The following is a 366,125-nucleotide window of genomic DNA, read 5'->3' as shown; positions in this document are numbered from 1 at the left end:
CTCCAACGATGTCCTTGATGGCGGTGGCGGGGATGACACGCTGATCGGCGGCGATGGTAATGACAATCTTAGCGGCGGCGGGGGTATCGATGATCTGTCCGGCGGCGCGGGCAATGATGTCATGGCTGGCGGGGCGGACAACGACACGCTGAACGGTGGCGACAACAATGACCGGCTGTTCGGCGGCGCGGGCGACGACACCTCGAACGGCGATGCAGGCGCTGACTTCATTTCGTCAGGCTCGGGTGACGACATCCTCAATGGCGGCACGGGCAATGACAACCTGTTTGGCGGCTTTGGTGCTGATACAATCGCAGGTGACAGCGGGAACGACACCATTCAGGCTGGTGCCAGTAACGATTTCCTGTTTGGAGGTTCGGGCAACGACACCTTGGAAGGCCGGGAAGGTAGTGACCTGCTCAACGGCGGCACTGGTAGTGACACGCTGATTGGCGGCACAGGTTCCGATACGTTCATCTTCGCGCCAGCTTTCGGCAATGATATTGTGACCGACTTCGAGGATGACATCGATCAGTTGGATCTGACCGGGTTCAACCTTGCGAGCGTCGCAGGAGCTCTGTCATTTGCAAGTGAGGTCGCGGGCGATGTGGTGTTCACCTTCGGGCCAAACACATTCACGGTTCAGAACACCACCGAAGCCCAACTGGCTGACGATATCCTGATCTGAAGCCAGTGCGCGCGGAAGACACTAGATGCCACACCAGCGGCAAGCGGCTACGTGACCACAAGGCCCACGATTTTCATGGCCGCTATTTGCGTTCGAGGGACGTGGAATACTCTGTATCTGGGTCCTCGGGCGCTGGTTCAGCGTTTGCTCGCTCGGTCTCGCCCCTCAAGCAGACCGAAGCACAGATAGTGGATATAGCCAGATGCGAACGCGCCCTTCTCCACCGCATCGCGGACATCTTCATTCCCAGAGAGATAAGCTGTCTCGTCGAATGTCGGGTGAACCTTGATGTTGAGCTTCCGGTGCAGCTTTTGAAGCATTCGTGCGAGGGAAGGCATCTGTAGGTCTGAGAGATCGGATTTGGCTGGATGCAGTGGAGGTTTGTTCAATGCCGGCCTGCGCCCGACGAGGTGGCAAAGCAACCAAACCCGATCGATTTCCTGGAGTTCCTCGCTCGCGGCTCTTGATTGGTGGAGCCCGTTGAAGTGGTCCCACATCGTATCAAGATGCTTGTGGACGTCCTTAATCTCGTCGCTTGTGGCACTCGCTTCATGCCGGTCATCGAAATGATCCCACATGTTATCGAGATGCTTGTGCAGCTGTTGGGCGCGCGACTGCGTGTGGTTCTGGAGCGCCCGGATGAGCCCGATATGGGAACTGTCCTGCTGGATCAGTTGGCGAACCAGATGGTTGGTGTAAAGCGTTGAAAAATGGGCGTGGCGCTTGTTTCCCTCGGTGACGGTATTTCCGTAAACATCGCTCTCCGCTGAGCGGGACACTCGGTGATGGTAGTTCGCGAGTTGCTCATCGATCGTCGCTATGTCTGAGACCGAAAGGACCCGTAGGTTGAAGTCCCAGTCGCCAAGGACGGGGAGGAGCTCATTATACGTCCCTACCTGTTCGATGAGGCTTGAGCGAAACACAAGACTGATGGGTGGATAGCGGTTGGTAAAGATCATGTCACCGAGATCGGCGTTTTCGGAGAAGAACTCCCAAGGCTCGCGTGCCAATTCGATCACCCCGCCATCGCGTATGTCTTCCTTGATCACATGACAATTTGTGGCGACCGCCGAATAGAAATGCCCGGGTTTTGAATTCAGGAAGCCAACGGCTCGCTCAAGAAACTCAGGCTGCCAGCTGTCATCATCGTCGTGGATGGAAAAGTAGGCCTGTTTCGACTGTGCCAGGCCTGCGTTGGATGCGGCCTCCATGCCTTTTGATGTCTCATGGTGGATAACCGTGAGCCGGTCTTTAAAGGCCGTTGTGTATCTCTGGACGATCTCGTCCACCTGCGTTCGATCCCCCCCATCGTTGACGAGAAATAGGTGCCAATCCGTGTGGGTCTGGTTGAGGACGCTTTCTAGGGCGCGCGACAGAAGGAGCGGGCGGTCCTTTGTGCGGGTGATGACCGCAACACTTTGCTCTCCTGTTGTTCGGTAATGGCTGGCCGGGTGGCGATCAAAGAATTGCGTCATGGGTGATGAGTATCGGACTGTTTGTTGTTGTTGGTCTTGGGCTGGCCTCTTGCGATAGCATAAGCGATTTAAGCCGGCTGAGATACGTACCCGACGGGACGAGCCAAAGCTTTGTTTCTTTAAACGATAAGCTCCTGTGATCGTCGTTCATGACCAGTTTGTCCGGAGCGCAAAGAAAGATGCGGAGGTGTGGGCAACGTGTTGTCGGTGCATGGTGGCCTTTCTTGTTCTTGGGACGATCCGCCAGGACCGCCATTGCTGAAGCGGCAACCGTTCAAAAGAACATTCTTCCCTGTTTCTGGCGCGGGACGATCGTGCGGCGTGCATTGAGCCGCTGAGCAATCAGTGGCACAGACGTGGGTCCCGCTCGATGGGTAAAGCATGGAAACCTGTGCGCCTTGCTCAGTAAGGTTCGGGGCGCTCAAGGCTCTGGCAAAGAGCGGAAGCCCGCACTGCAAGGAGGACAACATCAGCATGCGTGAAAACAGGTGGAGCGACGTTGAAGCAGCACGTTGGATCGACGCAGCGCGAGACAACGTCGCCGACCGCGCGCTCGCTGAACGGGTATACTCCTCGCGTCTGATCGGTAGCGACCCAGACCTCGTCATGCACGGTGGGGGGAATACCTCGATCAAGCTCAAGCGCCCGGACCTTCTTGGTGTTCTTCAATCGGTCATCCACATCAAGGGCAGCGGGTGGGACCTTGATAGCCTTGAAGCACCGGGCATGCCCGGCGTTCGGCTTGACCCCCTGCGGGAGCTTCGTAGCCTCGACCGCCTCAGTGATGAGGAGATGGTCAATGTACAGCGTTCGAACCTTCTCAACTCAAGCGCGCCGAACCCCTCTGTTGAGACCTTGCTCCATGCCTTTCTGCCCCAGCGCGTGGTTGATCACACCCATGCTACCGCGTTTCTAGCCCTTGCCAATTTGCCTGAAGCGGAGGCGGCGGTGCGTGAGATTTTCGGAGGGAGACTTGCTGTTGTTCCCTACATCATGCCTGGCTTTGCGCTCGCCAAGGAGGCGGCGGGCGTCTTTGACGCAAACCCGGACGTTGAGGGCTTGGTACTTCTCAAACATGGGCATTTCACATGGGGAGAGACCCCGCGTGAAAGCTATGAACGGGTAATTGACCACACTAATTTGGTGGAGGCGTGGCTGCGCGATATGAAGGGCGGCCGGGCGTTCGCGGCTACTGTGCGCCGAGACCGAATGCCGATTAGCCGTGCGCGCGCGCTATCTGTCCTTCCCAACCTGCGAGGTGCCGTCGCACGTGCTCGCCCGGTTGGTGGCAAGGGTATGCCCAAGCCAGTTATCTTCGATGTACGCAGCAGCGACGAGATTAACGCGTTTCTCCGACGCGACGATCTGCCCGAACTCGCAAGACGCGGTGTCAGCTCCCCGGATCATGTCATCCGGACCAAGGGCGAGATGCTGTGGCTTGCGTCTGACCGTCAAGAACCCGCAATGGTCGAGGCGGCGGTCAGCGCATTCGCGGATAACTATATCGCCTTTTTTGCAGAGCAGAATGCTCGCGTTGGCGAGAGCAAGACGATGCTCGAGCCCGCCCCATGCGTCGCCTGGGTCGACGGTGTTGGAATCGTTGGGATGGGCAAGTCTGCCGGAGTTGCATCCGTGATCGGAGACCTTGCCGAGCAAACGGTTGAAGTCATGACACTTGGCGAAGCGGCGGGCGGTTTCTTCCCTATTGGCCAGGATGACCTATTCGATATGGAGTATTGGTCTCTGGAGCAGGCCAAGTTGGGCAAGTCCAGCCCGAAAGCTTTCGAAGGTCAGATCGTATTGGTAACCGGCGCGGCCAGCGGCATAGGGCTCGCTACTGCACAGGCGTTCGCCAATCAGGGCGCCGCTCTGGTCCTTGCCGATCGTGATGGTCACTCTCTGGAGGCGGCAGTTGAGAGCATTGGCGCCGATTGCCTTGCAGTGGAAACCGACCTGACGGAGCCGGGGGCAGCGGACGACATTGTGGCAGAGGCCGTCCTGCGCTTCGGTGGGGTCGATCTGCTGGTGTCAAACGCCGGTTACGCGCCACAGGGAATGCTAAGCGATTTGGAGGACGAGGCGGTCCGCGCGAGTTTTGAGTTGAATTTCTTCGCGCACCTGTCCATGGCCCGAGCAGCCGCATCGGTCATGTGCCGACAGGGCATCGGCGGGCAGTTGTTGTTCAACGTGTCAAAGCAGGCAGTCAATCCCGGAAAGGGCTTTGGTGCTTATGGCCTTCCCAAGGCGACGACGTTGTTTCTGGTCAAGCAGCTGGCGTTGGAGTTTGGTGCGCATAACATACGTGTGAACGGCATCAATGCTGATCGTATCCGGACCGGGCTTCTCACGGACGATTTTGTTAAGGCCCGCGCCGCCGCCCGTGGCGTTAGCGAAGACAGCTATATGCGTGGCAACTTACTAGGTCGGGAAGTAGAGGCGCGCCATGTTGCAGAAGCGTTCGTGGCGCTGGCGAAAATGGAGCGCACCACTGCCCACATTCTCACCGTCGATGGTGGCAACATTGAAGCGTCATTGCGCTAGTGCGTTCGCACTTCCGACAACCATCCATCCGAACGGCCCATGCTTGGTCCGTAAAGCCGATTCAAGCCGACCCCGCGATTATCTGTTGGCCACCACTAGTACGCTCGATCGTTATGACATAACCGCAGGGGGTGCGGGCTGAAACGCGCGGCGCGCGTTGGCCATGTGCTTACAACTGGTGCGTTTGGGCGTGGGTTCTTCGCCCTACTTTATCTGCACACAATTTCTGCACTTGCTGAAATATCAGGCGTTTAGAGTGTCAAACGATCAAATGTGCTCACAAAACGAACGCATGTGTTTCGCCAGGAATGAATGAGTGCCTAAAAAATAATCTTCGATGAATCTCTAGCCAAATTTGAATTTGCCGCGCGCCAAACTGTTCTGCTTATGTCGCGCCGCATCGGTTCGCGCAACGCGGCTCCGCAGCGTCAGAACCGCAAAAGTTTTCAGAAAACGGGCTAGGAGTTCTCCCGACATGAGCAAATCAAAATTTTCTCTCACGCGGCGCAGCGCCATGGGGTTGCTGGCTACGACCGCACTGCCATTCACGCCACTGCGCGCCCTCGCTCAGGGCGAGCCGATCAAGATAGGTATCCTGCATTCGCTGTCTGGAACCATGGCGATCTCTGAGACGACGCTCAAAGACACTATGGAGATGCTGATCGCACAGCAAAACGAGAAGGGTGGCGTGCTTGGTCGGCCTCTCGAAGCTGTTGTTGTCGACCCAGCCTCCGACTGGCCGTTGTTTGCCGAAAAGGCACGTGAACTGATTTCGGTCGAAGGCGTTGATGTGATGTTTGGCTGCTGGACCTCGGTTAGCCGCAAATCTGTCCTGCCCGTCATCGAAGAGCTGAACGGGTTGCTCTTCTACCCTGTCCAATATGAGGGCGAAGAATCATCGAAGAACGTCTTCTACACCGGTGCAGCGCCGAACCAGCAGGCGATCCCTGCAACCGATTACTTCCTTGAGGAACTTGGCGTCGAAAAGTTTGCGCTGCTTGGTACTGACTATGTGTACCCGCGCACCACCAACAATATCCTCGAAAGCTACCTGCAATCCAAGGGCATTGCGCCGGAGGATATTTTCGTCAACTACACGCCGTTTGGGCACTCTGATTGGTCGTCGATCGTTGCAGATGTTGTTGCGCTCGGCGCGGATGGCCAGAAGGTTGGAGTTATCTCCACGATCAACGGTGACGCCAACATCGGCTTCTATCGCGAGCTCGCAGCGGCAGGTATCTCTGCCGATGACATTCCGGTCGTCGCTTTCTCGGTCGGGGAGGAAGAGCTTTCCGGCCTCGATACGTCCAACCTCGTGGGTCACCTGGCTGCGTGGAACTACTTCCAGTCAGCCGACACGGAGATCAACGAAGAGTTCGTCGCCGCCTGGAAAGCCTTTGCCGGCGAAGATCGTGTGACGAACGATCCGATGGAAGCGCACTATATCGGCTTTAACATGTGGGTGCAGGCGGTCGAACAGGCCGGCACGACGGATGTGGATGCTGTCCGTGACGCCATGTACGGCCAACAGGTTCCGAATCTGACCGGCGGCACCGCTGAAATGCTGCCGAACCACCATCTCACCAAGCCGGTGCTCATTGGCGAAATTCGTGATGATGGTCAGTTCGACATCATTTCGCAGACCGAAGAAGTTCCGGGCGACGCTTGGACCGACTTCTTGCCAGAGTCGGCTGTTCTCGCCTCCAACTGGCCTGAGCTTGGATGCGGCATGTACAACACTGAGACGTCGACCTGCGTGCAGATCGAGTCGAACTACTAGGTTCAGCCAAGCTCTTCGGAGCCGTTAAATGTCTGACCGGGGAGAGCGTTTCGCTCTCCCCGGTCTCTGTCTGCCCCCTTGTTCGGTGCTCGACCGCATGTTGTTTTCCGTCCCGCTGCGCTTGTTTGCTGTCGTTTGTATCGGCTTGCTTTTTCTGGCCGCGCGACCAGCAGTTGCCCAGGAAGCAGGCCCGCTCCAAAATCTGCTGCAGGAAAACCGAGAGCTCATTGAACAAAGCTCTCGGCGGACTATCGGGCCGGTCATAGAAGCTATCGTTGGAAGCGGACTCGAGCAGGCTCCAGCGTTTCTCGAAGCCTGGCAAGCCAGAAGTGTTTATCAGCGCAGCTCGGATGGCTTGTTTTTTGTCGGGCGCGAAGTGGACGGCGACGACGTCGCCTTCGATGTCGACACGGGTGCTGACGTGGAGCCCATCACACGGGACACATACGATCAACTGCGCCCCAATGGTGGCGTTCGCGGTGTCATCGGCGCGGCGCTGGTCCAGTTTCAGCTTTCCGATCCTAATTCCGAAACGCGGCAAGCTGCGCTTCAGGCGATTGCCCGCGATGCCCAGGAATCACACCTCCCCGCATTGAGGGCTTCTATCGATGGGGAAAGCGACCCAGAGATTCTTGCGCGGAAAGAGCGCCTTGAACGAATTTTGACCATTGAATTTGGAGAAACGGAAGAGGAACGGGTCGAGGCGATTGAAGGCTTTGCCGGCGATATCGGCCTAGATGTACGCGCTGCGCTCAACCCGCTGCTTGTCACCCGACTTGAAGTAACAGCGGCAGCCGAGCCACCGGCTACCCAAAACGTTGCTCGGGTCCTGCAGCCGGGCACGGACGCGCTCCCCCGCAATGAGGCTTATGCCCAGTTGGTCGGCGCGCGACTGGCCCCGCCCGTGATCTCGTCAGATGACGTTCGCAGCGCTCTGATAGCTAACATTGAAGGCGCAACTGTTGGTGGCTTTGCCGTGGCTAACCTCGATAACGAGGACACACGCATCCTAGCCTACCAGACCCTTGCCGAAGCAGGGCTGGTTGACGCCGCGCCGACAGAAGATGAGATCGAAGCAGCCCTTTCGGCGCATACGTTCTTTGAGAGCTATGCTGAGCGTTCACCCGCGGTCACAGATGCCGCATCTGCGACACTGCAGTCCATCGAAATAAGTCTCCTCGCCAACCAGACGGCCGACCTTGCCCTCGATGCGCTATCGCTCGGCTCAATTTACTTCCTCGCCGCCATCGGCCTTGCCATCACCTTTGGTGTCATGGGCGTCATCAACATGGCCCATGGCGAGTTCATTATGCTGGGTGCGTACACGGGCTACGTGGTGCAGCTCTTCGTGCCTGACCTAACCCTGTCTATCCTTATTGCTTTGCCTTTGGCCTTCGCGATCACCTTCGGTGCCGGAGTGGCGATGGAGCGGCTTATCATCCGCTGGCTTTATCAACGCCCGCTCGAAACGCTTCTCGCTACCTTTGGGATTTCGATTGCACTGCAGCAGCTCGCCAAGAATATCTTCGGCACCCAGGCTCGCCCCTTCACCGCGCCGGACTGGCTCGATGGCGCGCTGGTGATCAACGATGTCGTCGCGATCAGCTACATCCGCATTGCGATCTTCATTCTGGCGCTTGTGTTTCTTGCGATCTACCTGTTCGTAATGAATCGGACCCGGCTGGGCCTTGAAGTGCGTGCCGTTACGCAAAACCCAAAGATGGCCGCCTCGATGGGTATCAACCCGGACCGGATCAACATGTTGACCTTCGGCTTCGGCTCGGGAATCGCGGGTGTCGCGGGCATTGGTATCGGCCTGTTCGGACAAGTCACCACGGAGATGGGCCAGCAATACATCGTCCAAAGCTTCATGACTGTCGTGGTCGGCGGTGTCGGTAGCGTGTGGGGAACGCTGGCGGGTGCAGGCATGATCGGTGGGCTTCAGAAATTCATCGAGTTCCTCAACCCCTCCAATACGCTCGCCGCCCAAACCTACATGATCCTGTTCATCATTTTGTTCATTCAGTTCAGGCCACGCGGCATTGTCGCGCTCAAGGGCCGGGCCGCGGAGGGTTAGGTCGGGCTCATGGAGAGAACCTTTCTGATCAAGAACCCAAGCGTGATGATTTTCATCAGCTTGCTCGCGGTATTCACTTTGACTGTGACGCTGCTGTCGGAAGGCCTCGGGACGGGCTTTGTCTCCACCGCTATGGTCAAGACCCTCGGCATGACGCTTTGCTTTTGCCTTATCGCGATCGCGATGGATTTGGTCTGGGGGTATTGCGGTATCCTCTCGCTCGGCCATTTCGCCTTCTTCGGACTTGGCGGCTACATGATCGGCATGTGGCTCATGTATGCGCGCACCGAAGACATCGTTGCTGCATCGCTGGCCAATGCGGAGCTTCCGCCGACCGAGCAGGAGATCGTAGACGCGATCGGGACCCAGATCTTTGGTGTCGTCGGCTCGTCGGAGTTTCCCTGGGTGTGGGCCTTCGCCGATAGCCTCCTTATTCAGTTGATTCTGGTGGTCGCGGTTCCGGGGTTGCTGGCTTTGGTCTTCGGCTGGCTCGCGTTCCGATCCCGGGTGACGGGGGTATATCTTTCCATCCTTACCCAAGCGATGACGCTCGCCTTGTCGCTCTACCTGTTTCAGAACGACAGCGGCCTGCGCGGGAACAATGGGCTTTCAGGCCTGCAAAACATCCCCGGAATGGCTGATACGCCGCAAAGCGTTCTTTCGGTCTGGTTCCTCTGGGCATCCGCGGTTGCGCTGGGGCTTGGCTACATGTTCGCGGCCTGGGTGGTCTCAGGGAAGTTCGGGTCGGTCATTCGCGGCATACGGGACGACGAAGCGCGGGTCCGGTTCCTCGGCTACCCTGTGGAAGGCTTCAAGCTGTTTATCTTCACGCTCACAGCCGTGATGGCCGGCATTGCGGGCGCGCTCTATTACCCTCAGGCGGGCATCATAAATCCCGCGGAAGTCGCGCCAATCGCCTCGATCTATCTCGCGGTCTGGGTTGCCATCGGAGGACGCGGGCGGCTCTATGGTGCGGTTATCGGTGCAGCTTTCGTTTCTCTGCTTTCAACATGGTTCACCGGCGGGCGCGTTCCCAATGTAAACCTAGGCTTCTACACCATCGAGTGGGTAAGCTGGTGGCAAGTCGCACTCGGTGTTTCATTTGTTCTGGTGACGTTGTTTGCACCTAAAGGCATTGGAGGGCTCGCCGACCTCTTCATAAACCGCAAAATGCCAGATCGGCATGGCGCCGACCTGGGGCCGGATACCGGTTCGTTACGCGAGCGCGAGGCGGACGCATGAGGCTCGGTAAATGATAACGCTCCTCGAGGTCTCCGCCGTTTCTGTTAGCTTTGACGGCTTCAAAGCCATCAATAATCTGTCCTTCGAAATTGGCGAGGCGGAGTTACGCGCGATTATCGGCCCCAATGGCGCTGGCAAGACCACGTTCATGGACATCGTAACCGGCAAGACCCGGCCCGATGAGGGACAGGTGTTGTGGGGAGAAACCAGTCAATCCCTCCTACGAATGTCCGAAAGCCAGATTGCGCGTGCGGGTGTTGGCAGGAAGTTTCAGCGCCCCACCGTTTTTGAAGATCAGTCTGTCGAAGACAATCTGTTGCTTGCGCTCAAGAAAAATCGCTCTCCCTTCAGCGTGCTTGCCTTCAAGAAAACGTCTGACGACGCCGATTCCATCGTTGCCCTCGCCGATGAAATTGGTCTCGGTGATCAGCTCAAGCGCAAGGCCGGCGAACTTTCCCATGGTCAGAAGCAGTGGCTCGAGATCGGCATGCTCCTCGCCCAGGATCCGCAATTGCTGCTTGTTGATGAGCCGGCAGCTGGCATGACCTTGGCTGAGCGCGAACATACCACCGAAATTCTCAAGCAGGCTGCCAAGACACGCGCCGTGGTTGTCGTTGAGCACGACATGGAATTTGTGCGCCGTCTTGATTGCAAGGTGACGGTTTTGCACGAAGGCTCCGTTTTGGCGGAGGGTTCGCTCGACCATGTCACGCAGAACCAAGACGTTATCGACGTCTATTTGGGCAGGTAAAAGCGTGCTGAAAGTCGAAAATCTGACCTTGCATTATGGTGGCTCGCAGATCCTGTACGGCGTCGACCTGGAGGCCGAAGCAGGGCAGGTGACGTGCGTTATGGGCACCAACGGCGTTGGGAAGACGAGCTTGCTCAAAGCGCTTGCTGGGGTTCACCCCGCCTCAGGCGGCACGATCTCCCTGCAGGATAAACAGATCGACAAGTTGTCGGCCTACGCGCGGGCGCAACACGGCGTAGGGTATGTGCCGCAAGGGCGGATGATCTTCCCGCTTTTGACCGTTCGCGAGAACCTCGAAACCGGCTTTGCCTGCTTGCCGAAAGACCAGCGGTCGGTACCGGACGAAATCTACAAGCTTTTTCCGGTGCTCAAGGAGATGCAGGGCCGGCGAGGGGGCGACCTGTCTGGTGGCCAACAACAGCAGCTGGCGATCGCAAGAGCCATGATCCTCAGGCCAAAAGTGTTGTTGCTTGATGAACCCACAGAGGGCATTCAGCCCAACATTATCCAGCAGATTGGCCGCGTCATTGATTATCTTCGCGACCAGGGGACCATGGCGATCGTGCTGGTGGAGCAGTATTTCGACTTCGCTTACGAGCGCGCCGATCATTTCACGGTCTTGCAGCGCGGCAGCGTTATCGCGTCTGGCACAAAAGACGAGTTAAGCGAAAGCAAGGTTCGCGAAGCAGTCAGCGTCTGACAGCGCGACGGTCGAGATGGCTTGTCCGTGACCTGTTGGCCGCAGCGACAGCAAATGAAAGCGACATGGCGAGGTCGAGGCTCAACTACGCCGTCGCGCTACATCCATTTGGGTACAGTCACCTTCTCAAATGTTTGCAAGCCCTTGATGAGGTCTGCTGGCTCTTCTTCAACCACAATCGAGCGGCGATGCGCCGAGGGTAGGAAACGCTGCGCGATCATATGGTCGATGAAAGCCATAAACGGTTCATAGTACCCATCCACGCTCAACAGCCCAGCTGGCTTGTCGATTTCGCCTAGCTGATTGAGGGTCCAGACCTCCATGAACTCTTCTAAGGTTCCAATACCGCCAGGCAGCGCAATGAAAGCATCAGCCAGCTCGACCATACGCGCCTTGCGCTCTTTCATGGTCGGCAAGATTTCGGTCCGCGTGATGCCCGTGTGCAGGTGGCCCTTGTCGTGCAACCGCTGTGAGATGACGCCATGCACCTCTCCGCCCGCTGCGAGCGCGGCATCAGCAAGGGCGCCCATCAGCCCCTTGTGCGTCCCGCCATAAACCGCCACGAGACCTGCTTCGCCCAGCGCCTTACCAAGGCCTCGCGCGGCATCGAGATATTTGTCGCCTTCGCCTGTGTTGGAGCCGCAATAAACGACAATCGAGCGAAGAGGCTTGTCGGTCATGCGAACTCAAATCGGATGTCGTGTGCGCCTTTCCAAAGTATCGCGTTGCCAAGGTCCATCAAGTTCTCGTGGCCCGATGTGAGCGTTATGAAGTGATTGCCGGCAAGTTGCCCCATCTTCGATTTGAAGTGGAGCCCGCCATAAGCAAGCAGGATCTCCGTTTCGGAAATACCTCCGGGATAAAGGATGATCTGGCCAGGCGCCGGGAAGCTTGTGTGGTTCTCGTAGCCCACGCCAAAGTCCGTATCGCCCAGAGGTATCCAGACCCCTTCTCCGCTCCAACGCACGTGCACAAGCTGGCCCGCATACGGCATCACCTTCTTGAAGGCAGCACATGTTTGCGGCGCCGCCTCTTCTTCCAGCTTCGCGTCAAAAGTATACGGTCCGGCATGGACCATCAGCTTGCTCATGAAATGCTACCTTTCAAAAATAATGGCACAGGGTCCGCCGCCATCGGGCCCTTGATGTTCAGCGCCGCCAGATACAAACAGCTCCGTAAGTCCAGTCGCGCCCGCCAGAACCCCCGCAACAAAACCTCGGGCATGGCGCGTTGATGAGATGTCGCTGTCGTCGAGCATCGAGTGCCGATGCCCGCGCACCTGGCCCGACTGCGAGGCTTCAGCCTTGGCGAGAACAGCTTTTACTTGCTTCCTTTCATGGGCTGCAAGTTGCCCTGCAAACGGCCCCAGATTCCGCGCCAAAAGGCTGTAAACAGAGCTGAGATCAAGACAATCCTGCATGACTGCATGGTCGATGGCGAGGGGGCCCGACCAAGCGTCGCTCATACCCATGACAAGGACTTCGCAGGCCATCAGTTCAATGCCCGCTGAGCAGGAAGCGCGACCGGAGTATACCGAGACATCGGTACCGATTCTTGCGTCGCTCAGGGCTGATCGTTCCACTTCGCCCAACGCGACCGCCACCCCCAGCGCGCTCGCACCGCGCGACAGACCCATGGATTTCAGCGTACTGGTTGTCGCGACAGCGTCTGGACCCCCAGCTTGTTCAATGCGCTCGGCGGTTAGAAGCGGGCATTTGATCTGAACAAAATGCACATCCTCGACGGATGCGATGTTGGCGGTTTCCATACACGATTTGGTGGCGTCGGCCACAAGACCGGCCTGCGCCAGCGTACCGATCTCGCTCGGCTCAAACGGGCGCGTAATTGTCTGCGCGGTGGCAAGCGCACCAGTCGGCGGCACAGAGGTTTCCGTAACCGAGATGACGATCCAATGTGGGCTTAAGGCGCCTTCGGTGCCCCCGGACATGATCAGGCATACCCGGTCGAGTGCTTCATCCGTTAGGTGGCGCGCTAAAAGCAGCCTCAATGACTGAACTGCATAGCCGCGTGTGAAGTCGTTGACGCAACCGTTCCCTTCGGTTTTTCCAAGGATCGCAATGACCGACTGCGGCGCAAGTTCACCCGCGTTGATGAGCCCAGCGATCCCCGAAATATCATCGGGTGATGCCATGGCAATCCGGTGGACCCGCGTTTCGCGCGCCATCAACAGCAGCCCTCATAGGCCTTGTAGTGCTCGTTCAGGTGTGGCTCGAACTGCGCCCAATGCGCGAGAAAAGTGTCAGCATCTTTGAGGCCGGAGCGATATTGCTTGCGCAACTCATCCTGCGCTTCATCGAGGTTGATGCCAGTTGGTTGGCCCTTGGCGACAATCGTTTTTCCTTTAGCAATCACTTCGAGCAGATTGGCTTTCGCTGCGCGCGTGAACAGATAGTCGAGGGGATCAACCGCCATCAGCCCGTCGCGGTCAAGCGCGTTGAGATCAAGGACGAGCAAGTCTGCAGGTTCACCAACCGCAATCATGCCCCCCGGTGGAAGGCCGAGGCCTTTGCGTGCGCTGTGGCAGACAGCCTTGAGCACGTCCACGCGGGAAAGACCGTCGGCAAAGGCCCAACCCTGATTTAGGTGGCGGAACAGCCGCATTTCTCGCAAGGCGTCGTCATCCTCGTCAAAGGCGCAGCCATCCAGGCCCATCGCAACCTCGATGCCCGCTTCAAGCATTTTTGCAGCGGGCGCTATGCCGGACGCGAGGTGAAGGTTCGATGACGGATTGATGGACACCCGCGCACCTCGTGCTGCGAGTATCGTCATCTCGGCAGGTCGTAAATGCACCCCGTGGGCGCAAGTCAGGCGCTCCGAGAGAAAGCCGATGTCATCGAGAAAACTAATCATGCCGTTCGGGTAGTTTTCATCGGCCCATGTCCGCTGAGGCAAGGTTTCCAGCAGATGCATGTGCACCCGCCGTCCGGTGCGTTGGGAGGCTTCAGCGATCGCTTTGAGCATCGCATCGGAGCACCAATGGACACCGGCAGGGCCGTACTGCACATCCACATGCGGTTGGTCAGCCAGCCCTTCAGCAAGGTCTTCGATCGCTTGCATTTGCCTTTCAAGCGAAGGTAACGGCTGGAGCCATAGCGTCTCGGTCCAACCGCGAACCTTCTCCGGCAGACCAGCAAGCAATGGCTCATGATCTTTATAGGTCAGCGGATTGCGGTCGCGCATTGACAGGGCGAAACCGATGGACACTCCGATATCTTTAGCCGCGCGCGCGATCTCGCGTGCCTCGGCGACGATATCTGTCCGCCCCATCGGCCGCGTCAGATGGACCATCACCGATGTGCAACCACCCACTGCGGAGCGTCCCAGCGAACACAGGGCCGCCAGATAGGGATCAACCGATGGCATGATGGCGAGGCTTGGCAGCCAGGTTTCAAGCGGCTTGAAGCCCGAACCGAAGGAGGTTGTTGAGAGCGGTCGGGCGTGATTGTGTGCATCAGCGATGCCGGGCATCACGAGCGTTCTCGGGCTTTCCGGCGCAGTTTCCAGAGGCTCAATTCTGCTAATTGTCCCGTTATCGATGGTGAGGCTGACCGGCCCGGACGCCTGATACTCCGGGCCGATCAATGCGGCGTGACAGGGAAGGACACGCGCACTCATCTTCTGTTAGAGCATCCGATCTTCGGCGGCCGGCAGGAACTGCGGATCGTATACCGCCGTGGCGTCGGGCGCGGACGGCAACTCATACAGTTCCGAAATGATGCCGATGGACCGGGTCAGACGCTCCATGTCGACCGCCCCGATGCCGGCGGCGGTGCTCTCATCGGAAACGATCAGATTGTCGAGGGCAAACTGAAGGCGTAACAACTCGAGGTCCTGCTCAATCAGCGGTTCGACACCGGCCACGACGCCGACACCCGCCTCAGGATCTGCGAGCACGTCTTGCACGGCACGATTGATGGCACGCACCAGACCGGCAACGGCTTCAGGGTTCTCGTTGTACAAGGCAGGAGAAACCATCACGCCGTTCGAATAGATGTCGAGCCCTGCGTCCCCATACGGAAACCAGGTGAAGTCCTCCATTGGGTCCATATCGAGCCCGATTATGTTGAGATAGCTCGTGACGTTGAAGACGAGCGAGCCAGCAACCTGGCCCTGAATGAGCACCTGCTCCTGGAGGTTTGGTGCGATCGAGAGGATTTCGACGGCCTCGGCATCAAAGCCCGCAGCATCGGCCAGCGCTGGGAAGAGACGAGTTGAGGCCGAACCCGGAGGCGCCCCGATGGTTTCGCCTTCAAGATCGGCAAGTGTGCCGATCGGCCCGTCGGATTTTGTCAGCACCGCGAAGGGTGGCTGGTTATAGATCTGATAGACCATCACTGGCGCTTCGCCTGGCGTCAGCGCCGCATTTTGGATGATGGCGTTCATGTCACCAAACCCAGCATCGTAGGCGCCTGACATGATGCGGGTGACGGTGGCCGCTGAGCCTTCACCCTGATCGATTGTGACGTCGAGGCCTTCTTCTTCAAAGTAGCCGGCCTCCAGCGCATGATAGAACCAGGCGTGCACACCCTGGATTTTCCAGTCGAGCGTGAACTTGATGGGAACGTTGTCGGCCCATGCCGTCCCGGTGAGGACGGCAAACGCACCGACCGTTGCGAGGATTTTCTTCAGTCTCATTGCAGTCTCCTGTTTTCGTAGGGGGGCAGTGAATTCGGATGTGCATTCAGAGAGTGGCGGCGATCACATCACCTCCGATTTCCGCATGGCCCAGCCAGCGACGCGTCTCTCGATGAACAGGAAGACGACGTAGAGTCCGACCCCAAGCGAAGCGAGGACGAACAAGCCGGCGAAGACAAGCGGAACATTGAACGATGAGGAGGCGATCATCATCATGTTGCCGACACCCCTGTTCGACGCCACGGTCTCTGCGATAACGGAGCCCACGAACGACAGGGTGACAGCCACCTTCAGCGAGGCGAAGAAATAGGGCATCGAGCGCGGCAATCCGACATTCCAAAGAATGTCGAGCTTGGATGCCTTCATCGACTTCATCACATCTTCAAGCTCGGGCTCGACGGTCGCGATACCCGTCGCGACATTCACCACGATGGGAAAGATGCAGATGATCATGGCGGTCAGGATCGCAGGCACCGTACCGGCGCCGAACCAGAGAACAAAGATCGGAACCAGCGCGACCTTCGGGATCGACGAAATGCCCACCAGCAAAGGATAGGCTGTGTCAAAAGCGAGCTTCGACGAGCCGATCAGCACGCCAAGAGACAACCCGATCGCAACGCCGAACGAGAAGCCCACCATGGTGGTGTAAAGCGTCTGCTGCGCGTGCGGCTGGATGCCCGGCCACAGCTCGATCAGGGTGGCGATGACCACACTGGGACGTGGCAAGATAAGCTGCGAGATGCCCGCAAGGATGCAGACCAGCTCCCACAAAAGAAACACGCCAATGATCAGGGCGGCGGACGCGATTTTGCGCTGAAGAGTTGTCATGTGGCCGCCTCCGGCTTGTGGACGATCAGGCTGCGTAGATGCTGGACGCGCTGTACGAAAGCGGGCTCGAAGGTCATGTCGAGCGTGCGCGGACGCGGGAAATCGACTTGGCTGTCCTCAATGATGCGGCCCGGGCGCGCGCTCATCACGCAAATGCGGTTGGCTAGAAACGCCGCTTCACGCAGATCATGGGTGACAAGGATGACGGTTGAGCCCCGTTCGGCCCAAAGCTCCTGCATCGTCCCCCACAGCTCCTCGCGCGTGAATTGGTCGAGCGCGCCAAAGGGCTCATCGAGCAGCAGGAGATCGGGGTCATGAACAAGCGCCCTGCAAAGATTGGCACGCTGCTGCATGCCGCCCGACAATTGCCAGGGGTTTTTATCGGCGAAGTCGATCAGCCCAACCTGCTTGAGGAGTGCATCGACCCGATCCTTGTATTCCCCATGGCGCTTTTCGCGGTACTCTGACCGAAAAGGCCGAACGATCTTGAGCGGCAGCATCACATTATCGCGGATCGTCATCCACGGCAGCAGGGTTGAGCTCTGAAACGCCATACCGACCCGCGCAGGGTTCGCACCCAACTCACGGCCCGCGAAATAGATGTTGCCGGTTGTCGGCGCCAGAAGCTCGCTCACCAGCTTGAGGATCGTCGACTTGCCGCACCCAGACGGCCCGACCAGCGCAACGAAATCGCCACTGTTGACCGACAAATCGGTGGGGGTGAGCGCAAGCGTTTTGTTTGCGCCTTTGCCGTACTCCACCGACACACCTTCAAAGCGCACAAGTGGCTCGCCGGTCTTCGCGGCAGTCCCGCCTATTTGGGGGGAGGTTTGCAGCATCAAGCCTCCACCATCCGGACCGGGTTCGGCATCACCGTCTTCCGCCCAATGATAGCGCTGAGATATTGATCCTCGTTCACGAGCTTGGGTTTGGGCATCTGCTGAATGTCTGTGACCTGCTTGCCATGGCCCTTCATGGCCTCAACAAGCTTGCGGTCGCGCTGCACGAACTGCCCGCGCACCAGCGTGTGGATCGCCGCGCCCTGAACGTCGGTACCCTCAAAGGGCGTTATCTTGCCCCGTGAATGCAGTTCGGCGGCGCGGATGGTCTCTTTGCGGTCCATATCGACCACGGCGATGTCGGCATGAGCGCCAACGCTGAGCTGACCCTTGGTGGGGTACAGACCGAACGCTTTCGCCGGGTTCACAGCCGAGATCTTGACGTAATCCTCAAGGCTCATCCGTCCCTTATTGACCTCGGTCAGCATGAGCCGCATCTGGGTCTCGACACCGGGGAAGCCACAATCGGCATCCCAGATCACGTCCTTTTTCTTCTCTTCGGGCTGATGCGGCGCGTGGTCTGTCGCGATCATGTCGATGACGCCTCGCTCAATCGCGACCCAAAGCGCCAGCGAGTCGCGTGCTTCGCGCACCGGCGGGTTCACGCGGATCACGCTGCCTAGCCGCTCGTAGTCGGACGAATTGAGAAACAGGTAGCAAGGGCATGTCTCGCCCGTGATATCGACGCCGCGCTGCTTCGCCTGGGCGAGCGGGGCAAGCTCGGCCGCTGATGAGATATGCAGCACATGGCAACGCGCCCCGGTCCATTCAGCAAGGATGGCGGCTCGGGCGACCGCTTCCACGGCCACAACGTCGGGGCGCGCACCGATGTGGTGCAGCGGATCGTTGCAGCCCGCCGCCATCAACTTCTCCTGCCGCCAAGCCATGATGGACGCGGTCTCGGCGTGCAACGAGATGCGCAAGCCGGAAGGTGCGATGATCTCAAAGCCTTCCAGCATCGCGCCCGTCGACGGCGATGGCAAATTGCCGAACGTGTTGCCCATGAAGCATTTGAACGCGTTCACGCCGCCATCGATCAGCCCTTGAAGCTCACCGATATTGTCTTCGGCGAGCAGCCCGTAGATGCCGAAATCGACATAGCTCTTCTCAGCGGCCTTCTGCTTCTCCCGCAGTTCAATGATGGAGCGGGTCGGCGGATGCGTGTTGGGCATCTCGAACACGGTGGTAACACCGCCCATCGCGGCTGCCGCCGAGCCCGTCTCCCAATCTTCCTTGTGCGTGTAGCCGGGCTCGCGGAAATGCACGTGAACATCGATCGCGCCAGGTAGAAGATATAGACCCGCGACGTCTACGATTTCGGTCGCCATTGGCATCGTCTCCGGCGCACCGACAGCAGCAATTTCGCCATCCTTGATGGCGACGTCGGCCTTGAACCGTGTGGTGTCGGTCACCAGCGTTCCGCCTCTCAAAATCAAATCTGCCGTTGCTGACTCTGGCATCTCAACGCTCCCTTCTCATGATCACAAAGTCGCCCATCCGCCATCGACGGGCAGGTCCACCCCGGTGATTTGTCTAGAGAGTTCAGACGCAAGAAATAAGGTGGCTGCGGCAACATCCTCATCGGTGCTGACACGCCGGAGCGCGTAGTCATCGGCATGTTTTTGCCCTGCTTCGGCCTGGGAAATGCCAAGCCTCATGGCCATCTCCGGTATCACCTTGTCGCGAAATCTCGGCCCATCGACCATCCCAGGCGCGACGCAGTTCACATTGATGTTGTCCGCCCCAAGCTCCAGCGCGAAACTCTTTGTGATGCCCCGCAGACCCCACTTTGAGCTCGAATAGGCAAGCCGTCCCGCGCGCCCGCGCATCCCGAACGTCCCCCCGACATTGACGATTTTGCCGGCCTTCTGCGCCTGCATGATCGGTGCAACCGAGCGGATCAAATTGAACGGCCCGCGCATGTTGAGCTGCGTAATCTGATCGAACTCTTCTGCGGTGGTCTGGGCACCTGTCTTGCCGATCGGACCTGTGCCCCCTGCCACATTGACGAGAATGTCGACGCGGCTGTGCCGCGCCATAACCGCGTCGACCGCCGCCTGTACCTGCGCCGGATCGGTGACGTCGCACCCGATGATCTGGGCATCAACGCCCATGCCGCGCGCTTCATCTGCCACCGGTTCGATGGCGGCCGTATCCCGCCCGAAGAGGCCCAGATGAGCGCCCTCGCGGGCGAAGCCCAGCGAAATTGCGGCGCCCATACCTTTGGCGGGACCGGTGATGATCGCGACCTTACCGTCCAGTTGCAGGTCCATCGACGCGCCGTCCTACAGCAGCGAATACAGACGCTCGTCTTCGGGCGGCAGGAAGTCCTTTGTGAACACTTCCGCCATATCCGGAGTGCGGGGCAGATCGTTGGCCTGGACGATAATGTCGATTGCAGCCTTGAAGCGCTCGTCATCGACATTGCCCAGGCCTGTGGTCGCCACTTCCTCGTGGCCCATCTCATCTTGCAAGGTCGCGATAAGGCGCTCCTTCTCGACTTCCTTGTTGATGAGCGGCTCGCGCCGCGCCACCGCTTCAATCGCGGCGTCCATGTCAGCAAGTGTGTCGACAAGGCCTTTGTTGATGGCCGCATTCATGCCGGCAACCAGTTCGGGTTGCTCGGCGGCGAGCGCCTTGGAAACGATCATGCCGTTCGAGTAGAGGTCCATGCCGTAGTCGCCATAGGAGATGAAGCGGATCTCTTCGTCTGGGTTCATGCCCGACAGCTTGGCGGAAAAGCGGATGGTGTTGACGAAGCCGAACACGCCATCGACCTGCTCGGATGCAAGCATTTGTTCGCGCAGGCTCGGCTGGAAGTTGAGAATTTCGACACCGGAGTCATCGATGCCGGCAATTTCGGTGAATGCGGGCCAAAGCTTCAGCGCGCCATCATTGGCAGACCCGCCGAGCTTCCGTCCCTCCAGATCGCTTGCGGTCATGATGTCACTGGAGGACAGCACCGCCACCGTGAACGGCGGCTTGTTGTACATCTGGTATGTGCCAATCGGCGCTTCGTCGGGGTTGGTCGCAACAAGCTGTGTCAACGCGTTTATGTCACCGAAGCCCACATCGTAAGCGCCACCCGCGACCGATCCGACCGCCGCGCCGGACCCATTGCCCTGGTCCATCTGCATATCAATGCCGACATCAGCAAAGTAGCCATTGTCTTCTGCGAGGAAGAACCAGGCCTGGGGGCCTTGGTAGCGCCAATTGAGGATCATCTTGATGGGTGTTGTCGCGCGCACGATGGCGGGCATCGCCAATGTGCTTGCCGCAGCGGCTGTGCCGGCTACGAACGTGCGTCGGTTGATCTTGAACGACATCATCGTTCTCCCTGTTTTTGGTTGCTGTTGCTCGGGGGGATTTGCGCTTGAGCGGCCGCGATGATCGCGGCGGAGTGCGCGGAAAAGCCGTAAAGCATGTGGACGAGGGCCAGGATCGATTGGCTCATCGGCTCCGGTGACACCGTTGCACACGCATCTTCAACAAGGATGGCGTCATAGCCCTGGAAGCAGCCATCCATGAGGGTGGCAAACACGCAGCGATCGAGATTAACGCCTGAATAGAAGATCGTGGTGATGCCCAACCTGCGCAGGATTTGGTCAAGCTCGTTGTCGCGAAACCCAGACAAGCGGTGTTTGGAAACCTTGTAGTCAGTCGCCGCCATATCGATACCATCAACCGAGCGAGCGCCCCAGCTATCGGCCACCAGAACAGGGCCGTGCGTCATCGGGTCGGAGTAGCCAATCTGCCGCCCGCAAGACGATGCTTTGTCAACGACATTCGCGGGCAAGTTGGCGGCATCTAGCCGGACACCCCAGTTGAGATGAATGACCGGGACCTGGGCCCTTCGAAACATATCTGAAAGCGCATTGATAGGCTCGATCGGCGCCCACAAAGGCGCGACATTGGCGTTGCGGACCTGAGCAAACCAACCATCGTCATGCAGAAAATCGTTCTGCATATCGATGATCATCAACGCCGAGGTTGAAAGATCGATTGTGATCCGCTCGGGCTGTGCATCAATACTTATAAGCGCCGGAGCGCGCACCTTACGTGCAAGCGAGACGGTGTCTCCCGCTTGCTGCCAGCGATCCCAAATACCGGGTTTTTCAAGGGTTCGGTCTGCGCTCTGCACGGTTTACCTGCGTGGTGACAACAGGCGACCACGCTGCACGCTTGTTGCGTTCTCGTCTTCTGCTAAAAATCGCTTATAGTGTTCGAAAAAACGCAACACATGCCGGAAAAGCCCCTTTAATGAGGCATCTAACAACCCTCAAATTGATTGATGCTGTTACGCGTTTTGGTTCCATCAGACGCGCCGCCGAAGAAACCGCGTTGACGCCGTCTGCTCTGCATCGGCGCATTCAAACGTTCGAGGAAGAGATCGGCCAGGAGATTTTCGAGCGTTTGCCTGGAGGCGTCCGGCTCAACGCGGCGGGTGAACTGGTCGTCGATCACATCAGGCGCCAAGTCGCCGAGACAGAGCGTCTGAAGTCCCGTCTCGCCGATCTGGCAGGCATGCGGCGGGGCCACATCTCTATCGCCTGCAGTCAGGCACTGACCTCACAGTTTCTACCCAACGCGATCGCACAGTACCGTGAGGTTTTTCCGCAGGTCACTTTTGAAGTTTTGGTCGCTGACCATGCTGCAGCAGAAAAGGCGCTGATTGAATACGAAGTGGACCTCGCATTGGTCTTTGATTGGAACCAGATGCCTGAGTTCGAGGTTATGCTTGCCGTGCATCAGGACCTACGAGCGGTCATGGCGCGCACGCACCCGCTGGCACGCGAAAACGAGTTGCGGCTGCGTCAATGCTTGGACTATCCGCTTGCGTTGCCAACGAAGGCCTTTGGCGGTCGACTGTTGCTCGAAGAGGCGGTTGGACGTACGTCCATGCAGCTCAATCCTGCGGTTGAATCGACCTCGTTCGACTTTCTGAAGTCCTACGTTCTGCGCGAGGGAGCCATCACCTTCCAAATTCCTGTTGGTACGCCGAATGATGACCTGTACGAAGGGCTCATTAGCAAGCCAATCGATGTTCGCGATCTGCGCGATGGGTTTCTCTACCTTGGCCAAAAACGCGGCCGAACCCTTTCGGTTGCGTCCGCGCGTTTTGCGGATCAGCTCACCCAGGAACTGACACGAAATTTCGATGCCGTTTAGCTGCCGTGCAGGCAATTAACTGGCGCGTGGAGTCAGGCCGGAGGTTGCCTTTCCCATTCAAAAAGCATCGATTTTCGGATCGCCGTGCTTAGCTGCCAGCGCAAGGACCAGGTGAGAGTTATCCGAACCTATCCAAACCTTCAGTTTCTCGATGGAATTAGTGGCAAGGCGGCGAAGCGGAAGTGGCTACGGGCTCCGGGAGGTCGGTGATAACCAAGCGTGGCAACGGCGCACACGATGCGACCGCTCTCGGCGGTGATAGGCTGGAAACTGAACCATGCTAGCGCATTTGTGTTTGCACATTCGGAGACGCTTCGGGGGTGCTCTAAAGCTCTTGCGCTCAGTTTTGTTGAACAGCGCAGCGCTGCGCCACGCTTAGTTCTAAACCGGGCAAGCTCCTAACGCTTAGAGCTGCCTAATGAACTTGCCGACCGTCTATCGCCTCATGCAGCTTCCTGAGGCCTTCACCAATATTCTCGCCGTAGCGCAGCAAGCTACCGCCAAGGAGAAATACGGCATCATCTCCGTACATTGCGATCATGTCGGTTGCCCGATCAACGCTCATCCCGCCCCCCGGCGACGGAAAGATCGCGGGCCCCGGAGCACTGTCGTCGCGGCACGCCCCCGCGATTGACAAGCATTCATCGGCCGTAAAGCCGAAGCGTCCGCCGACGTTGGGAAAGACGGAGATGTCCGAACCGGCAATGCGTTGCAATGTGCCGAACATCAAGGCGTGGGTAAGGCCAGTGTCGGTTGAAAGCACGTATGGCCCCAGGAAGCTTGGATGCGTCATCACCGGCATGGACAGGGTGTCGTCGCGCGCGATACGCCTGACCAGATCAAACCCAAAAAGCCCCGGCATGATCAGGAGCCCGTGCGCGCCGTTTTCCTTTGCGAAGTGCGCGTGCGCAAGGAGGTCCTCGCTGTGACCGGCCAGTCCGGCAAAGTAGAGCGTGCTACCACCAGATTGTGCATTGGCACGTGCAACAGCGTCACCGATCCGCCGAACGCGCTCTTTAAATGGCGCGCACGGCTGGTCCGTGAGCCCATGATCTTCCTTGACGATGTGCGCGCCGCCCATTGCGCAAAGATAGGCGATGTCCGCCAACTGCGACGCGCTTGATCCCTGCGGTTTGAGAACGGGGGAAAGGAGAGGGCCTTTCGGCGTTTTCGCCAGTCGCCGCAATCCGGCGACCCCAAATCGTGCACCTGGGTGCACTTCGCACAACGGCCCGAGATCAAGCCCTATGGCTTTCACACCCTTCTGGATCGAGGTGTTCCCCATGACCACGTTGAGGAGCTGTGGCAGCTCTGCTCCTGTGCTTTCGGGGCTGTAGCTGATGGTGGCATCAAACGCGCCGTCGCCGCGTTCTACCACCTCCTCAACGCGGCCCATGATGGTGTTTTCAACAAAACCCGGAGGCACGACATCGCGCGGAATTTCCACGGTCTGTTCTAGCGCAATGCCAAGCGCTCGCTCCTCAGCGCGTCCGAGCGACGGAGCAAAAAGTCGGTAGGTGACGCGGAATCGGCCATCGGCCACGTCCTCCGTCACAAGCCCTCTGCCTTAACATTGGAATGAACGGCTTCGACGCGCGCACCGACCAGGTCGTCTTCGGTGATGCCCAGCTTTTGGGCCAGCAGTTTCTCCACCCCAGCCACAAGAGCAGTAGCATCAAGGGCATAATACTTCATCAGATAAGGGCGCGATCCGCCATGCGCATACGTGTCCTTCAGCCCCAGCCTGACGAGCCGCTTGCCTACACCATTATCAGCCATGACTTCGGCAACGAGTGAGCCTATGCCGCCTTCGGTGACATGGTTTTCAAGTGTCACCACACCGCTTTTAACCGCCCCGATATGATCCAGAAGGGCCTGTGCATCGAAGGGCTTGATCGTATTGAGATGAAGGTGCCGGATTGAAACGCCCTTGGCCTCCAGTGCGCCGCGTGCCCGCAGTGCTTCTTCTGTTGTGATGCCCGCGGTCACGATCAGAACATCGTAACCCAGCGCCAACTCGCGCATGCGACCAACCTCAATAGGCGTGTCAAACAAACGTGGCACGGAGCCGCGAAGAACGCGGCAGTAGACCGGCCCATCAATGCTATCGGCGGCTTCGCAGATGCTCTCGACTTCGGTGGCATCGCCGGTTTCAAGGATCGTCATGTTCGGGATCGAGCGCATGACGGCGATGTCTTCAATCGCCTGGTGCGTCATGCCACCCGGTGTGGTGACGCCCGGCAGAAAGCCCATCAGTCGGACCTTACGTCTGGGGTAGGCGACTGACGCCATCAGTTGGTCGTAGGGCCGGCGGTAAAGAAAGACACCAAACGTGTGCAGAAAAGGCCGAAAACCTGCCATGCCCAAGCCGCCGGCAAATGACAGCATGTTCTGCTCGGCCATCCCAAGCGAAAGGAACTGTTCGGGATGGTTGTCACGGAATTTGTCGATTTCGCACGACGAGGTGAGATCGGCCGAAAGGCACAGTACCTCCGGATGCGCGACGGCGTAGGCTTCAAAGGCCCGCTCGTAGGGCCGGTTGACCATCTCTACCATCAGTGCGCCCGGCCATAGTCGATGGGTTCAACACCCAAGGCGCGCGCGATGTCATGGTTCATTTCTGCGCGCTCGTTTTCGGATTTGAAACGAACATAATGCAGGCGCGGAAACCGCCGCTGCAGCGTGGGCATGCCTCTGAACGGCGACGTGTTGGCGAGGATGATCAGCGGTTTGCCCTTGTGCTTGGTCTGCACAGCGTCGCGCATTTCATCGAGTTTATGGCCGTCGATCGACACGACTGCCGCGCCGAAGTTTTCCATCTTGGTCTTGATATCGCCAACCTCCATGACCGAGCTCATGGCTCCGTCACATTGCTGCCGGTTAACGTCCATGATGGCGTAGAGGTTGTCGATCCCGTGGTGGGCAGCGCACTGGATTGCCTCCCAAGTCTGGCCTTCCTGCACTTCGCCGTCCGACATGAAGACCCATGTCTTGCCGGTTTCCTTTTTGCGCTTACGTGCCCATGCAAGGCCCGCTGCCGTCGAAAACCCGATCCCCAGCGTCCCGTTGTGTACTTCCATCCCCGGTGAGTGCTCGGCGCCGATCATCTCCACCGACGAGCCGTCCTTGTTGAACATCTCGAGGCCTTCTGGCGCCATGCGCCGGACCTCGATGAGCGTGGCATAGGCAACTAAAGCATAGTGCGCCGGCGCGATAAAAAGACGGTCGAGATCGCTACGGGCGGGGCCATTGTAGCCTGCGCCTGTGCGGTAGGTTGGGTTATCGAACGATGGCACGCCCCCAAAAGGCTCTGGAACCATCGGCAGTGTTGGCGCCCCCAATTCCAGCGCCTCGTTATAGAGCCAAGCTAATTGTTCGGCCGCCGAGCAAGCCTGACTGAGATAGCCGCCGTTGTTTCGCATGGCATGCTCAAATACGCGCCGGCGGATTCCAAGGGCGATTTCCTCAGTCGTTTTTGCGTTTGGGCGGGTCATGAAGCTCTTATTTGACTGGTCTATGACGGCTTGCCTGATTTGGCATAAGTCAAAAGCGCTGACAATTGTCGAAAGCGATATCCAGTATCTTGGGCTAGCCGGCCTGCTTTCTCGCAGCCAATGAGAGCAGGTCGGACCCGGTAAAAAGAAGGGGACGAAGACGCCCCCTTCATTATCTGCGAAAGCTGATCTCAGCGCGGCGGGAGAGGCATCCAATCCGTCATAGCGACGTCCGCATGCTGAAACTGGGGCATCGCCGCGGACAGCTCATCCATGTTCGAGATATCGGCCTCGTTAAGGAAGTCCTGCGTGATCAGGGTCGGTGGCACAATGACTTGCGCACCCGGATCGCCACCTGCGAGCATAATGGCCAGGCTCCGGACCGAGACTTCACCAACGACCGCCGGGTTGGTTGCAACGGTAGCTTTCCACGGGCTCCCCGGTTCGCGCATGACCGCGATATCAGCGGTCGACACGTCGGCGGAGTAGATGCTGACCTGATCGCTTAGCCCAGCTTCATTGACGGCAATTACGACGCCTTTAGCGAACTCATCATAAGGTGCGAAGACGACGTTGATGTCAGGGTTGGCTTGCAGGACAGAGCGCGCCTGGTTGGCGTTGGAGTTGGCAATCGGATTGTCGAGCGTGCCAAACCGCGCAACCTCATCGATCATCGGGTTCTCTTCACGAACCTCCTGCCATGCCGTATCGCGGCGATCGAGTGGCGCGATACCCGGCACGTAAACATAACCGGCTGTCCATTCCGTTCCATTGTCTTCGATGGCCTGATCAAGCGCCATGCGGCCCAGAAGATAGTCAGATTGTTCGATCTGCGGAACCATCTCGTTTTCGACGTTCACGTCAAAAGCAACCACTTTGATGCCCGCGTCGACCGCACGCTGCGCAGCATCACGCATCGACTCGGTCAGGCCGTGTTGAATGATGATGCCATCGACGCCCAATGCAATCGCCTGATCGACCATATCTGCCTGCAACGCCGCATCTTGGCGGCTGTCGAAGACGCGCAGATCAACGCCGAGCGCCTCGGACTGTGCCTCCACGCCGGCCAGGTAGGCCTGGAAAAAGTCACCTGTCGAAAGATAGCGGACCAAAGCGATTTGGACGTCGCCAGCGTTGTCAAACGGTGCCGGCATATCCTGCGCCAGCGCGGCGCCGGAAAGGCATGTCGAGGCGGCAAGCGCACCGACTACCAGTTTCATGAAGGTTCTTTTCGTACCGATCATTGGTATCTCTCCCTGTTTTTGTCGGTTCTTCTTATCGTTGTACGGGGCAAAATAACCCGCTCAGTGACCCCCACCGCGCTTGCGCGTCGAAAGGGCGAACGTGAACATCAAGGCGACCACCAAGACGGCCCCCTTGACGAAGTCTTGGGTGTAGTAGGGCGCATTCATCATCGTTAGTCCCTGCAAAAGGACGCCGACAAACAGCGCCCCGATCGCGGTTCCGAATGCATTTGGCTTCGCCGCGCCGAGAACGGCGAAACCAATCAGCGCCGCCGCCACGCTATCAAGAAGCAGATTATTCCCCGATGCGATATCACCTCGGCCAAGGCGGGCAGCGAGCAGGATACCGCCTATCGAGGCCATAACGCCCGATATCATGTAGGCCGTAATCTTGTAACGCTGGACGTTTGTCCCGGCGAGCGCAGCGGCCCTCTCATTGGAGCCGATGGCGTACATCAACCGACCGTGCCGCGTCAGTTCAAGGAAGACCCAAACGAGGACACCAACAATCAGAAAGACCACGACCGGCACGGGAATGAGGTCTTCAAGAACCAAGTCGAAGCGATGTCGACCGAGCCAAAGAAAGGCCGCTGAGAACGTACCCTCTGCGGTCTCTCCCCCAGGCAGGGTCATACCCGTGGAGATCGAGCGCCCCTCCGTTGGAATGCGCTGCAGGCCGATCAGAAGGAACATCATGCCGAGCGTAGCAAGCAAGTCCGGCACCCGCATCTTGACGATCAGCAGGCCATTCACCAGCCCAACAAACGCTCCCATCACAAGGCAAGCGAGGACAGCGACAAAGGCTGACTGCTGCAGGACCACCATCATGTACGCCGATAACATCAGCGCGGAGGTTGCAACCGATCCGATTGACAGATCGAAACCGCCAACCACCAGCGTGCACGTCACCCCCAGAGCAAGAATACCCGTAATCGCCACTGACTGAAAAATGAACGCAGCAGAGCGCGGGCCAGCGAAGCCTGGCGCGGCGATGGAGAAAAAGACGATGAGGCCGAGCAGGAGGCAAAGGAAGCCATAGCGGATGCCGAGCAGAACGAGGGTCTGCGAGCGATCGACACTCGGTGGCACTGGTCGCGAGGTTTGAGTGTCGGTGGTCATGCTGAGCGGACTCCGGCAACGGGTGAGGAACCCGGAGTTTTGTTTGCACTCTCACCCGAGATTTGTGAGAGGATGGCTGCAAGGTCGACACCATCGTTTCGGTGCTCACCGACCAGGCTATGCTCATAGAGCACCAGGATTCGATCGGCTATTTCTAGCGCTTCATCCAGTTCTGCCGCAAACACGATGGTCGCTCGCTCTTTGGCCGTCTCGCGAATGGAATGTCCGATGTCGTGTCGGGCGCGAATATCAACGCCCTGAAAGGGCTCATCAAGCAGCAGCAGCTGGCTTGCTTCCGCCATCCACCTCCCAACCATCACCTTCTGCTGGTTCCCGCCTGATAAGGTGCCTATGTCGTCGTGCTCCGACTGACAGACAACGCCCAGTTGACCGATCATGTTCCGCGTTGTCTTCCGCTCGCTCTTCCGGTTGAGGAACGAGAGGGGAGCATGCCGCGCGGTGAACGGCAAGGTCAGATTTTGTGTGATATCGAAGGTTGGAACAACACCGTTGGAAGCCCGATCTTTTGCCGAGAGAAATACTCCGGCCCTGATCGCATCTTGCGGTGACTTGGGGGCGTACGGCTTCCCTGCCAAGCGCATCGATCCGCTCATTGGCGCCTGCATCCCAAACAGGATCGATGCCAGTTTCGACTTGCCGCTGCCCAGTAACCCGGTGATGGCGATCACCTCGTTACGATGTGCTGTGAGGTTGAACGGCTCGCCGTCTGTGGACAGCTTTAGATCATTGAGCTGAAGAACCGGTTCGCCCGGGCTCGCGACGTCAAAGTCCACCGCGGTCATCGCGTGACCAAGCATCGCCGTAACCGCCCCCTCATAGTCGAGCGGCTGGGTCTCAAAGGTTCCTGAAATCTGGCCATCGCGCATGCACACGATCCGGTCAGCAATGCGGCGGATGTCGGACATACGATGCGAGATGTACAAGACGGCCACACCGGTTTCTCTTAGTCGATCCAGCAGACCGAAGAGGCGTTCAGCCTCTGTCGCGGACAGAGAGGAGGTTGGCTCATCAAGGATCAAGACCTTGGGTTTCTTGGCCATGGCGCGGGCGATGGCGATCAGCTGCCGTTCAGCAACGCCAAGCTCTGCCACCGGCGTTCTCACGTCAATGTCGATGCCCATAGCGCCAGCGATTTCCCGGGCTTGAGCATTGAGTTTGCGTCGATTGATCAGAAAGCCCGCGCGTACCGAATTGAGTTGGTCGAGCATAAGGTTCGAGGCAACATCGAGATCTGGAATGACGCCGTCATTAATCGCTTGGTGGACCGTAACAACACCAGCGTCGATCGCCTGCGACGGGGAACTTGGAGAAAACGCCTCGCCAAAAAGGTCAATCTGGCCTTCATCCGGGCGGTGGACCCCGCAAAGGATTTTCACAAGGGTTGACTTGCCTGCCCCGTTAGCGCCCATCAGCACCGTCGTCTGACCAGCTGGGATTTTCAGATCGATCCCGCGCAACACGCGGTTGGGCCCGAAGGCTTTTTCGATACCGACCATGTGGCAGGCGGCATGGTTCATGATTTCACGACCTGTTTGCCGGTCACCCACGGTTTGCCCGTGATTGTTCTCGGATTCAACGTGCTTTTAGCCATGGCAAAAGTCAAGGTGACTTGACAAATGCCAAGTGTGCCAAGCAGTCTTCGCGACCCAAAGAGCGGTTTTCGCTCGCTGCCGAAGCTCGATCCATCCGAACGCGGCTTTGCGGAGGTCGAGCAGAAACAGAAAGCTGCTGCGATGGACACAACGGTAACAGAACCCGACTACCAGGCACTCACGATCAGTACACTACCGGCACGACTTAGCCCGTTGCCAGGGATCCGAGCGCGGGTGGGTTCCGATCCGGACGTCTGGACCGTGAAGGAAGTCGGAGACGGAAACCTCAATCTGGTTTTCATCGTTTCCGGACCAAGCGGGCAAATCGTGGTTAAGCAGGCACTTCCCTACGTTCGCTTGGTCGGCGACAGCTGGCCCTTGCCTTTGAAGCGTGCGTTCTTCGAATACCACGCGCTGACACGACAGGCTGCCCGTGATCCGGGAATGGTCCCCGAAATCTACCATTTCGATGAGACGCAAGCGCTTATCGTCATGGAGTACCTGTCTCCTCACATCATCCTGCGCGGCAAGCTGATCAAGGGCGAGCGCGTTGACGGTCTCGGCGCAGCATTGGGTCGGTTTTGCGCACGAACGGCCTTTCGCGGCTCCGATCTGTCAATGCAGGCCGGTCAGAAGAAGGCGGACACCGCGCTGTTCAGCGGGAATGTCGAACTGTGCGACATCACTGAACAGCTGGTCTTCACCGATAGCTATTACGATGCTGAGCGCAATCATCACACGCCCGAACTGCAACCTGTTGTCGACCGCCTGCGCGCCGATCCTGACGTCAAAGCCGCCGCTCAAACCATGCTCATGCGCTTTACGTCAGGCGGCGAGACACTGATGCATGGCGATTTGCACACCGGTTCGGTCATGTGCACCGAGAACGAAACCAGGATCATCGACCCAGAATTTGCCTTTTACGGTCCGTTCGGTTTCGACTTGGGAATGCTGATTTCCAACTACCTTATGGCCTATTTCAGCCAGCCCGCGCATCGATCCGCCAATGATCTTCTCGACTACCAGGACTGGCTCTTGGCGGTGATCAGCGAGACAATCGACGCCTTCGCCGAGGAATTCAAGAGACTTTGGGAGGTCGAGCGGACGGGCATCCTGTACCCACTCAGCCTGTGGGAAGATCAGGGGCAGTCCTCCGCCGGTGCGCGCGACGCGCTTATGGGGCACATCTGGAAAGACGCGATGGGGTTCTGCGGCGTCGAATTGCATCGCCGCATTCTCACCCTCGCGCACAATGCTGATTTCGAAACTGTCGACGACACGGCAACCCGCGCGAAGCTTGAGGCTCGCAGCATCGACTTGGGCAGGACGATATTGCTCGATCGGCCGGCAGGTGCAGGGGCCTTGATCGACATGGCAAAAGCAGCCAACGCAAAGGACTTGCTATGAAAGTCAACGGCACGCCCTACCGCTCGATCTGGTATGACCGCAGCCTCGACGAGGTGCGAATTATCGATCAAAGATGGTTGCCGCATGCGTTTGAGGTGGTTTCGCTCAAGAGCGCGGAGAGCTTTGCAACAGCCATCAAGGACATGTGGGTTCGTGGGGCGCCACTTATCGGCGCCACGGCCGCATACGGCGTTGCCGAGCAGATGCGGCGGGAGCCGTCAGATAACGCCCTCAATGAGATTTGGCAGCAGCTGAACGCAACCCGTCCAACGGCTATCAATTTGCGTTGGGCGTTGGATCGCTGCCGTGCGCACCTGCAGCCGCTTTCGCCGTCTGAAAGGCCCGGTGCTGCCATGCAGCTTGCGCACGCAATTGCCGATGAGGACGTGGAAATCAATCGCATGATCGGTGTCCACGGATTGGAGATCATCAAGGAAATCGCTGCGCGCAAGCCCGCGGGGGAGCCTGTGCGGCTTCTCACCCATTGCAACGCAGGCTGGCTTGCAACTGTGGACTGGGGTACCGCGACAAGCCCCATGTACCATGCCGCCGATGCTGGACTGCCTATCAGTGTTTGGGTTGATGAGACGCGCCCCCGCAATCAGGGTGCTCTGACGGCTTGGGAGCTCGGCAGCCATGGCATCGAGCACGCCTACATCACCGACAATGCCGGTGGCCATCTCATGCAGCACGGTTCGGTCGACATGGTCATCACCGGGACAGACCGCACAACGGCCCGCGGCGACGTCTGCAACAAAATCGGTACCTACCTCAAGGCGCTCGCCGCCAAAGACAATGGCGTGCCCTTTTATGTTGCTCTGCCGTCGCCCACGATCGATTGGACCGTAAGCGATGGGGTGAAAGAGATCCCAATTGAAGAGCGGCCTGGCCGGGAGGTTTCGCACATCCAGGGCGTCAGCGAAGATGGCACCACCGCGGAAGTCATGGTTTCGCCGGATGGCTCTTCACTCGGCAACCCCGCTTTCGATGTGACGCCCGCACGACTGGTGACGGGTCTGATTACCGAGCGCGGCATTTGTGAGGCCTCACCCGAGGGCCTTGCCGGCCTGTTCCCCGAGCGGGCCGCAGCTTGATCTGCGAGATCGGTCTATCAGTCGGACGGCGGACAACTGTCGCAGACCGGTCGCGCAGCTAACAGGGCGGGTTGCTTAAGCAATGACGGACAACAAGCCCCTCAAAGACCCAGGCCACTCGGAGGCGCAGCTCGCCCATGTCGCCATGCTGTACTACCGAGAAGGGCTGACCCAGAGCGAAATCGCGCAGCGGATAGGACTGTCGCGCGCGACGATCGTGAATTACCTGCGTTTGGCGCGCGAACTCGGCATCGTCGACATCCGGATTCGCGGCGAGAGCTTCGCCGCATCGCCGTTGGCGCGCCAACTGGCAGAGGCGTTCAGCCTCACCGATTGCTATGTCGCCCACCATGATTTGCAGCCGCGAAGCGACGACGCTGTCTTGGACCGCGTGGCGCAACTGGCGGCTTCTGCGTTGCGTGATCTCCTTGAACCTGGGGATCGGCTTGGCGTTGCATGGGGGGAGACGGTCCAGCGCGTGGCGCGGCGATTTCCCAACGGCCCGATTGCCGATCTCAGTGTCTATCAGATGGTGGGTTCGATGAGTTTTAATCCGCTTTATGCCGCTGAAGCGTGCGCGATCGAAATCGCACGGCGCAGCCTTGCGACATGCCACACCTTGCACGCGCCAGCTGTCGTCTCGACGGCTGAACTCGCGTCGAAGCTCTGCGATGAACCTGTCATTGCGAGGCAGCTACAGGACCTATCAACCTTATCCAAAGCGGTGTTTTCTGTGGGAAGTCTGTCGGCGCCGGTTACGCTTATGAGCTCCGGAATGGCGGACGACGGCGAGCTTTCCATCTACCTGAACAAAGGCGCGCACGGCGTTTTCTGGGGGAATTTCATCGATGCGGACGGCAAGGAGGTTACGGGGCCCCTTTCCGACCGGCTGATCGGCGTTTCGCTTGCGACGCTCAGCGCCGTTAAGACGCGGATACTGGTGGCTTGTGGACCTGATAAGCGCGAGGCTGTCAGATCGGCGCTGCGTGGCGGTTTCGCGACCCATTTGATTACCGACGAGGATATGGCGACGGCGCTCCTCATGCCGTCCCGCTCCGCATAGTTTGCCCACAAGAACACGGCGCGCCGCGCGGGCGCATTATGGCTGGCAGACAGGTGCGAGATCCCCCAATCGTGATATTTGGGGGCGGTTAACGTCGCGGCGCTACGACTGTGTGACCGAAGCTGGTTGTTGGTGGGCACCTTGGTCTCCTGCATTACATGGAACGTACACCGCTGCCGTGGTAATGACGGTATCGTCGACCCCGATCGCACGGTGCAGGTGCTGGAGGACGAGGTCTGGCGGCCTCAAACTGACGCGCTGATCCTGACTGAAGCCGATGAGGAGGTGCCGCCTCATGCTGGCCTGCTTGATATCAAGCGGCTGGAGATGTCCACCGGATTGCGTTGCGTCCACACGCATACCGATCACCGTTGGGGTGAACGAAGCCACGGTTTTCTCGGTGTGATCGTCTTTCTTCAGCCACGCTTTGCGATAGAGCGGCTGGACGTTCTTGACCTTCCCGGGCACTGCCATCGCGGTGCTGTGATCGTTGACGCACGCTCGGGCACAGATAACGTGCGTTGGATCGGCACCCACCTGTCGTTATGGCAGGGACTGCGTATGGCTCAGTTGCGCACGATTGGCCAATATCTGTTTCGCCGAGCGCCGATGCCGACGGTCCTGGCTGGCGACCTCAATGAGTGGCGACCCTGGGGCGGCATGGCCCTGTCTGCTCGTGTGATGCAACACGCATTTTCAGGGCCAGCTAAGGGCACGTTTCCGATCAATAGACCAATGCTTCCGCTGGACCGTATTCTGGCGTCTCCCGATCTGGCTCAGGTCGAAACGGAGGTGCTCGACGGTCCTGGCATCCGCATGACCTCCGATCACCGGCCCATATGGGGACGGGTCAGCTGGTCAGACGCTGACTAAACCCCACCATCGCGCGCCCGCGTCCACCGGTGGAGCCAAACCGGGCTGAGCGGGGTGTTATCGGTGCCGCGAAGGCTAAGCCGTATCTCTGCACTATCGGCAGGCGGAGGTCGCATGAGGAAAGTCACGCGTGTGCCGCGTTCATCTGGCAGCGCGAAGGCACTTACCCCATCAATTTCGGCGCCTTCGCTTGCTGAGATCACGGGCACGGCATCCCTTTGCTGGGTATCGACGTCCACCACATACCGCCGGGCGCCTGGCTGATCATGTTCGCGGCCGCTGCGGCTTTGAAGAACCGATGCAACGCCGCCCGTGTTGGGCAGGTTCAGTGTCCATGTAAGGCGATAGTCATACTGGTAGCTCTCGCCCGGTAGCAGCGCCGCCTCGGGTCGCCAAAATGCGACGATGTTGTCCAGAAACTCATCGGCGGTTGGAATTTCGACCAGCACCACCGCGCCCGCGCCCCAATCACCAAGCGGTTGGACAAATCCAGAAGGTCTGTCGTGATACCGAGCCTCAGTGTCTTCATAATCCTCGAACGAGCGCGCGCTTTGAAAAAGCCCGAAACCCGCCGGTCCGTCGTCGATGAATGAGGAGGTCTGGAGCTGGGCTGGGTTGGTTATCGGCCTCCAAAGCATCTCGTCCGCACCGTTGTGAACAAACAGTACATCGCTATCGTGAACCCGGGGGCGAAAGTCATCGGATGTCGAAGCCCTTATCGGCCCCTTGAGAAACATGGATGTCAGCGGCGCTATCCCAACGTCATCAATCACCGTTCGTGGGAACAACGTCGTTGTGATCTCGGCGGTCGTATCGGCTCCGGGGCGCAGCCTCATGTCAAAGTGCCCGGCGAGCGACGGGCTGTCGATGACCGCTTCAAGGCGGACCACATCGCCCGCTGGTTCATGCAATCTCATTTGTATGAAGCGGGGAAACTCTTCCGGATCAGCGCCGCCTGTTCCGATTGCGACAGCGCGGGCTGACAGCCCGTAGACCATCGATTGGCCAATTGCGCGAAAGTAGCTCCCCCCCTGCGCAACCATCACCTCATCGAGAACGTCGGCAGCGTTCAGCGGGTACCGTAACCGCAACCCAGAGAAGTCCGCCCCGGGGCTTCTGTCGGGAATTGCGTCGAAGTAACGTGGCTCGAAGCTGAAGAGACCGGGGCTGAACGCAACCTGTTCGGGTCCACTTGGCCGCATGATATCGATAGCGACCGGGTCAGGAAAATAAAGTCCTGGTGGGAGCAGATCGAAAGCATAGCGCTCCCCCAGCGGGAGCATGGCTGCGCGGCCAGGCTTGGGGCGAATACCCCGGTAGGCGTCGTAGTCGAGGTCTGCGAAAGGCGCTTGCAATTGAGAGGTGCTCGGCGAGTACGCGTTTTGGCCGAGGCGGCGCGCGTACTCAAGAAGATCAGACGTCTCGCTTCTGCCCGTAGTTGGGGAAAGGTGGACGGCGGCCGTGCTTGCCATCGCCGCGATAAAGTGGCGGCGGTTGATCATCGCGGCGCGTTAAGCAGACGGATGATTATCGGTGCGAGCAAGAGGGGCGCAAGAAGCGGGACCAGCCATATTGTCACCTGCGGGCCAATGGCGAGACTCAATCCAAGGATCGCGAGCCCAATTGAGGCTTCAATCACGCCATCGGGTAGGTGCATCGTTCGTTGACGCCCGCTTTTCCAGCCGCAGTCCCGGCCCATTAGAACTGACCCCACCGACGCCGCTTGCCGAACCATGATCAACGGGGCAACGACTGATGAAAGAAACAACTGATTAATCCAAGCACGTGCGACGATCAGACGGTGACGTCGGTTTTTTGCACGACGCGCCCACGTTACCGCAGCGCAGACATGCGGGATAAGCAGAACCATGAGAACCGCAAAAAGCGGGTAAACCCCCGCAATTGGGATCCAGCCAAATGCGATGAGCGCTACGAGGGCAAGCCATAGCGGGGATGCGAGGTAACCGAGGATGCCTCCTAGAAGATGGAGGCGGCTAATCGGATGCAACCCGGGCGTCAGGATGAGCCTCAAATGCTGGAGGTTTCCCTGGCACCAGCGCCGGTCCCGACGGTGAAAGCTCTCCAATGTCTGCGGACCGTCTTCGGCGCTACCGCGGACATCATGATCAAGTTCGATCATCCAACCGGCCCGGCGTATCCAGGCTGCTTCGATGAAATCGTGACTGAGGATGCTCCCTCCCAGAGGGGCGTTTCCTGTGAGCCTTGGAAGCGGTACGGCAGTGCGAAAAGCTGATAACCGGATAATCGCGTTATGGCCCCAATAGTTCCCCGAAGAGCCTGCCCAGGCGGCCATGCCACGTCCAAAATTGCCCGCTAGCAACCGGACAGCGTTGCGCTGATGGTGCCCAAAGCGTGTCTGCGCGGGAACAAGCGCCATGCCCGCCTGGATGAGACCCGTACGGGGGTTTGCTTCGAGCCGCCAGATAAGTCTGTTGATCCGCGCAGCCGTCATCCGACTGTCTGCGTCAAGGACAATCATGTGATCGAATGCCGCTCCATGGGCATGGATCCACTCGGCGATATTGCCAGGTTTGCGATCGACATTATCGACGCGGCGGCGGTAGGTGATCTGGCCGCTCGCTGACAGATCGGCAAACGCAACCTCTTCCGCCGCTGCACAGTTACGGTCCTGGGTATCAGAAAGAACAAAAATGGCGACCGATTGAGCAAGGTCATGGGCTACCAGACCGCTTCGAAGGCCGGCCAGATAGGTCGCGACCGGCTTTGGATCCTCGCCACATAGCGTTACCAAGACAGCCGTTTTTGTGCTTGGGGTCCAATCAGCCGGTGCTGATCGAGCTTTTGTATTGGTTTCCAAGGTGCCGATCACGGCTGTAGCCGCACCGCCGGCAATCCACACGGCACACAGACCGATGAGCACCAGTGCAATAAATGACGCAGCGTTCCAGTGATCGATCGCCAGCGCACTAGCACCGACCACAAAGCCGCTGAGACAAACAGTTAGCCCGAGAAACGCCCATCTCCAACGATGGTGGTGCAGCCTTTTTCCATCGATGATCTCATCGATGGCCACGGCGCTGTCAGCAAATATCACGTTGGATCGGATCCTGATTGTTGGCTGCAAGCCATTGTGGGTATCAAAGCGAAGATTGCATAGCGCGAGAGCTATTGCGCTGTGCACGAATGGCAACCGCATCTGGGCGTTTTCATGGCTAGCCTAAACTTTGAGCATTTTTCCGCGCTTGGCGTTCGGCAATCGTCAAGCTATCGGCCCCGATAGCGAGGGCTTCATCGAGTAGGGGTGCGCCAGCATCGCCCGGACCCGCCGGAACTCATTTGTGACAGAAGCTTGACATATGCAGTCGAAAGGTAATGTCATTTTGATGCGTATGTTGCGGTCACATCTTCCTCAAACCAGCCGATCTGACGTGTCCCTCGAGGCGGCAAACCCAGCCGTTCGGGGGGCGTTCGTGACGTCGTTGGGATGCCTTCTGGCACTGGTTTTGGCTGGCTTTGCGTTGTTTGGGGACCAAGCCAATTGGTGGTTGGTTATTTCGCTCAGCGCCGCCTTCTTCGTTGTGGGAACGACGCTGACACTCCTGGGAATGTCGCGCCACTATCCACATCGTCGTCTCGGTGGCGGTAACGTCGTCACCCTTATGAGGCTTGCATTGACGGCGGTTTTATTTGGCGCGCTGGCTTTGCCGTACACACAATCCTGGACGCCATTTGCCCTCGCTGCGCTTGCGCTTTCGCTCGATGGGGCAGATGGCTGGCTCGCACGGCGGCAGGGCCTGGCAAGCCGCTTTGGCGCAGCCTTTGACATGCAGGTAGATGCGGCGCTTGCACTCGTCCTTGCGCTCCTTGCATGGTTTTCGGGCGCGGCTCCGGCGGTGGTCATACTTCTGGGCCTGCCCCACTATCTGTTTGCTCTGGCTCAGTCTGCTTGGCCGTGGTTGCGAGCGCCGCTCCCGGCACGCTTTAGCCGTAAGGTGATCTGTGTGGTGCAACTTTCCGTCTTGATCGCTCTACAGGCTCCAATTGTCGGTGGCGACCTGACCGCACTGCTGACCACCTTGGCGGCGATCGGCTTGATCTGGTCCTTCAGTGTGGACTGCCTCTGGTTGTGGCGGAACCGCATGTGAACCGGACAGACAAAAGGCTCGTCGCGCACACCGCCCTTGCGACAGCGATCATCTACCTCGTTTTGATACAACCCAATCACCCCGCAGCCCTGGGGTGGCGTGCGCTGTTTGTCTTTCCTCTGGAACTGCCGGTTGTTGTTCTTGCGATGGTTGCCTTCGGTGATGGGCGGGTGGGTCGGTTTGTGCGTGCAATGATAACGGCTGCACTGACACTCCTTGTTGTCCTCAAGACCGCCGATTTCATCATGTTCACCGCGCTCAACCGGGGCTTCAATCCGGTCGCTGACATCTCGCTGGTATGGTCGCTTGTGCAACTCATAGATGGGGCGTTCGGTGTTGTGGCTGGCTATTTGGCGGTTCTTGGCGCTTTGCTTGCGATCATGCTGGTCGCGCTGCTGCTGTGGTGGTCGCTTGGTCTGTGGGCACGCTTCGACATACCGTTCGGCCGCCGCCTGGCGTCAGTGACCGGCGCTGGCCTTTTCGCGGTCTTCTGCGCAGCTGAAATCGGCGACGCGATGGGTCGGTGGTCCCTGCCCATCGATCCACCCGGCAGCGCGTTTACCGCGCGTGTGGGAGTAGAGCGGGTGGAAATGACCCGCAAGACCCTGGCTGATCTGCAGGCCTTTCAGCAAGCGGCAGCAAACGACCCATATGCGGGCAACGACAGCCTTTTGCGTCTCATCGACCGGGACACACTGATCATCTTCGTTGAGAGCTATGGTCGAACCAGCTTCGATACGCCTCAATATGCCGATCTCCACCTTGCGACCTTGCGCGAGGGAGAGGCGACGTTGCGCGCGGCAGGCCTATCGATGGCTACGCGCTTTCTGAGCTCGCCAACCCGCGGCGGTCAGAGTTGGCTGGCCCATGCGACATTTGCAAATGGGCTCTGGGTCGATGGGCAAACAAGCTATGGCGCTGTGCTCGCGAGCGGCAGGCAGTCCTTGTTTCACATCGCAGCACGCTCTGGATTTCATACCGCGACCGTGATGCCGCAAATAACGCTTGATTGGCCCGAGGCTGAATTCATGGGCTTTGAAACAGTCCTTGTAGCTGAGGACCTTGGATACGCCGGTGAAGCGTTCAACTGGGTGACAATGCCCGATCAGTTCACCCTAGCTGCGCTCGACAGGCTGTTGCGCTCACCAGGCGATGATGACCGGCCACTGTTCGCGCAGGCTGCCCTTGTCTCATCGCATGCGCCCTGGGTGCCGGTCCCTGATTTGTTGGACTGGGAAACGATCGGCGATGGAACGATTTACAATGAAACTGTGCAATCGGGCGACGCGCCAAGAGATGTTTGGCGGGACCGTGATCGCGTTCGCGCGCAATACCGCCTGGCGGTCGATTATGCGCTCCAAACTGTCTTAGCATATGCCGAACTGCACGCGTCCGAACCTCCACTCATGATCGTCATAGGCGACCATCAAGCGACCAATTTTGTCGCGCTCGACGAACGACCGGACGTGCCAATCCATGTGATCGGACCATCTCATCTCGTCGAACCGTTGCAAGCGGCTGGCTTTGAGCAAGGGTTGATACCAGCTGAGGATTCGCCGGTCGTTCCAATGGATCAAATGCGGAACGTGATTATTGATGTCTACAGTGCCGAGCAGCTTGTTGGGCACGCGCGCCAATGACCAGCATAGTTCATGTTCCGCATGTTAGGCTGAAAGTTGCCCTGAGGCTGGGCCAAGCCTTTGTAACGGTGTTGCTCCTCGTACTGGTCTGGCGCATCGCTGATGGCCCGCAAGCGCTTGGCGTCGTTTCGGATTTGCATTTCGGCTGGTTCTTGTGCGGCCTTGGCGCTCTGACATTGCAAACCCTCGTTTCGGCGCAACGTTGGCGCCTGACCGCCGCTCAGGTTGGGATTATCCTTTCGCCCCTGCATGCAGTCCAGGAATACTACCTGGCCCAACTCATAAACCAGACAATGCCGGGCGGTGTTCTGGGCGATGCCAGCCGGGCCGTCCGGGCGCGCTCCCAGGCGGGTTTGCTTGTTTCGGGACAGGCAGTGGTGATTGAACGGTTGGCTGGTCAAGCGGCTATGTTTGCGATCCTCGGCGTCGCTTTTGTCACAACTTGGCTGATGCCTGGCGGTATCGACTGGCCCGCTTGGCTGGCTACATCGGTCGTCGTTCTGGTCGGGGGAGCTTTGGTCTTACCCTTGATTGCACTGGCCCTTGCACGTCTGCCTGGAGCGGTTGGCGGGCCGTTCCGTAGTCTGAACGCTATCTTCAAGCAGGCGCTGTTGGAGCCCAAGGTGGTCCGCGCGCAAATCGGCCTGAGTGTTTGCGCGGCGCTGTGCAACTTGTTTGCCTTCGCCCTGTGCGCGCGCGCGTTGGGTCTGGCTCTACCGCCCGGCGCAGTCTTCGCGCTTATCCCGTTAATCCTCCTTACGATGCTCATCCCTTTGACAATTAGCGGTTGGGGGGTTCGGGAAGGCGCGGCGGTTGCGCTCCTTCCGCTTGCCGGCGCCAGCGCCAGCGAGGGCTTGGCCACCAGCATTGTTTTCGGTTTGGCGTTCTTGCTTGCCACAATGCCTGGTTTCGTGGCGCTTTGGCGAAACCCAATTGGGCAGAGCGAACCTTAGCCGCGACAAGACGCGCGCCTGTGTAAGGATTTTCGCGTGTTGTCATCACGCTTGCTGGCTCTACCGTTGTGCGCCGTAGGAGGACTTTATGAATAACAAAACTTCAATGACCCGCCGCTCGGTGCTGGCCGGATTTGGGGTCGGCGTCGGCGTTGCCAGTGGCCTGCCGGGCGTCCGTCTCGCGCACGCACAGACCGCCGTAAACATGCAACTTTCTTGGCTGCATTCGTCGCAATTCGCTGGCAGTTACATTGCCCTTGATAGGGGGTTTTGGTCAGATGCTGGCCTTGATGTGTCACTCCTGCAAGGTGGTCCAAATGCGCCGGTCGAACCGCCGGTTATCTCTGGCACGGCGCTGATCGGCATTTCTGCCGCTGATTACACCGCCGCTGCGGTAGAGCAGGGCGCGCGCTTCAAGATTCTCGGCGTGGCGATGCAGAAAAACCCGTTTGTCATCACCTCGTTGCCTTCAAATCCGGTGAACGAGCCTGCTGACATGGTGGGCAAGCGGATCGGTATGGCGCTTGCAAACACGCCGGTGCTTGAGGCGCTGTGTACCCTCAACGACGTCGATGCGAGCGGGATCGAGGTCGTGCCCACCCAGTATTCTGCCCAGCCATTGATTGCGGGCGAAGTTGATTGCCTTCTTTCCTGGGAAACGGATTTGCCAGTCGCGATGGCGATCGAAGGGATAGATGCGCAAACCATGCTCATGGCTGACCATGGCTATGCGGTTCATTCGCAAACCTACATCGCTACCGAAGAAAGCCTTGCCGACAGGCGGGCCGACCTTGTCGCCCTGATGCAAGGGGAAGTGCGTGGGTGGGAAGCCTACCAGGCAGACACTGATGCCGCCGCTGAACTGACCCTTGAGATGTATCCCGATGCTGGCCTCGATCTCGAAACGCAGAAACTGCAGGCGGCGCGGCAAGTTCCACTGATGTTCTCCGAGCAGACCGACGCCAATGGCTTCGGTTGGTGGACCGACGAAGCCGTCCAGCAGAACATCGAAACGCTTGCACTTCTGGGTCGAACTGTAACCGCTGATCTATGGGATCGCTCGATCCTTGAAGAGGTCTATGGCGCGTAGACAGCAGCCACCGCCAGCCATTCAGTGCATAGGCCTATCAAAGACTTTTTCGGGCGGGCTGGAAGCGGTCCGCCCCGTTGACCTTTCGTTTGAGGCCGGCAGGACCACCGCGCTTGTCGGGCCATCGGGATGCGGAAAATCGACCCTGCTTCGGATGATTGCAGGGCTCGAAGTACCGAGCGCGGGTAGCATCGATATTGGAGGATCGGATCCGAAAGCTACACTGCGCCGGGCCGATCTTGCGATCGCATTTCAGGATCCATCCCTGCTTCCTTGGCGAACGGTACGAGGTAACATCGAACTGGCCTTGAAGCTCGCGCGGCGACCGATTGACCCTTCCGCCATTGATCAACTCGTCGCCCTCGTAGGCCTCGATGGCTTTGCGGACACCCGACCAGCGGAACTGTCCGGAGGGATGCGCCAGCGCGCAGCGATCGCCCGCGCCCTTTCTACCAAACCCGGCCTTCTCCTTCTCGATGAACCGTTCGGCGCCGTCGATGAGCTGACCCGCAGACAGCTTGTTCAAGATCTGCCCAAACTGTGGGAAGCGCGGGGAACAACAACGCTGCTGGTCACGCATTCGGTGCATGAAGCGATCATGCTGTCCGACCGCATCATTGTCCTGTCGGCTCGGCCGGCCGATGTCGTAGCTGACATCTCCATTGGCCTCGAACGACCGCGCTCTTCGGACGATGCACGCAAAGACGCCTTCCGCGATCTTTCTGACCAGATTTACGCGATGTTAGCGAAAGGCGTTGCGCACCGCGAACGTCCTGTTGCGGCACAATGATTGCGGCCACTGCCTCGCGCGAAACCGTCCTTGACCGGTCCTTTTGGATCCCTGTTTTGGGGACCCTTTTGGTGGTTGTCGCGTGGGAAGTCGCGGGGAGGGCTTTTGCGGGCGCCTATGTGCTCGCCCCACCAAGCGCCGTTGCTCGTTTTTTGGTCGACAACTCCGCGCTGATGATCCGGGCACTTGGTGTCACCTTCACAAACGCAGCAATGGGCTTCGCCTTCGGTAACATCGCTGCCATCATTCTCGCGGCGATTGTTTTGCTCTTCCCTGCCAGTCAACGGGTCGTCACCGGCCTTGCGCTTGTTGTGTTCTGCCTGCCACTGGTCGCCACGGGGCCAATCCTAAGGGTTCTCATGGGGCCGGGCGAAGGCCCGCAAATCGCGCTCGCTGCGCTGGCTGTCTATTACACAACGCTCATTCCGTTGCTGGTTGGTCTTAAAGCCGCGCCATCGAGCTGGTTCGACTTGATCCGAAGCTATGGCCGCTCGCGGCTCAGCGAGCTTCTGCACGTTCGGCTGGCCGCTTCCACCCCTTACCTGTTGGCTGGACTTCAGATTGCAGCTCCGGCCGCTTTTCTTGGTGCTATGGTTGGCGAGTTTACCGGCGCCGAACGCGGGATGGGTGTTTTGACCATTCGCGCCATGCGAGCCCTTGATGTCGATATGACGTGGGCGCTCGCGACTGTTGCGACCGCCGTCGCCATCGCCGCATACGCTGCCATGGGCTGGTTGGCCCGAAGGCTACTGAAGGACCCTCCACCTGCGATTCTTGCCCCTCCCAAGACGGTAGCCAAGGGCGATCGGCGCTCTTTGGCAGGGCTGATCGACGTGGCGTTGATCGTTTCTGTGTGTTTGATGGTTTGGTGGGTCGCGTTGGAACTCAGCGGTCTCAATCCGTTTTTCGCGAAAACGCCCGGTGATGTCTATGCCGCGCTTTTCACCCAGGCCGATGCCGCCGAGACGCGGTCGTCGCTTCGGTCCGCCATAAGCGAAACGTTGATCTACCTGGTCCCCGGCTATCTTGCCGGCCTATTGGTCGGAGCAGGGCTGGCCATGCTCCTTGTTCTGGCCCCGTCCGTCGCAAGCATCACCATGCCGGTCGCCATCGCGTTGCGATCGGTCCCGATTGTGACCACTGCGCCCTTGATCGTTCTTGTCCTTGGGCGCGGCGCCGTCGGCACAATTACGCTGGTTGCCGTGATGGTCTTTTTCCCGACGCTGGTCGCCTGTCTGCATGGCTTGCGTCAGGCGCCAGGTCAGGCACTGGACGTAGCCTCGAGCTATGCCGCAACTCCGCTCCAAAGGCTGGTCTATGTGCGGATACCGGCCATGCTTCCCGCCCTTTTCGCCGCTGCACGAATGAGTGTTCCCGCCGCCGTTCTTGCGGTCACCGTGGTCGAGTGGCTGGCCACAGGCGGGGGTATTGGTAGCCTGATGGCCCTCTCAGCGTCCTTGTCCGACTACGATATGCTGTGGAGCACCATCGTGATCGTCTCGATCCTCTCCGCACTGGGGTACGCGTTGGTCGGCCTTCTTGAAGCCCGCGTTTTGAGGGTTTATGCCCCCGAGCAGTCGCAATAATGCCTGTTGCGGCAGCCTTTGCGATCCCTGGCGATATCACCACACTCACAGGCGGATACATTTATGAGCGGCGGCTGCTCGAGGGGCTGCGCAAGCTTGGCCACGCAGTGCACCACATACAGCTCGGCTCTGGCTTTCCCGATCCTTCCCAAGCCGACATGAGGGATGCTGTGGGCAAGCTTCAGGCGATCCCCGCAGATCAACCGCTGATTCTGGATGGTCTGGTCTACGGTTCAATTGCAACCGATGGACTTGCCGGGGTGTCGGCGCCGATCGTTGGGATGATCCATCATCCGCTGGCGCTCGAAAGCGGGCTTTCTAAAGAGCGAGCGGATCACTTGTTCCGGACGGAGCGCGCAAATCTCGCGCTGGCCGACCATGTGCTGGTGCCCAGCCCACATACGGCATCGATCCTGCGGGCGGATTATGGCGTTGATCCTCGCGCCATAACCATCGCGCGTCCGGGCACGGACAAGCCAAAGCCAAGCGCAGATACGCAAAGGTCCGATCCATTTCTGATCCTGTCAGTAGGCATCCAGCATCCGCGCAAAGGCCACGATATCCTCCTGCGTGCGCTCGGGCAGCTAGCCGGTCTGGACTGGCGCGCGGTGATTGTGGGCTCGGCTTATGATCACGATCACGCCAACGAACTGCAGCAACTCAGAGAAGAGCTTGGTCTGCAGGAGCGCGTGCGGCTGGCTGGGCGTGTGGAGGCCGAGGAACTTGATAGCCTCTACCGGCAAGCATCGCTCTTCGCCTTGGCGACACGCTATGAGGGTTACGGCATCGTGTTCGATGAAGCGCTCGCCTACGGTCTACCGATCGTCTCCTGCGATACCGGCGCAGTATCCGAAACCGTGCCGGCTGATGCGGGAGTACTCGTGCAACCTGAAGACGCTCATGCCTTTGCCGCCGCGCTTTCAACGCTGCTCGCTGATGAGGAGCGACGAAGCGCAATGGTTCGTGCTGCTCTGATGGCCGGTGCGTCCCTGCCGGGTTGGGGGGATACGGCCAGGGTGGCGTCAGGTGTTCTTGAACGGGTCGCTCTTCCCGCTGCTCGCTAAATTCGGTGATGACCAAGATCGCACAACGCAAGCCACAGACCCGAAAGCGATCGCCGTTGGGTCGCTCTTTCGATGTGTATTACCGGGATTGCGCAAGAACCAAGCGTATGGATGCGCTTCATGCTCAGCTGGTCCGCCCCGGCCAGCTGGTTTTCGATATCGGCGCGCATGTCGGGGACAGGACTGGGAGCTTTGTGCGGCTGGGCGCGCGGGTTGTCGCGGTCGAGCCGCAGCCCTTGCTGTTTCGGGCCTTAAGGCTGCTCTACGGGCGATGCGATGAGGTGTCTCTGATCCCTGAGGCTGTTGGCGCTCGCATTGGCTCCACGCAGTTTCACATCAACGCCGACAATCCGACTGTATCAACAGCGTCGCAAGCGCTGATCGCTGCAGCTGCGCATGACAGGGCATGGCGAGATCAGCGGTGGACCCAAACCCTGTCGGTGCCGGTCACAACGCTTGACGCCTTGATCAAGCGCTACGGAGAGCCGGACTTTGTGAAGGTTGATGTCGAAGGCTTTGAGTACGAGGTTCTCAATGGCCTGAGCCGACACATTCCGGCCCTGTCGTTCGAATTCACAACCTTGCAAAGATCGGTGGCGATGTCGTGCATCGACCGGCTGGTGTCGTTAGGCAACTACCGGTTCAACGTCAGTTTCGGCGAGGAGCACGATTTGCGCTTCGCGCGATGGGCGGATGCGCCATCCGCGCGTGCGTTCATTGGCAAGCTGCCCGATGCGGTCAATTCGGGCGATATCTTTGCTCGGTTGACCGAGGAGAGCTGAGGGCTGCCAGCTGCTCAGCACGGTTTTCGCGCGCAGCAGCTGGCTTGGCCCGGCCTAGCTGGCCTTCTTGTCGAAGTTGGCTGACAAGCGCATCTGCATATAGTCGCCTGCCGACATCGGCTCATATTTGTTCTTCGGCCCGACGATCATGGCGTCCTTGTTGGCCTGCGCAAAGAACGCAATCGAGTAGCGCGGGCCATCATATTCGCAAGGTTTTGGCATCCGAACGCGGTGTAGCGTGGATTTCAGCACATCATCGGACCAGCGCATGAGCATGTCGCCGATGTTGCAGGTGATGATGCCATCTTCGGGCACGACTTCTGTCCAAGCGAGCCCTTCAACGTCGTCCTTACCCGGCGCCACCTGAAGACCACCCTGACCGGTACGCTGGTGCAGGAGGGTAAGGCAGTTGTAGTCCGAGTGCGCGCCCGCGCGCCAATATTTGAAGTCTTCCTGCTTGGCATCTTTCATCGCCAGATAATGGATCAGCCGGACCGTCGACTGGTAGGTCGGTTGCATCGGGTCATGTGCGACCGTGAAGAAGTCGGTTTCCATGCCGAGTTTGGTGGCGAAGCATCCCAGAACCTTGGTCGCCAGGTGCCAGTTAGCCCGCTCAAATGCGAGCATCGATGCTTTGAAGCCCGGAAGCTCTGCAGATGTCGGCCACAGCTTCAGCTCTTCCATGCGGCTTGTGGTGATCTGGTAGCTTTCCTTTTGATCCGCCGTACCGGTCGATGGGCGCACCTGCGCCTTGTACTCCCAGCCCGAGTTGGTTCCCCGCTGCATGGGGTACTGGCCCTTCACATCGTGCGGAAGCGCGAAGAAAGACTTCGACATCGCGAATGCTTCGTCAATAAGCGGAAGCGGAACGCCATGCCCTGTCAGCTGGAAGAAGCCTATCTGGGTCGCAGCGTCCCACAGCTCATCGGTGATATCGTCCTTGCGTTCAGCGAAGTTGGTCAGGTCAATGCGCGGGATTTCGCGTTGGACCTCCGTTCCCACACCGCCGATGGTGGTTTCCTTGTTGAGTTCCTGCAAAGCGTAGTCGGTTGCGTTGGCCATAATCGGTCTCCAAACAGTCGGTTGCGATATAGCGGAGCAATGACCTGCGCGGGCCGCACTGGCGCGAGCGCTGACTGCTTCTACTCCTCGAGCGAGCACAAATCTCGTGCTTTCCGCCCAATTCAGGGTCGCAAAGCCTCGCTATGATTTCAACGCACTGGAGCCGCGCCACCGCCCAAATGTTGGTCAAAGGGCGCTGGCGCAATCGAAGGTTTGCCTAAACTGCCAGCTACCGGATCAGCACGATGGGGATACGGCAGGAGCGAACCATTTGTGTTGTCGTTGAGCCGATGATCATCGAGCGGATGCGCGAATGACCATAGGCTCCCATCACCAGAAGGTCGAAATCGTGGCCTTCGACGTGATCTCCGAGCGCCGTTTCTGGCTGTCCCGACAAGACCTCGATATGTGCTTCCGTCCCTGCGGCCTTAAGCATGGCTCGCGCATCCTCAAGCTCTTTGCGGGTGCTTGCGGTATCTGAGCCGACCGTGACCACATGAACCTCAAGCCCACGATAGATCGGTGAGCGGGCGATATGGTCCACCGCCTTCATCGCCGATGTGCCGCCATCATAGGCGATCAGAACCTTATTGATGGGTTGAAGCGCGCGCGACGCAACGAAGATCGGCTTGCGGCTGGATCGAACAATGCGTTCCAGGTTGGAGCCAAGATGCCCTTTGGCAAAATCGGCAGCCTCGCCGCGTTTGCCGATCATCACCAGGTCGGCGTCGCTTTCCTGATCCAGGACGCTTTCGACAAGATCGCCTTGCCGAAGGCGCGATGTCACGTTCTCAATACCAGCACTCTCGAAGATTGCCCTTGCGTCTTCGAGGATCGCGCGCCCCCGATGGGAGACGACCTTTGCCCTCTGCGCATCAATCTCGGCAAGCTCTTCCAGAAGAGCAGTTCGCGCGCCAAGCGTAATGGCGCCTGACAGGTCCTTATGCTGCGTGCCTTCGCGGTGCCCCAGGACATGAACCAGTTCAACAGACCATCCGGTGCGCTGCGCGAGCCAGACTGCATGATCGCAAACGCTCTGCGAGTAGATTGAGCCATCGACAAGGGCGACAAGTTTGCCGTTCGGTTCCGTCATCTGCATGCCCCTAGTGCGCGTCCAGCGCGTCGAGCGCGCCGGGTTGGTCTTTCACGGAAAGCCGATCCATGAGCGTTTCGGACGCCTGATTCATGCCGACAATCTCGACATCAGCACCGTCACGTCGGAACTTTAAAACGGCCATGTCGAGTGCCTGAACCGATGAGATATCCCATATGTGAGCGTCCGACACATCGATGATGATCCGCTCGGGGACCTCGCGAAAATCAAAGGCGGCCATGAGATCCTCGACTGAGCCGTAAAACAGCTGCCCCTCAACCCGGTAGGTGCGGACGCGACCGTCATCGCTGATGGTGGGCGTAACCCGGAATAGCTGTGCGATCTTTGCTGCGAAGAAGATACCCGACAGAAGCACGCCGACCAGTACGCCGATGGCGAGGTTGTGGGTGAACACGACCGTTATCACGGTCGCCAGCATCACAACGGATGACGAGCGCGGGTGGGTCCGCAGATTGCTGATCGATGACCATGAGAACGTTCCAATTGACACCATGATCATGATGGCAACGAGCGCGGGCATCGGGATGATGGAGACAAAGTCGCCCAAGCCCACCACAAGGATTAGAAGGAAAACACCGGCGACAAAGCAGGACAGTCGCCCGCGTCCGCCTGATTTCACATTGATGATGGACTGGCCGATCATGGCGCAGCCTGCCATGCCGCCTATGAAGCCCGTCGCCGTGTTCGCAAGGCCCTGACCAATGCACTCCTGATTGCGATCGGACGCAGTGTCGGTGAGGTCATCGACGATGTTTTGCGTCATCAGGCTTTCAAGCAGGCCCACGACCGCAACGGCGATCGAATAGGGCAGAATGATCATCAGGGTTTCCAGATTGAGCGGAATATCGGGGATGAGAAACATCGGCAGTGTATCGGGCAATTCGCCCATATCGCCGACCGACCGCACATCGATGCCAAGCGCCCAGACCAGCGCTGTCAGAACAATGATCGTGACCAGCGGGGAGGGGATAGCACGTGTCACGCGCGGAAAGAGGTAGATGATGGCAAGTCCGACTGCGACCAACAAATAGGTCATCCACGTGACCTCGCGTGGGTCAAGTTCAGGTAGCTGCGCCATGAAAATAAGGATCGCGAGCGCGTTCACGAAACCGGTCATCACGGATTTCGAGACGTAGCGCATCACGAAACCGAGCTTCAGAGCACCGGCCCCAATCTGAAGGAGACCGGCAAGGACTGTCGCCGCAAGTAGATACTGCAGGCCGTGGTCGCGAACCAAGGTCACCATCAGGACTGCTGTCGCGGCCGTTGCGGCGGAAATCATGCCCGGCCGTCCGCCTGCAATGGCGGTGATTACGGCGATAGAGAAGCTGGCGTAGAGGCCAACCTTGGGGTCGACCCCGGCGATGATCGAGAAGGCGATAGCCTCAGGGATCAACGCGAGCGCAACGACGAGACCGGAAAGCAGGTCCCCGCGAATGTTGTGGAACCATTGATGACGATAAGCATCGAGCGAAATCATGCATATCCTGACCCGATGCACCTATTTACGGCGCATCGGTGGTGCGAGAGGTTGAAGCCGGTACTTTGAGGAAACCGGTACGGTCGGGGGCACGTCCAGAAATGGCCGGTGGCACCGAGCGCCGCTATAGCGCCGCCAGCGGCATCAGCCAAGCCGGTTGGGTGAAGTGGTTTGCGTCACTCAGCTGGCGCGGCAGCAGCTCCACGGGGGGTTGCGTGATTGGTTGTTGGCGCGCGCAGGCAAAGCCGCAGGAGTGGAGGCACCGTCAACAGGGTCAGAAACGCCGACATGGAAAGCCCACCAACCACAACCGCACCGAGGCCTCGATACAGTTCAGCGCCTTCTCCGGGCACCAGCACCAATGGCAGCATGCCCATGATCGATGTGAAGGTGGACATGAAGATCGGGCGAATGCGGTTGTTGGTAGCCTCTTCGATAGCCTCGGTCGGCGACATGCCTTCTTCACGCAGATTGATCAGTGATTGGTGCACGATGAGGATGGCATTGTTCACGACGATGCCGATGAGGATGATGAAGCCCAACAGGGTGAGCATGTCGAGCGGCTGGGTCTGGTACGTATTGAGGAGTGCGAGCCCGCCTACGCCACCAGCCGCCGCAACCGGCACAGAGATCAGGATTACAAGCGGCAGAACAAAACTCTCGAACAGGATCGCCATCACCAGGAAAACGATCAGCAGGGCAACAATCAAATTGATCTGGATCGCGCCCCAAGTCTGGCTCAACTGGTCAGCGGTTCCGGAAACCGAAAGACGGATGCCTGGCGGCAGCCCTTGCTCCTGCAGCGGGGCGACGACCTGGTCTTCCAGCATGGTGACGGCAGTTTCGAGCGCGAGCGCGTCGGAGGGCCTGACCTCAAGGGTGACCGTGCGCAACCTATCAAGGTGGCGGATCTCGGTTGGGCCTGCGGTTACAACGACGTCGGCCAACGCCGACACCGGTACGATCAGCCCCGATGGTGTCACCACGGGGAAACTGCCAACGTCTTGCGTGCGGAGGCCAGTCAGCTCCGTCCGGTCGCCGAGTAGGACCAGATTCAAGCGATCTGCGCCCTCCGTAATTTCGGCAACGCGAATACCGTCATTGTAGGCATCGACCGTGGCTGCCAAAGCGGTCGCATCAAGGCCCGCATCTGCAAGCCGCAGTCGGTCCGGGATCAGCCGAATTTCTGGCGCGCCCAGCTCAAGGCCTGGGATCGGCCGGAACTGATGACCTTCCGAGCGCGGGAGAATGCCCGATACTATCCCCGCAGCCTGTCCGGCGATGCCAAGAATAGCGCCCAAATCCTGACCGGAGACGTTGAGTTCTATGGTTCGCCCGCCACCCACGCCCTGGCCGAAAAGCGATGGCTGCGTCATGAAGCCGAACGTCCCTGGCTCGGCAAAAATCGGGCGCGAGAGAATGGGGATCAGATCGCCTGCACGGGTGCCGTCTACCGCAGTCGCGCCGACAAAGCTGTTGCCTGGGGTCGCCACGAAGAAGAAATTCTCGATGACCGGGTCGCCATTTTCGAGTTCGAGGGCGGGCGCCGCTTCCCACATAGGCCGGGCTGCCCGCTCGATGCGCTCTGCGATCGTCTCGGTGGTGTCGAGATTGTAGCCAGGCGGGGGAATGATCAGCCCGAAGACGAGGTTGCGGTTCCCTTCGGGCAGATATTCAAGCTGCGGTAGGAATGTGACGGCTGCAAGCGCGGCGCTTCCGGCGATAAGCGACACCATCACAATGCCCAGCATTCGGGCACGCACCGTGGCCCGCACATAGAGCATTACGAGTGCCTTGAAGCCGCGTCCGAGATGATCGATGCCCGGAAGCGGAATGGTGGATTGTTTTCCCGAACCAAGCAGCCGGCTCGACAGGCTTGGGATAACCGTGACCGCTACAACCAAGGACAGCAGAACGGAAACTGAAATCGCGACCGCGATGTCGCGAAACAGCTGACCCGCCTCAAGCTGCATGATCAGAATCGGGATAAAAACCAGAACCGTTGTAAGGGCTGACACCAGGATCGCCCCCCAAACCTGCTTCGCGCCCTTGTAGGCCGCCTGCTGCCTCGAAAGGCCTTCTTCGCGGAGCCGGTAGATATTCTCCAAAACAACGATGGCCGCATCGACGATCATGCCCACAGCAAAGGCGATGCCAGCGAGCGAGATAACGTTCAGCGTTCGACCCGTGGCCGCCATCACCACGAACGTGGCAACGATGGAAACAGGGATCGAAAGGGAAACGACGAGGGTTGCGCGCGGACTTCTCAGAAAGAGCAGCAGCACCAAGGCGGCGAGCCCGCCTCCGATCCATATGTTCTGCACCACCAAGTCGATTGCGCCCTCGATGTAGATGGTCTCGTCATAGACCTGCTTGAGAACAAGGTTTTGATCCGCGACGGGGCCGGCTGAGAGTTCATCCAGCGTTCGCCGGACTTCGCCCATGGTCTCAATAACGTTGGCGCCGCGTTCGCGGACAATATTGAACGCCAAACCCGGCTCGCCGTTGAAACGCAGCCTTACGGTTGGCTCGCCAAAATCGAAGCCGACGCGGGCGACATCTGCAACGCGCACGCGGCCAAGCGGGCCACCATCGGCCTGCGAGCGCAGCACAACAGCTTCTACCGCTTCTATCGTGTTGAGATTGCCCTCGGCCCGCACGACATAGCGGCGCTTGCCTTCATCCACGTCGCCCGCGGAAATCGAGATGTTCTCGGTGCGAAGGCGTGCCACAACTTCGGGTACCGTCAGCCCGAAGCGCGCCAGTTGCTGTGGGTCGAGCACGATCTGCAGCTCCCGCGAGACACCCCCAAAAACATTGACGGCCGAAACGCCTTCGACGCGCTCGACGCGATCCTTGATGATGTCTTCGACAAAATCGCCATAGGTGGGCAGGTCGCGCGTGTTGCCTTCCCCACCGAGAACCAACACCCAAGCAATGGGGCTGTCATCCGATCCCGAAGTGTCGAGCGTCGGCTCGCTCGCTTCGTCCGGGTAGTCGCTGACGCGGTCGAGGCGGTTCGACACCAGCAGAAGCGTCTGGCTCATATCCACGCCGATTGCGAATTCGAGCGTGATCTCCGCTTCTCCGGTTTGCGAGGTGGAACTCATAAGTTCCAGACCTTCGAGGCCGCGCAGCACCTCTTCCTGCGGGTTGACGATCTCGCGCTCGATTTCGATGGGCGCCGCGCCGGGCCATTCGGTTGTGATCACGACCACCGGCGCGCGGACATCCGGGGCCAGCTGAATGGGAATGCGGCTCAGCGCCAACGCGCCAAACATCAGAGCCATGATGACGGTGGCGACGACTGCGATCGGCCGATCTATGGCGAAGCGAATGAAATCCATGAGACGTCGCTCCTTTCGCGGCCAGCGCTAGTTCTGTACCGGACCGGTGGCGGGGTTGGCTGCGGTTTCAGCCGCCCCCTGTTCGTCGTCGGCCGGCGCGTTCGTCGCCTGAATGGGTTGACCGGGGAACAGCCGTTCGTTGCCGCGGACCACAACGAAGTCGCCTTCGGTCAGGCCAGACAGTACCTCAAAGCGATCACCCATCGCTGCACCGATCTGCACTGTACGAGGCTGCGCGCTGCCATTGTCGTCGACGAAGACAGACCAGCCCTGCGCCCCCTGTGTAAGGGCATCTTTTGGAACAGAGAGTGCTTCGCGCGGCGGTGCGGTTGGAACAGAAACGGTTATCGATTGGCCGACAGCAGCCAAAGCGCCAAGTTCCCCATCAGCGGGGGAAAAGCGGACTGGCCGCGTTCTTGTGGCGGCCGCTTCCGTCGGCAGGATGGCCCGCACAACGACGTCAACCGGCACGCCGTCTGCGGTTTCTGCCGGCAGGCTCATGCCCTGTTCCAATCCGGCGACATATTGTGCCGGAACGCTTGCTTCTATCTCAAGGGTGGTGATGTCCAGAATACGAGCGACCGTCGCGCCGGCCGCGATGTATTGGCCACGGTCCGCTTCGACTTCGAGGACAATGCCGCGAAAGGGCGCAGCAATCCGCGCATTGGTGTTATTGTAGAGCGCACGATCATAGGCCGCTTGTGCATTGAACAAGCGCGCCTGGGCTTGAGCCAATTGCCCTTGAGCCTCAGAGAATAGACCCCGAAGTTCCTCAAGCCGTCCCTCCGAAAACGCGTTGCTACCGCGCAACTGGTCGATCCGCGCAAACGCATCCTCGGCACGGGCGACACGCGCGGTCGCGACCTCAATACCAGCTTGGGCCTCGGCGAGGTTCGCTTCTGCTTGGGCCAGCTCGATGCCGATCAACTCGCGATCAAGCACAGCCAACATGGCATCGGGCTCCACGCGATCGCCCACCAATACCCCAACCTCAGCAACGATCCCCGCAACACGCGTCGCGACTGTGCTGTCGTTTTGCGCAACCACCTGCCCGAAGACTGGCCGTGTCTCGGATAGTGTTCGCATTTCAACCCGCTCTGTTTGAACGGGAGAGGGGCCGCCTTGCGCCAGTGCCGCCGAGGCGACACAAAGCAAAACGAGCGCTGAAAGCGCGCTTGGGATGCGAGATGGGAATACAGGCATCGTCAGGCCTCGCCGCAAAAGACTGTGTGGAGATCCGCTGTCGCTGACATTACGCAGGAGTCGACGTGTTGGACGCCTTAATAATCGACGATTTTCAACATGGGTGCACAAATCGTCGGCACCAACCCCGCTTTGATTCACGCTCAGCGCCCCGGTTTGACGGCCGAGCCGCATGCACGGAGACGGGTTATGGCCGTTAAAACAAGCGTAGGTGTTGTGCTTGCTGGCGGCCGTTCCCGCCGGATGGGTCGCACCAAGGCGACCTTAACCGTCGGTGGTGAACGTTTAATCGATCGGCAGCTTTCGCGGCTAAGAGGGATGGTCGATCAGATCGCCGTGTCGGGCCGTGAGAACTTTGGACTGTCTTTACCGGTCATCGCGGATCGGTTGGGTGTCGAGGGTCCTGTGGCTGGAATTTTGGGTGTTGCGGACTGGTTGGGCGCGCAGCAACAAGCCGCGGCGGGATTTCTCACTGTTCCTGTGGATACGCCTTTCCTGCCGCTGGATTTGGCGGAGCGGCTAATGGCGGAGCCAAACCAATCGGCCATCGCAGCTGACGAAGTCGGCGTCCATGCAACCTGCGCTTATTGGGCGCTGGATGCGCTTGGTGAGGTCGAGGCTTCGTCATCCCCGTCTCCTTCCCTTCGCGCAATCGCGGAAATGGCTGGCGCTCGAACCGAACGTTGGCCGTCCGACCAGCACTTTTTTAACATCAACACGCCCGCAGATTTGGCGCTTGCGGAGGCAAGACAAGCTGGTGCAGTAAGCGCAAACTGATTTTGCCTTTGATCGATATCATTTGCGCTGTTGGTTATTTTTTGCGCAATTGCCGTTTAACTGGTGAAAACGTTCTTCGCATAAGCCTTTTGGCGGACTTCGATGTCTCGGAAGCCCTAAAACGCTCCGCTAATCTCCTCACTTGGTTCAACAGGTGCTCAGCGCCGATATGTGAGAGGGATCTTTCCGTGAAACGTCTAGCTTTTACCGCTGCCGCTCTGGCTGCCGCCACAGTATTTGCGGCACCCGCCCTTGCCGTTGATGGCGCCGGGCCACTGGTCGGTGCGGACTGGGTGATTGAAAACCAATCCAATCAGGATGTGGTGGTTGTCGACATCCGCGCCAACGTCGAAAACACTGACCTGGGTGAGTTGCCCTACATCGCCGGCGCCGTATCCGCGCCGTACAACACTGCCGGCTGGCGCACGGAAATCGATGGCATTCCTGGTGTTCTGCCTGACCTGGCAGAGATCGAGTCGCTTATCGAGAGCCTCGGCATCGACAATGATGATCATGTTGTCATTGTCCCGTGGGGCACCGATTCAACCGAGTTTGGTTCTGCAACGCGTGTGTACTGGACGTTCCGTTACCTGGGCCATGACCAGGTTTCGATTCTCGATGGTGGCTGGCGCCAGTTCGATGCCGCTGGTGGCGAGCGTGCGGCCGAGCCTACAGTTGCGGACGCGTCAGAGTTTTCCGTTGAGATCAATGACGCTTTGCTTGCAACCACTGACGATGTCTTGGCCGCTATCGACAGCGATGTTCGCCTTGTCGACGGTCGGCCGCTCGAGCAGTTCCGTGGCGAAAGTAAGAGCCCGGTCGCGCAGGCAGCGGGGACGATCCCAAGTTCTGTGAACCTGCCACACAGCGATTTCTACAGTGGCGAGTTCGCTCGCTTCGCGCAGCCGGAGACGGTTGAAGCGCTTGTGGCTGCTGTAGGTGTCGATCCGCAGGGTGCGACCATCACATTCTGCAATACCGGCCACTGGGCATCGGTTGCGTGGTTCGGTCTTAGCGAGGTTCTCGGCAACGAGCAGACAGCGATGTATGACGGCTCGATGGCCGAGTACACGCAGAACCCTGCCAACCCGCTGGTGCCTGCTCGCGCGACGCAGTAACCAAACCACCAATAACGGCAGAATGGCGCTTCGCTTGTCGGGGCGCCATTTCCCATTGAAAACAGGATCTTTTGATCATGGCCGACGCCGCCCTCGCGGTTGCACCGCCCAAGCCAATCGACGTGAACCCTGCGCGTGTCGCAGGCGGATTTCTGTTGTTGGGTTTCCTCGCGATCGCCTGGCTCGTCGACTGGCGGCAGGCCTCGCTCTTTGCTATCGGCGCAGGGCTCGGTTTCGCTCTTTATCAAGGCGCGTTCGGCTTCACCGGTGCTTGGCGGCGCATGGTTGTTGAAAAGCGCGGTCGCGGTATTCGCGCTCAAATGCTTATGATCGGCATCGCGGCAATCGCCATGATGCCGCTGCTCGCCGCCGGTTCTCTGGGAGACCAGCCCCTCGCGGGCGCGCTCGCCCCGGTTGGCGTATCCGTCCTTTTCGGTGCGGGCCTTTTTGGTTTGGGCATGCAGCTGGGCGGGGGCTGCGGGTCCGGAACCTTATTCACCGTTGGTGGCGGGTCGGCGCGCATGTTGGTCACCTTGGTTTTCTTTGTTGTCGGAGCTGTTATCGGGACAGCTCATTTGCCTTGGTGGCTGGACCAGCCTGCGCTTCCGGCCATCAGCCTGGGTGCCAGGTTTGGCGTACCGGTTGGCCTTGGCCTGTCACTTTTGGGTCTCGCCGCCGTTGCCGCGCTCACGTGGATCATTGAGCGCCGTGCTCATGGCACCGTCGAGCGGGAGCCGGCGATTGCAGCAACCGATTGGCGGTGGCTTTTACGGGGACCGTGGCCATTGATCGGCGCAGGCCTCGTGCTTGCGCTTCTGAACGTCGCAACCCTCCTTGTGGCGGGCCACACATGGTCCATCACGTATGGTTTTGGCCTTTGGGGCGCGAAAATTGCCAGCTTGGCCGGTGTGCCGGTTGAAACCTGGACCTTCTGGACATGGCCCGGTCAGGCCGAGGCTCTGCAGAGTTCGGTTCTTGCCAACACCGTGTCTGTCATGAATTTCGGTCTCATTTTGGGAGCTGGCCTTGCCGCGTCTCTCGCAGGCGCGTTCGCGGTGAGAACACACATTCCCTTCAAGTCGCTCATGGCCGCAATTCTCGGCGGCCTGCTCATGGGGTACGGTGCCCGGCTTGGTTTTGGTTGCAATATCGGCGCGCTGTTTTCGGGTATCGCGTCTGGAAGCGCCCACGCATGGTTATGGTTTGCAGCGGCGTTCGCCGGTTCGACACTTGGTGTGGCCGTGCGCCCCTTTTTCGGGTTGAGCGGTTTCCGAGCAAAGAGGCAGGGCTAACATGACCGCAACGCGAAGCACGATACTGTTCGCCGCGGCGCTCGCCGCGACGACCGGTGCCGTGGCCCTCGACCACGCTGCGCACGGCGTGCCGGAACCTGTACCAGCCGCCACAGCGCAGCCAGCTGCGGCTGCTGCTCCCTGTTCCGCTGGGGCTCCTGCTCTCGCTCCTTGCGCCGCTGCGGCTCCAGCTCCACGCACCCTTCAGCCACCACCGCCACCCCCTGCGGTACCCGCGCCGACCGCCAACCGCGCTGCGCCTCCTCCGCCGCCAGCAGCACTGCCGGAGGGTGCAGACGAAGCGCCTGATCTCGCGCAGCCGGAAGTCGGCGGAGCGTCGTGAGCGGGGACGCACAACGCGATGCAAGTGCTCAGGAAGTGGCGTTTTGCGAACGTGTTCTGGCGAAGGGCGGCCAATCCGTCCTGACTGAAACGCTCCGTGGTCATGCGGAGCTTTCGACATGGACCAAGTACCCCGACGGCGAGGTCTTCGACCCAGACAGTGGTGCGCAGTGGTTTTATCACTCTCATGCCCGCGATGAGGACGAAGCTTTCAGTGCTTCCAGTGAGCATGGACACTTCCACTGCTTTGTGCGTCCGGTAGGCCCCGATGGCCCGATCCATCACCTATGCGCGGTCGGCGTCGATGCGCACGGACGGTTACTCCGACTGTTTACGGTCAACCACTGGGTGGTCGGCGACACCTGGCTGGGGGCGGACGCCACGATCGCATTGCTTGACCGTTTCGATGTGCACATGCCGCAGCCATCCTATCTGGTGAACCGTTGGTTGACGGGTGTTCTGTCCGCCCACCGTCCGATCATCGTTGATTTAATCGGACAGCGGGATCGGCGTATCGCGACATACAAAAGCCCCGACGGAACAGATCCCAAAGCATGCCGTGGCTTAGAGGTTACCGCAGAACATCGCTTCTAGAGCGAATGTGCAGGACGCGCTCGGATCGCGGTCATAACGCCGCGAAGCTCGGCCAGTCCCCTCAGCCGTCCAATTGCCGAGTACCCCGGATTGGTTTGCTTGTCATGGTCATCGAGGAGGATGTGACCATGGTCGGGCCGCATCGGGATTTGCCAATCTTTGCGGCCTTCATCTCGCCGGCGTTGTTGCTCCGCCAACAATCGTTCAATCACGCTGACCATATCGACATCGCCATCGAGATGGTCGGACTCGTAAAACGTACCGTTTGGTTCGCGGCGAACGTTGCGAAGATGGGCGAAGTGAACCCGATCGGCAAACGCGTCAAGCATGGCAATCAGATCATTATCCTCACGTGCGCCCAGTGATCCTGTGCAGAAGGTGACGCCGTTCGAAGGCGATGGAACGGCTTCAAGGAGCGCCGCGTAATCAGCTTGTGTGCTCACGACCCTGGGCAGACCAAAAAGTGGCATGGGTGGGTCGTCGGGATGGACGCAAAGGCGGGCACCGCACGCCTCTGCCCGCGGCACGACAATGGCAAGGAACCTTCGAAGTGCATCGAAAAGCGCAGCAGGAGATGTGTCATCAAACTGGCTGATCCGTTCCAAGATGCCATCGCGATCGTGCGACAACTCCGAGCCAGGAAGCCCAGCTATGATGGTCTTCTCCAGAGTGTCCCGTTCGTCGGCGGATAATCGTTTTGCGCGCGCTTGCGCCAGCGCCTGCATGGCCGGATCATAATCATCCCAGGCGCCCGGGCGTTCGAGGACAAACATGTCGTACGCCGCGAAAGCCGTCATGTCGAAACGCAAAGCCAGCGCGCCGGTTGGTAGCCGATAGCTCAAGTCGGTTCGCGTCCAATCGACCACCGGCATGAAGTTGTAACAGATGGTTTGAAGGCCTTGCTCGGCCAACCTCTCGACCGTCGTTGCGAACGCGTCTGTGAAGTGGTCGGCTTCGGGGCCGGCGAACTTGATGGACGGATGAACCGGGATGCTCTCCACCACGCTCCAGCGTAGGTCAGCGGCTTCAATCAGCCGTTTGCGCGAAGCAATTGCATCGCTGCTCCACGCTTCACCATCATAGGTTTCATGGAGGGCCGTAACGATGCCGGTCGCGCCGGTTTGCCGGATGTCCGATAGCGTGACTGGATCGGATGGCCCATACCAGCGCCAGGTTTCCTCAAGTCCGTCATAACCATCGCCAGGGACCTGCGCAGTGTGCATGTTGCGTTGACTTTCTTTTGGCGTTTCCGTCGTGGAGTGTTTCAACCAAACGAGCCTCGATCAAGGGCCCCTTTCGCGACGAAAGGGCAGGGTACGACTTGGCGAGGATTGCCGGCGCTTCTTGCCTGCTTCTTGGCGCTGGGCGAACGTCGCGCGCACAATGCCTGAAGCTGGGGATATGAGAGTGGAAATGATTGAGCTGGAAGCAGGTGATGCACGGTGCGTTGTTGTCCCGGAACTGGGTGCGGCGATCGCATCGCTTACGGTCGGTGATCGTCCTGTTCTGCGCTCCACCGATGCGAAGCCCGCCGACGAGGCCTTCGAACTAGCGTGCAATTTGATGGTTCCGTTTTCAAATCGGATCAACGGAGGCTTCACCGTCGATGGAACGTTCTACCGGCTCGATCCAAATCGAACCGACCAGCCTTACGCCATCCATGGCGACGGCTTTCAGAAAGCGTGGGCCGTGGAGCGCCAAAGCGGTACCGAGGCTTCGCTTACACTTGAAGGCGCCTACGGTCCGCTCATTTATAGCGCGCGCGTCGACTACCAGCTTACAGCGGGCGCGTTGACGTCCGTGCTGACCCTCACGAGCAGAGCGGATGACATGCTGCCATTCGGCGGCGGCTTTCACCCATGGTTTCCCAGAAGCGATCATACTCGGTTGAAGGCAAAGCTGACCGGTTTCTGGCCGGCAGGGGCCGATAAGCTACCGACGAGCGCGGTCGAGCAGCCGGTCCCCATCGATTTTGATTTCAGCGAGCCTACAAGGCTGCCCACTGGAGCCCTCGATAACGGCTTCAGCGGTTGGGATGGTTCCGCCCATATTGACCAAGGCGAAGACGCCGTGAGCGTGTCCATCACCAGTTCGACGCTCGATCATGCGATCATATACGCACCGTCGCCGGAGGCAGGCTTCTTTTGCTTCGAGCCGGTCTCGCATCCGATCAACGCGCACAATCTACCTGGGATGCCCGGCCTGAAACTCTTGGCTCCGGGAGAACGTCTTCGCATGGATATGGTCCTTGAATGGCAAGGTATGCGACGTTAGCTGATGGGAAGTGATGGGCTCTCCTAAGTACGCTTTACAGGCGCTTCGTCAGCCTGCACAAAGAGTGGATGGATAATCTCTTGAGCCCACAGCCGCCGCTTATTGACCCATTTGGGCGTGCGGTGAACTATCTCCGGGTCTCGGTGACGGACCGCTGCGATTTTCGCTGCGTGTACTGCATGGCAGAAGACATGACATTTCTGCCGAAACGCGACCTGTTGACTCTCGAGGAGCTTGACCGTCTGTGCTCAGCGTTCGTTGACAGAGGTGTGCGCAAGCTCCGGCTCACCGGCGGTGAGCCCCTGGTCCGCAAGAATGTCATGACGCTTGTCGAAAGCCTGTCGCGTCACCTTGAAAGTGGCGCGCTTGATGAGCTGACGGTCACGACCAACGGCTCGCAGCTCAAGCGTTTTGCCGAGCCACTTTTCAGACACGGGGTCCGACGCGTCAACGTATCGCTCGACACGCTTCGCCCAGACGCCTTCCGCGCGGTCACCCGCTGGGGCGAGCTGAGCAAGGTTCTTGACGGTATCGACGCGGCTCAGGCAGCGGGCCTCAAGGTCAAGATTAACGCGGTGGCCCTCAAGGGCTTCAACGAGCATGAAATTCCCACGATGATCCAGTGGGCACACGAGCGTGGGGTCGACTTCACGCTGATCGAAACAATGCCGCTTGGTGAAATCGAAGAAGATCGAACTGATCAGTATCTGCCGCTGACAAAGGTCAGACGCCAGCTCGAACAGATTTACACGCTCACCGATCTGCCAGAGCGGACGGGCGGCCCGGCGCGCTACGTCCGTGTTGAGGAAACCGGCGGCAAATTAGGCTTCATAACGCCGCTCACCCACAATTTCTGCGAGAGTTGTAACAGGGTGCGGGTGACGTGCACCGGCACGCTTTACATGTGTCTGGGTCAGGAAGATGCGGCTGACCTACGGACGCCATTGCGAGCCTCCGAGGGTAACGATCTGCTCTTCCAAGCGATCGACGAAGCGATCAGCCGGAAGCCTAAGGGCCATGATTTCGTCATCGACCGGACGCGCGCCCAACCTGCCGTCGGCAGGCATATGAGCATGACCGGCGGCTGATCAGGCCAGGACGACCGACTGCCGGATAAAGCTCCCGTTCTCGCCAGCTTCCATAACGAAATGCGCGACGTCTGCGCGCGATATCGTGCCGAGCCGCCACGAGGATGGTTCGGTCAGAACCTTGTATCTCTTTGATAACGCACCCGCATTGAGGATTGTGGGGCGAACGAGCGTCCAATCGAGGTCGCTAACCTTGATCATGTCTTCCTGGCGGCTCTTGTCCGCGTAAACACGCCCCAAAACAGCATTGTGGCCGAGTGCGACTAGCTTGCTCATCGTCTGCTTGCTCTCACCGGACCCATAGCCGGTAATCGTGATCAGGCGCTTCACGCTCGCAGCCTGCATGGCTGGGATCAGGACGCTCGTCGCGTCAGAGAAAAGTGTTTCGCGCTCCCACAGCATCGCGGGCCGTTCTCGGATCCCCAGCGCCTGCACCACGATATCTGCGTCCTCGAGCGCTGCGTTCACGTCCGACGCGTCGCGGGCGTCGCCCTTGAAACCCTGGATATGGCTGCCATCGAACTGGGTTTCGCCTGCACTCCGGCCAAAAGCTCGTACGGCGATCGACTTCCTATCAAGTTGTTCGACCAATTGGCGGCCGATACCTGATGTTCCGCCCATGACCAGCCAGCGCATGCCATCTACTCCGCTCTTATGTGAAAGATGACTGTCTTACGATGCGCAAAGCGCAAGGTTCACACCTGCGACGCAATAGCCGTCAGTCGACCCCGAACAGATCACGGGTGAAAACCTTATGCTTGACGTCTTCAAGGTCCGGTGATCGCCTGTTGGCGATGATGACGTCGCACGCGCTCTTGAACGCATCGAGATCGCGCACAACCGCTGACCCAAAAAACTCCACCGCATCGAGCGACGGCTCGTAGACGATGATCGGAATACCCTTGGCTTTGATCCGCTTCATCACGCCTTGCACGGAGCTGTCTCGATAGTTATCGGACCCCTCCTTCATGGTCAGCCGAAACACGCCGACGCATTCGGGGTTCCGCGCCAGCACCTGCTCGGCGATGAAGTCCTTCCTTGTTGTGTTGGCGTCGACGATCGCCCGGATGAGGTTTTGTGGAACGGACTGGTAGTTGGCTAGAAGCTGCCTGGTGTCCTTGGGCAAGCAGTAGCCGCCGTAGCCGAAGGATGGGTTGTTGTAGTGCGAGCCAATCCGGGGATCGAGGCCAACGCCCTTGATGACGTCGCGCGTATCCATACCGGCCGTTTGCGCAAACGTGTCCAGTTCGTTGAAGAAGGCGACGCGCATGGCGAGGAACGTGTTGGCGAACAGCTTGACCGCTTCCGCTTCATCGGGACCGGTCAAGACGATGGGAACGTCTTCACGTCTGGCGCATTGGGCGAGCATCGCGGCAAATCGTTCACCGCGCACGGAGCGGTCGCCGACGACAATCCGTGAAGGGTACAGATTGTCATGCAGCGCTTTGCCTTCCCGCAGAAACTCTGGCGAATGAATGATCCGATCGGTCTTAAACTGGTCACGCAGTCGCCGGACCAGCCCTACGGGTATGGTCGAGCGAATGACACAGACGGCGTGTTTGCTGGCGTCGAGTACTTGGTCAATGACCGTCTCCACTGATCGGGTGTCGAAAGCGTTTGTCTGCGCGTCGTAGTTTGTCGGGGTGGCAATGATCACATACTCGGCATCGCTGAACGCGGCCTGCGCGTCGGTCGTCGCGGTCAAGCTGAGCTGCCTGGAGTGCAGATACTCTTCGATCAACGGTTCGTCGATCGGCGACCGCTTGTCGTTGAGCAGCTGAACGCGATCTTGGTCGATGTCGTAGGCAACGGTCTCGAACTGTTGAGAAAGCAGAACGGCGTTTGATAAGCCGACATAGCCGAGCCCCGCGACGGCTATCTTCTCCGACATCGCGCTACCCTTTGAAGCTCATATGGAAAGACGGGCACTGTTTAGGGTACGCGCTACGACCGCGCAACGGCTGCGAGTAACCGCCTATGCCGCCATCGAAACCTTGTAGATCCGTTCCGCTGTTTTATGGGCAATCGCGGCAGCTTCGTCAGCTGAGAGCGTGGCAAGAACCTGACGGGTTATCGCGATCCAGCGGGGCAGGCCGACTGCCAGATCGACAACGGGCCAATCGCCGCCCCACAGGATGCGGTCAGGGCCAAAGATGTCGATCATGCGGTGCAGATAAGGCACCACAGCGGTCGCCGGGTCCTGGCCGGGCCCGCAATTGACGGTCAGCCCGGAAAACTTCACGACCACGTTAGGCAGCTTCGCGAGCTGGGTCATGGCGTCCGCCCATGGGTCCATGGCGTTGTTGGCAATGTCCGGGTTGCCGCAATGGTCCAGAACGAACTGGGTGTCCGGGCAGACGGTCATGAGTTCAAGCGCCAGATGCAGTTGCCGGGCGTGCATAACAACGTCGAACGTCCTCCCGGCTTGCCCGATGGCGCGCACGTTACGCCGGAAAGTCTCGGTTTGGGAAACGCCATCATCCACCATGTGCAGGATGCGGCGGTAACCGACCACACCAAGTTCAGCGCTTTCTTCAAGCCAAGCGTCAAAGCCAGAAGCGTGCTCAGGCCGACAACAGGCTATGATACCGCGGGTTGGAGATCCGTCGATCGCTTTGGCAACAAAGCGCGTTTCGTCCTGGTAACGCTCTTCATCGGGGTCGACTTCCATGAACAACGCCCCGCCGACGCCGAGCCCTTTCGTCAAGGCGGCGTAGTCATCGAGCGTGAAGTCGCGCCCATCAAGGATGGGTGCCCGAACGGTCCAGCTGTAGCGCGCTGCTTCGCGGTAGATCAGGTGCTGGTGCGTATCGAACAGAAGCGGCTCTGCCATCGCGCGTTCGCCCTAGAGGTAGCTGTTGACGAGGTTTTCGAGGATTTCCTGGCGACCTGAGCGAGGTTGAGGGTTGATCCCATCGCGCAGCACCCGTTCATGGATGGCGTCCAGGCTTTCTTCGTTCAGCATCGCCTTGCCGCCTGAACCGTCCCAACCGGCATAGCGCTCGGCCCGCAGAGCCTCCAACTTTCCGTCTTCCAGCATTGCTGCCGCCGCCTTGAGACCGCGTGCGCAGACATCCATCGCGCCCGCATGTGCAGCAATCAGATCGACTGGATCCAGCGATTGCCGCCGCAGTTTCGCGTCGAAATTGGTGCCGCCTGTTGTGAACCCCCCGGCCTTCAAAACCTCGTAATAGGCCAGCGCAACTTCGGGCACCGAATTTGGAAACTGGTCAGTGTCCCAGCCCGATTGGTAGTCGTTGCGGTTCATGTCGATGGACCCCAGAACCCCTAAACTCGCGGCCATGGCGAGTTCATGCTCGAAGCTGTGCCCAGCCAGAATAGCATGGCCTTGCTCGATATTGAGTTTCACCTCGTTTTCGAGACCGAAGCGTTTGAGGAAGCCGTACACCGTCGCAACGTCATAATCGTACTGGTGTTTGGTCGGCTCCTGAGGTTTGGGCTCAATCAGGATCGTTCCCTCGAATCCGATCTTGTGCTTGTAATCGACCACTTTGTGCAGCATCCGCGCTGCCTGCTCGGCTTCGCGGCCAAGGTCGGTGTTCAGCAGGCTTTCATAGCCTTCGCGCCCGCCCCACAAAACGTAGTTTGCGCCACCGAGCTTATGCGTTGCGTCCATGCAGGTCTTGATGGTCGCCGCCGACCAGGCGAACACGTCCGGATCGGGGTTGGTGGCTGCTCCGGCCATGAAACGTCGATGCGAGAACAGGTTCGCGGTGCCCCACAAGAGTTTGGTGTTCGAGGTTTCCATCTTCTGCGCGAAGTAATCGACGATCGCCTCAAGGTTGCGCTGGTTCTCCGCGAAACTGTCACCTTCGGGGCGGACGTCGGCGTCGTGGAAGCAGAAGAACGGCACATCGAGAAGGGCGAACATGTCGAAAGCAACGTCGGCCTTCAATTTCGCAAGCTCCATTGTGTCGCCAAACCACGGACGATCAAATGTTTGCCCGCCGAACGGATCCCCTCCGGGCCACGCGAACGAATGCCAGTAAGCGACAGCGAAACGCAGATGATCCTTGAGCTTTTTGCCCATGACGACTTCTTCGGGATTGTAATGCCGATAGGCGAGGGCGTCCGCGGGGGCGTTGGGATCGAAGCGAACGGGCTCAAGCCCAGCGAAGAAATCGGTCATTGCAAGTCTCCAAGCGCGCCACGCGCGCGAACATACCGGTCGTAGCCTTCATCGAACGTCGATGTGAGCGCGGCGACAGGTTCAATGGTTTTGGCAATGGGCGGCTTGGCCGCGATCTCCGCACCCGCACCCGTCGCAGCCATCAGGCCAAGCCGCGCGGCACCGAACGCGCCGCCCAGTTCGCTGCCTTGTGGCAGGTCGATTGGCTTGCCGAGACAGGTTGCCAAAGCGGAAAGCCAATAGTCCGATTGGGTTCCGCCTCCTACGCCCAAAAGCGTTTCATAGTGTGTACCGGTCGCCTCGAGCGCGACCTGACAATCGCGCAGCGCAAAGCATACGCCTTCGAGCACCGCTCGTGTTGCCGCATCTCGGTCTGTGGCGTGTTCCAATCCGAGGAAGCTGGCTCGGATGGCCGCATCGTTGATCGGCGTCCGCTCGCCACCCAGGTAAGGCAGGAAGACAGTTCGGCCCGGCGCTTGGAGCTCGCCCAGGGAGCTGGTCAGGGCAGGGGGCTCCGAGCCGACAAGGCCAGCGAACCACGCCAAGGCGTCGGTGGCAGCGAGAATGACCCCCATCTGGTGCCAGGTATTGGGCACGGCGTGACAGAAGGTGTGAACCGCCGTTTCAGGATCGGGTTGGTAGGCGCCATTGGCTGCGAACAGAACGCCCGAGGTCCCTAGCGAAACAAACGCATCTCCGGGCTTGACGACGCCAACTCCAATTGCCGACGCTGCATTATCCCCGCCACCACCCGCGACCACCACTCCTTCGGAAAAACCGAACGTTTCAGCGAAGTCTGGGCGGAGCTTGCCAGAAATCTCCGAGCCTTCAACAAGTCGGGGCATTTGCTCCCGCGAGAGGTGCGCCTTTGCCAGAAGCGTATTCGACCAATCGCGCCCTCCAGTGTCGAGCCACGAGGTTCCAGCCGCGTCCGACATGTCTGAGACGGCTTCGCCTGTCAGCCACAAACGCAGATAATCCTTCGGCAGAAGGACCTTGTCGATTGTGTCGAACAAGTCAGGCTTGTTGACCCGAAGCCATTCGATCTTTGGGGCCGTAAAGCCCGGAAAGACGATGTTGCCGGACAGCTTGCGGAAGTCGGGGTCGGCATCCATCGCCGAAGCCTCGGACGCAGAGCGCGTGTCGTTCCAAAGCATGCTCGGCCACAGTGGCTTGCCATCGGCGGATAGGGCCGTTGCGCCATGCATCTGCCCGGACAGGCCAATGCCTTTGATCGAGCTAAGGTCGATCTGCTCCTTGAGAGCGCCGAAGACCCTCTCGCACGCGGCGATCCAGCTATCGGGATCCTGTTCGGACCATCCGCTTTGCGGTCGTGAGACCTCAAGCGGAGCTGTCGCGCTCGCTACCAGTGCCTGCTCGTCATCGATGACCAGGCCCTTGAGACCGGAGGTGCCAAGATCGAGGCCAAGATACATGGATTTCAGGCCGCCAGCGTTTCAAGCAAGCGCGCCACCGCTTCGGCACCCGGATCGTTGTGTCCGGCAAGCTTGTCTTCGGCGATATAGCTCGCGCGACCTGCCTTAGCCTTGGTGATCTGTGCCGTTTGATTGGCGCCAGCCCGAGCGGCGGCGGCGGCGGCCGCGACGCCATCTGGCAAAGCTTTGAGAGCGGGTCCCATGGCATCGATCATGGTGCGATCGCCCGGTTGGGCACCACCAACCTCCATGATCCGGTCGAGGCCCGCTTTCAAGGCGCCCGTCGCCGTTGAGCCATTGGCAGACGCATCACCGGCGGCAGCAAAGAAAATCGCGAGCAGAACGCCCGATGACCCGCCCATCGTCTGGCTCAGTTCCAGCCCAAGGGCCCGGTAAAGCTGTGTGGTATCCGCCAGAGGCATGCGGGAAAGCGCTCCCTTCAGGGCACGGGCTGCGCCCGCAAGCGTTGACCCAGTGTCACCGTCGCCTGACTTGGCATCGAGCGCGTTGAGGTCCGCTTCGGCGGCAACAAGCGCGTCGCAGCACTTCTCAAGGAAGGCCGCCATCTCGGGATTCGCCGAGGGCGTTGGAGCGATAGGCGAAAGTCCATCGGGAAGCGGATTGACCGGCACATCGCCAACGGGATGGCAGCCCGGCCACGACCATGGCGCGACAGGTGCCGTGAGCGCTTCGCGGTCCTCGTCTGTGAGGGGAAGCAGCGAGACGGAAAAACCTTGCATGTCGAGGGAGGTCATCAATGGCGCAGGACCGATCTTCATCGTGATGTGCTCGCCAATCCGCGAACGGATCAGCTCTTCGGCCAGTACCGCCATTTCAAGTGGCATGGCGCCACCGAGATTGTTTAGGAGCGCAACGTGCGGCCCGTCTTCCATCTTCGGCGCCAGACGTTCAACGACCATCGCCATGGCATCGCGGGCGCCGGAGTAGTCGACCTGTTCGATCCCCGCTTCGCCATGGATCCCCAGCCCAAGCTCTGCTTTGCCCAGCGCGATCCGGTCTTCTTTTGGCGAGCCTGGCACGGTGCAAGTATCGAGCGACATCCCGATTGAGATCACGCCCTCGATGACGCGGTTTGCTGCTTGGGTGACCTGATGCAGATCGGCGCCTTGTTCCGCCAGCGCACCAGCGATCTTGTGCACGAACAAGGTGCCGGCCACGCCGCGCGCCTGCGGCAGATCTGGTAGAGCCACATCATCATCAACAATGACCATCGAAACCTTGTGACCCAAGGCCCGCGCACGTTCCGCCGCGAGGCCGAAGTTCAGCCGGTCGCCCGTATAGTTCTTGACGATCAGCAGGCAGCCCGCTTTTCCCGTGACCGCGAGAATGCCCGCGAGGACCGCATCTACCGAAGGGGATGCGAACACATCACCGCACACTGCAGCCGTGAGCATGCCCCGACCAACGAAGCCTGCATGGCTAGGCTCGTGGCCGGAACCGCCTCCCGAAACGAGCGCCACCTTCGACTTGTCCCAATCGGTGCGCACGACGACCTTGATGTGCGGATAGCCATCAAGGCGGGCCAACTTGTCCCCAGCGGTCCGAAGACCACCATCGATGGCTTCGGTGACCAGCGTTTCTTTCGAGTTGATGAATTGCCGCATGGGTAGGTCCTTAAGCGAAAAGGCAGTCAGGCGACGCGTGCGCCGTCCGTGCCAAAATACAGCGGTTTATCGGGGGCGATCTTGACGGCGTCTCCGGGCCCAAGCTCGGTGTGAACATCGGCCAATGTGATCATGTCGTGGCCCTTGAAGCTCAAATGCAGCCGGGTCTGGTCACCCAGGTGCTCGACGCGTACGACCTGAGCTTCCTGACCGTCGCCTTCGCGAATGTGTTCGGGTCGAAGACCGATGGTGGCGGCCTCATTGGGTGCTCCGGGAAACAGATTTGCCGGCAACAGATTGATGCGTGGCAGGCCAAGCCGTCCGGCCACATACTGGCTCACCGGATTCTCGTAGATCTCGCGCGGGCTGCCGAATTGCACGAGCCGCCCCCTGTCGAGGACACCAACCTGCGTTGCCATCGTCATGGCTTCGATCTGGTCATGGGTAACATAAAGCAGCGTTGCGCCGAGGTCGGCGTGGATTCGCTTCAGCTCAATCCGCAGGTCGGCGCGCAGCTTGGCATCGAGCGAGGAAAGCGGCTCATCCATGAGGTAGATGTTTGGATCGCGGACCAGCGCGCGTCCAATGGAGACCCGCTGCATCTCGCCGCCAGACAGTTCGGTTGCCTTGTTGTCGAGCTTGTGCGGGATGTGCAGAACCTCGGCAACTTTCTGCACCTGCCGCGCGATCTCATTCTCGGGCGTTTTCAGGATCGGACTGCGCAGCGGAAACGCAAGATTATCCCTGACTGTCATGTGCGGATAGAGCGAATATTGCTGGAAGACCATCGCCACATTGCGTTGCGCGGGCGTCAGATTGGCAACTGACTGCCCTTCGATCGTGATGTCGCCGCTATCAGGCTTCTCGAGCCCTGAAATAAGCCGCAGCGTCGTGGTCTTTCCCGCGCCGGTTGGCCCAAGCAATACAACGAATGCACCGTTTGAGATCGTCATGCTCACGTCTTCGACGGCGACATCCTGGCCAAAGCGTTTGGTGATCTGCGATAGAGAAACATCAGCCATTGGCGGCTCCCCCATGCGCGGTGTTGGCGTTGAGGTCTGAGCGCAATGCGCGTCCTGTCGCCTCATCAAAGAGCGTGATCGTGCGCGCGTTGAGCGTCAAACCAACGGTCTCGCCAACCTTTGCCACCTGACTTGAGGGGACCCGAGCCTTCAAAGACCCTCCGCCTGTTTTGAGGGTGACGATCTGGGTTGTGCCCAAATACTCCGTCGCCTCAACCTCGCCGCGCAGGTCCCCATCATCAACGAGCTTCACGTGTTCCGGTCTGACGCCGACCACGATGTCGCCGCTGAAGCTCTCATGCAGCGATGGGACCTCGATCGTGTGGTCCTGAACCTCAATCGCGTGGCCGCCTGCGTCTAGTGATGTCGTAACCGGCTCGAGAAAGTTCATGGAGGGAGAGCCAATGAAGTCGGCAACGAACATCGTTGCCGGTTTGTCATAGATATCCTGAGGTGTACCGAACTGCTCGATCACGCCATGATTCATGACCACGATCTTGTCGCCCATCTGCATGGCTTCGAGCTGATCGTGGGTCACATACACCGTGGTCGCGCCCATCCTGTCGTGCAGCGCCCGTAGCTCTTCGGCCATATGCTCGCGAAACTCGGCATCGAGTGCGCCCAGTGGTTCGTCCATCATGAAAGCCTTGGGATGGCGTACGATCGCCCGCCCAAGCGCAACGCGCTGCCGGTCGCCCCCCGATAGACCACCGACCGGCCGGTTCAGGATGTCCTCAATGCCGAGGATCTTCGCGACCTCCGCTACCTTCTCCTTGACTTCCACCTTTGGCATTCCCTGGCTGACGAGCGGATAGGAGATGTTTTTGCGCACATTCATGTGCGGGTAGAGCGCAAACATTTGGAACACCATCGCGATGTCCCGCTCCGAGGCAGGCCTCTGGCTGACCTCTTCGCCATCAATGGTGATCTCGCCAGAGGTCGGCAGCTCAAGTCCCGCAATCATCCGCAAGGTCGTTGTCTTGCCGCAACCCGATGGGCCCAGCAGCATGAAGAACTCACCGTCCTCGATTGTGAAAGACGAAGACTGGACGGCGGTGAAGTCGCCGAATTTCTTACGCAGATTATTGATGATGATCTCAGCCACGCGTCACTCCCGGAAGTGGCTGACGACGATGAACATCACCGTGCCCACGAGCGTTACGATAAAGGAATAGGTGTATAATTCGATCGCGAAGGGTTGCATGAGCATGAACACACCAAGCGCGATAAGGATGGTGGCGACCATCTCCCACGGACCGCGTCGTCTCTCGATGATGCCGGTGAAGAACTTGCTCATTTCCGGACGGCCCCGTTTGCGGTTGATCGGGAGGCCCAGAGCCAACACACGTGGTTTGGGGCGGTTAACCGGACAGGTTTCATCGAGACCATCATTTCCGGACGGCCCCAAACGTGATGCCGCGCAAGAGGTGTTTGCGCAGGACGATGGTGAACACCATAACAGGCACCAGGAAGAGCGTTGCGCCCGCCGCGACAGCCGGCCAGTCCAGCCCGCCAACACCGATGATCGTCGGAATGAAGGGCGGCGCGGTCTGTGCCGTGCCAGACGTTAGGAGCACGGCAAAGGCGTATTCATTCCAGGCGAAGATCAGGCAGAAAATCGCGGTCGAGGCGATACCCGTCGCGGCTTGCGGCAGGACGATCTTGTAAAACGCCTGAAAGCGCGTGTAACCGTCGATCAACGCCGCCTCTTCGTACTCGCGCGGGATCTCGTCGATAAAGCCTTTGAGGAGCCAAACTGCCAACGAGATGTTCACGGCGGTATAGAGCAGGATCATGCCTAGGTGCGTGTCCGACAGGCCCAGCTCGCGGTACATCAGGAAGATCGGGATCGCGACGGCAATGGGCGGCATCATCCGCGTACTGAGGATGAAAAACAGCAAGTCGTCCGCCAAAGGTATTCGAAACCGGCTGAACGCGTAGGCGGCAAGGGTCCCCAGAAACACGCTGAGGAATGTCGAGCCAAAACCGATGATCACCGAGTTGAGGAACCGTTCGCCGAACTTCGACGGGCCGACAATGACCATGTCATACTGGCGCACGATCTCATCGTACCAGGCCTCTGGTGGATTGGCGTCGAGGAACTCCTGGGTTTGCCGGGTGCGTTGCGTGAACAGGTTCACATAGCCTTCCAGCGTTGGTTCGAAGACGATCTTCGGCGGGTAGGCGATGGCGTCGGAGGGCGATTTGAAGCCGGTGATGAAGATCCACGCCAGCGGAATCATGGTGATGAGCGCGTAGGCGATCACCAGCGTGCCAGCGATGGTCTTTTGCCGTCTGGACGGTTCGTTGATGGAGTGCGCAGCCATGACCTTAGCGCTCCTTCACCTTGTTGAGCGCCTTCACGTAGATCGAGGCGAGGCCGAAGACCGTGACGAACAGGATGATGGCATACGCGGAGGCATAACCCGTCCGCCATTTCTCGAACGCTTCGCGCTTGAGGTTGATGGAGGTCAGCTCGGTGACCGTACCCGGGCCACCGCCCGTCAACTGCACCACCAGATCGAACATCTTGAAGTTCTCGATGCCCCGGAACAGCACCGCGAGCATCAGAAACGGCAAAACCATCGGCACCGTGATCGTCCAGAACTGTCTGAACTTGGAAGCGCGGTCGATTTCGGCCGCCTCGTAGATGTAATCGGGGATACTTCGCAGGCCCGCCAGACAGATCAGCATGACGAACGGTGTCCACATCCAAGTGTCCACGATAATGATCGCCCACGGTGCTAGTGTAACCGAGCCAATCATTTCAAACGAGGACGGATCGGCCCCGGTAAAGAACGAGATGATGTAGTTGAAGACGCCAATTTGTGGTTGATAGAGAAAGGTCCAGAAATTGCCCACAACGGCAGGGGACAACATCATCGGCAGCACGATGATGGTCGTCCAAAGATCGTTGCCCTTGAACTTCTTGTTGATAAGGTAAGCGAGCGCAAACCCAATCACGACCTGTAGCGCAATGGTCCAGAACAGGAAGTGCGCCGTCGCCTGCATCGTCATCCAGATATCGCTATCGGTGAGGATGCGCTCGTAGTTGCGAAGGCCGACGTAATCGACCTCGCGATTGGGGCGGTTCGCCCGAAAGTTCGTGAAGGACAGATTGATCGTCCAGATCAACGGAAAGATGTTGATCGCAAGCAGCAGAAAAATCGTCGGCCCAACAAATATCCAAGCGATCGCACGATCGCTTAAGCCTTTGATTTTATGCGCGACTTTTGGCGGCGTCGCTTGAGCCACGCGGTCCATGGTGCTGTCAGCCATGGCTTGTTTCCTTAGCTGGACGCTTGGCGGTCAAGGTCTGCGAAAGCGGCGCGATACCGGGCACCAAGACACGTTGACCGCGTGAAAAGGGCTGCCAGACCCAGAGGGTTCAGGGCCTGGCAGCCACGAGTTGCGCGCGAACGCGCGGGAGGAACGCCCCCGGGCTCGCTCTTAAAGCTTGCCCTCGTCTTCAAAGACCTCGGTCCAGTCTTCAACCAGAAGGTCCAAAGCTTCCTGCGCTGTCCCTTGGTCAGCAACAACGTAGTCATGCAAGCGCCGCTGCATGGCGAGCAGCAACTCGGCGTAAGTCGGCTCCTGCCAGAAGTCTTGTACATTCGCCATTGCTTCGAGGAAGTCGCCAGCGAACGGTTGGCTGTCGACAAAACCGGGGTCGTTCAGCACCGAATTGTGTGCCGAATAACCGCCGAGCTCCCACCACTGCGCCTGAATGTCGGGCTGCGCGAACCACTTGATGTACTCAAGGGCAGCATCTTGCTTTTCGGAATATGCGACAACCGAGATGCCCTGACCGCCAAGCGTCGACGCTTCGACTTCCTGTGGCGGGTTGACGAAGAAATCGATCGTGTCGCCGCCGATGTCCGGATCGGCGTAAAGGCCCGGGAAGAAAGCAAACCAGTTCATCGCCATGGCGACCTGACCGGATTTGAATGCGTCCAGTGACTCGCCCATGTAGCTATCGGTGTAGCCCGGGGGCGTCGCCGTTTCATACAGCTCTTTGTAGAACTCAAGCGCTTCGACAGCGGCAGCGGAGTTCACCACGCCATCCATCTGGTAGGACCCCGGCTCGCTTTCATATTGGAAGCCCCAGGCATAAAGCGCCCCGGTTGCACCCATGGTGATGCCTTCCGAACCGCGTTCGGTGAAGATGGCGGCGCCATAGCGGGTCTGGCCGTCGATCTCGCGCTCTTGGAAGAATTGCGCAATCTGCAGCAGCTCGCGCTGCGTTTGCGGCTCGCGAAGTTCTTCACCTGTTTCGGCGAGATATGCGGCGCGGATGTCCTCGCGCTCGAACCAATCCTTGCGGTAGAACCAGCCATTGGCGTCCCCCATGGCGGGCAGAGCGTAGAAATTCTCCGAACCTTTGGGCCATGTGGAGTAAGCGTAGACGGTCGCCGGAGCGAAATCGTCCATCGAGATGCCTTCGGCGTCGAAAAAGTCGTTCAACTTCACATAATGGCCGGCCTCGGCACCGCCGCCGATCCACTGGCTGTCACCGATCAGCAGGTCGCACAGCTGGCCACCTGAGTTGAGCTCGTTGAGCATGCGGTCCGCGAAGTTTGGCCATGGCACAAACTCGAAGTTCATGGTGTGGCCGCTCTCCTCTTCGAACTGCTTGGACAGTTCGACAAGTGCGTTTGCCGGATCCCAGGCCGCCCAGCAAAGTGTCAGATCTTCCGCTTGAGCCGCAGCTGCAGGAAGCCCGACGGCCCCGACCATGCCAAGCGCGCCGGAGAGCGCAGTCGCGGTCAAAAATTTCATGGATTTCATGTGATAATCCTCCCTGTGAGACCCGTTGGCGTCGTCTTGTGACGAACTTTTTCGGGCTTGTTTCAAGACTAAATGAGGTGCGTACCTCAAGTAAAGAACTTTTTTGAGGAACGTGCCTCAAATTTGCTGAGTGTGTGGTTTGAACTCCCGTATCTCATTGGAAACAGTCAGATATTCAGTTTCACCCAAGCGCCATTGCGCGTGGATGATCGGACGCATGCGTCGACAAAGGCAACGCCCTCAAGCCCATCGTGCACGGTTGGGAACACGACATCGCCATCGATTGGCGCTCCCGACTGGGCGGCGCGGATGGCGTGTGCGGCTTCGCTGTAAATGGTCGCGAACCCTTCGAGATATCCCTCGGGGTGGCCCGGCGGGATCCGGCTCACACGGCCCGCGGCGTCGTTCGAGCCGGCACCGCCTCGCGTAATCAGACGTTTGGGTTCTCCAAAAGGGGTATACCAGAGATAGTTTGGGTCTTCCTGGCACCACTCGAGCCCTCCCTTGGTGCCGTAGACGCGCAGCCGTAGCGCATTTTCGTTGCCCGGTGCGACTTGGCTTGACCACAACATACCGCGCGCACCACCGGCAAACCGCAGCATCACCTGCGCATTGTCATCGAGCTTGCGACCATCAACGAACGTGCTCAGTTCCGCCGATAGTTCCTCCAGTTCAAGGCCCGTTACGAAGCGTGCCAGATTGTAGGCGTGCGTGCCAATGTCGCCGACACAGCCACCTGCGCCCGATTGTGCCGGGTCCGTGCGCCATGCGGCTTGTTTCATCCCGGTCTGCTCAAGCGGTTCGGACAACCAGTCCTGCGGATACTCGGCCTGCACGACACGGATTTCCCCGATGTCGCCGCTGGCGATCATGGCGCGGGCCTGCCGGATCATGGGGTATCCGGTGTAATTGTGCGTCAGCGCGAACACCGCGCCGGATTTTTCGGCTACAGCGACAAGCTTCTTGGCGTCGGTAAGCGTCGAGGTGAGGGGCTTGTCGCAGATCACATGGATGCCGCGTCTGAGAAACTCGCGCGCGACGGGGTAGTGCATGTGGTTGGGCGTAACGATCGCAACCGCATCGATGCCCGCTTTCAGTCGGCCCTCGCGTTTGGCCATCTCGGTGAAGTCATCATAGACCCGGTCAGGGTCGAGGCCCAGATCAGCGCCTGAAGCGCGCGATTTTTCCGCGGTCGACGAGAAGCAGCCCGCGACCAGCATGAAGTGATCATCGATGCGGCTGGCGATCCGGTGGACACCGCCGATGAAGGCATCGCGACCGCCGCCGACCATTCCCAGCCTGATGCGTCCCGCGTGCGTGTCGTCTTTACCTTCAATGGCCATGGATGTCTCCCGTCAGTATTACGCGGCCTGCCAGCCGTCTTGTATGAGCGTGATCGCCTCCGAGGCGACCTGGTCTTCCGTGTCGAAAAGTGGTCTCCAAACCTTCGTTGCCGCCGCGAGGTCCGGCAGCGCCAATCCAAAGGCTTCAACCACCAGCCAGTCGTCGTAGCCGACTGATTTCAGCGCATTGAAAACTGCCGCAAAATCAATGTGTCCACGGCCCGGCGTGCCGCGATCATTCTCGGATATGTGGATATGGTTGATCGCAGATGCCGTCCGGTGGATGGCTTCAATCGGGTTCTTCTCTTCGATGTTGAAGTGGAAGGTGTCGTACAGATAGCCATAATGATCAGCCGCCACGCCCTTGACCAGATCAGCCGCCTGTTGGGCGGTATTCAAGGCGTAGCATTCGAACCGGTTGAGCGGTTCGACCGCGAGCTTCAAGCCGGTGCCCACGGCGTGATCGGCCATCGCTTTATGGCTTTCAGTCAGATGTTCCAGCTCTGATTGGGTGGGCCCGCTGCCCGAAAACGTTGCCAGCGGCTGGGTGAAGGGCCCGCACAGAACCTCAGCGCCAAGGGCCTGAGAGCAATCGACGAGCCATTTGAGGTGATCGACACCGGCCGCGCGCGTCTGTGCGTCAGCGGCCATAGGGTTGGCTTCCGGACTGGCGACAACGCCGACGGTTGTTCTGCGCAAACCCATGTCATCGAGCTTGGAGCCAAGCTCGCCATAATAGCTCGGGTCGGCCTCGAACACCGGCACTTCGACCCCGTCATAACCGAGCGCCTTCAGCCGTTCGCAAACCGGCAGAAGGTCGTCGGTCAGGTGGGTCGTCCACAGCAGAAGGTTAAACCCGATCTGCATGCCTGCCGCCGCGCTGTTTCGTTGCAAAGCACGTCATCGGCCTACAGACCGAGCATCTTGCGGTTGGCCGCGTCATCGGCTCCGCCGCCAGCGAAGTCGTCAAAGGCGACTTCAGTCGGCCGGATAATATGATCCTTGACGAACTGCGCACCTTCGCGTGCGCCATCTTCGGGGTGCTTGATCGCGCATTCCCATTCGACGACCGCCCAGCCATCAAAGCCGTACTGGGTCAGCTTGGAGAAAACGCCCTTGAAGTCCACCTGACCATCGCCAAGCGAGCGGAACCGTCCCGCACGATCTACCCAGCTTTGATAGCCGCCATAAACGCCTTGCCGGCCAGTGGGGTTCAGCTCCGCATCTTTGACGTGAAACATCTTGATGCGGTCGTGGTAGATGTCGATGTTGGCGAGGTGATCGAGCGCCTGCAGCACATAGTGCGAGGGATCATACAGCATGTTGGCGCGAGCATGGTTGCCCACGCGCTCGAGGAACATCTCGAAAGAGATGCCATCATGCAGGTCTTCCCCTGGGTGGATCTCGTAACAGATATCTACGCCGCACTCTTCTGCGTGATCGAGGATCGGCTTCCAGCGAGCCGCCAGTTCATCGAACGCGGTTTCGATCAGGCCGGCAGGGCGCTGCGGCCACGGATAGACGTAGGGCCAGGCGAGGGCGCCCGAAAAGGTGACATGGGCGCTGATACCCATGTTCTTGGATGCGGTGATGGCTTTCATAACCTGATCGACTGCCCAGGCCTGCCGCGCTGCCGGATTGCCATGCACGGACGGGTCTGCAAATCCATCGAAGGCGGCATCATAGGCGGGGTGCACCGCGACCAGTTGGCCCTGTAGATGCGTCGAAAGCTCGGTGACGGTTATCCCGTTGGCAGCTGCCTGCCCTTTAAAATCATCGCAGTAGGTCTTCGATTCAGCTGCCTTGGCCAGATCGAAAAGCCGACCGTCCCAGCTCGGAACTTGTACACCGATGTAGCCGCAATCGGCGGCCCACTTCGTGATCGCGTCCCACGAATTGAATGGTGCTTCATCGCCCGCGAACTGGGCGAGAAAGAGCGCTGGGCCCTTGATGGCTTTCATTGGTGTCTCCCGGTGTTTCTTGTTTTTGGAGCGTGCTTAGGGAAGGTTTTCCTTCAGCACGATCTCGATACGGATCCGTTCTTGGCTTTCGATGACGGGCCGACCGTCGCAGCGCGAGCGCAAAACCCGCGTCGCAGACCGGACCAGATGTCCGATGTTTTGATTGATGACCACATCGATCAGGCCTGACCCCAGGCATTCGCGGGCGTGTGGCGTCAGTTCGTGAGCGATCACCACCGGCTTGTGTGGATAGTCGATCGTCTTCAGCGTCTGCGTCAGTCCACGTGTTCCCGCTCCGACCAGGTAGATGCCGACCACATCGGAATGGTTGTGCAGGCATTCCTGGCTGACCCGAGCCGTGGTTTCGCGATCATCATAACCTTCCAGAGAAGGCAGAACCCTCAAATGGGGGAAGTCGTTCGCTAAAACTTCATCAAAGCCCTGCCGCCGCTGCACCATATCGCGCGCGAGCGTCGTGTTGACGATGACCATGATCTTGCCCGCCGCCGGGCCGATAAACCGCCCCATCAGGTGGCCTGCTGTGCGGCCAGCGGCCAGGTTATCGATGCCGACAAAATGGTCGCGCTCGGCGTTTGGTTGGTCGGTGACCAGCGTGGCGACCGCGATCCCCTGTCCTTTTAGGTGGGCGATCATATCGCGCACAACCGGCGTCTCGTTCGCCATGATCGCGATACCGTCGAGCCCATCGTCCATGATCGCCTCAAGCGATCGCCGCATGATGGCCGAGTCGTTCAGAGGGACCTCAACGATCCGCAGTTCAGCCCGATCGATGCGCAGCCCTTCCGATGCCTCCGCTATGGCATCGCGTAACGCACCCAGAAACTGAGTCTTGCTGTCGGGGAGAACAAACGCGAAGCGATATTGCCGACCGCGCGCAAGGTTTGCCGCATGCACGTCGCGAACATAGCCGAGCTTTTCGATTGCGTTGTGAACTCGCAAAGCGGTTGGCTGCCGCACGCCCGGGCGGTCGTTGAGTACACGATCAACGGTGGCAAGGCTCACCCCCGCTTCGTGTGCGATGTCATGAACGGTGGGTTTTCCCATTATCTCGCTCAGACTTGAAAGTCGGTTCGCTCTGCCCCGACCTCTCCCTAGGGCGGCGAACCTAGGCTGCTTTTCTGAGGTACGTCAATCAGAAAGCTTGATTGCACAGCACGGCGCTTGCGCGAGGCCGTATGCGGCGTTAGCCATGGGGAAAACAGTCCACAACAATAAAATCGGGGGGATGGACCATGAAAACGCGCGCAGCCGTAGCGTTCGAGGCGGGAAAGCCGCTAGAGGTCATTGAAGTCGATCTTGAGGGTCCCAAGGCAGGCGAGGTCCTTGTCGAGATCAAGGCAACCGGGATTTGCCACACAGATGAGTTCACCCTGTCTGGCGCGGACCCCGAGGGGGCCTTCCCGGCTATTCTGGGCCACGAGGGCGCGGGGATCGTTCAGGAAGTCGGACAGGGCGTGACGTCCGTTCAGGTCGGCGACCATGTCATCCCGCTGTACACGCCCGAGTGCCGCGAGTGCGACTACTGCCTGCACCCCAAAACGAACCTTTGCCAGAAAGTTCGCGCGACCCAGGGGCAAGGCGTTATGCCCGATGGTACGAGCCGCTTCTCCTACAAAGGCGAGAAGCTCCTGCACTACATGGGCTGCTCGACATTCTCGAACTACACGGTTCTGCCCGAAATCGCGCTGGCGAAGGTTCGCAATGACGCGCCGTTCGACAAGATCTGCTACATCGGCTGCGGCGTGACCACGGGCATCGGCGCGGTCATGTTCACCGCAAAGGTGGAGCCAGGCAGCCGCGCCGTCGTCTTTGGCCTGGGCGGCATTGGACTAAACGTGATCCAAGGGTTGCGCCTCATTGGCGCGCGCCAGATCGTTGGCGTCGACACGAACCCCTCAAAGCAGGCCATCGCCGAGCAGTTCGGCATGACCGATTATGTCAATCCCAACGAGATCAATAGCGATCTGGTCGGCCATCTCGTTGAGCTTACAGAAGGCGGGGCTGACTACTCGTTCGAATGCATCGGCAACGTTGAAGTCATGCGCGCGGCGCTGGAGTGCGCGCACAAGGGATGGGGTGAGAGCATCATCATCGGCGTGGCACCAGCGGGCGCTGAGATCCAGACCCGGCCGTTCCAACTGGTCACCGGGCGTGTCTGGCGCGGTTCGGCCTTCGGCGGTGCGAGGGGCCGCACGGACGTGCCCGGAATCGTCGACATGTACATGGAGGGTCGGATCGATATCGATAGCCTCATCACCCACACCATGCCGCTCGACGATATAAATAAGGGCTTCGACCTGATGCACGCAGGCGAGAGTATTCGCTCGGTGGTGCTGTATTGATCGACCTGTCGCCGGTTCAATCCTTCGCGTCGTTCGGCGGTACCGTCGAGGTTTATGATCACGCCTCAAAAGCCTGCAATTGCATCATGCGATTTGCGGTCTACACGCCGCCGCAGGCGGCGGAGGGGCCGGTTCCGGTGCTGTGGTATCTATCGGGGCTCACCTGTAACTGGTCGAATGTAACCGAAAAGGGCGGATACCAGCGCTACGCCGCCGAGCATGGCCTGATGATTATTTGCCCGGACACCTCGCCGCGCGGCGAAGGCGTTGCTGATGACGAGGCCTACGATCTGGGGCAGGGCGCTGGATTCTACATTGATGCGACGCAGGTGCCTTGGGCGACGCATTTCCAGATGGAAACGTATATCACGCGGGAGCTTCCGGCGCTGATCAGGGCCGAGTTTCCCGCCGCCGATCTCTCGCGACAGGGCATCTTCGGCCATTCCATGGGCGGGCACGGCGCGCTGACGTTACACCTCAAATATCCTGACTCTTACGTAAGCGTCAGTGCCTTTGCGCCGATTGTCGCCCCCACCCATGTTCCATGGGGCCGGAAGGCGTTTTCTGCCTATCTTGGAGAAGGCGCGGAATGGTCGGCGCACGACGCAACACAGTTGGTCAGGCGGCAGCGGACCGATGCACACATTCTCATCGATCAGGGCGACGCGGATGGTTTTCTCGATGAACAGCTCCGGCCCGACCTGTTTGCCGAGGCTTGCGCGGAAGCCGGTCAGGCGGTCACGCTGCGCATGCAGCCGGGCTATGACCATTCCTACTATTTCATCGCAAGCTCTATGGGCGACCACATCGCCCACCATGCAAAGGCGCTCAAAGCCTAGCTGCCAGCCTCCCCACTGCTTGTGCGCCAATTCAGCTCGTCAAGTTCCTCGTCACTGAACACATAAAGCTGCTCGGGCGGTGTTGCCATCGCCTCGATCCAAGCGCGTGGATCAACGCCCATATCGTCGAGAAGCTGTTGCGCCTGCGATGAGATAAATTGCGCGCCCTGCATGCCGTCCTGGACGGTGCCGACGGTCGCATCGGGCGTGAAAACCTGGTGGACACCGAGGTTTGCTGTTTCATCAATGACACGCTCAATCCCTCCGGAGAAGGCGAGGGGGCAGGACGATGCACAATAGCCGTTGGCGACAATTTCGGTCGCGATGTCGCGCTCGCGAATACCCAGAGCAACGCCGATCGCATCGCGAACGCTGCCGCCGGGGGACTGAAAGACGATGAGAGCGACATCCGCGTTGGCGTCGATGAACGCTTCAAAATCATCATAGGTCGTTAGCGTAATACGCCCGATACCAGTCGCGCTGCCGTCGCCATCTGAGAAAAAGCGCATCGCTTGTCCCAGTGCCTCTTGCGGGTCCCCTTGAAAGCCGGGGAGGTCTGTAGACCGGACTGGTTGGCGGCTCGGCGATGACCCAGGACTGTAGCGACGAAGCTGATCTTCTCGGCCTGGCACCGGCGGAGCGGCTGGCGCGAGGCGCGCTGGCGTGTCGGGTGAGAATTGAGCGGACTGTGCAGACAAGGTGCGGAAATCATAAGTCAAAGCCGCGACCGACCCGCCGACCAGCGCGGCGAACAACAATCCCAGAACCCAATCCGAAGTGGCGAAACCATCGCGCTCGGTGGCCTGATTATCATTAGTTTCGACCGTTTCGTTCACCGTCAGCGGTCCCGCTTGGCCGTCGGCAAGGTCGTGACATCTGCGCCGTGTTGTTCGGTGCCGCCGCTGTCCGGATCGGCTTCTGCGCGTACAGGCTGGGGTGCGGCCGGTTGAGGCGGCATGGCGATTTCATCGGGTTCCTGAGCAGCTGGTCGCGCCGTCTGCTGAAACGATGGCTGCATGGCCTGGTACAGCTTCAAAGCCTGGTTCATTTCCGCCACCGTCACGTGGTGCGCATCAAGCTCAGCCCCTTCTTCGCGGCGAATGGCTGAGTGCACACCCGCAAGAATGAGGATCAGGACGGCTGGCAACAAATCGATTGAGATCGCTCCGGCCCAGGAGGGTAGAAAATCGCTCGCATACTGCAGCACCGCTTCGGGTGTCGATAGTGGGACAAACCGGACAGGTTGTACCGGCTCCCGGAGGAGGATCGCGTCTGCCGCGCCCGCCAGTGCATTTGACTGCACGCCAATTGCGCTTTCCACCCGTTCAACGATTGCCGCCTGCCTTGAAGCGAGATCGGCGCTGTTACCGTCGACTTCCGGCGCAACGAACGCTGCGCTGAGGTCTTCCGCCGCGCGCTTGACCGCAGGCGCAATGCTGGTCTCGGACAGCGCGTTGATGATGCCGGTAAGAACGACGGCTTCTTCTGCGAACGCGATGGCGCGCGGTTCAATCGGCCCCGCTGCAGTCACGATCCGGCGCATTTCACCGAGATACTGCCCGCCTTGCTCAAACAGCGCATCCGATTCAACGCGAGACGCGCGCACTTCGGTTGCTAGTCCCTCAAGCTGACCGGCCATCTGATTGAGAAGCTGCACAACTGTTCCCGAGCCGGACGTGCCGGTAAGCGAGCCCGTCGCCAACTCTTCCCGAGCCAGCCTGCGGAAACGCTCCGAGGCAAGCTGAATATCGGGGAGCAGTCCCTGCGCGGCGAGCGATGTCTCGTGCGCTTCGGACAAGCGCGCCTGATACTCTTCGGTCGTTTGCGCCAGATGCTGTTCGATAGCCGCACCGCCGGCCAGCGCAGCCGCGTTCAGCCAAGATGACATCGCCACGATCATCATCGAGCCGACGGCCATCGCGATGATCATCGTTCGGCGATCGGAGGCGTGCCGGATGTGCGGTGTAAACTGGATCAGGTAAGACCAGAAAGCGTAGATCCCGATTGAGACCGCAGTCGAGTAGATGAGCGCGCCAAAAAAGACGACGGGCCCGATCCCCTGCAGCAGGCCGCGGACCCCCAGATACGTGTAGACGCCGCTCGCCAGCGCCAAAATCGCAAGCGTCAGCTTGGTTGTCGTTTCGAGCCGGCTGACGCCGCGCCGTAAGGCTTCCGCCATGGATCCCCATCCCTACGCAGAACAGTGCCGGAGAGGCGTCGTTGAGCGCTCACCGATATGGTTAGCAAGGTCTTAACCCGATCCTTCGTGCCTGTGTACGTCAAAATTCGGGCACGGTTACCGGTCGGCTTCGCCTTGCAGGCATCGAGGCGGGGATCAGCGTTCGGTCTACGCCGTCAGCGCGGTGAAAAGCCACACGCTGCCGTCGGACACTGCAAGCGCGGGTGATCCATTCTTGTCCGATACATGCGCTATTGCTCCCGCACCGCTCGCAGAGGCACTTGGCAGGGTTGCAACAGTGTACTGGCCAACCCGCACCGGGCCAGCAACGTCAAGTGCGCACGATGGTGATGCATGGCCGATAGCGACATTGCCGGTCGCTCCGTCGGCGGCCAATGCTGTCGCCCATGCGCCACCCGCTTCGACCTTGAACGACAGATCATCGTTGCCCGCGAGGCCGACTTCTGCCTTGCCGGTCCAGCCTGACTGAAAGAGTAGCGTCGCCGTGTCCGCCGTTGAGGCTTTGTTGAATTTCAACTGCATGTCCGCGGTCGCAGCCGTCATCAGCACAGCATCGCTGGCGACGGCGAGACGGTTGGTGGTGTCGGCGCTTGTCCCAATCCCCAACTGGTCGAGCAGAGCCGGTGTGATCCCAACCCAAGTCGTGCCGTCGAAGATGACCGCCTGCGTCTCATCCGCAACCCAGGCCAGCCAGCCCACCTTTGGCGCATGAAACGCCCAAGATGCGTCGGAGAAAGCGGCCAACTGACCATCTTGCCCCGCAAATGCGTCAGCCGCGCCGCCGGGCACAATGTACCGGGAGCCTTCCGTCGGGCTCGCTGGAGGCGATGCGGTGGTTCGGCTCTCGACAGCAAGTTGCACGATCGTATCGAGCGCTTTGAGAGCTTCGTTATGCGTCAGATGCTTTGTGGCTTGACCGGCAGCCAGATAGGGCAGTGCGAGATGATGGGTGCTGGCCATGAACGCCTCCTGAGATCGCAAAATCGGCGGCGAAGCTAAGGCCGTCTGCACAGGCGTGGAAAAGGCGAGGGCTTATCCCCGGTCGATGACCTTGAAAGCCTCGACGTCCACCACGCCATGGTCGGTGATCTTGAGGGAGGGGATGACCGGCAGCGCAAGGAATGCCAGCTGCAGAAAAGGCTCCTCCAGCGTAACCCCCAGGGCCCGCGCCGCCGACCGGAGCTTCTCAAGCTCGGTTTTCACCGTCTCGAAGGGTTTCAGGCTCATCAGACCGGCCACCGGCAAGGCCATTTCGGCCAGAATTGTGCCATCCTGGACCACGACGAACCCGCCTTCGAGCGCGGTCAGCCTGTTCGCAGCGACTGCCATATCGGCATAGTTCGCGCCAATCGCGACGATGTTGTGGTGGTCGTGGCAGACGGTCGATGCGATTGCTCCTGCCCTTAGCCCGAAGCCCTTGACGAAACCGTTGGCGATGTTTCCGTTCTTGCCGTGCCGTTCGATGACCGAGATACGGAGGAGATCGCGCGCAACGTCGGGCGGCTTGTCGCCATTATGTGGGGGAATTTCTTCTTTCAGATGATCGGTGAGGATTTGGCCCGGACGGATACCGATGACCGGCGTTGGGTCCATCTGGCTGGTGTCGCGGAAACCATCGGCCGTTACTGTCGATGCCTGCACCGAGCGTCGTCCAACTGGCTCGATGGAGCCACGTGATGCGAAGGCTTCCGTGCTGACCCGCCGTCCACCGCAAAAGACCATCTGTGCATCGCACGCCTCAAGGGTACGCACGGCGACGATGTCGGCGCGTTTACCAGGCGCGATCAGGCCGCGATCTGACAAGCCGAACGCGCTCGCGGCCGAAAGGCTCGCTGCGCGGTAGGCCGCCAACGGGCTGGTGCCGAGCGCGATCAGAGTTCGGATCATGAAATCAAGGTGGCCGTGTTCCGCGATATCCAGCGGATTTCGGTCGTCAGTGCACAGGCACATGTAGGGTGCCGTCAGATCATTGAGCAGAGGTTGCAACGCGTGCAGATCCTTCGAGCAGGAGCCCTCGCGGATCAGGACGCGCATGCCTTTCTGCAGCTTTTCGCGCGCCTCGTCAGCTTTTGTCGCTTCATGTTCGGTCGATATGCCAGCGGCGAGGTAGGCATTGAGGTCCTTGCCGGACAGAAGCGGGCAATGGCCATCGATGTGGCCCCCGGCAAACAGGGCTAGTTTATCGAGGCATTCAGGATCACGGTGGATCACGCCGGGATAGTTCATGAACTCGGCAAGGCCGATGTTCGACGGGTGGTCCATAAACGGTGCCAGATCGTCTGCAAGGAGCCGCGCGCCGGACGTTTCCATGTGGCTTGAAGGCACACAGGCCGACAGCTGCACCTTGAGGTCCAGCAGCATGTGGGCCGATGCCTCTTGAAAATAGCGGATGCCCTCAAGCCCGATCACGTTCGATACCTCGTGCGGATCGCAAATCGCGGTGGTGATCCCGCGCGGGGTGACGCAACGGTCGAATTCGAACGGTGTGACGAGGCTCGATTCGATATGCAGGTGCGTGTCGATAAATCCGGGCACGAGTGTCAAGCCTGAAACATCAACCCGCTCGCGGCCCGTGTAATCCTCCCCGATACCGACAATGGTGTCGCTGCAAATGGCCACATCGCCCTCGATCATCCCCCCGGTTATGAGGTCAAAGACCACACCGCCTGCGAGCACCAGATCGGCCGGCTCATCCCCCCGCCCTTGGGCGATGCGTCTCGCCAGTGTCTCTTGATCGGTCGAAGTGATGGGGGGCGTCATGGGCGGGTCCAGTTGGCGATGTGGGGGCATAATCGCGGTGCGACCAGTCAAGCGCACTTCACAGGTGCCGTCCATAAGCGCACGGCCCGACAATCCGCGCCCAGCCGAATTGGCCGACAGTCCGCTCACTTTTTCGCACCAACTCACCCCGTTTCTGCTTGCGCCGCCGAATGAGCCAACGCTATATTGCATACGCTTGCAAAAACATCCGGTTTCCAACGCCGACGGTTGTCGGGCAGCAGTGCAGGTCTCATACTTGGGACGCCTGCACCCCCGTGACCAACGTCCATTCGACGCGCCGAACGGCGCACGCTCATAAGGAGCCAAACGCCATGATCACCCATCTCAAGCGCGGAAAACCCGATGCCGAGCGCTCGGAAGATGACGCGAAGGTCCGCGCGATTGTCGAGGGCACGCTGAAGGACATCGAAGCGCGGGGCGATGCGGCCGTGCGCGATTTGTCGGAGAAGTTCGACAATTATTCGCCGCCGAGCTTCCGCCTGTCGGACGACGATGTGGCTTCGCTTATGAACAAGGTCTCCGCCCAGGAGATGGACGATATCAAATTCGCACAGGAACAGGTTCGGGTTTTTGCCCAGCACCAACGCGACTCAATGCTTGATATCGAGATCGAGACAATGCCCGGCGTCGTTCTGGGCCACAAGAACATCCCAGTCCAATCCGTTGGCTGTTATGTACCCGGCGGCAAGTTTCCGATGGTCGCATCCGCCCATATGTCTGTCGCCACTGCAGATGTTGCGCGCGTTCCGCGCATCATTGCATGCACGCCACCTTTCAAGGGCGAGCCGAACCCGGCGGTAATCGCAGCGATCAAGCTTGGTGGTGCCCATGAAATATACGTGATGGGTGGTATTCAGGCTGTGGGCGCCATGGCCATTGGCACCGAGACCATTGATCCGGTTCATATGCTGGTCGGGCCGGGCAACGCGTTTGTCGCTGAAGCCAAGCGGCAGCTTTTCGGACGGGTGGGCATCGATCTGTTCGCTGGACCGACCGAGACTATGGTCATCGCCGACGAGCACGGTGCGGATGCCGAACTGTGCGCAACCGACCTTCTGGGGCAGGCGGAGCATGGCTACAATTCGCCCGCCGTGCTGCTGACCAACTCTGAAAAGCTCGCGCGCGACACGATGGATGAGATCGAGCGGCTCCTAAAGATTCTGCCGACCGCTGACACCGCGCGCACCTCATGGGAGGATTATGGCGAGGTGATCGTCTGCGACACCTATGATGAGATGCTGCAGGTCGCCGATGACATTGCGTCCGAGCATGTGCAGGTCATGACCGATCGCGACGACTGGTTCCTTGAGAAAATGACCTGTTACGGCGCGCTGTTCCTCGGTGCCCGCACAAACGTGGCCAATGGCGACAAGGTGATCGGCACCAATCACACGCTCCCCACGAAGAAGGCTGGGCGCTACACCGGCGGCCTTTGGGTTGGCAAGTATCTGAAAACGCACAGCTATCAGAAGATCGTGAACGATGAAGCGGCAGCGCTGATCGGCGAATACGGTTCGCGCCTGTGCATCCTAGAGGGCTTTGTCGGGCATGCGGAGCAGTGCAATGTGCGCGTCCGTCGTTACGGCGGGCGGAACGTGCCCTATGGCGGCGCGGCGGAACCGAAGCTGGCGGCGGAGTAAACCGCGGCTTTGGCTCTAGGCTCGCTGCAGCGCAAAGCGCTGCAGCGAGCCGCTATGATCGTAAGCACTCAAGCGCCATCCAGCTAACGGGTTGCCTGTTGGCGACGCTGCGGCGTCAAGATGCTGCGGGGCTCAGCCGCCGCTCGCCGCAGCTTGGGTGAGATTACCAAGCGCACCGCGCATCCGGGCGATGTAGGGGGCATCTTCCGCGATCTCCAAGCCCTCAAACATCGCCACAGGATCCTCCCAGACGATCACGCTTCCATCGCCGCTCGCGTGGACCAGTACGCGCAATGGCAGCAAGAGGCCGGCCTGAATATCGTCCTGCAGAGCGGGCGTTCCGAGCATCGGGTTCCCGAATATCAGCAACTCAGCGTCGTCCAGCTCCATGTCGACCGATTGCGCACCCGCGCCGTGATTGACCCGGGCAAAAACGGTCGCGCCTGCACCCTCGACGGCCGCCTGGAGCCTGTCCATGGTTTCGGAAACGCCGTCAGCGCTTTCGACTGACATCATCTCCGCTGACGCGGGGGCCACAAGAGCCAAGAGGCCAGCAAAGATCAGTGTGTGGAGTTTCAGCATGGGATGTCCTCGCAAAATCGTCGTCGCCGAAGACGTAGCGAAAACGAAGTGCGCCGCCAAATCGCATTCTCGTGATCGGGGAGGTCATGCTTGCAACGATCAGACATGAATGGAGCGATCCGCGCTCAATCGGGCAAACTGGGTGGTCGGCAGCGGCACGGGTTCGATATGGCCGGCGCGAAGCTTGCCTGCGGTTGCTCGCGCCGCCCCCATTTTTCAAAGCTCGCACTCTTACAGCCATTGTGGTGATCGTTTCTAGAAAAGCGTGGGGATCGCTTACCAAAAAATGTTCACCCCGATGCGCATAAAACGAACGCGGTGGCCTCATCGGTCGAGGAGCCTGCTGCTGAGCTGTCCAGCTTTCCAAGTGCCTCCCGGGCGAAAAAAGAAGAACTCATGACCAATCCCACCATCATTCCCTACCTGTCATACCGTGATGGTTCAGCCGCAATCGAGTTCCTGACGAAGGCGTTCGGCTTCCGGGTGATTATCCGCGCCGACGCGGAGGACGGCTCAGTTCAGCACGCCGAGCTTGCCTACGCAAACGGCGTGATCCTGATGGGTACGTCGGACCTGCCCAAGGGTTCGCCGGGCGTCTATGTCGTCGTCGAGGATGTCGATGCGCACCATGCGAACGCCATCGCGAGCGGCGCTGAGGAGGTCTATCCACCCGAAGCCACGTAATGGGGCACACGGCGCTACCGCTGCAAAGACCCCGAAGGGCATGAGTGGACCTTCGGCACGTATGCTCCGTCCACCGAACCGCCGGCCTGGGGCTAGGTGGCGCAAAAACACCTTTCCCGATGTCACAAACTGACGCGCGCCCTAAATGCAAAACCGGCAACGGTAAGCGGGAACCATCATGCTTCAGGACAAACGCAAGGATCTCGACGGGGAAAGGCGCAAGAAGCTGTTGCGCCGACTGGTCGAGGAGATGAGCGCGCAAGACAGCTCGATCTACTACCTGCCCACCAGTCAGACCGCAGCGCGGATCAAGGCGCAGGTCGAGAGCGGCGAGGGGCTCAACGCAGATGAGCGGGCGCTGTTGGATCGCATGTCACAACGCGACATCGAGGTGCTGTTAAGCCTGCACTGAGACAGGGCCGATAGGCTTGGCGGGCGACTCAAGGTGCGTCCGCGGTCCTGCCAACCGGTGTGACGAGGTTACAAACCACGCGCATCTGCCTCGCGCGTGATATCGGCCAAGGCTGCGGCAAAGCCCTCCGATGGCCACAGGCGCAACTGTTCGGTGCCTTGGCTGTCGGTAAAGCCAATCTCCAGCGATCCGCCTTCCGCAAGGGCTGAAACCATGGTTTCCGCATCAACGCCCTCGATCTCGCACGGTCCACCAGCGCAAACACCCGGCGGGCGCTCCCAGCCGGGTGTGACACGCAAGCTCGATGCGACGAGGTTGGTCTGAAACTCTCGCCCCATCGATATGGCGGGCGCGCCGTTCTGATACTGTAGGAAGAAGAACACCACGCCAAAATTGGGACGCGGTGAATAGGCATCGACATAGCGCATGAAACAGCGTTCTTCGAGTGAGGCGTCTTCTCCGCGCTTGTCGCAGGTGACGTCCCAGCCGCTATGTCGCGCGGTGAAGGTTGGTGCCCACGATCCTGCCGTATCCTGGGAGAGGGCGGACGTTGCCGAGACGAAGCAGACAAATGCGATACCTGCCGTCCGAACCAGCGCGCTACGAATTACAAACATGAGATGGTCCATTCAACCGTCGATCCCGGAGACATAGCGCGAAGATCGGGATGTGGAATTCACGCTTGCGCGAGCGAAACGTCAGCGCTTGGCCCAGGCCGACATTTCAGAGCATACGGTCGGTTATCGCGCGGAAATGGGCATCCATCGTAACAGCGGACCGGAGGGTCGACGACGGTCAGCCCTGCGATACACAGGTGATCGTGCGTCGGAACCGGGTTAAGGAACCATACTCACCGACCCTAATTGCCCACCGGACTGGTACACATGACACTTCCAAAGACCCCATCGTTCCGCCTTGATGGCAAGCGCGCGCTGATCGCGGGCGCCTCACGTGGCATCGGCCTTGGTGCCGCAGTCGCTTTGGCTGAACAAGGGGCACAGATCGTCTGCGTGGCGCGGGGGCGCGAGCAATTGGATCAGGCGGTTGGCGAGTTGATCTCGGCCGGGTTCGATGCACAGGCTGCGACGCTCGATCTGGCGGACAGCGATGCAATCAAGACGACCGTCGCTGAGCTTGGCCCCTTTGATGTTGTCGTCAACTCCGCTGGTATTGCCCGGCACGCCCCGGCTCTTGAGACAGCGTTGGACGACTACCAGGCGGTGATGGACATCAATGTGCGCGGTGCGTTTGTCCTCTCTGCTGAAGCCGGACGCGGGATGATCGCGGCAGGCAAGCCCGGCTCCATCATCCATATTTCCTCGCAGATGGGCCATGTCGGCGGCATCGATCGCGCCGTCTATTGCGCATCCAAGCATGCGCTCGAGGGCATGATCAAAGCGATGGCCATCGAGTGGGGCAAAAGCGGCGTTCGCATCAACACGGTATGCCCGACCTTCATCAAGACGCCGCTGACCGAGGCGACCTTCGCTGACCCGCAAAAGGTCGGCTGGATTACCTCGAAGATCAAACTCGACCGGATTGGCAAGATTGAGGATATCATGGGCGCAGTTGTCTATCTCGCTGGCGATGCCTCTGCGCTGGTCACCGGGACATCGTTGTTGATCGACGGCGGTTGGACGGCGGGTTAGCCCGCTGGCCAGAGCAAGGGCAAGTGCCGGTTGGACGGCGGGTTAGCCCGCTGGCCAGAGCAGGGGCAAGTGCCGGTTGGACGGCGGGTTAGCCCGCTGGCCAGAGCAAGGGCAAGTGCCGGTTGGACGGCGGGTTAGCCCGCTGGCCAGAGCAAGGGCAAGTGCCGGTTAGACGGCGGGTTAGCCCGCCGGCCAGAGCAGGGGCAGGTGCTGGTTGGACAGCGGGTTAGCCCGCTGGCCAGAGCAGGGGCAAGTGCCGGTTGGAAGGCGGGTTAGCCCGCACGCCCTCCCGTCTTCGACGCCAGTCGACTTGCAATCGGACGCGTTCTCTCGCACGCTTCGCGACAAAAAGGCTCCACAGAGATCAGAACGATCTCTGGGTCCCGGGGGAGGGCAGGTGGTCCGAAAACGATCGATTGGCAAATCGACCAGCGTTGATGTCGCCCGTGAGGCCGGCGTTTCACAGTCTGCCGTCTCGCGTACTTTCACGCCTGGCGCGAGCGTTGCTAAGGCGACGCGCGAGCGGGTCATGGAGGCGGCAAAGCGGCTTGGCTACCGGCCAAATGCGATTGCCCGGTCGTTGATCACCCGCAGGTCGCAGATCATTGCGATGGCGGTGTCCTACTTCGATAATCATTTCTATCCGGAACTTGTCCAAGGTCTCTCCGACGCCGCACAGTCGAGGGGTTACCACATCCTGCTTTTCACTGTTGGTGAGGGTGAGGCGGCGGATCAGGAGCTTTTGCGTGCGCTCGACTATCAGATCGATGGTCTGGTGCTCGCCTCGGTCTCGCTCTCGTCGGAGATCGCCGAGCGATGCCATCAAACCGGCATTCCTGTCGTCATGGTGAACCGCGTATCAAGCTCGGCGTCCGTGTCGAAGGTGACCGGATCGAACTGGGCTGGCGGTCGGACAATTGCGCAATTCCTTGTTGCCGGCGGCCACAAGCGCATCGCCTACCTTGCGGGCATCGAGGAAACGTCGACGAACCGCGATCGCGAAGCAGGTTTCCGAGCCGGCTTGAAAGAAGCCGGCAAGACCCTTCACGCTCGCGCATGCGGCAACTATGACGCGCAAGAAGCGGCTGCTGCCGCCCGCATGCTGATGACCGCTGGCTCGCCGCCGGACGCGATATTCTGTGCCAATGATCATATGGCAATCGCCGCGATGGATGCGTTGCGCTTTGAACTGGGCCTCGATGTGCCGAAGGACGTTTCAATCGTCGGGTTCGACAATGTCGGCCCGGTACAGTGGCCCGCCTACGACATTACAAGTTTCTCGCAGCCCGTCGACGCAATGATCGAGGCGACGAGCCGAACGCTGTTTGCCGCCATCGATGCTGCCATCGCCGGTGAGCCGGTCGTTCCCAAATCCGTCGAGATACCGGGACGGCTGATCGCGCGCGGCTCGACGCGGCCCGCGCGAGGGGTCGATGCGGATGGTGTCTGGCGACCGGAAGACGCGCTTGCCCCGGTCGATTAAGCCGCACGGCAAAGGGCGCAGATGCCCGAAACCTCAACAGCGGTGGTTTGCGGCGCAAAGCCAATATCCTTCGCGATCGCACTCAGGGCCTGATTGAACGCGCTGTCGGACTTCTCTTCCACCGCGCCGCAGTTTTCGCACAGAAAGAATACGGTCGAAGCGGCATGCTGGTGCGCACCGCCGCAGCACGCCACATGGGAGCACGCTACATAGGCATTGGCGCTTTGCAGCTTATGAACCAAGCCGTGGCCGCTCAGCCATTTCAGTGCCCGGTAGACCTGCGGCGGCGCGCGAAGCCCTTTGTCACGGAGCGCGTCGAGCAGTTGATAGGCCGACATCGGCCCCTTTGATCGCGAGAGCGCATCGAGGACCAGTTGATTGTTTCGGGAAAGCCCTTCAACGGGTGTTGCTGCTTCAGACATGATCTCGGACCTCAGAAAGGGTCGTTTGAATTGACATGTTATAGTGTAACGCAATAGGTGAAATGCGACGCATTCGCAAGTTGCGACCCGTCCGCCAAGCGCTCCTTATGCGCGTGAAAAACACACTAAGTGAGAGAACCCAGTCCGTGTCCGCTTCGGTTTCCCATGCGCGAAAACTAGCCCACACGACTGCTTCGGCCGATGTGCGGGAGAATCCGCAACCTGTCGGGATGACGAGTTCTCAGGGGCATGCTGCGGCTGTAAACGGCCATGAAACCGGCAAAGCCTGTCTGCGCTTCGATGATCTGACCCTTGGTTATCAGGTCTATCCTGCGGTCCATGGTCTGTCCGGAGAACTCGAACACGGTGCGCTTCTGGCCGTCGTTGGACCGAACGGCTCGGGTAAGTCGACGTTGGTGAAAGGGATTGCCGGCGTTCTGCAACCGATGAGTGGCACATGCGCCCACATCGATGGGTGCCGCAAAGCTTACTTGCCGCAACTGGCGGAAATTGATCGCAGCTTTCCCGCGACGGTTTTCGATCTGGTAAAGTTGGGCCTTTGGCATCGCACGGGGCTCCTTGGTCGCTTCGGCAAGGCCGGCAAAAGCGCGATCTCGGAAGCGCTGGCGGCGGTTGGTTTGGAAGGCTTCGCAAAGCGCGGCATCGACACGCTTTCTGGGGGGCAATTCCAGCGAGCACTGTTTGCGCGCGTCATCCTGCAGGATGCTGATTTGATTTTGTTGGATGAGCCGTTCAACGCGATTGACGAGCAGACCATAGACGATCTCCTGGATGTCGTGAAACGATGGCACCGCGAGGGCCGGACTGTGATCGCTGTTATGCACGACCTCGACCGGGTTCGTCAGCACTTTCCCGATGTGTTGTTGTTGTCGCGCGAGCCGGTAGCCTGGGGCCCGGTCAGCGACGTTCTGCGGCCTGAGAACCTTGAGCGTGCGCGTAAATTTCGTCCTGCATGGGATGAAACGGCTCCTTGGTGCGCCGATCATGATCACGATCGTGATCAGCTGCACAATGCGCCGGCGAAGCAGGGCCCAAAGCACGGCTCCGTTCGGGCGGCATGATGGAAACGCTGGCGCAGCTTCAGGATTTTTTCGTGGGCCCGTTTGCCCAGTACGCTTTCATGCAGCGGGCGCTTATCGGCGGCCTATTGATCGCCTTGTCGTCGGCGCCGGTTGGCGTGTTTCTCATGCTTCGGCGCATGAGCTTGACGGGCGACGCAATGGCGCACGCTATCCTGCCGGGCGCGGCGATTGGCTTTCTGCTGTTCGGCCTTGAGATTGTTCCGATGACGTTTGGCGGCCTGTTCGCAGGCGCTCTGGTTGCCGCGGGAGCCGGCATGGTGGCGCGGATCACCGTGCAGAAGGAAGATGCGGCCATGGCCGCCTTCTATTTGATCTCCCTTGCGCTTGGCGTCATGATCGTCTCGCTGCGCGGATCGTCAGTTGACTTGATGCACGTTCTGTTCGGTTCGGTGCTAGCGCTGGGTACTGACAGCTTGATTATGATCGGCACTATCAGCACGCTGACGCTTGGATCATTGCTGATCGTTTGGCGCGCTCTGGTCGCTGAGTGCCTCGATCCCGGTTTCTTGCGCAGTGTTTCAAGTTGGGGCCCGCTGGTCCATTTCGCGTTCCTGGCGCTGGTTGTACTCAATCTTGTCGCCGGCTTTCAGGCTCTGGGGACGCTGCTTTCGGTCGGTTTGATGATCTTGCCAGCCGCGACCGCTCGCTTTTGGGCCAAAACCGCGTTCAGCATGTGTGCGCTCGCCGTGGCTCTGGCCATGGTTTCGGTGCTGGCGGGCCTTCTGGTGTCCTTCCACGCTGATATTGCCTCTGGCCCGGCGATCATTCTCGCCGCCGGTTGCCTGTACATTGTGTCACTTCTCGCCGCCCCGCGCGGCGTTCTTTCCACCCGCTTGCCGTCTCGTCGGCACCGCGTTGCTTGACCATCACCAAGGAGTCCAATCAATGACCCACCGTTTGACCCGTTCTGTTTCCTTTCGCGCGCTCGCTGCAGCGGGCGTGGTTGCGGGTTTGACTGCTGTTCCCGCCAGCCAGGCATTCGCCCAGGATGAACCGCTGAAGGTTGTGGCCAGCTTCTCAATCCTCGCCGATATGGTGAGCAATGTCGGCGGCGACCTTGTTAAGGTTTCCAGCATCGTCGGCCCGGACGAGGATGCCCACGTTTATGAGCCGGTTCCGACCGATGTTGTTGGCGTTACCGAAGCTGACCTGGTGTTCATCAATGGGATCGGTTTCGAAGGGTTTATGGAGCGCCTCGTTGAATCCTCCGGCACGGAAGCCGCGGTTGTGACTGTGTCGGATGGCATCGACGTTATCGAAAACGAAGATGACCATGATGACCATGGTGATGAGCATGCGAGCCATGATGATGACGATCATGACCACGATCACGGTGATGAGCATGCCAGCCATGACGATCACGATCATGACCACGATCACGGTGACGAGCATGCGAGCCATGACGATCACGATCATGACCATGATCACGGTGATGAGCATGCCAGCCATGATGACCACGATCATGACCATGATCACGGCGATGAGCATGCCAGCCATGACGATCACGATCACGGCGATGAGCATGGGGACGACCATGCGGGCCATGACGACCATGGCGACGATGATCATGCTGGCCATGACCACCATGATCATGACCATGGACCAATCGACCCGCACGCGTGGCAATCACTTGACGCAGCGCAGGTCTATGTCGCCAACATCGCCGCCGGGCTTTGCTCGGTTGACGCCGAAAATTGCGCAACCTTCGAAGAGAATGCCGCCGCGTATTCTGCAGAACTTGAGGCTCTGGAAGCCGAGCTGGCAGCCGCTCTAGACGGGGTGCCCGCTGAAGAACGCATTGTGATCACCGGCCACGACGCATTTGGCTACCTGGCGCGCGACTTCGACATGACGTTCCTCAGCCCGCAAGGCCTCAGCACGGAAAGCGAAGCTTCCGCTTCGGACGTCGCTGCAATCGTTGATCAGATCATGGACACCGGCGCGCGTGCGATGTTCGTTGAGAACATCTCAGATAGCCGTTTGATCGAGACGATTGCCGCCGAGACCGGGTTACAGGTTGCAAGCGCAGAGCTGTACTCCGATGCGCTTTCCGGACCTGATGGCCCGGCATCGACCTACATCGGGATGATGCGGCATAATATGTCGGCGATCATTGAGGCTTTGTCCGGCAGCTGAGCTGGCTACACGGACGGTTCCTGCGGTGGGGCGGCGCTTGGAAGCGCCGCTTCGATGCGAGACTGCCCGCCGCGCGTGATCGTTTCCAAGCGTGTCTGGACACCGAAAGCTGTCCCGACACGCTCAGGCGTCAACACTTCCTCGGGTCGTCCGTCGGCGACCACTCGCCCACCTGCCATCATGATGATCCTGTCCGCGTAGGCTGCTGCGTGGCGCAAATCGTGCAGGACAACAATCACGCCGACGCCCGATGATGCCTCCCTGGACAGGATATCGAGGATGGCAAACTGGTAGTGCGGGTCGAGCGAGGCCAGCGGCTCGTCTGCAAACAGAAACTGGGCTTCGACGGCCAACGCTCGCGCCAGCGCGACGCGCATTTGCTCGCCGCCTGACAGGCTTAACACCGACCGATCGGCCAACTGGTCCAAGCCCATGCGGTGCAGCAATGGGGCGATGTCATAGCTGTCTTCGTCTCCGTGCGGATGGCGGCCAAGGGCAACGATGTCGGCCACCGTCAGCGGCCAGGCATGGTTTTGCCCTTGGGGCAGATACGCTGCGACGCGTGCGCGGGCGGGGCCAGGCATCGCGTCGCGCTGATCGTCCCCAAAGCGCACGAGGCCCGTGTGTTTCGTGAGGCCCAGCAGCGCCCGAACGAGGCTGGTTTTGCCTGCCCCGTTGGGCCCAATAATTGCTGTCAATTCGCCTGCTTTGAGCCGTAGGTCCAGTGGCTCAAGGAGTGTTGAGCTGCCCACTGTGACAGACAGCCCCTGCGCTTCGATGGAGCCCGCGCCCGCCGTCATGGCAGCGCCCGCCCAGCCATCGCCCGACGCTCGCGCAGCACCAGAGCCAAGAAAAACGGCGCCCCGACAAGCGCGGTCAGCACGCCAACCTTGACCGGCGATCCGCTCGTTGGGATCAGCCGGACGCCTATATCGGCGGCGAGCAGGAGGCACGCGCCTGCAAGCGTCGCGGGCAGGAGAAGCCGCGCCGGGTCGTATCCGACCAGCGGCCGCACCAGATGGGGGGCGACAAGACCAATGAACCCAATGGTTCCGGCAACGGAGACACCGGCACCGACGGCTGCTGCAACGCCAACGATAATCATCAATTGAACGCGCCGTACGGCGACGCCAAGGCTCGCGGCTGTCTCGTCTCCAAGGCTTAAGACCTTGAGGCTTTTCCCTTGGGTGGCCATCAGGAGGCTTCCAGTAAGGATAAATGGTCCGGCCATCGCAACGTGCTGGAAGGAGCGGTCATCAAGCGATCCCAACAGCCAGAATGCGACCTCAAGCGCCGCGAAAGGGTTGGGCGCGAGGTTGAGCGCCAGCGAAGTGCAGGCTGCTGCAAAACTCGACAGAACAAGGCCGGCCAGCAGAAGCACGATGATCGGTGCGCCGCGACCCGCGATGAGGAACAGCGCCCCTACCGAAGCGAGTGCACCGACCATGCCCGCTAGTGGCAAAGCCAGCGACAATGCGGAGGCGAGGCCGGTGCTGATCACGATCACCGCGCCCAGCGCCGCAGCCGACGGCGCTCCGAATAGGCTTGGCGAGGCAAGCGGATTGCGAACAAGCCCTTGAAGCGCCGCCCCTGCCAATCCCAGCGAGCCGCCTATCAGAATGGCAAGAAGTGTCCGCGGCACGCGAATTTCATAGATGATCAAAGCGAGCCGCTCATCGGCCCCCGAGATCGCTGCGATGAGGTCGCCGATTGCCATCGGTGTCGTGCCCAAGGCAACCGAGGTCACCGTCAGCGCGAACGCCAGCAGGGCGAGAGCCCCATTCAGGCCCATGACGGCGCTCCTGCCGAGCTGGCTTGAGGGTAAGCGCTAGTAGGTTGCGCGAATACCTGCATAGGCGGATATGCCGGGCGTGTTGAAACCTGAGATCTCTTCATACTCAGCGTCAAACAGGTTTTCGACGCGCCCGTAAATCTCAAGATGCTCGTGAACCTGATAGGATGCGGCGGCATCCACCCGTACATAGCTATCGAGCGGTGTGCGTTCGCGGCTGCGGGAGAACCATTCGCCGCCCGTCCAATAGGCCGTTGCCGACAGCCGGAGTTTGTCGATGCCGGTGTAGATCAACGTCAGTTCGGCTTCGTGCTCAGGCCGTCTTTGCAGACGGTCGTCTGAGACCGCATCGCGTGCGTCTGTGTAGGTGTAGTGTGCGCGCGCATCGAGGTGACCCGGAACGACCCTTGCATCAGCGGTGATCTCAACCCCGAAGATTTCTGCTTCATCGACATTGTCCCACGCCTCCGATGCAAAGCCGAAAAAGCCGCCAGTATAGACAATGAGGTCGTCGATCTCCTGATAAAAGCCGGTGACATCGAGTGTCAGTCTGCCGTCGAACAGGGTTTGCGTTACCCCAGCATCAAAGCCGATGCTTTCTTCTGGCCGAAGGTTTGGTGTCGCCGCGCGCTGGCGCAAACTGGGCGCTTTGGCGCCAGTGCCGACGCTTGCGTGAAACCGGGTCTCCGTTGACGGAATCTCATAAACGGCCGTACCGCGAAACGTCACAAAGTCACCGGCGGCGGCGAAATCATCGTAGCGCAGCGCGGCAGACAAATGCAGATTGGGGCCCACAGAGAACTGGTGCAGCGCGAACGCTCCCCAATAGACCTCGTCGCCGGAAAACTGCAGGACACCGTTATCGACATAGTCCGCCGTCTGCTCCTCAACCGTAGCGCCGTAGAGAAAGGTCCCGTAGGAGCCAAGCTGAACCTCGCCCGTGTAGTCGATACCGATGCGGCTGCCCTCATAGTCTTCGACCGAAGCTGGCTCGATGAACTGGCGATCCGTCGATGAGCCAAACGCCGTCAGTGTCTGGCGCCAACGACCGTCGAAGCCGCTATGGCTGATGCGGGCATGGCCATTGAGGCTGAGCCGCTCGGCGCCTCCTGCGGGGTCTGTTGAGCGGCGATCATATTCGCTCTCAAGATCCGTTGCATCGAAGGCGGCATCGACTTCCACGGTCTCCGACAGTCGGGCCGTGGCGCGAAAGCCGCCCGTCCACTGGCGTGCACCATCATCTTCGGCGTTTCCATCGCGCCGACTGAAGCCATTCGTAGATACGTGTCCGCCATGCACGAATATGGAACCGTTCGCCGCGCCGTAGCCTGCTGAAAGAGCCTGTCTGTGTGTGTCGAAGCTCCCCCCTTCAACCAGCGCCGTTGCGGAAAGACCGTTCGGCGCTTGCCGGGTGATGATGTTGATAACCCCGCCAATGGCGTCCGAGCCGTAAAGTGCGGATTGGGGACCCCGCAAAACCTCGATACGCTCGATGATACTTGCCGGAAGCATCGTGAAGTCGAACGCGTTGCGCGTTGACGTGGGGTCGGTCACCGGAATGCCATTGATCAGGACCATCGTATGCTGCGCTTCTGCCCCTCGGATACGCACATCGGTGTTCGCGCCGAAGCCGCCGGAATTGGTGCTGGTGACACCAGGCGCCCCGCGCAGTATTTCTTGGACGGACACTTGCCCCGCCTGCTCGATCTGGTCCCGATCAATCACCGACACGGCGCTGCCTGCCCGGGCGATCGGGGCGGCGATGCCGCGAAATGGCGCAAAAACCGTAACCTCCGCCTGCGCATGGGCGGGCGACGAAGACGAGACGAAAGCCGACGTGGCAAAAACAGGGGAAATGGCAAGTAAAAGGGTGGCGGCGGAGCCGCGAAGACGCTCATACATCACTCAGCAGACCTTTATTGTTTCGATCTGGTTGGTCACAACGCCCGTCACGGAATGTGTCCCGGGCCGTGTCATGATTGCTAGAGGTTTTTCGGCGGTGCAGCAAGCGGTCAAAGGACTCAAAACGCAGCGTTTTTTTCCGTTTTTTATTGCCGCCCTGGTAGCCTTCTGCGCGCCTGTGCTCGCGCGAGATATCCCGCAACGGATCGTTTCGCTGAACACGTGCACCGATCAGCTTGTGCTGGCGCTGGCCGATCCTGACCAGATCGTTGGACTGAGCCGGTTTGCCGGTGATGAGCGGCTTTCCCATGCCGCGGACAAAGCGCAGCCCTACCCGCACTTGCCGGCCGACGCTGAAGCTGTTCTCGCACTTGAGCCGGATCTTGTCTTTGCGGGCCGCTTCACCGACGGCGCGACCAAGCAGATGCTGCGACGCCTGGGGCTCGAGGTGATCGAAGTACCCTTTGTGCGCACGCTCGAAGAGGCGCAAGCCGTCATCATCGACGTGGGCAGAGCCGTGGGTCGTCCGGCGCGCAGTGAAGCGCTCATTGCCGACATTGATGGCGCGTTTGCCGCCGCTGGATCGCAGGGTGAGTTGACCGCGCTTATCCTCCAGCGGCGGGGTTACGCCACGGGCACGGCCTCGCTCACCGGCGATATCCTGCGGCGTCTGGGCATTCGGCTGGCCAGTGACGAGCTCGTCGGCGCTCGGGGTGGTTTCGCTGATCTCGAGACCGTCGTGCGGGCTGATCCGGATATTTTGATCCTCGCGCAATTGGATTCGGTCGCTGAGGATCAGGGCAGCGCGCTCTTGCGCCATCCCGCGCTGGCCGAGCGTTATCCCAGCTCTGCAAGAATGGCGCTTCCCGAGCGACTGACCCTGTGCGCCGGTCCGTCACTGATCGACGCGGCAGACTATATCGCCCGCGAGCGCGACGCGTTTTTGACCCGCCTGCGGGAGACCGGGCCCCCGGATGGGTGACTGGATTGCCGCCAACGCGCTCGCGCTGATGATCGCGCTGCTGCTAGATGCGGTTTTCGGTGAGCCACCTTGGCTGTGGAAGCGTCTGCCGCATCCCGTTGTGCTGATGGGTAAGCTGATCAAGCGCGCCGACGAGCGATTGAACGACGAGGCGCTTCCCCCAGACGAGCGCCGCAAGAAAGGGCAGGCGGCTCTTGTCCAGGTGCTGCTCTTGAGTGTTATGCCCGTCGCCGCGCTGTGGTGGCTCCTCTCGATCATTCACCCTGTGCTTGGGGTCGTCTTCAGTGCGCTGGTTGGCGCCGTACTCCTTGCGCAACGCAGCCTGTTCGAACATGTTTGGGCCGTGCATGCCGCGCTTGCGACCAAGGACCTCGACGCTGCTCGCGCTGCGCTTTCGATGATCGTAGGCCGCGATACGACGATCCTTGATGAAGAGGGCGTTTCGCGCGCCGCGCTCGAAAGCCTCGCAGAGAACCATTCGGACGGCGTGATCGCGCCCGCCTTCTGGATGCTCGTCGGCGGACCTTTGGGCATCATCGCCTATAAGGCGATCAACACCGCCGACTCCATGATTGGCTACAAGACCGAGCGTTACCTCGATTTCGGTCGTGCGGCGGCAAAGGTCGATGATCTCGCGAACTGGGGCCCGGCACGGCTATCACCAGTGATTATCGGGCTCGGCGTCCTCGTGGCGAAGACTGCCCGACGGTCCGCCCGCTTGTCGCTGCCCAGCTTGAGGCGCGTCCTTGCAGATGCACCGACCCACGCCTCGCCCAATGCCGGCTGGCCGGAGGCGGCCTATGCGAGCGCGCTGGGCGTAGCGCTCGGCGGGCCGCGTACCTATGCCAGCGGCACGGTGGACGCCCCCTTCATCAATCCATCGGGCAAGCGAGACCTTGGCGCGAGGGACATCCAGGCTGGTTTGACGCTGTTTCAGGCGAGCTGTGCGGCCATGGCGCTGATTGTTCTCGTCCTCGCACTCAGCGCGCTTTAGCGATTCCCAGAAGCCCGTCCACATCGAGATGCTTATCAAGATGTGCCGCAAGTCCATCAAGCGCTGCCTCGACGCGCTCGGTGTAGGCGAGGGTGGATGTGGCCCCAAGCTGGCCAAGGAACCATGCCCGGAAATCGTCGGAACCGAACACGCCGTGCAGGTAGGTGCCCATAATGCGCCCATCTTCGGAGACCATGCCGTCGGCGCCGGAAGGCGTCCAGATCATCGAGCGGTTCCAGTTGCCACCCGTCGTCTGCCCGAGGTGGATCTCATAGCCGCGAACCTTCAACCCCGATTGCCGGTGGACCCCTTCGGCGGCGCGAGTGGTTTTGTCTTTGGCAAGCACGGTATCGACATCGAGCAGACCTAGGCCCTCGACACTCTCGGCGGGGCCCTCGACCCCGCCGGGGTCGGCAACAGTCCGCCCCAGCATCTGGTAGCCGCCGCACAACCCCACAACATGGCCGCCACGCGCCACATGAGCCCGCAGATCATCCGCCCAACCGTTCTCGTGGAATGCCTTCAGGTCAGCGAGCGTGGATTTTGACCCCGGCAGGATAACCGCTTTGGCATTTTCCGGCAGAGGATCGCCTGGCTCGATGATCCGCAAATCGACGGCAGGCTCCATCCGCAATGGGTCGAGGTCATCGAAATTGGCAATCCGGCCAAGACGCGGAACGGCGATGACCGTGTTGCCTCCACCGCCCGAGGCGAGGCCCAGAACATCTTCGGCAGGCAGATGGCGGGCGTCTTCGAACCACGGAATCACACCGAAGCTCGGCCAGCCGGTGTGGTCCTCAATTGCCCGTAGCCCGTCGTCGAACAGGCTTGGGTCACCGCGAAAACGGTTGATGAAAAAGCCCTTGATCAAGGCCGCGTCCTCGGCTTGCAGGATCGCTTGGGTTCCGACCACCGACGCGATCACCCCGCCGCGATCAATATCGGCGCACAGTACCACGGGAACATTCGCGGCGTGGGCAAAGCCCATATTGGCGATATCCCCATCTCGCAGATTGATCTCGGCAGGGCTCCCCGCGCCTTCAACAACAATCAGATCAGCCTCGGCTTCGAGCCGTGCGAAGCTTTCGAGAACGGCTTCCATCAACTCTGCTTTGCGCGCGCCGTATTCGGCCGCCTTCATGGTCGCCCAGACCTTCCCCTGGACGACGATCTGGCTGCCGACGTCGCTTTGCGGCTTCAGGAGCACCGGGTTCATGTGGACAGATGGTTCAAAGCCCGCAGCCTGCGCTTGCAACGCCTGCGCCCGGCCTATCTCACCGCCATCGACGGTCACCGCCGCATTGTTCGACATGTTTTGCGGTTTGAACGGCAGGACGCTTAAGCTGCGCCGCGCAAAGAGCCGGCAAAGCCCGGCTGCAATGACGGATTTGCCGACGTTTGAGCCGGTGCCCTGGATCATCAATGCGGGGGTGGAGTTCATCTTCTTGTCGTCATGGCTGGGCTTGACCTCGCCATCCAGCTTTATGGCCAACCCTTTCAGTTTTGCGCATCAAGAGAGGATGTATGATCGGATTGGAAGCGCGGTCTGCCGCCCAAACATCTGGGGCTAAAACTCGATCCCCGCCTGCGCTTTCACGCCCGACCGGAACGGGTGCTTCACTTGCGTCATCTGCCGCGCTCGCACGTTGAGCGCAGCGAAGCGCAAGAGCGCGGCAAAGCGGTGCGGAGTGACGCGCCTCAAAACTCGATCCCCGCCTGCGCTTTCACGCCCGACCGGAACGGGTGCTTCACTTGCGTCATCTCCGTCACAAGGTCGGCGATCTCAACCAGCTCGTCGGGCGCATTGCGACCGGTGATGATCACATGCACATCGTCGGGCCGGCTAGAGGTCAGAAACGCGATCACCTCGGCAGGCTCGATGTAGCCGTAGCGCAGCACGATGTTCAGCTCATCAAGTAAGACCAGTTTGTGCGCGCCGCCGGTTATCAGTTCCTTGGCCTTTTCCCATGCTGAACGGGCTGCGGCAATGTCCCGCTGGCGGTCCTGGGTTTCCCAGGTGAAGCCTTCGCCCATCGTGTTGATAGTCACCAGATCGGAGAACCGTTCGAGCACAGCGCGCTCGCCGGTTTCCCATTTGCCCTTGACGAACTGCACGACGCCCACCTTCTGGCCGTGACCCAAGGCGCGAAAGACCATCCCGAATGCGGCGGTGGATTTGCCCTTGCCCTTGCCGGTGTGGACGATCAGCAGTCCGCGTTCGATTGTCTTGGTGGCGATGATCTTGTCACGCGCGGCCTTTTTCTTGCGCATCTTTTCCGCATGGCGCGCGTCAAGCTGCTCTTCGGTCATCTCGGTCATTCGGCAGCCTCCTTTGGCTGGCTGATCAGGTTCGACAGCAGTGTTTGGGTTGCGTTCCGCCTCGGGCTCCATAGCCCTCGATCGAGTGCTTCCTGAAAGCGGCTTAGCATGTCCGACAGCGCCGGTGCATTGGCCTCGGCGATAAATGTGCGCACGGTATCGTCGGCGATGTAGGCCTCAAATAGCGCATCGAAGTGGTGGTCGGTGACCGCATGCGTCGTCGCCGCAAAGGCGAACAGATAGTCCAGCGTCGCCGCCATCTCGAACGCGCCCTTGTAGCCATGGCGCATCGCACCCGCGATCCATTTGGGATTGGAGGCGCGGCCACGCACCACGCGTCCGATCTCCTCCTGCAAGGTGCGGGCGTGGGGTGTCTCGGGCCGCGAATGGTCCATGTGGTAGCTTTGGGGCGCGCGTCCGGCCAGCGTTTCAATCGTCGCCGCAAGCCCCCCCTCAAACTGGTAGTAGTCGTCGCTGTCGAGTAGATCATGCTCGCGGTTATCCTGGTTCTGCACGACCGCCTGTGCACCCCGCAGCCGATCTTTGAGCAGCGCAGGTTCCGCATCTCCCTGGCGCCCGGCGCCATAGGCATAGCCGCCCCAGGCGATGAAGGCTTCGGCAAATTCCGAGCGACGCGACCAGCCACCTTCATCGATCAGAGCCTGCAGGCCCGCTCCATAGGCGCCCGGCATCGAGCCAAATACACGAAAGCCCGCCATGCGCGCCGCTTCATCCTCGTTCTTGCCGGCCTCGATAAGCGCATCACTGTCAGCGCGGACGCGCGCGGCCATGGTGTTCATGTCGGCGGGCTCATCGAGCGCGGCAACGGCGCGGCAGGCGCTATCGAACAGATCGATCTGATGCGGGAAGGCGTCGCGAAAGAAGCCCGATATGCGCAAGGTGACGTCGACGCGTGGCCGCTTGAGATCGGAAAGCGGGATGATCTCAAAACCGGTCACGCGCCCGGCTCCGCCCTGCCATTGCGGTTGCACCCCGATCAGCGCCAATGCCTGCGCGATGTCATCGCCACCGGTGCGCATGTTCGCCGTGCCCCAGCAGGTCAGAACCAGGGTCTGAAGCCATGCGCCATGTTCTTGGAAATGCCGCGCGAGCAGCGCATCGGCGCTCTTGCGGCCAATGGCCCAAGCGGTTTTCGAGGGCACCGCGCGGACATCAACCGCGTAGAAGTTACGGCCCGTCGGGAGCACATCGGGGCGTGCGCGGCTCGGCGCACCAGATGGCCCGGGCGGAATGAAGCGGCCAGCTAGCCCCGCGAGGAGGCTTTCGGTTTCGGCTTCCGGCGATCCGACGAGCCGGGGCCGCACGCTCGCGTTGAGCCAATTGAGCACGTCATGGGACGCCGGACCCGGGGGCTGCCGCGTCCCCTCGACGAGATCGACCGCGAAGGCCTCAAGCCGCTCGACGGTATCCCCCAGCGTGCGCCATGGCGCGTCGAGGAGGCCCGCCAGAACGCCCGGCTGTGCCCCGGTGTGCGGCAGGCCGTACTCGCGCGAGAGCGGGTCACAATCGAGGTGGAAGTCCTGAGCGAGCGCTTGCAAGAGCGATTGATCTTCGGGCGAGGGGCCGCGCGGGACCCTGGCAATGGCGACCAGCGTATCGTTGATGTGGTGGGTATCTGGAAGCGCCCCGAAGATGTGGAGCCCATCGCGGATCTGCAGCTCTTTTAGATCGCAGATCGCCGTGTCGAGCTTGATCAGATCATCGTTTTGTTCGCCCGACAGCCCGATATCGTCTGCAAGGCCTGTCTCCTGGGCAAACCCAACAATATCCTTGGCAAGTGCTTTGGCGCGACGTGGGTCGGCGGCCTCTGCTTGCGCGTACTCATCGAGCATCGCTTCAAGCTCGTGGTAGGGGCCATGGCTTTCGGCGCGGGTGAGAGGTGGGGTCAGATGGTCGACCACCGCCGCACCGATCCGACGCTTGGCCTGGCAGCCTTCTCCGGGGTCGTTGACGATGAAGGGGTAAAGCGTCGGCAGATCACCGGTGAGCGCAGCCGGGTAGCAGGCTTCCGACAGTGCCAGCGCCTTGCCGGGAAGCCATTCGAGATTGCCATGCTTGCCGAACTGGATGACCGCATCGGCCTGCGCCTGCAGATAGGCGTAAAACGCGATGGTGCCGTGAGGCGGGACAAGATCCGGATCGTGATAGGTGGCCGCCGGATCGATGTCATACCCGCGCGGCGGCTGAATACCGATCAGTGTGTTGCCGTGCTTGAACAGCGGCAGACGGAACGCGGTTCCGGCGAGTTTGCGGTCCTTTTCGGGCGGCCCCCATCGATCAAGGACTTGCAGGCGCATGCCCTCTGGCAAGTTATCGAAGAAGGCCCGGTAGGCCGCCATGCTCAGCGTTTCGGGGTCGGAGCCGTTCAACAGGCGATCCATAAGCGCGTCTGATGTGCGCGGCGCGTTGCCCACCACGTAGCCCGCCGCGGCCATCGCGTTGAGGAACAGCCCGACGGAAGCGGGCGTATCGAGACCAACGCCATTGCCGATCCGGCTCAGTTTTGTCGGGTAGTGGGCGAGGACGATCGCTATGTGTTTGTCGGTTGCCGCTGTCTTGCGAAGCTTGGTCCACCTGGCCGCGTGGCGCGCGACCCGTTCGATGGCTGGAGCGTCCGGTGCGTAGTCGACCGGTGCAAATTCGGCAGCGGGATCGCGTTCACCCTGCCGCTTGAAGCTGATCGCGGGGCCATGCAAACGCCCATCGATCTCCGGCATTGTCACATGCATGATCAGATCGGTCGCCGGGAGCCCGCGCGCACTTTCCGACCATGCTTCCAAGGAGGCGCTTGAAAGCACGGCCTGAACAACTGGCGCGCCAGTGATCGCGAGCGGCCCGCCAGCGTCTGCGTCGTTCGGGCCCGACGAGGCAAAAGCCGTGGTGTTGATGATGACCGGGGGGTCAATCGTGGGGAGCGTATCCGCGATGAACGTGCGGGTGTCTGCGTCCTTCAGGCTGGGGACGACCAGGGGGGCGGGGTTGAGGCCAACCTGTCGAAGCGCCGTGCAAAGGTCGATAATCGGCGCCACCGTGCCCGATTGCAGCAGGCTTGCGTAGAACGCGATCGGAACGCTGCCGCGCGCCGGTGACGTATGTGTTGCTACGAGGGTTCCCGTCGCTTGATCGGGTACACACCAGCCCAGGCGTTGCAATGGCTCGACCGGGAAGGCTGCAGGATCGGGGGTTTCGCCGTCCGCAACGGCTGTGAGCAGCTTGAGCGCACCGGCTGCGTTCGCAAGCCCGCCTTCCACCATGAGTTGCCAGTAACGCCGGGCGGTCGTGGGTGCGATGGTCCCCATGGCGGCGAGCCCGGCGTCCCATTGGGCCTCGCCTGGCACGATCAACAGCGGTATTCCAAGGGCGCGTGCCGAAGCCTGCAAGCGCTCGACACCATACGGCCAATAGCCGTCGCCGCCTATCAACCGCAGGGCGACCAGCTTGGGGGGCGCGGACGCGGACAGCATCCGTTCGACATACAGATCGACGGAATAAGGGTGGCGAAGCTGCATGAGATTGGCGAGCCGAAAACGCACGCCATTGCATCCGTTGGCGGCCTGCTCACGAGCAGCAAGCGCAAGAACGGACAACTCATTGTCCGCCGCCGACAGAATAAGAATGTCCCCCGGCGATTGCGCGAGATCGACCGGCTCGTCTCCCGCGTCGATCCGGCCAGCCTGGGCGCTCAAGACGTGCATGTTAGGCGGCGACCTCAGCCAGAAGCTTATCTTCGGTGGCGAGCGGCGAGAGGCCTATCACCACCAAGCCGCTGACGCGGCCCGATGCGCTCGGATCGAACTGGGTGGTCACGCGTGGTCCGACGGCTTGCACCACCACAGGTGCGGGCGAGCCGACGATGTTTGCCACACCCTTGACCCGCAGAACTCCAGGCAAGGCGACGAGCCGCCCAATCGCGGCGTCCAGCGTGGCCTTGTCCGCAAACGGACTGGGCCGGATGACGGTCGACGCGAAATCGTCATGATCATGCGTGTGGTCGTGTGGATGATGATGATCGTGTTCGTGATGATGGTCGTGGTCGTGATGATGGTGATGGTGCGCATGGCGCGCATCCATATCGCCCTGGGCCTCCGCTCCAAGACCGATGAGAACACCGGCGGGCAGTCCCTCTTCAGTCGATAGGATCGTCCCGACGCCCGCCCGCTTTCCGAGCAGGCAGGCGCGTGCCGCGTCAAGTTTCTCTGGGTTGAGCTTGTCGCTCTTCGATAGAACGATCAGGTCAGCGCAGCGCAGTTGATCGTCGAACAGGCCCTCGATCGGGGTCTCATGGTCGAGGCTGTCGTCGGCTGCGCGTTGCGCATCAACGCGCTCGGGGTCCGGCGCATAAAGGCCATGGGCAAGCGCCTCGGCATCGGCCACCGTCACCACGCCATCCACCGTGGTCCGTGCTTTGACCGTCGGCCAGTTGAACGCTTGGACCAGCGGCTGGGGTAGCGCAAGGCCCGATGTCTCGATCACGATATGCTCGGGCGCGGGGTCGCGGGACAAAAGCGCCTCCATCGTCGGCAGGAAATCGTCTGCCACCGTGCAGCAGATGCAGCCATTGGTCAGTTCGATGATGTCCTCGTCAGCGCAACCCTCGATGCCGCATCCCGCGATCTGCTCGCCGTCGAACCCCAGATCGCCGAACTCGTTCACGATCAGCGCGATGCGCTTACCGCCAGCCTTGCGGATCAAATTCTGGATTAGGGTCGTTTTGCCGGCGCCAAGAAAGCCGGTGATAATCGTCGCCGGGATCGGCGCGGAGAGGTTTGGCGTTTCACCCATGAGGTACTTCCTTTAACGTAAGCGGCAATCCAGCGGCGACGAAACAGACATGGTCTGCAAGCGCTGCCACCTGCTGGTTCAGTTTCCCTTGATGGTCGCGAAAGACGCGGCCAAGCTTCGTCTCCGGCACGATGCCGAGGCCGACTTCATTTGACACGCAGATCACCGGCCCTTGTCGGGCGTCGAGGGCGGCGCACAGCCCGTCGATTTCACCCTCCATTGACGCGCCTTCGGTTCCCTCCTTCGACAACAGTCGATTGGAAAGCCAAAGCGTGAGGCAGTCGATCAGAACCACGCAGGCGGGCTCGGTATGGCGTGCGACGACGCCCGCAAGATCATGCTCTTCTTCAACCGTGGTCCACCCATCATTGGCGCGATCGGCCTGATGTTGAGCGATGCGTGCGCGCATCTCATCATCGTAGGCCTGCGCCGTTGCGACGTAGAGCAAGTCGAGCCCGCTTGCCCGCGCCAGCGCTTCGGCGTGGCGAGACTTGCCCGAGCGCGCACCGCCCAAAACAAGGCTGAGGGAAGGTCGAGGATTGGCCATCGCCGATCTGAGCGCCCGTCATGTTGGCCATGGGGGATGGGCGCGTGGGCCAGGACGAGGCCCGGCGCATCACCGCCCCGGCACACCCCGTCCGGCTGGTTGCAACGGCTCTGGCAGGTCTCCTGGCTCGCGGATTGGGGATGAACGCGCCTTCCCGATCAGGGATTGATCAGTGGACTATGCGCTCAACCATCCGCTTACAGTTGCGGGGGCAGCTGCGGCTTGACCGGGCAGACCCCGATGCACCGCATTCCCTTTTCACCGCGCAGCTTTCGCCGCGCGACACCAAAGCATCATGATCATAGCACTCTGGGCGGAGCAAACAAATGCATTCGTTTGATCAGTCCGCAAACCTTGGGCTAAAAAGCTTGCCGAACTTCTGCGGGATTTGTCATGCGTTCCACCCATCCGCTCTATGCGGACATGCCGACGACCATTTTTGAGGTGATGAGCCGCCTCGCCAGCGCGCATAACGCCGTCAACCTCGGCCAGGGCTTCCCGGATGTGGACGGACCTGAAGCAATCCGTCAGGCGGCTGCCGACGCGATGATGGAGGGGCCGAACCAGTATCCGCCAATGCTAGGCGTACCCGCGCTCCGTCAGGCCGTCGCGGAGAGCGAGAAGCGCTTCTTCGGCATCGATCGCGACCCCGCTCAGGTCATTATAACCTCGGGCGCAACCGAGGCGCTCTCCGATTGCCTGATGGCGCTGGTCGAGCAAGGCGATGAGGTTGTCGTCTTCGATCCTTGCTATGATTGCTACGTGCCGCTCATCAAGCGCGCAGGCGGCGTGCCGCGCATGATCGCGCTCAATCCGCCGGACTGGAGCTTCACAGATGAGGCGCTTGCGGCGGCGTTCTCAAGCCGAACGAAAGCGATCCTGATCAACAATCCGCATAACCCGGCCTCCAAAGTGTTTAGCAAAGCTGAACTGCGGCGCATCGCAGATGCGGTCATCGCCCATGATGCCTATGCGATCTGCGATGAGGTCTATGAGCACCTGGTGTTTTCCGGCTCGCGGCATCTGCCGTTGGCAACCCTTCCGGGGATGGCCGATCGCTCGGTGCGAATCGGCTCGGCGGGCAAAAGTTTCGCCTTGACCGGCTGGAAGGTGGGGTATGTTTCCGGTCCCAGCTCCCTGGTTGAGCCGATCGGCAAGGCGCATCAGTTCACGACCTTTACAACCCCGCCGCATTTGCAGATTGCCGTCGCTCAAGGCCTTGCGATGCCCGACAGCTATTTCGCGGAATTGTCCGGCGATCTTGAACGCAAGCGCGACCGCCTGGCAGCTGGCTTGAACGCAGCCGGACTGCCAACGCTCCAAGCGGATGGAAGTTACTTCCTGATCGCCGATATAAGCGGCCTCGGTCTTGGCTCGGACGTCGAGGTCGCACAGCGCATGACCGTCGAGGCGGGCGTGACGACCGTACCCATGTCCGCCTTCTATCAGGAGAATGCCCCTGATCATCTGTTGCGCTTTTGCTTTTGCAAGCGCGACGAGGTTTTAGACGAGGCGGTCAGCCGGCTCGAAGCCTGGCAGGCACGCGGGTTTCAGGCGGCGGCGTGACGATCCGCTGAAGACCGGTAGCGCTTAAGACAAAACCTGATTGCCTTCGATCGTCAGCGGTGTGGGCAGACGCCGCTCGTCGATAAGGTCGCTGGTCACCGTTTCCCACCACCGCGTGCCGACGATGGCGCCACCGGGCGTTTCGTCGAAGATATTGTCCTTGATGACGGTCATCTCCACGCCTTCGACAACGGAAACCCGCATGCCGATCTGCGCCTTGCGGATGATGTTCTGCGAGATGATGACATTGCGCAGATAAGGGCCCCAACCGACCCGCAGACCGGCATAGGGTGCGTTTTCGATCACATTGCCGGTGACGGTCGTATCGGCTTCGACATAGATGCCCGAACCGTAGGCCTCTTCGCCCGTGGGGAACTTACTTTGCATCCGCATATTGCGGATAAGATTGCCCTGAACAATCGCCAGCCGGCCACCTTGCATGAAGTTCGTCACCACGATGCCGCTGGCGCAGCCATCCATGACATTGTTGGCGACGATGGAGCCCCGGAAATCGAACTCTGACCAGATGGCCGCTTCGCCCGATTCCCCGCATTGATTGCCAAGGATCTGCGCGTTCGAGCAGCCGTTGCAGCGTACCGCCGAAAAATCATTGTCGTAGATCATATTGTTGGCGATCAGCACATCGTCAGCCTGATAGGCGTTGATCGCGTTGCCGAACGGGCCGGTCCCCCCGGACTTTGAGCGGATGCGCTCGATCCGGTTGCCGGTGACAATGGTCCCGTCGCGCCCCTTGTTCCATCGGTAGACGAGGATGCCATTGTCGGCACAATCGGAAACGACATTGTCTCGGATCGCCAGCCCCTGCGCGTCGTGCGACTGGATGGCTGCCGCCAGAACCCCCGTCACCGTGCAGCGATCGATCGACCCCTGGACCCGGTCAAACTGGATTCCATGCTTGACGGAACCGACGACCGTCACGTTTTCGAGCGCGATGTTGGCACCGGTTGAAACGTGCAGCAGCGCGGGTGCGTAGTCCGCCAACGGCCGGTTCGCCCCGTCGAGGGTGATGCCTTCAAGCCGCAGATGGTTGACGGCGGTCCCGAAGAAAAGATGGCCGTCGCCAGCGTAGCGAATGCGTGTCTGGCCCGGAACGCCCACCATTGTGAGGTTCGACGGCAGGTCGATGTTGCTGACCATGTAGTCACCGCCCGGCACGAACAGCGCATTGCCCTGCCGGGCTGCCGCGTTGACCGCTTCCTGGAACCGGACGCTTTGGTTATCCAGTGCGCCCGGTCGCACGCCGTACGTGGTGATATCGAGCGTCGAGCGGAGACTGGCGAGCAGTTCGCTCGACTGCGCGCGGGCTGGTCGCGCGACCGTCAGCGGTGCACAAGCACCCGCAAGCGCCGTTCCCAGGAACGCACGACGACTGATGTTGGTGGAGCTTGCTTTTGTCATAAAGGTGCGCCGCCTGGGTGAAACCATCCACACCAAGTGTACCGGACTGGCACACCGCACAAAGCGCTGGCTTAAGCCTTGGTTAAGAACCGCGCGGCCTTAGGCGCTTTATAGAAGGGAGAGTTGGAGAGCCGACAAGGATTCGAACCTTGGTCCTCCGGATTAAGGGTCCGGCGCTCTGCCGCTGAGCTATCGGCTCTCACTAACCCATATCCTGACGGCCAAATCTCAAGGCTTGATGATCACAGTCCCGCGCATCGCGTTAATTTGCGTAAATTTTTAGGATTTTTCGCAGGCTGGTCCTCACAAAGGCGGTGTCATCAACAAACGCCGCTGCTGTGATGCGCGGCACAGCCGTCCGGCGCCCTATCCTGCACACACATCCGAGCTAAAATGACATTATCGCATATTGAGGCCGCCATGCCCGACACTCGGATTGGCTATGACGCTTTCCTTTCCCACAGCCACGCCGATAGGGCATGGGTCCACCGCCTTGCAGCCGCGCTCGCCGCCCATGACTACAATGGCCGACCCTTACGGCCATGGCTCGATGAGGACGTTCTCGATCCCGGCGAATTGAGCGGCAGTCAGGAGCTGACCTCGGCGCTCGACCGTTCGCGCTGCCTCGCCGTCGTTTGGACACACCAGTCGGCTGCGTCAGACTGGGTGCGCTTCGAGGTTCAGCACTTTGAAAAGCAGGCCAAGGGCCGTCCCATCGTTCACATTGAACGGGAGGCGGGCAGCGCACCTGAAGGCCTTCGGCAGTCACCGTCGCTCATTGATGCAACAGACTGCGCCGCTTTTGAGGGTCAGCTTGCGCAGGTGCTTGATCGTTTGTGCCCCACGCCAGCGGTAAGCGTCGGGGATGCCGAACGAACTGCCGATACCGCCTTCGATGACTTTCTACCCGACAATCACCGGTGCCCTGAGGGTGAGCCAACACCGCAAAGCGATGCGGTTTTGGATGCACTGATGCGCTACGATATTGCCGATCCCGCTCAGGAAGGTCCCGCGCTTGCTGCTTTTATGCAGATTGCTTCGCGGCTCGCCGAACTCGGCCGCACGGTTCTGCCATCGACCTACGATGCAAAAATGCTGCTTGGCGACTGCCTCGCTGCGGCACAGATCAAAGACCTTGCGTACCGGCAGATAGCCCAGCGCTTGATCGATGCTGAAGATGATGGTGCCTATGACCCTGCGCTGCTGGCCGCCGTCGTTCGATGTGGATCCAAACTCGCGGAGATCGCGCCGGAAAAGGTCGACCACAGCGTGCTGTTGCGCACCGCCGCCAAGCTCGACAGCGGACACCCAACGGGGCCGCGAAGGGCACTCGCTCTTTTGATTGGCCGGGTGGTCGGAAAAATTCGGGACAGCAAGGCGGGCCCCGTCCTGTTGGACGCGCTTTGCCGCGGTGGGCCCATGGCACGCCTCGCTTTTTGTGCGGCCATCACGATGCGCGACGTGGTGAGCGACTCGATATATTTTGTCTCCCCGCTTGCCCAGAGCGCCTCCAGATTGGGTGAGGCGACGACCACACAGCTACCTGCGCCCTCTCGGCAGGCGGTTTCCGAGCTGTCCACGCTCGATACCTTTGAGTATCCGTGGCTCAGTAATGCGATCGCGAACGCCAAACGCGATCTTGCGGCGCTGTACGGGATCGACACCTTCGGCTACCCTTTGATGCAGGCCCATCGCCGATATGCCGGCGTGCCCTTGCACCACCACCTTGCGCCTTTCACGGGGCGTCTTGTTCGCGCCACAACCTTCAACATGGTCGATCTTGCTGACCGGGTCGGGGTTGGCGACGTGGTTTGTCTGACCGAACCGCGTGTTGTTGATGCTCTGTTCGATCGCGCCGGAGCAGTTGTGACCGCGGAGCAGGACCCAGAAGCCCCTCAGATCAAGCGTCTCAAGAGCCGGGCGATTCCCTTTGCAGTGGTCGCGCCGCGGACGATGGCTGGGCTCCGCGATGGCGAGCGTCTGTCCTTTGAGCGCGACAAGTTGGTCATCTTTGCTGCCGACCGTCCGTAGGGCTGGGCAGGCGTGCCGCTTGCGCTGCAAGGCGTTGCAACCGTAGGCAGGGCAACAGTTTGTGAGCTTCCGTCCTGGGCACAGTCCGAGCAGGTGCATCGTTTGGATTTGTCTCGACCCCAACCCATATCGATGGCATGGCGACAGGCTATCGACCCAATGAGGCAAGGGAAGACAATTATGTTCTTGCCGTTGTCGCAGCGCTCATCGTCGCGACGGTGGCGATCTTTTTCGCAGGTGCAACCTACCGAGGCGGCCTGAAGTACCTGGTCCTGCAGCTTTCGGGCAACGAGACGGAAGCCTCCGTGCTGTTCGTCGATGTTTTTGAGCCTGCGGGTTCAGAAGAGGGCGGCAAAAGGGTCCTGTCGCTGAACACAAACCTGATGGCCGACCTTTTCAATGTGTCGGTTGAGTATGTCGATCAGGACGGGCGGCAGGTCGCAAACTCCTTTCTCGCTTTGCAGGCCGGCAATCAGGTCGAGCCAGGGATGGACCTGCCCATTGTGTATTCGCGCTGGCGCACGGATCTTTTCCTTCCGATCTACCAGCTTCCTGGCTACCGGACGGACGCCCGCATTGCCGGTTTTTCGTCCGCAGTGATCGCGGTCAGCATTGTGAGTATCGGATGGACGATCGTACTTTGGCGCAGATTTCGGCGCAGCCGGCGACGTTAGAGCCCGGCGCGCTGGGCAATCCGCTCCACGGCAAGGCTCGGCGGGAGGTCGCCGGCGGCGACGTTTTTCTCTGTTTCGCCGATGTACGCCCGCAGGTCGGCATTTTCCGTCAGCCTTGATAGCGCCCGCTCGCGCAGCATGGCGCGCATCCAGCTTAAGTTCTGCTCGGCCCGGCGTCTTTGGAACAGGCCCGCAGCCTGATGCTTGCCGCGATGGTCGAGGATTGTCGTCCAAAGCGCCTCAAGGCCATCGCCGGTCAAACCGGACTGGGTTAGGACGGGAACGGTCCAAACCGGCGACGTGGGCGCGAGGATGTCGAGCGCGGCGCGGTAGTGTGCGGCGGCCTTTCGTGCCGCCTTCGCCAGGTCACCATCGGCTTTGTTGATCGTGATGATGTCGGCGATCTCGAGGACGCCTTTCTTGATGCCCTGCAGCTCGTCGCCTGCGCCTGGCAGCATCAAGACGGTGAACACGTCCACCATCCCGGCAACTTCGGTCTCCGATTGGCCGATACCCACCGTCTCGACGATCACGACGTCAAAGCCCGCCGCTTCGCACAACAGGATCGTCTCGCGGGATTTCGCGGTGACGCCGCCAAGCGTTCCAGCGGATGGCGAGGGGCGGATGAAGGCGCTTCGGTCTCCCGACAATTTGGCCATGCGGGTCTTGTCGCCCAGGATTGACCCACCCGTTCGGGTTGATGAGGGATCGACCGCAAGCACGGCGACCTTGTGGCCCTTTTCGATTAGCATTGAACCGAACCGGTCGATGGTGGTGGACTTGCCGACTCCCGGAACGCCGGTCATCCCAACGCGGATCGCGCCGCCGGTCTTCGGCAACACCGCTTCAATCAGCGCGCGTGCATCCGCGCGGTGATCGGCGCGGCGGGATTCGGCGAGCGTTATCGCCCGCGCAAGCGCTGCGCGGTCGCCGCTAATGAGCCGCTCCGCGAGGTCCTTGGGGCCTGTCGGTAGGCTACCGCTCACGGCTCCCAGATCATTCGGTTGAGAATGGCGCGGTTAAGCTCGTTGCCTTGCGGCATCCGTCCCTCGGTCCATAGCGGCACCGAATAGACGTAGGTGATGGCGCTGCCTTCGCGGCGGCAGACGGCCATCTGTGTCCAAGAGCCCGATCCGGCCTCGCACTGCATGGAGTTTCCGCCTGTCTCCCGGTAGCTCATGCCGACCCGCGCGCCACCGGGACCTGGCACGTCTTCGGATATGATCTGGACCTGCGCCACGTTGCCCTGTTCTCCCCGAAACCGCGCCATCTGCAACCCGGAAGGGCCAAAAGCCGCAAGCTGTCCAACAACACGGCCATCATCGGTGGCGTTCACCTGCTCGACCCGCGCGCCGTCAAGCGCCTGCGAAATCGCCTGTGCCGAGTAGGGCGTTGATTGATCCACAAGGCCGACGCCGGTTTCTGTCAGAGCAAGGCCAGGAACGGTGGTGGGTCGTAACGTTGGGGCTGGGCTCGAGCCGCCCGACCCCATGCAGCCCGCCAGCACAAGGGAGGCAAAAACCAGAACCACAGTCGGGATACGCACTACCATGTGGCGGACCATAACCGCAGCGGTGCCGCTCGCCCAGCCTTGTTCGCTCGGCTGTCGTGGAAAAGCCGTTCTTTCCCTCGTCCGGTCAGCTACTGGACGATCACCGCAGTCCCGCTGGCCGACACCATCAACATGCCGCCGCCGGACCCCATCTGCACCGATTCATAGTCGATATCGACGCCGATAATGGCGTTCGCCCCAATCGCTGCTGCGCGCTCTTGCATCTCTTGCATCGCGATGGACCGCGCCTTGGCCAGCTCCTTCTCATAGGCTGCAGACCGGCCGCCAACGATGTCGCGAATGCCAGCGAACAGGTCCTTGAAGATATTGGCACCAAGGATCGCTTCGCCGGTGACGATCCCTCGGTAATCGACGATGGATTTGTCCTGCAGCGATGAGGTCGTGGTGAGGAGCATGGCGAAGTCCTGCCTTGTGTGATGATTCGCGCCGCACGGCGCTCCGGTGCGCTGCATGTAGCACTCGGCGGACCGCGTGCAACGGTTTGTGTCAGCGCAAGGGGGGGATGATCGCTTGACTAGTTCGATATCAAACTATATATGGTTTGGCATCAAACTAAATGGAGTTGTCAGATGACCGATCACACCGACAAAAAGGACGGCCTACCGAATCCGCGTCGCCGGAAATTCATGCGTGTATTTGGCGGGGCGGGGGTCATCCTCGGCGCGACCGCACTTGGTGCCGGCACGTGGGTTACAACCCGCGATCCCGAGAGCGCACGCCTGCCCTGGCAGCAGGCAGGACAGGGAAATGATGTCCGAACCCGCGCCCTGTCTTATGCCGTTCTTGCGCCGAACGCGCACAACCGCCAGCCGTGGCTGGTCGACCTGTCCGAGCCGGACACGCTCACACTGTACTGTGACCTCGACCGCCGCCTTCCCGAAACCGATCCGTTCGACCGCCAGATCACGATTAGCCTTGGTTGTTTTCTCGAACTGTTTGCGATTGCGGCGGCGGAAGAAGGCTTCAGGTCTAACATCACCTTGTTCCCCGAGGGTGCGCCGCTGCCACGCCTCGATACCCGCCCCGTTGCCACGATCCAACTCCTTGAGGGTGCCGCCCAGCCAGACCTGCTGTTCGCACAGATCGTCAGGCGTCACACCAACAAGGAGCCCTATGACACCGCGCGTGCGGTTCCGGCAACGGATGTGGACGCCATCGTGGCAGCCGCCGCTGCGAGCGACGGTCTGACCTATGGTTCGACCCTCGAAGCGGAGAAGATCGCCCAGTTGCGTGACATCACATGGCGCGGCCACGAGATCGAGAGCTACACGCCTCGAACGCTGCAAGAAAGCATCGACCTCATGCGCATCGGCAAATCCGAAATTCTCGCAAATCCCGACGGGATCGATCTCGGCGGGGCGTTCTTTGAGGGACTGAACGCCGCCGGGCTTCTGACCCGCGAAGCGATTGCCGACACAAGTTCAACGGCGTTCGCGCAAGGCCTTCAGGCCTACAATGATCTCATTTTTTCGGCGATGGGCTATGTCTGGATTGTGTCCGACAGCGATAGCCGTGCCGAACAGATCGCATCCGGGCGCGCCTGGACGCGCATGCATCTGGAGGCGACCGCGCGGGGTGTCGACATGCACCCGCTTAGCCAGGCCCTGCAGGAATATGATGAGATGGCCGCTCTTTATGACGAAGCCAAACGGGCGCTTGGCGCGCGGCCAAACCAGACGGTGCAAATGCTCGGCAGGATCGGGTACGGTCCGGCGATCGAGGCCAGCCCCCGCTGGCCCGCGCAGACCCGCGTCCGGCAAGCCTGACCGTGAAAGTTCCGTAATGCCAGCCAAACCTGATGATCCCGACTTGTTTCGTCTGTTCACCGAAATCGGGATCATCAACCAGTTGGCCACAACCCTGTTCGAACGGTCGATGCCACATGGGCTGACCGTGGCGCAGTTTTCGCTCCTCAACCACCTGTCGAAACGCGACCCACAGCCGCCCCAGAAGATGGCCAACGCCTTTCAGGTGTCGAAGGGCACAATGACCTCGACTATCGGGCGGCTGGAAGGCAAAGGCTTTGTCGAAGTAACGCCGAACCCGAAGGACGGGCGCGGGAAATTCGTCGGGATTACCGAAGCTGGCCGCGCTGCCCGTGAGGAAGCGCTCCAAGCCGCAGCACCGCATTTTGCATGGCTCGGGGAGCGCATTGAAGGCGCGCATGCTGCGCAACTGATCGAGGACCTGACTGCGATCCGTGCGCTTCTCGATGCCCAGCGGGATGGGTGAGCGCGCGGGTTTCAACGCCAGAGGAGCAAACTCGTCATCGCCGTATCCCCGATCGTCACCCTCGGGCTTGTCCCGAGGGTCTATACCTCACTCGCTGAACCCTGAAATGCCGTTACGCGCGCATGGACCCCCGCCACACGGGCGAGGGTGACGCCTTTGGAAAGCCAAGCGTTTTGTGGGATATGATCGCGGTTCTCTACTCCGCCGCTTGCTGGGCGTAGCCCAACGCGCCGTTGAGCTTTTCAAGCAGATCGACCGCCGCTTCGGCGATGACCGTACCCGGCGGGAAGATGGCAGAAGCGCCTGCGTCCATCAGCGTGTCGAAATCCTGCGGCGGGATCACGCCGCCCACCACGATCATGATGTCCTCGCGGCCCTCTGCGGCCAGCGCAGCCTTCAGCGATGGAACCAGCGTCAGATGGCCCGCCGCGAGCGACGAAACGCCGACGATGTGCACATCGTTTTCGACGGCCTGCCGCGCCGCTTCTTCCGGGGTTGCGAACAGTGGGCCGATATCCACGTCAAACCCGATATCGGCAAAGGCGGATGCGATGACCTTCTGGCCCCGATCGTGGCCGTCCTGGCCCATCTTCGCCACGAGAATACGGGGCCGTCGCCCATCGGCTTCCTCGAAGGCATCGGTCATCGCCAAAGCCTTCTGGATCGCGTCGCTCATCGCCCCAGCCTCACGCTTGTAAACACCTGAAATCGCCTTGATCTCGGCCCGGTGACGGTCGAACACTTGCTCCATCGCAGCAGAAATCTCGCCGACCGTCGCGCCTGCGCGTGCCGCATCGACCGACAGCGCGAGCAGATTGCCATCGGCGGCTGCCCCGTTGGTGAGCGCGTTGAGCGCGCTCTCCACCGCGGAAGCATCGCGTTCCGCCCGCAGCCGCTCCAACTTGTCGAGCTGCTCGGCGCGCACGGCGGCGTTGTCGACCTTGAGAATATCGATGGGTTGTTCCCGGTCGGGTTTGTAGCAGTTCACCCCGACGATGGCCTGCCGCCCGCTGTCGATACGCGCCTGGGTCTTGGCCGCCGCTTCCTCAATGCGCATCTTCGGGATGCCCTCTTCGATGGCTTTCGCCATCCCGCCAAGCTCTTCGATTTCGCTGATGTGTTCCATGGCGCGGGCGGCGAGGTCGGCGGTGAGCCGCTCCACAAAGTAAGAGCCGCCCCACGGGTCGATCACCCGCGTGGTGCCGCTCTCCTGTTGCAGGAAAAGCTGCGTGTTGCGTGCGATCCGGGCCGAGAAATCAGTCGGCAGCGCCAGCGCTTCGTCAAGCGCGTTGGTGTGCAGGCTCTGCGTATGGCCCTGCGTCGCCGCCATCGCCTCGATGCAGGTGCGGATGACGTTGTTGTAGACGTCCTGCGCGGTCAGCGACCAGCCGGACGTCTGCGAGTGGGTCCGCAGGGCGGTCGATTTGGCGTTCTTCGGCGCAAACTCGTCGCTCATGAGCTTCGACCACAGAAGCCGTGCCGCGCGCAGCTTGGCGACCTCCATGAAGAAGTTCGTGCCGATCGCCCAGAAGAAGGACAGCCGGGGCGCAAAGGTATCGATATCAAGCCCCGCGCCGACCCCGCGCCGCGCATATTCGATGCCATCGGCCAACGTGTACGCAAGCTCAAGGTCCGCCGTCGCACCCGCTTCCTGCATGTGGTAGCCGGATATCGAAATGGAGTTGAACTTCGGCATGTTGGCCGAGGTATAGCCGAAGATGTCGGAGATGATGCGCATCGAAGGCGAGGGCGGATAGATGTAGGTGTTGCGGACCATGAACTCCTTGAGGATGTCGTTCTGGATGGTCCCGGCCAGCTTGTCCGGCGATACGCCCTGTTCCTCCGCCGCCACAATGTAGAGTGCCATGACGGGCAGGACCGCGCCGTTCATGGTCATCGACACGCTCATCTCGTCGAGCGGGATGCCGTCGAATAGCTGGCGCATGTCCAGAATCGAGTCTATGGCGACCCCGGCCATCCCGACGTCGCCCGAAACCCTCGAATGGTCGCTGTCATAGCCACGGTGGGTGGCAAGGTCGAACGCCACCGAAAGGCCCTTCTGACCGGCGGCGAGGTTGCGGCGGTAGAAGGCGTTCGAATCCGCTGCGGTCGAGAAACCCGCATACTGCCGGACCGTCCAGGGCCTCTGTACATACATGGTGGGGTAGGGACCGCGCAGATAAGGCGCGACGCCCGGCAACGAGGTGACATGGTCGAGGTCTTCGCGGTCGCCGGCACCATAGCTGCGCTGCACGGCAATGCCTTCCGGTGTTTCCCATGCTTGCGCTCGGTCAGCGGGATCGGGCTGCAAAACGGACGAGCCGGCGCCTGTGAAATCAGGCTTCGGCAGGCTGGCAAAATCCGGAAGCTTGCTCATGCGGAACCCTCGTCAACGCTTACGGACGGCTCAAGCGGCACAACCGGGAGCGGCTCACAATAGGTTGCAAGATCGTCCTTCAGAGGCTCGGCAGACCGCTCAACCGCTTCGACCTCCACCGGATATTCGGTCTGAAGCTGATAGATCGTGGAGCCGGTGAGCTTGCGCGCGCCCGATGCAATCTCCTGCGCCCGCGCTGCCTGTGCTTCTGCCACGGCGCGCTGGATATGGCCCGACACGAGCGCTTCAACCACCCCGCCTTGCGCTTCGATCGACTGGAAGAACGCCCACGCCTTCTCGCAGAGCGCCTGCGTATAGGCTTCATGCAGGCCTGAACCGGCGGCCGGGTCATCGACTTGATACAGATGGCTTTCAGACATCAAAACCAATTGCGTGTTCCGCGCCGTCCGCCGCGCGAAGGCGTCGGGGTACCCCAAACCCTGCGAGAAGGGCAGGGCGGTGATGATGTCGGCCCCTCCGATGGCGGCAGCAAAGGTGGCGGTGGTCGCCCGCAGCATGTTCACATGGGCATCGCGCCTCGTGAGCATCCGCCCGCTGGTCTCGGCCGCGATGGTCGCGCGGGTGGGCGGAAGGCCCGCCGCTTCAAGGAGCTTGGCGTGCAGAAGCCGCAATGCGCGTAGCTTGGCGACGCCCGCAAACTGGTCGGCATCGACCGCGACGCCCAAAAGGGTGTTTTCCGCTTGAAAGGACGGATCACCGCCGCTCTTGAGCATGAACACGAAGCTTGCCAGCACGAAGCCCAATTCCTGGGCGTCGGTTCCGCCTGCCCGATGCACAACGCGCCCGTCTGCGCGGTAGATGGTGCCACCAAAGCCGTGTGAAGCCAGCTCCTCGAGGTGCTTCGACTGCGCCTCTTGCGTTGTCTCCGGCGAGCCGCGCAAACCCCCAGTTGCTGCCAAAAGGCTTGGCGCATCGAGGCCGAAATCGACCGTAATCGATCTGTTTGGCGGTGTTGAAGCCGCAAGCTCTGACGCGAGATGACGCGCGCCACGAATGCGCGCCGGCCCCGGCTCAAAGCTGATGCGCACAGCGTCCACCAGAACGCCGTCGAGAAGGGTGCCAAGCGCGTCGCTTTTGATCCCGTAACCGAGCGCGCCCGGCGCGCCTTGCGCCGATAACAACAGACCCGTGGCGCCGCCTTCAAGCTCGGCCATGAGCTGGTCCGCCGCCTTTGCAGGGTCTGGGTGGTCGATGCGCTGGCTGATCACCCAAGGCGTTCCGCCGCCGCGCAACGGCAGCGCCGCCGCATCGCTGGGCGGATAGAGCGGATCGAGCTGGATGCCTTCGTCGGTCGTGCTTTGAAGCGCGTCGAGCGGCGCGCCCTTCAACGCCTTGCCGGCCAGCGCCTGCCAGCGCTCAAAAGCCGCTTCCTGAAATCCTGTGGCATGCATGCGAACACCGTACGCTCATTTCGCTCCCGCAGCATTGTTTTACGCGCCAAGCGCGGGAAGCAAAAGGTGTTCAGTCGCCAAGACCGCTAAGCCTTTGGGATCAGGCGTTTCTCAGGGCACCGGCTGCGTCGTGGTTAAGTGAGGTCGACGCAGCCGGTGCCATGAGTGCGGAAAAGCTATTTAATAAACAGCATCTCCTGGAAAGTTGGCAGCGGCCACAGATCGTCGGCGACGAGCCCTTCCAGCTCGTCAACGATCGCCCGGATGGCGACCATCTGGGGCAGCACCTGGTCTTTGATGAACAGGCAATGGGCCACGGTGTCCCCCTGATCGTGCTCGGCGTCTTTCAGGCTCTGAAGCTTGTCGATGCCTGCCTGCAGGTCGGCGATCAGGGTCGTGATCTTCTGCAAGGTCTCCGAGTCGGTCTCGATCCCAACCGCTTTGAGGTTGGCCAAGCTTAATGCCAACTCGCCTTGGTAGCGAATGGCCGCCGGGAACACGATCGTCTTGGCCATCTCGACCACAAGGTTTGATTCGACGTTCACCGAGGCGATGTACTGCTCGGCATAGACCTCATAACGCGAATGCAGTTCACGCTCGGACAGCACATTGTATTTCGAGAAGAGCGCCTTGTAAGTCTCGTCAAGCAACACCGGCAAGGCGTCCGCCGTGGTCTTGAGGTTGGGCAGCCCGCGGCTCGCCGCCTCTTCGTGCCAGGCGTCGGAGTAGCCATCGCCGTTGAACACCACAGTCGAGCATTCCGCCCAGACCTTCTTGATATAGCCCTCGACCGCTGCGCCGAGCTTCTCCGCGCTGCTGGTGTCGGCCCCTTCGAGATAGGTCGCCGCTTCATCAAGCGCTTCGGCCATGATCGTGTTCATCGCGACCATTGGCCCGGCAATCGACTGGTTTGAGCCCACCGCGCGGAACTCGAAGCGGTTACCGGTGAACGCCATCGGGCTGGTACGGTTGCGGTCGCCCGAGTGCTTGGGGATCGTCGGAATGACATCGACCCCGAGGCTCAGCGTGCTCTTCTTCGACGAAACCTCGCTACCGTTGACGATCGATTCGAAAACTTCGTTGAGTTCATCACCCAGGAATACCGAGAGGATCGCCGGCGGCGCTTCGTTCGCGCCCAGGCGGTGATCGTTCGATGCTGAAGCGACGACGGCCCGCAAAAGCTTGGCGTGTTTGAAGACCGCGCTGATCATGGCCGTACAGAAGACGAGGAACTGCGCATTCTCCGCCGGCGTATCGCCCGGGTCGAACAAGTTTCCGGCCGTTGCCGAGCCCATCGAGAAGTTGACGTGCTTGCCCGAGCCGTTGACCCCGGCAAACGGCTTCTCGTGCATCAGGCAGGCCATGCCGTATTTGCCCGCTACCTTTTTCAACGTCGTCATGATCATCTGCTGATGGTCGGTCGCGATGTTGGCGTATTCAAACACCGGCGCGATCTCGAACTGACCGGGCGCAACTTCGTTGTGGCGGGTTTTTGTCGGGATGCCGAGCTTGAAGCATTCGCGCTCCACCTCGAACATGAACGACTGAACCCGCTCCGGAATGGCGCCAAAGTAATGATCATCAAACTCCTGACCCTTGGGTGGCGGGCACCCAAACAGCGTCCGTCCACACGCTAGAAGGTCCGGCCGGGCGTAGAAGAAGTTGTTGTCGACCAGAAAATACTCCTGTTCCGCGCCAGCGGTGGCCGAGACAAACGGCCCATCAGTACCGAAGAACGTCAGAACGCGCTGCGCCTGTTCATTGAGCGACTGCATGGACCGAAGCACGGGGGTCTTCTTGTCCAGCGCCTCGCCGGTCCACGAAACGAAGGCCGTGGGGATGCAAAGCGTTGTCCCGTTGGGGTTTTCGATGATGAAAGCCGGGCTTGTGACGTCCCAGATGGTGTAGCCGCGCGCCTCAAACGTCTGCCGGATGCCACCGTTCGGGAACGATGATCCGTCGGGTTCGCCTTGAATAAGCGCACTGCCGGAGAAGGTGGCGATGGTGCCGCCATCGCCATCGGGATCGAAAAAAGAGTCATGTTTTTCGGCAGTCAGCCCCGTCAGCGGGTAAAAAACGTGCGCATAGTGCGTGGCGCCCTTCGACAGCGCCCAGGTCTTCATCGCTTCGGCGACAGCGTCAGCGGTCGAGCTGTCCAGTGCCTCACCCGAAGTGATCGTTTTCTTCAAGGATTTGAAAACAGCCTTCGGTAGGCGCTGTGCCATCTCATTGAGAGAAAACACATTTTGGCCCCAAACGCTGCTTGTTGGACTATGTTCATAATCAATGGCTGCCTCGTAGGCTTTCGCGGTTGCAATTGAACTGATGGCGCTTAGCCGGGCTGCGTTTCCACTCATATTGGCGGTCCTTCGCGGTGCGGGGGAGGGCTGGCATTGAAAGCCAGCCGCGGGGGAGTCCCGTCACGCCTTGCAAGGCGGATGCCAGCTGAAACGACAAAAAATGAGCCGGCAAAGCCGGCGCGCCCAGTTGCAAAATCGCACTGGCAATTGAGGTGATGCCCGTGCATCAGGTCACCTCGGAAATCGGCACTAGGAGGATGCGTTGCTTCTCGCAGTCAGCATATGCGTCGCGACCATTGCAGGCGTTTTGGCCATCTACCTTGCGGCTCGGTCAGCCATGCGCCCGAAGACCGATGCCGATACCAACGATCTGGCGGGGTCGATCCTGTTCCGTATCGCGGCTCTCCATGGCCTGGTGCTCGCGCTTGTGTTTGCTGCCGAAGTTGCGGAGTATCAGCAGATCGAATTCGAGGTAGCGACGGAAGCGAACGCGGTGTCCGACCTATTCTACGATATGGATCGGTATGGCGCAGGGGAAATTGCATCGACGGTGGCGGCGAGCTTGCGCTCCTATCTGGACCTTGCGACCGGTGCGGAGTGGAGCCGGCTCGGCGAAGAGCTAAGCCTGCTCGATGCCGCATGGGAGGAGTGGGGGAACGTGTACGCGGCGGTCCTCGATCTCGAGCCCGTAAACGGTCGGCAGGAAGCTCTCCGCGACAACATGCTTGCCAATATCGGTATCGTCGCCGAAAAGCGCGACCTTCGAGAGTTCCATGCGCAATCTGGACTGGGCTATCTGTTCTGGTCGGCAGCCGTGTTGGGGGTCGCGATGGTTGCGGCGGGATATTTCATCTACCCGCCATCGAAAGACACGATCATTCTGCTTTCCATGTTCGCGACCTATACAGGGTTCATCCTTTTCACCATCACCGCCATGTCCAACCCGTTCAGCGAACCGGCAGCGATCCAACCAACGCTGTTGCTCGACCTGTCGGTGGAGCTCAATGCGATTGGGGCGGCTCAGTAGGCGCCGAACGGACGCGGCTTCGTCGGCATAGTATCGGCATAGGCAGCCAACACGCCGATGAGCGCGTAGCCGTCCGAGGCCGGAGACGCCATCGGCAGACCGCCTCTGGCGCTTTGCCCGACGACCTGCAAAACTCAACATCAACCAATCGTCAAACGCTCGGGGGATGCGCATGACGGATATTCTTTTTCTCGCGTTCGTCTTTCTGATCGCGGGCGTTGTCGCCGTGCCCATCGCCTCGCGGCTCGGTCTGGGCTCGGTCCTGGGCTACCTGATCGCGGGCATCGTGATTTCGCCGCTGCTGGCCCTGTTCAACGTCGACGTGATCGCCATCCAGCATTTCGCTGAATTCGGCGTGGTCATGATGCTGTTTCTGGTGGGGCTGGAGCTTGAGCCTAAAATGCTCTGGGCCATGCGCAATCGGCTTCTCGGCCTTGGTGGTGGGCAGGTGGCGGTGACGGCATTGCTGATTGCTGCGGCGGCCATGGTGCTCGGTCAACCTTGGACGGTTGCGCTGGCCATCGGGTTTGTCTTTGCGCTCTCCTCTACCGCGATCGTCGTCCAGACGCTCAACGAGAAAGGTCTGATGAAGAGCGACGGCGGGGGATCGAGCTTTTCGGTCCTCCTGTTCCAGGACATCGCCGTCATTCCGATGCTCGCGCTGCTGCCTCTGCTTGCTTTGCCCGAGCTTATGGACGCGGCAAGCGGCGCCGTGGCGCATGCGGGCGACGCACTTCAGGCGATATCGGAAAAAGCCGGTGATGCCGCTCATACTTCCGATGATGCCCATGGCGATGATCACGGCTCTTCCATGAGCCTTGTCGATGGGCTTCTTGGCTGGCAGGCAGCCATTGTCACGCTCGCCGCTATCGCCTTTGTGGTGCTGGGCGGAAGCGTCCTCACACGCCCGCTTTTTCGCTTCATCGCCGTCGCGCAGCTGCGCGAACTGTTCACCGCGACCGCCTTGATGATGGTCGTTGGTATTGCGCTGCTGATGTCGCTGGTCGGCCTGTCGCCGGCGCTCGGAACCTTCCTTGCCGGCGTTGTGCTGGCTAACAGCGAATACCGGCACGAGCTGGAATCGAACATCGATCCCTTCAAGGGCCTGCTGCTCGGCCTGTTCTTCATGACCGTTGGGGCTGGCATCGATTTCGAGCTGCTGTTTGGCAACATCGCATCCATCCTCGCGCTGACGGCGGGCGTCATCGCGGCCAAGGTCGCCGTTTTGTATGGCCTCGCAGTCATCTTCAAAATCCATGGTGCGGACCGCTGGCTGTTCGCCCTTGGTCTGGCGCAGGCAGGCGAGTTCGGGTTCGTCCTGCTGTCCTTCACCGTTGCGAACGCCGTTATCCCCGGCGCGCTGGCCGATCAGCTCCTTCTGGTCGTTGCACTGTCGATGCTGCTGACGCCGTTGCTGTTCATTCTCTACGAACAGGTGATCGCCCCACGCTACGACCAAGCCCAGGTGCGCGAGCAGGACGAGATCGATCAGCAAAGCCCGATCATCATCGCCGGTCGGGGCCGGGTTGGCGGGATCGTTGATCGCATGTTGCAGGCCGCGGGCTATGAACCCACGGTGATCGATTTCTCATCCAAGCAGATCGACAATATGAGCAAGTTTGGCGTCAGCCTGTTTTTCGGCGATGCCACGCGCCCCGATCTGTTAGCGGCAGCGGGAATCGCCGAGGCCAAGCTTCTGGTCGTTGCCATCGACGATAAGGAGCAGATTACCGAGCTGGTCCGCTACGCGATCCATAACTACCCGAACCTGCACGTTATGGCGCGCGCGATTGACCGTGATCATGTCTACCATCTGTATGCCACCGGCTGCCGCGACATCATCCGCGAGACCTATGACGGCTCGGTGCGTATGGGCCGATCCGCGTTCGAGGCGCTGGGCCATTCACATGCCAACGCGCAGGCCATGGCCGACGCCTTTGAAGAGATGGACCGCAAGGCGATGATTTCGGTCGCTGACGCCTACGATCTTGAAATTCCGCCGACGGAGAACGAGGCCTATCTGGCCCGCATCCGCGAGGTATTGGGTCCATGGCAGGCTGAACTGGGCGAAACGATGCGCGCCATTGCCGCCCGCAAGCCGCCCGATCAGTCCGCGCCAGACGTCGAGGTGAAATCGGCTGGGCGACCGGCGGACCGCTAAGCACGGCGGCATAGGCGTTATTTGAGGCAGCCGGTCTAATCGAACTTCAAGAGCTCGGCGAGGGACCCTCTCCTGCTATCTACAGAGGCCTAAACCTCTGGAGCCATACCGTGAAAGCAGCGCCCTAAGGAGCATCAACGCATGCACCACCGATCGCGGGAACGCCGACCGGACGTCATGCGCGAAAACCGGTTTCATTCTTAACGAAGGTCTAACCTACCGTATGCGTAAATATGCGTGTCGCCCACGTCATCTCCTTACGGTTTAGGTTTCGCCATGTTTCACAACGTCAATATCTCCACGCGCGTCATCGCGGCCTTTATCTCGCTGGTCGCAGTCACGGCGATCGTTGCCGGCTACAGCGTCTGGAAAGTTGAGGGTCTGAGGTCGAACCTTGCAACCGTCAACGAACGCAACAGCGTCATGCAGCGCTATGCGATCAACTTTCGCGGCAGTGTGCACGATCGGGCGATCTCCGTTCGGGACGTCGTTTTGGCGGAAGACCAGGCGGGCGTCGATAAGGCGCTCCAGGAAATCCAGGACCTCAAAGCCTTCTACGCAGACTCGGCCACATCCATGGATGGGATGTTCGGAACATTGACGGACATCACCGATCGCGAACGGGCGATCCTGCGTTCGATCCAGGAGATCGAAGCAATCACTGTTCCCCTTTACGAAGAAGTCGTCAGGCTTCAGCTCGCCGGGCAGGCTGCCGAAGCACGCACGCTTCTGATGACACAAGCGAGCCCGAATTTTTCGGAGTGGCTTGGCCGGATCAACCAGTTCATCGATCTGCAGGAAGCCAACAACCAAGCCATTGCCGCCTCAGTGACGGCCACCGTGAACTCCTTCACCGCTATCGTCATCGGTATCCTGGTGCTCGGTGGGGTCCTGTCGCTTGCTATGGGCATCTGGTGCGCGGCGGCCCTTCGACCTCTCAAGCCGCTGACCGAAAAGATGCAGCTGGTCGCTGATGGCAATCTTGAGACCGATATTCCGTGTCCAAAAGGCGAAAATGAAGTGGCTGATATGGCCAAGGCACTTCAGTTCTTCCGGGAGAACCTCAAGCGCACCAAATCCATGGAAGCGGAGAACGACAAGCGCACCGCCGAGATGGAAGCCGACAAGCGGCGCTCCATGAATGAGCTGGCGGACGGCTTCGAAACAAGCGTCGAGCATGTTGTGGCTTCTGTATCGCAAGCGGCGCAAACCATGGTCGCGCTCGCAGATACCTTGAGCCAAGCGGCCAAATCGGCAGGCGACCGCTCGGCTGAGGTCGCTGCGGCCTCGCAGGAGGCGACCGGCAATGTTCAAACCGTTGCCGCCGCAAGTGAAGAGATGACCAACTCGCTCGCCGAAGTCTCCGAGCGCGTGAGCCAATCGGCTGAAATGACCGATGGCGCAGCCCGGCGCACCGTCACCACGACCGAGACGGTTTCGAAGCTGTCATCGAGTGCGCAAACCATTGGTGATGTTATCTCGATGATTTCGGACATCGCCGAACAGACCAACCTGCTGGCGCTCAACGCCACGATTGAAGCGGCGCGTGCCGGGGAAGCCGGGAAGGGCTTCGCTGTCGTGGCGAGCGAAGTGAAGGGTCTTGCGAGCCAGACGGCCAAGGCAACGGAGCAGATTTCCGCTCAGATCACCGGCATGCAGGCCGACACAACCGCTGTTGTCGATGCGATTGGCGAGATCGGCGGTATGATTGAGGAACTCAACACCGGCTCGGCGTCCATCGCCGCGGCGGTCGAAGAGCAGCACTCGTCCACCCAGGAGATCGCGCGCAACACGCAGCACGCAGCCGACGGGACACAGCAAGTCACCGCAAACATCGGCGAAGTCTCCAACGCGATCGCTGAGACCGAACAGACGGCAAGTCAGGTCAAAGCTGCGTCATCGGAACTTGCTTCGGAAGCTGAACGCCTTCGCAGCAGCGTTCGGGAGTTCCTGGGCACCGTTCGCGCAGCCTGAGCCACCCAGCTGCCTTGGCCTGCATGCATCGACTGAAAACCCACCGGTATTGGCGCCCCCAAAACGGTGGGTTTTGAGGCTGTTCAATCGCGCCGCATCATGGGTCTGATATCCCGCTGCGTAACGCAGATAATTCCAGGACCACGATTTCAGGAGGCACACCAAAGCGTATCGGTGCGATGGAACAGCCAAGACCACCCGATACGACTAGGTGTGCGTCGTCACCATTGTGCGCTTTCTCCACGATATGGCCATAGGCATATCGATTGCCGAACCGGGACGGAACAACCGGCGAGTAACCAAACAACCGGACCTGACCACCGTGGGTGTGACCGGAAACTGTCAAGGGCACTCGACGAGCGACCTTGAGCACTTCAGGAAAGATGTCGGGTTCATGTGCCATCAGAATAACGGGGGCATCATCACCGACCGTGTTGAGCGTTGCCGCCAAGTCGTCGACCCCGGATCGACCAGCACGCAAGAAGCGTCTTGGCCCAAGAAGAGCTTGCTGATCACCCAATCCGGCGACCCAAAAAGGTTTTTTTGCCTTTGTGATCCGTACAGCATGGTTCTCCAGCACCGAAATTCCGACCTCTTGGAGTGCAAGTTGGCCTGATACAGGGCCGCTTGCTCGGCGCTGCGCCTCTCGATCCTCCCACCAGTCATGATTGCCCAAGACCGCAAAACGACCCAAGGGGGCCTTCAGGCCTGCTAGGATGTTGGCCCACTGCTGATCCGGAACCGACGAGGTCATCAGGTAGGGCATGCCGGTCGCATAGTCCCCAAGCAGGAGTACCAAATCTGGTTCCAGCGCATTTGCCTGCTCGACGAGCAGCTCGATCCTCGCTTTGCCCATCCAGGGATTACAAGCGTGGAGGTCAGCCAAAAGCACCATCCGGATGGGAGGCCCGCTGACCCATGTGGGTATGGAAAGCGCATACCGTGTAATGGAAAAGGCTCTTCGGCCTGTGAGATTCAACGAGAACAACACACCTCACAACGCCATGGTGATAGAATGAGGCCTGATAAGATGGGTCGTAAGGTCAATCCAGTGCGGTCGTCGAACGTGCCGCGGGTGGCACGGAACTATTGGCGTTTTTTAGGCTAGGTATGAAGGACACCAGTAGGTCGTCCAAAGCAATACGAAACTGTCACGACAAAAGGCGATCAAGTAACTCAATGAGGCCTCGTTGAGTTTCCGGATCCGTCGCTGTTCTGGGCATCGTCTTTTCGCGGCGATTGGCGACAAAGATGCCTGTGCTTCCGCCGAAGGCCGAAGGGTCGGCTGCCTCCACAATCTTCACTGCTTGTTTGCTGGCGGGGCTAAACAACAGTGGTGCGAGCCAAGCAATGAAGGTGGGCATCCCCGAATTGCCTCCCGTTGTCATTGGGGATTTGGTCGCACCGGGATCGATCGCGCGGATCAGGATGTTGTCAGCCTTCAACTCTTCAGCGAGCGCATCCGCGAGTGCGGTAACGGCTAACTTGCTTTGAGCGTACGTGCTCATCAAACCACCGACGCTTTCGGGATTGACGAGGCTGCCCAGCTCAAGGGCTTTAGGCCTGAAAACTGCGCTGGAGGCGAAGTTGACGACCATGGCAGGCGTTTGCTCTGTGGTGCGCGCCATCTTTTGCTTAAGTGCTTTGATCAGCTGATAGGGCGCCAGCGTGTTGACAGCGAAATGCGATTCCAGACCCCGCGAGTTGAGAATCTTCTTGGATGTTAAGATGCCGGCATTGTTGTAGAGGGCCCTTACTTTGCCCGGCAATGCGTTGATCCGCTCCCCCGCCTCAGCAATCTGGGCGGTCTCCATAAGATCAGCGATGACAATCTCCACTTGAGCGCTCGGATAGTCAGCTTTGATCTGGTCCCGCTGCAAGTCAGCCTCTTCGAGCGTCCGGTTCACAAAAACCATTGCGTCGCCGCGAGAGGCGAGCAATTTGACAATCTCGCTCGCTATGCCGCCGGTCGATCCAGTGATCACGGTCCAGCTTACATCCGCCTGTGTCATTTGGTACACCGATCCAATCGCACGATAGTTGTGCAGATACATAGTGTAATCGTATACTAATTAGAAGCGAAATCGAACCCATGTCTGGCTCAGCTGCACAGGCCATCTGCCAGTTTATCCCGCCATTCATGCGTTTTCTGCGCGATGGCCTTGCGGAAGTGCACATGTCGCCTGCGCGTTTCCAGATCTTGCAGACGCTTCGGTACGAGGACGCGCTTTCCATGATCCAGTTGGCGGACCGTTTGTCGGTAACCAAGCGAAACGTGACGGCTCTTGTCGATGGACTTGAAAAAGATGAGCTGGCCGTCCGGACTCCGCACCCCACCGACCGGCGCTCAACGCTTGTCAAGCTCACCCCAGCCGGTGAGGTGGCGTTCGCTGCGGCGGCTGAGATTCAGCAAAAGCACCTGAGCAAACTGCTCACGAGATTGGACGAACACCAGCAGCGCGAGGTGGCGAAAGCGCTCAACGAACTAACCGGTGTGCTGTCGGCCAAGCCCCGGAGTGGCATAAACCGGGCTGGATCGATTGAGTGACGTGACGGCCGACTGGTCTTCTGATACGTCGATCAACGTTCGACAAAGCCTTGGCTCGTCGGCGCTATAGCCCCAAGAATGTTTGATTTCAGCACAGTATCAGGACCTCTCCCTTGCCCCTTAAGGCGCTGCTCCAGGCCCAACTCTCCGTGGCCCCGATGATGGACTGGACGGATCGCCACTGCCGGTTTTTTCACCGGCAAATGTCGGCGCGCGCTGTCCTCTATACGGAAATGGTCACGGCCGATGCGGTGATCCACGGCGATCGCGACCGTCTGCTGGGCTTTGACGCTGCCGAGCACCCGGTGGTGCTTCAGCTTGGCGGCTCGGACCCCGACAAACTGGCACAGGCCGCGCGGATTGGAGCCGACCGGGGCTATGACGCGATCAACCTCAATGTCGGTTGCCCCTCCGACCGGGTTCAGTCGGGCACATTCGGCGCGTGCCTGATGCGCGATCCTGACCATGTCGCACGGCTTGTCGGGGCGATGAAGGATGCCGTCGACGTCGATGTGACGGTCAAATGCCGTATCGGTGTTGATGATCAGGACCCCGCGCAGGTTTTGCCCGCCTTTATCGCGGCCCAACGCCGGGCGGGGGTTGATGCGATCCTTATCCACGCCCGCAAGGCCTGGCTGGAGGGGCTCAGCCCAAAAGAGAACCGCGATATCCCGCCGCTCGACTATGACCTTGTCGTGCGCATGAAAGCCGAGAACCCCGATTTGTGGATGGGGATCAACGGCGGCATCGACAGCCTTGACGCGGCGCAGGCGCTCCTCGACCGCGGGATGGACGAGGTCATGATCGGCCGCGCTGCTTACCAGAAGCCGGCCGATATTCTGCTTGCCGCCGACCGGCGCCTGTTTGACGCGACACAAACGGCCGATGGGTCGGCCATAAGGGCGGGCGTCGGCTTTACAAATTCTGACAAATACTCCGGCAAGTCGCGCGCGGACGTCGTGGAGGCGATGCTACCCTACTGCGAGCGCCATCTGGCCTCCGGCGGGCGGCTCAATCAGGTGACCCGGCACATGATCGGTCTGTTTGCCGGCCGACCGGGTGGCCGGCGCTGGCGCCAGGTGCTGAGCCAGCGTGCGCACTTGCCTGGAGCAGGGCCGGAGGTCTTGCGCGATGCCCTTGCCGAGACGCAGAGGCAGGCCGAAGCGGGGGGACCGTCCCGCGCAAACGCCGCTTAAAGCCGTTCGCAGTCAGTGTGTTAGCTGAACTGATCCATGCCGGGGATGTTCGCGACGATCTGGCCGACCACGTCGTCGCCTGCCTTTTCGCGAGCAAAACCGACCACTTCAGACGCCACGCCCTGGATCTGATCCATGTCCAGCCCGGCACCCATCAACTCGCCCGCGGCCGCCATCAGCCCACCGCCTTCGCCGCCCATGAGGCCGCCTAGCGCACCGCCGATGCCGCCGCCGCCCATCAGGCCGCCGAGCGCACCGCCCAGACCGCCTGCAGAGTCAGCGCCCGCATCCGCCGCGCCCGACAGCAGCTCCTGCGCTCCGGGGATGGCACCCATCAGTTGCCCAACCGCGTCGGACGGGCCCTCCTTGTTGATGAAACCAAGGATAACGCCCACCGCCGTTTGCGCTAAACCCTCATCGATCCCCACAGCGTTCACAATACGCGCGATCAACTCATCCATGGTTCATCTCCTTCAAAGACCATTTTGGCCCTCTTAGCAGGGTTTGCTCAGCTCGCCACCCATTTTGGGCACCAACGGCCAAGTGAGTGGTGGGCAACCGATTGTCTGATTAGCCTAGCCTTGCATGCGGCATGGAAACTATGGTTCTGCAGACCGCACCCTTGCGCCAAAGACCCGGACAATCTGCGATGTACAAAGATGACGCCCTCTACCTCGGAACCGCTGGCACAGAGACTGGCGCCTTGCTGCCGCAATATCTCGCGCTCAAGCTCGCCAACCGCCACGGCCTGATCACCGGCGCGACGGGCACCGGCAAAACGGTGACTTTGCAGATCATGGCAGAAGGGTTTTCGCGCGCCGGGGTCCCTGTCTTCTGTGCGGACGTGAAGGGCGATTTGTCGGGTATCGCGGTCGCCGGAACAGAGAAGGATTTCCTCGAAGCCCGCGCCGAAACCATCGGCTTTGCCGACGCCTATGAGTACGAAGCGACGCCGACGATCTTCTGGGATTTGTTCGCCGAGAAGGGCCACCCGATCCGCACGACGATCTCGGAGATGGGGCCGCTGCTCCTCGCACGCCTGCTTGATCTGTCCGACGCACAGGAAGGCGCGCTAAACATCGCGTTCCGCATCGCCGACGAGGAGGGGATGATGCTCCTCGACCTCAAGGATTTGCGCGCGATGCTGCTGCACCTATCCGAGCGGCGCGAGGAAATCGCAGCAAAATATGGAAACATTTCAACTGCTTCCATCGGCGCGATCCAGCGACGCTTGCTGGTGCTCGAAGATCAGGGCGGCGCGAACTTCTTCGGCGAGCCGGCGCTTAAGGTGCAGGATTTCATGCGGACTGACACCTCGGGGCGCGGCCTTGTTTCGGTGCTCGCTGCCGACAAGCTGATGAACAATCCGCGCTTGTACGCGACGTTCCTCCTCTGGCTCCTGTCGGAACTGTTCGAGGAACTGCCCGAGGTCGGCAACCCCGACAAGCCGCGTTGCGTCTTCTTCTTCGATGAAGCGCATCTGTTGTTCGACGAAGCGCCACGTGCGCTGCTCGAACGGGTCGAGCAGGTCTGCCGCCTGATCCGCTCCAAGGGCGTGGGCGTCTATTTTGTCACGCAGAACCCGCTTGATGTGCCGGACGAGGTTCTCAGCCAGATCGGCAACCGCGTTCAACATGCTCTAAGGGCCTTCACCCCGCGCGATCAGCGGGCAGTGAAGGCGGCCGCCGAAACCTTCAGGCCTAACCCGGACCTCGATGCGTTCGAGGTGATCACCCAACTGGGCGTCGGCGAAGCGCTGGTTTCGACGCTCGAGAAGAAAGGCGTGCCCTCCATCGTGCAGCGCACACTTATCCGACCGCCATCCTCGCGGCTCGGCCCGCTGGAGGATGCCGAGCGCGCCCAGCTGATGAAAACCTCGGTTGTTTCAGGGCTGTACGACGAGCCGGTGGATCGCGAATCGGCTTACGAGATCCTCAAGAAGCGTGGCGAGGAGGCAGCTGAAGCCGAGGCGAGAGCACTGCGCGAGGAAGAGGAGCGGATCGCCCGCGAGAAGGAGGAGAAAGAGCGCGCCCGCCGCCGCGACGACTATGAAGACGATGATGAGTATGATGATCGGCGGAGCCGGAGCGGAAGCGGGCGCCGCACACGGTCGGGCTTCGATATCCCGGAGTTCGGCCCGCGCAGCCGCAACTATGACTACGGCGAACGCGACTCCCGACGGTCCGAACGGCGCAGTTCCTCCCGCTCGCGTTCATCCTCCTCTCGCCGCCGCCGCTCAACCCGTCAGAGCGGGCTGGAAGCGATGACCAAATCGATGATGCGATCCGCCGGGACCCAGATTGGCCGCGCGGTTATACGGGGGATCTTAGGCAGTTTGCGGCGGTAGGGTGGTCGGATAACCCGAGCCTGCTACCCGTTCCAGAAACGTTGCGTTCGGGCGCCCTGTCAGACAAAGACAACGTCAGCGCTTAGCCCAGATCGAACCTTGCTGCGGCTCACACCAATGTCTGGTATGTGCACGCATGATTGAGTTCGAGCCACGCGCCGTCGTGCTGCCATCCGGGAACGTGACCTACCTCGACGCAGGGGCGGGAAGCTCAGAGATCGTCGTGCTGCTCCACGGCGGAGGCCTGGACTGCGCTCGCTTGTCGTGGCGGCTTCTCATTCCAGAGCTTGCGAAGACCTGTCGAGTGCCTGCTCCGGACTGGCCCGGATATGGAGGGACCGATGCTTTCGGGCGGCCCTACACAATCTCCGACCTCGGCCAGTGGTTGATGGCGTTTCTCGACCATTTGGGGGTCGGACAGGCCTCGTTCGTCGGTATCTCGATGGGCGGCGGCGCGGCCCTCTGGTCTGCCATTAATCGTCCGGAGCGGGTGAAAGCGCTCGTGCCCGTCGGCTCGTTCGGGATCGCGGAACGAGCGCCCTACCATAGGCTGTCATACCTGCTAACCAAACTTCCTTTGAACGCTGTCTCCTATGCATTGCTGAGGCGCTACCCCGCTTTACTAAGGCGTTCCGTGGAAGCGCTTTTTTCCGATCCGAAAAGGGTCACGCCAGACTTGGTCGCCGAGGTTGCTGATGTGCTCAAGACTGCCGGAAGCGGAGCTGCGTTCACCCATTTTCAGCGCGGTGAAATGACGGTAACACGATTGCGGTCAGTTTTCGCAGAAGACCTAGGAATGATATCGCATCCAATCCTGTTTATTCATGGAAACAAGGATGCGCTTGTACCGATTGAGGAGGTAGAGGCTACGTTGAGCGGCCTCCAGAATGCCCATTTGGAAGCGATGGATGCTGGACACTGGCCGATGCGGGAACAGCCCCTGGCGTTCAATGAACTGGTTGTCTCGTTTCTCGGGCGCGCTGCCCGTGAGAGCAGACCTTCGGGCTAAGGTTGCATCAATCCGTTGGGGCCGCTCACCTACTGTCCAAATTCTTCAAACCCGCCTAAACGCCTTAGGCGGAGCTGCCTTTTCCGCCCCGGCGAGCGAATTCAACGATCGCGCACCCCAATGCGGCAGAATCCCAAACAGTGTGGGACTGGATGACGGCACGCCACCAGAGCTCCGCTTGACAGATCGTGGCCACTGCGCGCATGGAGAGGTACTGTTATAGTATAACGAATTGCAGGTGATTGCCGGTCGTTTGCGACAGCAGTCGCAGACAACCGGCAAATAATTGATGCGCGGGTGACGAGGATAAAATGTCTGATATTCCAACGACATACGACGAATGGCAGCACTGCATCACGGTCAAATGCAAGATCCCGCTCACCGCCGACTATGTCGCAGAGCGCATCGAAGCCCTGCAGGACATGAACGATTATCACACGCAGCGGTTCATCGAACGGTGGGGTGAAGCGCACCACAGCCGAACGCTGGGCTGGTTCCGCGAGGCATCCAAACAGCTGGCGCAATGAACGCGGGCGCACCGCTCCCCATCACGATCCTCAACGGTTTCCTCGGCGCAGGGAAAACCACGCTGCTGCAAAGTCTGCTCGTCCAGGCGCGCGACGTGGAGGATGTCCGGCTCGGCGTCATCATCAATGAGATGAGTGCGCTCGACGTCGATGGGCGCATCCTCGACACGACCGAAGTCCTGTCGATGAAGGATGCGCGGTTTGCCTCCATCCCGGCGGGCAGCATCAGTGGCGAGGCCGGGCTGGCGCAGTTTGCCGCCGCAATCGACAAGCTGCGCGACGCGGGCGTCACGCACATCATCATCGAAACATCTGGCAGCACCCACCCGTGGCCGCTTCTTGAGGCCATCCGGGCCAACAGGGCCGTGCAGCTTCACGGGTTCCTGTCGATCGTCGATACCGTCACGTTGACGCACGACCATGATAGCGGGCGGTCGATTGTGCCGGCGGCATCGAAGAACCTATCGGCGAACACCCGAGGGATCGAGAACCTGCTCGCCGAGCAGATCATGTTCGCCAACCGTATTCTCCTGAGCAAGATGGATCGCCTCTCACGCGAGCAGCTGCAGGCGGTGGGCGAGGCCATCCACCCCATCAATCCGGCGGCTGACATTCTGGGCATGCAATGGGGGAACGTGAAGCTTGCGGACGTCCTCGCCATGCCCGCCTACGACCATAACCGCGTGGCGAAGTTGGGCGCGGAGTTGACCGCGTGGGACCGGGAGCACGGCACCAGTTCGATGGCGGGTGCGGAGGACTACGCGATCGACAGCGTGGTCATCTCCGATCCGCGCCCGTTCCACCCACAGCGTCTGTGGGACGTCTACCACCACTTTTTGGGCGAGGGGATCTACCGCAGCAAAGGCTTTTTCTGGCTGCCGAGCCGTGACCGTTATCAGCTGTTGTGGAACCAGACGGGCGGCAGCGTCGGTCTTGGGATCATCAATTTCTGGAAGGTTGCCGCGCTTGAGGACGAAACCTTGGTGCTTCTGCCGGAGGAGCGCGAGGACATACGCCGGGGTCTTGCGGGGCTGTCGCCGGAGTTTGGTGACCGCCACTGCCACCTGACCGTGATCGGCGACCGCACGGGGCTCAAGACCTTCGTGGGCGCACTGGAAGCGTGCCTGTGCACCGATGAAGAGGTCGCGCAGTGGAAGGCAGGGCAGGTTTTCGAGGACCCCTGGCCCGAGGCGGGGTGAGACCAGGCGCGGTCGAGGCGTTTTGATCGATCCTTGTCTGGGCTGCCGCCCCGCAATGCTTGCCAACCCTAGCAGAACGTCGTGCGCGGTCTCGTGCATCCTGTCCAAACTCACAACATGCGTTGCAGCGCGCAAACACGCGCCGGCGTGACCGTGATCACATCGGCCTAAGTGCCCGGTCCATACACCCGCCCCTCAGTCGAAAACACCAAGACCTGAGAGACGACCATGACCAAAGTGACCCTCAAGACCAAGACCGCCGACGATGCAGTGATCGTGTTTAAAGATGCCAAGGACCTTTTCGAAGTCTTGGTTGACGGGCGCGATACGGTTGAAGAACTGCTGGCCGCAGCTGAAGCTGCAGCCGACGTCCACTTCGCCGCCTTTCTCGCCGCCTTTGAAGACGCGCTGGGCATCAGCGGTTTGGCGTCCGCCTACGCTTCGGGCGGCGTCGCGGGATTGACAGACGCCATCGAGAAGCTGGCAGGGGAGGGGGCGTTCAACGACCAGTTAAACGACGGGCTCGGCAAGCGCAGCAACGCCTTTTCCGATGCCCTGAATGCGGCTCTTTCAGATATGCCCGGATTGTCAGACTTTCTGGACGCAGGACCGGAGGGTGAAACGTTCGACCCCGCCGATTTTGCGCCGGGCGCGGGGCAAACCATAGGTCTTGCAGGTGCAGTTGTTGGTGGCGTCGCTTTGGGATTGGCCGGTGCGTGGGCTCTCGGCTTCACCGAACCCTATGAGAAGGCCGCCAAAAATGCGGTCAGCAACGCGGTGAACAACAATACGTTCAACAAGGACGTTAAATTCATCCCCGCCGACCCCGACGCCATCGATCCCGCCGATATGCCGGCGGTGGTGCGTGTCTTCTTCGAGGGCTTCATCAAGGACCAGTCGTCGGCCGCCGATCCGACCTACGGCCAGACGCTGACCAATCCCGATGATGAGGACTATGGCATCGACTATGGCAAGGGCTTTGACCCCGACGCGCAGTTGAACGGCCTGATCCTGACTGAAAAGGACAAGCTTGAGGCGATAACCACAGCCGATCAGGCCAAGCAGGCTGCCCAGTTTCACTACGATTCAACGACGCAACCGCCCTCGCAAGATAAGGCTCCCGCCCCGACCAAACCCGACCTGGGTGGCGGCGAAGATTTTGCCGGAGACAGCTTCATCTTTGTTCAGAACAACAACGGGCCTTCAGGCGGTTACAATCAGAACAATGATTTGTCTTTCAAGACCGATCTACAGGCGAAAACCGGCACTAACAGTAACGGCACTCATTCCCCTGGCATGAACATGGACCAGCAGGACGGTTCTTCAGTGTCCGAACAGGTCGAAGATCTTCTTTTCTAAGGAGCAACTTCGCGTCTCAGCAGCTCCGCCCGCTCGACCGGGCGGGGCAGTCCTGTGGTCGCATCTCTGGCGGAAAGGCGCGTCGCCCGCAACGTCATGTGCCCACAACCTCCCACTTCGCTCTCAAGTCCGCCAACCCCGCTGCAATCAGCTCCGCGAGCACTGTTTCATCCGCATCGGCAAGCTTGTTGAGGTAGAGGCAGCTTTTGCCCTTCTTGTGCTTGCCAAGGCGGCTGAGGATGTCACCGAAGTCGGCATAGCCGGGCATGATGTAGATCGAAAGGTTCGCCTTGCGCGGTGCGAAGCCGGTCGCGAACCATTCGCCCTCGTGGCTTGAAGCGTAGCGGTACCGGTAGCGGCCATAGCCAACCATGTTGCTGCTCCACAACACCGGCTCCCAACCCGTTACCCGACGGAACAGCGTATCGAGCGCCGATGCGTCCGCCCGTTTTTGCTCCGGCTCTACGGTTGCGAGATAGGTTGAGACGTCGTTGTCGGTGGCTTGCGTCTTGTTCTGTGTTTCCGCCATACCCACGACCCCCAAGTGACCCAAGGTCGGTTCGCTTCTGCACGAACGCCCCCAAGACGCAGCCCAACCGAGATGGCGATAGGCGTCAACCCCGGACGCGGCTTGCCGGGCTACATGCCGCCCGACTGAGCTGACGCGATCATGGCCGTCACCTGACTGCGAAGGCTGTCGGGAATGTAGTCATCCTTGAGGTTGAGAAATCCCTGCACGATCAGATCGCGCGCGCGGTCTTCATCGAGGCCACTTGCCATAAGATAGGCGAGCTTGTCCTTGTCGATCATCCCCACGGAGGCTTCGTGCGAGAGCACGGCTTCTGCGCTCTTCGCCTTCAGCGCGGGCGTTGCGGTAATCTCGCCATCGCTCGACAGAAGCAGCCCATCACAACCCAAAAAGCCGTTCGTGCCCGGCGCATCGCCGATCAGCAGGGCGTCGTTCGTGATGGTCCCGCCCGCCGAAACCATGCGAGCAATGGACTCCGAACGCGCACCGGGAGCGGTCAAAGTGGTCTGGGTGTCGAAAACCCGTTCGGTGCCCTTGGCGGCAAACATGATCGCCTGATCGTTGCAGCTAGCGTCCGCGCCGATCCAAGTTTGCGTATCCGAGCGGTGGCGGCTGATCGGCGACAGCATAACCTGGTTGGAGACGGATTGCGCACCAGCGCCAAGCTTGCTGCGGGAATAGGAATCGACCGTCATGCGCGCGCCCCAATGTTCGATCGAGATCGCGCGGCAGCTGGCGCCATCTTGCACGAAGGTCTCCTCAATCGAGACGTGATGGCCGGCATGGACGCGCGCTGGTACGGCCGCGCCTGAGATCATCTCGACGTCCGCGCCTTCGCCGATGACCGTGATGTTGTGCGTGAATTGCCGCTCCTGCGGACGCTCCATGATGGTGAAGTTCTGCAGCGGTGCGGTCAGCTTGGCGCCGGGATGGACATAGACAAAATGGCCGATCGGGTCCTGCAGGAGTTCGGACGCCTGTCGCAAGAGTTCGTTCTCGTCGGGGGCAATCAGCGAGAACATCAGGTCCTGCACCCAGTCGTAGCGCATCAAGGCATCCTGGATCGACATGACCTCGACGCCGTCGACGTGTGAATTCGCAACGCGAATGGCGTGATCGACCAAAACCGTCGTCGCGCTTCGCGAGGACGGATCGCCGTAGCCAACCTCGCGCAGAATCGTTTCCTCATCCCCGCTAAGCGCTTCGGGCATGACCGCTTCGGTGTTTGTCATTGTCCTCTCCGTTAGCACCGGTCAGGCAGGTGCGACGTAGCCCTCCGCCTGAATGTGCTTGAACAGCGCTTTGGGCGGCCCGGAATGGATAATCCGGCCCTCTTTCATGATGTGCGCCATGTCAGCATCCACGTAATCAAGGATCAGCCCGGTATGGGTGATCAGCAGGGCACCTCGTCTTGAGCCGTCGTGCGCAGGCTCCGCCACCAATTCGCGTATCGCAGCGCCAACGGCGGCGATGTGCTCGAGATCAACGCCGCTCTCAGGTTCGTCGAACAGGAGGAAATCGGGCTGCTGAAGAAACAGTTTCAGCACTTCCCACCGTTTGATCTCCCCACCGGAGAACCCAACGGCCACGTCGCGGTCGAGGAAAGCGCTGAAATCGAGCAGCTTCGCTCCGTGCCCCAGCCGGTCGTCTGCCGCCACAGCGGATGCAAAGTCATGCACCGATACGCCTTCAAGCGACGGTGGCCGTTGGAACGCCATGCCAAGGCCGCGCTGCGCCCGACCGGAAACATCGACGTCGCTCAAGTCGTTCCCGCGAAAGCGGATGGTGCCGGCGGTCACCACATAAGGTTCAAGACCCATGATCGCGGATAGCACCGTCGATTTTCCCGAGCCGTTCGGCCCCAGCAGAACGTGCGTTTCACCCGCTTTGACGGTCAGACTGAAGTCCTCGAGGATGGCGGTTTCATCGACGGCAACCGAAAGGTGACTGATTTCAAGCATGACCGCTGGTTACCATATGAAACCGGTTTCGTTAAGCGATTCCGGTTTGGTCCCGAGCTGATCTTCTCATCGAAGCGAGAAGATCAGAGGCGTGCCCTGCGTCGCCGGACATGTGGCTATGTCGACGACCGATCGCTGTGCGCACCCGGTCTCTGATCGTGCGATTTAGGCTCGCTCAGCTACCTGAAACCGCTCCTACGCTGGCCAGGCGGCCGAACCGTTATCCGTTCCGGAATTTCCCGCGATAAACAAGAGACTGCGCATTCAGCGCGGCCAGGTCTGCGCGGCCCTCAATGATCGCGTCACAAAGCGCCGCTGCGCGCTCGGCCTGACCCGCAGTCAGATGCTTGTAAGCGGGCTTACCGAGGTGGCGATACCAGACATCGCCAAATAGAGCGTCGAGCACAATCCGCTGAAAGCAATGGTCGTCGCGCACCGGCCAGTCGCGGCGGGTCGTTCGCGCAAGCTCCGGCATCGTCTGGCGGGTCAAGGTCAGATAGCGATCCACCGGGTTGGCCCGTGCCACGCTGGATGGCCCAAGGCTCATGACGGTTCAGGGCCCGGCGATGCGTCAGGCTGCCTTGCGACACCCATATAAATGATGCCCTTGAAGGGTAGGGGCCGAAAGACGAAATCGAAGCGGCGGTTGATGCCGGCAGGGCCAAGGCCCGTCTGGCCAGCTGGTTCCAGTCCGGCCTCGAGAAGCCCCGTGCAGAGTTCGCCCGGTTTGATGAACTTGTCGGGATCATGGGTTCCCTTGGGCAGGAGGCGCAGCACGTCCTCGGCGATCGTGACCACGACAAACCGCGCGAGCCAGTTACGGTTGATCGTGTCGTATAAAAACAGCCCGCCCGGCCGCAGCACCCGGGCAATTTCGGACAGGACCTTTCGCAAGTCCGAAACATGCTCAAGCACATCGACACAGACCACCGCGTCAAAGCTGTCATCGGCATAGGGCATGTTTTCGCCAACTCCGACATCGTAGCGGATCGCCCGCCCGCCTTGCACCGCATGCTGCGATGCGGCAGCAATGGCCTCGGCGGCCGGGTCAATGCCGGTCACCTCTGCGCCCCGCTCATCGAGTGCCTCAGCCATGAACCCGCCGGCACAACCGAGGTCTAGGACCTTTTTGCCCGGCCAGTCGATATGCCGGTCAAACCAGGCGAACCGCCCGGGCACCAGGTTCTTGAGCGTGCGGACCCATTTGATGTCGTCGGACCACCAGCGCGAGGCGACATCGTCATAAATCGTCAGATCATTGCGAACTGGCTTGTTCATTTCGCGCTCTTCCTCATTGGAGGCAGTCTTGGAACCGCATAGGGCACCTGCCGGCGATAGGCCTCAAAGTGGGCCCCGTGGCGCGCCTGCAGTCGCCGCTCCTTCATGATCGGCGCGAGCAGACAGTAACCGGTCAAGAATAGGGCCACGGCCAGCTGGTCCGGTGTCCATACGGGCACGGTCCACGTCGTGAGGGCGAATGCGACGTAGATCGGCTGCCGAATAATGCGAAAGAGCCCGCCGGTCGGCATACCGGGGAAGCGCGGCTTGATCTTTTGCAGCAGAGAGAGCCAGCCCAGCGCGCCGGACTGGAGTTCGACGCCTGCGTCGTAGATCGATTTGGCCAGCAGCAGCCAGGAGGTGGCGTAAGCACAACAGATGGCGATCAATGCCGCGCCGTCTGCGCGCCACCAAACCGTGCCGCTCGGTGTCCACAGGCCAAAAAGCAGAAGCAACTGGATGGAGGCGACGATGGCGTAGGTCGTCGTTGACAAGGTCCGAGCCGCGCTTTGGGGCGCGAGCCTCCCAAGAAGGGACCCGCCCTTCCGCGTCAGCAGGAATGAATGCGCAAGCGGGAACTGCAGCAAGAGCAACCCATTGGCGATGTACGACCAAGGTTCGGGTACGCGGCCGAAGCCTAACGTCATGCCAAAGAACATCGCGACCATCATGCCGCTCACGGCGATGGCAAACAGGCTGTGACAGATCGCGCCGTAGGTGACCGCAAGCGCTATCCGGCGGCGGCCCGGCGGAGGATTGAGGGCGCCGAGTAGCAGATCACGCAGCCGTTCGAACGGCGATGGTTCGGACGGGGTCCCTTTACGGAAAGGCTCGTCTGGTCTTGTCGATAGGTCGGTCAACGGACGTTGCAACGCTCGATTCTGGGTTTGGACCATGTACTCGGTCAGACGCCAACTGGTTTGCCTGGTTCCACGTCGCATTGTCGCAGTCGCTTAGCGATTCCTGTCGCTGATCTTTTCTTGCGGGTAGAGCGCGGCTAACGACCCACCGCTTGCGCTCCCGGCCTCGGTCCTGTTGTCTGCACCCCATGACTGTCTATCCGGACTGGTGAAACCCATGGATACCAATGCCCCTTCTGTTGATGCCGAGCTTGAGGCCTGCCTCGCTGCTGCTGATGCCCAGTTTGAACAAAGCCTTGAGCGGCTTTTTGCGCTCCTGCGCATCCCCTCCATATCGACCGACCCGGCCTATGACGCGCAAGTGAAAGAGGCGGCGGCGCATGTGCACGCAGAGCTTGAGGGAATTGGTTTTGCGGTCACCACCCATCAGACTCCTGGCCACCCGATGATCGTTGCCACATGGGACGGCGCGACCGGTCCGCGGGCGCTTTTCTACGGCCACTATGATGTGCAGCCCGTCGATCCACTGGAATTGTGGGATCGTGATCCCTTCGATCCGGTGATTGAAACCCGTTCGGATGGCAGCAAGAAGATCGTCGCGCGCGGCGCAGCGGACGATAAGGGCCAGATCATGACCTTTATCGAAGCGTGCCGCGCGATCCTTGAGACGCACGGCGCGCTCCCGGTTCCGGTGACTATTCTGTTCGAAGGCGAAGAAGAGTCCGGCAGCCCGTCGCTTCCGGGATTCCTTGATGCGCATGCCGACGACCTGAAGGCGGACGTTGCGCTCGTTTGCGACACCAACATGTGGGACCGCGACACCCCGGCCATCACAACACGTCTGCGGGGCATGTACGGTACGGAGGTGGTTATCGAAGCGGCCGACAAGGACCTGCATTCGGGTTATTTTGGCGGCGCGGCGCGCAATCCCGCACATGTGTTGGCGAAGATCATAGCGGACCTGCACGATGATACCGGCGCTGTCACCCTGCCTGGGTTTTACGATGGCGTCGCGGAGGTTCCTGCCGAGATCATGGCGATGTGGGAGACGCTCGATTTTTCGCCCGACGCGTTTCTCGGCGACGTTGGGCTTTCGGTGCCGGCAGGCGAACAGGGCCGTTCGGTTCTCGAACAGATCTGGTCGCGCCCAACGCTTGAGGTGAATGGGATGTCGTCGGGCTACACGGGCGAGGGCTTCAAAACCGTTCTCCCCGCAAAGGCAATGGCAAAAGTTTCGTGCCGTCTTGTCAAAGGCCAAGACCCTGAAGCTGTGCGGCGCAGCTTTGAGAGCTTCGTAACCGAGCGCCTGCCTGCCGACTGCACAGTGACCTTTTCCAGTAAGGGAGGTGCGCCGGGCATCGAACTCGACACGTCCGGGCCCGCTTTCGTCGCCGCGCAACAGGCCTTGACCGACGAGTGGCCGAAGCCAGCGGGCTTCATCGGCGTTGGGGGCTCGATCCCGATCGTTGGCGATTTTCAGACCCGGTTGGGCCTCGAGAGCGTGATGGTGGGGTTTGGCTTGGGCGATGATCAGATCCATTCGCCCAACGAGAAATATGAGCTGGAAAGCTACCGAAAGGGCATACGATCGTGGATCCGGATCCTCCACGCGCTCGGAGCATCGGCATGAGGTCGGTCTGCGTCTTTTGCGGGTCGAACCCTGGCAACCACACCGACTATGCAGCTGCCGCCAAGGCTCTGGGAGCGGAAATCGCGGGGCGAGGACAGACGCTCGTCTACGGCGGCGCGGAGGTCGGCCTGATGGGCATGGTGGCGGACGCAGCGCTGGCTGAAGGCGGCGACGTCGTTGGCATCATTCCCGAGGCTCTGGTCGCCAAGGAACTGGCGCATAAGCGCCTCACCCGGCTTGAGACGGTGTCATCCATGCATGAGCGCAAGGCGCGGATGGCCGAACTGTCCGATGGGTTCGTGAACTTGCCCGGGGGAACGGGAACCCTGGAAGAAATGTTCGAAGTTTGGACTTGGGGGCAACTTGGCTTTCATGCCAAGCCGATTGGCGTTCTCAATGTCCGAGGTTTCTATGACCCCTTGCTCACATTCCTCGACCATCAGCGGGACGAAGGTTTCGTCAAACCGGGCCTGCGGGACACGCTGCTTGTGGGCGATGATCCACAAACCTTGCTGACTGAGATGGCGGCCTACACGCCACCGGTGGTCCACAAATGGGTCGAGCGCGAGGCGCTATAGGGCGTCCAAGCCTTCGAGGCTCGACAGAACGGCTGCGGGCGACAGATCGATGTATTCGTCCGGCATCCCCGCGCGGTTTATCCATACCGTCCTGAAGCCAAAGGCGGTGGCACCGGCCACGTCCCATCGGTTCGACGACTGGAAGGAGACGGTGTCGGGAAAGGCGCGGAAATGGCCCGTGACCAGATCGTAGACGTCAGGGTGCGCCTTGTAGGTCTTGAGCGTATCAACCGACAGGACTTCATCAAGGAGAGCCCCGATACCGGCGGCTTCAACCGCGCCTTCCAGCATCTGAGGGGATCCGTTCGACAGGATGGCAAGTTTTGCGCCACCATCCACCAACGTCCGCAAAACGCTCGGCACTTCGGGGTAGCAATCGAGCCGCGAATAAGCGGCCAGCAAATCATCTCGATAGGAGCGGTCGACGCTGGGCACGAGCGCAAAGGCGGTCTCAAGCGCCTCTTCCGTCAGCTGCCAGAAATCCTTGTACCGGCCCGCAAGCGCCCGTACCCATGAGTATTCAAGTTGCTTCTCGCGCCAGATCGCCGACAGCCTCGCGCCATCAGGACCAATCTGGTCGGCATACCGTCGAACAGCAGCGTGAACGTCAAACAGGGTGCCATAGGCGTCGAAGATGTAGACCGGGTAAGGCATAAAAGTCTTTCAGAGCGGCCGCCTGCAATTGGCGGCGACGGGACATCATGTGCAGCGCAGCACGGCATGTGGGCGCTTGGCCAGCGCGACAATAGAACGATGCGGAAGGGCGCTGAACGGGGAGAATCGACCGACTTCGACCACTTGCGCTTTTTGGCCCACCTTGCGATGAAACCGAAACACCCACGCAGTTCGACTTTCGGCGGACCGCCAGCGTCATTGTGAGCGTCAGATGAACCAGCACACCCCGCAACCCTCAAACGGAAGGCTTTCGGTTTCCGGCAAGCAGGCGGTATGGACCTTCTTTGACGGGGAATGGCATGAGGGCAACAAGCCCATCGCGGGGCCCATGACACATGCCATGTGGTGCGGGTCATCCGTATTCGACGGCGGGCGGATTTTCGATGGCGTTGCGCCGGACCTTCGGGCCCATTGCGAGCGGGTTAACGCATCAGCTGCGGCGCTAAACCTCAAGCCGACTATGACGGCCGAAGAAATTCTTGAACTGTCCCTTGAGGGCGCGCGAAAGTTCGCCGCTGATCAGGCGCTTTATGTGCGGCCGATGTACTTTGCGGAGTCAGGCGGCTTCATGTCGGTCCCGCCCGACCCCGACTCCACGCGCTTTGTCCTGACCTTGTTCCACGTCGACATGCCGCCAGCCACCCGAACGATGCGCGTTGGGGTCTCGCGGTTCCGGCGCCCCACGCTCGAAACAATGCCTACCAATGCAAAGGCGGGCTGTCTTTATCCCAACAATGGCCGCGCAATCCTTGATGTGAACGCCAAGGGCTACGACAACGCCATGGTGCTCGACATGCTCGGCAATGTGGCTGAATTGGCGACGTCCAACATCTTCATGGCCAAGGACGGCGTTGTTCGCACGCCTGCTCCCAATGGCACATTTCTCAACGGCATCACCCGCCAGCGGGTGATCGGATTGTTGCGGGATGAAGGCGTGGCAGTGGAGGAAACCACCCTGACCGTGGGTGATTTCCTTGATGCTGACGAGATTTTCACGACCGGCAACTATTCCAAGGTCGTCCACGTTACGCACTTTGAAGGCCGGGACTATGCGCCCGGACCCTTGGCGCAAAAGGCACGCGACGCCTACATGGCGTTCGCCCACGACCCGTCGCAAAAAGCTGCTTAGCGCTATGAACGCCGGCCTGATGGATGTTCAGCGCAGCACGCTGCTCGTTATTGACGTGCAAGAGCGCCTTTTGCCCGCCATGGATGGCCAAAAGGTGCTTGAAGGGGCCTGCGCTTTCCTTTGCGCCGTGGCCACCGAATGCGCCGTTCCGGTTATCATCTCGGAGCAGTACCCAAAAGGCCTGGGCGCGACGGTCCCGGCCATCAGTGAGGCTGCTGGAAACGCAAAAATCATCGCGAAAACCGCCTTCTCGGCAGCAGCGGAGCCCAAGATCCTCGACCGACTTCGCAAGCTTCGATCAGACAAGCGCAGGGACCAGATCGTGGTCTGCGGGATCGAAGCGCATGTTTGCGTGTTGCAAAGTGCGCTGGAATTGCGGGCGGCTGGGTTCGACGTTTTCGTCGCTGCCGATGCCGTCAGCTCGAGGCGCATTGGATCGCGTGATCTTGCGCTTTCGCGGCTCGGTCATGCGGGTATCGGATTGGTCTCGACCGAGATGGTGGCCTTTGAATGGATTGGCGACGCTAAATCCAAGCACTTCAAACCGATCAGTGCGATGGTCCGCGATCGGTGAGGGTGGCGGATTTCCGAAGCTGACCTCTGCAATCACCGAACGGTGCGGTCGTTTGCCGTTAACCCCTTGGCACTTTGACCGTTCGCCCTTACTAACCGGGCAACGGTTGCGCATGCATCCAACCCCCTAACCTAACACTCTGGAGAGACAGATGGCCTTTGAACTGCCCGACCTGCCCTACGCCTATGACGCGCTGGGCCCATACATGTCTGCCGAAACGCTCGAGTTTCATCACGACAAGCACCACATGGCTTATGTGACCAAGGGCAATGAGTTGGCTGAAGCTGCAGGTATGGCGGACAAGTCGCTCGATGACATCATGAAGGCGAGCTTCGGATCAAACGCGCCGTTGTTCAACAATGCCGGCCAGCACTTCAACCACATTCATTTCTGGAAATGGATGGCGCCAAACGGGGGCGGAACCAGCCTTCCTGGCAGCCTACAGGCTGCAATCGATTCCGATCTTGGCGGCTATGACAAGATGCGCGCTGATTTCATCGCCGCGGGCGTTGGCCAGTTCGGATCAGGTTGGGCCTGGATCGCGGTCAAGGATGGCAAGCTCGAGATCATAAAGACGCCAAACGGTGAAAACCCGGTGGTGCATGGCGCCGCCCCGATCCTTGGTTGCGATGTTTGGGAGCACTCATACTACATCGACTATCGCAACGCGCGGCCGAAATATCTCGAAGCCTTCATCGATAGCATGGTCAACTGGGACTATGTCGCTGAGCTTTTCGAAGCAGCAAGCTGACGTTACGGAGCAATTACCAATTGCGTCGTTTTAGAACGCGCCAGTAGCAAATCGTTAGGGACAATAAGCGCGCGGCATCCACATCGGGTGCCGCGTTAGGCATTTCTTAGCCCGGCAAGCTCATGTTTTCGGCATGGAGCATTCAGTCAACCATTGTGGGAAAACAGCAGTCATACTTGATGACAATCCGCAGATGCGAGAGATCATCAGGTCAATGCTTATGGCTACTGGTATGACCGATGTGTCTGACTATTCGGATCCCTATGCGATGCTTCGGCAGCTTGAGCAGGTCGAAGTGGATTTGGCCGTCATTGACCTTGTTCTGATGAGCGATCTCGATGGACTGGCAGTCGTTGATCGCATTCGCCACAATCCCGACCTGCGCAATCCGACCATGCCTATCATCATGGTAACGGGCTATCCGAGCATCGCGGTCATCGACCAGGCGATCAATGTTGGCGTCGATGAACTGGTCACCAAGCCGTTGCGTACGCGCGACCTGCTGTCCCGCATCACCAAGTGCCTGACCAGGCCAAGGCCATACATCTACACCAGCAGTCAATATTACGGCCCAGACCGACGCCGCTCGATGTCCGATAGTCCAACGGGTACGGAGCGCCGTGAGCATGACACCGCCGTTGTGATCGAACAGCCGAACGAAGCGCGGGCGGCCATTGCGCAGATGCGCGCTGATGCCTTCACCGAGCAGCGCATGGTGGACGAATCGGTCCTACTGATCGACTGAGCCGTCCCCGTCGCCCAAACCGGTGACCGCCAGCGCAAACGCGAAAACTTCCGCAATCTCATCCAGCCGGTCAAACCTGCCCGCGGCGCCGCCATGTCCGGCGTCCATGTTTGTCTTGAGAAGAATCGGGGCCTCGCCCGTCGTCAATGCCCGAAGCCGGGCAATCCATTTGGCAGGCTCCCAGTAGGTTACGCGAGGGTCTGTCAGGCCAGCCAAGGCGAAGATGGCGGGGTAGTCCTGTGCGCTTACCGCGTCATAGGGTGAGTAGCGTCGAATGCGGGCAAAGGCGGTCGCGTCCGCAATCGGGTTGCCCCATTCGGGCCACTCCGGCGGGGTGAGCGGCAAAGTATCGTCGAGCATGGTGTTCAAAACGTCGACGAACGGCACCTGCGCGACGATACCGGCGAACTTCTCCGGTGCCTGGTTGGCGACCGCGCCCATCAGCATGCCGCCGGCGGAGCCGCCCTGAGCAACGACTTTGCCAGCGGCGATGATCTTGTCGGCAACCAGAGCGTCGCGCACTGCGATGAAGTCTGAGAATGTGTTTTGCTTGTGCTCGGCCTTGCCCGCCTTGTACCATCCAAAACCTTTGTCTTTGCCGCCACGAATATGCGCGATGGCGTAGACCATGCCCCGATCCACGAGCGACAGGGCGTTTGTCGAGAAGCTTGCGGGGATTGAAATACCGTAAGACCCGTAGCCGTACAGCAGGCACGGGGCACGTCCGTCGTCTATGTGGTCGGCCCGTGTCAGCACGGTAAACGGAACCTGTTCGCCATCTTCTGCCGGCGCGAAAAGGCGTCGGACCTGATAGTCCCTCGGATTGTGGCCGGAAGGGACCTCTTGGGTCTTCCGAACCGTTCTGTCGCCGCTGACAAGATCAATATCGATCGTTTGCCCCGGTGTTGTCGGCGACGAGTAGCTGATGCGCAGGATATCAGCGCTGTACTCAAGGTTGGTTCCGATCCCCAAAGCGTAGGCTGGCTCATCGAATTCGATGGTTTGCCACTGCGCAGCAACGCCACCGTCTGCAGGGCGCATGCGCAAGCGTGGCAGGCCGCCCGCCCGCTCCAGGACGATCAGGTGTCTCTCGAACGTAATGACATCAAGGATCAGCCGACCCGCTTCATGGGGTTCGATGTCGCTCCAACCCTCTCGCGACATGCTATCGACAGGCGCTTCGGCGATTTTGAAGTCTTCTGCGCCATCGGCGTTCGTATGAATGATCAGCTTATCACCCTGGTGGTCGACACTGTACTCAATGCCAACCTCGCGTGGCGCCACAAGACGCGGTGTTTGATCGACACCTTCAAGATCGATCAGCCAGCTTTCGGATGTCTGGTGGTCGTGGCAGTCAATGATGACAAAGCGGCCCGAAAGGGTCTTTCCGACGCCAACAAAGAAGCCCGGATCGGCTTCTTCGTAGACCAGAACATCGTCTGCGGGATCGGTGCCCAGTTCGTGCCGGAAAACCCGGGATGGGCGGTGATTGTCATCGAGGCGCGTGTAGTACAGCGTCAGGCCATCGGCCGACCATACGCCGCCGCCGCCACTTGTCTCCTCCAGCCTCTCGACAAGATCCACTCCAGCCGACAGGTCGCGCACGCGCAGCGTGAACTTCTCCGATCCCTTGTCATCGAACGACCACGCTAGATAGCGGTGATCGGGTGAGTGGCTACTCCCGCCGAGCCTGTAATAGGCTTTTCCTTTGGCAAGTTCGTCCCCGTCCAGCAGCACCAACTCGCCGCCACCGTTGCGGTCCTGGCGAACGATCATCGGATGCTGTCCGCCCTCACGATAGCGGGTGCCGTAAGCATACGGTCCGTCTGGAGCAGGCACCGAGCTATCGTCCTCTTTGATGCGGCCGCGCATCTCCAATTTCAACGTCTCTTTCAGCTGTGCGACCGGCGCGAGTGCGGCGCTCGCATAGCTGTTTTCAGCGTCGAGATAGGCACGAATATCCTCGGGCAGCGTGTCCGGCTCGCGCATGACCTGCTGCCAGTTGTCAGCGCGCAACCAGGCGTAGTCGTCGCGCAGCGTCTGGCCGTGGATTATGCGTTGCGTTGGCCGCTTCTCGGCAACGGGCGCGTCGATTTCGGGTGGACTGAATGCCATCTGGTGCCTCCGCAAGGCGTGAAAGTCCGCAATGCGGAGGTGTGGGCTTTAGGTCTGGTCGGGCTCGAAATACAGGGCAATCCCATTCATGCAATAGCGCAGACCGGTCGGCTGCGGGCCATCGGGAAACACATGACCGAGATGGGCGTCGCAGCGGGAGCAACGGTTCTCCGTTCTCCGCATGAAAAAAGACCTGTCCTCATGGTCGTCGATAGCCTCCGCGTCGATTGGCGTGAAGAAGCTTGGCCATCCGGTTCCAGAATCGAACTTCGCATCGGAGGAGAAGAGTGCCTGGCCACAGCAGACACAGGAATAGGTGCCCGCGCGCTTCTCATCATTATAGGGATGACTGAAGGCGCGCTCGGTTCCATGCTTGCGCGCAACTTTGAAAGCGGCCGGCGAAAGCCGTTTTTTCCAGTCGTCATCGGACAGTGTTTTGGGGTCAATATCTGCAGGTAGGGGCGTATCGATTGAGAAGACTGTATCTGACATGACGAACTCTTGATCGTTTTTCTTTTTGTCGCTGCGCAGCATGCACGATGAATGCGGTGCGCAGCTTTGCTGTTCTGATCACAGCAAAATAGGCCTGACGTTGCCCTCCTACAAGGCGGTAAGGACCGCCGACGGACCGACTAAAGAGGCCAAATGGTGCGCAAAAGCGGTCGCAGACCGTTGACCGGTGCGTACGGGTGTATACGTAACGGCTGGTAAGGTGCGTGCGGGCGCGCCGATTCGGCTGCAGCACGCGGTGGCGACACATGGGCGCTCACAGCTTCCGCATGCTGCCAAATGCGCCCTAGGCGGCGCTACTGGAAGGCATCGCAGAGCTTTGTTTGGCCCTGATAGTTCCGTTGGTTTCTACCTCGCACTGGCTGCCCCGTTCATAGCGGCAGGCTTCGCGCCGGTGCTTCATCGGTTCTTCGGGCATCGCGCGGCGTGGATCCTCGCGATTGCACCAGCGTTTATCTTTGCGCACTTCCTTGCCTATTTCTTCGAAACGCCCACGACCGATGGAGTGCTTCCGTCGATTGCGGGCGGTGGAGTCTTTCTCTTCGAGCTATCCTGGGTTCCCGCGCTGGGTGTCGGGCTCGATTTTCTCGTCGATGGGCTGTCACACACCTTCGCGCTGCTGATCTCGGGCATTGGGTTTTTCATTGTTCTGTACGCCGGCGGGTACCTCAAGGGCCATGAACATCTGGGGCGTTTTTTCTCGTTTATCCTGATGTTTATGGGCGCGATGGTGGGTCTGGTCCTCGCCGACGACATCATCACGCTGTTTATCTATTGGGAATTGACGTCGATTACATCGTTCCTGTTGATCGGCTTCAATCACGCAGTTGAGCGCTCACGCCGCGCAGCGATACAAGCGCTCGTGGTCACCGGCGGCGGCGGTTTGGCGCTCCTGGCCGGGCTTCTGCTGATGGCGTCGTTTACCGGCACCTTGTCGCTATCCGAAATGGCGACGCAGGCCCCGGCCATCAAAGCATCTGCGCTCTATCTGCCGATCCTGTTGTTGGTGCTGGGCGGCTGTTTCACCAAGTCCGCGCAGTTTCCTTTCCATTTCTGGCTTCCAAACGCCATGGAAGCGCCTACCCCTGTCTCGGCCTATCTACACTCCGCGACGATGGTGAAGGCGGGGGTATACCTCCTGATGCGGCTTAATCCGACGCTGGGCGACACCGTGCTTTGGTCGACGATCCTGCCGATCTTCGGCTGCGTGACGCTGCTGGTCGGCGCCATCCTGGCTATCCGCCAGACCGATCTTAAGCAGATGCTCGCCTACACAACCGTTGCCTCTCTTGGCCTTTTAGTCGCGCTAACGGGAACAAGCGCCGAAGCCATTCTCCTCGGTGGGGTTCTGTATCTTTGCGCGCACGCCCTGTTCAAAGCTGCTTTGTTCATGGTCGCCGGCACGATTTATCATGAGGCGGGCACGCTCGATGTAACGAAGTTGGGTGGGTTGCGCAGCGCTATGCCGATCACCGCCATTGCAGCGCTTTTGGCGGCGCTCTCGATGGGCGGGCTGCCGCCATTTATCGGCTTTCTCGCCAAAGAATACATGTACAAGGGTGCAGCTTACCCGGACCTGCAATCGATCCTGCTGACCGGCTCGCTGGTGCTTGGCAATTCGATGATGTTTGCCGCCGGCTTTGCTGTCGCGTTACGGCCGTTCTACGGCGAGAAGAAACAGACCCCTAAAGCGGCCCATGAGGGCCCGCTCATGATGTGGTCAGGTCCAGTCACGCTCGCGATTTTGAGCCTTGTTGGCGGGCTCCTCGCACAGACCACCGGGGCAGTCTTCATCGCGCCCCTTCTGACGGCCGTTGCAGGTTTTCCTGCCGAAGCCGATATCAAGCTTTGGGAAGGGTTCAACATTGCCGTTGTGCTGTCGATCGTCACGATCGTCTTGGGCACGTTGTGCTACGTGTTCCTAGACAGGCTTCGTGATGCGATCGCCGCCGTACTGGCCGCAATCGGTTGGGGTCCTGACAAAGGCTTCGATCAAGCAATTGGCGGATTGGTACGCCTGTCAGACCGGGCGACGCGCGTCATGCAATTCGGCGAAATGAAAGGCTACATGACGGTCACATTCCTGTTGATCGCCGTGGCCCTGTTGGCACCACTCGTATTCGCAGGTGAATGGCCAACAATCACTGAGCTTCCGGACTTTTCAACGATCACATTTTACGAGCTTGCGGTGGTCGGCTTTGCACTGCTTGGGATCGTTGCGGTCATGATCGCGAAGAACCGGCTGACGGCAGTGGTTTCGCTTGGTATCCAAGGCTTTGCGGTCGCTCTCATCTTTACGCTTTTCGGCGCACCGGACCTCGCGTTCACGCAGTTCATGGTCGAGACACTATCGGTCGTCATCCTCGCGCTTGTTCTGACGAGAATGTCGCTGTTCCAGCGCGATCATCGGTCTTTCGGCCGGTCGATGTTGGACGGCGCTATCGCGGTCGGTTGCGGCGTGGGTTTCACCGCCTTGCTGCTTCGCGTGGTCGCCGAACCGTTCGACCCCCGTCTTTCGGAGTTTTTCACGGCATTCTCCTATCCGGTTGCCCAAGGTCGGAACATTGTGAACGTCATCCTCGTTGACTATCGCGGCGTTGATACGCTTGGCGAGATCGGCGTGGTGGTGATCGCAGGTCTTGCCGTACTCGCGTTGGTGAGGCTCAAGCCGAAGTCGGTCAGACCCGCGATGATGGACCCCGCTGTTCTCGCGGAAGAAGCCAAGCCCCACGATGGCGCCCCTGCCTCACGTCCAAAACGAGCCGTTCCGGAGCCTGCGGAATGAATACCCTGATCTTGCGCACGTTCGCGCCATATCTGACCACCTTGATGATCCTGTTCTCGATCTTTGTGCTTTTGCGCGGTCATAACGAGCCTGGTGGCGGGTTCATCGGCGGGTTGATCGCAGCTTCTGCGCTAGCGATCTACGGCATTTCCAATGGCGTCCCCGCCGTTAGACGCGCGATTTGGGCGCACCCGGTTCACCTTGCAGGGGCGGGCCTGTTTTTGTCGGCCCTGTCAGGGTTACCGTCGATCCTGTACGACTTTCCTTACATGACCGGCCTCTGGTCAACGCTCTACATTTTCGGTGTCGAGGTCAAAATCTCGTCGATCCTGTTTTTCGACATTGGTGTCTATCTCGTTGTCTTGGCGACCATCGGCGGGATCGCGCTGACGCTCGAAGAGCGCGAGGAGTAGCCCCGGTGGAGTTTGTTCTCTCCTTCCTCGTGGGCGCCTACTTTATTGGCGCGGTTTATCTGTTGTTATCGCGGCACCTGATCAGGCTGTTGCTTGGCGCCGCGCTCCTCAGCAACGCCGTCAACCTGTTGATCTTCACCGCTGGCAGGCTCGCCCATGAAGTGCCGCCGGTCATTCCCTCCGGCCTGCAGGTCCCAGAAACGGTCACAGCCAACCCGCTCCCGCAGGCCCTCGTTCTGACCGCGATCGTGATCGCGTTTTCAATCTTCGCCTATCTCCTTGTTCTATGCATGCGGGCCTACCAAGAGCTTGGCACCGACGATACCGCCTATATGCGCGTCGCCGAGCCCGTTGACCCGCCGCGTCCACCCCTTGGCTACTGACGAGGGCGCGATGGCGGAAACCACAATCCCAGCGGAGACCACTTCAAGCGGCCTCGACGTATCGGCCGCCTATGTCGATGCGACTGTGCAGGCCGCCGATTACCTGGTCGCGCTACCGGTTCTCGGCCCGTTGATCATGGGCGCTTTGTGCTTGATGCTTCGCCGCAATCAACAACTCCAGCCCGGGCTCGCTGGTCTGACCCTCGCGGCAGTCTTCATCGGCAACCTCGTCCTTACCCACCGGGTGATGACTGAGGGGCCCGTCTTCATGGCGATGGGCCGCTGGTTCCCGCCGTTTGGCATCACCTTCAACGCCGACGGCTTGGGCGCGTTTCTGGCGCTCGCTGCGTCGTTTGTCGGGCTCGTGTGCGTGATTTATTCCGCCCGAAGCGTTGACAGTGACGGGCGGCGCTACGGGTTCTACCCATTCCTCCTATTCCTCGTGTGCGGCGTGTCGGGCGCTTTCCTCACCGGTGATATTTTCAATCTGTACGTCTGGTTCGAGGTCCTGCTGATTTCATCGTTCGGCCTGATCATTCTGGGCAATTCGCACGCCCAGCTCGACGGCGCCGTCAAATACGCTTTCCTGAACTTGGTTGCGACCACGCTGTTCCTGATTGCGGTGGGTTACACCTACGGCGTGTTCGGCACGCTCAACATGGCAGACCTCGCGGTCCAGGTTGCTGACACCCCCGACGCACCGGTTGTTACGATTTCGCTTTTGTTTCTGTTTGCCTTCGCGATGAAGGCCGCAGCCTTTCCGCTGAATTTCTGGCTGCCTGCGAGTTATCACACACCCAACATCGTCACGGCGGCCCTCTTTGCTGGGCTTCTCACCAAGGTCGGCGTCTACGCGCTCATTCGTATCGGTGGCATGCTGTTCCCCGAAAGCCTCATTACGTTCAATGAAGTGCTGGTTTGGGTTGCAGCGCTGACAACCGTGCTGGGCGCCGTTGGAGCTCTCGGAAGCTCGGACATCCGCAAGCTTCTGGGCTTCCTTGTCCTGTCCGGTATCGGCGCAATGTTTGTCGGCATCGCGGTCGGTGGCCCAATCGGTCTTGCTGGAGCGGTCCTGTACGCCGTGCATTCGATCGTTGTGATGGCCGCGTTGTATCTGGCGGCTGGCGTGATCGGGCGGATGAACGGCTCGTTCGAGCTATCGGAGGTCGGCGGCCTTTACAGGGCAAGCCCGTTTTTCGCCGCACTCTTCCTGATCTTGGTATTTGCTTTATCGGGGCTTCCGCCATTCTCGGGTTTTTGGCCGAAGGTTTTGCTTGTCAGAGGGGCCCTTGAAGCGGGTGAGGGGTGGTTGACGTTCGCCTACTTGGCAGCAAGCTTCATTTCCATGATTGCCATCGGACGCGTCTGGTTATTCGCATTCTGGCGTTCGGACCTTCCGTCCGGGCCCGCGCCTGTGGTGGCGCTGGAGCAGGGCGAGCAAGCCGCCTACGTCACGCCTATCTTCCTTTTGGTTGTCATCGTGGTTGGCCTTGGCGTGATTGCCAATCCAGGGCTCGAACTGGCGGGTCTCGCCGCCGTTGGGATCCTCGACCCCATCGGATACGTGGAAGCTGTTTCGCCAGTCATCCCCCAGGTGATGCCATGAACGGGAACATCGCTTCGGATTCCGGCATTTTTCACGGTCTGCACAGAGGGACAAACCGATGACCGGCATGTTTCTGATCAATGTCCTCTTGACGGTCGCTTGGCTCTTCGTCACCGGCAGCTTTTCGGTGATCAATGCCGTGTTCGGCTTTGTCTTGGGGCTAGGATCGCTCTATTTGATCCGGGAGCAAATCGGCACGATTGGCTATGTGCGGCGGGTCCAGAAGCTGACAGCGCTAGCCCTGTCGTTCTTGTATGAATTGCTGATGTCGGCGCTCCGGGTCTTCAAACTGGTGCTGACTCCCGATCTTTCGGTGCTGCGTCCGGGGTTCGTTGCCTATCCGCTGTCGCTTGATCGAGATTTTGAAATTGCGCTGCTTGCGAACTTGATCACGCTTACGCCTGGAACCTTGTCGGTCGACGTTTCAGATGATCGCCGAACGCTCTACGTGCACGCGATCCACGTGCCTGACCCCCAAGAGATGATCGACAGCATCGCGGATGGATTTGAGCGTAAGATTTTGGAGGCGTTCCGGTGACGACTGACGCTATCCTGCAAGGAACTGCAATCTTCGGCATGGGCGTTATCATAGCTGCCTTCCTCATCATTGCGATTCGGATCATTCGCGGGCCGACCTTGCCCGATCGTGTCCTGGGGCTCGACATGCTGGTCGGCGCCGGGATCGGATTCATCGCACTGATCGCAATCAAGACAGGCTTCTTCCTTTATCTCGATATCGCGATCGCTCTTGGCCTTGTCGGTTTCCTGGCGACGGTTGCTTTCGCGCGCTTTGTTATGCGCCGCGACCGTCCGGCGGGCGATGATGCCGAGTTGCCGCCCCCACATCCGCCGCAAAGCGCACCGGGGCCTCGACCATGAGCGCCGTTATCGATCTTGCAACTGCCGCGTTGATTGTGGTCGGCTCCGTATTCATCCTGATCGCTGCTCTGGGAATGCTTCGCTTTCCTGATCTTTACAGCCGCTCTCATGCCGCTTCGAAGGCTGGGACAGTTGGTTCTGGTATCTTGCTTCTTGCTCTCGCGCTTTATTCAGGTGACGGAGCGATCGTCGCGCGTGCTTTTGCCGCGTTTCTTTTCTTAATACTGACCGCACCGATCGCTGCTCATCTTCTCGCGCGCGCGGCTTACTATGTTGGCCACAAGCCTTGGCATGGTACCGGCATCGATGAGTTGGCCGGAAAATATTCAGGTGACGGGCCTACGCTTCGTTGTCGTAGTCACGATAGAGATACCCAAAAATAAAATCCTAGGTAGTAGGTATCTGCAAGATATACTACCAATGATAGTTATATCCTTAATGCGAATTAAGACAATGTCCTGCTTTTTGAAGTGGATATCTCCACGTTATCCAATTATTGGCCGCCGTAAGTTTGCCTTATTAAATGTCAACAGCTACATGACCGATGCCGTGCAACCTTGTGCGGTAATTTCTCTAAAGGCCATTCCGATTGAATGACTTTTGCATCGGAGAGGGAGATACATGAACGAAGAAACACAAACCATCAGCGCTGATACTGGCGCTCTGGTTGATCTTACCGCGGATATTGTTTCCGCATACGTCAGCCATAATGTCGTTCCTGCAGGGGAGCTGACAAAGCTTATTTCCGACGTGCATGGCGCGCTCACCGTTCTTGAAAAAGAAAGTGTTGCACCTGTTGCCGAGGATTTAAAACCTGCGGTGCCACCCAAGAAATCCATCACTCAGGACTATTTGATCTGTCTTGAGGATGGCAAACGGTTCAAGTCGCTCAAGCGTCATCTCAAGACGCACTACGATTTGAGCCCGGAACAGTACCGTGAGCGTTGGGGGCTGCCAGCCGATTACCCGATGGTTGCACCCAGTTATGCCGAAGCGCGCTCGCGTTTGGCTAAGCAGATGGGTCTTGGGCAGAGACGGTCTAAGGCCTCATAAATCTGTCTAGCCATTGTCCGTCTGCAGGCGGAATTCAAAAAGACGTAGCGCCTTGGCGCTGCGTTTTTTTGTTGGCCTGATGGTTCAGGCTCCCAAGGAGCCTGCCTCCTTCCAAGATACGGATTTATTTCCGTTAGCCGGAAAACTTATCCCCGCATACAGTGCTTGCATTAGATAGGACTAAATTTCTATAATGTCCACAGTATGGAGGATAAGTTGGACACCGCGTTTGTTCCGTTGGCCGCGAGCCCAATCCCGCCACTTAGCGCATCCCACACAGTGCGACGAGGACCCTATCGACGCCAAGCCTATTCGAACCGTTCTGACCCGCGCGGCCAAAGTTTGCAGTATGCAGGCCTTGTTCAAGCGCGCTGCCGTATGGTTGAGGCCTACGTCGCCTATGTTTTCCGCGTCCAACATGAAGCGATCAGAAGCCGCAGCCGCGGTAAGGCGGGCGTTGCGCGCGCCCGGCAGGTCGCCATGTATCTGTGCCACACCGCCCTTGGCTTCTCTTTGACGCAAGTGGGAAAGCTGTTCGAACGCGACCGGACGACAGTTGGGCATGCCTGTCGGCTTGTTGAGGATCTGCGAGATCAGAGCGCCTTTGACACACTCATCCAGTGCCTCGAACGAGCTCTTCAGCAGCAGCTGAAGCTTCGCTGTTATGCCGTTGCGATGCCGGGGATCGATCATAACCATGATGATCTGCCAAGTGTTGCGGCTGGCATGGACCTCACCGGGAAGCCTTGCGGGCGAGCAGTTTTGGGCTCGAGCCCGCGGTCGGTAGACGGGCTGCTGGCCTGCCGTGAAGCGCTGTTTCGTATCGCTGATGGACGGAAGGTTGAGGAGGCGGCATTCGAAACGCTGAGGCGTCTTGGCTATGTGGGCGGGACACGGGCGCTGCCTCAGATAACGGCACGTGGCGCGACCCTCCTGGATGCGGAACCGGCTTCTTTCGCCGGCCTCGACGGAGATGGCGAAGTCCGGCTTCATATCCCTGATGTGGTGGATCGCCTTGCCCAAGCTCGCGGTGGTCAAAAGGCGCTGCTCGATCCCGCATGTGTTGAGGCGGCGCGGCGCTTCGCAGGTGATCTGCATAGAGCAGGACTAAACGCCCAGGTCTCACAGAATTGGTCCTTGTCCGCCCTCAATCAGTCGCCGTCCTCGTCTCCCAACAGGTTGAACTTCTCTGAGCGACAAGTCGATGCGCGCAACCGGGTGCGAAAAGCTTGCGATGCGATCGGGCCGGACTTTACCAGCTTGCTGATCGATCTTTGCCTTTTTGAGAAGAACGTTTCCGCGATTGAGGCGGATCGCCAATGGCCACCACGGTCGGCGAAGCTTGCAATTGCGCTGGGTTTGAGGAGCCTCGCCCGGTTTTATGGGCTGGCTGCCTAGCGAGGGTCTGACGCTTCTTGCCGTATACGCTCAAGCATCGCGTTCAGCCCGTTTGAGCGTTGCGGCGAAAGATGCTCGTTCAATCCCAGATCGCGCAACTCCCCTTGCGCGTCGACCGCTAGCGCCTCATCGGAGGTTCTTCCGTTAAAAAGCGCCAATACAATCGCTACCAATCCGCGAACAATGTGGGCGTCGCTATCGCCGCGAAAGCGAAGGCCCCCATTGTCGTCCGTTTCGCGCACGAGCCAAACCTGACTTGCACAGCCGTTGACCTTTGTGCCGTCGTTGCGCTCATCGTCGCTCAGTGGCTCAAGCGTGCGCCCGAGTTCTATGACATAGCGGTAACGGTCTTCCCAATCACTGAGGAAGTCAAAATTGTCTCGGATCTCGGCAAAATCAGGCATGGGCGCACGTCGCTCGTTAAGCCGAGGCACATAGCGGGCCGATGCCCACTCGACAAGCGGGCCAATGATCGCACGGTGCCTGCGACTGTGCCTACTTTAAAGCGGGGAGTGTGCGGAGCGCTGCGCGATCAACTCTCCGAGCGGATCGCTGCGCGGCATTGGCTGCTCGCTGGGGCCTCCGGGCGGCGGCTGTACTGCGGAAGCGGCGAGCACGTCTTCACCGCCTTCCTGCGACAGCCAAGCATGAACTTGACCCGCGGCATGAACCGCACGCTGCCGCAACGCATCCGCCGTCGCAGCGCCAGTCGCGCAAGCATCTGGGTTCCGCGAACAGAAACCACGCAGATCGTTCACTGTCGTTTGCAGCGCTGCCAATTGTTCAAATGCACCCGGTCCTGCATCGATCCCCGCTGCATCACGGTCAATCGGCAAGATCAAGAGCAGGAGCGTTAGCCAGAACGCGACTCGGATCAAAAACACGGTAAGCGGTCTTCTCCACAAATATGGTTGTAGCACTACCACAAGCGCGTGAAGGGTCCGTCGTCCAAAAGCCTCTGATTTATTTCAAATTCGACCGGTTTGAGAAAGGTATCGTTTACCATCATCGGCCGAATTGCCGAGTATCGGCGGGCCTTCCGGGAGGACCCGACAGTCCCTTTACCCTTCATTCAACGCTGCCTGAGACCTTGCGTGGTGAACAAGTCCTTGCGGCCATCAGGCGGCCAAGGCGTTATCGAAAAGCTGTGGTGTCATGAGTACCAGCGTTAAAGTCGAAGCGAAGCCGGACGGTAACGTGTCCGCGCACGCCTTGGTTGGTCCTGAGGTTTCGCAACCGAACCTTTACGCGCCGCTTTATTGGCTGGGCTTTGTCGGTGCCTTCTCAATCGCTCTGTTGGCGCTTCCGGCGCACGGCGCTTACGCGCAATGGACCCCTGCAGCCACATTCCTTGCCATCGCGGCGGCACACGCGGTTCTGTTTGCTGGCTTCTGGGGCGAGCAGTGGCCGGCGCTGCGGGCTAAAGGCTCGATCGCCATTCTGTGCGTCACGCTGGGCTGGGCGACAGCCCATACGGGCGGGCTTGGTTCAGAGTTGGCCCTGTTTTTCGTCCTTGCCCCCATCGAGGCGCTGCTCACGCGCCAGACCAGACTGGCAGTCCAGGTTGCGGGCGCCACGGCCCTAAGCTTCTTGGCGGCGGTCGCGATCAGCCCGTCGATTGCCCAAGTCGATCTGGTGCACGAAGAGGCGCAGGTCGCTCTGCAAATTATTGGCGTGATGTACGCGCTGACTTTGGCAGCCCGCCTCGTGAAGCTTGCAAACCTCAAGGATCTGCGATTGAGCGCGAACCAGCGAGCGATCGATCAGTTTCACGCCATCACCCATGATGTTTTCCTCATCGTCCGCCGGGATGGCTTTGTGGAGCGCGCCTTCGGAGCCGTGCAAGCCGTTCTCAGCCTTGATCGCGACGCGATCGAGGGCAATGGCTTGATCAACCGCGTGCATGTGGGGGACAGGCCGCGTTTGCTGGCTGAGATTGATACGGTTTTTGCGCTCAAGAGCCGCGGAACGCTCGAAGTACGCATTCGTACCGGCGATGTCTCGCAACCCCAGAGCTTCATCTGGACGTCGATCGATCTTTCGAGCACCAGCCGTCACGATGGCGCCGTAGAGATCTATGCCTTGCTCCGCGATATCAGCGCCACCAAGGATCATGAAGCGCAGTTGCATATGGCGCGTGAGCGCGCGGAGGCGTCGGACGCAGCGAAAGGGCGATTTCTGGCCACCATGAGCCATGAACTTCGCACGCCGCTCAATGCGATCATCGGCTTTGCCGATATCCTCGACGAAGAAGTCTTTGGTGCTCTGAACAACGATCAACAGCGTGAGTACGTGTCATTGATCCGCGACTCGGGGGGACATCTTCTCCAGCTCGTGAACGATCTGCTTGACATGTCCAAGCTCGAGGCCGGTCATTTCCATATCGTCGCTGAGCCGTTCTCGGTCGGTAAAGTCATTGATCGCTGCGCCAAGCTGATGTCGAGCCAAGCTGAAAAGGCTCGGCAAAACTTGATCATCGATATGCCGGAAGACCTGCCCGAATTGGTTGCCGATCAGCGGGCGATCCGCCAGGTGTTGATCAACCTGCTATCAAACGCCTCGAAGTTCACACCCGACGGCGGAACCATCACGGTCAAAGTGCGGCGTGATGGGCCGATGCTGTCGATCGCGGTCATCGACACCGGAATCGGTTTGAACGCCGATGATATCGGGCGATTGGGCGAGCCCTTTTTCCAGGCAAACAACGCCTATGATCGCAAGCATCAAGGTACGGGTCTGGGCTTGTCGGTTGTCAAAGGCCTGTGCGGCCTGCATCAGGGGACTATCGGTTTTACCAGCGTTGAAGGCGAGGGAACCACCGCGACAGTTCGGCTGCCGATAGCCGGTCCGCGCCACGACCCGATCGTAACGAAGCTTCCGGTCGATCGCGCCGAGGTCGACAATGCGGTGGTTTTTGCAAAACTGAACGCGAGCGGTTCGGACGGATCGGCTGTGCGTAGAAGCGCAGCCGACGAAGACGGGTCTGCCGAAAGCGTTCCGGTTAAAGCTCCCAATCAAGACAGGATGAAAGCCCATGGCTGATCGCTTCGAACGGCATGAGCCCACCCTTGACGGGTATGAGGACGCTGCGATGCCAAACGCCTACGACCGGCGAAATCATCGCGTCAACGTCCGCCAGGCGCACGCAGCGTCAGCCGATCCTGTCGAGGATGCGGTGTTTGACGATGAATGGGACGTCGACCCGGTGCCTTCTCTGGCAGCCCGTGTAAAAGCCGTTTCGGCACGCACAGTCATTCTGGGCGTAGCCTTTATCGCCTTTGCACTGGTGACAATCAACGCGGCGTTTTTCCAACCCGGTGCACATCCCGCACCGATGATGGCAACGCGGGAGCTGGGCCCCGCTGATCGCTTGCCTGCAGGCACCGACGATGCCGCCATCATACCGCGCGACGTTGCGGCTGCTCCCGCGCCGAGTGCGCGACCGGTCACCACGCAAGAGCGCACGGCGTCGATTCCGCAGCCTGTTGCGGTCCCCTCGCAAACCGAACGCTTGGTGCCTGATCTCAGCTCACTTGCTCGCCAACCGTATGCCGCACCGGCGCCAGCGCCGCGGCCCGCCAGTTTCGCGCGAGCGCCGACGCAACGTCCCGCATCCGTCAGCCAACCGCTTCCACCGCTACCGTCCGTTGCGCCACGCCAAGTTCAAACGGTTCCCCTGGCCGACCCGATCGCGGCCCTTTTGCAACCAATTGCGCCACCGTCCTCCGTCCCCGCACGCTCGTCTCAGCCGCTGGTTGCGGCCGTGCAGGCGGTTCTCTCGCAATTGGGATACGCGCCCGGTTCGGTTGATGGGGTTATGGGTCCTGGAACCGAAGAAGCAATCCGCCGGTTTCAGCTTAGACGCGCACTGGAGCCGAACGGCCAGATCACCAACGATCTCATCCGTGAGATTGAACGGGTAACGGGGCAGCGGGTTTCGTCGTCGTAGCGTTGCAGCCAGATGCCGTAAGCGTGCATGCTCAAACGGCGATGGTTTCATCGACCAGAAAACGCACGACATCGCGCAAAGCCCCTTGAGCAGAGCTGCCAGCCTCGAGTTTCTGATGGAAAAGCGCCAGCTGCCGCTCGGCTGACGTTCCGCGCTGACCGATGGTCTGCAGATGGTTCAGTTCCTTCTCGCAACCCAGCGCGTCAGCGTCTTCGGCCAACATGGCGATGAGTTCATCGATTAACTCCGTAACCGGGACGCGGGACCGCTTGCCAAAATCGACGAGCGAACCGCTTACGCCATGGCGCTGCGCCAGCCACCTGTTTTCCTCAACGAGGAAACGAGCATAGCTGCGCCAGCGTTGGTTCCCCCGCCGAAGCCGCCACAACATGCGAGCCAAGCACTGGAACAGTGCAGCGACCGCCGCCGCGTCATCCACGGTTGTGCACACGTCGCAAATGCGCATCTCAAGGGTTGGAAACTTGTTGGAGGGGCGCAAATCCCACCAGACTTTAGTAGCGTCCTCGATCAACCCAACGTTCACAAGCGTCTCAATGGTACGCGTATATTCGGCGTAGCTGGCGAACGCTTCCGGTAGCCCGGTTCGCGGAAGCTCATCAAACACCGACAGGCGATAACTATGCAGGCCGGTCTCATTGCCGCGCCAGAAAGGCGATGACGTTGTCACCGCAAGCAGGTGCGGCATGAAATAGGAGAGCTGCTGCATCAGATCGATGCGCAGATTGTCGTCCTCAATGCCGATATGCACATGCATCCCGCAAATCACGAGACGCGCCACCACCATTTTAAGGTCGTCAGCAAGCGCATTGTAGCGCTCTTTGTCGGTGTGGACCAATTTGTCCCATTCCGCGAAAGGATGGGTCGACGAGGCCATCAACGCAAGCCCGTGCGGCTCGGTCGCCTCGTGCAGGCATGCCCGCATGTGCGCCAGCTGTGACCTCGCTTCACCGACCGATTGGCAGACCGAGGTGCCGACCTCGATCTGACAACGCAGAAACTCGTGCGTCACCTGATCGCCGAGCACCCGCTTGCAGTCATCGAACACCGTTTCAGGAGGATCGGCAACAAGGTCCCAATCGGACCTTTGAACCAACAGATATTCTTCTTCGATGCCAACAGTGAAGCTGGGGTCCTGAAGCATTGCAGTCTCCTCCGAGCCTCCGGCAACGGGTCACACCATGCCGCAAAGCTGTACGATGCGACCAAGGTGAGCGCAATGAACACCTTTACTGTGGCCGCTTCCATGCGCTCGATTGCCCCTTTGCTGGATTGCCAATGCCGACGCAACCGGAGTACAGAGCGCCCAATTACCGTTCAAGTTTCAACAAGTACCGGGCGAAGCCCGGCGGGAGACGCGTTATGTCCAGTCCAAAACTCGCACCCTGGACGCCAAGATCCTGGCGCAGCAAACCCATCAAGCAGGTGCCCAACTATGCCGACCAGTCCGCACTGGAGAGTGTCGAGGCACGCTTGGCGAGCTACCCTCCGCTCGTTTTTGCAGGTGAAGCTCGGTCGCTGCGCGATCAGCTTGCGCGCGTTGCCAAGGGCGAAGCGTTTCTTCTGCAAGGTGGAGACTGCGCCGAAAGCTTCGCTGAGCATGGTGCGGACACCATCCGCGATTTTTTCCGCGTGTTCCTGCAAATGGCGGTTGTTCTCACCTACGGCTCGGCTCGCCCAGTTGTGAAGGTCGGCCGCATTGCAGGCCAGTTTGCCAAGCCGCGTTCGTCTGATTTCGAGGGCCGGGACGGGCAGGAACTGCCATCCTATCGTGGCGACATCATCAATGGGATCGAGTTTTCACCCGAGGCGCGCAATCCCGATCCACACCGTCAGGAGATGGCCTATCGGCAATCGGCCGCGACGCTGAACCTTCTTCGCGCCTTTGCGCAGGGCGGTTTCGCGAACCTCGATAACGTTCATGAATGGATGGTCGGCTTCATCAAGGGTAGCCCGCAGGGCGAGCGCTATCGGGAAGTTGCCGACCGGATTTCCGAGGCGATGGACTTCATGCGTGCCGTCGGCATCACGTCTGACCAGTATGCGCGGTTACGCGAGACCGACTTTTACACCAGCCATGAAGCCTTGCTTTTAGGCTACGAGGAGGCACTGACGCGCAAGGACTCGACCTCGATCGATCCGGATGCGTGGTATGCGACGTCTGGTCATATGATTTGGATCGGCGACCGAACACGACAGGCTGACCATGCTCACGTGGAATACTGCCGTGGCGTGAAAAACCCCATTGGGCTGAAATGCGGTCCGTCGCTTGAGCCTGACGATCTCCTTCGGTTGATCGATGCGCTCAACCCGCTCAACGATCCTGGGCGTCTGACGCTCATCGCACGGTTCGGCCACAACAAGGTCGACGCGCACATGCCGCAGCTGATCCGGGCGGTCGAACGCGAGGGTCGGCATGTTGTCTGGTCATGCGATCCCATGCACGGCAACACGATCACCGCGGGTGGATACAAAACGCGGCCATTTGAGCGTGTTCTCGGTGAGGTCCAGGCCTTTTTCGATGTTCACGCTGCCGAGGGCACCTATCCTGGTGGCATCCACATCGAGATGACCGGCAAGAACGTGACCGAGTGCATGGGTGGCGCGCGCGAGATAACCGAGAGCGATCTGCAGAACCGCTACCACACGCACTGCGATCCACGCCTCAACGCCGATCAGGCCCTTGAACTGGCGTTTCTCGTGTCCGAGCGGCTCAAGAAGGGGCGTTCGGCCGAGCCAGCCTACTCTGAGGCCGTCTGAACGACAGCGACACGACCTTATCGCGCATTTAAACGGGGCTTCGGCCCCGTTTTTTATGGGCAGTTGTTCCAGATTTGTGAACGCCTAGTCGGTGTTTGTTGTGATTTTCTGGTTGGTGTCGTTCGCCTAAGGTAGTGCGAACAGATCGATCGGAGCTGACCATGACCACAATGCCGACCCTTTTTGTCTCGCACGGCGCGCCCTCCATCGTCATCGAAGACAATGAGGCGCATCATTTCTTGAAGTCTCTCGCCGGTTACATTCCAAAGCCATCGGCCATCATCATCAATTCCGCGCATCATGAAACAGCGGGTGTATCGGTGGTGCGCGACCCAAATCCCGGCATGATCTATGATTTTAGCGGTTTCGACGATGTTTTGCGGCAGATGGTTTATGCGGCCCCGGGGCATCCGCAGCTCGCTGACCGGGTTCTCGGCACCCTTGATGATGCGGGCTTTGCCCCCAGGGCCGTGCAGGAGCGCGGATACGATCACGGCGCCTGGAACCCGTTGATGCTCGCGTTCCCGGAAGCCGATATTCCCGTTGTCCAGCTCTCGATCGATCCAAACGCCGATGCCGCCTGGCATATGAAGCTGGGCCGGGCGCTCACGCCATTGCGTGCCGATGGAGTTTTGATCGTCGGCAGTGGGCACATCACCCACAACTTGAAGGCACTGTTCTCCATCATGCGAGGCGGTGATGCTGACCCGGCCTTGCCTGGCAAAGTCATCGCCTTCACCGATTGGATGCATGACGCTTTGCAAAGTGGCGATGAGCCGTCGCTGGCGGCATGGCTTGAGAAAGCGCCCCATGCGCGCGCCAATCATCCAACCGATGAGCATCTTTTTCCTATCTTCACCGCCTTCGGCGCGGCGGGGGAGGGCGCAAGGGGCGAACGGATCCATCAATCCGTAGAAATGGATGGCGTGTTCGCTTGGGATGCCTACCGCTTCAATTAGCGCAGCGCTCCCATGCACGTCAGCGATTGCGTAGGACGGACGTCGCGGCTAGACCGCTCGCATGACGAAAGCTGACACGCTCCGTTTTGCCCTTGCACAGTTGAACCCGGTGATGGGCGACATCACCGGGAACGCCGACAAGGCGCGCCTCGCGCGGAAACAGGCCGCTGAGCGGGGCGCCGACATAGTAATTTTCACCGAGCTCTTCTTATGTGGTTATCCGCCAGAGGATTTGATCGACAAGGACGCGTTCATGAACGCGTGCCGGCGTGCGTGTGAAGCGCTGGCTTCTGAAACTGCTGACGGTGGCCCGGCCACGCTGATGGGCACACCGTGGCTCAGCGATGACGGACAGCGCTATAACGCGGCCGTTTTGATGAATGAGGGTCGGATCGAGGCGGTTCGTGCCAAAGTCCATCTGCCGAATTACGGTGTGTTTGACGAAAAGCGCGTCTTTGATGCCGGACCGATGCCGGGTCCGATTGCGTTCAAGGGCGTGCGGCTTGGTGTGCCGATTTGCGAAGATGCCTGGTTCGAGGATGTCACCGAATGCCTCGAGGAAACGGGCGCAGAAATCCTCATTGTGCCCAATGGCTCGCCCTGGTGGGACGGCAAACTCGACGAGCGACAGCAGATTATGGTGCGCCGGGTGGTCGAGACGGGACTGCCGCTCATTTACACAAATCAGGTAGGCGGACAGGATGAGCTGGTCTTTGATGGTGCGTCCTTCGCCCTGTGCGCGGATCGCACACAGGCGCTGGCACTGCCGCAATTCGAGACCAGCGTGACAATGCTCACCGCCAACCGGTCTGAAGACGGGTGGGCCTTCGAACGCGGCGCTTCACAGGCTCACGCTGACGATTATGCGGCCGACTGGCGAGCGTGCGTGATGGGTTTGGCCGACTATGTGAACAAGAACGGCTTTCCCGGCGTCGTGCTGGGCCTGTCCGGCGGTATCGACTCGGCCGTTTGCGCCGCCATGGCGGTCGATGCGCTGGGCGCGGATCGCGTTCATTGCGTGATGATGCCGTACCGCTACACGGCGCAAGAATCCCTGGAGGATGCCGAAGCGTGCGCCAAAGCGCTCGGTGTGCGGTATGATGTCGTTGAAATCGCCGATCCGGTGGAAGGCTTCGCACGCGCCTTGAGGCCACTTTTTGCCAAGACCAATGAGGGCGTGACCGAGGAGAACCTCCAATCGCGCACGCGCGGAACTCTCTTGATGGCGCTATCCAACAAGTTTGGCGCTATGGTCATCACCACGGGCAACAAATCGGAAATGTCGGTGGGATACGCCACGCTTTATGGCGACATGAATGGCGGATTCAATCCGATCAAGGACGTCTACAAGACCGACGTTTACCGGATGGCCGCCTGGCGCAACGCGAACCGACCTAACGGTGTCCTCGGTCCGGAAGGTGAGGTCATTCCCCAGCGGATTATCACAAAAGCACCGTCCGCCGAGTTACGCCCCGATCAGACCGATCAGGACAGTTTGCCGCCCTATGACGAGCTTGATGCGATCCTCAAAGGCCTGGTCGAAGAAGAGCGCTCGGTCTCGTCCATTGTTGCAGACGGGTTTGACGTCGCCACCGTCACGCGTATCGAGCACCTTTTGTATCTCGCCGAGTACAAGCGACGGCAGTCGCCACCTGGCGTGAAGCTGACAAGCCGCAATTTCGGCCGGGATCGGCGCTATCCAATCACCAACCGTTTTCGTGATCGGCTCGACCCCGCCCATCCTTCCGGATCCCTGGACGCCTGACAGATGACTACGATCGTTCGCTTTGCCCCGTCGCCGACGGGGTACCTGCACATTGGCAACGCGCGCACGGCCCTCTTTAACGCGCTATTTGCTCTGAAGACCGGCGGGCAGTTTGTTCTGCGGCTCGACGATACCGACCGGGCCCGATCCACCGAGGAATCTGCCCGCACGATAGAAGACGACATTCGGTGGCTTGATATCAAGGTCGATCGCCTTGAGCGGCAATCGGCTCGCATGGCGCGGTATGACGCCGTTCGAGACGATCTGAAGGGGCGCGGGCTGCTCTACGCCTGCTACGAGACGGCCGAGGAGCTCGATTACAAGCGCAAGCGGCAGATGGCGTTGGGCAAGCCGCCGATCTACGACCGGACGGGCCTCAAGCTCACCGATGAAGAGCGCAACGAGTTGGAAGCCGAGGGCCGCACGCCGCACTGGCGCTTCAAGCTCACAGGCAAGCGGGTCTCTTGGCAGGACGGCTGCAAAGGCGAGCAGAGCATTGATACGACATCGCAATCAGACCCTGTTCTGATCCGCGAGGATGGCAGCTACCTCTACACGCTGCCCTCGATCATAGACGACATCGATTTCGGCGTGACCGACGTGATCCGCGGTGAGGATCACGTTTCCAACACCGGTACCCAAATCGAGATATTCGAAGCGCTGGGAGCATCCTCGCCGCGATGGGCGCACCATAATCTGCTTACGGCGGCGGATGGTACGACGCTGTCGAAACGCGAAGGATCGCTCTCGCTGAAGGCGCTTCGCGAAGCGGGCACGCTGCCGATGGCAGTTGCGTCGGTGGCGAGCCTTGTTGGAACATCGACCGCGATTACGCCTTACGCCAATCTTAACGCGCTGGCCGAAACGTTCGATCTCAGCAAAACCTCGTCCGGCCCGGCCCGGTTCGAGCCCAAGCAGATCGCGGATTTCTCTGCCCAGATGGTTCATGAGCTTGATCCCGGCGCAGTCGAAAGCGAGCTGATTGCTCTGGGCATCCCGAAGGACCGGGCCGAGCAGCTTTGGCTGGCCGTGCGCAAGAACTGCGATCGCGTCGCTGATGCGATGACGTGGTGGGCGATGATTGAGGCCGATGAGGTCGACGCAGCGCTTGCAGACGATGACCGAGACTATGCTGCTGCTGCAAGTGAGGTGCTGCCAGCGGAGCCTTTGTCCGCTGAGAGCTGGGGTCTTTGGACCAGCGCGCTCAAAGACCAGACGGGCCGGAAAGGCAAAGCCTTGTTCATGCCATTACGCAAAGCGTTGACGGGTATGGAGCGGGGGCCAGAAATGGGCCCCATTCTCAGTCTGTTGGGCGCGCAAAAGGCCAAGCGAAGGTTGCTTGCTGCCGCGTCCGGCTGATTACTCGGTGAAGTACCGGTAGGTCGGACCCACGACCCGCACAAGCTGTTGCTCACCTTGCGTTTGCTGGCTCATCGTTGCGAGCTGCCTGAAGGTGATGCCACCCGCGTCCAGCGCTCTGGTCTCCGGGTCGTTTTCCAGTTGCGGTCGAGCCATGGGCTGCGGCACTGAAGGTTGGACCGGTGTTGCAACGGAGGCCGTGGACCCGCGCAAATCCTGCAGGACGTTTGCGCTTGGCGTGCAGCGGTTGCTCGGCTGAAAATCGGTCCGGTAAGCAAAGGCGTAGCTTTGTGAGGCGTAGCTTTCGCCTGTCAGCGTGGAAACCATCGCATCAACCTGCTGACCTGGGTTGCGGTAGGCAAACAATTCGACCGACGTTCCAGGGCACATGGCAGCGCACAGCCCCTGATCTTCATCAAACCGGTCGCGGGTGGTCGAGAAACTGATCGGCCAGTAGAACCCGTCGGTTTTCCGGACGCACATTGTGCGGAAGGTGTTGCCGCGCCAGCGCATCTCCGGTTCGCGAACGCGCTCTTGACCAGGCCTATCAAAGCCGCGATGCGCGGTCCGCTGGCCGGGCACCACTCGGGCGCTGGGATCGCCAGGTGCTGGCGCCGACCGAATGCCAAAGATTGCTGATAGCAGGTCGCCCACGCCGGGTTGCGTCGCAGCCTGTTGTTGGCGCCGTTGGTTTGGTCCGCACTGCGTCGCAAAAACGCGCTCAAGTTCCCGGATGCGCCGCTGGTTTCCGCCACCGCCACCGCGTTGTATGCGCCTCTCGATGGTCGCGATATTGGATTGCATCTGCCCAATGGCATTCACGACCGCGTTGCACTGGCCCGACGCCCGGAAGCCGCAACCAAGCCTGTCGTAGGCGTTTTGTGCCCGAGCGAGCTCGCCGCGCTGCTGGTTAAGAGCGCGTTGCAGATCGCCCGTGCGCCCTCCACCGCCACCATTCACAAGGTTTGCCAGTTCTGACTGAATGGCCCTGCAGTTGGCCTGCGCGTAGGCGTTTTGTGCCGTAAAGGTTGCGGACGCAAGAAGCGCGACCCCCGCTGCGAGCAGACCCCGGCGGAGATTAGCGACCGGTAGCCGGAATGGTGATGCGCTAGTGCGACCCGACGGGCCATAAGCGACCGCACGGCTACCCGTCTGCTTAGGACGGGCCGGTTCGACAGAGGCCGATAATTTCACGCAAACATCCACTAAGTGTCATCCCGCATCCCGCGCGGGCCTTTGGCCATCCAACACAACTCTATGGACGATAGCCCAAACCTAATGAACCGAAGCTGAACGGTTGTCCGTAAGGTTAAGCGCGAGCGCCGGGCGAATGGTTGATGGCCTGTTCGTCGCGCTGGCTGCGATATCCCGGACCCGGTTTTCTGCTCTGGTCTTGCGGTCGGCGGACAGTGCTGCGCTTACCTTTGACGCGTCTTGCGCAACTGGAACGCTGGCGTCGCTGACGCTGAGCCATAGACTGGCGAAAAGACGGCATGCTTGAGGATCGGCACCCATGCTTCGATCTCCCTGTTTGCGCTGCGCCGTTTCTTTGCGAACGGTCGCGAGCAGGTGGCGGTTGCTCAACACCATCGCTGAGGCCGACCCACCGCTTCTGTGCTTCTCGTCACACCTTCACCAGTTCGCTCGGAGCTTGTTTGTCAGCTCACCGGTTGCACGCACACGAAATGTGCCTTGACGAGTTTGCCGAAAAAGCGGCAGTGAAGAGGTCATGTTTGGGCCAAACACTTATTTGCACCTTAACACTTCGCCGTTGGACATCGCTTCAACGGTTTCTTGTGCGTGCATGGTTAAGATTATTCGCTAGCGAACAATCGCTGGCTGGCCCCGTTTTCCTGTAAGAGACAAGTCAAACGGTTCGCCCGCCAGCGGCAAGGTTGATGACCTATGGGGGATGGGGTGGACCTGCACCTTTACAACACGCTGACGCGCCGCAAGGAGGCGTTTGCGCCTATCGATGCGAAGAACGTGCGCATGTATGTGTGCGGTCCGACGGTCTACGATTACGCGCATATCGGCAATGCGCGGCCGGTCGTCGTGTTCGACGTTCTGTATCGGCTCTTGCGCCATGTCTACGGTGCCGAGCACGTCACCTATGTGCGCAACATCACCGACGTCGATGACAAGATCAACGCGCGGGCGAAGCGCGACTATCCCGATCTGCCGCTCAACGATGCCATCGCCAAGGTAACCTCCACGACGACCGAGCAGTTCCATGCCGACATCGCCGCCTTGGGCTGCCTGCCGCCGACCCATGAGCCGCGCGCAACCCAACATATTGGCGGCATGATAGCGATGATCGAAACGCTGATCACGCGCGGCAACGCCTACCTCGCGGGCGATGAGGTGCTGTTCGACACGGTCTCCATGCCGAAATATGGCGCGCTTTCGAAGCGCAAGCTCGACGAGCAGAAAGCCGGCGCGCGGGTCGCGGTCGACGCCCACAAGAAAAACCCGGGCGACTTCGTGTTGTGGAAACTGTCATCGGCCGATGAGCCGGGCTGGGACAGCCCATGGGGCAGGGGGCGTCCCGGCTGGCACATCGAATGCTCGGTCATGAGCGCGCATCATTTGGGTGAGACCTTCGATATTCATGGCGGCGGGCTCGACCTGATCTTCCCGCACCATGAGAACGAGATCGCCCAGAGTTGCTGCGCCCACGGGACCGACCGCATGGCCAATGTGTGGATGCACAATGGCTTCGTGCAGGTCGAAGGGCGGAAGATGTCGAAGTCCGAAGGGAACTTCGTCACGATCCACGACGTCCTGCACACCGACAAGGTAGGTGGGCGGAAATGGCCGGGCGAAGTGGTGCGCCTCGCCCTCCTAATGACGCACTACCGCGAGCCTTTGGATTTCAGTGTGAAGCGGTTGGAGGAGGCGGAGGAACAACTGCTCCGATGGTTTGAGGCTGTATGTTTATTTGATGGCCCCGAGACTTTGGAATTTTTTGGCAGCCCAGTTTGTCAAATCTGGAGTGGTGCTGGACTGATGACGGATGAGGTCAAGCAACGGCTCTCCGGTGATCTTGGATTTAAATCTGTGCGAGACATTTTCAATCAACGGTACGCAAGGAAGCAGACAGAGGATCGAGCCGCTCTTGCCGTAGATCTGCATGCAATAGGGCTTCTTTTCCCGTCAAGAATTCACGCTAGACTCGGAACGCTCAAGGGCCACATCAAAGCGGTGCTGATACCCGAGGTTGGCCGGCTCCAAAACGATTATGCGCAGGGCTTGATCAACACGCACCCAGTTCCGATCGGAGATGAGTTTACCTTGTCGTTTGATCGGTACGGGCGTGCCATACTAACTAAGTCCTCCAATGATGCGGCTGCTAACGACGACATTGACTCCCAAATAAAAGAGCGCCTCGCGCTCATCGCCGAGAAAAACTGGGCCGAAGCTGACCGCATTCGCGATGAGCTCCTCGAGCAAGGCATCCAGCTTCAGGACTACAAGGATCCCGAAACCGGCGAGCGCAAAACGAAGTGGGAGGTCAAACGATGACCGCCCCCTACACCGGCGGTTGCCAGTGCGGGGCCGTGCGTTACCGCGCCCAGACGCTCGCCAAGGCGTCCATCTGCCATTGCCGTATGTGCCAGAAGGCGGCCGGCAACTACTTTGCGCCGCTCGTGGAGGTCGAGGGTTTTGCGTGGACGCGCGGTAAGCCTGGAGTCTTCGCTTCATCGAACCTGTCAAACCGGCTTTTCTGCCCGCATTGCGGAACGCCACTAGCGCTCGAAACAGACGGCGCGATGGAGATCATGATCGGCTCGCTCGATGATCCGTCCGCTGCGACGGTTCTCTACCACGCGAACCCGAAAGATCGCCTCCCGGTGACCGAGTGCCTGCACACAATCCCAGACCAAAATGCGGAGCGTGCGGCGGAAAACGACGCATGGAACGCGCGGATCATCAACAATCAACACCCTGACCACGACACAGAAGCGTGGAAACCAAAATGACCCAGAAAGAACGCCTTTACCTTTTCGACACGACCCTGAGAGACGGCCAGCAGACGACCGGCATCGATTTTTCGCTCGACGACAAGATCACCATCGCACGGATGCTGGACGAGCTTGGGGTTGACTATGTCGAGGGCGGTTACCCCGGCGCGAACCCGACCGATACGGCGTTCTTCGAGGCCTCCCGCACAACCCAAGCGATCTTCACGGCGTTTGGCATGACCCGCCGCGCTGGCGTTTCGTCATCAAACGATCCTGGCCTCAGGGCTCTCATCGATGCCGCGGGAGACGCAGTCTGCTTTGTGGCCAAAAGCTGGGACTATCATGTGCGCGTGGCGCTCAAGACCACGCCCGAAGAAAACCTCGCCTGCATCGCCGACAGTGTGAAGGCAACCACCGCAGCGGGCAAAGAAGCGCTCATCGATTGCGAACACTTTTTCGATGGCTACAAAGCCAATCCCGACCATGCGCTGGATTGCGCGCGGACGGCCTATCAGGCTGGCGCGCGCTGGGTGGTCCTCTGCGACACAAATGGCGGTACGCTGCCCGCTGAAGTCGAGGCGATCGTCAATGAGGTCGCCAAGACCGTGCCCGGCACGCATCTGGGAATCCATCCGCACAATGATACCGAGCAGGCGGTTGCAAACGCGCTGGCCGCGGTACGCGCTGGGGCAAGGCAAATTCAGGGGACGCTCAACGGCATCGGAGAGCGCTGCGGCAACGCCAACCTAACCTCGCTCATCCCGACGTTGCTGCTCAAACAGCCTTACGCCAGCCAGTTTGAAATCGGCGTTGGACCGGAACAGCTTGCGAAACTGACGGTAACCAGCCGGGCGTTTGACGAAATCCTGAACCGCGCGCCGAACCGTCACGCGCCCTACGTTGGCGCGGCTGCGTTCGCGACCAAGGCCGGCATTCACGCGTCCGCCCTGCTCAAGGACCCCGAGACCTATGAGCATGTTTCGCCCGGCACGGTGGGGAATTCGCGCCGGGTTCTCGTTTCAGATCAAGCGGGTAAATCAAACCTGATCGCCGAGCTGACGCGGCTTGGGCTGAGCATCGACCCCAAGGACCGCCGCCTTGATGATCTGCTTGCTGAGCTCAAAGAACGGGAAGCGGCGGGATATTCCTATGAGGGCGCGGACGCGTCGCTGGCACTTCTGGCCATGGCTCGGCTCGGCACCATCCCCCGCTACTTCAAGGTTGAAAGCTACAAGGTTGGCGTGGAGCGGCGCTTCAACGCGGTCGGCAAACAGATCAGCGTTTCCGAGGCCGTCGTGAAGCTGAACGTTAACGGGGAGCAGCGAATGTCCGTGGCTGAGGGCAACGGCCCGGTGAATGCGCTCGATAAGGCGCTACGCAAGGACCTTGGCCGCTATCAGGCCGCGATCGCCGACCTTGAGTTGGTGGACTACAAGGTGCGTATCCTGAACGCCGGGACGGCGGCGATCACCAGAGTTCTCATCGAAAGCGAAAACACCTCGACTGGCGAACGCTGGTACACGGTCGGCGTCTCGGAAAACATTGTCGATGCGAGTTTTCAGGCGCTCGAGGATTCCATCCTTACTAAGCTCATGCGGGCGGAGGGGCTCATGGCCGTGCCGGCGGCGGAATGATCCGGGATATGCGCATTCGCGATTACGGTCCCATCGATCGCGACGCGATCATGGAGCTCTACCCGCGCGCCTTCCCCGAAGAGGATTTGCTGCCGCTTGTGCGCGAGCTTCTGGCCGCGCCCGAGGCGTTCTCTCTGGTGGCCGACGCGGACGGCGCAATTGTTGGCCATATAGGCTTCACCGCATGCGCCGTGGCAGGCAATAGGGACCGTCTTTCGATGCTAGCACCTTTGGCGGTTGACCCAGATCACCAGCGCCGGGGTATCGGCAAGGGTCTGATTGCGGCGGGCATCGAACGCCTCGAGGCTGAAGGTTATGCAAAGCTGCTCGTGCTTGGCGATCCGGCCTACTATGGACAATGGGGTTTTGCGCAGGAAAGCGGCATCACCCCGCCAGCCATCCCCGGTAACTGGGCGCCTGCGTGGCAGTCGCGGGAGCTTGCTGGCTTGCCTTGTAAAGCGGCAGGGAGGCTTATGGTCCCGGAGTTCTGGGACAAGCCAGAGTACTGGAGCTAAAGCTTTTCCAGGGCTGCTTCATCGCCTTCGAGAGCTTCGCGGCCCAGAGCTGCGACTTCGGCGCGAAGCTTGGGCACGATTACATCGATATCCGAAGTAACGAGATAGCGAATCATCGTCTCTCCCGTGATGAAACCCTCGTCGATCATATGATCGAGCAACTCTGTCAGCGGACCCCAGAAGCCGCCAATATCGGCAAGAAGCACCGGTTTTTTATGGCGGCCAAGCTGCGCCCAGGTGATCATTTCCACGACTTCTTCAAGCGTTCCAATGCCGCCAGGCAACGCAACAAAAGCATCGGCCTCATCGAACATGCGGCGTTTGCGTTGATGCATATCGTCGGTGATCACGAGGTCTTCAACATCTCGAAGCATCACCTCCCGTTCCTGCAGAAACCGCGGAATAACCCCGGTTACCTTGCCTTCCGCTTCGATAGCTGCGCGCGCCACGGTGCCCATGAGGCCCACCGACCCACCACCGTAGATCAGGCGCAGGCCTTCAGACGCCAGATGAAGACCCAGCTGACGCGCAGCACTTTCGTAGGCGGGATTGTTGCCGGTCCGGGATCCGCAGTAGACGCAGACAGAGGTGAGCTTGGTCATATACAACGAGTGGCAGCGACCGCAGGGCCGGTCAAGCGGTTAACAGACGCGGCAAACGCTTGCGAGCGCCCGAAAAGACCGGTAAAACCGCTGTATATCTCCCATTAACCCTAGTGAAAAAGTGCAGCGCATGTATCGTGGCGTCACCCTGATACTCGGCCTCATCGTCCTTGGCGGCGGTGCCGCTTTCTGGTCGCTTTTCTCAAACCAGCCTCAGCCACCCCAAGCGGTGGAATCTGAAATGGTCGGCGAAGCCGTTGCCGCTTTGGTTGACGATGACAACGCAAGCGCAGAGGCAGCACAAGGGTCTGCTTCCGACGAAGCCGTTGCCGCGGCCGAGCCGCAACAGGCCGATAGTGGCGAGGTTGGGCAGCCAATCGATAGCGAGCTGTCCGAAGACGTTACTGCTGGCGCTGATGTGACAACCACGGAAGCAGCAGCAGCCACATCAACTCCAGCTGCTACGACAACAACCGCACCCGATACCGCATTGGCCGCCATCCCCGAGACCGGCGCCGAGGAGGCTTCCGCGGTTGCTGATGCCACTGACGCCCGCGAAGAGGGTGTGGAGACAGCCGACGCGCTTGAAACTGAGGTCGCGCCCGCTGAGGAGCCGGCAATCGGTGAACCGGTATCCGAAGAAATCGCAGCCGTCGAGGAAGCACCCTCCGACTTGGCAGATGACTTGCAGACGCCAGCCTTCGATATCGTTCGTATCGAACCAACCGGCGACGCTTTGATCGCTGGTAACGCCAGCCCGTCCGCGCGCGTCGGTTTGGTCTACAATGGTGAGCTGATCGCGGAGACGGAAGCCGGAGTGACCGGAGATTTTGTGCTCGTCCCCAGCGATCCTCTTCCGGCAGGCGATGGAACGCTGCAGGTTAGCGTCCTTGATGACGCCGGTGACATCGCAGCCATGGCAGAGCAGGAAGTGGCCGTCGTTGTGCCGGGACCTGGTGGTCTTGAGGGCTTTCTTGTGGGGTTGTTGCGGCCAGGAGAGCCAATCGAGATCATCGAGCGGCAGGCGCCAACCAGCGAGGAAGATGTCGCCGCTGCGGACGTTGCAGGACAGGTCGAAACTGAAGCATCTGTGACGGACGCACCTCTTGCTGTTGAAGATGGCACATCCGACGCGTTGGCATCGGTCGACGCCGAGCAAACCAGCGAACAGGGCGCGACGCCCGAGGTAGAGACCGCCGACCAAGACGCTGCCGAACCGGCAGCGGAGGTCGCGTCAGCCGATGCGGCTGCGGACGATTTAGCCGCACCTCCGACCGTTGTGGTCGATGCCATAGAGCTTGAGGGCCAGCGGATCTGGATCGCCGGGGGAGCCGAGCCAGGCACAACCATCCGCCTGTATCAGGATAATGCACTGCTTGGCGAAACAGTTGTCGGTCCCCAAGGGCGCTATCTCTTTGAAGGGGAGCTTGCGCCCGGTGGCGACACTGTCACCATTCGCGCCGATGCTCTCGCCCCAGCTAGTGCAGATGTTGTGGCGCGTGCGCTGGTACCCTTCCGGATGCCCCAAGGTCGTGAACCGCGCGACGAAATCGCGGCTTCTTCTGTACCGCAGGACCCTGATGAGCCATCGACGCCAGAGCCGACATTGGCCAGCGTTGACCCCGAAGCTTCTTCCACCAATGAGGCCCCGGCGGCGGACGCCGAAGTCGCCGGTCAGAATGCGCCCTTGGAGACGGCCGTTGTTGCTCAGCCGAGTGCTGCCCCGGTCACCACGCTTGTCCCGCAACCATCTGGTCGTATTTCCGTGCTTGATACAGGGCGTGTCATCATTCGCCGCGGCGATAACCTATGGGCTATCTCACGGCGCGTTTTCGGGCAGGGCATTCGCTATACCACCATCTATGACGCCAACCGGGGCCAGATTGAAGATCCTGCTCTGATCTTCCCCGGGCAGGTCTTCGATCTGCCGCAACCCGACCAGGAATGGGGCGACGTGCCGGGTATCGATGCGCTTGATCCCGATCAGCGTGCGCCTGTCTCAGCTGACAATTGACGGCGCTTCGCGAGAGACGGTTCGTCTGAGGCTCACGATGAACAGGGCCCTGTGAACACGCGCAAGGGCGCTTGAAACCTTTGTTTGCGCACGCCATTTGCAGGCGCTGCACATCACACGCGCAAACAAACCGGCCTCACGAGGCCAGAAGGCACATACTCTTTATGGCAGTTGCCGGAACCTCTGACGAAAACACGCCGCCCGATGCGGGTCAAAAGGCTGGCGGCTCAGGGGCGCGTGAGACGCCATCGCCAAGGACTACGCCGGCTCTATCGACCGATGATGGCGCGATCGTCGAGACGCTGCGCGCCCTGTTTCCCTACATCTGGCCTCACGATCGTCCGGACCTGAAGCGGCGGGTCTATCTTGCGTTGGCTATTCTGGTGCTGGCCAAATTCGTCACGGTTCTGGTGCCCTACACCTACAAATGGGCGACCGACGCGCTGACCGCAGCCGCTGGATCAGCGGGCGCGCAAAGCGCGGACGGCGCCTATTTCGGTTTGCAGGCTGTTCCAGCCTTCTTGCTGGTTCCGGCGATGCTGGTCGTTGCGTACGGCGTGGGGCGCTTGATGACCGTCGGCTTCAACGAGCTGCGCAACGCCCTTTTTGCGAAGGTTGGCCAGCACGCCGTTCGCAACATTGCCCGCGAGACCTTCCAGCACATCCATCAGCTTTCCCTCCGTTTTCACCTTCAGCGGCGAACGGGCGGACTGTCGCGCGTCCTCGAGCGCGGCACCAAAGGTATCGAAGTCATTATCCGCTTCCTGATCCTGACGGCGGTTCCGACTTTCCTTGAGTTCGCGCTCATGATCGCGGTGGTTTGGTATCAGTTCGACTGGACCTATTCCGCCATCGCGATCGCAATCGTTGTTTTCTTTCTGTGGTTCACGAAGGTGGCCAGCGATTGGCGTATCGCCATCCGTCGGGCGATGAACGACGCCGACACCGACAGCAACACCAAGTCTGTCGACGCGATGCTGAATTATGAGACTGTCAAATACTTCAACAATGAGCGCATGGAGGCCGAACGCTTCGACCGTGCCATGGCGAAGTACGAGAAAGCGGCGACGCAGACCTTCACATCGCTGGCGTGGCTGAATTTCGGTCAGACGCTGATCTTCACCGTCGGACTGATCGCCTGCATGGTGATGTCAGCTCAGGCGGTCCAGAACGGTACCCAGACGCTGGGCGACTTCGTCATGATCAACGCCTTGTTGTTGCAGCTTTGGCAGCCGATGAACTTTCTCGGTTTTGTCTATCGCGAGATCAAGCAGGGTCTTGTGGATCTGGAAGTCATGTTCGGGCTCTTGCGCCAGAACCCGGAAATCAGAGATGAACCAAATGCCCAGCCGCTCGATGTCATTGGGGGTACGATCCGGTTTGACAACGTTCATTTCGCCTACAATCCAAACAGGCCGATCCTCAAAGGCATAAGCTTCGAGGTGCCCGCTGGTAAGCAGGTCGCGCTTGTGGGACCTTCAGGCGCAGGCAAATCAACGGTTTCAAGACTCTTGTACCGCTTCTACGACGTTGCGGACGGCGCGGTCACGATCGACGGACAGGATGTGCGAAGCGTGACCCAGGATAGTTTGCGCGCCCAGATCGGCATGGTCCCCCAGGATACCGTGCTGTTCAACGATACCATCGCCTACAACATCCGCTATGGGCGGCCCTCCGCGACCGATGAAGAAGTCCGCGAAGCGGCCCGAATGGCGCAGATCAGCGATTTCATCGCGCAACTGCCCGAGGGCTTCGATACTCAAGTCGGCGAACGTGGCCTGAAGCTGTCTGGCGGCGAGAAGCAGCGCGTTGCCATAGCGCGAACGCTGCTGAAGGCGCCGCCAATTCTTATCCTTGACGAGGCGACAAGTGCCTTGGATACGCAAACCGAGAAAGAGATCAAGGCCGCCCTCGACGTCGTCTCGAAAAACCGCACCACGGTGGTGATTGCCCACCGTCTGTCGACGATTATCGATTCCGACGAGATTATTGTGGTGCGGGCAGGGGAGATCGTTGAGCGGGGTCATCATGCCCAACTGCTCGACCATGACGGGCTCTATGCCGCGATGTGGCGGCGTCAGTTGGAGAGTTCAAAAGCCGAGGACGAACTGATCGCGCAGCAAGGGTCGGACCTCACATGGGACGCTGGCGCACAAGCACTTGCAGATCTTGGGGAGCAGCCAGCGTGAGCATTTTGGCTTCGGTGAAGTCTGCAATCCCGCCGATCAATCGCGCGGGCTATCCCTTCATCGGACTTTTCGCCGCCGCCACGCTGGCGCTTGGCTTGCTGTCGGCGCATCTGTTCTGGATCGGGGTCGGGTTGACGGTCTGGTGCGCCTTATTCTTCCGCGACCCCAAACGCGTCACCCCACAGGATACCGGTCTGGTCATCGCGCCCGCAGACGGCCGGATCAGCCGAATCGGGCACCACCGCCCGCCGCCTGAATTGATGCTTGGCGACCAGCCGATGCTTTCGGTCAGCATCTTCATGAATGTTTTCGACGTCCACGTGAACCGTGCTCCGGTTGCTGGTGATATCGTCAGGATCGCTTACAAGCCCGGGACGTTTGTGAATGCCGATCTCGACAAGGCAAGCGAAGACAATGAACGCAACGGCTTCGTTTTCGATACGCCGCACGGCCCTGTTGGAGCCGTCCAGATCGCAGGGCTCGTCGCGCGCCGTATTGTCGTGTGGGCGGGGCAGGGCGATACCATCCGTGCGGGCGAGCGCATCGGCATGATCCGCTTCGGCAGCCGCGTTGACCTCTATTTGCCCGAGGCTGCCCATGTTGACGTTGCCCTCGATCAGCGGGCTATTGCCGGTGAGACCATCATTGCGCATTTTGGCGCCGAGCGAGCGGCACCGACCACCCATTCGGTCAGCTGACAATGGACGGTATGTTCCAGAAGTTCGATCCCGGCACCAAGCGCCCGCGTCGCCGTGCGCGGCGCAGTGGCGCGCGTTTCAATCGGGTTCCGCTGCGCATTGTCCTGCCGAACATGGTGACGTTGCTTGCCCTGTGCTCGGGGCTCACCGCTATCCGACTTGCGCTTGAAGGCCGGTTAGAGCTTGCGATGATGGCGATCCTGTTGGCGGCGTTTCTGGACGCGCTCGACGGGCGGCTTGCGCGGCTGTTGAAGGGGACCAGCCGGTTCGGCGCTGAACTTGATTCGCTGACCGATTTCGTGAACTTTGGTGTAGCGCCGGCCCTGATCCTCTATCAGTCATCCTTGTCCACGCTTGACAATCTGGGGTGGATTGCAGCGTTGCTTTACGCGATCTGCGCCGGTCTTCGACTTGCGCGCTTCAACGCGGCGCTTGACGAACCGGTAGAGCCCTACCGGATCCATTTTTTCACGGGCGTTCCCGCCCCGGCTGGCGCTTTGTTGGCCCTTCTGCCCATGTATTTTGCCTTGCTTGGCGGCCGCTGGCTAACCGAGCTTCCATTGTTTGTCGCCGGCTACATCGTGGTGATCGGACTGTTGATGGTGTCCAGTCTGCCGACGCTTTCCGGCAAGAGATTTGGCGCACGTCTGCCTTCCGACAGCGTCCTGCCGATTATGGTGGCGGGTGCCGCGCTGATTGCGCTGCTCGTCGCGTTCACGTGGCACGTCTTGATCGCGTTGTCGCTGCTCTATCTCGCGTTGCTTCCCGTGGGCGTGATGCTTTTCCGTCGGATGGCCGCCGGGTACGACCCGACCGCGATCAACCCATTGGATCAATCATCAAGCGACGCGGCGTCTTCCCATGCGTCTGACCAGTGAGTTTGTCGTTTCCGCCCTGATCCGCCGGGTTGAAGCTGCGGGGGCCTATGCGGCTATCGTGCGCCAGGGCGATGCCACGGCGGGCGCGATATTCGTTATGGTATTGGGTCGAGCGGGGGAAGCGGCGCTTTACGGTCCGGCGCCCGCCTACCTGGTGGATATGGACCATATGCCCGCAGACGCGGCGCTGACGGGCAATCGATTGTTTGTACAGACGCCCCTTGAGCCTGCAGATGAGACCTCCGCAAAAACCGCTCTCGATCGCGAAGCGCGAATGGATCCGGATTTGTGGGTCGTCGAGATCACCGATCGGGCGATGCGCAGTTTTTTGCCGGTCGTTCAGCCCGACTAGCCCGTGCGGCTGAAGGGCTCAGCTGTATCGTCCAAACGAGACGCGTTGGTCTCAAGGTGTGATTCGCCACGCGCGCCGACCAGCAACTCTCGTCGCCCGGAGGGCATCGTCTGAGCGGCCTCGACCAGTTGCCCATCGCGCATGGCTGTCACGATGTACAATGCTGTGCTTTCCGGCAATGCCTTGAAGCGGTCAACCAGCGCGAAGGTATCGCGCGGTGAGCCCGTCAGCCCAACTTTGCTAAGGATAACCATGCGGGCGAAAGCGGTGGTTGAAAGTCCTGCAGCGCGTGCCAGCACCATCAATGCATCGCCATCGGCCTCATCGAGAAGCTTGCGAACCAGATCGGTGGGCAATTCGAGGGTTTCCGAAAACTGCTGCGCGAGTGGCTCCGCCTCCCGACGCTCAATGATTGTCAGGAAGCTCAAATCCGCTTGATTTCTTGTTGGATCAAGCGCGCGCCGTGCGTCCGCCATCGTTGTTGGCGGGCAGTCGCTGTTCAACCGTGTGAGGATGGCCTCGCGGCCCGCTTTATCGAGCTTTGCGTAAGACCGTGCTTCCGCCATCGGTGATGAGTGTGGTGCGCTTTGTGGAGCCGGGATCGGTATGGGGTAGGGCTGGTCGGCCGGCTCGGGACCCTCAATTATGATTGGCGGCGTATACGCACCAAGCAGGTCCGGTGCACCCTCGCGCACAATGTCGTGTGCCGGAAGGTCTGCCACGTCCTGGAAAAGGTCGCCGCCTTCCACCAAGGTCGAGGGGTAATGCGCCCGATCTTCCTCGACCGGTGCGAACAGATCAGCCTCGGACCAGTCTGTCTGACCATCTTCTGTGACGTCGGTCGACCCTCGCCCGCCGATTTCCAGATGATCTGGCCGTTGATCGAGCAGCGCCTCAATCACCGTGCGCTCGCCAGTCGCGATCATCATGGTGATATGCTCTGGCTGAAGAGGATGATGGAGAACCAGAAGCTCCAGCAATTCGGTGTTCTTACGCTCAATGAGTGCAGCTACTGCCTCGTCGCTCAGTGCGCAGGCCCTTATTAGGGTCTGTGCCGCGCGGTCACTGCTTCGTGCCAGACGATCAGCCAGTCCCACCTGCAGATCGTCGCGGGTGGCGACCGCCTTGGCGAGCGTTACGAGCGCCTCTTCATCTGCCATCCCGATAAAACCATGCGCCAGTGCTGTCAGCCGCTCCAGCTCATCGACGCGCCCCGGTGGTGTCAGAGCCAGCAGCGTCGAGACAGCATAAAGCATGCCTTTGGGGCCGCTTGTCTCAACGGTCGGGTGATTGGCAGGCAAGGTGGCGGTAGCCGTGACGGGTGGAGAGCCTTTGGCGGAACCCCCTTGCTCTCCGGACAGGTCATCGCGTTCGCCCGCAAGCGCAGATGGTGCATCATCACCGCGATCGGGTGGCGCATACATCAGCGTCTCATTGGTCATGGTCTAAAAGGGCCCGAGCTACCGCACACACATGCCGCGATCGACTGAAATCGCAGCACCCTTCTTGTATGCCCGCCGACCGTTAGCAAACGTTTAACCTTGCCACGGTCTTAATGCTTCAACTTGGCCCTATGGATCCGAATCGGCAGCCGCTGATTTCACCCCAGATGAAGCTGTGGGCCGCGGGCGTTTTGCGATTGGTGAGTGAAGCACGTGTCTACAGGTTCCGCGCGATCAAACTCGGGTATCCCGGTTTCAGGTGATGGCCACGCTATGGCTCGTGCTGCCCAAATCGTGAGCCTTGACGGTGAGCGCGCCATACGCGGCGCGCGCAGTGACAGGCGCGAGGTTTTTCCCAGTGGGCACAGTGCGTCGATCCACTTGTTCACCGGCGTCCAGATCGTCCGAGAAGCCGGGGCTGATACCGGCCTGGTCGGCCATGAGGACGGATAGCGCCGGTCCGGCGCATCATCGGCTAACACTGTTAGAAATGCTGGGCGGCAAGAGCCATTTTAGGGGCCTTGGCGTCGTGATCGCAATGGCCGCAGCCCTGTCTGCGGCCGCGTGCTCACGCCCGGGAGATCTGGGTCGCGAACGCCCCAGCGTGATCAACGATCAGGTCCTCCCGGTTGCTGGCTACTGGAGCACACGGTTTGCGCGAGAGCCGGTCTCCCACTTCAATTACACAGATGACGAACGCTTGCTGCGCAATCTGGGCTGGACGCTCGTCGCCCCCGCCCATGCCGAGGACTGGTTGGGTCGAACAGCCGCTCAGCTGCAACGTGCGGAGATCGTGCGGCGGCTTGACCTGATCCTGCCGCCCGAACGCTACGCTCATTTGCTGTCCGGCGCGCACTACCGGTCAAGCGATGTACGCTATGCGCGCCTCGCCGATGATGCCGCCAAGGATATGGCGGCCATTGCCCCTTATTTTGCGGTTGTTCAGCGCGTACGGGACGCCGATCGCCGCCGGTTAGCCGCGGTAATGGCTCTGGGCGACATAGAACCGGGCGAACTGACCGCGGCGTATGGGCGGATCTCTGAAAATCAGCGACAGTTCGCTTGGGTTAAGCGCGCCCTCCTGTTCCGCCTGTACGCGTATCGCTATGCCCTCGACCGGCTGATGATCGAAACACCATCAAGCCAAGCTGACCTGGTCATCGAGCGCCTTCATGCCTTTGAGGTGATGATCCTGGAGGCGCTGGAGCTTGATCAGCGGTTTGCCGCCGGCCTCGATGCGCCAATCGCGTCGCCATCTCAGCCTGTCGATCTGATGGCGCTCGTCACCAAGGCCTGATCGCGGGCGGCGGTTCGCCGGGCGTCACTCGCTAGGCGGGGTCGCGGCCGGTGTATCATTCTGCTGGATTGGCCGCGGCACCGGCGAGGGAACGCCTTCACGGCGCCTTTGCGGTTGTTGCGACTGCGGCGCGTCCGGCTCTGTCTCAACCGGCGGAACAAACGAAAACGTTGCGAGTTCGCATACCGTTTGCTCCAGATCGTTGCGCAGCGCCGGGCGAAGGGCTTCGAACGTTGCCAAGCCCGATATACGCGCAAGGCCGCGCGGTTGGTCCATCTCCACGATCAGCGCGTCCGGTGAGATCACGGCGCCCCGGGCGTTCAGATCAGTCGCAGCTTCAGGCGTCATGACGATCAACTCCAATCGTCCACCACTCGCCGCACGATGGTTGACTGATCCGACCACCAGGCCGCTGGGCGTATGCACCGAAATCGACCAGAAAGGCGCATCCAGCTCGCCTGCGACCCTGACGGCTCCGTCTTCAAGGTCGAAAGCGCAGTAGGCTGTGTCCTGCCTTGCGTCACCAAAGCGAAAGCGGCTTGCGATCGCCCCGTCGGAATCGCTGAAAAAGGCCGGTCCATCCTCCCCGGCTGGGAGGATCGTCTCGATCTGAATGGCCCGGCCGATGGTTGGTAGCGCAAAGACCACCAGAAGGTGTACCAACGCGGCCACCGCAAGCGTGGTCCCCGCCCATATGCTGAACACAGAGAGCGATGTCTTTGTATCATCAGTGTTTTTCGGGTTGCCGCGCGCCATCGTGAACCCTTAGCAGTCCGGGTTGTCCGTGCCGACCGATATGGTCGGCAGAGCGGCCGCGCCACTGTCCGGTGCTGTGCTTATCGCGCCATCGTAGACGTGCAGGACAAGGCTGACCGGCTCCTGCGTGCGCAACAGGAGCGTGTTCGGCGTGCGCGGGCTGGGTCCGATCGTCAGGTCGAACCCGCCGTCACTGCGGTAGACGATATCCCGGCTATGCACTGTCGGTGCGGTGTTGCGACGGACCGCCAATGGGCTGCCGTCGCTTGTCGGCAGGCCATCCGGCGCAAGGATCGACAAGGTCCATAATCGGGCGATTTCCACCTCACCGGACAAGAGGACGGAACAGTCCGGCCTTATGGCTCGGCCATCTGACGATGTTGTCGCGACAAACCGCAAACCTTCCGCTGTCCCCGGCGGCAACTGACCGGAACTGGCGATATAGGCATGAGCGTACGGGTCGGCGGCTGAGTCGCCAACCGCCCGCACAGCCTCCCACGGACCGATGCGGATCATGCCGGTTGGTTTGATGGTTTGGCTTGCGTAGATCGCCGAGGCGGTTCCCAAAATCGCCGCCGTCAGCGCGACCGACAGGAGCCACAGCAGCCGCGACATGGCCTCAGTTGGCTTGCTCTGCTTGAGGCGTAGCCGATCCGAAGGTGCCGATTGCCTCTTCGGTTGCGCCGTCATCGGTTGGTGCGGCGGCGCGCCCCGGCTCCATCGGACCAAACCGTTGAGCAACGCCTTCAAGCACCAGCGTCAGCCCACTGGACAAATCACGGTCGGCATTTTCATCGATCTGCGTTGCTGCGTCCGCGACCTGCAGCTCAACCCGGTTTTCGATCGCGACATCTATTCCGGGCATAGGCGGTGGGGCAATTCCTCGGTGCGCTGCCTGCATGATCGTTTGCCACGTCATGGCCGGCAGCCGCCCGCCGGTCAGGTTCCGGGTGGTACTGAAATCATCATTGCCGTACCAGACGCTTGCCGTATACCGGCCGGTGTAACCGATGAACCAGGCATCGCGGTAGGCCTGGGTGGTCCCTGTCTTGCCTGAGGCGGTGATACCGGGGAGCTGAGCGCGCCGCGCCGTACCGGCGTTGATCACCTGATTGAGCATCTGGTTCATACCGCGAGCGGTCTGCGCAGCGATGACACGCGGCTGGCGCGGACCGTCTTCAGCACGCGACCAGACAACCTCGCCATCAAGGGTGCGCATCTCTCGCACCCCGTAACCTGTCGCGCGGTAGCCGCCATTGGCGAGCGACGCATAAGCGCTGGCCATGTCGAGAACCGTCACTTCCGCAACGCCGAGCGGCAAGGGCCGGCTGATGGGAAGCTCCGAACGAATGCCCATCTCATGGGCTGTATCGACGATCCGGTCGCGACCGATTGCTTCGGCGATACGCACCGGGATGGTGTTGATCGAGCGGGCAAGCGCCCGTTGAAAGGTCACCCGACCGGAAAAACTGCGGCCGTAGTTGCGCGGGCTCCAGCCTCCGATGTTGATCGGGCCGTCTACCATGACCGATTGCGGCGAATAACCGTTCTCAAGCGCGGCGGCGTAGACAAACGCCTTGAACGCCGATCCGGGCTGGCGCAGGGCATGGACGGCACGATTAAACTGACTGCGGCCATAATCGCGACCACCGACCATGGCGCGCACCGCGCCATCATTTTCCATCAGGACGGCCGCCGCCTCGCTGACCCGGTAAGCTGAGCCTTGCGAATTCAGATTGGTCAGAACGGCCCGCTCGCTCGCCGCTTGCAGCGCTGGGTCGAGCGTTGTTGTGACCTCCAAAATGCGCGCGCCTGGCGGTGCTATGGCGACGACTTCCTCGTAGATCCAATCAAGGAAGTGGTTCGGTGCATCTTCGGTTTCGCGCAAAACCGCGCTCGCCGGATTGAGTTTTGAGAACAGAATTTGGCCGTCTGTCAGGAAGCCCGCTTCGACCATATTGTCGAGCACTTCGGAGGCACGCAGCCGTGCGGCGGCGAGGTTACGGTGCGGCGCGAAACCTGCCGGGGCTTTGTACAGTCCCGCCAGCATCGCGGATTCGGCGAGGGTGAGGTCGCGCACATCCTTATCGAAATAAAAATCGGCGGCCGCCACGACGCCAAACGCACCCCCACCCATATAGGCGCGATCAAGGTAAAGCTTCAGAATCTCATCCTTGGTGAGGTTGGCTTCGAGCCAAAGCGACAGAAACGCCTCCGTGATCTTGCGCATCAAAGTGCGCTCGTTCGACAGGAAAAGGTTTTTCGCCAGCTGTTGGGTGATCGATGAACCACCCTGAACAACGCCGCCTTCGCGAACGTTGGCGATCAGCGCGCGAAACGTGCCAACAAAATCGATGCCAAAATGCAGGTAGAAGCGACGATCCTCGGTGGCAAGCGTCGCCTGGATCAAATGATCGGGAAGCTCTTCCAGCGGCACCGTATCGTTCAACAGGACGCCGCGACGCCCCAACTCATTGCCGTTGCGGTCGAAAATCGTGATCGCAAAATTGTTCTGCGTCCGCCAATCTGTGTCGAGTTTTTCGAACGCTGGAATGGCCAGAACAAGCGCGAAAACCGCTCCGATAACCCCGAAAGTGGCCACTTCGTCGAGCACTTCGACGGCAAAGCGGCGCGTCCCACGCACCTTGAAGAGGTCAAAAAACGACCGTACCGCCATCAATCCAGTCGCCAGGAACCGGCGCAACTTGAATAGGCCGGTATCGAGCGCTGCATCGATTTCAATGGGCGACACCACCCCGGTCTTCGGCTCATATTTCACCGGATCGGGGACACGATAAGCCGGATCATCGTAATCGATGCCACTGGGCTCGATCGGATCTCGCTCATATCGGTTCTGGTCGTCTGATTGGCTCATTATCGGCTGGGCACGATTATGTTGAAGACGTCAGCATGGCAAAAGCGTTGAATTTCGCTTCTCAGGGTCTACAGAAGAGCAAACAAGGTTCCAAGGCTCCAACGGTCGCACCACGCGACTTTTCTGCGCCATGGTGAAGTGCTGTGACGGATATCACGCAAAACAGGGCAATTCGCACCGTGAGAGCGACCGCAAAACAACAGGCAAGCCCGTTTGAACCCGGCGGTGGGCCCGAAAAGAGCGGCGCAGCCCCGCGCGATGACTGCACCCAAAGCGCCGACCCTTCATCGCAGCCGCAAGGCTCGGACAGCTTCGGTCATGCAGATGAACAGGAAAATCGGCAAGCAAAGCACCGCCAAGCAGCCCCGCGACCGAGGCATGATGCGCCGTTCTGGGAGCGTTTGTCGCTTGAAGAGATGAGCACCAAGCAGTGGGAAAGCCTATGTGACGGTTGCGGGCGATGCTGCCTGTCGAAACTCGAGGATATCGACACAGGTGCCATCGCGTTTACGTGCGTCAGCTGCACATTGCTCGACACGAGGACTGGAAAGTGCAGCGATTATGCCAATCGATTCCAGCGTGTGCCCGACTGTCTGGCGATCACGCCGGAAATGGCGCGCACCTCGCCCTGGCTGCCCCCAACCTGCGCTTATCGGCGGCTGGCAGAAGGGCGCGGGCTCGCCTGGTGGCACCCGCTGATCTCGGGCGACCCCGAGACGGTCAAGCTCGCCGGGGTCTCAGCGGCTGGACGCGTGTTCAGCGAAGACGATATCGACGAAGACGACCTTGAAGGCTTCATCGTCAACTGGCCCGACGATGATGTTCCGGATCAGCCGTGAACACCCGTGATCTGGTGCTGCGGGGGCCGTTGCTTACGGTTGTGAGCAGAAAATAGGAAAATAATCCTTGACCACCGCGCGGTGATCGGTTATACATCTGACATCATCGCAGAAGTGGGCTAGCCGACCGACGGAGGGCGCCAGAGAACGCGATAATCTCAAAATTATGAAGATTGCCAAAGCGACCACGCCAGACGTCGGTCGCTTTTTTTGTGCCTGCTGCAGGGCCGTTTGCGCTGCGCTGCGCGGGGCCGAGGAGACTGTTTGATCGACATGGAACCCGAGCAGCCACGGCCGGAACCTCTCAGTGGCAAAGACAAACTGTCGAGCGCGGGAACACGTCCCGTGGAGTCGGAAGCGGCTGAGGCGGATGATGATGTGCAAGACTGCGCCGACGATCGGCTCGCCGAAGACGATGAGGATGGCTGGCGGCGGCTGCGCTATGAGTACGAGCACGGTACTGAAGCCGTCATCAAGCTGCAAGAACTCTACAAGGTCAGTAAGGACCGCCTGTATCGCCGCATGGCGCATGAGGGCTGGGCCCAGCGGCGTAGCGCGGCGGACCCGCGTTCACGGCAGCCGGTGAGCGCTCAACCATTTGCAGCGCTCGAAAAGCGAGCGGAATTGGCCGCGCGGCTGTTCCACACGCTGGAAGAGCACATCATTGCGATCGAAGCTGAAAGCCTCGCCCACGATGCAAGCCACGTGGAGCGTGATGCCAAGGCCCTGACTGCGATGGCGCGCGCCCTCGATCAGCTCAGCGACATGTTGGAGCAAGCCGACCGCTTGGCTGACGAAAAGCGCACGACTACGGCCAAAACCGAGGATAAGGAGATCGATAACGATGCCTTCCGCCACCTTCTTGCGGAACGCCTTGATCGCCTCAGCGAAGCGGAAGATGAGCCCGCAGATTCTGGGCAAGCTGAACAATGAGGAAGTGCTGCGGCTCTACTTCGATTGGGACGCTTGGGCGCGGCCCGATCAGCGACCGCCGCCGAAATCCTGGCGTACCTGGATGCTCATGGGGGGCAGGGGAGCGGGCAAGACGCGTGCGGGCGCCGAATGGGTGCGCGGCGCGGTCGAAGGCCGGGATGGCTACGCCAGCTCCGCCTGCGGGACCATCGCTTTGGTCGGCGAGACGTTCGCTGATGCTCGAGAAGTCATGGTTTCGGGGGTGTCGGGGCTGCTGTCGATCGCACCGCCTTGGAGCCGCCCGCGTTATGAGGCAAGCCGCAAGCGGCTTGTCTGGGACAATGGCGCGGTGGCGCGGCTGTATTCCGCCGAAGATCCGGAGGCACTGCGCGGCTCGCAATTCGACGCGGCATGGTGCGATGAAATTGGAAAGTGGAGGCTGGACGAGGCCACTTTCGATCAGCTCGCTTTGGGGCTTCGGCTTGGCAGCAATCCGCGCTGCGTGGTGACCACAACTCCGCGACCGACGCCGCTGGTGAAACGGCTGATGGCCGATCCGTCCTGCGTTGTCAGCCGGGCGCGCACCGCAAGCAACGCGGCCTTTTTGGCTGACGGTTTCATGAAGGCGCTGGACGAAGCCTATGCGGGCTCGCGGCTTTACCGCCAGGAGGTCGATGGTGAGTTGATCGAGGATCGCGCCGATAGCCTGTGGTCGCGTGAACAGATCGATGCGGCACGGCTCCATGAGCCACCGGCGGTCGGCAGGATCATCGTTGCGGTCGACCCGCCGGCTTCGTCGCACAGCCGCTCCAACGCGTGCGGGATTGTTGCCTGCGGCCGCATGGAGGATGGCGGCTTCGCTGTCTTGGCCGACGCGACACAGGAGGCGGCGCGGCCAGAGGTCTGGGCGAGGGCGGCGGTTGCGCTGTTTCGTTCGCTGGAGGCCGATCTGGTCGTCGCGGAGGCCAATCAGGGAGGCGACATGGTCCGTGCGGTCCTCGCAGAAGCGGGCGTCGACATTCCCGTCAAATTGGTACGCGCCAGCAAAGGCAAGTGGCTGCGCGCCGAACCGATTGCATACCTGTATGCCCAGGGCCGTGTGCATCATGTCGGGGCCATGGCGGCTTTGGAGGATGAGATGCTCGACTTCGGGCCAGATGGTCTGTCGGTGCCCGGCCGCTCACCAGACCGGCTCGATGCGCTGGTCTGGGCGCTGACCGAACTCGGCGGGGCGCGGCAGCCGCCGCGCCTACGAACAGTCTAGGCCAACCGCCGCTTTTTGAGAGAAGGAAACCCAATGCTGTTCAACCGTGCGCAAAAGGCGCAGCGGGATCGATCTCCCGCGCCCGATGAGACGCGCAGCGCCCCGCCACTGTCCCGGCCCAGCCTGCCGAGTTTCGGCTTCCTGTCGCCAGGCACGCCGATCTGGACCGATACGGGTTACGCCTCGCTCGCCCGGCAGGCCTATTGCCGCAACCCGGTTGCCTACCGGTCTGTGCGGCTGGTGGCAGACGCTGCGGCAAGCGTGCCTCTGGTCCTGCGCGGCCGCGAGCATGAATACACCGACCATTGGCTGCTCGATCTTATCAGCCAGCCCGGTTCGCACCTGTCTCGAACCGCCCTTATCGAGACGATCGTGGCGCACCTGATGCTTGAAGGAAATGCCTACCTGCTGGGCGCGTTCCACGAGGAAAAGCCCTGCGAATTGTATCCGCTACGGCCGGATCGGGTTCGGGTCGTGGCTGGCAAAGACGGATGGCCGGCCGGCTATCGTTACAGCGCAGGCGAGACGTCAGTCGAGTTCAAACCTGACCCGCGGACCGGAATGATGCCTGTGGCGCATATTCGGCTGTTCCACCCGCTTGACGACCATTACGGCCTTGGCTGCCTCGAGCCGGCGCGGGCGGCAATAGACCTTCACCAGGGTGCGAACAGCTGGAACAAGGCGTTGCTCGACAACGCCGCCCGGCCATCCGGCGCGCTGGTCTACACCGGCGGAACGGGGCATCTGGACGCGGAAATGTTCGAGCGTCTGAAGAGCGAATTGCAGTCCACCTATCAGGGTGGCGAGAACGCCGGAAGGCCGCTGCTGCTCGAAGGCGGGCTCGAATGGAAGCCCATGTCGCTATCGCCCAAGGAAATGGACTTCTTCGAAGCGCGCCATGGCGCGATGCGCGAGATCGCGCTCGCTTTCGGGGTGCCGCCGCTGCTGTTGGGCCTGCCTGGCGACAACACCTACGCCAACTTCGCCGAAGCGCAGCGTGCATTGTGGCGACAGACGGTTCTTCCGCTCCTGGGGCGGGTGCTCGATGGCCTTACTCACTGGCTCGCACCATTGTCGCCCTCAGAGCGGCTGGAGTTGCGCCCCGACCTCGATGCCATCGAAGCGCTGTCGGTCGAACGCGAAGCGCTTTGGAGGCGCGTCGCGGCGGCGGATTTCCTGACTGATGCCGAGAAGCGCCAGGCGGTCGGCTACGGCGCTGTGCCGGCATCTGCGGAAGCCGACCGTGAACACGAGCAAACCCTTGATTGAGCGGCTCGCAGCGCTGCTGGGCTCGGAGGGCGATGTGGGACACATCGCCCTTTTTTTATGGGCGGCTAGCGCATCGGCGCTCAGCGCACTTCTGGTCCGCGATCTGGCGCAAACCACTGCACGCTACGAAGCGTTCGTGATGGCGATCGCGCGGCTCAACGCGCTTCTCGCTTCGCAGCCGCGCACCCGTGGCGACGATATTTCGGCGGCGCAAGCAGATGCGGCCAACACCTTTTTCTTCGGCGACAAAGGAGACGACTGATGCGCTCTCTCACGAACCGCAGGCGATCTGCTCGCGGCAAACCCCTTCCCAAGCCCGGCCGCCGTGCCACCGCAGCCAGGCGGTCCGCCTCGCCGGAGGCCGCGAGTGTCAACGCCCTGTTCGAGGACTTCGCACGCAATCTCGCCCGCCGACTGGTGCTCGAAAACGCAACTCGGGGCAACGCAAAGGGGGGTGTTCGATGAGCCTGACCATAGATGGCGTGGACAGCCAAAGCCTCGCCGTTGCCGCCCCGGTGACAGCGCTTCCAATCAGCGGCTATGCCAGCCTGTTCAGCGTTCCTGATCTGTCCGGCGACCGTGTCATGCTTGGAGCCTTCACCCGCTCTTTGCAGGCGCGAGGCCCTTCGGGCATTCGCATGCTGTGGAACCACGACCCCGCCGAGCCAATTGGCGTGTGGACCGCCATCTACGAAGACGCGCACGGGCTTCGTGTCGAAGGCCGCCTGACTGCAAACGTGGAGCGCGCCGCGTCGCTGAGCGCGCTGATTGCCGATGGTGCCGTCGATGGCCTTTCGATTGGTTTCCACACGGTGCGCGCCGACAAGGCAGCCGGTCGCGCTGGCCGGCGCCTGATTGAAGTCGACCTGTGGGAAGTTTCCCTCGTTGCGTTTCCCATGCAGCCCGGCGCCAGGCTCGACCCGCTACGCCTAGGAGCCGGAGGATATGCCGTGCCCAGCTGACATTCGACCCCGCCAACCTCCCCAGTCCGAGGCAATGCGCGTCGGACATCGATCCATCCCAAAGAGGATTCCTAATGACCAACTCCCACAAACCCCAGGAAACCAAAGCCCTGTCCAGCAGCACGACAAGCGAGACCGGCCTCGTCTCATCAATGATGGAGGCGCTGGCCGCTTACCGCGACACCAATGATGCGCGTCTCGAAGCCCTCGAAAAGCGAGGCGCGTCGGACGTTCTGTTTGATGACAAGTTGGCCCGCATTGATTCCGTTCTGGATGATGCGACCGACCGTCTCAATGCGCTCGCATCCGCAAGCCAGGGCCTTGCTACCAAGGCTCAGCGCCCATCGCTTGAACTTCAAACCAACGGCCAACCGCGGTCCGAGCACACGGCCGCGTTCGAGCGCTACGTCCGTGCGGGCTCAACCGCAGGCTTGCAGCTCAAGGCGATGGAAACCGGCACCGACGCCGATGGCGGCTACCTCGTCCCGCACGAAGCGGAGACAGCAATCGGCGAGAGCATGCGTGTCCTTTCGCCGATGCGCACGATCGCATCGATCCGCCAGGTTTCCTCCTCCGTCTTTCGCAAACCCGTCGCGACCGATGGTTTTGATGCCGGTTGGGCCGCGGAAGACGCAGCCCGCCCAGAGACAGGCTCTGTCACGCTGTCCGAGATCGCCTTTCCGACCATGGAGCTTTACGCCATGCCTGCCGCGACGGCTGCGCTGCTCGAAGACGCCGCGGTCGACATGGATATGTGGATCGCCAGCGAGGTTGACGCCGCCTTCGCTGAACAGGAGTCGGCTGCTTTCGTGACCGGAAATGGCACGACCCAGCCGCTCGGTCTTCTGTCCGTTCCGACCGCCGATGAAGCGAGCTGGACATGGGGCAACATCGGGACGGTCTCGACCGGTGTTGACGGCGATTTTCCCGCCGCCGACCCTTCGGAGGTGCTGATTGATCTGGTGTACGCGCTGAAATCGACCTATCGCCAGAACGGTACGTTCGTCATGAACCGGTCGACCCAGGCAACGTTGCGCAAGATGCGCGACGCAGATGGAAACTACATCTGGACGCCACCGGCATCGGCGGGCGCGCAGGCAGCGCTGCTCGGTTTCCCGGTTGTCGAAATGGAACATATGGCCACCATCGGCTCCAACTCGAAGTCGATTGCGTTCGGCGACTTCCGTCGCGGCTACCTCATCGTCGACCGGATTGGAACGCGGCTGTTGCGCGATCCGTACTCAAGCAAGCCGTACGTCCTGTTCTACGTCACCAAGCGCGTGGGCGGTGGCGTTCAGGACTTCGATGCCATCAAGCTCCTGACCTTCTCGGCCGCATAACCCTCCTCCCGGGGATATGCCCGAGCCTGCGAACGGCCCGCCTTCGATTGTGAAGGTGGGCCGTTTGCGTTGATGCGTCCGCCGCTTCCGGGCGGTCGAACCGATCCTTCACCCTGAATCTTGGAGTGTCTTCATGACGCTTGTGCAGCTGACAAGCCCGTCGGTGGAGCCTGTCGCCCTTTCCGATTTCAAAGCCCATGCGCGCATCGACAACGATGAAGAGGACGCTCTGATCGCTGCTATGCTGCTCGCCGCCCGTGCTCATATCGAGACGCTGTCGGGCAAGGTTTTCGTCACCCAGACCTGGCGCATCATTGCTGACGAGGTGCCGCCCGATGGGCGGATCTCGTTGCTGTTGCGTCCGATCCAGTCGATTGACGCAATTACGGTCTATGACAGTTCCGGATCGCCGACGTCGCTCGAGCCAGAAGATTGGCTTGGCGATCTCGGTGGGCGCTGGCCGAGGCTGATGCTCCGCCGTCCCGCTGCGACGCGTATGCGCGCAATGAACGGCATCGAGATTGATGTCACGGCAGGGTATGGCCCATCGGGCTTCGATGTTCCTGCCGTCCTACGGCACGCCGTTGTGATGCTCGCAAGCCATTGGTACGCGCACCGCGCTACCGGTTTTGACTTTACCGCAGCGGGCGAGCCGGACGGTCTTTTCGATCTTATTGAGCCATACCGGGAGATCAGCCTATGAGCCCGGTTGCATCATCGGTCGACCCCGGCGCGCTTGATGTGCGGATGGAGGTTTTGTCGGCCACCCGAACCGACGATGGTATGGCGGGAGGAACCGTCAGCTACGCGGCTGTCCGCTCCGTCTGGGCGCGTTTTGAGGACGCTGCACCGGCAATCCGGACCCGCGCACCTGTGCATGACGCCGGTGCGCGCGGGCTCGTGACCGTTCGTTTGGGGCTCGCGCCAGCGATCGGGGACCGCTTGCGTTTTGAACTGTCTGGTGTGGAACGCACGCTGGCGGTCGATGCGGTTGAGCCGGGCGGCCGCTCCTATCCTTTCGACCGCATCGATGTTCGCGAGATTGATCGCAAGGCGGCGACATGAGCGCGGTTCTTAACGATCTGAAAACCGCGCTGGTCAGCTGGCTGCAAACGCTGCCAGAGCTTTCGGGCTTCACCTTCGCCGACCGGCCCGGGCCGCCATCGGCAAGGCCAACGGTCATGTTGGGCGCCGCTGCCATGCGCCCATGGTCAACCGACACAATGGTCGGTGCGGACTGCGACTGGACGCTGACTTTGCTGACCGAAACGGGTTCGTTTCAAACCGTCCAGGCTGCCGCATCGGCGATCCAGGCGGGCTTTCGAAGCGCCTCCATCGCACCGGTTGGTGCCGTCACGCTTGCCCACAGGGTTACGTCGGTGACCATCGATCATGACAGCGCGCAGGACACCGAGCGAGCGGTGCTGCGGCTCAGCCTTCTTGCCGATTTTGGAGACGATTTATGAGCGCACATGCAGGGCGTACGCTTCTTTTGAAGGTCGATGCCACGGGTTCGCAAAGCTTCCAGACCATTGGCGGTCTTCGAGCACGGACACTCGATCTATCGCAGGACCTGGTGGATGTGACCCATGGCGACAGCACCGGACGCTGGCGCGAGCTCCTCGGTGACGCGGGCCTAAGGAGGGGTCGTATCAGCGGCCAGGGACTGTTTCGCGATGTCGCATCGGACGAGCTGGTGCGCGGTCTTTTCTTTGATGGTGTGGTCGCCCCCTGGCAGGTTGTTATTCCAGATTTCGGAACAATCGAGGGACCGTTTCTAGTCTCGACGCTGGATTACGAGGGTCGGCATGACGATGCCATTACCTTCTCGATGGTGCTTGAATCGGCTGGCGCCCTGACCTTCACAGCACTGCCATGACGGCGAACGGGTACCGCGGCGAGGTCTTTCTCACCCTCGAGAACAAGCCCTACACGCTGGTTCTGACCCTCGACGCGCTGGCGCGACTGGAAGCGCTCTTTGAAACCAATGATCTGTCAGCCCTCATCGCGCGGCTTTGCACGGTGCGCGCCGAGCAGATCGGACCGGTCCTGATCGAAGCCATGGTCGCGGGCAGTTGCGTGGAGCGCGGACAGGCCGTGAAGCTTTTGGAGTTGGGGGCGTCACCCGCAACCCTCGCACGGGCCTATGCCGATCTCATTCGCGCAACCTTCGGCGCATCGTGAGCGCGCCTGTTGGAGAACCGGGCGCGCGACGGCTTGGAACCTGCGACATCGTGAAAGCACTGATTGCCCACCGCCTAGCCGACATCGGCGTGGTCTGGTCTCTGCCGTTCAGAGACGCCTTGCGGGCCGCTGCTGCGGTTCGGGGCACGGGCCTCCAAAGCCCTTCTGTGAACGATCTCGACGCGCTCATGCGCGCATTCCCCGACACTCAATCCGAGAGGCGGCCTGATGCCCTCACCACCTGATGACAATCCCATCACCTCTAGTTTTGCTGCCTCTCTTGGTGAACTCGAAGATGATCTTCTGAGCTTGAGCGGAGCGCTCACCAAGGATCTTGCCAAGGCCCTGATCCAGGGCAAGGAGCTCGACGGACTGCTGCAGTCTCTGGTGCTCAAGCACGCCGATCGCGCGCTTGATCGCTCTTTAGCGCCGGTCTTCGACCTTGTTGGCTCGCTGGGCGAGAGCCTTGTTGGCGCGGTAACGGGCTCGTTGTTTGGCGGCGGGGTCGGGGGACTAGGGGGCGGCACGACGTCCACCGGTTTGGCGTCGTCCGTCGTCAACGTCTCGGTCAACGCGACCGACGCGGCGAGCTTCCGCTCTTCTGAAACCCAGATTGCGTCTTCCCTCGCGCGCGCCGTCGCGCGCGGGCAGCGCGGAACCTAGGAGCTGGCGATGGCTGCATTTCAAGCGTTTCATGACGTGTCGTTTCCCGTGCCGGTGGCGCGCGGCGCACGGGTCACCGCCAAGCGCCAGACCGAGATTGTCACTTTAGGCTCCGGTCATGAAGAACGATCGACCCGGTGGCGGTACGCCAAGAGAACCTTTGACGCTGGCGGTGGGCTGCGCAGCATCGCCGATTTGCACGCGGTCCAGGCATTCTTTGATGCGCGTATGGGGCAACTCTACTCGTTTCGGTTTCGCGACCCGCTCGACAACCGGTCCTGTGCGGTAGAGGGGACGCCATCGGCCACCGACCAACCGCTGGGCGTTGGCGACGGAACAACGACGATCTTTCCTCTGTCGAAAAGCGTTGGCGCCGCACCTGAGCGGCCCGTCCTGTTACCTGTGCCTGGTTCGGTTTCGGTTGCGGTCGATGGTGTCGCGACAAGTGCGTTTTCCATCGGTGACAATGGCGCTGTTGTCTTCAGTACGCCACCGACAGCAGGCGCTGCGCTGAGCGCGGGGTTCCTCTTCGACGTTCCCACCCGCTTTGACACCGACGCGCTGGACATTGATCTGACAGCGTTCCGCGCCGGGTCGATGCCGACAATCCCCTTAATCGAGGTGTTTTTGCGAGAGGCGGCCGATGCGTGATGTTCCTCAGAGTTTACGGGCCACGTTAGGGTCGGGCGCGGCGACGGTCTGCCGTTGCGTGCGCCTTACCCGGACCGATGGCGTTGTCATCGCGCTGACCGACCATGATGCCCCGCTGGAGGTCGATGGCAGCCTTTTTGAGCCATCTGGCGGCTTCGAAGCGAGCGAAGCGACCAGCGCCGTTGGGCCAGTGGTCGGTGAACTCGATCTGGTTGCCGCGATGAGCGACGATCGCTTGAGCACTGCAGACCTTGCAGCGGGTCGCTTCGATGGAGCCAAGGTCGAGATGTTGCTCGTAAACTGGGCTGATCCGGCCGCTTTCCTTCGGCAGACGGATGCAACACTTGGCGATGTCAGCGCGCGTGATGGGACCTTTCACGCCGAGGTTCGCGGGCCATTTGCGGCTTACGACGCCACACGTGGGCGCATCTTCTCCGCGCGATGCGACGCACAGCTTGGTGACGGGCGCTGCGGTGTCGACCTCAACGACCCAGCGCAAACCGGATCAGGCTCCCTTGTGAGCCGGCCGACGCCCAACGCGCTGCGGCTGTCAGGGCTTAGCGGCTTCGCTGCAGGTGCCTTCAACGGCGGCACGGCTCACTGGTCGGGCCAGCCACCTCTGCGCGTCCGTCGCCACCTGATTGAAGACGATGCCGCCATCATTGAGTTGTGGCATGCGCCCCCAAGCACGCCGCAGACAGGCACCTTGGTGACCGTGACCGCCGGCTGCGACAAGCGCTTTGCAACCTGCAGGGATCGCTTCGAAAACGCCGCAAACTTTCGCGGGTTCCCACACATGCCTGGCGATGATTTCGCGCTGTCCTATCCCGCGTCCGACGACGGAAACCTTGATGGCGGAAGCCGCAATGGGGGCGGCTCATGATCGCCGCAAACGACGGCTCCGTGGTGCCCCCCATTCAGCGCGAAGCCTGCAACCGTCAGCTGCGCCAACGCATCGCAGCCGAGGCTGTCCGATGGATTGGCACACCGTACTGCCATCAGGGATCGACCAGACAGGTCGGTGCTGATTGCCTTGGCCTGCTCGTCGGCGTGTGGTCGCAGGTTACCGCGCAGCATTTCAACTTGATGCGGACTGAACAACGCGACTGGGCAAGCCACGCCAAGGGTGAGCCACTGCTCGATGGCCTCAACGCACATCTTTTGCCCATCAATGCCGACCAGGCGGGGGCGGGGGATGTGATCGCGCTGCGATGGCGTGCGCGTTGGCCCGCGTCACACCTAGCCATCCTCATGGGCGATGGCTCGATCATCCATGCGTACGAGGGCGGACGGGTCGTCCGCTCCAACGTCAGCGCGTGGCGAAGCAACATCGCCGCCATTTTCCGTTTTCCCAACACCACAAACTTGGACCACTAATCCATGGCAACACTTCTGCTCGGATCGCTTGGCGGTGCAATTGGCGGCGTATTCGGTGGCCCGATAGGGGCGGTGCTCGGCAAAGCGATTGGCTCAACGCTCGGCAATGTCGTCGATCACCAGCTATTTGGCGAGGACATCAGACGCGAGGGCCCGCGGCTCAAGAACCTTGATGTGCAGACGTCGACCGAAGGTGCAGGCATTCCAATCGTTTACGGTCGCGCGCGCCTGTCCGGGCAGATGATCTGGGCAACGCGTTACGAGGAAGAAGTCACGACCACCAGCAAGAGCACGGGTGGCAAAGGTGGAGGACCGAAGGTCAAAACGACCACCTACAGCTACTACGCAAATTTCGCGATCGGCCTGTGCGAGGGAACCATTGGGCGGGTTACGCGGGTCTGGGCGGACGGCAAACCCCTCGATCTCGAGAACATCGTCATGCGCGTTCATGACGGTCGCGACGATCAAGCTGCCGACCCGCTCATTGAATCCAAGGAAGGGTCAACTCCTGCTTATCGCGGTCTGGCCTACGCTGTTTTTGAGCGCATGCCGCTCGAAGCTTTCGGCAATCGTATCCCGCAATTGGCATTTGAAGTCGTTCGCCCGATTGGCGCGTTGGAGCCGCTCGTCAAAGCCGTCACGATTATCCCTGGTGCGACTGCATTCGGTTATGATCCCGAACCGGTATCCCAAAAAATAAGCCGCTCAGAAACGGTCGCAGAGAACAATCACAACCCTTACGCACGCAGTGACTGGGAAGCATCGCTCGACGATTTGCAGAGCCTGTGCCCGAACCTCGAACGCGTTGCGCTCATTGTGGCATGGTTCGGCGACTCCCTCGATGCAGCCACCTGCACAGTCACGCCCCGCATAGAAGATCGGACCCGAAAACTCACGAAGAAGTGGTCGGTTGCTGGCGTCAAAGCCACGTCTGCCCTTGAGGTGTCCCGGCACGAAGAGCGCGCCGCGTACGGCTCGACTCCTGATGATGCGTCAGTCCTTGCGGCCATCGCTGATCTTAGGGCTCGGGGGCTAAAGGTCACTCTGATGCCGTTCATCATGATGGATGTGCCGGAGGATAACGTCCTGATCGACCCATACACAGGCTCAGTCGGCCAGAAGGCCTATCCGTGGCGCGGGGAAATCACCGTTTCGCCCGCTCCGGGTCTGGGCGGTACACCGGATGGTACAAGCCTGACCCAGCCGATGATCGATGCCTTTGTCGGAAACGTAACGGCTTCCGATTTCGCTGTTGCGAGCGGAAGCGTTTCCTACAACGGGCCTTCAGAGTGGAGCTTCAGCCGCTTCATTTTGCACATGGCGGCATTGGCAAAGGCAGCTGAGGGCGTCGACGCGTTCGTGATGGGTTCGGAGATGCGCGGGATAACCACCGTACGGGATGCCCCCGGAAGCTACCCGTTCGTTGACAGGCTCGTCGGCCTTGCTGGCGAGGTCCGCCAACTCATTGGCGCGGAAACGGTGCTGACCTATGGAGCAGATTGGTCAGAGTATTCAAACCACCAGCCAAACGATGGTTCGGGCGACCTGCATTTTCATCTTGATCCGCTATGGTCGTCGCCTGAGATCGATGTCATCGGCATCGATCAGTATCAGCCGATAACCGACTGGCGGTATGAGAGCGGTCATCTGGATGCCGGTTTGGGGGCCAGCGCGTCGGATCCAGCCGTTATCAAGGCGGGCCTTTCCGGTGGTGAGAACGCTGACTGGTACTACGCCAGCGATGCCGATCGCGAGGCACAAGTGCGCACGCCGATAACCGACGGAGCCTATGGAGAACCCTGGGTCTACAAGTCCAAGGATCTCGTCAGTTGGTGGAGTAACGCCCACCACAACCGTGTGGCTGGCGTCCGGGAAACGCAGCCCACCGGTTGGGTCCCCATGAGCAAGCCGCTGTGGCTCACCGAGTTTGGTGCGCCGGCCACCGATCTTGCCGGCAATCGGCCCTCGGCCTTCCCCAGTGACAAGCCCAGCGCGGACGCGTTGCCGCCATTTTCCCGCGGCGAGCGAGACGATGATGCTCAGCGCGCGATTCTCACGACGGCACTGTCCGTCTGGAGCCAGCAAGGCGGCGCCGAAAATCCGCTTTCTTCCATCGACGGCCGTGCGATGATCGACCCCTCAGCGATCCATCTGTGGACGTGGGACGCGCGACCTTTTCCAACCTTTCCGCTTGCCAGCGATGTTTGGTCGGACAGCGGAAACTGGTATCGCGGCCATTGGCTCAATGGGCGGCTTGGTGCGTCCGGCCTGGCTGACCTGTTGGCTACAATAAATGCGCGCTTCGATCTGCCCGCGCTGGATGTGTCGGGCGCGCGCGGCGTTGTGGAGGGCTACATCTTGCCTGGACCGGCAAGCGCCCGCGGTATCATCGACGATCTGTCCGGTATTTTCGGCTTTCTCGTCCTTCCAGCGGCAGATGGAGCCCGGGTAGCGATGCGCTCCCTCATCGAGCCGGTTGAGCTGATCGCTGATGACTTGGCGGCGCGGAACGAAACCCCGTTGATCCGATTGGGTCAGACCGACAGTCATGATGCTGTCCGCCAAGTCACACTGGGCTTTCGATCGCCGTTTCACGACCACAGGACTGGCATTGTTCGCTCAGACATCCGGCCAGGTCACACGGTGGAGAACCCGCGTTCAGCTGGCCAGGAGCAGGTTCTGGCCTATCCACTAACCCTCGACCCGGCCGTCGCGCAGCCAATTGCAGAACGGATGCTCCATGAGGCGGTGTTGGCCGGTCAGACGCTTGACCTTTCCTTGCCGCCCAGTTGGGCTCATCTTGAGGCAGGTGATTGCGTAGCGATTGCCTACGGTGACGCTGACGCGCCGCTCGTGATGCGGATCAACCGGCTCACAGACGGACAGGTCAGGCGTCTTGAGGCACATGCCGTCGATCCAGGTATCTACCGCCTGGCGCCAACTACTGCCGATCTGCCAACGATCGAGGCGCGCCCGATTTTCGGACCCGTTGATCTGCTGGTTCTTGACCTTCCACCCGCGTCGGCTGAGCGCGCCAATGAGCATGGTGTGTATCTCGCCGCCTACGCCAAGCCGTGGCCCGGGGCAGTAAATATAAGCTTTGAGCCGACCGATGGCACTGGAGAAACAACCTCTGCAAGCGCCGTTCAGCAGCTTTCTCGCCCCTCCAGCATCGGATCGTTGGTTTCATCGCTCCCGGCCGGGCCTGTCAATGTGCCAGATCGATCCTCGGAGTTGATCGTCGATGTTCCGAGCGGGTCTCTGGAAAGCCTCGATGCAACGCGCTTTCTCGAAGGCGGCAATCGCGCAGCGATTGTCTCCGGGGATGAACTTGAGATCATCGCCTATCAGTCCGCCGAGTTGATCGGCGTCGATCGGTATCGTCTTCGAACCTTCTTGCGCGGTCTTGCAGGGACCGGAAAAGCCGCTGGGTTGGGGGCGCCAGAAGGCTCGCGTTTTGTCGTTCTCGATCAGGCCCTCGAGCGCCTCGATTTGCCGCTTGAACAGGTCATGCGTGGCGGCACCATCACGGCAACGCCAGTTCGCTCCGGCCAGTCTGGAGCTCAGCCGGAGCCGGTCAGTTTTGCAGCGGTACCCCGCAGTCTGGAGCCGCTTGCACCAGCCCATTTGAAGGCCAAGAGCGACGGTGCGGATTGGCTCCTAAGCTGGGTTCGATGCGCGCGCGGCCAGTCGGGTGTGTGGTCGCTAGCTGAAGTGCCCTTGGTTGAGGAAACCGAGCTTTATGAGCTTGTCATCACGGTCTCGGGTACGATTGCCCGTACCGAGCGCGTCACAAGTCCATCTTTCCTCTACACGGCTGCGCAGCAATCTGCAGATGGCGTCACCGCTGGCTTCGGGGCCGAGGTCCGTCAGCTCGGCTTTGGCCAGATGCTTGGGGCATCAGCTACGCTAAACGTGGACTTGTAACGCGCACAGTTCCTCGACCTCCAAAGGGCGATGGCGGGCAATAACATCTGATGGCAAGGCTTGCCGGTTGCTGACAGCACTGTTCAGATGGTGTTCATGCGAACCGGTCTATAGGCATCGCCATGAAGCTATCGTTTCCCTCCCTGCACCATTCTTTTGCGACACAGCGACGGCCCGTGCTACGGCTGGTCGCCGCTACCATCGTTGCTGTCGGGCTGAGCGCGTCGACGGTGGGCGCGCAAGGCTGCCTTTCGGGCGCGGAAACGCGCGCGGCCATTGAGAGCGGGCAGGTCATCCCCTTGGCCAGTGTGCGTCAGGCTGCAAATTCACGCGGCTACAACGAGGTTGCCTCTGCGTCACTTTGCGGTAGTGGGGGCAGCATGGTTTGGCAGGTGGTGGGCGTAAACGCGTCGGGCGGCTCGGCTCGGCTGGTCATCAACGCCACCTCCGGCGCTGTCATGTCGGAGCGCTGATCATGCGGCTATTGGTTGTCGAAGACGAACCCACGCTCAACGCGCAACTCAAGCAATCCCTTGTCGATGAGGGCTATGTCGTGGACGTGGCCTTTGACGGTGAAGAGGGCGCGTTTCTTGGTGAAACCGAGCCCTACGATTGCATCATCCTCGATATTGGCCTGCCGCAAAAAGATGGCTTGAGCGTTCTCGAGGACTGGCGCGCAGACAACATCAACACCCCCGTACTCATTCTTACCGCACGTGACCGTTGGAGCGACAAGGTCAAGGGAATGGATGCCGGTGCCGACGATTACGTCGCCAAGCCTTTCCAGATGGAAGAAGTTCTCGCGCGCGTGCGTGCTATAGTGCGGCGCGCGGCGGGTTTGGCCTCCAACGTGATCAGCTGCGGCCCGATCAGCGTCGATCTCAAGGCGGGCCGGGTAACCGATGACGGAAGCGCTGTGCGCCTGACCGCGCAGGAGTATCGCGTCCTCGCCTATCTCCTGACGAAGGCAGACACGGTGGTGTCGCGCACAGAGCTCACCGAGCACATTTACGACCAGGATTTCGACCGGGATTCCAACACGATCGAGGTCTTTGTGGGGCGCCTGCGGAAAAAGCTTTCGGCGAACATAATCGAAACCGTTCGCGGCATGGGCTACCGCATCTCGAAAACCCCTCCAGCTGCATCAGATAGTAGCGGCAGCGCGGGCTAGATGATGTCTAGGGCGGAACCTTCGCACTCGTTGGCACTGAGGCTTGGCGCGCTCGCGGCGGCGGGCTCGTTTGTCGCCTTGGCCATTGCCGGTCTGGTTATGGCTGCGCTTCATCGCGCCGGAGCCGAGCGTGCCTTTGATGATAGACTTGCGGACTTTGTCAGCCAGCTGTTTGCTGACTTCGCCAATGAACGTTTGATCGATGCAACCGCTCACTTCGCCAATCCGGCGTTCGGCCGACCGGGGTCCGGCTGGTTCTGGGCCGTTGCCGACCCGATCAGCGGCGAGGCACGCCTCGCTTCGGCATCCTTGTTCGATCCGCTCCCATCGCCCAGCCCCGAAGATCATGCTGCTAACAATGCCGGGCGCCTACAGACTGCGACCGTCATTACGGCTGGCGATCGCCTGCGCTTGGCCGAGCGTCTGTATCAGCTCGACGGTGAGCCGGTCTTGATCCGGGTTACAGCTCCAACCGAGGGGCTCGACCGCGAGATCGCCGCGTTTCGGCTCGCTCTATTTCTCACCCTCAGCATCATGTGGCTTGTCTTGCTTGCTCTTGCATATTTGCAGGTTCGCATCGGCCTGCAGCCTTTGGCGACGGTCCGCCAGGCGGTTTCGGATGTGCGGGAAGCTCGTGCCTCGCGTGTACAGGGACGTTTTCCAACCGAGGTGAGCCCGCTTGTTGACGAGCTCAATGCGATGATCGAGACCAATTCGGAGGTGATGCAACGTGCACGTCACCATGTGGGCAACCTTGCGCACGCGTTGAAGACGCCACTCGCGGTCATCCTGAATGCCACAAGCGCACCGGCCTCTGAAATAGATGCGACCCAAACCAAGATTCATGCAGTCGCGCGCGATATCGATTCGCGTATCCGCATCTATCTCGACCGCGCGCAGCGCTCGGCAATTCAATCGGTTGCCGGTCAAGCGACGCACATTCTCGAAGTCGCCGAGCCCCTGGTGCGCACTGTGCAGAAGTTGAGCCGCGATAAGTCTTTGGATTTTGCGATTGATATCCAACCGCAGGATCGCGTTCGTGTTGAGCGGCATGATTTCGAAGAAATCCTCGGGAACCTGCTGGAAAATGCGTCGCGACACGCCCACGGCCAAATCCGTCTCAGCAATGATCAATCAAGCGACGACCAGTCGATGACCATCATATCCATAGATGACGATGGCGATGGCTTGAGCGAGCACGATCGCGCCCTCGTGCTTAAACGGGGCCAAAGGCTCGATGAGGCCTCGAAGGGCTCAGGACTGGGTCTCGCCATCGTCCAGGAAATCGCCGAACTGTACGGCGGCGGGTTAGCCCTATCGCAGTCACCTTTGGGCGGATTGCGCGCAAGCCTGACGTTACCGAGCGCTGCCCCAGTTCCGCCGGATTCCCAACGCAATCCACACCGACGCGACTCACATCGCTAAGGTTGGACGCACTCTACCCACCAACCTCAATTGTTCTTCACGGGAGAAAGTGATGACCACCTCGAATACGAATTTCCGCCGCTCGATATCTCTTCGCAATGGCGCCCTTGCGCTCGCGGCTTTGACGGCGCTTGCCGGTTGCCAGTCCTATGGTGGCCCACGCGAAGGTATCGGCGCTCTGGGTGGCGCTGTGGCCGGCGGTCTTGTCGGCAGCCAGATCGGCAGCGGTTCCGGCCAGGTCTTGGCAACCGTTGGCGGCGCTGTGCTCGGTGGTCTGCTTGGCGCGGAGCTTGGTCGCCAGCTCGATCAGCAGGCACAACAGCAATACTACGCCGCGCAATTTCAGGCGCTAGAAACCGGTCGGGCAGGGGCGCCGGTAGCGTGGCAGTCGCAAAACTACAGCGGCCAGGTGGTGCCGGGCCAGCCTTACCAGATCAACAGCACCCTTTGCCGTGACTACACCCACACCGTCTACATTGAAGGTCGGCCTGAGGTGGTGACGGGAACAGCTTGCCGCCAGTCGGACGGCACTTGGCGAAACGTGTAAAACGCGTCGATCAAAACCGGCTGTTAACGCCGTTGTGACAGCGTGGGGCCCAACTGATCCATCGGTTGGACCCCATGTCGAGTGTTTCACACAGCGAAAGCCCGTCACAGGCGCGGCAAGAGCTTGTTTCCCGTCTGAGCAGCTATCTATCTGATTTGTCGGATGACTCACGTCAGATGCTTGTGCAGACGATCGACCGGGCGCGGGCGCGCGGCGAAGATTCGCCGGTCCACGCCATCATCATGGATGCTGTACGAGACGTTCCTCAGCCCGCCGGAAACACCGCACGACCCCTATCAGCAGAGCGCCGTTTTTTCGATCCCGTTGAGCCCTTTCTAATTGGCACCCCCATCGACGAAAAGATCCCTGGGCACGTGGAGCGCAAGTCTCTGCGCTCAATTTGGATTTGGATAACCCGTGATCTTGCCCCGGGACGGCTGGATGGTCCACTGGCAAGCTTGCGCGCAACGGTCGCTGATGATGACCATGATGCGATCAAGGACGCCGCAGCGGAGTTTCGCAAAGCTTTTTGCCAAGCCGCACGGCAAAGCATACGCGAATGCCAACAGCAGCAGGGCTCGCTTGCACGGCTGGAGGCGCAGCTTGGTGGCCCCAACATACTCGCCGATATGCAGGAAACGGTGACGATCTTCGAACAGGATCCGGTCATTTCCGCAATCCTGAACAAGGTTCCCGACCAGATCGTGAGTGGCGAGGCGGCCCTCAACGCCATCATGCGGGCGATGCGCGTTTACGCCAAAGCGCCCGAAGCAAACGCGTTTCTCGGTTTCAGTGCGTTATTGCGGCGGTTTGAAACGCCCTCGGACGTGGTACGCCTCGCCGCACAGATTGCGCAGTCTTCCGATCCTACCCGCATTCGAAAAAGCGCGATGAAGAGTGCAATTGATGCCGCCGTTGCTGCTGTTCGTGTCGAAGCGGATCATCTTGTCCATCTGCTTTCCGAAGATCGAACAATGGCGCGTATATCCGTTGCGCTCAGACGGTTCGATGAACTCACGGCAGCCCTGTCGCGGACGCTGGATGAGAGTCCGAATGATCCTTGGCTACGCGAACTGACTGAGATTCGGGTCGATATCGGCGACCGTATTGGCAAGGAGCTCGAGCCCTTGTTGCACATGGTGCGGAGCGTTGTTGGGGTTGTTGAGATTAAAGGGCGGCAGATTGTTCCCGACGACACGAGCATAGGTGATGCGGTCTTCGGTACGAGCCTCTTCGTGGCAGCGCGTGAAGCACGGGGGTCGCTGGCCCTCAATTCCGCTATTGAGCGGCTCGAGCGAGGATTGCAGAAAATCCTTGAAAATCAGGGAGAACAGGCCATCGATCGCTTGGCAAATGCGTCTGAAACGAATTGGGATGCCGCCCTTGCGCGCTCCCGAGCGGCGGTGTTTCTCTTCAAGGCCTATTTCGGCGGTGAGTACGGCGCGACCATGGCTCGGCGACAGCAGACGCTGGTTGAAAACCGCGCACTGCCCAAGGCAGGTTGAAGGCAAACCGCACCTTTCCCCGATCTCCGCCAGATGGCGGACAAATTGCCTGCTTAAAAGCGCGACCAGAGGGGCTATATCTCCCGCACACCATTGAGCTGTTTCGAGCCCATGATCTGGATAGCATTTGCCCTTTTGACAGCGCTTGCCGCTATTGCCGTCCTCGTCCCGTTCGCTCGGGGACGGACGGTTGGCGCGAAACCAGAAGCTGACGAAGAGGTTGGCGGTGGATCGGATGCAGAAGTCTACAAGGATCAGCTTGCGGAGATTGACCGCGACAAGGCGCGTGGCATTCTCAGCGAAACTGAGGCCGAAGCGGCGCGGATCGAAATTTCGCGACGGCTATTGAAGGCAGCAGACGCGGGTTCTGAAAACAGTAGCCGCGCCGGTAGGGCGGGCATCTGGCATGGGCGCTTGGTCCTGATGATCGCTTTTGTTGCGGTACCCGTCGGGGCGCTTTCGCTTTATAACTGGCTTGGCGCGCCGGGGCTGCCAGATAGGCCGCTGGCCGAGCGCCTGGAGGCCAATACCGACCAGCAAGACGCCGCCATTCTCATCGCACGTGTGGAAGACGCTGTGCGCCAGAACCCTGACGATTTGCGTGGATGGAGCATTTTGGCTCCCATTTACTCGCGCCAGGGCCAGTTTGCGCAGGCGCGCAACGCCTACGCCCAACTGCTGCGCCTTCGAGGCAATGACCCGGCACTTCTGACAGATCTCGGCGAGGTCATCGTCATCGAAAGTCAGGGGCTGGTGACGCAAGAAGCCATGAACCGCTTCGAGGCTGCACTCGAGATTGACCCCATCTTTCCCAAGGCCCGTTACTATCGCGCTTTGGGCATGATCCAGGATGGCAATCATGATGAGGCGCGCGCCGCTTTGCTGTCATTGCAGCGCGATGGTGGCCCTGACGCGCCTTGGGCGCAGAGCGTGGCGGGTCTTTTGGCCGATCTCGACGCCGGGAACGTGGCCGGTCGCCCGCAGGTACCTTCGCCGGAGAGTGCTGCGGCGATCGCCAACTTGCCCGAGGCGCAGCGCCGCGAAGCTATTGAGGGTATGGTCGAAGGTCTTGCCGCCCGTCTCGCCGACCAACCGGATGATTTGGCTGGTTGGAGCCAGCTCATCCGCTCCTACATGGCACTCGAACGTCCCGCTCAGGCCCGCATTGCTCTGGAGCGTGCGCTTGATGTCTTCGCGACTGATAATCCAGCTCGTTTGCGATTGCTGACCATTGCCGAGGAGACGGGGCTAACCCAAATGTAGCTTTGAGATCGGCAGTGCGAAATCCCCGATCTTCGGGGGGCACTATGGGCACTTTGACGCGCTTGAGCGAGCATCACCGTCATCTTATACATGGTTAGAACCATTCCACACTTTGTCGCTGAAACGGCACAGGACGATTGACCCGATGACCCGAAAGGGCCAGCGCCTTTTTTTGATAACAGTTGCTTTCAGCCTGCTCGCTGTGGCGACCGGACTTGTCCTTTTCGCCATGCGCGAATCCATTGCGTTCTTTTCCTCACCGACAGACCTGTATTCACAGCCCTATGGCGAGGGGCAACGCATCCGCCTTGGTGGGCTTGTTGAAGCGGGGAGCGTTATACGCGGCGTGGGCGACACGGTGAGCTTCGGCGTCACCGACACCAACACCGTTATCACGGTTTCGTACACCGGTATTCTGCCGGATTTATTCCGCGAAGGGCAGGGGGTCGTTACCGAAGGCTATCTCGGTGCCGATGGCCTTTTTCAGGCCGACACCGTTTTGGCACGCCACGATGAAAACTACATGCCCGCCGAAGTTGCCGAGAGCCTGCGCCAGCAGGGCGTTTGGCAGGGCGAAGCGCAAGCCGCGCCGCAGAGCGACTACTGATCATGCCAGGGGAACTGACCAACCATGATCGTTGAACTTGGCCATTATGTTCTGATCCTTGCCCTTGTCATGGCGCTGACGCAGAGCGTGCTGCCGTTTTGGGGCGCGCGGACCGGCGACGTCGGCCTGATGAAGATCGGCGATACGACGGCGCTTATGCAGTGCTTTTTCTTGGCCTCGTCGTTTGCCGCGTTGACCTATGCCTATGTGGTCTCAGACTTCTCCGTCCTAAACGTCGTCAACAACTCGCATTCCGAAAAGCCGCTCATCTTCAAGTTTACCGGCGTCTGGGGCAACCATGAGGGCTCCTTGCTCTTATGGGTTCTCATCCTCGGCATCTTCGGGGCTGGCATTGCGCTTTTTGGGAACAACCTTCCTAACACGCTGAAGGCAAATGTCCTTTCGGTGCAGGCGTGGGTCAGCGTCGCTTTTTTGTTGTTTATGCTGCTGACGTCCAACCCGTTCGAGCGCGTGTTCTCGCCCCCGGCCGAAGGGCAGGATCTTAACCCGCTTTTGCAAGATGCGGTCGGTCTGACGCTTCACCCGCCGCTTCTCTATCTGGGCTATGTCGGCCTTTCAATCTCGTTCTCCTTTGCCATCGCAGCGCTCATCGAAGGGCGCCTTGACGCAGCATGGGCGCGCTGGGTCCGGCCATGGACGCTGGCAGCATGGATGTTCCTCACGCTGGGTATTTCGGTCGGTTCTTTCTGGGCTTATTACGAGCTTGGCTGGGGTGGATGGTGGTTCTGGGACCCGGTCGAGAACGCATCGTTTATGCCATGGCTAGCAGCTACTGCGCTTTTGCACTCGGCCATCGTGATGGAAAAGCGCGAAGCTTTGAAGGTCTGGACGGTGCTGCTGGCCATCGTTGCTTTCTCGTTATCGTTGCTCGGGACCTTCCTTGTTCGCTCCGGCGTTTTGACGTCGGTCCATGCGTTCGCCACCGATCCCGAACGCGGGCTTTTCATTCTGCTTATTCTGCTTGTTTTCATTGGCGGGGCTTTTGCGTTGTTTGCACTTCGCGCCGGAGAACTGCGGCAAGGTGGAATGTTTGCACCTGTTAGTCGCGAAGGCGCACTTGTCGTCAACAATCTACTGTTGTCGGTGTCCACGGCGACGGTCCTGCTTGGAACGCTCTACCCTCTGCTTCTTGAAGCGGTCTCGGACGACAAGATCTCTGTCGGTCCGCCTTTCTTTAATATGACGTTCCTACCGCTTATGCTTCCACTGCTGATTGCCCTGCCGCTGGGCCCGCTGCTTGCGTGGAAGCGCGGCGATCTGATGACCGCGTTGCATCGGGTCTGGTGGGCTGCGCTTGCGGCCGTTGTGGCCCTGGCGTGCGTATTCGCTTTGTTTGGCATGGATGCGTGGATCAAAGCGATTGCGATTGCTGTGGCGGTGTGGGTCATGCTTGGAGCGATTGCCGAGCCTTTGGCCCGCGTCAAGGCGTTCTCCTCGCCGATTGCCGATAGCTTCCGTCGTCTGCGCAACTTGCCGCGCTCGGCATGGGGCACGACGACCGCGCACTTCGGCGTCGGCGTCTTGGTGCTTGGAATTGTCGGTGTGTCGGCATTTGAAACCGAGCGGATCACCACGGTTCGGCCCGGTGACGTCGTCGAGATTGCGGGATACGAGTTCACTTTCGATGGCCTGAGCCCAAATACTGGGCCAAATTATCAGGAGATCGTCGCCCAGTTCTCCTTGCGCGAGGGTGGCGTCTTGCTGAGCACGATGGAGCCATCTCGGCGCATCTATCCTTCGCGCAACTTCCCAACCACCGAGGCCGCTTTCTACACCAGCGGCTTCTCCCAACTGTTCATTTCTCCCGGTGACCCGACCGCAGATGGCGGTACAGTCGTCCGGCTTTACCACAAGCCCCTTGTGACCCTGATTTGGATCGGTTCACTGATCATGGCGGCCGGTGGTCTCGTATCCCTGATGGATCGCCGGTTGCGCATCGGCGCACCCGTCCGCGCCAAGAAAAAGCGTGCGCCGAAGATCCCGGTCGGGATGGAGCCAGCTGAATGATCCGCCAGCTTGCCGCATTGGCAGCTGCGCTGGCGCTAACACTGATGGCTTCTCCGAGCTTCGCAGTGCAGCCCGACGAGGTGCTGGACGACCCCGTCCTTGAGCAACGCGCGCGAGATTTGTCGGCTGAGATCCGCTGCCTTGTCTGTCAGAATGAGAGCATCGACGAATCCAATGCGCAGCTTGCGCGCGATCTTCGAATTCTGGTTCGGGAGCGCTTGGTTGATGGCGATAGCGACCAAGAGGTCCTCGACTTTTTGGTGGCGCGTTACGGCGACTTTGTCTTGCTGCGCCCGCCGGTGAACCAACAGACTATCCTCCTTTGGTTCGGCCCCGCGGCTATCCTGGCCCTGGCGGCGGCCTTCATTCTTCTGCGGTTACGCCGTCGGTCCACTGTTGCTTCCAGCCCTGTCCAACTCACGCCAGAAGAGCGCGCCAAACTCGACGCCCTTCTCAAAGACGAGTGATCGGTCCCTACTTGCTACGGTAGAGCGTCGATCTCACCCCTGTTTCACTTGCGCGTGCGCAGCCGTGCGGAAGCGTGAATTGCGCTTGTGGATGCTGACATGCGAGACACCGGCACTCGCCCATTCGTCGGAAAGTCTTCGCTCATGCCCATCTCAACCACCCGCATCACGTTCAAAGGCGCCTCTGGCGCCGACCTCGCCGCCCGTTTTGACAGGCCCGCCGGAAAGCCTCGAGCATGCGCTTTGTTTGCGCATTGCTTCACCTGCTCCAAGGACGTCTTTGCCGCCAAGCGCATCGCATCTGAGTTGGCGGCGCACGGCATCGCCACCTTGCGGTTTGACTTCACGGGGCTGGGGCATTCCGACGGCGACTTCGCCTCGACAAATTTCTCATCGAACGTGGCCGATCTGCTGAGTGCGGTTGATTGGATGCGCGCCAATGACGAGGCCCCAGCGCTGTTGATCGGGCACTCGCTCGGCGGTGCCGCTGTTTTGGCTGCCGCCGGGCAGATACCCGAAGTCAAGGCCGTTGCTACGATCGGAGCTCCTGCTGACACGGCCCATGTCGTTCATAACTTTGAAGCGGACGTCGCGCGCATCGAAGCCGAGGGCAAAGCCGAGGTTAAACTTGCGGGCCGAACCTTTACGATCGAAAAGCAGTTCCTTGACGATGTCGCCAGTCAAAACCTGGAACCCAGGATCGGCAGCATGCGTAAGGCGCTGATGGTTTTTCATTCGCCGGTTGATGCGACAGTCGGTATCGAAAACGCATCGGCGATCTACAACGCCGCCAAGCACCCCAAGAGTTTTGTCACGCTCGATGGCGCCGATCACCTGCTGACCGATCATTCTGACGCAACTTACGTTGCCAAGATGATTGCGGCTTGGTCAGAGCGGTACGTCCCGCCCGCGGAGACCATGGCGCCAAGCTTCGATGGTGAGGTCGACAAAGCCCGTATTTCCGTTGCTGAGACCGGTGAAGGTAAGTTTCAGGCATCGGTGCGAATGGGCCCGCATGGTCTGCTTGCAGATGAGCCGGAAACTGTCGGCGGCATGGACACCGGTCCCGCGCCATATGATCTCTTGTCGGCAGCGCTGGGCGCATGCACGACAATGACGTTGCGCATGTACGCAGACTTTAAAAAGCTCGACTTGCCCCCCGTTGCAGTAACGGTGGAACATGAAAAGGTTCGTGTTGAAGACTGCGCCGATTGCGGTGAACAGTGGAACACCCGAACCGGCAAGATCGACCGCTTTGAACGGATCATCCACCTGTCAGGCGACGTTAAACCAGAGGTTCACGCCAAGCTTGTCGAGATCGCTGACAAATGTCCGGTGCATAAAACCATGACCAAGGGATCAGCGGTTGTAACGCGCTGCGCTGTCAACACGGCTTAATGCAGGGGAAGGAAAAGGGCACCAACATTACGAAGGTTTAATCAGCCCGACATGGAACGGTAACGCCGAGATCACCATTGTACTGTTCATCGCTGGGGGCCTTTCGGCCCTCTCGCTGGGTCGCAGGCCATCTGCGATGCGGCAATTGGAGAATACAAAAGGATCATAGGCGACATGACCAAACCAGATTTATCCCCCAACACCCCCCCATCATCGTCGGGCGTTTTTCAGACCGGTGGTGATCAGTCCGCCGCTCAGTCGCAGGCCGGAAAGCGGCCCTTCTTCGTCCGCTCGTCGAGCCTCGCTTTGTCAGCAGCGCTTGGCCTCGGCCTTCTCGTACCGCTTGCCGTTCCGGCGATCTTTACCGCGACGCAGGCCGCTCAGGCCGCTGAAGCCGTGGTGCCGGACAGCTTCGTTCCACCCCCAGGTTTTGAAGACCTCGTTGAGGCTGTCATGCCAGCCGTGGTCTCCGTCCAGGTACGCACGGCGGCCCCCGTTGAGACCTCCAACCGTGATATCGACCGCCTGCCCGAGGGCACGCCGTTCGACCGTTTCTTCCGCCGCTTTGGCCCGGAAGCCGAAGAGTTTTTCCGCCGCGGTCCAGGCAATGGTGACCGCCGGCCGAACCGTCCGCGCGGCGGTGAAGGCTCCGGCTTCTTCATCTCTGAAGATGGCTTTCTCGTCACCAACAACCACGTTGTTGATGGTGCCGACGAAGTAACCGTCGTCATGCAGGACGGTACCGAGCTTGAAGCGCAGGTCCTTGGTACCGACAGCCGCACCGACCTGGCGCTCCTGAAGGTTGATGGCGCTGACTTCACTTTTGTTCGTCTCGCCGATGCGCAGCCCCGGATCGGTGAGCGGGTCATCGCGATCGGTAACCCGTTCGGCCTCGGTGGTTCAGTGACATCTGGCATTGTGTCCCAACAGGGCCGCGATATTCAGCCCGGACCTTTCGATGAATTTTTGCAGATCGATGCGGCCATCAACCGTGGTAACTCGGGTGGCCCAACCTTCAATATGCGCGGTGAAGTCGTTGGCGTGAACACCGCCATCTTCTCACCGTCCGGCGGCAACGTTGGTATCGCATTCGCCGTTCCATCGACCCTCGTGCAAGATGTCATTGGCGATTTGATCGAAACCGGTGCTGTTGCCCGCGGCTGGCTTGGTGTGAACATTCAGGCGGTCACAGAGCAACTTGCCGAGGGCATCGGTCGTGAAGGCACCGAAGGCGCGATCATCATATCAGCGGCCTCTGGTTCGCCAGCCGACATGGCCGGTCTGCAATCCGGCGACACGATTCTTCAGGTAGACGGTCAGATCGTCCAGGGTCCAACCGAACTGGCGCGGCTTATCAGCAACTTTGATCCCGGAGAGATCGTGGAACTGCTGATCTGGCGCGATGGTGAGCCGGAAACGATCCCGGTCGAATTGGGTCTGCTCCCTTCCGAGCGTGAACTGGCAAGCACCTTCCGCGCCCCTGAACTTGACCGAACACAGCCGGGTATTCTTGACCAGCTCGGCGTGACCATCGCTCCAGCGGAAGCTGTGGGCCGAGATGGCAATGGTCTGGTTGTAACGGAAGTTGAGCCGGGCAGCGTCGCTGATGATCGGGACCTGCGGGAAGGCGATATGATCGTCGAAATCGCTGGTCAACAAGTGCAGAGCATGGCTGAAGTCCAGCGCGCTCTCCGCGCTGCAGCCCGCGATGGGCAGGCCTCGGCTCTGGTGCGTGTTGAAGACGCAAACGGTACGTCGCGCTTCGTCGCCCTGCCGACCGATCGCGGCTAATCGATCCCAAAGATCCCTCAGAACCCGGCATCATGTCGCCCCCGCCGGGCTCTGACGGATGCGCATGGCGGGCCCTATGCTCCGCCATGCGCGCCCAGATCATCCGAATCGGGCTAGCCTGCACTCAACCGAAGCTCTGAGGCGTGATCGTATGAAGGTCCTGATCATCGAAGACGATGTCGAAGCTGCGGCGTTTATCGTCAAAGGCTTCCGCGAAGCTGGCCACGCGCCGAGCTTTGCCGCCGATGGCGATACCGGCCTCGAGTACGGCCTGTCCGATGATTTCGACGTTATGGTCGTTGACCGCATGCTCCCCAAACGCGACGGCCTTTCCATCATTTCGGAGATGCGCGCCGCAGGGAAACAGACCCCGGCCTTGATCCTGTCAGCGCTCGGCGAGGTCGATGACCGCGTTGCGGGCCTGCGCGCTGGCGGTGATGATTACCTGCCCAAACCCTATGCGTTTTCCGAATTGCTGGCGCGCGCCGAAGTTCTCGCCCGACGCCAGGCACCAGGCGAAGCGCAAACCACCTACGTTGTCGGCGACCTTGAGCTCGACCGCCTGTCGCACTCGGTCAAGCGGGCCGGCGAGACGATCGTTCTGCAACCACGCGAATTCCGCCTTTTGGAGTTCCTGATGAAGAATGCAGGGCAGGTCGTGACCCGTACCATGCTTCTCGAGAAGGTCTGGGATTATCATTTCGATCCCCAGACCAACGTCATCGACGTCCATATTTCGAGGCTGCGCGCAAAGATCGACAAAGGCCAGGACACGCCCCTCATACAGACCGTAAGAGGGGCGGGCTATGTCCTCCGCTACCCGACTTAAGCTCCTTCGAACGACCGCCTTCAAGCTGGCCGCAGGGTACCTCGTCGTCTTTGGGCTGTTTGCTGCCGCGCTCGTTGGTTACCTCGTTTTCGAGACCTCATCGGTCCTCATACGTGATGTTGACGCCCGGTTGACCGCAGACGCGCGCCGTTTGGGTTCGCATTACAGGCGCGGCGGTATCAACGGTCTGTTTGAAGCTATGCAGCAAAGCGCCATGCGGCCCGGTAACCGGCTGTACGCACTGCTCGATCCGGACGGGCGCCCAATCGTCAACAATTTCGGTGTCCTGCCAGATGGTCTTGCCAATGAAAGTGGCTTGGTACGTTTTCGCTATGAGCTGGTCGGCGTTGGCGGAATCGAGCGGGAGAGCCGCGCTATTGCGCGCGTTATCGATGTGCCCGGTGGTTTTCAGGCGCTGATCGGCGTCGACATCGGCCAATCCGATGTGATCCGGCAGGCGATCCTGCGTGCAGCCACCATTTCCCTCGCCATGCTGATCCTTCTAGGGTTGCTGGGATGGGCCTACGTCAATCGCCGCGTTGTTCGGCGGATCGAGGGGATATCGGACAGCACCCGGCGGATTATGGATGGCCGGCTTTCCGAACGTATTGCCATCACCGGCACAGGTGACGAGTTCGATCGGCTTGCCGATCAACTCAATACGATGCTTGAGCGGCTGGAGCGATCCATGGCGGGCCTCAAGGAGGTTTCCGATAATATTGCCCACGATCTCCGCACGCCCCTGACACGCATGCGCAACCAGATCGAAGATGCCCTGCGGCAACCGGCGAACGAGACGGCAGACCGGGCTGCGCTTGAGCAGTCACTCCAACAGGCCGATCGCTTGATGGCGACGTTCCAGGCCCTTTTGACGATTGCACGGGTCGAGGCCGGCGGGCGCCGTCATACTCTGTCGAAAATCGATCTTGGCCCTGTGTTGACGGATGTGATCGAGTTGTATGAACCGGTCGCCGAAGACCGCGGCGTCACGCTGTCGGTCACCACGCCCGATACTGCCATCGAAGCGACCGTTAACCGAGAGCTTGTCGGGCTCGCCCTCGCCAACTTGATTGACAATGCGTTGAAATATGGGCCGACCGAAGGCGGTATGATCAGCCTTGATCTCAAGCGGGTTGGCGACAGCGCTGTCTTCACAATCGCCGACAACGGCCCAGGTATTCCGGAAGCCGAACGCGAGCGGGTTCGCGACCGTTTTGTTCGGCTCGACAAGAGCCGGTCTGCGGAGGGCTCTGGCCTTGGGTTGGCGCTGGTCGATGCAGTCGCGGCCTTTCATGATGGTGCGTTGGTATTGGAGGACGCGGATCCTGGCTTGAAAGCGCAGCTAAATGTACCGCTTGGCGGCAAGGCATCGGACAAAGGCGAAACTCCCGGTCGGGAGGCAGCGCAATGAGCGAACGCATAGCCCAGATACTCGCGGTATCTCCCCACCTGACTGACTTTGCCCGGCTTGTGCATGGCAATGTTGCCGCCAACGATCTGCCTTTGCTCAACGCCGATGCAGAGCTTCAGCAGGCCACCGCCAGTCTGAACGAGCAGTGGTCGCGCGATGCAGACATTGACGAAGCCGATTGCATGCGCGCCCTCAGGCTTGCGCGACGACGGGCGGCGCTGGCGATTGCGCTTAGCGACCGGGCGGGGGGTGCGAGCGTTGACGAGACCGTCGCGCGTCTGTCCCGCTTCGCTGACGCCGCTATATCGAGCGCTCTGGGTGCTGCGTTCCAACTTGAAGGCAGAGGCGGCCGGTGGACCGGCGATCCGCAGGCGATTTCGGGTTTCACCGTCATCGGCATGGGCAAACTGGGTGCAGGTGAGCTCAACTACTCGTCCGATATCGATCTGATCCTTCTGTTCGATCCTGAAACCCTCAACCGGGAGACCAGCGAGCGGGTCGAGGCGGGGACATTTGCTGTGCGGGTTGCCCGGCGGCTTGTCCGCCTTCTGCAGGAACGAACCGCTGATGGCTATGTCTTCCGGACCGATCTGAGGCTGCGCCCCGATCCTGCATCGACCCCGCTCGCGCTATCGATCGATGGCGCTCTCAACTACTACGAGAGCCAGGGGCGCACGTGGGAGCGAGCCGCGATGATCAAGGCGCGTTGCGTTGCTGGTGATGCGGCGCTCGGCCAGCGGTTCATCACGGCGCTGCACCCCTTCATCTGGCGCCGCCACCTCGACTATGCCGCTATTGACGCTATCCGCACAATCAAGCGGCGCATCAACGCCCATAAGGGCTTTGGCGCGATCACCGTACCCGGCCACGACGTCAAGCTTGGTCGTGGGGGCATTCGAGAGATCGAGTTTTTCGCACAAACCCAACAGCTTATTTCTGGCGGGCGCCGACCGGAACTGCGCGTGATGCAGACGAAGGATGCGCTAAGAGGCCTGGCTGATGCGGGGTGGATAGAACCCGACGAACGCGATGAGTTGTGCGCAGGCTATGACCATTTGCGTCAGGTTGAGCACTGCATTCAGATGATCCGGGACGAGCAGACCCATCGGCTTGGCCAGGAAGACGGGGAACGCCGCGCTGTCGCTGTTCTGATGGACGAGGAACTCTCCACCTTCGATGCGCGCGTGGGCCAGACCTTACAGACCGTCCATGCCCACTTTCAGGACCTTTTCCCCGACGATCGCGACGATGCCATCGATGTCTTTGACGATGAGTTTACCGACACGCTTGCAATGCATCTCAACGCGTCGGGGTTTGCCTCTGCCAAAGACGCCCACCGGCTGCTTCTGGGTTGGATGCGTGGGACAATGAACGCCACGGCTACGAGCCTTGCGCGGGACCGTTTGCGCGAGATCGGGCCAGCACTGCTGCGCTCGTTTGGGCAGACGGACAATCCCGACGCCGCGTTACGCGCGCTTGATGACTTTCTAAGAGGGCTTCAAGGTGGCGTGCAGTTTTTTTCGATGCTTGCAAGCAACCCGAAAATCATGGAGCTGCTGGCGCGGATCATGGGAACCGCGCCGCGATTGGCTTCCACTCTTGCCCGCCGTGCCAGGCTGTTTGATGCGCTTCTGGACCCTCGGTTCTTCGGGTCTCTGCCGTCCCGCGATGCAATTCGCAGCGACCTGCGCCGTGCACTCTGTGAAGCGCCGACCTATGAGGCGAAACTCAATGCCAGCCGTGTTGTCGGGCAGGAGCACCATTTTCTGATCGGCGTCCGGCTTCTGTCCCAAACCTTAACAGCTGACGAGGCGGCCGCAGCTTACACAGCACTTGCCGAAGAGATCGTCCTTGCGCTTCTCGATCTCGCTTGGGACGACGTGCGCGTAGCTCACGGTGATTTCCCAGGCGCTTCCTTGTGCGTTTTGGCGATGGGCAAGTTGGGTAGCCGGGAATTGACGGCGTCATCCGACCTCGATTTGCTGTTGATCTATGACCTGCCTGAGGATCAACGGGAAAGCGATGGCCAGCGCCCTCTCGCGCCCTCGCACTACTTTACACGCCTGACGCAAAGGCTCATTGCCGCCCTATCGGCTCCGACTTCCGAAGGCGTGTTGTATGAGCTCGACATGCGTCTGCGGCCGTCGGGAAATGCTGGGCCGCTCGCGACCTCTCTAACGTCTTTTGAGCGCTACCAGCGCCAGTCAGCGCGCACCTGGGAGCACATGGCGCTGACGCGTGCACGGGCGATCGGCGATGGAGGTGAGGGTTGCCGCAAGCTCGATGCCGTTGTCGCCGAGGTGCTCACGACGGCAATCGATCCGCAGGTTATAAAGTCCGATGTTGCGAGTATGCGTGCACTCATCGAGCAGGAAAAACCTGCCAAAGGCACCTACGATCTTAAACTTGTCACCGGGGGCATCCTCGATATTGAGTTTGTCGCTCAGGGGCTGCAGTTACTGCATGCTGCCCGGCTTCCAGACATCCTCAACCAATCGACAGAAGGTGCGATTGGCGCGCTCAAAGCGCATGGCGTTCTGTCACCGGACGATGCAGCGGCGCTGTCAGCCGCGCATGACCTGTACAGCACGCTTTCCCAGATTCTGCGGCTTTGCCTCGACGATGTGTTCGAGCCAAATACAGCCGCCCACTCTTTGCGCCGTTTGCTAGCTGACGCGGTGGGTCTTCCCACCGTTGATACCCTGACGACGCATCTTGAGCACACGCAGGCGGACGTTCGCGCACGCTTCGACCGCCTGTTTGTTGCCACGCAAACCCCATCTGATGATGCGGCAGAGCGTGTTCATCCCTCGGGGGCGACAAACTCGATGGAGAAAAACACATGGTAAACGTAACAAAGAGCAAAACGCTCAAGGGCTTTGTCATCGCGTTGATGGCCGGGTCTGTTCTGGCGACCGGGGTCGTTGTTCAAGGCTATGCCGACGATGGCGACCGTGGGCAGCGCATGGAGCGCTCGGAACGTGGCGGTGGCTTCCGCGCTGGCGAACGTTTCGCGCGGGCCGACACCGATGGCAGCCGGACACTGACGCTTGAGGAGTTTCAGGCGCCCCAAAGCGCGCGGTTTGCCAATGCCGACGCCAATGGCGACGGCCAACTGACCCTTGATGAAATGGTTGCGGCCCGGCAGGACGCCCAGCGCGACCGTGTTGAGAGGGCCGCCGGCCGGATGCTTGAGCGGGTCGATGCCGATGGTGACGGTACGATCAGCGTCGAAGAAATGCAGGCCAGCAGCGCCGAACTGTTCGCGCGACTGGATCGCAATGAGGATGGTGAGTTGGAGCCCCGCGAAGTCCGCCGCGGTATGCGCGGTGGTCCAGATGGCCCACGCGATGGCCGCGACCGCGACGATCGCTAACCAGCGCTGAGCGCAGCGTCCCAACGATGCGCGGGCGGACCGCCGAACCGGTCAATAGATTGGTTCCTACGCCGCCCGCGCAAACCCGAACCAACGGACGGTTACGCCGCGCGATCGATGGGTGCGTCGAGCGGTAAGGTCATACACACAACCGTACCTTGGGTCTCCCGAGAGCGGATTTGCAGCGAACCGTCATGCATCTCGACTAGCCGCTTTGAAATCGCAAGACCAAGACCGGTACCGCTCGGTCGGCTGATGTCTGGGTCCTTGGCTTGGACGAAAGGCTCCATGATCGTGTCGAGCTTACCCTGTGGTACACCGATCCCAGTGTCGCTTACCGAAAGGTACAGCCGCCCCGCTTTTGAGCGTGCGCGTACGGCCACAGATCCACCTTTGGGTGTGAACTTCACGGCGTTTGCAACGAGGTTGAGCACCACTTGGCGGAAGGCTCGCGGGTCGGCGCACACCGACAGGGCCCCTTCGATGTCACTATCGACCTCAATCTCGCCCTTCTCCGCCTCGAGATGGATCATGCGCAGGCAATCATCAATCGCCTCTTGCACATCAGTCGGCCTGCGGTTCAGCGTGATCCGGCCGGCATCGAGCTTCGCCATATCAAGAATGTCGGAGATCACGGACAGCAGAAATTGGCCGCTTGTGTGAATATCGTCTGCGTAGTCAGCGTAGGTTGATTGGCCCAGCGGCCCGTGCAGTTCATGCTGCATCGCCTGCGAGAAACCAATGATCGCGTTGAGCGGCGTGCGCAGCTCGTGGCTCATATTGGCGAGAAACTCTGATTTGGCGATGTTCGCCGCTTCGGCGCGCATCTTGGCGGCATTGTAGCGCTCGGCAAGATCGCTAAGTTCTCCCTTTGAACGGGTTAGGTCACCGATGGCACCGATCAGGCGGCGTTCGGACTCAAGCAGCGCCGTCTCTTTGGCCTTCAGCGCGGTGATATCGCTGCCAAGGAAGGCGTGGCCGCCATCGGCGGTCGGCCGAACAATGATCTGGAACCATCGGCCATCAGGCAAGCCGCACACAAGCGACTGCCGGAGGTCTGGAATTGCGGTTTTGGGCGGTTGGTGCAGATATTCGGCACTGCGCTCCATGTTGAAAGCGGGCAGTGGTTCGCCCTCGGCGTCGCGCAGCTGACCGTTCATCGAGAGCGTGTTGATCGTCAGAAAGCCGGAGTTGGATGCAACGAGGTCTTTGTCTCCATCCCACAGCGCAAAGGCGTCGGAAACTGTTTCAATTGACTCGCGCAGATGGCGGTTGGCCTCGGTGGATTTGCGCTCGGTTCTGCGTTGTTCGGTGATATCGCTGGCTGCGCCGATGAGACGGTACTGGCCGCGGGGCAGGGCGATGAGCTCAGCGTGCAGGTGGATCCAGCGCCATGCTCCGTTGGCATGCAGCATCCGCACCACCGTTTCGAGGTGACCGGATCCGGTACCCGCAAGCGTCGCGACCTGTTCGGGTAGGTTGGACGTGGTTGGGTGAAGGATTTGCTTGATATCACGTGCAGTAAGAAGGGCGCCTGTCGGCTGATAACCCAACATCACGAACATGGAGTTTGACCAATCAATGGTCTGATTGTTGACGTCCCAGTCCCACAGGCCACTTCGACCACGGTTCAGGGCGGTTTCAAGCCGGATATGCGCGTTTGCAAAGCGCTTTGTGGCATCCGCCGTCCGCCCGCTTTGCCAAAGGTAAGAGTAGCCGAGGATCAAAACGACGAAACCGATGCAGGCAAGCAGCAGGAACTCTTCGATCAAATGCTCTCGCCAGACGGTTGAGATCGGCGAGGCATCGACCCGCAGCACAACTTCGCCGGCGCCCAAGCCTGACGACGGTGTTGCGCGAATGGCGCTCTTGGCTTCGATTAGTGCATCGGCATCGGTCTCATCCGGCAAGACCCCAAAATGCAGCGGTTCGTCCGCATAGGCTGCCAGTCGGATATGCCCTTCGGTTTGAAGCTCCAATCCCTGATTGATGCCCACAAGGCTCACGGTCAGCAATGATTGAAGCGTCTGCCGCTCAACTTCAGGTGTCCGCGCGATGAACGCTGCCATGCTGTCCGCTTCGGCCTGCAACAGGTTGAGAATGCGCTGTTCGATCTCCGTCTGGTTCGCGACAATCCCATCGTACCGAATGACGGCCAAGACCGCGACGAAACAGATGAGCAGCACAACAACAAGGCGGCGTAAGACGACGCTCGCTTGGCTCGACAAAGCGCCAAGTGCCTGGCTTGTGCTTGTTTCAAAATGGGCGCCCTTGATGGCACCAAACGGTTTGGCCGCTTCGACCGTATCCGCTACCTCGACGCGATGCGACGCGGGTATATCTCCCCCGTCTGCCGCAAAGCTCTCCGCTTGCGCCATAAACCAGCCCGTTGATTTTTTGCGTTAGTTGTCCGTCCGGCAGAGCGCCGAATCACCTAGATTTGAATCGCTGTGAATCGGCTTGTCCAGAGTCTTTTTGTTGCAAATTTGCATCGGCCAAAGAGTGGGCCGCAGGGTTTGTCAGGCGTCTTCGCCAGCGATGGGCTGCAGGCAGCGACCAACAATATCGGAAAGATCGCGGGAGAGGTCGGCGCGCGCATTGACTTGCTCAAGGGCGTCCTGCGCCGCGAGCCGGTGTGCCGGCCCGAACTGCCGCCATGCCCTGAACGCAGACGCTAAGCGCGCGGCGAGCTGAGGGTTATCCCGGTCAATGCGTGTCACGAACGCGCTAAGGAAACGGTAGCCCGACCCGTCGGCGGCGTGAAATCCCGCCAGATTGCTCATTGCAAAAGCGCCCACGAGCGCACGCACGCGGTTGGGATTGCCCTCTGAAAAGCTAGGATGACGCATAAGCTGTTCGACAACTGGCAACGCCTTGTTTTCCGGTGCAAGCGCCTGAACGGAAAGCCATTTGTCCATGGCAAGCGGCTCTTGGCCGAACCTTTCTTCGAATGCTGCCAGCGCATCTGGCGCCATTGGGTGGCCTGCGCGCAGCATCAGATCGAGCGTGCCGATCCGCATCGTCATACCGACACTTTGCGCATGACTTTGCGCAATGATTTCGAGCGCGTCCGAAGCGCCGCTCTGGGCCAGGTGCCGCAACAAAGCCAGCTTGAACGAGCGCAACGCCGCGGATGCAGCGTCAATCTCGGGATCATCCGCCAAACCCAGTCGATTTACCGCCGCGATCAGCGTTTCGCCGTGAGCGGAGCACAAGTCGGCGCTAAACTGGTGTTTCGACCGCACGATACGATCGGGGTCGACGTCTCGTCCGATGGACCGCGCAACGTCATGGGCCGATGGGATCGTGAGGTGGGCCGCACACACTGCGAAGCCTTGCCCGGTTTCCACCGACGCGCGAATTTTCGTCGCCAGGGCATCGAAAAGATCTGCTTCCGCCTCTGCCGGTTCGCCAAGCCCGAGGCGATGGTAGCGCTGCTCAAGCGCTTCGGAAAACAGAGATTGCAGGTGCGACCAGCTATTGAAACCATCGCTGTCATGCGCGGCAAGGGCAAGTCTCTCGGCATGAGATAGGCCTTCCACATCAAGCGCGACCGGTGCCGAAAACCCGCGCAGAATGGATGGTGTGACAGGGCTATCTGGCAAGCCATCAAAAACGACTGTCCCGCTATCGGCCTCAAGCAAAAACACGGTGGCAGCGCCGTCTGCGCGGAGACGACCACCGCGCACCGTCAGCGATGATGGATCGAGCAAGAAATCCTGCCCATCAGGTCCAACAAGTCCGATTTCGCAGGGGATTGGCAGCGCCTTTTTCGCGCTTTGCCCCGGCGTGGGTGCGGTGTGCTGCTGAAACTCCAGGGTCAGTTGGCGGGTTTCGCTGTCGAGCCTGCTTTCGACGCGTAGCTTTGGCGTGCCCGCTTGCTGATACCAGCCTAGAAAGTCCGGCCAGCTTTCGGGGTCCGCCGATTCCGCGCGCATGCAGTCGATGAACTCTTCGATGCGCACGGCCTGTCCGTCATAGCTATCGAAATACCGATCCATGGCCCGGCGGAACGCTTCTTCCCCAAGCCACAGCGCCATCATGCGGACGATTTCCGCGCCCTTCTCATAGACGGTTGCGGTGTAGAAGTTGTTGATCTCGCGGTAGTGGTCTGGCCGGACCGGGTGAGCCAGCGGCCCCCCATCTTCGGGAAACTGATGGCTCCAAAGGGTGCGCACGTCCTCGATGCGCTTGATCACACGGTCATAAGTATCGGAGGTGTATTCCTGATCGCGATAGACCGTCAGGCCCTCTTTGAGGCAGAGCTGAAACCAGTCGCGGCAGGTAATCCGGTTGCCGGTCCAATTGTGAAAATACTCATGCGCGATGATCGCTTCGATCCGCTGATAATCTGTGTCTGTAGCGGTCTCGGGCGACGCAAGAATGTACTTGTCATTGAAGATGTTCAGGCCCTTGTTTTCCATCGCCCCGAGGTTGAAGTCTGACACCGCAACGATGTTGAAAACATCGAGGTCGTAGGCCCGGCCGAAGCGTTGCTCGTCCCAGGCCATGGATCGTTTGAGTGCCTCCATAGCGAAACGCGCCTGCTGGCCTTTACCCATCTCGACATAGATCGCGAGGTCGACGTGCCGGTCATCCATTGTGGTGAAGGTATCGGTTAAGCGATCGAGCTGACCACCAACGACCGCAAACAGATAGGACGGCTTGGGGTGCGGGTCGTGCCAGGTCTGAGCAACCCAACCGTCACCCAATTCAGCGCGCTCCACAGGATTGCCGTTAGACAGCAGGACAGGGCAGGACTGCTCAAGCGCTTCAAGGCGTACCGTATAGGTGGACAACACGTCTGGCCGATCCATGAACGGTATGATCCGCCGGAACCCCTCCGCTTCGCACTGCGTGCAGTAGACCCCACCGGTTCGGTACAGCCCGCTGAGGGCTTTGTTGGCGTCAGGATTGAGCCGTGTTTGTACCGTCACTTTGAACGTTTCGGCGTCGGGCACGGAAAACGATACACTCGTTTCGCCCTCATCGGCTTCCACCGTTTGACCATCAATCGTGACAATCACCCGACCCAGCCCATCCGCATCAAGCTTCATGCGGTTGATACCGCCACTTTGCGCGAGGCTTGCGGCGGTTGCTTCGGGATTACGGCGGACGGCAAAGCTGCCGTGGGCAGACGTTTCGCTTCCATCGAGGCGGATCGTCAGATCCACATGATCGATGAGGAACGCTGGCGGGGCATAATCGGCAAGGCTGATGGTGGGGGGCAAATCTGTTTTCATTCGGCGGTTAAAAGCACGCCCCAACCCGGCCGACAAGCGAAAGCCCTCAGGCGATCTGCCGCGCGGCCCTCTGGGCTTGTCATGGCTGCACCAAGGGGCCTAAGCCATGCGGGCAAATTGCCCTGTCCGGGCAGCCTTCAATGCACCAGGATTTTGGTTCATGTCTCTTCTCTTCGCGGTGCCACCAGCGGCAACGATACCGGTTGCGGGCCAAGATGTTCGTTGCGGGATCGGGCGTATCTTCTGCGTGGGCCGGAACTATGCTGAGCACGTCCGCGAGATGGGGGGCGACCCGGCCCGTGGGACGCCGATCTTCTTTGACAAAAGCCCATCCTGCCTTGTTGAGGATGGTGCGCGTATCGCCTATCCGCCGGCAACTCTCGACTTGCACCATGAAATCGAACTCGGTGTTGTTTTATCCGAAGGTGGTCGGGACGTATCTGAGGCCGATGCGGCGCGGCTTATCGCTGGCTATACGGTGGCCCTCGACATGACACGGCGTGACCTGCAAGCGGCGGCGAAGAAAGGCGGCAAGCCCTGGGATATGGCCAAGAGCTTTGATCATGCAGCGCCCTGCAGCATGCTTATACCGATGCCTGGCGTCGCGCTGGAACAGGGTGCCATCACACTCGATGTCAATGGAGAGCGGCGCCAAACCGGGGATTTGGCGCAGATGATATGGTCCGTCTCGGAGACTATCGCGTCGCTGTCCAAACTGTTGGCTTTGATGCCCGGCGATATGCTGCTCACCGGCACCCCCTCTGGGGTTGGGCCGGTCGCCCCTGGCGACAGCCTGCATGGCGCGATCGAAGGCGTGGGAACGCTCTCGGTCAGCTACGCCGAAGCCGTCTGAACCGATGTTCTCCGGCGTACCCATGGAGCAGGCATTCGCGCTGGCCGCAGCCCTTGTTATCGCGGGCGGCGTGACCGGTGTTCTGTCCGGCCTGTTTGGGGTAGGCGGCGGCGCGGTGATGGTGCCGGTTTTGTTCGAGGTCTTTGGCTTTGCGGGCGTTGAGGAAGCTGTCCGCATGCCGCTGGCGGTGGGCACATCGCTGGCGGTCATTATTCCAACGTCGATCCGCTCGTTTCGCGGGCACCGCGCGCGCGGTGCCGTTGATGAGAAGCTTTTACGGGTGTGGGCGGTGCCTATCCTGATCGGGGTTCTGCTTGGCGCTGTGATAGCGCGCTACGCCGATCCGTGGGTTTTCATGCTCGTTTTCGCTGTGGTTTCGACCGTCAACGCCATCAAACTTCTCTTCGGTCGTGATAGCTGGAAGCTTGGTAACGGCTTGCCGGGGGTTGGCGTCTTGCGCGCCATCGGCGGCGTTATCGGCTTGTTATCGTCGCTGATGGGCATCGGCGGCGGCGTCATGGCGAACTTGATCCAGACGCTTTACGGCAGGCCGATCCTCAATTCCATCGCCACGTCATCGGGCGTTGGCGTGCTCATCTCGATCCCCGCTACTGCCGGCTATATTTATGCCGGTTGGCCGCAGATGGGCGTGGTTCCGCAGTTTTCGTTGGGCTTTATCTCGCTCATCGGCCTGGCGCTCTTGCTACCGCTTACGGTTGTTACAGCGCCAATCGGCGTGCGGATCGCGCACGCACTGCCCAAGAGAACCCTTGAAATCGCCTTCGGCATCTTTCTGGTGATTGTCGCCGCCCGGTTTATCGCGGCGCTTGCTGGGTTGTAGCTTCCAGCTCCCCTATCCGACCCAGGATTGATAGGCCATGTAACCGCCTGCGACCGCGGCCAACAGAAAGACCCAAACAAGCGCCGCGCCTATGAGGCCCGATGGGCGCGCTCCCATGCCGGCCAAACCGCTCCCTAGGTAGACCAGCAACGCGAGCATTGCCGTGACAAAAGCGAGCTGCTCGGGTGCGATGCCAAGGATGGTATCGCTATCGCCGCCGACGAGAAGTATGATCAGCCCGGTACCCAGGATCGCAAACGCGACCCAGCCATAAACTGGCATTAGGGTTTCTCCACCGACGTATCGTCCAGGTCGGGTAGGGGGTCTAGGCCAATCGCGCGTCGTTGTGGGCCCATTTTCCTTAATCGCGTTGGCAGAATTCCCATAACTTTGCGTCGTTGCGGGTCCGTCAATTTGGCCCACCGGCCGATCTCGTCCATCGTGCGGCCACAGCCTAAGCACAGCCTGAGCATAGGGTCTATTCGGCAAACCTGTATGCAGGGGGAAAGGGGCTTCGTTGGAAACGGGGACGGCTGACTGGCCATGACTCTCTCAATCTGCCTGCCCAACGCTGGATGCGGGCAAACATGCGCGTACTGATTCAGGTGCACGCCTATATTTTAGCAGATGCTAAATTATCATGGGAGTCGATATAGCGGCGGCCAGTAAGGCGGCAAGGTCGCTCACCTGCTGACCGGCGCCCAGCACATCCCCTGTTTGACCGCCGAGCATGCGGTTTGCTTGCCTGCCGATAAGCCATGCGGCGAGCCCGCCCGCAAGGAAAGAGCATCCCGCGACGAGGAGACCGCCGGCTCCGATTGCGGCGGCAAGAACGGCGACAAACCCAACAACTGCAGATGCGGCCAGACCGATGCATGCTGCGCCCATGTTTGGTTTGCCAAGCCGCGCCGATGCGCCGTCGTCCCGCGCCGGCGGAAGCCATGCCGCAATGAGCATCGACCAACCCCTGGAAACAGACTGGGTGAGAACGAGAAGGGCGCAAGCAAGTGCGACGTCGACGGCCACCAGAGAGGCTATCACAAAAACCCGCAATCCTGAGCTCAGAACAAGCGCCAGAACGCCATAAGCTCCCACGGCAGGGTCGCGCATGATGCGCAGCTTGTCTTCGCGCGTACGCCCACCACCGAGCCCGTCTGCATAGTCGGCTAGCCCATCCTCGTGCAGAGCCCCGGTGAGAAAAACGAGCGCGGCGACGCAAATGGCCGCGGCAACAAGCGGCGTCGTACCTAGCGCTACAAACAGGGCCAATAGACCTGCACCCAGGCAGCCGATCACGGCGCCTACGAAACCGAAAACCCGTGCAAATCCATTGGCGCTGACGACGGGATCGGATCGTTCGCGAGGCAATTCGGGCAAGGGCAGGCGGCTTGCAAAGCGCAGCACCCGCCAAAGATCAAACATCACGCTCATCGCGCCACCGGTACGCCGCCCTCTGCGGCACGGCAAGCGCGTTGGTGCATACTACGGTCAACCGAAGGGACCTTGATCAGTTGTCGCCTGTCGCCCCCTGTCGCATTGCGTGCATGGACACAGCGCGTTAGCAGTGCCCGCGGCCGGTCGCGGATGCTCCGCCACCGGTCACATCCGACACATCCACCTTCTCCCGAGAGACGCTCGTGCAACCCCAAACAGGCCTGCCTTTTGACGATATCCGTGCGCTTACGCTCCGTCTGCCGGAGCCGGATACCGATGCGCGCGCACGGGCTGCTCTGCGGAACGCCAATCTTTTGAAACCTGCTGGTTCGCTGGGCCGATTGGAAGAGATCGCGCTATTCTTGGCAGGCTGGCAGGGCAAGGAAAAGCCCCTCATTACACGTCCAATCGTGGCGTTGTTTGCGGCCAATCATGGTGTGCACGCGCAAGGGGTGTCCCGCTGGCCTATGCAGGTAACCCAGACCATGGTGGACACATTCATGCAGGGTGGCGCCGCGATCAATCAGATTTGCGCCGATAGCGGGCTCGGGCTCAAAGTCTTTGACTTGGCGCTTGAGCATCCAACAGACGATTTCACACAAGGTCCAGCCATGGACGAAAAGGGCTGCGCTGCCACCATTGCCTTTGGCATGGAAGCGATCGCCGGTGGCGTTGATCTGGTGTGCATCGGGGAGATGGGGATCGCCAACACCACGTCCGCTTCAGCACTCTACGCAGCCCTGTTCGGGGGCGACCCTGCGGACTGGATCGGCGATGGCGCCGGTTCAGATGACGCCCAACGCGACCGCAAGGTCGCAGCTATCAAGGCCGGCCTTGCCCTGCATGGCGACGGCCTCGGTGATCCTCTGGAGGTGCTGCGCCGCCTCGGTGGCCGGGAGATTGCGGCGATGGCTGGTACGATCATCGCCTGCCGCATGGAGCGCGTGCCGGTGCTGGTCGACGGCTTTGTTGCCAGTGCGGCTGCCGCCGTACTCCATGCTCTTGAGCCGCGGTTGCTTGATCACTGTCTGTTTGCGCATGTATCCGCCGAAAAGGCCCACCGGGCAGTTCTTGCGCGCTTGGGACAGGTTGCCTTGCTCGATCTGGGCATGCGTCTGGGTGAAGGGACCGGCGCTGCGCTGGCCGCATCGCTCATCAAAAGCGCTGCTGCGACCCATTCTGGCATGGCGACGTTCGCAGATGTCGGCCTGCCCGAGATAGATGCTCTGCCTGACGGCGCTCCAACCTAAGCTTGGTCCTAAGCAGCCGTTCGCCTCGCGCGGCGGCGTACCCGCCCGTTTGCCTGTAATGGTGTTCCGTGGCTGCTAACGGCGGGAATGGCTTCCATAACCCGGTCCGCCGGGAAGAACGCACGGACAATGGTGCCTTCGCGCAGTTTGGATTTCAGCTCGAACCGACCGCCATGGGTTTTCACAAGCGCCTGGACGATGGGCAGTCCCAGACCGGTGCCCTGCTCAGCGTTCTTGATGGCAATCGAACCTTGGCCAAACGAAGAGAGCACGACCGGAATCTCGTCTTCGGGAATGCCGGGCCCCGTGTCGCGAACTTCGATCATTTGCCCGCCATCGGCGGTTTGCATAACCGCGAGGAAAACATCGCCATTGCGCGGTGTGAACTTGATGGCGTTTGATAAAAGATTGAGCGTGATCTGCCGAATGGCGCGCTCATCGGCCCACAGTTTTGGCAGGTTGGGATCAAAATGCTCGTGCAAGGTCAGCGACTTCGCCTGAGCTTTCATGGCGAGCAGATGCGCCGCTTCTTCCGCGGTGTAGGCAACCTGAACCGGCTGTTCGACCAACTCATGGCGCCCCGCCTCGATGCGCGACAGATCAAGGATTTCATTGATCAGATTCAACAGGTGCGAACCCGATTCATGGATGTCTTTGGAGTATTCACGGTACTGATCGTTTGGCAGCGCGCCCAAAACCTCGTTTTTGAGCACCTCGGAAAAGCCCAGAATTGCGTTGAGTGGCGTGCGCAACTCATGGCTCATCGTCGCCAGGAAGCGCGACTTGGCGAGGTTGGCGTCATCAGCGCGCCGTCGTGCCTCCTCGGCAATCCCGCGCTGTTGCTCGAGTTCGGCGATGACATCATCTTTTTCCGCCCGCGCTTCCAAAAGCGCGACAGTTGTGCGGTGAAGCTGTTGTGCGACAAACAGGAAGAACAGTTGGATACCGAGCGCGCCGGCAGCCAACATCAGGTTCAGCAGGTCGCCGCGTACGCCAATCGATAGGGTGTAGCAAAGCGCAAATGGCATCGTCGCGCATGCGGCCGTTATCGGCAGATGGTGGTTGAGCATCGCGCTGGTCGCGATGACGACGATGAGGATCGTGAACAGCAACGAGTCCGCGCCCGGCACGTCTGCGCGGACATCGAAGAGATAGAACAAGATCGGAAGCACGCCCCAACAAACGCTTCGGATCGTCTCCGCAATCGAAAAGTAGCGGACCCAGCGAACCGGATCACGTTGCTCGGGGTCTTCGGCGGCTGCGCGACGAGCGAGCAGCAACACCAACAATTGCGCGGTCAGAAGTGCAAAGCCCCAGACGCCGACCATGATCGTCGGCAGGACCCAAAAGGCGCCTGCGATCACAAACACCGCGAACGCAAACTGGAAGCGGAACCCGCCCAGGTGGTTGCTCGCAAACAGCCCGACAATCTGCTGCTCAAAGTTGAGCGATTGGCCCGTTGCGGAATTCAGCCGCTCTCGCACACCCTTGACTGCGCCTCGCGTGGTCGCGCGACGCTCCGCACGTGCCCGGCTCTGCGCCAGAGTGGAAATACCGGTGGCTTGAAGGCGGTTCGACATTGACGCAGATACACTCAGGCGAAACGGTAGGTGCTTGAATGCGTCAGCGCCGCGCGCAAGTCACCATAGTGGCCAAAGCATCAATGAAAACAGTGAACACGGACTTTGGAAACGTGGTTAACGTACCATGAAGGTCGCTACGGAACCCCAGAGCGTCGCCGAGCTCTTGCCGCAAGTGCGTTCGTGCACCCGCTGCCATACCGCCCCGCGTCGCCAGCCGCCCTTGCCACACAAACCGCGGCCGGTCCTGCAGCTCTCGCAGCATGCTCCGATCCTGATTGCCGGTCAGGCACCGGGCACCCGCGTTCACCGGTCCGGCCGCCCGTTCACCGACCCGTCCGGCGACCGACTTCGCAGTTGGTTAGGCCTGAACGAGCAGGTTTTTTACGACTGCAGCCGGCTGGCCATCGTGCCAATGGGTTTCTGCTTTCCTGGCCTCGATGCGAAGGGCGGCGATCTGCCGCCAAGGCGAGAGTGCGCGGCCACCTGGCATGATCGACTGTTTGCTGGTCGGCCACCATTTGCTCTCAAACTGGTCATTGGGCGTTACGCGCGCGACTACCACTTGCCACAGCATCGCACCGAACGCCTGACCGATACGATCCGAAGGCAGTTGGTCGACCCCGAAGCGGCGGTTAGCGGCGGCGCAGTCCTGCTGCCGCACCCATCATGGCGCAACAATGCGTGGCTGAAACGGAACCCCGAGTTTGAACAGCTTCTGCTTCCGGTGATCAAACGCCGGGTGCACGATCTGCTTGCGTCCAGATGATTTTTGCGTCATGCAGATCAAAAATTGCATTTTGCACAAGTATAGCCTAAAAATATACAAATGAGAGAATACCATGGCGGAAGTTGGCTTTGATACGATTGACCGGCGCATCCTCGCTGCGCTCCAGGAAGATACCACTCTATCGATGAACGAGATTGCTGCGCGCGTCGGGCTGTCTGCGACGCCCTGTTGGCGCCGTATCCAGAAACTTGAGGAAGCGGGCATCATACGCCGTCGTGTCGCTTTGCTTGATGGCAAGAAGATCGCCGCAGGCGTCAGCGTGTTTGTGTCCGTGCGCACCAACCAGCACACTGATGAATGGCTCAAACGGTTTGCTGAGGTCGTTGCAGCCTTGCCTGAAGTCGTGGAGTTCTACCGCTTGTCTGGCGATATCGACTATTTGCTCAAGGTCGTCGTCCCGGACATCGGTGCCTACGACCGGTTCTACAAGAAGCTGGTTAGCAAGGTTGATCTGTCAGACGTTTCATCCTCATTCGCGATGGAAGAAATCAAGTACACCACCGCCCTTCCGCTCGAGTACATGCCCGTCGAAAAGCCGCGTCAGACGGTCAGTGTCTGAGCGGCCGGAAGATGTCGCCCACGCGTCAAAAGCAGTCTGCAGGCCTGCGCGGCGATGGGCGCCCCGCAAAAAAAAGCGCATCAGTCCGTCAGCCGGGTTATCAGGCTCGAAGTATCGAAGCGGTTGCCGCCCTTGTGCTGGACCTCGGCATAGAACTGGTCGACCAGCGCGGTCACTGGTAGAAGCGCACCGTTCGATTTCGCTTCATCAAGGATGATCGACAGGTCTTTGCGCATCCAGTCGACGGCGAAGCCGTAATCGAACTTGCCCGCGTTCATCGTCTCCCAGCGGTTTTCCATCTGCCAGCTTTGCGCTGCGCCCTTCGAGATCACATCGATGACCTTGGCGACATCGAGATCGGCGCGTTTGGCGAATGCGATGCCTTCCGACAGACCCTGTACAAGGCCTGCTATGCAGATCTGGTTGACCATCTTTGTCAGCTGGCCTGCGCCCGCTGGACCCATAAGCCCAACCTGTTTCGCAAAGGAGCGGATCACGGGCTCGGCGCGGTCGAACACCGCCTGCTCGCCGCCGCACATCACGGTCAGTGCGCCGTTTTCGGCGCCTGCCTGACCCCCGGACACAGGTGCATCTATGAAATCGAAGCCACTTTGGCGCGCCGCTTCATCAAGAACCCGCGCCGCCTGCGCTGAGGCCGTGGTGTTGTCGATGAACACTGCGCCCTGCTTCATCGACTGAAATGCGCCAGCGTCGCCAAGGGTGACTTCGCGCAAATCATCGTCGTTGCCGACGCATGCAAAGACGAAATCGCAGTCCCTAGCGGCCTCGGACGGCGTTGGTGCCATGGCGCCGCCGTGCTGCTCGACCCATTTTTCGGCCTTGCTGTGCGTACGGTTGTAGACCGTTACGTCATGGCCGCCGCGCGAGCCCAGATAGCCCGCCATCGGGTAGCCCATGACCCCTAATCCAATGAATGCAACCTTGGCCATGCGTCGTCTCCCCGTACCGGTTGGTTCTGTTTGACCATCCGATAAGGCCCATCACGTCGGATGGCCAGAGGGTAGCGACGGAAAATATTGGGCCCAGGGCTTGCTGTCAGTGCGCCATTGCGAGGTGTCGGGTCAGGCGACGTTCCAGGACATCCCACAACCGACGCACCACTTCGACCGCGATCAGATACAGAGCGGCCGCCCAAAAGAAAGCCTGGAAGTTAAACGATCGCGCATAAGCGAGGCTTGTGATGCCCATCAGGTCCAGCACGGTGACGATGGAGGCGATAGCCGAGCCCTTGATCATCAGGATCAACTCATTACCCAACGGCCGCAAGGCGACGACATAGGCCTGCGGCAAGGTGACCTTAAAGAAGATTGGCCAGCGGCTCATCCCCAATGCCTGACCGGCTTCGACCTGACCCTTCGGCAAAGATTGAATCGCCCCGCGCATGATTTCCGCCTGATAGGCAGCCGTGTTGAGGGTGAAGGTCAGGATTGCCACCCAGAACGGCTCGCGGAAGAACCACCAAAGCCCGATCGCCTCGAAAAAGGTGTTGAACTGACCGACGCCGTAGTAAAGCAGAAACAGCTGCGCCAGCAGCGGTGTCCCGCGGAAGAACGTTATGTAGCTGCGGGCCAAAGCATTGAGCCAGCGCCGCTTTGAGAGTTTGGCAAGCGCCAATGGCAGGGAAAGCAAGGCACCCATGCCCACTGAAATCAGCACCAGCTGGAACGTGATGATGATCCCGTCAACATATCTCAGCCAGTAACGGTCCACGAGCCGCCAGTTGATACCGGGGATAATCCATGCCGCCAGACCGACGATAATGGCTGCGATCAACAGCCGGTCGAACAGTTTCTTGTCCATGCCGAAGGGGCCGGTCGGCGCACCCGCGCCCGCTGGTGGCTTGCGGCCAGCGTGAGCGGGCGCTTGCTGGGTGAGCTCAGCTTGAGCCGTCGTGTCGGTCATCGCGCCGCAAAGCCCCGGTTGGCCCGCGCCTCAAGACGTCCAAAGCCGGCCTGCGAGATCAGCGTGAACATCAGATAGATCAGGCAGGCGATCAGATAGAACAGGAACGGTTCCTTCGTGACGCCGACGGCGACCTGCGTCTGCCGCAGCAGGTCGTTGAGTGCGATGACCGACACCAGCGAGGTGTCCTTGATCAGCACGAGCCAAAGATTGCCGAGGCCGGGCAGCGCAAGCCGCCACAGCTGAGGCAAGGTGATCAATCGAAAGCTTTGCAGCGGGGACAGGCCCAGCGAGCGCCCCGCTTCGCCCTGGCCCTTGGGAATAGCGCGAATGGCACCTAGAAAGACCTCCGACGAGAATGCTCCGAACACCACGCTCAGGGCGATCACGCCCGCGACGAAGCCCGATATCTGGAAATCCGAACCTGGGGCCACAAGCTGCGCGATACGGTTCGCGTAGATCTGCAACAGGTTATAGATAAGAAACAGCGTCAGCAGTTCAGGTAGGCCGCGAAACACCGTTGTATAAATGTTGCCGACAGCGCGGACATAGTCATTGTCTGACTGCTTGGCTAAGGCGACTGCGAGCCCCAGAGCGAGGCCAACCGGAAGGGTAACGAGTGCCAGGCGTATGGTCAGCCATGCTCCGGCTGCAAGCTCGTCGCCCCAGCCATCGGCCCCCCAGGCCAGCAATCCCAGCATCTCGCCCATTCAATGCCTTACCTGTGCCTCGAAAGAGAAAGGGCCGCACGTGTCAGCGCGACCCTCAAAGTCGGTTGGCTTACATGTCACCCGCCAAAAATGGGAACCATTCACCTGCCAGAGCGGCGATGGTGCCATCTGCTTCGAGAGCTTCAATGGCTGCGTTCAGCTTCTCGCGTAACTCATCATCATCCTGGCGCAGCGCGATGCCGACGCCTTCACCGAAGTATTCTGGATCGGTGTAGTCGCCGGGCAGAAAAGCGCAGCAGGCACCGTCATCGCTTTCGAGCCAATCGTTCATGGCGCTTGAATCGGCAAGCAGAAGGTCAATCCGGCCCGCAGCAAGATCGAGGTTCACCTCATCCTGTGTCGGATACAGGCGAATATCGCTGTCGCCATAGATGTCCTCGAGGAAGTTGGCGTGGATCGTTGCAGATTGTGTCCCGATCGTCTTGCCCGCGAGCGCTTCAGGCGTGGTCTCCGTGATCCCCGAATCCGTCGCAGCAACGAACCGGGCTGGCGTCGTGAAGTACATGCGGGTGAAATCGACGACTTCCTTGCGCTCGGCGGTGATCGACATCCCAGCCATGATCGCATCGTAGCGGCTTGCAAGAAGAGCCGGAATGATGCCATCCCAATCCTGAGCGATGAATTCGCACGTCACGCCAGCTTCTTCGCAGATGGCGTTGGCCAAATCGATTTCAAAGCCCACCAGATTGCCGTCTGAATCGGTGAAGTTATACGGAGGATAAGCGCCTTCTGTGCCGATCCTCACCACATCTTGCGCGGACACGGCTGTGGCACCGGCAGCTATTGAAAACGTTGCGAGCGCCGCAACAGCGAAGCGGTTGATTGTCATGTATAAATCCTGTTCCCTGTGAACTCGAGCGCGGCCATCTCTGTTAAAGCCAAGACGGTTTGGCGCTAGACAGTCCGCAGAACACACCATTTACCGTGTCCTTGCAACGCCTTGTGGCGCAGCACCTGCCGGTTTGTTAGGCGATGGTGACCAAATGGGCAGGCAAACCCAACTTATTTGGTCGGCACACCTAGATTGACCCGCAAGCCATACTGTTGCTGCGTGCTGAGCTAACCGCGCAGGGAGGCGGCCTGAAACCGCTTTGGAAGTCGGCGGGTATTCGGTAGAGTAGCGGGCGAATTGGGCACTCAGATAGTGGCGTCGATCAGATAACGGAGCGCGCCAGGAACGGTGTATGGTACTCGATACGATCAAAGGCCTTCTCGGTGGCAAACGGACCGATAGTTCGAACGGCCTAATGGCAGCGATCAACGAGGTGATCGATCCTCTTTCCGGCCTGCCGATAGGACAAACCGATATTCTGTCTGACCCGAGCCTGCAGGACGGAAGGCTGTTGCTCACTCTGACCGTCGCCCCAGAGCAGGTCTCAACTTACGCCCCTGTTCGCGACGCACTCGAAGCTATTCTTTCCAATCGGCCTGAGGTCGAACGGGCATTCATCGTCTTGACCACAGAGGCGCCCGCACAACGCACGGTGCCAGCATCAAGTGTAAAGCCCGACGCTGCGCGCACTGTTGCAGAGGTTCGCAAACCTCTCAATCACAGCGGCGGGTCTGTCGGTCGTACCGCCAAAAAGAACGATCCGAAGGAAGCCAGCCCGGCTCGTACGATGGGAGGCGTGGACTATAGCGAGATCGGGGCAATCATTGCGGTTGCTTCCGGCAAGGGTGGCGTCGGCAAATCGACCACAACCGCGAACCTCGCAGTTGCCTTCGCCTCCATGGGGCTCAAGGTTGGTGTTTTGGACGCCGACGTTTATGGCCCGTCAATTCCCCGACTGTTCGGGGTCACGCAGCCCCCCATTTTCGACGAGAGCAAACGTGCGCAACCGCCTGTCGCTTTCGGCGCGAAAGTCATGTCGATGGGATTTCTTATCGAAGAGGGCGCGCCGATGGTCTGGCGTGCGCCGATGGTTGTCTCGGCTTTACGCCAACTGCTGTCGGATGTTGTGTGGGCACCGCTTGATGTTCTGTTGATCGACATGCCGCCCGGCACCGGTGATACACAGCTGACAATTTCTCAGCGGGTTCCGCTTGATGGTGCCATTATCGTCTCTACTCCCCAGGATTTGGCGCTGATCGATGCGCGCAAGGGGGTTGCGATGTTTGAGAAAGTTGAGGTGCCGGTGCTCGGTATCGTCGAGAACATGAGCGTCTTCGTCTGCCCGAACTGCGGAACGGCCACCCCCATTTTCGGCCATGGAGGCGCGCGAGCGGACGCAGCGCGCTTCGGCGTACCATTCCTTGGCGAGATCCCCTTGCACCTAGCGATCCGAGAGACATCGGATGCGGGTACACCGATCGTAGCGCAGGAGCCGGACGGCGCGCATGCGAGCGCTTACAAGTCGATTGCGACGGCTGTTTATACAGACATCAAAGCGCGGCAAGCTGGTGGACGCAAACCGCCATCGATCATCATCGAAGACGAGCTTGATGCTAGTCCTGCGTGATCGGTTCGCTTTCGCGTCCGACAAATTGCCGCTCAAGCCGGCCTGAGGCCGTGCCTGCCAGCAGCGCTGCAATGGACAAGAGCAGCATGATGACGATCAGCGGCCAGATGCCGAGATGGATAAACCATCCAACAAGGACCGTCGCGGCGGCGCCGACCATGACCTGAAGCCAGCCCGCGAGCCCAGACGCAGTGCCCGCAAGATCGGGCCGTACCGAAAGCGCACCTGAGAAGGTATTCGGCAGGCACAGACCGTTGGCGAGCGAAGACAGCATCATCGGCGCAAACAGCGAAAGCGGGTGAGCGAGGCCCGCCAGAAACAGCAGCGCTAGAGTTGCCATGGCAAACAGCGACAGCAGATTGCCGATGAGGATCATGCGCTCACCGCCAACCTTTTCGCTGTAACGGCCAGCGAAAAAGTTGCCGATTGCATACCCGCCAGCAAGAAACCCGAAATAGAGCCCATAGGTTACCGGGCTAAGACCCAGTTCGCGTTGTGCAATTAACGGCCCACCGCCGAGGAAAGCGAAAAAGATTGCTGACGCGAGAGCCCCTGTCAGCGCAAACGCCCAGAAGCGGGGCTGCCCGCCAAGGTCAAGGTGTTGGCGGACCAATGCGTCGGGCGCGAAGCTCGTCTGAGGTTTCAAATTGGTCTCAGGCAGCAAAACCAGGCAGGCGATAAGGAGCGCCAATCCCAGGGCGAACAACAAATCAAAGGACGCCCGCCAGCCATAAAGCCCGTCGAGCAAGCCGCCGATAGCCGGGCCCATCATTTGGGCGACAGCCATCCCCATCGTCACATAGCCCAGAAGGCTGGCGGCGGTTTGCCGGGTGGAGATATCGCGAACGATGGCGCGACCCAAGACCATCCCGGCGCAGCCGCCGACCGCCTGGAAGCCGCGCGCGATGATCAAACCCTCAATGCTGGTTGCAAAGCGGCAGGCGAGTGTCGCCAAAAGAAAAATCAAAAGCCCGACCAGCAGGATGCGGCGCCGTCCAAACCGATCAGACAGCGGGCCGATGATCAATTGAGCGTTCGCCACCGTGAACAGGTATACCGATAAGGTCAGCTGCAGCTGAGCATCGGTAGCCTGTAGATCGATCGCCATCCCCGGAAGAGATGGCAGATAGATGTGCATGGTCAGTGGGCTGGTCGAGACGATCAGCACCAACAGCAGGGTTGCTGGTCGCCTGCTGAGAACGGTGTCTGACGGTGTTGCACCGTGTGAGGCAGAGTCTTGCGAGGCGGTCACCGCGCACGGACCTTTCGGGTGAAGGACAAATCGCCCGGGCGATGATGTCCAAGAACAAATAAAGGCGTCGCCACAGCGAGAGCGCTCCGCGGAGCGCGCGATGGCAACGCCTTCACTATGCTCTTAGGGTCCAGCGGCCGGTCCGCCAAGGTTTGTCGCGACAAGTGAGCGGTTATTCCGCCCTAAACGGCCGTTTGTCGCGACAAGTCACCTCCTTATTCCGGCCTTTTCCGGCCTTGTTTGGCGCCGTTTTGGCGTCCGTTCGGCCTAGGCTGCGGCGTGACCGCGCGGTGGTTGTGTTTTTTGCGTGGGCGTCGAACCACGCAGCGGATTGCTCGCGCGGAGCTTTGCCAGCAGATCGTAAGCTGCGCGGGACCGTGCTGTCCGGCCTGCCATGATGTGTGCGGAGAGGTCTTTGCGGGTGCTGTCGAAAAGCATGATCGTTCCTTTCAGTTTTCGTCGGCGGGCGACTGCCGACATCGTTTCGTGTTGATGCGAACATGCGCCTTGATCACCCTGCTGACAAACGGATAGATTATGCCTTCAGTACAAAAAATTTGAAGTGAAGGCGATGTGCGATGGCGCGTTTACCGACGCTTAACGGGCTTCAAGCGTTTGAAGCTGTCGCGCGTTCAATGAGCTTTTCTCAAGCGGCTGAGGAGTTGAACCTCACCCCATCAGCTGTCAGCTACCAGGTGCGCAACCTTGAAGATCAGCTTGGTGTCGTTCTGTTTGAGCGCCTCAATCGCGCCATTGCGCTGACCGAAGCGGGCAAACGTTTTCACCCCGACGTGCGCGAAGCTTTCGCCCGCCTGCGTCTCGGGGTGGACCGGCTTTCGGCGCAAACGCCGGACAATGTGCTCGTTGTATCCACGGGTCCGAGCTTTGCGGCCAAATGGCTTTCGCCCCGGCTTTTCTCGTTCATGGATCAACATCCCGATATCGAAGTCAGGATTTCCGCGAGTTTGAAGCTGGTGGACTTCGCCCAAGATGGCGTCGATGTCGGCGTACGGTTTGGGGGCGGCACTTATCCTGGTCTTGAGAGCATCCATCTGCTTGGCGACGAACTGACGGTTCTGTCAGCACCAAGCTTCCTGACGGACCATCCCCTGGAAACGCCGGCGGATATAGCGAAGCTTCCGCTTATCATCGATGAATCGATGGCCCAATTCGAGGGTGCGCCCTCCTGGGTCAATTGGTTTTCCAATGCGGGAGTTACCTACGATCGGGAGCCGCGCGGTTTGCGTTTCAACCATGCCGACCACGCCATTGACGCAGCGATCCGCGGCTCCGGCTTTGCACTTGCTCGTACATCGCTGGCACAAAACGACGTCGATACTGGTCTGCTTGCCGAGCCTTTTCCCAATCTCCGCCTGCGCACGCCGCTGGCCTTTTATCTGGTCATGCCCCCGACGGCGCGCCTCAAACCAAAGGTTGCTGCGTTCACCAGCTGGATTCTGCGCGAAATGGGCTTACCCGATGATCGAGGCTAGGAGCGTTTCAACTGGCGCTCACGAGCGATCATCGCGATACCGCTGCCGACAACGATCGTGAGCCCCAGAAGCATCAGCGCATCAGGTCGGTTGCCGAATATGAACATATCAATCAGCAGCGCCCAAATGACGATTGAGTAGCGGAACGGAGAGCTAACGGATACGTCTCCGCTTCGCATCGCGACCGTGACGGCGAGATAGCCCATCGTCAGAAACGCAGCTGACAGGCCAAGAAGCCCAAGCCCACGTGCATCCGGCATGACCCATTCCTGAAACGGCGCGAGCAAAAATCCCATAATCATGACAGACGCACTGGTGACGAGGTTGATTGAAATGGCCGGTAGCGCGGGATCGATCGAGCGGGTTGAAATATCGCGGACGACATAGAAGATCACCGCCGCCACCGCCCAAAGGCTGGCAGGTTGAAAGGCGGCTGTACCTGGCCGTATGATCAGCAGAACACCGAGAAAGCCCGCAGCGATAATGGTCCAGCGTCGCCACCCCACATGTTCCTTGTACAGGATTGCTGCTGCACCGACGATCACCAGTGGTATGGTCTGAAGAACTGCGTTTGCGCTGGCGATCGGGATCTGGATGATGGCGTTGTAATAAAGCAGCGTCGCCATGCACTCGCCGAACGCCCGCACCCCGACGGCCCGATCTTTGAGCGTTGGCAGTTTGCGTATTGCGCCGGTTGCAAAGCCCAGCCCTGTTAAAATGACGAGGATGGCGATTCCGCGCAGTGCGATCATCTGGCTGATGGGCAAATCGCTCGACGCGGCCTTGATGGCGCTGTCGGTCCCGATAAAGCCAACCATCGCGATGCAGATCGCGAGTATCCCGCGCGTGTTGGGCGATAAATTGTTGAACACGAAGACTGTCCGGCTGCTGGGCGCTGATGGCGCCACGTCGAACACGACCGCGCACTGTCTCAAGCGTGCGCGTTTAGGAACGCAGCTGCAAGCCCTTTCTGACCGTTCAAAGTTGGTAGGGCGCGCATCGATTGCCTATATAGATTGCATGACCGAGCGGCTGGTTTGGGATGTCGCTGGCATTGTCGACCACATGCGAGGATCAGTTCAGATGGACGAGAGAAGCCGCTGGCCCGAAGAGTTGCGGCTTTTGAAGGGTCGGCGCAGCTTGCGCGTACGTTTTGACGACGGGCTTGAGGGCGAGTTGCCCGCACAGCTCCTACGCGCGTTCTCCCAGTCAGCGCAGGTCCAGGGTCACGGCGCAGTCGAGAAGATCGATGGCGCCGTTGATGACACCATCACGGTGACCAACATTGAGCGTGTGGGAAGTTATGCTGTCCGCCTGATTTTCAGTGATGGTCATTCGACGGGCTACTACACGTGGGCGTTTCTCGAAGATTTCATCGAACGTTTGGCAGAGCGCAGGAGCGCATTCGAAGAAGCGCGCGCAGCGCGTCGGCGCAGGGTAGAAGCTACACAAGCCTGATCCGATCAAGCCGCCCAACAGGCCGCACTTGAAGGCGGCGGGCACGCGCCTAGCTGCACAAAGCATTCCAAACCGGTCGTCTCCTCGAACAGTTGAACACCTGCATGCGTCTCTCTCATCACGGAAATGATCTGCTGATCACCGATCAATCGCTTGGGCGAGGGGCCTTTATGGTCGCGATCGGGGTGTTCCTGCTCGCCGCTGCTTTGGGTAGGCTGACGGACATGACGACCTTTATGCAGCCCGGCACGCTCGCCTACTTTGTTATTGGCAGCTATCTGATTTGGAGCGGCATGCGCCGGCTGGTGGCGACGCAGCTGATCGTCGACCCCGACAGGCGAATCGTGGTCGCCAAGCGCTGGACCATTTCTGGCGCTGACGTTCAGCGTATCCCCTTCGGCGCGGTGACTGGCTTTGCGATCGTTCCGGAAGGCGAGGAGAAAAAGACGTCGCTTGTTATCCAAACAACACGTGGAGACGTTATCGGCTCAGGTGGAATGAAGGGCGCGCGGGCCGCTTGGGAGGAAATCATCGCGGCCATTGATGCGCATATGAACAAGCCAGTCGGGGCTGAAGATGGCGCAAAGTAATGCTCTTCACCTTGCCTGCCCGCGTTCGGCTACGAAAGTAAGTTGGTGGGCATGACTGGGATCGAACCAGTGACCCCTCGCGTGTGAAGCGAGTGCTCTCCCGCTGAGCTACACACCCAAATCTAGGCTAGCACCTACCGGTCTCGTCTATACGCGTCAAGCAGACTACACCCCCATCAGAGCGGCAACCGCATCGGGCAGCTGCGCGAAATCATCAATCAAACGATCGGCACCAAGCTCGTCGCTCGTGCCTGTGAAGTATCCGAATGATACTCCGACGACGGGAACGTTGGCGTCCCGGGCGGCACCAATATCCGGCGCGGAATCGCCAACCATGATTGCGCGCGATGGGTCGCCACCAGCTTTCGCAATGGTCTCTAGAATGTGCCGCCCATCAGGCTTGCGAAAAGGGAAGCTGTCACCGCCCGTTATGGCTGCGAAACGCTCCAGAACCCCCAGTTCCGTTACCAACTGAACTGCGAGCGCTTCGGGTTTGTTGGTGCAAATGGCGAAGCGCCAGCCGTCCGATCGCATGGTGTCGAGCGCTCTCAGAACGTTGGGAAACAAACGCGTGTCATTGGCAATGTTCTGCCGGTAGAAGGCAATGAATTGGCCGACCCGCTGCACCGCCTGTTCCTCATCGAGCGGGACCTTCTGCGCACGATAAGCGCGCTCGATCAGAACGCGTGCACCGTGGCCAACAAAGCCTCTGGCTTCTTCAAAGCCTGCAGGTCGCAGGCCATTGGACCGCAAGACGTGATTAAGAGCCGCGATAAGGTCAGGCGCGGTGTCGGCCAAAGTGCCATCAAGGTCGAAAACGCATACGCATTCGCCTTGTGAGGGCGGAGTTGATGTGGAAACCATCGGCGACACCTTCACCGGCAGTCATCACCGGTGCATACAAGAAGATCGAAGGGCAGATTGCGCGACGCTGCACAGATCACATGTGCAGCCGCGATGGCAAGAGGACGGTTTTTCTATGGAGCTCGACCAACTCAAGTTGGAGGTCGGCGACCGTGCTGCAAAGGAAATCAGAGACGGGATGGTGCTCGGTCTCGGAACCGGTTCAACGGCCGAAGCCTTTTTGCATGCCCTTTCGAAACGCGTTGACGATGGCCTGAACGTGCGCGGTGTGCCGACATCCCAACGCACCGCTGACCTGTGCAACACGCTGGGTATCCCGCTCACTGATCTTGACCGCGACCCGGTCCTCGATTTGGCGGTGGACGGCGCAGATGAAATTGACCCAGACCTTAACCTGATCAAAGGCGCTGGTGGCGCGCTGTTGCGTGAGAAAATTGTGGCAGCTGCCGCGCGGCAGATGCTCGTCATTGCCGATGCCACCAAATATGTTGACCGGCTCGGAGCGTTTCCCTTGCCGGTGGAGATCAACAAGTTCGGAGCATCTGCGACGGCAACGCAGGTGGAGCGGCTGTGCGCACGAATGGATTGGCGGGTCGATGCCACCATACGGATGCAAACCGATCAAGAGGGGCGTGAGACCGCTCCAGTAGAGACGGATGGGGGGCATTGGATCGTCGATTGCAAGCTTGGCATGATCGATAATCCCAAAGCGCTTGATACCGCTTTACTCGCCATACCCGGGGTGGTTGAAACTGGCCTGTTTCTGGGAATGGCGGATCGCGCGTTCCTCGCTACCGGTGAAGGCGTCGAGGTTTTGCACCGCCACGGCTGACCCCAGACAAAATCGCTGCTTGCGTCGCAAGGGTTACATCGGTTCGGCTTTCCCGCTATTGAAGCCGCCGAACTCCTCAATTCCGCAATGAAAGATGCGCTTGACCATGAGCTTAACGATGATTGCACGCCAGTTTTCGCGTCTCGCTGCAACACTAGTCCTTTGTACTGCAACGGCGGCACCCTTAAGCTTGATCGCCAGCACGCCGACTGCCGCTCAAGGGATCGAATTGGCTGACCCCGCAACGCTCACCGATGAGCATCGGCGTTTGGGGGCGTTGTTTGCTGAATTGATGGACGCAAACCAACTGTACATCACGCCACTTAACGCTTTACGCCGTGATATCATCCGCCAATTGGTTAGCACAAACCCTGATATATCCGATGTCGTGACAGAGGCCGCCGACGAAGCCTACCTCGATATGGCGACGGAGACCGGCCCTTTATTTGGCCAGATCGCTGAGCTTTACGCCCAGGCTTACACAGTCGAAGAGCTTGAGACGCTGATAGCGTTCTTCCAGTCGCCGGCGGGGGAAAAGTTCCGGTCCGTGCGGCGGGCAATTGATCGGGCATCAATCGATCTCACATTCACATGGAGCGACGCGATTAATGCCATTTATCTCGCCCGTGTGCGCGAATTGCTGACAGAGCGCGGCGTCGAGCTTTAGTGCAGTAACAGACGCCGAAAGGGCAACAATGTCCGATACACAATTCGACTACGACCTTTTCGTCATAGGCGGCGGGTCGGGCGGTGTCCGTGCCGCGCGCATAGCGTCGTTGCACGGTGCGAAGGTCGCTTTGGCCGAGGAATATCGGTATGGCGGTACCTGCGTGATCCGCGGCTGTGTGCCGAAAAAACTCCTGGTGTATGCGTCGCACTTTCCCGAGGTTTTCGAAGATGCGGCAGGGTTCGGCTGGTCCGTCGGGGAAAGTAGCTTCGATTGGCGCTCGCTCATCGACCACAAGGACAGCGAGATCGATCGTCTCGACGATATCTACAAGACCAACCTCGAAAAGGCCGGCGTAGAACTGCACAAGACCCGCGCCGTCATAGAGGGCCCCAACACTGTCCGCCTCTTGGAAGGTGATCGACAGGTCACGGCGGGCAAGATCTTGGTTGCGACGGGCGCGGCACCGGTAATCGATACAAAGATTCCCGGCCATGAACATGTGATCACCTCAAACGAGGCTTTCCATCTCGATCAGCTACCCAAAAGCATCCTGATCGCTGGCGCGGGGTACATCGCCATCGAGTTTGCCGGTATTTTCAACGGGCTGGGCGTAGATACGACCGTGATCTATAGGCGCGGGAACATTCTGCGTGGGTTCGATGATGATTTACGCGCCCATCTTCGCGATGAGATGATCAAGAAGGGCGTGAAGTTCGTCTTCGACGATGTCATCACAAACATCGACAAGCGCGAGGATGGCAGCCTCGTCTCCTCGACCACCGCCAGTGGCGAGATTGTCACCGATCAGATTATGTTTGCCATTGGGCGGGCGCCCAACACTGGGGGTTTGGGCCTTGACACTGCTGGTGTCGAAACCACGAAGATCGGCGCTATCGGCGTGTCTGCTGATAGCCAAACCAGTTGCCCGTCGATCTACGCTGTCGGCGATGTGACCAACCGTGCCAATTTGACACCGGTCGCGATCCGCGAGGGCCATGCCTTCGCTGATAGCGAGTTTGGTGGCAGGCGGTGGACCGTCGACCATAGCCTGATACCGACGGCGGTCTTCTCCCAACCAGAGCTCGGCACAATGGGGCTGACCGAAGAGCAGGCGCGTGCCAAATTCGAGAACCTGGACTGCTACATGACGCGTTTTCGCGCGATGAAGCACGCATTTCCAGGTCGCGATGAATACATGATGATGAAGATCCTCGTCGATGCGGACACCGATAAAGTCGTCGGTGTGCATCTGGCAGGCGAGGGGATGGGCGAATTGATCCAGGCTATCGGCATAGCGGTGAGCATGGGGGCGACTAAAGCTGATTTCGATCGTACGATCGCTGTGCATCCCACCGCAGCGGAAGAGCTGGTGACAATGCGGGTACCAGCAATGAAGATACGCTCCCCCGACCACCCGGACAACATGCTGGATGTGGGTCTAACGCCGCGTGGCTAATGTGCGGAGTAAGGCTTGATCCCGGCACAGATCAAGACGATCTGGGCAAGGCGTTCTTTCAAGCGTCGCCCCTTTATTGGCGCTCACACCCGCTCGATTTTTCTGGTTCGCACACATCAATGGAACCGGCGCGCGCAAACTCTTTACAAAACGCTGTGCAAGGATGTGGGCGCGTCGCAGGTTCTGGTCTCCTTTGACACCCGGATCAACCCGCTGCCCGTTGATGTGCCCTGTCAGGCGATTGACCGGCAATGGGTTGAGAGCATGGGCCTATGTGCACCGGAAAATTATGGTTGGCGTTGTGGCGACTACAATTGGTACCGGGCGCTCGACATGCCGTGGAAGTCACTATGGTTGGTGGAGCCCGACGTACGGCTGGTGAACCTCAGCTACGCTGAGCTTGACGCTATGTTCGCCGACAACGATGCCGATTTCATCGCAAACCGTGTAGTCCAGGCACCGCCGGATTGGACTTGGAACGAACGCGCAAGCCGCCTCGCAGATACGATCTACCTGAGCTTCTTTCCCATTACCCGGATCCGCCGATCCGCCGCTGAGGCCTTGTTGGTTCAGCGACGTCGATGGTCCACCATATTCCGAAGAAATGGCTTACCGACCCCCGAATGGCCCAACGATGAAAGCTTTGTCGCCACCGTGATCGGGAACAGCCCTACCATGACCTACGATCAATTGTCGAAGCGCGGTATAGACTGTTCTTTGTGCCGATACCGTGGTGTTTTCACCCAAGCCGATATGGACACCCTGAAGGGCCCTGCGCTCGTCCACCCGGTGAGGTTATGATCCCGCGTGGCTTTCAGCGCGCAGAGCTTTTCAGGCAGTGATCCTCAAGATCGGCTATTCCGCGGCTTGGGGCAGATCGTCTGAATGACCGCGTTTCGGGTCGCCCAGATCGTTTGCAACCAGCCCCGGAACAGGCGTTCTGCTTCGATCTTCGCCGCGCTCAGCAATCGGCCGTTTTTCGACCATGCGGCCATAGGCGCGCATGACCCCGCGATAGGGCGGTACATGCGCAATCAGCCATTGGTCAGCAGCAGCGAAGCTGGATGCCCACACCGTTGGCAGGCACAGCATCACCGGGATGATCAAAAGGGTCAGAACCGTCGAGAACGCCAGACCCGAGATGACGGCTGTAGCCAACTGAACCCACCAGATTGATGTGATCGAGCCGACCTGAATAACCCGTTCAACGAAATTCAGATTGACCTGCAGCGCCATGGGTATGAGGCCCGCGATCGTCGTGATGGTCGTCAGCAGGATTGGCCGTGACCTTTGCGCTGCAGCTTTCAGTGCTGCCTCCACAACGGCCATGCCATCGGCACGGAACCTGTTGAATGTGTCCATCAGCACAATCGCGTTGTTCACCACAATCCCCGCCAGCGCCAGGATGCCCGTGCCGGTCATAATGATTGAGAACGCCTGTCCGGTTAGTGCCATGCCCAGCAGCACGCCGAAAACCGCGAGAACCACCGTGCCGAGCGTCAGAACCGTCTGGTAGAACGAGTTGAACTGCGTCAGCAGGATGATGAACATGAGGAACAGCGAGCCTGCCATTGCCTGCATGAGGAACGCACCTGATTCCTGCTGCTCCTCATCGGCGCCGCGGAAACGATACGAGACGCCATTGGGCAGTGTCTGGCTTTCGAGCCAAGTTCTGACCTCGGCAACCTTATCATTGTAATCGACACCCTCCGCAGCGTTCGCTTTCACGTTCATTGCATAAGCGCCATCAATGCGCGTGATGGAGGCCACTCTCGGCGCAGCCTCGCGCGTTACGAAGTTCGAAAGGGGTACCTGGCCCTGCGATGTTTCGAGCCGCATGGCGTCAAGTTGCTCGAGCGTTCTTTGCTCTTGCGGCAACCGAACCCGTATCTCGATCTCTTCGTCGGTATCGTCGGGACGATAGGTGTCGATCAAAACCCCATCGGTCACAAGTTGGATCATCGGGCCGACCTGCGCGATCGATGCACCGAACCGACCAGCTTGCTCACGATCTATGCCAATCTGCCATTCGATACCGGGCAAGGGTGTGTCGTCTTCGATGTCAATCAGACCGTCGATCGTATCGACATGGGCCCGAACCGCCCGGGTGAAGGCCAGCAGAGTATCATAATCGTTGCTGCGGACCTCAAGGGTGACATCCTTACCGGTCGGTGGACCGCCCTCGATCTCTCGGATTTCGGTCCCGATACCGGCGAGATCAGCAGTAAGCGCTTCTATCTCCGCGAAGATCTGATCGGCGGACCGACGATTGGAGTAGTCAGCAAGTTCAATCTGAATCTGCCCGATCATGTCGGGTGGCACGTCGGTCAGGCCGAGCGCATCGCCACCCCCACCACCTTGGGTGCCAACCGGCTGGGTGGTTGTCATCATCGTTTGAATACCCGCCACATCAATGATGCGGTCTTCAACCTCGATGACGAGATCGCGCGTTTCCTGCGCCGACAGATTTCCCCGTCCCGTGATCAGCAGAACAGCGATATCGGGTTCTTCATCCACGAAGAATTCGACACCGGTTTGCGCCCGCTGAAACATTGACAGGCTCATCGCCGCGATAGCGATAACGCAGACGATCGCTACAATATTACCAACCTTCGTCGCCGCAAAACTCTCAAGGGTCCGAACGTATACGCCGGTGACGCCTTTGAGCTGCTTGGGGTCGAACGCGTTGCCAGCCGAAAGCTTGATCGCCTCTGCCTTGCGGGTTTCCGCCGCGATGGCCGCCCGGCGCTGCTGCCAACGAACGATTGGGGCCAGGAGGGCGCGAATAGGGACGAACAGCAACAAGGCTGCCACGAGCGCCAAAGCGTATAGTGCGGTCGGTGTCGCGCCCGCGTCCGCACCAGGCAAGGTGATACCCAAGCCGCTTAACGCCGTCAGGATTGAGACCTGCAATGCGGTTATCGCACCAAATGCGATCACAACCGCAAGCAGTCCAGCCAGCAAACCAAGGGCGTGGCGGCCCATCCACGAGGCAACTCTGCCCACGATCGCGCCGGTCACCGGCAAGAAGACCATAGCGGTGAGCAGGGCTGCCGACAGAACGATCACCACCATAAGCGGCAGGTAGCTCATGAACTGGCCGGGAACGCCGGGCCAAAGCAGCATCGGCAAGAATGCCGCCAAGGTGGTCGCGGTTGACGATACGATTGGCCAGAACATCAGCTTGGCCGCGCGAATGAAGGCCTCGGTCGGCTCAACACCTTCGGCGATCTTTCGGTCGGCATACTCCACAACGACGATAGCCCCGTCGACGAGAAGACCAACCGTGAGCACAAGGCCGAACATAACCATCATGTTCACTGTCAGCCCAGTGGTGCCGAGAATGAGGAAGCCGAACATAAAGGACGTCGGAATAGCGAGCCCTACGAGAAGTGCCGATTTCAGGCCAAGCGCGAACAGCACAACGATCATGACCAAAACAATAGCGGTCAGGATCGACGATTGCAGCGAGCCCTGCACCTCGTTGATGAAGCTCGACTGGTCCACGAGAAAATCAATCACAACGGTATCGGGCCAATCGGCGGTAACGCGATCGACGACAGCACGAACCTGATCGTTGTTCTCGATGATGTTCGTCCCGAGCCGTTTGATCACCTCGATGGCAATCGCTGGCTCGCCGTTGACACGGGTATAGGATACCGGGTCGGCAAACGTCCGCCGCAACTCTGCAACGTCCTCAAGCGTCACCACACCATCATTGCTTTCGCGCAGCGGGATATCGAAGACGTCCTCTACCGATTCGACGAGGCCGGGGACCTTGAGATTGAAACGCCCTGAGCCGTTATCGAAGACGCCGGCCGGAACCAATGCGTTGTTCAGCTGCAGTGCATTCGTCAACTCTGCCTGTGTGATGCCGTAAGCTTCCAGCCTGGTTAGGTCGATCAGGATTTCCAGCACCTCATCACGGTGGCCGGAAAGGTTTGCTTCAAGGACCGTGTCGATTGTCTCCAACTCGTCCTGCAGTTCGCGTGCGAGTGTGAACAATGTCCGCTCTGGCACCTGCCCGGACAGGGCGACAGTTATCGTTGGGACCAAGGAGAAGTTGGTTTCGAAAATTTGGGCTTCGTCAGCAGCTGTCGGCATTTCAGCCTGCGCCCGGTCGACGCGGTCGCGTACGTCCGCCATCGCCTCGTCTTTGTCGAACGCGATATCGAACTCAAGCACGATGCCTGCGTGACCTTCCGAAGCGTAGGCCGTGATCTGCTCTAAGCCATCAAGACCTTGGAGCTGCGTCTCCAAGGGGCGAACAAGCAGCCGTTCGGCATCCTCCGGTGAGACGCCTTGCTGGCCAACCGAGACATAGAAGATCGGTACATCGATATCAGGATTGGCTTCCTTCGGGATCGCGATGTAGCTCATCACCCCCGCACCGATGATCACCAGCATGAGTGTAACGACGGTTTTTGGCCGCCGTAGGATCATTTCCAGAAGGGCAATCATTTGGCCGCTCCTTCATTGGCCGGCGTTCCCAAGGTGCCGGGCGCTTGAGAGGTCTGCAGAATGCCGTCCTCGACCATCGTGACGGCCACTTCTTGGCCGGTAACAACGAAATCCTGTCCAACAACGATCACCCGTACGTCTTCCGGCAAGCCTGTGACCCAGACGCCGGTGCGTTCATCACCGATGATGGTGACAGGGTTGAACGCGACGCGGTTGTCGTCATCAAGGGTGTGCACACCGACACTTCCGTCTTCGGCCAGTCCAAGTGTCGAAACCGGAAGCAGATGGCCGCGCGAGGCTGGCAAGCCTATGGATGCTTCCGCCGTGACGCCCGCGCGCATTGTCCCCTCGGGGTTGGCAATGTGCACATCGATCTGGAATGTGCGCGTATCAGGGTTGGCTTCGGCACCGATGAAAGCAAGTTCGCCGTTTGCCGTCTCGCCCGTCACGAGCTGCGTTTGTACGTCCATGCCGATAGAAAGCTGGGCGATATCGCGTTCTGAGACCTGAGCCGTAACGACCAGAGGGTCGGTATCGAGCAACGTTGCGCAAACGGCCCCGGGTGCCAGTTGCGCTCCGACCTCGGCGAGGGGCACTTGCACGACGCCACCAACCGGGGCGGTGATCTGCGTGCGCTCCAGATCGAGCTGCGCCTGTTCAAGACCAGCCTGTGCAAGGTTTAAAGCCGCCTGAAGAGCCGGGACCCTGTTCTGCGCGCCAAACCCGGAGTTCGACAGGCTTTGGGCGGCCTCTAGCTCGACCTCTGCTTGAGCGAGTTGTGCCTCGGCTTGCAAGAGGGTTGCTCGGCGCGTTGCTTCGTCGAGGCGGCAAAGAGCATCGCCTGCAGCAACCTCATCGCCTTCACGAACGTAGACGTCCACCACGCGTCCGCCGGTCTCAGCCGATACGGCAACAGCAGCGTCGGCGACGGTCCGGCCACGAACCGTCAGGGCGTTCGCCCGTTCCTGCGCCGTGAAATCACGGGCCCGGACAGCGAACAGGACCTCCTCTTGGGCGCGGTTGTCCGTCGCACGGACAGGTTCGCCGCCCGCCGATGGCCCTTCGCCGGACAGCATCGTGGTTCCGCCCAGCATGTAGTAGCCGACGCCAGCGGTCAGTCCGATGGCAAGGATGTGGGAAAATCGGATCGGGAAGGCCATTTTTCTAAACTTTTCAATCTAGCACTTGGGGGTAGGGGCGTTTTGAACACGCTTACTCGGCGGCTGTCTGAACGGTATCCGCAGCGGCACTGGCGCTGATGATCCGTTCACGGTTTTCGATGACCCAGTCGAGATGGGCCTGGACGCAATGGCGCCCGAAATCGACCAGCCAGCTCTGCGGCTGGCCTTTCATGGATTGTTCCATCTCGTTGATCTTCACCAGCTTGTCCTCGATCTGGCGCGTGTGCATGGCGAGGGCGCGCTGCACATCGACGGGATCAAGCAGATCAGAACACATGCCCACCAAAAGGAACTCAGAGCGGTAGATATCCGGCGTTGGTGCTTCGCGGAGCTGTAAACGCAGCTCTTCGCGGCCGGCCTCATTGATCATGTACACCTTGCGCGGCGGCTTGCTTGGCTGCTGTTCCTGACGAGATGTCACCAGACCATCATCTTCAAGCTTGGCGAGCGCGGGATATATCGAGCCGAAGCTCGCATCGACGAAGTAGGCGTATTTGCCTTCCGTCGAGAGCTTACGGATTTCGTAGCCGGTCGCATCTTGGTGGTGAAGAATGGCCAGACAAAGGGTTCGAACGTTCATGGGCTATTACCGTCAGTGACATGCTGACTTGGCATATATCAAACAAGAATATCCACGACAAGCATATATCTACCGTCAATGTCGCCGCTAAGCGACAGTTGGCCAGTCAGTGCTGATCTGAATGGGAAAGTTGGGCACACAAGCGGCCGGCGCGCTTCGCCAACCGGCAGAATCGCGGATACTCCTTTACACGGCTCGAAAGCTTTAACGCCGTTTGAAGCTTGTGAAAGCTTTTGTAATCAAACGGTGGCAGGTTGACCTTCGACCAGTCTTGAACCGCTCGCTGAGGCTTTGCCATGACGGCTGTTTCGCGCTTTTCACGCCCGCTTAAAACGTGTCGCTCTTTAACAGCGGCAGCAGCTCTATCCCTTGCTCTTTGTTTGAGCGGTCTACCGGCTGGCGCTACAGCGGCCGAAGATGCGGATGGCGGTGAGGCCATCGATGCGCAAGCCCTGTATCAACAGGCAATCGAGGCTGAATGGTCAGGCGCTTACGGTTTGGCGCGACCTCTATTGGAGCAGGCTGCCTCAACCGGTCATGCCCGCGCCAACTACCAGCTCGGCTTCCTGTTAATGGACGGTCTGGGAGGCGCGCGTGACGTCGAAGCGGCGCGCCGGCATTTCCGGGTTGCCGCCGACCAGGGGCTTCACCTCGCGCTCGTACCGTTGATTTACGCCTACGATGATTTTGCCGATACGGACAGCGCGCCTGATTCCATGATGGCCAGTCATGCTCTGCTTGAGCTCGCCCAGCGTGACCTGGGTATGGCGGGCGACACTATCCAGTTTTGGAGCATGCCGCTGCGGCGGCAAATTCAGCGCGACCTGCGCCAGGTAGGTCTGTACCGCGGCCCCATCGATGGGTTGATTGGCCAGGGGTCTCTGAACGCTCTCCGAGCTTTTGGCCGGAACCGTAACCTCGCCTTACCTGATCTTGAGCGGCCACGCTTCGAAAGCTTGGTGTTGTCTCAACAGGGCGTGTCCACCGATGACGTGGCGTTGGTGCCCTATGATGAGACTTCTACCGTCCAAGCGGCAAGGGTAGCGTTAGGCGGCGTGACTTTGGCTATCGAGGGCGAGAGCCATTGGCGGTTATCCACATTGGGAACAGATCTCCTAGACTGGTTCCCCGAGAACCTCGATGAAACAGGTGTGCCGGCCTTTCAGTTGCCGGGCAAACCGCGCGGCACAATCCTGCGGTTCGGTATGCCGTTCGATGCGCTTCCAACGACCGAATTGGGTCAGTGCTCGATGAACGCACAGCGGAATGGTGGCTCGGTCTCGCGGATCATCCGCCAGTGCGCGACGCGCAACGCTGACGTTCGTTTGATTTTTGCCGCCGAGCCTTCGCAACTGCCGGCAGCTGGTTTCGAAGCTCAGGTGATGGGGGTGACAGCCCAGGCAGCTACACCGGCCCACGCGGCGTTCGAACTGACCCGGATCGAGGTCACATCGCCACTGGCGCTGCGGCTCGCCGATAACGATCCGGTGCAGTAAGCCGCTCCGACGGCGCCGTCTGCCAAGTGAACGCTCCAGATGCCGCCTAACGATGCGAAAACGGTTCTCGCTTGAATTAGCCGCTCTGCGGTGCTATCCGCCGCGCGCCGCTGGGGAATAGTTTAATGGTAGAACAGCGGACTCTGACTCCGTCAGTCCTGGTTCGAGTCCAGGTTCCCCAGCCAGCTTTTACCTGAGCGTTCTCGGTTCATGCCATGCTCGGTTTCAGACCGTCACGGCACAGTTCAATCGATAAGCTCGGCGGCAAACGCGATCGCGCGCTGATAGTTGCCGCTGTCGTTCCAAGCGGACAGAACACGAAAATTGGCTGATCCCTCCGCGAAAGAGCCGCCGGCTTGCCACCCATTGCGACGCAACATGTTTGCCGCGGTTGCAAGGGCGTCGGCTGCATTGTTGGGGTCCGTGCGACCATCACCGTTCCCGTCCACGGCAAAGCGAACCCAATTGCCCGCAAGGAACTGCATGTGTCCTAATTCGCCTGAGGGGCCGCCGCGACTACTCGTTGTGATCAGCCCTTGGTCGACAAGTTGCAGGGCAGCGATAGCGTCGTCTTCAAAGCGTGGGTGACGGCGGCAGTAAGAGGCAAGAGTTACCGCACCGCCAACGATGGGTGTATCGCCGGTAAAGCCGCCCCAGCTGGTCTCGTAACCCCAGATCGCAACAAGGATCGAGCCGGGCACTCCGTAGCGTTGCTCAATCGCTTCAAAGAAACTCTCGCTTTGCCTGAGCCTTTGTTGAGCGCCAGACACGAAGGAGTTCACGCTTGAAAAACGGCTGCGGAGAAACTGTTCAGGGCTGCGAAATCGCATGCTGGACTGCGAGGCCGGGTTCGATTCAAACCGCCAGGTGATGCCTGAAAGCCTGGCCTGTTGTAGTGCCTGAAGGCCGCGCTGGCCGACGCCAGCAGAGGACGCCTGTTGCGCCAGTTGCTGCTTATAGGCATCAAATTGGCCTTGGCTTGTGATGCAGGACGCAGCTGATGCTGGTGTCGCAACGAGCAGCGCTCCGAGACCAAACGCCATCGAAAAAAGCGTTGTGCGGATTGGGTTCATCTCATTCTCCATCGATCCGAAGGACTCAGCATCGGATGTATAAGCAACACGAGGCTGCTGCTTCTCGCAAGTGGTGGCCGTCTTGATCATGCCATATGCGATGGCCAGCCCGCGTAACGCTTTGCGTCCTCAGCGCCGCTGCATCTTGATCTTTGATTGGTTACGAAGAGGTTCCGAAGCTACGCGAAGCGGCGACTTGCGCGTACCGTTGGGTGCGGCACAGCACCTTAAGGAGACAAATAACGCCACGGCTTACCGCTGACACCCAGCACCACCGTGCAGCTCCTCCAGCGCATCAGTTGTGTCGACATCAAGCAAATCGCGAGCGGAAAAGCGTGCAAGAGCCGTCTTAGGCAGACCTTGGACCAGCACCGCGGCACCGTGATCACCCTTTAAGTTTAGAAGCTTAGGGAACAGTGCTTTGGGGAAGCATGCCGGTGGCATGATTCTGTCACCATCGCTTGAAGCGCTGGGCCTTGTTTCGGTGCAAAGACCCGCAACCTCCGCCAACAATGAAGCTGTGACAAAGGGCATGTCCCCCAAGACAACAATGATCTGATTGGCGCCCAGTCGCATCGCACGCGATACACCAGCGCGAAGACTGTCTGCCTGCAGTGGCTCATCTTCTGGTGCTTGCACGCAATCAAAGTCTGTCAGCAATGCCGCAACTGGGTTCGACCGCACGACCGCGATGCGTACATCAGGTTGGTAGGTGCGCAGAGCATTGGCTGCGTAGCTGACAAGCGGGCTCCCGTGCAGAGTTGACAGCAGCTTGTCCGCTCCGCCGAAACGGCTTGATGTGCCAGCGGCGAGGAGGACGCCTGCGACCGTCAAGGCGCTTGCGCCCCTGCTTTGCCCATGATCTCCGCAAGCACTGAAACCGCCAGCGTCGGCGCATCGCGCGCTGACGGGATCAGGCCCACCGGGCCGTGCAGGCGATCCAATTGCGGCTCCGTGACACCCATCGTTTTCAACGTCTCCAGACGGGCGTCCCGCGCTCGCCGACTGCCCTGAGCGCCTATGTAGAACGCAGGCGTGTCGAGCGCTGCCTTAAGAAGCGGTGGCTCCCAATCATGATCATGGAAGAAAAGGACGATCGCCGTCCACCGATCGACCAACAGATCGCTTGGGAAGCTGGCGGTGGGCAAAGACCTTGTATCACAACCGGCGTTCGTGGCGCGTTCGAGTGTTTCGTTATCGGGCGACAACAGAACATTGGGATAGCCCGCAGTTTGGACCAGCGCGGCGAACGTACCGGCTTCGGGCCCCTTGCCGAAAACGCAAAACTGCAATTGCGGTTCAATCCGAACGGTGAAGACGTCGCTAGGCGCGTTTTCCACATCAGAGACCACCATTGCTCCATCCCCCGTTTCGATTGACAACGCACAAGGGGTCCGCATGCGCTGGCGAAGCAGGATCTCTTGGATCGCCACGCGATCTGGCCGTGGGACGAGTAGGATATCGATGCCGCCACCGCAGGGCAGTTGGATGTCGATGTAGGGCGAGCCCCGACCGTAGCGGATAACGCGCGGCACACCCGCGTCGAGCGCCTCCATCGCGTGGACGACAAGATCGCTCTCAATACAGCCTGAAGACAGTGAGCCCGCGCGTGTGCCATCTGGCAGGATCGCCATCATCGCGCCGACGGGGCGATAGGATGGCCCTTCAACGCCTGTAACGACCGCCAGCACTCCGTCCCGTTTACTTCGGACAAGTGCGTCGAGCGGGCTGCGATCAAACGCTGTCGAATGGCTCAGCGAGGATAGGGGACCGTTTGTGGAGCGCATGATTAGCGGGATCGTGGGGATGAAAGCGAGCAGGTTTTGACGGCTCTAGGCCGCGTTGGCTCTTTGTCGCGTTTCGCCAACACCTTGCTCTCACGGCTCTGCGCGATGACGCTTAGGCCACTCAGAGTTTGGGCGGCGGTCCAGCGCGAGAGCCCCTGCCACCTGGAACGGTAAATTCCCGTCGCCTGCATTTGGGAAGTCGCTCACCGCGCATCCTTTGGGATGGACCAGGGGAAGAACAGACGCTGTAGAAGCCCGATGATGTTGAACAGTGTCAGCGACATCAGAACGAGAAAGCCCAACCCGAGCCACGCCTGAGGCAGTTTGAAATTCGATGTCGAGAACTGGATGAAGAAGCCCAGGCCCTGCGACGACGCAACAAACTCCGCTACCACCGCACCGATGACTGCAAGCGTGATGGAGATTTTCAGCCCCGAAAAGATATACGGGATCGCGTAAGGAATTCGGATCTGAGTGAACTCCCGCCACGCCGGTGCCTTGAGGCTGTGCGAAAGCTCGATCAACTCCCGAGGCGTCGCCATCATTCCCGTCGTCATCGAAACGACGAGCGGAAAGAACGCGATCAGAAAGGTGATCGTCACACGCGGGGCATCGCCCGACCCCAGGATCACGATGATGATGGGCGCGACCGCGACCACCGGCGTTGATTGGATGACCACGAGGATCGGGTAAAGGCAGGCCGATATCACCTTCGAACGCGTAAGGGCGATCGCCACCGGCAAGGCGACAGCGATGGAGACGAGGTATCCGACGAGTGCAACGCGAAGGGTTGCCCAGACATGCTCGAACCAGCGCTCCGCACTGACCGCATCGATCGCGCCCCCGATACGGGTTGGCGCTGGGAGGATAAAGCTGGGGATCGGGAATATCCGAGTGGAAAGCTCCCACACCAAAAGCAGACCGACGATAGTAAGGCCAGGTAGCAAACCTGGCACGGCCATCATCCGGCGTAGCAGCGACGCCTTTGCGACAGCAGGGCTTGGTTGCGGCGGCTCCTGTGCACCTGCGTCCGATTGCTCAGGCGGCGCGTTTGAGGAGGAGGCTGCGGAGATATCCTGCAAACTCATGCATCACCTTTGTCGTGGTGGTCTCGATGGTTCGGGGCCGCTCCAGGGGAACCACCAAGTCTTCGATAATCGTTCCAGGCCGATCGCTCATGACCAATACGCGGTCGGCGAGCAGAACAGCTTCGGAGATGGAATGGGTAATAAACAGCACCGTTTTTGGGCGTTCCTGCCAGATGCGAAGAAGCTCAAAACCCATCTCCTCGCGCGTCAGGGCATCGAGTGCCGAGAACGGCTCGTCCATCAGCAGAATATCGGGGTCCATCAAGAGCGCTCGCGCGATGCCGACACGCTGCTGCATACCACCGGAGAGCTCTTCGGGCAGGCGTGTCTCAAAGCCTTCCAGTCCGACCATCTTCACCAGTTCGGCGGCTCTTTGACGGTCGTCTTTCGATACGAATCCACCCCTGTGTTTGAGCGGAAACAGAACGTTGTCGATCGTGTTCGCCCATGGAAGAAGCGTGGGCTTCTGGAAAACGATCCCCACGTCGTCACGTGGCTCCTTGACCGGATAATCGAAGACTTTTACCCCTCCCGTTGTTGGCTTCAACAACCCGGATGTCATGCGCAAAAGCGTTGACTTGCCGCAGCCGGACGGACCAAGGACGGCAACGAATTCGTGCCGTCCTATGGTTGTGTCGACCCCGCGCAAGGCCTCCAAAGCACCAGTATCCGTTTCGAACACCTGGCCGACGTTCTCGAAGGCGATTGCGCACGGTTCACTCACTTGGCGCAGCCCTCAGTTCGTTGGCATGAAGGAGCGATCAACGATGGTCTCGGGGTCGAGCGCGTCCACGTCAAAGCCCTGAGCTGCCGCCACACGGGCCCATGTCGACGCAAGGCGCTCAGGCTCGAAAGAGCCAAGGCCATCAGCTTCGGTGACCTCGTTGAAGACCAGAAGCATAGCGTCATTTACACCGCCTTCGATTGCCGCAACATCAAGTTCCGGAACAACCGCTACAACCGCCGCTGCCGCCTCGGCTGGGTTCTCATGGGCGAAAACCACCGAACGCTGATAGGCTTCCAGAAAGCGCCGCGCCACGTCAGGTCGCTCGGCGAGGAACGTGTCGTTAGCGATGACCGAAGCTGAATACAGGTCAAGGCCCGCTGTCGACCAGGGTATAACCTTGATTTCGTGGCCGGCTTCCTCAGCTTGCGTGGTGTACCGGGTAACGTCGACAACCCAGGCAATGATCGCATCCGCCTGGCCCGTCATGAGGGTCGGCCCAAGTGCGCCGGGGTCCATCTTGTTCAGTGTGATATCCTCTTCGGTCATGCCCATGTCAGCTAGAACCAGCGGAAGATAAACGTTGGAGGAGGTGAATGGCGAGGTTGCGATCGTTCTGCCGCGCACGTCCTCAACGCTTTCAATCTCATTGCCCTCAATGGTGTAGAAGGCGTGCGGGCCTTTGTTGAAGTAGGACATGACCCCGGTCACCGGTACGTCTTCCGCCACAACGGCTGCCATCAGCGCGCCAAGGCCTGCAGTACCAATATCGGAAATGCCGGTCGCCAGCTTTGTCACCGCTTCGGAGGAACCACGGCCTCCCTCAATGGTCACTGATATTCCGGCGTCTTCACAGAAACCTTGTTCGATGCAGACATAAATCGGCGATTTGTCTCCACCGGGGAGCCAATCGAGCTGGAAGGTGACTTCGTCGAGTGCTTGCGCTGCTGTTGACGTCGCAAGCATCGCTGCACCACTTAGTAAAGCGGTAGGTAGAAACGAGAATTTCATGATGGATCCTTTCCCTACGAGCCATGCAGTGACGGGCTATGCCCGCGGGCAATGACGTGACATTGGATGGGGTGACGGGAGTGCAAACCGTTCGGGCGCGCTTGGGGCGCCAAAGTCGGTGCGGTGTAGAGATGAAACAGCATAGGGGCCCGGCTTCTTCGCAAAAGCTGCTGGTCATGGCGACCGGTGCCGATCACGGGCTAGCTCGCCTCTAACGGCACTGACTGGCCCCTTCAGCTGGCCGAGCCTCTTTGACAGCTCGACCGCCTTGGGAGCTAAAAGACTTCCAAGTCGCAGCTTCAACTCCGCTCGTAGAGAACCATGCGTCCCCCACCTTGAGCAGGCTGAGGCGAGACTGTGCCGCTCGAATTACACGCAGTGCGTGGGCATTGTCGCGTCATGATGCCCAAAAATCAGGCATGCTATGTATATATCCACATGCTAGCCCAGACCTGGTGAACACGCATGGTCTTACGCAGCGTTTAAGGAACGAAAATGCCCATATCGCCCGAACGCGATCTCGAGCTGATCCGGCACACGATCGAACTGGCAAAGCAATCCCGCGCCCGTGGGGACCACCCATTTGCGGCGCTCTTGGCGGACAAAGACGGCAACATCCTACTGGAGGCGATGAACACTTGCGGAACCAAAGGTGACAACACCGGACACGCGGAACGCAATTTGATGACGCTTGCGTCAATGACCTATGACGTTGCGTTCCTGCGCACCTGTTCGATGTATACAAGTGCGGAGCCATGCGCGATGTGCGCTGGCTCGGTGTACTGGGCGGGCGTTGGACGCGTCGTTCATGGGATGACCGAGAAGGCGTTGAAAGACCTTATAGGCCCTGATCCGGAGAACCTTACGATGGACTTGCCCTGCCGCAGCGTTTTCGAATCTGGTCAACGACAGGTCGAGGTCGTCGGTCCGCTTCTTTCGGACGAGTCGGCTGTTGTTCATGAGGGCTTCTGGGTTGGCCAGGATTAGTGGGCTCAGTTGAGCTCAGATGATCATGCAGACCGTTTTCGTTTGAAGGTAGTTCTCCAGCCCTTCTGCGTTGTTTTCGACACCCCAACCTGACTGCCCCCAACCGCCTTTGGGTAGTTCGGGCGAGAAGTATGAGTGGCCGTTCACCCATACCGTACCCGCCTTTATAGCGTCGGCAACGCGATGAGCCTGTGAAAGACCGGCGGTCCATACGCTCGCGGCCAGCCCGTAGCTTGTATCATTGGCCCAATCGATAGCCTCGTCGAGCTCATCGAATGGGATGATTGCGGCCACCGGCCCAAAGACTTCGTCGCGCATCAGCGCGCTTTGGGCATTGGGCGCGGCGATGAGGCTTGGCACCACAAAGCTGGCATGCGGACCAGCCGCCTGGCCACCCGTGAGCACCTCGCCGCCATGGTCCCCGAAGACATAGCCGCTGACTTTTGCCGCATGCTCAGGACTGACCAACGCTCCCATGTCTACCTCCCGATCAAGGCCATGACCCAGTCTCACTGATCGGAGGCGTGCAAGCAGGATTTCGGACAGGTGTTCATACGCCGGCCTTGCAACATAGATGCGTGAACCAGATACGCAGACCTGTCCGCCATTTGCGTAGCTCCCGCGCATGATACCGGCCGCTGCGGCATCGAGGTCTGCATCGGGCAGGATGACCACGGGCGATTTGCCGCCTAGTTCAAGTGTCAGCCGTTTCATGTTGCCCGACGACGCTTGGATCAGCGCGCGGCCTGTGCTGGTAGAACCGGTGAAACTGATCTTGTTGACGTCGGCATGAGAGGCCAGATGGGCACCCACCTCATGACCATATCCTGTAATGATGTTCACCACCCCAGGCGGAATTCCGGCTTGCTGGAGCAGCTTACCAAGATACAGGGCCGTCAAAGAGGTCGCTTCGGCGGGTTTCAAGACCACCGAGCAACCCGCTGCAAGTGCTGGAGCCAGCTTCATGCACGCCATCAACAACGGTGAGTTCCACGGCGTGATGGCGGCAACAACGCCTACCGGTTCCCGGTAGGTCTGCGCCTTCACCGTCTTTCCCTCGGGCTGGTACGTGATCGAAGGTGTTATCGTCTGTCCATGCACCTTGGTCGCAAAGCCTGCAAAGTAGCGGAATTGCTCGGCAGCTGCCGGAACTTCGGCAAACCGGCTCGTTGCCCAGGTCTTTCCTTGATTGAGCGTCTCAAGCTCAGCCAACGTGTCGGCGTGCTGGTCGATCAGTGTTGCGACCTGCCAGAGGACCTGCGCGCGATGAGCAGCGGGTAAGCCGCGCCAGGTGGCCCGGTCGAAGCTCTGCTTTGCGCTGGCGATGGCATCGTCAGCATCGCGGAGTGTCGCGCGTGGGATGTGCGAAAGGACATGTTGTGTCGCCGGATCACGCGTTTCGAAGGAGCCGCCTGACGCAGCAAGCCAATCGCCCCCGATAAGCAACTGCTGTTCTCGGGCGAGGAATGCCCGGGTGTCTGGCGATTGCGGCTCAGACTGACGCAGCTCCACCCCACCGGTCATGGCGCGCTGGCGCCGCGAACGCGAGCCGCTGCGTTCAGCGCGCCCCGAACAATCGACGCATATCCTGTGCAGCGGCAGATGTTGCCTTCAAGCGCCGCGATGACTTCATCATCATCCGCTTGAGGGTTGCGTGATAGAAATCCAGTTAGCGCCATGACGAAGCCGGGGGCGCAATAACCGCATTGGAAAGCCGACTCTTCGAGCAGACCAGCCTGCACCTCAGTGGCCGCGGAAAGCATCGCGACACCTTCGATGGTGATGACTTCCCGGCCAGCCACTTGCCACGCGAATGCAAGGCACGCATTGCTCGCAAGCCCGTCGATGAGCACAGTACAGGCACCGCAGCGGCCAATTGAACACCCGACCTTTGTCCCGGTTTCTTCAATGTGGTCACGCAAGACCTCCACAAGGCGCGCTTCAGCGTCGACCGCCACCGAGAGGCTCCGACCATTCAAATGAAACGAGATAGCCTGACAATTCTCTGCAGATACAGGCTTCATGGTGCAATCCAGCCTAGTGTCGCCTCGGGCGATAACGGGAGTTCCGTGGGCCAGACTGCTGACGCTTTCAGTTCGAGCGCTTGGGCCACGGCATTTGCAACCGCCGGGGCTGCGCCAGCAATGCCGAGTTCACCGACACCGCGAGGGCCATAGGGGTCACCCGCATCAAGCTCCTCCAAAGCGTAGGTGTCGATGATCTCAGGCCGGTCACGCAGCGATGGCATGACGTAGGTGTCGAGGTTCCCATTGACCGTGCGCCCTTGGTCCATTGCGATGTGTTCGGTTAGGGCAAGGCCGAGCCCTTGGCTGGCAGCGCCTTCCATCTGCCCCAGATAAGACGCCACATCGAGAACGGGGCCCGACGCCGAGTGTTGCGCCAGACGAACGACCCGGACCATTCCAGAAACGCGATCCACCGCCACGCGGGCAAGGGTGGCGCCTGAGATAAACAGGAACCGGGCGTTGCCCTTCGTGTAGTCGCTTTTGGGAAAGGCAAGGTGTTGCCGCTCCACCGGAAGATCGTCTTCGTTAAGGCTGGCTGCGAGGTCCGCAAAGGTAAGTGTGGGTTTGCGTGAGTTGGTTCGCGCATCTCCGATGCCGCCTGGTACGAGCGCAAGAGTATCCACGGGGCGATTGAGAAGACGTGAAGCTGACTTTAGCAGCGCCGTGCGCAAGCCGGGGGCTGTCACCTGTGCACCTTTCCAGACCACATAGGTGCCGCGCGAGGCGGTGGTTGATCCACTGTCTGGTGTGGCGCGTGTGTCGCCAAATACGACGCGGATATCGTCGCGACAGACCCTGAGCGCCTGCGCCACCGCCGAGGCAACAGCCGGGATCATGCCTTGTCCCATTTCATCAAGGCCGTAGCGCGCCTCGATCTTACCGTCAGCGGCGAGTGCAAGCTCAACATCGCCCTCATCGGGCGGCAAGGTGCCGAGCCCATTGCCTTGGTAACACAAGGCCATCCCAACGCCGCTGACCTCACCTGGCCGCAACGGCGTGTCGTCCGTCCAGATCGGGCTTGCCGCTGCTGCGTCCAGCATGGCCGACAAGCGTTCGGTCGGGCCCACCTTTTGGCCAAGTGTCCCAGGTGTCCCGGCTTGGCGAATGTTCTTGCGGCGCATGTCAATGGGATCAAGTCCGACAAGGGCTGCCAGCCTTTCGATCTGACATTCGACTGCAAAGGTCATTTCATTGCATCCGAAGCCGCGAAACGCCCCGCACGTGCCGTTGTTGGTGGCCACCAGTCGGCCGCGCGTTGATGCATTGGGTATGGAGTACGGCCCGCAGGCATGCTCCATCGCGGTTTCGATGACCGCAAGGCTGAGTGATGCGTGCGCTCCGCCATCAGCGATCGCGTCCACTTTTTGAGCGGTAAGGTTTCCTGCGGCGTCGCAGGCGGTCTTCATGGTGATGCGAAACGGGTTGCGCTTGGTACCGGCACGAACGCTCTCTCGCCGGCTGAGATGCAGGCGTACCGGTTGCTTGGCTTTGAGTGCCAGGAGCGCAAGTGCCGGCTGGACTGTCAGTTCGTCTTTGCCGCCAAAACCACCGCCTATTGGAGAGGTTACGACTTCAATCTTCTCTTCTGGTAAGGCGAGAATGCGGGCAAGTTGCTCGCGATCCCGGCCGCCGTGCTGGCCGCCGCACTGAACCAGGATACCCCCATCATCGGTGGGAGTGACGACCCCGCCTTCAGTTTCAAGAAAGCCGTGCATCTGACGCGGCGTACTGTAGGTGTCCTCAACGACGAAGTCCGCCGCCGCAAATGCCGCATCGACGTCTCCACGTTCCAGCGTCACGGTCTTTCGTAGATTGCCATCAGGATGGAGCTGTGCCGCGGTAGGCTTGAGGGCTTCAAATGGGTCATCGACCACCGGCAGAGGCTCGTACGTTACGTCGATGAGGTTGATAGCCTGATCAGCGATCTCCTTCGTGTCCGCGGCAACAGCTGCAACGGGATCGCCTTCGTATCGCACCAGCGTGTCGCACAGCGCTGGTTGGTCCTGCACAACGATCCCAAATGCATTCAAGCCGGGTACATCCTTGTGGGTGACAACGGCGCGAACGCCCGTGAGAGCTTCGGCTTTTGAAGTATCGATCGACAGGATGCGGGCATGTGGATAGTCCGCACGCAAAATACTCCCAAAAAGCGCATTGGGGGGCCGCAGATCGGTCAGGAAAACAGGTTTGCCGCTCACCTTGTCGGCCAGATCAGAGCGAACGTACCATTCGCGTTCGCAGTCCTTCCGAGACAGGCGACGCTCGCCGTTAGAAGGCGATCTGTTCGCTCGGAAAGCCGCCTTGATGGGTGGCCGATCGCAAGTCCGCCGGCCCAAGCCATCAAGTAGGGCGAGCGCGGCGACGCGCTTACGATACCGGGAAGAGCGCAAATGGTCGTCTGGCGCATCGATCGCGGCTTGCAGGCTGGCAGCGTCCAGCGCTCCCAGGCCCTCAAGACACAGTCTGTCTTCGACCGTCTTCAAGCGCTGGGGTCGTGTTGCGCCTGATCCCACCGCGAGCCGGGCGCGGCGCACGCCGTCGCCATCGCCATCGTCATCGCCATCACGCACGACCACCGCAGCGACTGCGATGACGCCAGGTGTGAAAGCAGCTCGCAGACCGACCTTACGCCAGACTGTGTCACCGCCATCCGGTTGAGTTGGCACCGTGATCGCCGTCACCAGCGCGTCCTGTCCTTGAGCGAGGAACGCGTCGAGATAGCAGGTGCCTGAGCCCCGAGCGCTGATCCACTCCACCTGCGCATCAAGAGCCAACATAGCCGGCAGAAGACATCCAGCGCCCCAGCCTATCTGACCACCCACTGTGCCCATTGAGCGCACCGAAGGTCCGCCAACATCGCGCGCCGCAGTTGCAAGGAGCGGCAGATGACGCCTCAATGCCTCGTCTTCGATCAGCGCACTGATGCGCGTTAGCGCACCCAGTCGTACGGACCCTTCGTCACACGCGTGTCCGCGCAGCTCTTCGATCTGCGACAGGTCAACCAGTACGCCAGGTTTTTTGGCGCCAGCCTCCCACGTTAGCTGCAGCGCAGTACCCCCGGCGATAGGGCGCGCATCGTCGGCCGCCAGAGCGTCGATGGCCTCGTCCAGTTTCGTTGGCCGTAACAGTCGCATCATGCAACGGCCTCAGGGCAAGGCGTGGTTGTGCCGTACGTAATGCCCTTTTGCTTAAGCCATCGCCGATAGGCGACGGAGGAGCCGTCAGCGCGGGTTGGAATTTCGTCCTGGGCATGCAGCGGCAGCAGGAGGGGACGCTGGTTTTCGATAATGATCTTGTCTTGAGCGAAGATCACTTGCTCGAACTTCAGCAGGGCGGTGTGACTGCTGTCCGGGTCGACCAGATACATAACCGGGATCGCCCGGCAGAGGTCTTCCTCCATCGGCTGTATAAAGGCGGCGATCGCGTCGAGCCGTGATGGGTCCGAAGGGCTGACACGGTAGAGCATCACCACAAAAGGGCTGGGGACACGATAGGAAAGCTGCGCGAACGCACCCGCCGTTCCCGCCGTTACCTGGGGTTGAAAAAACGTACAGTTGGTCGCCCAGACTTCATCGACATCGCGGCGTATCTCGAATTGGTAGTCGGGCACATCTGTGTGCGGTTCCGATCCAAGTATATCTGTGTGCACGAACGGAAAGTGAGCCATGTCGAGGAAGTTCTCGACGATCCGCAATCCCGATGCGCGCAACGTAAACCAACCGCACGGCACAACACGGCGATTGGGTTCGTCGGCTTCAGTGATGTCGAAGATCGGACGTTCGGGCGATCCGAGCGTCGTCCAGATGCACGTGAACTTCTGGTCGGTGGGGAGCGGCGGGCCGAGATCACCGTTAGTCATTTCGCGAACGAGATATCCATCTTTGCCGTCCCTCTCGACCAGGATGTCCTGCCCGAGCAAGCGCGTTCGGAAGCCATCGGGTCCCACCTCTTCGGGCGACGCCACGGCGTACCATTGGTCGAGAGCGACGCGGTCCTGCGTTTTCGTCATGGAGCTACTCCCCTGTGCTTCAACCAGCGACCCACTGCACCAATCCTTGTCTGTGTTTTTCAAGAAAGGCCGCGCGCCGCGCGAACAATCCAGGCGCCAGAGAACGGACCTCCGTAAGGATGTCGTCCATCCTATCGTTCGCAAGGAGACCATCATGCGCAACAACACTCCCAGCGACCATAGTCATACGGACGTCCGAGGCGCGCACGGCGTGCACGAGGTTGTGGTGGATGTTTGAGAACCCGCCTTCAGCGAAGAGCGGCGTCATGCGCGGTGTATCGGTGGCGATGGCAATGATATCGGCTTGTTTGCCCGGCTCGAGTGACCCAATCACATCGCCCATACCGAGGGCGCGGGCGCCTTCGCAGGTCGCCATCTTCAGCACCTCCCAGCTGTCGAGCGCTGCGGCGTTCAAATCCTTGAGCTTCGCCATCAAGGATGCCGCCTTCAGTTCTTCGAACATATCGAAGTTGTTGTTTTCCTTTTCACCATCGGTGCCGAGACCGCAGGGAATTCCCGCTTGGCGGAGCGCCTCAACCGGGGCGATGCCTGATGCGAGTTTCATGTTTGAGATCGGGTTGTGCGAAACCGACCCACCCTTTTCCGCAACCAGCGCGATTTCGTCATCTCCAAGCCAAACGCCATGCGCGATCAGGCTGACAGGCGGTTCAAAGAAACCTCTATCGTCGAGCGCAAGGACGGGGGCCTTGCCGAAGCGTTTGTGAAACTCCGCAACTTCGATTTGAGCTTCCGAGCAATGGGTGTTGATGCCCGTTTTGTGGCGCTTTGCCAGATCGACCGCGCGCGCCCACCCATCCTCGTCCGTGTAGAAGGGGTGCTCAAGACCAACCCATACGCTAACTCGACCAGCGGCAGCACCCTGCCATGTCTCGAGAAGTTGCTCATTATCGTCGAGCGTTTCGAAGTAGTCATAATCGGGGTGGGCGCCAACGTATGGCACGGCAACGAGGCGATTACCCAAACTGTCCGCGACCGCGCAGGCTTCGTCCATGAACCGCCACATATCGACGACTGTGGTGGTGCCGCCAAGCAAGGACTCAGCGTAGCACAGCCGCGAGGCTGCGCGTGCTTCGGTGGCATTGAGCACTTTGTGCATAGGATTGATGTGCTCGGTAAGCCATTCCCACACCGGCAAATGCTCGGCGGTGCCGCGGAGCATGCCTGAATGCGCATGAGCGTTGATCAATCCCGGCATCAGAAGGCTATCGGCGTGATGAACGACTTCAGCGGTCGGAAAAGCAGCGACAAGTTCCGTTTTGGAACCCACCGCTGCGATTGTGTCTCCTTTGATAGCGACGCCGCCGTCCTGCAGCACGGTCAGCCTGTCGTCCATCGTCACCACGATATCTGCGGTCAGAACGGTCGTCCTTTTCATGCCGGTACTCGCTCCTTTGCCGCTACGCTGGCTACTTCGGGGTCCGCAAGAAACGAGGCGGCCCGTTCGGCAAGCATGGTTACGGGCGCATGGGTATTGCAGGTGGGAATGATCGGAATAACCGATGCATCGCAGACCATCAGATTCTCGATGCCGCGCACGCGCAAATGAGGATCGACAACCGCCATGGGATCGCTGTCGATGCCCATCTTTGCCGTTCCGCAACAGTGGTAGAAGGTTGAACATGACGTTCGGATGAACGCGTCAATCTCGTCATCGGTCTCGAAAGACGTTGGCGCGAGAAACCCATCAAAAATCTTTGCTAAGGCTTTGGTTTGAACTGTTGCGATGGCAAGCCGCACCGCTGCGCGCATTGCGTGCCAGTCGGACGGCTCGTGGAGGAAATTGGCGTCAAGTGTCATCGCGTCCCTTGGCTCAGTGCTGTTCACACGCACTGACCCGATGCTCCGCGAGTCCATGACGCCTACAGCGACTGCCGCCGCTGGTCCTGACAGTTCGTAGGCTGCGCGGAGATCAGGTCCTCCTGACGCATTTTGGATTGGCAGCAAATGGATATCGGGACGGTGCTTCTCGCTACTCGAGCGCACATTCGCAATTGCTCCGCCGCCATTGTCGGTGGGCAGACCGAAGGGGACCCGGGTCCGAATATTGATGGCACGCACCAGCGGGTGGTCCTGAAGGTTTCTCCCAACCCCCGGAAGGTCTGCCGCAACCGGGACGCCGAGGCGCTTGAGCTCTTTCGCATCGGCTATTCCGGACAGTGTGAGAAGCCGTGGTGTTTCAAGTGCGCCCGCGCACACAATGATGCCCGATGTCGCTTGGATCTGCAGGGCCTCGCCGCTAGCCTCGAGCTCAACCGCAACGGCCCGTCCACCTTGTATGATAAGGCGATGGACCGTGGCATCTGTCAGGATCGAAAGCCTTGGGTTCCGCAAAAAGGGCTCTAGGTACCCCTTGGCGCTCGACCAGCGCTTACCTTCACAGATGTTGAGGTTAGCGATCGCCGCCCCGTCGTTTGAAGGCCCGTTCGGGTCTTCAAGCCGGCTGTGGCCCAACTCGGCAAGCCCATCTATCAGCGCTTCAGCCATCGGATGTGGCTCAGGGGGCCGGTTGATTTGCAACGGGCCGCAGCCACCGCGAAATCGGGTTTCTCCCTCTTCCCAAGTCTCGCAGGCCTTGAACGCGGGAAGGCAGTCCGCCCAGCTCCAGCCGGGAACATTCCAACGATCGTAGTCTTCAGGGTGGCCGCGGTACCACATCATGGCGTTGATGCTGCTCGAGCCACCAAGAACCTTACCGCGGGGAATGGGGATTGCCCTGTCATTTAACCTGGGGTTTGGCGCGTAGGACCAGCCCCAATCGTGCTCTCCGCCCGCAAGCGGCACCCACGCGGTCGGATCGGTCAGCTCCGGCGCTGCATAGTGGCGGCTGCCAGCTTCGATAAGCAGAACGTCTGAAGAGGTTCGCTCGACAAGGCGGCGGGCAATCACGCATCCGGCAGAGCCGCTTCCCACGACTATATGATCATATCCCGCTGCAAGCGTCTCGGTCGAAACGAACGGCATCAGTGGTAATCCGGAATGCCGGGCATGCCGATGAAACCCGGTAGCGCGCGGATACGGCGCGCCCAAAGCCTCAGCGCGGGATAGGGCTCAGGCTCGATGCCTAGGTCGCGGGACTGAGCAAAGGCTGGGAACGCCAGAAGGTCAGCCGCGCTTGGCCCGTCGCCAAGAAGAAATAGTTGATCGCCGTTACACTTGAAGCTGAGATAATCTTCGAGGGTTCGAATGCGTGCTGAGATCTGCGACCGCGCCAGCCCGAACGCCTCGTCATCAATCGGTCGCGACTGGCTGAACAGCAGTTCATGGCGCGTTTGGTTGAAGAGGCTTAGCAGCGCACTTGCCGTTACAGCCCAATCGAGCGCCTTGGTTGATTCCGCGGCGAACGGCGTCCCATCGCAAAGATGCAGCACCATCGCCCCAGGTTCGCACAAAACGTCGTCGCCGCTCCTGAGGATGGGCAGGGTAGCGAGTGGATTGAGGTCCAGCAGCGCATCGGACAAATGTTCCTCGCCTGGCACTTTGTCGACATCGACCACCGTCAGAGGCTTGCCCACAAGACTCGCCGCGAGCCGGACCGTGTAACCTGCAAGGTCCAGGGCAAAGTCATGCAAGATCAAGCCGGGTTCGGCGATCGGTGAGGGCATCATTGTGTCTGCCGCTCCAGCGTTGACCGAAGCCGCAAACCCCATCGATAGGCCGCTTCGGTCAACTTCGGATCGCGCACACAGATGTGCAGCATGGTCTCACCATCCGAGACCGGTTGCAGGGCGGCTGATGCGCCATCGGGAAGTGTCTTGAGGTCTGTGGTGCGCACGGGTGCCGCCACGTAGAGGCTCCTGACAGGGTTGGTTTCCTGGTGCGTCGGCCACTGCGGGACGTCATCAAAACCAAGCCAGATTTTGCCAGACCGTTCGGCCACCGGGTGCGTTCCAATCCTGATAGTCTTTGGCACATCGAGATCGGGGTGTGCCGGTATCTTCCGGCATTGACCATCGGTTGCGTACTCCCAGCCATGGTAGAGGCAGGCGATCGCGTCCCCGCGCACGAACCCCAAACTCATCTTCATGCCGCGGTGCGGGCACCGGTCATCCCAGATATGGGCAACCCCTGACGCATCGCGCCAGACAACATACTCGATCCCGTTGACCCGTGTGCCGATGGACGTGGAATGCGGAAGATCGCGCGACAGGGCAACTGCAATCGGCGGTGTCATACAGCCTGCGCCTGCGGGTAGGAAAAGCGCGTAACCTGGTCGACGACAGCGCCAGCTGGACCCAAACCGGCTGCCACCTCGAACATGTCGATCAAAACGTCATTCCCGGATACGCAAACGGTTAGGCGGTCGGCTTCCCGATGAACGATTCTAAGGTCGAGCGCGAGAAGTCGGGCTCGCGCAAAACAAAACGATTGAAACGACGCGATATCGAACGACCCTTCAAATCCAAGGACGGCTCTAGGCATAACAGTCCGTCCGTCTTCCACGCTTGCGGGTCGTTGCATACTCCTTCATCATGCCTTGAAATGTGGCACCCACCATGAATGCGCGCAATGGATTTGCCCGGTTTGCCCGCCCAAAATCTCATCAAAACGAAAGCTGTGATCCGTGCCCGATGCCCAAAATCTGACCCTCCTGATCAAAAACATCGACGTGCTCGGTACATTCGACGATGCCGCAACCGAGATTTCGGACGCTGCCATGTTGGTACGGGGAAACGTCATTGAGAAGGTGGGGACAACCGCCGAACTGGCTGGAGAGGATGCGGATCGGACACTGGATTGGTCGGGCCATGTGGTCATGCCCGGCATGATCAACACACACCATCATATGTACCAGAACATGACCCGCTGCATGGTCCAGGATGATGTTCTGTTTACGTGGCTGACAACACTTTATCCAATTTGGGCTCAGATGGACGATGCCGCAGTGAAGGTGTCGGCCAAGGTCGCTATGGCCGAACTGATTATGTCTGGCTGCACCACAGCGTCCGACCATCTGTACATACTGCCGAACGACTGCACGCTCGATTCAACAATTGAAGCCAGCCGCGAGATCGGCATGCGCTTTCACGCTAGCCGCGGTGCCATGTCGCGCGGCAAGAGCCAGGGGGGCCTGCCACCAGATAACTGCGTCGAGGACGAAGAAGCGATCCTTAAGGATTCCGAGCGGCTGATCGCACAGTACCATGATATGAACCGACACGCGATGAACCGCATTATTCTTGCGCCATGTTCACCGTTCTCTGTGACCGACGGTTTAATGAAGGAAGCCGCGCAATTGGCCCGCCAGCACGCGGGCGTGCGATTGCACACCCATATCGCGGAGACGCTCGATGAAGAGACCTACTGTCACGAGATCTATGGCATGCGTGCCATCGAGTTTTGCGAAAGCGTTGATTGGGTTGGCGACGATGTATGGTTCGCGCACGCAATCTTCTTGAATGACCGCGAGATCAAGCTGTTTGCCGATACCGGCACTGGGGCAACCTACTGTCCGTCGGCGCATATGCGCTGTGGGTCGGGCATCATGCGCGCGCGCGAGATGCTGGATGCGGGAGTAACTGTTGGTTTTGGTGTGGATGGATCGGCGTCGAATGATACCGGCAACCTCTTTCTTGAAGCCCGACTTGGAATTTCGCTACAGCGCGTCGCACCGACACGTTACTTATCAGAGAAACCCGGCGGTCGAGGTGGCTTTGCCGGCTCGCCCATGGCGCTGTCTGCGCGCGAAGCGCTGACAATGGCAACGCGACACGGCGCTACGCTTCTTGGGCGCGACGATATAGGTCAAATTGCACCGGGAATGAGCGCCGATTTCATTGGCGTGAAGCGCGATCATCTGGGCTTGTCAGGTTCCCAGCGCGACCCGCTCGCCGCGCTGATTTGGTGCGGCCCGTTCAAGGTCGATCAATCGTTCATCAATGGCGTTCAAGTCGTCGAAGACGGCGCTTTCACCGCCTTCGATCTCGACCGGGCCCTGGTGGAACACACCGCAACCATGCAGCGTCTTTATGATGTCTAAACTCAGGCGTACGTTGCTGCCAGACGGCTGTGCAGATAGTCGGCAGATGTGACCGGAGCATATTTGTTGTCCGTTCCCGTACCCGGTAGCGCATCCACAACCGCGTCAGCGTTCGGTTGGAAGAAAAACGCGATCGAGTAGCGCTCTCGGGCCGGCGGGATCACGCGATGACGGGTGGATACGTACACGTCATTTGACCAGCGCATCAGCAGATCGCCAAGATTTATGACAAACGCGCCATCAACATGGGGCACGTCCACCCAGCCATCAGAGCCACGTGGCTGAACCTGCAAGCCCGGCGTCCCGTCGGTCATAAGCAGCGTCAGCGAGCCGTAATCGGAGTGTGCGCCAGCACCGATATCGCCCTCAACGCCGCGCGTCGCCGGATAGCGCAGCAAGCGGAGGATTGCGATAGGGTCATCAATAAGGTCGGTGAAATAGTCCTCGCTCAGTCCCAGATCAAGCGCAAGCGCCCGGTGCATATCAATAGCCAGCGCGACCATACTGTCGTAGTAGCCCATGAGCGTTTGGCGGAACTCTCCCATACCGGCCGGCCACTGGTTTACCCCGCGGAACGGCTCGCCCAGCAGAACCCTCGGGTCGTCAGGAGACAGATCGGCTCCGATATTGAAGGCCTCTTTTTGGTCGATCTTGCCGCTTTTTTCGTCGAGCTTCTCGGTCCCGGTACCAACGTAACCACGATCGTGCTTGGAATTGGAAATCGCCAATCTGTCTTTTTCAACCTGGTCCAACGCAAAGAAAGCGCGAGCGCACGCAAACGTGCTGCTGATTTGCTGAGGGTCAATGCCGTGCCCCGTTAGCAGCATGAAGCCGCTCTGCCGGCAGGCAATGCCTAAGTCTTCGACAAAACGCTGCTTATCACCGCTCAGAAAATCCTGATAGTTGAGGACAGGTATCATGGGATCCTCCTTTGAAAGGTCTAGTCAAACGCAATTGGCGTGCCGGTTGCCCGCCGCGGGTGCTCGTTCCTCTGGGCCGCCATGCTGGCCTTAGCAGCGTTGTCGCAAGTTTTGCGCCATACACGCTCCGCTCATCTTGGCCTTTCGGCGAATAACGGCCCTCGCCAGGTGGGTTTCGGTCATCCTCTACCGCCAAAACGCACGCCCGCAGCATGGGACATCCTACGCATGTCCGTGGGGGAACGCGGACGCTATCGATTGCGGTAATGCCGAACCCAAGAGGAGCGTGGTCGATGCCAGCATCATTGTTGCAGGTCAGCATTATTGTTGATGATCCTGGCGCTGTGGTTGGATTTTACGCCGATCTGTTCGACGCGCCAGAGGAGCACACCGTGAACCCGGAAGGGTATCGCGGCGTGATCGTAGGCGAGGGGATCTTGGGCTTCAATGAACCGGCAGCACGGGGCAAACTTGGGCTGTCGGGATCGGAGAGTGAAGCCCAGCGCAGCAGCGACGATGTTGGCTACTTTACTGTGCAACTGGATGCGGACCACGAGGTCGACCGCTTACTCAGCAAAGCCCTCACATTGGGCGGCACCGTACTGAAAGGGCCGATGGTCACGCCTTTTGGCTGGTACATAGCTGTCCTGAGGGACCCTCATGGCAACGCGTTCCGATTGGCATCGACTCGAGGCCCTGTGAAGCTCAGGACGCTATCAGACTGACAATCGCTCCGCGTTCGAGAGCCAGACTGTCTCAACCCAGTGGGCAGGAAACACTGCTAAGCACACCCACATTGTAATTCGTACAAAGACTGCAGGAGCTTAGGCATAGGTTTGGCGGTACATTGCCTGGATATGCTCGGACACTGTGATGGGCGGATATTTTGGTTCCTCACCGTCCGCAAGACACGTCTCAATGCAGCGCACCTCGTGGTCTGGGTTGCCGGTGTAAAAGAACGGAATTGAATAGCGTTCACGGCCCGACCGATTAATGACCCGATGCAAGGTCGAGCGATACCGTCCGTTGGTCCATCGCTGGATCATGTCTCCAAGATTGACATTGAACGCGTTCGGGATGGGTGGGCCCGGTATCCAGCCGGCCTCTTCGTCGAACACTTCAAGCCCACCGACTTCATCCTGCCAAAGCAAGGTCAGGCCACCGAAATCGGTATGGGCGCCGCAGCCTTTCTCATCCGGAGCGGCGTTCGCCCGCTGCGGCGGATAGTGCAGCAGCCGCAACGTGCACATCGGGTCGGTTGTAAAGCCTGCGAAATAGTCGCGCGGCAGCTGAAGCGAGAGCGCCATCGCTTCCATTAGTCGGTTTCCAAAAGCGAGCATGGCGGCGAAGTAAGCCTCCGACACTTCGCGGAACTGCGGCAGCGCAGCCGGCCACTGGTTCGGGCCGTGGTTGAATTTGCGTGCTTGAACGCGCGGGTCGGTTTCACTGATCTCGACGCCAGCATAAAAACCCTCTTTCTGGTCCGGTGGCGCGCCTTTCTCCAGTGTCTGCGCGGCTAGCGGTTCGTAGCCACGGTTACACGGGGACAGGTCTTTCGAGATCGCGATCTTTTGTGCCAGTGGCAGATCGAAGAAAGCCTCTGCTTGTGTCCTCATGGCTCTTATCAGCTCATCTGGCACACCATGGCCGGTGACGTAGAAAAACCCTTTGTCCTCGCAAGCCGACCTGACTTCCATCGCAAGCTTTTCATCAACCCTAGCGTCACCCTCTCCGAAGCCTGTGATGTCAATGATGGGAAGCGATTTTTCCTGCGCGGCAAACACGGCTGCTTGGGCGGTGGACATGGCGTTCTCCTGGTGTCTGGATGATTAGGCTGAAACCAATCGCGGTCACAAACTAGTCAGGCACAAAGGAAACACGAAGAACCAAATCACTTTCTTGGTGCTGCCAAAACGGCATCATCCAATTCACCTGCTGCCGCCCTTAGCTCCTCACCACACGATGACGAGAAGCGGCGAACTGCGGGTGGCAACATGCGGCCCGCGCGCGCCAGCAGGCTCAGCGGCACACTTATACCACCGCTGTCCGCCAAGGGTCTGTGCGCGAGCTTACTGGCCGCAATGTCGGCCTCAAATCCGAGAGTTGTGGCGAACATGATGTGTTGGCCCGCCGCAGCCATGTTCCGCATAAGCTCGATGGAATTTGTTCGTACCGTTGAACGCAGTTGTATGCCCTTTTTGTCCAGCAAAGACCCAACCAAAGCGTCAATAGACAGGTTCCCGTGGGCCAGAACTACTGGGTAGTCTGCGCATTCGCTGAGGGTCACCTCCGATTTGCTTGCCAGCGGATGTCGAGCAGCAAGGACTGCGCCGAGCGGGAAATTTCGCGTTTCCAGCAGCATCACATCCTGGTGCTGCTCAAGACCAAAGGCCAATGCCAAATCGGCCGACCCCCCGGTCAACGCCGCAATCATATCGTTCGAGCCTGCGGTGGTGACATCGAAGCTGACATTCGGATACGAAGCCTGAAACGACGAAAGCACCCTAGGAACAAAGCCACTAGCAAGGCCCTCGGCTACAACAAGGCTCACTGATCCCCGTTCGATGCCGTACAGGCTTTCTAACTCACCGCTCACCCGTTGGCTGTCCTGCACCACATTCATGACGTGGCGCGCAAAGATTTCGCCCACCGATGTGAGCTGAAGGCCGCGCGGCAAGCGCTCAAACAATGGCGCGCCAATTGTATCTTCAATCTTGAGGATTTGCCGGTTGACCGCAGGCGATGCGACGTTGAGTGCGCGCGCGGCTGCTCGCATGGAACCGTGTCGGCGTACTGCATCGAAGTAAATGATTGCGGGTGCATGGAGCCGGTCAATTCGGATGGTCGGCGGACTCATTGCTGTCTCCTCATCCACTTTGCTGCGCAGGTGCTCGTGTTCAGGTGATGCCGTATCAGCATCGGGTCAGCACTTTTTTGGAACTTGCATCATCACCAAACTACGCGCGCAATGGGACGGTCAACATTTGGGCATCTTCGAGCGGCGAACCAGCGAGCGACGCGTGCATACGCACACGCGTGATGGTCTGATGGCCAACAGCCTCATCATTCCGCTCGCCAGCGATGCCGTTAGACAAAGGAGACTTCAGATCGTGTCTTTCCATCGGTCTCATTGCGGCGCCTCAATCGAGTGGATTGCTGTCTGCGTTTCAGGCGGGCACCGCGACGCTGACGGCCTCATGGTCCTCGCCGCGCCAAAGTCCAGCGAAATCAGCATGCAGGTGAGCCCATGACAATCGTGATCGAGAACAGTCTGCCAACGCAACCGAGCGCCATACCCAAGCTGGAGGGTTGCGCACTCGCCGGCTCATCAGCCTGCGTCAGGGGGCAGAAACGGCCTGAACTGTTGCAGGTGTCGGTTATCACTGATGATCCAGCCGCCGCCGCACAGTTTTATGCGGCGCTGTTCTACGCCTCGCACGAACCGTCGGTCGACCCTCAGTCGTACCGGGGTGTATCCATAAAGGGTGGACTTATCGGTTTCAGCACACCGGACGTGCGCGAAGGTTTCAATCTTTCGGACTGTGGCCCGATGCCGAACGGCGAAACGTCGGACACGGGCTTTTTCACGGTTAAACTTGCTTGTGCAGATGCGGTCTTGGCCTTTTCCAGACGCGCGGAAGAGCTTGGTGCGAAGCTTCTGAGCGCGCCCGCATTGATGCCATACGGTTGGTTCTGCGCGATGCTCCGCGATCCCGCCGGTCACGTGTTTCGGTTGGCGGCTTTGCCCAAGTAAAGGCGGGCACCGACGAGGCGAAGGGTGCGCCTCTGGGGGGTCCGCATCGAAGGCGTGCCGCTTTCCTCGCATTTGGCTGCGTCACGCCGTTTGTCGGCAACCGTCCTCCCTACTGATAGCTGGCCGGCAGCAGAGCATCCGCGATAGGGAGGCCGGAGTCCGATCCGCTTGAGCCGCTGGATAACCGCGTGCCCCAACTATCTGCACCCTGGCTGGACGCCGCAAAGTCGGCAGTACGCGCCTCAATCAGCCAATGGGGTTTTTCGCCATCCGCTAAGCGTGAGTTGCTCTGTGTCTCGGAAAACGCAACGTTCAAGGTCACGGATCTCGACGATAGGCGCCGTCTGGCAGTGCGCGTTTACAGACCGCATTATCGCAGTCTGCACGAGGTGAATTCTGAACTAGCGTGGATTTCCGCCATTCGTGATGGCGCGGTCGTTCCGACGCCTTCCATTGTTTCAACACTGGATGGTCAGCAAGTCGTCGAGCACGGTGTGGACGGACAGAGAATAAGGCTGGTTGCTTTTGAGTGGCTGGACGGAGAAACTCTGGAAAGTGAGCCGCCGTCGCCTGATCACTTTCAAACGATGGGTCGACTGACGGCCCACCTGCACGTTCACAGCTCACATTGGAACGGCGCTGATGATTTGCAGCGTCCGCGATGGGATGCAGAGGCGATGCTCGGCGAAGACGCACTCTGGGGGGACTGGCGTAAGGGCAGTGGGCTCAAAAAGGCGGAGTTGGAGGTCATAGAAGCAGCGAGTTCGGCTGCCCGCCGACGCCTCGATGATTTCGGAATTGCCGAGGGCCGCTTCGGCCTCATTCACGCAGACCTAAGGCTCGCTAACTTGATGCACACGCCGGCTGGTCTCGCCATCATCGATTTCGACGATTGTGGCTTTGGCTGGTATGGCTACGACTTTGCCGCCTCTTTAAGCTTCATTGAGCACCACAGCACTGCGAGCGATTTTCTTGCTGCATGGCTCAAGGGCTATGCGTCCGTTCGCGAACTTGGCGGTGTGGACCTGGATATGCTCCCGGTCTTTGTCATGGTACGTCGACTGATGCTTACAGCATGGCTGACCAGCCGCGCTAGCAGCGATACCGCCCTGCGTTTCGGGCGTGGCTTCGCCGCTGGCACTGCCGAGTTGTCGGAGCGCTTTCTTCGGACGGGCAGTCCCCTTATGCCATAGGGTGAAGGTACCTTGGCCCGATCTGCAAGGGGGTTACCCGATTGATCGACCGTTTCGTGATCACCTACAGACTGGCAACGCGGTTGCGCGACGAAGCTGCAGCGTTTGCACAGGCGCTTGCGCTTTCACAGACAATGGGTCTGGCGCGAAGCCGTGTTCCATCGGGGTTTGTTGAAGATGTGGTCCTTGGGCGCGTCGAAAGCCTGACATCATCAGACGATAACTCCATCGAGGCTCGCATCAGCTACAGCCCGGAAGCGACGTCCGACGAACTTTCAGGCCTCATTCATCTGCTTATTGGCACCGCAACCCTTCGCAAGGGCGTGCGCGTTACCGACCTAGACCTGGGTCCGCTTGAACGACTTTACCCTGGACCGCGTTTCGGCATTGCTGGACTTCGGCGATTGGTCTCCGCGCCTGTCGGACAGATGATTGCGGTCCCACTTGGTCCACAGGGCATGTCCGCAGAACAATTTGCAGACGTCGCGTTTGCGCTCGCCTCTGCTGGTCCCGATCTCGTTATTGAACAGCCAACTGTGAGCAATCAGCCGATCGCACCTTTCTTCGAGCGTGTGGAAAAGGTTCAGGCTGCCGTCAACCGCGCGAATGCAGCATCGGGACGTCGCACTATCTATTGCCCAACGGTCCCCGGACCATATGATCAGGCCGTGGCCAACGCGACCTACGCTGCTGAAGTTGGGGTGGGAGCTGTTCAGGTTAGACCCGGTTTGATTGGGCTTGATGTCGCCCGCGCTGTCATCCAGTCGACCGACGTCGATCTTCCAGTGATCAGCGACCCAAGCGGGCTTTCCCAGTATGGTCCTAGGATCGGTACCGGTCTGTCGGACCCCGTGCTGTACGCGCATCTGCCCAGGCTGTTAGGAGCTGATGTGTCGATCGTACCCGGAGCGGGCAGTCCGGGTGGGCTGTCGAAGCGAGACTTCAAGGCCGTTGCCGATGCGTGCCTGACGCCGAAATATGGCCAACCGCTTGTTCCGGCGCCACGGGTTCCTTTCAGCAACGAAACGGCTGGCGGTTTGTTGGAGCAGTTCGGTGAAGATGCGCTACTGATGTTCGATGGCAGCGTCTATAGATATAGCGATGGCCTTGAGGGCGCTATCGCGTTGACCCGCACCTTGTCCGGTGGGGGCTAGAGCAGCCCCACCATGTCGCTCGCCGTTGTGCCGGTCGCCGAAACCGCAGAAAGACGTATCGGAAGAATTGTCCCGGACGGGACAGCGGTTAGTACAACGGATGTGCCGGCCTTTGTTGTCACTGCAATATCACCGCCCGACCCCACATACACAGCTCGCGTTGTCTGCGGCAGCGGCGTTCCATCAGCTGGTGTGATCACAAATGCGTCGCTCGCAGGGGATTCAAGGCCAGAGGTATGGCCGCCGTATGGATCGCTCATTTGGAGCCTCGCTTTGCAGAGAAGTTGTGGTTGAGCGGCGACCGTAGATGCAGTTCACTTCCTGGGGATAACGCTGGAGCCTATCCCCCGTCGTCGGCTGGTCTCAGGCCGTCGATTTGCGTGTGGTCGAAGGGCTCAGGTGACGCCACCAGTTTTCGGGCCCTGACAAAGTCTTTGGGTGCGTTGGCCGCTTCAACAGCCACAAGATGCTCGCCTTTAACGTGGTAGACTGCCAGTCCGCGACCATCTTCATCTGTTCGCACAAAAGTCGTGGTTGGGTTTTCAAGCACACCCACTGTTTGAAGCTTGGTGCCGAACTGGTCAGACCAGAACCAGGGAACCGCATGGTGCGCTGCTTTCTCGCCCATGATCACTGCGGCCACGACCTTCGCTTGATCAATGGCGCTCTGAACGCTCTCAAAACGCACGGCTTGATCATAGCGAACATGCGCATGACGCGCGCAATCTCCGATGGCGAAGATACTTGGATCGTCGGTGCGTCCTTGGGCGTCTACGATGATTGCGTCATCAACGGTCAAGCCACAAACAGCTGCGAGGTCCGTGTTGGGTGTAACGCCTACGCCAGCCAGCAGTACGTCGCACATGACCGTCTCACCGGATGATAGTGCGAGGACGGTCTTCGCGCTTTCAGTTCTGACGCTTTGAATCTCCTGCGACAGGTGAAATGTAACCCCATGTGCACGGTGCAGAGCCTCGAAATACGTTGAAACTTGTGGCGACGCTGTCCGCGACATGCTGCGAGCTTCTCGATCAACGACGTGGACATCAAGGCCAAGCAAGCGGGCGGATGCGGCTACCTCCAGGCCAATGTAGCCCGCCCCAATGATCGCCAAGCGTAAGCCCTGTTTCAGCGTTTTGCGCAGTGCTACCGCATCTTCGATTGTCCGAAGAACGAGCGCGGTCTGTGCGGCGGCACCAAAGCTGGACGGAAGTCTGTTTGGCCGGGCACCCGTGGCCAATACCAGCGTGCCGTATCGAAGGTCTTCGCCCGATGACAGGTGCAGCTGTTTGGCGGATCGGTCGACCGATACCACCGCAACGCCGCGCCTTTCCTCGATTGCCTGCTTGCCTAGGAACCCGTCCGGGCGGAACCAAAGCGTCGACGGCTCGAAGTCTTCCTTAAGCGCTGCCTTGGACAAAGGGGGGCGGTGGTAGGATGGATCGTCCTCGCTGCCGATCAGTGCGATCGACCCCTCGAATTGTCTTTGCCGCAAGCTGACTGCCAACTGAAAGCCTGCTTGTCCTGCACCAACGATCACGACATCGGCGACGCCTTGGGTAGAGGAGTTTATCTGCATTGCGATGACTTGGGTGAACTGAGGGAGGGGCAGAGGAAATGCGCCGCTGTGTGATCTTATAAGCTGGGGCGTTGTAGCTCCCGCGGAAAGACCCACGTCGCAAGATTGCAATTGAGTTGCTTCAAGAGCCCTTCGCGCTTACATTCACAGCCAAGTGAGAACGAAAGAAAAAGCCGGTTTTTAACCTGCTTGAGAAGGTGAAATGTGGATACGACCCGACCCGGACCTCCCGGGCCGACAAGTCATGACGATTTGAGCGCGCATTCGGCGACTGATTCACATGACACGGTGAGACAACCCGGGCCAAGGCATGTTCAGCGCCCGGCGCGCGATCACCTACCGAGGCACGAGCGTCCAAGTTACGCCGCCCTCGATTTGGGCACGAACAACTGCCGGCTCCTGGTGGCTGAACCGACCCGCGGTGGCTTTCGCGTGGTGGACAGCTTTTCTCGCATTGTCCGTTTGGGCGCGGGCCTTAGCCGCAATGGGGCGCTAAGCGAAGAAGCGATGGATAAGGCGGTCGACGCCTTGCGCGTATGCGGCGAAAAAATGAGTGTCCGGCATGTCGTGCGCCGCCGCCTTATCGCAACAGAGGCTTGCCGGCAGGCAAAGAATGGCGCTGACTTCGTCGCGCGTGTTGAGGATGAGACGGGCCTGCGCCTCGAAATTGCAGACCGCCGCACCGAGGCGCGCTTGGCGGTGTCCGGATGCGCAACGCTCGTCGAACGAGAAGCCGATGGCGTCATACTGTTCGATATCGGGGGTGGCTCAACGGAGCTTGCATTTCTTGACTTCCGATCAGGCAAGCCACGCTTCCACGCTCATATGCACCGTTTCATCCGGGCTTGGACCTCGCTACCGGTTGGTGTGGTGACCCTCGCTGAAAGCTTCGGCGGAGTGCATGTTGATCGACCGGTTTTTGAAAATATGGTCAGTGTTGTCCGCGAGATGATCTCAAGCTTTGCGGCGCGCGAGATGATGTCGCAGTGTGTCTCTGCCGGGAAGGTTCATTTGTTGGGCACGTCCGGGACTGTGACGACGCTAGCTGGGGTGCACTTGGGCCTCGAACGCTATGATCGCCGCCAGGTCGACGGCACCTGGATGGGTGCGGATGATGTAACCTCAATGACAGACAGGTTGATCGGCATGAGCTTTGAGGAGCGTGTTGCCAATCCGTGCATTGGGGCAGACCGAGCCGATTTGGTTTTGGCGGGCTGCGCCATTTTCGAAGCAATTCGGCGGGAGTGGCCTTGTGGGCGTCTGCGTGTTGCAGATCGGGGCCTTCGTGAGGGAATGCTCGTGGAGTTGATGGCGCAGGACGGCGTTTGGCGTCGTAACCGCCATCCGCGCAAGCACAATAGCCACCGCACCAATCGCAATCGTTACGGCCGCGGGGCCGCAGCGCATCGAACGAAACCTGGAGAGGTTGCAGGCTAATGGCAGGCAGGTCGAAGCCGCGAGGCGATCTGCATGTTAAGGTCAAAACTGCCCGCAAACGCTCAAACGCCTCGACACGGTGGCTCGAGCGGCAACTAAACGACCCTTACGTTGCTGAAGCCAAACGCCAAGGTTGGCGTTCGCGGGCTGCCTTCAAGCTCATCGAAATTGATGACAAGCACCGCTTCCTGAAACCTGGCTTGACGGTCGTTGATCTGGGCGTTGCTCCAGGCGGATGGGCGCAGGTTGCTGCCCGACGCGTGCGGTCGGCTGATCATGAGCCACTCGTCGTTGGAATTGACAAGTTGCCGGTCGACCCAATTCCCGGTGTAGCGCTCATCGAAGCGGACTTTACCGAAGATGACGCGCCCGATCGGGTGCTTCGAGCCATTGGTGCTCGTGCCATCCAAGTGGTCTTGTCCGATATGGCAGCCGAGACCACAGGGCATCGCAAGACCGATCACCTTCGGACGACTTTTTTGTTCGAATTGGCTGCGGATTTTGCCTACCGTCACCTGGCCCCGGGTGGCGTTTTTCTTGCCAAGGTCTTTCGTGGCGGGGCGGAAAGCGACGCACTCCGCGAATTGAGGGCAGCGTTCACCAGCGTCCATCACATCAAACCACCTGCGAGCCGAAAGGAGAGCCCCGAGCTGTATGTCTTGGGGAAGGGTTTCAAAGGAAACCCGCTCCGATAGGCTGCACGCACGGCTCTTTTGCGCCGCACAATCGTTCGCTTGACGACCTGCGGGGCCGTCGCTAGGGATCGTCACCGGCACGCTCGCCAAAACGCCGTGTCGGAAGCGCACCGCGCGGGGAGCAAGAGCATGGCCACCATTGTTGAGCCGCTGCATGGCGGTGCCGCACTGACTTTCGATGACGTGCTTCTGCTGCCCGGGCGTTCCGATGTGATGCCAGGCCAGACCGACCTTGCAACGAAGCTAACCTCTGAAATTCCTTTGAATATCCCGATCATGTCGTCGGCCATGGATACGGTTACTGAGTCGCGGCTGGCCATCGCGATGGCGCAGGCCGGTGGCATTGGCACGGTGCATCGCAATCTCGATCCTGATCGGCAGGCCGAGGAAGTCAGGCAAGTCAAAAAGTTCGAATCAGGCATGGTCGTCAATCCAATCACGATTGGTCCCGATGCCACTTTGGCAGACGCACTCGCGTTGATGGCCAAACACCGGATTTCAGGTATCCCCGTTACCGAAAATGGCGGGGTCGATCAGCCAGGTGGCGGCCGGCTGGTCGGTATCCTAACCAACCGGGATGTAAGGTTTGCGTCAGAACCATCGCAGCCCGTCAGGGAGCTTATGACGCAAGATGGGCTTATTACGGTTCGTGACGGTGTGAGCCAGGATGAAGCCAAACGGCTGCTGCACACGCACCGGATTGAAAAACTGCTTGTCACTGATGACGGCGGGCACTGCGTCGGACTGATCACGGTCAAGGATATCGAGAAGTCGCAGCTGAACCCCTTCGCTGCGAAAGATGAGCAGGGAAGGCTGCGCGTCGCCGCGGCAACGACCGTTGGCGATGACGGCGCCGAGCGGACCGAGCGACTGCTGGATGCAGGGGTGGATGTTCTTGTGGTCGATACCGCACATGGCCATTCCGAACGGGTACTCGGCGCGGTGACGACAATTCGAAAGCAAACCAATGCCGTTCAAATTGTCGCTGGGAATGTGGCGACGCGCGATGGCGTCAAAGCACTCATCGATGCAGGGGCAGACTGTGTGAAAGTGGGTATCGGACCGGGCTCGATCTGTACGACCCGGATCGTCGCCGGCGTTGGTTACCCGCAATTGTCCGCCATTCTCGAGGCGGTCGATGAAGCATCCAAACAATCTGTTCCCATTATTGCGGATGGCGGCATCAAATCCTCCGGCGATATTGCAAAAGCGCTAGCTGCGGGCGCCAGTTGTGTCATGGTTGGGTCGTTGCTTGCCGGCACGGAGGAGAGCCCGGGCGAGGTCTACCTCCACAAGGGGCGCTCCTACAAAGCGTACCGCGGAATGGGCTCGGTTGGGGCAATGGCCCGAGGCTCGGCGGACCGCTATTTCCAGGCAGAAGTGCGCGATGCGCTTAAGCTCGTGCCTGAAGGTATCGAAGGCCAGGTAGCGTATAAAGGACCGGTCGAGGGTGTTCTGCATCAGCTCACCGGCGGCGTGCGAGCCGCTATGGGCTATGTTGGCGCACACGACTTGCCGTCTTTCACAGACAAGGCGAATTTCGTACAGATTACCGGCGCAGGCTTGCGCGAGAGCCATGCGCACGATGTTCAGATCACCCGCGAGAGCCCAAACTACAACTCTGGTCAGTAATACCGATGCAACTGGGCGGACGCCTCGCCGCGGCAATCGAGATCTTGGAAAACATTGAGTCCCGCCGTTTGCCGGTCGCGCAGACGCTCAAGGACTGGGGGCAGGCCAACCGTTTTGCGGGTTCCGCGGATCGCGCAGCTATCGGCAATGTGGTCTATGACACGCTCCGGCACCGTAGTTTTCTTGCGGCGCAGATGGCCGATCCGTCTCCACGGGCCGCAGTGCTTGCGGCGATGCATTGGTTACCAGGATACCTCGATATCGGCGAGTTAGATTTCGATGGCGATCCCTATGCGCCGCCCCCGCCCACACCGGCCGAGCAGATCGCCTTTCAACGAGGGCTGCCCAATGCGGCGACCCCAGCACAGAGAGCTAATGCCCCCGAATGGCTGTGGCCCAGCCTGACCCGGGTCTTCGGGGACTTCACAGAAGCCGAAGTCGGAGCATTTGCGGCCAGAGCGCCGCTCGACTTGCGACTGAACCCGCTTGGCTCGAAACCACCGCGGGTCGATAAAGCGTTGGGCCGACACAAGCCTCTACGTGATCCGGCCTTTCCGCTTTTGCGACGTATACCGCAAAGCGAGGGCTTTCAGCGTACGCCGCAGATCGTGATGGAACAGGCTTATCAAAAGGGCTGGGTAGAGGTGCAGGACGCTGGCTCGCAGATGATGGCGGAATGGGCCGTCGCCGGAATGCGCATAAAAACCGCTTTTGATTTGTGCGCTGGGGCAGGGGGCAAGACGCTGGCGCTGTCGGCCTTTCAAGGCGGAAAGGGTCAAATCTTCGCGCACGACATCGACCGCAAACGCATGGCGGACCTTTGGCCCCGGGTGAAGCGTTCTGGCGCTCATAACATTCAGATCATTGATCCAGATGATCTTGCAGATCATCAAATTACCGCGACCGGTGTCGATTGTGTGGTCGTCGATGCCCCGTGCAGTGGTACGGGAACCTGGAGACGGCATCCCGACACGAAATGGCGGCTGACAGAAAAGTCTTTGCAAACCCGCATTGCAGAGCAAGATACGGTGTTACAGCAGGCCGCACCTTTCGTGAAACCGGGAGGGCGCCTGGTCTACATCACCTGCTCGGTGCTAGCGGAGGAAAACGAAGACCGGCTCGTTCCGTTCCTATCCCACCACGGTGATTTCCGAACGCTCAGTGCTAAGGACTTGCAAACAAACCTGGCGCGCAAGACCAAGCCCGGGTTCCACCCCTCGATTGCGACCGCGGGTTTCTCAGTCGGCGATCTAGGACTTCGTTTGACACCATTGGCGTCGGGAACCGATGGGTTCTATTTAGCTGTCCTTGAGCGGAGCAAACCGTCTTGAGTAGAGCGCAACTTCTCAAATGGGGCGGTCGAGATATCCTGTTCGTGATGGCCACCGATCAGGAGTATCGCACCGAGCTTCAAAAACGCATCCCGCCTTTGATTGTCGGTGTCGGCCCGGTTGAGGCGGCGTTGGGGTTGGGAACGGCGCTGGCCGAACTGCCGAGGTCTCCTGACCTAGTGGTCTCGCTTGGCTCCGCAGGGTCGGCGCGGCTCGAGCAAGGAGCGGTCTACGAGGTCAGCTCAGTAAGCTACCGCGATATGGATGCAAGCCCACTGGGCTTCGAGAAAGGTCGCACGCCCTTTCTCGATCAGCCAGCCATCATCCCACTCAACGTACGCATCGATGATCTACCCAAGGCGACGCTTTCGACCGGCGCCAGCATCGTTTCAGGCGACAGCTACAACGTGATTGATGCTGACCTTGTGGACATGGAGACCTTTGCGGTTGTCCGGGCCTGCCAGTCGTTCAACACTGATGTCATTGGCCTGCGCGGCGTTTCCGACGGGGCAGAAGAGCTCAGGCATTACAATGATTGGGCTGACTATCTTCCCGCCGTGGACGCCGCGTTGGCCCACGCTCTTGACCTGCTGAAGGACAGTCTTGAGCGCCAGTGACCGCTTCCTTCCGATAGGACCTTGCCACTCGTTATGACCGCATCCGCACCCGACGAACACGCGACCGTCCTCATCATCGATTTTGGCTCGCAAGTCACCCAGTTGATAGCCCGTAGGGTTCGCGAAGCGGGCGTCTACAGCGAGATTGTCCCATTTCAATCCGCAGATGAAGCGATCGATCGGCTGAAGCCACGAGCCGTCATCCTGTCGGGCGGTCCGGCCTCCACCTCCGACATGGGATCGCCGCGTGCACCCCAGCGCGTGTTTGAACTCGGCGTACCAGTCTTGGGCATCTGCTACGGGCAGATGACCATGTGCATCCAGAACGGCGGAAAAGCGGAGGGTTCCGATCATCGCGAGTTCGGCCGCGCTTTTGTCGAAGTCGAGCGGGCATCGCCACTGTTTGATGGGGTCTGGGATGTTGGGACGCGGCACGAGGTTTGGATGAGCCACGGCGACCGCGTCATCGAGCTGCCCGGCGGCTTCGATGTGCTTGCCACCTCGCCAGGTGCACCGTTTGCGGCCTACTCAAACGAGGATCAGGGCTTTTATGGCGTCATGTTCCATCCCGAGGTGGTCCATACGCCTGATGGGGCAAAGCTCCTGTCCAACTTTGTGCACAAGATCGCAGGCCTTGCCGGTGATTGGTCGATGGGCGCGTTTCGCGAGGAGGCGATCCGGCGCATACGCGAACAGGTTGGCGATGGGCGGGTGATTTGCGGGCTGTCGGGCGGCGTCGACAGTGCGGTTGCGGCCGTCCTGATCCACGAGGCGATCGGCGATCAATTGACGTGCATCTTCGTCGATCATGGATTGATGCGGCTCAACGAGGCTGAAGAGGTCGTGTCGTTGTTTCGCGGCCACTACAATATCCCACTGGTGCATGTGGATGCCGCTGACGCCTTCATCGGCGAGCTCGAAGGCGTTTCCGACCCTGAAAGCAAACGCAAGATCATTGGGCGGCTGTTCATCGAGACCTTCGAGGCCGAGGCCAGAAAGCTTGGCGGCGCGGACTTCCTCGCTCAGGGCACGCTCTACCCTGATGTGATTGAAAGCGTTTCGTTCACCGGGGGACCATCGGTTACGATCAAGAGCCACCACAATGTCGGTGGTCTGCCAGAGCGGATGAACATGAAACTGGTTGAGCCGCTGCGGGAGTTGTTCAAGGACGAGGTGCGGTCTTTGGGTCGAGAGCTGGGGCTACCTGATAGCTTTGTCGGGCGGCATCCCTTTCCCGGTCCTGGTCTGGCTATAAGGTGTCCCGGTGGCATAACGCGCGAAAAGCTCGATATTCTGCGCAAGTCCGACGCGATCTATCTGGAAGAGATACGTAACGCTGGACTGTATGATGCCATTTGGCAGGCTTTTGCTGTTCTGCTGCCGGTGCAGACAGTCGGCGTTATGGGCGATGGCCGAACCTATGAGTACGTCCTAGCGCTTCGGGCGGTGACCTCGGTCGATGGCATGACCGCCGATTTCTTCCACTATGATATGCAGTTTCTGTCGAACACCGCGACGCGCATCATCAACGAGGTCAAGGGTGTCAACCGCGTCGTCTACGACGTCACCTCCAAGCCGCCGGGGACGATTGAGTGGGAGTGATCAGAACACGCAATGCACGACCTCCCAAAGCTCGGACCTTGGAGCGCTCATCACTCCGCGATGACCGCTTTGAAAACCCTGAGGGGCCCAAGATGCCTGTTATGGCCTACTGGGTTATCTGAATGCGGGTACGGTGCGGACCGTACTCCCGCACAAGGGAAAACAGTGTCCGGGCATGTTCCGGATGGAGGCGAATGCATCCGTGCGACGCGCGCGAACCAAGCCGACCGATGGCATTGGTCGCGTGGAACGCATATCCGCCCTGGAAGAAAATTGCATGGGGCATCGGTGCATTGTTGTAGGTACGCGAGCGCCACATCTCGTGCATGCGCAGCGGCCTCCATGTGCCCGTCGGCGTAGAATATCCACGCTTCCCACTGGAAACATTCCAACTATGAACGACTTCGCCGTCGACGATCACCTGCATGCTTTGTTCGGACAGGTCGACTTTTGCGATGACCGATGCGTCAGCGGAGGGAGCGCTCCAAAGGCCAAATGTGATAGCCAACGCAAACAGTATCATGAAGCGGGAGTGTGCGCGAACCATGGTGCAATCCTCTAGATGGGCATGACTGCTCAATGTCACACCGATTCTGCCAAATGCCGCAGTAATAATGTGCGCCGAGGCGTCGTACCTTTGCAAGACATTCCTGTGAGGTCCGGTTAATGGTTGGGTATTCTTGGCCGTAAGGTAAACAAACACCGCAACAGCGGTTGTGCGCGTTGCCGATGTAGGCCCCGAAGCAACAGCCGATGCATGGAAGATTGGCTAGCTGGTCGCTCATCCAATGATCGGTTATCAGCGCCTCTGCACAGCTTTGGTTTTAGGGTTTCATGTCTGTCCAAACGTCCAAGCGTCGGAAAACGGCGGTTGATATAGCCAAGCGGAAAAACGGCGCCCCGGTCGTCGCATTGACTGCCTATCACGCTCATACAGCGTCGATCCTCGATGAGCATGTCGACTTCATACTTGTTGGCGACTCCCTGGGGATGGTGATGCACGGCATGGAATCGACCGTGCCCGTTACACTCGACATGATGATCGTCCAGGGTTTGGCCGTCATGCGCGGATCAAGTGAGGCGCTGGTTGTGGTTGACATGCCCTTTGGCTCTTACGAAGCCAGCAAAGAGGAAGCCTTTCGCTCCGCCGCGCGAATTCTTAAGGAAACAGGGGCGGGTGCGGTGAAGCTTGAGGGCGGCGAGCATATGGCAGAAACCGTCGAGTTCCTTGCGCGTCGGGGGGTCCCAGTCATGGGTCATGTCGGTCTGACGCCTCAAGCTATCAACACAATGGGAGGCTTCCGGGTTCAGGGCAAATCAGACGAGAGCCAGGCACAAACCGAACGCGATGCTCGCGCAATTTCCGATTCAGGTGCGTTCGCTATCGTCATGGAAGGTATCGTTGAACCGGTCGCGCGTGCCATTACTGAACAGATACCGACGGTAACGATAGGCATTGGCGCGTCTCCAGCGTGCGACGGACAAATTCTCGTGCTTGAAGACATGTTGGGCTTGAACGAGTGGACCCCCAAATTCGTCCAGGAGTTCGGGTCCATCCGCCAACACATTGAAGAAGCCGTCACAAACTACGCGAACGCCGTTCGGGACCGTTCTTTCCCGGCTGCCGATCATGTTTATGCCAGAAAGCGCCTTTAGCGCCCCGCAAGGCTATTGATCGTCTACTAAGCAGATTGCAGTGACATCGACCAACCACTATGGTCCGCGCGCGAAGGGCGACGACCAAATCACGTTTTGCCCGCGGCGCGCATTCATTCTCTTCCTCTCTTGGCCCCATGACCGATATTTTTTCTGAAATTGAAGAAGACATCCGCAAGGATCGTGCAAAGCGACTTTGGGATCGTTTCGGTAAGTTCATCATAGCAGGCGCGCTTGCTCTTGTGCTTGCTGTGGCCGCTTGGCGCGGCTGGGAAGCTTATCGGGCAAATCAGGCGGCGCAGGCGGGGGATGCCTTCCTTGATGCCGTCGCATTAATTGAAGCTGAACCTGAGCGAGGAATTGCGGAACTCGAAGCGATCGTTGAAGACGGCCCAGCGGGCTACGCGGCGCTCGCTCGTTTCAGGACAGCGAGCGCACAGGCCGAGCGTGGTGCAATCGAAGACGCACTTACAACGATGCGTGCGTTGACGACCGATAACAGCGTTGACCCACTTTTGCGGGATGTCGCCAAGGTTCGGCTAGGCTATCTATTGCTCGACCATGGCGACCCGACGGAGATTGAGGGTCTACTGATTGACCTGTCCGACACGACAAGTCCGTTCAGTCATTCGGCGCGAGAGATACGAGCCTTTGCCGCTTTGAAGGCAGGAAATCGTGATCAGGCGCAAGCGTTGTTTGTCGAGCTGCTTGGGGATTCTCAGAGCCCTGAGCCCGTCCGGTCCCGAGCACGGGTCGCACTTGACGTTCTTGCCAGTGATGGCGCCGCGACAGCTGGAAGTTAAGGTATGAGTTTGAAGCGTTTGTTCCTGCCGCTTGCCTGCGTCCTTGGTTTGACGGGCTGTGCCACAATCGGCGACACGATAGACACGATCAACCCCTTTGCCGAGGATGACGAGCGGCTGGCAGGTGAACGCCGATCGGTTGGCAATGCGGGCGACCCCGCAGCATCCGTCGCCAATGCCGTTGTCAGTATTCCTGGCCCCTCCGGAGCTGTTGATTGGCCCCAACCGGGCGGGAATGCGGCAAACAACCCAGGACACGTATCCCTGTCCGGCGTTCAAAGTTGGCGCGCCAACGTCGGCGAGGTCAGTGGACGCCGGCGCATACCCATGGCTGCTTTGCCAGTCGTCGCGGGCGGTCGAGCCTTTGTCTATGATCCGAACGGCAACGTTACAGCGGTCTCGATTGGGGGCGGCGCGCGCAGTTGGCGCCGTGAACTTCGAACGGAAGGAGAGAACGGCCAGGTCGCGACAGGCGGCGTCGCGTTTGCTGACGGGCGTATCTTTGCAGCCACGGGCTTTGGGCAGCTCTTCGCCCTTGATGCAGCCTCCGGCCAGACCGTTTGGGCCGTTGATCTTGATACGCCGGCTCTCTCAGCTCCGACCGTTGCAGACGGGCGGGTCTTTGTGGTGACGCAATCCAACACCGTGCTTGCGATTTCAACCTCTGATGGAACTGAGCAGTGGCGCTTTCGAGGCGTCCCAGCACGGGCAGGACTGTTGGGCTCTGGAACCCCGGCAGTCTCAGGCGGTCGGGTTATTGTGCCCTATTCATCTGGTGAGTTGGTGGCTTTGAGCACCGACGGCGGCGAGCCTCGTTGGGCAGATGCGGTCGTCACGGGTGCACGCTATCAAGCGCTTTCTGGCCTTCGCGACCTTGTCGCAAGCCCAGTAATCGCCAATGGAGCGGTTATCGCGACCGGCGTTGGCGGGCGAACGATCTCGGTGAACTTATCGAGCGGGGCGCGGCAATGGGAAACCAATGTGGGTTCGGTTCATACTCCGATTGTCTCTGGCGATGTTATCTTCATGGTCGATCTCGAAGGCCGATTGATGGCGCTTTCGCGGACCTCCGGAGAGATCCAATGGGTTCGTCCGCTTCCCGGTGGCCCTGGCGAAGGTCAGGAGAAATGGGCCGGCCCGGCACTGGCCGATGGCGTGCTCTTCCTGGCATCAAGCGAGGGTAATGTTCTGCAGGTAAGCCCCAGTGATGGGCAGATCGTTGGGCAAAGTTCGGCTGGCGAAGATATCTTTTTGCGGCCGATAGCTGCCGGGGGGCGAATACTGGCCCTTGCAGCCGATGGCACTCTTCTCGCCTTGAATTGAGTTTGGTGCCAGATCCATCTCCCCACGAACCCTTGGTCGCCATCGTAGGGCGACCAAACGTGGGCAAATCAACGCTTTTCAATCGCTTGATCGGCAAGAAGCTTGCCCTCGTCGACGATTCCCCAGGCGTAACCAGGGATCGACGGGAGGGTGCCGCCTCGATTGGCGATCTCAGCTTCACGCTCATCGACACTGCGGGCCTTGAGGAGGTTGATGCTGCCTCGCTTCAAGGCCGTATGCGTGTCCAAACAGAACGAGCGATCGAAAGCGCGGATGTTTGCCTTTTTCTGTTCGATGCTCGCGCCGGCATGACGCCAATGGATGCTGAGATGGCGTCGCTGATGCGCAGGTATGCGCAGAAAACCATCCTCGTTGCCAATAAAGTTGAAGGTCGGCGTGGCCTTCAGGGTGCTTATGAAGCTTTCGAGCTAGGTCTTGGTGACCCCATCGCCGTTTCCGCCGAACATGGCGAGGGGATGGGCGAACTCTACGCGGCGCTTGACGAAAAACTGAAAGCACTTGCTACAAGAGCGTCCGCCTCCAGCGAGGCTACTGATCACACCGGGCAGAGCGGTTGGCTCGACAATGATCAGCCGGGCGCCCCTGATCTGTTGGTGACAGAGGCCCGCCAAGGCCCCCTCAAAGTTGCAATCGTTGGCCGCCCTAATGCTGGAAAGTCCACGTTGGTCAATCACCTGCTCGACGAGGAGCGTCTCCTGACCGGACCGGAAGCCGGCATCACGCGCGATACGATTGCCGTTGACTGGGGCTTCAAGGGACGCGCCTTCAAACTGTTCGATACCGCCGGCATGCGCCGTAAAGCGAAGGTCCACAATAAACTCGAAAAGCTATCGGTTGCGGACACCTTGCATGCCGTCCGCTTCGCCGAATGCGTGGTGCTTCTGATGGACGCCGCCCAGCCTTTCGAGAAGCAAGACTTGCAGATTGCTGATCTTGTCGCGCGCGAGGGCAGGGCGCTCGTTTTCGGTCTGAACAAGTGGGATCAGGTTCGCAACAAGGATGCCTTCCTTCAGACGTGCACCCTAGAGCTTGGACGTTTACTGCCCCAGGTGCGCGGGGCACCGTTGGTTCCGCTTTCTGGTCTGAAAGGCAAGGGTACAGATGCCCTGATGGATGCCGTGCTGCGTATGGACGAGGTATGGAATAGCCGGGTCTCCACCGCCGCACTTAATCGTTGGCTCGCGGCAACAACGTCCCAGCATCCACCACCGGCCGTTGCTGGACGGCGCATCAAGTTGCGCTATGCAACGCAAGTCAAAGCGCGACCCCCGACGTTTGCCGTTTTCTGTTCCCGACCAGATGCGCTGCCGGGAAGCTACACGCGGTATCTCATCAACAGCCTGCGGGAACGCTTTCAATTGGAAGGGGTGCCGTTGCGGTTAAATTTGCGCAAGGGACACAATCCCTACGCGCAGAAGGCCAATAAAAGAAATCGCTAGTGCCTCAACCAGCCGGGCTGCCTGCAAGCGCCGCTGGCCTGATCTGCTTGGAGGGCAAATCGTAGACCATGCCGGTTTGGTTCCATTGTGGGCTGCATAGTTCCAAAATAGCTTCAACGATCTGCTCAGGTGCCGGAAGGGTGTCCGGCTTCTCGCCTGGAACTGCACGGGCACGCAGGGCAGTCCGAACTGGGCCGGGATTAAACAGGTTGCATCGGATCGCGCTGTTGGCGTTCTCTGACGCATAGGTGCGCACCAACGCTTCGAGCGCCGCTTTTGAGGCGGCGTATGTGCCAAAAAACGGCTTATCCATGCGGGCAAGACCGGATGTCAGGAAGACAGCCCTCGGGTTGGGCGATTGGCGTAGAAGCGGGTCGATGGATCGCAGCAGGCGAAAGTTCGAGGTAACATTGATATTGAACACCTCGTCAAAGACCTTCGGCTTGAGATGAGCAACGGGTGTGACGGTCCCTAGGATGCCAGCGTTACCAACCAAAGCGTCGACACGACCGAAGCGTTGATACAGTGCGAGGCCGAGCCGATCGATCCCCTCATGGTCCGCCAGGTCCATGGGCACCAAGGTGGCGCTCCCGCCAGCTTGTTTGATGGCATCATCAAGCTCTTCCAAGCCGCCAACGGTGCGTGCAACAGCCACCACGTGCCAGCCTGTGCTGCCCAAAGCCTTTGCCGTCGCGAAGCCGATTCCGCGTGACGCACCTGTAACCAGGGCCACCGGATTATCAATTGAACCGGCGTCGACCGTTGGCTGGTCATCATCGTTCGCTGCAGGAGGGTTGGATGCCATCGGCTTTCGTCGCGCTAATCGATCTCGACCAAGCGATGGTGGCTTTGCGTTTTCTCGGCGCAATCGGTCAGTGTGGTTGGATAATCACCGCTGAAACAGGCATCGCAAAACTGCGGAATGTCGCTGTTACGCCGGGCTTCGCCGAGCGCGCGATAAAGGCCATCGATACCAAGGAAAGCTAGGCTGTCGACACCAATACTGGCTGCGATCTCATTGACCGTCTGTCGGGCAGCGATCAGCTTGTCGCGCTCGGGTGTGTCCACTCCATAATAGCAAGCATCGCGCGTGGGCGGGCTTGCGACACGCATATGGACCTCACGTGCGCCCGCATCTCGAACCATTTGAACAATCTTCTTTGACGTTGTGCCTCGAACAATCGAGTCGTCAACCAATAGTACCTTTTTGTTTTCAAGCAGGAGCCGGTTCGGATTGAGCTTGAGCTTGACCCCCATATGCCGGATGGCGTCGCTGGGTTCGATAAACGTTCGGCCCACATAGTGATTGCGGACGATTCCCAAATCAAACGGAATGCCCGATTCGGCAGCGTAGCCGACCGCAGCCGGGGTCCCGGAGTCCGGTACCGGGATTACGAGGTCAACGTCAGCCGGTGCCTCGCGCGCCAGCTGCGCGCCGATTTCCTTCCTGACGGCGTAGACATTCCGCCCCTCAACCATTGAGTCTGGGCGAGCGAAATAGACATACTCAAAGATGCAGAAGCGTGGCGAATGGGGCTCAAACGGCCGGTGGCTCTTGATGCCACTTTGCGTGATGACGAGCATCTCACCAGGCTCGATATCGCGCACAAATTCCGCTCCGATGATGTCCAGGGCGCAGGTTTCCGAGGCCAAGACAGGGGCACCATCCATCGACCCCAAAACCAGTGGACGCACGCCCAACGGATCGCGGACGCCGATAAGTTTTTTCTCGGTGAGTGCGATCAGCGAATAAGCACCCTCGACTTTATGCAGTGCTTCGGTCAGTCGACCGACAATACCCGGCGCCTTGGATGTCGCGATCAAATGGATGATGGTTTCAGTGTCAGACGTAGACTGAAAGATCGATCCGCGTTCGCGTAACTGCCTCTGCAGCTTGCGGGCGTTTGTGAGGTTGCCGTTATGCGCAACAGCAAAACCACCACCTGCGAACTCTGCGAAGAGGGGCTGCACATTGCGCAGTACAGCTCCACCGGCGGTCGAGTAGCGCACATGGCCTATCGTTCGGTCGCCATGCAGCCGCTCAATAACCTCGGGTTTGGAGAACCTGTCACCGACCAAGCCGATGTGACGTTCGGAGTAGAACTGCTTGCGATCGAATGAGACAATTCCGGCCGCTTCCTGACCCCGATGCTGCAAAGCGTGCAGACCGAGGGCGGTCAGAGCAGCAGCGTCACTGTGCCCAAAGATGCCAAAAACACCGCACTCGTCTCGAAAGTGATCGTCATCGTCGCAAGAGGCGAACATATCTCAATCCATCCTAAGGGTGGGTAGGGCTTGGCGAGGATTTAACCTTGCGTGTTGCCTGCGCCGTCGGTCGGCGCATCGGTACCACGTATTCGATCGATTATCTGTCCTTCAGGGTCTTCTGGAAGAATTGCCAGCAATTCGGCGCCTAGCTCATCAAGTATGGGTTTCGCGCGTGACTCGGCAACCCATTCCGGTGCGTTCTCGGGAATGAAGAAGTTGAAGAACAGCGCGGCTATCACAAACAGCAAGACACCGCGCGCTGCGCCAAACAAAAAACCAAGCGTACGGTCGAGCGGACCGATCGCAGAATCGGCCACAGCGTCGGACAGCTTCATGGTCAGGTACGACACAATGATCAGGATCAGGAAGAAAAGTACACCGGCTACTGCGGCGGTCGCAAAGACTTCCTCAGTGATGTACTGCCGAGCAAATGGCAGGAAGATGGGGTAGAGGAAATAGGCTCCTGCTGCGGCAGCTATCCAAGAACCGATTGACAAGACTTCGCGCAGAAAGCCCCTCATCATCGCGAGCAACGCCGAGAGCAAGACTACGGCCAAAATCACCCCGTCGAGAATGGTGATACCCATCTCAAAACCCTTCACTTAGCAACTATCGCTTGGTGTTTGCGGACGCATCAATCGCGCGCCTGTTCCAGTTCCGATCGCTGGACCATATTCCGAAAATCCAGCGGCGCTTCCAAAACGCTGGCGCCGCAGCCGGGAATGCTTTAGCGACTCGCTTGGCCCGCCTGCAAGTGCAAGCGTATCACATCGGTCGCAAAAGGCTGGCTGGAAGTCCGGTTCTGCTGATGAAATTGCAGGCACAACAGTCAAGCGGCCCGGCCATCGGCGGCGGATGTGGCAGCAATGTCGGCGACTAGGCTCTCAAGCCTGGTGTGAGGCTGCAGGCGAAGGCCCGTTGTTGCATCACTTTCTTTAGCAAGCGGCGCCGATATCGCGTCTGTGAAACCGAGCCGAGCGGCCTCCTTCATCCGCAACACCGCTTGCGGTGCAGTGCGGATGGCCCCTGACAGCCCGATCTCACCAAAGAAGACTTGGGACGCGGGCAGCGCAAGCCCGGTCAGCGACGCTGTCAGAGCGGCGGCAACTGCGAGGTCGGCTGCCGGTTCGCTGAGCCTAAGCCCGCCCGCGACGGCGAGATATACATCATGACCTGAAAACCGCACGCCGCATCGCGCTTCCAGAACAGCCAACACCATGGCCAGGCGGTTGGTATCCCAACCAACCACAGCTCGACGCGGCGTCCCAAGTGATGTTGGTGCAACCAGGGCCTGGATCTCGACCAAAATGGGTCGGGTTCCTTCCATACCGGCAAACACGACTGATCCCGGCGTTTCCACAAGACGGTCTCCGAGAAACAGCTCGGATGGATTACGTACCTCCTGCAGACCGGAGCCGGTCATCTCGAAAACGCCGATCTCATCGGTGGCCCCGAAGCGATTTTTGACGCCGCGAAGAACACGAAAATGGTGGGTGCGGTCGCCCTCGAAATAGAGAACCGCGTCGACCATGTGTTCAACCACGCGCGGTCCCGCGATCTGCCCATCCTTCGTGACATGTCCAACCAGTACTGTGCAGGCGCCGGTACGTTTGGCGTAGCGAATAACCTGCTGTGCACAGGAGCGGACCTGGGTCACAGTCCCCGGTGCGCTGTCCGCTGTTGCGCTCCAAAGTGTCTGGATCGAGTCAAGGATCACCAGATCGGGCTGCTCGCCCGCCTCCAGCGTAGCCAGGATGTCTTCCAGGTTGGTCTCCGATGCAATAGCGACCGGCGACTGGCTCACGCCCAGTCTTTCGGCGCGTAATCGAACCTGTCCCAGGGCTTCCTCACCGGAGATGTAGACGACCCTAGCGCCGGTGTTCCCAAGCGCGCCTGCCACCTGCATCAGAAGCGTGGATTTTCCGATGCCCGGGTCGCCGCCCACAAGCAGCGCCGAGCCGCGCACGAAACCACCGCCGGTCACGCGGTCAAGTTCCGCTATCCCAGACTGAAGCCGAGGCAAAGGCTCCTCAATATGGTCAAGGGATGAAAGCGCGACGGCTCGGCCCTTTACGGCTCCCGACTTGCCTGGCCCACCAAGCGCACCGCCCCCGGAAAGGCCTTCTTCAACCAAGCTGTTCCACGCGCCACAACTGTCGCATTTGCCAGTCCATCGTGGGTGGCTTGCGCCACAATTCTGGCAAATAAAACTGGACCGGCGTTTTGCCATCGAGACCTCATCTTGAACACGCTAATCGATAGGACACGGATAAGAACAAGACAAGAACAAAAAGTTATTGTGCGGCCCGTGATCCACCGATGTATCGCCGCTCAAGTCGATGCCCTAAGCCCGTGAGGAACTCGTAGCCGATGGTTTGTGCGTGCCTTGCTGGATCATCAACACCGATCTCTGTTCCGATGAGCGTCGCATAATCGCCAGCGGAAAGATGGTCGAAGTCCGGGCCGGTGATGTCAACGGCCATAAGGTCCATCGATATACGCCCAACAAGCGGCGCTCGTTTTCCGCCGAACGAGACATGCGCGCCCTTCCGATCGTCACTTGACCCGGCGAGCCGGTGGTATCCGTCGGCGTATCCAACGCCAAGAATTGCGAGGCGTGCAGCTTGGCCGAGGGTTTCAGCAGCGCCGTAGCCGACAGCCTCGTGGGCATCGGCTTTGCGAATTTGTATAATGCGGGCTTCCAAGGTCACGACGGGACGAATTGGGTTTGGTGTAACCGGCGCTGATGCTCCTCCGTAAAGGGCGATACCTGGCCGAGCGAGATCATGGCGATACGCGCCGCCCAGCAGCGTACCGGCTGAATTGGCAAGCGACGCGGGCACACCGGGAAACCACTCCTTGAGTTCACGAAAACGCTCCGCCTGTTGACCGTTGAGCGGATGCTCCGGTGTATCCGCACAGGCCAGGTGGCTCATAAGGAGGCTCAAGTTCAGGGCTGATGTCCGGTTCTTGTCTTTGGAAAGCGCCAGAGCTTCGTCCATCCGCAGGCCCAGGCGATTCATACCTGTATCGACATGAAGCGCGGCCGGTGCGAACTGTGTTGCTTCGCACCATTGGCGGACTTCACTCAAACTGTTGAGCACCGGTTTGATCTTCTGAGCTCGATAGTCATCGGCTCCGCCGGGCGTTAGGCCTCCCAGACAGTAGATGTTAGCATCTGGCAGAATGGCACGCACAGAGAACGCTTCTTCGGGGAGCGCAACGAAAAATGATCGGCATCCCGCCGTCCACAGGGTTCGCGATACCGGGTCGAGGCCGAGGCCATAACCGTTGGCTTTCACTGCGGCACCGCATTCGCCGGGCTGTGCAAGCGCGCTAAGTTGCTGCCAGTTCCATGCTAAAGCATCCAGATCGACAGTAAGGCGTCCGCCTGCGTGCGAAGCGACGCTCAACGTTTGGTGACTCCAGACAGACTGAGGCTAAAAGTGATCGGGGACATGGTCATCCTCGATGTAGTCACCAAACCGCGTCAATTCGGCTTCAAAGGTCAGTTTGGCCGTGCCAGTGGGTCCGTGCCGCTGCTTGCCGATGATAACCTCGGCCAACCCATAGGCCCGCTCCATGTCTTCTTGCCATGCAAGATGCTCTTCGGTGCCCGGCTTCGGTTCCCTGCTCTGCAAGTAATACTCCTCGCGATACACAAACAGAACAACGTCAGCATCTTGCTCGATCGATCCCGATTCGCGCAAATCCGACAATTGCGGTCGCTTGTCCTCACGGGCCTCAACCTGACGCGATAGCTGAGACAGGGCAATGATCGGAACATCGAGTTCTTTGGCTAACGCCTTGAGACCTGTGGTTATTTCGGTGATCTCCTGAACCCGGTTCTCGCTCGATCTTCTGGATGAGCCCTGTAACAGTTGCAGGTAATCCACCACCAGAACATCAAGCCCTTTCTGCCGTTTTAGCCGACGCGCTCGCGCCGCCAGCTGGCCGACCGTCAGGCCACCGGTTTGGTCGATGTAAAGCGGAGCCGCATGCATCTGTTGGCTGGCAATGACCACCTTCTCAAATTCATCGGATTTGATGTCGCCGCGGCGAATACGCGAGGACGACACGCCAGATTGTTCGGCCAGGATGCGGGTCGCCAATTGCTCGGAGGACATCTCGAGCGAGAAGAACCCAACGATGCCGCCCGCTTCAGTCTCCATGACGTTGTTCGGCCCCATACCACCTCGCCAATGCTTCGCGATGTTATAGGCGATGTTGGTCGCAAGCGATGTCTTGCCCATCGCGGGACGACCGGCGAGAATGATAAGATCCGAGCGCTGCAACCCGCCCATCCGGCGATCGATATTGTTGAAGTAGCTCGGAATGCCCGAAAGCCCGCCATCGCGCTGATAGGCGGCCGTAGCCATCTGGATCGCTTGCTCAAGCGCTCCAGAAAAGCCGATGAAACCCTGCTCGGCGCGGCCTTTCTCCGCCAATGAGAAAAGCTGTCGTTCGGCGGCTTCAATCTGGACGGACGCATCCGTGAGTGAGGTGGTGTCGAAGGCAGCGTTGACCATGTCTTCGCCGATAGAGATCAGCGTGCGCTTCAACGCGAGTTCGTGGACGAGGTTGGCGTAATCAAGAACGTTGATGATCGAGGTCGCGTCCGCATGTAGCCGGAGCAAATACGCAGGGACGCTAAGCTCTCCAATCGTATCGTCGGTCGCGAAAGACGTCTTCACGGTTATGGGCGTTGCAACCTTACCGCCGCGAATCAACTCGGAAATTGTCGCGAAGATTTTTTGGTGCTGGGCTAGGTAGAAATGTTGAGGATCGAGAAAATCGGAGACCCGATAGTAGGCCTCGTTGTTGACGAGAATGGCGCCAAGAAGCGCTGCCTCTGCTTCCGCATTATGCGGTGCAGAGCGTGCGATTGAGGCTGCCGCATTAGCGGAATCCACCGGCGTTAAATCGTTCATTTGCTGTGTCCCAGAATCGTCAACCCAGCATATCTGATCGCTCGCGAACTGGCAGCGCCTAGGGGGGCTTGAAAGCAAAAAAAGCGTCGGCATGTGCCGACGCTTTGATTCAGATTGTTAAGTGTGGGGAAGAGAAGCGGTCAGCCCGCGTTCTCTTGTTCAACATCAGCTTCATCGTCGCTTGCTTCGGCTTCGACCAAATCCTCAGGGATGCTTTCAAAGACCTCTTCGGCATTGGTTTCGAGCTCTTCGTCGGACTCCTCTTCAAACTCAAAACCGTCAAAGTCTTGCACCGTGAGATCTTCACCTGCTGCCTGACGTTCAGCCTCATCTTCAGAACGCGCAACGTTAATGTTGACACTCACCTCAACCTCCGGATGAAGCTGGATGAGCACCTCATGAAGGCCAATGGTCTTGATCGCGCGGTCGAGGCGCACCTGGCTGCGCGCGACCGTGACGCCATTGCTTGTCGCTGCTTCTGCGATATCGCGGGCGGCAACAGAACCATACAGCTGGCCCGTTTCCCCAGCTGAGCGGATGACGATATAGGCGGCGCCGTCCAACTGACCAGCCACGCTCTCAGCTTCTTGCTTGCGTTCAAGATTGCGTGCTTCGAGCTGCGCACGCTCTGACTCGAACTTCGCCAGATTGGCTTTTGTAGCACGCAAAGCCTTGCCTTGAGGGAGAAGGAAGTTGCGCGCATAACCGTCGCGCACCGACACGGTCTCGCCCATTTGGCCAAGTTTCGCGACGCGCTCTAAAAGGATGATATCCATATCGTATGTCCTGCGGTTTGAGTTCACTGTTGCAAGACAGTGGTGAGCGGCGGCTCACCAAGCGCAGGTTACGTGACCCTGCATGCTGTCCCGCGTGCCCAGCCCAGTGACTGGTATCCAAGGATTGCGGTTAGGCGGCGCGTTCTCAGCGCCGCCAGCATCATTGTAAGTCTTACTTCACGACGTAGGGCAGCAGGCCCAGGAAGCGCGCGCGTTTGATTGCTTTCGCAAGTTCACGCTGCTTCTTTGCTGACACCGCCGTTATGCGGCTGGGAACGATCTTGCCACGCTCGGAGATGTACCGCTGCAAAAGCCGTACATCCTTGTAATCGATTTTTGGTGCATTGGCCCCGGAAAAAGGACACGTCTTGCGGCGACGGAAAAATGGGCGTCGTGCTGGTGCGGCCATTACTCTTCTCCCTCGCTTGGTTTTGCAGCTTCATCGCGGCGCGGTCGGCGCTCTCCACGATCAGGGCGGTCGCCGCGTTCACTACGGCCACCGCGCCGGTCGTCGCGCTTCTGCATCATCGCTGATGGGCCCTCATCGAAGCTTTCGACGCGGATCGTCATGTAGCGCAAAACATCTTCATTGATGCTGAGCTGACGCTCCAGCTCAGCGACCGCATCCGACGGGGCGTCGATGTTCATCATAGTGTAGTGAGCTTTCCGGTTCTTTTTGATGCGAAAAGCCAGGCTCTTCATGCCCCAATACTCGGTGTTTTGTACCGAGCCGCCATGTTCGGTGATCAACCCGCTATACTGTTCCACAAGCGCATCCACTTGTTGCTGGGATACGTCTTGGCGGGCAAGGAACACATGCTCGTAAAAAGCCATCAGTCGTCCTCTTCGTTTGGATCATCCGGCGCAAAGCCTCTTCGAACGATGATCCATATGCGCAAGGCATAGAGGACAAGCATTCGAAAGGTTCGAGAGCGGAGACACGGGAAGCAATCAACTTATGTTGATTTACCAGCAGTGCTGATCTTCCGTTCAACCCCCGGCCGGAGCCTTCGCTTGAAGGCGCTCGGGCTATAGCGCTGCTTTCGACAAAGCGCAACCGTCAGCTGCTTGTATCCAAGTCTTGAACGCTTGACCCTAATCGGGTTTCCCGCCAAACCAGCGGCCCGAGCAAGGCGCTGATTTTGTAGGCCGCGCGCTCCAGCCATCAAAATTATAGCAGGCGACCGTATCATGACGACAGCATTTGTCTTTCCTGGGCAGGGCAGCCAAGCCGTCGGAATGGGCAAAGCGCTCTACGAAGCTTTCCCTGAGGCTCGAGAGGTGTTTGACGAGGTCGATAGCGCACTCGACCAAAGCCTGACCCGCCTGATGTTTGATGGGCCGGACGAAACGCTGACGCTGACCGCAAACGCGCAACCCGCGCTCATGTCCGTGAGTATTGCTGCAGTACGCGCGCTCCAGAATGCCGGCGTCTCAGTCCTTCAACATGCCAGTCATCTCGCAGGTCATTCTTTGGGGGAATACTCCGCGCTTGCCGCAGCCGGCGCCTTCGATATTGCCACGACGGCCGCGCTGCTGCGTACCCGTGGAGAAGCGATGCAGTCCGCTGTTCCCGTTGGCGTTGGTGCCATGGCAGCGGTGCTCAATCTGGATTTGGCAGCGGTTGAAACAATTGCCAGAGAAGCTGCACAGGGCGAAGTCTGCGAGGCGGCCAATGATAATGCTCCCGGGCAGGTCGTCATTTCAGGTCACAAGGCGGCCGTCGAGCGTGCGATCGAATTGGCTAAGGTCGCCGGCGCGCGACGAGCCTTGCTTCTGCCCGTTTCAGCGCCTTTTCATTGCGCGTTAATGGCACCTGCAGCTGATGTGATGCGTGGAGCACTCAACGCGGCGACGATCCGCGAGGCCGCCAAGCCAGTGGTTGCCAATGTTCTTGCTGCACCGATTACCGACCCCGACCAAATCAGGACCCACTTGGTCGAACAGGTGACCGGGCGCGTTCGTTGGCGAGAGAGCGTGGAGTGGATGGCGGCTAACGGCGTCGATACCTTCATCGAAATCGGATCTGGCAAAGCTCTTTCTGGAATGATCAAGCGCATGGTCGATGGGGCAACGGTCCTCAATGTCGCGTCGCCTGAAGACGTTGATCGTGTGGCGAGCCATTTAATGCGATAACGCGGCTGATCTGAGCGTGCCAAGACACAATGACGGAGAGCAGCATGTTTTCACTGGATAGTCGCGTAGCGCTGGTCACCGGCGCCTCTGGTGGCATCGGGGGTGCGATCGCTCGAGCTCTAACCGACGCTGGAGCGAAGGTGGTGATCACGGGAACCCGGCAGGAAGCGTTACAGTCACTCGCTGACGACGTCGGTGACGCGGCCATTCCATTGATTGCCGACCTCAGCGACAACAGCGCGGTCTCAAACATCTTGCCTGAGGCAGAGGCCAAGGCTGGTGCGCCTATCGACATTCTTGTGAACAATGCCGGCATTACACGAGACCAGCTGTTTATGCGTATGAAGGATGAAGACTGGGACAGTGTTATTGCGGTGAACCTGACGGCCGCATTCAAGCTGTCCCGAGCTGCAATCAAAGCGATGATGAAAAAGCGGTCGGGCCGTATTATCCAGATCACATCCGTGGTCGGTACAACTGGTAACCCGGGGCAGGGCAATTATGTTGCCGCAAAGGCGGGGCTCACGGGCATGTCCAAGTCGCTGGCCCAAGAGTGCGCATCGCGCGGTATCACAGTCAATTGCGTCGCGCCTGGCTTCATTGCGACGCCGATGACCGATGCCCTCAACGATACCCAACGCGAGGCGATTTTACAGAAGGTGCCCGCCGGAAAGCTGGGCACACCAGAACAGGTCGCTGCCTGCGTTTTGTTTCTCGCAAGCGAAGAAGCCGCTTACATCACTGGGCAGACCATTCACGTCAATGGCGGTATGGCTATGATGTGATGGTGAGGTGGTAGGGGCATAGTGCAGTTGCAGCGGCTCACGATGGTGCGGCGCATATAAGCGCGCCCGACCAACGCGCGACTTGCTGTGATCCATTAAGGTTGATAAGTGCCCGCAAGCTTTGTCCTTGTGTGCTTCCCCAACCACCTTGGCAATTCCGAAAATCCAGCGAGTTACGGCTCGCTAACAAACCTTTACGCGACACCATGGAAGGATGAACGTCATGGCTGATGTAGCAAAACGTGTGACCGAGATCGTTGTTGAGCATCTCGGTGTTGAAGAAGATAAAGTGAAGCCTGACGCATCCTTTATTGATGATTTGGGCGCAGACAGTCTCGACACGGTCGAGCTGGTCATGGCGTTCGAAGAGGCTTTCAATGTTGAGATCCCCGACGACGCGGCTGAAAAAATCCAGACCGTTGGTGACGCGATCAAATTCTTGTCGGAAGCTAAAGCGTGATCCCGCGTGCGCCGCGACCTGACGCTGGCGCACGAACCGCAAGAAAGGAACCATCTTTATGCTTCGGCGCGTCGTCATAACCGGCTTGGGTATGGTGAGCCCACTTGGGGCGGATACCGACACAACGTGGTCGCGTTTGATCGACGGACAATCAGGTGCAGGTCGGCCGTCTGAATTTGAGACGGCTGATCTGGCTTGCCAGATAGCGTGTCAAATTCCACGCGGCGATGGTACCGATGGGACTTTCAATGCGGACGACTTTCTACCGCCAAAAGAACAGCGGAAAGTCGACGAGTTCATTGTCTACGCAATCGCCGCTTCGGATGAAGCGCTCAGCGACGCCAAGTGGCATCCTGAAAGCCACGATGATCAAATTCGCACAGGCGTTTTGATCGGTTCGGGCATCGGGGGACTGAACGGAATAGTCGAAGGTGGCTTGACGCTAGAAGAAAAGGGTCCCCGCCGCCTCAGCCCCTTTTTCATCCCAGGCCGCTTGATCAACTTGGCCGGTGGGTATGTGTCCATTCGCCATGGATTGAAGGGTCCTAATCATGCGGTCGTTACGGCCTGCTCGACAGGTGCGCATGCCATCGGAGACGCTGCACGGCTGATCGCACTTGATGACGCCGATGTCATGGTCGCCGGTGGGACAGAGTCGCCCGTTGGGCGGATCGCACTTGCAGGCTTCGCCGCCTGCAAGGCTCTATCCACCCATTTCAACGACACCCCCGAGAAAGCCTCTCGGCCCTATGATGCGGATCGCGATGGCTTCGTCATGGGCGAGGGCGCGGGTGTGGTCGTCCTTGAAGAACTTGAGCACGCCCGCGCTCGGGGGGCGGAAATTTATGCTGAGGTTATCGGCTACGGGTTATCAGGGGATGCCTATCACATAACCGCTCCTTCAATGGACGGAGATGGGGCCTTCCGTTGCATGACTGCGGCTATCAAACGCGCAGGGATCGCTCCGTCCGATCTCGATTACGTCAACGCGCACGGCACATCCACCCCGCTGGGAGATGAGATTGAGCTGGCGGCCGTTGAGCGGCTGATGGGAGAAGCCGCGTCGGGATTGACAATGTCATCAACCAAGTCGGCAATCGGCCATCTGCTCGGTGCCGCTGGTGCCGTCGAGGCGATCTTTTCAACTCTGGCAATCAAGCATGGTGTTGCGCCGCCGACGCTCAACCTCGATAACCCGTCCGTCGAAACACAGATTGATCTGGTGGCGCATACCGCAAAGGCAAAGCCGATTCGGACTGCACTATCGAACTCTTTTGGCTTTGGCGGCACAAACGCGTCCCTCGTGTTGCGCGCACTTGACGCTTGACGGGGCAGAACCCATCAATTCGCCATAATGCGGGCGTTTCCAGCGCGTCCCGTGGGCACTTGGCCTTGATTTGGCGGATGTGGATATTGAAGGCCGCAAACACATCGGCCATCTATGACCCCTGCGTTCCGCGGTGTGCGTGCCAGGCAGATAGGAAGATTTCCCAATGAGTGATCCGAACGATCGGGCGGCGTTGAGTGCATCTGGCTTGTCTACCGAGCCAAGAAGCCCGTCGCAGGCGCTCAAGCCAGAGAGCGTAGCGGCGCCCCGTAGGCACGCCAAACGCGCCCGCTCACCTGTCGTGGTCTTCTTCAATGGGCTGTTCTCGCTGGCGCTTCTCGGTGTCTTGATTACCGGGCTTGGGGTGTACTGGGCCAATGTCCAGTTTAACGCCCCTGGACCTCTGGCGTCTGACCGGAACGTCAACATCACGCGCGGCATGACGACGAGGCAGATCGCGACTCTGCTTGAATCGCGTGGGATCATTTCAAGCCGGCTTTTGTTCATTGCGGGCGTCTACGCCCGAGGAGAACGTGAATCATTGAAAGCCGGGGAATACGCTATCGAAGCAAACGCTTCGATGGCTTCTGTGCTTGATCGTATTGTTGAAGGCGATGCGGTCGTCTACTCGGTCACCTTTCCCGAGGGTTGGACAAGCCTACAGATGGTCAATCGCCTATTGGCGACCGAGGACCTGAGTGGTGAAATCGAAGAGATTCCGGCGGAGGGTTCGCTCCTGCCGAGCACCTACGCATACACCCCCGGTGCGACGCGTCAGGGCATTATCGATCGGATGATCGAAGCGCAGGACGAAGCGCTTGCATCAATTTGGGACAGACGCATTGAAGGCCTACCGATAGAAACGCCTGAAGAGTTGGTCGTTCTTGCCTCAATTGTTGAAAAGGAAACCGCACGCGCGGACGAGCGGACGCGCGTGGCCTCAGTTTTCATCAATCGTCTGAACCGCGGCATGCCACTCCAGTCGGACCCCACGATTCTCTATGGCGTTTTTGAAGGCGAGGCGTGGATGGAGCCCCGCCCGATCTACCGAAGCCAGCTCCGCGATACGACCAACCCCTACAATACCTATGCAATTCCTGCTTTGCCGCCTGGTCCCATTGCAAATCCGGGCCGCGCCTCCATGGAGGCGGTCGCAAACCCATCGCGCACAAATGACCTGTTCTTCGTTGCCGATGGAACTGGGGGACATGCGTTCGCCGAAACTTACGATGAGCATAATCGTAACGTCGCGCGCTGGCGTGAGATTGAAGCCCAACGGGAGGCGGAGCGGCAAGAGCGCGAGGCTTCTTCCCAGGCGCAGCCAGAGGCCGATGCCGTGGATGGTGAGGTCGTCGAAGCGACCGACGCTCAGTAGCTTTAGCGGCACCCGCGCATGACCGAGGCCCAGCCCAGTATAAGCTCAATGACTGGTTTTGCGCGGGTCGAGGCGCAGCACGAGATGTTGAGTTTTCAGATCGAGGCGCGCTGCGTGAACGGTCGCAGTGCCGATATTAGGCTGCGGCTACCGTCGGGCTGGGAAGTCATAGAAAGTCCCGTTCGGTCGGCGTTCCAGAGAGTTGTTCGGCGCGGCAATGCGAACGTGACCATCAGCGTCACTCGTGAGAACCGCCGCCTTCCAAAGATCAATAAGAGCGCGCTTGAGGCGCTCAAGCGTCAGGCCTTCGAGCTTGCAGAGACCCACGGCGAGAAACCCCCAAGCCTCGCCGAGTTACTCAGGTTGCCCGGTGTGGTGGAAATGTCCGACAGCGCAGCGGACAATCCATGGGCTGACGGTGACTTGAAGCCCGTCCTGATGAGCGCCGTTGAGAAATGTGCATCGGATCTCGCGGCCACGCGGAACAGTGAAGGCGCGGCTTTGGCGACGGTCCTGTCTGATCTGTTTGACGCGATATCTGCGGAGTCGAAGTCGCTTGGTGAGGCTGCACAGGTTCAGCGCGGCGAACTAGCCGAAAGGCTCGAAACTCAGCTTGCCGAGCTGCTTGGGGACAAAGGTGGGCAGCTTGACCCAAGTCGCCTACACCAAGAGATCGCCTTGCTGGTTAGCAAGGCAGATATTGCCGAAGAGCTCGCTCGGCTGCACGCCCATGTTGATGCAGGTCGCAGGCTTTTGACGCAAGCTGAACCGGTGGGCCGAAAACTCGACTTTCTTGCACAGGAGCTTAACCGCGAAGCCAATACGGTTTGTTCGAAAGCAGCTTCGCTTGCTATCACACAGCATGGTTTGGCCTTGAAGGCGCTTATCGATCAGGTCAAAGAGCAGGTTCAAAATGTCGAGTAGTGCTCCTGGGCTGCGCAGCGCCGGACAGTGCCCACTTTATCGTGCCGCTGCCTCCCCAGACACAGTGCACTGATCCCTTTCAGGAACTGGAAAGACGCCTATGAATCGCGGTTACATCCTGGTCCTGTCATCGCCCTCTGGCGCTGGGAAATCCACGCTCGCCCGACAGTTGCTCGCCGACGAAACTGTTACGACGCCTAGGCTTTCGGTCTCTGTCACCACGCGCGGCCGTCGCCCATCTGAGATCGACGGGACACACTATCATTTCATTGATGAGGTGACGTTCCTTCAGCGGCGGGACCAAGGCTCCCTGCTGGAATGGGCAGAGGTGCATGGCAACTTTTACGGTACCCCGCGCGAACCTGTTGAGCGTGCACTGATGAAGGGTCACGTCATGCTGTTCGACATCGACTGGCAGGGTACCGAACAGGTTCGTGCGGCCATGCCCGAAGACACCGTAACGGTTTTCATTCTCCCGCCCAGCTTTGAAGAGCTCCGCGGTAGGATCACGCGCAGAGCGGAAGATAAGCCGGAGGTCATTGAAAAGCGCCTGGACAACGCACGCCAGGAGATGACTCACTGGGTCGACTATGACTATGTCATCCGCAACGAGGACCTCCAAACTGCATACGCCCAGCTGCGCGCTATCTACCTCGCTGAGCAGGTTCGGCGTAGCAGGCAGCCCGGTTTGGCGGACTTCGTTGATGAATTGGTTTCATCCCGTTGAGGCGGCGAGGCCGTTTGCAAGCGCAACATATGTCTCAACGTTGAGGTTTTCCGCCCTTTCGGTCCCCTTGAGACCGACACGATCCATCAATTCCGACAGTGTTACCGCTGACAGAGGCAGTGCCTTCAACGACTGCCGTACCATTTTTCGCCGCTGGCCGAACGCAGCGGCAGTGACGCGTTCCAGCATTTTGGGATCACACGGTAGCGGTTTCGACCTCGGTATAAGCTGCACGACGGCGGAGGTTACTTTGGGTGGGGGGACGAAAGCGGTCGCCGGAACATCGAACAGCCGTTGCGCGTCGCAACGCCAGCCAGCAAGTACCGATAACCGTCCGTAATTTTTGTCACCAGGTTTGGCTACGATACGCAGGGCCACTTCCTTTTGGAACATAAGTGTCAAGCAGTTGAACCAAGGTGGCCATGGCTCCGACATCAGCCATCCCAGAAGCAAGGCGCTGCCGACATTGTAGGGGAGGTTGGCAACGATCTGCGTCGGTGATTCCGACAGATCTGCCATTTTCACCGTTTGCGCGTCCGCAAAGATCACATCCAAGCGACCGTGCGCGGCGTTGCTCAGATCTGCGAGGATTGGAGAAAACCGGTCATCACGTTCCACCGCGATAACGTGTTGGGCGCCTTCTAGGAGCAGAGCGCGCGTCAGTCCTCCTGGACCGGGTCCAACCTCAATCACTGTCCCTTGACCAACAGGCGCAGCGCTGCGCGCAATCTTGCGTGTGAGGTTCAGGTCGAAGAGAAAATTCTGTCCAAGTGATCTTTTCGCGCCAAGTTGAAGGGCCTTAAGCTGATCTGCCAGGCTTGGCAGGGCTTCAATCGCCTCGTTCATCCTTGAACCATCGTAGCCGCCATACGGAGTGCCGCCACAAAGCTCCTGGGCGAGGCGTAGCCCGTTCCTGCCAGTTCGAGAGCCGTCCCATGGTCCGGCGATGTCCGCACGAAGGGAAGGCCAAGCGTCACATTGACGGTGTCATGGAAATCAAGCGCCTTGGCGGGGATCAGCGCCTGATCATGGTAGGTGCAAACTGCAACATCATACCGTCCACGCGCTTCCTCATGAAAAAGCGTATCCGCGGGAAAGGGGCCGTCGATCTGAATCCCGTCTAACCGAAGTCGCTTGATTGCTGGTTCGATCAGCTCTTTTTCCTCGCTCCCAATGGATCCGTTCTCGCCAGCATGGGGGTTCAGTCCCGCGACCGCAAGGCGCGGGTTCTCAATCCCGAAGCGCCGCTGCAAATCAGCGGCTGTGATGCGGCATATGTCGATGATGTCCTGGGACCGAAGGAGGGATGGAACCTGTGCCAAAGGCACGTGGATGGTAACCGGCACCGCACGTAACCTCGGTCCGGCAAGCATCATCACGGACCTCGCTTGCGGTTCAGCAAGTTCGGTTCTGGTGAAATGCTCAAGAAACTCGGTGTGTCCTGGGAACTCAAAGCCGATCTCGTACAAATTGGACTTATTGATGGGCGCTGTAACCAGACCGCTGCAGCGGCCCTCAGCAACCGCACGCGTCGCTGCAGACAGGGACGCGAGCGCGGCTTTGGCAGAGTCCTTTGTCAGCACACCAGCAACGAAGCCTTCCGAGGTGGAGGTGGGCTCAACGGGCAGGTTTGCCCCAACAGGCCGGCCTGCTGAAGGACCGACGATAGAGACGTCGAGGCCCAATTGGATTGCCCGTTCTGACAGTGTGACTGGATCGCCAAAGACTAAAAAGTCTGGGGCGGTCTCACCATCGGGGCCGCCTTTGACAGCTTCGAGGATGATATCGGGCCCTATGCCTCCTGGCTCACCCATCGACACCGCAAGCGGCGCTGGTGGTTTAGCCTTGCCAGCGGTCATTTCCATCGCGTCTGCCAAATGGGATTTGTTATGCGATCAATTCGGCCGAATGATCGTTGCGCTTGCCCGCAAATCGCGGAGATAACCTCGGGAGAGCAGCACACCTTCTTCGTTGCGTAGCTCGTTTTCCACATCGCGGCGAGCGTCCGCATCCGAGCGAATTTCTCGTTTGTTGCAGACAGCGAGCACACTGATACCATTATCTGTGCGCTCGGGCGGTGTGAGCCGACCGGTCGGTGTGTCCGACAACATATCGTTCAGCGGTTCAGACAGGTCAGACGAAAAACGCCGGATTTCATCTTGAACAACCACGCTGGTCAGCTGCCGCGCTGAGGCTATACCCTGGGCACAGGTCTCAAACCGCGCACGCAGGGCGTTGGCTTCACTCTCGCGCCGCTGAAACGCGCTGGCCGGGGAGCCCTCGGGCACGATGAAGATTATCTCGCGAATTGAATATTCGGTGGCGGTGAGAGCCGCCGCATCATCATCGGTGGTTTGGCTATCGAGCGCGGCTAGAACATCCTGCTCGTCGACCTGAACAGTTGCACGAAAACGAGCGCCGACGATCTGGCTCCATAGGATCTGCGCTTCGACGCTGTCGCGCAGGGTGCTGATGTCCACACCTCGCTGTCCCAACGCTTGTCCCAACTGGCTGACGCTCAAGTTGCTTCGACCCGCAATGGTGCGCAGTGCCTCTTCAACCTCATCTTGTGAAACCGATAGGCCTAGTCGGCGCCCTTCCGCCCTTTGCAGCGTTTCATCGATTAATTCATCCTCTGCCCGTGAGCGCGCCTCGGCGCTGGAAAGCCCCTGAAGTCTCAGCAAACCCGACCGAGAATTGATGTCGAAGTTTGTGATGGGGAAATCGTTCACCAAAATCTCAGTAAACACCGTCTGGGCCTGCACGTTTCCGGTTATCAGGTGCAACCCCGATGCGGACATCACTGTGTGGAGCCCGAGCGCTAAGGCCGCAGCTAGTGCTGCGGTTTTATGGGGTCTGCGCATACGGCGGTTGGCGTGAGTCACGGATCAACTCCTCGATTAAGGTATTGCACACGGGCCGGAGCGGTGGGCGGCGATTGCGGCAAAGTTGCGGTGCGGGGTCAGGAACCCGGTCAACGGCAGCACTTAAAGCCCTGGCCTATTGAATTCCAAGGATGTCGTCGAAATCGTCTTCGTCGAACAGATTGGTTTTCGCCTTACCGATGGTGCGCAAGGATACCGACAACATAAGGCGATTGTCGCTTTGGCCTTCGTTTGCTTCAGCAGAAATGCGTGTGTAGGTCAAAGCGATGTCGAAGCACTCGTCTGCGTAAGCCAGACCAACACCCATCCCGAGTGCCTCGTTCTCCTCAAGATCAAAGCGCAAGCTGCCCGCCACGCGCCAGTTTTCGTTGAGTTGTAAGGCTGCTGTGCCCGTGATCTGCTGGATGTCCTGATTGACTCCTCGGCCTGGTTGGGCTGCCAAATAGCTGTAGACCAGTGATCCGGAGATTGGGTCTTCGTTGACAGCCGCAATGATTTCGCCTCGTTCCAGAGTAAAGTCGTCCTCGTCAAAGCGCGCCGACGTCGTCAGTGAGAGACGGTCTCCTAATCGTGCTGATAGTTGGGCGACATAATCGGAACGATCTGTCTCAAGGCCACTGTTAGCCTCATTTAATACGATGGTGGTCGTCGCATAGGGGTTCTCGCCGGCAAGATGGAAGGATTGGCCGACAATTGCGTTGAGGGTGAGCCCATTGGCGAACACACCCGTGTAGCGGGCGCCGATGTTGGCGCGTGTTCCACCCTCAACTTGGTCAAACCCTGAAAATTTGTCCCAGTCGAACAGGGTGGTCGCGTCGAACACCAAAGACTGGGAATCTTCGATCGGGTTTTCGCCTCGATCCTCAGCGTCGGGTCGCACAATGAACTGCGCGACTGGTTCGATGATGTGGCTACTACCGGGAGCGGTTACCAGCAGAGGCCAGCTCCACTCCACCGCAGCGTAGGGCATCCCGCGAAGGTAGGTGTCTTCGGTCTCCGTTATCCCGGCCAACAACGCGTTGTTCGTAAGATCATATCCAATTGCGTCACCGCGAAAGCCGACGCTCGGTGTTATGACTTGACCAACAGGTCCGATAAATTGCCGGCGCCATGAAAGGTCGATGCTGGCGCGCTGGTACCGCCCGTCCAAACCTTCAAACACAGCTTGGGGTGGGGCGCCGTTAATACTCAGCTGATCCGCCCAGACCTCATCACGATAAAGACTGGTGACGTTTGAGGTAACTCGAAGCTCACCGCCGAGGAAGCCGGGCGAGAAGCGACGGTCGTAATCGATCAAGGGAGCCGTCCACGGCTGATCCTGTTCGTTCAGGTTGGTGACTTCAATACGTTGGAGGCGCGCGTCAAAATAACTGCGGTCATGCAGCCCAGTGAGAAAGATGTCGGATACGATCTGGTTGGCGTTCTCAGTTTCGATATCGTAATCGCGAAAATAGCGCCGGTCCGATTGCAGATAGATATTCCATCCTGCTTGCCAGCGCGAATTCAGCTGAAACTCGCCATTTGTGGCTATCCCGCCGCGCCAATCGGTCTGTCCCGGCTCGCCGGCAAATTGGTCGGGGTTGAGCTGATGGACACCGGAGGCACGAAACGAATACGAGCCACGCTCGAGACGTTGTCGCCACTCAGCGGCGAGGTGCAGCCCCTGCTCGGTCAAAGCCGTTGGCGTTATCGTGAGGTCGTAGCTAGGGTCTAACGCAATATAGTAAGGCACAGAGACCGATGCCCCCAAATCGCTCTCCCAGACGAATGTGGGGGCCAGAAAACCTGTCTTGCGTTCAACAGTCGGGTCGGCATGAGCGAAAAATGGCACCCAAGCGATTGGAATTCCGAAAAAATCTAGCCGAACATTCCGATAATAGACCATCTGCTCGGCTTGGTCGTAGGTAATCTCATCGGCACTGAGCAACCACGTGCGTGGCTTGTCGGGGTTTTCCTCGCATTCAGGGCACGCAGTGTAAGTCCCCTCTTCAAAGACCGTTATCTGATCGTCCCGCCGCGTTGCAGAGCGGGCTGTGAAGAAGGCGTTGTCCGGCGTTTCAACTTCGAGGGCATCAACAAAGCCATCGCCCAAAGTCTCGCTCAGATCGGCTCTGCGTGCACGCAAAACAATGCCCGATGGCTCGACCAGGATTACATTGCCAGTTGCCATGACCCGCGCTTGCCGACGGTCGTAAACGATTTCGTCTGCGTCGACGGTGTACCCATCGTAAAACAGACGCACGGAACCTAGCGCGATGACCCGATCGGTTGCTTCATCATAAACCAGTTGGTCGGCTTCTAGGAAAAGCTGGGCGTTCGGATCGGGTTCGCGCAGACCTGCAATGGTTTGGGTTTGTGCGTGGGCGGGTATCACAGGTAGCGAGACCAGTGACACCCCAAGGCAAGCTGCTGCAGCGACGGCGCTAGAAAGCGCGGTCGACTTGCGTCGAACGCCACCTATCAGAACCTTGCGCTGGACCGGTCTGGAGGTCATCCGTCCTCCAGGTGTAACAGTGCTGTTACGCCGAAAAGCGCGGCGGCAACCGGTGGAACCCAAGCCGCCAGTAGGGGTGCGACCAAACCAGCACTCCCCAGATCGCCCGCTATCTCGTTGATGACAAACACAACAAACCCAGCACTTAAGCCTGCAACCACCAGCGGTGTCGTTCCGCCATGCCTAGAGAACCGCAAGGAAACGGTTGCAGCAACCAACACCATGGCCATAAGCAGCATGGGGCGCGCGAGCAAGGCCTGAAACTGAAATCTGTACCGATCTGGTGACAGGCCTGCTTGCATCGCCTTTGCTGAAAGCTCGGGCAAGATCCAAATCGGCGCGTGGTTCGCGGGCGTAAAGCGCCCGATCACTTCGTTGGCAGTCAGGGGTGTCGGCAACTCCGCTGTCGGCTGGCTTTGTTGAATGCCGTCCGGGTCCGTTCGCGTCACCGCGCTCAAGCGCCAAACGCCATCGTCGAGCAAGCCGGTTTGTGCGTCTATCCGCTCAATAAAGGTTCCACCGGCCCCGAAGATTAGCGCGCTCATACTGTTCAATTGCTGACCGCCATTGAGAGCCGAAACCGCTCGAACGATAGCCGAACCGCCATCAGGAAGTGACTGGCGAAACCAGATTTCACGGTCAGGGTCGACTGTGACGCCCCCGCCCGCAAACTGCTCGGCGAGGAGGGCATCAGAGCGCTGCTTGGCTGCTGCGGCGAGGGGATTGTAAACAAGGCTTGCTGCGATCCCGAGCCCGGTGGCCACAATAAGAAGCGGCAGCAAAAACTGCCATGCAGAGACGCCTGATGCGCGTGCGATGACCAGCTCAGAGCGGCGTGTGAGTGCCACAAGTGAAATAATGGCACCAATCAGAACCGCAAATGGCAACAGCTGTTCGGCCAGGGTCGGAAGCCGCATTGTGGAAATGGCCACAACCACATCAAATGGCACGTCCAACTCCGCAGCCTGCCGACCGAGTTCCATAAGGTCGATCATCAGCATCAAAAAGAACGCGCCGACGAACACTAGGACGGCATTCCGGGCAAAATTACCTGCAAGATAGAGGCTAAGGGACCGGGAAAGGCGCATCTTACTCAGCCGCCACGCGGCCATCGAGGGTGCCGCTGTCTGCGCGCGTCCTCGGCAATTCCATCCGTTTGCGCAGCAGAACGAGACCGCCGGCAAAGACGGCGATAGGCACCATGTAGATGAGCGGCCATGCTGCTGGTGCTGCAGCAATCAGACTTGCCGACCCAAATTGTGCGCCCTGTAACAGCGCCGCGGCCCCGATCGCCGCGATGACACGCTTTCCCCGACCGGCGCGGCCTGAATGTGGCGTGCCAAGGGCAACGGCGACGATGATGGCCAGTGCCAGTGGATACAGCGGCAGCGCCAAGCGGGTATGCAGCTCTTCGGCAAACCGTCCTGGTCGTGCCTGGAAGAACGGATCATCAGGTTCTGGGTTCAGCAAGTATCGCGTAGATCGTTCCGAGGGTTTGAAAAATCCGCTCGCGCCGCCAGGCTCGGAAAAGCTCAGGTCGATGGCATAGGTGTCGAAGTATAGGTAGGCATTGCTCAGCCTGCCCGAGTCCGACAGCGTGCGCCGCTGGATCATGCCGTCCTCAACCGCCAAGAAGGACCCTTGTTCCGTTCGAACGATCGTCCCGCGCTCGGCGAAGTAGATCAGTTCCTCTGGGTAGGCGCTGGTATCGGCAATGACGATGTCAGTAAGAAGCCCGCCGGGTTGCCGCGCGCGCATATGAAAAGTGAGCCCGTCTTGAAGCCTGACGAACGTGCCCTCTCGTACCGCGCTTGAAAGCAGGTCGGCGCGTGCTTCGGAGACCAACAGGCGCCACGCCATCTGGGCGGGTGGGGCAACAAAATGACCAATGATCCCGACGGTAAGGCTGACCAGGAGGGCTACGGCGAACAGCGGTCGAAACAGTCCGCCAGGCGAGCCGCCTGATGCGTTCATGACCACGATTTCGCTTTCGGCGCTCAGCCGATTGAGGGTCAACAAGAGAGCGAGAAAAAGGCCAATCGGCGCAACAAGTGAGATCAGTGCCGGAAGGCTGAGAAAGGTCAGAACCGCAAACGTGGCAAGCGCCGCGCCTTGGTTGGTCACAACATCGAGTTCCTGTAGCGCGACCACACAGATGATGAGTGCGGTCATGGCCAATACCATGCCACCGAGCGACCCAAGCGCCATGGTGAAGACGTAGCGATCAAGCAGGCCAACCCGACCTTTCATGCGCTCAAACCCAGCATCAGTTCCCACTCCCACACCGCATAGCTCTATGTGCCCGATTCGCCCCTGTTTGTCCGGCATTTGCCGGATAACAAAGAGTGCATGTTCTTGGCTTCTCGCATCCGCTTGAGCTGCGCCACCAACAATTCCGAACGGCATCGTTCAGCAATCGGCAACCTAACTGAAACCTTAACGTAGTCTTGCGGTTTGATCACGGTTCGCGGGTCGCCGTGGTTGAGCAATGGTAAACATATAAACGGTCGCCGCCAATCGGCAGACTTGCCAAAGTGCCCGCGATGCGTCACCTCACGTGTGGCGCACAGCAGCTCCGCCCAGAGCTCGCCGCTGTGCATTTCCCACGTTCTTTGTTGAGGATCCGATGCCCCAGGTTACCTACACGTTCGTTGATCGCGCTTCAGACGCAGCGATGCCGGACATCGATGAGGAGCTCGTCATTATATTGGTCGCGGATGTCGAAGAGCTGGCTGGAAGCGCCGCGGCAATAGACGCAGCGGGCAAGGGCGCACTCAAGGCCGCTCTTGCCGCGGCGAAGATGAAGGCAAGCTGGGGGTCTTCCAAAGCATTCTTCGCACTACCGGGTGCGCCTGCGTCGCACCTGATCGCGTTATCGGCGGACGCAGGGAAGGCGTCCGGCCCTGAACCCCATCTGCATCTCGGCGGAAAAATCGCGTCCAGCGTGGGTAAGTCACCTTCGGCTGCGCTTCTGCTTGATGATCTCGGAGCCGGAGAGGCAGCCGAGCTGCTGGCCGGCATAAAGCTCGGTGCCTACAAGTTCGAGCGTTACAAAAGCCAAGCCGGGCAAGCTGCTTCTAGCGATGAAGCAGCGGACGATGCAGCCGAGGAGGCTGAGAGCGCGCCGCAGGCGATCAGCATTACCGTGTACACCAAAGACAAAGCCGAGTTGGAGCTGGCCTATGCGAAGGCGGAAGCAGTTGCCGCTGGGACCATTCTCGCCCGTGACTTGGTCAATGAGCCCGCCAATGTCCTTGGCCCCGTCGAGTTCGCCGGCGTCGCAGAGGCGTTGCGCGATCTGGCTGTTGAAGTCACGGTTCTTGACGAAGAAGCGATGGCAGATCTCGGGATGAACGCCCTATTGGGCGTTGCACTGGGGTCCGAAAAGCCTGCGCGCATGGCGATCATGCATTGGAAGGGCGGAGCCGACGACGAAAAGCCCGTCGCAATCGTCGGCAAGGGCGTTGTCTTCGACACCGGTGGTATCTCGATCAAGCCAGCCGGTGGCATGGAGGCGATGAAAGGCGATATGGGCGGCGCTGCCTGCGTGACGGGGCTCATGCACGCTCTAGCTGCACGCAAGGCCAAGGCAAACGTCGTTGGCGTTATCGGGCTGGTGGAAAACATGCCTGACGGCAAAGCGCAGCGGCCCGGTGACATCGTTACCTCGATGTCGGGAAAGACAATCGAGGTCATCAACACCGACGCGGAAGGTCGTTTGGTGCTCGCCGATGCGCTGCACTACACGCGGGAAACCTTTGAGCCAACGGTCATGATCGATCTCGCGACGCTCACCGGCGCAATCTTGGTCGCCTTGGGACAGGAATATGCGGGAATGTTCTCAAACGATGACGCATTGGCCGAGCAGCTTCACGCAGCCGGCAACGCGACAGGAGAGAAGGTTTGGCGCATGCCGCTTGGACCGGCTTACAACAAGCTCATCGACAGCACCTTCGCCGATATGAAGAACGTTGGCGGTCGTTATGCCGGTTCGATAACAGCCGCAGAGTTCTTGCAGCGTTTTGTCGGCGATACGCCATGGGCGCACCTCGACATCGCGGGCACGGCGATGTCCGCGCCTAAGTCTGCGATCAACAATTCATTCGGTTCTGGCTTCGGTGTTCGGCTGCTTGATCGGTATATCGCCGAGGTACACGAAAGCGCCAGCAGCTGAGGCACCAGGCGAGTTCAGATGACCCAGATCGGTTTTTACCATCTGACCTCGACGACGCTCGAGTCCGCTCTGCCCACTCTTCTGCTCAAGTCCCTTGAGCGGCGGTGGCGCGTTGTTGTTCAGGCAGCGGATCGAGACAGGCTGGCTGAACTTGACACCCATTTGTGGACCCACTCCCAAGCAGGCTTTCTTCCACATGGGAGTTCGGTCGGTTCCGATGGACATCCTGATCCGAATTCGGAGCGCCAGCCGGTCTGGCTGACAACCGAAGATGACAACCCAAACCGCGCAACCGTACGTTTTTTTGTCGCAGGGGCGTTCCCCGACCACGAAACCGACTTCCAAGCTTATGAACGGCTCGTCCTGATGTTTAACGGCCAAGAGCAGCAGGAGGTCGAGGCGGCGCGCACCTGTTGGCGCGCTCTAAAAAGTTCCGATGGCGAACTCATCTATTGGAAGCAAACCCCTTCCGGCACTTGGGAGAAAGCGGGCGATACTTAATGCCCAAGACCCAATGGATTGAACGTCGTCTCCCGATGCGCCACAGTTGGGACTGCCATGCGACCTGGGGATCGATCACGATGAAGAAGCGCGCGCCGAATTTATCCAGCAAGCAGTATCGAGCCTCCGGGCGTCGCGTTGCGTTGGTCTTTCCCTTTTGTCTCGCCCTGTTAGGCATCAATGGTGCGGCGTTGGCTCAGAAAGGCCCCGCTCCGGCTCCCGCACCAGAACGAACGGAAACATTCGTTACCAACCCAGGCGGAAGCGTCGGTGGTCTGTTGTTCGCTGACATAGATGACCTCGTACTGCTCGCGGCCGAAAAGGGTGCTGCAACTGTTGAACGGGACGATGATGGCGCGCGGTATGTCGCCGCAAAAATGGACGGCCTGAACTACGTGATCGACGTTTACAATTGTGACCCGGACTGCGCAGACCTCACGCTGACTGCCTCATTCACACTTGATGGTATCACTGTCGAACGCATCAATGAATGGAACCAGACCCGACGGTTTAGAAAGGCTTATATCGGTTCTGATGGAGACGCGGTTATCCAATTCGCCATCAACACACGGCACGGCATCAAGGTCGAGACGTTTCGCGATGATTTGGTCTGGTGGGAAACTGTTTTGCCTGAGTATGCGGAGTTCATCGGTTTCCGCTAACCGCGTCAGCCAGCTTCGTCGGGCGCCTCATCGAGCGCTTCATGCAACTCCAACCAGCGGCTTTCCCAGCGGCTCTGCGCGGCTTCTCCTTGCGCGCGAAGCGCTGCGAGCTTAGCACCACGCTCAGCGTTCTTCGCAAACAGCCCCGGGTCCGAAAGCTCAGCGTCGATTTTTTTGATCTGATCGCGGATCGAGGCGAGCTTTGCTTCGGCCTCCCTTATGTGCTTCCGCACCGTTGCCGGGTTAGGCCGCTTGGGCGGCTGGGAAGACGCCTCGCTCTCGGATCTTTCGAAGCGTCTGCGCGCCTTCTGCTTTGCTTTGCGTGCCTTCTTGTCGATCGGTGCTTTACCATCGACACGAGCGAGTATGCCGCGCCTATAGGCCGAAAGATCGTCGTCGTAGACCGCCAATTGGCCGTTTTCGATAAGCCAAAGCTGATCCGCGGTCGCTTCGATCAGGTGCCGATCATGGGAAATAACGATCACAGCGCCTTCAAAGGCAGTCAGAGCAGCGATCAGTGCCTCGCGGCTTTCCATATCAAGATGGTTCGTTGGCTCGTCGAGGATCAGCAGATCGCAGCCCCCGAAGGTAATAAGCCCCAGCAGAAGGCGTGCACGTTCTCCGCCCGATAGCTTGCCCGCAGGCGTTTCCATGCGCAGACGATCAAAGCCCATTTGGGCCGCCCTTGCCCGGACCCGCGCTTCGGGTTGGTGAGGCATCCGTTCACGTACGGCACCAATGGGTGATTGCTGCGGGTTGAGATCATCAAGCTGGTGCTGGGTGAAGAACGCGACGCGCATTTTAGCGGGATGCACCAGACGCCCCGATTGGCGCTTCAGCCTGCCCGCCAACAGTTTCGCGAACGTCGATTTGCCATTTCCGTTCTGGCCGAGCAGCGCGATCCGGTCATCCGGATCAAGCCGGAAGGTCATACCCGACAGGATCGGCTTATCGGGTTCATAGCCGACTGCGAGGTCAATGCCGGAAATAAGCGGCGGTGATTTCACTTTCAGTGGGCCCTCAAAGTGGAAGTCGGCGACGCGTTCATCGATACGTTGAGCGAGCGGTTCCATCTTGGACAGAACCTTCAAGCGTGACTGAGCCTGGCGTGCCTTGGTGGCCTTTGCCCGGAACCGATCAACGAAACTCTGAAGATGTGCGCGCTGTGCCGCCTGTTTCGCCTGAGCCTTGCTCTCGACCGCCAGCTGCAATCGGCGCTGTTTATCGAATGTGTCAAACGGGCCGCCATAGAGCTGCAAACGCCGTTGCTCGAGATGCAGCGTTTGCGAGACGGCGCTGTTCAGCAGGTCGCGGTCATGGCTGATGACAATGAGGGTGTGCGGATAACGCGCAAGATAGGTCTCGAGCCAAAGCGCGCCCTCGAGATCAAGGTAGTTGGTCGGTTCATCGAGCAACAGAAGGTCGGGCGCCGAGAAGAGGACCGCAGCCAGTGCAACGCGCATACGCCATCCGCCGGAAAAGTCGGCGCAAGGTCGCCTTTGTTCGTCATCGCTGAAGCCGAGACCTTTCAGGATGCGGGCGGCGCGGGCTTCTGCCGAGTGCGCGCCAATGTCGGCCAAACGCGTTTGAATCTCTGCAATCCGCAGGCCGTCGGTTGCCGTTTCCGCTTCCCTCAAGAGCGCACTACGCTCGCCGTCGGCCGCCATGACGACGTCGAGAAGGCTATCCGGTCCGGCTGGAACCTCCTGGTCCACGCCGCCATGTCTGGTACGCGGTGGCAATCGGATTTCTCCGCTTTCGGGTGCAACCTCCTCCCGAATGAGCTTGAAAAGCGTGGTCTTACCCGCGCCATTTCGACCAACGAAACCGACCTTCGAGCCTTTTTGAATGACGGCACTCGCTCCGTCGAACAGCAGCCGATCGCCTAACCGGTAGGTCACATTTGAGATTTCAAGCATGGGGGGCGGTAGCATTGCCAAGGTCAGCGGTCCAGCGCACAAGGGCTTCTGGCAATCAAGCTGATATGAGCGAACGGATATGAGAACCTTATACGAGTTATGTGGTGCGGAACCGGACAGACTGTTTTCGGCCTACTCGTGGCGGGTGCGGCTGACCCTTGGTTTGAAGGGGCTTGCGTTTGAAAATAAACCCACGCCCTTCACGCGAATACCCAAAGATCTGGAAGGCATCCACAACCGTGTCCCGGTGCTGATCGACGGCGCGCGAACGATCGTGGAGAGCTTTGATATCTGCGCCTATCTCGAAGAGCAGTATCCTGAAACTACAAGCATCTTTGGCGGACATGGTGGGATTCAGAACGCAGCCCTGATCGACAATCTGATAGTGACCGGGCTCTATCCCACGATCTCTCGGATGATCATCAAGGATATCCACGATCAGCTCGCGCCCGCCGATCAGGCGTACTTCAGAAAGAGCCGGGAGGCACGGTTCGGCGCATCGCTCGAAGACGTCCAGCGCGGTCGCGACAGGGAGCGGGCGCGACTGGCAACGTTTCTCAAGCCCTACCGCCGACGACTTGAAAGCGCAGACTATCTCGGTGGTGCCCAACCGCTGTTCGCAGACCTCGCACTGACAGCGTCTTTTTGCTGGGCCAAGGCGACATCAACCTATGATGTTTTAGCTGGCGACGAACTCATGGAAAGCTGGTTCTGGCGTGTCATTGACGCCTGTGGCCAAAGGTCTGCGTTGAAGCTTGCTTGAACAAAAAAAGGTCGCATGGAAACGCGCGACCTCTGATAGCCCGCTTGATGCGTTCGCGCGCCCGGCCTATACCGCGCCCACTCAGGCGCCGGGCGATCCGCGTGCACATCCCAAAACCCTCGATATGAATAGGAACGCCATCATGGCCATTGAACGCACTTTTTCCATGATCAAGCCCGATGCCACACGCCGTAATTTGACCGGGCAAATTACCGCCAAGCTCGAAGCCGCCGGCTTGCGGGTTGTCGCCTCCAAGCGCGTGTGGATGAGCCGCAAGGACGCGGAAGGCTTTTACGCCGTCCACCGTGAGCGCCCGTTCTTTGACGAGTTGGTTGACTTCATGTCTTCCGCGCCGACTATCGTTCAGGTTCTTGAAGGCGAAGACGCCATCGCCAAGAACCGCGAAGTCATGGGCGCGACAAACCCCGCCGAGGCAGACGATGGAACCATCCGTAAGGAGTTCGCCCTGTCAATCGGCGAGAATTCCGTCCATGGATCCGACGGACCGGATACCGCCAAGGAAGAGATTGCTTACTGGTTCTCTGAGTTGGAGATCGTCGGTTAATCAAAGGCTTGAAGGTGCTCGGCACCGTGGATCTGATGATGAAGAAGGCGGCACATGGAGCCGCCTTTTTTATGAGAAATCAGCGCTTTCTGTCCATATTGTCATGAAGCAAAGGTAATGGACAAAGCAAGAACATGACCGAAGCTTAACTGGTAGTCGAACGCCCGACGGCCCACCTTCACGGCATCCTCACGGATCCGTGAACAAGCGCCGGAAGGCAAGCTTTGAGCTGATCCACAGCGCGAAAGGCGACGACCATGCACACCCCACAATCCCACGAAGCTTCAAGTGACACATCAAGAGATGCCATTCCGGGATGGAAGCGTCTGACCCTGGCCGCAATGGTCCTCGTTCTTCTCGCTGGCACGGCGATACCTACGACCTCCTTCGCCCATTCTGGCCACGATGAGGAAGTTGCTGCAACAGGCCAGGCACTCGTCGAGGAGCATCAAAGTGTCCTCGATCTGCTGCTTGAAGAGCTGGCGATCGGCGGTGCTACGGCTGCGGCGAGCTTCAGCATCACGGCAAATGGAAGCGTTCGGACAATTACCGCCGACGGCCTACCCGACCACCAGACAGGTTCGTTTCCCAACCAAGGCAATCCCCACAGTATCGAGCCCCAAAGCTACCGTTTCGAAATGCCCGTGGAGCCTGTCGCGACGTCCACAACGACATCGACCGATGAGTATGTTTTCGGCGTCGCGTCCAACGGCGTGATCTTTGACCCGGCCACGGCGGAGTTCTGGAACGGTGATCGTTCGTCAGGATGGAACTATGAGGCGTTTGGGACGCAGTCTCAGGATCTGGGGCTCGATTCAAGCAACGCCCACGTCCAGCCCAATGGGGCCTATCATTATCACGGTATTCCCGAAGCACTGCTCGAGCGACTGAGCCAAGGTAACGCGCCAACGCTGCTCGGCTATGCCGCCGACGGTTTTCCGATCTATGGACCCTTAGGATACGCAGACTCGGATGATCCAACATCAGGACTGGTGGAGTTGGGCTCCGGCTGGGAGTTGAAGGTCGGGGAACGCGACTCGGGTCCCGGTGGAGCCTATGATGGCACCTTTACTGCCGACTGGACCTTTGCCGGTACAGGGGATCTTGATGCGTGCAATGGACGAACGGGCGTGACCGCCGAGTATCCCGAAGGCACCTATTACTACGTTATCACGGACGAATTTCCCTATGTTCCAAGATGCTTTGTTGGGACACCGGACGACAGCTTCATGAAACAGAGTGTCCGTGGCAGCGTGCAGCCGCGGCAGCGACCGGGAGAGCGTCGTGCCGACGGACGTCGTCCACCCCGTCCAAACCACGATGGCCGTCCAGGGTTTCGTCGCCCGCCGCCACCACGAGGCTGATTGAATGAACCGGTCAGGTGAGGGGGGTGACGCCGATCACCCGCTCACCATCCACGCGAACTGTTCCGTTGGGAAGCCCACGCGCAAGCTCACCAAGGACGTGGGGATAAAGACGGTGCTCCTGTTCAAGCACCCGCGCAGCCAAGCTTTCCGCATCATCACCAACGATAACTGGAACGCGGGCCTGATCAATTATGGGCCCGGTATCCATCTCTGGTCGCACAAAGTGGACCGTGCAGCCATGCTCGGAAACGCCCGCATCGAGAGCCTGTTGGTGGGTATCGAGGCCCTTGAAAGCCGGCAGCAGAGAGGGATGAATGTTGATCAGTCGGTCGGACCATTGCCCCGTGAACCAAGGTGTGAGTATGCGCATGAAGCCGGCCAGGCAGACCAACTCGACGCGCGCTGTTCGAAGCTCCTGATCGAGCGCACGCTCAAAGGCTTCTCGGTCTTTTCTAAACCTTTTGTGATCGACCGCTATGGTCTCGACCCCATGGTGTTTTGCGATTTGCAGACCGGCTGCGTTCGGGCGGTTGGAGCCGACCAAAACAATCTCAGCGGGAAATGCAGGCTGGGAAGCGGCGTCGAGCAGGGCTTGCATGTTCGACCCACGACCAGAAATGAGAATTGCTGTGCGCATCACCAGCTTTTTGGCAGCTTGTTGAAGCTGACGGGAGCCGACGTCCGAGGCACCAGCTCACCAACCAAAACCGGTGCTTCGCCAGCGTCACTGAGGGCACCGATCACCGAAGCGCTCTGCTTATGCGCCACGGCGAGTACCATACCAAGCCCGCAATTGAAGGTCGCTAGCCGGTCCTCATTTCCAAGGCCAGCTAAGGCTGATAGCCAATCCATTGCTGGAGGCTGTTTCACCTGGGAAAGATCGAGGTCCGCCGCGAGCGCTTCTGGAAGCATCCTTGGTATGTTTTCGACAAGGCCACCACCGGTAACGTGCGCCAACCCTTTGATACCATCGGTTGTGCGCAGTGCTGCGAGTATCGGTTTCACATAAATTTGCGTCGGCTCAAGCAGTGCATCGCCGACGGACAGCTCGCCCGTAAACGACGTACCATCACTGTAAGACAGCCCATGGTCGTTCAGAATTTTTCGGATGAGTGAAAAGCCGTTTGAGTGGAAGCCCGAAGATGGCAGTCCAATGAGAGCGTCACCGGCCCGCATGTCGTTACGTGGCAGAACACGCGCTCGTTCAACGGCACCAACGCAGAAACCTGCAAGATCATAGTCTCCTGCGGCATACATCCCGGGCATCTCCGCTGTCTCGCCACCAATCAGGGCGCACGCCGCTTGTCTGCAGCCCGTGGCGATCCCGGCAATAACAGCTTCTGCCGCGTCGACATCGAGATGGGCTGACGCGAAATAATCGAGAAAGAACAGCGGCTCAGCGCCTTGCACGATAAGGTCGTTGGCGCACATTGCCACCAGATCGATTCCGACCGTGTCATGCCTACCGGTTTCTATCGCCACCTTGAGTTTTGTGCCGACGCCATCGTTAGCAGCGACCAAAACAGGATCTTCGTAGCCGCAAGCCGCCAAATCGAACAGGCCACCGAACGCGCCAAGATCTGGCGATGAACCGGTGCGCGCAGTCGATTGTGCAAGCGGCTTGATGCGGTCAACAAGCGCCGCGCCTGCCTCAGTGTCGACGCCTGCTTCGCGATAGGCTTTTGATGCCCGCATGACGGCTCCTTCGAAATCTGGACGTCAGGTGACGCATTCCCCCGGGCAATTCAAGCGCATATGCCTGCGCGTGTTGTCTAGAACCGGGACAGGATTGATCTTATTGTTCATAACGCGCAGGCCGCGCGTTTTTGCTACAAGGTTTGACTTCGCCGATGACCCTTCAACGCCAAGCTCTGTTTTGGGCCCTTGCCGCGCTTATCCTAATTGTCTTCATCTACGTTTTTCGGGGGGTCTTACTTCCGTTCATAGCAGGAATGGCAATCGCCTATCTGCTTGACCCGGCAGCCGACTGGTTTGAGCGTCGAGGTTTCTCGAGACTGATGGCGACGCTGACCATCACCGCTATTGCTATCTTCATCGTTGCGCTTGCTTTGGTTTTGATTGTGCCGTTGCTGGTCGAGCAGCTTATAGGCCTGCTTCAGGCGCTCCGGCCCTACATTCCCGAGACACTCAGGACCGTCTTTGGGCTCGCCGACGAGGACTATCAGGCGATCAACGCGATTCTGACGCCGAGTTCTGAAGCTGACCTTGCCGCGCGTAGTGCGTTGCTACCCGCCGAGTGGAGTTTCGACGGTATCGTCACCTGGCTTGGAACGATCAATTTTGACTTGGTGCGCAGCTTTTTTGAAGCAAACGCAGGCACGATGGCAGCGCTCGCGGGCCGTATTTTAGATCAAGGCGCGGCCGTTGTGGGGCTGATGTCGACCTTGGTGATCACCCCGATCGTCGCCATCTATATGCTCTACGACTGGGATAATCTTGTAGCGCGGGTTGATGCCCTGTTGCCCCGCGACCACGCTGATACGATCCGCGACTTGATGACGAAGATTGATGGGGTCATGTCGGGGTTCATCCGCGGACAGTTCATCCTCGCGCTCATATTGGGCACTTTCTATGCCATCGCGCTTTCCGCCGTTGGCCTCAACTTTGGCCTTTTGATCGGGATCGCGTCCGGTGTTCTGAGCTTTATACCTTACATCGGCTCCGTCACCGGCTTTGTTAGTGCCGTTGGCGTCGCACTTGTTCAATTCTGGACTGAGCCACTGTGGATTGTGGCCGTGGCGGGAATTTTTGTGTTCGGACAATTTGTTGAAGGCAACTTTCTACAGCCGAAAATTGTCGGTGATGCTGTTGGCCTGCATCCGGTTGTTTTGTTCTTTGCGATGCTCGCTTTTGGATCGCTGTACGGCTTTGTCGGCCTGTTGATCGCTGTTCCCGCTGCGGCGTCCATCGGTGTGCTGACCCGCTTTGCGGTCGCCCGCTACAAAAAGAGCGTCTATTTCAGCGGCGCAGCGGGCGACAGCTCGGCGGAAACCGAAGCGTGAGCCGATCGATGGATCAGGCCAGCGTTCAGCAGCTCCCCCTCGATCTACCGTCCGAGCCATCCTATGCGGCCGAGGACTATATTGCAGGGGAGGCGAACGCTGATGCCAGGCTCATGGTCGCCGAACTGCAGTGGCCGACGTCTGTCGCTACGGTTATTGGCGAGCCCGGTAGTGGTAAGACCCATCTCGCGCATGTTGCGATGGCTGAGCTTGGATCCGCACTCTGGCTTGATCCCGATCAGTCCGGCGTGCCCGATCTTTCTCAGAGACCGGCCGTCATGATTATCGACGGTCTGGAACAATGGTTCGGTGTTGATGAAGACAGGGTTTTCCACGCTCTGGAGGCTGCACGAGCCGCCCAGATACCGGTGCTGGTGACAGCTCGGGAAAAGCCTGAAAGCGCCCCCATCAAGAGACCAGACACGCTCTCGCGCTTGCGTGCTGGCGTAAGAGCAGAGATTGATGCCCCTGATGATCGATTGTTTACCGCGATTGCGATCAAACTGTTTAGCGATCGGCAATTGATGGTCGATCCTGATATAGCTTCTTACCTGTTCGTTCGAATGGAGCGGTCCTATGCGACCTTGAGCCGATTGGTTTCGCTCATTGACGCGCAATCGTTGGCCGCTGGTAGATCGATTACCAAGGCGTTGGCGCGCGATGTGCTGGTCCAACTGGACATGTCAAATGCGTGACAAACAGGCTGGCTAGGTTTCGACGAGCGGTTCGCGATACGGTTGAGGTCGCTGCTAGAGGAGTAAACGGGGAAATGTCGGTCGGAGAGCAAATCGCGAGCATCACATCCGACGGTCAAGCCGGCTTGGACGACCAGCCCATGTTCGATCATCTCATGGCGTCGCCCGAACGCTTTATCAACCGTGAGCTTTCGTGGTTAGGCTTCAACCTGCGCGTGCTTGAAGAAGCCGACAATGCCAATCACCCGCTTCTTGAGCGTTTGCGGTTTCTTTCGATCTCTGCCAACAACCTTGACGAGTTTTTCATGGTGCGTGTGGCCGGACTTGTCGGCCAAGTCCGCGAGGGCATCACAAAACGCTCTGACGATGGCCTGACCCCCGCTGAGCAGCTCACAGCCATTGGCGAGGAGGTCGCGTCTCTTGCGAGGCTCCAACAGGAGCAATTCACGCGGCTTCGCTCACTTTTGGCTGAGGAGCGTATTCAAATCGTCGATCGACATGAATTGGATGAGCGCGAGCGCGATTGGCTGGACGGATATTTTCTCAGCCACGTGTTCCCAGTTCTGACGCCTTTGGCCGTCGATCCGGCGCACCCCTTCCCATTCATTCCCAATCTGGGATTTTCTATCGCCCTGCAGTTGGTACGAGAGCAAGATCAGGGCGCGCGTACTCTCGCATCAGATACAAGCGCCGCGATGGCGAAAAACAAATCGATGACTGCCCTTATCCGCGTGCCGCTTAAAAGCGCTCGGTTCGTGGCGCTGCCACGCTTTGACGAGGGAAGTAAGGTTCACCGGACCATCATGCTTGAGCAGGTGGTGCAGATGTTTATCCACCGCCTTTTCCCAGGCTACACGGTTACAGGAACCGGCACGTTCCGCGTTATCAGAGATAGCGATCTTGAGATCGAAGAGGAGGCTGAGGACCTGGTGCGCCTCTTCGAAAGTGCGCTGAAAAGGCGTCGGCGAGGGTCCGTGATCCGCCTCGAAATCGATGCACAGACGCCATCTTCGCTCATGAACCTTGTCGCTGACGAGCTGGAAGTGGACCGTTCGGCAGTATTCCCTGTCGAAGGCGCGTTGGCACTGAACGAACTGTCCGAACTGGTCGATATCGATCGCGATGACCTTAAGTTCACGCCGCATTCGCCCCGCTTTCCTGAACGGATCCGCGAACATGGCGGCGACTGTTTTGCGGCCATCCGGCAGAAGGACCTGGTTGTTCACCACCCCTATGAGAGCTTCGATGCGGTCGTTCAGTTCCTCAGGCAGGCTGCAGCCGACCCGCAAGTCGTTGCGATCAAGCAGACCCTTTATAGAACGTCGAACAATTCGCCGATCGTCAAAGCGTTGATAGAGGCCGCTGAAGCGGGCAAATCCGTCACCGCGCTCGTTGAGCTGAAGGCGCGCTTCGATGAGGAGGCCAACATTCGTTGGGCTCGTGACCTCGAGCGGGCTGGGGTCCAAGTCGTTTTTGGTTTCCTTGAACTCAAAACCCACGCCAAACTGTCATTGGTCGTAAGGCAAGAGGCGGGGCAGCTCCTTAGCCTTTGCCACATTGGTACTGGCAACTATCACCCCATCACCGCTCGCATCTACACCGACTTGTCGTTCTTCACGGCTGACCAGCAAATCGCACGGGATGTTGCGCGAATTTTCAATTTCATCACGGGCTACGCCGAGCCTGCCGAACTCGAACGGATGGTCGTCTCACCGACCAAGATGCGGTCGCGCCTGCTTGAGCATATCCGCTCAGAGATTGATCATGCGCGCGCCGGCCGGCCCGCTTCAATCTGGCTGAAAATGAACTCACTGGTCGACGCGCAATTGATTGATGCGCTTTACGAAGCCAGCCAAGCGGGGGTTAGCGTCAGCCTCATCATCCGCGGCATCTGCTGCTTGCGACCTGGTGTACCTGGACTGTCGGACAACATTGAAGTGAAGTCGATCGTTGGCCGGTTTCTTGAGCATTCACGCATCGCCTGTTTCGGCAACGGTTCGGGTCTGCCCTCGCCAGAAGCAATCATTTACATCGGCTCTGCCGACCTGATGCCACGCAACCTCGATCGGCGGGTCGAAGCGATGGTACCCATCCACAATGAAACCGTCCACACGCAGATACTCGACCAAATCATGGTTGCAAGTCTTAAAGACAACCAGCAAAGCTGGGAGTTGCTGGCGGATGGCCGGCACAAGCGGATCGTGCCCGCCCGCGGCGAAGAACCGTTTAATGCCCATCGTTATTTCATGACCAATCCTAGTCTGTCCGGCCGTGGAAAATCCCTTCAAACGCACAAGCCCAGATCGTTCACCCGACGCGAAAGCTGACGGTTTTTTGCAACCGCTCGCCGAGGCAGGGCAGGGCAGGCTGCATGGGTTTGGGCCAGTCGCAGTGATCGACATCGGCTCGAATTCGGTTCGCCTGGTTGCTTATGAACGACTGTCTCGTGCACTGACCCCGCTGTACAATGAGAAGGTGTTGTGTGGCTTGGGAAAGGGCCTTGCCAAGACCGGAGAGATGTCAGCTGAGGCGCTGGAACTGGCGTTAGCCACGCTGGCGCGGTTCCGTCATCTTTGCGATCAGATGGATGTGCGGCGCTTGAAGGTGATCGCTACCGCTGCTGTTCGGGAGGCCGCAAACGGCGATGCCTTCATTGCCAGTGCGCAAGCAATTCTGAATGTCGAGTTGACGATCTTGTCAGGTATGCAGGAAGCCCGAGCGGCAGCGCTCGGTGTCCAGGCCGGTTTCCATCAGCCCGATGGGTACGTTGGTGACCTTGGTGGCGGAAGCCTGGAACTGGTGCGCATTGACCCTGGCGGTATCGGCGCGGGCGTATCGCATAAGCTGGGCGTTATCAGAATGCTTGAGGAATCCGACGGCGATCCCAAGCAGGCGATGAAGATCGCAAAGAAGATGCTGACAGAGGACGAGGTGGCACCGGGCATAGAGGGTCAAACCCTCTACCTGGTCGGCGGAACCTGGCGGAACCTCGCCAAGCTCCACATGGCAGTGTCCGGATACCCTCTCTCAGTCATGCACGGTTATTCAGTGGACGCGCAGACCTATAGCGCATTTTGCGAGGATGTTGTCCGCGAAAATTACGCGGACGACGCCGCCATGGACTCCGTTTCGCGTAGTCGGAAGGCCTTGCTTCCCTATGGTGCGGCCATCCTGCTTGCTCTTTTTGCTGTGAGCACACCTAAGCAAGTTACTTTATCCGCTTTGGGTGTTCGCGAAGGTCTCCTTTATCGGGACCTTGCTCCGCACGAGCGCAATCGCGACCCATTGCTTGATGCCGCGAACGAGCTTGCGATCTTGCGGTCACGGTCGCCGGCGCACGCACACGAGCTTGCCGAGTGGACGGGCCGAGCATTTTCCAGCTTGGGTTTCGATGAAGACGAAGGTGAGGCGCGCTTAAGGACGGCTGCGTGTTTACTGGCTGACATAGGCTGGCGAGCCCACACTGACTATCGTGGAACACAGAGCCACAACATCATTGCCCACGGTGCCTTCAGCGGGATCGATCATGCAGGCAGGCTCTTTCTGGCTATGGCCAATTATTATCGTTATGAAGGGCTATCCGAAGGCCAGATGGACGAGCAGTTTAAAGCCATAACCCCGAAACGTCTGCGGGAGCGTGCCCGCCTTTTGGGCGCCTTGCTGCGCGTCGCTTATGCTCTGACGGCGAGCATGGCGGGCGTATTACCGGCAACGCGTATCGCTCCACTGGCTGGCGGCGAGGTGACATTGGTCCTGCCGCCCAAGCTCCAAGCCTTGCGAGGGGAGCGCTTGATCAAGCGTCTCAATGCGCTTTCTAGAATAGTTGGAGCCCCGGGCGCGACGATCATCGTTGATGACGTTGGACAGGCCAGAACGGCTTGAGCCTCCGGGACCTGGACAAAGGAAAAGCGACCACCTTAGCCGACGGTTTCCTTCATCGGAACCAGAACGGCCGATTTCCCACGGACGCCAACCGCCATTTCCCCACTGCGAACCGCAAGAGCCAGTTCGCCAAACAGCTGCCTTCGCCATCCTGTCATCGCTTTGACGTCGCAGTCGCCGTGAATGGCGATGGCTTCCAGCTCATCGGCGCTGGCGATAATCCGCGGTGCGACACCTTCCTGCTCAGCCACCAGTTTCAACGCCACCTTCAAGAGATCCGTCAATGCGGGGGAAGTCTCTGGATTTCGCTTCTGCCGAGGAAGCTTGGGCAAATCGTCCGGTTTGATCGAAGCGACCTTTTTCATTGCAGTGATCAGCGATTTCGCAATGGGCTGTTTGTCGAAACCACGCGGCACAGCACGCAAGCGCGTCAGCGCTTCAAGTGATTGCGGACGCTGCTGTGCGAGTTCGTAGACAGCGTCATCCTTTAAAATGCGCCGTCGCGGAACGTCGCGCTCCTGTGCGATCTGCTCCCGCCACTTCGCGGCGGCCTTCAAAGCAGCAAACTCGATTGGCTTGCGGGCACGTAGCTTCAATCGTTCCCACGCCCGGTCAGGGTCAACACTGTACGTTTGAGGGTCGATGAGCACCGCCAGTTCTTCTTGCACCCAGCTTTCGCGCTGTTTCTTCTCCAAAATCGACTTCAGGTGCAGATAGACCTGGCGCAAATGCGTTACGTCAGCTGCTGCATAGGCAAGCTGCCCTTCATTCAGCGGCCGGCGGGACCAATCTGTGAATCGATTGGATTTGTCTATCGAGGCGCCGATCGTTTGGCGTACGATCTGATCATAGCCGACTTGGTCCCCGTAGCCGCAGACCATGGCCGCAATCTGCGTATCGAAAATGGGAGCCGGTATCATCCCAGTGAGGTAATTGAAAATCTCGATATCTTGCCGGCCAGCGTGGAAGACTTTCAAAACGTTCGTGTCTGCCAACAAGGCAAAAAGTGGTTCAAGATCGATTGCGTCGGCGAGCGGATCAATTAACGCATGCTCATGCGCCCCCGCGACTTGTACGAGGCACAGCTGGGGCCAGAACGTGCTCTCGCGAAGAAACTCGGTATCGATTGTGATGAAAGGTTCCCGCGCCAAACGCGTACAGAGCGCGGCAAGCGATTGGGAGTCGCTCAGTAAGTTCATGGTGTCCTCGCACCGCTGTACTGGCGAGTTTCGAATGGCTGCGCAAGTGGAAAGCTCTTAATGCGGTCGCTATTTCCATGCGCCGAACCGGCGATGGTTGACGGGTAAGCGCTATCGACGCTAAGCCGCGCATCGTCGCGGGCAGCTATCAAACCGCCACATCTTTCATCCAATTAGAGGTTCGGTATGTCCACCATGCCGAAAAAAGCTTCGATGCATCGCTATCGCTCGCACACTTGTGGCGACCTTCGCCGTGACCAAGTCGGCCACACCGTCCGTCTGTCTGGCTGGGTCCATCGTGTCCGCGACCATGGTGGCGTTCTGTTTATCGATCTGCGCGACCACTACGGCATGACGCAGATCGTCATTGACCCCGATTCCCCTGCCTTTGGCTTGGCGGAAACGGTTCGCTCTGAATGGTGCTTGCGGCTTGATGGTAAGGTAAAAGAGCGCACGCCAGAGACCGTCAATGAGGCATTACCGACCGGCGCTGTCGAGGTTTTTGCAACTGAGATCGAAGTGCTTGGTGCGGCAGATGAGCTGCCCTTGCCAGTATTTGGCGAGCCCGAATACCCCGAAGATACGCGGCTGCGTTACCGGTTTTTGGACTTACGGCGAGAGACGTTGCACGCTAACATCATGACGCGGACCAAGGTGATCGCGGACATGCGCGAACGGATGGCGGCTGCCGGGTTTACCGAATTCCAGACGCCGATACTAACCGCATCGAGCCCGGAAGGCGCCCGCGACTTCCTGGTTCCCAGCCGCATCCATCACGGCCAGTTTTACGCGCTGCCGCAAGCGCCTCAACAGTACAAGCAACTTCTTATGGTTGCCGGCTTTGACCGCTATTTTCAGATCGCCCCGTGTTTCCGGGACGAAGACCCGCGCGCAGATCGCTTGCCCGGCGAGTTTTATCAACTCGACCTGGAAATGAGTTTTGTGACCCAAGAAGACGTTTGGGAGACAATGGAGCCGGTCCTCAGACAGGTTTTCGAAGCGTTCGCGGACGCAAAGCCCGTATCGCAGAACTTCCGGCGTATTCCCTACGCCGATGCGATCCGCTTGTACGGGTCGGACAAACCTGACCTGCGCAACCCAATTGAGATGCAGGATGTGTCCGAACCCTTCCGGGGCTCAGGCTTCAAGATTTTTGCGCGTATGCTTGAAGACGACGCAAACGCAGTCTGGGCAATTCCTGCTAAAACCGGCGGAAGCCGCGCGTTTTGCGACCGCATGAACTCTTGGGCGCAGGCTCAGGGGCAGCCCGGTTTGGGCTATATTTTCTGGCGGGCCGAGGGTGAGGCTGTTGAAGGTGCTGGGCCGCTTGCAAAGAATATCGGTCCGGAGCGCACGGAAGCCATCCGAGCGCAACTCGGCCTCCAAGCGGGCGATGCAGCATTTTTCGTGGCCGGTTCCCCCAAGCAGTTTGCTAGCTTTGCAGGCGATGCGCGGACGCAGGTCGGCAGCGAGCTAGGCCTTGTTGATGAGGATCGCTTCGAGCTTTGCTGGATTGTCGATTTCCCGTTCTACGAGTGGGATGAGGAAAACAAGCGGGTCGACTTCTCGCACAACCCGTTTTCCATGCCGCAGGGCGGTCTTGATGGTCTGAATGCGGCGATCGAGGGCGGCAACGACGCGCTTCTCGACCTCAAGGCGTACCAGTACGATCTCGTCTGCAACGGCTATGAGATCGCTTCGGGCTCGATCCGAAATCAGATACCTGAATTGATGGTCAAGGCTTTCGAGGTTACCGGAAAGACGGCAGCCGAGGTCGAAGATCAATTTGGCGGGCTTTACCGCGCCTTCCAGTACGGGGCACCGCCACACGGCGGCATGGCCGCGGGTGTGGATCGGATCGTCATGCTTCTATGTGGTGCGAAGTCGGTTCGCGAAGTTGCGTTGTTCCCGATGAACCAGCAAGCCGCAGACATCCTGATGGGCGCGCCCGCGCCCGCGAGCGCCGCTCAGCTGCAAGAATTGAACTTGCGGATCAATCCGCCGCCCGCAAGCTGATCAAACCGATACACGCTCAAATTCCCGGCGCACCGCTTCAATATCGGCGTGCGTCGGGACGGAGTGCTCATTGCCCAGATGCTGGATGGCATGGGCCGATGCACCGCGCGCAAAGCGAAAATGCTCGGTCCAAGTGCGGCTGTGAAACTGCAGCATGGAAACGATGTAGGCACCATGGAAGATGTCGCCGGCGCCGTTGGTATCTACCACGCGATCCGCTGGTACTGGCAGCGCGTTCATATGCTGGATCGAGCCGTCCTGCGCGTAATAAACGACCCCCTCTGATCCCATGGTCACCGCGCCAACCCGGCATCCATAGGTTTTGAGCTTTTCAAGTGCGTCGCGGGGCTCAAGCCCCCAAGTATCGCAAAACGCTTCGGAGATGACCGCGACGTCGATATACCTCAGAAGCTCATCTGTGTTCTTACGGACCGCACCGCCATCCAGCGAGGTCGCGATGCCTCGCTCACGGCAGGCCTTTGCGTAATGCAGCGCGGCGTCGCCCTGGTGTCCATCGACATGCAAAATTTTGCAGCCATCGAGATTGAGGTTCGGAAACGGGTGCAGGTAATGGTCGTCGCGGCAACGGACGATGGCGCGTTTTCCATCCTTGGGAATAACGAACGACAGAGACGCCTCAGAGACCTTGCGTTCATGAATGCGGACGCCTGAAGATCGCGCCATCTCTCGGAACATGAGCGACAACCAATCGTCGGCGGAGGTGCACAGCAGATCAGGTTTGACACCAAGTTTTGCCGCCGCGAACGCCGCCGTCACGGCATTTCCGCCGTAAGAAACAGCGTAGTCCTGTGCGATGGTTTTGTCGTCGCCCTCAGGAAGGCTGTCAGCTATGAAGGTCACATCGATATAGGCGTGCCCGATGAACAGCGCTTCCATCTATTCCTCTTTCGGATTGTTGCCGATCGCGATTTGCATGCCATTTAACGCCCCCGTCGGCAAGCATTTGGCGGCGTCCAGGGGCTTGGCTGTTGGTGACAATCGGTTAGGCTTTGGTTTGTTGGCAAACCATCTGGAGCCAACTGTGCGTTTTGATCCTGCGTTCACCCTTGGTTAGCTATCCGCTGCCAGATATGTTGCTGATCTTCAGAGGGTCATCATTGAAAGTTCGTCTGAGACTTTTAGGCTTCTTTGTAGGCAGTTGCCTCGTTGCACTGCTTTTGGCCGCGCTGACGAATTTGGCCATCGAACGCTATGCGTCGACTTCCGCGAGCCGCGCACTCGACGCCCACATTGCTGATGCCGCTGTTCGGCTGGAGCGATCGCTCGCCGGCGTCTACGGAGACATCGCCAACATTGCTGCGTCGAGCGATGGGTGTACTGGCAATACCGGCAACACCCTGACGGCTTCGGTTATCTCCAATCCCATGATTGCAATGACAGCCTTTCTGGGCACGGTCGGACAGGTGGCATGCGCATCTCCTCAGGGGGAGGTTGCGCCTTTCCAGTTTCTCCAGCCCTTGCAATCCATGCAGCGCCCTGGATTTTCGGCAGCACCCGTTCTGTTGACCACCAACGACGTGCGTGGACTTTTGATTGCACTGCGGCGCGATGAGCAGCGGATCGCAGCCTTTGTGCCTCTCGACGCTATTCGCCAGGCTTTGGCGGCGTATAACCCGCTTGCGGTGGCGAGCATTTCGTTTCTGGGAACCGTTCTAGAAGACGAAGGGACATCGCAGGCCGACCGATTGGCCGGTTCCGCAGGTAACGGTTCCCAGCTCCATACGATCGAGATCGAAGGCCTTGAGGTTGTGATCAGGGCCGATCCGGGTCCAGCACAGGCGTTGTTTGGGCCGCTGAAAGTCTGGGCGACCATCGGCATGCTAGGACTTGGTGCATTGCTGGTGCTGTTTGCTGGACGCGTTATCGAATCCACGCCCAGGGCGGTCAGCGTAATCGAGCGTGCCATGCTTCGCGGAGAATTCGTGCCCTACTACCAGCCAACGTTCGATGTCGAAACAGGTCGCCTCATTGGTTCTGAAATGCTTGTGCGCTGGCGCAAACCCGATGGTGAACTGGTGTCCCCCGGTGCGTTCATCGACACCGCTGAGCGCAGTGGGCTTGCAGTCCCGATAACGCGGATGCTGATGCAAACGATGGCGTTGGATCTTGGCCAGGCCTATGGCATGCGCCCACAGCTGAAAGTCGCTATCAATCTGTTCAATCAACACTTCAAATCGATGGATATCGTTGAAGAAGTCGAGCAATTGTTTGGGCCTACGCCCATCGGTTTTGAGCAGCTGGTTTTCGAGGTTACCGAACGGACGCCTTTGGATGATCTCACCAAAGCGAAGTCGGTGGTCGGTGGGCTGCAGGCGCTGGGTTGCCGCGTAGCTCTCGATGACGCTGGCACAGGCCACGGCGGGCTGGCCTACCTGCAACAGTTGGGGCTCGACATGGTGAAGATCGACAAGATGTTCATCGATCAGATCGGCCAAGGCGGAGCGGGTGAATCCATCGCGCACACCTTGACCGATCTTGCCGGCCAGCTCGGGATGGCAATTGTAGCAGAGGGCGTTGAATCAGCGGAACAACTTGCGCACTTGCGGCGCGCTGGAATCCGGGAAGCTCAAGGCTTCCTGTTTGCACCAGCCTTGCCAGCGTCGCGATATTTGAAGCTAATCGAGACGCTTCTGCCGCTTGCTGATCGGGCTGAAATGGAAGCCAGCGTAAAGTCAGGACGCGTTGCCCATGCTGATGCCGCCTGACGCGCCTCTGGTTCCATTGGTCCACCCACCAGCCTACACAGTGCAGGTGCGCAATGACCTGTCAGAGCGCATGGCTTTTCGGTCGTGATTGCAGCAATTGCGCTCATACTGGGCATGCAGCTGCTCGGGGAAGGCGCTGCGCGCCTGTTCAACCTGGGCGTGCCTGGGCCCGTTATCGGTTTGGTCTTGCTGGCCTGTTTGCTGGCGCTCTCGGCGGGGTTGCGTGAAATTGTCAGGCCCGTTGCGTCCACGTTGCTCGTGCACCTGTCCCTCCTGTTCGTTCCTGCGGCAGTCGGGCTGGTTCAACATCTGGGTGTGTTCGCCGATCATCTTTGGCCGCTCTTGATTGCCCTTGGACTATCCACCTTGCTGACCCTGGTTGTCACAGCCACCGCGTTCATCGTTGTTGCGCGAATGATGGGGCCCGGCGGCACCCCAAACCCCGATGGGCAGAACAGCGATGGATGACGTCGTTCCCGATCTGCTTGAGCTTTGGGTCTTTCTCGAAGCAACTCCGCTCCTTTGGCTCACGCTCACCGTGGTCGCCTACGCCATTGCGGACGGGGCCTCCAAGGCGCTCAACCGCCACCCGCTCGCCAATCCGGTGATTGTTGCCGCTGGCCTGGTCGCGGTGGTGTTGGTTGCGTCTTCCACGCCGTACGCGACTTACTTCTCGGGTGCCCAGTTTGTGCATTTTTTGCTTGGACCCGCGACGGTCGCGCTGGCCATGCCGCTCGTGGACAATTGGCCTGAGGTCAAACGCTATGCCGTGCCTGTGATCGTCGCGCTCGCAGCGGGTGCCGTAACGGCTGTCGCTTCGGTGGTCGGTATCGCGCTGGCTTTTGGCCTTGATGGCGAGCTTCTTTGGTCCCTTGTGCCGAAATCAGTCACAACTCCGATTGCGATGGGCATCGCGGTTGAGTTTGGCGGAATCGCGTCACTGACCGCTGTTTTTGTCATCATGACCGGTATCTTGGGAGCCGTGATGGTCACGCCGCTGATGAACCTCATGCGGATCGAAAACATGGCCGCGCGTGGCTTTGCCGCGGGGGTTGCCGCGCACGGCATCGGAACGGCGCGCGCTTTTCAGGTCAGCCCAGTCGCAGGTTTGTTTGCGGGAATCGCGATGGCGCTCAACGGCTTACTTACAGCGCTGCTGGTTCCGTTGATCGCGGCAAGCCTCTAGCCTTGGCTATCTTCTCTGTTTTGGGCGTCGACACAGGCCAGAGCGGTCATGTTGACCACGCCGCGAGAGGTAACTGAAGGCGTCAGAACATGGGCGGGCTTTGCCGGTCCGATCAGGATCGGGCCAACATGTAATGCCTCTCCCAGAACCTTGGTCATGTTCAACGCGATGTTGGCCGCATCAAGCGAGGGCATAACCAAGAGGTTGGCCTCACCACTCAAATGGCTGTCCGGCATCACGCGATCACGCAGCACCTGGCTGAGGGCAACATCAGCATGCATTTCGCCGTCACACTCAAAGTCGATGCCGCCGTCCTGCAGGATTTGAAAGGCCTTGCGCATTTTTAGCGCCGATGACGTTGGGCGGGAGCCAAAATTCGAGTGCGAAACCAAGGCCACTTTCGGCTCGATGCCGAAGCGGCGAATATGATGGGCAGCGCGGATTGTTGTTTCGGCGACCTCTTCTGCGGTTGGGTCGTAACTGACGTAGGTGTCAGTGAGAAAGTAGCCGCCCTTATCCATAATAAGCAGCGAAAGCGTCGAATAGTCCGACACGCCGTCGAGCAGCCCCAGAATGTCCCGTATTCGGGAAAAGTGGCCCGAAAAGCCGCCTTGGAGTCCGCAGATGAGGGCATCTGCGTCCCCCAGCTTCACCGCGATCGCGCCGATCACGGTTGTGTCGGTGCGCACGATTGTCCGTGCCGCGTCGGGGGTCACGCCAGAGCGGCCGACAACCTCAAAATAGGCGTCAACGTAGCTTCTGTAACGTGGATCGTCTTCCGGGTTGATGACCTCGCAGTCTTGCCCGGGTTTGAGCTTGAGCCCGAAACGTTTCGCGCGATCGGCGAGCACTGCCGGTCGTCCTATGAGAATGGGGACGGCGATCCGGTCTTCGAGTGCAACCTGAGCAGCACGCAAGGCGCGTTCATCCTCGCCTTCGGCATAGATGATCCGCTTCGGGTCGGCTTTGGCCTGCGCGATCACAGGCTTCATGATCAGGCCGGAACGGAACACGAAGCGGTTCAACTGATCGAGATAGCCTTCGAAATCGTCGATCGGGTTGTTGGCAACACCGGATTGCATCGCCGCCCGTGCGACCGCGGGCGCTATCCTCAAGATGAGCCTGTTGTCGAAAGGAGAGGGGATAAGAAAATCGGGGCCGAACACCATAGACTGGCCGCCATAGGCGCGTGCAGCAACCTCAGAGGGTTCCTCCCGCGCAAGCGCCGCGATCGCCTCGACAGCCGCCAACTTCATTTCGGTGTTGATGGTGCGCGCGCCTACATCTAACGCGCCACGGAAGATGTAGGGGAAGCATAAAACGTTGTTGACCTGGTTGGGATAGTCTGACCGTCCGGTGCAGATGATCGCATCTTGGCGAACCGCCCGAGCCTCATCGGGGTGGATCTCCGGATTTGGATTGGCAAGCGCCATGATCAAAGGCGAGGGGCCCATTTTTGCGACCATTTCGGGTTTCAGAACGCCACCGGCTGACAGTCCCAAAAAGATGTCAGCCCCCTCAATGACGTCACTGAGGGTTCTGTGATCGGTCGCTTGTGCATAGCGATCCTTGTACGGGTCCATGAGGGTTTCGCGACCCTGATAGACACACCCCTCAAGGTCGGTGATCCAGATATTCTCTCTTGGTAAGCCAGCCTGCTCCAGCAGACCTAGGCACGCCAGCGCTGCCGCGCCAGCACCCGCAGTGACGAGCTTGATGGACTTTATGTCCTTGCCAGAAAGCTCAAGTGCGTTGCGTACGGCGGCCGTCACGATGATCGCTGTCCCGTGCTGATCATCATGGAACACTGGAATGTCCATGCGCTGCTTGAGCGCTTCCTCGATCACGAAGCACTCTGGAGCCTTGATATCTTCAAGGTTGATCCCGCCAAAGGTTGGCTCCAGCGCAGCGACGGTTTCGATGAACGCATCCGCGTCAGTCTGATCGACCTCAATATCGAACACGTCGATCCCTGCGAACTTTTTGAACAGGACCGCCTTGCCTTCCATCACCGGCTTCGACGCCAAGGCCCCGATCGCCCCAAGTCCCAGAACCGCGGTTCCATTAGAGATTACCCCGACGAGGTTCGAGCGTGCGGTATATTTGGCGGCTGCCAGCGGCTCCTTTTCGATCTCAAGACACGGAGCCGCCACGCCCGGCGAATACGCCAGGGCAAGGTCGCGCTGGTTGCCGAGCGGTTTTGTGGCTGTAACCTGCAGTTTCCCAGGTCGTGGATACTGATGGAAAAACAGGGCCGCTTCAGAAAGCTGATCGCGCGCCTTCTGCGCCGTACCGGCCCGTTCTTCTCTGTCGATTGGCGTATCTTCATCCACGGCAGCGCCCCCCAAAAACAAACGCCAAAACGATTCCCAGGTCGCGACCCTAAGCCCATTGTCCGGGCGCGTCATCGTCAGCGTGGATCAACTTTTGGTGGCGGGCCGCAAAGCGGAGACAAAAGCGCCGCAACCGTTGCCGCTGGACGACCAAGCAGTGCTGGCGTAACACGAGCGCATTCTGACACGCTAAGCGAGACCAAACGTGCGCTACCATTCCACCCGTGGCGGTTCGTCCGGCCTTTCGTTTGCCGATGCGCTGCTTGCCGGCCTTGCACCCGACGGCGGGCTGTACGTCCCCGACGCGTTGCCTGAGCTGTCTCAACAGCAGATCCGCGCGTTTCGTGGTAAATCCTACGCCGATGTCGCGTTCGAAGTGATTGAGCCGTTTGTCGGTGGGACCATCGATCAACAGTCACTGAAAGTCATTATAGACGGCGCCTACGAGACCTTCCGCCATAAGGCAGTCGCGCCGCTCGTTCAGCTCGATAAGACCCATTTTGTCCTTGAGCTTTTCCATGGCCGCACCCTGGCCTTCAAAGACGTGGCGATGCAATTCCTGGCGCGCGCCATGGATCATGTTCTGGCCGAGCGCGATGCCCGTGCCACGATCGTTGGTGCAACGTCCGGCGACACAGGCGGGGCCGCGATCGACGCCTTCTTGGGTCGCGAGCGGACGGATATGTTCATTCTGTACCCCGATGGCCGCGTCTCGGACGTGCAGCGCAGGCAGATGACCACAAGCGCGTCCGACAATGTGCACGCTTTGGCGGTTGATGGGACTTTTGACGATTGCCAGCGCATCGTGAAAACGATGTTTACGCATGAGAGGTTTCGCGATCAGGTTTCCCTGTCAGGCGTGAACTCGATCAATTGGGCGCGGATTGTGGCGCAGATCGTCTACTACTTCACCTCCGCTGCAGCGCTCGGCGCGCCTGACCGACCCGTCAGCTTTTGTGTTCCAACGGGTAACTTTGGGGACATTCTCGCGGGCTGGGTCGCCAAGAAAATGGGCCTACCGATCGATCGGCTGATCATCGCGACGAACGCCAACGATATTCTGGCTCGTACCCTTGAGACCGGCCGGTACGAGGCAAGTGGTGTTCTGGCGACCAGTTCGCCGTCGATGGATATTGAGGTCTCCTCGAACTTTGAACGGCTGCTGTACAATGCACTTGGCAGAGATTCGAAGGCCATCTCCGACCTTATGGCCAGCCTCAAGCAATCCGGGGCGTTCACTTTGTCCAGCACGGCACGTTCGATCATTCGCGCAGAGTTTTCGGCTCAGCGTGCGGATGAGACAGCCGTGGACACGGCGATGCACGACACCCTCAAGAACTGCGGTTACCTGCTCGATCCGCACACAGCTGTTGGCGTGCATGTAGCTGGAGCGATAGAGCGGGAGGAGGCGCTTGACCCAGCGGTTCCGATCATCACCCTAGCCACCGCTCATCCGGCTAAGTTCCCCGCTGCCGTTCGTCACGCAACAGGCCAAGCGCCGCAGTTGCCCGAGCATCTTTCGGATTTGATGGACCGCGACGAGAAGATGCGGCGGTTGCCAAACGATCAGGCTGCTGTCGAAGCTTTCGTCCTCGACCACGCGCGGATCAGCCAACCCGCCTGAGACAAAGAGTGGGCAGACTGTGGATACCGTCAGCACCCTTCCGTCAGGTTTGCGCCTGGTAACGCACCATCAGCCGGCTGCGGAGACGATATCCATCGGTCTGTTCATCGATGCCGGTACGCGCGACGAGCGCGCGGGCGAGGAAGGCCTTGCCCATTTTCTTGAACATATGGCGTTCAAGGGAACCCATCGGCGCAGCGCGTTTCAAACCGTTGCCGAGATCGAAGCATTGGGTGGAGACATCAATGCCGAGACCAGCCATGAAACCACGACATATTCCGTCCGCATGCTCGCTGACGATTGGCGCACGGGGCTGGATGTTCTGCTCGATATCGCCACTGCACCGCGTTTCGATGCCAGCGATATCGCGCTTGAAAAGGATGTTGTCTGCCAGGAAATCGCGGGAAGCCTCGATGTGCCCGACGACCGGGTTGGCGACGGTATCGGCATGGCGGCATTCGCCGGTCAGGCGCTGGGACAGCCGATATTGGGAGATGATGAAACGGTTTCTGCTCTCACTGCTGATCGCTTGAGCGGCTTTCGGGCACGACGGTATGCTTCGGCTGTTTCCATTGTGTCCGTGGCAGGTCCAATCGAGCATGCTGAGATTGAGCGGGCGCTGGTTGGTGCAGCTCCCTCGTTTCCAGCACATGGCGTTGAGCCGCGCGCGGCAGCGCATTTCACCACGGGTCGGTTCGTTGAAGCCCGTGACAGTTTCGACACACATCTGGCCCTCGCATGGGAAGCGCCGGCCTACGCTGCTGAGGATGCCATTGCCCACGCCCTGGCCATCCAGATTCTGGGTGGCGGCATGACGTCGCGCCTGTTCCAAGCGGTGCGGGAGGAAGCTGGTCTTGCATACACAATCGACGCCTACCCGCTCATCTATGCGGATTGCGGCTTGGGCGTTGTACAGACCGCCACTGGCGCGCATCAAGTTGGGGAAGTCAAACAGCGGATTGTCGACGAGATCAGAAGGCTGGCGGATGACATGAGTGAGCACGAGCTGCAGAACGCAAAGCGTCAGTTTCGCGCATCGCTCGCCATGTCGGCAGAAAGCCTCAGCGGGCTGGCTGCGCGAAACGCGCGCCAACTGTCTGTTCTGGGTGCCCTGCGTAGCCGTGCTACGCTTGAAGAGATGATCGAAAACGCATCTCTATCGCGCGTGCGCGACTGTTGGACCCGCGTAGCAAGCGATATGAGGCTTGCTCACTCTGCCGTCGGTCCTTCACAAGCGCTTGACCTTTGGTTGGATTAGGTGAAGTTGTTGCGGCCACAAAAAACTCGCCCCAGCCGTGACCCTCTTTAAGTCCCTTTCGCCATCAAGCTCACCGGTTTTTGAGACGGAGCGATGCCTCGTGCGTGCTCCCGAGGAGACCGACTTCTCGGAATGGGCGGAGTTACGCAATCAGTCGAAGGCCTTTCTGCAGCCCTTCGAACCGCGTTGGCCACTTGATGAGCTGACCAGACCTTCGTTTCGCCGCCGACTACGACGTTATGCACAGGACTCGCGCGATCGCACAGGTTACGCTTTCTTCGTTTTCGGGCCGGACAACCGCCCACTCATGGGTGGCCTGACGGTTTCCAATATTCGATACGGGGTCAGCCAATCGTGCGCACTCGGTTACTGGATGGGAGCGCCCTACGCCCGGCTGGGGTATATGAGCGAAGTTTTGCCAGCCCTGTTTCCGTTTCTGTTTGGCGAACTGGGCCTGCACCGTGTCGAGGCAGCCTGCCTGCCGCACAATGAGCCCTCCCGGCGCTTGCTTGAGGGCGCTGGCTTTCGGTCCGAGGGTATTGCGCGCGGATATCTGAAAATTGATGGGCGCTGGCAGGACCATCGTCTTTTCGCCAAGATTGCCGGCGATTGAGCCGTTCGCCAGCGGCGGCCAAGCGAGATGACAGCTTGCACCTTCACCGCATGAAATAAGCTATTTGATAGCCCTTCATCGGCTAGCTGCGCGCTTGTGCTAACTGTTTGGAAACGCTACGCAGGAATTTCGCCCGATGATGGCAAGGTGCCGGCCTTGCTATGCACTGTGTTGAGTGCGCCCGGGCGACGTGTGTTGTGTACCCCAAGGGGAGAGATCCGTTGCGCCGACTGTTCGCCTTACTGGTGACCATCGTTTGCTTGCTGGCCGCGCCAGCCGCTGCGCTTGAGGCGATCAATGTCCCTCTGGAGTCCGACGCTCTCGACCTAACCCGTGCCGTTGATCGCTTCGTCGATGTTGGCGATCGCATTCAGGTTTCCACCGCGCCCGGCCCCGACGGGATCGTACGCCGGATCGAAGTCCGATCGCGTGAGGACGGTAGCGCAGGGAACTGGGTGGTCTTTGCACTCTCCAATACATCCAATGAACAGGTCGATCGGTTGCTTGTAGCGCCACACTTTCGGCTCGCTGACAGTCGTATCATCTGGCCAGACCTGGGCGCCTCACGTCTGGTGACGATTTCGCCTAGCCAGGGACTTGCGCCCCAACGGCTGGAAAGCCAGGAAGCTGACGTTTTCCGGGTCACGCTCGATCCAGGCGCTGTGGTCACCTACGTTGCGGAAATGCGTACCGGAGGGCTGCCTCAGCTGATCCTTTGGGAGGAGGCAGCTTACCGCGATAGCGTGAATGCCACGACCTTGTACAAAGGGATTGTGCTTGGAATCGCTGGCCTTTTGGCGCTGTTTTTATCGATACTATTTATCGTCAAACGCTCTTTGATGTTCCCCGCCGTCGCTGCCGTGGCTTGGGCTGCACTGGCCTACCTCGCCATTGAGTTTGGCTTCTGGAACCAGATATTTGATCTGCAACCAGGCCAGGAACAGACATCGCGCGCAATCGCTGAAGTCTCGTTAGCGGCAACCCTTGTTTTTCTGGTTTACACCTATCTCGGCCTTGGCACGATCCACAGTGCCTTCTTCAAGGTAGGATTGGCCGCAACAGCCCTGTTCGTCTGCCTGATCGTTGTAGCGTTTTATGAGCCGCAGATCGCGGCCGGCATCGCCCGGCTTGGCTTGGGCGTGATCGGTTTGGGCGGGCTGATCGTGATCCTTCCCATGGCGGTCCACCGGTTTGATCGCGCTGTTCATTTGATCCCAAGCTGGATGGTCTTCCTATCCTGGTTGCTAGCTGCTTGGCTGGCCGTCACCGGTCAAATCGTCAACGATTTTGTTGCGCCGGCATTGGCCGGTGGGCTTGTATTGATCGTCCTGCTTTTGGGCTTCACGGTCATGCAGCACGCCTTTGCTGGCGGGTCTCTGTCCGAAGGCCTTGTATCGGATAGCGAACGCAAGTTGCTTGCGTTGGGGGGCTCGGGGGACCTGATCTGGGATTGGGATCTTGCGCGCGATCGGGTGTATTCCTCGCCCGCAACCGAAGACCTTCTCGGTCTTAAACGAGGTTCGCTCGCAGGTCCTTTCCTCGATTGGCTCAGCGCTATTCATCCCGGCGAGCGCGACCATTTCCGTCACGTTGTCGAGGCGGTCGTTGAAAATGCCCGCGGGCGCATTGACCAGACCTTGCGGATGCGCACCGAGGACGGTCACTTTCGCTGGTTCCGCTTGCGGGCCCGACCGGTGGTGGGTGAGGGCGACAAGGTCTTCCGGCTAATCGGCACAATGCTCGATGTCACCGACATGAAGACGACCCAGGAAAGGCTGTTGCGTGATGCGGTTCATGATAGTCTGACCGGGCTTCCGAACCGCGAACTTTTTGTCGATCGCGTCAACTTGGCGATGCAGCGCGCGCGTATGGAAAAGGTAGCCAAGCCCACCGTGATCATCGTCAATATCGATCACTTCGCCCAACATAATGCCGCCGTGGGGGTCAGCACCGCCGATTCCATTTTAACGATGGTTGCCCGACGGATCGATAAGTTCATCAAGCCGCACGATAGCTTATCGCGCATTGGTGCGGATCAGTTCGGTATCCTGCTGTTGTCGGAACAGGAGCCGACGGCAATCGCAAGGTTCACCGAGCAAGTCCGCCGCGCAATCCAAGCGCCGGTCGTTTTGGGCGACCAAGAGGTCAACCTCACAGCATCCATCGGTTTGGCTACTTTTGATCCTGCCGTTGATGACGCCGAAGACGTGCTAAAGTCTGCGGAAATCGCGATGGCGCATGCCAAGCGCCTCGGTGGCGATCGGTGCGAGGCGTTTCGTCATTCTCTGCGTGAGCATGGGCGCAGCCTTGTGGCTGTCGAAGCCGATCTGCGGCGAGCCCTGGAGCAAGATCAGCTGTCGGTGTACTACCAACCGATTGTCCGGTTGTCCGACGGAAAGCTGGCGGGTTTCGAAGCGCTGCTGCGATGGGACCATCCGCGTCATGGACGGATGGCGCCGGCTGAATTCGTGCCGATCGCCGAACGCTCGGGCTTGATCATTCCGGTCGGTCTGTTCGTCTTGGAGAGGGCGGCGCGCGATCTGAACTACTGGATGCGGATCGACCCCAACGCCGTCGAGCTTTTCACTTCAATCAATATCTCCTCACGGCAGCTTTTGCGGCACGATTTGCTCAATGATCTTCGGGCCATTCTGGCTCGCGCCGATCTGCCCGGCTCCGCGATCAAGCTCGAGTTGACCGAATCCCTGGTCATGGAAAATCCTGAATACGCCAAGCAAGTTTTGGCTCGTTGCCGCGAGTTGGGGATTGGTCTGTCGCTGGATGACTTCGGTACGGGCTACTCGTCGCTAAGCTATTTGCAGCGTTTCCCATTCGATACCATCAAAATTGACCAGAGCTTCGTCAAAGCGATGACGCCTGGTGAGCCCGCAGTTGTGCTAAGCGCGATTGTGGCGCTGGGCCACGATCTGGAAATGGACATTGTGGCCGAAGGCATTGAGGAGCAGGACATCGCTGAAGAGCTTGCTAAGCTTGGCTGCGAGTTTGGTCAGGGCTTTTTGTATGGGCATCCAATCCCAGCCTCAGGCGTTCCGGCCTTTATGACACGGTTTGAAACCGAACGTGCCGCCCGCGAACGAGCTGCTGCGGCCGCCGCCGCAGCTGCAGCAGCGGCAGTCAAAAGTGAAGAAGAGGCTAAACAGCGCGCCCTGGCGAGGGCAGAGGCCGAGAGGCGCGCCAAGGCGACCCAGAGCCAGCAGACCAATGCAGCCGCCCAACCAGCTCAAACGACCAACGCTGCAGGGCGATCACCTGTCGCTGTTAGTACGGCGGCACAAAAGTCCTCAACCACCTCCACACCGATCAGCGCTGCGCCCGCCAAGCCCGCCGTTGCGCCAGCGAATGGGGCCGCCCTAGCTGCGCGCCCGACCCTGATCAAGCCCGCGCCGCACTCTGATCGCGGGGAAAGCCGTGCGGGTACTGCATTACGGCAGCTGGTTCCGGTTCAAACCACATCACCGAGTGGTGCAACCGCATCGGCCGCTGCCCCGCGTCCGCCAACCCGCTCGGGCGATCCGGTAACTACTGCGAAGCCGCAATTGAGCGCGGCCGTATCACAGAGCGCACGAAACGCAGTGACAACGCCGAACGGCGCGGGTCAACCAACGACACCCACGCCCACGACCACGCCAAATTCATCGGCGAACGGTCAGCCAAAGCCCGCAGCAGCGCCCGGTTCTGTGGAACCTGCCAAGCTGCCTGTCACCGAAGCTGTTGTTCCGCTCGAGCCGAAACCAAAGGCTGCCGGCAGCGCGAATTAAGCCCGGCTTTCCATGGGTGATTCACAGGGTGGTTTTCCTCAGTCGCCGCACTGCAAGGCACGGACGACCGCAGCCCGCTTGGGATCAATACGACGCAGTACAGAAGCTGCTGTCGCGCGAAGCCGTGCTCAGTTCCCAGCTAAGCCGTGCTGATCAGCGCGCGCGTTACGCGGACGACGCTGACGACTTTAGGCCTTGGCCAACACGTAAGTGCCTGGCGCATCTCCCAGCGGCGGGTATTTTTTGCCACCAGGCTGGCGCGCGGGTACGCGGTCAGGTGCGAGCCCCTCAATCCAAACCTGCCAGTCAGGCCACCACGAGCCCGGCGTTTCGCTGGCCTGTTCGACCCAGTCCTCGTAGCGGCCGCGCGGCGGACCGGCGGTCCAAAACTGATATTTCTTCTTGTTGGGCGGGTTGATGACGCCAGCAATATGGCCTGATCCTGCGAGGACATAGCGAACGTCTCCACCGAAAAACTGCGAGCCGAGGAACACAGATTCCGGTGGTGCGATGTGGTCCTCGCGCGCTGCTAAATTGTAGATCGGCACGGTAACGTCGGCGAGGTCGAGCTTGACATCATCCAGGACCAACTTGCCCCTGCTCAGATTGTTTTCGAGGTAACAGTTGCGCAGGTAAAAAACATGGTTGGCCGCAGGCATCCGCGTTGAGTCGCTGTTCCAGTACAACAGGTCGAAGGGCATCGGGTTTTTGCCCTTGAGGTAGTTGTTGATGATGTAAGGCCAAATCAGATCGTTTGCGCGCAACATATTGAACGCAGACGACATTTTCTTGCCATCGAGGAAGCCCTTCTGGGCCATCTGACCCTCGAGAACCTTCAGCTGCTCCTCATCGACAAACACCTTGAGGTCGCCTGCATGCGTGAAATCGACCTGCGTTGTAAATAGGGTGGCTGAGGCGATCCGGTCATCATCTGTTGCTGCCATATAGGCGAGGGTGACCGATAGGAGCGTCCCCCCGACGCAGTAGCCGATGGTGTTGACTTGCCGTTCGCCGGTGATGGCGTGGACGACATCGCAAGCTTCCATGATGCCTTCGCGCATGTAGTGCTCGAAGCTTTTGCCCGCGTGGCGTTCATCTGGGTTGATCCACGAGATCACGAAGACGGTGTGCCCCTGTGCCACCGCCCATTTGATGAAGCTCTTCTGCTCGTTCAGGTCGAGGATGTAGAACTTGTTGATCCAGGGCGGAACGATAAGAAGCGGTCGCTTGAGCACTGTGTCGGTGGTTGGCGAGTACTGCAGCAGTTCGCACACGTCATTGCGATGCACCACCTTGCCAGGTGTCGTCGCCATGTTCTCGCCGACCTTGAACTGGCTTGTATCGGTCATCCTGACCTTCAGATCGCCTTGACCTTCGCGGATGTCCTCTGCGAGCATTTTCAAACCCCGAACAAGGTTTTCGCCGTTCGATGACAGCGTTTCCTTGATCAGCTCGGGATTGGTGCCCACGAAATTCGTTGGCGACAGCGCGCTTGCGATCTGGCGCATATAAAACTGGGCTTTGTGCCGTGTGTGGGGGTCCAGCTCAGCTGCTTCATCGACAAGGCCTTCGGCCCACTTCGAGAGCAGCAGATAGGCCTGCTTGACCGTGTCGAACAACTCGTTGCTTGACCAATCGGGGTCCTTGAAACGCCGATCTCCCGGTGAGGGCTCGACAACAGGCTTGGCAGGTTCACCGCTGAGCCGAGAGACCGAATGGGCCCATAGATCGAAAAAGCCGGTCCAAAGCCGGGTTTGAGCGTCAACCAACCTTTTCGGATCGGAGAGCCAATACTCGCTGACCTGGCTGAGCGTCTTGACCACTTCGCCCATCTCGTCGGCCTGCACCGGCCTGACGTTCCCGTCCTCGCGTGGCTTCAGGTAGGCGGCCCAAACCCTTCCGCTCTCTTCGACATATTTGCTGAGGTTCGCGGCAAAAGCATCGGGATCATTGATGCTGTAGTCGGTGAGGGGCCTTTCGGGTGGCGGGGGTGCCTTGGCCGTTGGTTTTGGGCTTGGCTGCGAGACGGGCTTTTCCGCTCTTTTGATCTCTGGTGCTGCCTTCATCTTCGGCGCGGGGGCTGGGCTCGGTTCGGGTTGCAGCTTCGCTGGTCTGGATTGAGCGCGACGCGCAGCCGGGGCCTTCTCGGCCTTTGGGGCGGCCGGCACTTTCCGACGCTTGTCTGCGGGCGGTTTGGTGCTTGCAGCCCTTTTCACGGGCGCCTTAACGGGCGCACTCGTTTTGGTCGCGGGTTGAGCAGCACGTTTGGCCGCTGCTTTTCGCACTGCTGGCGGCTTGCTTTCGCCAGCTTTGCTTGCGGCGGCCGTGCTGGTTGGCTTCGCCCGACTTTTTGCGGCTGAGGTCCTGGCGGTCGTCGCTCTTGTCGTGGGCGCTTTCCCTGCGCTTGGTCGTCTGCGTGCGGAGGGCGACTTTTGCCTCTCTACCGATTTCGTCGTTTCGGTTTTGCTCTGAGCCGCCGGTTTCCTTGCGGCGGCTCTCTTAGCCGGTGCTGCGTTTGCCGGTTTTTCAACCTTCGCCTTAGCCGTTTGTGATGGCTTGCGTTTGGCTTGCGCAGACGCTGCGGCGGGCTTCGCTGCCGCTTTGGGCTTTGTGGTGCGCCCAGATTTCGCCTGTGTCGTCTTTGCCGCTTGTTTTGCGATCGTTTTCTTGGCGGTCGCAGACGTTGTCGTCTTTTTGGTTGCCGGTGCTTTTGTTGCTTTTGGCTTCGGAGCGGCCTGCTTCGCCGAGGCTTTTGCTGCACTCACTTTTGTTGCGCTCACTTTTGTTGCCTTGGCCCGCTGTGCCGCTGTCGCTTTTGGCGTTTTTGTTACGGCAGCCTTGGCTTTGGCGGTGGCCTTGGTGGTGGCGCTTGCTTTTCCGTTGGCAGCGGCCTTCGCTTGGGCTGCTTTGGTTTTTGTGCCTGCAGCATTCGCGGTCGTGTTGGGCTTGCCCCGGCGGGCAGCGCGAGCTGCCGCGGCTGCCTTGGCGCGGATTTCCGCATTGACCGAGGCAGACTTAGGAGCATTGGTCCTTGGCGGCGCTTTTCCGCTATGGGTTTTGCGCGCGCTAGCGCCTTTCTTCCCGGGGGAGGTGTCACCCGTTTCCGCCATAAGTCCGCTTCCTTCCCTCAGTCGGACCACACTGCCCGACATTCTGTTCACATTTCAGCGCTTCATGGTCGCTGTTTTACGTTTGATTCATTATGCCCCTGCAGCCTTATCCACCACAAGGCTCCGTTGGGATGCATTGCGCAGGGAATTTAAGCGTCCTTATGCGCATTGCGGCCTTAGGGGCTTTGTGAGAAACATTTGCAACAACGGACTTGATGCATCGCAAAAATGCCATGGATGTGTTGCTCGTCGGCTTCTCGCTAGGCAAATGCCTCGCTGGGGATCGTGACGCGACGGCCAACTTGGTTCTTGCGCTTGTCGAGTTCCCCTAACAGAACTTACGACTATGCCTGAGAAGGTTGCTGCCATGAACGAATTTCATCACGTGCGCCGCCTGCCTCCCTACGTGTTTGAGCAGGTCAACCAGATCAAGGCAAAGATGCGCGCGCAAGGCGCGGATATCGTCGATCTTGGTATGGGCAATCCCGACCTACCAACGCCGGAGCATATCAACGCTAAGCTGATCGAGACCGTCGGCAAGCCACGGACCAATCGCTATTCGGCATCGCGCGGCATAACAGGCCTTCGCAAGGCGCAGGCTGCGTATTATCAGCGCCGGTTCGGTGTGAAGCTCAACCCGAACACCGAAGTCGTCGCGACGCTCGGCTCGAAAGAGGGTTTCGCCAACATGGCGCAGGCTATTTCGGCCCCCGGCGACGTGATCTTGGTACCAAATCCGAGCTATCCGATTCATGCCTTCGGCTTTTTGATGGCCGGCGCATCGGTTCGGTCGGTTCCCTGTGAGCCAGGCCCGGAGTTTTTCCATGCGCTTGAGCGTGCAGTTCGCCATTCGATACCGCGCCCGCTTGCACTGGTGTTGTGCTATCCCTCCAATCCGACAGCGCACATCGCCAGCCTTGATTTTTACCGTGACGTGGTATCCTTCGCCCGCCAGCATGAGTTGATTGTGCTCTCCGATCTTGCCTACTCTGAGGTCTATTTCGACGATAATCCGCCGCCTTCAATCCTGCAGGTCGCCGGTGCAAAGGACGTTGCGGTCGAATTCACCTCTATGTCGAAGACCTATTCGATGGCTGGCTGGCGTATGGGCTTCGCGGTGGGTAATGAGCGCCTGATTGCAGCGCTTGCACGTGTCAAATCCTACCTTGACTACGGCGCATTCACGCCCATTCAGGTTGCGGCAAGCGCCGCGCTCAACGGCCCGCAAGACTGTGTGGACGATATGCGCGCGACCTATAAGGGGCGGCGCGATGTCCTTGTTGAGAGCTTTGGTCGGGCCGGCTGGGAAATACCCGCTCCGGCGGCGTCCATGTTTGCTTGGGCGCCCATACCGGAAAAGTTCCGCCATCTTGGCAGTCTGGAGTTCTCCAAGTTGCTTATCGAGAAGGCCGACGTGGCCGTCGCACCAGGTGTTGGTTTTGGTGAGCATGGGGACGAATATGTCCGCATCGCGCTTGTCGAAAACAAGGATCGCATCCGCCAGGCGGCCCGCAATCTGCGCCGCTTCCTTGAAACGGCCGATGAGAGCTTGCATAACGTCGTCAACCTGAGCGCCCACCGCTGATTTCCGGCTTGCGGGCGAAAAGGTCATCGCCTTTTCGTCTGGACCTGCGACCATGAGCATTCCCCCATCCGAGAGCCCTTTGAAGGTCGGTGTTGCCGGCCTTGGTACAGTCGGCAGCGCATTGGCGCGGCTGCTTCTGAGCCGCGGCAGCGACTTGCAGGCTGAGGGTGCTCGGCCCCTTGTGATCTCAGCCGTCAGCGCCCGCAATCGCGACGCCGACCGCGGCTTTGACCAGAGCGGGCTTACATTTTACGGCGATGCGACTGAGCTTGCCGGTGCCACCGACGTTGATGTCGTTGTCGAGTTGATCGGAGGCGAAGATGGACCGGCCAAAGCACTGGTGGAGGCGGCGCTTCAAGCTGGAAAACCGGTGGTTACGGCCAACAAAGCCCTGCTGGCTGCGCATGGATTGGCGCTCGCCGATCTTGCGGAGCGAAACGGCACACCCCTTCTCTACGAAGCTGCGGTTGCTGGCGGCATCCCGGCTATCCGCGTTCTGCGCGATGCGGTTCCGGGTCAGAAGGTCACCCGCGTTTCCGGCATCCTCAACGGGACCTGCAACTACATTCTCACCCGCATGGAACGCGAGGGCGCGGCCTTCGATGCGGTCCTCGCCGATGCACAGGCTCTCGGATACGCCGAAGCCGACCCGACCTTTGACATCGACGGCTTCGATACGGCCCATAAACTCGCTCTTCTGACCAGCCTTGCTTTCGGTACCGAGGTGGAGGCTAACGATCTTTACATCGAAGGTATCCGCGCGATCACGCCCGAAGACATGCAGGCCGCCAAGGAACTGGGTTACCGGATCAAGCTTCTTGGGGTCGCGCAGGCGACCGATAGCGGCATTGAACAGCGGGTCCATCCTACCATGCTGCCCGCCGATAGTTCGCTGGCGCAGGTGCACGGTGTTCTCAATGCGGTCGCGATCGACACCGACCTGCTCGGAGAGATTGTCCTGTCTGGACCCGGCGCTGGCGGAGACGCCACTGCGGCCTCGGTCCTCGCAGATTTGCAGGACCTTGCCCGCGGCCTTGCGCCCAATCCACTTCGGCTTCCGCGCGCTGCGCTGAAACCCTATCAAAAGGCGCGCATGCGCTCACATGAGGGTGGGTATTACATTCGCCTATCGGTTGAAGATCGCCCGGGCGCGTTCGCTGCGATCGCCAATCGGATGGCTGAGCACAGCATTTCGCTGCAGTCGATCGTCCAGCGCCGCAGGCCAACGGACGAGGCTGCGTACACGCATCAACCTGTGATCATAATCACCCATGAGACCATGGAGCAGGCTGTTCGCGAGGCGATGGCGTCGATCGTCAAGGATGGTCATGTTAACGCAACCCCACAGATCATACGCATTGAGCGGTGAGAGCGTGATCGGGCCATGGTAAGAGCGGGCACCGTTTCTCAAGCAAAGGCCTGCCCCCCATGACCGACTCGATCATCACCCCCGGCGAACTCGTTCTCGAGCGCATCCTAACGCTTGAGCTGGTCCGGGTGACTGAGCGTGCGGCGGTCTCGGCGGCGCGTTGGCGCGGCAGGGGCAACGAAACCGAAGCCGATCAGGCTGCAGTGGACGCCATGCGGCGCGAGCTGAACAAGCTTCCAATTGTCGGTGAGATCGTCATCGGGGAAGGTGAGCGCGACGAAGCGCCCATGCTTTATATCGGCGAAAAGGTTGGCTCGGGCGACGGTCCGGAAGTTGATATCGCGCTCGATCCGCTTGAGTGCACAACGGTTTGCGCGAAAAACTTGCCCAACTCCCTCGCGGTGGTTGCGCTTGCCGAAAAAGGCAGCCTGCTCAACGCTCCAGACGTTTATATGGACAAGATCGCAATCGGTCCGGGTTATCCTGACGGCTTGGTCAGTCTGGAAAAGAGCCCGACGGAGAACATCAAGGCGGTTGCCGATGCCAAAGGCGTCCCGATCTCCGAGGTGTCAACCTGCGTGCTTGATAGGCCACGCCACGCGGCACTCATTGCGGAAGTTCGCCAGCTGGGTGCATCCCTCCGGCTGATTCCCGATGGCGATATCGCTGGTATCATCCATTGCACCGATCCGCTTGAGACAGGAATTGACCTCTATCTGGGAATCGGCGGCGCTCCGGAGGGTGTGCTGGCTGCAGCTGCGCTTCGCTGTGTTGGCGGACAGATGGAGGGCCGCCTCATTCTCGATACCAAAGACAAGCGTGATCGGGCCCTTCGGATGGGAGTCACAGACCCAACAAAGATCTATAAGGTCGACGAGCTAGCCGGTGGCGACGTGATTTTCTCCGCCACGGGCGTGACCGAAGGCAATCTGCTCAATGGGGTTCACTTCGGTAATGGGGTCATCACCACCGAAACAGTGTGCATGCGCTCCTCGACGAAAACGGTAAGGTGGATCAAGGGCAAGCATACGCTGCTTGAGAAGTTCCATCTCGACTGATCTGGCCACGCCGAGCGCTTGCCCCGATGCCAGTAGGGCAGTCCTAGGCGTTGATCGTTCGATATCGGGCCAACTTTGGTCCCGCAGACTGGAGCCCGACGATCCTCGGCCGCTGGCGATTCAGCAGGCGACAGATGCTCATCCACAGGTCGCGCGCATCTTGGCAGGCCGTGACGTCCGTCCCGACGAAGCGGCGGCGGCGCTGAACCCAAGCCTGCGTGCCTTGATGCCCGATCCATCAAGTTTGCGCGGGATGGACGACGCTGCGGAGATGCTCGCAGATTGCGTGGAGGCTGGCGCAACAATCGGTCTGTTCGGTGACTACGACGTGGATGGTGCAGCATCCTGCGCCATCCTCGGCAGATGGCTGCACGCTTTGGGATGCGATGTCCATATCCATATTCCGGATCGGATAACCGAAGGCTATGGCCCCAATGCTCCGGCCATTGAAGCGCTAGCGGCTCATGGCATCGACCTGTTGATCACATTGGACTGCGGCGCGACCAGCCATGAGGCACTGGCCCATGCGAAAGGGATCGGTCTTTCTGTCCTTGTCCTTGACCATCATCAGATGCGTGATCTCGGCCCGCCCGTGGACGCGCTTGTCAATCCAAACCGTCCGGATGATGTTTCCGGCTTGGGCCATCTGTGCGCTGCGGGCGTGACGTTCATGGCCCTTGTCGCCGCCAATCGCTCCCTCCGAGCCCGGCAGCGATCGGACTTGCCGGACCTGCTGGGCCTTCTCGATTGTGTCGGCCTGGCCACCGTTGCCGATGTCGTTCCGCTTATCGGGCTTAATCGGGCCTTCGTCGTTCAAGGGCTGAAGATGGCCCGAAAGGCCAACAATCCTGGTCTTTCGGCACTTGTCACGCGTGCCAATCTGCAAACGGCGCTGCAAGCTTTCCATTTCGGCTATGTCTTGGGACCGCGAATCAACGCCGGTGGCCGGATAGGAGATGCGGCAATGGGCGCCCGTCTGCTCGCGACGGACGATCTGGAGGAAGCGGCTTCGATCGCGGATGAGTTGACCACATTGAACGCGCAGCGCCAGGCGCTCGAAGCTGAAGCAGTTGATGCAGCGATCGCCATGATCGAATCCAACGAAGCGGACGCGCCCGTTCTGTTTGTTCGCGACGAGACATGGCATCCGGGCGTCGCAGGTCTGATTGCCGCACGCCTGAAAGAGCGCTTTCACAAGCCCAGCGTCGCCTTCACGCGCTCGTCGCCCAATCAATGGACGGGCTCCGCCCGTTCCGTTCCGGGTGTGGATATCGGCGCTGCGGTGCACGCCGCATTGGAGGCCGGGCAGATAGTCAAGGGCGGTGGACACGCTATGGCGGCCGGCCTGACACTTGCCGACGATGATTGGGAAGACGCGACGCGTTTCCTCACGGAGACCATGCAAGGCGCTGCACAAGAGCATCTGGCGGTACGCACGCTGAGCATCGATGCGGTTTTGACGGCAACGGGCGCGTCTATGGAGCTGGTGGCCGCGCTCGAAGGTATAGAGCCGTTTGGCCAAGGCTTTCCGGAGCCTATTTTCGCATTCGCAAGTCACGTCGTACGCAAAGCATCACCGGTTGGCACCAATCACGTCAAAGCGACACTGGCCGACGGAGCAGGTGGAATAGTCGACGCTATCGCGTTCCGTGCCGTCGGGACACAGCTGGGCGACGCGCTCCTGCAGGCGCGTGACGGTGCGCCCCTTCACATCGCTGCAACGGTTTCTCGCAACAGTTGGCAAGGCCGAGACACGCCCCAACTGCGGGTCGTCGATGCCGCACTGCCTCATCGCTAGTGCAGATTGGGGTTGACGGTCAGCGTTGCCCGGCACACCTCAGATGGCATGTCCGAACAACCACTTCCCAGCTACTACAACTCGCTCGAAGCCTCGCTTGAGCACGCTTTGGGCTTGCTGTCGCGCGGGGTGAAAGATCGCCGCTCTGCGTTTCACACCTTGACCGTTGCCACGGCCAACGCCGATGGCTCCATTGAGCAGCGTACTGTCGTCAATCGGGGCTTCGATCGTACGAATCGAACCCTCCGTTTCCACACCGATACCCGCGCACCGAAACTCGCCCAGTTGCGAGATAACCCCCGCGCGAGTGTTCATATCTATGATGCCCGTGCGAAGATTCAGGTTCGGCTTGCGGCTGTTGCGCGTGTTCACTTGGATACCGAGCTGCATCAGACGGCGTGGGACGCGACGCGCCCGTTTTCACGGGAGTGCTATCGGGTCGTCGCGACACCGGGGACCAAGGTGCCATCGCCTGAAGACCTGGCCTTTCTGGCAGCAGACGATCCAGATGCTGGCAAAAACCACTTCGCAGCAGTGACCCTCCAAATCCACTCGCTTGAATGGCTTTATCTCGCCCATCAGGGCCACCGCCGAGCCAAGTTTGCCTGGGACAAGGAAGGGCAGCTGTCTTCCAGTTGGCTGGTTCCGTAGAGCCAGCCAAAGGCATAGAGGTCGCGGCACTTGGTTTCTGCCGTCTGAGCGATTACCTTGGGACCCTAATCGGGAGACAGGCCCATGCGGCTATCAAAGCAAACATCGTACGCAATAAGGATATTGATTGACTGCGCCCAAGCCATGCCAGAAGCGGTTCGTTCCAGCGAAATCGCCCAGCGTCAGAAGATCAGTGAGTACAACATTCAAAAGCTTGTCGCGCAGCTTGCTGGCGAAGGCATACTACACACCGCGCGCGGTCGCGGCGGCGGTATCAAACTTGCCATGGACCCGAGCGAGATCAATCTTGGGTCGGTTCTGCGCATTACGGAACCAACGCGGATTGTGGTTGACTGTTTCGGTGAGCCGGTCGATTGCGTTGTTCGGCAGGTGACCCCCGTCAATCGTATTTTTGCTGCGGCCTATGACGGTTTCGTCGAAGTCCTCGATCGTTACACGCTTGAGGACCTGATGCGCGGCCAGCAGCCCATGCAGATGACAGCTTGAGCTGCCATCAAATCTGCTGTTCGTACGCTAAAAGGACGGAGAATTGGCACGCCCAACGGGACTCGAACCCGTGTTTCCGCCGTGAAAGGGCGGCGTCCTAGACCACTAGACGATGGGCGCGCAGCGCACTGCGCAAGGCGGCCTTATAGGCAAGCTGGAAAGCGTGTTCAAGCCGATCACTGACAAAAACAGGGCACCCGCTCTGGGCAAATGCGCACGGATGCTTTTTTCGTTGGATCTTTGTGTTGAGCGGCGGCGAGCCCAAAATCGATGACCGAGCAACCGGGCCAAAAGGCAAGCGTTGAGAAACTTGCCGACCTGATCGCGTCAACGGACCTGATCACCGTCTTTTCCGGTGCAGGCATGTCAACCGAGTCGGGTATTCCAGACTATCGCAGTCCGGATGGAATTTGGTCGCGGATGCAGCCGATCACCTATCAGCAGTTCGTTTCAGACGAAGCAGCGCGT

The 366,125-nt window shown here is 59.7% G+C and carries 328 protein-coding genes, 4 tRNA genes, 1 pseudogene and 1 riboswitch (1 of these 334 cut by a window edge); of the genes and pseudogenes, 183 read left to right on the top strand and 150 right to left on the bottom strand.

From position 1 onward, the window contains the following. Positions 1 to 688, top strand: a 688-nt coding sequence (locus AAF739_08435; protein MEM6382686.1) for a calcium-binding protein, incomplete at its 5' end; no start/stop codon positions are given. A gap of 137 nt (positions 689 to 825) precedes the next feature. On the opposite strand, the gene AAF739_08430 is transcribed toward AAF739_08435, so the two are convergent. Then, positions 826 to 2,163 (bottom strand): glycosyltransferase family 2 protein, encoded by a 1,338-nt coding sequence (locus AAF739_08430; GenBank protein ID MEM6382685.1) that lies wholly within the window; start codon positions 2,161 to 2,163, stop codon positions 826 to 828. 474 nt (positions 2,164 to 2,637) lie between these two features. Between AAF739_08430 and AAF739_08425 the strand changes: the two genes are divergently transcribed. From AAF739_08425 to urtE, 6 genes are all read left to right on the top strand, one after another. After that, positions 2,638 to 4,704, top strand: coding sequence for a bifunctional aldolase/short-chain dehydrogenase (locus AAF739_08425; protein ID MEM6382684.1), 2,067 nt, complete (start codon positions 2,638 to 2,640; stop codon positions 4,702 to 4,704). A 514-nt stretch (positions 4,705 to 5,218) separates the two neighbouring features. Further along, positions 5,219 to 6,484: an urea ABC transporter substrate-binding protein gene (gene urtA, locus AAF739_08420; GenBank protein MEM6382683.1), complete on the top strand. Its 1,266-nt coding sequence runs from the start codon at positions 5,219 to 5,221 to the stop codon at positions 6,482 to 6,484. A gap of 97 nt (positions 6,485 to 6,581) precedes the next feature. Next, the gene (gene urtB / locus AAF739_08415) at positions 6,582 to 8,561 is read left to right on the top strand and encodes an urea ABC transporter permease subunit UrtB (GenBank protein MEM6382682.1); all 1,980 of its coding nucleotides are present in this window, start codon (positions 6,582 to 6,584) and stop codon (positions 8,559 to 8,561) included. Between the two features lie 9 nt (positions 8,562 to 8,570). Next, positions 8,571 to 9,803, top strand: a complete 1,233-nt coding sequence (urtC, locus tag AAF739_08410) for an urea ABC transporter permease subunit UrtC (GenBank protein ID MEM6382681.1) — start codon at positions 8,571 to 8,573, stop codon at positions 9,801 to 9,803. 10 nt (positions 9,804 to 9,813) lie between these two features. Further along, positions 9,814 to 10,554 carry an urea ABC transporter ATP-binding protein UrtD gene (gene urtD, locus AAF739_08405; GenBank protein ID MEM6382680.1) on the top strand — a complete coding sequence of 247 codons (741 nt, stop codon included), beginning with the start codon at positions 9,814 to 9,816 and terminating at the stop codon, positions 10,552 to 10,554. 4 nt (positions 10,555 to 10,558) lie between these two features. Further along, positions 10,559 to 11,254, top strand: a complete 696-nt coding sequence (gene urtE / locus AAF739_08400) for an urea ABC transporter ATP-binding subunit UrtE (GenBank protein MEM6382679.1) — start codon at positions 10,559 to 10,561, stop codon at positions 11,252 to 11,254. A 98-nt stretch (positions 11,255 to 11,352) separates the two neighbouring features. Here the strand turns inward: urtE and AAF739_08395 are convergent, their stop codons facing one another. From AAF739_08395 to AAF739_08345, 11 genes are all read right to left on the bottom strand, one after another. Beyond that, the gene (locus tag AAF739_08395) at positions 11,353 to 11,934 is read right to left on the bottom strand and encodes a TIGR00730 family Rossman fold protein (GenBank protein ID MEM6382678.1); all 582 of its coding nucleotides are present in this window, start codon (positions 11,932 to 11,934) and stop codon (positions 11,353 to 11,355) included. Then, positions 11,931 to 12,344, bottom strand: coding sequence for a DUF3830 family protein (locus AAF739_08390; protein ID MEM6382677.1), 414 nt, complete (start codon positions 12,342 to 12,344; stop codon positions 11,931 to 11,933). The genes AAF739_08395 and AAF739_08390 overlap by 4 nt, the downstream gene beginning before the upstream one ends. 6 nt (positions 12,345 to 12,350) lie before the next feature. Continuing rightward, positions 12,351 to 13,439, bottom strand: coding sequence for a ring-opening amidohydrolase (locus tag AAF739_08385; protein MEM6382676.1), 1,089 nt, complete (start codon positions 13,437 to 13,439; stop codon positions 12,351 to 12,353). Continuing rightward, on the bottom strand, positions 13,439 to 14,890 hold the full coding sequence (locus tag AAF739_08380) for an amidohydrolase family protein (protein ID MEM6382675.1): 1,452 nt from the start codon (positions 14,888 to 14,890) through the stop codon (positions 13,439 to 13,441). The genes AAF739_08385 and AAF739_08380 overlap by 1 nt, the downstream gene beginning before the upstream one ends. A 6-nt stretch (positions 14,891 to 14,896) precedes the next feature. After that, on the bottom strand, positions 14,897 to 15,910 hold the full coding sequence (locus AAF739_08375; GenBank protein ID MEM6382674.1) for an ABC transporter substrate-binding protein: 1,014 nt from the start codon (positions 15,908 to 15,910) through the stop codon (positions 14,897 to 14,899). A 63-nt stretch (positions 15,911 to 15,973) separates the two neighbouring features. After that, the gene (locus AAF739_08370; protein MEM6382673.1) at positions 15,974 to 16,738 is read right to left on the bottom strand and encodes an ABC transporter permease; all 765 of its coding nucleotides are present in this window, start codon (positions 16,736 to 16,738) and stop codon (positions 15,974 to 15,976) included. Beyond that, positions 16,735 to 17,577, bottom strand: a complete 843-nt coding sequence (locus AAF739_08365; protein MEM6382672.1) for an ABC transporter ATP-binding protein — start codon at positions 17,575 to 17,577, stop codon at positions 16,735 to 16,737. Before AAF739_08365 ends, AAF739_08370 begins: the two co-directional genes overlap by 4 nt. After that, positions 17,577 to 19,037: an allantoinase AllB gene (gene allB / locus AAF739_08360; protein MEM6382671.1), complete on the bottom strand. Its 1,461-nt coding sequence runs from the start codon at positions 19,035 to 19,037 to the stop codon at positions 17,577 to 17,579. Before allB ends, AAF739_08365 begins: the two co-directional genes overlap by 1 nt. A gap of 21 nt (positions 19,038 to 19,058) precedes the next feature. After that, positions 19,059 to 19,850: an SDR family oxidoreductase gene (locus AAF739_08355; GenBank protein ID MEM6382670.1), complete on the bottom strand. Its 792-nt coding sequence runs from the start codon at positions 19,848 to 19,850 to the stop codon at positions 19,059 to 19,061. Between the two features lie 12 nt (positions 19,851 to 19,862). After that, on the bottom strand, positions 19,863 to 20,906 hold the full coding sequence (locus AAF739_08350; GenBank protein ID MEM6382669.1) for an ABC transporter substrate-binding protein: 1,044 nt from the start codon (positions 20,904 to 20,906) through the stop codon (positions 19,863 to 19,865). Then, the gene (locus tag AAF739_08345; GenBank protein MEM6382668.1) at positions 20,903 to 21,718 is read right to left on the bottom strand and encodes an isochorismatase family cysteine hydrolase; all 816 of its coding nucleotides are present in this window, start codon (positions 21,716 to 21,718) and stop codon (positions 20,903 to 20,905) included. Before AAF739_08345 ends, AAF739_08350 begins: the two co-directional genes overlap by 4 nt. Before the next feature lie 119 nt (positions 21,719 to 21,837). On the opposite strand from AAF739_08345, the gene AAF739_08340 reads away from it, so the two are divergent. Next, positions 21,838 to 22,746 (top strand): LysR family transcriptional regulator, encoded by a 909-nt coding sequence (locus tag AAF739_08340; protein ID MEM6382667.1) that lies wholly within the window; start codon positions 21,838 to 21,840, stop codon positions 22,744 to 22,746. A gap of 415 nt (positions 22,747 to 23,161) precedes the next feature. Here AAF739_08340 and AAF739_08335 read toward each other — a convergent pair whose 3' ends face one another. The 6 genes from AAF739_08335 to AAF739_08310 form a co-directional block, all read right to left on the bottom strand. Next, positions 23,162 to 24,301, bottom strand: a complete 1,140-nt coding sequence (locus AAF739_08335) for a RuBisCO large subunit C-terminal-like domain-containing protein (GenBank protein ID MEM6382666.1) — start codon at positions 24,299 to 24,301, stop codon at positions 23,162 to 23,164. After that, the gene (locus tag AAF739_08330; protein ID MEM6382665.1) at positions 24,298 to 25,302 is read right to left on the bottom strand and encodes a transketolase C-terminal domain-containing protein; all 1,005 of its coding nucleotides are present in this window, start codon (positions 25,300 to 25,302) and stop codon (positions 24,298 to 24,300) included. Before AAF739_08330 ends, AAF739_08335 begins: the two co-directional genes overlap by 4 nt. Then, the gene (locus AAF739_08325; GenBank protein ID MEM6382664.1) at positions 25,302 to 26,240 is read right to left on the bottom strand and encodes a transketolase; all 939 of its coding nucleotides are present in this window, start codon (positions 26,238 to 26,240) and stop codon (positions 25,302 to 25,304) included. Before AAF739_08325 ends, AAF739_08330 begins: the two co-directional genes overlap by 1 nt. A gap of 191 nt (positions 26,241 to 26,431) precedes the next feature. After that, on the bottom strand, positions 26,432 to 27,460 hold the full coding sequence (locus AAF739_08320) for a substrate-binding domain-containing protein (GenBank protein ID MEM6382663.1): 1,029 nt from the start codon (positions 27,458 to 27,460) through the stop codon (positions 26,432 to 26,434). Positions 27,461 to 27,544: 84 nt separating this feature from the next. Continuing rightward, on the bottom strand, positions 27,545 to 28,603 hold the full coding sequence (locus AAF739_08315) for an ABC transporter permease (GenBank protein ID MEM6382662.1): 1,059 nt from the start codon (positions 28,601 to 28,603) through the stop codon (positions 27,545 to 27,547). Continuing rightward, positions 28,600 to 30,141 carry a sugar ABC transporter ATP-binding protein gene (locus AAF739_08310; protein ID MEM6382661.1) on the bottom strand — a complete coding sequence of 514 codons (1,542 nt, stop codon included), beginning with the start codon at positions 30,139 to 30,141 and terminating at the stop codon, positions 28,600 to 28,602. Before AAF739_08310 ends, AAF739_08315 begins: the two co-directional genes overlap by 4 nt. Positions 30,142 to 30,357: 216 nt before the next feature. Between AAF739_08310 and mtnK the strand changes: the two genes are divergently transcribed. From mtnK to AAF739_08290, 4 genes are all read left to right on the top strand, one after another. Continuing rightward, positions 30,358 to 31,623 (top strand): S-methyl-5-thioribose kinase, encoded by a 1,266-nt coding sequence (gene mtnK, locus AAF739_08305; GenBank protein MEM6382660.1) that lies wholly within the window; start codon positions 30,358 to 30,360, stop codon positions 31,621 to 31,623. Beyond that, a complete protein-coding gene (gene mtnA, locus AAF739_08300) occupies positions 31,620 to 32,717 on the top strand; it encodes an S-methyl-5-thioribose-1-phosphate isomerase (GenBank protein MEM6382659.1) in 1,098 nt (365 codons plus the stop codon). The genes mtnK and mtnA overlap by 4 nt, the downstream gene beginning before the upstream one ends. An 82-nt stretch (positions 32,718 to 32,799) precedes the next feature. After that, on the top strand, positions 32,800 to 33,780 hold the full coding sequence (locus tag AAF739_08295; protein ID MEM6382658.1) for a sugar-binding transcriptional regulator: 981 nt from the start codon (positions 32,800 to 32,802) through the stop codon (positions 33,778 to 33,780). A 132-nt stretch (positions 33,781 to 33,912) separates the two neighbouring features. Continuing rightward, positions 33,913 to 34,653, top strand: coding sequence for an endonuclease/exonuclease/phosphatase family protein (locus AAF739_08290; GenBank protein MEM6382657.1), 741 nt, complete (start codon positions 33,913 to 33,915; stop codon positions 34,651 to 34,653). On the opposite strand, the gene AAF739_08285 is transcribed toward AAF739_08290, so the two are convergent. Both AAF739_08285 and mdoH read right to left on the bottom strand, forming a co-directional pair. Next, on the bottom strand, positions 34,650 to 36,155 hold the full coding sequence (locus AAF739_08285) for a glucan biosynthesis protein G (protein ID MEM6382656.1): 1,506 nt from the start codon (positions 36,153 to 36,155) through the stop codon (positions 34,650 to 34,652). The two genes, AAF739_08290 and AAF739_08285, sit on opposite strands and share 4 nt — an antisense overlap. Next, on the bottom strand, positions 36,152 to 37,729 hold the full coding sequence (gene mdoH / locus AAF739_08280) for a glucans biosynthesis glucosyltransferase MdoH (GenBank protein MEM6382655.1): 1,578 nt from the start codon (positions 37,727 to 37,729) through the stop codon (positions 36,152 to 36,154). The genes AAF739_08285 and mdoH overlap by 4 nt, the downstream gene beginning before the upstream one ends. A gap of 262 nt (positions 37,730 to 37,991) precedes the next feature. On the opposite strand from mdoH, the gene AAF739_08275 reads away from it, so the two are divergent. The 8 genes from AAF739_08275 (at position 37,992) to AAF739_08240 (ending at position 46,685) form a co-directional block, all read left to right on the top strand. Further along, a complete protein-coding gene (locus tag AAF739_08275; GenBank protein MEM6382654.1) occupies positions 37,992 to 38,780 on the top strand; it encodes a CDP-alcohol phosphatidyltransferase family protein in 789 nt (262 codons plus the stop codon). After that, positions 38,777 to 40,420, top strand: coding sequence for a sulfatase-like hydrolase/transferase (locus AAF739_08270; protein ID MEM6382653.1), 1,644 nt, complete (start codon positions 38,777 to 38,779; stop codon positions 40,418 to 40,420). Before AAF739_08275 ends, AAF739_08270 begins: the two co-directional genes overlap by 4 nt. After that, positions 40,417 to 41,373 carry a lysylphosphatidylglycerol synthase transmembrane domain-containing protein gene (locus AAF739_08265; GenBank protein MEM6382652.1) on the top strand — a complete coding sequence of 319 codons (957 nt, stop codon included), beginning with the start codon at positions 40,417 to 40,419 and terminating at the stop codon, positions 41,371 to 41,373. Before AAF739_08270 ends, AAF739_08265 begins: the two co-directional genes overlap by 4 nt. Positions 41,374 to 41,479: 106 nt before the next feature. Then, entirely contained in the window at positions 41,480 to 42,463 is a 984-nt protein-coding gene (locus AAF739_08260) for an ABC transporter substrate-binding protein (protein MEM6382651.1), read from the top strand. Next, a complete protein-coding gene (locus tag AAF739_08255; GenBank protein MEM6382650.1) occupies positions 42,453 to 43,253 on the top strand; it encodes an ABC transporter ATP-binding protein in 801 nt (266 codons plus the stop codon). Before AAF739_08260 ends, AAF739_08255 begins: the two co-directional genes overlap by 11 nt. Next, a complete protein-coding gene (locus tag AAF739_08250; GenBank protein ID MEM6382649.1) occupies positions 43,250 to 44,839 on the top strand; it encodes an ABC transporter permease subunit in 1,590 nt (529 codons plus the stop codon). Before AAF739_08255 ends, AAF739_08250 begins: the two co-directional genes overlap by 4 nt. Beyond that, positions 44,839 to 45,903 carry a glycosyltransferase family 4 protein gene (locus tag AAF739_08245; GenBank protein ID MEM6382648.1) on the top strand — a complete coding sequence of 355 codons (1,065 nt, stop codon included), beginning with the start codon at positions 44,839 to 44,841 and terminating at the stop codon, positions 45,901 to 45,903. The genes AAF739_08250 and AAF739_08245 overlap by 1 nt, the downstream gene beginning before the upstream one ends. A 107-nt stretch (positions 45,904 to 46,010) precedes the next feature. Further along, complete coding sequence (locus tag AAF739_08240) at positions 46,011 to 46,685, top strand: FkbM family methyltransferase (protein ID MEM6382647.1); 675 nt, start codon at positions 46,011 to 46,013, stop codon at positions 46,683 to 46,685. Between the two features lie 54 nt (positions 46,686 to 46,739). Here AAF739_08240 and AAF739_08235 read toward each other — a convergent pair whose 3' ends face one another. The 5 genes from AAF739_08235 to AAF739_08215 all read right to left on the bottom strand — a co-directional run bounded on the left by AAF739_08235 (position 46,740) and on the right by AAF739_08215 (position 54,891). Further along, on the bottom strand, positions 46,740 to 47,747 hold the full coding sequence (locus AAF739_08235; GenBank protein ID MEM6382646.1) for a 2-oxoglutarate and iron-dependent oxygenase domain-containing protein: 1,008 nt from the start codon (positions 47,745 to 47,747) through the stop codon (positions 46,740 to 46,742). A 229-nt stretch (positions 47,748 to 47,976) separates the two neighbouring features. Then, positions 47,977 to 48,840: a universal stress protein gene (locus tag AAF739_08230; protein ID MEM6382645.1), complete on the bottom strand. Its 864-nt coding sequence runs from the start codon at positions 48,838 to 48,840 to the stop codon at positions 47,977 to 47,979. Between the two features lie 10 nt (positions 48,841 to 48,850). Next, positions 48,851 to 50,341, bottom strand: coding sequence for a SulP family inorganic anion transporter (locus tag AAF739_08225; protein MEM6382644.1), 1,491 nt, complete (start codon positions 50,339 to 50,341; stop codon positions 48,851 to 48,853). A gap of 176 nt (positions 50,342 to 50,517) precedes the next feature. Beyond that, on the bottom strand, positions 50,518 to 53,688 hold the full coding sequence (locus AAF739_08220) for an efflux RND transporter permease subunit (GenBank protein ID MEM6382643.1): 3,171 nt from the start codon (positions 53,686 to 53,688) through the stop codon (positions 50,518 to 50,520). Between the two features lie 27 nt (positions 53,689 to 53,715). Beyond that, positions 53,716 to 54,891, bottom strand: a complete 1,176-nt coding sequence (locus tag AAF739_08215; GenBank protein ID MEM6382642.1) for an efflux RND transporter periplasmic adaptor subunit — start codon at positions 54,889 to 54,891, stop codon at positions 53,716 to 53,718. A gap of 189 nt (positions 54,892 to 55,080) precedes the next feature. Between AAF739_08215 and AAF739_08210 the strand changes: the two genes are divergently transcribed. The 5 genes from AAF739_08210 to AAF739_08190 all read left to right on the top strand — a co-directional run bounded on the left by AAF739_08210 (position 55,081) and on the right by AAF739_08190 (position 59,014). Beyond that, entirely contained in the window at positions 55,081 to 55,668 is a 588-nt protein-coding gene (locus AAF739_08210; protein MEM6382641.1) for a molybdenum cofactor guanylyltransferase, read from the top strand. Positions 55,669 to 55,856: 188 nt separating this feature from the next. Next, complete coding sequence (locus AAF739_08205; GenBank protein ID MEM6382640.1) at positions 55,857 to 56,786, top strand: sulfurtransferase; 930 nt, start codon at positions 55,857 to 55,859, stop codon at positions 56,784 to 56,786. A 77-nt stretch (positions 56,787 to 56,863) separates the two neighbouring features. Further along, complete coding sequence (locus AAF739_08200; protein ID MEM6382639.1) at positions 56,864 to 58,078, top strand: YeeE/YedE family protein; 1,215 nt, start codon at positions 56,864 to 56,866, stop codon at positions 58,076 to 58,078. A gap of 1 nt (position 58,079) precedes the next feature. Beyond that, positions 58,080 to 58,421 (top strand): hypothetical protein, encoded by a 342-nt coding sequence (locus AAF739_08195; protein ID MEM6382638.1) that lies wholly within the window; start codon positions 58,080 to 58,082, stop codon positions 58,419 to 58,421. Further along, positions 58,418 to 59,014: a hypothetical protein gene (locus tag AAF739_08190; GenBank protein MEM6382637.1), complete on the top strand. Its 597-nt coding sequence runs from the start codon at positions 58,418 to 58,420 to the stop codon at positions 59,012 to 59,014. Before AAF739_08195 ends, AAF739_08190 begins: the two co-directional genes overlap by 4 nt. On the opposite strand, the gene uxuA is transcribed toward AAF739_08190, so the two are convergent. Then, positions 59,011 to 60,237 carry a mannonate dehydratase gene (gene uxuA / locus AAF739_08185; protein ID MEM6382636.1) on the bottom strand — a complete coding sequence of 409 codons (1,227 nt, stop codon included), beginning with the start codon at positions 60,235 to 60,237 and terminating at the stop codon, positions 59,011 to 59,013. The genes AAF739_08190 and uxuA overlap by 4 nt on opposite strands. Before the next feature lie 190 nt (positions 60,238 to 60,427). Between uxuA and AAF739_08180 the strand changes: the two genes are divergently transcribed. Both AAF739_08180 and moaA read left to right on the top strand, forming a co-directional pair. Then, a complete protein-coding gene (locus AAF739_08180; protein MEM6382635.1) occupies positions 60,428 to 61,288 on the top strand; it encodes an aldose 1-epimerase in 861 nt (286 codons plus the stop codon). 68 nt (positions 61,289 to 61,356) lie between these two features. Then, positions 61,357 to 62,376, top strand: a complete 1,020-nt coding sequence (gene moaA / locus AAF739_08175; protein ID MEM6382634.1) for a GTP 3',8-cyclase MoaA — start codon at positions 61,357 to 61,359, stop codon at positions 62,374 to 62,376. On the opposite strand, the gene AAF739_08170 is transcribed toward moaA, so the two are convergent. From AAF739_08170 to AAF739_08095, 16 genes are all read right to left on the bottom strand, one after another. After that, on the bottom strand, positions 62,377 to 63,012 hold the full coding sequence (locus AAF739_08170) for an NAD(P)H-binding protein (protein MEM6382633.1): 636 nt from the start codon (positions 63,010 to 63,012) through the stop codon (positions 62,377 to 62,379). An 82-nt stretch (positions 63,013 to 63,094) separates the two neighbouring features. Continuing rightward, positions 63,095 to 64,267, bottom strand: a complete 1,173-nt coding sequence (locus tag AAF739_08165) for a nucleotide sugar dehydrogenase (protein MEM6382632.1) — start codon at positions 64,265 to 64,267, stop codon at positions 63,095 to 63,097. 84 nt (positions 64,268 to 64,351) lie between these two features. Next, positions 64,352 to 65,209 carry an amidohydrolase gene (locus tag AAF739_08160; protein ID MEM6382631.1) on the bottom strand — a complete coding sequence of 286 codons (858 nt, stop codon included), beginning with the start codon at positions 65,207 to 65,209 and terminating at the stop codon, positions 64,352 to 64,354. A 12-nt stretch (positions 65,210 to 65,221) separates the two neighbouring features. After that, the gene (xylA, locus tag AAF739_08155; protein ID MEM6382630.1) at positions 65,222 to 66,526 is read right to left on the bottom strand and encodes a xylose isomerase; all 1,305 of its coding nucleotides are present in this window, start codon (positions 66,524 to 66,526) and stop codon (positions 65,222 to 65,224) included. Continuing rightward, a complete protein-coding gene (gene xylB, locus AAF739_08150; protein MEM6382629.1) occupies positions 66,523 to 67,962 on the bottom strand; it encodes a xylulokinase in 1,440 nt (479 codons plus the stop codon). Before xylB ends, xylA begins: the two co-directional genes overlap by 4 nt. 5 nt (positions 67,963 to 67,967) lie before the next feature. Continuing rightward, positions 67,968 to 69,587, bottom strand: coding sequence for a dihydroxyacetone kinase subunit DhaK (locus AAF739_08145; GenBank protein MEM6382628.1), 1,620 nt, complete (start codon positions 69,585 to 69,587; stop codon positions 67,968 to 67,970). Positions 69,588 to 69,613: 26 nt separating this feature from the next. Beyond that, positions 69,614 to 70,609 carry an ABC transporter ATP-binding protein gene (locus AAF739_08140; protein MEM6382627.1) on the bottom strand — a complete coding sequence of 332 codons (996 nt, stop codon included), beginning with the start codon at positions 70,607 to 70,609 and terminating at the stop codon, positions 69,614 to 69,616. Beyond that, the gene (locus AAF739_08135) at positions 70,602 to 71,714 is read right to left on the bottom strand and encodes an ABC transporter ATP-binding protein (protein ID MEM6382626.1); all 1,113 of its coding nucleotides are present in this window, start codon (positions 71,712 to 71,714) and stop codon (positions 70,602 to 70,604) included. The genes AAF739_08140 and AAF739_08135 overlap by 8 nt, the downstream gene beginning before the upstream one ends. 3 nt (positions 71,715 to 71,717) lie before the next feature. Beyond that, positions 71,718 to 71,906: a hypothetical protein gene (locus tag AAF739_08130; protein MEM6382625.1), complete on the bottom strand. Its 189-nt coding sequence runs from the start codon at positions 71,904 to 71,906 to the stop codon at positions 71,718 to 71,720. Positions 71,907 to 71,997: 91 nt separating this feature from the next. Beyond that, entirely contained in the window at positions 71,998 to 72,936 is a 939-nt protein-coding gene (locus tag AAF739_08125; GenBank protein ID MEM6382624.1) for a carbohydrate ABC transporter permease, read from the bottom strand. Positions 72,937 to 72,940: 4 nt separating this feature from the next. Beyond that, positions 72,941 to 73,888 carry a sugar ABC transporter permease gene (locus AAF739_08120; GenBank protein ID MEM6382623.1) on the bottom strand — a complete coding sequence of 316 codons (948 nt, stop codon included), beginning with the start codon at positions 73,886 to 73,888 and terminating at the stop codon, positions 72,941 to 72,943. 171 nt (positions 73,889 to 74,059) lie between these two features. Next, positions 74,060 to 75,397, bottom strand: coding sequence for an ABC transporter substrate-binding protein (locus AAF739_08115; GenBank protein MEM6382622.1), 1,338 nt, complete (start codon positions 75,395 to 75,397; stop codon positions 74,060 to 74,062). 167 nt (positions 75,398 to 75,564) lie between these two features. After that, positions 75,565 to 76,740, bottom strand: a complete 1,176-nt coding sequence (locus AAF739_08110) for a Gfo/Idh/MocA family oxidoreductase (protein ID MEM6382621.1) — start codon at positions 76,738 to 76,740, stop codon at positions 75,565 to 75,567. A gap of 18 nt (positions 76,741 to 76,758) precedes the next feature. Then, positions 76,759 to 77,607 (bottom strand): sugar phosphate isomerase/epimerase, encoded by an 849-nt coding sequence (locus AAF739_08105; GenBank protein MEM6382620.1) that lies wholly within the window; start codon positions 77,605 to 77,607, stop codon positions 76,759 to 76,761. Positions 77,608 to 77,648: 41 nt separating this feature from the next. Beyond that, entirely contained in the window at positions 77,649 to 78,701 is a 1,053-nt protein-coding gene (locus tag AAF739_08100; protein MEM6382619.1) for a sugar phosphate isomerase/epimerase, read from the bottom strand. Between the two features lie 36 nt (positions 78,702 to 78,737). Next, a complete protein-coding gene (locus AAF739_08095) occupies positions 78,738 to 79,766 on the bottom strand; it encodes a LacI family DNA-binding transcriptional regulator (GenBank protein MEM6382618.1) in 1,029 nt (342 codons plus the stop codon). Between the two features lie 188 nt (positions 79,767 to 79,954). Between AAF739_08095 and AAF739_08090 the strand changes: the two genes are divergently transcribed. Both AAF739_08090 and fghA read left to right on the top strand, forming a co-directional pair. Beyond that, a complete protein-coding gene (locus AAF739_08090) occupies positions 79,955 to 81,064 on the top strand; it encodes an S-(hydroxymethyl)glutathione dehydrogenase/class III alcohol dehydrogenase (protein MEM6382617.1) in 1,110 nt (369 codons plus the stop codon). 5 nt (positions 81,065 to 81,069) lie between these two features. Beyond that, complete coding sequence (gene fghA, locus AAF739_08085) at positions 81,070 to 81,903, top strand: S-formylglutathione hydrolase (protein MEM6382616.1); 834 nt, start codon at positions 81,070 to 81,072, stop codon at positions 81,901 to 81,903. Here the strand turns inward: fghA and AAF739_08080 are convergent. From AAF739_08080 to ade, 4 genes are all read right to left on the bottom strand, one after another. Further along, entirely contained in the window at positions 81,900 to 82,739 is an 840-nt protein-coding gene (locus AAF739_08080; GenBank protein ID MEM6382615.1) for a hypothetical protein, read from the bottom strand. The genes fghA and AAF739_08080 overlap by 4 nt on opposite strands. Positions 82,740 to 82,741: 2 nt before the next feature. Beyond that, on the bottom strand, positions 82,742 to 84,082 hold the full coding sequence (locus tag AAF739_08075; protein MEM6382614.1) for a hypothetical protein: 1,341 nt from the start codon (positions 84,080 to 84,082) through the stop codon (positions 82,742 to 82,744). 168 nt (positions 84,083 to 84,250) lie between these two features. After that, the gene (locus tag AAF739_08070) at positions 84,251 to 85,063 is read right to left on the bottom strand and encodes a DUF2793 domain-containing protein (GenBank protein MEM6382613.1); all 813 of its coding nucleotides are present in this window, start codon (positions 85,061 to 85,063) and stop codon (positions 84,251 to 84,253) included. Between the two features lie 72 nt (positions 85,064 to 85,135). Beyond that, positions 85,136 to 86,863, bottom strand: coding sequence for an adenine deaminase (gene ade / locus AAF739_08065; protein ID MEM6382612.1), 1,728 nt, complete (start codon positions 86,861 to 86,863; stop codon positions 85,136 to 85,138). Positions 86,864 to 87,195: 332 nt separating this feature from the next. Between ade and hisD the strand changes: the two genes are divergently transcribed. Continuing rightward, on the top strand, positions 87,196 to 88,524 hold the full coding sequence (hisD, locus tag AAF739_08060; protein ID MEM6382611.1) for a histidinol dehydrogenase: 1,329 nt from the start codon (positions 87,196 to 87,198) through the stop codon (positions 88,522 to 88,524). 132 nt (positions 88,525 to 88,656) lie between these two features. On the opposite strand, the gene AAF739_08055 is transcribed toward hisD, so the two are convergent. Beyond that, positions 88,657 to 89,106, bottom strand: a complete 450-nt coding sequence (locus tag AAF739_08055) for a DUF302 domain-containing protein (protein ID MEM6382610.1) — start codon at positions 89,104 to 89,106, stop codon at positions 88,657 to 88,659. 396 nt (positions 89,107 to 89,502) lie between these two features. Here AAF739_08055 and AAF739_08050 point away from each other — a divergent pair, with 396 nt between their 5' ends. Both AAF739_08050 and AAF739_08045 read left to right on the top strand, forming a co-directional pair. After that, on the top strand, positions 89,503 to 89,790 hold the full coding sequence (locus AAF739_08050) for a VOC family protein (protein MEM6382609.1): 288 nt from the start codon (positions 89,503 to 89,505) through the stop codon (positions 89,788 to 89,790). Positions 89,791 to 89,968: 178 nt separating this feature from the next. After that, positions 89,969 to 90,202, top strand: a complete 234-nt coding sequence (locus AAF739_08045) for a hypothetical protein (protein MEM6382608.1) — start codon at positions 89,969 to 89,971, stop codon at positions 90,200 to 90,202. 68 nt (positions 90,203 to 90,270) lie between these two features. On the opposite strand, the gene AAF739_08040 is transcribed toward AAF739_08045, so the two are convergent. Further along, positions 90,271 to 90,819, bottom strand: coding sequence for a hypothetical protein (locus tag AAF739_08040; protein MEM6382607.1), 549 nt, complete (start codon positions 90,817 to 90,819; stop codon positions 90,271 to 90,273). Positions 90,820 to 91,086: 267 nt separating this feature from the next. Here AAF739_08040 and AAF739_08035 point away from each other — a divergent pair, with 267 nt between their 5' ends. Then, positions 91,087 to 91,851, top strand: coding sequence for an SDR family oxidoreductase (locus tag AAF739_08035; GenBank protein MEM6382606.1), 765 nt, complete (start codon positions 91,087 to 91,089; stop codon positions 91,849 to 91,851). Between the two features lie 397 nt (positions 91,852 to 92,248). Continuing rightward, positions 92,249 to 93,334 (top strand): LacI family DNA-binding transcriptional regulator, encoded by a 1,086-nt coding sequence (locus AAF739_08030; GenBank protein ID MEM6382605.1) that lies wholly within the window; start codon positions 92,249 to 92,251, stop codon positions 93,332 to 93,334. Here AAF739_08030 and AAF739_08025 read toward each other — a convergent pair. Further along, positions 93,331 to 93,756, bottom strand: a complete 426-nt coding sequence (locus AAF739_08025; protein MEM6382604.1) for a Fur family transcriptional regulator — start codon at positions 93,754 to 93,756, stop codon at positions 93,331 to 93,333. The genes AAF739_08030 and AAF739_08025 overlap by 4 nt on opposite strands. A 230-nt stretch (positions 93,757 to 93,986) precedes the next feature. On the opposite strand from AAF739_08025, the gene aztA reads away from it, so the two are divergent. Genes aztA through AAF739_08010 form a run of 3 tightly spaced genes read left to right on the top strand, consistent with a single transcriptional unit; the run spans position 93,987 to position 96,995 of the window. Beyond that, positions 93,987 to 94,838, top strand: a complete 852-nt coding sequence (aztA, locus tag AAF739_08020) for a zinc ABC transporter ATP-binding protein AztA (protein MEM6382603.1) — start codon at positions 93,987 to 93,989, stop codon at positions 94,836 to 94,838. After that, positions 94,835 to 95,722: a zinc ABC transporter permease AztB gene (gene aztB / locus AAF739_08015; GenBank protein MEM6382602.1), complete on the top strand. Its 888-nt coding sequence runs from the start codon at positions 94,835 to 94,837 to the stop codon at positions 95,720 to 95,722. The genes aztA and aztB overlap by 4 nt, the downstream gene beginning before the upstream one ends. 22 nt (positions 95,723 to 95,744) lie before the next feature. Beyond that, positions 95,745 to 96,995 carry a zinc ABC transporter substrate-binding protein gene (locus AAF739_08010; GenBank protein MEM6382601.1) on the top strand — a complete coding sequence of 417 codons (1,251 nt, stop codon included), beginning with the start codon at positions 95,745 to 95,747 and terminating at the stop codon, positions 96,993 to 96,995. Between the two features lie 5 nt (positions 96,996 to 97,000). Here the strand turns inward: AAF739_08010 and AAF739_08005 are convergent, their stop codons facing one another. From AAF739_08005 to AAF739_07995, 3 genes are read right to left on the bottom strand one after another with little or no spacing between them, the layout of a single operon-like run. Beyond that, on the bottom strand, positions 97,001 to 97,795 hold the full coding sequence (locus tag AAF739_08005; GenBank protein MEM6382600.1) for an ABC transporter ATP-binding protein: 795 nt from the start codon (positions 97,793 to 97,795) through the stop codon (positions 97,001 to 97,003). Continuing rightward, on the bottom strand, positions 97,792 to 98,787 hold the full coding sequence (locus AAF739_08000) for an iron ABC transporter permease (protein MEM6382599.1): 996 nt from the start codon (positions 98,785 to 98,787) through the stop codon (positions 97,792 to 97,794). Before AAF739_08000 ends, AAF739_08005 begins: the two co-directional genes overlap by 4 nt. A 36-nt stretch (positions 98,788 to 98,823) precedes the next feature. Beyond that, on the bottom strand, positions 98,824 to 100,689 hold the full coding sequence (locus tag AAF739_07995) for a TonB-dependent receptor (GenBank protein ID MEM6382598.1): 1,866 nt from the start codon (positions 100,687 to 100,689) through the stop codon (positions 98,824 to 98,826). A gap of 178 nt (positions 100,690 to 100,867) precedes the next feature. Between AAF739_07995 and AAF739_07990 the strand changes: the two genes are divergently transcribed. Together AAF739_07990 and cbiB are read left to right on the top strand one after the other, a co-directional pair. After that, the gene (locus AAF739_07990; protein ID MEM6382597.1) at positions 100,868 to 101,671 is read left to right on the top strand and encodes an ABC transporter substrate-binding protein; all 804 of its coding nucleotides are present in this window, start codon (positions 100,868 to 100,870) and stop codon (positions 101,669 to 101,671) included. Further along, positions 101,664 to 102,665, top strand: a complete 1,002-nt coding sequence (gene cbiB, locus AAF739_07985) for an adenosylcobinamide-phosphate synthase CbiB (protein ID MEM6382596.1) — start codon at positions 101,664 to 101,666, stop codon at positions 102,663 to 102,665. Before AAF739_07990 ends, cbiB begins: the two co-directional genes overlap by 8 nt. On the opposite strand, the gene AAF739_07980 is transcribed toward cbiB, so the two are convergent. The 5 genes from AAF739_07980 to cobU form a co-directional block, all read right to left on the bottom strand. Then, the gene (locus tag AAF739_07980; GenBank protein MEM6382595.1) at positions 102,652 to 104,106 is read right to left on the bottom strand and encodes a cobyric acid synthase; all 1,455 of its coding nucleotides are present in this window, start codon (positions 104,104 to 104,106) and stop codon (positions 102,652 to 102,654) included. The two genes, cbiB and AAF739_07980, sit on opposite strands and share 14 nt — an antisense overlap. Before the next feature lie 257 nt (positions 104,107 to 104,363). Then, entirely contained in the window at positions 104,364 to 104,984 is a 621-nt protein-coding gene (gene cobO / locus AAF739_07975) for a cob(I)yrinic acid a,c-diamide adenosyltransferase (GenBank protein MEM6382594.1), read from the bottom strand. Further along, a complete protein-coding gene (cobN, locus tag AAF739_07970; protein ID MEM6382593.1) occupies positions 104,981 to 108,700 on the bottom strand; it encodes a cobaltochelatase subunit CobN in 3,720 nt (1,239 codons plus the stop codon). The genes cobO and cobN overlap by 4 nt, the downstream gene beginning before the upstream one ends. Position 108,701: 1 nt before the next feature. Further along, on the bottom strand, positions 108,702 to 109,787 hold the full coding sequence (gene cobW, locus AAF739_07965) for a cobalamin biosynthesis protein CobW (protein ID MEM6382592.1): 1,086 nt from the start codon (positions 109,785 to 109,787) through the stop codon (positions 108,702 to 108,704). After that, positions 109,780 to 110,334, bottom strand: coding sequence for a bifunctional adenosylcobinamide kinase/adenosylcobinamide-phosphate guanylyltransferase (gene cobU, locus AAF739_07960; protein ID MEM6382591.1), 555 nt, complete (start codon positions 110,332 to 110,334; stop codon positions 109,780 to 109,782). The genes cobW and cobU overlap by 8 nt, the downstream gene beginning before the upstream one ends. 94 nt (positions 110,335 to 110,428) lie before the next feature. Next, a riboswitch (cobalamin riboswitch) is annotated at positions 110,429 to 110,639 on the bottom strand. Between the two features lie 88 nt (positions 110,640 to 110,727). Here cobU and AAF739_07955 point away from each other — a divergent pair. Further along, positions 110,728 to 111,900 (top strand): aminotransferase, encoded by a 1,173-nt coding sequence (locus tag AAF739_07955; protein MEM6382590.1) that lies wholly within the window; start codon positions 110,728 to 110,730, stop codon positions 111,898 to 111,900. Positions 111,901 to 111,924: 24 nt separating this feature from the next. On the opposite strand, the gene AAF739_07950 is transcribed toward AAF739_07955, so the two are convergent. Together AAF739_07950 and AAF739_07945 are read right to left on the bottom strand one after the other, a co-directional pair. Further along, the gene (locus AAF739_07950) at positions 111,925 to 113,319 is read right to left on the bottom strand and encodes a TIGR03808 family TAT-translocated repetitive protein (GenBank protein MEM6382589.1); all 1,395 of its coding nucleotides are present in this window, start codon (positions 113,317 to 113,319) and stop codon (positions 111,925 to 111,927) included. A 124-nt stretch (positions 113,320 to 113,443) separates the two neighbouring features. Then, positions 113,444 to 113,518 (bottom strand) — tRNA-Lys (locus AAF739_07945). 221 nt (positions 113,519 to 113,739) lie between these two features. On the opposite strand from AAF739_07945, the gene AAF739_07940 reads away from it, so the two are divergent. Next, positions 113,740 to 115,350, top strand: coding sequence for a toll/interleukin-1 receptor domain-containing protein (locus tag AAF739_07940; protein ID MEM6382588.1), 1,611 nt, complete (start codon positions 113,740 to 113,742; stop codon positions 115,348 to 115,350). Between the two features lie 137 nt (positions 115,351 to 115,487). Beyond that, positions 115,488 to 116,024: a hypothetical protein gene (locus AAF739_07935; protein MEM6382587.1), complete on the top strand. Its 537-nt coding sequence runs from the start codon at positions 115,488 to 115,490 to the stop codon at positions 116,022 to 116,024. Here the strand turns inward: AAF739_07935 and meaB are convergent. From meaB to AAF739_07920, 3 genes are all read right to left on the bottom strand, one after another. Next, positions 116,021 to 117,010 carry a methylmalonyl Co-A mutase-associated GTPase MeaB gene (gene meaB, locus AAF739_07930; GenBank protein ID MEM6382586.1) on the bottom strand — a complete coding sequence of 330 codons (990 nt, stop codon included), beginning with the start codon at positions 117,008 to 117,010 and terminating at the stop codon, positions 116,021 to 116,023. The genes AAF739_07935 and meaB overlap by 4 nt on opposite strands. Next, the gene (locus AAF739_07925) at positions 117,007 to 117,576 is read right to left on the bottom strand and encodes a DUF1131 family protein (protein MEM6382585.1); all 570 of its coding nucleotides are present in this window, start codon (positions 117,574 to 117,576) and stop codon (positions 117,007 to 117,009) included. The genes meaB and AAF739_07925 overlap by 4 nt, the downstream gene beginning before the upstream one ends. 89 nt (positions 117,577 to 117,665) lie before the next feature. Continuing rightward, a complete protein-coding gene (locus AAF739_07920; protein ID MEM6382584.1) occupies positions 117,666 to 117,992 on the bottom strand; it encodes a heavy metal-binding domain-containing protein in 327 nt (108 codons plus the stop codon). 174 nt (positions 117,993 to 118,166) lie between these two features. Between AAF739_07920 and AAF739_07915 the strand changes: the two genes are divergently transcribed. Together AAF739_07915 and AAF739_07910 are read left to right on the top strand one after the other, a co-directional pair. Continuing rightward, positions 118,167 to 119,363 (top strand): twin-arginine translocation pathway signal protein, encoded by a 1,197-nt coding sequence (locus AAF739_07915; protein MEM6382583.1) that lies wholly within the window; start codon positions 118,167 to 118,169, stop codon positions 119,361 to 119,363. A 16-nt stretch (positions 119,364 to 119,379) separates the two neighbouring features. Further along, the gene (locus AAF739_07910) at positions 119,380 to 119,829 is read left to right on the top strand and encodes a MarR family transcriptional regulator (protein MEM6382582.1); all 450 of its coding nucleotides are present in this window, start codon (positions 119,380 to 119,382) and stop codon (positions 119,827 to 119,829) included. Between the two features lie 196 nt (positions 119,830 to 120,025). Here the strand turns inward: AAF739_07910 and scpA are convergent, their stop codons facing one another. From scpA to AAF739_07895, 3 genes are all read right to left on the bottom strand, one after another. Next, positions 120,026 to 122,206: a methylmalonyl-CoA mutase gene (scpA, locus tag AAF739_07905; protein MEM6382581.1), complete on the bottom strand. Its 2,181-nt coding sequence runs from the start codon at positions 122,204 to 122,206 to the stop codon at positions 120,026 to 120,028. Beyond that, complete coding sequence (locus AAF739_07900; protein MEM6382580.1) at positions 122,203 to 123,618, bottom strand: methylmalonyl-CoA mutase family protein; 1,416 nt, start codon at positions 123,616 to 123,618, stop codon at positions 122,203 to 122,205. The genes scpA and AAF739_07900 overlap by 4 nt, the downstream gene beginning before the upstream one ends. Positions 123,619 to 123,794: 176 nt before the next feature. Next, positions 123,795 to 125,975 carry a glutamine synthetase III gene (locus AAF739_07895; GenBank protein MEM6382579.1) on the bottom strand — a complete coding sequence of 727 codons (2,181 nt, stop codon included), beginning with the start codon at positions 125,973 to 125,975 and terminating at the stop codon, positions 123,795 to 123,797. Positions 125,976 to 126,180: 205 nt separating this feature from the next. Here AAF739_07895 and AAF739_07890 point away from each other — a divergent pair, with 205 nt between their 5' ends. The 3 genes from AAF739_07890 to AAF739_07880 all read left to right on the top strand — a co-directional run bounded on the left by AAF739_07890 (position 126,181) and on the right by AAF739_07880 (position 131,080). Then, on the top strand, positions 126,181 to 126,945 hold the full coding sequence (locus AAF739_07890) for a hypothetical protein (GenBank protein ID MEM6382578.1): 765 nt from the start codon (positions 126,181 to 126,183) through the stop codon (positions 126,943 to 126,945). 172 nt (positions 126,946 to 127,117) lie between these two features. After that, positions 127,118 to 129,106, top strand: coding sequence for a cation:proton antiporter (locus AAF739_07885; protein ID MEM6382577.1), 1,989 nt, complete (start codon positions 127,118 to 127,120; stop codon positions 129,104 to 129,106). A 276-nt stretch (positions 129,107 to 129,382) separates the two neighbouring features. After that, positions 129,383 to 131,080 carry a methyl-accepting chemotaxis protein gene (locus AAF739_07880; GenBank protein MEM6382576.1) on the top strand — a complete coding sequence of 566 codons (1,698 nt, stop codon included), beginning with the start codon at positions 129,383 to 129,385 and terminating at the stop codon, positions 131,078 to 131,080. Positions 131,081 to 131,177: 97 nt separating this feature from the next. On the opposite strand, the gene AAF739_07875 is transcribed toward AAF739_07880, so the two are convergent. Both AAF739_07875 and AAF739_07870 read right to left on the bottom strand, forming a co-directional pair. Then, positions 131,178 to 131,975, bottom strand: coding sequence for a metallophosphoesterase (locus AAF739_07875; GenBank protein MEM6382575.1), 798 nt, complete (start codon positions 131,973 to 131,975; stop codon positions 131,178 to 131,180). Between the two features lie 256 nt (positions 131,976 to 132,231). Next, positions 132,232 to 133,134 (bottom strand): SDR family NAD(P)-dependent oxidoreductase, encoded by a 903-nt coding sequence (locus AAF739_07870; protein MEM6382574.1) that lies wholly within the window; start codon positions 133,132 to 133,134, stop codon positions 132,232 to 132,234. A 38-nt stretch (positions 133,135 to 133,172) separates the two neighbouring features. Between AAF739_07870 and AAF739_07865 the strand changes: the two genes are divergently transcribed. Both AAF739_07865 and dusA read left to right on the top strand, forming a co-directional pair. Continuing rightward, positions 133,173 to 133,628, top strand: a complete 456-nt coding sequence (locus tag AAF739_07865; protein MEM6382573.1) for a MarR family transcriptional regulator — start codon at positions 133,173 to 133,175, stop codon at positions 133,626 to 133,628. Between the two features lie 113 nt (positions 133,629 to 133,741). Then, positions 133,742 to 134,824, top strand: coding sequence for a tRNA dihydrouridine(20/20a) synthase DusA (gene dusA / locus AAF739_07860; GenBank protein MEM6382572.1), 1,083 nt, complete (start codon positions 133,742 to 133,744; stop codon positions 134,822 to 134,824). A gap of 20 nt (positions 134,825 to 134,844) precedes the next feature. Here dusA and AAF739_07855 read toward each other — a convergent pair whose 3' ends face one another. Beyond that, the gene (locus AAF739_07855) at positions 134,845 to 135,285 is read right to left on the bottom strand and encodes a DUF2267 domain-containing protein (protein ID MEM6382571.1); all 441 of its coding nucleotides are present in this window, start codon (positions 135,283 to 135,285) and stop codon (positions 134,845 to 134,847) included. Positions 135,286 to 135,473: 188 nt separating this feature from the next. On the opposite strand from AAF739_07855, the gene AAF739_07850 reads away from it, so the two are divergent. The 5 genes from AAF739_07850 to AAF739_07830 all read left to right on the top strand — a co-directional run bounded on the left by AAF739_07850 (position 135,474) and on the right by AAF739_07830 (position 141,265). After that, the gene (locus tag AAF739_07850) at positions 135,474 to 137,171 is read left to right on the top strand and encodes a helicase HerA-like domain-containing protein (GenBank protein ID MEM6382570.1); all 1,698 of its coding nucleotides are present in this window, start codon (positions 135,474 to 135,476) and stop codon (positions 137,169 to 137,171) included. Positions 137,172 to 137,307: 136 nt separating this feature from the next. Continuing rightward, the gene (locus AAF739_07845; protein MEM6382569.1) at positions 137,308 to 138,180 is read left to right on the top strand and encodes an alpha/beta fold hydrolase; all 873 of its coding nucleotides are present in this window, start codon (positions 137,308 to 137,310) and stop codon (positions 138,178 to 138,180) included. A 311-nt stretch (positions 138,181 to 138,491) separates the two neighbouring features. Next, positions 138,492 to 138,707, top strand: a complete 216-nt coding sequence (locus AAF739_07840) for a hypothetical protein (GenBank protein ID MEM6382568.1) — start codon at positions 138,492 to 138,494, stop codon at positions 138,705 to 138,707. Next, entirely contained in the window at positions 138,704 to 139,906 is a 1,203-nt protein-coding gene (locus AAF739_07835) for a GTP-binding protein (GenBank protein MEM6382567.1), read from the top strand. The genes AAF739_07840 and AAF739_07835 overlap by 4 nt, the downstream gene beginning before the upstream one ends. Positions 139,907 to 140,134: 228 nt before the next feature. Continuing rightward, the gene (locus AAF739_07830; GenBank protein MEM6382566.1) at positions 140,135 to 141,265 is read left to right on the top strand and encodes a hypothetical protein; all 1,131 of its coding nucleotides are present in this window, start codon (positions 140,135 to 140,137) and stop codon (positions 141,263 to 141,265) included. Between the two features lie 94 nt (positions 141,266 to 141,359). Here the strand turns inward: AAF739_07830 and AAF739_07825 are convergent, their stop codons facing one another. The 6 genes from AAF739_07825 to AAF739_07800 form a co-directional block, all read right to left on the bottom strand. Further along, positions 141,360 to 141,794: a DUF1801 domain-containing protein gene (locus AAF739_07825; GenBank protein MEM6382565.1), complete on the bottom strand. Its 435-nt coding sequence runs from the start codon at positions 141,792 to 141,794 to the stop codon at positions 141,360 to 141,362. A 110-nt stretch (positions 141,795 to 141,904) separates the two neighbouring features. Then, entirely contained in the window at positions 141,905 to 143,026 is a 1,122-nt protein-coding gene (locus AAF739_07820) for a SufD family Fe-S cluster assembly protein (GenBank protein ID MEM6382564.1), read from the bottom strand. Between the two features lie 21 nt (positions 143,027 to 143,047). After that, positions 143,048 to 143,755, bottom strand: a complete 708-nt coding sequence (locus tag AAF739_07815; GenBank protein MEM6382563.1) for an ATP-binding cassette domain-containing protein — start codon at positions 143,753 to 143,755, stop codon at positions 143,048 to 143,050. A gap of 220 nt (positions 143,756 to 143,975) precedes the next feature. Next, positions 143,976 to 144,302, bottom strand: coding sequence for a hypothetical protein (locus tag AAF739_07810; protein MEM6382562.1), 327 nt, complete (start codon positions 144,300 to 144,302; stop codon positions 143,976 to 143,978). Continuing rightward, a complete protein-coding gene (gene ubiG / locus AAF739_07805; protein MEM6382561.1) occupies positions 144,299 to 145,033 on the bottom strand; it encodes a bifunctional 2-polyprenyl-6-hydroxyphenol methylase/3-demethylubiquinol 3-O-methyltransferase UbiG in 735 nt (244 codons plus the stop codon). The genes AAF739_07810 and ubiG overlap by 4 nt, the downstream gene beginning before the upstream one ends. Beyond that, positions 145,030 to 145,974, bottom strand: a complete 945-nt coding sequence (locus AAF739_07800) for an isoprenylcysteine carboxylmethyltransferase family protein (protein ID MEM6382560.1) — start codon at positions 145,972 to 145,974, stop codon at positions 145,030 to 145,032. Before AAF739_07800 ends, ubiG begins: the two co-directional genes overlap by 4 nt. A 136-nt stretch (positions 145,975 to 146,110) precedes the next feature. On the opposite strand from AAF739_07800, the gene AAF739_07795 reads away from it, so the two are divergent. Together AAF739_07795 and AAF739_07790 are read left to right on the top strand one after the other, a co-directional pair. Beyond that, entirely contained in the window at positions 146,111 to 147,523 is a 1,413-nt protein-coding gene (locus AAF739_07795; GenBank protein MEM6382559.1) for a M20/M25/M40 family metallo-hydrolase, read from the top strand. Then, the gene (locus AAF739_07790) at positions 147,514 to 148,101 is read left to right on the top strand and encodes a TIGR00730 family Rossman fold protein (protein ID MEM6382558.1); all 588 of its coding nucleotides are present in this window, start codon (positions 147,514 to 147,516) and stop codon (positions 148,099 to 148,101) included. Before AAF739_07795 ends, AAF739_07790 begins: the two co-directional genes overlap by 10 nt. Here the strand turns inward: AAF739_07790 and AAF739_07785 are convergent. Beyond that, positions 148,096 to 148,755 carry a haloacid dehalogenase type II gene (locus AAF739_07785; GenBank protein ID MEM6382557.1) on the bottom strand — a complete coding sequence of 220 codons (660 nt, stop codon included), beginning with the start codon at positions 148,753 to 148,755 and terminating at the stop codon, positions 148,096 to 148,098. The genes AAF739_07790 and AAF739_07785 overlap by 6 nt on opposite strands. Positions 148,756 to 148,987: 232 nt before the next feature. Between AAF739_07785 and AAF739_07780 the strand changes: the two genes are divergently transcribed. From AAF739_07780 to AAF739_07765, 4 genes are all read left to right on the top strand, one after another. Continuing rightward, positions 148,988 to 149,905 carry a branched-chain amino acid aminotransferase gene (locus AAF739_07780; GenBank protein ID MEM6382556.1) on the top strand — a complete coding sequence of 306 codons (918 nt, stop codon included), beginning with the start codon at positions 148,988 to 148,990 and terminating at the stop codon, positions 149,903 to 149,905. 4 nt (positions 149,906 to 149,909) lie between these two features. Then, positions 149,910 to 150,479 carry an isochorismatase family protein gene (locus tag AAF739_07775; GenBank protein MEM6382555.1) on the top strand — a complete coding sequence of 190 codons (570 nt, stop codon included), beginning with the start codon at positions 149,910 to 149,912 and terminating at the stop codon, positions 150,477 to 150,479. A gap of 151 nt (positions 150,480 to 150,630) precedes the next feature. Next, a complete protein-coding gene (locus AAF739_07770; GenBank protein MEM6382554.1) occupies positions 150,631 to 151,230 on the top strand; it encodes a superoxide dismutase in 600 nt (199 codons plus the stop codon). A 133-nt stretch (positions 151,231 to 151,363) separates the two neighbouring features. Beyond that, positions 151,364 to 151,975 (top strand): response regulator, encoded by a 612-nt coding sequence (locus tag AAF739_07765; GenBank protein ID MEM6382553.1) that lies wholly within the window; start codon positions 151,364 to 151,366, stop codon positions 151,973 to 151,975. Here AAF739_07765 and AAF739_07760 read toward each other — a convergent pair. Both AAF739_07760 and msrB read right to left on the bottom strand, forming a co-directional pair. After that, on the bottom strand, positions 151,961 to 154,090 hold the full coding sequence (locus tag AAF739_07760) for a S9 family peptidase (GenBank protein ID MEM6382552.1): 2,130 nt from the start codon (positions 154,088 to 154,090) through the stop codon (positions 151,961 to 151,963). The genes AAF739_07765 and AAF739_07760 overlap by 15 nt on opposite strands. A 48-nt stretch (positions 154,091 to 154,138) precedes the next feature. Then, on the bottom strand, positions 154,139 to 154,582 hold the full coding sequence (msrB, locus tag AAF739_07755) for a peptide-methionine (R)-S-oxide reductase MsrB (protein MEM6382551.1): 444 nt from the start codon (positions 154,580 to 154,582) through the stop codon (positions 154,139 to 154,141). Positions 154,583 to 154,919: 337 nt separating this feature from the next. Here msrB and AAF739_07750 point away from each other — a divergent pair, with 337 nt between their 5' ends. From AAF739_07750 to AAF739_07710, 9 genes are all read left to right on the top strand, one after another. Continuing rightward, positions 154,920 to 157,385 (top strand): putative monovalent cation/H+ antiporter subunit A, encoded by a 2,466-nt coding sequence (locus tag AAF739_07750; protein MEM6382550.1) that lies wholly within the window; start codon positions 154,920 to 154,922, stop codon positions 157,383 to 157,385. Beyond that, positions 157,382 to 157,798 (top strand): Na(+)/H(+) antiporter subunit B, encoded by a 417-nt coding sequence (locus AAF739_07745; protein MEM6382549.1) that lies wholly within the window; start codon positions 157,382 to 157,384, stop codon positions 157,796 to 157,798. Before AAF739_07750 ends, AAF739_07745 begins: the two co-directional genes overlap by 4 nt. 5 nt (positions 157,799 to 157,803) lie before the next feature. After that, positions 157,804 to 158,181, top strand: a complete 378-nt coding sequence (locus AAF739_07740) for a Na+/H+ antiporter subunit C (protein ID MEM6382548.1) — start codon at positions 157,804 to 157,806, stop codon at positions 158,179 to 158,181. 10 nt (positions 158,182 to 158,191) lie between these two features. Continuing rightward, the gene (locus AAF739_07735) at positions 158,192 to 159,787 is read left to right on the top strand and encodes a Na+/H+ antiporter subunit D (GenBank protein MEM6382547.1); all 1,596 of its coding nucleotides are present in this window, start codon (positions 158,192 to 158,194) and stop codon (positions 159,785 to 159,787) included. 58 nt (positions 159,788 to 159,845) lie between these two features. Beyond that, positions 159,846 to 160,325 carry a Na+/H+ antiporter subunit E gene (locus tag AAF739_07730; protein MEM6382546.1) on the top strand — a complete coding sequence of 160 codons (480 nt, stop codon included), beginning with the start codon at positions 159,846 to 159,848 and terminating at the stop codon, positions 160,323 to 160,325. Then, positions 160,322 to 160,666, top strand: a complete 345-nt coding sequence (locus AAF739_07725) for a cation:proton antiporter (GenBank protein MEM6382545.1) — start codon at positions 160,322 to 160,324, stop codon at positions 160,664 to 160,666. Before AAF739_07730 ends, AAF739_07725 begins: the two co-directional genes overlap by 4 nt. Beyond that, positions 160,663 to 161,049 (top strand): monovalent cation/H(+) antiporter subunit G, encoded by a 387-nt coding sequence (gene mnhG, locus AAF739_07720; GenBank protein MEM6382544.1) that lies wholly within the window; start codon positions 160,663 to 160,665, stop codon positions 161,047 to 161,049. Before AAF739_07725 ends, mnhG begins: the two co-directional genes overlap by 4 nt. Before the next feature lie 238 nt (positions 161,050 to 161,287). After that, complete coding sequence (locus AAF739_07715; protein ID MEM6382543.1) at positions 161,288 to 161,719, top strand: MucR family transcriptional regulator; 432 nt, start codon at positions 161,288 to 161,290, stop codon at positions 161,717 to 161,719. A gap of 378 nt (positions 161,720 to 162,097) precedes the next feature. Further along, a complete protein-coding gene (locus AAF739_07710; GenBank protein MEM6382542.1) occupies positions 162,098 to 163,117 on the top strand; it encodes a DUF6456 domain-containing protein in 1,020 nt (339 codons plus the stop codon). Here the strand turns inward: AAF739_07710 and AAF739_07705 are convergent. Next, complete coding sequence (locus AAF739_07705) at positions 163,114 to 163,521, bottom strand: SufE family protein (GenBank protein MEM6382541.1); 408 nt, start codon at positions 163,519 to 163,521, stop codon at positions 163,114 to 163,116. The two genes, AAF739_07710 and AAF739_07705, sit on opposite strands and share 4 nt — an antisense overlap. A 96-nt stretch (positions 163,522 to 163,617) precedes the next feature. Further along, complete coding sequence (locus tag AAF739_07700) at positions 163,618 to 164,001, bottom strand: DUF5330 domain-containing protein (GenBank protein ID MEM6382540.1); 384 nt, start codon at positions 163,999 to 164,001, stop codon at positions 163,618 to 163,620. A 271-nt stretch (positions 164,002 to 164,272) separates the two neighbouring features. Between AAF739_07700 and AAF739_07695 the strand changes: the two genes are divergently transcribed. After that, on the top strand, positions 164,273 to 166,159 hold the full coding sequence (locus AAF739_07695; GenBank protein MEM6382539.1) for a PAS domain-containing sensor histidine kinase: 1,887 nt from the start codon (positions 164,273 to 164,275) through the stop codon (positions 166,157 to 166,159). After that, complete coding sequence (locus AAF739_07690; GenBank protein MEM6382538.1) at positions 166,152 to 167,066, top strand: peptidoglycan-binding domain-containing protein; 915 nt, start codon at positions 166,152 to 166,154, stop codon at positions 167,064 to 167,066. Before AAF739_07695 ends, AAF739_07690 begins: the two co-directional genes overlap by 8 nt. Before the next feature lie 31 nt (positions 167,067 to 167,097). Here AAF739_07690 and AAF739_07685 read toward each other — a convergent pair whose 3' ends face one another. Next, complete coding sequence (locus AAF739_07685; protein MEM6382537.1) at positions 167,098 to 168,228, bottom strand: carboxylate-amine ligase; 1,131 nt, start codon at positions 168,226 to 168,228, stop codon at positions 167,098 to 167,100. 218 nt (positions 168,229 to 168,446) lie between these two features. On the opposite strand from AAF739_07685, the gene AAF739_07680 reads away from it, so the two are divergent. The 4 genes from AAF739_07680 (at position 168,447) to gltX (ending at position 173,927) form a co-directional block, all read left to right on the top strand. Beyond that, on the top strand, positions 168,447 to 169,844 hold the full coding sequence (locus tag AAF739_07680; GenBank protein MEM6382536.1) for a 3-deoxy-7-phosphoheptulonate synthase class II: 1,398 nt from the start codon (positions 168,447 to 168,449) through the stop codon (positions 169,842 to 169,844). Positions 169,845 to 170,005: 161 nt separating this feature from the next. After that, positions 170,006 to 170,803 carry a class III extradiol ring-cleavage dioxygenase gene (locus AAF739_07675; GenBank protein ID MEM6382535.1) on the top strand — a complete coding sequence of 266 codons (798 nt, stop codon included), beginning with the start codon at positions 170,006 to 170,008 and terminating at the stop codon, positions 170,801 to 170,803. 61 nt (positions 170,804 to 170,864) lie between these two features. Further along, positions 170,865 to 172,568 (top strand): NAD+ synthase, encoded by a 1,704-nt coding sequence (locus AAF739_07670; protein ID MEM6382534.1) that lies wholly within the window; start codon positions 170,865 to 170,867, stop codon positions 172,566 to 172,568. Between the two features lie 3 nt (positions 172,569 to 172,571). Continuing rightward, the gene (gltX, locus tag AAF739_07665) at positions 172,572 to 173,927 is read left to right on the top strand and encodes a glutamate--tRNA ligase (GenBank protein ID MEM6382533.1); all 1,356 of its coding nucleotides are present in this window, start codon (positions 172,572 to 172,574) and stop codon (positions 173,925 to 173,927) included. On the opposite strand, the gene AAF739_07660 is transcribed toward gltX, so the two are convergent. Continuing rightward, positions 173,928 to 175,121: a DUF2865 domain-containing protein gene (locus AAF739_07660; protein MEM6382532.1), complete on the bottom strand. Its 1,194-nt coding sequence runs from the start codon at positions 175,119 to 175,121 to the stop codon at positions 173,928 to 173,930. 81 nt (positions 175,122 to 175,202) lie between these two features. Further along, entirely contained in the window at positions 175,203 to 175,442 is a 240-nt protein-coding gene (locus AAF739_07655; GenBank protein MEM6382531.1) for a hypothetical protein, read from the bottom strand. A 402-nt stretch (positions 175,443 to 175,844) separates the two neighbouring features. Between AAF739_07655 and cysS the strand changes: the two genes are divergently transcribed. From cysS to AAF739_07635, 4 genes are read left to right on the top strand one after another with little or no spacing between them, the layout of a single operon-like run. Continuing rightward, positions 175,845 to 177,452, top strand: coding sequence for a cysteine--tRNA ligase (cysS, locus tag AAF739_07650; protein ID MEM6382530.1), 1,608 nt, complete (start codon positions 175,845 to 175,847; stop codon positions 177,450 to 177,452). Next, the gene (locus AAF739_07645) at positions 177,449 to 177,910 is read left to right on the top strand and encodes a GFA family protein (protein MEM6382529.1); all 462 of its coding nucleotides are present in this window, start codon (positions 177,449 to 177,451) and stop codon (positions 177,908 to 177,910) included. Before cysS ends, AAF739_07645 begins: the two co-directional genes overlap by 4 nt. Then, positions 177,907 to 179,526, top strand: a complete 1,620-nt coding sequence (gene cimA / locus AAF739_07640) for a citramalate synthase (GenBank protein MEM6382528.1) — start codon at positions 177,907 to 177,909, stop codon at positions 179,524 to 179,526. The genes AAF739_07645 and cimA overlap by 4 nt, the downstream gene beginning before the upstream one ends. Before the next feature lie 8 nt (positions 179,527 to 179,534). Then, entirely contained in the window at positions 179,535 to 180,041 is a 507-nt protein-coding gene (locus AAF739_07635; GenBank protein MEM6382527.1) for an N-acetyltransferase, read from the top strand. Here the strand turns inward: AAF739_07635 and AAF739_07630 are convergent. Then, positions 180,038 to 180,643 (bottom strand): TIGR00730 family Rossman fold protein, encoded by a 606-nt coding sequence (locus tag AAF739_07630; protein MEM6382526.1) that lies wholly within the window; start codon positions 180,641 to 180,643, stop codon positions 180,038 to 180,040. The genes AAF739_07635 and AAF739_07630 overlap by 4 nt on opposite strands. Before the next feature lie 130 nt (positions 180,644 to 180,773). Here AAF739_07630 and AAF739_07625 point away from each other — a divergent pair, with 130 nt between their 5' ends. The 5 genes from AAF739_07625 (at position 180,774) to AAF739_07605 (ending at position 186,774) form a co-directional block, all read left to right on the top strand. Next, positions 180,774 to 182,657, top strand: coding sequence for a LysM peptidoglycan-binding domain-containing protein (locus tag AAF739_07625; protein MEM6382525.1), 1,884 nt, complete (start codon positions 180,774 to 180,776; stop codon positions 182,655 to 182,657). Between the two features lie 164 nt (positions 182,658 to 182,821). Then, entirely contained in the window at positions 182,822 to 184,846 is a 2,025-nt protein-coding gene (locus AAF739_07620; GenBank protein ID MEM6382524.1) for an ABC transporter ATP-binding protein/permease, read from the top strand. Further along, positions 184,843 to 185,544 carry a phosphatidylserine decarboxylase gene (locus tag AAF739_07615; protein MEM6382523.1) on the top strand — a complete coding sequence of 234 codons (702 nt, stop codon included), beginning with the start codon at positions 184,843 to 184,845 and terminating at the stop codon, positions 185,542 to 185,544. The genes AAF739_07620 and AAF739_07615 overlap by 4 nt, the downstream gene beginning before the upstream one ends. An 11-nt stretch (positions 185,545 to 185,555) precedes the next feature. Beyond that, complete coding sequence (pssA, locus tag AAF739_07610; GenBank protein ID MEM6382522.1) at positions 185,556 to 186,422, top strand: CDP-diacylglycerol--serine O-phosphatidyltransferase; 867 nt, start codon at positions 185,556 to 185,558, stop codon at positions 186,420 to 186,422. After that, entirely contained in the window at positions 186,406 to 186,774 is a 369-nt protein-coding gene (locus tag AAF739_07605) for a DUF1491 family protein (GenBank protein MEM6382521.1), read from the top strand. The genes pssA and AAF739_07605 overlap by 17 nt, the downstream gene beginning before the upstream one ends. Here AAF739_07605 and AAF739_07600 read toward each other — a convergent pair. Next, positions 186,771 to 188,198, bottom strand: coding sequence for a hypothetical protein (locus AAF739_07600; protein MEM6382520.1), 1,428 nt, complete (start codon positions 188,196 to 188,198; stop codon positions 186,771 to 186,773). The genes AAF739_07605 and AAF739_07600 overlap by 4 nt on opposite strands. 231 nt (positions 188,199 to 188,429) lie before the next feature. Between AAF739_07600 and AAF739_07595 the strand changes: the two genes are divergently transcribed. Together AAF739_07595 and AAF739_07590 are read left to right on the top strand one after the other, a co-directional pair. Beyond that, positions 188,430 to 188,669 (top strand): hypothetical protein, encoded by a 240-nt coding sequence (locus tag AAF739_07595; GenBank protein ID MEM6382519.1) that lies wholly within the window; start codon positions 188,430 to 188,432, stop codon positions 188,667 to 188,669. After that, the gene (locus AAF739_07590; GenBank protein MEM6382518.1) at positions 188,656 to 189,513 is read left to right on the top strand and encodes a hypothetical protein; all 858 of its coding nucleotides are present in this window, start codon (positions 188,656 to 188,658) and stop codon (positions 189,511 to 189,513) included. Before AAF739_07595 ends, AAF739_07590 begins: the two co-directional genes overlap by 14 nt. Before the next feature lie 24 nt (positions 189,514 to 189,537). Here AAF739_07590 and AAF739_07585 read toward each other — a convergent pair whose 3' ends face one another. The 3 genes from AAF739_07585 to AAF739_07575 are packed head-to-tail and all read right to left on the bottom strand — an operon-like array spanning position 189,538 to position 193,144. Further along, positions 189,538 to 190,269 (bottom strand): hypothetical protein, encoded by a 732-nt coding sequence (locus tag AAF739_07585; GenBank protein ID MEM6382517.1) that lies wholly within the window; start codon positions 190,267 to 190,269, stop codon positions 189,538 to 189,540. A gap of 9 nt (positions 190,270 to 190,278) precedes the next feature. Beyond that, on the bottom strand, positions 190,279 to 190,884 hold the full coding sequence (locus AAF739_07580) for a hypothetical protein (protein MEM6382516.1): 606 nt from the start codon (positions 190,882 to 190,884) through the stop codon (positions 190,279 to 190,281). A 4-nt stretch (positions 190,885 to 190,888) separates the two neighbouring features. Continuing rightward, positions 190,889 to 193,144, bottom strand: coding sequence for a PBP1A family penicillin-binding protein (locus AAF739_07575; GenBank protein MEM6382515.1), 2,256 nt, complete (start codon positions 193,142 to 193,144; stop codon positions 190,889 to 190,891). A gap of 143 nt (positions 193,145 to 193,287) precedes the next feature. Here AAF739_07575 and AAF739_07570 point away from each other — a divergent pair, with 143 nt between their 5' ends. The 33 genes from AAF739_07570 (at position 193,288) to AAF739_07410 (ending at position 226,350) form a co-directional block, all read left to right on the top strand. After that, positions 193,288 to 193,983, top strand: coding sequence for a YcgN family cysteine cluster protein (locus AAF739_07570; protein MEM6382514.1), 696 nt, complete (start codon positions 193,288 to 193,290; stop codon positions 193,981 to 193,983). A gap of 264 nt (positions 193,984 to 194,247) precedes the next feature. Next, complete coding sequence (locus AAF739_07565) at positions 194,248 to 194,916, top strand: hypothetical protein (protein ID MEM6382513.1); 669 nt, start codon at positions 194,248 to 194,250, stop codon at positions 194,914 to 194,916. Beyond that, positions 194,882 to 196,159, top strand: a complete 1,278-nt coding sequence (locus AAF739_07560) for a terminase family protein (protein MEM6382512.1) — start codon at positions 194,882 to 194,884, stop codon at positions 196,157 to 196,159. Before AAF739_07565 ends, AAF739_07560 begins: the two co-directional genes overlap by 35 nt. A 33-nt stretch (positions 196,160 to 196,192) precedes the next feature. Continuing rightward, positions 196,193 to 197,428 (top strand): phage portal protein, encoded by a 1,236-nt coding sequence (locus AAF739_07555; GenBank protein ID MEM6382511.1) that lies wholly within the window; start codon positions 196,193 to 196,195, stop codon positions 197,426 to 197,428. After that, the gene (locus tag AAF739_07550; protein ID MEM6382510.1) at positions 197,403 to 197,690 is read left to right on the top strand and encodes a hypothetical protein; all 288 of its coding nucleotides are present in this window, start codon (positions 197,403 to 197,405) and stop codon (positions 197,688 to 197,690) included. Before AAF739_07555 ends, AAF739_07550 begins: the two co-directional genes overlap by 26 nt. A 199-nt stretch (positions 197,691 to 197,889) precedes the next feature. Then, positions 197,890 to 198,390: an HK97 family phage prohead protease gene (locus AAF739_07545; GenBank protein MEM6382509.1), complete on the top strand. Its 501-nt coding sequence runs from the start codon at positions 197,890 to 197,892 to the stop codon at positions 198,388 to 198,390. Between the two features lie 74 nt (positions 198,391 to 198,464). Next, positions 198,465 to 199,730 (top strand): phage major capsid protein, encoded by a 1,266-nt coding sequence (locus AAF739_07540; protein MEM6382508.1) that lies wholly within the window; start codon positions 198,465 to 198,467, stop codon positions 199,728 to 199,730. 133 nt (positions 199,731 to 199,863) lie between these two features. Continuing rightward, positions 199,864 to 200,433, top strand: coding sequence for a head-tail connector protein (locus AAF739_07535; protein ID MEM6382507.1), 570 nt, complete (start codon positions 199,864 to 199,866; stop codon positions 200,431 to 200,433). Further along, the gene (locus tag AAF739_07530) at positions 200,430 to 200,795 is read left to right on the top strand and encodes a hypothetical protein (protein MEM6382506.1); all 366 of its coding nucleotides are present in this window, start codon (positions 200,430 to 200,432) and stop codon (positions 200,793 to 200,795) included. The genes AAF739_07535 and AAF739_07530 overlap by 4 nt, the downstream gene beginning before the upstream one ends. Then, positions 200,792 to 201,196 carry a DUF3168 domain-containing protein gene (locus tag AAF739_07525; GenBank protein ID MEM6382505.1) on the top strand — a complete coding sequence of 135 codons (405 nt, stop codon included), beginning with the start codon at positions 200,792 to 200,794 and terminating at the stop codon, positions 201,194 to 201,196. The genes AAF739_07530 and AAF739_07525 overlap by 4 nt, the downstream gene beginning before the upstream one ends. Then, entirely contained in the window at positions 201,193 to 201,609 is a 417-nt protein-coding gene (locus AAF739_07520) for a phage major tail protein, TP901-1 family (protein MEM6382504.1), read from the top strand. Before AAF739_07525 ends, AAF739_07520 begins: the two co-directional genes overlap by 4 nt. Continuing rightward, positions 201,606 to 201,914, top strand: coding sequence for a GTA-gp10 family protein (locus AAF739_07515; GenBank protein MEM6382503.1), 309 nt, complete (start codon positions 201,606 to 201,608; stop codon positions 201,912 to 201,914). The genes AAF739_07520 and AAF739_07515 overlap by 4 nt, the downstream gene beginning before the upstream one ends. Continuing rightward, positions 201,911 to 202,159, top strand: a complete 249-nt coding sequence (locus tag AAF739_07510; protein MEM6382502.1) for a hypothetical protein — start codon at positions 201,911 to 201,913, stop codon at positions 202,157 to 202,159. The genes AAF739_07515 and AAF739_07510 overlap by 4 nt, the downstream gene beginning before the upstream one ends. Then, positions 202,143 to 202,577, top strand: coding sequence for a hypothetical protein (locus AAF739_07505; GenBank protein ID MEM6382501.1), 435 nt, complete (start codon positions 202,143 to 202,145; stop codon positions 202,575 to 202,577). Before AAF739_07510 ends, AAF739_07505 begins: the two co-directional genes overlap by 17 nt. A 9-nt stretch (positions 202,578 to 202,586) precedes the next feature. Then, entirely contained in the window at positions 202,587 to 203,228 is a 642-nt protein-coding gene (locus AAF739_07500; GenBank protein MEM6382500.1) for a DUF2460 domain-containing protein, read from the top strand. Then, a complete protein-coding gene (locus AAF739_07495) occupies positions 203,221 to 204,111 on the top strand; it encodes a DUF2163 domain-containing protein (protein ID MEM6382499.1) in 891 nt (296 codons plus the stop codon). Before AAF739_07500 ends, AAF739_07495 begins: the two co-directional genes overlap by 8 nt. Continuing rightward, positions 204,108 to 204,605, top strand: a complete 498-nt coding sequence (locus AAF739_07490) for an NlpC/P60 family protein (protein MEM6382498.1) — start codon at positions 204,108 to 204,110, stop codon at positions 204,603 to 204,605. The genes AAF739_07495 and AAF739_07490 overlap by 4 nt, the downstream gene beginning before the upstream one ends. Before the next feature lie 3 nt (positions 204,606 to 204,608). Further along, positions 204,609 to 208,532: a glycoside hydrolase/phage tail family protein gene (locus tag AAF739_07485; protein ID MEM6382497.1), complete on the top strand. Its 3,924-nt coding sequence runs from the start codon at positions 204,609 to 204,611 to the stop codon at positions 208,530 to 208,532. A 122-nt stretch (positions 208,533 to 208,654) separates the two neighbouring features. After that, positions 208,655 to 209,005, top strand: a complete 351-nt coding sequence (locus AAF739_07480; GenBank protein MEM6382496.1) for a hypothetical protein — start codon at positions 208,655 to 208,657, stop codon at positions 209,003 to 209,005. Positions 209,006 to 209,007: 2 nt separating this feature from the next. Next, positions 209,008 to 209,703, top strand: a complete 696-nt coding sequence (locus tag AAF739_07475) for a response regulator transcription factor (protein MEM6382495.1) — start codon at positions 209,008 to 209,010, stop codon at positions 209,701 to 209,703. Beyond that, positions 209,704 to 211,128 (top strand): HAMP domain-containing sensor histidine kinase, encoded by a 1,425-nt coding sequence (locus AAF739_07470; protein ID MEM6382494.1) that lies wholly within the window; start codon positions 209,704 to 209,706, stop codon positions 211,126 to 211,128. 52 nt (positions 211,129 to 211,180) lie between these two features. Then, positions 211,181 to 211,675, top strand: a complete 495-nt coding sequence (locus AAF739_07465; GenBank protein MEM6382493.1) for a glycine zipper 2TM domain-containing protein — start codon at positions 211,181 to 211,183, stop codon at positions 211,673 to 211,675. Between the two features lie 74 nt (positions 211,676 to 211,749). Next, entirely contained in the window at positions 211,750 to 213,180 is a 1,431-nt protein-coding gene (locus AAF739_07460; protein ID MEM6382492.1) for a hypothetical protein, read from the top strand. A gap of 111 nt (positions 213,181 to 213,291) precedes the next feature. Then, complete coding sequence (ccmI, locus tag AAF739_07455) at positions 213,292 to 214,443, top strand: c-type cytochrome biogenesis protein CcmI (GenBank protein MEM6382491.1); 1,152 nt, start codon at positions 213,292 to 213,294, stop codon at positions 214,441 to 214,443. Between the two features lie 145 nt (positions 214,444 to 214,588). Beyond that, complete coding sequence (ccmE, locus tag AAF739_07450; GenBank protein ID MEM6382490.1) at positions 214,589 to 215,050, top strand: cytochrome c maturation protein CcmE; 462 nt, start codon at positions 214,589 to 214,591, stop codon at positions 215,048 to 215,050. A 24-nt stretch (positions 215,051 to 215,074) separates the two neighbouring features. Beyond that, positions 215,075 to 217,078 carry a heme lyase CcmF/NrfE family subunit gene (locus AAF739_07445; protein MEM6382489.1) on the top strand — a complete coding sequence of 668 codons (2,004 nt, stop codon included), beginning with the start codon at positions 215,075 to 215,077 and terminating at the stop codon, positions 217,076 to 217,078. After that, a complete protein-coding gene (locus AAF739_07440) occupies positions 217,075 to 217,545 on the top strand; it encodes a cytochrome c-type biogenesis protein (GenBank protein MEM6382488.1) in 471 nt (156 codons plus the stop codon). The genes AAF739_07445 and AAF739_07440 overlap by 4 nt, the downstream gene beginning before the upstream one ends. A gap of 144 nt (positions 217,546 to 217,689) precedes the next feature. After that, entirely contained in the window at positions 217,690 to 218,943 is a 1,254-nt protein-coding gene (locus AAF739_07435) for a bifunctional alpha/beta hydrolase/OsmC family protein (protein MEM6382487.1), read from the top strand. A gap of 174 nt (positions 218,944 to 219,117) precedes the next feature. Further along, the gene (locus AAF739_07430; GenBank protein ID MEM6382486.1) at positions 219,118 to 220,734 is read left to right on the top strand and encodes a trypsin-like peptidase domain-containing protein; all 1,617 of its coding nucleotides are present in this window, start codon (positions 219,118 to 219,120) and stop codon (positions 220,732 to 220,734) included. A 151-nt stretch (positions 220,735 to 220,885) separates the two neighbouring features. Then, positions 220,886 to 221,563 (top strand): response regulator transcription factor, encoded by a 678-nt coding sequence (locus AAF739_07425; protein ID MEM6382485.1) that lies wholly within the window; start codon positions 220,886 to 220,888, stop codon positions 221,561 to 221,563. Continuing rightward, positions 221,541 to 222,974 carry a HAMP domain-containing sensor histidine kinase gene (locus AAF739_07420; protein ID MEM6382484.1) on the top strand — a complete coding sequence of 478 codons (1,434 nt, stop codon included), beginning with the start codon at positions 221,541 to 221,543 and terminating at the stop codon, positions 222,972 to 222,974. Before AAF739_07425 ends, AAF739_07420 begins: the two co-directional genes overlap by 23 nt. Continuing rightward, positions 222,971 to 225,823, top strand: a complete 2,853-nt coding sequence (locus tag AAF739_07415) for a bifunctional [glutamine synthetase] adenylyltransferase/[glutamine synthetase]-adenylyl-L-tyrosine phosphorylase (protein MEM6382483.1) — start codon at positions 222,971 to 222,973, stop codon at positions 225,821 to 225,823. The genes AAF739_07420 and AAF739_07415 overlap by 4 nt, the downstream gene beginning before the upstream one ends. After that, complete coding sequence (locus AAF739_07410) at positions 225,817 to 226,350, top strand: EF-hand domain-containing protein (protein MEM6382482.1); 534 nt, start codon at positions 225,817 to 225,819, stop codon at positions 226,348 to 226,350. Before AAF739_07415 ends, AAF739_07410 begins: the two co-directional genes overlap by 7 nt. A gap of 101 nt (positions 226,351 to 226,451) precedes the next feature. Here AAF739_07410 and AAF739_07405 read toward each other — a convergent pair whose 3' ends face one another. Together AAF739_07405 and pepN are read right to left on the bottom strand one after the other, a co-directional pair. After that, the gene (locus tag AAF739_07405; GenBank protein MEM6382481.1) at positions 226,452 to 228,728 is read right to left on the bottom strand and encodes an ATP-binding protein; all 2,277 of its coding nucleotides are present in this window, start codon (positions 228,726 to 228,728) and stop codon (positions 226,452 to 226,454) included. A gap of 141 nt (positions 228,729 to 228,869) precedes the next feature. Then, positions 228,870 to 231,581, bottom strand: a complete 2,712-nt coding sequence (gene pepN / locus AAF739_07400; protein MEM6382480.1) for an aminopeptidase N — start codon at positions 231,579 to 231,581, stop codon at positions 228,870 to 228,872. 172 nt (positions 231,582 to 231,753) lie between these two features. Here pepN and AAF739_07395 point away from each other — a divergent pair, with 172 nt between their 5' ends. After that, the gene (locus AAF739_07395) at positions 231,754 to 232,446 is read left to right on the top strand and encodes a fumarylacetoacetate hydrolase family protein (protein ID MEM6382479.1); all 693 of its coding nucleotides are present in this window, start codon (positions 231,754 to 231,756) and stop codon (positions 232,444 to 232,446) included. A gap of 22 nt (positions 232,447 to 232,468) precedes the next feature. Further along, complete coding sequence (locus AAF739_07390; protein MEM6382478.1) at positions 232,469 to 233,287, top strand: sulfite exporter TauE/SafE family protein; 819 nt, start codon at positions 232,469 to 232,471, stop codon at positions 233,285 to 233,287. 12 nt (positions 233,288 to 233,299) lie between these two features. On the opposite strand, the gene AAF739_07385 is transcribed toward AAF739_07390, so the two are convergent. From AAF739_07385 to AAF739_07375, 3 genes are all read right to left on the bottom strand, one after another. Next, entirely contained in the window at positions 233,300 to 233,569 is a 270-nt protein-coding gene (locus AAF739_07385) for a hypothetical protein (protein ID MEM6382477.1), read from the bottom strand. After that, positions 233,569 to 233,832: a DUF1289 domain-containing protein gene (locus tag AAF739_07380; protein MEM6382476.1), complete on the bottom strand. Its 264-nt coding sequence runs from the start codon at positions 233,830 to 233,832 to the stop codon at positions 233,569 to 233,571. Before AAF739_07380 ends, AAF739_07385 begins: the two co-directional genes overlap by 1 nt. Before the next feature lie 85 nt (positions 233,833 to 233,917). Continuing rightward, positions 233,918 to 234,718 carry an adenosylcobinamide-GDP ribazoletransferase gene (locus AAF739_07375; protein MEM6382475.1) on the bottom strand — a complete coding sequence of 267 codons (801 nt, stop codon included), beginning with the start codon at positions 234,716 to 234,718 and terminating at the stop codon, positions 233,918 to 233,920. A 206-nt stretch (positions 234,719 to 234,924) separates the two neighbouring features. On the opposite strand from AAF739_07375, the gene cobT reads away from it, so the two are divergent. After that, complete coding sequence (gene cobT / locus AAF739_07370; protein ID MEM6382474.1) at positions 234,925 to 235,971, top strand: nicotinate-nucleotide--dimethylbenzimidazole phosphoribosyltransferase; 1,047 nt, start codon at positions 234,925 to 234,927, stop codon at positions 235,969 to 235,971. 8 nt (positions 235,972 to 235,979) lie between these two features. On the opposite strand, the gene AAF739_07365 is transcribed toward cobT, so the two are convergent. Continuing rightward, positions 235,980 to 237,551, bottom strand: a complete 1,572-nt coding sequence (locus AAF739_07365) for an ATP-binding protein (protein ID MEM6382473.1) — start codon at positions 237,549 to 237,551, stop codon at positions 235,980 to 235,982. Between the two features lie 127 nt (positions 237,552 to 237,678). Between AAF739_07365 and AAF739_07360 the strand changes: the two genes are divergently transcribed. After that, a complete protein-coding gene (locus AAF739_07360; GenBank protein MEM6382472.1) occupies positions 237,679 to 238,320 on the top strand; it encodes a uracil-DNA glycosylase family protein in 642 nt (213 codons plus the stop codon). A gap of 73 nt (positions 238,321 to 238,393) precedes the next feature. Next, positions 238,394 to 238,900 carry an Lrp/AsnC family transcriptional regulator gene (locus tag AAF739_07355; protein MEM6382471.1) on the top strand — a complete coding sequence of 169 codons (507 nt, stop codon included), beginning with the start codon at positions 238,394 to 238,396 and terminating at the stop codon, positions 238,898 to 238,900. A gap of 80 nt (positions 238,901 to 238,980) precedes the next feature. Here AAF739_07355 and AAF739_07350 read toward each other — a convergent pair whose 3' ends face one another. The 4 genes from AAF739_07350 to AAF739_07335 form a co-directional block, all read right to left on the bottom strand. Then, positions 238,981 to 239,850, bottom strand: coding sequence for an NAD(P)-dependent oxidoreductase (locus tag AAF739_07350; protein MEM6382470.1), 870 nt, complete (start codon positions 239,848 to 239,850; stop codon positions 238,981 to 238,983). 106 nt (positions 239,851 to 239,956) lie between these two features. Next, a complete protein-coding gene (locus AAF739_07345; protein ID MEM6382469.1) occupies positions 239,957 to 240,823 on the bottom strand; it encodes an ABC transporter permease in 867 nt (288 codons plus the stop codon). Further along, the gene (locus AAF739_07340) at positions 240,820 to 241,533 is read right to left on the bottom strand and encodes an ABC transporter permease (protein MEM6382468.1); all 714 of its coding nucleotides are present in this window, start codon (positions 241,531 to 241,533) and stop codon (positions 240,820 to 240,822) included. The genes AAF739_07345 and AAF739_07340 overlap by 4 nt, the downstream gene beginning before the upstream one ends. A gap of 70 nt (positions 241,534 to 241,603) precedes the next feature. After that, a complete protein-coding gene (locus AAF739_07335) occupies positions 241,604 to 242,383 on the bottom strand; it encodes a transporter substrate-binding domain-containing protein (protein ID MEM6382467.1) in 780 nt (259 codons plus the stop codon). Positions 242,384 to 242,738: 355 nt separating this feature from the next. Between AAF739_07335 and AAF739_07330 the strand changes: the two genes are divergently transcribed. Beyond that, entirely contained in the window at positions 242,739 to 244,013 is a 1,275-nt protein-coding gene (locus tag AAF739_07330; GenBank protein MEM6382466.1) for an Mrp/NBP35 family ATP-binding protein, read from the top strand. On the opposite strand, the gene AAF739_07325 is transcribed toward AAF739_07330, so the two are convergent. Next, a complete protein-coding gene (locus tag AAF739_07325; GenBank protein ID MEM6382465.1) occupies positions 244,000 to 245,265 on the bottom strand; it encodes a multidrug effflux MFS transporter in 1,266 nt (421 codons plus the stop codon). The genes AAF739_07330 and AAF739_07325 overlap by 14 nt on opposite strands. A 267-nt stretch (positions 245,266 to 245,532) precedes the next feature. Then, positions 245,533 to 245,703 (bottom strand): hypothetical protein, encoded by a 171-nt coding sequence (locus AAF739_07320; GenBank protein ID MEM6382464.1) that lies wholly within the window; start codon positions 245,701 to 245,703, stop codon positions 245,533 to 245,535. 140 nt (positions 245,704 to 245,843) lie between these two features. On the opposite strand from AAF739_07320, the gene gcvA reads away from it, so the two are divergent. Next, positions 245,844 to 246,758: a transcriptional regulator GcvA gene (gene gcvA / locus AAF739_07315; GenBank protein MEM6382463.1), complete on the top strand. Its 915-nt coding sequence runs from the start codon at positions 245,844 to 245,846 to the stop codon at positions 246,756 to 246,758. Here gcvA and AAF739_07310 read toward each other — a convergent pair. Further along, positions 246,755 to 247,630, bottom strand: a complete 876-nt coding sequence (locus tag AAF739_07310) for a DMT family transporter (GenBank protein MEM6382462.1) — start codon at positions 247,628 to 247,630, stop codon at positions 246,755 to 246,757. The genes gcvA and AAF739_07310 overlap by 4 nt on opposite strands. Between AAF739_07310 and AAF739_07305 the strand changes: the two genes are divergently transcribed. After that, complete coding sequence (locus AAF739_07305; protein ID MEM6382461.1) at positions 247,623 to 248,216, top strand: DUF971 domain-containing protein; 594 nt, start codon at positions 247,623 to 247,625, stop codon at positions 248,214 to 248,216. The two genes, AAF739_07310 and AAF739_07305, sit on opposite strands and share 8 nt — an antisense overlap. A 104-nt stretch (positions 248,217 to 248,320) precedes the next feature. Next, entirely contained in the window at positions 248,321 to 248,806 is a 486-nt protein-coding gene (locus tag AAF739_07300; protein MEM6382460.1) for a hypothetical protein, read from the top strand. Positions 248,807 to 248,849: 43 nt separating this feature from the next. Here AAF739_07300 and AAF739_07295 read toward each other — a convergent pair. Continuing rightward, positions 248,850 to 248,924: transfer RNA gene (locus AAF739_07295), tRNA-Val, on the bottom strand. Between the two features lie 47 nt (positions 248,925 to 248,971). Continuing rightward, positions 248,972 to 249,670 carry a phosphoglycolate phosphatase gene (gene gph, locus AAF739_07290; GenBank protein MEM6382459.1) on the bottom strand — a complete coding sequence of 233 codons (699 nt, stop codon included), beginning with the start codon at positions 249,668 to 249,670 and terminating at the stop codon, positions 248,972 to 248,974. Between the two features lie 115 nt (positions 249,671 to 249,785). Between gph and rpiA the strand changes: the two genes are divergently transcribed. The 4 genes from rpiA (at position 249,786) to AAF739_07270 (ending at position 253,429) form a co-directional block, all read left to right on the top strand. Continuing rightward, positions 249,786 to 250,502, top strand: coding sequence for a ribose-5-phosphate isomerase RpiA (gene rpiA, locus AAF739_07285; protein ID MEM6382458.1), 717 nt, complete (start codon positions 249,786 to 249,788; stop codon positions 250,500 to 250,502). 106 nt (positions 250,503 to 250,608) lie between these two features. Further along, on the top strand, positions 250,609 to 251,169 hold the full coding sequence (locus AAF739_07280) for a DUF2059 domain-containing protein (protein MEM6382457.1): 561 nt from the start codon (positions 250,609 to 250,611) through the stop codon (positions 251,167 to 251,169). Between the two features lie 28 nt (positions 251,170 to 251,197). Then, positions 251,198 to 252,628 (top strand): glutathione-disulfide reductase, encoded by a 1,431-nt coding sequence (gor, locus tag AAF739_07275; protein MEM6382456.1) that lies wholly within the window; start codon positions 251,198 to 251,200, stop codon positions 252,626 to 252,628. 15 nt (positions 252,629 to 252,643) lie between these two features. Continuing rightward, the gene (locus AAF739_07270) at positions 252,644 to 253,429 is read left to right on the top strand and encodes a hypothetical protein (GenBank protein ID MEM6382455.1); all 786 of its coding nucleotides are present in this window, start codon (positions 252,644 to 252,646) and stop codon (positions 253,427 to 253,429) included. 54 nt (positions 253,430 to 253,483) lie between these two features. Here the strand turns inward: AAF739_07270 and AAF739_07265 are convergent, their stop codons facing one another. From AAF739_07265 to AAF739_07255, 3 genes are read right to left on the bottom strand one after another with little or no spacing between them, the layout of a single operon-like run. Beyond that, positions 253,484 to 257,089: an efflux RND transporter permease subunit gene (locus AAF739_07265; protein MEM6382454.1), complete on the bottom strand. Its 3,606-nt coding sequence runs from the start codon at positions 257,087 to 257,089 to the stop codon at positions 253,484 to 253,486. After that, entirely contained in the window at positions 257,086 to 258,249 is a 1,164-nt protein-coding gene (locus AAF739_07260) for an efflux RND transporter periplasmic adaptor subunit (GenBank protein MEM6382453.1), read from the bottom strand. The genes AAF739_07265 and AAF739_07260 overlap by 4 nt, the downstream gene beginning before the upstream one ends. Before the next feature lie 52 nt (positions 258,250 to 258,301). Next, entirely contained in the window at positions 258,302 to 258,850 is a 549-nt protein-coding gene (locus tag AAF739_07255; GenBank protein MEM6382452.1) for a PadR family transcriptional regulator, read from the bottom strand. 380 nt (positions 258,851 to 259,230) lie between these two features. Between AAF739_07255 and AAF739_07250 the strand changes: the two genes are divergently transcribed. Both AAF739_07250 and AAF739_07245 read left to right on the top strand, forming a co-directional pair. Further along, positions 259,231 to 260,346: a hypothetical protein gene (locus tag AAF739_07250; GenBank protein MEM6382451.1), complete on the top strand. Its 1,116-nt coding sequence runs from the start codon at positions 259,231 to 259,233 to the stop codon at positions 260,344 to 260,346. Positions 260,347 to 260,457: 111 nt separating this feature from the next. Beyond that, a tRNA-Gln gene (locus AAF739_07245) sits at positions 260,458 to 260,531 on the top strand. A gap of 60 nt (positions 260,532 to 260,591) precedes the next feature. On the opposite strand, the gene AAF739_07240 is transcribed toward AAF739_07245, so the two are convergent. The 6 genes from AAF739_07240 to AAF739_07215 form a co-directional block, all read right to left on the bottom strand. Beyond that, a complete protein-coding gene (locus AAF739_07240; GenBank protein ID MEM6382450.1) occupies positions 260,592 to 261,419 on the bottom strand; it encodes a lytic murein transglycosylase in 828 nt (275 codons plus the stop codon). Positions 261,420 to 261,671: 252 nt separating this feature from the next. After that, a complete protein-coding gene (locus AAF739_07235) occupies positions 261,672 to 262,253 on the bottom strand; it encodes an NTP transferase domain-containing protein (GenBank protein ID MEM6382449.1) in 582 nt (193 codons plus the stop codon). Continuing rightward, positions 262,250 to 263,206, bottom strand: a complete 957-nt coding sequence (locus tag AAF739_07230; GenBank protein MEM6382448.1) for an XdhC family protein — start codon at positions 263,204 to 263,206, stop codon at positions 262,250 to 262,252. The genes AAF739_07235 and AAF739_07230 overlap by 4 nt, the downstream gene beginning before the upstream one ends. A 203-nt stretch (positions 263,207 to 263,409) precedes the next feature. After that, complete coding sequence (locus tag AAF739_07225; GenBank protein ID MEM6382447.1) at positions 263,410 to 264,171, bottom strand: ABC transporter permease; 762 nt, start codon at positions 264,169 to 264,171, stop codon at positions 263,410 to 263,412. A gap of 73 nt (positions 264,172 to 264,244) precedes the next feature. Further along, entirely contained in the window at positions 264,245 to 265,018 is a 774-nt protein-coding gene (locus AAF739_07220; protein ID MEM6382446.1) for an ABC transporter ATP-binding protein, read from the bottom strand. Between the two features lie 12 nt (positions 265,019 to 265,030). Next, entirely contained in the window at positions 265,031 to 266,029 is a 999-nt protein-coding gene (locus tag AAF739_07215; GenBank protein MEM6382445.1) for an ABC transporter substrate-binding protein, read from the bottom strand. Between the two features lie 495 nt (positions 266,030 to 266,524). Between AAF739_07215 and AAF739_07210 the strand changes: the two genes are divergently transcribed. Then, positions 266,525 to 267,016 (top strand): nucleoside deaminase, encoded by a 492-nt coding sequence (locus AAF739_07210; GenBank protein ID MEM6382444.1) that lies wholly within the window; start codon positions 266,525 to 266,527, stop codon positions 267,014 to 267,016. Between the two features lie 15 nt (positions 267,017 to 267,031). Here the strand turns inward: AAF739_07210 and AAF739_07205 are convergent, their stop codons facing one another. From AAF739_07205 to AAF739_07165, 9 genes are read right to left on the bottom strand one after another with little or no spacing between them, the layout of a single operon-like run. After that, on the bottom strand, positions 267,032 to 268,540 hold the full coding sequence (locus AAF739_07205; protein ID MEM6382443.1) for an aldehyde dehydrogenase family protein: 1,509 nt from the start codon (positions 268,538 to 268,540) through the stop codon (positions 267,032 to 267,034). Then, positions 268,537 to 269,040, bottom strand: coding sequence for a (2Fe-2S)-binding protein (locus AAF739_07200; protein MEM6382442.1), 504 nt, complete (start codon positions 269,038 to 269,040; stop codon positions 268,537 to 268,539). Before AAF739_07200 ends, AAF739_07205 begins: the two co-directional genes overlap by 4 nt. After that, positions 269,037 to 272,180, bottom strand: a complete 3,144-nt coding sequence (locus AAF739_07195; GenBank protein ID MEM6382441.1) for a molybdopterin cofactor-binding domain-containing protein — start codon at positions 272,178 to 272,180, stop codon at positions 269,037 to 269,039. Before AAF739_07195 ends, AAF739_07200 begins: the two co-directional genes overlap by 4 nt. Then, the gene (locus tag AAF739_07190; GenBank protein ID MEM6382440.1) at positions 272,177 to 273,052 is read right to left on the bottom strand and encodes an aromatic ring-hydroxylating dioxygenase subunit alpha; all 876 of its coding nucleotides are present in this window, start codon (positions 273,050 to 273,052) and stop codon (positions 272,177 to 272,179) included. Before AAF739_07190 ends, AAF739_07195 begins: the two co-directional genes overlap by 4 nt. Positions 273,053 to 273,071: 19 nt before the next feature. After that, entirely contained in the window at positions 273,072 to 274,448 is a 1,377-nt protein-coding gene (locus AAF739_07185) for an amidohydrolase (GenBank protein MEM6382439.1), read from the bottom strand. After that, positions 274,445 to 276,034 (bottom strand): GMC family oxidoreductase N-terminal domain-containing protein, encoded by a 1,590-nt coding sequence (locus AAF739_07180; GenBank protein ID MEM6382438.1) that lies wholly within the window; start codon positions 276,032 to 276,034, stop codon positions 274,445 to 274,447. Before AAF739_07180 ends, AAF739_07185 begins: the two co-directional genes overlap by 4 nt. After that, positions 276,034 to 276,678 carry a glutathione S-transferase family protein gene (locus tag AAF739_07175; GenBank protein ID MEM6382437.1) on the bottom strand — a complete coding sequence of 215 codons (645 nt, stop codon included), beginning with the start codon at positions 276,676 to 276,678 and terminating at the stop codon, positions 276,034 to 276,036. Before AAF739_07175 ends, AAF739_07180 begins: the two co-directional genes overlap by 1 nt. Then, on the bottom strand, positions 276,675 to 277,244 hold the full coding sequence (locus AAF739_07170) for a Rieske 2Fe-2S domain-containing protein (protein ID MEM6382436.1): 570 nt from the start codon (positions 277,242 to 277,244) through the stop codon (positions 276,675 to 276,677). The genes AAF739_07175 and AAF739_07170 overlap by 4 nt, the downstream gene beginning before the upstream one ends. Next, positions 277,241 to 277,492, bottom strand: a complete 252-nt coding sequence (locus AAF739_07165; protein ID MEM6382435.1) for a hypothetical protein — start codon at positions 277,490 to 277,492, stop codon at positions 277,241 to 277,243. Before AAF739_07165 ends, AAF739_07170 begins: the two co-directional genes overlap by 4 nt. A 142-nt stretch (positions 277,493 to 277,634) precedes the next feature. Here AAF739_07165 and AAF739_07160 point away from each other — a divergent pair, with 142 nt between their 5' ends. Continuing rightward, complete coding sequence (locus AAF739_07160; GenBank protein MEM6382434.1) at positions 277,635 to 279,050, top strand: 8-oxoguanine deaminase; 1,416 nt, start codon at positions 277,635 to 277,637, stop codon at positions 279,048 to 279,050. A 2-nt stretch (positions 279,051 to 279,052) separates the two neighbouring features. On the opposite strand, the gene AAF739_07155 is transcribed toward AAF739_07160, so the two are convergent. Next, positions 279,053 to 279,970: a 2-oxoglutarate and iron-dependent oxygenase domain-containing protein gene (locus AAF739_07155; GenBank protein ID MEM6382433.1), complete on the bottom strand. Its 918-nt coding sequence runs from the start codon at positions 279,968 to 279,970 to the stop codon at positions 279,053 to 279,055. 293 nt (positions 279,971 to 280,263) lie between these two features. On the opposite strand from AAF739_07155, the gene AAF739_07150 reads away from it, so the two are divergent. Beyond that, positions 280,264 to 280,695, top strand: a complete 432-nt coding sequence (locus AAF739_07150; protein ID MEM6382432.1) for a VOC family protein — start codon at positions 280,264 to 280,266, stop codon at positions 280,693 to 280,695. Between the two features lie 99 nt (positions 280,696 to 280,794). On the opposite strand, the gene AAF739_07145 is transcribed toward AAF739_07150, so the two are convergent. The 3 genes from AAF739_07145 to AAF739_07135 form a co-directional block, all read right to left on the bottom strand. Further along, positions 280,795 to 281,775 carry a 2-oxoglutarate and iron-dependent oxygenase domain-containing protein gene (locus AAF739_07145; protein ID MEM6382431.1) on the bottom strand — a complete coding sequence of 327 codons (981 nt, stop codon included), beginning with the start codon at positions 281,773 to 281,775 and terminating at the stop codon, positions 280,795 to 280,797. An 86-nt stretch (positions 281,776 to 281,861) separates the two neighbouring features. After that, positions 281,862 to 282,827, bottom strand: a complete 966-nt coding sequence (locus AAF739_07140; GenBank protein MEM6382430.1) for a LysR substrate-binding domain-containing protein — start codon at positions 282,825 to 282,827, stop codon at positions 281,862 to 281,864. 100 nt (positions 282,828 to 282,927) lie between these two features. Beyond that, positions 282,928 to 283,092, bottom strand: coding sequence for a hypothetical protein (locus AAF739_07135; protein MEM6382429.1), 165 nt, complete (start codon positions 283,090 to 283,092; stop codon positions 282,928 to 282,930). A gap of 125 nt (positions 283,093 to 283,217) precedes the next feature. Between AAF739_07135 and AAF739_07130 the strand changes: the two genes are divergently transcribed. The 3 genes from AAF739_07130 (at position 283,218) to AAF739_07120 (ending at position 286,071) form a co-directional block, all read left to right on the top strand. Continuing rightward, positions 283,218 to 283,724, top strand: a complete 507-nt coding sequence (locus AAF739_07130) for a VOC family protein (protein MEM6382428.1) — start codon at positions 283,218 to 283,220, stop codon at positions 283,722 to 283,724. Between the two features lie 188 nt (positions 283,725 to 283,912). Further along, positions 283,913 to 284,917, top strand: coding sequence for a phosphotransferase (locus AAF739_07125; GenBank protein MEM6382427.1), 1,005 nt, complete (start codon positions 283,913 to 283,915; stop codon positions 284,915 to 284,917). Between the two features lie 41 nt (positions 284,918 to 284,958). Continuing rightward, positions 284,959 to 286,071, top strand: a complete 1,113-nt coding sequence (locus tag AAF739_07120) for a RuBisCO large subunit C-terminal-like domain-containing protein (GenBank protein MEM6382426.1) — start codon at positions 284,959 to 284,961, stop codon at positions 286,069 to 286,071. Here AAF739_07120 and AAF739_07115 read toward each other — a convergent pair. Further along, complete coding sequence (locus AAF739_07115; GenBank protein MEM6382425.1) at positions 286,068 to 286,331, bottom strand: hypothetical protein; 264 nt, start codon at positions 286,329 to 286,331, stop codon at positions 286,068 to 286,070. The two genes, AAF739_07120 and AAF739_07115, sit on opposite strands and share 4 nt — an antisense overlap. Positions 286,332 to 286,411: 80 nt before the next feature. Continuing rightward, positions 286,412 to 287,650, bottom strand: coding sequence for an FAD-dependent oxidoreductase (locus AAF739_07110; protein ID MEM6382424.1), 1,239 nt, complete (start codon positions 287,648 to 287,650; stop codon positions 286,412 to 286,414). Positions 287,651 to 287,998: 348 nt separating this feature from the next. Here AAF739_07110 and AAF739_07105 point away from each other — a divergent pair. The 6 genes and pseudogenes from AAF739_07105 to guaA all read left to right on the top strand — a co-directional run bounded on the left by AAF739_07105 (position 287,999) and on the right by guaA (position 294,964). Further along, positions 287,999 to 289,087, top strand: a pseudogene (locus AAF739_07105) (Ppx/GppA phosphatase family protein). Next, entirely contained in the window at positions 289,087 to 289,782 is a 696-nt protein-coding gene (locus AAF739_07100) for an RlmE family RNA methyltransferase (GenBank protein MEM6382423.1), read from the top strand. The pseudogene AAF739_07105 and the gene AAF739_07100 overlap by 1 nt, the downstream one beginning before the upstream one ends. A gap of 129 nt (positions 289,783 to 289,911) precedes the next feature. After that, positions 289,912 to 291,414, top strand: coding sequence for an IMP dehydrogenase (gene guaB, locus AAF739_07095; protein MEM6382422.1), 1,503 nt, complete (start codon positions 289,912 to 289,914; stop codon positions 291,412 to 291,414). Positions 291,415 to 291,419: 5 nt separating this feature from the next. Beyond that, positions 291,420 to 292,745, top strand: a complete 1,326-nt coding sequence (locus tag AAF739_07090; GenBank protein ID MEM6382421.1) for an RsmB/NOP family class I SAM-dependent RNA methyltransferase — start codon at positions 291,420 to 291,422, stop codon at positions 292,743 to 292,745. Beyond that, on the top strand, positions 292,742 to 293,362 hold the full coding sequence (locus AAF739_07085) for a 5'-methylthioadenosine/S-adenosylhomocysteine nucleosidase (GenBank protein ID MEM6382420.1): 621 nt from the start codon (positions 292,742 to 292,744) through the stop codon (positions 293,360 to 293,362). Before AAF739_07090 ends, AAF739_07085 begins: the two co-directional genes overlap by 4 nt. Positions 293,363 to 293,395: 33 nt before the next feature. Beyond that, positions 293,396 to 294,964 (top strand): glutamine-hydrolyzing GMP synthase, encoded by a 1,569-nt coding sequence (gene guaA / locus AAF739_07080; protein ID MEM6382419.1) that lies wholly within the window; start codon positions 293,396 to 293,398, stop codon positions 294,962 to 294,964. A 106-nt stretch (positions 294,965 to 295,070) separates the two neighbouring features. Here guaA and AAF739_07075 read toward each other — a convergent pair whose 3' ends face one another. Then, the gene (locus AAF739_07075) at positions 295,071 to 295,511 is read right to left on the bottom strand and encodes a L,D-transpeptidase (protein MEM6382418.1); all 441 of its coding nucleotides are present in this window, start codon (positions 295,509 to 295,511) and stop codon (positions 295,071 to 295,073) included. 287 nt (positions 295,512 to 295,798) lie between these two features. Here AAF739_07075 and panB point away from each other — a divergent pair, with 287 nt between their 5' ends. The 4 genes from panB to der all read left to right on the top strand — a co-directional run bounded on the left by panB (position 295,799) and on the right by der (position 300,206). Beyond that, complete coding sequence (gene panB / locus AAF739_07070) at positions 295,799 to 296,620, top strand: 3-methyl-2-oxobutanoate hydroxymethyltransferase (GenBank protein ID MEM6382417.1); 822 nt, start codon at positions 295,799 to 295,801, stop codon at positions 296,618 to 296,620. A gap of 137 nt (positions 296,621 to 296,757) precedes the next feature. Further along, entirely contained in the window at positions 296,758 to 297,423 is a 666-nt protein-coding gene (locus AAF739_07065) for a tetratricopeptide repeat protein (GenBank protein MEM6382416.1), read from the top strand. Between the two features lie 3 nt (positions 297,424 to 297,426). Then, entirely contained in the window at positions 297,427 to 298,746 is a 1,320-nt protein-coding gene (locus AAF739_07060) for a PQQ-binding-like beta-propeller repeat protein (protein MEM6382415.1), read from the top strand. 32 nt (positions 298,747 to 298,778) lie between these two features. Then, complete coding sequence (gene der, locus AAF739_07055; protein ID MEM6382414.1) at positions 298,779 to 300,206, top strand: ribosome biogenesis GTPase Der; 1,428 nt, start codon at positions 298,779 to 298,781, stop codon at positions 300,204 to 300,206. 4 nt (positions 300,207 to 300,210) lie between these two features. On the opposite strand, the gene AAF739_07050 is transcribed toward der, so the two are convergent. From AAF739_07050 to rpsF, 9 genes are all read right to left on the bottom strand, one after another. Next, the gene (locus AAF739_07050; protein ID MEM6382413.1) at positions 300,211 to 301,011 is read right to left on the bottom strand and encodes an SDR family NAD(P)-dependent oxidoreductase; all 801 of its coding nucleotides are present in this window, start codon (positions 301,009 to 301,011) and stop codon (positions 300,211 to 300,213) included. A gap of 14 nt (positions 301,012 to 301,025) precedes the next feature. Further along, the gene (gene purF / locus AAF739_07045; GenBank protein ID MEM6382412.1) at positions 301,026 to 302,471 is read right to left on the bottom strand and encodes an amidophosphoribosyltransferase; all 1,446 of its coding nucleotides are present in this window, start codon (positions 302,469 to 302,471) and stop codon (positions 301,026 to 301,028) included. A 41-nt stretch (positions 302,472 to 302,512) separates the two neighbouring features. Further along, complete coding sequence (locus AAF739_07040; protein ID MEM6382411.1) at positions 302,513 to 303,061, bottom strand: CvpA family protein; 549 nt, start codon at positions 303,059 to 303,061, stop codon at positions 302,513 to 302,515. Positions 303,062 to 303,303: 242 nt separating this feature from the next. Next, positions 303,304 to 304,704, bottom strand: a complete 1,401-nt coding sequence (radA, locus tag AAF739_07035; GenBank protein ID MEM6382410.1) for a DNA repair protein RadA — start codon at positions 304,702 to 304,704, stop codon at positions 303,304 to 303,306. Positions 304,705 to 304,768: 64 nt separating this feature from the next. Next, a complete protein-coding gene (gene alr / locus AAF739_07030) occupies positions 304,769 to 305,887 on the bottom strand; it encodes an alanine racemase (GenBank protein MEM6382409.1) in 1,119 nt (372 codons plus the stop codon). A 27-nt stretch (positions 305,888 to 305,914) separates the two neighbouring features. Next, the gene (locus tag AAF739_07025) at positions 305,915 to 307,405 is read right to left on the bottom strand and encodes a replicative DNA helicase (GenBank protein ID MEM6382408.1); all 1,491 of its coding nucleotides are present in this window, start codon (positions 307,403 to 307,405) and stop codon (positions 305,915 to 305,917) included. Between the two features lie 140 nt (positions 307,406 to 307,545). Further along, positions 307,546 to 308,181 (bottom strand): 50S ribosomal protein L9, encoded by a 636-nt coding sequence (gene rplI, locus AAF739_07020; GenBank protein ID MEM6382407.1) that lies wholly within the window; start codon positions 308,179 to 308,181, stop codon positions 307,546 to 307,548. A gap of 172 nt (positions 308,182 to 308,353) precedes the next feature. Then, complete coding sequence (gene rpsR, locus AAF739_07015; protein ID MEM6382406.1) at positions 308,354 to 308,590, bottom strand: 30S ribosomal protein S18; 237 nt, start codon at positions 308,588 to 308,590, stop codon at positions 308,354 to 308,356. Then, positions 308,590 to 309,015: a 30S ribosomal protein S6 gene (gene rpsF, locus AAF739_07010; protein MEM6382405.1), complete on the bottom strand. Its 426-nt coding sequence runs from the start codon at positions 309,013 to 309,015 to the stop codon at positions 308,590 to 308,592. Before rpsF ends, rpsR begins: the two co-directional genes overlap by 1 nt. A gap of 357 nt (positions 309,016 to 309,372) precedes the next feature. Here rpsF and fabD point away from each other — a divergent pair, with 357 nt between their 5' ends. The 7 genes from fabD (at position 309,373) to gmk (ending at position 315,915) form a co-directional block, all read left to right on the top strand. Continuing rightward, positions 309,373 to 310,317, top strand: coding sequence for an ACP S-malonyltransferase (gene fabD, locus AAF739_07005; GenBank protein MEM6382404.1), 945 nt, complete (start codon positions 309,373 to 309,375; stop codon positions 310,315 to 310,317). Positions 310,318 to 310,361: 44 nt separating this feature from the next. Next, positions 310,362 to 311,102 carry a 3-oxoacyl-[acyl-carrier-protein] reductase gene (gene fabG, locus AAF739_07000; GenBank protein ID MEM6382403.1) on the top strand — a complete coding sequence of 247 codons (741 nt, stop codon included), beginning with the start codon at positions 310,362 to 310,364 and terminating at the stop codon, positions 311,100 to 311,102. A gap of 223 nt (positions 311,103 to 311,325) precedes the next feature. Next, complete coding sequence (locus tag AAF739_06995) at positions 311,326 to 311,562, top strand: acyl carrier protein (GenBank protein ID MEM6382402.1); 237 nt, start codon at positions 311,326 to 311,328, stop codon at positions 311,560 to 311,562. A 58-nt stretch (positions 311,563 to 311,620) separates the two neighbouring features. Continuing rightward, positions 311,621 to 312,889, top strand: coding sequence for a beta-ketoacyl-ACP synthase II (fabF, locus tag AAF739_06990; GenBank protein MEM6382401.1), 1,269 nt, complete (start codon positions 311,621 to 311,623; stop codon positions 312,887 to 312,889). A gap of 166 nt (positions 312,890 to 313,055) precedes the next feature. Next, a complete protein-coding gene (mltG, locus tag AAF739_06985) occupies positions 313,056 to 314,264 on the top strand; it encodes an endolytic transglycosylase MltG (protein ID MEM6382400.1) in 1,209 nt (402 codons plus the stop codon). A gap of 18 nt (positions 314,265 to 314,282) precedes the next feature. Next, complete coding sequence (locus AAF739_06980; GenBank protein ID MEM6382399.1) at positions 314,283 to 315,188, top strand: YicC/YloC family endoribonuclease; 906 nt, start codon at positions 314,283 to 314,285, stop codon at positions 315,186 to 315,188. A 100-nt stretch (positions 315,189 to 315,288) separates the two neighbouring features. After that, positions 315,289 to 315,915 (top strand): guanylate kinase, encoded by a 627-nt coding sequence (gene gmk / locus AAF739_06975; GenBank protein MEM6382398.1) that lies wholly within the window; start codon positions 315,289 to 315,291, stop codon positions 315,913 to 315,915. Here the strand turns inward: gmk and rsmA are convergent. The 6 genes from rsmA to AAF739_06945 form a co-directional block, all read right to left on the bottom strand. Further along, a complete protein-coding gene (gene rsmA, locus AAF739_06970) occupies positions 315,904 to 316,761 on the bottom strand; it encodes a 16S rRNA (adenine(1518)-N(6)/adenine(1519)-N(6))-dimethyltransferase RsmA (protein ID MEM6382397.1) in 858 nt (285 codons plus the stop codon). The genes gmk and rsmA overlap by 12 nt on opposite strands. Continuing rightward, entirely contained in the window at positions 316,758 to 317,780 is a 1,023-nt protein-coding gene (pdxA, locus tag AAF739_06965) for a 4-hydroxythreonine-4-phosphate dehydrogenase PdxA (protein MEM6382396.1), read from the bottom strand. Before pdxA ends, rsmA begins: the two co-directional genes overlap by 4 nt. 30 nt (positions 317,781 to 317,810) lie before the next feature. Next, entirely contained in the window at positions 317,811 to 318,800 is a 990-nt protein-coding gene (locus AAF739_06960; GenBank protein ID MEM6382395.1) for a peptidylprolyl isomerase, read from the bottom strand. Positions 318,801 to 318,915: 115 nt separating this feature from the next. Next, positions 318,916 to 321,294 (bottom strand): LPS-assembly protein LptD, encoded by a 2,379-nt coding sequence (locus AAF739_06955; protein MEM6382394.1) that lies wholly within the window; start codon positions 321,292 to 321,294, stop codon positions 318,916 to 318,918. Then, positions 321,291 to 322,382 (bottom strand): LPS export ABC transporter permease LptG, encoded by a 1,092-nt coding sequence (lptG, locus tag AAF739_06950; GenBank protein ID MEM6382393.1) that lies wholly within the window; start codon positions 322,380 to 322,382, stop codon positions 321,291 to 321,293. Before lptG ends, AAF739_06955 begins: the two co-directional genes overlap by 4 nt. A 1-nt stretch (position 322,383) precedes the next feature. After that, positions 322,384 to 323,544 (bottom strand): LptF/LptG family permease, encoded by a 1,161-nt coding sequence (locus tag AAF739_06945; GenBank protein MEM6382392.1) that lies wholly within the window; start codon positions 323,542 to 323,544, stop codon positions 322,384 to 322,386. Positions 323,545 to 323,968: 424 nt separating this feature from the next. Here AAF739_06945 and AAF739_06940 point away from each other — a divergent pair, with 424 nt between their 5' ends. The 3 genes from AAF739_06940 to AAF739_06930 are packed head-to-tail and all read left to right on the top strand — an operon-like array spanning position 323,969 to position 326,631. Continuing rightward, positions 323,969 to 325,468 carry a leucyl aminopeptidase gene (locus AAF739_06940; protein ID MEM6382391.1) on the top strand — a complete coding sequence of 500 codons (1,500 nt, stop codon included), beginning with the start codon at positions 323,969 to 323,971 and terminating at the stop codon, positions 325,466 to 325,468. Positions 325,469 to 325,486: 18 nt separating this feature from the next. Beyond that, positions 325,487 to 325,969, top strand: coding sequence for a DNA polymerase III subunit chi (locus tag AAF739_06935; GenBank protein MEM6382390.1), 483 nt, complete (start codon positions 325,487 to 325,489; stop codon positions 325,967 to 325,969). Beyond that, complete coding sequence (locus AAF739_06930) at positions 325,969 to 326,631, top strand: YbjN domain-containing protein (protein MEM6382389.1); 663 nt, start codon at positions 325,969 to 325,971, stop codon at positions 326,629 to 326,631. The genes AAF739_06935 and AAF739_06930 overlap by 1 nt, the downstream gene beginning before the upstream one ends. 5 nt (positions 326,632 to 326,636) lie before the next feature. Here the strand turns inward: AAF739_06930 and AAF739_06925 are convergent, their stop codons facing one another. Then, positions 326,637 to 328,550, bottom strand: coding sequence for an ABC-F family ATP-binding cassette domain-containing protein (locus AAF739_06925; GenBank protein ID MEM6382388.1), 1,914 nt, complete (start codon positions 328,548 to 328,550; stop codon positions 326,637 to 326,639). 79 nt (positions 328,551 to 328,629) lie between these two features. Here AAF739_06925 and AAF739_06920 point away from each other — a divergent pair, with 79 nt between their 5' ends. From AAF739_06920 to AAF739_06910, 3 genes are all read left to right on the top strand, one after another. Further along, positions 328,630 to 329,313: a glutathione S-transferase N-terminal domain-containing protein gene (locus AAF739_06920; GenBank protein MEM6382387.1), complete on the top strand. Its 684-nt coding sequence runs from the start codon at positions 328,630 to 328,632 to the stop codon at positions 329,311 to 329,313. A 142-nt stretch (positions 329,314 to 329,455) separates the two neighbouring features. Beyond that, the gene (gene ndk, locus AAF739_06915; protein ID MEM6382386.1) at positions 329,456 to 329,878 is read left to right on the top strand and encodes a nucleoside-diphosphate kinase; all 423 of its coding nucleotides are present in this window, start codon (positions 329,456 to 329,458) and stop codon (positions 329,876 to 329,878) included. A gap of 257 nt (positions 329,879 to 330,135) precedes the next feature. After that, complete coding sequence (locus AAF739_06910; protein MEM6382385.1) at positions 330,136 to 331,242, top strand: YHYH protein; 1,107 nt, start codon at positions 330,136 to 330,138, stop codon at positions 331,240 to 331,242. Between the two features lie 13 nt (positions 331,243 to 331,255). Here AAF739_06910 and purN read toward each other — a convergent pair whose 3' ends face one another. Both purN and purM read right to left on the bottom strand, forming a co-directional pair. After that, on the bottom strand, positions 331,256 to 331,882 hold the full coding sequence (gene purN, locus AAF739_06905; protein ID MEM6382384.1) for a phosphoribosylglycinamide formyltransferase: 627 nt from the start codon (positions 331,880 to 331,882) through the stop codon (positions 331,256 to 331,258). Then, a complete protein-coding gene (purM, locus tag AAF739_06900; protein ID MEM6382383.1) occupies positions 331,882 to 332,940 on the bottom strand; it encodes a phosphoribosylformylglycinamidine cyclo-ligase in 1,059 nt (352 codons plus the stop codon). Before purM ends, purN begins: the two co-directional genes overlap by 1 nt. A 155-nt stretch (positions 332,941 to 333,095) precedes the next feature. Here purM and AAF739_06895 point away from each other — a divergent pair, with 155 nt between their 5' ends. The 4 genes from AAF739_06895 to AAF739_06880 all read left to right on the top strand — a co-directional run bounded on the left by AAF739_06895 (position 333,096) and on the right by AAF739_06880 (position 338,845). Further along, positions 333,096 to 334,268, top strand: a complete 1,173-nt coding sequence (locus AAF739_06895; GenBank protein MEM6382382.1) for an AI-2E family transporter — start codon at positions 333,096 to 333,098, stop codon at positions 334,266 to 334,268. Continuing rightward, the gene (locus AAF739_06890) at positions 334,265 to 334,963 is read left to right on the top strand and encodes a hypothetical protein (protein ID MEM6382381.1); all 699 of its coding nucleotides are present in this window, start codon (positions 334,265 to 334,267) and stop codon (positions 334,961 to 334,963) included. The genes AAF739_06895 and AAF739_06890 overlap by 4 nt, the downstream gene beginning before the upstream one ends. A 140-nt stretch (positions 334,964 to 335,103) precedes the next feature. Further along, entirely contained in the window at positions 335,104 to 337,290 is a 2,187-nt protein-coding gene (locus AAF739_06885) for an RNA degradosome polyphosphate kinase (GenBank protein ID MEM6382380.1), read from the top strand. A 7-nt stretch (positions 337,291 to 337,297) separates the two neighbouring features. Further along, entirely contained in the window at positions 337,298 to 338,845 is a 1,548-nt protein-coding gene (locus tag AAF739_06880) for a Ppx/GppA phosphatase family protein (protein ID MEM6382379.1), read from the top strand. 35 nt (positions 338,846 to 338,880) lie between these two features. Here the strand turns inward: AAF739_06880 and rnd are convergent, their stop codons facing one another. Beyond that, on the bottom strand, positions 338,881 to 340,044 hold the full coding sequence (gene rnd / locus AAF739_06875) for a ribonuclease D (protein MEM6382378.1): 1,164 nt from the start codon (positions 340,042 to 340,044) through the stop codon (positions 338,881 to 338,883). A gap of 213 nt (positions 340,045 to 340,257) precedes the next feature. Between rnd and aspS the strand changes: the two genes are divergently transcribed. Beyond that, a complete protein-coding gene (gene aspS / locus AAF739_06870) occupies positions 340,258 to 342,060 on the top strand; it encodes an aspartate--tRNA ligase (GenBank protein MEM6382377.1) in 1,803 nt (600 codons plus the stop codon). Here the strand turns inward: aspS and AAF739_06865 are convergent, their stop codons facing one another. Then, positions 342,061 to 342,957: a PfkB family carbohydrate kinase gene (locus tag AAF739_06865; protein ID MEM6382376.1), complete on the bottom strand. Its 897-nt coding sequence runs from the start codon at positions 342,955 to 342,957 to the stop codon at positions 342,061 to 342,063. Between the two features lie 221 nt (positions 342,958 to 343,178). Between AAF739_06865 and AAF739_06860 the strand changes: the two genes are divergently transcribed. The 3 genes from AAF739_06860 (at position 343,179) to AAF739_06850 (ending at position 345,972) form a co-directional block, all read left to right on the top strand. Next, the gene (locus AAF739_06860; protein MEM6382375.1) at positions 343,179 to 344,786 is read left to right on the top strand and encodes an EAL domain-containing protein; all 1,608 of its coding nucleotides are present in this window, start codon (positions 343,179 to 343,181) and stop codon (positions 344,784 to 344,786) included. A gap of 84 nt (positions 344,787 to 344,870) precedes the next feature. Beyond that, entirely contained in the window at positions 344,871 to 345,254 is a 384-nt protein-coding gene (locus tag AAF739_06855; GenBank protein MEM6382374.1) for a CidA/LrgA family protein, read from the top strand. After that, a complete protein-coding gene (locus AAF739_06850; protein ID MEM6382373.1) occupies positions 345,247 to 345,972 on the top strand; it encodes an LrgB family protein in 726 nt (241 codons plus the stop codon). Before AAF739_06855 ends, AAF739_06850 begins: the two co-directional genes overlap by 8 nt. Here AAF739_06850 and AAF739_06845 read toward each other — a convergent pair. Beyond that, a complete protein-coding gene (locus AAF739_06845; GenBank protein ID MEM6382372.1) occupies positions 345,969 to 348,287 on the bottom strand; it encodes an NADP-dependent malic enzyme in 2,319 nt (772 codons plus the stop codon). The genes AAF739_06850 and AAF739_06845 overlap by 4 nt on opposite strands. A gap of 223 nt (positions 348,288 to 348,510) precedes the next feature. Here AAF739_06845 and thrC point away from each other — a divergent pair, with 223 nt between their 5' ends. The 4 genes from thrC to AAF739_06825 all read left to right on the top strand — a co-directional run bounded on the left by thrC (position 348,511) and on the right by AAF739_06825 (position 355,579). Next, positions 348,511 to 349,929, top strand: coding sequence for a threonine synthase (gene thrC / locus AAF739_06840; protein ID MEM6382371.1), 1,419 nt, complete (start codon positions 348,511 to 348,513; stop codon positions 349,927 to 349,929). Between the two features lie 19 nt (positions 349,930 to 349,948). Next, the gene (locus AAF739_06835) at positions 349,949 to 351,187 is read left to right on the top strand and encodes a pitrilysin family protein (GenBank protein MEM6382370.1); all 1,239 of its coding nucleotides are present in this window, start codon (positions 349,949 to 349,951) and stop codon (positions 351,185 to 351,187) included. Between the two features lie 100 nt (positions 351,188 to 351,287). Beyond that, on the top strand, positions 351,288 to 351,800 hold the full coding sequence (locus AAF739_06830) for a GNAT family protein (GenBank protein MEM6382369.1): 513 nt from the start codon (positions 351,288 to 351,290) through the stop codon (positions 351,798 to 351,800). Between the two features lie 221 nt (positions 351,801 to 352,021). Continuing rightward, on the top strand, positions 352,022 to 355,579 hold the full coding sequence (locus AAF739_06825; protein MEM6382368.1) for an EAL domain-containing protein: 3,558 nt from the start codon (positions 352,022 to 352,024) through the stop codon (positions 355,577 to 355,579). A gap of 188 nt (positions 355,580 to 355,767) precedes the next feature. On the opposite strand, the gene phaC is transcribed toward AAF739_06825, so the two are convergent. Further along, positions 355,768 to 357,645 (bottom strand): class I poly(R)-hydroxyalkanoic acid synthase, encoded by a 1,878-nt coding sequence (gene phaC, locus AAF739_06820; GenBank protein MEM6382367.1) that lies wholly within the window; start codon positions 357,643 to 357,645, stop codon positions 355,768 to 355,770. 199 nt (positions 357,646 to 357,844) lie between these two features. On the opposite strand from phaC, the gene AAF739_06815 reads away from it, so the two are divergent. The 7 genes from AAF739_06815 to AAF739_06785 all read left to right on the top strand — a co-directional run bounded on the left by AAF739_06815 (position 357,845) and on the right by AAF739_06785 (position 365,657). Continuing rightward, positions 357,845 to 358,051, top strand: coding sequence for a hypothetical protein (locus AAF739_06815; protein MEM6382366.1), 207 nt, complete (start codon positions 357,845 to 357,847; stop codon positions 358,049 to 358,051). Positions 358,052 to 359,056: 1,005 nt separating this feature from the next. Further along, entirely contained in the window at positions 359,057 to 360,274 is a 1,218-nt protein-coding gene (locus tag AAF739_06810; protein MEM6382365.1) for an LL-diaminopimelate aminotransferase, read from the top strand. A gap of 52 nt (positions 360,275 to 360,326) precedes the next feature. Next, on the top strand, positions 360,327 to 361,643 hold the full coding sequence (locus AAF739_06805) for a homoserine dehydrogenase (GenBank protein ID MEM6382364.1): 1,317 nt from the start codon (positions 360,327 to 360,329) through the stop codon (positions 361,641 to 361,643). 59 nt (positions 361,644 to 361,702) lie between these two features. Then, positions 361,703 to 362,701 (top strand): class II fructose-bisphosphatase, encoded by a 999-nt coding sequence (gene glpX, locus AAF739_06800; protein ID MEM6382363.1) that lies wholly within the window; start codon positions 361,703 to 361,705, stop codon positions 362,699 to 362,701. Beyond that, a complete protein-coding gene (recJ, locus tag AAF739_06795) occupies positions 362,679 to 364,499 on the top strand; it encodes a single-stranded-DNA-specific exonuclease RecJ (protein ID MEM6382362.1) in 1,821 nt (606 codons plus the stop codon). The genes glpX and recJ overlap by 23 nt, the downstream gene beginning before the upstream one ends. Before the next feature lie 48 nt (positions 364,500 to 364,547). Continuing rightward, positions 364,548 to 365,150, top strand: a complete 603-nt coding sequence (locus tag AAF739_06790; GenBank protein ID MEM6382361.1) for a pyridoxamine 5'-phosphate oxidase family protein — start codon at positions 364,548 to 364,550, stop codon at positions 365,148 to 365,150. 84 nt (positions 365,151 to 365,234) lie between these two features. Further along, the gene (locus AAF739_06785; GenBank protein MEM6382360.1) at positions 365,235 to 365,657 is read left to right on the top strand and encodes an Rrf2 family transcriptional regulator; all 423 of its coding nucleotides are present in this window, start codon (positions 365,235 to 365,237) and stop codon (positions 365,655 to 365,657) included. 44 nt (positions 365,658 to 365,701) lie between these two features. On the opposite strand, the gene AAF739_06780 is transcribed toward AAF739_06785, so the two are convergent. Beyond that, positions 365,702 to 365,777, bottom strand: a tRNA-Glu gene (locus AAF739_06780). A 150-nt stretch (positions 365,778 to 365,927) separates the two neighbouring features. On the opposite strand from AAF739_06780, the gene AAF739_06775 reads away from it, so the two are divergent. Next, positions 365,928 to 366,125 carry the 5' end (the start) of a Sir2 family NAD-dependent protein deacetylase gene (locus AAF739_06775; GenBank protein ID MEM6382359.1) on the top strand. 573 nt of this gene lie beyond the right edge of the window, so 198 of the gene's 771 nt are visible here — the first part of the coding sequence; the start codon lies at positions 365,928 to 365,930; its stop codon lies beyond the right edge, outside the window.

It is taken from the genome of Pseudomonadota bacterium (genome assembly GCA_039024915.1).
Classification (GTDB): domain Bacteria; phylum Pseudomonadota; class Alphaproteobacteria; order Rhizobiales; family MH13; genus MH13.
The sequence above is the reverse complement of the archived record's forward strand: the minus strand, read 5'-3'. Positions and strand labels throughout refer to the sequence as shown.

What these genes read in the sequence shown, in the direction of transcription:
- panB (MEM6382417.1), top strand. Translation starts at nt 295,799, where the DNA reads ATGTCTGTCCAAACGTCCAAGCGTCGGAAAACGGCGGTTGATATAGCC.
- AAF739_07210 (MEM6382444.1), top strand. Translation starts at nt 266,525, where the DNA reads ATGCCCATATCGCCCGAACGCGATCTCGAGCTGATCCGGCACACGATC.
- AAF739_08195 (MEM6382638.1), top strand. Translation starts at nt 58,080, where the DNA reads ATGACCGCAACGCGAAGCACGATACTGTTCGCCGCGGCGCTCGCCGCG.
- uxuA (MEM6382636.1), bottom strand. Translation starts at nt 60,237, where the DNA reads ATGCACACTGCGCAGGTCCCTGGCGATGGTTATGACGGACTTGAGGAA.
- AAF739_06920 (MEM6382387.1), top strand. Translation starts at nt 328,630, where the DNA reads ATGAGAACCTTATACGAGTTATGTGGTGCGGAACCGGACAGACTGTTT.
- AAF739_07915 (MEM6382583.1), top strand. Translation starts at nt 118,167, where the DNA reads ATGACCGATCACACCGACAAAAAGGACGGCCTACCGAATCCGCGTCGC.
- AAF739_07115 (MEM6382425.1), bottom strand. Translation starts at nt 286,331, where the DNA reads ATGAGCGATCCATACGGCGGCCATACCTCTGGCCTTGAATCCCCTGCG.
- pdxA (MEM6382396.1), bottom strand. Translation starts at nt 317,780, where the DNA reads ATGGAAATGACCGCTGGCAAGGCTAAACCACCAGCGCCGCTTGCGGTG.
- gmk (MEM6382398.1), top strand. Translation starts at nt 315,289, where the DNA reads ATGAATCGCGGTTACATCCTGGTCCTGTCATCGCCCTCTGGCGCTGGG.
- AAF739_06945 (MEM6382392.1), bottom strand. Translation starts at nt 323,544, where the DNA reads ATGAAAGGTCGGGTTGGCCTGCTTGATCGCTACGTCTTCACCATGGCG.
- guaA (MEM6382419.1), top strand. Translation starts at nt 293,396, where the DNA reads ATGACCGCATCCGCACCCGACGAACACGCGACCGTCCTCATCATCGAT.
- AAF739_07520 (MEM6382504.1), top strand. Translation starts at nt 201,193, where the DNA reads ATGAGCGCACATGCAGGGCGTACGCTTCTTTTGAAGGTCGATGCCACG.
- AAF739_07935 (MEM6382587.1), top strand. Translation starts at nt 115,488, where the DNA reads ATGGCGACAGGCTATCGACCCAATGAGGCAAGGGAAGACAATTATGTT.
- AAF739_07850 (MEM6382570.1), top strand. Translation starts at nt 135,474, where the DNA reads ATGTACAAAGATGACGCCCTCTACCTCGGAACCGCTGGCACAGAGACT.
- guaB (MEM6382422.1), top strand. Translation starts at nt 289,912, where the DNA reads ATGGCCACCATTGTTGAGCCGCTGCATGGCGGTGCCGCACTGACTTTC.
- AAF739_07675 (MEM6382535.1), top strand. Translation starts at nt 170,006, where the DNA reads ATGACCACAATGCCGACCCTTTTTGTCTCGCACGGCGCGCCCTCCATC.
- AAF739_07265 (MEM6382454.1), bottom strand. Translation starts at nt 257,089, where the DNA reads ATGATTGCCCTTCTGGAAATGATCCTACGGCGGCCAAAAACCGTCGTT.
- AAF739_07395 (MEM6382479.1), top strand. Translation starts at nt 231,754, where the DNA reads ATGTCTCTTCTCTTCGCGGTGCCACCAGCGGCAACGATACCGGTTGCG.
- AAF739_07795 (MEM6382559.1), top strand. Translation starts at nt 146,111, where the DNA reads ATGGATACCAATGCCCCTTCTGTTGATGCCGAGCTTGAGGCCTGCCTC.
- AAF739_07865 (MEM6382573.1), top strand. Translation starts at nt 133,173, where the DNA reads ATGTCTGGCTCAGCTGCACAGGCCATCTGCCAGTTTATCCCGCCATTC.
- AAF739_07600 (MEM6382520.1), bottom strand. Translation starts at nt 188,198, where the DNA reads ATGTATGCGCCACCCGATCGCGGTGATGATGCACCATCTGCGCTTGCG.
- AAF739_07555 (MEM6382511.1), top strand. Translation starts at nt 196,193, where the DNA reads ATGCTGTTCAACCGTGCGCAAAAGGCGCAGCGGGATCGATCTCCCGCG.
- AAF739_07560 (MEM6382512.1), top strand. Translation starts at nt 194,882, where the DNA reads ATGAGCCCGCAGATTCTGGGCAAGCTGAACAATGAGGAAGTGCTGCGG.
- AAF739_07175 (MEM6382437.1), bottom strand. Translation starts at nt 276,678, where the DNA reads ATGATGCCCTCACCGATCGCCGAACCCGGCTTGATCTTGCATGACTTT.
- AAF739_07405 (MEM6382481.1), bottom strand. Translation starts at nt 228,728, where the DNA reads ATGGCGCAAGCGGAGAGCTTTGCGGCAGACGGGGGAGATATACCCGCG.
- AAF739_07900 (MEM6382580.1), bottom strand. Translation starts at nt 123,618, where the DNA reads ATGCATGCCACAGGATTTCAGGAAGCGGCTTTTGAGCGCTGGCAGGCG.
- AAF739_07445 (MEM6382489.1), top strand. Translation starts at nt 215,075, where the DNA reads ATGATCGTTGAACTTGGCCATTATGTTCTGATCCTTGCCCTTGTCATG.
- AAF739_07780 (MEM6382556.1), top strand. Translation starts at nt 148,988, where the DNA reads ATGAACCAGCACACCCCGCAACCCTCAAACGGAAGGCTTTCGGTTTCC.
- AAF739_08250 (MEM6382649.1), top strand. Translation starts at nt 43,250, where the DNA reads ATGATTGCGGCCACTGCCTCGCGCGAAACCGTCCTTGACCGGTCCTTT.
- AAF739_07435 (MEM6382487.1), top strand. Translation starts at nt 217,690, where the DNA reads ATGCCCATCTCAACCACCCGCATCACGTTCAAAGGCGCCTCTGGCGCC.
- AAF739_07375 (MEM6382475.1), bottom strand. Translation starts at nt 234,718, where the DNA reads ATGAGCGTGATGTTTGATCTTTGGCGGGTGCTGCGCTTTGCAAGCCGC.
- AAF739_08120 (MEM6382623.1), bottom strand. Translation starts at nt 73,888, where the DNA reads ATGGCTGACAGCACCATGGACCGCGTGGCTCAAGCGACGCCGCCAAAA.
- AAF739_07585 (MEM6382517.1), bottom strand. Translation starts at nt 190,269, where the DNA reads ATGGCGCGCGGCAACCCGAAAAACACTGATGATACAAAGACATCGCTC.
- AAF739_08350 (MEM6382669.1), bottom strand. Translation starts at nt 20,906, where the DNA reads ATGATGTCGTTCAAGATCAACCGACGCACGTTCGTAGCCGGCACAGCC.
- AAF739_07735 (MEM6382547.1), top strand. Translation starts at nt 158,192, where the DNA reads ATGGCGGAAACCACAATCCCAGCGGAGACCACTTCAAGCGGCCTCGAC.
- AAF739_07695 (MEM6382539.1), top strand. Translation starts at nt 164,273, where the DNA reads ATGAGTACCAGCGTTAAAGTCGAAGCGAAGCCGGACGGTAACGTGTCC.
- AAF739_07065 (MEM6382416.1), top strand. Translation starts at nt 296,758, where the DNA reads ATGACCGATATTTTTTCTGAAATTGAAGAAGACATCCGCAAGGATCGT.
- AAF739_07130 (MEM6382428.1), top strand. Translation starts at nt 283,218, where the DNA reads ATGACAATCGTGATCGAGAACAGTCTGCCAACGCAACCGAGCGCCATA.
- AAF739_08245 (MEM6382648.1), top strand. Translation starts at nt 44,839, where the DNA reads ATGCCTGTTGCGGCAGCCTTTGCGATCCCTGGCGATATCACCACACTC.
- AAF739_07545 (MEM6382509.1), top strand. Translation starts at nt 197,890, where the DNA reads ATGAGCCTGACCATAGATGGCGTGGACAGCCAAAGCCTCGCCGTTGCC.
- AAF739_06805 (MEM6382364.1), top strand. Translation starts at nt 360,327, where the DNA reads ATGAGCATTCCCCCATCCGAGAGCCCTTTGAAGGTCGGTGTTGCCGGC.
- AAF739_08165 (MEM6382632.1), bottom strand. Translation starts at nt 64,267, where the DNA reads ATGTCGGAGAAGATAGCCGTCGCGGGGCTCGGCTATGTCGGCTTATCA.
- AAF739_07330 (MEM6382466.1), top strand. Translation starts at nt 242,739, where the DNA reads ATGGTACTCGATACGATCAAAGGCCTTCTCGGTGGCAAACGGACCGAT.
- AAF739_07195 (MEM6382441.1), bottom strand. Translation starts at nt 272,180, where the DNA reads ATGATGCGACTGTTACGGCCAACGAAACTGGACGAGGCCATCGACGCT.
- AAF739_07685 (MEM6382537.1), bottom strand. Translation starts at nt 168,228, where the DNA reads ATGCTTCAGGACCCCAGCTTCACTGTTGGCATCGAAGAAGAATATCTG.
- urtB (MEM6382682.1), top strand. Translation starts at nt 6,582, where the DNA reads ATGTTGTTTTCCGTCCCGCTGCGCTTGTTTGCTGTCGTTTGTATCGGC.
- AAF739_08275 (MEM6382654.1), top strand. Translation starts at nt 37,992, where the DNA reads ATGCAGTCGAAAGGTAATGTCATTTTGATGCGTATGTTGCGGTCACAT.
- radA (MEM6382410.1), bottom strand. Translation starts at nt 304,704, where the DNA reads ATGGCAAAACGCCGGTCCAGTTTTATTTGCCAGAATTGTGGCGCAAGC.
- AAF739_08005 (MEM6382600.1), bottom strand. Translation starts at nt 97,795, where the DNA reads ATGACGGCGGGCGCGGGCTCCATCGAAGCGCAGGGGCTGTCTGTCACA.
- AAF739_07480 (MEM6382496.1), top strand. Translation starts at nt 208,655, where the DNA reads ATGAAGCTATCGTTTCCCTCCCTGCACCATTCTTTTGCGACACAGCGA.
- AAF739_07205 (MEM6382443.1), bottom strand. Translation starts at nt 268,540, where the DNA reads ATGACCGGTGGGGTGGAGCTGCGTCAGTCTGAGCCGCAATCGCCAGAC.
- AAF739_08260 (MEM6382651.1), top strand. Translation starts at nt 41,480, where the DNA reads ATGACCCGCCGCTCGGTGCTGGCCGGATTTGGGGTCGGCGTCGGCGTT.
- AAF739_06895 (MEM6382382.1), top strand. Translation starts at nt 333,096, where the DNA reads ATGACCCTTCAACGCCAAGCTCTGTTTTGGGCCCTTGCCGCGCTTATC.
- AAF739_07535 (MEM6382507.1), top strand. Translation starts at nt 199,864, where the DNA reads ATGACGCTTGTGCAGCTGACAAGCCCGTCGGTGGAGCCTGTCGCCCTT.
- AAF739_08370 (MEM6382673.1), bottom strand. Translation starts at nt 16,738, where the DNA reads ATGACAACTCTTCAGCGCAAAATCGCGTCCGCCGCCCTGATCATTGGC.
- AAF739_07345 (MEM6382469.1), bottom strand. Translation starts at nt 240,823, where the DNA reads ATGACCGACACGACGGCTCAAGCTGAGCTCACCCAGCAAGCGCCCGCT.
- AAF739_08145 (MEM6382628.1), bottom strand. Translation starts at nt 69,587, where the DNA reads ATGCGGCAATTCATCAACTCGAAAGAAACGCTGGTCACCGAAGCCATC.
- AAF739_07230 (MEM6382448.1), bottom strand. Translation starts at nt 263,206, where the DNA reads ATGCGCTCCACAAACGGTCCCCTATCCTCGCTGAGCCATTCGACAGCG.
- AAF739_08225 (MEM6382644.1), bottom strand. Translation starts at nt 50,341, where the DNA reads ATGATTTCGCTCGATGCTTATCGTCATCAATGGTTCCACAACATTCGC.
- AAF739_08265 (MEM6382652.1), top strand. Translation starts at nt 40,417, where the DNA reads ATGACCAGCATAGTTCATGTTCCGCATGTTAGGCTGAAAGTTGCCCTG.
- AAF739_07530 (MEM6382506.1), top strand. Translation starts at nt 200,430, where the DNA reads ATGAGCCCGGTTGCATCATCGGTCGACCCCGGCGCGCTTGATGTGCGG.
- urtA (MEM6382683.1), top strand. Translation starts at nt 5,219, where the DNA reads ATGGGGTTGCTGGCTACGACCGCACTGCCATTCACGCCACTGCGCGCC.
- AAF739_07775 (MEM6382555.1), top strand. Translation starts at nt 149,910, where the DNA reads ATGAACGCCGGCCTGATGGATGTTCAGCGCAGCACGCTGCTCGTTATT.
- AAF739_07730 (MEM6382546.1), top strand. Translation starts at nt 159,846, where the DNA reads ATGACCGGCATGTTTCTGATCAATGTCCTCTTGACGGTCGCTTGGCTC.
- AAF739_07465 (MEM6382493.1), top strand. Translation starts at nt 211,181, where the DNA reads ATGACCACCTCGAATACGAATTTCCGCCGCTCGATATCTCTTCGCAAT.
- AAF739_08215 (MEM6382642.1), bottom strand. Translation starts at nt 54,891, where the DNA reads ATGCCTGTATTCCCATCTCGCATCCCAAGCGCGCTTTCAGCGCTCGTT.
- mtnA (MEM6382659.1), top strand. Translation starts at nt 31,620, where the DNA reads ATGAAAGTCAACGGCACGCCCTACCGCTCGATCTGGTATGACCGCAGC.
- AAF739_07215 (MEM6382445.1), bottom strand. Translation starts at nt 266,029, where the DNA reads ATGAAATTCTCGTTTCTACCTACCGCTTTACTAAGTGGTGCAGCGATG.
- gph (MEM6382459.1), bottom strand. Translation starts at nt 249,670, where the DNA reads ATGGTTTCCACATCAACTCCGCCCTCACAAGGCGAATGCGTATGCGTT.
- AAF739_07840 (MEM6382568.1), top strand. Translation starts at nt 138,492, where the DNA reads ATGTCTGATATTCCAACGACATACGACGAATGGCAGCACTGCATCACG.
- AAF739_07910 (MEM6382582.1), top strand. Translation starts at nt 119,380, where the DNA reads ATGCCAGCCAAACCTGATGATCCCGACTTGTTTCGTCTGTTCACCGAA.
- AAF739_07100 (MEM6382423.1), top strand. Translation starts at nt 289,087, where the DNA reads ATGGCAGGCAGGTCGAAGCCGCGAGGCGATCTGCATGTTAAGGTCAAA.
- AAF739_07240 (MEM6382450.1), bottom strand. Translation starts at nt 261,419, where the DNA reads ATGAACCCAATCCGCACAACGCTTTTTTCGATGGCGTTTGGTCTCGGA.
- AAF739_08340 (MEM6382667.1), top strand. Translation starts at nt 21,838, where the DNA reads ATGAGGCATCTAACAACCCTCAAATTGATTGATGCTGTTACGCGTTTT.
- AAF739_08240 (MEM6382647.1), top strand. Translation starts at nt 46,011, where the DNA reads ATGGATGCGCTTCATGCTCAGCTGGTCCGCCCCGGCCAGCTGGTTTTC.
- AAF739_08025 (MEM6382604.1), bottom strand. Translation starts at nt 93,756, where the DNA reads ATGTCTGAAGCAGCAACACCCGTTGAAGGGCTTTCCCGAAACAATCAA.
- AAF739_07655 (MEM6382531.1), bottom strand. Translation starts at nt 175,442, where the DNA reads ATGGGTGCCGATCCTCAAGCATGCCGTCTTTTCGCCAGTCTATGGCTC.
- AAF739_07475 (MEM6382495.1), top strand. Translation starts at nt 209,008, where the DNA reads ATGCGGCTATTGGTTGTCGAAGACGAACCCACGCTCAACGCGCAACTC.
- phaC (MEM6382367.1), bottom strand. Translation starts at nt 357,645, where the DNA reads ATGAAGGCAGCACCAGAGATCAAAAGAGCGGAAAAGCCCGTCTCGCAG.
- AAF739_08180 (MEM6382635.1), top strand. Translation starts at nt 60,428, where the DNA reads ATGATTGAGCTGGAAGCAGGTGATGCACGGTGCGTTGTTGTCCCGGAA.
- AAF739_08365 (MEM6382672.1), bottom strand. Translation starts at nt 17,577, where the DNA reads ATGCTGCAAACCTCCCCCCAAATAGGCGGGACTGCCGCGAAGACCGGC.
- AAF739_07925 (MEM6382585.1), bottom strand. Translation starts at nt 117,576, where the DNA reads ATGGTAGTGCGTATCCCGACTGTGGTTCTGGTTTTTGCCTCCCTTGTG.
- AAF739_07875 (MEM6382575.1), bottom strand. Translation starts at nt 131,975, where the DNA reads ATGGTGCTTTTGGCTGACCTCCACGCTTGTAATCCCTGGATGGGCAAA.
- AAF739_08355 (MEM6382670.1), bottom strand. Translation starts at nt 19,850, where the DNA reads ATGGACCTGCAACTGGACGGTAAGGTCGCGATCATCACCGGTCCCGCC.
- AAF739_06955 (MEM6382394.1), bottom strand. Translation starts at nt 321,294, where the DNA reads ATGACCTCCAGACCGGTCCAGCGCAAGGTTCTGATAGGTGGCGTTCGA.
- AAF739_06930 (MEM6382389.1), top strand. Translation starts at nt 325,969, where the DNA reads ATGCCCAAGACCCAATGGATTGAACGTCGTCTCCCGATGCGCCACAGT.
- AAF739_06995 (MEM6382402.1), top strand. Translation starts at nt 311,326, where the DNA reads ATGGCTGATGTAGCAAAACGTGTGACCGAGATCGTTGTTGAGCATCTC.
- AAF739_07505 (MEM6382501.1), top strand. Translation starts at nt 202,143, where the DNA reads ATGCCCTCACCACCTGATGACAATCCCATCACCTCTAGTTTTGCTGCC.
- urtD (MEM6382680.1), top strand. Translation starts at nt 9,814, where the DNA reads ATGATAACGCTCCTCGAGGTCTCCGCCGTTTCTGTTAGCTTTGACGGC.
- moaA (MEM6382634.1), top strand. Translation starts at nt 61,357, where the DNA reads ATGGATAATCTCTTGAGCCCACAGCCGCCGCTTATTGACCCATTTGGG.
- AAF739_06935 (MEM6382390.1), top strand. Translation starts at nt 325,487, where the DNA reads ATGACCCAGATCGGTTTTTACCATCTGACCTCGACGACGCTCGAGTCC.
- cbiB (MEM6382596.1), top strand. Translation starts at nt 101,664, where the DNA reads ATGGGTGACTGGATTGCCGCCAACGCGCTCGCGCTGATGATCGCGCTG.
- AAF739_07410 (MEM6382482.1), top strand. Translation starts at nt 225,817, where the DNA reads ATGGTAAACGTAACAAAGAGCAAAACGCTCAAGGGCTTTGTCATCGCG.
- AAF739_07540 (MEM6382508.1), top strand. Translation starts at nt 198,465, where the DNA reads ATGACCAACTCCCACAAACCCCAGGAAACCAAAGCCCTGTCCAGCAGC.
- glpX (MEM6382363.1), top strand. Translation starts at nt 361,703, where the DNA reads ATGACCGACTCGATCATCACCCCCGGCGAACTCGTTCTCGAGCGCATC.
- AAF739_08045 (MEM6382608.1), top strand. Translation starts at nt 89,969, where the DNA reads ATGCTTCAGGACAAACGCAAGGATCTCGACGGGGAAAGGCGCAAGAAG.
- ade (MEM6382612.1), bottom strand. Translation starts at nt 86,863, where the DNA reads ATGACGCCCCCCATCACTTCGACCGATCAAGAGACACTGGCGAGACGC.
- xylB (MEM6382629.1), bottom strand. Translation starts at nt 67,962, where the DNA reads ATGTATCTTGGCCTCGATCTTGGCACCTCCGGTCTCAAGGGCCTGGTC.
- rplI (MEM6382407.1), bottom strand. Translation starts at nt 308,181, where the DNA reads ATGGATATCATCCTTTTAGAGCGCGTCGCGAAACTTGGCCAAATGGGC.
- AAF739_07385 (MEM6382477.1), bottom strand. Translation starts at nt 233,569, where the DNA reads ATGCCAGTTTATGGCTGGGTCGCGTTTGCGATCCTGGGTACCGGGCTG.
- AAF739_07025 (MEM6382408.1), bottom strand. Translation starts at nt 307,405, where the DNA reads ATGAACGATTTAACGCCGGTGGATTCCGCTAATGCGGCAGCCTCAATC.
- AAF739_07620 (MEM6382524.1), top strand. Translation starts at nt 182,822, where the DNA reads ATGGCAGTTGCCGGAACCTCTGACGAAAACACGCCGCCCGATGCGGGT.
- AAF739_07145 (MEM6382431.1), bottom strand. Translation starts at nt 281,775, where the DNA reads ATGTCCACCGCCCAAGCAGCCGTGTTTGCCGCGCAGGAAAAATCGCTT.
- AAF739_07280 (MEM6382457.1), top strand. Translation starts at nt 250,609, where the DNA reads ATGAGCTTAACGATGATTGCACGCCAGTTTTCGCGTCTCGCTGCAACA.
- AAF739_06810 (MEM6382365.1), top strand. Translation starts at nt 359,057, where the DNA reads ATGAACGAATTTCATCACGTGCGCCGCCTGCCTCCCTACGTGTTTGAG.
- AAF739_08295 (MEM6382658.1), top strand. Translation starts at nt 32,800, where the DNA reads ATGACGGACAACAAGCCCCTCAAAGACCCAGGCCACTCGGAGGCGCAG.
- AAF739_07200 (MEM6382442.1), bottom strand. Translation starts at nt 269,040, where the DNA reads ATGAAGCCTGTATCTGCAGAGAATTGTCAGGCTATCTCGTTTCATTTG.
- AAF739_07225 (MEM6382447.1), bottom strand. Translation starts at nt 264,171, where the DNA reads ATGATGGCCGTGCCAGGTTTGCTACCTGGCCTTACTATCGTCGGTCTG.
- AAF739_07830 (MEM6382566.1), top strand. Translation starts at nt 140,135, where the DNA reads ATGACCAAAGTGACCCTCAAGACCAAGACCGCCGACGATGCAGTGATC.
- gltX (MEM6382533.1), top strand. Translation starts at nt 172,572, where the DNA reads ATGACTACGATCGTTCGCTTTGCCCCGTCGCCGACGGGGTACCTGCAC.
- AAF739_07300 (MEM6382460.1), top strand. Translation starts at nt 248,321, where the DNA reads ATGCGTCTCTCTCATCACGGAAATGATCTGCTGATCACCGATCAATCG.
- AAF739_07355 (MEM6382471.1), top strand. Translation starts at nt 238,394, where the DNA reads ATGGCGGAAGTTGGCTTTGATACGATTGACCGGCGCATCCTCGCTGCG.
- AAF739_07715 (MEM6382543.1), top strand. Translation starts at nt 161,288, where the DNA reads ATGAACGAAGAAACACAAACCATCAGCGCTGATACTGGCGCTCTGGTT.
- AAF739_07920 (MEM6382584.1), bottom strand. Translation starts at nt 117,992, where the DNA reads ATGCTCCTCACCACGACCTCATCGCTGCAGGACAAATCCATCGTCGAT.
- cimA (MEM6382528.1), top strand. Translation starts at nt 177,907, where the DNA reads ATGACCCAGAAAGAACGCCTTTACCTTTTCGACACGACCCTGAGAGAC.
- AAF739_07785 (MEM6382557.1), bottom strand. Translation starts at nt 148,755, where the DNA reads ATGCCTTACCCGGTCTACATCTTCGACGCCTATGGCACCCTGTTTGAC.
- AAF739_06925 (MEM6382388.1), bottom strand. Translation starts at nt 328,550, where the DNA reads ATGCTTGAAATCTCAAATGTGACCTACCGGTTAGGCGATCGGCTGCTG.
- AAF739_07190 (MEM6382440.1), bottom strand. Translation starts at nt 273,052, where the DNA reads ATGACGAAAACGCAGGACCGCGTCGCTCTCGACCAATGGTACGCCGTG.
- AAF739_07340 (MEM6382468.1), bottom strand. Translation starts at nt 241,533, where the DNA reads ATGGGCGAGATGCTGGGATTGCTGGCCTGGGGGGCCGATGGCTGGGGC.
- AAF739_08325 (MEM6382664.1), bottom strand. Translation starts at nt 26,240, where the DNA reads ATGACCCGCCCAAACGCAAAAACGACTGAGGAAATCGCCCTTGGAATC.
- urtC (MEM6382681.1), top strand. Translation starts at nt 8,571, where the DNA reads ATGGAGAGAACCTTTCTGATCAAGAACCCAAGCGTGATGATTTTCATC.
- aspS (MEM6382377.1), top strand. Translation starts at nt 340,258, where the DNA reads ATGCATCGCTATCGCTCGCACACTTGTGGCGACCTTCGCCGTGACCAA.
- AAF739_07350 (MEM6382470.1), bottom strand. Translation starts at nt 239,850, where the DNA reads ATGGCCAAGGTTGCATTCATTGGATTAGGGGTCATGGGCTACCCGATG.
- AAF739_07690 (MEM6382538.1), top strand. Translation starts at nt 166,152, where the DNA reads ATGGCTGATCGCTTCGAACGGCATGAGCCCACCCTTGACGGGTATGAG.
- AAF739_08385 (MEM6382676.1), bottom strand. Translation starts at nt 13,439, where the DNA reads ATGGCGCGCGAAACGCGGGTCCACCGGATTGCCATGGCATCACCCGAT.
- AAF739_08220 (MEM6382643.1), bottom strand. Translation starts at nt 53,688, where the DNA reads ATGGATTTCATTCGCTTCGCCATAGATCGGCCGATCGCAGTCGTCGCC.
- AAF739_08090 (MEM6382617.1), top strand. Translation starts at nt 79,955, where the DNA reads ATGAAAACGCGCGCAGCCGTAGCGTTCGAGGCGGGAAAGCCGCTAGAG.
- AAF739_08235 (MEM6382646.1), bottom strand. Translation starts at nt 47,747, where the DNA reads ATGGCCAACGCAACCGACTACGCTTTGCAGGAACTCAACAAGGAAACC.
- AAF739_08430 (MEM6382685.1), bottom strand. Translation starts at nt 2,163, where the DNA reads ATGACGCAATTCTTTGATCGCCACCCGGCCAGCCATTACCGAACAACA.
- AAF739_08000 (MEM6382599.1), bottom strand. Translation starts at nt 98,787, where the DNA reads ATGGGCCTGAATGGGGCTCTCGCCCTGCTGGCGTTCGCGCTGACGGTG.
- AAF739_07360 (MEM6382472.1), top strand. Translation starts at nt 237,679, where the DNA reads ATGAAGGTCGCTACGGAACCCCAGAGCGTCGCCGAGCTCTTGCCGCAA.
- xylA (MEM6382630.1), bottom strand. Translation starts at nt 66,526, where the DNA reads ATGACCGATTTCTTCGCTGGGCTTGAGCCCGTTCGCTTCGATCCCAAC.
- AAF739_07575 (MEM6382515.1), bottom strand. Translation starts at nt 193,144, where the DNA reads ATGAGCCAATCAGACGACCAGAACCGATATGAGCGAGATCCGATCGAG.
- msrB (MEM6382551.1), bottom strand. Translation starts at nt 154,582, where the DNA reads ATGTCAGATACAGTCTTCTCAATCGATACGCCCCTACCTGCAGATATT.
- AAF739_07140 (MEM6382430.1), bottom strand. Translation starts at nt 282,827, where the DNA reads ATGAGTCCGCCGACCATCCGAATTGACCGGCTCCATGCACCCGCAATC.
- AAF739_07880 (MEM6382576.1), top strand. Translation starts at nt 129,383, where the DNA reads ATGTTTCACAACGTCAATATCTCCACGCGCGTCATCGCGGCCTTTATC.
- AAF739_07260 (MEM6382453.1), bottom strand. Translation starts at nt 258,249, where the DNA reads ATGGCCTTCCCGATCCGATTTTCCCACATCCTTGCCATCGGACTGACC.
- hisD (MEM6382611.1), top strand. Translation starts at nt 87,196, where the DNA reads ATGATCACCCATCTCAAGCGCGGAAAACCCGATGCCGAGCGCTCGGAA.
- mnhG (MEM6382544.1), top strand. Translation starts at nt 160,663, where the DNA reads ATGAGCGCCGTTATCGATCTTGCAACTGCCGCGTTGATTGTGGTCGGC.
- AAF739_08050 (MEM6382609.1), top strand. Translation starts at nt 89,503, where the DNA reads ATGACCAATCCCACCATCATTCCCTACCTGTCATACCGTGATGGTTCA.
- AAF739_08105 (MEM6382620.1), bottom strand. Translation starts at nt 77,607, where the DNA reads ATGCAGATCGGGTTTAACCTTCTGCTGTGGACGACCCACCTGACCGAC.
- AAF739_07335 (MEM6382467.1), bottom strand. Translation starts at nt 242,383, where the DNA reads ATGACAATCAACCGCTTCGCTGTTGCGGCGCTCGCAACGTTTTCAATA.
- AAF739_07825 (MEM6382565.1), bottom strand. Translation starts at nt 141,794, where the DNA reads ATGGCGGAAACACAGAACAAGACGCAAGCCACCGACAACGACGTCTCA.
- AAF739_08040 (MEM6382607.1), bottom strand. Translation starts at nt 90,819, where the DNA reads ATGTTTGTAATTCGTAGCGCGCTGGTTCGGACGGCAGGTATCGCATTT.
- ccmE (MEM6382490.1), top strand. Translation starts at nt 214,589, where the DNA reads ATGACCCGAAAGGGCCAGCGCCTTTTTTTGATAACAGTTGCTTTCAGC.
- AAF739_07580 (MEM6382516.1), bottom strand. Translation starts at nt 190,884, where the DNA reads ATGTCGCGGCTGCTGTGGCTCCTGTCGGTCGCGCTGACGGCGGCGATT.
- AAF739_08320 (MEM6382663.1), bottom strand. Translation starts at nt 27,460, where the DNA reads ATGAAACTGGTAGTCGGTGCGCTTGCCGCCTCGACATGCCTTTCCGGC.
- AAF739_07950 (MEM6382589.1), bottom strand. Translation starts at nt 113,319, where the DNA reads ATGACAAAAGCAAGCTCCACCAACATCAGTCGTCGTGCGTTCCTGGGA.
- gcvA (MEM6382463.1), top strand. Translation starts at nt 245,844, where the DNA reads ATGGCGCGTTTACCGACGCTTAACGGGCTTCAAGCGTTTGAAGCTGTC.
- gor (MEM6382456.1), top strand. Translation starts at nt 251,198, where the DNA reads ATGTCCGATACACAATTCGACTACGACCTTTTCGTCATAGGCGGCGGG.
- AAF739_08380 (MEM6382675.1), bottom strand. Translation starts at nt 14,890, where the DNA reads ATGAGTGCGCGTGTCCTTCCCTGTCACGCCGCATTGATCGGCCCGGAG.
- AAF739_07460 (MEM6382492.1), top strand. Translation starts at nt 211,750, where the DNA reads ATGTCGAGTGTTTCACACAGCGAAAGCCCGTCACAGGCGCGGCAAGAG.
- AAF739_08140 (MEM6382627.1), bottom strand. Translation starts at nt 70,609, where the DNA reads ATGGCTGATGTTTCTCTATCGCAGATCACCAAACGCTTTGGCCAGGAT.
- AAF739_06850 (MEM6382373.1), top strand. Translation starts at nt 345,247, where the DNA reads ATGGATGACGTCGTTCCCGATCTGCTTGAGCTTTGGGTCTTTCTCGAA.
- AAF739_07430 (MEM6382486.1), top strand. Translation starts at nt 219,118, where the DNA reads ATGACCAAACCAGATTTATCCCCCAACACCCCCCCATCATCGTCGGGC.
- purN (MEM6382384.1), bottom strand. Translation starts at nt 331,882, where the DNA reads ATGCGCACAGCAATTCTCATTTCTGGTCGTGGGTCGAACATGCAAGCC.
- AAF739_07040 (MEM6382411.1), bottom strand. Translation starts at nt 303,061, where the DNA reads ATGGGTATCACCATTCTCGACGGGGTGATTTTGGCCGTAGTCTTGCTC.
- AAF739_06790 (MEM6382361.1), top strand. Translation starts at nt 364,548, where the DNA reads ATGTCCGAACAACCACTTCCCAGCTACTACAACTCGCTCGAAGCCTCG.
- AAF739_07255 (MEM6382452.1), bottom strand. Translation starts at nt 258,850, where the DNA reads ATGAACGTTCGAACCCTTTGTCTGGCCATTCTTCACCACCAAGATGCG.
- AAF739_06910 (MEM6382385.1), top strand. Translation starts at nt 330,136, where the DNA reads ATGCACACCCCACAATCCCACGAAGCTTCAAGTGACACATCAAGAGAT.
- AAF739_08160 (MEM6382631.1), bottom strand. Translation starts at nt 65,209, where the DNA reads ATGGCAGAGCCGCTTCTGTTCGATACGCACCAGCACCTGATCTACCGC.
- AAF739_07180 (MEM6382438.1), bottom strand. Translation starts at nt 276,034, where the DNA reads ATGCCGTTCGTTTCGACCGAGACGCTTGCAGCGGGATATGATCATATA.
- AAF739_07420 (MEM6382484.1), top strand. Translation starts at nt 221,541, where the DNA reads ATGTCCTCCGCTACCCGACTTAAGCTCCTTCGAACGACCGCCTTCAAG.
- AAF739_07855 (MEM6382571.1), bottom strand. Translation starts at nt 135,285, where the DNA reads ATGGATGAGTTGATCGCGCGTATTGTGAACGCTGTGGGGATCGATGAG.
- rnd (MEM6382378.1), bottom strand. Translation starts at nt 340,044, where the DNA reads ATGAACTTACTGAGCGACTCCCAATCGCTTGCCGCGCTCTGTACGCGT.
- AAF739_07845 (MEM6382569.1), top strand. Translation starts at nt 137,308, where the DNA reads ATGATTGAGTTCGAGCCACGCGCCGTCGTGCTGCCATCCGGGAACGTG.
- AAF739_07895 (MEM6382579.1), bottom strand. Translation starts at nt 125,975, where the DNA reads ATGAGTGGAAACGCAGCCCGGCTAAGCGCCATCAGTTCAATTGCAACC.
- AAF739_07760 (MEM6382552.1), bottom strand. Translation starts at nt 154,090, where the DNA reads ATGGCATTCAGTCCACCCGAAATCGACGCGCCCGTTGCCGAGAAGCGG.
- AAF739_08100 (MEM6382619.1), bottom strand. Translation starts at nt 78,701, where the DNA reads ATGAAAGCCATCAAGGGCCCAGCGCTCTTTCTCGCCCAGTTCGCGGGC.
- AAF739_08070 (MEM6382613.1), bottom strand. Translation starts at nt 85,063, where the DNA reads ATGGCCAGCACCCATCATCTCGCACTGCCCTATCTGGCTGCCGGTCAA.
- AAF739_07870 (MEM6382574.1), bottom strand. Translation starts at nt 133,134, where the DNA reads ATGTATCTGCACAACTATCGTGCGATTGGATCGGTGTACCAAATGACA.
- AAF739_07680 (MEM6382536.1), top strand. Translation starts at nt 168,447, where the DNA reads ATGTCCAGTCCAAAACTCGCACCCTGGACGCCAAGATCCTGGCGCAGC.
- AAF739_08315 (MEM6382662.1), bottom strand. Translation starts at nt 28,603, where the DNA reads ATGACCACCGACACTCAAACCTCGCGACCAGTGCCACCGAGTGTCGAT.
- AAF739_07470 (MEM6382494.1), top strand. Translation starts at nt 209,704, where the DNA reads ATGATGTCTAGGGCGGAACCTTCGCACTCGTTGGCACTGAGGCTTGGC.
- AAF739_07365 (MEM6382473.1), bottom strand. Translation starts at nt 237,551, where the DNA reads ATGTCGAACCGCCTTCAAGCCACCGGTATTTCCACTCTGGCGCAGAGC.
- ubiG (MEM6382561.1), bottom strand. Translation starts at nt 145,033, where the DNA reads ATGAACAAGCCAGTTCGCAATGATCTGACGATTTATGACGATGTCGCC.
- AAF739_07165 (MEM6382435.1), bottom strand. Translation starts at nt 277,492, where the DNA reads ATGCCTAGAGCCGTCCTTGGATTTGAAGGGTCGTTCGATATCGCGTCG.
- AAF739_07885 (MEM6382577.1), top strand. Translation starts at nt 127,118, where the DNA reads ATGACGGATATTCTTTTTCTCGCGTTCGTCTTTCTGATCGCGGGCGTT.
- AAF739_07710 (MEM6382542.1), top strand. Translation starts at nt 162,098, where the DNA reads ATGGTTGAGGCCTACGTCGCCTATGTTTTCCGCGTCCAACATGAAGCG.
- AAF739_07495 (MEM6382499.1), top strand. Translation starts at nt 203,221, where the DNA reads ATGCGTGATGTTCCTCAGAGTTTACGGGCCACGTTAGGGTCGGGCGCG.
- AAF739_07090 (MEM6382421.1), top strand. Translation starts at nt 291,420, where the DNA reads ATGCAACTGGGCGGACGCCTCGCCGCGGCAATCGAGATCTTGGAAAAC.
- AAF739_07590 (MEM6382518.1), top strand. Translation starts at nt 188,656, where the DNA reads ATGAGGACGGATAGCGCCGGTCCGGCGCATCATCGGCTAACACTGTTA.
- rpsF (MEM6382405.1), bottom strand. Translation starts at nt 309,015, where the DNA reads ATGGCTTTTTACGAGCATGTGTTCCTTGCCCGCCAAGACGTATCCCAG.
- AAF739_08210 (MEM6382641.1), top strand. Translation starts at nt 55,081, where the DNA reads ATGGCCGTTAAAACAAGCGTAGGTGTTGTGCTTGCTGGCGGCCGTTCC.
- AAF739_07135 (MEM6382429.1), bottom strand. Translation starts at nt 283,092, where the DNA reads ATGGAAAGACACGATCTGAAGTCTCCTTTGTCTAACGGCATCGCTGGC.
- AAF739_07490 (MEM6382498.1), top strand. Translation starts at nt 204,108, where the DNA reads ATGATCGCCGCAAACGACGGCTCCGTGGTGCCCCCCATTCAGCGCGAA.
- AAF739_07800 (MEM6382560.1), bottom strand. Translation starts at nt 145,974, where the DNA reads ATGCGACGTGGAACCAGGCAAACCAGTTGGCGTCTGACCGAGTACATG.
- AAF739_06885 (MEM6382380.1), top strand. Translation starts at nt 335,104, where the DNA reads ATGTTCGATCATCTCATGGCGTCGCCCGAACGCTTTATCAACCGTGAG.
- AAF739_07525 (MEM6382505.1), top strand. Translation starts at nt 200,792, where the DNA reads ATGAGCGCGGTTCTTAACGATCTGAAAACCGCGCTGGTCAGCTGGCTG.
- AAF739_06940 (MEM6382391.1), top strand. Translation starts at nt 323,969, where the DNA reads ATGCCGGACATCGATGAGGAGCTCGTCATTATATTGGTCGCGGATGTC.
- cobW (MEM6382592.1), bottom strand. Translation starts at nt 109,787, where the DNA reads ATGGGTGAAACGCCAAACCTCTCCGCGCCGATCCCGGCGACGATTATC.
- AAF739_07150 (MEM6382432.1), top strand. Translation starts at nt 280,264, where the DNA reads ATGCCAGCATCATTGTTGCAGGTCAGCATTATTGTTGATGATCCTGGC.
- fabG (MEM6382403.1), top strand. Translation starts at nt 310,362, where the DNA reads ATGTTTTCACTGGATAGTCGCGTAGCGCTGGTCACCGGCGCCTCTGGT.
- purM (MEM6382383.1), bottom strand. Translation starts at nt 332,940, where the DNA reads ATGCGGGCATCAAAAGCCTATCGCGAAGCAGGCGTCGACACTGAGGCA.
- AAF739_08075 (MEM6382614.1), bottom strand. Translation starts at nt 84,082, where the DNA reads ATGGCGGAAGCCTTACGGCGCGGCGTCAGCCGGCTCGAAACGACAACC.
- rsmA (MEM6382397.1), bottom strand. Translation starts at nt 316,761, where the DNA reads ATGAACGAGGCGATTGAAGCCCTGCCAAGCCTGGCAGATCAGCTTAAG.
- AAF739_07745 (MEM6382549.1), top strand. Translation starts at nt 157,382, where the DNA reads ATGAATACCCTGATCTTGCGCACGTTCGCGCCATATCTGACCACCTTG.
- AAF739_07440 (MEM6382488.1), top strand. Translation starts at nt 217,075, where the DNA reads ATGATCCGCCAGCTTGCCGCATTGGCAGCTGCGCTGGCGCTAACACTG.
- AAF739_07835 (MEM6382567.1), top strand. Translation starts at nt 138,704, where the DNA reads ATGAACGCGGGCGCACCGCTCCCCATCACGATCCTCAACGGTTTCCTC.
- AAF739_07425 (MEM6382485.1), top strand. Translation starts at nt 220,886, where the DNA reads ATGAAGGTCCTGATCATCGAAGACGATGTCGAAGCTGCGGCGTTTATC.
- AAF739_07995 (MEM6382598.1), bottom strand. Translation starts at nt 100,689, where the DNA reads ATGTATGAGCGTCTTCGCGGCTCCGCCGCCACCCTTTTACTTGCCATT.
- AAF739_07820 (MEM6382564.1), bottom strand. Translation starts at nt 143,026, where the DNA reads ATGACAAACACCGAAGCGGTCATGCCCGAAGCGCTTAGCGGGGATGAG.
- AAF739_07705 (MEM6382541.1), bottom strand. Translation starts at nt 163,521, where the DNA reads ATGCCTGATTTTGCCGAGATCCGAGACAATTTTGACTTCCTCAGTGAT.
- AAF739_07980 (MEM6382595.1), bottom strand. Translation starts at nt 104,106, where the DNA reads ATGAACTCCACCCCCGCATTGATGATCCAGGGCACCGGCTCAAACGTC.
- fabF (MEM6382401.1), top strand. Translation starts at nt 311,621, where the DNA reads ATGCTTCGGCGCGTCGTCATAACCGGCTTGGGTATGGTGAGCCCACTT.
- pssA (MEM6382522.1), top strand. Translation starts at nt 185,556, where the DNA reads ATGTTCCAGAAGTTCGATCCCGGCACCAAGCGCCCGCGTCGCCGTGCG.
- rpsR (MEM6382406.1), bottom strand. Translation starts at nt 308,590, where the DNA reads ATGGCCGCACCAGCACGACGCCCATTTTTCCGTCGCCGCAAGACGTGT.
- rpiA (MEM6382458.1), top strand. Translation starts at nt 249,786, where the DNA reads ATGGAGCTCGACCAACTCAAGTTGGAGGTCGGCGACCGTGCTGCAAAG.
- AAF739_07075 (MEM6382418.1), bottom strand. Translation starts at nt 295,511, where the DNA reads ATGGTTCGCGCACACTCCCGCTTCATGATACTGTTTGCGTTGGCTATC.
- AAF739_07625 (MEM6382525.1), top strand. Translation starts at nt 180,774, where the DNA reads ATGTATCGTGGCGTCACCCTGATACTCGGCCTCATCGTCCTTGGCGGC.
- AAF739_07765 (MEM6382553.1), top strand. Translation starts at nt 151,364, where the DNA reads ATGGAGCATTCAGTCAACCATTGTGGGAAAACAGCAGTCATACTTGAT.
- AAF739_07810 (MEM6382562.1), bottom strand. Translation starts at nt 144,302, where the DNA reads ATGAGCCTTGGGCCATCCAGCGTGGCACGGGCCAACCCGGTGGATCGC.
- AAF739_07060 (MEM6382415.1), top strand. Translation starts at nt 297,427, where the DNA reads ATGAGTTTGAAGCGTTTGTTCCTGCCGCTTGCCTGCGTCCTTGGTTTG.
- mltG (MEM6382400.1), top strand. Translation starts at nt 313,056, where the DNA reads ATGAGTGATCCGAACGATCGGGCGGCGTTGAGTGCATCTGGCTTGTCT.
- AAF739_08010 (MEM6382601.1), top strand. Translation starts at nt 95,745, where the DNA reads ATGACCCACCGTTTGACCCGTTCTGTTTCCTTTCGCGCGCTCGCTGCA.
- ccmI (MEM6382491.1), top strand. Translation starts at nt 213,292, where the DNA reads ATGATCTGGATAGCATTTGCCCTTTTGACAGCGCTTGCCGCTATTGCC.
- AAF739_08035 (MEM6382606.1), top strand. Translation starts at nt 91,087, where the DNA reads ATGACACTTCCAAAGACCCCATCGTTCCGCCTTGATGGCAAGCGCGCG.
- AAF739_08130 (MEM6382625.1), bottom strand. Translation starts at nt 71,906, where the DNA reads ATGAGCAAGTTCTTCACCGGCATCATCGAGAGACGACGCGGTCCGTGG.
- AAF739_07320 (MEM6382464.1), bottom strand. Translation starts at nt 245,703, where the DNA reads ATGCTTTTCGACAGCACCCGCAAAGACCTCTCCGCACACATCATGGCA.
- mtnK (MEM6382660.1), top strand. Translation starts at nt 30,358, where the DNA reads ATGGACACAACGGTAACAGAACCCGACTACCAGGCACTCACGATCAGT.
- AAF739_08230 (MEM6382645.1), bottom strand. Translation starts at nt 48,840, where the DNA reads ATGACGGAACCGAACGGCAAACTTGTCGCCCTTGTCGATGGCTCAATC.
- AAF739_07605 (MEM6382521.1), top strand. Translation starts at nt 186,406, where the DNA reads ATGCGTCTGACCAGTGAGTTTGTCGTTTCCGCCCTGATCCGCCGGGTT.
- AAF739_06980 (MEM6382399.1), top strand. Translation starts at nt 314,283, where the DNA reads ATGACCGAGGCCCAGCCCAGTATAAGCTCAATGACTGGTTTTGCGCGG.
- AAF739_07815 (MEM6382563.1), bottom strand. Translation starts at nt 143,755, where the DNA reads ATGCTTGAAATCAGTCACCTTTCGGTTGCCGTCGATGAAACCGCCATC.
- AAF739_08170 (MEM6382633.1), bottom strand. Translation starts at nt 63,012, where the DNA reads ATGCGCTGGCTGGTCATGGGCGGAACATCAGGTATCGGCCGCCAATTG.
- aztB (MEM6382602.1), top strand. Translation starts at nt 94,835, where the DNA reads ATGATGGAAACGCTGGCGCAGCTTCAGGATTTTTTCGTGGGCCCGTTT.
- AAF739_07170 (MEM6382436.1), bottom strand. Translation starts at nt 277,244, where the DNA reads ATGACACCGCCGATTGCAGTTGCCCTGTCGCGCGATCTTCCGCATTCC.
- AAF739_07415 (MEM6382483.1), top strand. Translation starts at nt 222,971, where the DNA reads ATGAGCGAACGCATAGCCCAGATACTCGCGGTATCTCCCCACCTGACT.
- cobU (MEM6382591.1), bottom strand. Translation starts at nt 110,334, where the DNA reads ATGGCCAATCCTCGACCTTCCCTCAGCCTTGTTTTGGGCGGTGCGCGC.
- AAF739_06785 (MEM6382360.1), top strand. Translation starts at nt 365,235, where the DNA reads ATGCGGCTATCAAAGCAAACATCGTACGCAATAAGGATATTGATTGAC.
- allB (MEM6382671.1), bottom strand. Translation starts at nt 19,037, where the DNA reads ATGCCAGAGTCAGCAACGGCAGATTTGATTTTGAGAGGCGGAACGCTG.
- AAF739_08095 (MEM6382618.1), bottom strand. Translation starts at nt 79,766, where the DNA reads ATGGGAAAACCCACCGTTCATGACATCGCACACGAAGCGGGGGTGAGC.
- AAF739_07485 (MEM6382497.1), top strand. Translation starts at nt 204,609, where the DNA reads ATGGCAACACTTCTGCTCGGATCGCTTGGCGGTGCAATTGGCGGCGTA.
- AAF739_08330 (MEM6382665.1), bottom strand. Translation starts at nt 25,302, where the DNA reads ATGGTAGAGATGGTCAACCGGCCCTACGAGCGGGCCTTTGAAGCCTAC.
- AAF739_07940 (MEM6382588.1), top strand. Translation starts at nt 113,740, where the DNA reads ATGCCCGACACTCGGATTGGCTATGACGCTTTCCTTTCCCACAGCCAC.
- AAF739_07155 (MEM6382433.1), bottom strand. Translation starts at nt 279,970, where the DNA reads ATGATACCTGTCCTCAACTATCAGGATTTTCTGAGCGGTGATAAGCAG.
- ndk (MEM6382386.1), top strand. Translation starts at nt 329,456, where the DNA reads ATGGCCATTGAACGCACTTTTTCCATGATCAAGCCCGATGCCACACGC.
- AAF739_07770 (MEM6382554.1), top strand. Translation starts at nt 150,631, where the DNA reads ATGGCCTTTGAACTGCCCGACCTGCCCTACGCCTATGACGCGCTGGGC.
- AAF739_08285 (MEM6382656.1), bottom strand. Translation starts at nt 36,155, where the DNA reads ATGATCAACCGCCGCCACTTTATCGCGGCGATGGCAAGCACGGCCGCC.
- cobO (MEM6382594.1), bottom strand. Translation starts at nt 104,984, where the DNA reads ATGACCGAGATGACCGAAGAGCAGCTTGACGCGCGCCATGCGGAAAAG.
- aztA (MEM6382603.1), top strand. Translation starts at nt 93,987, where the DNA reads ATGACGAGTTCTCAGGGGCATGCTGCGGCTGTAAACGGCCATGAAACC.
- AAF739_07645 (MEM6382529.1), top strand. Translation starts at nt 177,449, where the DNA reads ATGACCGCCCCCTACACCGGCGGTTGCCAGTGCGGGGCCGTGCGTTAC.
- AAF739_08125 (MEM6382624.1), bottom strand. Translation starts at nt 72,936, where the DNA reads ATGGCTGCGCACTCCATCAACGAACCGTCCAGACGGCAAAAGACCATC.
- AAF739_07670 (MEM6382534.1), top strand. Translation starts at nt 170,865, where the DNA reads ATGACGAAAGCTGACACGCTCCGTTTTGCCCTTGCACAGTTGAACCCG.
- purF (MEM6382412.1), bottom strand. Translation starts at nt 302,471, where the DNA reads ATGTTCGCCTCTTGCGACGATGACGATCACTTTCGAGACGAGTGCGGT.
- AAF739_08115 (MEM6382622.1), bottom strand. Translation starts at nt 75,397, where the DNA reads ATGAAATCCATGAAATTTTTGACCGCGACTGCGCTCTCCGGCGCGCTT.
- cobN (MEM6382593.1), bottom strand. Translation starts at nt 108,700, where the DNA reads ATGCACGTCTTGAGCGCCCAGGCTGGCCGGATCGACGCGGGAGACGAG.
- AAF739_08425 (MEM6382684.1), top strand. Translation starts at nt 2,638, where the DNA reads ATGCGTGAAAACAGGTGGAGCGACGTTGAAGCAGCACGTTGGATCGAC.
- AAF739_06865 (MEM6382376.1), bottom strand. Translation starts at nt 342,957, where the DNA reads ATGGAAGCGCTGTTCATCGGGCACGCCTATATCGATGTGACCTTCATA.
- AAF739_08310 (MEM6382661.1), bottom strand. Translation starts at nt 30,141, where the DNA reads ATGAACCATGCCGCCTGCCACATGGTCGGTATCGAAAAAGCCTTCGGG.
- scpA (MEM6382581.1), bottom strand. Translation starts at nt 122,206, where the DNA reads ATGAGCAAGCTTCCGGATTTTGCCAGCCTGCCGAAGCCTGATTTCACA.
- AAF739_07110 (MEM6382424.1), bottom strand. Translation starts at nt 287,650, where the DNA reads ATGCAGATAAACTCCTCTACCCAAGGCGTCGCCGATGTCGTGATCGTT.
- AAF739_08255 (MEM6382650.1), top strand. Translation starts at nt 42,453, where the DNA reads ATGGCGCGTAGACAGCAGCCACCGCCAGCCATTCAGTGCATAGGCCTA.
- AAF739_07500 (MEM6382500.1), top strand. Translation starts at nt 202,587, where the DNA reads ATGGCTGCATTTCAAGCGTTTCATGACGTGTCGTTTCCCGTGCCGGTG.
- AAF739_08200 (MEM6382639.1), top strand. Translation starts at nt 56,864, where the DNA reads ATGGCCGACGCCGCCCTCGCGGTTGCACCGCCCAAGCCAATCGACGTG.
- AAF739_07050 (MEM6382413.1), bottom strand. Translation starts at nt 301,011, where the DNA reads ATGGCATCCAACCCTCCTGCAGCGAACGATGATGACCAGCCAACGGTC.
- AAF739_08390 (MEM6382677.1), bottom strand. Translation starts at nt 12,344, where the DNA reads ATGAGCAAGCTGATGGTCCATGCCGGACCGTATACTTTTGACGCGAAG.
- AAF739_08110 (MEM6382621.1), bottom strand. Translation starts at nt 76,740, where the DNA reads ATGGCCATTGAAGGTAAAGACGACACGCACGCGGGACGCATCAGGCTG.
- AAF739_07630 (MEM6382526.1), bottom strand. Translation starts at nt 180,643, where the DNA reads ATGACCAAGCTCACCTCTGTCTGCGTCTACTGCGGATCCCGGACCGGC.
- lptG (MEM6382393.1), bottom strand. Translation starts at nt 322,382, where the DNA reads ATGCGCCTTTCCCGGTCCCTTAGCCTCTATCTTGCAGGTAATTTTGCC.
- AAF739_07390 (MEM6382478.1), top strand. Translation starts at nt 232,469, where the DNA reads ATGGAGCAGGCATTCGCGCTGGCCGCAGCCCTTGTTATCGCGGGCGGC.
- AAF739_07515 (MEM6382503.1), top strand. Translation starts at nt 201,606, where the DNA reads ATGACGGCGAACGGGTACCGCGGCGAGGTCTTTCTCACCCTCGAGAAC.
- AAF739_07955 (MEM6382590.1), top strand. Translation starts at nt 110,728, where the DNA reads ATGCGTTCCACCCATCCGCTCTATGCGGACATGCCGACGACCATTTTT.
- fabD (MEM6382404.1), top strand. Translation starts at nt 309,373, where the DNA reads ATGACGACAGCATTTGTCTTTCCTGGGCAGGGCAGCCAAGCCGTCGGA.
- AAF739_07380 (MEM6382476.1), bottom strand. Translation starts at nt 233,832, where the DNA reads ATGGCCAGTCAGCCGTCCCCGTTTCCAACGAAGCCCCTTTCCCCCTGC.
- AAF739_07635 (MEM6382527.1), top strand. Translation starts at nt 179,535, where the DNA reads ATGCGCATTCGCGATTACGGTCCCATCGATCGCGACGCGATCATGGAG.
- AAF739_08375 (MEM6382674.1), bottom strand. Translation starts at nt 15,910, where the DNA reads ATGAGACTGAAGAAAATCCTCGCAACGGTCGGTGCGTTTGCCGTCCTC.
- AAF739_07185 (MEM6382439.1), bottom strand. Translation starts at nt 274,448, where the DNA reads ATGAAAAGGACGACCGTTCTGACCGCAGATATCGTGGTGACGATGGAC.
- AAF739_08055 (MEM6382610.1), bottom strand. Translation starts at nt 89,106, where the DNA reads ATGCTGAAACTCCACACACTGATCTTTGCTGGCCTCTTGGCTCTTGTG.
- AAF739_08395 (MEM6382678.1), bottom strand. Translation starts at nt 11,934, where the DNA reads ATGACCGACAAGCCTCTTCGCTCGATTGTCGTTTATTGCGGCTCCAAC.